Genomic DNA, 461,373 nt, shown 5'->3' on the forward strand with positions numbered 1-461,373 from the left:
ATATGCAAAAAGTAGAAGCTATTTATAATTGCTTAATTCTCCCAACAGTACATCACTTGTGGATAAATTTATCCAATTCTATAAAAAATGGAACTCTAACCTGAGTTCCATTTTTGTCAATTTTTACTTTAAACATCTAACTGTTTAGAGGTTTTCTTAAACAGGGTTAGCGCAATAAAGCCGAAGGCTAAGAAACAAGAGATGATTAGCGCATAGAAACCGCCGTCCCAGCCGAACATATCAACCAGTTTACCCATCACATAACCTGCACTTGCAGAGCCTAAGAGGTAACCGAATAAGCCGGTTAAACCTGTTGCGGTGCCGGTTGCAACGCGTGGCACTAAATCAGCCGCTTGTAAACCGATCATCATCACCGGGCCGTAGATTAAGAAACCAATCGCTACTAAGCAAATGTTGTCGATTAACGGGTTGCCGGCAGGGTTTTTCCAGTAAACCACAATCGCAATTAATACCCCAACAAGGAATAATAACATCGGTGGCGCACGGTGGCCTTTGAACACTTTGTCGCTTAAATAACCGCTTGCAAGCATACCGAAGATACCGGCATATTCATACAAGAAGTACGCCCAGCTCTGTTTATCTACTGAGAAGTGTTTCACTTCTTTGAGGTAAGTCGGCGCCCAGTCGATAATGCCGTAGCGAATAAAGTACACAAACACGTTCGCAATCGCAATCGCCCAGAGGAATTTGTTGTTTAAAATGTATTTATAGAAAATGTCTTTTGAAGAAAGGGTGTGTGCGGATTCCACTTTTTCAACGATTTTCTCCCCTTTCCATTGATCAACCGGTGGTAAACCTTGTGACTCTGGCGTATCACGCATTAAATAGAACATCACAAATGCCAACACAATTGCAATCAGCGCAGGTAGATAGAACAGTGATTGCCACACACCAAAAATCGACAAGCCTAAAATCGCCAACGGCCCGATTAAACCACCGCCCAAGTTGTGCGATACGTTCCACCAGCTCCACCAAACACCACGTTCAGAGGTCGAGAACCAGTTAGTCATTGTTTTCGCACCCGGTGGATAGCCCATACCTTGGAACCAGCCGTTCAAGGCAGAGAGTAAAATCATCAACGGAATGGAGGCAAGTACGCCCGGTACTAAGCCGAAAATCAGGCTGACAATCGCTGAACCAAGTAAGCCGATAGTGATAAAGTATTTCGGGTTAGAACGGTCGGAAACGTTACCCATAATAAATTTACTGAACCCGTAAGCAAGCGATAACGCTACACCAACTGTCCCTAAATCGGCTTTGGTAAAGCCATATTCATCAATCAAATACGGCATTGCCAACGAGAAGTTTTTACGAATTAAATAATATGCCGCATAGCCGATAAACACGCCTGCAAACACTTGCCAACGCAATTTGCGATACTCTGCATCAACTCTGCTTGATTCCACTTTTTGTTCTGCCGGTGGAGAGGCTTTTAGGAAGGAAAACATCTTACTACTCCTTAACAATGAAATCCTATGCTCAATTTAGCACTTCATTTGGAGTATAAAAAGCAGATTTTTTCAAATTTGTGAGCAAGATCAAAATTTTTTTGAGCGAAATCGAAAAGCGGTTGAATTTCTCCCTTCTTTTGCAAAAAATTTGAGAAAACCAACCGCTTGTCAGGTTAAAAAGAGGCTATTTCTGTTTTTTCAAAAACGCTACACCGGTATCAGGGAAATCGGTAAAGACGCCGGTTGCGCCCGCTTTGTTCAGCAACGCATCGTACATTTCATCAACATTCTGGAAAAAGTCCGGCAGTGCATCTTTACGCACAGTGTATGGGTGAAGTTCCATTTTGTACTTCGCCAACTCTTTCACTAACGGTGTGTAAACAATGTTGCCGACTTTGGATTTTTCTTTATCAACCAACATATACCAACCCGGGCCAACACCATCGGCATATTTGGCGACTTCTGCCATCGCACCGTCTTTGAACATCCAGTCGTAGTCGTAATTGACCCAGTTGCCGTTTTTATCTTTCTCTTCGGTTTCGTGCCAATCGGTGTAGGCAACTAACTGCACCAATTTTACGTCCATTCCCAGTTTCGGCAGTAATTCGGTTTTGATCCGTTTCAGCTCGTTGAAATCGAAGGTTTGTAGATAAATCGGTGAGGTTTTACTGTCGTAGCCGTATTTTTTCAACACTTTTAGGGTTTCCAGTGCAATGTCTTTGCCCTCTTTATGGTGTAACCACGGCGCTTTGATTTCAGGGTAGATCCCGACTTTTTTGCCGGTCGATTTTTCCAACCCTTGAATAAATTCCAGCTCCTCTTCCAAAGTGTGAATGGTGAAATGGGACTGCCACATCGGGAAACGGTTCGGGTAAACCTGTGCCTGCTTGCCGTCTTTCACCTCAAAATTCTCGGTCATTTCTAAACTTTTGATCTCATCAAGCGTGAAATCAATCACATAATAGCGACCGTCTGCACGTTTACGATCAGGGAATTTTTTCGCGACATCAGTTAAGCCGTCTAAAAAGTGGTCGTGGATCACAATCAGGCGGTTATCTTTGGTCATTGCAAGATCTTGCTCTAAATAGTCTGCTTGTTGCCCGAATGCTAAGGCTTTGGATTCCAGCGTATGCTCAGGTAAATAACCGCTTGCACCACGGTGGGCAATCACTAATTTATCTGATTGTTGTGCATAAGCACTCAATGTAATAGTTGACAATGTTAATGCAGCAACCAATGTTTTGAATTTAAATTTCATAGAATTACCTCATATAGTGTAAAAAATAAAAGGAAGAACAAAATGTCCTTCCTTTTGATAAGTTACGTATTATTTACCATAGCGATCTTCTAATTTCGCTTTATGTTTGCCTTCTTCAACCATTACGATGAAGGTTAAGAGAATGGCTAATACACCGCCGCCGATCATTACATAGAAACCGCCGTCCCAACCGAAGGTATCGGCTGCCCAGCCAACAACTGCTGAGGCTGCAACTGTACCGCCTAAGTAACCGAATAAACCAGTGAAACCTGCTGCTGTACCTGCTGCTTTTTTCGGTGCAAGTTCAAGAGCGTGTAAGCCGATCAACATTACCGGACCGTAGATTAAGAAACCGATAGTCGTCATCCAGATGAAGTCCATCAATTGATATGGGTTTTCATACCAAGCGTGACCTGCATATTGTGCAATTTCAGATTCCGGTGTGGCTGGGTTGAGCCAGAACGCAACCACTGCTGCGGTGGTGAGAATCATAAAGATGAAACCAGTTAAACCACGTTTGCCTTTAAACACTTTATCAGATACCCAGCCGCAGAGTAATGTACCCGGAATGGCGGCTAATTCGTAAATGGTGTATGCCCACGCTGTGCCTTTGATGTTGAAGTGTTTCACTTCACCTAAGTAAACCGGAGACCATTTCAATACGCCATAGCGGATTAAGTAAACGAATACGTTCGCAATCGCAATGTACCATAACAATTTGTTTTTAAACACATATTTCACAAAAATTTCTTTAGTAGTTAAATCGTGTTCGTAAGTTTTTTCGTTATAGTCGTCTGGGTAGTCGTTACGCCATTTTTCAACCGGCGGTAAACCGCAAGATTGTGGGGTATCTTTCATTACAAGGTAGATTGGAATAGCTGCGATCATCGCTGCAATACCCGGGAAGTAAAGGGCTTGTTGCCAAATATCTTTCGCTTTCGCCTCAACACCAAACTCGCTGAAATAGAGCGCACTCGCTAATAGCACCATTGCACCCGGCACCATACCACCTAAGTTGTGAGCGGTATTCCAGATAGAAACGATTGTGCCACGTTCAGATTTAGACCACCAGTGAACCATTGTCCGTCCGCACGGTGGCCAGCCCATACCTTGGAACCAACCGTTTAAGAAGATCATCACCCACATTACCAGAATGCTAGATGTTGCCCAAGGCATTAAGCCCATTAGAGTCATACATAAACCGGAAAGTAATAAACCAAACGGTAAGAATACTTTCGGGTTAGAGCGGTCAGACATACCTGCCATCACGAATTTTGATAAACCGTAAGCCAGACCGGCAGCCGTACCAATGACACCAAGATCGGTTTTGGTGTACATACCGGCTTCAATCAAACCTTTTTGTGCTAAGTCGAAGTTAGCACGCACGAAATAGTAAGCGGCGTAGCCGAAGAAAATCCCTGCAAACACTTGCCAACGCAAGAATTTATATCTTGCATCAACTTTGTCCGCCGGAAGTTCCGCAATATGCGGAGCGGGTTTAAATGGACCAAACATAGTATTCTCCAATATTACTTAGTAAAACCTCTGAATAATTCCTTTTTAGGAAATTAGGGAAGCAATAATAAATGAAAATAAAAAATGACAAAGTTATTTTTTATAAAAATGTGATTCATTTCACAAAAAATTTACCTTAAGTTATAAAAAAATGATTGAAAAAGAAAATTAAATATCAGCCTCTCTAGCGATAAAATGTTCTTCCTATGTGAAGAGGAATAGCCATAAAAAGCACAATATAGAAATATTTTGTGACATAGATCTAATTTTTAAACAAATGTCTTTGAAGTCATTTTGTTTTCGTTTATGCTAATTAAGTAATGATTAAATGTTCTAATTCGAGCAAAAGGAGCAAAAAAATGCAAAGACATGAACAGCTAGCTCAAGTGCAACAAACGCAAAAATGGGATTTTATTATTATTGGTGGTGGTGCAAGTGGTTTAGGAATTGCGGTAGATACTGCTTCACGTGGTTATAAAACCTTATTATTAGAAAGCCATGACTTTGCGAAAGGTACATCGAGCCGAAGCACAAAATTAGTCCACGGTGGCGTTCGCTATCTTGCAAATGGCGATGTTGCACTCGTGAGAGAAGCATTGCGTGAACGCGGTCGCTTAGCTAAAAATGCCGCTCACTTATTTAAAAACCAAAGCTTTATTATTCCAAACTACAAATTTAAGGACTGTGTAATGTATCGCGTTGGTTTGGGCTTATACGATATGCTTTCAGGCAACCTGAGTTTAGGAAAGACTGAAAACATCAGTAAAACTGAAGCAAAAAGACGTTTACCAACCTTAAATGATACTGGTTTACGTACAGGCACTGTTTATCAAGATGGGCAATTTGATGATTCACGGCTTGCAGTGAATATGGCACAAACGGTAGTAGAACACGGCGGTACAGTACTAAATCATGCCAAAGTGACTTCATTACACAAGACTGCTCAAGGCAAAATTGATGGTGTGACTTTCTACGATGAACTTAATCAACAAGAATACACTATTTTCGGTACAGCAGTTATTAACGCAACCGGCGTATTTATGAATGATATTTTAAGTATGGATCATGGTAGCACGAAAAAATTTGTCGTACCAAGCCAAGGGATTCACTTAGTATTAGATAAATCATTCTTACCAAGCAATGATGCGTTAATGATTCCAAAAACCTCTGACGGACGAGTGTTATTTGCTGTACCTTGGCACGAAGTGTTAGTAGTAGGGACAACAGATACTCTGATTGAAAATCCTTCTTATGAGCCAATTCCATTGGAACAAGAGGTGAACTTTATTTTAGATACAGCCGCACAATATCTGACAAAAAAACCAACTCGTGATGATGTAAAAGCGGTCTTTGCCGGTCAACGCCCACTTGCGGCACCGGAAAAAGAAGGTCAAAGTACTAAAGAAGTCTCGCGCAGCCATAAAGTTCTCACCGATGCAACCAGCGGTTTAATTACGATCACAGGTGGTAAATGGACAACTTATCGTCAAATGGCGGAAGATACCGTAGAAGAGGCGTTAAAAGTCCACTCTGAACTAGGTAAAAAAACTTGTGTAACCGTCAACTTACCGATTCACGGCAATATTCCAGCAGCGCAAGTGAATCTACAAGATCATCTATATGTATATGGCTCAGATATTCCGCAACTACGTGCGTTAATGGCAGACAACCCAGAATATGCACAAAAACTTCACCCAAGACTCGATTATACCGTTGCAGAAGTGATCTGGGCAGTTCGCCACGAAATGGCATTCACCGTGGAAGATGTACTGGCTCGCCGAGTTCGTCTGCTGTTTACCGATGCAAGAGCTGCAATCGATAGCGCAGCGAAAGTGGCTGCCATTATGGCAAAAGAATTAGGTAAAGATGAAGTATGGCAACAACAGCAAGTAACACAATTCCTTGATGTCGCCAGAAACTACTTATTAGTAGATTATCAGCCACAAGCAATCTAAATTGTGCTAACTAACAAGCGGTTAAAATCGATAAAAATATTGCAATTACGTTATTTGCAACTTTTTAAACCATTTTAACCGCTTGTATATTAGCTATCATCTCTTTTATGTTTCTGTTTCTGTTGTAATAAAAAGAATGCTGTTAACCCCAATACAGAAAAGCTAATTCCTTTCATACTCAATAATCTTTTTACCAAAAAATCTAATGCAATGGTTTTAACTGCCGGTGAATTGACCAGTGCAAGCCCTGTTTGTTTCACTTGTTTAAAAGGCTGCATAATCTCGTTTTTGGTTTTATTGGTTTCCGCTTTAAATCGCATTCTAAGTGCATTACCTTTTAGAATTAGAAGTTCCTTTTCGGTTAATTTAAGCTCTTCCATTTTAATGTTCTCCATTCTGTTTCAAAGTTAAAGCACTCTTAAATGCGGCAATATCTAATTTTAGCTCGGTTAATGTACTTTGCATAAAATGGCGTTGTTTTTTCAAGGCAGAAAGTATCATCACTCCGCAAATAATCACAGCAATAAACATAATAATGGCAATAGAAAAGAATACTTTAACTTTCTGTTCGGGTAACAAATAATTATCTAAACCAAATAATAAACTAACAAAAGAAACTAATAAAAATATAAAAGCCAATAAGATAAATATAAGCACTGAAATTAATTGATTTTTTTGCTCATTAATTTCAATTCTTGCCATCTCACCACGCACTTGAGCTATTTCCAATAATGTAATGAGACTATTTCTAAGTCCGGATTTAATATTATCTAACATTATAACCATTCCTTATATTAAATAATAAGCCACACCATATATGGCGTGGCTTAATGACTTAATGACGAATTACAGATAATTATCTTCTAGAAATTAAAACACCTAATAATAACCCGACCACACCGGCAACTGTAATTGCTTTATACGGATTATCTTGAACTAAGGTATCAGTTTGTTTAACTACAGTTCTTGCACTATCAATGGTATCATCTTTTAATGTTGCAAAACGATCTTTTACATCATCAAACTGTTTTGCTAATTTATCTTTTAACTTTTTATATTCTTCCGTAGAAGAATCAGATGTTTCATTAAATAATTCCTCTGCATTTTTCAAAATATCGCGAATCTCGTTTGTTAACTCTTCACGTTTTGCATCTAAGCTTTTAGCCATAACTGCTCTCCTTATTTAATTAAACGTAATCTATAAAAATAAAACATAATTGATTTATGTTTCATAATTAAAATACAGGCCACATTTAATAATGTCAACCTTTAATTTAAAGATTATTTAATTAAATTCATAAATTAAATAAACAAAAATGCAGTAATTTTTGCAAAAAAGTAACCAGATATTACCGCTTGTAAAGGCACAAATTCAGGTTAAATCATTGTATTTAATGCTTCAGTTAATTTTTGGTAACGCTGATATTTTGTCTGATAAGCCGCATAATTTTCCAGATTTGGCTCAAACACCTGCATTTCATTATTTAGGGCTTGAACTTGGCTTATATCCAGTCCAGCTTCTTGAATTGCCATTAATGCTGCTCCTAAGCAGCCGGTTTCTTCCATTTGTGGCACTTCGAGTCGCATTCCGGTTAAATCCGCCAACATTTGCATCCAAACTTTAGATTTCACCGGCCCACCGGTAACTCGCAACACATCAGCCTTTGGAAAGCGGATAAACATACGGTTTAAATGGGTCATCAAGCTAAACAACACGCCTTCGTAAATTGCCTGCAAGAGATGGGCTTGGGTATGGTGGGCTTGCATACCGTAGAAACCGGCTTGCATTCCTAAGCCTGCATTCGAACCATACAAAAACGGCACAAACAGCACCGAACTTGCCGCTGGCGGTAATTGGGCAACTGCTTGGTTGATTTCTGCATAATCGAGTTTCCACTGCTTCATAAACCACTCTAAATTACCGGAAGAAGTCGGGCTTGCCTCGTGGACGATAAATTTCCCTGCCTCTGCATAACGCCCATAAACAAAAGGTAACTCTTGGCTTGCATCAATATTATCGGTAATGCCGCTCACCACCGACCACGTCCCCAGCACAGCATTGAGTTTGGTTTCATCATCTAAATTAGCACAACGTGCGGTAGAAACCACATCGAATAGACCACCGACAACAGGTGTACCCACCGCTAATCCGGTTAATTTAGCGGCATTTTCCGTTACATATCCTGCAATTTTATTTGGCTCAATCACCGGCGGTAATTTCTCCAACACATCTGACATTCCCAATAAATCGGCTAACTGTTGGTCGTATTCGCCTTTTTCCATATTATAGAAATTGCTTTCGGAAATGTTGGTTTCTTCGCAATGCAGCTCACCGGTTAAGCAAAAACGCAGATAGTCGTGCGACATCAACACCGCCCCGATTTGTGCATAACGCTCAGGTTCATTTTTTTGCACCCATTTCAAAATCGACACAGGGTGTCCTGTCCAAAGAGTTTGGCGGGTAATAGGGTAAAGTTTTTGCGGAATGCCTTCAGCCTGCCACTGTTTAACAATCTCAAGCGAGCGTTGGTCGGAAGATAAAATTGCACGCCCCAACGGTCGATTCTGCTTATCCAGTAAAAACGCCCCTTTGCCTTGGGCGGAAATGCCCACACCTTTGATATCAGAAGGGCTAACACCGCTTTTTTCAATCGTTAGTCGCACTACTTCCGCACACACAGCCCACAGCTGCGACATATTACGCTCGGCATAACCAGCATATTCGCTGATTACCGAAACATTTTCACGATGAAGGGCTTGAATATTACCTTGTGTATCAAAAAGAGCGGCTTTGATAAAAGTCCCGCCACAGTCAATACCGAGAGTGTAGTTCATTTTTATTTTCCTTTAGCAGTTTAAAGGTAACAAGCGGTCTGATTTTGCAAAAAAATTGCAATTTCTTACCGCTTGCCAGATTTATTGACAAGCCCCTACACAAGGGGCTTCGATTAACAATAGATTACTGTGCTAACGCATCTACTTTTTTCAATAATTCATCGCCGTGTTTTTCCACGAAGGCTTTACGGACTTCCGCTTCAATCGCTGCTTTGAACGGGGCGTTATCCACTTGTTCGATCACTTCGATGCCTTGTTTGCGTAATTTTTCGATGATCTCTTTTTCGTTTTTCACGTTGAGATCACGTTGGAATTGACCGGCTTCTTTCGCCGCATCTAATAATGCGGTTTGTAACTCAGGGGCTAAGCCGTCAAATTTTGCTTTGTTCATTACTACGATTAACGGGGTGTAGCCGTGGTTGGTTAAACTTAAATGTTTTTGTACTTCAAACAGTTTTGCTGACCAGAAAATGCCGATTGGGTGTTCTTGTGCATCAACGGCACGAGTTTCTAATGCGGTGTAAAGCTCAGAAAGTGGCATTGGCACCGGGTTGCCGCCTAGCAAGGTGAAGGCTTGAATGTACATCGGGTTTTGGTTGGTGCGGACTTTTAAGCCTTTGATGTCTTCCGGCTTAGTCACCGGGTGTTTTGAGTTAGAGAAGGCACGGAAACCCACGTCCCAGAAGGCTAAGCCTTTTAAGCCTTGAGCCTCTAAATCTTTTAATAAGCCTTGACCGACTTCGCCATCTAATACTTTGTAAACGTGTTCACGATCTTTAAAAATAAACGGAATATCAATCACATTTAATTTTGGCTCTAAGCCGGTGAAGTTTGGTGAGCCAGACATTTCAATGTCAATAGTGCCGCCACGCACGCCGCTGATCATCGTTTGAGCATTACCTAAGGTGCTGTCCGGAAACAGTTTTAATTTAATTTCACCTTTGGTTTTTGCTGCCAATAATTCATCGAATTTTTTGGCGGCGATGTGTTGGGTATCGGAACGTGGGGCTTCATAACCGAAACGTAGCGAGGTTTCTGCCATTGCAGAGCCACTCATGACTGCCACGCCTGCCACTAATGCTGCTAAGGTTTTTAAATTAAATAATTTCATAGGGTTCTCCTGTGATTAAAAATTGAGTTGCAAGCGGTCTGTTTTTTCAAAAATTTTGCAAATTTTTGCGTAAATTCGACCGCTTGTTTACATTCAAATAATTACTGCATCCAGCTTAACGGCACTAACACCAGTGACGGGAAGAACACGAACAACAGTAGTAAACAAATCATCATTAAGAGGTAAGGCATTACGCCCTTAGCCGCTTGGTCGAACGGCAATTTTGACACGCCGGTAATCACGTTGAGTACGTTGCCGACCGGTGGTGTAATCAAGCCGATGGAGGTGTTAAGGATAAACAGCACACCGAAGTAAACTGGGTCAATGCCTGCCTCTTCCACCAACGGCATCAGTACCGGAGTTAAAATCAGCACGGTTGGGGTTAAGTCCATCACCATTCCGATAATAAACACCGCTAACATAATCACCAATAATAGCGTTGTCGGGCTTTCAATTAACGGCTCTAAAAGCTCGGTGAGCATCATCGGCAATTCCGCTACAGTAATCAGCCAGCCGGTTACATTTGCCGCTGCGACTAAGAACATCACCACTGCCGTAGTTTTCGCTGCCGCTAACACGACTTTGTATAAATCTTTGAACTTCATTTCACGGTAAACAAACAGTGAAACAATTAAGGCATAGAAGGTTGCGACCGCACCAGCCTCGGTTGGGGTGAACATTCCCGAGCGGAAACCGCCGATAATGATGACAGGCAACAATAACGCCCAAATACTGTTTTTAAATGAAATGCAAAGTTCTTCTTTGGTTGCTTTGGAGAAGGTCATTAAATCCAAACGTTTTGCCTGCCACCACCAAAGGGCTGCCAAGCAGATCCCCATAATAATGCCCGGGAAAATACCGGCTAGGAACAGTTTGGTAATGGACACGCCACTAGCCACACCAAAGACGATAAACGGAATGCTTGGCGGAATGATTGGGGCGATAATCCCTGCCGTACCGATTAAACCGGCAGAGCGGTCAATCGGATAGCCAGTGGTTTTCATCATCGGCAGTAGCATTGCGGCTACCGCTGCGGTATCCGCAACCGCCGAACCGGAAAGGCTTGCCATAATCATCGCCGCTAAAATTGCTACAAAACCTAAACCGCCTCGTTTATGACCGACTAATTTCATCGGTAGGTCGATAATCCGTTTGGAGAGACCGCCCTCGTTCATAATTTCACCGGCAAGAATGAAGAACGGAATTGCCATCAGCGAGAAACTATCTGCACCGCTCACAATTTGTTGTGCCAAAATTTGGGCATCAAACAGGTCTAAATGTAGCATTAACGCCACACCACACACCAATAGGGCGAAGGCGACCGGAATGCCCAATAAAATCGAGCCAAGCAACACGGAAAGAAAAATTACCACAGTCATCTATTTTTCTCCTTTTGCAATCACGCCAACCGTTGCCACAATGCGGGCAATAATTAACAAGCCGATTAATACCCCTGCCACCGTACTGGCAAGGAAAGTGATGCCTTGCGGTAAGCCTGAAATCGGGGCAAAGTTATTCAGGTTGAGGTTAAATTGAATCCAGCTACCGTCCACAATTAAGTAACAGCAGAACAACATCGCTAAATCGGTTACGATGCTGAGTAAATTTCTGGCAATCGGTGAGAGTTTATCGGTTAGCATAGTAACTCGAACGTGTTGATTTTCGCTAAATGCCAACACTGCCCCTAAAAACGCCAACCAAACAAACATATAGCGAGAGACCTCTTCGGTGACGCTAATGCTGCTGTTAAAACCGTAACGCAGTACCACATTGACGAACACCAAAATCGACATTGCAGATAAAATCACCACAACAATCAGTTCTAACAGTTTGCCGACTAATTGAGCTAAGGCTTTCATAGTTGCTCCTCAATTTCGCTCATCGCAATTTTTACCACCACTTTGCGAATGGTTTCTGTACCGTCAAAAATTGCCGTTCTGTGGCAATCTTCGGGGAAAAATACCGCAAAATTGCCTTCAACACAGCGAAATTCATTTTCGTTGGCAGCCGATTGATAATATTGAATATCCCGCTCAGGGTTGTATTCCACCGCAATCGGATTGGTGCCGTTATCCACCGCCGCAGCCATCATTTCTTTGCCACAATGTAAATACTGCACATCAAGATAATTGCGATGCACTTCCGGCTGAAATTCGTGTTTCGGTTTGGTGTTCAAATCCAACACCTGCACATAAATTTGTCTGCCTTTGAGTTCGTAAACCCCTGCCTCCATCGCATCAAAATCGGTATTTTTCAGATAATTTAATGCTAACTGAATGGCAGGCGGATACTGTTTTAAATTGACTTTGGAAATATGCCCGAAAAACATAATGCCTCCGTTTTGTAAAATTCTGCGGAAAAATGACCGCTTGTAGGGTGGGCGTAAGCCCACGTCATCTTATGATTGTGTCTAATGCGTGGGCTTACGCCCACCCTACCGGTCAATTTGCAATTACAACGCCTGCAATTTCGCCCAAACGGTGTCGTCCACCGGAATGCCGTTGGCTTTGTTATCGGCAAGAATTTGGGTGAACTCGTGGCCCGGTAAACGTACTGCGACATCAGGGTCGGCACGTTCTGCGGTTTTCACGTATTCCATAATGCGGTTGAGTTTTTCGTCTTTAGTTTTGCCGTCAATTAAGCGATCTACTTCAATCGCGATATAGACTTGCGACACGCAATATTCATCGTCTTTATCTTCGGTGACTGCCGCCGTGGATTCACCGTTAGAAAGCAAGGTGGCGATCATATCTAACACAATCGACAAGCCCGAACCTTTCCAGAAGCCCATCGGCATTAAACGGCGGTTTTTCTCGACCGTTGCCGGATCACGGGTCGGGTTGCCGTCATCATCAAAACCGGCATCGACAAAGGTTTGACGACCGGCAAGGCGATGAACTTCCAACATTCCGTATGAGTACATTGAGCAAGACATATCCACCATCGTGATTGGGTTAGTCGGCACGGCAATGATTAGCGGGTTCGTCCCGATACGGCACTCTTTCGCCCCCCAAGGTGGCATTACCGCAAGGGCATTCGTCCAGCAGATCCCGATATAGCCTTTCTCCGCTGCCTGCCAGCCGTAAGAACCGCCACGCATCCAGTGGTTTGCATTACGCAACGCTACCACTCCAATGCCGTTTTGTGAGGCAAGTTCCATCGCTCTGTCCATCATTTTTTTTGCGGTTAAGTTACCGATGGCTTGGTGAGCGTCCCACTGCTCAATCGCCCCCAGTGAAAGCACTTTAGTCGGCACCGCTTCCGGCACAATATCGCCATTTTCTAACTGCTGAATAAAGCGTGGAAAACGGTTTACCCCGTGTGAATAAGCACCCGCTTGGGTGGTGTCGGCAAACACGGTGGCACACTCTTCGGCAATCTCTTCACGCACATTGCGAGCCAACAGAACACGTTTAAATTGAGCTTTTAATTCTTCATAGGAAACTCGAATAGTCATCTTGAATACCTCAATATTTCAAATAGTAAAATCACGTTTCATAAGTTACTCTTAAGACAAATTAAAGTCAATTAAAGGAAAAATATAAAAAACATTTTAAATCAATTGGTTACAAAATTTTTTGTAAATTTGAGAGGTAGATCACACTTTAGAAATGGCAACAAGCGGTCATTTTTTTGCAAAATCTGACCGCTTGTATAATGTAGAGAATAGCTTGCAAGAAAATGGTTCGGCAAGAGAATCTCTCGCATATTCCGCTCGCATTGAAATAGGCTTAAAAACATTCTTAGATAATGGTGGATTCAAAGCTTTTACTGATAATTTTCAAAATCTAAATGGAATAAAACAATTGCCGGGCTTGGCTGTTCAACGTTTAATGGAACAAGGCTACGGATTTGGTGGTGAAGGAGATTGGAAGAGCGCGGCTCTTGTGCGTGCAGTGAAAGTGATGGGGTATGGCTTACCAAACGGTTCTTCCTTTATGGAAGACTACACCTATGATTTAGATGAACAAAACCAAGTGGTATTGGGGGCTCATATGCTTGAAGTTTGTCCATCTATTGCCAAAGAAAAATCAACATTAGCCATTCGACCGCTAGGTATTGGAGGCAAAGCAGATCCTGTTCGCTTAATTTTCAGTAGTAAGGCAGGAAAAGCAGTGAATGCAACAGTTGTAGATATGGGAGACCGTTTTAGAATGGTTGTTGCGGATTTAGAAGCTATCGCCCCTCCAAATCCAATGCCAAATTTACCGGTTGGGCACGCTTTTTGGAAGCTTCAACCCAATTTTGATGTCGGCACTCAAGCATGGATTTTAGCTGGCGGTGCTCATCATAGTGCATTTAGTTTAGATATTGATGCCGATATGCTACGAACTTTTGCTGAATATTTTGGTATTGAGTTTATCCATATCAACCAAAATACCGAGCTACCACAACTTAAAAATGAATTACGCTGGAATGATTTGGCATATAAATTTTCAAAATAATTAAAAAGGAATTGAGTAAGCGGTTATCTTTCCTTAAAAAACTTACACTTTTTGAGCAAAATATAACCGCTTTTTATAATAAGCTACGAAAGCATCATTTTTCCGATTGTTGATAGGTTTTCAAGGTTTCCATATTAAAAAAATAAGGTTTTAATATCAGTAGTATATCGAAAAAATGTTTAAGCTTTTCATCTTGTTGAACGCTATTTGATAGACTTTCTAAGGTTATATTTACCTCAAATTGTGCTAGTTTTTTTGCTACATCAATGTAGGTTTGGAGTAGGTTTAATTCTGTTTCATTACAGCGGCGGATAATCGCTAAAATATCTCTCTCCTTCCAGGTGAAAATTCCTTCGCGTGGGTTTAATAATCCCTTTTCTATATATTCATTAAGCATTTGCTCACTTATTTTAAATTCATTGCATAGCTGCGCTGAGTCAAAGGTTTCATTTCTTTCCCCAAGCATTAATGAGAAGGTATGAATTAGACTTTCATAAGGGTTGTTTTTATCAAAATCAGGTTGTAAAAAAAGAGTCTTTATTTGAGAAATGCTTGCATTGCAATTAGTTTGTAAATATTTGATAAATTCGAGGAGTTTTACATTACTTTCATCATAGAGGTGAAAATTAGGTTTATCTTTATAGGGTTCAGGTAAAATTCCCTCCTTGATGTAATATAGAATAGTAGATTTTGGAGTATTACTAAGCTTGACTAAGTCGTTCATTTTTAGCATGAATTACGTCCTTCTTTTCATTCTTTATTTTATACACAAGTGTAAAGTAAAACTTTATAGTTTTGATTATAAATTTAAACTAAATTGTTTGTTTTTTACAATAGTTTCTTTACTTTTTTGTAAAAAGTAGTCACTTTTTTTTAAAAGTGTGAAGAATGCCTCGTTTTCACAAGTTTTGGGGTTGCAACTCTTAATTTGTGACGTATAATTTATGGCTGATTTTCATTGATTTAACAGTGGTTAATTATTAATCTCATTGAGTGGAAGGTTTACTGCAAAATAAGGATGAAAGGTGTCTGCTGTAATCAATAAAGCAAAATCACAGTATAAACAAGCATTAAAGACTGAGTTTTTTATCTTGTGTCTTTTGGTAGTTGGACTGTCTTGTTGGAAAATGAATCTTTATTTTTCCTTTTTAGGCGGTGCTTTAGCAAGTTTTTTACCACATCTTGTGTTTGTATATTGGATTTTTTTCAAAAAATCGGCAAAAAATCAATCAAAAATGGCCGCTTTCTATCGTGGTGAAGGAATGAAATGGTTGGTTACTATTATTTTGGTGATCGGCTGTTTTAAATTAATACCAAATCTAGATTTTGTTTGGTTTTTTGTTGGATATTTTATCGCATTATTTTTAAATAATATGATTCCGTTTGTGTTAAGCAAACATCACCGCTAATTTTAATTAAAAGGATATGTTATGGCTGGAACGACAGCAGAATATATTAGCCACCACTTAAGCTTTTTATCAACAGGTGAAGGCTTTTGGGCTGTGCATTTAGATACGCTATTCTTCTCTTTAGTGGCAGCTGTAATTTTCTTATGGGTTTTCTCGCGTGTAGCAAAAAATGCAACCACAGGAGTTCCTGGAAAATTACAATGTTTTGTAGAGATTGTGGTGGAATGGGTAGATGGCTTGGTGAAAGATAATTTCCACGGTCCACGTAATGTGATAGCGCCATTGGCGTTAACCATTTTCTGTTGGGTGTTTATTATGAACGCGATCGACCTTGTTCCTGTCGATTTCTTACCACAGCTTGCAAATCTGTTTGGGATTCATTATTTACGTGCAGTGCCAACAGCAGATATTAGTGCAACGCTGGGTATGTCTATTTGTGTATTTGCGCTAATTTTGTTTTATACAGTGAAATCGAAAGGTTTTGGTGGTTTAGTAAAAGAATACACTCTACACCCGTTTAATCATTGGGCATTTATTCCAGTAAACTTTATCCTTGAAACGGTAACTCTACTTGCAAAACCGATTTCATTGGCATTCCGTTTATTCGGTAATATGTATGCTGGTGAGTTAATCTTTATCCTTATTGCAGTAATGTATATGGCAGACAACTTCGCTCTACAGGCGTTGGGGATTCCATTACACTTGGTTTGGGCAATTTTCCATATTTTAGTTATTACGCTTCAAGCCTTTATTTTTATGATGCTAACGATTGTTTATTTGAGTATCGCTTATAACAAAGCGGATCATTAAACTACCCTTGCAAGCGGTAGGTTTTTTGCAAATTTTTGCAAAATATTGACCGCTTGAATTTATATTTTTATCAACAACCTAGCCTTCGGGCTAATTCCTCAATCTAATGGAGAACATTATGGAATCAGTAATCACAGCAACAATTATTGGTGCTTCAATTTTATTAGCTTTCGCTGCGCTTGGCACTGCTATCGGCTTTGCTATTTTAGGTGGCAAATTTTTAGAGTCATCAGCTCGTCAGCCTGAATTAGCATCAAGCTTACAAACTAAAATGTTTATCGTTGCTGGTCTTTTAGATGCTATCGCAATGATCGCTGTAGGTATTTCATTACTATTCATCTTCGCAAACCCGTTCATTGATTTATTGAAATAAGTCGGGATTTGATTAACCGTTATTCAGTTGAATAACTTTACCGGCTTTTAGGAGGGCGTTGTGAATTTAAATGCAACACTAATTGGTCAACTGATTGCGTTCGCACTTTTTGTTGCGTTCTGTATGAAGTTTGTATGGCCACCGCTAATTCGAGCGATAGAAGAGCGTCAGGCAAATATTGCTAGCGCATTGGCTTCTGCCGAAAAAGCGAAACAAGAACAAGCTGATTCTAAAGCGGCTGCGGATCAAGAAATCCTTAGAGCGAAAGAAGAAGCACAAAATATCATTGATTTAGCAACAAAACGTCGTAATGAAATTTTAGAATCTGTACAAGCAGAAGCTGAAGTGGAACGTCAACGTATTATTGAACAGGGTTACGCGGAAGTTGAAAGCGAACGTAAACGTGTTCAAGAAGAGCTTCGTCAAAAAGTGGCTGCATTGGCTATTGCTGGTGCAGAAAAAATCGTGGGTCGTTCGGTGGATGCTGCTGCGAACAACGATATTATTGATAAGCTAGTTGCGGAACTATAACTAGGAGGGGCAGATGTCAGAATTAAGCACAGTAGCTCGCCCCTATGCTAAAGCGGCTTTCGATTTTGCTTTAGAACAAGGTCAATTGGAACAATGGCAGCAGATGTTAACTTTTTCTGCCGCCGTCGCTAGCGATGAGCAAGTAGCTAGTTTTCTTAACTCATCACTTGCAAGCGGTCAGATTTCTGAGACGTTTATCAAGATTTGTGGCGAACAATTAGATCAATATGGGCAAAATTTCATTCGCGTAATGGCTGATAACAAGCGTTTAGCAGTATTACCTGCGGTATTGAATGCATTTTTAGAATTAAGAGCAGAACAGGAATCAATTAAAGATGTTGAGGTTGTTTCTGCAGATAAATTAACAGATGCACAAGAAGCAAAAATTGCCAATGCGATGGAAAAGCGACTCGGAACGAAAGTACGTATTACTTCATCAATAGATAGTTCATTAATTGCGGGTGTGATCATTCGTTATGATGATGTAGTGATTGATGGTAGTAGTCGTGGACAGCTAAACCGCTTGAGTCAAGAGTTGAGCTTGTAAGAGGAATAAAAAATGCAACTAAATTCAACTGAAATTAGTGAATTGATTAAAAAACGTATTGCCCAGTTTAATGTGGTGAGTGAAGCTCAAAGCACAGGGACAATCGTTTCGGTAAGTGACGGGGTTATTCGTATCCACGGCTTATCTGATGTAATGCAAGGTGAAATGATTGCATTACCGGGCAATCGTTATGCGATTGCATTAAACTTAGAAAGAGATTCTGTTGGTGCAGTTGTAATGGGACCTTATGCCGATTTAGCAGAAGGTATGCAAGTACAATGTACCGGTCGTATTTTAGAAGTGCCGGTTGGTCGTGGCTTATTAGGTCGTGTTGTAAATACCTTAGGTCAGCCAATCGATGGTAAAGGCGAAATCCAAAATGACGGTTTCTCACCAATCGAAGTGATCGCACCGGGCGTTATCGACCGTCAATCGGTTGATCAGCCGGTTCAAACCGGTTACAAAGCCGTTGACTCAATGGTACCAATCGGTCGTGGTCAGCGTGAATTGATTATCGGTGACCGTCAAACCGGTAAAACCGCATTAGCGATTGATGCGATCATCAACCAACGTGATTCAGGCATTAAATGTATCTACGTTGCAATCGGTCAAAAAGCATCAACTATCGCTAACGTGGTGCGTAAATTAGAAGAGCACGGTGCATTAGCGAACACTATCGTGGTTGTAGCATCTGCATCTGAATCTGCTGCATTACAATACTTAGCACCTTATGCAGGTTGTGCAATGGGTGAATACTTCCGTGACCGTGGTGAAGATGCGCTAATCGTGTACGATGATTTATCTAAACAAGCGGTTGCTTACCGTCAAATTTCATTGTTATTACGCCGTCCACCGGGTCGTGAAGCATTCCCGGGTGATGTGTTCTATCTACACTCTCGCTTATTAGAGCGTGCATCTCGTGTAAATGCAGACTATGTAGAACGTTTCACTAACGGTGCTGTGAAAGGTCAAACCGGTTCTTTAACCGCATTACCGATCATCGAAACCCAAGCAGGTGACGTTTCAGCCTTCGTACCGACTAACGTAATTTCAATTACCGATGGTCAGATTTTCTTAGAATCAGGCTTATTCAATGCTGGTATTCGTCCTGCGGTAAACCCGGGTATCTCGGTTTCTCGTGTAGGTGGTTCTGCACAAACTAAGCTGGTTAAAAAACTTGCTGGTGGTATCCGTACCGCACTTGCTCAATACCGTGAATTAGCTGCATTCGCACAGTTCGCATCAGATCTTGATGAAGCAACACGTAAACAGCTTTCACACGGTCAGAAAGTAACTGAGTTGTTGAAACAGAAACAATTCGAGCCGATGTCTGTTGCACAATTAGGTTTATCATTAGCAGCAGCTGAATACGGTTACTTAGATGATATTCCGGTTGAGCGTGTTGGCTCATTTGAAGCAAACTTATTAGCTTATGCTCAAAGTAACTACGGCGAGTTTATGCAAGAACTGTCAAAATCCGGCAATTTCAATGATGAAATTAAAGATAAATTGAACGAGATTTTATCTGGTTTCAAAAAGAACAGTGCTTGGTAATCTAACTTTTTAGCGGAGAAATAATATGGCAGGTGCTAAAGAGATAAGAACCAAAATTGCAAGTGTTCGTAATACACAAAAAATTACCAAAGCGATGGAAATGGTTGCCGCATCAAAAATGCGTAAAACCCAAGAGCGTATGACGGCTTCTCGCCCTTATGCTGAAAGTATTCGCAAGGTAATTAGCCATATTGCCAAAGGTAACATTGAGTATAAACACCCATTTTTGACCCCACGTCCGGTAAAAAAAGTTGGCTATTTAGTAGTTTCAACCGATCGCGGTTTATGTGGTGGCTTAAATATCAATTTATTTAAAACCGTTTTACATGAATTGAAAGAAAAAGATGACCAAGGTGTTAAGTCTCGACTTGCTGTGGTGGGAAATAAAGGGATCTCCTTTTTTAACCCAATGGGGCTAGAGATTAAAGGTCATATCAATGGATTGGGTGATACACCGGCAATGGAAGATTTAGTCGGTATTGTTAACGGTATGGTAAATGCCTACCGTGAAGGCGAAATTGATGAAGTGTATGTGGTATATAACCGTTTTATAAACACGATGTCACAAAAACCGACAGTACAACAGTTGCTTCCTTTGCCTGCACTGGAAAATGACTCATTAGAGCAAACCGGTTCTTGGGATTATCTCTATGAACCAAATCCACAAGCGTTATTAGACAGCTTACTGGTTCGTTATTTAGAATCTCAAGTTTATCAGGCAGTGGTAGATAATCTTGCGTCTGAACAGGCTGCTCGAATGGTGGCAATGAAAGCAGCAACCGATAACGCAGGTAATCTGATTAATGAGTTACAGTTAGTGTATAACAAAGCTCGTCAAGCAAGTATTACGAATGAATTAAATGAAATTGTCGCGGGTGCCGCAGCAATTTAACAATGAATAGAGGAACGGTAATGGCAACGGGAAAAATTGTACAGATCATCGGTGCGGTAATCGATGTTGAGTTTCCGCAAGATGCAGTACCAAAAGTTTATGATGCATTAAAAGTTGAATCAGGTTTAACCCTTGAAGTTCAACAACAATTAGGTGGCGGTGTGGTGCGTTGTATTGCACTTGGTTCATCTGATGGTTTAAAACGTGGCTTAAAAGTTGAAAATACAAATAAAGCGATCGAAGTACCGGTTGGTACAAAAACACTTGGTCGTATTATGAACGTATTAGGTGAGCCAATTGATGAAGCAGGCCCAATCGGTGAAGAAGAGCGTTGGACAATCCACCGTGCAGCACCAAGCTACGAAGAACAAGCGAACAGCACCGAGCTTTTAGAGACCGGTATCAAAGTTATCGACTTAGTCGCTCCGTTTGCGAAAGGTGGTAAAGTTGGCTTATTCGGTGGTGCGGGTGTAGGTAAAACCGTAAATATGATGGAGTTAATCCGCAACATCGCTATCGAACACAGCGGTTACTCGGTATTCGCCGGTGTAGGTGAGCGTACTCGTGAGGGTAATGACTTCTACCACGAAATGAAAGACTCTAACGTATTAGACAAAGTATCGCTGGTTTACGGTCAAATGAACGAACCACCGGGCAACCGTCTGCGTGTGGCATTAACCGGCTTAACGATGGCAGAAAAATTCCGTGATGAAGGTCGTGACGTATTATTCTTCGTGGATAACATCTACCGTTATACTTTAGCAGGTACCGAAGTATCTGCGTTATTAGGTCGTATGCCGTCTGCGGTAGGTTATCAGCCGACTCTTGCAGAAGAGATGGGCGTATTACAGGAGCGTATTACCTCAACCAAAACCGGCTCTATTACCTCTGTGCAAGCGGTATATGTTCCGGCGGATGACTTAACTGACCCGTCTCCGGCAACTACCTTTGCCCACTTAGACTCAACGGTGGTATTAAGCCGTAATATCGCTTCACTCGGTATTTACCCGGCGGTTGACCCTCTTGACTCAACCTCTCGTCAGTTAGATCCACTCGTGGTTGGTGAGGAACACTATAACGTTGCTCGTGGTGTACAAGGTACATTACAACGTTATAAAGAGTTAAAAGACATCATCGCTATTTTAGGTATGGACGAGTTATCGGAAGACGACAAACGCTTAGTAGCTCGTGCACGTAAAATCGAACGTTTCCTTTCACAACCATTCCACGTTGCGGAAGTGTTCAACGGCGTACCGGGCAAATTCGTACCGTTAAAAGAGACTATCCGTGGCTTTAAAGGCATTTTAGAAGGCGAATACGACCATATTCCGGAACAAGCGTTCTATATGGCGGGTTCAATTGACGAAGTGGTTGAAAGAGCAAAACAGATGTAATTTTGTTCTAAACTAAAGGAGAACAACATGGCATCTCAATTTGAACTCACAGTGGTGAGCGCAGAACGTAAAATCTTTGAAGGCACTGTTACCAGCGTGCGTGTTTCAGGAACAGACGGTGAATTAGGGGTGTATGCAGGGCATGCACCGTTATTAACCGCAATTAAACCGGGAATGGTTAAATTCACTTTAGCTGATGGCAAAGAAGAGTTTATCTACGTTTCAGGCGGTTTCCTTGAAGTACAACCGACAGTAGTAACAGTGTTGGCTGATACCGCAATTCGAGGCGATGAGCTGGACGAACAACGTATTCTTGCCGCAAAACGCAAAGTAGAAGAAACACTTTCAAAAACTAACGATGCGGATATGACCGCGAAGTTAGCGAGAGAAATTGCGAAACTGCGTGTTTACGAACTCACAAAAACCAAATTAGCGAATAATCGTTAATATCGAAAACCCCACGAAAGTGGGGTTTTGTTTTTACAAGCGGTCAAAAACAGTCAATTTTTTGCAAAATCTGACCGCTTGTGAACGTTAAAAGCGAACCCTAAGGTTCGCTTTTTTATGATTAAAGAATATTCTCAAACTGTTCAAACACTTCTTTTGGCCAAACGCTGGATTGCACTTCGCCGATGTGTTTTTTGCGTAGTAAGAACATCACTAAGCGAGACTGACCGATACCGCCGCCGATAGAAAGCGGGAGCTTGCCGGCTAATAAATCTTTGTGCCAATCCATTTCGAGACGGTCTTCGTCGCCGGTTAAATCAACTTGTAAGCGTAAGGCGGTTTCATCTACACGAATACCCATTGAGGAAAGTTCAAAGGCTGTGCCGAGTTCTTCGTTCCAAACTAAAATATCGCCGTTTAAGCCTTTGTAGCCTTGTTCGGACTCGGTTGTCCAGTCATCATAGTCCGGAGCTCGTCCATCGTGAGGTTTACCGTCTGATAATTTGCCGCCGATACCGATTAAGAACACCGCTCCGCACTCTTTACAGATAGCATTTTCACGCTCTTTGCTGGTCATATTCGGATAGCGTTGCACTAAGTCTTCGCTGTGAACGAAAGTAATTTGTTTAGGCAATACAGATGGAATATCGAAACGAGCTTCCACCGCTAATTCGGTTAAACGAATTGCTTTATAGATTTCGTTTACGGTTTCTTTTAAGAAATCGAAGTTGCGGCGACCTTCAGGAATGACTTTTTCCCAGTCCCATTGGTCAACATATACCGAGTGTGTGCGATCTAAAGAATCTTCATCAGGGCGAAGAGCTTTCATATGAACAAATAACCCTTCTCCTTCTTTAAATCCAAAGCGAGCTAAGGTGTGGCGTTTCCATTTTGCAAGAGAATGAACCACTTCATAAGTAGAGCTTGGAATACATTTTACGTTTACTTTTACCGCTTTTTCGATACCGGAAAGGTTGTCTTGCATACCGTTGCCGACTTCGCTCAAAATAGGACCTTGTACTTCGATAATGCCTAATTTATCAATAAGGTATTGCGTAAAGGTGTTTTTAACGAAACTGATTTCTTGTTGCTGTAAAATAAAAGATTTTTTCATTGTTTGCTTTCCTAATTAAAGAATGTTGATTTTTATTTCTCGTGCTTGATTGCATTTAAGAATTGATGAGTGCTAATTTAAAGAAATATCTAAAAAATGCAATATTTATCAAATAAAAAAGCATTTGTGATAAATTTCATTTAAAATATTTGCAATATTTTTAAATGTTATCTAATTAGTTTGATTTTGAGGAGAAAAAATGTACAGTAAAAACACGACTAAATCGGAAATTGATAAGCTGGATCAAAAAATTTTACGTTGGCTAATTAAAGATGCTCGCACGCCTTATGCGGAAATGGCAAAAGTTTTTGGTGTGAGTGCCGCAACTATCCATGTCCGTGTTGAAAAAATGCGCCAAGCCGGCATTATTGAATCTACCAAAATCGTAGTGGACGAGCGTAAGGTTGGGTATGACGTGTGTTGCTTTATTGGCATTATTTTAAAATCAGCCAAAGATTATGATAAAGTAATTGCTAAACTTAGTGAATTTAATGAAGTTGTTGAGGCGTACTATACCACTGGTAATTATTCTATTTTTATTAAAGTAATGACCCATACCATCGAAGAGTTGCATTCGGTATTAGCAGGAAAAATTCAGTCTATTGATGAAATTCAGTCAACAGAAACGCTTATTTCACTTCAAAATCCGATTTCAAGAGATATTCTCCCTTAAAAGAGTTAAGTAAAAGATAAGACCACTTGTATTGGGTTACAAGCGGTCGTTTTGTTTTGGTTTTTTGCAACTATTCTGCCTATTTTTCCAAAATAGTCTTAATTAATAGCATTAATGCGGTGGCATCATCAACCAAACCGAGTGGGCCTAAAATTGCTTCGGGTAGAATATCTACAGGGCTGAACATATAGATTAAGATAATAGCAATTTTAATCCACTTCGCCTTATTTGCACTGATTTTGTTCATTGATACTTAAGTTATAATTGTTCAACAAATGATGGTAACCATTCTTCAGCACTGCCATCGTGGTCGAAATTATTCATTACATCAATTCTCAGTGATTCGCAAACTTGGCTTGCCCCTTTCGCTTTGAGAGCTTCTTCAACAATATTTACTGCATTGCAGAAGGTGTCATAGTCGGAGCTACCTAAACCGATTACACCAAATTTCATACTGCTGAAATCAGCCGAGCTATTTGCTAAATCATCAAATAACGGCTGGATATTTTCGGGTAGCTCGCCGGCTCCGTGGGTAGAGGTAACGACAATCAGATTGGCTTTACCTTCAATATCGGCAAGGGTGGCTTGGTTAAACAGTTCCACTTCAAAACCTTGTTCGCTTAATACCTCATTAATGTGATCGGCAACATATTCTGCACCGCCTAAGGTGCTGCCGGTGATGATACAAATTGATGTCATAATAAATCTCTCGTTTAAAAAACTGCCAATATTCTAGCCAAGAATCATTGGTTTGCAACTGATTATTCTGATTATAAATTATAACCTTTAGTTATTTTGAAAATACCGCAATGCCGAGTAAGTTACCTCTAATATACTTACTTTAAGGAGTTTTTTATGCGTCTTTCTACGTTTGCTTTAACGGTAGCATTTTTCAGTGGTGTCGCTTATGCTGCACCGGCAAATACGCTGATTAATTGCGTGGCAACCCCACCGATGAAACTGAGCCCTGCAATTACCAACGATGCCAATGATTTCAATGCCAGCTCACAACAAATTTATAATCGCTTATTAGCGTTTAAAGCCGGTGAACTAACGGTTGAGCCGAGTTTGGCAGAACATTGGGAAATCAGTGACGATGGCTTAAGTTACACATTCCATTTACGTAAAGATGTGAAATTTCATTCCAATAAACAATTTATGCCAACTCGAACGCTGAATGCGGATGATGTGGTGTTCTCGTTCCAACGCCAGATGGATTCAAACCACCCTTACCATAAGGTCTCTGACGGTACTTATTTCTATTACCATTGGATGAATTTGCCGAAGATTTTAAAAACAGTGGAAAAAGTGGACGATTACACCGTTAAAATCACGTTACAGCAACCTAACGCTCCGTTTCTCACGACTTTAGCGATGGACTTCTTGTCGATTTATTCAAAAGAATATGCGGATAAATTGCTGGCGGAAGGCAAGCCGGAATTGTTGGATCAAGCCCCGATTGGCACCGGGCCTTTTGTGTTCCAAGTTTATCAAACCGACCAAGCAGTGCGTTATGTTGCAAATCCGGAATATTTCCAAGGTAAAGCAAAATTTGAGAAACTGATTTTTAGCATTACCCCTGATGCCGGCACTCGTTATGCCAAATTGAAAGCGGGTGAATGTGATGTGATTGATTTCCCGAATATTTCCGATATTGCCCAAATGAAACAAGATCCGAAGGTGAATTTATTACAGCGAGACGGGCTGAATTTAGCTTATATCGGCTTAAACAGCACCAAACCGGCATTAAATAACGCCAAAGTTCGCCAAGCCTTGCATTATGCAGCCGATAAGAAAGCGATTGTCGAGGCTGTTTATCAAGGCGGTGGCACGGTAGCAAGTAATCCGTTCCCTGATTCGGTGTTGGGCTATAATCCAAATTTACCGCAATATGAATTTAACCTTGAAAAAGCCAAAGCCCTATTAACAGAAGCCGGCTTTGCCGATGGTTTTGAAACAGAAATTTGGGTGCAGCCGGTTGTGCGACCTTCCAATCCGAACCCACGCCGTACCGCAGAAATTATTCAAGCAGATTGGGCGAAAATCGGGGTGAAAGCGAAATTAGTGACCCACGAATGGGCGGATTTCAACAAACGCACCCGTGAAGGCGAGTTCTCTGCCGGCACTTATGGCTGGACAAGCCGTAATGGTGATCCGGATAACTTCCTTTTCCCATTATTGAGCAAAGCCAATATTCCCGGCACTAATTATGGACGTTGGACAGATGAGAAATTTGAGCAGTTATTGGCTCAAGCCGTACAAACCCAAAACCGTGGCGAACGGGCGAAGCTCTATCAACAAGCGGTGGAAATTGCCAACGAGCAAACGCCATTTATTCCGCTGGCTCACGCTATCAACTATGTACCGCTTAGCAAACGGGTGCAAGGTTTTGTGCAAAATCCATTTGGCTACACGCCATTTTATGGGGTGAGTTTATCGGAGTGATATGCCATACAAGCGGTCTATTTTTGCCACTTTTTTGCAAAATGTGGTAGAGAATAGACTGCTTTTCTTTTAGAATGAGTCACCTTTCTATACGGATAAATCTATATGAAAAAGATACTCCTCTTAGTTCTTTTACTTACGCTTGCAACTCAAATAAAAGCAGATGAAGGTAATAACACACAGGTTTGTGCTGAGCAACAACATCAAATTATTGCTCATTACTTTAAGATTTCTCAAGAGAAACTTTCTGCTCGTACTTTAGCTTCTGCCTGTAAAACAGCTCCTAACAATTCAACGGAAACCTTAGTGAGTTATGCGGTAATAGAGCCTAAATACAGCAAAGAAAATTATCAAAACGACGAAAACACACCTAAGTGGACGCTTTTTGTTGCTCGTGTGAATGATAATGCGATATTGCAATCGTGGGAGCAGGATATGGAGATCGATGCCTCTATTGATGTGAATGCAGATAGCCTTAAAATTGATACCTCCCGTTATATTCTAAACGACAAAGTAAGAGCTTTCGGCGTGAGGTTTAATAACGCTGCTCGTGGTCCAAGTGCTCCGGAGTATTCTGCAAATGATCATTTGATGTTATTTGTGCCGGAAAAAGAAAAGTTAAAACTTGTTTTTGATTATCCGATGACTTTTTGGTCTATTTTAGATGATAAAGAAACCAAAACCGAAACAGCAAACTTGGTATTGCAAATGGATAACAAACAGACCAACGGCTTCAATGATATTATTGTAAAAGCGGATATTACCCAAAATATCTGGAGTACTGGGTTTTATGATATAGGTAGAGAGTTGAAATCAGAAAATACTCGCCAAGAAAAAGTGCGATTAAAATATAATGGTGACCGTTACACCGTGGTAGAAAAAGCAGAATGGCTTCATTAATTGCAAGTCGTTGAGAAAAAATCACCGCTTGTTACTCCAAGCGGTGATTTTCGTTTAGCCTTTTGCAACTTAAATTACAAGAATTTAGCTTTTAACTGTTTGGTCACTTCTTTTTGTGCCGGAGTTTGTTCTTTCGTCATCGGCTCACGGCAGTAACCTGCTTGCACACCTTCTAACTCTAACAAGCCTTTGATGGTTTGGTATAAACCGTTGCCTAAAATGCCTTCGATTAAATCGTTGGTTACATTTTGGATTTCAAACGCTTCTTTGATTTTGCCTTGTTGGGCTAATTCAAAGATTTGTCTTGCACGAATACCGTTTACGTTAAAGGTTGAGCCGATTGCACCGTCCACACCTAATACCGTTGCCGGTAGCATCATTTCATCGAAACCTGCGTAGATTAAGTGGTTCGGGAACGCTTTGCGTAAACGCTCTAACAGGTAGAAATCGCCGGCGGTGAATTTCACACCGATGATTTTTTCGTTCTCAAATAATTCAGCGAATTGGCTCACACCGATGTTTACGCCGGTTAAGAACGGAATGGAGTAAACGATCATTTTGTTGCCGGTTTCACGAATAATGGTTTCATAGAAGTTTTTGATTTCCGGGAAGCTGAATTTGTAGTAGAACGGTGTCACCGCTGACAAGCTGTCATAGCCTAATTCGGTCGCATATTTACCCAGTTCTACCGCCTCTTTTAAGTTTACGCTACCCACTTGGGCGATAAGGGCGATTTCATCTTTTGCTTCATCTTTGGCGATACGGAAAATCTCTTTTTTCTCTTCGGTAGAAAGCATAAAGTTTTCACCGGTTGAACCGCCCACATATAAACCGTCCACTTTCATTTTGTCGATGTTGTGGCGGATAATTTGGCGTAAGCCTTTTTCATTGATGGTGCCGTCTTCGTTGAAAGAGACTAATAACGCACTAAAAATACCTTTTAAGTTTTTCATTTGGATCTCCAAAGTTAGAATTTGTTAAAGAGTTACACCTTGTTTCAGTTGGTTTTCCGCCCACCAAGCCGCACCGATTAAGCCGGCATCTTGCCCGGATTGAGCATTTTCCAATACGCAATGATATACACTCGGCATTTCAGCTAAATAGTCGGACACCAGCGGTAAATACCCCTCCGCTAAGCCCACGCTGCCGCCTAACACGACTTTTTGTATATCTAAACTGATTTTTAAATCGGCAATCAAGTTGGCAATCGCTTTTGCAGATTTTTGCACTAATTCGACCGCTTGCGGGTTGCCTTGGCGGAATCGCTCGAACACCTCTTTTGGTGAACAAGGCTTTTCCCATTGGCTGGAAACTGCCTCTATTGCACGCCCTGCTGCGACTGCTTCGACACAGCCGACTCGTCCACAACCACAGAGAGGCCCGTTCGGATCGGCTAGAGTATGCCCGATATGTCCTGCAATGCCGTTACTGCCGATTTGCAGTTCGCCGTTTAAAATAATGCCGCCGCCTACGCCGGTGGAAACGGTAATAAATACAAAATGTTTGACCGCTTGTTGGTCTTCATTTAAATATTCGGCACACACCGCCGCTTGCACGTCATTTAATAATGCAATCGGCTTATCGGTATGCTTTGCAATGCTTTGTTTCAACGGAAATTCTGCCAATCCGCCTAAATTTTTTGGATTTAGTGCAGTAAGCACCCCTTTATTGATAATGCCTGTTGAGGCAACTGCCACAAAATCAAATTGCCCTTGATAATGTTGCATTATCTCACCAATCGCTTGATGCAAACTGCCTGCCTGATCAGCTTGTGGTTTATCAGTCGGGGTCTGAATTTGTTGGCGTTGTGACACTTGATTGTGTTGCACAATTGCCGTGGCAATTTTCGTGCCACCGATGTCTATTGCTAAACAACGCATAAGCAGCTCCTATTTTTGAGCCGATTTTACAGAGTCGGCAAACCAGCTCACAATATGCTCTAAGCGGGTCAATGCCGATCCAACGGTAACGTAATCCGCCCCGATTTCAATCGCCGTTTTTGCTAGTTCAGGCGTGTTGTAGCGACCTTCCGCCATAACATTACAGCCGGCAGCTTTTAAACCTTTCACTAATTGATAGTCCGGCTCATCAGGCACTTCGCCACCGGTGTAGCCAGACATTGTACTACCCACAATATCAAAGCCTAATTGTTGGCAATGTAAACCTTCTTCAAGGGTGGAGCAATCCGCCATTGCCAAGCAACCTTTTTCGTGAATGCGTTTTACCGCCTCTTCAATGCTGACCGGGCGGGTGCGGAATGTGCCGTCCACCGCAATAATATCGGCACCGGCTTCGGCTAAGGCATCAATATCTTCTAAAAATGGCGTAATACGCACAGGGGAATCTGGCAAATCACGTTTTACAATGCCGATAATCGGCACATCAACAACGGCACGAGTTGCTTTTAAATTTTCTACGCCCTCAATGCGAATGCCCTTTGCTCCACCAATAACAGAAGCAGCCGCCATAGCAGCCACAATTTCAGGTTTATCCATGGGGCCGTCATCAACCGGTTGGCAGGAGGCAATCAGCCCGTTTTGAATTTGACTTAAAATAGAATCACGAGATAGTGTTGACATAACAGTTCCTTTTTTATGTTCAAAAGGTAGTCAATGGACTAGATTTTGTTTGTGAAGAAATACTCCAAATAATTATAATTTAATAAATTTTTACTACAAACAGAAAAATAAAAAAATGTGAGCTAAGTCTCATTTTTTATCAAAACGGAAAGAGAGAATGTGGCAGAAATGCAAAAAGCCGTTAAATATTAACGGCTTTTGAAATGTGGCGGAAGTGCATGGGAGTTGAACCCACCCGAGAACGCTGGCGTCCTCAACAGGATTTGAAGTCCTGCCACCTCACCGGAGATGACGCACTTCCGAAAAATTGGCAATATTGTACTTTATTTATTAGAATTGTCCAAAATATTCTCTCAATCATTCACATTATGCAACAACTATTTCGCCAAATTCCCTCGCTCGACCTCTTGTTGAAAAAGCCACAAGCGGTCGAATTATGCCAAAAATTTGCATATTCCAGCGTGGCTGAACAAGCTAGGAGTTTGCTTACTCAAGCACGTCAATTTATTTCCCAACAGCAAGCCTTGCCGGATTTTATTGCTGATGAAAACCTGTTTTTTACAAGTCTGGAGCAAAAATTGCAAGCGTTGAGTGAGGTGAAAATCCGCTCCGTGTTCAACTTAACCGGCACGGTGCTACACACCAACTTAGGGCGTGGGTTGTGGTCGGAAAAGGCGATACAGTCAGCAACCAACGCAATGCGAAATAATGTGGCGTTGGAATTTGATATTGAAGCAGGCAAACGCTCGCACCGAGATAATTACATTTCCGAGTTGTTGCAAATGCTTACCGGAGCGGAGGCAGCTTGCATTGTGAATAATAATGCGGCGGCAGTGTTGTTGATGTTAGCGACATTCGCACAGGGCAAGGAAGTGATCGTTTCCCGTGGTGAGCTGGTGGAAATTGGCGGGGCATTTCGTATTCCGGATATTATGGCTCAAGCCGGTTGCAAATTGGTGGAAGTCGGTACGACTAATCGCACTCATTTAAAGGATTATCGCAACGCGATCACTGAAAATACCGCATTTTTAATGAAAGTTCACACCAGCAACTACCACATTCAAGGTTTTACCAGTTCGGTGTCGGAAGAGGAGTTGGTGGCTCTCGGCAAAGAATTTAATCTGCCGGTGATTACCGACTTAGGTAGCGGTTCGCTGACCGATATGCAAGCCCTTAATTTGCCTACTGAGCCAATGGTTCAGCAAAAAGTAGCGGCTGGGGTAGATTTGGTTTCCTTCTCGGGCGATAAATTATTAGGCGGTCCGCAAGCCGGCATTATTGTCGGTAGCCAAGCGATGATTAGCCAGCTGCAACAACACCCGCTGAAACGGGTGCTACGTTGTGATAAAGTGATTTTATCGGCACTTGAGGCAACGCTACGCCACTACTTATTTCCGGAGCAATTAACCGATAACTTGCCGACTCTTCATTTACTCACTCAACCTCTTGAAACCTTGCAACACAAAGCAGAGCGATTAAAACAGGCACTACACAAGCGGTTAAATTCTGCTTATATTTTGCAAATTGAGCCAAGCTTCGCCCAAATCGGCAGTGGTGCGTTACCCACAGAAACCTTGCCCTCAGTGGCAGTAACGATTTCTGCTGAAAAACAGAGTGATTTAATTGCATTGGAGCAACAATTTAAAACCTACCCAAGCCCAATAATCGGGCGTTTTGCTCAGCAGAAATTTTGGTTGGATTTACGCTCGGTTGCGGAGTTTGAAAAGTTGATTGAGATGTTGGATTAAGTAAAAATATTACATTTAATTATGTTAGAATAAATCAGGTTTAAGCAGTAAGTGCTTGAGCTAGGTGGGTCTGCTAAACAGTCCCACCAGTAGCCGCTAGTGGGGCTGTTATTGCAGATCTTGTGATTCTCATCAACAAGGGAGCGAAAATGAATCGTAAAACATTTTTACGCTTGATTATCGTGATTCTGCTTTGCCTACTACTGAAAAGTAGTACAGCGACTATTGGAATGTAGTAGCAGATTCTAACCGAAACGCTCAAGATTAGCCGTCTTGAGCGTTTTTATTGTATGTGTTTTCGACAAAAATAGCAACTTAGGAGGATTCATTATGGATCTGCACCACATTCGAGAAGATTACACCAAAAAAGTGCTTTCAATCCAAGATTGTCACCCAAACCCAATTACCCAATTTGAACAATGGTTGAGTGAGGCAATCAATGCCAAAGTGAATGAGCCGACTGCAATGAATATTGCTACCGTTGCAGCAAACGGGCGACCAAGTAGCCGAATGGTGCTATTGAAAGAGGTAAGTTCACAAGGCTTTGTGTTCTTTACCAATTATCAAAGTCGTAAAGGGCGGGAAATTGCCGATAATCCGTTTGGTTGTTTAACCTTCTTTTGGGCGGAATTACAACGCCAAGTGCGGATTGAGGGGAAAATAGCAAAAATTCCAGCAGCAGAATCCGATGCCTATTTTGACTCCCGTCCTTATACCAGCCGTTTGGGAGCTTGGGCGAGCGAGCAAAGTCAGCCTATCGAAAACTACAAGGCTTTGTTGCTAAAATCAGCTCAATTTGCATTGAAATATCCACTTTCAGTGCCTCGCCCACCGCATTGGGGTGGCTATATTCTGATTCCCGACAGCATTGAATTCTGGCAAGGCAGAAGCAGCCGATTACACGACCGTATTCATTATTGGTTGGAAAATAATGAGTGGAAAAAAGAGCGGTTATCGCCTTAAATTCTTGCTTGTTATCAATCACAAGAACATTAAATAAGGACTATCAATGATCATCTGCACTGCCGGTCACGTTGACCACGGCAAAACATCGCTTTTACAAGCCTTAACCGGCACTAACACCGCCCATTTGCCCGAAGAACAAAAACGTGGGCTAACCATTGATTTGGGCTATGCCTATTTACCGATTGAGAACGATATTTTAGGGTTTATTGATGTGCCGGGTCATCAGCGTTTTTTATCTAATATGCTGGCAGGGCTTGGCGGCATTCAACACGCCCTGTTGGTGATTTCAGCCGAAGAAGGGATTAAGCCACAAACCGACGAGCATTTGGATATTCTCCGCTTGCTGAATTTTCAGCATATTATGGTTGTGATTACCAAGGCAGATCGAGCGGAAGAGGCTCAAATCAGCCATTTAATTGAGCAGGTGAAAACAAGCTATCCGTTTTTAGCGGAAGCAAAAACCTTTGTTACTTCGGCAAAAACGCAACAAGGGATTGAAGAATTAAAAGCACACTTAATCCAATTAAATCAACAACATACCCAAACCCATAAACCGTTCCGTTATGCGATTGACCGTGTGTTTAATGTGAAAGGAGCAGGGTTGGTCGTTACCGGCACAACGGTGGCGGGCAAAGCGAGCGTTGGCTCTGAGTTATTTTTGTCGAATGGTAAAAAAGTGCGGGTCAAAGCCATTCACGCCCAAAATACGCCTTCGGAAACGGGAGTGGCAGGGCAACGTTTGGCGTTAAATATCGCTAACGTGGAAAAAGAGGAAATCAAGCGAGGCGATTGGATTACCGAGCTTGAGCCGAAATTTGCCACCGATCGCATTACGGTTCAACTAACCGCCAATCAAGCCTTCAAAGAAAACAGCATTGTGCATCTTTACCATTTTGCCTCGCACATTACCGGCAAATTGAATTTGCTTGAGGGGCAACAAGCGGTCAAAAATCAGCAATTTTTTGCAGAAGTGATTTTAGATGAACCACTCCATATTGCCGTTGGTGATAAATTGATCATCCGAAGCGGTGATGACAGCCAAACTTTAGCAGGGGCAGATGTGTTGGAAATTCACTCACCAAAACGGCATAAACGCACGTATGCTCGTTTGGCGTTGGTAAAAAATTTAGCAAAAACCACCGCTTGTAATGACTTTGCAGCACGCCTTGATCTCTATCTGCAAAACAGAGCGATGGATTTATCCTTGCTGTTATGGGCGGAGCAATGTTTTGCGGAGGATATTGCAAAACAGGGGTTTGATGTCTCGTCTAAATGGTTATTTAATTCGGATTTTAAAGCCCAAGCCCAGCAACGGGTGTTGGAAAAAATGGCAGAATACCACCTGCAACATCAAGATCAAATCGGCGTGACCAAAGCCCGTTTATATCGCATAGCGTTATTGGATTTGCCTGAAAACTTGGCAAATCAATTTATTGAGGATTTGGTGGAGCAAAAAGCCTTAATTAATAGCCGTGGTTGGTTGCATCTGCCGGAACATCGAATCGAATTGAACGCCGATGAATTGCAAATTTGGCAACAAATTCGACCGCTGTTTGAGGCGACCAATCAAGCTCTTTGGGTACGAGATATTGCAAGCCAGCTCTCGATTGATGAAACCCAAATGCGGAATTTATTGTATAAAGCCGGGAAATTGGGGTATTTAATCCCAATCGTTAAAGATAGATTTTTATTAAGCGAGCAAATCGGACAATTTGCAATGTTAATTAAAGATTTTATCGCCCAACATGGCAGTATTTCGGTGAATCAGTTGCGAGATGAGTTGCAGTATGGGCGAAAATTGACGGTGCAATTAATTGAATATTTTGATCGTAGCGGTTTTTTAAGACGAAAAGGCGATGTGCATTTGTTAAGAGATAGTGAAACATTTTAGCTTGTGGCATTAGGCATAGATTTTTTTATGCGAAAAAATAAATTTACTAATTATAAAATCTATGCTAAAAACAAGCTCTAAGAGGCAAATGCAACTCAAAGAAGTTTTGTATCTCTTGTAGTGTGAGCGGTGGCTCAAAACGATAAATCTTTGTTTTCTGATCCTTAATTTTAGGAGTTAAAAATGAAAAAATTAGTCAAACTTTCTTTCCTTGCAAGCCTTGTGATGGGAACAGCATCTGTTCAAGCGGCTGAAACATTTGTGACTATCGGAACAGGCGGTCAAACCGGTGTTTATTATGTTGTGGGTCAATCTATTTGCCAATTAGTAAACCGTGATTCAGCAAAAACAGGTTTAAAATGTAACGCTCCTTCAACAGGGGCATCGGTTGCAAACTTAAATGCGATTGCAGCAAAAGAAATGGATATGGGGATTGCACAATCAGACTGGCAATACCACGCCTATAACGGCTCAAGCTCATTTGAAGGTAAGAAAAACGATAAAATTCGCGCCATTTTCTCGCTTCACCCGGAACCGTTTACAGTAATGGCTCGTACCGATTCAGGCATTAAGTCGTTCGATGATTTAAAAGCAAAACGTGTAAACGTGGGCGACCCGGGTTCCGGTACTCGTGCAACAATGAACGTGATTTTAGCGGCAAAAGGCTGGACGGATAAAGATTTCAAAGTGGCTTCTGAATTGAAACCGGCAGAAATGGCATCTGTAATGTGTGATAACAACTTAGATGCGATCACTTATAACGTAGGTCACCCGAATGGTGCGTTAAAAGAAGCAGCCGCTTCTTGCGATGCGAAATTAGTGCCGGTAACCGGCCCTGAAATTGATAAATTAGTGGCAGATCACTCATATTATGCCAAAGCTACGATTCCGGGCGGTTTATATAAAGGTTCAGATGAGCCGACAGAAACTTTCGGTGTATATGCAACGTTAGTAACTTCTGCCGATGTGGATGCAGATAAAGTGTACAATGTAACCAAAGCGGTATTTGATAACTTTGATCGTTTCAAACGTTTACACCCGGCGTTTGAACACTTAAAACAAGAAGAGATGATCAAAAACGCTCTTTCTGCTCCGTTACACGAGGGTGCAATTCGTTACTATAAAGAGAAAGGTTGGATTAAGTAATATTTCCTTTCTGTAATTTGATTCAATCAGCACGTTTTTTAGCGTGCTGGTTTTTTGCTTTTTTGAAACTGTTGATAAGTTATCGATTTTCACCTTTAATTGATAACTTATCAACAGTGTTTTCACGAGCAAGCGGTTGTTTTTTGAGGAAATTTGTAAAATTTAATAAGAAAATGACCGCTTGCGTTTTGAGGAGTCTTTATGTCAGTTGAATCTAAGGTTGATTACGATGACCTACAAGATATGGTTGCTTCCAATGACAGTGGCGGTCGAACCCCGTCCGGTCTTGCGAAGAAAGCCATTGTGTATGTCGCCATTCTTTGGTCTGTGTTCCAAATTTATTATGCTTCTCCATTGCCGTTTGTATTCCAAGAATGGCTTACTCACGCAGGCATTAATTTGAATGTGGTGGTGGACGACACCAAAGCTCGTTCTATCCATTTAGCCTTTGCAATGTTCTTGGCGTTCCTTTCTTATCCGGCATTTGCCAGTTCGCCTAAGCACCATATTCCGAAAATAGATTGGGTGTTTGCCATCGTAGGAGCTGGGTTAGCGTTGTACTATATTTTCTTCTATGAAGGTTTGGTGAAACGTTTTGGAGCGCCAAATACGCAAGATATTATCGCCGGCTGTTTAGGGATTTTATTGGTGCTGGAAGCAACCCGCCGTAGTCTTGGCTTGCCGTTGGTCGTGATTGCGATTGTGTTCCTTATCTATAACTTCTTCGGGCAATATTTCCCTGCCGATTGGATCGTAAGCCACCGCTCAGGTTCGCTTTCTCAAATTATCAACCAACAATGGATTACCACTGAAGGCGTGTTTGGTGTAGCCCTTGGGGTTTCGACCAAATATGTGTTCCTGTTCGTATTATTCGGCGCCTTGCTCGATAAAGCAGGAGCAGGTAACTACTTTATTAAAACTGCCTTTGCCTATTTAGGGCATTTGCGTGGTGGTCCGGCAAAAGCGGCGGTGGTGTCTTCCGCTTTAACCGGTTTGATTTCAGGATCATCGATTGCGAACGTAGTAACGACAGGTACTTTCACCATTCCAATGATGAAACGGGTTGGCTTTACCAAAGAAAAAGCCGGTGCGGTGGAAGTTGCCTCATCAGTAAACGGTCAAATTATGCCACCGGTAATGGGGGCGGCGGCGTTCTTGATGATCGAATATGTGAATATGCCGTATAGCCAGCTGATTACTCACGCTTTCTTACCTGCGTTAATTTCGTATATTGCGTTGGTGTATATCGTGCATTTAGAAGCTTGTAAGATGAATTTACAAGGCTTACCAAGAGCCGAAGAGCCAAGCCCGATTTTAGTCTTCTTGCTAAGAACCGTAGCTTCAATTTTAGTGATCGTAGGATTAGCGATTGGCGTTTACTACGGCTTAGGTTGGATTCGTGATGTGGCAGAAGATTATGCGTTTATGATTGTCTGTGCTTTCTTAGGCTTATGGTATCTACTGGCTATTCGCCGTGTGGCAAGCTACCCTGATTTAGAAGCGGACGATCCAAACTCAGAAATTGTTTCTCTACCAAAAAGAAAACCAACCGTAAATGCAGGTTTACATTACCTTATTCCTGTGGTTGTGCTACTTTGGTGCTTAATGGTGGAAATGCTTTCGCCGGGCTTATCCGCATTCTGGGGAACCATTACCTTAATTTTTATTCAATTAACCCAACGCCCGTTACTCAATTTCTTCCGCAAAGAGAGCGTAACCAAAGAGATTATCAAACAAGGTGTTCGAGATGTGGTAGATAGCCTTGAGGCTGGCGGTCGTAATATGACCGGTATCGCCCTTGCTACCGCAACAGCAGGGATTATTGTCGGCGTTGTGGCACTAACGGGCTTTGGGGTTCAGCTTTCAAGTGTGATTGAACTCCTATCAATGGGTAACATTGTGCTAATGTTGATCTTGGTAGCCGTATTCAGCTTAATTTTGGGAATGGGCTTGCCGACAACTGCAAACTACATTGTGGTGTCATCATTAATGGCAACGGTTATCGTGGAAGTCGGGCGTCAAAACGGGTTAATCGTGCCGTTGATTGCGGTGCATTTATTCGTATTCTATTTCGGGATTATGGCAGATGTGACTCCACCTGTTGGTTTAGCCTCGTTCGCTGCGGCAGCAATTTCAGGCGGTAGCCCGATTAATACCGGTATGGTGGCATTTAAATATAGTTTAAGAACCGTCATTTTACCGTTCTTGTTTATCTTTAATACCGACTTGTTATTAATTGATCTGCGTTATCCGGGGCACGGTTGGGTGGTATTTATTACCGCAACCATTGGGGTGCTCGCCTTTACCTCTGCTACAATGCAATATATTGTGACCAAAAACAAATGGTGGGAAACGGTGTTGCTTGTTGTGGCTGCTTTCGCCTTGTTCCGCCCGGGCTTCTTTATGGACAGAATTTATCCGTCTGAACGTCATATCGAGCCGGTGCAGTTTGAAGAGCAGCTGCTTGAAAGCAAGGTGGGTCAAAACGTTACCTTAAAAGTGGAAGGCTTAAATCCTTACGGTAAAGAAATCGAGTTCTACGCTCAGTTACCTGTGCCTGAAGGTTCAACTGGCGAAGAACGGTTGAAAAATTTAGGCTTAACGCTGATTCAAACCGATGAGAAAATAGAAGTTGATGGCGTAGAAACACCAAAAGTGGTGATCGATATGGTAGAAATTGATTCTCCTGCCGCAAAAGCAGGCTTAAACTGGGATCAAACCATTCACTACATTGCCGTACCGCAAGATGCTCCTTCTAAAGATTGGATCTTCATTCCTGCTTTATTGTTGGTATTTGGCATTGTGGCAAACCAACGCCGTAGAGTGAAAAAACAGTAAGATATTCCTTTAACTCTCTCCCTTTGTGGGAGAGAGATTAAATGGCATTCAGCCATTTTATCAGTGAGGAAAACAATGCAAAATTTTATAAAAAAATGACCGCTTGTCTTTTCAAAAGCGGCAGTAAAAGGAAATAACGATGTATAACAAATTACTTATTGCGATTGATTTAGCCGACCTAAAAAGTGCTAAATATGTGGTAGATACGGCATTACAAATTACGGCAAAAAATCCGAATGCGGTTTATCGGGTTGTGTCTATTATTGAGCCGGTGGATAACAGCTTAATTTCCGCATTCTTGCCGAAAAATTTCGATAAAGAAGTGGTGGCAGAGGCGAACCAAAAATTGCACGAATTTACCAAAAAACATTTTCCTGAAGGTTCAAAAGTGCAGCACATTGTGGCGTATGGTACGATTTATGAAGAAATTTGCCGTATCGCCGATGAAAAGTCGGTGGATTTAATTATGATGCTGGCAAGCAGCAAACCAAATGCGAAGGGCTTAAGCTCTAATACGGTTAAAGTGGCTCGCAACACCACCAAGCCAATTTTAGTTTTAAGATAATCCCGCATTCAGTTACAATAGTGCCATTCTGTCGGAATGGCATTTTTATTTATGAAAAAACAATCGTTCAAAGCACTTTCTTCTAGAGCAATAAGTGCAACCATTATTTTACAGGTGTTAGATCAAGGTAAATCACTTTCCACCTTGATTCCTGACGCTCAAAAACAGCTTGAACCAAAAGATTTACCCTTAGTGCAAGAAATCACCTTCGGAGTGTGCCGTGTGCTGCCTCGCTTGGAATCGATCATCAAATTATTAGTTGAAAAACCGCTGAAAGGCAAAACCCGTTTGGTGCATTGCTTACTGTTAGTGGGTTTATACCAACTGCTTTATATGCGAGTGCCGGCACACGCTGCGGTTGATGAGGTAGTGAATGCAACTAAAACGCTAAAATTGGATAGCTTCCGAGCCTTGACCAACGGTGTGCTACGCCGTTTTCTGCGAGAGCAAGAAGAAATCTTAGCGAAGGTAGATAAACATTGGCAGACGCTTCATCCTGAATGGTTGGTCAATAAACTTAAAAAAGCCTATCCGAACTGGCGAGAAATTGTTGAAGCAAACAACCAACGCCCGCCAATGTGGATTCGAGTCAATCAACAACATATCAAGACCAATGATTATGCGGTGTTGATTAGCAAGCTGGTTGAGCCTGAATTTGCAAAAAATTCAGCAAATCCGACCGCTTGCCTGCCAAACTGTGCCTTATTGCTGGAGAAAGCGGTAAATGTGAATCAACTGCCTCATTTCGAGCAAGGCTGGGCAACAGTGCAAGATGCTCACGCACAATGGTCGGCGGAGTTGCTTGGGGCAGAAAATGGTGAAACTATTTTAGATGCCTGTGCCGCACCGGGTGGCAAAACTACCCATATTTTAGAAAAAGCACCAAAGGCAAGCGTCATTGCATTGGATATTGAAGAGAGCCGTTTAAGCCGAGTGCGTGAAAACTTAGCCCGGCTTGGGCAAACCGCACGGGTGATTTGTGGCGATGCCTCCAAGCCTGAGGAATGGCTTGAAGAGGGCGTAATGTTCGACCGCATTTTACTCGATGCCCCTTGTTCCGCAACCGGCGTTATTCGCCGCCACCCCGATATTAAGTGGCTGCGTAAAGAGAGCGATATTGCAGAATTAGCCGAATTACAGGGCAAGATTCTTAAGGCATTATGGCAAAGGTTAAAGCCAAACGGCATTTTGTTGTATGCCACGTGTTCTGTTTTACCGCAAGAAAACAGCGAGCAAATTCAACGATTTTTGCAGACCACACCAAATGCAAAACAACTTGAAATTGATTTTAACGGCGAAAAAGTGTTAGAAAAACAGTTCTTCCCACAACCAAACGGTGGTGATGGTTTCTTCTACGCAAAACTACAAAAAGTGGCAGAGTAATGAAAGTAATTATTTTAGGGGCAGGACAAGTTGGCTCTACGCTGGCAGAAAATTTGGTGAGCGAAGACAATGATATTGTCTTAGTGGATAATGACCCAACTCGTTTAGACAAGCTCAAAGATAAACACGATTTACAAGTGATTCGGGGCGAATATGCTTCACCCCAAACCTTGCGTGATGCCGGTGCCGGTGATGCTGATCTATTAGTTGCTGTAACTAATAGTGATGAAGTGAATATGATCGCCTGCCAAATTGCTTACACTTTATTTAATGTGCCGACCAAAATTGCCCGTATTCGTAGTGCTGATTATGTGAGAGAACGGGAGCGATTGTTTAATGATGATGTATTGCCTATCGACCATATTATTGCCCCTGAAATTTTAGTCAAAGAAGATATTTTACGCCTTATTCACTATCCGGGGGCGTTGCAAATTACTCATTTTGCTGATGAGTTAGTCAGTATCGTGAATGTAAAAGCCTATTATGGTGGGCCTTTGGTTGGTTACCCGATTTCCGCCCTGCGTGATCATTTGCCGCATATTGATGCTCGGGTTGTCGCAATTTTCCGTCAAGACAAAGCGATTGTGCCACAAGGTTCAACTATTATTGAGGCGGGAGATGAAGTCTTTTTCATCTGTGCAACCCAACATATTCGAGCAGTAATGGGTGAACTACAACGGCTTGACCGCCCACACAAGCGGATTATGATTGTCGGTGGGGGGAGTATTGGTTCTTCGTTAGCTCGGGATTTAGAAGATCAGTATCGGGTAAAAATTATCGAACGCAATCCGGCTCGAGCTGAAAAATTGGCAGAAAAACTCTCTAAAACGATGGTGCTTACCGGTGATGCCTCCGATGAAGAGTTGCTGTTTGAGGAGCATATTGAGAATATTGATTTATTCCTTGCCGTCACCAGTGATGATGAAGCGAATATTATGTCCGCCCTGCTGGCAAAACGGCTTGGGGCGAAAAAAGTGATTATTTTAGTGCAACGCCCTGCCTATTTACACCTGATTCAAGGTGGCACTATTGATATTGCCATTTCCCCACAACAAGCTACTATTTCTGCTCTCGCTAGTTACGTTAGAAAAGGCGATATTTTACAAGTTTCTTCACTCAAACTTGGGGTTGCAGGAGCGGTAGAAATTATCGCTCACGGCGATGAAACCACTTCAAAAGTGGTTGGACGACAAATCCGTGAATTAAAACTACCGCAAGGGGCAATTGTTGGGGCGGTGGTGCGAGGCGAAGAAGTTATTATCGCTCACAAATCCACTATGATTGCAGAAAATGACCGTGTGATTATTTTTGTGAACGATAAGAAACAGATCGATGAAATTGAAAAACTGTTCCAACTTGGTGTGTTTTTCTTATAAAGCCAAGCTACGCATTGCTACACGAAACAATGTGCTTTTTGTTTGGTAAATTTTCACGAAAATTTGGCCGCTTGTAAAATAAGAAAGCCGCAACGTGATTGCGGCTTTTGTATAAATCGAGCTAATTTTAAATTAACGGAACGGTTGATCTAACGGCACTTCGGCATCAGGTTCACCTGTAATACGGTTACGTAAATCGCGACGAATCACCTCAATGGTCCAGAACCAGAAAATATGACCAACTAATTCAGAAATGTGTTCATATAACGGCCATTCAGCAACCGGTGGTGTTAAACCTAATGCCGGGAAGGTGATGTAGTGAACACAAATATTAGCGATGATACCGGCACCAATGCCTTGCCAGAATTTAATTTTTGGGAAGATTTCCGCCACAATGCAGTAACCAATCGCAAAAACTAACGAGAAAATCATATGGGTTACGCCAATCCAGTTGAACGCGTGGTCAGCAAAGGTAAATGCTGCTTCAGTTGGATCGATACCAATATAATCACGTAAGAAAACGTGTGGTGGGTTTAAAAATGCACGTGAACATTCTTGTAATGCGATGGTTTTGGCAGCCACTTGGTCTGCTGCGGCATTCATTGCATCTAACACCGGTTGCGGGCAAGCAGCGGTAAATAGATCAATCGGACTACGAGGTGGGAAAGGATGTTCTGCCCCCCATTTTACGAATGCTGAAATAATACCGGCAATAATCCCGATAAATACAGCTAGCCCATAACGACGGCGGTTTGGATTGGTTTGTTGGAAAATACTCATAATGAAAATCCTAATTTGAGTGATAATTGTGTCGTGTTAATCAAGCCATTTTATGGAATGTGATTTCAAAAAAGGCTAATGTCATTCTGCACCCAATTAATTTAAATTGCAAATTAATCAGCCAAAAAGAGTTAACTATAAATAATTATTAAACATTTACTTAACATTAGAATCTTTTTGTTTGCAATTTTGATACAAGCTTAACCTAAAAGAAAACTCCCGCTTATTTTGATAAGTGGGAGTTTTTAGAAGAATCTATACTTTATCATCAAATTGCAGATAAACCACCTGAGTTTGTAGGTATTCCTCTAAGCCGTGCTTACCGTCAGCACCGCCAATACCCGATTTACGCCAACCGGCGTGGTAGCCTTGCATTGCTTCAAAGTTTTCACGGTTTACATAAGTTTCTCCGAATTTTAAGCGGGAAATTACTTTCATCGCTTTATTGATATTTTGCGTGTAAACCGAAGAGGTTAAGCCATATTCACAATCATTGGCTAAGCGAATCGCTTCATCAATGGTATCAAATGTCGCAACCGGAATGACCGGCCCAAAAATTTCGTGCCGCATAATATCCATAGAGTTATCTACATTGTCGATAATAGTTGGCTCAAAGTAGTAGCCTGTTCCTTCAACCACCTTACCGCCTAATACCAGATTACCTCCTTGATGCAGTGCGTGTGTCACCATTTCCTGCACTTTATGCAAGCCTTTTTCATTCACCATCGGTCCCATATCAATGTCTTGTTGTTCTAATGGATTACCATATTTCACCGCTTGCATTTTCTCTACCAATTTTTGGACAAATTGCTCTTTAATTGAACTCTGTACATAAATGCGTTCTGCACAGTTACAAACCTGCCCTGAATTGATGACTCGAGAATTGACAACGGCGGTTGCGGCAAGCTCAAGATCTGCATCGTCTAATACGATAGCTGGGGCTTTGCCCCCTAATTCTAAATTGACTTTAATGATATTCTTGCTGGCGGCTTCCATCACTTTTTGTCCGGCAAACTGGCTACCGGTAAAGGAAACCATACCGATTTTTTCATTGCCTGAAAGTTCTGGCCCGACTTCATTGCCATAGCCGGTGACGACATTAAATACCCCCTTAGGTAAACCGACTTGATGCACGATTTCTGAAAAGAGAATGGCATTATTAGGGGCATCTTCACTTGGTTTAATCACAATGGTATTACCTGTTACTAATGCCGGAGCTGCTTTACGGGCAATGAGGAAGAACGGGAAGTTCCACGGTAAAATGCCGGTGGTGACACCAATCGCTTTTTTATATAAGAAAATATGTTCATTTGGGCGATCACTTTGAATAATTTCCCCTTCATAACGTCTCGCCCATTCTGCCATATAGTCTAAGTAATCGGCGGTAAAATGTACCTCAACGGTCGCTAATGACAGGGTTTTCCCCATTTCTTCGGAAATGGTGCGAGCAATTTCATCGGCACGCTCACGAATCCCAACGGCGATTTGACGTAAATATTTTCCTCGTTCAATGGCTGGTAAACGTTCCCAAGCTTCTTGGGCGGCTTCAGCAGCATCGATTGCGATTTTGGCGTCATCAGCTCCGCCACGAGGGACTTCGGAGATAGCTTTTTCGGTGGCAGGGTTATAGACTGCTAAAGTGCGGCCATCTAACGCAGGCACAAATTCACCATTAATATACATTTGATATTGTTTCACCATGAGTTGCTCCTTTTTTATCCATAGTGGAAGTTGATGACTATCATTCGGTAACTAAACCGCCTTTGCAAACAAATTGTTTTATTTTTGTTAATTTATAGATATAAATGTGAACAAAATCACATTTCTTTGCGATAAAAAAGCAACAAAAATGCCCGATTTTTCCATAAATATGAAAAATCGGGCATTATGACTATCAGTGTTTTTTAACAGAAATTGCAAATTTTTATAAAAAAATCACCGCTTACCTATATTAATAAGATAGCTCTAGTATGCGATTCGATATACCTCCAACAACTCCTCAGCGGTACAATCTCTTGGGTTGCCACCGGTGCAGACATCATTAAAGGCATCGACCGATAATGCCGGTAAATCGGCTTCTTTGACGCCGATTTGATGTAGTTTTGGCGGAATGCCGACATCTTGTGAAAGCTGTTGTACAGCGGCAATAGCAGCATTGCGGTACTCTTCTTGGCTCATTTCATCTACGCCTTTCACCCCCATTGCTCGGGCGATTTCACGGTATTTTTCGCCGGTGTAATTTTTATTAAATTCCATTACATACGGCAGTAATACCGCATTGGCAATGCCGTGCGGGGTGTCGTAATAGGCGGAAAGCGGATGTGCCATACTGTGTACTACGCCAAGGCCGACGTTGGAGAAACCCATTCCTGCCACATATTGTCCTAATGCCATCGCTTCGACATCTTTCGGGTTTTTCTCCACTGCACCACGCAATGAACGACCGATCAGCTCAATCGCTTTCAGATGTAAGGCATCGGTTAATTCCCACGCAGCTTTGGTAATGTAACCTTCAATGGCATGGGTGAGGGCGTCCATACCGGTTGCGGCAGCCAAGCTTTTTGGCATAGATTCCATCATATCCGGATCGACTAACGCCACTGCTGGTACATCGTGAACGTCCACGCACACAAATTTGCGTTTTTTCTCTTCATCGGTAATCACATAGTTAATAGTGACTTCTGCTGCCGTACCTGCTGTGGTTGGAATGGCGATAATCGGCACACATTTTTGGTGGGTTGGAGCGACTCCTTCTAGTGAAAGGACATCGCTAAATTCAGGATTATTGATGATGATACCAATTGCTTTGGCACTATCAATCGGTGAGCCGCCACCAATCGCAATTAAATAATCGGCACCGGAGGTTTTAAATTTGGCTACCCCAGCCTTGATTACATCGACTGCCGGATTGGCTTTTACCTCATCGAAAATCTCATAAGGCAAGCCTGCGGCATCAAGCAAGGCGGTAACTTTTTGGGCAACGTTAAATTTGATCAGGTCTTTGTCTGTTACCACAAGGGCTTTTTTGAAACTCCGACTAGTCACTTCGTGAACAATGTTTTGGATTGCACCTTTGCCGTGGTAACTGGTTTCATTGAGGATAAGACGATTTGCCATACTATTTTCCTTCTTAAAAGTTAAACAATTCGATTAACTTGCAAGCGGTCAAATTACGTCATTTTTTTGCAAAGTTTGATAAAAATTTCACCGCTTGTTGCGATTCTTTTGTTGTGAGTGTGCTTAGGGCTAAATATTCAAAATACGTTTGATTTCATCACGGTAGGCTTCGGCATCGCTACCAAAAATAGATTGAATCACCGCACCGGAGGTCACAACGCCTAACGCACCGACAGATTTAATTTTATCCCATTCTACAATGTCGGTATTTTTCACCTCCACCCGTAAGCGGGTAATGCAGGCGTAAACATCGACAATATTTTCTCGACCGCCAAGTGCGGCAATCACCACTAAGGCTTTATCGGTAAGGGTATTTGACATATTGGCTTCCTTTCGGCTGAAAGGGTGGGCAACCCCACCCCGTTTAACTTGAATGTTAGTAAAGAACACCTTTCGCTTCTTCGCTATCAATGTTTTCTTTCGTGACATAAACCACCCCGGTATCAATCACTTTTTCGACTTTCTCGCCTTTAATCAGCTTGCCGATGGTGTCCACGCCTTTATAGCCCATTTGGTAGGAAGATTGCACCACGATGCCGTCTAGTGTTCCGTCACGCACGAAGTTTTGTAGGTCGGAGTTTCCATCAAAGCCCACCGCCACAATTTTGCCGGCAAAGCCTTTTTGTTTCACCGCTCGTGCCATTCCTACCGCAGTCGGTTCGTTCGCCCCGAAGATCGCTGTAAGATCAGGGTTAGAACCTAACACGTCTTCGGTTTGGTTTAACGCTTTGGTCATATCCGAATCGGAGTAGTACGGGCCGACCAGTTTGTAATCGGCTTTCGCTTTGATTTCGTCAATAAAACCACCGGTACGCTCAATCGCAGAAGCTGCCCCTTGGGTAAAGCTCATTACCGCCACTTTGCCGCCTTTGACTTTGGCAAGCAGTTTTTCCGCCGCTAATTTACCTGCCGCACGGTTGTCGGTGGCAAGGAAAGATTGGTAGTATTTGCCGTCACTGTTGATGCCGGAATCGATAAGCACCACCGGAATGCCACTCTCGTAAGCTTTTTTCACTGCCGGCACTAATGCTACCGGGTCTGAGGCGGCCAGTACGATGCCTGCCACACCACGGTTTACGGCGTTGTCCACCATATTCACTTGGGCGTCAATCGCTGTTTCGGCTTCCGGCCCTTGGAAGGTGACTTTGTATTGTCCTCCAATATCTTTGCCGGCAGTTTCAGCCCCTTTACGCACGTTTTGCCAGAAGGTAGAGTTGGCAGATTTCACAATCACAGCGATTTCATCAGATTTTGCCATTGCACTGCCTGCAAATAAGGTCGATAAACCAAAGAGGGTCGCAGTAAATAATGCTGATTTTTTCATTTTAATTCTCCTTTAAGAGTGGATTATTTTTTACCGGCTTTTTTGGATTGGCGGAGCTGGTCGAGAGAGACCGCCACGATAATCACAAGTCCGATGACAATCATTTGAACAAATGAAGAAACGCCATTCATATTCAAACCATTACGGAGTACCCCGATAATGAATGACCCGATGAGTGTGCCGGGGATAGTACCCACACCGCCCATAAGCGATGTGCCACCCACCACAGCACTGGCAATCGCATCCAGCTCGTAAGAGACCCCACCGTTTGGCTGGGCGGTGACGAGACGGGAAGCGAGGATAACGCCAGTTAAACCAGAGAGTAAACCGCTGGCAACATAGGCATAAATTTTGACGAGATTGGTTTTAATACCGGATAAGCGAGCGGCTTCTTCGTTCGAACCAATCGCATATAAATAGCGTCCGACTTTCAGTTTGGAGAGAGCGAAAGTGAACAGTATGGTGATGAAGATCATAATGATGACAGGGTATGGAATACCGGCAAACACCACTTTCGGCAAGCCGTTTGCCCCTTCTTCTACAATCTTAAACAACGCACCGTTACCAAGATTAGCGAAGGATTCTGGCATTCCGGAAACCGGTGCGGCATTGGTAACATACAGTGCCAAACCACGGGCAACCATCATCATTCCAAGGGTGGCAATAAACGGAGGCAGCTTCATTCGGGTGACTAAAATGCCGTTGATTAAGCCACAAATACCGCCGACCAAAATCCCCAAAATCATACCGAGCGGCACTGGCACACCAGCATTCACAATCATCGCTGCCGCCACACCGGAGAGTGCCACCACCGAACCGGTACTTAAATCAATCCCGCCGGTTAAGATCACACAGGTTGCCCCGATACCGATTAACGCAATGGTAGAGGTTTGTAGTCCTACCGTCATAATGTTGTTGGAGGTAAAGAAGTATTCATTGGTTACGCTAAAAAAGATGATTAATAATACTAAGCCAGCTAATGCGGCCATTTTGCGTAACATTTCTTTTTGTTTTTCATTCATTTTTCCACCCCATATTCACGAGCAAACATATTTTTAACACCGGTTGCATAATGCATAATTTCTTCTTGATTGGTTTTTTTCGTCTCAAGCATCCCTGTCATTCTGCCTTCACGCATCACAATGATACGGTCGGAAACCCCTAACACTTCAGGTAATTCGGAGGAGATGACGATAACGCCTACACCATTGGCAGCAAGTTCATCGAGCAGTTGGTAGATGGCATATTTTGCCCCCACATCAATCCCTCGAGTCGGCTCATCAAAAATCATCACTTTTGCTTCACGGAATAACCATTTCCCAATCACCACTTTTTGTTGGTTGCCCCCACTTAAATTTTGCACTTTCTGTTCAATGGTCGGGGTTTTGATCTCCATTTTGTCAATGAAGGTTTTTGAGGCTTTTTCTTCTTCCTCATAAGAAATCACGCCCATCGCATTGGCAACTTTATCCATAGAAGCCATCGTAATGTTTTCACGAATCGACATTCTTACCGCAACACCATTGAGCTTGCGGTCTTCCGACAAATAGGCAATGCCGGCTTTAATAGCATCACTTGGATCTTTAATGCTGACTTTGTGGTCGTGGACAAAAATCTCGCCACCGTCAAGCGGGTCTGCTCCAAAGATAGCTCGAGCCAGTTCGGTGCGTTTTGCTCCCACCAAGCCGGTAATGCCGAGAATTTCCCCTTTACGTAAGTCAAAGTTCAATGGCTCAAACACGCCCTTACGTTCGGCATTCATAATGGAGAGAATGATGTCGTTTGTGACTACAGCTGTTTTGGGCGGGAAGTGGTTATCTAATGAACGTCCTACCATTTTGGTAATGATTTCGTCCATTGTGATTTCATTGAATTTATGGTTAGAGACATAAGTGCCGTCACGGAAAATCGTAATATGGTTACAGATGCGTTTTAGCTCTTCCATACGGTGAGAGATATAGACAATGCTCACCCCTTTGGCACGCAATCTATCGACTAACTCAAACAATTTATCAATCTCTTTTTCGGTCAGGGCAGAGGTAGGTTCGTCCATAATCAACACTTCCACATCAAATGAAAGGGCTTTGGCAATTTCTACCATCTGTTGTTTTGCCACCGACAACATTCTCACTTCATCGTTTGGATCAACATCAATCTCAAAGAAATTCAGCAATTTAGCCGATTCTTCCACCATTTTGTCTTTATCCACTAAACCGTGTTTGAGTGGCTCACGGGCGAAGAAAATATTCTCTGCCACCGTTAAATGGGGAATGAGGTTCAGTTCTTGGAAAATCATACTAATGCCCGCTTTTTGTGCCTCTAATACCGACTCAAAGCGAACAGGCTGACCTTTATATATGATTTCACCTTCATCGGCTTGATATACGCCCAGCAAGCATTTCATCAAGGTGGATTTACCTGCACCATTTTCGCCCATTAATGCGTGAACTTCGCCCTTACGCAGCGTAAGCTCAACACCTTTTAACGCATTGACCCCCGCAAAGGATTTACTGATGTTTTTCATCGTGAGTATTACTTCATTTTGCATACTGCACTCCGTTTGTAAAAATTTTAAGAAATATCACCGCTTGTATGTTATTTATGGCAGGCTATTGTTCGCCTTCCACCCAAGAACCGTAGGATTTAAATTTTTCTAATACGATATCCATTTGTGCTTTATCTAAGGTTGGAATTGTTTTTCCGCTTGCCAATAGTTTCAAATACCACTCAGCAATCACTTCCACCTCGTGGGCGATGCCTAGGGCTTTTTCGAGGGTTTTATCTGCGGTGATTAAGCCGTGGTGAGCGAGTAAAATTGCTTTGCTGTGTTTAATGCCTTCACGCACATAGTTAGCTAATTGGTGAGTGCCAAAAGGGGCATAAGGTACACAAGGAATGTGATTAGTGCCGGTGCAGGCGATCATATAGTGAATGGCAGGGATAGGTTCGCCTAAAATAGACACTGCGGCACAGTTTTTTGCGTGGTTGTGAACTACCGCATTGAGTTCCGGGCGAGCTTCATACACTGCTAAATGGAATTGCCATTCGCTTGAAGGCAGTTTGCCCCCTTCGTGTTTGCCGTTGGCATTGACGAAAACAATCGAATCTTCCGTCATTTCTTCATAAGGTGTGCCGGTTGGGGTAATCAGCATACCGTCTTGGTAACGTACACTCACATTCCCTGCCGTGCCTTGGTTTAACCCGAGTCGGGTCATTTCCAAGCAGGTGTCGATAATTTGTCTTGAGAGTTGCTGTCTATTCATATTGGATTCCTTTAATTTGTAAAAAATTTTGCTTTTTTGAGTGCTTGTAAGGGGCGTTAAAGTATCGGCGTGACGCCCTTTTTGATAATAATATTGCCGTATTTGGCAAGTTCGCCTGTAATGACAACGGCATAAGCGGTTTTGGCTCTCTCGTAGAAAGCAAAGCGTTCAACACGTTCTACTTTCGGGGCTGAGCCAATAACGTTTTTAATCGCATTGAGATAACGCTCTTCAACGGTTGGATCGAGCGTATCGCCCGGTACGGCTTGCATCATCGCCAGTGGGGCTTCAACGTATTGGTCAAATTCAAACAGGGCAGAAATGCCTTCTAATAAGGTGGCGACACTTAAACCGTCTGCTCGAATCACCTTTGAATGGAGAGAATGGGCAGGGAAGTGAGCATCAGAAAGTACTAACTCATCGCCGTGTCCCATTTCGGCTAAGATTTTTAATAATTCAGGTGAAATTGCCGGATGAATACCTTTTAACATTTTGAACTCCTTTTTTACCCCTCTCCCTGATTTAAGGTTCTGAACGAATCTCAAATCTGTCCCTCTCCCACAAGGGGTCTTCCTCAGTGGGAGAGAGACCGCTTGTTAAGCATTCAGCGAAACAAGCAGAGAGAGGGGAAACACTATCTATAAAATTGGCTATTTGATGATGGATTGACCCGTTTTACATTGGGCTTCATTGCTTGTTGAGCCGCATTCGGGCTTTCAAAAATGCCGGCTCCGGCAAAGGTGAACATTGCCGCACCTAATACCGTACTTTCCGGGAAATCCACCACATCAATCGGGCGGTTTAGCACATCGGCACGGATTTGGTTCCATAACGCATTTTTAGAGCCTCCACCTACGCAAATCAGGCTTTCTGCATTAAAGTGACCGACTTGTTCCAGCACCTCTAATCCGGCTTTTAATTGATATGCCATATATTCCAAAGCAGCACGGTAAATTTCTGCACGGGAGCTGTGCATTGACAGCCCGATAATCGAGCCGGTTTGACCGGTAGTGCCGTCAAAATTACCGACTAATTTCACGCCGTTCGCCCCTGCCGGCACGGCTTGTGCTTCTTCGATCATTGTGCGGTAATAGTCGGGCGTATTGGCAACGTCAGCAAAGAAGCGTTTGCCAAACCATTCCACTACTCCAGAGGCGACCCATTGCACACCCGGGTTGAAGTAGCCCGATTGGCTGTCAAACTCAATGGTTAAGCCGTGTTGTACAAATTGCCATTCGGGTTTCGCTCGTGGAGTGCGAGCCATTAAAATTTCCCAAGTGCCGGAGCTTAAAACCGGTTGGTTGTAGCCTGCACCGGAGCCGAAAATCGCAAATTGGGTATCGTGTCCGCAAGAAATCACGGGAATTTGACCGCTTACACCGAAGGTTTCGGCAAGTTCCGGCGTTAAGTAACCCACCACTTCACCGGCACTTTTCATCGGTGGGAAATGGCTTTCGTTTAACCCCAGCAGTGCCAGCACCTCGCTATCCCAATGGTCGTTTTCAATATTGGTCATCATTGAGGTGCCTGCCATTGTGCGGTCGGTGCTTTGTACGCCGGTTAAACGGTAGGTCAAGATAGAGGAAATAAACAAGAAACTGGAAGCTTGTTGATAAATTTCCGGTTTGTTTTCTTTCAACCACAATAATTTAAACAGCGTGTTAAAGCTGTAATGCCCGACCCCGTTGCGGCGATAGAGTGCTTCTACATCAAGATAGTTGGAGAGGTTTTCCATCATCGGCAAGGTTCTCGGGCATTTCCACGAAATAATCGGATAGAGTGGTTTGCCGTGTTGATCGAATAAGGTGCCGTCCACCCCAAAGGTAGTAACGGAAATGCCGACAATCTCTTTCCGTTGTTGTGCGGAAAGTTGAGCCAGTGTGTTGGCGGCACAGGTCATTAATTTCGACCAAATTTCCTCAATATCCCAAATATGGAACTCGGGATTTTCCGCATCAGGCTGCGTGTTATTCGGTAAGTGATGTGCCGCCACAATTTCACTCGCTTGATTAATCGCAATCGTACGGAGGTTGGTGGCACCACAGTCGAAAATAAGAGAAATTGGCATTGTTATCTCCTTTACTTATCCTAATATCTCCCTTTTAGAGAGATAGATTAAATTGCGTTTAGCAATTTAATCAGAGAGAGGGATTTGTAAATTTTGAGAGAAAAGCGACCGCTTGTAGCCCTCTCCCTGCCATTCAATTCTGAACGAATTGCTTGGCTGTCCCTCTCCCACAAGGGGTGATTGTGTATTATTTATATAATGGTCCGAAGTTAGCACAAGCACGGTAGTCTTGACCTTCTTTGTCTTGACCGAAACCGTTCCACGCACTTGGGCGGAATACGTCTTTATCTTCCACATTGTGCATACAAACCGGAATGCGGAGCATTGAGGCGAGGGTAATTAAGTCTGCCCCAACGTGTCCGAAGGTTGCCACACAGTGGTTTGCACCCCAGTTCGCCATTACGCTATACACATCGGTAAATGCGCCTTTTTCGGTTAAGCGAGGTACGAACCAAGTGGTCGGCCAGGTTTCATTGGTGCGTTTGTTTAAAATGTCGTGTACATTTTCCGGCAAGTCGATAGACCAACCTTCGGCAATTTGTAATACCGGCCCGATACCTTTGATCAGGTTGATACGGTGCATCGTAAACGGCATTCCACCTTTGGTTAAGAATTGGGAAGATAAGCCACCACCACGGAAATATTCGTGAACCGCCGGACACCAACGGGTGTGTTCTAAACAGCGTTTTCCGTCTTCTTCGGTCACTTCCCAAGCCGGTTTAATAGTTGGTTTGCCTGCTCTATCGGTATGCTGACCTGTGCCGTCTAACGCTGCAGAGCCGGAGTTGATTAAGTGGATAAAACCGCTTTCCGGTCGCCAGCCGGTAACACGTTCCACCGAGTCTTCGCTCCAATAGGTTCGTACATCGGCAAAAATTTGTGCCTGACCGGTTAATAAGTTACCGAACAACATATTCACGCCGTTTAAGCTATCGTTTTCGGTTGCCATAATGTATGGGGCTCGAACGCCGTTCCAGTCATAGGTGGAATTGAGGGTGGCTTCCATAAAATCGCCGTTTGGCAAATGGTCTGTCCATTGGCGTTGCCCTTGGAAACCGGCGGCAATCGCATTATGCCCTAAGGCTTCTTCACCATAGCCTAGCTCTGCTAAGCGTGGATTACCTACCATTAAATCACGGGCAATAATGGTCATTTTCACCACGTCTTCCCAGAGTTTTTCACGCTCTTCCGGGCTGCGTTGATTTTCCGGTGCGTTGACATCAATGCCTTCTTTGCAATAGGTTTTCACCCAGCTCATTGCTAATTTAAATTCTTCGGCATCGTAAATATGGCGATCTAAACGGCGTTTAATTTCGGTCATATCCACATATTCGTTACGCATACCCAAATATTCTTGGAAGAATTGTTGGTTTACGATAGAACCGGCAATACCCATTGAAACAGAGCCGATAGATAAATATGATTTTCCTCGTAAGGTTGCCACTGCTAAGCCGGCACGGGCAAAGCGGAGTAATTTTTCACGCACATCGTTTGGAATCGATTGATCGTCCGCTTCTTGCACTTCCGTCCCGTAAATCGAGAATGCCGGCAAGCCAAGTTGGCTATGACCTGCAAGAGATGCTGCTAAATAGACCGCTCCCGGGCGTTCGGTGCCGTTAAAGCCCCAAATCGCTTTCGGCATATGCGGGTCCATATCAATGGTTTCAGAACCGTAACACCAGCAAGGGGTTACGGTAATCACTGCACCTACATTTTCACGCTTAAATTTTTCTGCACAGGCAGCGGCTTCGGCAACACCGCCGATGGTGGTATCGGCAATCACACACTCCACAAACTCACCGTTTGGATGGCGGATTTCTGATTGCAATAAATTCGCTACGGCTTTCGCCATATTCATTGTTTGTTCTTCAAGGGATTCACGTACCCCTAAACGGCGACCGTCAATCGTTGGGCGGATACCAATTTTTACTGGAGTTGATTTGAGTGTTGTCATAGCAGGTTCTCCTGATTGGTTAAAAAATTTGCTTGCGGAATTTATTATGCATACGCAATAAGCGTTATGAATAAAAATGCGAAATTAGTTTAAAAATTGTGAATATGATCACAAAAATGAGGTGTTTATTCAGAAAACTAATGAAAAAAGAATGCCCGATTTTGTCTTTTTTCTAACAAATCGGGCATATTCACCGGGTAAAATTAAAGAATGAGCTGAATGTGGTTCTCTAAGCAATAGCGTTGGAGTGTATTAGAGGGCATTTGATTAACAAATAGTTTATCAATACAAGACAGTGCTTCCATCTGGATTAAATCTTTACGATCAAACTTGCTATGGTCAACCAATAGAAAGACTTGTTTGCTGTTTGCGATCAGTTTCCGTTTAAATGAGATATTAATTTCATTCGATTCCCAAATCGAATAGTCTGCAATCCCCGTACAAGAAATGATAGCAATATCAATTTTTAAGCGAGACAGAAGTTGTTCTGAAAGTGGGCCATAAAACGCATCATATTTTTCCAAATAAATTCCGCCGGTAGCAATGGTTTTAATATGCGGTTTTTGGGAAAGGCTACGAATAATCCGCATAGAACTACTCACCACCGTACAAGGGATATTGGGAAGCCGTTGAGCAACGTGCCAAGAGGTAGAACTTGCATCAAGTGCAATAACCGCTTCCGGCGGAAGATGTAGCAGAACATTCTCGGCAATATTGCGTTTTGCATCGCTATTGGTGCGTAACCGAGTGCTAAATGAACGCCCAATATCTTTTTTCTTGTGGCTTACCGCTCCACCGTGTGTGCGGTGTAAAAGCCCGTTTTTATCTAACTTGTTTAAATCACGCCGAATGGTTTCAAGTGAAACCGCACAATGTTCTGCCAACTCTTGTACGCCGGCTTCATCAAATTGTTCCAAATAAGCGATGATTTGATTATGTCGTTGCTGCATACACTTTCCTTAGTCAATTTTTGCCTAAATTTAACCGCTTGTAGCGAACCTGTCGAGTAAACAAATTTTGTTTTTAGACTGCGATCACATTTTGTTGTTACAAGCGGTTATTTTTAGGGAACTTTTTGCAAAATTTGTAACTTATTTTGAGAAATTTGATTTCAGACTAATTGACAACCAATTTTAACTCTGTAAAATTCGCCTTGTTTTGATGTTGAGAATTATTTTTAATATCAAAACTGGTAATCCTCTTAAATAATTTACCTCAAGGAATGACAGATGCAAAAATTCAAATTACTTCCTGTTTCTGCTGCAGTGCTTAGCGTACTTGCTGCTAATGCATTCGCTGAAACCGCTTCAACCGATGTGGCTGTATTAGATACAGTGACAGTAACTGATAACCAAGGTTTAAAAGTACAGACCAACGTTGTTACAACTCAGAAAAAAGATGAAAGCACACAAACAGATTTGCGTGGTTTATTAAAAGATGAGCCGGCAATCAGCTTAGGAGGCGGTAACGGGACATCTCAGTTCCTTTATATTCGTGGTATGGGACAAAACTCCATTGATGTGAAAGTAGATAATACCTATTCAGATAGCCAAATTCACTATCACCAAGGTCGCCATATGTTAGATCCTGCACTTGTAGGTACGGTTACAGTACAAAAAGGTGCGGGTAGTGCTTCAGCCGGTATCGGTCAAACCAATGGTGCGATTATTGCGAAAACCGTAGATGCATTAGATTTATTAAAAAATAGCGATAAAAACTTCGGTGCAAAATTAGGCACAGGTATCAGCACTAACCATGCTCACAATTTTAATGCGGCTGTGTATGGTAAAGGTGAAATTTTTGATGTGTTAGTGTCAGGTAGTCTAGTAAGAGACCGTAATTACAAAGGCGGTAAAGATTATGTGAACCACTTTGGTACAAACCGTGTACCATACAGTGCGTTAGATAAAAGTAGCTTCTTAGCGAAATTAGGTGCGACACTTGGCGATCATCGCTTTGTGTTAAGTCATTCTAATGAGCGACACGAAGGTGAGCGTTTAGTGCGTGAAGAGTTTGATGCGGCACCAAATGGCACAGTGACTCCTCCATATAATCGATTAACAGTAGATCGCCAAGCACCTGCAAATCGTAGAATGACAGTGCAAAGAACCAACTTAGAATGGACGGGTAAAAATTTAGGCTTTGCTCAAGAAGCTACGGCTAACGTTTATCAATTAGTTCAAGGCCGTTGGTCTGAAAATGATAAAGGCAATGGTTATGCAGGTGGTATTGATGGGCCAACCAAACTAAAAACGGTAACTCACGGTGCGAATGTTAATTTTGATTCAGCAGTACACGAGAATGTTTTATTGAAATACGGTGTGAACTATCGTCATCAAGAAGTTAAGCCGCATGTAAAACTTAATCCAAATGTTGTTAATCAAGAGAAAACCGATACTGGTCTTTACGTTGAAGCTATTACTGCACCTATGGATAAAGTGACTTTCACGACAGGTGTTCGTTATGACCACTTCAATTTTAAAGCGATGGATGGTAAAAAGCGTAGCGATGGTACCTTTAACCCAAGTGTTGGTATTATTTACGAGCCTATTCAACACTTAAGCTTAAGTGCAAGCCATAACTATGCAACTCGTAGCCCTCGTATGCACGATGCTATTATGTCGCACGGTGCGCGTGGTATGGTAACAATTGGGGATAACACAAAAGCAGAGCGTGCAAGAAATACCGAAATTGGCTTTAACTATAATGATGGCACATTTAGCTTTGATGGTAGCTACTTCTGGCAACATATCAAAGATGCATTAGGAACAACTAATGGTCGTGATAACCACGGTAATGCTGCACAAGCAATCGTAAACGGCGGTAAAATTAAGAACCGTGGTTACGAGTTGAATGCAGGCTACCACAATAACGGCTTTACAGCACGCGTTGGTGTTGCTCACAGCAAACCTCGTTTCTATACGCAAACTGTGATGCAACGTAATCGTCAAGGTCAGTCACAAGAAACTGCATTGTTAAGTAGTAATCCTGAATACGCATCAGCTATCGGTCGTACTTGGACCGCTTCTGTAAGCTACCGTTTCGAGCAACCAAACATTGAGGTTGGAGTACATCACCGCATTGTTGAGAAAGTAAAACCTGAAGATAACTATTTTGTAACAGGTGGTACATTACAAACTAATACAGGCACAGGTAAAAAAGGCTACAATGTAACCGATATTACTCTTAACTGGAAACCGTTTAATGATGATAGTGTGAATGTGAACTTTGCTGTAGATAATGTAGCGAACAAACTGTATAACGCACACGGTCAGCGTGGTAATTTCCCGGCTCGTGGTCGTGAATTTCGTGCAGGTGTGAACTACACATTCTAATCTAATTCCATTTAGTCAAAACGCCCGAATTATCGGGCGTTTTTTTATGGCTTTACAAGTGGTTATATTTCAGTGATTTTTTGCAAAATCTATTCTGCAAACATTTCCTGTAAAATACCTAATAACTTGTGCAGTGTTTCAGTCTCTAATTCTCCAACTTTTTTCACTAAGCGTGCTTTATCTACCACCCTAATTTGCTCAGGTAGAATCAACCCTGACTTGCCTTGAAAATCCACAGGGATACGGAAAGGAGCTGGACGACTACCCGTTGTCATAGGTGCAATCAATGCTGTTCGTAGATAATCGTGTATTTCAGGTGGGGAGATAATCACACAAGGTCTGGTCTTCTGAATTTCACTGCCAATAGTCGGATCAAGATTAACAAGATAAATATCTCCTCTTACCATACCCATTCGTCCTCAATATCAACCGGAAAATCAAGTAACTGATCATCACCGCTTTCAGAAATCTGACGGGCAGCTAACGCCCAACCTTGTCGGGATTTTGGAGGAGCAGAAAGAATGATTTTATTATCTTTTACCTCCATTTCTAACTGATTGCCCAAACCGAGCTGTAATAAAACGGCTTTCGGAATAATGACAGCTTGCGAATTCCCCAGCTTTCGTAATGAAACTTGCATATTCTCTCCTTGGTTGTAATAACAAAGTTATTATATTGAAGTGTAAATACAAACACAAGCGGTGAGATTTCAGTGATTTTTTGCAAAGTGTTCATTAGTATCGAACAAATTTATTCGATACTAATGAATAAATATATCTAGCAGCAAACGGTTGCCAAAATATAGCAATCGTTTGCGTAATAAATTATAATCACTATAGTTTTTCATCTTAAATAGGAAAATTCCACCAATGACTATGCAAACCTTTCGTGGCTCGCCTGCCTTATCTGCTTTTCGCATTCAACAACTTCTGCAAAAATTCCAGCAAAATCAATTACCTGTAAACTCAGTTTATGCGGAGTTTTTGCATTTTATCGCCCTAAATCGACCGCTTGTAGCCGATGAGGCACAGAAATTGGTGGAGTTATTACATTATGGTGAAAGTTTGGAACAGCGTGAGCCGACAGGGTTTTGCCTGATTGTTACCCCTCGTATCGGCACGATTTCCTCGTGGTCGTCTAAGGCAACCGACATCGCCCACAACTGCGGTTTGGCGGCAGTGGAGCGAATTGAGCGTGGCACGGCGTATTATCTGGATTTTTCTGAAACGCCGAGCGAAAGCCAGCTTGCGACTTTGAAAGGCTTGTTGCACGACCGTATGATGGAAACGGTATTAGATAACACCGACCAAGGCGAGCAACTCTTTGCTCAACAAGAACCGAAGCCGTTTACCAGCGTGGATATTTTAGGCGGTGGTCGTCAGGCGTTAGAAGATGCGAACGTGAATTTAGGTTTGGCGTTGGCGGACGATGAAATTGATTATTTGGTGGAAAATTTCACCGCACTTGGGCGTAACCCGAACGATATTGAACTGTATATGTTCGCTCAAGCCAACTCGGAGCATTGCCGTCACAAAATTTTCAACGCCGACTGGACGATTGACGGCGTAAAACAGGAAAAATCCCTGTTTAAGATGATTAAAAACACCTTTGAGAAAACCCCGGACTATGTACTTTCCGCCTACAAAGACAATGCGGCGGTGATGGAAGGCTCAACGGTCGGGCGTTTCTTCCCCGACCAAGACGGGCAATATCGCTATCATCAAGAAGATGCCCATATTTTAATGAAAGTGGAAACCCACAACCACCCGACCGCGATTTCGCCCTTCCCGGGGGCGGCGACAGGTTCGGGCGGTGAAATTCGAGACGAAGGGGCGACAGGGCGTGGGGCGAAACCGAAAGCCGGTTTAACGGGCTTTTCGGTGTCAAATTTAGTGATCCCGAACTTTGAACAGCCGTGGGAGAATCCGCTTTCCAAGCCGAATCGCATTGCCTCGGCGTTAGATATTATGATCGAAGGTCCGCTAGGCGGAGCTGCTTTTAACAATGAATTTGGTCGCCCTGCATTGTTGGGGTATTTCCGTACCTATGAAGAAAAAGTGAACAGTTTTGCTGGTGAGGAAGTGCGAGGCTACCACAAGCCGATTATGCTTGCCGGTGGTATCGGCAACATTCGTGCCGAACACGTTCAGAAAGGCGAAATCCCAGTGGGAGCAAAACTCATCGTGCTTGGCGGCCCGGCAATGAACATTGGCTTAGGGGGTGGGGCAGCATCGTCAATGGCATCAGGGAAATCCAAAGAAGATTTGGATTTTGCTTCCGTTCAGCGTGAAAACCCGGAAATGGAACGCCGTTGCCAAGAGGTTATTGACCGTTGCTGGCAGATGGGCGATGAGAACCCGATTTTATTTATTCACGATGTAGGGGCTGGCGGTTTGTCTAACGCTATGCCTGAATTGGTGCACGATGGCGAGCGGGGCGGTAAGTTTGACCTGCGTAAAATCCTGTGCGATGAAAAGGGAATGTCGCCGCTTGAAATTTGGTGTAACGAATCGCAAGAGCGTTATGTACTGGCAGTCGCCCCTGAAAAGCTCGATATTTTCACCGCACTTTGCGAGCGTGAACGTGCCCCGTTTGCAGTGATTGGAGAGGCAACCGAGGAGAAACATTTAGAGCTTGCCGATCCGCATTTTGGCAATAAACCGATTGATTTGCCGATGAACGTATTGCTCGGCAAAACCCCGAAAATGCAGCGTGATGTTTCGTCAAAAAATGTGAAAAATCCACCGCTTGCAACCGACAATATCGACCTCAAAGAGGCATTCCACCGTGTGCTACGCTTGCCGGTGGTAGCGGAAAAAACCTTCTTAATTACCATTGGCGACCGCTCGGTCACAGGAATGGTGGCACAAGATCAGATGGTCGGCCCGTGGCAAATTCCGGTGGCGGATTGTGCGGTAACCACTGCAAGTCTGGACAGCTATTTTGGAGAAGCAATGGCAATGGGTGAACGTGCTCCAGTGGCATTGCTCGATTTCGCCGCCTCCTCTCGCTTGGCAGTTGCCGAAAGCATTACAAACATTGCAGCGACCAACATTGGCGACATTAAACGCATTAAACTATCCGCCAACTGGATGTCGGCAGCCGGCCACGAGGGAGAAGACGCCGGGCTTTATGAGGCGGTAAAAGCGGTAGGAGAGGAGCTTTGCCCTGAACTTGGTATTACCATTCCGGTGGGTAAAGATTCGATGTCGATGCGTACCACTTGGATCGATGCTGGTGAACAAAAATCGGTAACCGCTCCGCTTTCGCTCGTGATTTCGGCATTTGCCCGTGTAGAAGATGTGCGTAAAACCGCCACCCCACAACTTCGCACCGACAAAGGCGACACTCGCTTGTTACTCATTGACTTGGGCGAAGGCAACAACCGCTTAGGGGCAACGGCGTTGGCTCAGGTATATAAACAACTTGGCGACAAACCTGCCGATGTGGTGAATGTGGCTCGCTTAAAAGGCTTCTTCAACGCAATGCAAACCCTTGTCGCACAAGGAAAATTGCTTGCCTACCACGACCGCTCGGACGGTGGTTTAATCACCACGCTGGCGGAAATGGCGTTTGCAGGGAATTGTGGTGTAAATGTTAATATCTCATCGTTATTTGATAGTGGAAAAGGCTGGGCTATTGAGTTAGGTGCAAGCCTTGAAGAGGAAGAACAATTTAAACGTCAATTTAATGAGTTAGCGATTTTATTTAATGAAGAACTCGGGGCTGTAATACAAGTTCGAGAAGCTGATTTGGAAGGAGTACAAGCGGTCTTGTCTTCTCAAAATCTTGCAGATATTACACATAATATTGGTACGGTAGAAAATAGCGATCATTTTGAAATTTGCTATCTTGGAAAAACGGTCTTCAACCAAAAACGTTCCGAACTGCGTGGCATTTGGGCGGAACTCACCCACCAAATGCAACGTTTGCGAGACAACCCTGAATGTGCCGACCAAGAATTTGCGGCGAAAAAAGACCCGAATAACAAGGGCTTATCTGCATTTTTAACTTACGATGTGAACGAAGACATCGCCGCCCCATACATCAACAAAGGCGTAAAACCGAGTGTAGCGATTTTGCGTGAGCAAGGCGTAAACAGCCACTACGAAATGGCGGCAGCTTTTGACCGTGCCGGTTTCAACGCTATTGACGTGCATATGTCGGATTTAATTGCAGGCAGACGCAACCTTAACGACTTCAACGCAATGGTAGCCTGCGGCGGCTTCTCTTACGGCGATGTATTAGGCGCAGGCGGTGGTTGGGCGAAATCCATTCTGTTCAACCCGATGTTGCGTGACCAATTCAGCCAATTCTTCGCCAATCCGAACACATTAACTCTTGGCGTGTGCAACGGCTGCCAAATGGTTTCGAATTTAGCGGAAATCATTCCGGGTACTGAAAACTGGCCTCGCTTTGTATGGAATAAATCCGAACGCTTTGAGGCTCGTGTGGCGATGGTCAAAATCAACGAAACCAACTCCGTCTGGTTCAATGGAATGGCAGGCAGCCATATGCCGATTGCGGTTTCGCACGGCGAGGGAAGAGTGGAGTTCAAGCGGTCAGATCAGCTTGAAAATTTGCAAAAACAGCATTTGATTGCTGCTCAATATGTAGACTACAATCTGAATCCAACCGAACAATACCCAGCCAACCCGAACGGCTCGGCATTAGGCATTACCGCCTTAACCAACGTTGATGGACGAGTAGCCATTATGATGCCACACCCTGAACGAGTGTTCCGTGCGGTCAGCAACTCTTGGGCTCCGGAAGATTGGACGGAAGATGGGGCTTGGGTGAGGTTGTTTAGGAATGCGAGGGTTGGGTTGGGGTAATTCAAGATTAAAGGTAGCTAAACTAATGAGTATATTAAGTAGCTACCTTTCTTATGAAGAAGAATACATGATAGAAAAATCCCTCTAAATTTTGAATCTAGAGGGATGTAGGGTGGATTGGGTGCTAACACCTGAGATTCACTCATAATGTTAGGCCATATCCTATTATTTATAAGTATCACAATATGTGATAAACTTCTTACATCATACACCTTTCTAAGAAAAATACAACATGAAAATAGACAAATACCATGATTTATCTGAATTTTCTCAATCGGAACGCTTTTTTTTATCTTGCTGGTATAATTTAGTACATGAATCATCGTTAGATTCATATAGAGTTCGAATAATGAACCCACTAAATATTACAGAGGAATTAAAACAAATCTTAACAGTATCTCATTCAAATAATGAGGATATTTTTCTTGTGTATGATGAGTTTATTTCTATAATTGAAAAGGATTTGTTTTTTAAGGAAACAAAAGATTCTAAGTTAATAATAGAGAGCATAAGTAAATCTATCATTAATAAAAGCAAACAGCCAATCGGGAAATCTTTTAAATTTGAAAAGAATAATATTGCCACAATATCATTTATTGATGAATTGATAATTAATATACATGAGAAGTATATAGATTTCTGTATTGAGTGGTTTATAGAGAATCTTAAAAATGGCTTAACAAGAGAAATTAAAAGCAACATAAAGAATCAATTAAATCATTTTATTAGTTTTCTGATTCATAAGGGATATGACATTAAGACGTTAGTCGATTATTATAATAACATACTTACAAGGGATAAGAAAAAGTATTACAAGAAATTTATTGATAGGCTTAGGCTTTTGAAAAGAATAATATCAGGAAAAGATGATCAGAGAGATATTATATTTTGTATCTGCGGAAATAATAAATCTGATATAGATAACTTCCCGATAGAGTTTTTTAATGAAATAACAAATATAAACTTCTTTTGAGAGATTACTGATATTAAGACTTATTTGTCTAGTAAAGAACCTATTAGGGAATTAACAGAAGATAATGTATCTAAAATAGATTCTATATTTAATAGAAGAGATTATCAACATAAAATATATGTCCTGTTATCTATAAATGGTGTTGATGGTAAAGCAGCTGGTTTCAAAGCATACCAACAATTAAATAGTATTCTTGATTTAATTAGGTTTGAGTTTTTCGAAAGGTCATTATATATATCTGATTCTTTTGCTTTCCTACATACAAAGAAAATAATCGAACATAAAATAAATTTCTCCATCCCCAATCCTAAAGATGAATTTAATTTAGATGGTTTAAAATCTTTTTTAGGTAATTTCTTTTTGGCATTATTTAATTCGAATATATCTGAATCAACAAATATGCATATAACATCCGCACTACAATTTTATAGATATGGTAAGGATTCAAATAATCAGTTAAATAAATTAACAAATTGGTGGACGGCTCTAGAACACTTAACATCTCAAAAGAAAATAGGTAGTATAGGTGGTTGTATAATAGAAAATATTCCATTGATTTTATCTAAGTTGTATCTAAGTAAACATTTGTCATATATTAAGAAGGAGTTAGTTAGGTTTAATATAGAATTAAAAAGTGAATCTGGAGAAGATGTTTTATTAAAAGAGAAGAGTAATGCTGATTTTTTTAAGATTTTAAGAGATGATTTTTATAAAAAACAAATTGTAAACCATTTAAATGGTATTGATACTTACATTTCTTTCTGCATAGATTGTTTTATTGAAGATATCTTAGATGATAATAAGGTGTTTTCTATTTTATCTAAGCATAGGGATGTTATAGAAAAACAATTACAACGAATATATAGAACTAGATGTGATATTGTTCACAGTTCAAAGTCAAACATAAATACTGCATTGCTTTGTTCTCATTTAGAGTATTATTTAAAGGTTTTATTTAATCAGATTATATTATATTTCGGTAAAAGATCTTATATCAAAACATTAGATGAGTTTTTTAAACGTGAGTTTGTAGAGTTTGGTGATTTATTTGATGATAATGTTAAAGATAAATCTCTACTCTTAGAGAAATTGCTAACATTATAGCCCCCGATGGCACAAGCGTCTCGCTTGTGTCATCGTTATTCTTGCCTTGCCTATCATTTGTTGTAAATCATTGTTTCCACAAATAACAAGCGGTTAGATTTTTGTGAAAATTTGCAAAGACAGGATTATTTTTGCGATCTCGGTCGAAAAAATTGTATTGTGTGATGGTGATATTATATGTTCTGTTTATTCTTATCCCATTTAATTGGGAGGGGTAATGAGCCGAAAATATGAATTCCACGAAAAGAACAGTGCCTATTATTTAAGTTTTATACAGCATATTGGATCGATATTTTATTCTTCAGGTTTATTTTTAAGTATATTTAAAAACCTTCTCCAATTCTTTCTATAATATTCTTCGATATAAGCTACAAATTCTAAATTACTCGTGTTTTTGGTACAAATAGAACCCTCTGGGATAAAAAGCGCATTATTGGAATTATAATCGGAATCCATATAGCAACTACATATACCGATATGAGGGTTCTTTCTATTATTGAGTAATCTACCTTGTGCTCTTTCTATCAATGAGAGCGGTAATCGATCAATAAAACATTCTCTAAGTGAATGAAAAGTATCATTGTCTCCTACAGTGCCAAGCAGCATTTTTTCCCAAGTATGTGAAGGACTCATATCTGACACAATAAAATGACAAATCGCCACATATGGGAAACCTATATCATATAGTCCTTGGGCTTGAGTAAAACCAAATTTCTTAGGTGATTTTCCTTGCTGTTCATATGATGCTCGTATAACCTTTGCTTCTATAGCAAGGGATTCTGAAAAGATAATATTCTCCTCAGTATAAGGAATGATTAACATATCAACATCTCCCGGCTTATTTAAGTTTTGATGAAGTTCTTTAGAGGGGATAAGAATAGTCGCCAAAACGCCTTTATAGTCAGAGATATTAAAAAATGTAGGATGAGTTTTTCTTAAACACTCACCTAATAATCTCATATTAGCTATCAGTCTTAACAGCATTCCATTTTCATTATGATGGTTCATCCACTCTTTAGGACAAAAAAGAGGAGTATTACTAGTAAGTGGCTTAGTTTTATAGAGTTCCATTTGCTATTTTTAATTAAGCGATATGTATATTCTCCATACCATTAGGTAGAGGATATTTTAAACAGTTTTTAAGGTTTCGAGCAGTTGTGGTTGGAGACGAGCGCCATCTGAGGATAAGAGCGATCTCCAGCATTTTTGAATTTTTTCTGTTACAAGCGGTTTAATTTCCTCAATTTTTTGCAAAATTCTTTCAAAATCTTACCGCTTGCCTGTTTTTCGGCGTAGAATGACCAAACCCATTCAGTGGGAGTTCTTATTAGCCAATCCACGCCGTTCTCGTCAATGTCGGTTTTTCTGCAAAGTTTTTCATATTCTGCTGTTAAGTAGGGTTAGAGCTTTCTTGTATGAAGCAAAACGGAAATTATATGCAAAATCAGGGTGGAAAATTATTTTGTAAGGAGTCGCGATGAAAAAATATCTAGCTGGTTTAATGCTTGTTAGCCTAATTACTTTAATTTCCAAGTGGATTTCTTTAACTACATTTGCACAGCATTTACACCTAAGTGCCTTAGTGCTGGCGATCTTATTGGGTTTTATAGTGGGGAATCTTGGCTATCAGCGAATAGAAAGGCAAGCAGCCGCCGGCGTGAATTTTGCCAAAGGTATGATACTACGTGCCGGTATTATGCTTTATGGATTTAATTTAACCTTGCAAGATATTCAATTGGTTGGACTCAATGCTATTGCAACTGATGCAATAATGCTAGTAAGCACTTTTATTATCACTTGCATTATTGGCATGTATTGGTTGAAGTTAGATAAGCAGCTTGTTTATCTTACTGCTACTGGTTGTAGTATTTGTGGAGCAGCGGCTATTTTAGGTGCGCAATCCGTCGTGAAGGCAGATTCACATAAAGTTTCGGTTGCGATTGCATTAATTGTGATTTTTGGCTCTATTGCGATGTTTTTATATCCTGCATTATATCAATTATCATGTGGCTTAAGCGACAATCAATTCGGGATTTATATTGGCTCGTCTATTCATGAGGTCGCTCAAGTTTATAGTGCAGGCAACATGTTAAGTTCAGGGTTAGCAGATGTAGCAGTAATCAGCAAGATGGTTCGTGTAATTATGCTTGCTCCTTTTCTAATTTTTCTCTCTTTTTATTTGCAGTGCGACCAACAAGCCTCTCGTCCTTTTATGATGCCTTGGTTTGCTATTTTATTTATTGTGATAGCATTGATTAACTCTACCGGTTGGATAGCCCCTGAAATAGTGGTATGGCTTAGCCAGATTTCGGCAATTTTGTTAATGATGGCAATGGCAGCAATGGGGGTAACAACGCAACTTTCAACGCTAAAAAATGCCGGATTAGCACCGTTACTCCTTGGCTTTTTGATCTTTATTTGGTTAGTGATTGGCGGCTTTTTCGTAAATTATGCCATGCAATGGCTGTTTGGCTAGCAAGTTAAATGGTGGGTAGCGAAAGCGCATTTCCAGATAGTATTAGAGTTCCCTAATGGCGCTTATGTTGTGAGTTTTGCAACCGTTTATTGGGTTAATGTATTTGTTAGAGATCGCTATTTCCAGACGATTATTGAAGCCTTGGATTTATTGCCACATTAAACTTCCATTACCAGAAATTGTCTTTATTATGGCTATTTTATTTTTATAAAGGAGACAATATGCGTGTTTTATTACTTAGTTTTTGTTTATTATTAACAGGTTGTATTGTGCCTGTTGGTACTACAGGACAAGTTGGTGTACCTATTCCTGTTTTTGTAGATACTTCAGTGCAGAGCCATGTTGGTTCTGTTTATGTTTGTACCTTAAAACCATTCACCAAAGAATATCGTAGTGAGCATACAAATAGAGGGATAGCGAAACTCAGTGTACAGAAAAAATGCCAAGAAAATCACAATGCAATGTTTTGTGAAGAAAAAGATATTGTTTGCAAAACCTATGATTAGGTATATAAAGCTTTTGATTTAAGGAGTTATTATGCAACCCATCAACATCGCCATCGCCGGTGCCGGCTTTTCCAGCAAAGTTTTCCATATTCCGTTTTTTAAGCAAGATTCACGTTTCAATATTGTAAAGGTGTATGAGCGTACTTCTAACAATGCGGCAGAATGGTTGCCGAATGCGGAAACGGTGCGAGATTTCAAAGCTCTCTTAACATCAGAAATTGATTTAGTAGTGATTACCACCCCGAACCAAACTCATTATCAGATGGTGAAAGAGGCATTATTAGCTGATAAACACGTGCTGGTAGAAAAACCGTTGGTTGCAAGTGTAGTAGAAGCTCAAGAGTTGTCGACTCTTGCCAAGCAGCGAGGTAAGGTACTTTATGTGTACCAAAACCGTCGTTGGGATAGCCATATCGCTACGGCAAAAAGCATTATTGAGCAAGGACTATTAGGCGAGATTGTGGATGCGGAAATCCGCTTTGACCGTTACGCCAAAGCCAAAAACTCGAAAGTTTGGAAGGAAGCCGGCGATAGAGGCACCGGCTTGGTATATGATTTAGGCGTGCATTTAATCGATCAGGCTGTCTATTTATTCGGTAAGCCACAGGCGGTGTATGCGGACGTACGTTACCAGCACGACGGTGCTTTAGTTGATGATAATTTTGATATCCAACTTTATTATGCCAACGGCTTTAAAATAGTCTTAAAAGCAAGTAAGTATGCTCGTGAACCCAGTCCGACTTTTGTGTTGCACGGCAAGCTAGGCTCTTATGTGAAGCAGAATGCCGATAATCAGGAAGAATTACTAAAAAATGGAGTTCAGCCTGTGGGTGAATCGTGGAATGCAGAGCCACAAGAGGCTTGGGGAATTTTACACACCGAAGTGGAAGACAATGTGGTGCGTCAGCCTTACCCTAACAGCGTGGCAAGCTATCAAAATTTGGTTGATGATTTATATCAAGTCATCGCCCACAATGCAGAGCCAATCATCAAATTAGATGAAGTGATTTTTGTGCTAAGCGTGATTGAGAGCGTGTTTGAAAGTGCAAAATCAGGGCGTAAAATTCAACTTTAACCATTGGGAGAGAATATGTCAGTATTGAAGAACGGCGTGTGGGTAGCCGATGATAAATTAGATAACATTGATACCATTCCCACTCAAATCACCCCTGAAAATGGGCGGTATCATCTCTATATTTCCTTAGCTTGCCCCTATGCACACCGTGCCAATTTAGTGGTGAAATATTTAGGATTAACGGGAATCTCGGTGTCTAGTGTGTCGCCCTATAAATTTGACCCTTGGGCGTTTGATGAAAATTTCCCAGACCCGCTGTTTGGAGTGCAAAATCTGTATGACATCTATTTAAAACACCAAGCGGATTTTTCCGGCAGAGCCACTGTGCCGGTGTTATGGGATAAACAAGCTCAGCAAATCGCCAGCAATACTTCCTTTGATTTAGCCTTAGATTTAGCTGAAAATTGGAATGCGTTGGCAACCAATAAGTACGAACTGGTGCCGCTTGACAAAAGGGTGGAGATTATTGAGCTGAATCAATGGATTAGCGATCACATCAACGGCAAAATTTACCGTGTCGGCTATGCAACCGAACAAGCCAACTATGATAAGCTGGTGGCAGAATTGTTCAACGATTTCGCCGAATTAGACAGCCGATTGGCAAACAACCGCTACCTTTTCGGTGAAGAAATCAGATTATCGGATTTCTTCTTGTTCCCAACCTTGATTCGGTTTGAAGCAGTTTATTCCACCTTGTTTAAGTGCAGTGCCAAGCCTCTTTCGGATTTTTCGAATTTATATCGCTACATGTTGGATTTATACCGCATTGAGAGCATTCGAGAAACCGTGGACGTAGCTTACACCCACACTAATTATTTCTACAGTTTTCCACAATTAAACCCTTCAAGAGTCGTGCCAAAACTCGCTAAGCTTGAGTGGCAATAATCGCAAGCGGTCGAATTTGCAAAAAAAGTTGCAAATCTGACCGCTTGTTTTATTTTTTCTCCCCATTGCTTTTGCATTTTTTATTCGTTACTATGCGAGCCTATCCGTAGTTAGAATACTTAATATGTTAAGTTTTAACTGTTTTTTCACTCTAATAAGGATCATTTCAAATGAATAAACTTATTGCCTCCTTGGTAGCTTCAAGCTGTGCCACAGCTTTTGCTGCACCTGTTCAACAAAACAATTTCCATACCACTACCCACACTTACGAATTTACCCAATCCTACGATTTGGTTGTGCCAAAAGGCTCGTCCGGAACCACTAATTTATGGATTCCGTTGCCGTCCGACACTGACTATCAAACCGTTAAATCCGTTGAATTTGAGGGCAGTTATAAAAATGCGTACATTACCGAAAATAATGCCTATGGGGCTAAAACCTTGTTTGCCACTTGGGACGAAGATGCTCCCAAACGGGATATGAAAGTGAAGTTAGTGATTGAAACACGAGACCGTGAGCCGATGGCACAAGGAGCGTTAAACAATTACCAAATGCCGGAGAAAATCACTTATTCTGTTGATGTACAGGAATATTTAAAAGCCACGCCACACATCAAAACAGACGGCATTGTGAAAGAATATGCCGATAAAATCGTGAGCAATGAAACAAATCCACTCAAAAAAGCAGAGCTGATTCACAAATGGATTGTGGACAATATGGAGCGTGATAATTCGGTATTAGGCTGCGGTGATGGCGATGTGGAGAAAATTCTCACCACCAAAGTGCTAAAAGGAAAATGTACCGACATCAACTCGGTGTTTGTGGCACTTGCCAGGGCCTCTGATATTCCCGCTCGTGAAGTATTTGGTATTCGTTTAGGGCAAGCTCACAAAATGGGGCAATATTCCAAAACGGCGTTTGGCAGTTCAAAAGAGGGGATTGCGAATGAGAACACCGGGCAACATTGCCGTGCGGAGTTCTATTTAGCCGGCTTCGGTTGGGTGCCGGTGGATTCTGCCGATGTGGCGAAAATGCGTTTAGCCGAGAAAAAAGACGTGGCTGATGCTGATGTTCAAGCTGTCTCGAAATACTTATTTGGCAACTGGGAAATGAACTGGGTGGGCTTCAATCACGGACGTGATTTCGATTTATATCCACAACCGGAACTTACACCACTGAATAACTTTGGCTACCCTTATGCTGAGGTAGGTGGTGACCCATTAAACTCGTTTGAGGCGAAAGAATTTGGCTATGAATTCATCTCTAAAGAGTTATAACCATAAATTTATCACAATGTGCGTGACCGCCGTAGTGTCGGCGGTGACCTCCACATTCTGTTGTATTGGGCCATTGGTTTATTTAGTGTTTGGCATCTCTTCCCCTTGGTTGATGGAGCTAAACCAACTGGAGTTTCTACAACTGCCGATGTTGCTGATTTCGCTCGCTGCGTTTGGCTATGGCTTCTGGTTGCTGAATTTTTCCAACAAAATCATCTGCACCAAATACTTCTCCCGCAGAACCCTGGTCATTTTGTATTGGTTAGTATTTGTGGTGGTGATGTTCTTTTTAACTTACCCTTATGTGTTGCCTTACATTTTGGAAATGTGGGGCGGAGAATAAAATGAAAAAATATATCGCAACGATGCTGTTGGCTTTTGGTTTGGTTCATTCAAGCTACGCACAAGAAAAAACAGCTCAAATTGAAACGAAACAAGCAGAGAAAACCGTCGTCCTCCATATTCCGGAAATGTACTGCCAGCTCTGTGTTTATTTAGTTAATAAAGAACTGCGAGCAGTAGAAGGTGTGATTTCCACCAAAGCCTCAATGAAAGAGCGAAAAGCGACTGTGGTGGCAAAAGAAAGTGTGGATAACCAAGCCCTGATACAAGCGGTTGGAAACCTCAAATATACTGCAAGAGTCATTGAATAAAACCAAAGCTCAAACATTGTTGTTTGAGCTTTTTTAATTTAGCCTTCCTTTTTTCACCCATCTAATATTCAAACTTCACTTTTGTTTTTGATTTAAAATGAAAAAATAATTTATTTTGAAAGTTATTTATCATTTTGTGATCGCTGTCATAGTTTTTAAAATAAAAATAATTTACTATTTGCACATCTCATAACAGAGATGAAAGAAAAATATTTTATTTTGAAAAACGGAGATCGGTATGATTGAAGCAATTACACACGGAGCAGAATGGTTTATCGGCCTGTTCCAAAAAGGCGGTGAAACCTTAGTCGGTATGATAAACGGTATTTTGCCACTCTTAATTTCATTATTGGTTGTAATGAATGCCCTGATTAAATTTGTAGGGCAAGATCGGATTGAACGACTTGCTCAACGTAGTGCCGGAAACCCTATTTCACGTTATTTGATCTTACCGGTGATTGGCACTTTCGTTTTCTGTAACCCAATGACCTTAAGTTTAGGGCGTTTCTTACCAGAGCGTTACAAACCAAGCTACTACGCCGCAGCCTCTTATAGTTGCCACTCTATGAACGGTTTATTTCCTCACATCAACCCGGGTGAATTATTCGTTTATTTAGGTATTGCCAGCGGTTTAACCACCTTAGGCTTACCACTTGGGCCTTTAGCCATCAGTTATTTATTAGTCGGTATGTTTACCAATTTCTTCCGTGGCTGGATTACAGACTTTACCACCGCATTCTTTGAAAAACGAATGGGGATCACCTTAGATAGAGAAGTACATTTATCCCACTAACCAAGTAACTGAAATACAGAGGAATAGATTATGAGTAACAAAGCGATTTACATTGAAAAAGGCAACGGTGGTTGGGGTGGCCCATTAACATTACCTGTTGTGGAAGGCAAAAAAGTGCTTTATATGACAGGCGGCACTCGCCCTGCGATTGTTAATAAATTGGTGGAATTAACCGGCTGGGAAGCGGTTGATGGTTTTAAAGAAGGCGAACCGCCGGCAGAAGAAATCGGGATTGCGATTATTGACTGTGGTGGGGTATTACGCTGCGGCCTTTATCCAAAACGCCGTATTCCAACCATTAACATTCACGCCACCGGTAAATCTGGCCCTTTAGCGGAATTTATTGTGGAAGATATTTATGTTTCAGCGGTGAAAGAAAACAATATTCGCTTAATTGATGCCGATGGAAGTGTGCCTGTGGCAACAGAGCAAGCAAAACCAACTTCATCAACGACAGCAACGGCAAAAGAGTATGACTCCAGCAAAAAAATCACCGAACAAAGTGATGGTTTATTAGCAAAAATCGGTATGGGAATGGGATCGGTGGCGGCGTTATTTTTCCAAGCCGGACGAGACACTATTGATACGGTGCTTAAAACCATTTTACCGTTTATGGCATTTGTTTCTGCGTTAATCGGGATCATCATTGCGTCAGGTTTAGGTGATGTGATTGCCCACGGCTTGACCCCTCTGGCAAACAGCCCAATCGGTTTAGTTACACTGGCGTTGATTTGTTCCTTCCCTCTCCTTTCCCCATTCTTAGGACCGGGAGCCGTGATTGCACAAGTTATCGGCGTGTTAGTCGGTACGCAAATCGGTTTAGGCAATATTCCGCCACATTTAGCACTGCCGGCACTCTTTGCCATTAATGCTCAAGCCGCTTGTGATTTTATTCCTGTGGGGCTTTCAATGGCGGAAGCAAAACAAGATACCGTACGAGTGGGGGTGCCGTCAGTGTTAGTCAGCCGTTTCTTAACCGGTGCACCAACCGTGCTGATTGCGTGGGCAGTTTCCGCATTCATCTACCAATAATTAACCACGATACAAGCGGTGGAATTTGAAAAATTTTTTGCAAAATGCACCGCTTGTCAAAACGAGAGAACATTTATATGACGATTATTTATCAAACGACCTTTACCAAAATAGGGAATTTCGCTCAGGAATCATTAACAGACGATATGTTAATCACTTTTAAACAAGGCGCACCGGCAGATTTAGAAGATTACTGCTTCATTCATAATCCATCTGAATTAAGTAGCCCTTTACAAGTAGGCGATATCGCTGAATTTGATGGCGTAGCTTATCCGATTACGGCAGTTGGTAGCGTTGCATCTGAAAACTTATCCGCCCTCGGACACATTACCTTCCGTTTTGACGGGGCAAATGATGCGGAGTTTCCGGGAAGTGTACACGTTGTCGGTACACCACCAAAAACATTAACGGAAAACTCTACCTTAATCATTAAACGTGATTAATCATCACTGAAACATTATTTCAAATTGAAAATTAAGAGGAATACATTATGAACAATGAAAAAAAAGTCGCTATCGTTGTTGGCGGCGGTCAAACACTTGGAGCTTTTTTATCTGAAGGCTTGGCAGATGCCGGTTATCGTGTGGTGGTTGCTGACTTAAACGGCGAAAATGCACAAAAAGTGGCAGCCGACATTAATGCCAAACAAGGCGAAGGAAATGCGATTGGAGTGCAAGTCGATGCGGCTGATGAACCAAGCGTTGAAGCACTAGCTAAAGCAACAGATACCGCATTCGGGCGTGCCGATGTATTGGTTTACAGTGCAGGCACAGCGAAAGCATCGCCTATTTGGGATTTCAACTTAAACGATTTTGATTTGTCGGTAAAAGTGAACTTAACCGGTTATTTCTTAACCGCAAAACACTTCTCCCGCTTAATGATTCGTGACGGTATTAAAGGGCGTATCATTCAAATTAATTCTAAATCAGGTAAAGTGGGAAGTAAGTACAATTCCGGTTATAGTGCAGCGAAATTTGGTGGTGTCGGTTTAACACAATCGTTAGCATTAGACTTGGCAGACAAAGGCATTACCGTGCATTCATTAATGTTAGGCAATTTATTGAAATCACCGATGTTCCAATCGTTAATTCCGCAATATGCGGCAAAACTCGGCATTCCGGAAAGCGAAGTTGAGCAAGTTTATATTGATAAAGTGCCTTTAAAACGTGGCTGTGATTATCAAGATGTGTTGAATGTCTTAAAATTCTATGCCAGCGAAGAGGCGGCTTATTGCACCGGGCAGTCCATTAATATTACCGGTGGTCAGGTAATGTTCTAAGCGAACAAGCGGTCAAATTTATCGATTTTTTTACGACGATTTGCAAAAAAATGACTAAAATAAACCGCTTGTTAATTCGCTACACTGATTGATTTGCCACAGGGGAAAGCGTATTGTTTTGAAATCGCAGATACGTTTAGGCTCTGTGGCTTTTTATTAAGGAGCAATGATGGATTCAATTACACTTCTGATTATATTGGCAATGATAATGTGGCTGTTACAAGCCGTTTTGGGTTGGCTTCAAATTAAAGCCTTTAATCAAGCCTTTATGGAAATCAGTAAGAAAGGCAAAGTAACGGTTGGGCGTAATAGTGGTCGTTTTAACCCTAAATCGGTTATTGTATTGGCGTTTGATGATGAGAAAAAAGTGGTAGATAGCCTTTGTATGAAAGGATTTTCCGTCTTTGCCAGACCGCAGAAATTAGCATCCGTAATTGGCTTGTCTCTTGATCAAATTGTGCCGGAAAAAATCTTTCCAACCGATAAACGTTCACAATTTGCCTTAAAAGTGGCGATATCTTCCGGATATAGTTGCTCAGATCAAAAATAATGTAATTTTTTATTTCATTTTGAATATTTTTTTAGTTAAAAATGAGATAATGGAGAATAAATATGCAGATCAATAGTGTCATCTTTGATATGGACGGGGTAATGATTGATTCAGAACCCCAATGGGCAGAGGCTCAAATTGCAGTATTAGCCGAGTTAGGTATTAATATCACCGAGCAAGATTGTGAACAACTCACCAGAGGTAAACGGATTGATGAGTTAAGCGACACTTGGATTAAAAAATTTCAGTTATCTGTTTCCAAGCAAGCATTAAGTGAAGCCATTTTGGCACACGGTTGTGCTGCGATTGAACAACACGGCAAAGCATTAACGGGTTTATATGAATTATTGGATTTCTTAAAATCTAATCAGATCAAGTTAGCCGTTGCAACCTCATCGCCGCCGGTGGTGATTAAAGCGGTGTTTGATCGCTTAAAACTGTGGGATTATTTCCCGATTCAATGCAGTGCAATAGACGAAGAATACGGCAAGCCACACCCGGCAGTCTATTTGAGTGCCGTGAAAAAATTAGGCATTGAAAAACAAGAGTGTATTGTTATTGAGGACAGTGTAACCGGCTTAATTGCCGCCAAAGCCGCTAATTTAACTACATTTTTGGTGAATACCGATTATCAAAATGAAAAATTTTCCATTGCCGATAAAAGAATGGCATCGCTACTAGATGTCATTGAAAAATTAAAACAGCATTAGCACAGATTAGCTCGCTCCAATCTTTGCTAAATTGGAGGAACAATGAAACCTTTTGAAAGAAGACAGCAAATTTTAGCCTATTTAGCTCAGCACGGTAGAACCGAAGTGGATGTGCTGGCAGACTATTTTAAGCTAACCGGTGCAACCATTCGTAAAGATTTAACTTCACTCGAAGAAGATAAGAAAGTCTTGCGTACTTATGGCAGTGTGGTCTTAATTGATGAAGAAATTCTTGAACGGGAAGAAAAAATCAATAAAGAGGACAAAGACGATAAACCGATTGCACAGAAAACTGGTATTAACCTTCAACAAAAGCAAGCTATCGGGCAAAAAGCAGCCGAGCTTATCAGTGAAGGTAATTCGGTGATTTTTGATGCCGGAAGTACCGTGCTACAAATGATCCCTCACCTAAAACCGTTTGATAATCTTTCTTTGATGACAAACAGCCTAACCATCTTTAATGCAATTTTAGCGTTAAATAAATCTTATAATTTATTGATTTCCGGTGGTACTTTCCGCGAAAAATCCGCCTCTTTCCACGGCTATTTTGCAGAGTCTGCTTTTATCGGCTCAACTTTCGATCTACTTTTTATCGGCACGGACGGTTTTGATTTGGAAGTAGGGCTAACTACCTTTAATGAAGTCTATAAAGTCAGCTCACTGATGTGTGGTGCGGCGAAAAAAATCGTGGTGTTGGCTGATTCCAGTAAATTTGGGCGGAAAAGCCCGAATATTGTGTGTGGGTTAGAAAAAATCCATACCATTATTACCGATGAAGGCTTATCATTAGAAATGAGAGAGCAAATTCGAGAAAAAGGTATCGAACTGTTAATCGTATAAGGACTGGAAAATGAACCATTTAGAGAGTGCAAAAGAAACGTTAAACCTCTATGCTCAGCAGATTATCACGCTAAACCATCGACTTTCTGAAGAATTTAATGAGGTGGTAAATATGATACTCGCCTGTCAAGGGCGAGTAGTTGTTGGCGGTATTGGGAAATCCGGTTTAGTCGGTAAAAAAATGGTGGCAACTTTAGCCTCCACCGGTACGCCAAGCTTTTTCTTACACCCGACAGAGGCTTTTCACGGCGATTTGGGAATGTTGAAACCGATTGATATGGTGATTCTGATTTCGAACAGCGGTGAAACCGATGATGTGAATAAACTGATCCCAAGCCTGAAAAATTTCGGCAATAAAATTATTGCAATGACCGGCAACCCCTATTCTACACTCGGGCGAAATGCCGATGTGATTTTAAATATCGGGGTAGAGCGTGAGGCTTGCCTGAATAACCTCGCCCCAACCAGCTCTACTTTGGTCACGATGGCTTTAGGCGATGCCCTAGCCATCGCCTTAATGAAAGCTCGGGATTTCCGACCGGAAGATTTTGCCCGCTTCCACCCCGGTGGCAGTCTTGGTCGTAAATTATTGAACAGAGTACGAGATGTGATGATGCGTAAAGTGCCAACTGCCGGTTTAGACACTAGCTTTACGGAATGTTTATCTGTGATGAACGAAGGGCGTATGGGGGTGGCGGTAATTATGCAAGACGATAAATTGGAAGGCATTATTACCGATGGTGACATTCGCCGCACACTGGCACAATTCGGGGCAGAGAGCCTGAATAAAACTGCTCAAGAAATTATGACCCGTAACCCGAAAACCATTAACGATACCGAATTTTTAGCCAAAGCCGAAGATTTAATGAAAGAGCTAAAAATTCACTCCTTAATTGCGGTGAATGATGAAGGTAAAGTAACAGGATTGATGGAGTTTTCTAGCTAGTTTGTAGATTTAACGATGGCGCAAGCGTTCACGCTTGTGCCGTTCACTGACATATATCAATATCCAATAAAACAGGTAAGTTATTAGCATAATTTCTTGCACTGCTATATTTCCATTCAAATGCCTCACAAACAAAACCGCTTACGATAGGGTTCTTGTGAATATAGTTTAGCTTTTCATCAAAAAATTTCTGAGAATAGATTGCTATCGGTTGGTTATGATGTTGCCAAAGCTGGTATTGCTTGACGCTATTTCGTGTTTTAGCTGCCCGAGTAAACATCCATAGCAACCATTCTTTTCTACTTTCTTGGGGATTTGTTTTAATTTGCTGAATCAACATTTTAGATGTAAATGTTTTAAAATCTCTTATTAAATCTGACGGGTTTTGGTCTTTTGCTTGAAATAATAAATGAATATGGCTTGGCATAATGCAGTAGCCATATAAAATCATCCCTTTTTGTTTTCGACAATAATCCAATGATTGAATAATGGTTTGAAAATAATCTTCTCGAATGAATAGGTCAATCCAATATACTGTTGCAAAACTAACAAAATAGGCTCCGCTCTTCTCATAAAACTTATACTTTCTACTCATGATAAACCTCTAAATTGCAGTTTATGCTGATAGTAATATAGTCGAACAGTTAGGTTTAGCAATTCATTTTATTTTTTCGATTTAGATCGCAAAAATAAAATTATGCTTGGCACAAGCGAGGACGCTTGCGCCATCTTTCTCCCAAAAATGTGAACTAGATCACATTTTCAAATCTACCTCAAAAAATTTAATGTGATCTAGTTCACATTTCTGAGAGAAATATTTTTGTAACTTTTGAAAGTGGTGCTAATTTAAGCACGATTTTTTCAACCCTAATTTTCTCTCCTTTTTTGAGGTTTCTATGTCTAATTTAAAAGTGAAAGTTCAAGGTTTTGGGCGTTTCTTATCGAATATGGTGATGCCGAATATCGGTGCCTTCATTGCGTGGGGCTTTATTACGGCTCTGTTTATTCCAACCGGTTGGTTGCCGAACGAGACTTTTGCCAAGCTGGTCGGCCCGATGATTACTTACTTGCTGCCACTGTTAATCGGTTACAGCGGTGGTAAATTAGTCGGTGGCGAGCGTGGTGCAGTTGTGGGGGCAATTACCACAATGGGTATCATCGTGGGTTCTGAAATCCCGATGTTCTTAGGTGCGATGATTGTCGGTCCGCTTGGTGGCTGGGCGATCAAAACGTTCGATAAAGCGATTGACGGCAAAGTAAAAAGCGGTTTTGAGATGTTGGTAAACAACTTCTCGGTCGGGATCATCGGTATGATTTTGGCAATGCTTTCATTTGCCTTCATCGGCGGTATCGTCACCCAAATTTCTGCGGCATTAGGTGCAGGCGTGGGTGCATTGGTAGAAGCAGGTTTATTACCATTAACTTCAATCATTGTTGAGCCGGCGAAAATCCTGTTCTTAAATAACGCCATCAACCACGGTGTATTCACGCCACTTGGTACAGCACAAGCACAAGAAGTGGGTAAATCTATCCTGTTCTTAATTGAAGCGAACCCGGGCCCGGGCTTTGGTATCTTGCTTGCCTATATGTTCTTTGGTCGTGGCACAGCAAAACAAACCGCTGGTAGTGCGTCAATCATTCACTTCTTAGGTGGTATTCACGAAATTTATTTCCCGTATGTGCTAATGAGCCCACGCTTAATTCTTGCAGTGATTGCAGGAGGTGCAACCGGTGTTTTAACTAACTCATTATTAGGTGGCGGTTTAATCGCACCGGCTTCTCCGGGTTCTATTTTTGCGATTTTAGCAATGACCGCACCGGGTGCTCACTTTGCAGTCGTTGCCTCCGTGATTCTTTCTTGTGCCGTGACTTTTGCGATTGCGTCAATCTTACTCAAAACCCAAAAAGGTGAAGCCTCATTGGAAGATGCGCAAGCACAAACTCAAGCGATGAAAGCAGAAAGCAAAGGTGTAGCAACAACTGCGGTAAATGGTAACATCAACAAAATCTATGTAGCGTGCGATGCCGGTATGGGTTCAAGTGCGATGGGTGCGAGTATGTTACGCAAAAAAGTGCAAGCGGCAGGTTTAAACATTGAAGTACAAAACTTAGCGATCAACGACTTACCGCAAGACGCACAACTGGTGATTACCCACAAAGACTTAACCGCCCGTGCAACACAACGTGTGGCAACGGCTCAACACTTATCGCTCACTAACTTCTTAGACAGTGCGTTCTATGACAGCTTAGTAGCAAAATTAGGCAATAGCCAGCCACAACAAGCGGTGCAAAATACACAAAATTTTGCAAATCCGGTGGAAGAACCTCAAGCCGAAGGGTTAAAATTGCAAGCTGCCCAAGTCTTTTTAGGCTTACAAGCAAACAGTAAAGAAGAAGCGATCCGCTTTGCCGGTGAGCAGTTAGTTAAAGCGGGCTTTGTTCAACCAAGCTATGTGGATGCAATGTTCGCCCGTGAGCAAATGGTTTCAACTTACTTAGGCGAAGGCTTAGCTGTGCCACACGGCACATCTGATGCCAAAGACAGCGTGCTGAAAACCGGTATCGTGGTCTGCCAATACCCGAACGGGGTTCGCTTCACCGATGAAGAAGACGGCGTGGCGAAACTGGTGGTCGGTATTGCAGCAAAAGGCAACGATCATATTCAGATTTTAAGTGCAATTACCAACGCACTGGACGATGAACAGGCAATGAAAACCTTAACACAAACCAACAATGTTGATGAAGTGTTAGCGTTATTGGCGAAGTAATCGCATATTTGATGGCGCAAGCGTCCACGCTTGTGCCTTTTACTTTTTATTTTAAAATCAGAGAAGCACCAGCGTGGACGCTGGCGCTATCTAGTTAGAACTTTTTCGGAGAACAAATTATGAACGCACTCCATTTCGGTGCCGGTAATATCGGGCGTGGCTTTATCGGCAAATTGCTTGCTGATGCCGGTATTTTCGTGACTTTTGCCGATATTAACCAAACCCAAATCGACCAAATCAACCAAAACAAGCAATACGGCGTGAAAATCGTGGGCGATGACAGCCGTGTTGAAATCGTCAAAAATATTGCGGCAATTAACTCAAAAGACGAAAATGCCGTGATTGAGCAAGTGAAAACCACCGATTTAATCACCACCGCAGTCGGCCCGAATGTGCTTGGCTTTATTGCCCCACTGTTCGCCAAAGCGTTAGTGGCTCGTGTGGAAAGTGGCAACACCCAACCGCTGAACATTATCGCTTGTGAAAATATGGTGCGTGGCACGTCATTCTTTAAAGCAAAAATTTTTGAAAATCTGACCGCTTGCGAACAGGAAAAAATCGAGCAAGTGGTGGGTTTTGTGGATTCTGCGGTGGATAGAATTGTGCCACCTGCCGAGCCGAACCCTGCTGATCCGCTGGAAGTCACGGTGGAAGAGTTCAGCGAGTGGATTGTGGATCAAACCCAGTTCAAAGGCGAGATTCCAAACATCAAAGGAATGGAATTAACCGATAACCTAATGGCGTTTGTGGAACGCAAACTATTCACCCTGAACACCGGGCATTTAATCTGTGCTTACTTGGGCAAACAAGCAGGTGTGAAATGGATTAAAGAGGCGATTGCGATGGAGGAAATCAAAGCTCAAGTGAAAGCCACGATGGAAGAGAGCGGTGCGGTGCTGATTAAACGTTACGGCTTCGACCCACAAGCCCATTCGGCGTATATCGAAAAAATCCTCAAACGTTTTGCCAACCCGTACTTAAACGATGACGTAAACCGTGTGGGGCGTGAGCCAATCCGCAAACTCAGCGAAAACGACCGCTTGATCAAACCGTTGCGTGGCACGTTAGAGTATGGCTTGCCGTATCAAAACTTGGTGAAAGGCGTGGTGATGGCGTTGCAATATCGCAATGAGGAAGACCCACAAGCGGTCGAACTTGCCGAATTTATTGCAAATCACGGCGTGGCGGCAGCGGTGGAAAAATACACCGGTTTAACCGACCAAGCAGTCATTGCTCAAGTGGTGGAATTATATCAATAATTCTTGACACTATGATGGATTACATCGACAAACTCAGTGAGGAAACCACCCTGCGTGGTTTCCTTAGCATAGCCAATCAACGCTTTGCCAAAGCGGTTGAACAGTTGATTGAACGAGTGTTTCGCAAAACGGACTTTGCGTTAAAATCAGTGGTGGATTCCTTGTTTGAACATCAAGGGCCGCTGGCTGACATTGAAGTACGCCTAAAAGTCTTGCTTGGGCTGGGGGTGATTTCGCCTAAAGTATTTGAAGACATCTCGCTTTTCCTTGAAGTTAAACAGCATTTGAATGAGGAAGAGGAGGAGTTCGCATTTTCTCACCCGGCGGTGGTGAAATTTGCCAAAGATTTGCACCATATTGATTTTTTACCGATCAATGAATTACTGAATATGAAAGCAAGTGCAGCGAATAAAGATTCGATGCTTTTTCAAATGCAACAAATGCGGTTGGAAAAAATGGTGCGTTCAAGCCTGATTCTAGCCGTAACTGAAATTGACGAGCAACTGAATGTGGAAAGCCCATTGTAAAAATTTCGTCAAAACTAACCGCTTGTACTGAGCATTCACGCCGTACGTGATTGCTTTTCCCTTTCTTTTTGATCTTATCGGCTTTTTTCTTGCTCTAAAGCGGTGTAATCTATCCCTAACTATTTTGGAGGATATGGTTATGCAATCGTTGCTCTCTTTTGTACCGGATTTTCTCAAGCAAGAACTGTTTTGGGTAATGGCGTTACTGGTTTTTGCAATTTGGCAATTTATCCAAAACAAGTTGCGTATGGACGTGGTTGCCCTAATTGTCATGCTGTTTTTTAGCCTGACCGATATTTTATCAGTTAAAGAAGTGTTGGCAGGCTTGAGTGACCCAAACGTGGTGTTGATTGCGTTGCTCTTTATTGTCGGTGAAGGTTTGGTGCGAACTGGCGTGGCGAACCAAGTTAGCGATTGGCTGATGCGGGTTTCAGGGGCAAGCGAAACCAAAGTGCTGGTGCTGTTAATGCTCTGTATTGCCGGGCTTGGATCTTTTATGAGTTCCACTGGCATTGTGGCAATTTTCATTCCGGTGGTGCTTGCCATTTGCTCGGGAATGGGGATTTCACCCCGCCGTTTAATGATGCCGTTAAGCGTTGCCGGACTTATTAGCGGTATGATGACCTTGATTGCCACCCCACCCAACCTCGTGGCTCATTCCGAATTAGTCAAAGCAGGCTTTGCCGGCTTTAGTTTCTTCAGCTTTACCCCGATTGGCTTAATGATTCTCGTGTTGGGAATCGGCTATATGCTGATTGCCCGTCGCTGGTTGGATAACGGCGAGCAAAGCGATACTCACAGTCAGGCTCAAAAATTTTCAATGTCGCAGTTAATTGAAGAGTATCAACTTAAAGAGCGAGCTAAAATGGTGCTGGTGGAAGCGGATTCAGACTGTGTCGGTAAATCTATCGGGCAACTGAACTTGCGGATTGAGCAAGGGCTAAACATCATTGCGATTCAACGCACTAAGCGGTTTAGAAAAATTACCGTCAGTGCTTCGGTAAATGAAATTTTCCAGCCGAAAGATATTTTATTGCTTGATACTGCCCTCGATGATGAAACTTACCAACAACGCTGTGAACAGCTCAAACTCCGCCCGATTGAGCTAAAAGGCGAATACTTTTCCTCGCAGTATCGCTCGGTAGGTATGGCGGAAATTTCGGTTATGCCGGAAGCGGAATCTATTGGCAAAACCATCAGAGAGCTTAAATTCCGCTCAAGATACCATTTAAGCATTGTCGGCTTAAAACGTGGCGATGAAATCATACAAGAAGAACTGCTCGATACACCACTCAAATTCGGCGATATCTTATTAGTGATGGGCGTGTGGCAACAGATTCACCGTATGGATGACGATCATCGAGATTTTTTCTTGCTTAGAGCACCGGCAGAAAGCAAAAACGCCCCACCGGCGTTGAGCCAAGCACCTCATGCACTGTTTTCGGTGCTGACTATGGTCATTCTGATGATTACCGGCATTGTGCCAAATGTGATGGCAGCGTTAATCGCGTGCTTGATGCTAGGTAAATTCCGCTGTGTGGACATTAAAAGTGCTTATGAGTCGATTCATATGCCAAGCATTGTGTTAATTGTGGGAATGATGCCGTTCTCCATTGCTTTACAAAAAACCGGCGGGGTGGATTTAACCGTGCGGTTACTGCTCGATGTAATGCAAGGCTTAGACGTGCATTTTGTGCTAATAGCCCTATTCGTCTTTACCGCAATTATCAGTGCTTTTATTTCCAACACAGCGACTGCAATTTTGGTTATGCCGATAGCCATTGCGATTGCTAACCAACTTGGCTACTCACCGGCACCTTTTGTGATGACGGTCGCTGTTTCAGCCTCCGCCGCTTTTATGACGCCGGTTTCTTCACCGGTAAATACGATGGTATTAGCACCGGCAGGCTATAAATTTATTGATTTCGTTAAAGTTGGTGTGCCGTTTACTGTACTGGTGATGCTGGTGTCGGTGTTTGTGATTCCGATGTTATTTCCGCTCTAAACACTCCTCTAAATTACAAGCGGTCATTTTTTGTAATCTGATGCTGACGGTAAAATTGTTTGAGTATGTCTGGCAACATAGTCCCCATTTTTATTTCCCGTTGGAAGTCGAGGTTGACCGCTTGTTATCCAATTAGGCTTTTTTCTTGCTGATGGTATCTACCCAAACTGCAAGCAGTAGAATTCCACCTTTAACGATATATTGCCAGAAGGTTGGCACATCAAGCATACTCATACCGTTATCCAGCAAAGCAATAATAAATGCTCCAATGACTACCCCATAAATGCTACCGATACCGCCGGCTAAACTGGCTCCACCAATCACGCAGGCAGCAATCGCATCTAATTCGGCATTTTGCCCAGCGGAAGGTGCGCCGGCTCCAAGTCGGGAGCTTAAAATCAAGCCTGCAATGGCAACTAATAATCCGTTTAAGGCGAAAATGGCAAGTTTGACTTTTTCAACTGAAATCCCCGAGAGGCGTGCGGCATCAATATTACCGCCAATGGCATAAATATGACGACCAAAAGCCGTTTTTCTGGCTAAGAATGTGCCGGCAATGGCTAAAATCACCAACACTAATACCGGAAATGGCACACCGCGATAATCATTAAGTAGGTAAATTGCACCTAATACGATAATCGCAACCAGCCCATATTTCAGCGTGTCTTTCGATATAGATGGCACGGCAAGATTGAGTTTTTGTCTGGCTTTGCGTTGATAGCTACCCCAAGCAATAAAGCAAAGTACCCCGATAGTACCTAAAATCATACCTACCATATCAGGTAAATAACCTTGACCAATGGTTGTCATTTCATTGCTAATCGGTGAAACTGTTGTCCCGTTGGTTAAGCCGACCAATACACCACGAAACGCCAGCATACCGGCAAGAGTCACAATAAAAGACGGTACTTTTTGATAAGCAACCCACCAACCGCTCCAAGCTCCCAGCATTACACCTAAAATTAAAGTAACTATAATAGTTAATGAGAGCGGCCAGCCCCACCATACATTACTGATGGCGGCAAATCCGCCGAGTAAGCCCATTAGCGAGCCAACCGATAAATCAATTTCTGCGGAAATAATCACAAATACCATACCGATGGCAAGAATACCGGTAATGGAGGTTTGGCGTAACAGGTTAGAGATATTTCTAGCACTTAAATAAGCACCATCAGTCTCAATAGAGAAAAAACTCATAATCACGACAATTGCAATCAGCATAATATAAACTTGTAAATTAATTGATTTTAACTTATTCATAGGTTACTCCTTGAGTGCCGCTTCCATCACTTTTTCTTGGGTAAGATCTTGGTTAATCAAATCTGCTTTAATTTTGCCTTGGTGCATAACCAATACACGATCACTAATGCCTAAAACTTCAGGTAATTCGGAGGAGATGACGATAATTGCCATACCTTCTTTAGCTAATTGGTTGATGAGCTTATAAATTTCATATTTTGCTCCCACGTCAATGCCACGGGTTGGCTCATCTAAAATTAAGATTTTAGGGCTAAGCAATAGGCATTTTGCCAAAATCGCTTTTTGCTGATTACCGCCACTTAAGCGACCAATTGCTAATTCCGGCGAAGAAGTTTTGACTTTGAGCTTGGCAATCGACTGATTAATAATTGTTTCTTCAAGTGGTTCATTAATTACTTTTTTGCCAAAACAAAATTGCGGCAGTGAAGAGAGGGTTATATTTTTACCCACCCCCATAATGGGAATAATGCCATGTTTTTTGCGATCTTCCGCCACCATTACAATATGATTTTCAATCGCTTGCACACAATTTTTAATTTTAATCGGTTGGTTATGCAGAAAAAGATCACCTTGATATTTTCCTTGGTAAGAACCAAAAATACATTGTGCCATCTCGGTTCGCCCTGAACCGACCAAACCAGCAACCCCTAAAATTTCACCTTGGCGTAGCACAAAATTAGCATTATCAACCCGTTTGATATGTGTATTGGTTGGGTGCCAAGCAGTTAAATTTTCAACTCGAAGGACTTCTTCACCAATATTGTGTGGCTCGTGTGGGTAGAGCGAGGTAATTTCACGCCCAACCATCATCGTAATAATATCGTCTTCACTCATTCCCTCTGCATTGCGAGTACCAATATGTTCGCCGTCTCGAATGACACAGATTTTGTCGGAAATGGCTTTCACTTCATTCAATTTGTGTGAAATATAAACACAAGCAATATTGTGGGCTTGTAAATCTTTAATTAAACTCAGCAGAATCTCGGTCTCTTTTTCAGTTAACGAGGCGGTGGGTTCGTCTAAAATCAACAACCGTACCTGTTTATTCAATGCTTTGGCAATTTCAACTAACTGCTGTTGCCCTAAGCCTAGCTCTCCTACTTTGGTGTTTGGGTCAATATCCAACTGCACTTGTTCAAGTAAGGTTTTACAACGCAGATACATTTCATTGTCATCTGTTATGCCTGAATGGGTAATTTCATTACCTAAAAACATATTCTCCAAAATTGACATATTTTTTACTAAGGTCAATTCTTGGTGAATAATCGAAATACCTTTTTCTTCAGTATCTCTAATATTTTTGGCAATCAGTTTTTCACCGGAAAAATAGATTTCCCCTTCATACTCACCGGCAGGATAAATGCCACATAACACTTTCATTAACGTTGATTTGCCTGAACCATTTTCACCACATAAAGAAAGTATTTCACCGGTTTCAAGGGAAATTGAAATATTATTTAATGCCACAACCTCACCGAATTTTTTGGTGATGTTCTTCATTTCTAATAATTTCGCCATACTTAGCCCCTTATTTTCAAAAATGGCGAGGAAACCTCGCCATTTCGATAAATTAAAGTGATTTATTTATATACTGCATCTTTGGTATGGAAGCCGTCTTTAATCACCGTGTCATCAATATTTTCTTTAGTTACAACAACTGGCTCTAATAAATATGCCGGTACTTCTTTCATACCGTTATTTAATTGAGCATTGCTTTCTACTTTCTCATTTTTACCTAATACAACGGCAATTTCGGCAGCTTTGTCGGCTAAATTGGTAATTGGTTTATACACCGTCATCGTTTGCGTACCGGCAATGATACGTTTAATTGCGGCTAAATCTGCATCTTGTCCAGAAATCGCGACCTTGCCGGATAAGCCTTGAGCACTTAAAGCTTGAATTGCACCGCCTGCGGTTGCATCGTTTGAAGCTACAACTGCATCAATATTATTTTTATTAGCAGTCAGTGCGTTTTCCATAATCTGTAATGCTTTTTCAGCAAGCCAAGAATCTACCCATTGATCGCCCACCACTTTAATTTTTCCACTGTCAATTAACGGTTGTAGCACCTTCATTTGACCTTTACGGAACAGCTTCGCGTTATTATCTACAGGTGAACCACCCATTAGGAAATAATTCCCCTCTGGCTTTTGCTCAACAATACTTTTAGCCTGCAATTCACCTACTTTTTCATTATCAAATGAAACATAAAAATCCACATCAGCATTGTTAATTAAACGGTCGTAAGCAAGTACCTTAACACCTTCTTTTTTCGCCTCAGCAATCACATTGGATAACACTTCTCCGTTAAACGGAATAATCACCAATACGTCAATATCTTTATTCAACATATTCTCAATTTGTGAGATTTGTGCAGTTGCATCACCATTTGCCGATTGAACAAAGACTTTTGCTCCTAAGCTCTCCGCTTTATTCACAAAAATATCTCGGTCTTTTTGCCAACGCTCTAAGCGTAAATCATCAATTGACATACCGATTTTCAAATCTTTAGCAACAGAAGCATTGCTGAGTGCTATTAAAGTCGCCGCAGCAACGGCTAATAATTTAGACTTAAGTTTCATAGTTCACCTCATTGGTTATGAAAATGTGTGAGCATCTTTTTCGCCCGTAAGCAGTCTGGGCTGATTTCAAATGAAGTTCAATTATCATATTTATTAATATCATTATGATTTTTCACTTTTGTGATCTATGCCACATTAACCAATAATCGAAATGAAAAAACGAAATATCGTAATTGAAGCCTTTTGATAATTCTCCGATGATGTTGGCGAAACATTATTTATCCAATTCAGAGGAGCATTGATTATGTCTAACTATTTCGACAAAATCTCAAAAGTACAATATGAAGGGGCAAATTCCACCAACCCGTTTGCATTCAAACATTACAATCCAAATGAAGTGATTTTAGGCAAAACGATGGCAGAGCATCTACGTTTAGCAGTCTGTTACTGGCATACCTTCTGCTGGACTGGGAATGATATGTTCGGTGTCGGTTCTCTTGATAGAAGCTGGCAAAAAAACGGCGATTTACTGCAAGGTGCGAAACAAAAAGCGGAAATCGCCTTTGAATTTTTCCAAAAACTAGGTATTCCTTACTACTGTTTCCACGATGTGGATGTTGCGCCAGAAGGCAACAGTTTCAAAGAATATCAGCACAATTTCAACACTATTGTGGATATTTTAGAGCAAAAACAAGCTGAAACAGGCGTGAAATTATTATGGGGTACGGCGAACTGCTTTACCAACCCTCGCTATATGTCGGGTGCTTCAACCAATCCGAATCCGGAAGTCTTTGCCTGGGCGGCGGCACAAGTCTTTACCGCAATGAACGCAACCAAACGCTTAGGTGGCGAAAATTATGTATTATGGGGCGGACGTGAAGGTTATGAAACCTTACTCAATACCGACTTAAAACGTGAGCGTGAACAAATCGGTCGCTTTATGCAGTTAGTGGTAGAGCATAAACACAAAATCGGTTTTAACGGCACTTTATTAATTGAGCCAAAACCGCAAGAACCGACCAAACATCAATATGACTACGATGTTGCCACCGTTTACGGTTTCTTAAAACAGTTTGGTCTAGAAAAAGAGATCAAAGTAAACATTGAAGCAAACCACGCAACCCTTGCAGGACATACTTTCCAACACGAAATTGCCACTGCAACAGCATTAGATATTTTCGGCTCTATCGATGCGAACCGTGGCGATCCGCAATTAGGCTGGGATACCGACCAATTCCCGAACAGCGTGGAAGAAAACACCCTTGTGATGTATGAAATCTTAAAAGCAGGCGGTTTCACGACAGGTGGTTTCAACTTTGATGCGAAAATCCGCCGCCAGAGTACCGATCCGTATGATCTATTCCACGCACACATCGGGGCGATTGATGTGTTAGCCCTTTCACTCAAACGTGCAGCGAAAATGATTGAAGACCAAGCATTGCAAAAAGTGGTGGATAACCGTTATGCAGGCTGGAACAAAGACTTAGGTCAGCAAATTCTAAACGGTAAAGCAAGTTTAGAAGAGTTAGCGAAAATTGTGGAAACCCAAAGTTTAGATCCGAAACCTGTTTCAGGCCAGCAAGAATACTTAGAAAACTTGGTAAATAGCTATATTTACCGTTAATCTACAAGCGGTTGTTTTTTTATCAATTTTTTGCAAAGTTAAGCTCGATCTGATTCCCCTCTTTGCTAAAGAGGGGTGATAGATCTCCAAAACTTAAAATTGCAAATGTTCCGAATAAAATGACCGCTTGTATTCAATAACAAAGGAATATTTATGTACATTGGAATCGATCTCGGCACATCGGGTGTAAAAGTCGTGTTACTCGATGAAAATCAACACATTATTGCCATCACACAAAAATCACTGCCTATTTCCCGCCCGCAGCCATTATGGTCTGAACAAAATCCGCAAGATTGGTGGAATGCCACCAATGAAGCAATGTTTGAACTAGCCTCTCAACAGGATTTAAGCGGTGTCAAAGCCATCGGTTTAACAGGGCAAATGCACGGAGCAACCTTGTTAGACAGTGCGGACAATGTGCTTTCCCCAGCTATTTTATGGAACGATGGTCGCAGTTTTGCGGAATGTGAAGAGTTAGAACAACTTGTGCCGAATAGCCGTGAAATCACAGGCAACCTGATGATGCCGGGCTTTACCGCTCCGAAGTTGCGTTGGGTTGATAAGCACCTGCCCGATATTGCCGAAAAAGTCAGCAAAGTATTGCTGCCGAAAGATTATCTCCGCTTGTTAATGAGCGGCGAATATGCCTCTGATATGTCCGATGCCTCCGGCACAATGTGGCTTGATGTGGGTAAACGGGATTGGAACAAATCGTTACTAAACGCTTGTGGGTTAGACATTGAAAATATGCCGAAACTGTTTGAAGGCAATCAAATCACAGGTTATTTACGCCCAACCCTTGCCGAGCAATGGAAAATGAAATCCGTGCCGATTGTGGCAGGTGGCGGTGATAATGCTGCCGGTGCAATCGGCATCGGCTTATACCAAACAGGGCAAGCGATGCTCTCGCTCGGTACATCAGGCGTTTATTTTGTGGTGAGCGATAAATTCCACGCTAATCCGCAAAAAGCGGTTCACAGTTTCTGCCACGCCTTACCAGACCGCTGGCATTTGATGTCAGTGATTTTAAGTGCCGCTTCTGCGGTGGATTGGGCGGTAAAATCATTAGGGTTTAAAGATATATCAACCTTATTCCAACAGGTTGAAGCAAGCCAAACGGCATCTGATGCTATTTTTTTACCGTATTTATCGGGTGAGCGTACGCCGCATAACGATCCTTACGCCAAAGGCATATTCTGGGGATTAAGTCATAACGATAACCAAGTTACAATGGCAAAAGCTGTGATTGAAGGGGTAAGTTTCGCTTTAGCTGAAGGGATTGAGGTACTCCACGAAACAGGTGTGGTTGCTGACAATATTGCATTAATTGGCGGTGGAGCAAAAAGTGCTTACTGGCGACAGCTACTTGCCGATATTAGCGGTAAAACCTTTGAATACCGCACCGGTGGCGATGTCGGTCCTGCATTAGGGGCTGCAAAACTCGCTCAAATTGCGTTAAACCCAAATCAGGATATTGCCTCGTTCTGCCAGCCGTTACCATTAGAACAGGTTTACCAACCAACCCCTGCCCGCTATGCAGAATATCAACAAAAACGCCAAAAATTTACTGAGCTTTACCGGCGGTTGAAGGGGTTATAATTCTTGCCAACTATTACAAGCGGTTGATTTTGCAGAGTTTTTGTAAAATCAACCGCTTGTATCACACCTTGGAAAATAAATTAATTACCAATACGCCAGCTAAAATTAAGGCAATACCAATTAAGCCTGCTAGGTCAATTTTCTGTCCGAAGGCAAAATAAGCGACAATGGCGGTAAGTACAATCCCTACGCCGGACCAAATAGCGTACACAATTCCAACCGGCAGGGTACGGAAGATAATCGAGAGAAAGTAAAAGGATAACCCGTACAAGGCGAGTGAGCCAATAGTCGGAACGGCTTTGGTGAAACCGTTGCTTAATTTGAGTAAATTGGTGGCAGCGATTTCGAGGCAGATGGAAATCGCAAGTAAAATCCAAACGTTCATTGATGACCTCTGTTGCGTAAATGCGTGCTATTTTATCCGAGTTGCAAAAAAATTTAAAAAAATCACCGCTTGTTTTTTCCTGATTAAGCTATGGTACAATCTTTTGGAAATCAGGAGGTGTGAAATGGCACAGGTTTATATTGTACACGGTTATACGGCGAATGCTGATAAGCATTGGTTTCCTTGGCTGGAGCAGGAACTTGAAAAATGCGGCGTAAGCTGCGAGCGGCTGAATATGCCGGATTCAGCAAATCCGTCGTTAGATGGTTGGTTAAATCATCTTGCACAAAAGGTGGAGCTGACCGATCAAACGGTTTTTGTCGGGCATAGTTTAGGTTGCATTGCCATTTTGAATTTTTTAGCCAAAAATTACGCCAAGATTAAAGGGGCGGTGTTTGTGTCGGGGTTCTATCAACCGGTAGAAAACTTACCCGAACTGTCTGCCTTTACCAACTATTATGCGATTTTGCCGAGCGTATCGAGCTTTCCAAGCTATGTGGTAAGTGCGTTAGATGATAAGGTCGTGAATCACCAATACAGTGATGCGTTAGCCCAACATTTGCACGCGGATTATATTCGGCTAAATCAAGGCGGGCATTTTTTGGATCGAGAAGGTGTTACCGAATTGCCGGTGGTGTTGGAGTTGGTGAAAAAGTTGCTTGCGTAAAACTGTTTTGGTACAAGCGAGGACGCTTGCACCATCTATAAATTGAATTTAAACAAAAGTTATACATCAGTCTGATAGTGCCAGCGTCCACGCTGGTACTTTTGTATAAACCAACCCTATTTTGCAAAAAAACGGTAAAAATAAACCGCTTGTCTCCCCTATGGGAAAACTTACAGTTTAATAAACCCATCATAAATATGGGTGGCATCGCCGGTCATATACAGCGGGTGCCCTATCCCTTGCCATTCAATGATCAGCGTTCCACCGGGTAAATCCACCTGCACTTTGTTATCTAACAAGCCTTGCATAATGCCGACTGCCACCGTGCCGCACGCACCGCTGCCACAGGCTTGGGTTTCACCTGCTCCTCGTTCATACACCCGTAATTTAACGTGGTTACGATTCACCACTTGCATAAAGCTGATGTTCGCTCGTTCAGGAAAACGCTCGTGGCTTTCCAGCAACGGTCCAAGTTCATTTACCGGGGCGGTTTTCACATCTTCCACTTGCAACACGCAGTGTGGGTTCCCCATTGAAACCACGCCACATAGCACGGTTTGTAGCTCAGTGCGTAAAATATAGTTTTTCTCAAATTTATTTGCGGTAAAAGGCACTTGCGAAGGTTCCCAAATCGGTTCGCCCATATTCACACGCACTTTGCCGTCTTCTTGCAAACTTAGCACCATTTTGCCTTTTGCGGTGCTAACGTGAATGTCTTTTTTGTTGGTTAAGCCTTTGAGCGTAACAAACCGGGCAAAACATCTCGCCCCATTGCCACATTGCGATACCTCACTGCCGTCTGCATTAAAAATACGGTAGTGAAAATCTAATTCAGGGTCGTAAGGCGGTTCAACCAATAAAAGTTGGTCGAAACCGATACCACGATGGCGATCTGAGAGCGTGCGGATCATCTCTTCAGTAAGGTAAACGTTTTGGGTTACGCCATCAACCACCATAAAATCATTGCCTAAGCCGTGCATTTTTGAAAATTGCATATTTTTCCTTAATTAATTAGAAATTTTATTGATTTAGATTATAGAGATTAGTTTTATTTATTGATATAGTACGCGCCGATTAATTTGATGAAAAATGCAGATTTTTTCAAACACAGAGTTTCATTTACTTATTTAGGAGCAAAAAATTATGTCTGCGATGTTTATTATCCAATTTGCCATAGTGTTACTATGCATTTTGGTTGGCGCCCGTGTGGGTGGAATTGGATTAGGGGTGTTTGGTGGCTTGGGCTTAGCCATTCTCTCATTTGGCTTTGGTTTAAAACCTGCTGGCTTACCGATTGATGTAATGTTTATGATTATGGCGGTTGTATCGGCTGCAGCAGCCATGCAAGCAGCCGGTGGTTTGGACTATATGATCAAAATTGCCACTCGCATTTTGCGTAAAAACCCGAAATACATTACCTTTATCGCACCGCTTGTAACTTGGACATTTACCGTGCTTGCCGGTACAGGTCACGTTGCCTATTCAGTATTGCCGGTAATTGCAGAGGTGAGCCGCCACAACGGCATTCGCCCTGAACGCCCACTCTCTATGGCAGTTATCGCCTCACAATTTGCGATTGTAGCCAGCCCGATTGCCGCGGCAGTAGTCGCAGTGGTTGCCTTCCTTGAACCGCAAGGTATTACATTGGGTAACGTATTAAGTGTGACTATTCCTGCGACCTTATTAGGCTTAGGTTTAGCTTGTGTATTTGTGAATAAAATGGGTAAGGAATTAAAAGATGACCCAAATTATCAACGCTTATTACAAGACCCTGAATATGTGAAAGAAAATCACATTACTGCCAATCCAACCGAATTACCGTTAAAACCGACTGCGAAATTATCAGTAGGCTTATTCCTATTCGGTGCATTATTAGTGGTATTAATGGGCGCAATTCCAGCTCTTCGCCCTGTGTTTGATGGTAAGCCGATGGGTATGGCTCACACCATTGAAATCGTGATGTTAAGTATTGGTGCGTTGATTATTCTTACCTGTAAACCGGACGGCAATGAAATCACTAAAGGTTCTGTCTTCCACGCCGGTATGCGTGCGGTAATTGCCATTTTCGGTATTGCTTGGTTAGGTGATACCTTAATGCAAGGCCATATGGATGAAGTGAAATCAATGGTGTCAGGCTTAGTTGAAACCGCACCTTGGGCATTTGCTTTCGCATTATTCGTACTTTCCGTATTGGTAAACAGCCAAGGGGCAACGGTTGCAACCTTATTCCCTGTAGCGATTGCTATCGGCATTCCTGCACCGGTGCTAATCGGGGTATTTGTGGCGGTAAACGGCTACTTCTTCATTCCGAACTACGGCCCGATTATTGCCTCGATTGACTTCGACACCACCGGCACAACCCGTATCGGTAAATATATTTTCAACCATAGCTTTATGTTACCGGGCTTACTTAGTATGATTTTCAGTATCGGATTTGGTTTATTACTTTCCAATATCCTACTTTAATCGCTCGCAAAACCTCCCGCTTGGGAGGTTTTTCATTTGCAAAACCTTCAGCAAAAACGACCGCTTGTAACGGCTCTTGCAAGCATTACACCTATCAAAGTAAGCAAAAGCCCACCGATTAAATGTAAGCTCAGCACTGTCACAAACTGCCCCCATTTTTCTGCTAATAGTTTTTCCGTTAGTTCTAAAGAGAAACTGGAAAAGGTGGTAAAACTGCCTAAAAAACCGATGATGAACAGCAACCGCTGGCTCTCGCCTAAGTTAAACCCCATTGCGATACCAATTAACAAACAACCAAGCCAATTTGCCGCTAAAGTACCAAAGGCGAATTGGCTGAGTATCGGGTTTAGCCAAACGGCTAATTGCCAGCGGCACATAGCTCCAAGTACCGCCCCGATTGAAATCATAAGTATTGAAGACATCATTTTCCTCATCTAACGTTTTCTCACATCATACCTAAAAATGAGTGATTTAGAAAAATAATGTGATGGATTTCACAAATTTGAAACTTCCTATTTGCTTAAAAAATGCCGCTTTGGCAATATCACTCCGAAATATGTTCATATTCAAACATTTTTTCATCACTTTCCAATCATTTTCATCTTAAGGAGAAACTTTATGAGCAAATCCTTACGTAATGCCTGTATTGGCGAATTTATCGGTACAGGTTTTATTCTTTTCTTTGGTGCTGGTTGTGTTGCTGCTGCTCAGGTAGCCGGTGCGAATTTCGGTTTATGGGAAATTTCCATCGTTTGGGGGCTTGGTGTTTCCATGGCAATCTACATTTCTGCCGGTATTTCCGGTGCTCACCTTAACCCTGCGGTCACTATAGCACTTGCCGCATTCTACGGCTTTGAAAAGCATAAAATTTTGCCCTATGTCATCGCCCAAGTTGCCGGAGCGTTTTGCTCTGTCGCACTGATTTATTTTATGTATAGCGATCTCTTTACTGCCGCCGAAGCCGCTCAAGGCATTACTCGGGGCGAGACGGTCGGCTTTGCCGGTGTTTTCTCGACCTATCCAAATCCGAATATTACACTGCTCACTGCTTTCATCGTCGAATTTGCGATTACTGCGGTGTTGATGTCCACCATTTTAGCGATTGGTGATGACAAAAACGGCTTGCCGAATAAAGCCTTAGCCGCATTACTCATCGGTTTATTGATTGCGGTAATTGGTGGAGCAACCGGCCCGTTAACCGGCTTTGCGATGAACCCGGCTCGTGATTTTGGTCCGAAACTCTTTGCTTATCTTGCCGGTTGGGGTGAAATTGCTTTAACAGGCGGAAAAGAAATTCCGTATTTCATCATTCCGATTGTCGCTCCAATCTGTGGTGCATTATTCGGTGCTTGGGGCTATAAAAATCTTATTCACAAAAACCTTCCGGCAAATACTCAGGAGTAATCTATGGAAAAACAATACATCATCGCTCTCGACCAAGGTACAACCAGCTCTCGTGCGGTTTTATTGGATAAAAATGCCAATGTGGTTGAAGTGGCTCAGCGTGAATTTACCCAGATTTATCCGCAAGCAGGCTGGGTGGAACATAACCCGATGGAAATTTGGTCAAGCCAAAGCTCGACCTTAAATGAAGTGGTGGCAAAAGCCGGTATTAAACCGGATAGTATTGCCGCAATCGGGATCACAAACCAACGTGAAACCACGATTGTATGGGAAAAAGAGACCGGCAAACCGGTTTATAATGCGATTGTGTGGCAATGTCGCCGTACATCCGATATCACCGATAAATTAAAAGCAGACGGACACGAAGAATATATTCGTAAAACGACCGGCTTGGTGGTCGATCCGTACTTCTCCGGCACTAAAGTGAAGTGGATTTTAGATAACGTAGAAGGGGCAAGAGAAAAAGCGGAACGTGGCGAATTGCTGTTCGGTACGGTTGATACTTGGTTGGTGTGGAAATTAACCCAAGGGCGGGTACACGTGACCGATTACACCAACGCCTCTCGTACTATGTTGTTTAACATTCACACCAAACAATGGGACGACAAAATGTTGGAATTGCTCAATATTCCACGCTCAATGTTGCCTGAAGTGAAAAATTCATCGGAGGTTTACGGTCAAACCAATATCGGTGGTCAAGGTGGTGTGCGTATTCCGGTATCAGGTATTGCCGGAGACCAACAAGCGGCTCTTTACGGTCACTTATGTGTGAAAGAGGGGCAAGCGAAAAATACCTACGGCACAGGTTGTTTTATGTTGATGCACACCGGTAATACTGCAATTCAATCTGAAAACGGTTTATTAACTACCATTGCCTGTAACGCAAAAGGCGAGCCGGAATATGCGTTGGAAGGCTCAGTATTTATTGCCGGTGCGTCTATTCAATGGCTGCGTGATGAGCTGAAAATTGTTCACGATAGTTTTGACAGCGAATATTTCGCCACTAAAGAAGATGACTCTAACGGCGTTTATGTTGTGCCTGCCTTCACCGGCTTAGGTGCTCCATATTGGGATCCGTATGCACGCGGTTCTATCTTTGGCTTAACACGTGGAGCAAACCGCAACCACATTGTGCGTGCGACCTTAGAGTCCATCGCTTACCAAACCCGCGATGTATTAGAAGCAATGCAATCTGACTCCAAAGCGAAACTGCAAGCACTACGTGTGGACGGTGGAGCAACCGCAAACAATTTCTTAATGCAGTTCCAAGCCGATATTTTAGACACTAAAGTTGAGCGTCCGAAAGTTAAAGAAGTTACCGCATTAGGGGCAGCTTATCTTGCCGGTATTGCTGTCGGCTTCTGGAAAGATTTGGAAGAACTGAAAGACAAAGCGGAAATTGAACGCACTTTCACCCCAGACGGCGACCAAGAAAAACGAGCTAAACGCTATAAAGGCTGGAAAAAAGCTGTTCGCCGCTCATTAGAATGGGCGAAAGAAGACGCAGAAGAGTAAAACTCAACCTGTGCATAAACAGAGGGAGTATAGGTGACTATACTCCCTTTAAGATCTTTTAGTTATATTAAATAGTGATTTTGATTTGTTCTGTCTTAGCCTTTTCTTTATGATCAGCCACATCAATAAACCACCTGATAAGGAACATTTATGTCTAAATTTCAAATTCACACTATTGAATCCGCCCCTGAAGCGGCACAAGAAGCCCTAAAAGCAGTACAACAAGCAAACGGCTTTATCCCAAACCTCATCGGCGTATTAGCCAACGCTCCCACTGCACTAGAAACTTACCGCACCGTGGGGGGTATTAACGGGCGTAACAGCTTAACTGCCGAAGAACGTGAAGTGGTGCAAATCACCGCAGCAGTGGTCAATGGCTGTGGATTCTGTGTGGCAGGTCATACTAAAATTGCCTTAAAAGCATTAAAAATGCCTGAAGAAGTAGTGAACGCATTGCGTGCTACTGCTCGCATTGATGCAGACGACAAACTAGATACTTTAGCTCGCTTTACACTTGCGGTAATTTTACAAAAAGCCAAATTAACCGAAGTCCAATTAAACGAATTTTTCGCTGCCGGTTACAACCAACAAAATGCGATTGATGTGATTTTAGGCGTGAGCTTGGCAACATTATGTAACTACGTTAACAATATTGCCGAAACCCCAATCAACCCTGAATTGCAACCTTTTGCTTAATCTTTCGCTGAATAAAATTAAAAAAGGTAAGGTACAGAATATGCCTTACCTTTTCTTTTTCAAGCGGTCGAATTTCACTAATTTTTTACATTATAGGGCAACAATGTTGCCCCGATATTTTTAACAATTTGCCAATACTAACCGCAGTTGCACTGCACTTGGGGTCACTACCGGTAAGAATGCTGCCTCTTTCCAACGGCGGCTAAAGCCTGAAGTGTCACTTTTTAAATAGCCTTTCCCACCGCTGGCTTGTAATTCAAGCAGAATCGTTTTTGCGACTACATCGACAATCTCGATTCGGACTTTAAACAGCTCTTTAGGGTTGCATACAAAATAGCCATCTTCATTTAAGCCATTGAATAATCGGTTTTTTATATCATTGAGTGCATCAACTTGTTCTTGCCATTCTGCACTTAGCATTGGGCGGAACGAGAGCGATTTTTCAATTTCCGCTAAACTGGTTTCAACCAAGCCAAACGGTAATCCAAACTGTAATCCTAAAAATGCAGGACGGGTTTGGGCTAAAAATTCAGGAGCATTATCGGACAAAATCCACTCTTCTTTTAATTCCACATTATCAAACACTAAAGCGGTGGTGTTTGTGCCTTGTAATGCCATAAATTCCAATTCTTTGGTGCGGGTTAAGCCTTTGGCGGTAGAGGGAATTGCAATCACCAGCGGTTTGCGTTCGTCTTGAAAACCGGCAACAAAGCTGGCAACAAAGCGGTCTGAACGTAAATTTGTCACCCAAGGTAAGCGACCGTTTAAATAACGCTTGCCGTTTTGCTCGGAAATACTCACATTCAGCTCTTCAATGCCTGAAAGAAATTTCATCGCATTGGATAAGCCTGTTCCGGCGGTTAAGTTACCGCTTAATAAATCACTCAAATAGGTTTCACGTGGAATCGGGTTTTGGGAGAGAATGATATGTTCGATAAAGGTACGATGTCCCCAAGAGACAAAAGCCGCCGCAAGCGAATGATTGCCAAGTTCGGTAATGGCTTTAATTGCATCAACCAAATTGCCACCACTACCGCCAAGCGTTTCCGGCACGCCGATTTTATATAGCCCTTGTGCGGCAATTTGAGGAATGAGTAAATCCGCTCGTTCGTTAGATTGATCTAAATTTTCGGCGTTCTCCTGAAGCCACTGAATAAAAGAAGATGAAAGAACCGACATTGTGTTTACCTCATATAATTAGCTAGATTTGTCGCTATCTTAATCCGCTTTTTTATGCCCTAGAAATAAAATAAATTAAGGTAATATGCTTTTTTGGAATAAAACAAGCGGTCGATTTTTTGCAAAAAAATGCAATATTTCGACCGCTTGTGAATTTATCTGCCTCCTTTGGCTAAAGCCAAGCGGATTAAGCTATCCAACGCCCAGCCGATTAAACCGATAATCACAATTACCGCCATCAATTCAGAATAAGCAAGCCTGTCTCGGGTGTCTAAAATAAAATAGCCGAGTCCTTGATTCACGCCTAGCATTTCGCACGGTACCAGCACCACCCACGCAATCCCAACCGCCACACGCAAGCCGGTGAGAACATGTCCGGTAATAGCCGGCACAACAATTTTGCATAGGAGTTCTTTGCGGGTAGCCGACATTACTCTACCGAGTTGCAACCATTGCGGTTCAATGCTTTTCACCCCAGAGGTAGTAGAAATAATCAACGACCAAACGGTGGCAAATGCCAGTAAAAAATAAATCGGCAAATCGCCTACGCCAAGTAACATCACGATAATCGGCATCCACGAAAGGGGCGAAATCATACGCAGTAGTTGGAATGAGGGCGTGCAGAGCATTTCAAGGTGCTTGGAGAAACCGAGCAATAACCCCAGCGGTACGCCAATCACTAACGCTACAAGCAACCCTACTGCGATACGTTGCAAACTCGCCCATAAGTGCGGAAAAATTTCACCGGAAAAAATCAGCCAAGTCAGACTCTCCCACGTTTTTGCCGGAGCTAACATTGACGCCATCGGCAACCGTTGGCTTAACAAGGCTGTGCCAAATTGCCAGCCTAAAAGCAGAAGTAATAAACCGGCTAAACCGTAAAGATATTTTTGTTTCATCGCTAATTCCTATCGTCTATACGCTGATTTGCTCGGTTCTTGTCCAACCGGCTTGTAAATTAAAGGTTTCAATCCAACCGCCTTGCTCTATCGCTTTTCGCACAAAGGTCGGCTCGTTAATTGCTTTGGCTGCCTCTGTTGGGTCAAGCTGTTGCAAAAACGCATTATTGCCGGCGATGTGGGTTTGTTTGAGCATCTTGACCAGCTCTTCCATATAGGAATCGAACGGATACGGCTGAAAGCCGATTCGCTGTTGGTGCCATTGAGGGTTTTGAATCGCCCCTGTTTCGATATATTTATCCCACTGTGCTTGGGTTGGGGTAAGCACCTTTTCCAGCACTTTTTGATCGTGCGGCGTGTAGCCGCTGCCCCGAGCCAATAATTGAGCGGTTTCTGCACGGTTGGCAAGCGTGAACACCTGGGCTTCGGTTAAGGCATTTACCACTTTTTGCACCCATTCCGGGCGGTGTTGAATATCGTATTCGTGCATTAAGGTCAAACAGCAGGCGTGATCTTTCCATACATCACCACTAAAACGCAGCACCTTCCCCACGCCTTTGGCTTCCGCTAACGCATTGAACGGCTCTGCCACAATAAAGCCGGAAATTGCCTCACTTGCCAACGCTGCCACCATATCTGACGGAGCCATTACACTTAATCGCACTTCACCGCTGCTCGGCTCTTTTTCGGTGATTTTCAAGCCATTTTCCCGTAATAATCGTTGCAAAACGATATTATGAATCGAATACCAAAACGGAATTGCTACCGTTTTGCCGGAGAGTTCGGCAATACTGTTGATTTCAGGCCGAACCGTTAAAGCAGAACCGGCTAAATGATTCCACATTACTGCTTTCACCGGAGCATTAGCACCATATTTTGCCCATAAGCTCATTGGCGAGAGCAAGTGAACCACGTTCACATTACCGCTCAAAAAAGCCTCCACCAACTGAGCCCAACTGCGGAACATCACCGGTTTTTCCACCTGCACACCGTGCTTTTCAAATAAGCCTTTGGCGTGAGCAACTAACAGCGGTGTAGCATCAGTAATCGGCAAGTAGCCGATAACAAGCGGTCGATTTTCGGCATTTTTTTGCACCTGCTCACAGGCTTGGATTAACGGCAAACTGCCTGCAAGGGAAAACAGGCTGAGCAGTTTCATAAAATCTCTACGTTGCTGATCCATCACTTTCTCCTTAAATCACAAAATCAACCGTCTGCTCTTGCAGCGTTCGTTGCTGAGCCTGTCTAAGCGTGTGTAAAATCTCGACCCTAATAGGGTTCAAACTCAATAAATCAGTACGAGGGAATGGATCAGATAAATGCCATTTCCCAACAATATGGGCTTTGTCTCCGCCAAGCAATAACACATCATCTGACACCAATAAGGCTTCATCAATATCGTGTGTTACCATTATCGCTGCCACATTATAGTGGCGGACAATGTCGTGTAACAATGCTTGCATTTGGCTACGAATCACTTCATCAAGGGCTGAAAACGGCTCATCTAATAAAATCACTTTCGGCTGACGAGCCAACGCTCGAGCTAGATTCACCCTCTGTGCCATACCACCGGAGAGTTCGTGGGGCATTAAGTCGATTGCCTCACGCAAGCCCACCTCTTCCAACGCCGATTCCACCCGATGCTGAATCTCGGCTTTGCTCAAGGGCGAACGGCATTGAAAATCTAAACCGAATGCCACATTATTTCGCACCGAAAGCCAAGGCAACAAGGTCGCCGATTGAAATACAAAGCCTACATCTGGGTGCGGCTGATGGATTTTCTCCCCGAATAACGCCACCTCTCCTCTTAAGGGTTTATCCAATCCGCTGACCACCCGCAACAGCGAGGACTTCCCCACTCCACTCGGCCCGAGAATCGAGGTTAAAGTGCCGCTTTCTACGTTAAAAGCGACATCATGCAAAATGGTCTTGGTTTGCTGATTTTTGCGGTAGCCAAGAGAAAGATTAGTAATGCTTAGGCTCATAAATCCCCTTTTCTAGTTCAATCTAATGGAATGAAAATAGAGGATTCGTCTTATAAAAGAAAAGAATTAGTAATTTTTAGTTAGAACAATTTGTTATAAAAGTGTAAAAAATTAGGCTTTTTTGACCGCTTGTAGACTAAAAAATAAAGCCATAAAAGCTCAAAATGGCTTTTATGGCTTTGTTTTGGTTCGATTAGCGTTCCCTTAAACTTTCTGTGACAGATTCTTCTAATGGGCTGAGTAAATAACTCATTACACTCCGTTCACCGGTTTTGATTTCAGCAGTTATTGTCATACCTGAACTCAAATCAATGTTTCGTCCATCAGGAGATGTTAGATTCTTCCTATCTATAGCTATAGTTGCATTAAAAACTAAACCTACATTAGGTTGTTCAATCGCATCCGGGCTAATATGTTTGATTCGACCCGTTAGATAACCATAGCGCGTATAAGGGAAAGTTTCCACTTTAATAATCACCTCTTGCCCTGCTGCAACAAAGCCGATATCTTTGTTTTGAACCAGAGCGGTGGCCTCTAACACATCATCTTCCGGCACAATGATCATCAAGGTTTCAGCAGTCGTAACAACACCACCTATAGTGTGAATTTTCAGTTGCTGAACCGTACCGGAAACCGGTGCTCTGATCATCGAGGCCTGTCTGCGTTGATTATTTTTTTCTAACTCGAGCCGAAGTTGACGTTCATTTTCAATATGTTGCTTTAATTTTTCCAACACATCACTTTTAAAGAATTGAGTGATCAGCTCAAGTTCTTCTTTTACATTGAGTAGATCATTTTCTAATTCATTTAATTTTGAACGATAAACTGCCAACTCATTTTGTGCTTCAATCGCCTTATTTTCTTGCGAGAGAAGCTCATGCTTAGATAACGATTTTTGTTGATAAAGTGCTTTGAAATCCTTTAACTTTTCTTGCTCAATACGTGTAGCACCTTCATATTTACGAACGTAGGCAGATGTAGTTTGCTTTTCCGCATCTTTACGTTTATAAGCTAAGGTTTTCTGTGTTTTTTGTTTTTGCCAAGTGGTGTATTGCTCCTCAATTAAGTGTTTAATACGTAGTCGATCTTCTTCCGATGAATCGTTAAATTCCGTTTTAGATAAATCAATCACCGGCAATGACTCGTTTTCAATGGCAGTCAGTAATGTTTGGTAGCGATAGTTTTCCAGCTTTTCTAAAGAGAGTGAAGCAATAGTCTTTTTGATATCCGCCTCAGAACCCAATGCAGTTAAGCTCACTAATAATTGTCCTTTTTCCACAAACTGCCCATCTTTAACAAAAATTTCTTGTACGATGGCGTTTTCAATCGGTTTAATTTCTTTACTTCTGCCACTAAAAGTTAATTTACCGGGTGCAGTCGCCACAATTTCAACTTTGCTTACACTGGCAAGCACAATTGCCACAACTAAAAACAGCATAATTAAATAAGCAATTAAGCGTGGTTTTTTAGACACCGGGGTTTCAATCAATTCTAAATGTGCCGGTAAAAATTCACTTTCATCTTTTTTTCTGTTTGGGTGGTCTAATTCTTTACGAATTTTCCATACTTCTGCCCAAATGTTTTTATAGCGTAGGAAAAATTCATAAATACCACTAAGCCATATTTTCATGGTTTTCCTTCTTAATTAAGTTGTAACTGGTGTAAGTAGGAATAAAGGCCGTTACTGTTTTGCAGTAATTCGTGATGCTTGCCTTGTTCAACGATTTCCCCTTTTTCCATCACAATAATTCGATCCGCATTTTTTACAGTCGATAAACGATGTGCAATCAAAATCACGGTTCTTCCTTGGCATATTTTTTGCATATTTTGCATAATAATATGCTCAGATTCGTAATCGAGGGCACTGGTTGCTTCATCAAAAATTAAGATTTTCGGGTTGTTTACCAAGGCTCGTGCAATCGCAATTCGTTGGCGTTGTCCGCCCGAAAGCCCCGCTCCTTGTTCACCTACAATAGTGTTATAACCTTCACGTAATTCCGAAATGAAATCGTGAGCCCCTGCTAATTTTGCTGCATAAATCACACGTTCCATCGACATTCCTGGTTCTGAAAGTGCAATATTTTCTCGGATACTACGGTTTAACAGGACGTTATCTTGCAAAACGACCCCGATTTGACGGCGTAACCAGTTTGGATCTGCGAGTGCAAGGTCGTGCCCGTCAATAAGCACTTGCCCGTTTTCAGGAATATAAAAACGTTGTAGTAATTTGGTTAGTGTGCTTTTACCAGAACCGGAACGACCGACAATTCCAATCACTTCCCCTTTTTTAATCTCTAAATTCACATTATTTAAAATGGTAGGAGCATCCGGTTTATATCGAAAACGAATATTTTTAAACGCAATATCTCCTTGTATTTCAGGTAGTGATAATTTGCCTTGATATTGTTCGGTTGGCGAGTTTAAAACATCACCTAAGCGAGTGACGGAAATCCCAACTTGTTGGAAATCTTGCCAGAGCTGTGCTAACCGAATCACCGGTGCAATCACTTGCCCTGACAGCATATTAAAGGCAATTAATTGCCCAATACTCAGATCGCCTGAAATAACTAAGTGTGCACCTAACCAAAGGTTAATCACCATAACGGTTTTTTGAATAAGTTGTACACCTTGTTGCCCAATGGTTGCTAATACAGTTACACGGAAACTTGATGAAACATAGCTTGCCAGCTGTTTATCCCATGTATCAGTCATTTGTGGAGCAACCGCCATCGCTTTAATCATATTGATGGCTGTTACCGACTCAACTAAGAATGCTTGGTTATCAGCACTTCGGGCAAATTTCTCATCTAAACGCCGTCTTAAAATCGGACTAATAAAAATTGACCATAAAATATAGCAGGGCAATGAACCAAGAATTACCAAGGTTAATTTTGGGCTGTAATACCACATTACGGCAAAAAAGATAAAAGAGAATAAGAGATCTAAAACCGAGGTTAATGCTTGTCCGGTAAGGAAATTACGAATTTGATCTAATTCTCTGACCCGTGCAACTGTATCGCCAACACGTCTGTTCTCAAAATAAGAAATAGGCAATGATAATAAATGCCTAAATAATTTAGCCCCTAATTCCACGTCAATCCGGCTAGTACTATGCGAAAACACATAGGTTCGTAAACCACTTAGTACAATTTCAAAGATGATCACAATAGCTAAGGCAACCGTAATGATATTCAAGGTTGAAAAACCTCGATGCACCAGTACTTTATCCATAACAACTTGGAAGAATAGCGGTGTAATTAGGGCAAAAATTTGCAAAAAGATCGAAACAATCAAGGTTTCTAGAAAGATTTTTCGGTATTTGATCACCGCCGGAATAAACCAGGTGAAATCGAACTTTGCTAGTTGACCAACTACGGAAGCTCTAGATGTGACCAAAATTAACTGCTCTTGATAGCAGGCTTCAAATTCGTCTTGTGACAGAATTTGTGGGGCATCTTGTTCCAAATTGTAAGTTAAATAGCGGTTATTATCGGTATCCACTTTTACCAATAAAAAATGTTTACCATTATCTTGCCAAACTAATGCAGGTAAATTCACCAAGTGTAAGCGGGAAATCTCTTTTTTAATGTGTTTCGCTTTCAACGCTAACGATTTTGCGGCTAAAAGCCAAGAGGTTAAAGAAAGCCCTTTTCCGTCAAGATCAAATTTATGTTTTATTTCTTCCGGATTAAGCGAAATATTATGGTATTGTGCCAACATAGTGAGGGCAACTAAACCAAGATCATTCCTTTGATGGTTAGCTTCCATATTGTCTCCTTTTATAAAATAAAACGGCAACTCCATAATGTGCGAAACAATATAGAGTTGCCAATCATTAAAAATTAAGCTGCTCTAGCAAATTGAAGAGAAGATAAACTTTGATCCAACATTGAAGTTGGAGCCACTAATACATTTCTCGAATCATTAGACGAGGTAAATGCACTTGCAGATGAGATTAACTTATCTAAGCTGTTTGTCACATTTTTGCTATGTTTGAGCAATTCATAGTTATCAACAACTTTTGATAGCTCATCTTGGGTAATTTTGCCGTTACCTTTTGCGATAAGATCATCAACTTGCTTTGAGGTAATCCGCTCGCCATTTTGACCGATGATTTCTTCGATTTTCTCATCTTTAGTTGCTTTATAATTACGCACTTCTTTAGCAAAATCAGCTTCTCGGAACCAGTCTTGAATGGTCACTTTCTCTTTTTTGCTATTCGTGATGACAAGATTATGTTTAACTTTTTCAAATGTTAAATCTTTTAAGTTTGAATCAGAGAATGATAATTTATCATTGCCATCGGAATCGGTAATAATATCATTACCATCGCCTTGACGGTGAACGAAAATATCATCACCTTTACCGCCGTGTAATAGGTCGTTGCCTTTACCGCCATCGATAAAGTCATCACCATTTCCACCATCGATAATATCATCGCCTTTACCACCAAATAAGCGGTCATTGCCGTCGTTACCGTCAATAGTATCGACACCATCACCACCGTTAAAGGCATCATTGAACTTACTACCTTTAAAGATATCGTTATGTGATGTACCGATAATTTCTTCAACAGCTTTCAAGGTGTCTTTGGTGTAATAACCGGCATGGTGCTGGTTATTGCTATGACGATATTCAATTTTTTCTTCACGGTTGCCCACCAATGCGGTGTGAGTTGAAGTCACTTCGTGTAGTGCTTTACCGGTTTCTACGAAACGATTTACGGTATAACTACCTTGCTCGGTCTCTTTAGTGGCATCAATAGTTAAAGCACCGTAGTTTCCGCGGCTATAGTGAACTCGGTCGTAACCTTCACCGCCATCAATTTCCGTCGTACCAGAACCAACAAATACGTTGTCATCACCTGCACCAAGTTTGGCAACAATTTTTGTTTCTTTGGTTTTAGTTACATTTCCAGCATTGTCTAATTCAATACCAATACGCTGAACAACATTAGTTAAATCAAAGGTAGAACTTGCTGCACCATCTGTGATTTTCCAGCTATCTACACGGTTAATATTGAGCTTGGTAATATATTCATATTTACCTGTTTGTACGCGTTCACGATGCTCTGTTCCCGGCGTCAATAATGGCGTTCTGAATAAGATATGCTGAGTTTTCGCTTTACCCGAATTACTCACATCAATAATACCGTTTGCCGAATCCAACTGTACTAATTTATCGGCTTTAAGATGTTTACCTTCTTCAAATGCATCCACATAAGCTTTACCACTAAGCACTTTTTCACCTAAACGGCTAATACCGGCTAAATCACCAATATTGTTATCCCATTGCTGCTGAGTAATAGCGATGACACGTTCTGCCTGTAACTCTTTGTTTAAGTTCAGTAAGAATTTCATATTATCTTGTAAATTCGCAAGATAACGGGCATCGTAACCATTTTCAAAGTAGTTCTTGCCGTGATTATTTTTTTCCCATTCTACAATTTTGTTATGAATTTTATTCGCAACGTGTTCAAACATTGCTTGTTTAGAGTATTGCAGAATAGTGGAAATTACACCGGTAATCCCAGATACTAATAAGGCAATCGGTGAAGCAATAACCGAGCCGGCTGCCGCAGCAGATACACCACCAGCAATAGCAGCCAATGCGGTATTAATTGCAGTAACCGATGCATCAATAGTTCCTGTTCCACGCTGATATTCCGCTAATAAATTATCACCGTCATAGCCTAATTTTTTAAAGCGTTCGGCATAGCTCTCTAAACTTTTTGCGTGATTAAATTTATCGGCAATACCAGCAAATGCTAATGGGCTAATCGCAAGAGAAACAGTAGAAGCAATTAAAGCAGCCACAGGCCCGGTTGAAGATAAACCTGCTGCAACACGTTGGGCTAAAATGTAAGAAGAAACGGCTTTGGTAATATTACCAACAACTTGGTTTGCCAATTCAAAACCCGCACCTACTTTTCTTGATGTTGAAGCATTTTTATCTGCAAGTACAAGTGCAGCTGTTGCACCCGACAGTAAGCCAGATACGACATCTAAACCAAGGCTGGTTTTATCAAAACCACTCAGACCTTTTAGTTTATCGCCAAGAGAACTTAACCCTTTAACGTTTTGTAGTTTTGAACCAAGTTGATTAATTTGATCACCAAAGGCGTCTAGCGTTTTGACCGAGTTAGCAATATTTTCGATCAATGAGTTGGTTAACTCTAAACCAGCTTTAGCAAGTGTCAGCTCATTACTGTTTTTTTGTAATGCCTCATCTAAATCCATGCCAGCCAATACCGAGCCTAAAATAGATTGAATACCAGATAATACGGTTTTTGCATTACTAAAACCTTTTGTAAGATTTTCTGCAGAACTAATCGCTTGACCTACTTTAGTTTTCTGAAGCAACTTGTCAAGCTGAGGGGCTGACAACACAATACCACGCTCAGTTAAACCCAGCACATTTTGAATTGTGCCCAAACTGGTTTGTGCTTTTGCAATATCGTTTCCTTCCTCTTTTTGCACTTCAATACCAAGCTCTTCAGCTGCCTTAACTAAATCCTGTAAGCCATTGCCTTTCTCGGTATCATATTGATAATCTTTTGGAATGTAGAGGATGATTTTTTTTGCCCCGGTTTTTAAAGATTGCCCTGCTTTAGCTAATGATTGTCCTGTTCTATTTAAACCGGATTTAGCAGTCAACCAGGAACTTTTTAAATTTGTTGAAATATTAGTAAGTTTATTACCCATAAGGGATGTCTCCTTCTATTTTTTAATAAAATTAAATTCATTTTTAAGTGCTGTTGCCAGCTCTTCTTGATATGTATCAAAACGTTTTTTTGCTGTTTTTTTATCTAATTTACCTCCTTTAAAGTAGGCAATTTTGCCTAATTCTTTCTGCTTTGGATAAAAGCGTATAGATCTGACGATCATATCAGGATATTTCTGACACATTTTTTTATAAAGTAATTGAGAATGTCCGAATGGTGCTACCCAATCAATAATCCAGCGTCTGTCACCAGACTGCCATTCTTCTGGTGTTAACGAACTAATATCCTTAATATATTTCACCTCAGTCTCAAGGTTTAAATCTGCCCAACTACAATAAGCGATCGGAATACCGTTATCTATAAGTAGCATATATTGTTCATTTTCAATTGCAGGAATCACATTGCGTGCTAGTAGTTCACAGCTCCATTCTTTGTGGAGGGAGGAGTTCATCCATAGCCAAGTAATGTTTCCTAGTAAGTTAAAATAAGATTGATTCATAATTTGCACTCGATAATTATTCTAAATTAGGTTAAAAATTATAGCATAATATAATCATTACTCGATCTTGTTGTCGTATTTTTTGTTGTTTTTGTAGCTTAAATTGTATTTTTTGTCTTTTATATAATCAGAAGAGAAAAAGGAGTGTTTTAAAGTTATACAAAATGTAGGGAAATTAAACAAAATAATTACATTGTAATATTAATGTAACATATGCTTTTCTTTTTTCTTTTGGGTTGTTTTTTTGAGATAGAGGAATCAAGAGGATTGAGAAACTACATCTCAATTTGATGTGTTTGTATGACATAAAACAAACTTTATGAAAAGAAGACTTTTTTTAAGAAAGTAACTGCGTTAAAGTGGTAATCCTTATAATGAAAACACAGGGACTTTTTATGAAAAAAACACTTTTGACCCTTTTATTCGGGTGTGTGGTTACTGCGCAGGCACAAGATATCAAATTTGTGATGGAGCCAAGCTATCCTCCATTTGAAATGACCGACGAGAAGGGAGAAATTATCGGTTTTGATGTGGATATTGCAAATGCTATCTGTAAAGAGATGAATGCAAATTGTACATTCCATAGCCAACCTTTTGATAGCTTAATCCAAAGCCTAAAGCAAAAACAATTTGATGCTGCAATTTCAGGTATGGGTATTACGGAACCACGTAAGAAACAAGTATTATTTAGCGAGCCTTACTTTCCAAGCTCTGCTGCCTTCATTGCGAAAAAAGATATAGATTTTGCTAAGGTGAAAACGATTGGTGTGCAAAATGGGACTACTTACCAACACTATTTAGCAAAAGAGAAAAAAGAGTACAATGTGAAATCTTATGCCTCTTATCAAAATGCTATTTTAGATGTGCAAAATGGGCGAATTGATGCTATTTTTGGCGATGTGCCGGTATTGGCTGAGATGGCAAGAAAACACGAAGGGCTAGATTTTGTAGGGGAGAAAATCAATAATCCAAACTATTTTGGTGATGGTTTAGGCATTGCAACTCACTTGAAAAACCAAGTATTAGTTGATCAATTCAATACAGCATTAAAAACGATTAAAGAGAATGGCGAATATCAAAAAATCTATGATAAATGGATGAGCGGCAAGTAACTTGTAAGCGGTCATTTTTGCAAAGTTTTGCAGATTTTGACCGCTTGTATTCTTTGATTTACCTATTTAAGCCAGTATAAGTTTTAAGCATAAGCTCCATGGTCTGCTTTAAATTAGCTAGCATTTCATAACGCTTGCGATACATTGAGCGTTTTTTGCTTGGAATTTCATCTATTTTTTTACTTTCCAATTCAAGCGGCAACTGCCAATAATTTCCCGGCTTTCCGCCCGATTCCGCAAAAATAGCATCATAATCCACTACATAGCGCTTACTTTGCACCCAGCGGGATTTATTCTGATATTTCTGTGGAATGCCTAGTAAACTCTGATAACCAAGAACAGCCGTTAAAGCCTTCATCGCTTCAACCATTAAATAGGCCGGGCGTAAGCCATGGCAACTTTTGGTTAATTGTTTCACTCGCTCTTTTGACCCCTCAAAATTCGGGCCTTGAATGACTGCAATCAACAAGGCTTCATCTAACTTACCAAATGTTAATAAATAAACTAGTTGATTAGTCGGTCTGTGGCGAAGTTCTAATGCCCAAAAACCTTCCATCGGCTGATGTTCATTGATGTTAAGCCATAACTCAAAATCTGCAATAATTTCACCAAAATTGACCGCTTGTTCCCATAGAGGTGGTAAATGAGCCAATTTTTGCGGTAAAAACAGCAGGTTATCTGTGATTTTTTGTAAGCGTTGGTTGGCACCAAAACGCTTATCTAAAAAGCGGTGAGCCACGGGGTAGCTGTAATTTGGTCGAGCATTTAAGAGCGGAATCAGTTGTGGATTTTGTGTAACGAACTGCTCAAATTGCTTGATTTTGGAATGATGCAACCAAGAGCGAAGACGGTAACGAAAACGTTTCCCTGCGTAAGACTTCTTTCCCTGATTTGGATAAAGCGATTGTGCAGCAGGCCATTTGTATAGATTTTTCATTTTTACAACTAACAATATGAAAAGCGGCTAATTCGCAAGATTTTTCGCTAAAATAACCGCTTGTATAACTTAAAACTACAAAATAAAGCGACTTAAATCTTCGTTTTCCACCACGTCATTTAACGCTTCGGAAACATAGTTTTCATCAATGATGATTTTTTCACCACGGCGTTCGCTGGCATCGAACGAAATGCCGTCCATCAAACGCTCAAGCACGGTGTGTAAACGTCTTGCCCCGATGTTTTCGGTTTTCTCGTTCACACGGAAGGCACTTTCTGCAATACGGCTGATACCGTCTTTAGTGAACTCAATCTCCACGCCTTCAGTTTTCATCAACTCACGATATTGCAAGGTTAATGAGGCATTCGGTTCGGTTAAAATACGCTCAAAATCTTCTTTGGTAAGCGATTTTAACTCCACACGAATCGGCAAGCGACCCTGTAATTCTGGGAGTAAATCAGACGGGCGAGCCACTTGGAATGCACCCGAGCAGATAAACAGAATATGGTCGGTTTTCACCATACCGTGCTTAGTATTTACGGTTGAGCCTTCAATGATTGGAAGCAAGTCACGCTGAACGCCTTCACGAGAAACATCTCCACCCGAATGTTCGCCTTTTTTACAGATTTTGTCGATCTCATCAATAAAGACAATACCGTGCTGTTCCACCGCTTCAATCGCTTGCTGTTTCAGCTCTTCAGGATTCACCAATTTCGCCGCTTCTTCATCAAGCATCACCTTTAACGCATCTTTGATTTTCATTTTGCGTTTTTTGGTTTTGTTTGGCGACATTCCCTCAAACAGCGATTGTAACTGCGAGGTCATCTCTTCCATTCCCGGCGGGGTCATAATCTCAACGCTCACCTGAGCCGCCACGTCAATTTCAATCTCTTTATCGTCTAATTGCCCTTCACGCAATTTTTTGCGGAAAGTTTGACGGGTGGAATTATTGTCTGATTCCTGCACATTGCCCCACTGATCTTTCGCCGGTGGCAATAATACGTCTAAAATGCGATCTTCCGCCGCATCTTGTGCACGCATTTTATTTTTTTCAACTGCTTGCTGGCGGACTAATTTCATCGACACATCAGCTAAATCACGGATAATCGAATCCACTTCTTTACCCACATAGCCCACTTCAGTGAATTTGGTTGCCTCAACTTTGATGAAAGGGGCATTGGCAAGTTTTGCCAAACGGCGGGCGATTTCGGTTTTACCCACACCGGTCGGGCCGATCATTAAAATATTTTTGGGGGTCACTTCTTGGCGGAGATCTTCCGGCAACTGCATTCTTCTCCAGCGGTTACGCAAAGCAATCGCTACCGCACGTTTTGCATCTTTTTGTCCGATAATGTGTGCGTCTAATTCTGAGACGATTTCACGGGGTGTCATTGACATAATGTTATTCCTTAAATTAATTACCCTCTCCCCTGTGGGAGAGGGAATATTTTTCTTCGTTCAGAAGAAAAATCAGGGAGAGGGTAACAAGCGGTCTTTTTTCTTAAACGTTTTGCATTAACCCCTCTCTCTGAAAAATATTTCTGAACGAAATATTTTTCGGTCTCTCTACAAGGAGAGAGTTAATTAAACTTCTTCAATCACGTGATTGTGGTTACTGTAAATATCAATATCGCCAGCAATTTTTAACGCTTCGGCAACGATCTCTTTTGCAGATAAATTATTTTCGGTGCGTAATAACGCAAGAGCAGCGGCTTTCGCATAGTTACCGCCTGATCCAATCGCCAGCACATCTTGCTCCGGCTCAATCACATCGCCCGAACCTGAAACCAATAAAAATTCGCTGTCATTGGCAACAATCATCATCGCTTCTAAACGGCGTAAAGCACGCTCGGTACGCCACTCTTTTGCCAGTTCCACTGCCGATTTCACTAGATGCCCTTGGTGTAACTCCAATTTTTTCTCGAATAAATCACGCAAAATAAAGGCATCAGCGGTCGAGCCGGCAAAGCCTGTCACTACTTTGTCTTTATACAAACGGCGAACTTTTCGCACTGTGCCTTTCTCGATACAATTTCCAAGCGTTGCCTGGCCATCACCACCGATAGCCACTTTTCCGTCTTTACGCACGCATACAATCGTTGTCATACTAAATCCTTCTTTTTAAAAACTTTGGCTTATATGGGGATATGCTGTGTGTTTTCAAGCTTAAAACTCACATTTCTTTGTTAAGGTTGCCGCAATAGGTTGCCCGTTTTCCAATGAAATTGCCATTTTATAGGCGAGAACTTGCACTTTTTGTGCAATGGCTTGGGCGAATAATTCGGCATATTTGGGGTCAATCTGCTTTGCCACTTCAAACCGTTCAATGCCCGTGTGCAAAATAGCGAAAAAAATGACCGCTTGTAAGCCCTGTTCAGCGATTTTCGTCAGCTCCCGCAAATGTTTTTGCCCACGCTCGGTTTGGGCATCGGGGAACATTCCCACACCGTTTTCGGTTAAAAGGGTGGTGGATTTCACTTCCACAAAACAATCCGGCAGAGGGTCTGATTTAAGCAAAAAATCAATTCGACTATTTTCATTGCCATATTTTTGCTCTGGTAAAATTTTACGGTAGGCTGCAAGCTCATCAATCCATTTATTTGCCAAGGCTTCTTGCACTAACTGGTTCGCCCGCAAGGTATTGACGCAAATAAAATCCCCCGCTTGGGTTTGGGTTAGTTCCCAAGTGTGAGCATATTTACGTTTGGGGTTATGGGAAGTGGAAAACCAAACCGTATCACCGGGGTTGGCACAGCCTGTCATCGCTCCTGTGTTTGGGCAATGAATGATAATTTGTTCGCCATTTGGCAACTGAATATCCGCAAGAAAACGTTTATAACGGCGAAGTAAAATGCCGTGGGAAAGAGGGGGAAACTGCATTGGTAAAAAATCCTCTTAAAATGACCGCTTGTATCTTTTCATCATCGGCAGCAAAACGGAGAGTAAGGCAGTGCAAATCACGATAATAATCCCAACCCAAGTAATGAGGCTCAGTCGCTCTGATAAAAAGACTAGCGCCATTAACAGCCCGAATACAGGTTCAAGGGCGAGTAGAATGCCTGCCAGAATTGGGGAAGATTGGCTGATACCTTTGTTCCATAATAGTATTGCCAAGCTGGTACAAATAATGCCTAAATATGCTACACTCGCCCACGCTGAGAGACTGGTCGGTAGTTGCCAATTTTCCGCAAAAAATAATGTAATCGGTAAAGCAGTAATTGCTCCTTGCACTAGCGTGACCTTGGTTAAATCGATCACTTTTACTGATTGCAGAATCTCTTTGCTGAGGTACATTCCCACAATAAAACTTAAACTGCCTAAGGTAACGAGCAGTAGCCCTAGTACATTGATTGAGCCGTTGTCATCGCTTCCTGATGCCATAATTAAAATACCCACGCAGGCGAATAAACTTAGGATAAAATCAAGCCTTGTTGCCTGTTTTTTGAAACAGAAATAGCCGACTAAGACGGTTAAAAGCGGGTTTAGCCCGAGTAATGCCACGGCACTTGCTGCGGAAGTTAATTTCAAGCCGGAAAATTGTAAGATCACGCACAGCGGAAAAGTCAGAAAACTAATCAACCAAACTTTAATATGCTGATTTTTCTGGATTTTTTTATAGGCAGGCATAAAAAACGGCAGAGCGATAAATGCCGCTAAGGTCAGCCGAATTTGCATAATTTGGACAGGATCAAAAGCCGAAATCGCCACTTTCCCCACAATGAAGGAACTTGCCCAAATCAGGGTTGCAATCAATAAATATAACATTTAGACCTCGTAAAACTCTAACGGTAGATCGTCCGGATCTCGGAAAAAGGTGAAGCGTTTGCCGGTGACCTCATCAATTCGGATTCCTTCGTGCGGTAATTTGTGCTGTTCTAAAAAAGCGATGGCGTGTTCAATATTTTCTACTCGAAATGCCAAATGGCGAAGCCCACAGGTTTCGGGCGAGGTGAAACGAGGCGGCGTTTCAGAAAAACTGAATAATTCAATTTGCGAACCATCTTTAAAGCGTAAATCTAATTTATAGCTGGCACGCTGCTCTCGGTAAGTTTCTGCGATGATCTCCGCCCCTAAAATACGGGTGTAGAAATGTTTGGATTTTTCGTAATTGGAAACAATTAACGCAACGTGGTGAAAACCTAAAATGGGCGATTTCATCTTTTTTCCTTAATATGTAAAATTTTTGGTAAAACTGACCGCTTGCAGTATGATAATTTATTTTTCCGATTTCAAGATTTTTAATGAACAGCAATTCCCTATTTCCTTTAGCGAGAGCAAAAGCTTCCGATCCGTTTGCCAACGCTGTTTTAGCTTGGTTTGAGCAATATGGGCGGAAACATTTACCTTGGCAGCAAAATAAAACCCTGTATCAGGTTTGGTTGTCGGAGGTAATGTTGCAACAAACTCAAGTTGCAACAGTTATTCCTTATTTTGCACGTTTTATGGAACGATTTCCCACCGTGATTGACTTAGCTAATGCCTCGATTGATGAAGTATTGCATTTGTGGACAGGGCTGGGTTATTACGCTCGGGCAAGAAATTTGCATAAAGCTGCAATGCAAATTCGAGATGAGTTTAACGGCGAATTTCCCACTCGATTTGATGATGTGCTGGCATTAACCGGCGTGGGTAGGAGTACCGCAGGGGCGATTTTGTCTTCGGTGCTAGATGCTCCGCACCCGATTTTAGACGGCAATGTCAAACGGGTGTTAAGCCGGTATTTTGCGGTAGAAGGCTGGGCGGGTGAAAAAGCGGTGGAAAATCGCCTTTGGCAATTAAGCGAAAGTGTGACGCCTGATACCCAAGTTGCAGACTTTAATCAAGCGATGATGGATTTGGGAGCGATGATTTGCACTCGCACAAAACCGAAGTGCTTGCTCTGTCCGTTACAAGAAAATTGTAAAACGAATGCAATGCAAGCGTGGGATAACTTCCCTGCCAAGAAACCGAAAAAAACCTTGCCGGAGCGTCAAACCTATTTTTTAGTGCTGAAAAGCGGCTCGAAAGTGCTGTTACAAAAACGGGAAGCAAAAGGTATTTGGGGAGGCTTATTTGCGTTTCCGCAATTCGAGAGTGTGGACGAATTCAAGCGGTCTGATTTTATGCAAAATTTGCAAATTTCACAGCAATTAACCGCATTTAGGCACACATTCAGCCATTTTCATTTGGATATTACCCCGATTTTAGTAGAAGTCGATTTGCAAAAAATAAATGAAAATTCACCGCTTGTTGTCGAAGAAAAAGCAGGAAATTATCTTTCTAAGGTATCTTCAGAAGTGGATTATTGGTATGATTTGCACCAACATAATGAAGTAGGTTTAGCTACGCCGGTCAAACGAATTTTAGATGAGCTGGCATTCAATGTAAAAAATGAGATTAAGGATTAAATTATGGCTCGTACCGTATTTTGCGAATATTTAAAACAAGAGGCAGAAGGTTTAGATTTTCAACTTTATCCGGGGGAGCTGGGTAAGCGTATTTTTGACTCAATCAGCAAGCAGGCGTGGTCTGAGTGGATTAAAAAACAGACGATGATCGTCAATGAGAAAAAACTCAGTATGATGAACCCCGAACACCGTAAACTGCTCGAACAAGAGATGGTCAATTTTTTATTTGAAGGTAAAGAGATCATCATCGAAGGCTATAAGCCGGTCGAATAATAAAGGTTAAATCACAATGAAAAAATATGCTAAATATTTGCCGATGTTGGCAATTATTCCGTTTCTTATTGCGTGTGGGAGCAATAAATCGACTAAGAAGCCAAAATCTACCCGAGTAGATTATTCTAAAGATACCAATGGTTTGGATATTTTGGCAGGGCAGTTTTCTCACAATATTGATGATATTTGGGGAAGTAACGAGCTGTTAGTTGCCAGTAAGAAAGATTATGTGAAATATACGGATAAGTTTTACACCCGTAGCCATATTTCGTTTGAAGAAGGGGTGATTACGATTGAGACTTTAGGGAATCAGAATCATCTACGCAATTCGATTATTCATACCCTCTTAATGGGTAGAGACCCGAAAGGGATTGATTTATTTGCCTCAGGCGATGCTCCGATTAGCTCTAACCCTTTCCTAAACGGACAGGTTGAAGATCAATTCGGGCGAAATATTACCAATGTTGCCATCGCCAATGATTTTGCGACTTATTTGTTGCAAAATAAGGTGCAAACACGCCGTTTGAAAAATGGTCAAACTGTGAGCTTTGTAACGATTAAAATGGTGGCAGGACACATTGAAGTACGTGCAAGACAATATTTACCGCTGGTGCGTAAAATGGCGAAGCAGTATGGTATTGAGCCAAGTTTGATTTTAGGGATTATGGAAGTCGAATCAGCATTCAACCCGTACGCAATCAGCTATGCCAATGCGATTGGCTTAATGCAGGTTGTACCTCGTACCGCAGGGCGTGATATTTTTGCCCGCAAAGGAATGGGAGGGCAGCCAAGCCGTGAATATCTTTATAATCCATCAAATAACATTGATGCAGGTACGCTTTATTTGACTATTTTGCGTGATGAATACTTAGATGGAATTGAAGATCCTGTGGCTAAACGTTATGCGATGATTTCTGCGTATAATAGCGGTGCTGGTGCGGTATTGCGAGTGTTTGATTCCGATAAATACTCTGCGATTGATAGAATTAACGATCTTTCGCCTGATGCGGTTTATCGAATTTTAACTACGGCTCATCCATCTTCTCAAGCTAGAAATTATTTAAGAAAAGTAACCACCGCCAGAGAGAAATATCGCAATATTCGTTAATGCGTGAATTATGCTGTTTTTTAGCCGAAAAGTATAAAAAAAGCACATTCGAGCAACGGTTTTTTCAAATTTGTAAAAAAACGTTTGACGTTGCAAGCTGAAATCAGCATAATGCACCACGCAACGACGTTGCCTCGATAGCTCAGTCGGTAGAGCAGGGGATTGAAAATCCCCGTGTCGGTGGTTCGATTCCGCCTCGAGGCACCATCAATTCCTCCTTAGTTCAGTCGGTAGAACGGTGGACTGTTAATCCATATGTCGCAGGTTCGAGTCCCGCAGGAGGAGCCATATTCCGAAGCCCTGATGAGTAATCATCAGGGTTTTCTTTTTGAGCTTTCCGGCTAACTACTAAGAAATTGCTCAATTTTTAGTATTATGCGTTCAAAAACGTTAAATTTTTGAGAATTGTATTTGACGAAGCCCGAAAAAATCAGCATAATGCACCACGCAACGACGTTGCCTCGATAGCTCAGTCGGTAGAGCAGGGGATTGAAAATCCCCGTGTCGGTGGTTCGATTCCGCCTCGAGGCACCATCAATTCCTCCTTAGTTCAGTCGGTAGAACGGTGGACTGTTAATCCATATGTCGCAGGTTCGAGTCCCGCAGGAGGAGCCATATTCCGAAGCCCTGATGAGTAATCATCAGGGCTTTCTTTTTGCTCTCATTTTTTCAAACAATAATATCCCCTTTAATTTTGTGATTTACCTCTCATTTCTAACATAAATTTGAAAATATCACTTCACTTTTATACGCAATTCGGAGTATTATGATCACACAATATAACTAAATAATGATTCCTCGAATATCGTCAAATTTTACGGCATAGTTTAATCGCTATGCCGTTTTTTTATTTCCCTATAACCGTAACGCTTTTTTTTGTATAATGGCGGCAACTTTCCGCTCACAAGCGGTACTTTTTTCCTAAAATTTTGCAAATTGAGAAAGCTGATATGTTTGAAAACCTCTCTGACAGACTGTCTAAAACGCTGCGTAACATTACGGGCAAAGGTCGCCTAACGGAAGATAATATTAAAGATACCCTGCGTGAAGTGCGTATGGCATTGTTGGAGGCGGATGTTGCCCTCCCTGTTGTGCGTGATTTCATCAACAAGGTTAAAGAGCGTGCGTTAGGGGTTGAGGTAAACAAAAGCCTCACGCCGGGGCAAGAGTTCTTAAAAATCGTACAAAGCGAATTAGAAACGGCAATGGGAGAAGCCAACGAGGAGCTGAATCTTGCGGCCCAACCGCCTGCGGTAATTTTAATGGCAGGTTTGCAAGGTGCGGGTAAAACCACCTCTGTCGGCAAATTGGCAAAATTCCTGAAAGAACGCCACAAGAAAAAGGTGTTGGTGGTTTCTGCCGACGTTTACCGCCCTGCTGCTATCAAACAGCTACAAACCCTTGCTGAAGCGTTAAAAGTGGACTTCTTCCCGACCGAAACCAGCCAAAAACCGGTAGCGATTGCAGAAGCGGCACTGAAGCACGCTAAGCTTAATTTCTTTGATGTATTGATTGTGGATACTGCCGGTCGTTTACACGTTGATGGTGAAATGATGGAAGAGATCCAACAAATCCACGCTGTGCTGAATCCGATTGAAACGCTATTTACGGTTGATGCGATGACCGGTCAAGACGCCGCCAACACCGCAAAAGCCTTTAACGAAGCGTTGCCGCTTACCGGTGTTATTCTTACCAAAGTCGATGGCGATGCCCGGGGCGGTGCGGCACTTTCTATTCGCCAAATCACGGGTAAACCGATTAAATTCTTAGGTGTGGGTGAAAAAACCGATGCCCTTGAGCCGTTCCACCCTGACCGTGTGGCTTCCCGCATTTTAGGTATGGGCGATGTAATGTCTTTAATTGAAGATATTCAACGCTCGGTTGATCAAGAAAAAGCGGAAAAAATTGCCGCCAAATTCAAAAAAGGCGATGAATTTACCTTGGAAGATTTCCGTGAGCAGCTTATCGAAATGAAAAAAATGGGTGGAATGATGTCGATGCTCGATAAACTACCGGGGGCGAAAAACCTGCCTGACCACGTTAAAAGTCAGGTTGATGATAAAATGTTCATTAAAATGGAAGCCATCATCAATTCTATGACCTTAAAAGAGCGGGCAAATCCGGATATTATTAAAGGCTCACGCCGCCGCCGTATCGCACTTGGCTCCGGCACACAGGTGCAAGATGTAAATAAGCTGCTCAAGCAGTTTGATGATATGCAACGTATGATGAAAAAAATGCGTAAAGGTGGAATGGCAAAAATGATGCGTGGTGTTAAAGGTATGATGGGTGGTGGTCTAGGCGGTCTCGGTGGCTTAGGCAGTATGTTTGGTAAACGTTAATATTCCTATTTTATTAGTACCAGCCGAAAATTAGTTAACAATCCGTTGCTAGGATTGTTAACTTTCCCTATTAATATCTTATTTGCAAAAATAATACTTTTTGATTGCTTGTCGTTCTCAGAAAAAATTGGTAAGAAGATTATCCTAAATCTAATTTAATACTTAGCCCTTTCAGTGCGTCTCGTACATTCTCAAATAATCCTTTATCACAAATAATCTGGTCAAATACAGTAAGAGGGCAAACAAAAAAAGTTGCGACTTTTCCATATTTTGAAGAGTCTGTCACTAAAATGTTTTGCTTTGATGCCTCTAAAATTGCTTTTTTAACGGGGATTTTATTTTCGTTCGGCGTTGTTAGACCTTTTAAATTCCAGGATGAAGTAGATATAAATGCCATATCGATTGATAGGTTTTTCAGAAATTCTGCTGCAAGTGAACCAGTTGTCGATAGGTTTTCTTTACAGACACTTCCTCCTATATGAATTAAATCACATTTTCCTGAATTACTAAGATAGTGAGCAATAACAAAATCGTTTGTTACAACTAGTAAGTCATTTCTATCGATTATCCGATGAGCTATTTCTAATGTAGTAGTTCCAGCATCAAGATAAATAGTTGTGTTTGAGGGAATTAGCTGTGATGCTAAAGATCCTATAGCTGATTTCTGCTCTTGGAATAACATTGATTTATCATCGTGTGGTAATTCCATGATTAATCGTTCAAGAGATTGAACTCCACCAGATACTAGGGATACCTTACCTTGCTCTTCCAGCTTTTGAATATCACGGCGAATTGTCATATGTGATACTTTTAGCTGTTCTGCCAGAAAATTAATACTTGCGACACCATTATTATTAATAAGTCGTAGTATTTCTCGTTGTCTCTCTAAGGGGATCATTTTTTAACCTATTTTAATTGTTAAAAGAGATTATATCAGATTTAGCTTCCAAAATTAAAATCACAAAAATTCACATTTATTGTTAATGTTTGTGATCTTCATCACAGATTTTATCTTTTCTATTGGTTAATATACCGCCATCAAGTTCATTAATTTATTTGAGGGAATAAACAATGAGTCAAAAATATAGCGTAGCCGTCATCGGCTTAGGAGCAATGGGTATGGGAGCAGCAAAATCTTGTATCGCTGCCGGATTAGACACATACGGTGTGGATCTTAACCCAAACTATCTGGAAACCTTAAAAGCAGCAGGCGCTAAGGCAGTTGGCACAAGTGCGGTCGATTTTGCCGCTGAATTAGATGCGGTGTTGTTATTGGTGGTTAATGCCAACCAAGTGAATGCGGTGTTATTCGGTGAAAACGGCTTAGCCCAACATTTGAAACAAGGCACGGTGGTGATGGTGTCTTCCACCATTTCTGCACAAGATGCAAAAGATATTTCACAGAAATTAACAGATTTAGGCTTGGTGATGTTAGATGCTCCGGTTTCCGGTGGGGCAGCAAAAGCGGCACAAGGTGAAATGACCGTGATGGCATCAGGTTCAAATGAGGCATTCGAGAAATTAAAACCGGTATTAGATGCAGTAGCAGGCAAAGTGTATAACATTGGCGAAGAAATCGGCTTGGGTGCAACCGTAAAAATTATCCACCAATTACTTGCCGGTGTGCATATCGCCGCAGGTGCAGAAGCGATGGCGTTGGCGGCTCGTGCCGGTATTCCGCTTGATTTAATGTATGACGTCGTAACCAATGCGGCAGGCAACTCTTGGATGTTTGAAAACCGAATGAAACACGTTGTTGAGGGCGATTACACCCCACTCTCTATGGTGGATATTTTTGTGAAAGATTTGGGGTTGGTGAACGACACCGCAAAATCTTTGCGTTTCCCGCTTCACTTAGCCAGCACTGCTTATTCTATGTTTACCGAAGCCAGCAACGCAGGTTACGGCAAGGAAGATGATAGTGCGGTCATTAAAATTTTCAGCGGTATCGAATTACCGAAAAAAGAGGGGAAATAGGATGTTAGGCATTATTGCAGACGATTTCACCGGTGCGAGTGACATTGCCAGTTTCTTAACCGAAAACGGGCTAAAAACGGTGCAAATGAATGGTGTGCCGAAAACTACACTTAACAGTCAAGTTGATGCGATTGTGATCAGCTTAAAATCACGTTCAAACCCGGTTGAAGAAGCCATCGCACAATCACTCTCGGCACTTGATTGGCTGAAACAAAACGGTTGTTCGCAATTCTACTTTAAATATTGTTCCACTTTTGACAGCACGGAGAAAGGCAATATCGGGCCGGTAACCGATGCGTTAATGGCGGCATTAGACACCGATTTTACGGTGGTCACACCGGCTCTGCCTGTTAATGGCAGAACCATTTTCAACGGCTATTTGTTTGTGGGCGATGTACTACTGAATGAATCCGGTATGCGTAACCACCCGATTACCCCGATGAAAGATGCCAATTTGGTGCGTTTAATGGACGCACAATCCCAAGGCAAAACTGGCTTGGTAGCCTATGCTGATGTGATTCAAGGGGCAGAGCGTGTGAAAGCTCGTTTTGCTGAACTGAAACAGCAAGGCTACAAATATGCGGTGGTAGATGCTGCCGATAATTCACAACTTGCCGTGCTTGCCGAAGCGGTGGCCGATTTTAAATTAGTCACAGGCGGTTCAGGCTTAGGGGCTTATATGGCGGCTTACCGTTCAGGCGGTCAAAAAGGCACGAATGCGTTTGTGCCAAGCAAAGGTAAAACCGTTGTGCTTTCAGGTTCTTGCTCGGTAATGACCAATACCCAAGTGGCGGCTTACCAGCAAAAAGCCCCAAGTTATTTCTTAGAAGCGGAAAAAGCCATTCAGGATCCGAACTATGTAGAAACGCTTTATCAATGGGTGATTGCAAACCTAGACGGTGACTTTGCACCAATGGTTTACGCCACCGTTCCTCCTGAAGAATTGAAAGAGATTCAAACCCAATTCGGCGGCGATAAAGCCAGCCATGCCATTGAAAATACCTTTGCCAAATTAGCCGAAAAATTACAAGCCGCAGGCGTGGCCAACTTTATTACCGCAGGTGGTGAAACTTCAAGCATTGTGGTTCAGCAGCTTGGATTCAGCGGTTTCCACATCGGTAAACAAATTGCACCGGGCGTACCCTGGTTACAAGCGGTCGAAAAACCGATTTTTCTTGCATTGAAATCCGGCAACTTCGGTAAAGAAGATTTCTTCAGTTTTGCTCAGGAGATGTTTGTATGACAGAACAAGAACAAAAGATTGAAATGGTCAATCTTGCCCGCTCGCTGTTTGAGCGGGGCTATACCGTAGGTGGCGCAGGTAACCTCTCTGTGCGTTTAGATGAAAATCGCATTTTAGTTACCCCAACCGGCTCATCGCTCGGGCGTTTAGAGGCAGACCGTCTTTCCGTGTTGGATATGCAGGGGAATGTTCTTTCAGGAGATAAGCCTTCAAAAGAATCGGTATTCCATTTGGCGATGTATCAGAAAAATCCGACTTGCCAAGCAATTGTGCATCTACATTCCACTTATTTAACCGCACTTTCTTGCTTGGAAAATTTGGATACCGACAACGCTATGCGTGCTTTCACCCCTTACTACGTGATGCGGGTAGGAAAATTGCCGGTCATTCCTTACTACCGCCCGGGTGACATTAATATTGCCCGAGAATTAGGCGAGCGAGCCTTAGATGGTAAAGCCTTTTTACTGGCAAATCACGGGGTTGTAGTCACAGGTTCAGACTTGCGTGATGCGGTAGATAACACCGAAGAGCTAGAAGAAACCGCCAAACTCCATTTTATTCTACAAGGTCAAAAAGTCCGTTATCTCACCGATGACGAAGTCGATGATCTGAAAAACAGAGGAAAATAAAATGCCTAAATTTGCAGCAAACCTTACGATGATGTTTAACGAAGTGCCGTTTTTAGATCGTTTTGAAGCGGCTGCCAACGCCGGATTTAAATATGTCGAGTATTTATGGCCTTACGATTATCCGGCAGCAGAACTGAAAGCCAAACTTGAGCAATATGGCTTAAAACAGGTGTTATTCAATACCGCAGCCGGCGATGTTGCTCAAGGGGAATGGGGCGTTTCCGCCATTCCGGGGCGTGAAGCCGATAGCCATCGTGATATTGATTTAGCGTTGGAATATGCCCTCGCCTTAGGTTGTGAGAATGTTCACGTTATGGCAGCGGTAGTACCACAAGGTGAAGATCGTGAAGCCTATAAACAAACCTTTATCAAAAACGTGCAATATGCCGCTGATAAATTCAAGCCGCACGGCATTAACGTCTTGCTTGAAGCCCTAAGCCCGGAAGTGAAACCGAATTATTTGCTTAAAAGCCAGTTTGATACGCTGGAAATTGTAGAAGCGGTGAATCGAGACAATGTGTTTGTGCAACTTGATTACTTCCACGCACAGAATGTGGACGGCAACTTATCTCGCCTAACCGACAAACTCAAGGGTAAATTTGCCCACATTCAAATTGCCTCTGTGCCGGATCGCCACGAACCGGACGAAGGGGAAATTAACTACCAATATATCTTCAACAAACTCGATGAAATCGGGTATGAAGGCTATGTAGGTTGTGAATACAAACCGAGAGCGGAAACCACTGCGGGATTGGGTTGGTTTGAGCAGTATAAATAACCACGATGATTAGCGGATAAATACGTGAATACAACATTTAGAAGGAAACTTTATGTCAAATGAAATGTTAATTTTGATTGGATTAGCAAGCGTAGTTGCTCTTCTGGTCATTATGATTAAAGGTAAAGTACACCCATTCTTAGCATTGGGATTAGTAAGTATCGCAGTTGCCTTAACTGCAGGTATTCCAATGAATAAAGTAATCCCAACCTTGATTTCAGGGATGGGGAGTACTCTAGGAAGTGTTGCTCTGATCGTTGGTTTAGGAGCAATGTTAGGGAAAATTATCGAAAAATCTCACGGTGCGGACGTATTAGCAAATTGGTTGTTACAGCGTTTTGGTGAGAAAAATGCTCCCTTTGCATTGGGTATGACTGGCTTTATCTTCGGGATACCGGTTTTCGTTGATGTTGGTTTTATCGTATTGATCCCGATTATTTTTAGTGTGGCGAGACGTTTAGGTGGAAATATTTTGGTTTACTCACTACCTATCGGGCTTTCTATGTTATTGGTTCACGTTTTGCTTCCGCCTCACCCGGGAATTGTGGCGGGTGCACAGAACTTAAACGCTGATATTGGCTTTGTATTGGGAATTGGTTTAGGTGCAGCACTGCCGGCATATTTAATCGGTCAGAAGTTTATTCCATTCTTTACGAAAAATAACTTTGTAAAAGTAGTGACTTCAACCGATCTTTTACAGCACCAAAAAGATTTGATTAAAGAGAAAGGGATTGAATTACCTTCTTTCGGTAAAGTATTGGCAATGATTTCTTTCCCTTTGATCCTGATTATGTTAGGTACGGTAACGGCAACAACTTTGCCGAAAGAACATATCGTGCGTGAAGTGTTCAGTATGGTAGGAAGCTCTCCGTTTGCCTTATTTGTGGCTGTTTGTCTTTCTGCTTATGTACTAGGCTTTAGATACGGTTGGACTAAGCATAAATTAGAAGAAGTGCTGGATTCTGCGTTAGCACCGATTGCCGGGATTATTTTAATCACTGGTGCCGGCGGTATGTTCGGTAAAGTGTTAGATGCCAGTGGCGTAGGTAAAGCATTGGCAGATGTATTAGCCAACACAGGTTTACCATTACTGGTTCTGGCTTTCATTCTGTCTGCTTTACTGCGTGCCGCACAAGGCTCGGCAACAGTTGCAACCATTACTACTACAACGATTTTAGCTCCGGCAGCCGCAGCAGCGGGATACACTGAATTACAGCTTGCATTGCTCACTTGTGCTATCGGAGCTGGTTCAATGACCTTATCCCACGTTAATGATTCACTCTTCTGGGTATGGACTAAATTCTTCAATGTTCCTGTATCGGTAGGCTTAAGAACTTGGACGTTTTTAACTACTATTTTCGGTGTAATCGCCTTTGCCGTTGTTGGCATTATTTGGATGTTATTCGTTTAATATCACTCTGTTACTGCTTAAAATCCGCCTCTTATGAGGTGGATTTTTTTAGGAGAAAACTATGCTGAAAAAACACTTTTATTTACGCTATTACTTTCTCACTCCCTCTATGCAGAGGATATGATTCAGGAAAATAAATCAGTAAATATCACGCTGCTTGCCGAAATCACCGCTCAAGGTCAAAAAATTAACGGCGTGGCATTGGCATATCCTGATAATGTCTTATCGGGCAGCGATCTTCGCCAACTGTATCAGGTCAAAACGGCATTAGATAGTGCGGAGAAAGAAAACCGTTCGGTACTCAAAGCCTATGTCAATAATGAGCCAAAAGTGACCGCACTCCCGCAAGCCGGTAAATTTGTAATTATTGAATTGGATACGGCAGATAAAAATGCGGCAACTTATAGCGTAAAAGATGCCAATAAAGCACCGATGAAGTTTAAATCCAAAGATGAAAACGGCAACATTGTCGAAACCGAGAAAGTACAAGCGGTCAAAATTCCAGAGTTTTTTGCAAATCGCCTAATCTATTCGGTGGAACAAAAAGGCTTGCTTAAATTAACCAGCGGCACAACTCTAGGCAAGGCTGAATGGACACAAACCGCTGAACCCGACAAAATCAAAACCCCTTATCTCGATGATTTTGTCGCAAAACAAGTGAGCTTAGACAAATCTGAAAATAAGCTGAACTACCGCCTCTATTCGCCTTTGCAAAAAAATGGCGAAAAATATCCGCTTGTCATTTTCCTACACGGCTCAGGGCAAGTCGGATCGGATAATTTGGCTCACCTGCTTTCCAGTAAAGGGGCGATTGCTACCCTGCCTTATGCCCCAAGTTTTGTGCTTGCTCCTCAATACGACCAAGTGTTTGACCCATTTGATAATCCTGCCAAGGGGCAAAAAGGCGGTATTCATTGGCAAACGGAAAACCGTATCAATCTCGTGTTAAAAATGATTGATGAAACCCTCAAAGCCAATCCTCAAATTGATACCACACGCATTTATATCAATGGCTTATCTCGAGGTGCAGAAGGGGGCTTAAATCTGTTGTTGGCTCGCCCGAATTTCTTTGCCGGAGCATTATTAATGAGCGGTCGTGAAGCCTATACCAACGAATGGGTGGACGGCAATGCCACCAAAACGAATTTGGCGGCAATTAAACATATACCGATTTGGTTTTTCCACAGTAAAGAGGACAAAGTCTCGCCGGTAAAAGGCTCTCGCATTAACTACCGCATTCTCAAAGATGAGTTAAATGCCCCCAATGTGAAATATACCGAATTCACTTTTGAACAAGCCGGCGACAACGGCATTGTCAATAATAACCCTCATAATACTTGGGACGCTGTGTATAACAGCCCTGAGGTGATTGGGTGGTTACTTCAGCAAAAACGCCACTAAGGAGGCTCACTATGTTTATGTATTTGTCTCACCCGTTAGATCCTAAAGATTTAGCTTGGCCGGGAGAACCTGTTGTTGAGGTGACTCGCTGCACAGACGTAGGTGAAGAAACGCCATTTAGCAGTTTTATTACGAAACTACCGAATCATTGCGGCACACATATGGATGCTCCTCGCCACTTTGTGAAAGACGGTTTAAGTATCAATGAATTGCCGATAGAGTATTTCTGCCATAAAGAGGTCGCTTTAATTGAAATTCCCAAAGGAGAGGCAGAAGGGATCACCAAAGATGATTTATTGCCTTATGCAGATATTCTCTCAAAGGTGTCTTTTGCCTTTTTGCGAACGGGGTTTGAAAAATATAGAACCGAGAACCCTGCTATTTATCAAAATGAATGCCCCTATATTTCAACCAGTGCAGGGCAGTATTTATCTGATACTTTCCCGAATTTGAAAGGAGTAGGCATTGATTTCTTGGCACTAGGATCTCCTTCTTCCCGAGTGCCTGATGCGGAAAACCCTAAAAATTGCCATCGAGCAATTTTAGGCTACTATACCGGCAGGTTTACCACTGTGATTGAAGATATGCACTTAGCGGAACTCCCTAAAAATGCCAACATTAAGCAGTTTTTTAATGCACCGTGGCGAATTAAAGGGTTAGATTCCAGTCAAGTGACTTGTATTGTGGAATTACAGCAATAAACCACAGATATATTCATTTTAGGAGAGGCTATTTACTATAGTAAGCATAACTCAATCATTAATTGAAAATAATTATTATTTGATTTTAATCAAGTCATTCATAACTTAATTTTGTTATAAATATGACCTTGTTTATAGCACTATTTTGTTTCGATAATGATTATAAAAGATACACACTGGACATCTCAACAAGCCTCTCCAAATGCTTTCCCAGAACGACAAGCACTTATGCCTATTTGGGGTGGGAAAAATATTGAACGCAATCAATGGCAATCTTTCTGGCTGGAACAAGCACCAAATGCGTTATTACAGGATGGTTTAGCTTATTTCCATATTCCGTTTTGCGCTAGTCATTGTATTTTTTGTGGTTTTTATCGCAATGCTTGGAAGGAAAATTATAGCCAGATTTATACTGATCGTGTGATTAGTGAACTTCGATATGAATCTTCACTATGGCGAGGACAAGGTAAGATTCATGCCGTTTATTTTGGTGGAGGAACGCCAACAGCGTTACATACAGAAGATTTAGTACGATTGATTCGAGCTTGTTATCGTTATTTGCCACTCGCTGAAGACTGTGAATTTACTATTGAGGGTAGAATTAGCCATTTTGATATAGATAAGGCTAAGGCTTGTATTGAAGCAGGCGTGAACCGTATTTCTATTGGTATTCAGACTTTTAACTCCGAAATTCGCAAACGTTTAGGGCGCAAACATAGTGGCGAAGAGGCTCAAACTTATTTAAAAGCCTTATCGGAATTAAATGCTGTGATTGTTGCTGATTTAATTTTTGGCTTGCCAAACCAAACAGATGATATCTGGCAAAACGATATTGAAATTGCGACTAGTTTACCGATCTCAGGCTTAGATATTTACGCCTTTAATAATTATCCTTTCCTGCCTATTAATCGCTTAATTGAACATGGAAAATTACCTGCGCCCGCAGGGTTTGACACCCAAAGCTTACACTATGCTTATGCAGTAGAGAAGTTAAAAGCACAAGGTTGGCAGCAAGTGAGCAATAACCACTTTGCTTTTCCAAATCGAGGTGAACGCAATCGCTATAATACTTTGGTTAAATCGAATATGCCTTGTTTGGCATTTGGCTCCGGTGCGGGGGGAAATTTTGGTGGGCTGAGTTACCAAGTACAATCTGATTTAAAGACCTACTTAGATGCGCCTCTTGATCAGAAAAGCCTTTCTTTTTTGAGTAAACATGGTGAACATAAAGCACTGCTTGGTGTGATACAACATAGCATGGAATTGGGTTACTTAGATACAACGCCTTTTGAACAAAATGCGAAAGCTGAAAAATTATTGCAACAATGGGAAGCGCTTGATTTACTGAAGCGTGAAAAAAATCAAGTATATCTCAATACCAGTGGTCGTTACTGGTCACCGACATTAATTCGTAAACTAATGTTAACACTTCCTCAATCTAGTAAGGATAACAATATGATAACGCCATTAACTAAAGAATTAGAAAATAAGTTACGGACAAATTTAAAAGAAAACCCAGGGCAAATTTTAGAAATGCTGGCAGGAATGAATCAATGTAGCTTGGAATCGGTAATTAACTGTCTGCCCAAAGAAATGGTAATGCAAACAGGTGGTGAGCGTTTTGTGGAAATTATGCAGGCAATTGCTGGTTGGAATGAAGCTGTGACTTTTATTATTCATACGCCTGATGCGATTGCAGAGGTAACTGCTAAATTGCCACAAGGTAAAATTGGGCGAGGTTTTTATAATTTTGAACATGGTGTAGATGGAGGAATTCACGGCCATTTACGCTATGAGAATTGTGCTGCTATTTACTTACTTGATCGCCCATTTATGGGAAAAAGAACAGTGGCGTTAACTTTTATCAATCAAAGTGGTGAGGCGATGTTTAAGATTTTTGTTGGGCGTGATGAACAAGGTCAATTACGAGAAAATCAGATTCAAGCCATGCGGCAATTAATTGGAGGATGCCAGTCATGATTTTGGTTTGTGGGGCAAATGGGTTGTTGGGACGAGCAATCTGTGACAAATTACCTAGGGAGAAAACGATAGCCGTCTTACGAAAAGATGCTATGGATACGTTTTTCAGCGAACGAAATATAGCAGTAGAAATAGCAGATTTATTAGATTTGGAATCCTGTAACGCCTTGTTACAAAAAACACAACCGGAAATCTTGATTACGGTAGTAGGAGGAAAAAATGAACAAGGTATTCGTAGCGACAAAACAGCAAATATTAATTTGATAAAAGCAGTTGAAAAATATTCACCAACTACGAAAGTAGTTTTAGTTACTAGTGTTGGGTGTGCAGAACAATGGGATTTAATTAGCCCATTAGCACAGCAGGCTTTAGGTGAAGCACTAAAAGCCAAGGCGGAAGCTGAAGCTTATTTACAGCAAACAGCATTAAATTGGCTGATTATTCGACCCAGTGGGTTAAATAATGATGAAGTAAATGATGAGTATCAGATTGTGCGTGATTTACCTAAAGAACGGAAAATGTATGTTAGCCGTAAATCTGTCGCAACAGGCATAGTGCGTTTACTGGATAGCACGGAAAATCATCAAATTTTCTCTATTATTAATAGGGGATAGTATATTTCAACGAAGGCAAGCGGGCATATTTTATGGTTATTTTGCAACTATAAAACAGACCGCTTGTGAGATCGTTTTCTATTTTATTGAGAACTGGATGCCGCATTCATCTGCAAGTAGCGAAGAACCTTTTTCTGGGTAGCTTCGTCCATATCGGTAAAGCCGACCATTCCGTTAAATACTGCAATCCATTCGTTTGCATCGTGCATTTTAGGATCACGTTGTTTATGGCACACGCTGCATTCTGTTTTATAAGTATTTTCGGTGTTCGCCCAAAAGTTAGTGAGATCTTGGGTAAATTCGGCATTTTCCACCCACACGTTCATTTTCACTTTTTGCCATACCAAGCCGGTGTTCGGATCTTCTTTGCTCTCCACAATAGCTAACGGTGGATTATTGCTGATAAAGGATTTCTCAAATACAGCATCGGTAATATTTTTACTGAAAGAATGATACCAAATCCGCCCGAAACCTTTGCTTTTTCGCCATAAATTCAGCTCAATTTCAGCGGCTTTTGCGGTTGTTTGCACCAATTTAATTTCTGCTCCGGCTTCTAGCTGCCCGATTTTCTGTGTCAAATTTTCATCGGCAAATAAAGGGATTGTTTCCGTGGTGTAACTGTTTGAACCGGCAAAACAAAATATTGGCGTGCTGAATGCCAAGAAACAGAAAGCGATTTTTGATAATGATTTCATCATAAACCCCACAAATTAGATGAGAAATTAGGTTATATGTTACACAAATTGATCAAAAAAGCGTTGATTTACATCATAAAACTGATTTTATGTCGATTTCTTAATTTTTTGCAAAAAAATCCCAAAAAATGACCGCTTACAAGCTATAATAACCAGTATTTTTCGACCATTTTTCAAATTCAAGAGAAAATAAAATGAGTACAAAATTCAACGTAAAAACCTTTCAAGGAATGATTTTAGCCCTGCAAGACTACTGGGCAAGCAAAGGCTGTACTGTGGTTCAACCTTTCGATATGGAAGTGGGGGCGGGTACTTCGCACCCGATGACTTGTTTGCGTGCGCTTGGCCCTGAGCCGATGGCATTTGCCTATGTGCAGCCGTCCCGCCGCCCGACAGACGGTCGCTACGGCGAAAATCCGAACCGTTTACAGCACTACTACCAGTTCCAAGTGGTGATTAAACCTTCGCCGGACAACATTCAAGAACTTTACCTCGACAGCCTGAAAATGCTCGGCTTCGACCCAACCCAAAACGACATTCGTTTTGTGGAAGACAACTGGGAAAACCCAACTCTTGGGGCGTGGGGCTTAGGTTGGGAAGTGTGGCTGAACGGAATGGAAGTGACCCAATTTACCTACTTCCAACAAGTCGGCGGCTTGGAATGTAAACCGGTGACAGGCGAAATCACCTACGGCTTAGAGCGTTTGGCAATGTACATTCAAGGCGTGGACTCTGTGTACGACCTCGTGTGGTCTGACGGCGAACTCGGCAAAACTACCTACGGAGATGTATTCCACCAAAATGAAGTGGAGCAATCCACCTACAACTTTGAATACGCCGATGTGGACTTCCTGTTCCAATGCTTCGAGCAGTACGAAAAAGAAGCCCAATACCTGTTAGGCCTAGAAAAACCGTTACCACTGCCGGCTTACGAACGTATTTTAAAAGCGGCACACAGCTTTAACTTATTAGATGCTCGTAAAGCGATCTCGGTAACTGAACGCCAACGCTACATTCTACGCATTCGTGCCTTAACCAAAGGCGTTGCCGAAGCGTACTATGCCAGCCGTGAAGCCTTAGGGTTCCCGGGATGTAAAAAATAAAATTGCCTAATGAAATGTAGGGGCGAAAAATTTTTCGCCCCTACGGATATGGATAATGACAATGAAACCGATTTTATACTTCGCCCACTGGTGTCCGGATACCGCCCCATTTGTGGCAGAACTAGACCGCCTAGGCATTGAATATGAACCGTGCGACATCACAAAGAGCGGTGCAAATTTCAAACCTTTTCTCCGCCTGCGTGACCGCCATTCCGCCTTTAACCACGCCAAAGCCAACGGATATATCGGCATTCCGGCATTGCTGATCGAAGGCGAAAAAGTCGTGCTGGATTTGGCTGAATTAGAGGGCATTTTCGGCTAACAAGCGGTTGAATTTAGCGGAAATTTTGCAAAGGAGCCAATAATGAAGACAGTAATAGCAGAGAATTCGGCTGAATTTGTGAATGAAATTTCACAGCTAATTCAATCGAGTAAGCAACGAATGACCGTTGCGGTCAATGCAGAATTAACCTTGCTTTATTGGCATATCGGCAAACGGATCAATGACTATATTTTGCAGGGTGAGCGTGCGGAATATGGGCAAGAAGTAGTGAAAAATCTTGCTCAAAGTCTGACAGAGCAATTTGGTAAAGGCTGGAGTAAACGCCATTTAAATTATACGATGCAATTTGCTGCAACTTTCCCTAATTTGGAAATTGTGCATACACTGTGTGCACAATTGAGTTGGTCGCATTTTAAACTAATTATTGCGATTGATGAACCAATCAAGCGAGAGTTCTATGCCACAATGGCTGCACAGGAACGTTGGTCTGTACGAACCCTTGATGATCGCATTAGTTCACTGCTGTTTGAACGCACGGCAATTTCCAAAAAGCCCGATGAAACCGTTAGCGCTGAATTGAGTTTGCTACGCGAAAAAGGCGAATATAATCAGTCAATGGTGTTGAAAGATCCGTATATTTTGGATTTTCTCGACCTTAATGACCGTTATATGGAGCGTGATCTCGAAGATGCGATTTTACGAGAGATCGAACAGTTTTTACTGGAACTTGGGGCGGGTTTTACCTTTGTCGCACGCCAAAAACGGATTCAGATTGATAATGATGATTTCTATATCGATCTGCTGTTTTACAATCGTAAACTCAAACGCCTGATTGCGATTGAGCTGAAAACCGAAAGCTTCAAATATTCCCACAAAAGTCAAATGGAACTCTATTTGGCGTGGCTGGCGAAACACGAGCAAGAAGCAGACGAAAATCCACCGCTTGGAATTATTCTCTGCACCGGCAAAAAACAGGAACAAGTGGAACTACTAGATTTGAAAAATTCTGATATTCATATTGCAGAATATATGACCGTGTTGCCGAGTAAAGCTGTATTAGAACAACGGTTGCATTTGGCGGTGGAAAGGGCGAAAGAGCGATTTTTACTAAAATAGCAAGCGGTTAAAATCAGCGGAAATGTTGCAAAATGAAACCTTATGTCAAATCGCTAAAATCGAACTCGCAGAAATTGTGAACGGCACAAACTGAGGCGGAGAGACGGCTTTGGTATCGTATTCGGGGCGATCAACTGGGTGTTCGTTTTTATCGGCAGAAACCGTTGTTAAGCTATATTGTCGATTTCTACTGTCCGAAAGCGAAATTAGTGGTTGAATTAGACGGCGGGCAACATTATGAGCCTGAACATCGGGCAAATGATAAAATCCGAGATGCGGAATTGGCATCACTTAGTTTAACCGTTCTTCGATTTGATAATTACCAAGTGATGACAGAGATTGAAAGTGTGATGGAAACGATTTGGTTGCATATTCAATCTGTGAGGGAATAGGGTATTTTCTCCGTGAATTTAGTCTGCCAAATCTCCCCCTCCCCTCTTTGCTAAAGAGGGGTGATCTATCGAAGTAGATTTATAGTTCATCAGACTATTCTCGCACTTGATGAAGAAAGATTAATTACAAATTTACGGCAATCTAGTTCCCCTCTTTAGCAAAGAGGGGCTAGGGGAGATTTGGCAGAAGTGAAAACGGAGTGAGAGGTTGTAATGCCCTTGATGTATACAATAAGATCTCGAAACATTTACATTTGGCATAAAGGAAATAATTTATGACTGAAATTTTACTTAATAAAGATGCTTTTAATATAGCAGAAGATGACTTATTAGTTAAAGATGTTCCATATGGGTTAGCGGTAGTATCCCATAAAATTTCTGACGAAAAATTACCAATTAGATTTTTATACAGAGAAGAGCCAAGTTCTGATTATCCTGATAGCGGTTGGAGATTATTTTCAGGATATGAAGATGATGAATATACAAATAATCCCGAAAACTTTTCTATTTACAGCCTTACTCGTTTAGCTAATTTCCAACCTGAAATTGATGGAGATATGTTATATAGCCCAATAGGATCTGTATTTGAAAAAACACCCAATAGTGATCAATTTGAATTAGTTTCTGATTGGTCTATTCCTAATGAATAAATTGAAATAAAAGAGAATAAAATGACAACACAAAACTTCCTTGCCGAGATCGGCACAGAAGAGCTGCCACCGAAGGCACTCAAAAAATTAGCGACCGCATTTGCGGAGAATGTAGAAAACGAATTAAACCAAGCGGGTTTGGCGTTTGAGAAAGTCGAATGGTTTGCGGCCCCTCGCCGTTTGGCGGTGAAGGTGTTGAGCCTTGCGGAAAGCCAGCCGAGTAAAGAGGTTGAAAAACGAGGGCCGGCGGTGTCGGCAGCGTTTGATGCCGAAGGCAAGCCGACCAAAGCGGCGGAAGGCTGGGCGAGAGGCTGTGGTATCACGGTGGAGCAAGCCGAGCGCATTGCGACCGACAAAGGCGAATGGTTGGTGCATCGTGCGGTGATTGAAGGTCAGCCGACCAAAAACTTGCTGGTCGATATTATCGCCAAATCGCTGGCGAACTTGCCGATTCCAAAAACAATGCGTTGGGGCGATAAGAGCGAGCAGTTTGTTCGTCCTGTGCATACAGTGACACTTTTATTCGGGGCGGATCTGATCGAAGGTGAGATCTTAGGTGTGAAAAGCGGTCGTACCATTCGTGGTCACCGTTTCTTAGGTGAACGTGAATTTACCATTGAGAACGCCGATCAATATCCACAATTGCTGAAAGATCGTGGTTCTGTGGTGGCGGATTTCAACGAGCGTAAAGCATTGATCCTTGCAAAATCCCAAGAAAAAGCAACCGCTTTGGGCGGTGTGGCGGATATTGAAGAAGATTTACTTGATGAAGTGACTTCACTTGTCGAGTATCCAAACGTACTTACCGCCAAATTTGAAGAGCGTTTCTTAGCCGTGCCTGCGGAAGCCTTGGTTTACACCATGAAAGGCGACCAAAAATACTTCCCGATTTACAACAAAGACGGCAAATTGTTACCGCACTTTATTTTTGTGTCGAACATCAATCCGGAAGATCCGAGCAAAATCATCGAGGGTAACGAAAAAGTGGTTCGCCCTCGTTTGACTGATGCGGAGTTCTTCTTCAAAACCGACTTAAAACAGAAACTGGAAGACCAACTGCCACGCCTTGAAACCGTGTTGTTCCAACAACAGCTTGGCACATTGCGTGACAAAACCGCTCGCATTGAAGCCTTGGCAGGTGAAATTGCGAAACAAATTGGGGCAGATGAAACCAAAGCGAAACGGGCGGGCTTGCTTTCTAAATGTGACCTGATGACCAATATGGTGTTTGAATTTACCGACACCCAAGGCGTGATGGGGATGCACTATGCCCGCCACGATGGGGAAGATGAAGAAGTAGCGGTGGCGTTGAACGAGCAGTATATGCCACGTTTTGCTGGCGATAACTTGCCAAATTCATTGGTGGCTTGCTCAGTGGCGTTGGCGGACAAATTTGACACGCTCACAGGGATTTTCGGTATCGGTCAAGCGCCGAAAGGCAGTGCCGACCCGTTTGCTCTACGCCGTGCGGCACTTGGCTCACTGCGGATTATTGTGGAGAAAAATTTACCGCTTGATCTGGCTGAAATCGTGGCAAAATCGACCGCACTTTTTGGTGACAAACTGACCAACAAAAACGTGGTTGAGGACGTGGTGGACTTTATGCTCGGTCGTTTCCGTGCGTGGTATGAAAGTGAAGGCATTGCGGTGGACGTTATCCAAGCCGTTCTCGCACGCCGTCCGACCAAGCCTGCCGACTTCGATGCCCGTGTGCGTGCCGTGTCGCACTTCCGCACCCTTGATAGCGCCGAAGCCTTAGCCGCAGCGAATAAACGGGTGAGCAACATTCTTGCTAAAGCCGATATTGCAATTGGTGAGATCGATTTAACCGCTTGTGTCGAACCGGCAGAAAAAGCCTTAGCCGAAGCGGTGATTGCCTTGAAAGCGGAAGTGCAACCGCTGATTGCACAGGGCGACTACACCGCCGTGCTGGATAAATTAGCGAACCTCCGCCAACCGGTTGATGCGTTCTTTGACGGAGTAATGGTAAATGCAGAAGACCAAAAACTGCGTCAAAACCGCCTCGCCATTTTAAGCACGCTACAAGGCTTGTTCCTGCAAGTGGCGGATATTTCGCTGTTGCAATAACAATAAGTTTGCAATAATTGCAAAATTTTAATGAAAATAGACCGCTTGCAGTAATTGTGATCTGCAAGCGGTCTTTTTTGCTTGAAATTTTACCAAAGGCGGGATTATTTAAGTTTTGGTTTATTCACCATAATCTCGATGACTTGGCGGTCTGTGTATTGCATACTACGAGAGGCAATGCTGCATAAGTTATTAATTGAACGATCAATATCGTGTTCGACAATTCCTTCGTTGCCTGTTACTTGGCTATTATCCATAGACATCAGAATGGATTTATAGCTTGATGTTACGCTGGTGGAGACTTTCATCGCACAACTGTTTGAAGCACCATCACAGATAATACCGCTAATATCGCCGATCATACTACTAATTGCCATACTGATATTCTCAAATTTCCCTGTGAGCAGCCACGCTATGCCGGCACAGCTTCCCATAGCCGCGGTTGTTACGGCACAGAGTGCAGATAATTTCGGTAACTTGCTGTGAATATAAATTGCCATGAGGTGTGATAAAAAGAGTGCTCTAATGCGTTGCTCATCAGTGACATTTAAATGGCGGGCAACGACAACAACCGGCATAGTTGCTGTAATTCCTTGATTACCCGAACCGGAGTTGCTCATAGCAGGTAAACTTGCACCACCCATTCTAGCATCAGAGGCAGAGGTGGTTTCTATAACAATGCGATTAAGCAAATCATCACTGATTAGACCTAGACCAATCTGTTTTTGCAATGTCCTTCCGATATGTAGCCCATAATCGGCACGTAATCCTTCTTGTGAGAGTGCGGAATTTAATTGTGCTGCTTGCTCAATAAAGCGAATTTTTTCCAATTCGATTTGCATAGAAAAATTAAATATATCTTTTGCCGAAAGTGAAGCAAAGATCTCAGTAGTATTATCGTTATTGACGGCACAAGGTTTGCTTAAAATAGTTTGCCCGTTTTTTTCAATGTAAATGACATTGGTATGGTGTTCAGCAATACGAACACATACTCGATTCGCTTGGTGAAATAATGTTGCTTCAGAATATAGAATATGTTCTGTTTCAAAAATAGAGACAGACACTTTATCGGTATTTAACATCGCTTTAGCCTGTTTAACCTGTTCTGGCGTAATATTTTTTAATACTTCTAATCCACCATCAGGTTCCCCTCCGATTGCCCCAATAGCTGCCGCCATAGGCAATCCGACGGTTGCTGTTCCCGGTACTGTTACTCCCATCCCATTTTTCATCAAGTTAGGGGAAACTTTTGCCTCAATACGTTCTGGTAAATGACCTAAATATTGGCGTGCAATGGCGGATGCAAGGGCGAGAGAAATAGGTTCTGTACAGCCTAATGCAGGGACAACTTCATGGTTGACTGCATGTAAAATGGATTGTACTAATTTTTCGCAGTGAATATTCATAGATAAAACCTTATTACTCTAAAAATGTGAGGAATGGAGAAATACATAATAAAATGCCGGTAATGATAATAATATTGAGTGCTAGCCCTTTATATTTGAATAATGCAGGCACTTTATAGACTAAATAGGCCGGAATCAAGCACCCAACTAAGCCAAAAATAGGACTACAGATTGAGGTAAAGCTTAAAACCGGTGCATTTAATACAATCGCACTCCAAGCCAGCAGAATGGAAAATAACATAATCCCTTTCTGCACATAATTAGGATTGATTTTTTCAGCCGGGAATTTTCTTAATAATAGGTTCATCACAATGCCTTGAGTGGCTTCTCTAAAACCTAAATATACCCCGAAAAAGGCTGTCATAACGGCAAAAATATTTAATGCAACACCTACATAGGTTGCCCAACTACCGGGGAAAAATTGGGCTGCAATTGCTAATGCGGAAACATTTTGCTCGTATGCTTTGAGCGCTTCTTCTCTCCCCATTGCAAGTGTAAAAGAGACAGCATAAAAGAAAACGGTAATAAATAAGATAGCAAATGCAATATTCATCGCTCGTAGGGCTTTATAGCGCGCAACTTCACGAGACTGTTCTTTAGCACGGTAAGAAATTACCATTGGGCTGAGAGTTTGCAAGAAGAGTATAGAGGTTAGGGTGAAAGGAAGGGTAATGATGGCATCTTTTATAAGTTTGCCAAAAGGGGGCATTGCACCGATATTATGGAGCTGCCACATTCCAATCATTGCAAGCCCTAAGGCGGCAACGACAAATAGCTTGGTTAATACCATAAATGTAGATATTTTAAACAGTAGCTTTTCGCCTCGAGAAGATAAGGCAACTAATATACAGATTAGCACTAAGCCATAAAATGGATTATCAGAGAGTAGTGTATCGGTAATGCCGAAAGTAAGGAGATAGGAGGCACTATCGTTTGTAATTGCGGTAGAATAAACAAACATCCAAATCACTAACATAATAAAATAAAGCACCCCTAAAAAGATTCCCCAGTTTTTGCCCAGGTAGCCACTAATAACGGTGGGGTAATCTTTACATTCCGGAGATTCTGCTAAAGTGTTAATAAACAAACGCTGAAAAAGGTACATCGCCGGGTATCCGATAATAGAAGAAAGTAGAAAAACCCACATGCCCATAAGTCCTACTTGTACCGGTAAAAAGACGATGCCTGCCCCGATAGCCATACCAATACTCATAATGATCCAGCCGAAGTCGGTAGAATCAAATTTTGTTGCTTGTTTAAATTCGGCAGGCGAGAGTTTTTGAGTATCCATAGAGTCTCCTTAAATCGTAACAGTATAATTAAGTGTTATTTTTGAATTCTCTTAAATGTTTATAAATTGCGTGGCTGGTTAGGGAGAGTTTTTCTGCCACAATAGGTACTGCCTCTTTTAGCTCAAAGATGCCATTTTCAAACAAATAGAAGATAATGGATTTCTTATAGAGTTTTGAATGTTTGGTAGTGTGTTGCTCAATGTGAGTAACTGCTTTTAGAAAGGTTTCTTCAATAAGTTCTTTTGGGTGAGTAATAAAGTTTTCACTTTTATAATGAGGCGGAATAGGATCGTAATTCATAAAAGAGCTAACGGTTTTATCTAATGGTGTCGATAAATTTAAATTAATACAAAATAATCCGATAGGTTTGCCCTCATGCCCGATAATAATATGCGTGGTAGACTTAACTAAGTTACCGTTATTTAACCGTGAAAAGTAAACCAGCTCAGTATTAGATTGATCTTTTTGGTAACATTTTAGTAACTGTAATCCTTTATCTGTAATAGGCGAACCTATTTTTCGGTTAGTATGATGTCCGTTAATGATTTTAATAACGGATTTTTCATAGGCATTCAATGAATGAATAACCACCTCACAGAATTCTCCTAATAACCCTGCTATTGCTTCACTTAATGAGAAATAAGACAGCATAATTTCTTTGTCTAAATCATGAAGATACTCTAATTTATCTGGCATAACTTTTACTCCAATTTTTGTGAATTATAAGAATGAGTAAATTTTAAAGTCAATTATATTTAACTTTATTGAGGATTAAAAGTCAGTATTTTTTGACTAAGATCATATTTTGAGGGAAAGATATAAGAGGACAAACCAAATAAGATTTGCCTCGATTCTGACCAGGAAAAGTGGCAAATTCAAGCTATCTTGATTAAAATAATGCACATACTTATAGGAAGAAGGAAAACACAATGTCAGTTAAAACCGAAGTTTTATTTAGTAATCATTGGAATGTGCGAGTGAGTGACCCGGGATTTGAGGGGTCACCAAGCCACTATTTTGAGACCGTTTTTTTAACCTTGGAAGCCCAAATTAACGGCAAACAGGTGCGTTATGAGTTCACCCGTAAAGTGGAGCAGGAGGTGAAAATCCACCGTAGTTTTACTGATATGAATGAGTTGTTTGAGTTCTTGGGTGAGTATTTAAGCCCGGTGGCTCTCGGCAATGTTGGCGTGCGTATCGGGCAGTTAGGGTTAGCCTAAGCTCAAGGGGCAAATTGTGTTTTGCCCTTGCAAAATTTTTCTAAAAATTAACCGCTTGTTACTACGTTTATGACCACTTCCAACTCTCTTTTCCAACAAACCCAGCCCTATTGGGATTTCCTGCGAATTGAAAAGCAGGTTAGCCCGCATACCTTGAGCAATTATCAACGCCAATTAGTGGCAGTGAGCGAGCTGTTTTCACAAGCAGGCATTGAACGTTGGGAAGAGGTTGAAAGTAGCTCGGTACGTTGGATGTTAAGCCAAAGCCATAAGCAAGGCTTGAGTGCCAAAAGTATCGGTTTACGCTTGGTGGCATTGCGGCAATGGTTTGTCTATTTGATTAAAATCGGGCGAATGACGGCAAACCCGACTTTAGGGGTGAAATCGCCGAAAGTGGGTAAGCATTTGCCGAAAAATATTGATGCGGAGCAGGTCGGGCAGTTGTTGGCGATTGAGAGTGATGAGCCGAGCGATATTCGGGACATTGCGATGATGGAGCTGATGTATAGCTCGGGCTTGCGGTTGTCAGAATTGCAAGGCTTGGATTTAGGCGATATGGATTTGTCGGCACAAGAAGTTCGGGTGCAAGGTAAGGGTAGCAAAGAGCGAATTGTGCCGATTGGCTCGCAAGCGTTAAAAGCGTTAAATCGCTGGTTAGAAATGCGTTTGCAATTTAAGCCGCAAGATAATGCGGTGTTTCTGAATAAGCGAGGCGGGCGGTTATCGCACCGTTCGATTCAGTTGGTGATGAAAAAATGGGGAGAGCGTCAGGGATTGGAAAGCCATCTGCACCCACATAAATTACGTCACTCTTTTGCCACGCATATGTTAGAGGCAAGCGGTGATTTGCGTGCAGTGCAAGAGTTACTGGGGCATAGTAGCCTGTCCACCACCCAAATTTACACGCATCTGGATTTCCAACACTTAGCTAAAATTTATGATTCTGCCCACCCAAGAGCAAGACGAAAGCAAGAAGATTAGGCAGTTTCCGCTTCAAGGGTTTTGATTTTGCAGAAGAAATACCAATATTGAATTATCACTAACACCACTAAGGCAATTTTCCCACCGATATGGGGCAGGGCAAAGAAAGCAAACAGTGTGAACGGAAACGAAATCGCTAAAATCGTGATTTTTTGTTTCATCGTCATTGCCCGTTTCTCATCATATTCCTGTAGATATTTTTTGTATAATTTGGTTTGAATAAACCACTGGCGGATTCGTTCTGAGCCTTTGGTAAAACAGAACAACGCTAAAAGTAAGAACGGAGTGGTCGGCAAACCGGGCACGACAACGCCGATAATGCCTAAACCGATGCAAATAAAACCACAGATAATATAAAGGTATTTCATAGTAATTAAGTTATTGATAATGAATCGCAATTATCCTAAAGCAACTTTAGGCTGATTTCAACCAGTTTATAGCGATAGATTCAAGCGGTAGTTTTATCTGATTTTTTTGCAAATTAAATAAAAAACCTGTTGATTGCTCAACAGGTTTAAAGACTGGCGGAGGAAGTGAGATTCGAACTCACGGAGGGCGTTAACCCTCGCCGGTTTTCAAGACCGGTGCATTCAACCGCTCTGCCATTCCTCCGGGTTGAATTTGATTTTAGATTATGTGTTCTCTTAAATGAGAAAATCTGCTGATACATATCAGCAGACTTGAATTTGATGGCGGAGGAAGTGAGATTCGAACTCACGGAGGGCGTTAACCCTCGCCGGTTTTCAAGACCGGTGCATTCAACCGCTCTGCCATTCCTCCGTTGAAAACGTTGCAATAATAGAGATTATTGCGAACATCGTCAAGTAATAAATCTTAAAACCTGCTTATTCGTTCTTTTTTTCAGCACAATTTATTTTCTAATTAACCAAACGCCACTTTCAATATGGTGGGTGTAAGGGAATTGGTCAAAAAGAGCGGCTTTTTCAATCCGATGGGTTTGGCTTAATTGTTGTAAATTCTCGGCTAGAGTTTCCGGATTGCAAGAGATATAGAGAATACGCTCATACGCTTGCACCATATCTAATGTAGCTTGATCTAACCCTGCACGAGGCGGATCAACAAAAATGGTATTACATTCGTAAGCCTTTAAATCAATCCCTTTTAAGCGATAAAAGGCACGCACACCGTTCATCGCTTGGGTAAATTCTTCCGCCGACATTCGGATAATTTGCAGGTTCTCAATGCCATTTTTTTCAATATTATATTGAGCCGATTGCACCGATGACTTGGAGATCTCGGTTGCCAGCACTTTGCGAAAGTTTTCCGCCAATGCAATCGAAAAATTGCCGTTGCCGCAGTAAAGCTCAAGCAAATCGCCTTCGCTATTTTTTGTACAATTTCTCGCCCATTCCAGCATTTTAATATTCATTTCCGCATTCGGCTGGGTAAAGCTGTTTTCCACTTGGCGATACACATAGTTTTTGCCGTGTACCGGTAGAATTTCTTCCACATAATCGCAATCCAGTGCGATTTTTTGTTTATTGGCACGCCCGATAATTTGCACTTTGAAACCTTGTTGTGCTAAACGGCTTTTTAAGGCGTTTGCCTGTTCAACCCATTCTTCATTCAGGCTTTTGTGGTAAAGCATTGAGACTGCAATTTCACCGCTTAAGGTGCTTAAATAATCGATCTGGAACAGTTTGCGAGTCAGTAGCTCATTGCCTTTAATTTCCGCCAATAATGTGGTCATCATACGGTTAATCAGCTCACTGGCAATAGGGAAGCTATCCACCCGATAACGAGCTTTAGTTTCAGGGTTGAACATAATGTGGTACAGCTCGCCTTCCTCGTGCCAAACCCGAAATTCCGCCCGCATACGGAAATGGCTTGGCTTGGAGGCAAACACTTCTAACTCAGGAGCATTAAAAGGCTTGAGTAAAGCGGTCAAATTTTCGGTTTTTTTTGCAAGAAGCTCGGAATATTGTTCAATCGGAAGTGTCATTTTTTACCACAAACAGAAAATGAAAAAACAAACCACGAATTGCTTCGTGGTTTTAAATTAGAAATTATTCAGCAGCACTGAAGTCATCGCCGGCATCGCTACCTGCATTGCCTGAAAGGGTGTAGATGCGTTTTGTTTTACTAGTTAATGTGCGGTATTTTAACCACGCTTTTTCAATGTCGGTTTCTGCTACCTCTTCACCTTTCATTACCGCAACGAAACGTTTTTCTTCTTGAGTTGTCGGCTTACGTTCACCACTTTCTAAAGCCAAGCAGGCTTGACCGAATTGCTCTAAAGTTTGTGATTCACGAATGGTGTAATCGCCGTGGCGAGAGAAACCTCGTGGGTAATTTTTATCGTCAAAAAAGCGGCGCGTAACGCTAAAACTGTCTGCCATAATAATGCCTCGTTGTTTGAAATTAGGGAAAAGAAAAATCGGCATACATTAAACAAAAATAGCGAATAAATCAATGATTTCGTGTAAAAAGTGGTAAAATTTCTGATAAAATCAATCGCTTGTAAGGTGTCGTTGTGATTTTCTTTTTATTAACGGGAGGTGAGTGTGTCCAACCAATATATTTTTAGCTCTGATTGGTTTACTCATAATCTTCCTTCTCTAACATCTATTTTTGAATATGTTAAGCCGTTACGTATTTTAGAGATTGGTTCTTTTGAAGGGCGCTCAACAGTCTTTTTTATGGAAGAAGCTCTAAAATATCAGTCTCAGGTAGAGATTCATTGTATAGATAGTTGGGAAGGTGGTGCAGAGCATCAGGGGATTTGGAATATGGGGGAAGTAGAGCAGCGTTTTATGGATAATATTAGCTTAGCTCAACAATCACTCCCAAATGCAGAGCTTTATAAACATCGTGGCTATTCTCATCAGAAAATGATCGAACTACTCGCCAATGGTTATGCAGGCTATTTTGACTATATCTATGTAGACGGATCTCACGAGGCTCCTGATGTGTTATTTGATGCATTACTTGCTCACCGTTTGGTTAGAAAAGGGGGAGTGATTAGCTTTGATGATTATCTCTGGTCGCCGGATGAAGCAGGGCAACAGCGTCATTATATGTTAGTGAAGCCTGCGGTTGATCATTATGTAAATACGTATCAGCAAAAAGTGCAGGTGATACAAAATGTGCTTTCTTATCAGCAGCACATTATTAAATTGGAAGATTAAATGTAAAAGAGGAATAACGTGAATTTATTCCTCTTTTATTTGACTGAATTTAACGCTCAATCTTATCTCGCATTAACTCAATTAACGCTGCGATCTCGGGCGTTGGGGCTGGCACTTGTAACATTACCCAGCGGAAGAGTTCAGGGTCGGTGTAGCCTAGCATTTCAACAAAGGCTTGCTGTTGGGGCTCGTTGAGTTGATCAAAATGCTGTTGGTAAAACGGCATAATCATTTTGTCTAACTCACGCATACCACGCCGGCACGCCCATTCTAATTTAAAGCGGTTGATTTCTGCCATTATTTTACCTCTTTGATGCGTAACTCTTTCGGGACTTCAAACACTACATCTTCTTCGTTACCGACTAAGGTTTCAACTTCGGTTACGCCAAGTGTTTTTAAATGTGAAATCACTGATTGCACTAACACTTCAGGTGCTGACGCACCGGCGGTAATACCGATAGTTTCAACCCCTTCCAGCCAAGCCGGGTCAATATCTTGCGGGCCGTCAATCAGTTTTGACATCACACCCATGCGAGAGGCGAGTTCTGCCAAGCGGTTCGAGTTGGAGGAGTTTTTTGAACCTACCACTAATACTAATTGTGATTGTTCTGCCAGCTCTCTAACTGCGTGTTGGCGGTTGGTGGTGGCATAACAAATATCATTTTTGCGAGGGCCTTGAATTGCCGGATATTTCTCTTTTAACGCCTCAATCACGCCAATGGTATCATCAATGGAGAGCGTGGTTTGCGTCATAAAAGTCAGTTCATCGTTGTTGGAAACCGGTAGGTTAGCAATGTCTTCCACCGATTCCACCAAATAAATGCCACCTTCTTCGTTGTTATATTGCCCCATTGTACCGATGACTTCCGGGTGACCTTCGTGGCCGATTAAAATTGCTTTTGTCCCTTTTTTACTGGCTCTCGCAACCTGCATATGCACTTTAGTAACAAGTGGACAAGTGGCATCAAACACTTTTAAGCCACGATTTTTGGCTTCTTGGCGAACTGCTTGCGACACCCCGTGGGCTGAGAAGATCACGATGGCATCGTCCGGCACTTCGTGTAGCTCCTCAACAAAAATTGCCCCTTTGGCTTTTAAGCCATCTACCACAAATTTGTTATGCACCACTTCGTGACGAACATAGATAGGTGCACCGTGAATTTCTAAGGCTAATTCAACAATCGAAATGGCTCGATCCACGCCGGCACAAAAACCGCGTGGGTTTGCTAGTAAAATTTTCATTTAATCACTCTTATTTTTTCGGTTCTTTTTTGGTGATAAAGGCTTCTAAAATCAGTAAACCTGCACCCACACAAATCGCAATATCGGCAATATTAAACACAGGGTAGTGATAAATATCCCAATAAAAATGAAGGAAATCAACCACATAGCCGTTGTAAGCTCGGTCAATCGCATTGCCAATCGCCCCACCAATAATTAAGGCATACGCAATATTTTCTAATTTTTTGACCGCTTGATTCTTCCAAAGAGCCACCACTAAAGCGGTAGAAATCACCAAAGCCAGTCCTAAGAAGAAATATTTCTGCCAGCCGGAATGCTCGGCTAGAAAACTAAAAGCAGCCCCATAGTTACGCGCATAAGTAAGATTAAAAATAGGTAAAATCCGAATACTTTCGCCAAATTCAAAATGTTGTACCACAATATATTTTGACCAAAGGTCAATAATGATTACGATTAAACTCACCCAAAGAAATTTTAAGCCTGTTTTCATTTAATATCCAAAATTTAATGTAAAAAGAGTAGGTAGAAACGCCCTGCAAGCGGTCGTTTTTGCCAAATTTTTTGCAAAACTAAATCGCTTCTTCGTTTTCTTCACCGGTACGAATGCGGATCACCCGTCCGACATCATACACGAAAATTTTGCCATCGCCGATTTTACCTGTTTGAGCAGTTTCCATAATTGCTTCAATGCACTGTTCTTCCAATTCATCGGGAATTACGATTTCCACTTTCACTTTCGGCAGAAAATCAATTGCATATTCCGCTCCACGATAAAGCTCGGTATGCCCTTTTTGTCTGCCAAAACCTTTGATTTCGGTAATGCTCATTCCGCTGACACCCACATCAGTTAAAGCTTCACGCACATCGTCTAATTTAAAAGGTTTAATAATTGCTTCTATTTTTTTCATTTTTTAGCCTTAGTTTTATCGTCTTGCCGATTTTGGTCTGAAACTTTCGCAAACGGCTGCGTGGGTTTCGACATAAATATCGCTTAAAAGTTGTAGGCAGTAGGGCACAGCACTAAAAATGCCTTTTACTAACACCTTGCCTTGTTCATCTTTCACGCCTTCCAGCGTTTCTTTAATTGCTTTCGGTTGCCCCGGTAGATTTAAAATCAGGCTGTCGTGGCGAATTACTCCCACTTGGCGGGAGAGAATTGCTGTCGGCACGAAGTGGAGGCTCACTTGCCGCATTTGTTCGCCAAAGCCGGGCATTTCTCGGTGGGCGACAGCAAGGGTAGCATCTGGGGTGACATCACGTTTTGCCGGGCCGGTACCACCGGTGGTTAATACTAAATGGCAAGCGTGAGCATCGACTAACTCGATTAAGGTTTGCTCAATAATGGCTTGCTCATCGGGAATTAAGCGGGTTTCCAGCTCAAACGGCTCGGTTAAGGCAGATTCAAGCCACGCCCTTAATTCTGGAATGCCTTGATCTGAATAAATCCCTTGCGAGGCTCGGTCTGAAACCGATACCAAGCCGATTTTTAATTTCTCTTTGCTAAGTGCTTTACAAGCGGTCATTTTTTCTCACCTTTTTGCAATTCTTGTTTTTCCGCCTCACTTAAATTCGATAACGCCATATTAAAACTGCGTTCTACTGTGACTTTGCGAGGGTCTTCATCAGGCAGCAGTTTTAGCATCATTCCCCACGTCATTGCTGCCATTTTGAAATCTTCTTTTTCAAAGGAGTGGAACGCCAATAAACTTAACGCATTAAAGTTCGTGTGATCTTGGCGGATAATCTCTTTTAGTAAGGTCTCGCCCTGTTTTTTGTCTTCCTGAGCTTCGGAAAAGAGCAATAGTTGGGCGTGGCTGAGCTTGTAATCTAAGTTGTCCGGCTTGAGTTGAGCTGCTTTGCTAAAGGCATCGTGTGCAAGCTGACCATCATCTAACGCCATCCCAATTTGACCGAGCATATACCATTTTTTGTCGTCATTCGGGTTGCTTTGTAAATCTACCCGTAACGCCATCGCAAATTGGTTCATTTCCTCTTGCGAGAGTGGGTTAGTCTCTTCGGTTTTTAAACGCTCATAGAAACTGTCTAATTTTTGGTGAGTGGTATCTAACATTGAGTTAGAAAACCAAGAGCCGACATTGCTGTAAATCGCAAAGCTGATACCGCCGACAAATAAAATCAATGCCACAAACCACGACTTGCCGAGCGTTAATTTTTCACTTGTGGCACTTTGTGTGCTGTGTGGAATATCATCAAGCAAGTTTTTTTGTAACTCTAATTTGGTTTGTTCAGGGTCATCAATCACCCCTTCATTTGCCTCGTTTTCCACTTCTTTTAAACGGTCAAAATAGAACGCTTTATTTAAGCTGTCTCGCTTGGTATTATCAATTTGCTTGTTTTTTTTAAGTAGCGGATAAAACGCCACGGCACATACTATCAGTGTGACGAAAATAATGGCCAGCCAGAAATTCATTTTTATTCCTTATTGAGAATTTGGTTAAGACGTTCTTGCTCATCTTGAGCGAGATGGGCGGTCGGTTTTGCAATATTCTGTTCAAAATTGACCGCTTGCGGTTTGTTTTTCTTTCTACGCAATACCACACCCAGCCCTAAAGCAATTAAAATTAACGGCAACAGCCATAACATAATGGTTGCCGGTGTGAGTGGCGGGTCGTAAGTGACGAAATTTCCGTAGCGTTCAATCATATAATCCACCACTTCGTCTTTGCTTTTACCTTGTTTGAGTAATTCTAAGGTTTTTGCCCGCATATCGGTGGCAATAGTCGCATTGGAATCGGCGATATTATTATTTTGACACTGTGGGCAACGCAGTTCTTGAATTAAGGCACGATAGTCCGACTCTTGTTTCGGGCTGTCGAATTGGTGCAGTTCTACCGGAGCAGCATTAACTGTTACACTTAGAAGCATTATTAGGCTGAGAGTTTTTATTTTCATAATTTTGAATATTGTTGATATATTTATTAGGAATTTGATATTTGTTATTTTCAATTTCCAGTACAAAAGTTTCTGTGTTTTCAAATAGCTTTTTTCCACAGATCATATAATAAGTAACCTTATCTCCTTTTTCTAGTGTTATCTTAGTTTTGTCCATGTGGAGTTTATTGTTATTTTTATAGAAAAAATCTTCATGTATCATATAGTTTTTCTGCGTATTTTCTCTTATCCCTAAGATTGTTAATGAGTTTTCACTAAAATTGATATTTAGTAGTGGGTTGAGTGATATTAGAAATAATATGACTATAGATATTATTATATAAAATAAACAATTAGGTTTTTTTGTTTCATTAATTGTTTTTATAAAAATGTAGCTTAATCCTAATCCTGTTAGCATAAAACATAAATACAGAGATATAAATCTTATGTCGGTTATTGTACTAAACCCTCCATTATAGATAATAATAAAGAATGGAACTAATAAGTAAGTTGTGCCAGTAAAAAATAAATAATTAATTATATCTATTTTTATGGATTTTTTTAGTTCATATAGTAGATAAATATATGCACCTACTATAGGTAAATTGATTAAAATTACTTTCAGGTTTGTTTCTTGAAAAAACAGAGAGAGAATAACTAGAGGTATATAGACTATTTCTATAATACCTAATATCATTAACTTGTTGTTTGTATTTGTTTTTTCAAGTGATAAGTAATACTTAATAGGTTGCATATTCATCAGCATTATAGGGAAAAATAAAAATAATGCTATAGGAATAAATATGGTTGAGAAGTTACTGTTTAATGAGTTAATGAATAAATTTCTTGCATCAATGCTAACTAAATAGTTTAGCAATAAAAATGAGGATAAAATAGTTAGAATTATTCCTATAATAGTTGATAAACCAACTATTATAAAAATAAAGTTATATTCTCTTTGATAATTGCTTTTTATAGATTTCTTAATGTCAACAGGAAATACAAACATTTACTTTAATCCATCATAAATCGGTTTAAGCACTTGGTTCCACACTTGGTCGTTTACATCGCCGGCGTGGCGGTATTGAATCACGCCGTTACCGTCAATAATAAAGGTTTCGGGTGCACCATAAACACCTAAATCTAAACCGAGTGAGCCTTTGGGGTCAAAAATAATCGCTTTATAAGGGTTGCCGTAATTGGCTAAGAATTTAATCGCTTTTGGGCGTTCGTCTTTATAGTCAATACCGACAATTTCCACCCCCTGTTTTGCCAAAATGGTTAAGTATTCGTGTTCGGCATAACAAGTCGGACACCAAGTTGCCCACACGTTAAGCAGGCGAGGTTTGCCGGTTTTGACGACATTTTGGTCGATTGTCTGTTTTTCATCTAATACCGATTCTAAATTAAAGCTCGGAACTGTTTTGCCAATTAAGGCTGATTCTAATTTTTTTGGATCATCGCCTTGCGAGTTGCGAGCGAGTTGAACCAAAAATGCCACAGATAACGCTAAAAAGAGAATTAAAGGAAGTAGAAATTTTTTGTTCATTGTATATGCCTAATATCAATCACTCTCAAAGTCGTTAGCTTACCAAAAAATAGTTGAATAAGCATTGATTTAAATAAAAAATCCGTTGAGTGGTATTCAACGGATTTTAAGGTATTACAAGCGGTCGAAAAAGTTAAATTATTTGCGTAATTTTACCGTTTCAATGGCGTGGTCTTGCCCTTTGATTAAAATAAGGTTAGCACGCTCTCTGCTTGGCAGAATATTTTGCCGTAAATTTAAGCCGTTGATCTCTTCCCAAATCGTTGAGGCGGTTTCAATCGCTTCTTGCTCGGACAAACTCGCATAATGGTGGAAATAGGAGTTTGGGTCGGCAAAGGCACTGCGGCGGAATTTCAAGAAACGGCTGATATACCATTTTTTCAGCAAACTTTCTTCGGCGTCCACATAAATAGAAAAATCCACAAAGTCCGATACAAATACATTATGCGGGCTGGAGGGGTAGTTCATTCCACTTTGTAACACGTTTAGCCCTTCTAAAATCACAATATCGGGTTGATCCACTGTATTAAACTGATTTGGGATAATATCGTAGGTCAAGTGGGAATAAATAGGGGCTTTCACGTTGCGTTTGCCGGATTTAATATCAGAAACAAAGCGAATCAGGCTGTGAATATCATAAGATTCCGGAAAGCCTTTCTTCTTGAGTAAGTTCTTTTCGGTTAATGTCGCAAGCGGATATAAAAAACCGTCAGTGGTAATTAAATCTACTTTTCGCTCTTTAGGGTAATGGGAGAGCAGGGCTTGCAAAATACGGGCGGAGGTGCTTTTACCAACCGATACGCTGCCGGCAATACTAATAATGTAAGGGACTTTAGGCGGTTCAATGCCGAGGAAGCGATGTAAGACCGTCTGGCGTTTTAAGTTTTCTTCTATATAGTATTGAATTAAACGGGCAAGCGGTAAATAAATAGTGCGAACCTCTTCTAATGAAAGATCTTCATTAAAGCCTAGCAGTGGTTTTAGGTCTTGCTCGGTCAGCTTCAATGGAACGGATTTGCGTAAATCTGCCCATTGTTGGCGATCAAAAGTGAGAAAAGGAGTAATTTTGCTGGTTTTTTCAAGGCTCATAGCCAAAATCTCAATTTTTTACTGATGAATTAGGGTATGCAAATACCAAATTAAGGGCGTAACTATACAATATATGCACTTATTTTGCCGTAGTTATGCGGAGAAAATCCGTTGTATTTTACAAAAAATAGTCATTTTGTATATTTAAAAATCGAAAGAACGCTTTTTTTAATATTTTTTTAAAAAACACTTGCACGCTGTTAAAATTTCCCTATAATGCACATCACTTGCTTACGACACAGCAACGCCGACTTAGCTCAGTAGGTAGAGCAACTGACTTGTAATCAGTAGGTCACCAGTTCGATTCCGGTAGTCGGCACCATTAACTCAGGCGTAAATAAGTATTCAATTATCGTGGAGGGGTTCCCGAGCGGCCAAAGGGGGCAGACTGTAAATCTGTTGGCTCAGCCTTCGAAGGTTCGAATCCTTCTCCCTCCACCATCTCTGATATTTTGAATCGCGTAGGTCAGACGAATTTAGAACAGCGGGCATCGTATAATGGCTATTACCTTAGCCTTCCAAGCTAATGATGCGGGTTCGATTCCCGCTGCCCGCTCCAAGCGCTGATATAGCTCAGTTGGTAGAGCGCACCCTTGGTAAGGGTGAGGTCGGCGGTTCAAATCCGCCTATCAGCACCACTTCTCTGAATTCTATCTTTCTCACGCAAATTTTTATTAGTATTAATTTCTACATTATGGTTAATGGGTTCTTTTGTTCCATTGTAACCGTTTTTGTTTAAGAGGCTTTTAGAAAATGTCTAAAGAAAAATTTGAACGTACAAAACCGCACGTTAATGTGGGTACAATCGGCCACGTTGACCATGGTAAAACAACTTTAACAGCAGCAATCACTACCGTATTAGCGAAACACTTCGGTGGTGCAGCTCGTGCATTTGACCAAATCGACAATGCACCGGAAGAAAAAGCACGTGGTATCACCATCAATACTTCACACGTTGAGTACGATACAGCAACTCGTCACTACGCACACGTTGACTGCCCGGGACACGCGGACTATGTTAAAAACATGATTACCGGTGCGGCACAAATGGATGGTGCTATCTTAGTAGTAGCAGCAACAGACGGTCCAATGCCACAAACTCGTGAGCACATCTTATTAGGTCGCCAAGTAGGTGTACCATACATCATCGTATTCTTAAACAAATGCGACATGGTAGATGACGAAGAGTTATTAGAATTAGTTGAAATGGAAGTGCGTGAACTTCTTTCACAATACGACTTCCCGGGTGATGACACTCCAATCGTACGTGGTTCAGCGTTACAAGCGTTAAACGGCGTAGCAGAGTGGGAAGAGAAAATCCTTGAATTAGCAAACCACTTAGACACATACATTCCAGAGCCTGAGCGTGCGATTGATAAACCATTCTTATTACCAATCGAAGACGTATTCTCAATTTCAGGTCGTGGTACAGTAGTAACAGGTCGTGTTGAGCGTGGTATCATCCGCACTGGTGATGAAGTTGAAATCGTAGGTATCAAAGATACAGCGAAAACAACCGTAACAGGTGTTGAGATGTTCCGTAAATTATTAGACGAAGGTCGTGCGGGTGAGAACGTAGGTGCATTATTACGTGGTACTAAACGTGAAGAAATCGAACGTGGTCAAGTATTAGCGAAACCGGGTTCAATCACTCCACACACAGACTTCGAATCAGAAGTTTACGTATTATCAAAAGAAGAAGGTGGTCGTCACACTCCATTCTTCAAAGGTTACCGTCCACAGTTCTACTTCCGTACAACGGACGTAACAGGTACAATCGAATTACCGGAAGGTGTAGAGATGGTAATGCCTGGCGACAACATCAAAATGACTGTTAGCCTAATTCACCCAATCGCGATGGACGAAGGTTTACGTTTTGCGATTCGTGAAGGTGGTCGTACAGTAGGTGCGGGCGTTGTAGCTAAAATCATCAAATAATTAAGATTGTTTGATAAAGCGAAAAGCTAAATAAAATGAAAGAGGCATATCGAAAGGTATGCCTCTTTTGCTTTTATGCCGATTAAGCTAGCCATATCATTTCATTTGCAAAAAATCGGCGAGAAAAGACCGCTTGTCATCAAGAGATTTTGCATGCGGCCTATTTTTCTCAAAATTGCTAAATAGTTATAACTACCTTCCTCTTAATTTAGTATAAATTCGTTATAGCTCTTTCTTTAAAAGAAAAACACCTTGTTCGATAAAATGTACATAGGCCTGTTTGATATGAGGATAAAAATTTTCAGGTTTAGTATTGACTAATAAATCTTTCCCTTCCCATTCAGCTATAATTTCCCAATGATTTCCCATATAAACTGCATTTTTAATTTTACAGAGTTGACTTATATTTCCTTGTTCAGCTAAATGAATAGCTTCTGGACGAATGCCAACTAAACATTCCCCATCGGGTAACTCAAATTGTTCAGCATTTGATAACGTAAATTGATATCCATTTATATTAATTTGGTTGCCAGCTATCGTGCCTTCAAAAATGCTACTTTCACCCATAAAATTTGCTAAGAATAAAGAATTAGGGCGAAGGTATAACTCTTTGGCTGAAGCTTTTTGCATAATTCTTCCCTTGTTCATCACAATTACTTCATCTGAAACCGCAAAGGCTTCGGACTGATCGTGAGTCACATAAAGGGAAGTAATGTTTAAACGTTGCTGTAATTCACGGATTTTCTCCCGCATTGAACGGCGTAAGTTAGCGTCAAGGTTACTCAGTGGTTCATCGAACAGTAGCACTTTCGGTTTCAGAATTAAGGCACGGGCGAGGGCGACACGTTGTTGCTGTCCGCCGGAGATTTGATCGACAAAGCGATCTTCAAAACCGCCTAAATCCACCAATTCCAACGCCTCTTTCACTCGTTGCAGCCGTTCTTCTTTCGGTACGCCCTGCATTTTCAAGCCGTAGCCGACATTATCGCCAATCGACATATGTGGAAATAATGCATAAGACTGGAACACAATGCAAATATCACGGTGCTGGATCGAACTTTGGGTCACATCTTCGCCATCAATAAAAATTTGCCCCGAAGTCGGGTTTTCCAGCCCTGCCACTAAACGCAGTACGGTGGTTTTACCGCAGCCGGAAGGCCCGAGTAAAGTCACCATTTTGCCCTGTGGAATGCTGAGGTTGAGGTTATCAATTACCGTCACCTTGCCGAAAGATTTGGTGACATTTTTTAAAACTAAGAAATCGTTGTTCATATATTGTCCTTTTGCCTATAGCTGTTCTGTTGTCATTGATTGTAGGGTGGACGTAAGTCCACGAATAAAATACAGAGAAATCATCAATACGTGGACTTACGTCCACCCTACAAAATTGTTTGCTCAGCCATTAGTACTATGAAAGAGCTAACTTACATCTTTTTCGCCTTAGAGCGGGCGATGCGGGTGTCGCCGACAATCCAGTCAAAAATCAGGATAATCGCCATCATCACCACAATTAAAATTGAGCCGTAGGCAATCGCAATGCCGTATTCACCGTCTTCCACACGGTTGAGAATGTAGGAGGTTGCCACACGGGTGTCGGCAGTGACTAAGAACACAATCGCACTCACGGTGGTCATTGCTCGCACAAAGCTGGTGACGAGGGCGGAGAGCAGAGCCGGTTTGAGCAGCGGTAACACCACAAACAGCATTGTTTTGAACGAACCGGCTTTCAGCGAGAGCGAGGCTTCGTCCAGCGATTTATCTAACTGCCCCAAGCCGGCAATCGCCGCTCGCATACCCACCGGCATATTCCGCATTACCATTGAGAGAATAATGATCATACCGGTGCCGGTTAGGTAAATCGGGGCATCGTTAAAGGCAAGAATGTAAGAGACGCCTGCCACCGTTCCCGGCACGGCAAAGCAGAGCAGGGTTAAAAATTCTAGGGTTTTCTTACCGTTGAAATCACGCCGAACTGTCACATAGGCGATCAGCAAGCCGAATAGCGCAGTAATCGGAGCGGCAGCGGCAGCGAAAATCACGGTTTGAATTAATGATGGGAAACCGCCATCGCTAAACCCTTGCCCGAATAGCTTGATGTAGTTATCAAGCGTTAAAGTATAATCCACGCCCCAGTTCACGGTAAAACTGCCGTAGAAAATACTGCCGTACAGCACTAAGTTGAAAGTTCCCCAGAACAATAAGGTGCAAATAATCAGCCATTTCATACCGCTTGGTAAGTCTTGCACATCGCCTCGATAAGATTTGCCGGACACCGTCACATAAGAGCGATTGCCGATCCAGAGGTATTGGATCACGAAAATGGCTAGGGAGAATACCAACAAAATTGCTCCGAGCGTGCTGGCGGAGGCGTAATCCAGTTGAGAACCAGCAATGTAGAAGTAGATTTGGGTTGCAATCACATCAAAGCTACCGCCCAACACTAACGGCGTACTGAAGTCGGCGAGGGATTGAATTGCCACTACTAAAAAGGAGTTTGCGAGCGCTGGTTTTAACAACGGGAAAATGATGTTAAAAAAGGCTTGATAGCGGTTGGAACGCAAGGTGTAAGCCGCTTCTTCCACCGAAGGGTGAATGGATTTCAACGCCCCTTCCAAAATCATAAACGACATTGGCGTGAGCGCGAGGGTATGGGCGATCACAATACCGGTGAAACCATACAGCCAGTTATTGGCAAAGCCGAAATAATCGACTAGAAATTCTGTCACATAGCCGGAACGCCCAAGCATTAGGGTTACGCCTAAACCGACCACAAACGGCGGCGTGACGATGGGTAAAATCGAGAAAATCCGCCCGATAAACGCGGAGCGTTTGGCAATTCGAGTGGTGTAGAGGGCAAACGCCAAGCCGAATAGGGTGGAGAGAACGCCGACTGTGCCGGCAACGGAGAGCGAGTTGCCTACCACACGAGCCACATAAGGTTGTTGCAAAATTGTCAGCACTTGGCTTGGCACAAATTCCGAGCCGTTGTAGAACATCGACACAAAAATGGCGATGGTCGGATACACAATAAAAAAGAAAATCAGCAGAATAATGCTCAGTAACGAGCCGATAATAAAGCGGTCACCCTGCATTACTTTGAGCGTTGCTAAATTTTGGGTCGCAAGCCCCATAATGGCAATAATCAACGGCAACACCGCATAACCGAGGCTGATTTTCAGCACAATCGCTGACAGGAAAATAAAGGCGAACAGCACGCCCAGCCCAACTAATTCTAGCTTGGCTCTGGTTTTACAAGCGGTCGAATTTGGCAATAAAAATACCAAAAGCGGTAAAAACCACGCCCAAGTAATGTTGATACTCGACCAGCCCATTGCGGCGAGCAGTTCATCAGAGGTTGAGTCAAACAGACCATAATCTAAGGCTTTAGACGGTAACAAGAGAAAACCGAGTAACCCGATAAGCACCCAAACAAGCGGTCGGGAAAAGGAAAAATTCTGCATAACACCTCACAGATTCTTATAATTAGAGAGGGGATAATTGCTTATCCCCTCAGTGGAAAGATTAACACTATTTCGCTAATTTTACTTCATTTACCCACTTATCAATCAAGCGTTTACGCTCTTCACTCGAGCCGTATTTTTCAAAATCATAATTGATTAAGTTTAAGTTTTTCGGATCAAGTGCGTAAGGCGAGGCTTCTGCTGTGGTGTTGGTTAATACTTGGAACGCATTGCCTTTTTGCCAAGAGAGTTCTTGAGCTTCTTTAGAAAGCGACCAATCCACGAACAGTTTTGCATTATCAAGATTTCTTGCACCTTTGAGGATACTCACACCGCCTAATTCGTAGCCTGTGCCGTCTGTTGGTGCGGTCATTTCAATGTTAGCCCCGTTTTTCTTCTCAATCGCATAGTCGTGTAAGAAACCGATACCGATAGCGGTTTCACCACGGGCGGTATTGCGTGCCGGTGTGATGCCGGATTTGGTATATTGTGAAATGTTTTTGTGTAATTTGCGGAAATAGTCGAAGGCTTTCTCTTCGCCCCAAAGTTGTACGAAGGTCGCAATTGCAGTATAAGCCGTGCCGGAGCTTTGTGGGTCGGCAATTTGGATTTCACCGGCTAGGCGAGGGTCGAGCAAGTCTTCCCAAGTGCTAGGCACTTTTTCAATGCCGAGTTTTTTGATTCGGTCTAAATTCACACCATAACCTAAAATCCCCATATACACAGCCGAAGAGTAGTTGCCTTTTAATTTTGCCGGGTCACGGAATTTCTCGATAATTTGTTCGAGGTTCGGCGATTTATATGGCTCGAGTAAACCCATTTCTGCGGCTTGTGAATGTGGATCTAAGGTACCGCCATACCATACATCAGCTTGAGGATTGTTCTTCTCTGCTTCAATTTTCGCCAATGTACTGCCTGAACCGTTACGCACAAATGCCACTTTAACATCATATTTTTTGCCGAATGCTTGCACTTCTTGCTCACAAAGTTCGTTAGTGGCACTACAATAAACGGTTAAACGACCTTCTGCTAAAGCAGAGTTGGCAAAGGCTGAACCGAGTAATAAAGTCGAGAGTGCCAAAGATAATTTTTTTAATTTCATTTTTATTTCCTTAATGAGTTATCGCATAGATTGCTATACAATATAGCAAGAAATACCATAAAATTCTGTGAGCAAGCTCACAGTTCAATCAACAAGCGGCCTAAATTGTGAAAAAATTTGCAATTCATAGGTGGTAGTAGTTGAACCTTTCTAAATAAATTAAATCTTATAGCATAGCCAAGAATATTGGCTTATTTGAAATTGATTAATTATGAGGGATTATTATGAAATCTATTTTGAAAGTTGTTGGTGCAATGGTATTAATGGTTGCTGTGTCTGGCTGTAACAATATGACAAAAACGCAACGTAATACTGCAATCGGTGCGGCAATTGGCGGTGTGGCTGGTCACGCGATTGGTGAATCTACCGGTGCAACTTTAGGTGGTGCCGCACTTGGTGGCGTGATTGGTAGCCAAATCAAATAATTGCAAAAAATTTCAAGAAATCAACCGCTTGTAAATCAATATTACAAGCGGTTTTATTTTGTATAGATTTTGTAAATTTTGCATTTTCTGCTTTTCTTTTCGCGAGCTTTCTTTATAATGCAAAAGTTTTGAAACGAAATTTAAGTGAAGATTATAATGTCAAAACGTAACACGCAACAACGCCGCCATTTAATTGTTCAAATGGTACAAGAGAAAAATGAAGTGAGTGTAGATGAACTCGCTCATTTCTTTGAGACGTCTGAAGTTACGATTAGAAAAGATTTAACCGCTTTGGAAGAAAGTGGTTTTTTATTGCGTAAGTATGGTGGGGCGGTAAAAATCCCATCAGAAATGATGGAAGAAGCGTTTATCGAACAACTTTCGATTCAAAAGAAAATGATTGCTCAAGCCGCCCGTGATTGTATCCGAGATCATAACCGTATCATTATTGACAGTGGTAGCACGACCGGCGCTTTGGTAAAAGCATTGAACCAAACCGGCTTGGTGGTGATGACGAATTCGCTGAATTTAGCGGCGGAATTGACTTCCCTTGAATGCGAACCAACAGTGTTGATGACCGGCGGCACTTGGGATAGCCGTTCTGAATCCTTCCAAGGCAAGGTAGCGGAACAGGTGTTACGTTCATACGATTTCGATCAGCTTTTTATTGGTGCGGACGGTTTAGATTTGGCTCGAGGCACGACTACCTTTAATGAATTAGTCGGCTTAAGTCAGGTAATGGCAGAAGTGAGCCGTGAAGTAATTGTGCTAATTGAATCGCAAAAGATTGGTCGAAAAATGCCGAATATTGAATTGGAATGGCAAAATATTACCAAAATTATTACCGACAGCCAGTTAAGTTTTGAAACGAAAGAACAAATCGAAAAAATGGGTGTCGAAGTGGTTATTGCAAAATAGCAGTAGCTCAAATGAATCTTTAAACTTAAACATAGGAAAGCAAATTTATGTGTGGAATTGTAGGTGCAGTAGCACAACGTGATATCGCAGAAATCTTGGTTGATGGTTTACATCGCTTAGAATACCGTGGATATGACTCAGCTGGTGTAGCAGTATTAAATGCAGATGATAAAACAATGCAAATTGTACGCCGTGTCGGTAAAGTGAAAGCCTTAGATGAAGCGTTAGACACTAAGCCACTATTAGGCGGCACTGGGATCGCACACACTCGCTGGGCAACGCACGGCGAGCCGTCAGAAACTAACGCTCACCCACATCGTAGCGGTAAAATTGCTGTGGTTCACAATGGGATCATCGAAAACTACGAAGAGTTAAAAGTAGTGTTACAAGAGCGTGGTTATGTGTTCCAATCTCAAACCGATACCGAAGTAATTGCTCATTTGGTGGAATGGGAATTGCGTTCTGCCTCTTCATTATTAGAAGCGGTACAAAAAACCGTGGTACAACTGCGCGGTGCTTACGGCACAGTAGTGTTAAATGAAGAAGAGCCGGATCATTTAATTGTGGCTCGTTCAGGCAGCCCGTTAGTGATTGGTTACGGTGTGGGCGAGAACTTCCTCGCTTCAGACCAGCTTGCGTTATTAAGTGTAACTCGCCGTTTTGCTTATTTAGAAGAAGGCGATGTAGCGGAAATTACCCGTCGCACAGTGGATATTTATGACCGTGAAGGCAACAAAGTAGAACGTGAAATTCACGAAGGTAACTTTGAAGCAGATGCGGCAGACAAAGGGCAATATCGTCACTATATGCAAAAAGAAATCTTTGAGCAGCCGGTTGCGATTATGAACACCTTAGATGGTCGTATCAAAGACGGTAAAGTAGATATTTCAGCCATTGCACCGAATGCGGCAGAGATTTTATCGAAAGTAGAACACGTTCAAATTGTGGCTTGTGGTACATCTTACAATGCCGGTATGGTTTCACGTTATTGGTTTGAATCCATTGCAGGCGTGAGTTGTGATGTGGAAATTGCCTCAGAATTCCGTTACCGTAAATTCGTTACTCGCCCGAACAGCTTGTTAATCACCCTTTCACAATCAGGCGAAACCGCGGACACGTTAGCTGCACTTCGTTTAGCGAAAGAGTCAGGTTATATGGCGGCAATGACGGTATGTAATGTGGCAAGTTCTTCATTAGTGCGTGAATCCGATTTTGAGTTCTTAACTAAAGCCGGTGTGGAAATTGGGGTAGCATCAACCAAAGCGTTTACTACCCAATTAACCTGCTTGTTATTGTTAAATGTCGCGATTGGACGCTTACAAGGCAGAATGAGTGAGGAGCAAGAACACCATATCGTGCAATCTTTACAACGCTTACCAGCACAAATTGAAAGTGCGTTAGTGTTCGATAAACAAATCGAAAAATTATCGGAAGATTTTGCGGATAAACACCACACATTGTTCTTAGGTCGTGGAGAATATTACCCGATTGCGATGGAATCTGCATTGAAATTAAAAGAGATTTCATATATTCACGCAGAAGCTTATGCCGCAGGCGAGTTAAAACACGGCCCGTTAGCATTAATTGATAGCGATATGCCGGTAGTGGTGGTAGCACCGGAAAATGACTTGCTTGAGAAAGTGAAATCCAATATTGAAGAAGTGCGTGCAAGAGGCGGTCAGTTATATGTGTTTGCCGATCACGATGCAGGTTTTGAAGAAGCAGAAGGCTTCAAAACGATTGTAATGCCGAAAGTTGATGAAGTAACCGCACCGATTTTCTACACCGTGCCGTTACAACTACTTTCATATCACATTGCCTTAATCAAAGGAACGGACGTTGACCAACCTCGTAACCTTGCAAAAGCGGTGACTGTAGAGTAATGTTAGTTAAACCCCATAGTTAAACCCCAAGATATCTTGGGGTTTTTATATGAGTTATAGGACAGTTTATTGATAGTTGAAACAATTTATAAATAAGCTTACTTAAACTATTAAATTAGCTTAAAAATTCACTTGATTAATGAGTGGTTTTTGTAGTATATTTTGCACCCTGTTTATCTTGTGTAAACAGGTTCGTCCCGAAAGGGTGTTTTTTTATTTTAACGGAGCACTAATATGATCCAAGAACAGACTATGCTGGACGTTGCTGATAACTCAGGGGCTCGTAGCGTAATGTGTATCAAGGTTCTAGGTGGATCGCACCGTCGTTACGCTGCTATTGGCGATATCATTAAAGTTACTGTAAAAGAAGCAATTCCACGCGGTAAAGTTAAAAAAGGTGATGTGTTAAAAGCAGTTGTTGTGCGCACCAAGAAGGGTGTTCGTCGCCCAGATGGCGCAGTTATTCGTTTCGATGGCAATGCTTGTGTAATTTTAAACAATAACACTGAGCAACCAATCGGTACTCGTATTTTTGGACCGGTGACTCGTGAACTTCGTTCTGAGAAGTTTATGAAAATCATCTCTTTAGCTCCAGAAGTACTATAAGGAGAATGTAATGGCTGCAAAAATCCGTCAAAACGATGAAGTAATTGTTCTTACCGGTAAAGATAAGGGCAAACGTGGTAAGGTAACTAAAGTGTTACCAAATGGTAAAGTTTTTGTTGAGGGTATCAACATCATCACTAAACACGAGAAACCAGTTCCTGCATTAGGTAAAGCTGGCGGTTTAGTGAAAAAAGAAGCGGCAATCGATGTTTCAAACGTTGCAATCTTCAACCCTGAAACCAACAAAGCTGACCGTGTAGGATTTAGATTCGAAGATGGCAAAAAAGTGCGTTTCTTCAAATCTAACGAGAAATCAATTTAATTAACTGGAGTAATGTGATGGCGAAACTGCATGATTACTACAGAGATACAGTAGTTAATGAATTAAAAGAGAAATTCAACTACTCATCTGTCATGCAAGTCCCACGAATCGAAAAGATTACCCTGAATATGGGTGTGGGTGAAGCATTGACCGACAAAAAACTGTTAGATAACGCAGTAGCGGATTTAGCAGCAATCAGCGGTCAAAAACCTTTAGTAACCAAAGCTCGCAAATCTGTTGCAGGCTTTAAAATCCGTCAAGGGTATCCAATCGGTTGCAAAGTAACCCTACGTGGTGAACGTATGTGGGAATTCTTTGAAAGATTGATTACTATCGCTGTTCCACGTATCCGTGACTTCCGTGGTTTAAACGCTAAGTCATTCGATGGTCGTGGTAATTACAGTATGGGTGTTCGTGAGCAAATCATTTTCCCTGAAATCGACTACGATAAAGTAGATCGTGTACGTGGTTTAGATATTACTATCACCACTTCAGCGAAAACTGATGAAGAAGGTCAAGCTTTATTAGCTGCTTTCAATTTCCCATTCCGTAAATAAGGTAGGTTATCGTGGCAAAACAATCAATGATCGCACGCGATGTAAAACGTGCTAAATTAGCTGATAAATTCTACGCAAAACGTGAAGAATTAAAGAAAATCATCTCTGATGTAAATGCATCTGATGAAGAGCGTTGGGACGCAGTGTTGAAGTTACAAACACTTCCACGTGACTCTAGCCCAATCCGTCAGCGTAATCGTTGCCGCCAAACTGGTCGCCCACACGGTGTACTTCGTAAGTTTGGTTTAAGCCGTATTAAGGTTCGTGAAGCTGCTATGCGCGGTGAAATTCCGGGTCTTAAGAAAGCAAGCTGGTAATAACCTCTTTTAATTTGGAATCATGGGAGTAAATACATGAGCATGCAAGATCCAATCGCAGATATGCTGACCCGTATTCGTAACGGTCAAGCTGCGAATAAAGTTGCAATCAGTATGCCTTCATCTAAGTTAAAAGTTGCTATTGCAAATGTTTTAGCTGAAGAAGGTTATATCGAAAGCGTTAAAGTTGTTGAAGGTGTTAAACCTGAACTGGAAATTACTTTAAAATATTTCCAAAACAAACCGGTTGTAGAAAGTATTCAACGTGTTAGCCGTCCTGGTTTACGTATTTATAAACGTAAAGATGAGTTACCAAAAGTAATGGGTGGTTTAGGTATCGCAGTTGTTTCTACATCTAAAGGTGTAATGACCGACCGTGCTGCACGTCAAGCAGGCCTCGGCGGTGAAATTATCTGTTACGTAGCATAATAGAGAGGTAGGAAAAATGTCTCGTGTTGCAAAAGCACCTGTTAATATTCCTGCCGGTGTTGAGGTAAAACTTAACGGTCAGCTATTAACAGTTAAAGGTAAAAACGGCGAGTTATCTCGTGAAATTCACAATGCAGTTGAAGTAAAACAAGAAGCTGATGCATTAACTTTCGCTCCACGTGAAGGTATTGCTAATGCAGATGCTCAAGCAGGTACGGCTCGTGCACTAGTAAATAATATGGTGATCGGAGTTACTGAAGGCTTTACTAAGAAATTGCAATTAGTGGGTGTTGGTTATAGAGCACAAATGAAAGGCAATGCTGTTGCTTTAAGTTTAGGTTTCTCTCACCCAGTAGAACACGCGTTGCCAGCAGGTGTAACTGGTGAATGTCCATCACAAACAGAAATTATTCTGAAAAGTGCTGACAAGCAGTTAATTGGCCAAGTGGCAGCAGATATTCGTGCATATCGCAAACCTGAACCTTATAAAGGTAAAGGTGTACGTTACTCTGATGAAGTAGTACGTACTAAAGAAGCGAAGAAAAAGTAAAGTAAGGTAACACTATGGATAAGAAAATAGCTCGTATCCGTCGTGCAAGCCGTGCACGTCATTTAATGAGAGAGCAAGGTGCAACACGTTTAGTTGTGCATCGCACACCTCGCCATATTTATGCGCAGGTAATTGCACCTAATGGCTCAGAAGTACTAGCAGCAGCTTCAACTGTTGAAAAAGTAATTAAAGAGCAAGTTAAATATACCGGTAATAAAGAAGCCGCAGCAGTAGTGGGTAAAATCGTTGCTGAGCGTGCAATTGCCAAAGGTATTCAAGCGGTTGCTTTTGATCGTTCTGGTTTCAAATACCACGGTCGTGTGCAATCATTAGCAGATGCTGCTCGTGAAGCTGGTCTACAGTTCTAATAGAGGAATTTGAGATGTCAAACATCGAAAAACAAGCTGGTGAACTGCAGGAAAAGCTAATCGCGGTTAACCGTGTTTCAAAAACCGTAAAAGGTGGTCGTATTATGAGTTTCACTGCTTTAACAGTAGTGGGCGATGGTAACGGTCGTGTAGGTTTTGGTTACGGTAAAGCACGTGAAGTTCCAGCAGCAATCCAAAAAGCGATGGAAAAAGCTCGTCGCAATATGATCAATGTAGCTTTAAATGAAGGTACATTACAACATCCAGTTAAAGGTTCACATACAGGTTCACGCGTATTTATGCAACCAGCAAGCGAAGGTACAGGTATCATCGCTGGTGGTGCAATGCGTGCAGTATTAGAAGTTGCGGGTGTTCGTAACGTTCTTTCTAAAGCGTATGGTTCAACTAACCCAATTAACGTTGTTCGTGCAACAATCGATGCACTTGAGAACATGAAATCACCTGAAATGGTTGCTGCAAAACGTGGCAAAACAGTTGAAGAAATTTTGGGGTAATTGGATATGGCAAAAATTAAAGTAACTCAAACTCGTAGCTCTATCGCTCGTTTACCGAAACATAAAGCAACGTTAAAAGGCTTAGGTCTTCGTCATATTCGTCATACTGTAGAACTTGAAGATACACCAGCAGTGCGTGGTATGATCAATCAAGTGTCTTATATGGTTAAAGTAGAGGAGTAATAGAATGCGTTTAAATTCTCTTTCTCCAGCTGAAGGTGCTAAGCACAGTGCAAAACGTCTAGGTCGTGGTATTGGTTCCGGTTTAGGTAAAACTGGTGGACGTGGCCATAAAGGTCAAAAATCTCGTACAGGCGGCGGTGTTCGTCGTGGTTTCGAGGGTGGTCAAATGCCTTTATATCGTCGTTTACCAAAATTTGGTTTTACTTCATTAAAATCATTCCATGTGGCTGAAATTCGTTTAAACGACTTAGCTAAAGTAGATGGCAACGAAGTAACTTTAGAGACATTAAAAGCAGCAAACATCATTACTAAAGATATTTTATCTGCTAAAGTAATTTTAGCAGGTAAAATTGAAAAAGCAGTTGTGGTGAAAGGCTTACGTGTAACTAAAGGTGCTAAAGCTGCTATTGAAGCTGCTGGCGGTTCTATCGAGGAATAAAGATGGCAAAGCAACCAGGGTACCAAGGTAGTACACAAAAAGGGACTGGCGAGCTTAAATCAAGACTATTGTTTGTTTTAGGTGCGTTAATCGTTTTCCGTATCGGTTCTTTTATACCTGTTCCTGGCATTGATGCTTCTGTATTATCCGAATTAATTCGACAACAGCAAGGCACCATCATTGATATGTTTAATATGTTCTCTGGTGGTGCTTTAAGCCGTGCATCTATATTTGCACTAGGTATTATGCCTTATATTTCAGCGTCAATTATTATCCAATTATTGACAGCGATTCACCCACCTCTAGCTGAATTAAAGAAAGAAGGTGAAGCAGGTCGTCGGAAAATCAGTAAATATACACGCTATGGCACACTGTTATTAGCATTTATTCAATCTATTGGTATTTCACTAGCCCTACCGAATATGGTACATGGATTAGTTCCTAATCCAAGTATATTATTCTATGTAACTTCTGTAGTAAGCTTAGTGACAGGAACAATGTTCCTAATGTGGCTAGGCGAACAAATCACTGAGCGTGGTATCGGAAACGGTATCTCATTGATTATTTTTGCAGGTATTGTTGCAGATCTTCCAGCAACGATAGGGCAGACAATTGAACAAGCCCGTCAAGGCGAGTTATCATTTATCGTCTTACTACTAGTTGCAATAATTGCATTTGCAGTAACTTATTTTGTTGTTTTTGTTGAACGTGGACAAAGAAGAATAGTTGTAAACTATGCAAGTCGCCAACAAGGTCGAATGATGGCGCCTGCAAGAACTTCTCACTTACCATTAAAAGTGAATATGGCAGGGGTAATACCGGCAATTTTTGCTTCAAGTATTATTTTATTCCCGGCAAGTATTACTCAATGGTTTGGTCAAAGCGAAGGATTTGAGTGGTTATTTAACCTTTCACAACTATTACAGCCAGGTCAACCACTGTATGTTGTATTATTCACAATGGCAGTGATTTTCTTTGCTTTCTTTTATACAGGAATGCAGTATAATCCTCGTGATACAGCGGATAATCTTAAGAAATCAGGTGCGTTTGTACCAGGTTACCGACCAGGCGAACAAACATCTCGTTATATCGATAAAGTAATGACACGTTTAACCTTAATTGGTGCGTTATATATTGCTTTTGTTTGTTTGGTTCCTTACATCATTACGTCGTTATGGAAGGTGCCATTCCAATTAGGTGGTACATCATTATTGATTGTAGTGGTTGTTATTATGGATTTCATCGCACAGGTTCAGAGTCATTTAATGTCTCAACAATATGATTCTGTGTTGAAGAAAGCTAACTTAAAAGGTCTAAATTAATAGGCCGTTAATAAAGGATAAGCAATGAAAGTTCGTGCTTCAGTAAAAAGAATGTGCCGTAATTGTAAAGTAATCAAACGTGAAGGTGTGGTTCGTGTAATTTGTAGCGATCCTAAACACAAACAACGTCAAGGTTAATTTACGCATATTTCTTGCAAAGAACCCGCTGAGCAGTTATACTGCTCAGCTCATTCGTCCTGATATACTGTTTGAGTATCCTGAAACGGGCTTTTCAAGATCAGTATATCAATAAACTTAAATAATAGGAGTGCATAGTGGCCCGTATTGCAGGCATTAACATTCCTGATCAAAAACACACTGTAATCGCATTAACTGCAATTTACGGTATCGGTAAAACTCGTGCAAAAGCCATCTGTGCTGCAACGGGTATTGCCGAAGATGTAAAGATCAGAGAATTGTCTGAAGAGCAGATTGAAAAACTGCGTGAAGAAGTTGGTAAATTTACTGTCGAAGGGGATTTACGTCGTGAAGTAACTTTAAGCATCAAACGTCTTTTAGACTTAGGTTGCTACCGTGGTTTACGTCATCGTCGTAGTTTACCGGTACGTGGTCAACGTACTAAGACTAATGCGCGTACCCGTAAAGGTCCACGCAAACCGATCAAAAAATAGTCGGAGTAGATAAATAATGGCTAAAACACCAGTTCGCGCACGTAAGCGCGTAAAAAAACAGATTGCAGATGGCGTAGCTCATATCCACGCATCTTTCAATAACACAATCGTTACTATTACTGACCGTCAAGGTAATGCTCTAGCTTGGGCAACTGCAGGTGGTTCAGGTTTCCGTGGTTCTCGTAAATCGACTCCATTCGCTGCTCAAGTTGCTGCAGAGCGTTGTGCAGAAATGGTTAAAGAGTTTGGTTTAAAGAATTTGGAAGTTATGGTTAAAGGACCGGGTCCAGGTCGTGAGTCAACAATCCGTGCATTAAATGCAGCAGGTTTCCGTATCACGAATATTACTGATGTGACTCCGATTCCACATAACGGTTGTCGTCCACCGAAAAAACGTCGTGTTTAATTGACGTTAAAAGAATTGGAGAAAGAAAATGGCAAGATATTTGGGTCCTAAGCTCAAGCTAAGCCGTCGTGAAGGTACTGATTTATTCTTAAAATCAGGCGTTCGTGCGATTGAATCAAAATGTAGAAATAGACTTGATGTAGCGCCTGGTCAACATGGTGCTCGCAAGCCACGTTTATCTGACTATGGTAGTCAATTACGTGAAAAACAAAAAGTTCGCCGTATTTATGGTATCTTAGAGCGTCAATTCCGTAATTATTATACAGAAGCGAACCGCTTAAAAGGTAATACCGGTGAAAACTTACTAGTATTATTGGAAGGTCGTTTAGATAACGTAGTTTATCGTATGGGTTTTGCAGCAACACGTGCAGAAGCACGTCAGCTTGTTAGCCATAAATCAATCGTAGTAAACGGTCGTGTAGTAAACATTCCTTCATTCCAAGTTTCTGTTGATGATGTTGTTGCTGTTCGTGAAAAATCGAAAAAACAAGCACGTATTAAAGCATCATTAGAATTAGCAACTCAACGTGAAAAACCAACTTGGTTAGAAGTTGATGCAACTAAAATGGAAGGCGTATTTAAACGTCGTCCAGAGCGTTCTGATCTATCAGCAGATATTAATGAACATCTGATCGTTGAGCTTTACTCTAAATAATAGTTAGCTTAACCGCAAAGAGAGGAAAAAATGCAGGGTTCTGTGACAGAATTTTTAAAGCCGCACTTAGTAAATATTGAACAAGTTAGTTCAACTCATGCTAAAGTGACATTAGAGCCGTTAGAACGTGGTTTTGGCCATACATTAGGTAACGCACTTCGCCGCATTTTACTTTCATCTATGCCGGGTTGTGCAGTTACTGAAGTTGAAATTGATGGTGTACTACATGAGTACAGCAGCAAAGAAGGCGTTCAGGAAGATATTCTTGAGGTATTATTAAACCTTAAAGGTCTAGCGGTAAAAGTGCAAAATAAAGATGATATTATTTTGACACTAAATAAATCTGGAATTGGCCCTGTAACTGCAGCCGACATCACACACGATGGCGATGTAGAAATTGTGAATCCTGATCACGTAATCTGTCATTTAACAGATAAGAATGCGTCAATTAATATGCGCATTCGTGTTCAACGTGGTCGAGGTTATGTTCCTGCATCAGCACGTCTTCATACTCAAAACGATGACCGTCCTATCGGTCGTTTATTAGTAGATGCACGTTTTTCACCTGTAGATCGCATTGCTTACAATGTCGAAGCTGCTCGTGTTGAACAACGTACAGACTTAGATAAACTCGTTATTGAGATGGAAACTAACGGAACGTTAGATCCTGAAGAAGCTATCCGTCGTGCTGCAACGATTTTAGCAGAACAACTTGCTGCATTCGTTGATTTGCGTGATGTTCGTCAACCTGAAGTGAAAGAAGAAAAACCGGAATTTGATCCTATTCTTCTTCGTCCAGTAGATGACCTAGAGCTGACAGTTCGTTCTGCTAACTGTTTGAAAGCAGAGACAATTCACTATATCGGTGATTTAGTACAACGTACAGAAGTTGAACTTCTTAAAACCCCGAACTTGGGTAAAAAATCTCTTACAGAGATTAAGGATGTTCTTGCTTCTCGTGGTTTATCACTCGGTATGCGCCTTGAAAACTGGCCACCTGCAAGTATTGCAGAAGACTAGTTTTTCGGTATAGATTTTCTAAGAAGGAATAGGTTATGCGCCATCGTAAGAGTGGACGTCAATTAAACCGTAACAGCAGCCATCGCCAAGCGATGTTCCGTAATATGGCAAGTGCGCTTGTTGAACACGAAATCATCAAGACAACTTTACCAAAAGCGAAAGAGTTACGCCGTGTAGTTGAGCCGTTAATTACTTTAGCTAAAGCAGACAGCGTTGCAAATCGCCGTTTAGCTTTTGCCCGTACACGCAACGTTGATACAGTTGCTAAATTATTCAATGAATTAGGTCCACGTTTTGCACAACGTGCGGGTGGTTACACTCGCATTTTGAAATGTGGTTTCCGTGCAGGTGATAATGCTCCAATGGCTTACATTGAGTTAGTGGATCGCCCAGAAGTTGCAACTGAAGCAGCTGCGGAATAATCTTAATCAAAATTGAGCTTAAAACCCTGGTAGAAATACCGGGGTTTTATTCTTTTATTCGTTTTGATCAAAAAATAATTTTATTTTATAGTTACTTTTGAAAGTGGGTACTGGAGGAAGTAATGATAGAACAATCTTATAAAATTGCCTTACTTTTTAATGCTAACAAAATTTATGACAGAGGAGTAATGCAGGGCATTGGGCAGTTTATTCAAGCATCACAATGTACTTGGGATATTTTTGTGGAAGATGATTTTGTCTATCATAAAAACAGTATCGAAAGCCTGTCGATTGACGGCATTATTGCCGATTTTGACGATTTGGAAACAGTTGAGCTACTTAAAGATATTGACGTCCCCATTGTAGCAGTAGGCGGTTCTTACCAAAACCCTGACTATTACCCTGACCTTCCTTATGTTGCTACCGACAATTACGCCTTAGTTGAGGCAGCATTTTTACACCTAAAACAAAAAGGAATCAACCAATTTGCGTTTTACGGCTATCCTGCAGAAACGGAAAAACATTGGGCGATAGAGCGAAAAAATGCCTTTATTCAGTTGATGGAAAAATATGAACATCACCCAAATTGTTATATTGGTGATCAATTTCATTCAGATAATTGGGTTGAATTACAAGCCAAATTAGGCGAGTGGTTACAAACCTTACCAGCCCACACGGGCATTATTGCCGTTACTGACGCAAGGGCAAGACACCTGCTTCAAACCTGTGAGCATTTAAAAATCGCTGTACCTGAACAACTTTGCGTGATTGGTATTGATAACGAAGAGTTGATTCAATACCTCTCTCGGGTTTCTCTTTCTTCAGTCACACAAGGAACATCACAAATCGGCTATCACGCTGCGAAGTTATTATATCGAAAATTAAATAATCTACCGGTTTCAACCAAGCCAATTTTAATCCCGCCGGTAAAAGTGGAAGAACGCCGTTCGACCGATTATCGTTCTTTGCAAGACCCAATGGTAATCCAAGCTATGCACTTTATTCGTCACCGAGCTTGCCAAGGCATTAAAGTAGAGCAAGTACTGGATCATCTTAAAATTTCCCGCTCTAACCTTGAACAGCGTTTTAAGCAGGAAATGAATAAGACAATTCACCAGGTGATTCACGAGGAAAAATTAGCAAGAGCAACATATATGCTCAAATTTACCGAGATTTCGACCCAAGAAATTGCCAATGTGTGCGGTTATCCCTCTTTACAATATTTCTATGCCGTGTTTAAAAAAGAGTTTGGTAAAACCCCGAAAGAGTTCAGGCAAGAGTAGTAACAAGCGGTCAATTTCACCGAATATTTTGCAATTATTGCCTTATCTTCAGTTATAATCAGCGAAATTAAATTTTTTCGTTATCTATTCCAATGAGAAAACCGAAACGCCCAACTTTGCAAGACATCGCTACCCATCTCGATATTACCAAAATGACGGTCAGTCGCTTTTTGCGGGATCCAAACACCGTTGCCAAAAAGACCGGCGAGCGGATTGCACAAGCGATAGAGCTGTTTGGCTATATCCCAAACCGTGCACCGGATATTCTCTCGAATGCCAAAAGCCGAGCGATTGGCGTGCTGGTTCCCTCGCTTACCAACCAAGTGTTTGCCGATGTGATTAAAGGCATTGAGCAGATTACCGACCAAGCCGGCTACCAAACTATGCTCGCCCACTATGGTTACAGCGAGCAGAAGGAAGAACAGCGGATTGAGTCGCTGCTTTCGTACAATATTGACGGCATTATTTTATCGGAAAATCACCACTCGCCCCGCACCTTGAAAATGCTGGAGGTGGCGAACATTCCGGTAATAGAGATAATGGAAAGTGGTGAATGTGGGATTCAGCAAGCGGTTGGATTTGACAATATTTCTGCGGCTCAAGCGATGGTAGAAACAATGATTCATCGAGGCTGCCGACAGGTGGTGTATTTTGGGGCGAGAATGGATAAACGCTCTCAGCTGAAAATGCAGGGCTACGAACAGGCAATGCTCAAACACGGCTTAACTCCACACAGTATTACTACCGCAGAGCATTCTTCTTTCACACTTGGAGCAAGCCAGCTAAAACAAGCTTTGGTGCAAATTCCGCAAGTGGACGGCATTTTTTGCACTAATGATGACTTGGCAATCGGGGCATTATTTGAGTGCCAACGGTTAGGCATTAATGTACCGCAGCAGATTAAAATCGCCGGTTTTCACGGCCACGATGTCGGGCAATCCCTCACGCCGCAGCTTGCCAGCGTCATCACACCTCGCCTTGAAATAGGCAGAGTTGCCGCCCAAGAGCTACTCAACCGTATTCACAGTGTACAGCAACAAAGCCCGATTATTAACTTGGGCTATCACATTCATTTGGGGGAAAGTGTGTAGCCTAGACAAGCGGTTGAATTTGCAAAAAAATCCGCAAAATCCACCGCTTGTGATTAAAGCAACGGCTCAACCGCCTTTATGCAATGCTCTACAACCTCGTCAAAATTGCCGTCAATATCAATAAAAATCACATCTGGCTCGTCTGCTTGTGGAATTTCCAGTGTATTGAACTGACTTTGGAGCATTTCCGGTTTCATAAAATGCCCTTTACGTTGTTGCATTCGAGCCAGCACCAGATCAAATGAGCCGTGAAGGAATAGAAATGTCACATCGGCATTGCCTTGTCGGATCTGGTCTCGGTACTTTTTCTTCAATGCTGAGCAGACGATAATCCCTTTTTCGCTTTTTTGTTCAAAACTGAACACTGCATCGTTAATCCGCTCCAACCACGGCGTGCGATCTGCATCATTGAGTGGCGTGCCACTCGCCATTTTCAGAATATTGGCACGAGGGTGTAAGTCGTCCCCATCAATCAATTTCATTCCTAACCGCTGTGCGACCGCCGTTCCCACGCTGGTTTTGCCGGTGCTGGACACCCCCATTAAAATAAATGCTTTGCCGTTTGCCATTGAATTTCCTTGTGTTACTGGTAACGCTCATTTAGCCGTTAATGTAACAGGTTATTCTGAAAAATCATCTGCTATTTCAGGAAAATTTGAAGTAGATCACAATTTTGAAATAAAAGCTCCACAACCGTTTACTCTAAACTGCTTTTTGGTTATGTTACCGATAACAATTTAACCTTAGGAGATCCTATGTTACTGTTCATTATGTTTGCCGCCATCATTTTATTGCTGGTGCTGATTATGAAATTTAAAGTCCACGCTTTTGTGGCATTGATTATCGTGAGCTTGCTCACTGCATTAGCTGCCGGTATTCCGGTGGATAAAATCCTGCCAACATTGTTGAATGGTTTTGGTAGTACGCTGGCATCAGTGGCGTTACTGGTAGGGCTTGGGGCGATGATTGGCCGCTTGCTTGAAATCACCGGCGGGGCGAAAGTGCTTGCCGATACGCTTATCAATAAATTCGGTAAAGAACGTGCGCCTTTTGCGTTGGGCGTTGCCTCGCTGTTATTCGGTTTCCCGATTTTCTTTGATGCCGGCTTGGTGGTGATGTTACCGATTATTTTTAGTGTGGCAAGACAGTTCGGTGGATCGGTATTACGTTATGCGTTTCCGTCTGCCGGTGCGTTTGCGGTAATGCATGCCTTTCTGCCGCCACACCCCGGCCCGGTTGCCTCCGGTGATCTGCTTGGTGTGAATATGGGGCTGCTAGTCTTGGTGGGCTTGGTTTGTGCAATCCCAACGTGGTATATCGGCACTTACCTGTTCAGCCAATTTATCAGCAAACGCATTCACGTTGATTTGCCAAAAGCGTTTTTAAACGGCTTATCAGCAAACGAAATGGCAGTACAAAACCCGCCAAGTTTTGGCAAGGTACTCACGGTGTTGGTGCTGCCGATTATCCTGATTTTGTTTGATACCGGCTTGAATACCCTCTCCGTTGCTAAAGTGATTGATGGCAGTGAAATGTGGGTGCAGGGCCTTCGCTTAATCGGCAAAACCCCTGTTGCTTTACTGATTACCTTAATTGTGGCGATTATGCTGTTGCGGGATAATCGCAGTTTCGACCAAATCGAAAAAATCTGTAACAATGCCCTTGGCCCAATCTGCTCGATTGTCTTAGTGACCGGTGCAGGCGGAATGTTTGGTGGCGTGTTGCGTGCCAGCGGGATTGGCGATGTGTTATCGGAAATGATGAAAGACACCGGAATGCCGATAGTGGTCGCTGCCTTTATTATTGCCACCGTTTTCCGTATTGCACAAGGCTCGGCAACGGTTGCCTTAACCACAACCGCAGCATTAATTGCACCAACTGTCGCAGTAGCCACCGATTTAAGCCAGTTCGACCTCTGCTTTATTGTGATTGCCATTGCCTCCGGCTCTACCGTGCTTTCCCACGTCAATGACTCCGGTTTCTGGCTGATGAGCCGTTTCCTCGAAATGGACGAAAAAACCACCCTCAAAACCTGGACAATGCTTGAAACTTCCATCGGTTTAACCGGTTTTGCCTGTGCATTGATTGGCAGCTGGTTACTCTAATTCCAACCCTGACAAGCGGTCTGTTTTCTTCTAAAATTTGCAAAATTTGGCAGAGAATCGACCGCTTTTTCTTATTATAGAATGTTAGGGTTTATTTAATATATCTTCATTTATAAATTGAATATTTTGTAAATTATCCCAAAACCTTTCTGCTGCATTATTTAGTCTCGTATTCATTCTGTAAATATAACCTTTTATTGGAATAACTAATTCATTTTTGTCTAGTATGATTACTTTTTTATTGTGTAATTCTTCACTAATAGAATATTCAGGAAGCCATGCAATACCTTGATGATTTAGTACCATGTTTTTTAATAACTCAGACATTGATGAAATAAATTTTGTTTTTGTATTTAATTGAATCGTATTAGCTAACTTTCTATTCACTAACCGTCCCATATAGGAATTTGGTGTATAATTTAATAATGGTATGTTTTTATCGTTTAAATTAAATAATGCAGAACCTGTAATATCTATTGGGGAAATAGGGTAAAGCTTAGATTGCATTATTTCTAAAGACATAAATGGGGGTTGCATTAATTTTTCATCATAAAATGAAAAAATAAAATCACTTTTTCCTTCAATTAGAGTATTTACTGTTTGGTCAACATCGATTGCTTCAACGGAATAAATAAAATTTTCATTTGTTTGTGATAATTTCTTAATTAATTTGGGCATAATAGAAAGAGAAAGGGAATGAGCCGCCGCAAATTTAATATTAGGTAAGTTACAATTATGTCCTAATAATTCATCTAGATTATTCTGTAATTGTTGTAATAAGTTTCGCGTTTGTGAATGAAATAGCTTACCTTGTTCTGTGAGTTGTAATGGAATAGAGGTACGATCAAATAACTTCACTCCTACAACCTCTTCTAAAGCTAAAATACGTCTGCTAAATGCAGATTGTGACAAATTTCTTTTTTCTGCTGCCTGAGAAAAATGGCGGCATTCTTCTAGCGTTAAGAAATCTTCTAACCATTTTGTTTCTATGTTTTTCATATCCTAACCAATGCAAATTTCGCATTATGATTTCATTAAATGCATTAAATCTATATTTGATATATTAGTATTTTATTGATTTTAAAGATTTTTTTCTATCTATAAAGAGCTTTGTTGCATTTTTTGCATACTGATTCGATTTATTGCATTTCTTTTTTGCATAACTTGTTTGTATAAGTCATCGCAGTAAATTAAATCTTATAAGGAGAAGTGTATGGCAAGAAATATTATTGGCATTTTAGGTGGAATGGGACCTGCAGCAACAGCAGATATGTTCCAAAAATTTATCCGCTTAACACCTGCTGATTGTGATCAAGCTCATATTCCATTATTGATTTCCTCTATTCCCGACATACCGGATAGAACTCGCTATATTTTAGCAAATGGAGAGAATCCGGCTCCGGTAATGGAAAAATATATTGAAGGGCTTGAGAGTGCAGGGGCAACCTGCATCATTATTGCATGTAATACTGCACATTATTGGTTTGAACACTTGAAGGCCAAAAGTCAGGTAGAGATGCTAAGTATGATTGATTGTGTGGTTGATGAGGTTTTGAAGTGTGGAAAACGGCGGGTTGGATTGTTGGCAACTGATGCAACTTTGGCGGTAGAACTATACAAAAAACAGCTTGAAGCACAAGGACTGACTTTTATTTGCCCGACAGAAAATGGTCAAAAGGCAGTAATGGATAGTATCTATTTATTAAAGTCAGGTGAGTTAGAGAAAGCCACAGAGCTAATGTTACAACAACGTGATGAACTTATTCGTTTAGGTGCAGAAGTAATTATTTTAGGTTGTACAGAAGTACCTATTATCTTAGCTCAAGAAATAGAACGTGAGCCGACACGTTATGTAGATTCAACGTTGGTATTGGTTAAAAAAGCAATTGATTGGTATCAAACTCATTAATTTAAGGAGATGGATATGATTTATGCAGAAATCTTTGTGGTACTTGCTGCAATCTATTTAGGACTGCGTTCTGGGGGCTTAGGAATAGGACTATATGGTGGTTTAGGGCTTGCGATTCTAACTTTAGGTTTTGGTTTACCTATGGGTTCTATTCCAGTTGATGTAATGCTGATTATTATGACTGTTGTAATAGGTGCTGCTGTGTTACAAGCAGTAGGAGGTATGGATTTACTTGTTCGTTATGCGGAAGTATTAATGCGTAAAAATCCTAAATATATCAATTTTATTGCACCGATGATTACTTGGTTAATGACGATTATGGCTGGTACAGGTTTTATCGTATTTTCCACCTTACCTGTGATTGCAGAAGTGGCAAAAGAGAGTGGTATCCGCCCTTCAAGAGCATTAGCCGGCTCGGTTGTGTCTTCTCAATTAGCTATTGCAGGTTCTCCATTGAGTGCTGCAATGGCGGCTATGATAGCAGTAATGGAAAACAACAGTGTTACATTTTTTCAAGTAATAGCAGTATGCTTACCTGTTTCTTTTATTGCCTCTATGGTTGCTGCATTTGTTGCTTCTAAGCAGGGCTGTGAATTGCAAAATGATGTTGTTTATTTAGAACGTTTAAAAGCAGGAATCGTCAGTCCATCTCGTAAGTTAGCGAGTGAATCTACCCATTCAAAAGGAGCAAAACTATCGATTGGCATTTTCTTACTAGCAACTGTATTGATTGTTCTACTTGCAGCTGTTCCAGGGTTAAAGCCGATATATGAAAATGGGAAGTCAATGAGTACCCGAGATATAATTATTGTGATGATGTTAGCCTCTTCGTGCTTAATGATGCTGGCAGGAAAAATTAAACCTGATGCGATTGTGGCTAGTCCAATTTTCCGCTCAGGAATGACCTCTATTGCGGTAATTATCGGGATTGTTACATTAGGTATGACTTTTGTCGATGCACATTTAATAGAAATTAAAGCCTCTATTGGAAATATTTTAACTGAATATCCAATGTTGTTAGCTGTAGTACTCTTTTTTACTTGTGCATTACTTTATTCACAAGGGTCAACTTCTGCTCTTATTATTCCATTAGCAGTAAGCTTGGGGATCCCTAACTGGGCAATTTTGGCTTCTTTCATTGCAATTACAGGCATTTTTATCCTGCCAACCTACCCAACTTCATTAGCAGCGATGGAATTAGATACTACGGGTTCAACTCGTGCCGGCAAATATATTATAGATCATCCGTTTATGCTTCCGGCTTTAGTTGGGGTTGCTGTTGGCCTTGCTTTTGGATTCGTATGGGCTCCGATGATTGTATCTTAATTATTAAATATGTAGAGAATTTAAGTTAATTCTCAATAATAAATGGTTGCACCTTAGAAAAACGCTTGTCTAAGGTGCTTTATTATTGAGTAAAAAGTTATTTTTCAGCTCTTTTCTCTTTACTGAAATTGGATTATAGTCAATATTGTTCTCTTTTTAACCATTCAAGGAGTGATTATGTCAAACCAAAAATTCTCGCTACTCCGTTTCCAAGCCTATATTAACGGTCAATTTGTTTCAAGCCAAAATGGGAAAACCTTTACGGTACATAATCCGACTAATGGCGAGAAAATCGGTGAGGTGGCTGATTTAGGCACGGAAGAAACCGCTCAAGCGATTGAAGCAGCCGCAGTTGCCCAGAAAAAATGGCAGGCATTGTTGCCCAAAGAGCGTTCCGTGATTTTGCGTAAATGGTTTGAGCTGATTATGCAAAACCAAGAAGAACTCGCCCAGATTTTAAGTCTAGAACAGGGTAAACCATTGGCAGAAAGTCGAGGCGAGATTGCCTATGGAGCCAGTTTTATCGAGTGGTTTGCCGAAGAAGGCAAGCGGATTTATGGCGATGTCTTGCCACAAGATAAAGCCGGTCGCCGTCTGTTTGTGACTAAGCAACCCATTGGTGTGGTGGCAGCGATTACGCCGTGGAACTTCCCAAATGCAATGATTACCCGTAAAGCCGCACCGGCGTTGGCCGCAGGTTGTGCGATTGTGATTAAACCGGCGGCAGAAACTCCGCTTTCTGCCTTAGCATTAGCCCAATTAGCGGATCAAGCAGGTATTCCCAAAGGGGTGTTTAACATTATTACCAGTAGCGATGCCGAAGGTGTAGGGCGAGAGTTGAGCACTAATCCGACCGTACGCAAACTCACCTTTACCGGCTCCACCCGTGTCGGCAAAATTTTAATGCAACAATCGGCAGGGACGGTAAAAAAATTGGCATTGGAGCTAGGCGGTAATGCACCAGCGATTGTGTTTGATGATGCGGATCTAGATAAAGCGGTTGAGGGCGTGTTTGCCTCTAAATTCCGTAACGGCGGACAAACCTGCGTCTGTGCTAACCGAATTTATGTGCAAGCGGGCATTTATGAGCAATTTCTTGCAAAATTGAGTGAGAAAGTGGCTAAAATCAAGCTTGGCTCGCCATTTGAGGAAGAGGTCACGATGGGGGCACTAATTAGTGAACGAGCAGTGGAAAAAGTCGAAAGCCACATTAACGATGCCCTTTCACTTGGGGCAGAACTGGTGTTAGGCGGTAAACGCCACGCACTTGGCGGCACTTTCTTCCAGCCAACCATTCTGAAAAATGCCACTCAAGCGATGAAAGTTGCCCGTGAGGAAACCTTTGCTCCCCTTGCCCCGATTTTCAAATTTGAAACCGAAGAAGAGGTTATCCAGTGGGCGAATGATACTGAGTTTGGTTTGGCGGCTTACTTATTCAGCCAAAATATCGGGCGAATTTGGCGAGTATCGGAGCAGTTGGAATATGGCATTGTCGGGATTAATGATGGGATCATCAGTAACGAAATCGCTCCGTTCGGCGGCTGGAAAGAGTCCGGACTTGGGCGGGAAGGTTCGAAATACGGTATTGAAGAGTTTTTAGAAATGAAATATCTTTGTATGAAAGCATAACCGAATGGGACGCCAAAAGCGTCCCATTTTTTAATCCCCTATTTTGCAAAAAATTGGTGGAAAAAGACCGCTTGTATCACTCAAATTTGGCTTTATAGGTTTCACTGTTCACCCAAAGATGATCTTGTTCCCAAGTAAATTTCCACTTGCGTACCGGCCCTGCCATAACATTTAGGTAATAATTATTATATCCGGCAATGGTAGCAACAGGGTGGTAGCCACGAGGCACTTTAACCACATTTTTATCATACACCGCCATACATTCATCAAGTGTGCGATCATCGGTATAAACCCGTTGCATTGCAAAGCCTTGTGGTGGATCGAAGCGGTGGTAGTAGGTCTCTTCCAAATAGGTTTCTTCGGTAGAGTGTTTGTCATCGTGCTTGTGGCTTGGGTAGGAACTGGTATTGCCTTCATCGGTAAAGACTTCGACCACCAGCAAACTGTCGGCAGGTTCGGTTTCCGGCAGAATATTATGCACCAAGCGTTGATTGTTGCCAAAGCCCCGTTTTTCCACACCGATATGGTTCGGGCTAATCAAACGCACCGGATAGTTACCTTGACTTGGTGCTTTGCACACTGCTAATTCTAAATTGAGTTCAGTTTTAATCAACACGCTTTTGTGTGGCGGAATATAGACTGCATAAGGCGGAATTTTTTCAAATGGCGTGGTACGGTTGCCGATATTTTCAAAGGCATAATCATCAACATACACAGAGCCAAAACCGGTCACAAAGACTAAACAAAGTTCATTTTCACCACTTTCCAGCGTAATTTGTTGCTTACTGAGTTGATAAACATCAAATCCAACATATTCCCACTGTGCATTTTCAGGGGTAATGTGCTGAATTAATCCTTCAGGTTGGTTGAAATTGGGTTTAGACAATAATGGACTAGACATAGGAAACCTCGCTTAACGAAATGGAATACACCTTCAAACTATACGAAATTTTGTCTCATTTTAATACAGGCAATCTGTAAACTTGCTACTTAGATCACAAAAATGAAATAAATTTTTCATTTTTTAGTATTGTGTATTGATATTTTCCATTTTTAGCGGTAGTTTATCGGCTGTATTTTATCCGTTTTTCCTCTCAATCAGTTGATAAGGAGCCTCCAATGAGCCAATTTGTCCAAAATTTTATTAACGGTGCAGTCGTTGAAAGCCAAAGCCAGCGTGTTACCTCGGTATTTAATCCCGCAACCGGTGAAGAGACCAAAAAAGTCAAATTAAGCCTGCCAAGCGAAGTCGATGCGGCGATTGCAGCGGCTGATCAGGCTTTCAAAAGCTGGTCGCAACAATCTCCACTACGACGTGCCAGAATTTTGTTTAAATTCAAAGAGTTATTGGAAGCGAACTTTGATGAGTTAGCTCGTTTAATCAGCTCAGAACACGGCAAAATCTATTCCGATGCGATTGGCGAATTAACCCGTGGTTTAGAAGTGGTGGAATTTGCCACCGGTATTCCACACCTACAAAAAGGCGAGTTCTCTGCCAATGCAGGGCGTGGCATTGATATTCACTCAATCCAGCAACCGTTGGGCGTGGTAGCAGGCATTACCCCGTTCAACTTCCCGGCAATGGTACCGATGTGGATGTTCCCGGTGGCACTTGCTTGCGGTAACACTTTCGTTTTAAAACCGTCTGAAAAAGACCCAAGCGTGTCTATTCGATTGGCTGAATTATTAAAAGAAGCCGGCTTGCCAGACGGTGTATTCAATGTAGTGCAAGGCGATAAAGAAGCGGTAGATATTCTTTTAACCGACCCTCGCATTCAAGCAGTAAGTTTTGTCGGCTCAACTGCAATTGCACAATATATTTATGAGAAAGGCTCTGCAAACGGCAAACGGGTTCAAGCTTTGGGTGGAGCGAAAAACCACGCTTTGATTATGCCGGATGCTGATGTACAAGGCACAGTTAATGCCTTACTGGGTGCGGCGTTTGGTGCCGCCGGTGAGCGTTGTATGGCATTATCGGTTGCAGTAGTTGTTGGCGATGAATTAGCCGATAAAATCATTGAAGAGCTAATTCCTAAGGTCAAAGCATTGAAAATCGGTTCAGGCTTACTACCACAAGGTGCGCCTGAAAATGATATGGGGCCGGTGATTTCCAAAGAGCATAAAGCCAAAATTGAGAGCTATATCGATCAAGGTGTAGCACAAGGGGCGAAACTCTGTGTTGATGGTCGTGGCTATAAAGTCGAAGGGTTTGAAAACGGTTACTTTGTTGGAGGTACACTGTTTGATAACGTAACGCCTGAAATGACCATCTGGCAAGATGAAATCTTCGGACCGGTTCTCTCTGTCGTGCGTGTGAAAGATTATGCCGAAGGGATCGCACTCATTAACAGTCACCAATACGGCAATGGTAGTGCAATTTTCACCGCAGATGGCGATTCAGCACGTCAATTCACCCAAGATGTACAAGCCGGTATGGTGGGCGTGAATATTCCAATTCCTGTGCCAATGGCGTTCCACTGCTTTGGTGGTTGGAAAGCCTCTATTTTCGGGCCTCTCAATGTATACGGCACAGACGGTGTGCGTTTCTACACCCGTATGAAAACTATCACAACCCGCTGGCCGGACAGCTCGGTGCGTAGCCAAGCGGCATTTAATTTCCCAACCTTATAATAACGAGTACATTTCCTTTTTGAGTGTTTAGCGGTGAGAAATCACCGCTTTTTTATTGGTTTTCATATCACAAGTGGTCATTTTTATTCAAATTTTTGCAAAAAGCGACCTGTTTTGACCGCTTGTATTTATCTCTTCCTAAAAATGTGATCTACGTAACAAATTTGAAACAAAACATTTGGTTTGGAAAATTTTGAATGATATATTCTAAATTGAAAAATTTATTTCATTAAGGTTTATTATTGAAATAAGACTTAAGTTTCCTTCGCAGTTTGAAGTAACATTGGCAATATTCGCCGTCAATTCCCATCTTAAAAAGAGGATTTTGTAATGAAAAAGCGTATTAAATTTGTATTGAGTGCTTTAACGTTAGGCTTAGCAATGAACAGCTTTGCGAAAGATGAGCTTGTGGTATTTAGCTTACCGAACCTATCCAGCCCGTTTGAAGTTCAACTACAAAAAGTAGCGGTAGAAACCAGTAAAAAGTTGGAGATCAAATTGCAAGTATTAGACGGGCAAAGTTCTTCTACTAAACAGGCTTCTGACTTAGAAAATGCAATTACCCGTGGTGCGAAAGGCATTATCATTTCCCCGAATGATGTGAATGCGATTTCAGGTGCAGTGGAAGAAATTATCAAAGAAAAAATTCCTGCTGCGACACTAGACCGAAAAGTGGAAAGCAGTAAGCCGGTTCCACACTTTGGGGCAAATAACTACACAGGCGGTCAAGAAGTCGCAAAAGCGGTGAAAGCCAAATACCCGAATGGGGCAAAAATTATTCTTTTAACCGGTCAGCCGGGTTCAACTTCTAACATTGAACGTACCAAAGGTATTCGTGATGAATTAGCTGCCGGTGGCGATAAATATAAAATTGTGGTTGATCAAACCGGTAACTGGCTCCGTTCTGAGGGCTTACGCATTATTGAAAGTGTGTTACCAACCTTAAAAGAGAAACCAGAAGTGATTATTTCAGCGAATGACGATATGGCACTCGGTGCGATTGAAGCATTGCGTAGTCAAGGTTTAAAAGCAGGTGATATTTTAGTGACCGGCTTTGACTCAACCCCTGAAGCACTCGCTCGTGTGAAAGATGGCTGGTTGTATCTCACCGCTGACCAACGCCCAAGTTTTGCAGTAAGTACGGCATTAGAGCAAGTGGTAGGCAATATCCGTGAGAGCAAAGAAGTGAGCGGTGCGGACTATCCGCCAAAAATTATCCTGAAAGATAACCTGCAAGAAGCAGAGCGTTTTGCAGAAATCAGCGAATAATTTATCTGCCTTCCGGCTGAGGTCGGAGGGCGTTTTTTTACGGAGGTTGTATGTCTACTCCCTTACTTGAAGTGAAAGAACTGACAAAAAGTTTCTCTGGTGTAATGGCACTCAATGGTGTGAAACTGACCGTGGGAAAAGGCGAAGTTCACGCATTGTTAGGTGAAAACGGTGCAGGAAAATCGACCTTATTAAAGGCACTTTCAGGTGCTCAGCCACAAACGAGTGGTGAAATTATCTTTAACGGTGAAACCTTAAGTTTGAGCGATTCCCCGTTTGATCGCCAACTCAAAGGCATCGTAACGATTTATCAAGAATTTAACTTGCTACCGAATATGACGGTTGCTGAAAACTTCTTTTTGGGCAGAGAGCCGGTGAAAGGCTTATTCGTCAATGAAAAAGCAGTAAATGAGGAAGCACAATTAGTGCTGGATAATCTCGGCTTAAATATCAAACCTGATACCCAAGTATCTCGTTTAAGTGTTGCTCAACAGCAGATGGTCGAAATTGCCCGAGCAATGACCTTAAACGCCAAACTGATCATTATGGACGAACCGTCCGCTGCCTTAAGTGATAAAGAGGTGGAAACACTGCATCAAATCGTGCGTGATTTAAAAAGCCGTGGCATTAGCGTGATTTATGTGACTCACCGCTTAAACGAAGTGTTTGCCCTGTGTGACCGCTTTACCGTTTTCCAAGACGGACGTTACTCCGGTGAAGGTGAAGTCAAAAATGTGAATGTCGATCAAATTATCAAAATGATGGTAGGACGTGAAGTTGCCTTTACCCGTCGTCCACCGGAAGAGACTCACCATACCCACCGTCCAATACGTTTGGCAGTGAAAAATCTGCATCGGGAAAAACCGGCACTCGACCCGCACGGTATTGCTTTGCATGGTGTCTCTTTTAATATTCACGAGGGTGAAGTGTTAGGAATTGCCGGCTTAGTTGGTGCTGGTCGGACTGAAATCGCCCGTTGTCTGTTTGGAGTGGAAAATTACACAGCAGATGAAATCAGCCTAGACGGTAAACCTTATGCCGCTACCTCGCCGTTAGATGCTTTGGAAAAAGGGGTTGCCCTTGTGCCGGAAGATCGCAAAAAAGAGGGCTTAGTTCTCGGTTTACCGATTAAAACCAATATGACCCTACCGATTTTAAGCAAATTATTGAAGGGTAACTTGTTTGTCGATAATCAAAAAGAAGATGATTTAATCGAAACCTATCGCCAAGCATTACGCATCAAAATGGCAAGTAGCGAACTTGAAGCCCGCAAATTATCGGGTGGTAATCAGCAAAAAGTGATTTTAGCCCGTTGTATGGCACTCAACCCGAAAGTACTAATTGTTGATGAGCCGACACGAGGTATTGATGTGGGGGCAAAATCTGAGGTTCACCAAGTGCTGTTTGATATGGCAAAACAAGGCGTTGCGGTATTGGTGATTTCCTCCGATTTACCGGAAATTATGGCGATTTCCGACCGCATTATCACTCTTTCCGAAGGTCGGGTAACCGGCGAAATTCACGGCGATGATGCCACCGAAGAAAAATTAATGTCAATGATGGCTGTTGGCGTTCAGCGTAAAGCGGCAGCATAAGAGAGGTTTGTATGACAACGCAATTTCTAAAAAATATGGGTATGGTCGATGACAAAGGAAAAATCGATTTTATCGCCTTCTTTGAACGTTTCGGCGTACTGATTTTCTTGATTTTACTGATTATTTTCTTCACTTCACAAAACGGGGCATTTCTATCGCAACGCAATATCTATAACGTTTTAACCGAAGTATCGATTTTCGGCATTATGGCGGTAGGAATGACCTTTGTTATCTTAACCGCAGGGATCGATCTCTCTGTCGGCTCAATCCTTGCTGTTACCGCAATGTTCGCTGCCTATATTATCAAAGGCGATAATACGGTAACGGTAGAAGCCGGTGCTTGGGGCGGAATGAGTTGGCTGATAGGCTTAGGTATCTGTTTAGGTTTAGGCACTTTCATTGGTTGGTTACACGGCTTGGGCGTGACTAAACTCAAACTGCCACCGTTTATTATCACTCTTGGCGGTATGACAATTTGGCGTGGTTTAACACTTGTGTTAAATAACGGCTCGCCAATTGCAGGATTTGATGAAGGCTACCGCTGGTGGGGACGTGGCGATATTTTAGGTGTACCGGTGCCGGTAGTGATTTTTGCCGTAGTCGCCATTATCGGTTACTTCGCATTGCATAAAACCCGCTGGGGACGCTATGTGTACTCGGTAGGTGGTAACCCGGAAGCAGCCCGTTTAGCCGGTGTGAATATCAACCGCACCTTAGTCAGTGTTTATGTGGTGATCGGAGCATTGGCAGGACTTGCCGGTTTCATTCTCTCCGCCCGTTTAGGCAGTGCCGAATCCGTTGCCGGTGTTTCTTTTGAGCTACGTGTAATTGCCTCAGTGGTTATCGGTGGAACTTCCCTAATGGGTGGTTACGGACGAGTTACAGGCACCATCATCGGCTCAATTATTATGGGCGTATTGATAAACGGTTTAGTGCTGATGGACGTTTCCGCTTACTACCAACAAATCATTATGGGCTTGATCATCATCCTTGCCGTTGCCTTCGATACCTATGCGAAGAGCAGACGAGGAGCGTTATAGATAGCTAACACAAGCGGTCTGATTTTGTAAAAATTTTGCAAAACCAGACCGCTTTTTTATAGGGTGTGTTTGCCAACGCACTGAAAATTCTAATGGTGCGTTAGCAAACGCACCCTACTGAGATAGTATTATGAAAACCATCAAAATCGGCTTAGTTGGCACCGGCTATATTGGTCGCTGCCACGCCATTGCCTACGCTCAAGCCCCTACCCAGTTTCCACTTAAAGGCAAAATCCAACTGGAATACCTTGCTGAAATCAACCAAGCATTAGCCGATCAAAAAGCCCGAGAATTTGGCTTTCAGCGTGCTACTGACGATTGGCGAAAATTGGTTGCTGATCCGAATGTCGATGTGGTGGACATTTGCACACCAAATTTTCTGCACAAAGAAATTGCCTTAGAAGCGATTAAACACGGCAAACACGTCTATTCAGAAAAACCGCTTGCACTTACCGCCCAAGATGCCAAAGAAATGGTGATTGCCGCTCAACAAGCGGGAGTTAAAACCTTGGTCGGTTTCAACTATATCAAAAATCCAACCACCCAGCTGGCTCGCCAAATTATTCAAAATGGCGAAATCGGCGAGGTGGTGCATTTTTATGGCACACATAACGAAGATTATCTCGCTAACCCTAATACCCCGATTGATTGGCACTGCTATAAAGCCAAAGCCGGACTTGGCACGTTGGGGGATTTAGCCGCACATATTGTCAGTATCGCACACTATTTGGTCGGTTCAGACATTGAGCGTGTTATCGGCGATATGCAAACGGTGATTGAAGAACGCCCTAGTCCGCACAATCCGGCAGAAAAAATCAGAGTAGAGAACGAAGATCAGGCAAGTAGTCTTGTGCGATTTGCTAATGGGGTAATGGGCACGCTCGAAAGCTCACGCATTGCTTGTGGGCGTAAAATGGGGCTGACCTATGTCGTAACCGGCACCAAAGGCACGCTCAGCTACACCCAAGAACGAATGGCAGAACTCAAACTCTACCTGCACGATGATGACAAATCCCGCCAAGGATTCAAAACCATTTTAGTCGGCCCGGAACATCCCGACTACGCTGCTTTTTGCGTGAGTGCCGGCCACGGCATCGGTTTTAACGACCAAAAAGCAGTGGAAATCCGTGATCTCATCAACGGCATCGCTGCCGATGACCCAATGTACCCCGATTTTGAAGAGGGCTATAAAATCTCCCGTTTATTGGAAGCGATAGCAAAATCGGCGGAGGAGAAAAGGTGGGTGGATGTGAGTGAGATTTAATAATTACATTAAAATCGAAACGTATCTCAAATTGATTGAGATACGTTTTTTACATTTAAGGAAAAATTATGAGTTCAATTAAAGAAATTTTTAGCACAAAAAACAGCCCTATCAATGTTCTTATGCAAACAGAATGGTTTTTAGGCTTCATATTGATGGTTGTTTATCTGGATGCTTACTTCCAACTTGTTCATCAAGTGCCTATCTATATTGCAATACAGCAAAGGGAAATATATCTCACAAATGCCATTGATTATATTGCAGCAATTTCTTTCTTCTCAATCACATTTACGGTGTTGTTTACACTAATGCGTTTCTTGCATATTTTTTTACTTTCAAATTTATTGGATAAAATAGGCTGCAAAACCCATGAATTACCTAAATCGGAGGAAGCTAAAGATTTTAAGAGAATCTCAGACTTAAAAATACAAGCTGCTATAGAGAATAATAAAGAACTCAGATACTATTGTGAAAAAGCAGAAGAAAAAATTAGAATGAGAACATCAATATCTCGCCGTTTTTTAGGTATTATTTTTTTCACAATTATTCATATATACTTTGCAAAAGAGTGGGAAAATTATCCTCTTATGTTCAGATTTATTTTTGGATATCTAGAAACTCAACCAGAGGATTTTAGATCTTTTGTTCATTTTGTATTAATTCTTTTAATGATTCCTGTTTTTTATTTGCTTGAACAATCAATCAAAATTGAAAACGATTATATTTATTTCTCAAGTGATAATAAATAAAAAATCAAGCGGTCAGTTTTGCAATATTTTATACAAAACCTACCGCTTGTATTTATGATCAATTACGCCACTTCGCTCAACTTAACCGGTCTGTTTTCTTCCAGTGATTTTTTCGCAGCTAAGGCGATAAGTACCGGTTGTAAGCCGTCATTGCCGTTTACTAGGGTTGGTTTGTCGTTTACCACAGAATCCACGAAGCAACTGATTTCATCGGAGAAAGATTGCATATAACGTTCTAAGAAGAAGTATTTTGGTTTTTCCGCCACTACGCCGTTTTCACCTGAGAATACGGCAGTTGAGCCAGTATCATTGGTGATATGGATTGCCCCTTTCGAGCCGAACACTTCCGCACGTTGGTCGTAGCCGTAGGCAGCTTTGCGACTGTTGTCGATCACGCCGATTGCTCCGTTTTTCAGTTTCAATGTGATCACGGCAGTATCAATATCGCCCGCTTTGCCGATTTCAGGGTTTACTAACACGGTGCCAACTGCAAACACTTCTTCCACTTCGCTGCCGGATAAATAACGAATCATATCGAAGTCGTGAATGGTCATATCAAAGAACATTCCGCCGGAGACTTTCACATATTCGATTGGTGGGGCTTCCGGATCACGAGAGGTTACTCGGATAACGTGCGGTTCGCCGATGTCGCCAGCACTCACACGGTCTTTAATCGCTTTAAAGTTATGGTCGAAGCGGCGGTTAAAGCCCACTTGGAATTTTACACCGGCTCTTTCGACTGCACTCAATACTTCACGGATTTTAGCTGGGTCTGCATCTACCGGTTTTTCACAGAAAACGTGTTTGCCAGCCTGTGCTGCCTCAATCGAAATCGGGGCGTGAGTATTGGTGGAAGAGCAAACCAATACCGCATCAATTTCCGGATCTTGCAGGATTTTTTTATAGTCATCATAGACTTCCGGAATACCCATCGATTTTGCCCAAGCGGTCAATTCTTCGGTAATTTTTACATCAGAGATTGCTTTGATTTCAGCACCTTTAACATATTTGCTAATACTTTCAGAATGCACACGTCCAATACGGCCTGCACCAATAATACCTACTTTTAACATATTAAACTCCTGCGGTTTCACGGATATATTCTCTGCCTTTGAGGGCGTATTCAAACGGGTTGGCAAGTGCCGGATCTTGTTCGGCTTCTACCACCATCCAGCCTTTGTAGTCGTGTTTTTCTAAAATATCGAAAATTGGACGGAAATCAATTACGCCATCGCCCGGTACGGTAAAGGTGCCTTTTTTCACGCCTTCTAAGAAGCTTAAATCTTTTGCTTTTACTTCCGCCACGACTTCATCACGCACATCTTTTAAGTGAACGTGGATAATACGGTCGATATATTTTTCCAGCACGCCGAGCATCGCTTTTTGACAGCCTTCGGAATAGTACAAATGCCCTGAATCAAACAACAGATAGACATCATCATTCACTTCAGCCATATAGCGATCGACCTCTTCGGGTGTTTGAATGCCGGTTCCCATATGGTGATGCAGGCAGACTTTCATTCCTTTTTCGGCGGCAAGTTTCGCTAATTCGTTATAGCCTTCCGCCATACGTTTCCAATCTTCATCGTTGAAAATCGGTTTTTCTTTGAACACGGATTTGGTTGTGCCTTGAATACTGCGGCTCTGTTCGGAACAGCCGATTACTTTTGCGCCCATTGCGTGCAGGAAATCACGGTGTTTGATGAACTCGGCAATGGTCTCTTCCCGTTTACCGTCCACAAAGAAGGTGCTGAACCACGCATTGCAGATTTGAATGCCACGCACGTCCAGTTTGTGTTTTAACACGGCAACATCACGCGGATATTTATTACCCACTTCGCAGCCCGTGTAGCCAGCAAGCGCCATTTCGCTCACACACTGCTCGAAAGTGTTTTCTGCACCAAGTTCTGGTAGGTCATCGTTCGTCCAACCAATTGGGGCAATGCCTAATTGAATGTTTTCTGCTTTCATAGAGAAACCTCGTTTGATTTGTAGAGATAAATTTGGATACAAGCGGTTATTTTTATCAAAAATTTTGCAAATTTGACCGCTTATGGATGTTTTATTTTCGGGCTGGTTAAAACCAGCCCCTACGCTGCTGTTATTTCAGAAACAAATTAGTACTTTCTCGCTTTTGCTAACTGCTCTTGCGATCTCGCTCTGGCTTGTTGAATACGCTCGCTCTCTGACACTTCCGCGACACCAACATGCCACCAGCAGCCATAGCCGTGAGCCATTGTTTTCGGCAGCACTTTAATATCGATTAAGGTAGAAACAGTCTGTTTTTTCGCATCATCAAGGGCGGCACGCAATTCGGCTTCGTTAGTTACCCGATAGGTTTTGCAGCCGTACGCTTCGGCGTTTTTGGCAAAATCAATCGGTACTAAACCTCCGTTGAGTTGGTTAGTTTCACCATTGCGGAAACGGAATTCGGTACCGAAACTGTCCATACCGTTGCCGATTTGCAGGTTGTTAATACAGCCGTTTGCCATATTGTCGAACAGCACCACATTGATTTTTTTACCCTCTTGAATTGAGGTAACTAACTCGGTATGTGCCATTAAGTAAGAGCCGTCACCCAGTAGGGCATAAACCTCTTGTTCAGGGCGGGCAATTTTCACGCCGACCGCCGCACTCACTTCATAGCCCATACAGGAGTAACCATATTCAAGGTGGTAAGTCTCTTCACCTTTACTTAACCAAGTGCGTTGTAAATCACCCGGCAAACTTCCGGCGGCGGCAACAATAATCGCATTGTTATCAATGGTTTCATTCACAATACCCAGCACTTGGGTTTGGGTGAGCTGGGAACCAGTGAGCTGAATAAATTCATTGTGAACCGCTTTATGATCAAGATTATCGTTAATTTCAGGGGTGAAATCAGGGTGATATTGCACCGCGCGCAGACGTTGAATTTCATCAGCAAAATCCGCTTTCGCCTGTGAAATTTCATTCCCCCATTGGGCTTGATAATCAGCAGGAATGGCTTGGCTTAACGCCTCTAATGCGGTTTTTGCATCGGCAACCAGTTGCACGCCGTCTAATTTGTACGCATCAAAACGTGCAACATTAATGTTCAAAAACTGCACGTTCGGGTTTTGGAAAATCCATTTGGAAGAAGTTGTGAAGTCGGTGTAGCGTGTACCGATGCCGATCACTAAATCCGCTTCTTTTGCCAGACGGTTTGCCGCTAAACAACCGGTTTCTCCCACACCGCCTACATTCAATTCGTGATCGGACACCACCGCACTTTTACCCGCTTGGGTTTCAGCAAACGGAATGCCGAACTGTTTAGCAAATTTTTGCAGAATTTGACCCGCTTGCGAGTAGCGAGCACCTCCGCCGCAGACAATCAACGGTTTTTTCTTGGTTTGAATTAATTTTACCGCTTGCTCAATCATCGCATTTGTTGGTGGTGTACGCTCCAAGCGATGCACTCGTTTTTGCAGGAAGCTGTTCGGGAAATCAAAACTCTCCGCTTGTACATCTTGTGGCAGAGCAATAGTGACCGCACCGGTTTCGGCAGGGTCAGTCAGCACACGAAACGCATTGATACAGGCACTCATTAACTGCTCAGGGCGTTGCACTCTATCCCAATATTTACTGACAGCACGGAATGCATCGTTAGTGCTGATGCTTAAATCGTAAGGTTGTTCGATTTGTTGCAGTACCGGATCCGGCTGGCGAGTCGCAAACACATCGCCTGGTAATAAAAGAAGAGGAATACGGTTAGCTGTTGCTGTTGCCGCAGCCGTAACCATATTTGCCGCCCCCGGCCCGACCGAGGAAGTACAAGCAATAATTTTTTGACGTAGATTTTGCTTAGCAAAGCCCATTGCTAAATGCGCCATACCTTGCTCATTTCTACCTTGGTAGAGCGTTAAACCACCAGCATTTTGGGCAAGTGCCTGACCGATCCCCAGCACATTGCCGTGCCCGAAAATAGCAGCAACACCGTGAACGAATTTAATCTCTTTGCCGTCCACTTCTAAATATTGATTGTCCAAAAATTGCACTAATGCCTGTGCAACCGTTAAACGAGTAGTCTGCATAAAGCCTCCTCTGGCTTACATCGCTTTTACAAGCGGTCGGTTTTCTACTGATTTTTACAAATGAAAAATTTATTTCATTCATAATAGCAAGGAAATCGAAAAAAAGATGTGATCCAGTTCTCATTTCTGTGAAGTTATCACCTTGTTTTTCAAAGTGAGAGCTAGATCACAGAAATGATAATTTAAATAGAATAAATTTGAAATAAAAATTTCATTTTTGTATGATGTATAGTGTGTATTCAAATTTACTTGTTGAAAGGAGCGGTTATGGCAACAGTTAATCATCAAGATCGTCCATTGGATCTTATCTGTTTAGGGCGTGTGGCGGTGGATTTGTACGGGCAACAAATCGGTTCCCGTTTGGAAGAGATGACCACATTTTCAAAATACCTCGGCGGCTCGTCAGGCAATGTGGCTTACGGTACAGCAGTGCAAGGTTTACGTTCCTCAATGCTGGCAAGAGTTGGTGACGAACATATGGGGCGTTTTCTGCGTGAAGAGCTACAAAGCGTGGGCGTGGACACCAGTCATTTAATTACCGATAAAGAACGCTTAACCGCACTGGTTATTCTCGGCATTAAAGATAAAGAGACTTTTCCGCTGATTTTCTATCGTGATAACTGTGCGGATATGGCAATCACCAAAGACGATTTTAGCGAAGCCTATATTGCTTCCAGCCGTTGCTTGGCAATTACCGGCACTCACCTATCAAACCCAAAAACCCGTGAAGCGGTGCTGACTGCACTCGAATATGCGGGTAGAAATGAGGTAAAACGAGCGTTAGATATTGATTATCGCCCTGTGTTATGGGGATTAACCTCACTCGGTGATGGCGAAACCCGTTATATTGATAGTGCCGAAGTCACCAAATCGCTACAAGAAGTATTGCACCATTTCGATCTGATTGTCGGTACAGAGGAAGAATTTCATATCGCAGGCGGTTCGACCGATACACTCACGGCACTCAAAAATGTGCGTAAAGTCTCCAATGCCGTATTGGTGTGTAAACGTGGTGCATTAGGTTGTTCAGTATTTGAAGGCGAGCTGCCGAATGATTTAGACGGTGGCTTGAATGTGTACGGCGTACGTGTAGAAGTGCTGAACGTGCTGGGTGCAGGCGATGCCTTTATGTCGGGCTTACTGCGTGGCTACTTAAATAACGAAGGTTGGGAACAAGCATGCCGCTATGCCAATGCGTGCGGAGCGTTAGTGGTATCTCGTCACGGCTGTTCACCGGCAATGCCGACTAAACGTGAACTTGACGATTATCTAACCCGTGCAGAGAGTGTACCACGTCCAGATTTAGATGAGCGTTTAAACCACTTACACCGTGTCACCACCCGCAAAAAACAGTGGGAAAATCTCTGCATTTTTGCTTTCGATCACCGCAAACAGTTGGTGGATATGGCAAATAAAGTTGGGGCAGATCTTGCTCGCATACCGAAACTGAAACAGCTGCTATTAAAAGCGATGGAACAAACCGCAACTCAATCCGGCTTACCACAAAATCAAGCAGGGATCCTAGCCGATACCACTTTCGGGCAAGATGCACTTAATGAGATTACCGGCAAAGATTACTGGATTGCCCGCCCGATTGAAGAGCCATCTTCCCGTCCGCTGGAATTAGAGTATGGCGATTTAGGTTCTCAACTGGCATCATTCCCACGCGATCACGTCATCAAATGCTTGGCATTTTACCACCCTAATGATGAAAGCGGTTTAAAAGCCCGCCAAGATCGCAAACTAAAAGAGGTATATCAAGCCTGTTGCCGTACCGGTCACGAGCTATTGTTGGAAATTATTCTGCCTGCTGATATGCCACAGAGTGAGGCTTTCTATAACCAAGCGATAGCACATTTCTATCAGCTTGGCATTAAGCCGGAATGGTGGAAATTGCCGGGTGTTTCTCACGCACAATGGCAAGCGATTTCCGTTACCATTGAGGCAAATGATCCGGACTGTCGTGGTATTTTAATTTTAGGTTTAGATGCCCCGTTAGAGGTGTTTAAAGACACCTTTGAACAGGCAAAAGGCTGTGAGAAAGTGAAAGGCTTTGCAGTCGGCCGCACCATTTTCGGTGAACCGTCCGAAAAATGGCTTGCCGGTGAATTGGACGACAACGCCTTAATTTCAGCGGTGTCGGAAAAATATCGCACGTTAATCGATCTCTGGCAGCAACGTTAATCATATTGCTTTAAGTGAAAACCCCTTAGCTTATAGTATTGAGCAAGGGGTTTTGTTTTGCAAAAAATCCGGCTAAACAGACCGCTTGCCAGTCGTAAAAATGCCCGAATTTTCCTAAAAAAGCGAATATCGGGCATTTCTCGACCGGTTTATCGCAGAATAAGTGTGATGAAGTTCACATTTCATACATAAACCCCGCCCTTTTTACTGAAACAAATTGTTTTGTTTTTCTTAAAATGGAAAATATATTTCAGTTTATTTCCATTTAGATTCAATAGGAGTCTGTGTATGAGTTGCAAAACTTCACCAAAACGTTTCCACGCCAGTTGGGAATCGATTAAACAACACCAAGTGCCGGAATGGTACGAAGATGCCAAATTCGGGATTTTTATTCACTGGGGAATTTACTCCGTCCCCGCCTTTGCACCACCGACTTGTCAATTAGGTGAAATTGATATTGATGAACAATGGTTCTGCAATAACCCTTATGCGGAATGGTATTTTAATTCCATCAATGTCAAAAAAGGCCCGACCTATGAACATCATATCAAAACTTATGGCGAATCCTTTGCCTATAACGACTTCCTGCCACTATGGAAAGCGGAAAAATGGCAACCAGCAGAATGGGCGAAACTGTTTGCCAAAGCCGGCGCAAAATATGTGGTATTAACCACAAAACATCACGATGGTTTCTGTCTCTATCCAAGTAAATATACCGATTTCAACTGCACACAAGCCGGACCGAAGCGAGATTTAATGGGCGAGCTGACAGAAAATGTGCGTGAGCAAGGCTTAAAAATGGGAGCCTACTACTCGGGCATTATTGACTGGACATATTCCTCCGCCCCGATTTTCACCGAAAGTCAAAACTTCTCAAACGCTTGCCCGACTTACGAATATGCTGACTACGCCTATAAACAAGTGGTAGAGCTGATCGACCGCTATAAACCTGATGTGCTTTGGAATGACATCGGCTGGCCAAAAGTCGGCGAGCATATGTTACCACACCTATTTGCTCACTATTACAACAGCGTTCAAGAGGGGGTGGTGGACGACCGCTGGAACAAACTCTGGTGTGATTTCACCTCCAAAGAATACAAGCACGGCGTGGCTTCTCGTGATAAAAAATGGGAAATGTGCCGTGGTATGGGCTTATCGTTCGGTTATAACCAAGTGGAAGACGAAAGCCATTTGATTTCGGTGAAAGACTTAATTTCCCTATTGGTAGAAACCGTCGCTGACAACGGCAATTTATTGCTGAATATCGGCCCGAAAGCAGACGGCACTATTCCGCAAGAGCAGGTTGAACGCTTATTAGCACTGGGTAACTGGCTGGAAATAAATGGAGAGGGAATCTATAAATCCCGTTGTAGCCGACACCAAACCGAGCAAATCGGTGATGTGACCTATCGTTATACCAAAGTTGGGGCGGATCTCTATCTCTACATTGATGGCCTAACCGAAGCCCAAACCAGCTTGCCACTGTCGGTTTATGGTGAGCTACAAGCACTCAATACCGACCTGAAATTTACCATTGAAAACACTGCACAAGGCAGAGTGTTACATATTCAAAACTACCAACCGGATTGGTATGTATTAGGCTTTAAAATTGCAGATGGGGAGAAATAGGTATGTCTGTTTCACAACGCTTTATTAACTTTATGAATACCCACGTTGCCCCAGTGGCACGCCGAATGGAAAATCAACCGCATATTTCCGCTATTCGAGACGGTTTTATTGTAGTGTTACCATTCTTAATTGTCGGCAGCTTTATTATGATTTTGCTAATTCCACCATTTGATGAAAATACCCAAAATGCTTTCGGGCAAGCTTGGTGGCGTTTTGCTAACTGGGCAAGTCCCTACGGTTGGAATTTCTTCCAAATGTCATTTAATGCGATTTCATTATTTACCTCTGCCAGTATCGCCTACAACCTTGCCAAAGCTTATAAAAGAGAGCCTTTACCAGCGGCATTTCTCTCGGTAATGGCATTTTTGTTGGTGGCTGCACCGGTCAAAGACGGAATGATGGATATTAAATTCTTCGGCGGTATTGGGCTATTCTCTGCGATTTTTATTGCCATTTATTCGGTAGAAATGACCCGCTTGTTGGAGTTCTTAAAAATTAAAATCCGCTTACCGAAAGAAGTGCCGCACGCAGTGGCAGAGTCTTTGAATATCGTGATTCCAATTTTAGCGATTTTACTGACTCTCTATCCGTTTTCCATTTGGGTGGAAAGTGCCACAGGTCGTAATATTCCACAACTGATTATGGACTTTATGGCGCCATTGATTGCTGTGAGTGACTCACTAGGGGCAATTTGCTTGTTCGTTATTGCTACCCATTTGCTCTGGTTCTTAGGCATTAACGGCTCATTGGTACTAATGCAACTTTGGACACCATTCCTACTGCAAAATATGGCGGCAAATTTAGCAGCATTCCAGGCCGGTGAACCGCTCCCCTTTATCATCACTAACTCCTTCTGGGATTTCTACATCGTACACGGGGCAAGTGGTGGTGTAATAGCCTTGGCATTCCTGCTGGTACGCAGTAAATCGGCACACTTACGCTCTATCGGTAAAATTGGCTTGGTTCCGTCCTTCTTCTCTATCGGTGAACCAATCGTGTATGGTGTGCCAATGGTCGTCAATCCACTTTTCTTTATTCCTCTGATTTTCGCACCACTAGCGAATGCGGTTATTGCCTACCTGATTTTAGATTTTAACCTTATTCACCGTGTTTACTTGATGGCACCGTGGACAACACCTGCACCGATTGGGGCATATCTGGTTTCTGCCGGTGATATTTGGGCACCAATTTTAAGTATTGCACTGATTATTTTGGATATTGTGATCTACTATCCATTCTTCAAAATGTATGAAAAAGTCTGCGTCGAGAAAGAAAAAGCACAAAATCTAGATGAAAAAGCACAACAGGAGTTGCTAGAAAAAGCACGAATGGCAGCACAATAACACTTATTTCTAGCGTAATTGAGAGGGGCTAATCGAAAGATTAGCCCCTATTTTTGCAAAAAATTGGCAAAATTTATCCGCTTGTAAACAAGAAAAGCGTATAATGAAATAAAAAATTCAAGCAGAGATAATTTGAAATGAATGGACCTACTCAATTAGCACATTTTCAAGAACAAATCCGAAAAGAGTATGACGGACTAAGTAAACGTTTAAAACAAGTGGCACAGTATGTGCTGGATAATGGCAACAGCGTGGTGTTTGATACGGTTTCTACCATTGCCGAACGTGCAGGTGTTCCGCCTTCCACCTTAATCCGTTTTGCCAATGCGTTTGGATTTAGTGGTTTTAATGAAATTAAACAGCTTTATCGCCAAGATATGATGGAAGGCACATCACGTTACACCGAACGTGTGCAACTTTTTCGTCAAATTGAACCGCTTGATGAGCAAAACAGTGAGCTCAATCATATTTTAGATGTGTTCGTACAGGGTAATACGCAGGCACTGCAACAGTTATCGACACAAATCAGCGAAGAGCAGTTAGCACAAACGGTGGATATTTTACACAATGCTAAACGCATTTTTATTGTGGGTTTAAAACGCTCATTCAGCATTGCAAACTACCTAAATTATGCTTTGCACCATTTGGATTATGATGTTTTTATGATTGATGGTTCCGGCGGTATGTTTGACGAGCAATTAAGCCGAATCCGTGAAGGTGATGCGGTGGTTGCGGTGAGCTTTTCCCCGTATGCAAATGAAACGCTTAATGTAGTGACTGCAACTGCCAGACCGGGCGTAAAACACATTGCAATCACTGATAGCCAACTTAGCCCGCTCCTTTCATTTAGCGATGTGTCGTTTATTATTAAGGAAGCACAGGTGAGCGGTTTTCGCTCTCAGTGTGCCACAATGACGCTGGCACAAACAATCGCTGTTTCACTAGCGTTGAAAAAAGCTTAGAGTCAGAAAGGAAAGACCTGCGTAAATGCAGGTCTTTCCTTATTAGCCGATTAAAGCGTTAATTTCATCACGATACTGACCGGCTTTTGCACCAAAAATAATTTGTTGCGTATCACCGACTTTAATGACATCAACAGCACCGAGTTTTTTCAATGCCGACTTCTTCAATAAACTGTTATTGTGTAACACCACGCGTAAACGAGTTAAACAAGCTTCAACTTGCTTGATATTCTCTTTGTTTCCTAAAGCATTAATAATTTCTAGAATGACCGATTTCTCAGACATATTTCCTCCATACCTATTTATATTTAAAACTCTTATTATGATATTTTAAACATTTTCTGATGGTTAGAACAATTTTTATTAGTAATTTGTATAAAAAAACGCTAAATGTATCTTTCTTTAAAAGAGTCACATCAATGAATCTCCCTTGTCTTTTCGCAAAAAATCTGTATAATTTGACCGCTTGTTTTCTCTTTTGAAACAAGTTCGTTACCCTCACCTCGAACGAGGGTTTATTTTTTACTATCAACATTTAGAGGAAAGGTTATGGTAACCATTCGTTTAACTCGTGGCGGAGCTAAAAAACGCCCATTTTACCAAATCGTGGTAGCGGACAGCCGTTCACCTCGTGATGGTCGCTTTATCGAGCGTATCGGTTTCTTCAATCCATTAGCAGCAGGTCAAGCTGAGCGTTTACGCTTAGATGTGGCTAAAGTAGATGCTTGGGTTGCTAAAGGTGCTGATTTATCAGACCGTGTTGCTTCTTTAGTAAAAGAAGCTCGCAAAGCAGCTTAATTTTTAAGCCAAAATTAAATAAGTAGGTGAGTATGAGCGAACAAAAAATCGAAGTTGTCGGAAAATTAGGTTCAACCTATGGTATCCGTGGTTGGTTACGTCTCTATTCATCGACAGAACAAACTGAGAGCATTTTCGACTATCAGCCGTGGTTTTTAAAAATTAAAGGTCAGTGGCAGCCGGTCGAATTAGAAAGTTGGCGTTATCACAGCAATGATTTGATTGTGAAATTAAAAGGCACGGAAGACCGTGAAGCTGCACAGTTATTAACCAATGCTGAAATCGGCGTGGATTTAGCTGTGTTTCCTGAATTGGAAGAGGGAGATTACTATTGGCACGATTTAATCGGTTGTTCGGTAGTAAACTTAGAGGGCTACACAATGGGAACAGTTGCCGAAATGATGGAAACAGGTTCAAATGATGTGCTAGTGGTGCGTAATAACGGCAAAGATGCTTTCGGTAAACAAGAACGATTAATTCCGTTTTTGTATGAACAAGTAGTTAAAAGAGTAGATCTCGCCACCAAAACCATTACGGTGGAGTGGGACGCTGGTTTCTAACCTCAGGTATGCGGTGAGCTTTGGAAAACATTTAAGGCGTTAAAATGTGGATTGGTATTATTTCACTGTTCCCTGAAATGTTTAAAGCAATTACCGATTTCGGGGTGACAGGACGTGCAGTTAAACAAAATCTGCTGCAAGTTGAATGTTGGAATCCTCGTGATTTCACATTCGATAAACATAAAACCGTAGATGATCGCCCTTATGGCGGTGGTCCGGGAATGTTGATGATGGTGCAACCTTTGCGTGATGCGATTCACGCAGCGAAAAAGGCGGCATTAGCAGTAGAAGGCGGTGAAGCTAAAGTGATTTATCTTTCGCCGCAAGGACGTAAACTCGATCAAAACGGTGTGCAAACACTGGCTTCAAATCAGAAACTGATTTTAATCTGTGGACGATATGAAGGGGTTGATGAAAGATTGATTCAAACAGAAGTTGATGAAGAATGGTCAATCGGTGATTACGTTCTCACAGGGGGAGAATTACCTGCAATGACATTAATTGATGCGGTTGCAAGGTTTGTTCCCGGCGTATTAGGCAAACAGGCTTCAGCGTTGGAGGATTCTTTCGCAGAGGGTTTATTAGATTGCCCACATTATACCCGCCCTGAAGTATTAGACGGTATGCCTGTTCCGGAAGTGCTGATGTCTGGACACCACGAACAAATTCGTAAATGGCGATTGGAACAATCGCTGGAACGAACGTGGTTAAGACGCCCTGAGCTATTGGATAGCCTAGCTCTGACTGACGAACAGCGTGTGTTGTTAGCTAAAATTAAAAAACGGCACAAAATCAGTTAATTCTAGGATTATAGAAGGTTTTCAAAATGAGTAACATCATCAAACAACTTGAACAAGAACAGTTAAAACAAGACTTACCTAGCTTCCGTCCGGGTGACACATTAGAAGTTAAGGTATGGGTAGTAGAAGGTAGTAAAAAACGTTTGCAAGCGTTCGAAGGCGTGGTTATTGCAATTCGTAACCGTGGCTTGCACTCTGCATTCACTCTACGTAAAGTTTCAAACGGCGTAGGCGTTGAGCGTGTATTCCAAACTCACTCACCTGTAATTGACAGCATTTCTGTTAAACGTAAAGGTGCGGTACGTAAAGCTAAACTTTACTACTTACGTGAGCGTTCTGGTAAATCTGCACGTATCAAAGAGCGTCTTGGCGACTAATTGTTACAAAGCAGTGAAATGCACAAAAGCCTTGAGGAAACTCAAGGCTTTTGCTTTTTGTACTTGCAAGCGGTTATTTTTCTATATTTTTTGCAAATAACGTTTCTCAAATTTGGCTTGATGGCGTTCAAGTACTTCTGTCATCGAAATGTCGTATTTATCGGCCAGCACAAAGATATTATCCATCACATCGCCTAACTCTTCAATTAAGTTGTCTCGCTTTTGCTGTTGTGAGGCTTCGGTTTCGTCCGGTCGTTCACGCCCGATTTCAATCGCTCTTACCGCACAAGCCACTTCGCCGATTTCTTCTGTCAGATAAGTCACCCGCATAAAAGGGCTTCGCTCATACCAGCCTTGTTGTTGGTAAAACTGGCGAACCCATTGTTGATATTGTTCAATTTGCATTTTTAGCCTTTTTATTTGAATGAACAAGCGGTTAAATTTACAAATTTTTTTGCAAATTTGACCGCTTGTAAGATTTTAACGGTTATTCGGCTTCCGATAAAATAATCCAACCGCTATCTAACCAGTCGCAAATAGTGTCTAGCATTAGCTCCAGCTCCGCTTGATCTTGAACTTTGGAAGCAAGTTTGTTCCACGAAATCGAATCTCCATTGGCGATACGAATCAGTAATGCCATTTCGGCTTCGTTTAACTCATCAATCCACTCGCCATTCACATAAACCCGTTGAGGGTTCTCGGTGTAGAGGATTTTTACATTCGCATCTTGCTGTAACCAACCGCCAGCCTCGAGAATTTCTTGCACTTCGTCCGGATAATATTCATTATCGGTTTGCAGTAATTCATAACGGCGGGAGCTTGCCGCAGTTGCAACACTGTGAGTGAGTAACTCATCGAATTGCTCGGAGTTTTGGAGCAAGTCGATTAAATGATGTTTAAACATTTTTACCATTTTCGGATCAAGCAAGGCATTCGGCTGTTCATTCGGCGTTAAGCGAAACGGAAGGTGGAATTCTGATGAATTAATGTTATCGGCTTGTTGTTCGATAGTTTTACATAGATTCTCAAGTAAATCGGTCGCATTTGGGTAACGCAAACCAAAGGAGAAAGTTAAACCTTGCTCGCTTTCGGAAACACCATAGTGAGCCATTCGAGACGGCACATAAAGTACATCGCCCGGATTCATCACTTCGTCCATAACCAGTTCGCCCATATCATCAAAAATGCGGATCGGTTGGTTTGGCTTAAATTCAGTGCTTGGATCACACCATTTACCTAATTGCCAACGGCGTTGCCCGTAGCCTTGCACCAAGAACACATCGTACTCATCATAATGTTTGCCGACTGTGCCGTTGAGCGGTGAACAGGAAACCATAATGTCATCACGTTGCCATTGTGGGATAAAACCAAAAGCCTGCCAAAGCTCGCCTAGCTCGGGTGACCATTGCTCGAGGTTTTGCACCATCACAGACCATTGTGCCGGTAGATCTTCCAAATCTTCCTCAACAAGGGGGCTGGATTTAACAGACCATTTTTCGTCTTTGCATTGAATAAGACGTGCAGTGACTTCTTCCTCTAATGCCAGTTCTAAAATATCTTCCGGCTCAAATAATCCGACAATTTGAGGTAAGCCGTTACGGATTAATAGCGGTCGTTTTTGCCAATATTCTCGCAAAAAGGTTTCAGGGCTGATATTTTCAGGTAAGCAGAATGGAATGTTCATAATGGCTCCTTGCTACGTGCTTCTTTGAGATCACTGATATTCTACCCGAGAAATCAGGAAAAACGGGAAATTTTTTATGATTTAGCGACATCATTCACATTTTGAAAGGGAAATAATGAAAAAGGCGAACATTGTCCGCCTTTGAAATTTATTTTAAGCCGAGTTTTTTCTCGAGGTAGTGGATATTTGTGCCACCTTTGCGGAATTCTTTATCCGCAAGAATTTGAGTATGTAAAGGAATATTGGTTTTAATACCTTCTACAATGGTTTCGGAAAGAGCATTTTCCATCCGGCGAATCGCAATATCACGATCTTCTGCAAAGGTAATCAATTTACCAATCATCGAATCGTAATGTGGGGGCACGCTATAGCCTGAGTAAATATGTGAATCCCAACGCACACCTAAACCACCCGGAACGTGTAAACGGGTAATTTTACCCGGCGATGGCAAGAAGGTGTTTGGATCTTCTGCGTTGATACGGCACTCAATGGCGTGACCTTTCACTTTAATATCATCTTGTGTGATCGAAAGTGGTAAGCCAGCTGCCACACGCAGTTGCTCTTTTACCAAGTCCACACCGGTAATCATTTCGGTTACAGGGTGTTCTACCTGTAAGCGGGTGTTCATTTCAATGAAGTAGAACTCGCCGTTTTCATATAAGAACTCAAAAGTACCTGCACCACGGTAGCCAATTTCACGGCAGGCATTGGCACAACGTTCACCGATAAATTGACGCAATTCAGGCGTAATGCCCGGAGCAGGGGCTTCTTCCACCACTTTTTGGTGGCGGCGTTGCATTGAGCAATCACGCTCTGCTAAATAAACCGCATTGCCGTGAGTATCGGCAAGCACTTGGATTTCAATATGGCGTGGATTTTCTAAATATTTCTCCATATACACCATATCGTTATTAAATGCCGCTTTCGCTTCGGCTTTCGTCATTGCGATAGATTCTTCCAAATCTTTCTCGTGGTGAACCACACGCATACCACGACCGCCACCGCCACCTGATGCTTTGATGATCACCGGGTAGCCGATACGTTTAGCGATTTCTTTATTTTTCTTCGGATCGTTACCGACCGGACCGTCAGAACCCGGTACGCAAGGCACTCCGGCTTTTTTCATTGCATTGATAGCAGAGACTTTATCGCCCATTAAGCGAATCACATCAGCCGTTGGACCAATAAAGATAAAGCCTGATTTCTCAACTTGTTCGGCAAAGTTTGCGTTTTCAGATAAGAAACCGTAGCCCGGATGAATAGCATCGGCATTCGTTACTTCGGCAGCGGCAATAATCATCGGGATATTTAAATAGCTTTTTACCGATGGAGCAGGACCGATACAAATGGTTTCATCGGCTAATTTAACGTGTTTTAATTCACGGTCGGCAGTTGAATGCACTGCAACCGTTTTAATGCCCAATTCTTTACAAGCACGCAAAATACGCAGTGCAATTTCACCACGGTTTGCGATAACAACTTTTTCTAACATAGGGAAATTCCTTGTGTTCTAGAAAATGTAGGGCGTGTTGCACACGCCCGTTTGATAATTTAGGGAAGAGATTATTCAATGATGAATAATTTTTGGTCGAATTCTACCGGTTCGCCATCATTTACTAAAATTTCTTTTACCACACCGGCTTTGTCTGACTCGATACGGTTCATCATTTTCATTGCTTCTACAATACATAACGCATCACCGATTTTCACGGTTTGACCCACTTCAACGAACGGTTTTGCATCTGGGCTTGGGCTACGGTAGAAAGTCCCCACCATTGGTGAAAGCACTGCGTGGCCACTCGTTTCTGCGGCTTTTGGTGCTTCAGCCGGAGCTGCAACAGGTGCTGTCGAAGCTACTTGAGGTGCCGCTGGTGCAACAACAGGAGCTGCTGCATATTGAACTGCAGCTGGTGCAACAGCTGGAGCAGCACGGCTAATACGCACCGTACCTTCTTCTTCAGACACTTCTAACTCGGTAATGCCAGATTCTTCAACTAATTCAATAAGTTTTTTGATTTTGCGAATATCCATAATAAGATTCCGTATGTGATTAAATAAAATAAAAAAGAGAACTCCACATTTGGGGTATAAATTCAAATGTAGAGTTAAAAAATGCTGGGCGTAGAATACCTGAATTTCGCTAATTTTGCGAATAAAATCTGATAATTTTGGCGAAAATGGACGATTTTAGCATTCATCGTACCAGTTAGGATTTTTGGAAAATGGTGACTCACAAGCGATTGAAAATTGCCAATTTTTTGTAAAAAACAACCGCTTGTCAGATTATTTCAATAAATCTTCATTTTTCTTGTAATTCCACTTGCTACCGGGCTTGTCGATATACTGAAAATATTCGTTGGTAAAAGTACCTTGAGCACAAGTTACTTTGTCTCGGCGGAAATTCACCTCTTTATCGCCAATGGCGTTATTCAAGGTATCAGGCCCGGTCATAACAAACACCCCACCTTCAATTCGGCGGTTCTCAATATTGCTGATAATCAGCTCAAGGGTGTCTTTTAAAATCCAGTTACCTTTTTCAGAAGCTAAGAAAAAGTTGGTGTATTTATCACGACGTTTAATTAAAACTTCACTATCATTCTCGCCAATAATTTGAGAGAGCGGGTAAACCAAATGTCCGTCAATATCAATATAAATGCCACCTTCGCGGAGCAAAGTAAAAATTCGCCAAAAATCCGCTTGTGCCGCACCATCGGTTAATTTACTGTAGGCACTAAAAGTGCGTTCATCGGCATTGGCTTTGATGTATGCCTCACGCTCTTCAGTGCTAACGTAGCGATAATCGTAGCTCAATGACATCAAGCGATTGAACAGATAATTCGCATACATTGGCAAAGTAACTTTATTGGAGTAATTCGTTTGCCAAATAGTTTTGGTAATTTTGCTCGGGGTATTTGATTTGATTTTTGCCGGGCTATATTCGGGAATAGTGAAACGTTTTTTCGGAAACAGGGCGTGAAACGGATAACTCAATATTTTGACGATATTACCCAATAAACGGAAAACTCCGTTACAGATCACAATAAATTGTTCATTTTTAACAGCCATTTTATTGCCTTATGCTTTTAAGTGTGAAATTGCAAAATCCAACGCATATTCATAGCCTTTTGCCCCTAAACCGCAAATAACGCCTTTTGCAATATCACTTAGATAGGAGTGATGGCGAAAAGGTTCACGGCTATGAACGTTAGACAAATGCACCTCAACAAACGGAATCGACACACTCAATAACGCATCACGAATTGCCACGCTGGTGTGAGTAAATGCCCCGGGGTTAATAATAATAAAATCGGTATGCTGAAAGGCTTGGTGAATGCGGTTGATAATCGGCTCTTCACCGTTGGCTTGAAAGCTCTCCAGCTCAACATCTTGAGCCGCAGCCAATTTTTTTAAGTGGTTTTCAATATCCGCTAAAGTTTGCGAACCGTAAATTTGCGGCTCACGTTTGCCCAACATATTTAAATTCGGGCCGTTAAGGAGAAGGATTTTTTTCATATTTACTTATTCAACTTGTAATTCATAATTAAGCCATTCACGGTTTTCTTTCGCCCCTAAGCGTTGATAAAAACGAATACCGCCGTCATTCCAAGGAGCAACCGTCCATTTTATCGTTTTGCAATGATGTGCCCTCGCCTCATTTTTCAAGGCTTGAATTAACGCCTCTCCTACTTTCTGGTTCCGAGCAGTTTCATCAACATAAAGCTCTTTCATATAAATAGCAGGGCGGTTTTGGGCAGTGTAAGGAAGAAAATAATAAACCAAAATGCCGATAATGTTATACGCATTTTCAGCCACTAAACAGTAAAAATCGGGTGGGTTTTTGCGGAAGCCTGATTCTATTACAACTTCAGGAGTGATCGCAAAAGAATCGATATAGTGCTCAAACACAGCCAGTTTTTGCATCAGTGGGAACACTTGGTGGGTATCTTGTTCGACCATTTTGCGGATTGTAAATGCCATAAAATTCCTTACAAGCGGTAAAAAAATCCCTCACTTTTGCAAAGCGAGGGAGGTTTTAATTATTCGTCAATAGAACGTAATAAGTCGTTTAAGCCCACTTTGCTTAAGGTTTTCTCATCCACTTTTTTCACAATCACCGCACAGTAGAGGTTGTGTGAACCATCTTTTGATGGAAGCGAGCCTGAAACCACAACAGAGCCTGCCGGCACACGGCCGTAATGTACTTCGCCGGTTTCACGGTCGTAAATTTTGGTAGATTGACCGATAAACACGCCCATTGAGATCACGCAGTTATCTTCGACAATCACGCCTTCTACGATTTCAGAACGTGCGCCGATAAAACAGTTATCACCGATAATGGTCGGGTTCGCTTGTAATGGCTCTAACACACCACCGATGCCCACGCCACCAGAAAGGTGTACATTTTTACCGATTTGTGCACAAGAACCAACCGTTACCCAAGTGTCCACCATTGTGCCTTCACCAACGTATGCACCGATGTTCACGAAAGATGGCATTAACACCACGTTTTTCTCGATGTGTGAACCTTTACGCACCACCGCACCCGGCACAGCACGGATGCCGTCTGCTTTGAATTGCTCTTCGGTGTAGTTGCCGTATTTGGTTGGCACTTTGTCGTAGAATTTGGTTTCTGCACCGTCAATGATTTCATTGTCGGCAATACGGAATGAGAGTAATACCGCTTTTTTCACCCATTGGTTTACTACCCACTCGCCCTCTTTTTTCTCTGCAACACGCAGTGAACCGTTGTCTAATCCTGCGATCACTTCTTCAACTGCCGCTTTGGTTTCGGCATCAACGGTTTTCGGAGTAATTTCCGCACGGCGTTCAAATGCCGCTTCAATAATAGCTTGTAAAGACATTGTTGTGTTCCTTCAATATATAAATTAAAACAGAAAATTCGGCTCACTTTTTAACATAGAAAGGCGTATATTTCCATAGAAAAAGATGAAATTATGGATAAAAAGGCAAATTTTAAAATGTGAACAAGATCACAAATTCAAACATTCCCCTTTGCAAGCGGTTATTTTTTCCGATAAATTTACAAACGTTAAAACACTTAGGGTGTTACGTTAATTCGGCAAGCCTAAGCAAGATAAAGTATTGATTCATCAGTATTTTATTTTGCTTAGGCTTTTTTGTTGTCTTATTTCAAGGGGGCCACATTATGGCTAAAGATTTTAGTAAACTTGCGCAAGACATTCTCCGCTTGGTTGGGGGAGAGCAAAATATCCATTCATTGGTACACTGTGCAACCCGTTTACGTTTTGTATTAAAAGATCGGGAAAAAGCGGATAAAGCTCACTTAGAGCAAACCGCCGGTGTGATTAGCTTGGTCGAAAGCGGTGGACAATTTCAAATCGTGATTGGCAATAATGTGCCGAAAGTCTATGCAGAAATAATGAATATCGCCAATATTCAAGCTAGCGACACCGATGAGTTGCCTAAGCCCTCACTCCTTAATCGGGGCATTGATTTTCTTGCGGGTTCCTTTACCCCACTTATCGGTGTAATGGCAGGCGCCGGTATCTTAAAAGGCTTAATTGCGATTTTACAAGTTTCAGGATTATTAGATCCAACATCAGGTACATTTACCGTGCTTGATGCCGCTGCCAGTTCAACCTTCTACTTCTTACCTATTTTACTCGCTATTACTTGTGCGGCTAAGGTAAAAGCCAGCCCTTATATTGCAGTTGCCGTTGCAACAGCGTTAGTTTACCCAAGTATTGTTGAAGTCAGCTCAAGCGGCAAACCACTGGACTTTTTAGGCTTTGAATTAGCAACAATGACGTACACTTATAGCGTCATTCCTATTTTGATTGCGGTGTGGGCTCAGTCTTATATTCAACGTTTTTTTGAAAATCTCTGGCACGAGGCAGTCCGCAATTTCTTTGCACCTGCTTGCACCCTCCTCGTTGTTGTGCCATTAACCTTAGCTGTGATCGGCCCTATCGGTGGCGCTATCGGACACAGCATTGCTACGGTATTAGCTTGGCTATATGAAGCCAGCCCGATTGCAACAGGGCTTGTAGTCGGAGCATTATGGCAAGTGTTGGTCATCTTCGGTATCCATTGGAGTATCGTCCCGATTATGATTAACAATATGGCTGTTGTCGGTTTTGATTTAATCGGCCCACTCACCGCAGCCGCAGTATTGGGGCAAGCCGGTGCAACGTTCGCCGTATTCCTCAAATCACGCAATAAAGACATTAAATCCCTTGCCGGTTCAACCACATTTAGCGGTGTGTTAGGCATTACCGAGCCGTTGATTTATGGCATTACCTTACGCTTTAAAAAACCGTTTGTATGTGGTGTGCTAGGTGGTGCTATTGGCGGTGCTGTGATTGGCTGGGGAGGCACAAAAATGTTTGCTTTCGGCTTCTCAGGCTTACTGCTCTATCCGGTAATTATCGGTGAGGGATCAAACATTGTAATGTACACGGTAGGAATGGTGGTCGCCTTTATTACCGCAGGTATCTTGACCTATTTCTTCGGTTATAGTGATGCAATGTTGCCGCAAACAGCGGATACCGCCAAAGCAGAAAAACCACAAAACGCTCAGGTTTCGACTATTCCACTAGAAAAATTTAATGTGATTAGCCCACTAGAAGGCAAACTGCATAAATTAACTAGCATTGCCGATCCGATGTTTGCCTCCGAAGCATTAGGCAAGGGCGTTGCCATTGAACCAACTAAAGGTGAACTGCTATCCCCTGTAAACGGCACTATCAGCTCAGTGTTTCCGACCAAGCACGCTTACAACATTGTATCCGATGACGGCTTAGAGATTTTAATCCATATCGGAATGGATACCGTTCAACTCAATGGCAAACATTTTGAGTCTTTCGTCAAAGACGGGGAACGCATTCAAGCCGGACAACGTCTAGGTACATTTGATCTTGATGCCATTAAAGCTGCCGGTTACAGCACCATTACCCCGGTGATTATCGCAAATACAGACGATTATTTAGATGTGATTGCCTCTCAAGAAGCACACATTTATCAACGTGAACCGTTGCTTAAAGTATTACTAAACAAATCATAAGCCTGTAAGCGGTCGAATTTTGCAAAAAATCGGCAAAATTTGACCGCTTGAAAAGACACTTTCGATTTAAACACCCGACAAGCGGTGAAAAATTCATAACATTTTACAAACAGGAGCAAATTATGCGTCATTTAACACCATTTCCAACAGATTTCTTATGGGGCGGGGCAACCGCTGCGAACCAAATTGAGGGTGGGTTCGACCAAGGAGGCAAAGGGCTATCTTCTGCCGATATGGTTGCTTATGTACCGAAAGCGGAACGAGGAGCCCACAGCGCCTCAATTGAAGTCTCTTCTCAACGCATTGAAGATATTCTTTCTGGCAAATTCCAAGCTCGTTTCCCAAAACGAGACGGCATTGATTTCTACCATACTTACAAAGAAGATATTGCACTGCTTGCAGAAATGGGCTTCAAAATGTTCCGTATTTCCTTGCATTGGGCAAGAATTTTCCCGAATGGTTATGATGAACAACCTAATGAAGAAGGATTAGCCTTTTATGATCGTGTTTTTGATGAACTGCTCAAACACGGCATTCAACCGATGGTGACACTCTGCCATTATGAAATTCCGTTGGGCTTAGTTCAAAAATATAACGGTTTCTTGGCTCGTGAAACTGTCGATCATTTTGTACGTTATGCCGAAACGGTGTTTACACGCTACAAAGATAAAGTGAAGTATTGGCTTACTTTCAATGAAATCAATATGGTGACGATGCACAGCCCGTACACCGGTGCTGGCGTCGTGTTAGATCGTCTCCCTGAAAGCGAACACGAAAATGCCAAATACCAAGCATTACATCATCAATTTGTCGCCAGCAGTTTAGCGACCAAAGCCCTGCACGATATCATTCCTGACGGCAAAATGGGCTGTATGTTGGCTCGAATGCTACATTATGCGCTGACTGCCGATCCTATCGATCAGCGTAAAGCACAATGGGGAAACCAACAAAATCTCTTCTATACCGATGTACACGCACGTGGCGAATACCCGAAATATATGTTACGCCACTGGGCGGAAAATAATGTGCATATTAAAAAAGAAGCGGGCGATGATGCGATTTTGAAGCAGTATCCGGTCGATTTCATCTCATTTAGTTACTATATGTCGGTATGTGTGACTCAGCACAATGATAAAGCCGAAAAAGTGGGCGGTAATTTAATTGAAGGCGTCAAAAATCCATATCTGCAAGCCTCAGACTGGGGCTGGCAAATTGACCCTGTCGGTTTGCGCATTGCCCTCAACGAAATGTACGACCGCTATCAAAAACCACTCTTTATTGTGGAAAACGGACTGGGTGCTTACGATAAAGTGGAAGATGGAAAAGTTCACGATAGCTACCGTATTGACTACCTCCGAGCGCATATTGAACAAATGCAAGAAGCGATCAGCGATGGTGTCGATTTACTCGGGTATTTGGAATGGGGGCCGATTGACCTAGTCAGTATGTCAACCTCTGAAATGTCAAAACGCTATGGCTTTATTTTTGTGGACATTGACGATGATGGCAATGGCTCTCGCCAACGTCTGCGTAAAGATTCCTTCTTCTGGTATAAAAAAGTCATTGCCTCAAATGGTGCCGATCTCGCTTAATTGCGATTGATACAAGCGGTTGTTTTTCGTAAAATTTTTGCGAATTTCGACCGCTTGGATAGGGAATGCTATGCTAAAAATTACCAAAATCTTCAACAACAATGCCATTCAAGCTGAAAATGAATTTCAGGCGGAACTTGTCGTACTTGGCAAAGGCATTGCGTTTGGGAAGAAAGTGGGGGATTTAGCCGATGAAAACACGGTTGAGAAAACATTTAGCCTAAATAAAAGCCTGTTTGCCACACGTTTAACTGAAATTTTAAGTGAAATTCCGCAAGAATATTTTCAGTTAGTGAATCGAGTGGTGAATTTTGCCAATCAACAATTAGGCACAACCTTATCTAATAGTATTTTTGTCAGCCTGCCTGATCATCTTTTCCACGCCGTTGAACGAGCAAAACAACAACAATCGCTTTCTAACGGATTGCTGTTTGAGATCCAACGGCTATATAAGCAGGAATTCGCCATTGGGTTATATACATTGGAACTCATTGAAAAAATGTTTGGGGTAAAAATGGCAGAAGATGAAGCCGGTTTTATCGCACTGCACATTTTTAATGCCCGCACCGATGGCTCAACGATGAATGATACTTACCGAGCCACGCAAATAATTAAAGATATTTTAAATATGGTGGGGTATCATTTTAATTTGAAATTAGATGAGCAAAGCTACGATTACGCTCGCTTTTTAACTCATCTACAACATTTTGCCCAACGCTTTTTTGTGAATACCGCTTCTGCATTAGGCGATGATTTTCTCTATCAACAAACCAAAATCGCTTATCCAAAGGCCTATCAGTGTGTGGCAAAAATCAATAAATATCTCACCTCAGCTTATCAAAAATCATTGAATGAAGATGAACAGCTCTATTTAATGATTCATATTCAACGTGTTGTTTCTCATCAATAGTCTGCGAATTTGGCAAATTTCATTTATAATCTGCTTTATTTTTTGATACAAGCGGTGATTTTTGTGGAAAATTTTGCAAATCTGCTTACCGGCAAAACGCGTGAGCATTTAGTGCCGTTGCCAAACGCTCTTTCGGATAAACATTACCTTCAGCCGCAAGTGGTTGAGGCATTTTTGGCGTTGCAGCAGGCAGCAAAACAAGCCGGCTTTAATTTACAGCCTGCCAGTACTTTTCGTGATTTTGAACGCCAAAAAGGGATTTGGAATGCGAAGTTTAGGGGGGAACGTAAGGTTCACGATGATAACGGGGTTGCGATTGATATGGCGGCATTATCGGATCTTGAAAAGTGCAAAGCAATGTTGAGATGGTCTGCAGTGCCGGGCGCAAGTCGGCATCATTGGGGAACGGAAATTGATATTTTTGACCCTGATTTATTGCCGGAAAATACGCCTTTGTTGCTTGAGCCGTGGGAATATTTAGAGGGTGGTTGTTTTGCCGACTTAACCAAGTGGTTACACGCTAATGCGGAAAGATTTGGCTTTTATTTCCCGTTTGACGGCAAACATTCTCGAGTGGGCTTTGAGCCGTGGCACATTAGCTATCGCCCGATTTCAAGTGAATATGAGCAATGCTTTAACGATGAAATCTTAAAAGCTGCGTGGCAAGATGAAGAAGTGGCGGGTAAGGAATGCTTACTTGAACATTTTGAAGAATTACTAAAATGATCCAATTAATTAACGAAACCCAACAACACGACAAATTCCGCCAAATTTGTGACAAATGGCAGCTGGTTGAAGACAAATCCAGCCCGTTAGCCTTAGTATTAACGGAGGAAAGGCTGGAGTTACGCAAATTAGACGAACCTAAGCTCGGGGCGATTGCGGTGAATTTTGTGGACGGCACGATGGCTCATCGGCGTAAATTTGGCGGTGGACGAGGTGAAGCGGTTGCGAAAGCGGTCGGCATTAAAGGGGATTATTTGCCAACTGTGATTGATGCGACTGCCGGTTTAGGGCGAGATGCTTTTGTGTTGGCGGCGGTTGGCTGTAAAGTGCTGTTAGTGGAACGCAATCCTATTGTTGCTGCCTTGTTGGAAGATGGTTTAAATAGAGCTTATCAAGATCCGGAAATCGGCAGTTTTATGCAAGAACGAATGATCTTAGCCGATGTTCGAGACATTTCTCAGCTAGATCCACAAGCCCAAATGGCAGAGGTGGTGTATTTAGATCCGATGTATCCGCACAAACAAAAAAGTGCGTTGGTGAAAAAAGAAATGCGAGTGTTTCAACATTTAGTTGGGGCAGATTTAGATTCGGACAGCTTTTTCTTACCGGCAAAAGGATTGGCAAAAAAACGAGTAGTGGTAAAGCGTCCGGACTATGCCCCGTTTTTAGCGGAGCAAAAGCCTGATTTTTCACATACCACCAAAAATCATCGTTTTGATGTTTATCTTTCTCACCTGAAAAACGGTTAAAGGTGGATCAGGATCGGTTTTTACAAAACTTTAACTTGAAAAGTGATCGTATCTGATAGGCAAGCGGTTATTTTTACAGTAGAATTTGCTTTTCGCTTGTTCTTTTGGAAATGCAAGTATAGCTAAGCACCCAATGCAAGCGTTGGTACAAATTATTTATAGCTAATTTAAAGAGGCGGTTATCGTGCCACAACGTGATTATGTTGCTCGTTCAAACGAGAAAAAAAGCAAAAAAAATCAAAAAGAGAGTAATGTCAAAAAGATTTTAATGCTGATTATTGGTTTAATTTTATTATGCGGTATTGGTTTATGGTTTTTAAAATCAAGTGCTCCTACGCCAATAGTGCCGACTACAACACAGCCAAGTAATCCGCAAGCAAAAAGCGAATTACCAAGTCGACCGGAAGAGACTTGGAGTTATATTCGTGATTTAGAAACCCGTACAGTGATTACCGATAATAGCCAAACTTCACAGGAACGTTTGGCACAATTAACGGCGGAACAAAAGCAGCAAATTGAAGAAAGACGCAAACAAGAAGAAGCACGCTTAGTCGCTGAGCAAGCCCAACAAGATGTATCTGCTACAGAATCGGCTCCAAAAACAGTGGAAGTCACGCCATTAACAGATGAAGAATTGGCTGCGAAAAAAGCACAAGAGCAAGCTTTAGCGCAAAAGCAAGCGGAAGAGAAACGTAGACAAGCGGAGCTTAAAAAACAGCAGGAAGCGAAAAAAGCTGAGCAAGCTAAGTTAGCGGAAGAAAAAGCGAAAAAAGAGCAGCCGGCTAAAATTGTAGCAAGTGCTGCAACACCGGCAGATAAAGCTGCAAATCAGGCGGGTAAATTTGGGTTACAGTGCGGTGCATTTAAAAATAAAGCCCAAGCCGAAAATATGCAAGCAAGATTGGCAATGGCAGGTTTTAACGCCCGTATCGCAAGCAGTGCCGATTGGAACCGTGTTTTTGTCGGCCCAATTGGCGATAGAGCAGCAACGTCAAGAGCGCAATCGAATGCCCGTAGTGTAGCGGAATGCGTGATTGTAGCGATGTAAAGTTAATTAACATAAAAAAGAGAGCCTGAGAAGGCTCTCTTTTTTATATCCCAATCGCATATTTCAAAGCTTGCTTTTTGATTGGTGACACTTTATCTGCCAAAACTAAACCGATATTGCGGGCTATTTTGAGCGGTAATAAATCAGTCTTAAACGCTTTATAAAAAACGTCCATTCCTGTTTGCATCAGTAAATTATCCGGTTTGCGTTTTTGCTCATAACGCTTAAGCATCTGCTCACTTGCAAAATTTTCGCCTTTTTTGACCGCTTGTTCAAACACTTCCAGCAAGGTTTTTACATCTTTAAAGCCTAAATTTACACCTTGTCCGGCAAGCGGATTAATGGTGTGAGCCGCATCGCCGACTAATACCACCCCGTTTTGCACATAGTGCTGAGCGTGCTGGCGGGTTAGCGGGAAAGCCCCTGAAGCCTGCACCTGAATGTTGCCTAATTCTGCGTTGAGCCGGCTTGGGAAATGTTGTTCAATCGCAACACTCAGTTTTTCTGTTGAAAGCGTTTTTAGCTCGGCAATTTTTTGGGGCGAATCGTACCAAACAACGCAGCCGTGATTTCCGGAAAGCGGTAAAAAGGCTCGAGGGCCGGTTGGATAGAATTGTTGCCAAGTGCCGCTTGGAGCAGGTTTTTCGGTGGTAACGGTGGCGAGTAAACAGTGTTGGCGATATTGCCAAGCAGTTAAACCAATGCCAGCCCATTGGCGAACCTGCGAATTTGCACCGTCTGCGGCAATCAGCAGTGGGGCAGCAAAGGTGTTGCCATCAACCGTCACTTCCCAATGTTCGCCGGCTTTACTTGCAAAAATTTGCTCAAATCCGACCGCTTGTAGGCAGTTTGGATATTGCTTTAATTGCTCCCATAACGCAATTTGAAGGACGTTGTTTTCGACCATATCGCCGAGCTTTTCCAAACCCAAATCATCCGCCGAAAAAAGAGTGTTGAAGCCATCAATTTCCCAGGTTTCGAGCTGGGTATAAGGGGTGCTTCGCATTGCAACAATTTGCTCCCACACGCCCAATTTTTCTAACAGTTGAATCGAGCCCATACTAATGGCGGAAATTCGCAAATCGTAGTCTGAATCAGGATTAAAGGTCGGTAGCGGGTTTTTCTCCAACAAGGCTAAACGCAGTCCTTGTTTTGCTAAGCCTAGAGCTGTTGCTGCCCCGATCATACCGCCACCGATGACAATCATATCTAATTCAGTTTTCATTTTTTCTTCCTTTTCTGTTAGGCAAAATACCGCTGAAACGCCTTGAATTGTAGTGCATTTCAGATTAGGATAAAACCGATTTATTCGTTTCGTTAAGGAGCATTTTATGTCTTGCAAAACTCACGCAAACCACGATCATCAGCACGGCGAAGGCTGTGGTCATACCGCGATTAAACATAACAACCACATCGACTATTTACACGATGGGCATTTACACCACAAACACGGCGATCACTATGACGAACACGTTTTAGAAGTAAATGAAACCAACCCGGCAGAATGTAATGTCGCTCATTGCTGCGGCGACCACGTTCATGGTGAGGGTTGCGGACACGAAGCTGTGCCGCACGGCGATCATATCGACTACATCGTGAATGGGCGTTTGCACCACCAACACGGCGACCACTGCGATGACCACGGGCCAGTTGAAATTGTGAAATAAGATTTTTGATGGGAGGTTTTAGCCTCCCATTATTATTTTTGCGATCTCGCTCGAAAAATTGAACATTCCTGCTACCCCTCTTCCGATTTTCCTTTTATGCTCTCGGCATTGATTTCTAACACCGAAATGTAATGACTTTAGCGATTGTTTACAGCCGAGCCTCCATTGGCGTTGAAGCCCCGTTGGTGACAATTGAAGTGCATATTAGCAACGGACAACCAAAATTAACCATTGTCGGCTTGCCCGAAGCTACCGTAAAAGAAGCGGGTGATCGTGTGCGGAGTGCGTTGCTGAACGCCAATTTTATCTATCCGCCACAGCGGATCACGATTAACCTTGCCCCCGCAGATTTACCCAAAGAGGGTGGACGTTTTGATTTGCCGATTGCGATAGGCATTCTGGCAGCCTCAGGGCAAATTGATTCTGATTTATTAACGCAGTTTGAGTTTTTGGGCGAGCTGGCACTGACAGGGCATTTGCGAGGGGTGCACGGCACGATTCCGGCGGTAATTTCTGCCGATAAAGCAAAACGGCAGATGATCTTAGCCAAGCAAAATGCGAATGAGGCATCGCTGGTTTCCAATGCAACCACCTACTTTGCTGGCTCGTTGTTGGACGTTGTAAATATGCTCAACAAACGGGATAAGCTGCCGATTTGTCAGCACATTTCGCAAAATTCTGCTGAAATTCGACCGCTTGTCAGCCGAGATCTTACTGATATTATCGGGCAACAACACGCCAAGCGAGCTTTGATGATTGCCGCTGCCGGGCAGCATAATTTGCTATTTCTCGGTCCACCGGGAACCGGTAAAACGATGTTGGCAAGCCGACTGGCGGATTTGCTACCGGAAATGACCGATGAAGAGGCGATTGAAACCGCCTCGGTGACCAGCCTTGTGCAAAATGAATTGAATTTTCAGAACTGGAAACAACGCCCGTTTCGTTCACCTCATCACAGTGCGTCAATGGTGGCATTGGTGGGAGGAGGTTCGATCCCCAAACCGGGGGAAATTTCGCTTGCCCATAACGGTGTGCTGTTCTTAGATGAATTACCCGAATTTGAACGTAAAGTGCTTGACGCGTTACGCCAGCCATTGGAGGCAGGCGAAATTGTAATTTCCCGAGCCAATGCTAAAGTGCAATTTCCGGCACGCTTTCAATTAATTGCTGCAATGAACCCAAGCCCGACAGGGCATTATCAAGGCACGCATAACCGCACTTCGCCCCAACAGGTAATGCGGTATTTAAACCGCCTTTCCGGGCCTTTCTTAGACCGTTTCGATCTCTCTATCGAAGTGCCGCTTTTGCCACAAGGGGCATTACAAAGTGGGACAGAAAATCGAGGAGAGACCACCGAGCAGGTTCGCAAGCGGGTGTTTTTAGCCAGAAAAATGCAATTTGAGCGAGCAGGTAAAATCAATTCGCAACTCACCACCCGAGAAATTGATCGAGATTGCCAGTTATCAACACAAGATTCCCTGTTCTTAGAAACTGCATTGACAAAGCTGGGTTTATCAGTACGAGCCTACCACCGTATTTTGAAAGTTTCTCGCACCATTGCCGATTTAGCCGGTGAGGCGAACATTCAACAACTGCATTTAGCGGAGGCGCTTGGTTATCGGGCGATGGATCGCTTGTTGCAACGGTTGCAGGGGGAGGGGTAGTTTTGAGAAACGTTAAACATATTATTCTTGCTTTTTTAAACAAACTTACTAGAATCCTTTCTGCTTATCTATTTTTTAGACAAAGAGGCTAAAATGAAACTTACCAAACAACAAGAGCAGTTTTTATTAGCTGAATTTGAAAATGGAATAAAAGAAGAACAATTTGTTGAGCTGACGATTGAACAAGTTCAACAATTGAGAATTGAAAAAAGAGCCGAGTTTATAAAAAACAAGAAAATTATAGATGAGGTTTTTTATGATGAAATGGCTTACTCGTAAAGACTCAAAATTAGCAGATTTTATGGCTTTATTATCTGATGAGGCTTTATTTTTCTTTGAAAAGTCATTGGATAAATTCCAAATTGTCACTTCACCCTTTTCTATTCAAATTAATAGTTACGTCTCAATTCAATGTATAGTGGCAAATAATGCTGCCTATATTTTATCCTTTAATTATGGGCAGTATTCAAATATCAATACAGGAAGAACAACAAAAGAAATTGATTTTATTAGAATGCTAGAAAATAAATATTTGGATTCTAATACTTTGATTCAGCTTTCTCCTAAAAATAAGATTAAGCTACTTAGTCTCAAATATTAAATACATACAATCTCAATTTCTCCACAAAATCTTTAGCATTAGCCCGATGAGCGTTATGCCCTGCATTAGCAATCAGCTCTGTTGGTAGTTGGTAGCTTGCTGCCATTTGTCGAAATTTCTGATCCTTTTCACCGATAAAAAAGACAATATTTTTATCTGTCAGTTTGAGTTTTTCAGCGTAGTTAGGCTGTTTGGCAAGGCTGGTGGCTTCTAACATTGCGGCGATCTGCTCGACTTGGTTATGCCTGCGGCTTGCGATGTAATGTTGTCGCTCTGTGGAAGTTAAATCTGCAAAAACAGGCTGTTTGTACCAATCTTTAAGTACTTGTTCGATAGGTTCTTGACGGAAACGGTTTGCCCAAAGGCGGTCATTTTGCCAGCGAATCTGTCGGTCGTTTTCTGAGCTTAAGCCGATATTTGCTCCTTCTAACACCACACCTTGCAGATTTGGATTATCCATATTTAGCACATAATCCAATGCCGCTCGTCCACCGAGTGAGTAGCCGACTAAATAGAAAGGCTGTGAGCCGATTAAGCTTTCAAAGGTGGAGTGTAGTTGTTGTCGCAGGTCGGTAAAATCGGCACAGGTGATGTTTTTACTATTTCCGTGAAAAGGAAGGTCGATGGTAAGCGGTCGAATTTGCGGAAAATTTTGCAAATGTTGGAGAACAGCTTGCCAGTCTTGTTGTGAGCCGAGTAGCCCGTGTAAGAAAACAACAGGTGTGCCTTGTTGAGTGTGCCATTGATAGGAAAGCATAGTCGATACATTTTACCCCTCGCAGGGTTGGCGAGGGGCTGTTGTGATTAGGCAATTTCCGCCTGTGAAATTTGTTTTAGCAATGATTTATACATATTGCTGCCATCGTGCTCGTTCACTTTGATTTCCACAATGGTTACGCCTTTGCGTGCGTAGGCGTGTTTGAGTTTGGTTTTTAAATCAGCCCAAGTAAACGGACGGATATATTCCAGCCCAAACATTGTCGCCACTTGTGCAAATTCAAAGTTATGTGCCAAGCGGTAATATTGGTCTTTCGCTTTGCTTTCAACCGGTAACATATCAAAAATTGCCCCACCGCTGTTATTCACCACAAATAAAATGGTCGGCTGGTTAATTTTGGTGAGCAATGCAATCGAGTTGAGATCGTGTAAGGCGGAAATATCGCCCACTACACCGACAGTTGGGCGGTCGCTACCTTTGGCAATCCCTGCCATTGTGGCGATTAAGCCATCAATGCCACTTGCACCACGGTTGGTATAAACAGGGTAGCCTTCCGGCAGTTTGCACAGAGCATCAACCAAACGAACAAATAAGCTATTGCCGATAAATAAGTTACCATTAATCGCTAAAACATCTTGAATGTTGTGTGCAAGTGAGGCTTCACTTAAGCTGCCACCCACTTGTTGCTCTATGAAAGTGGAGCAGAATTGCGATAATGCCAATGGCTCAAGCAACCACGGTTTTTGGCGAAGTGGTGGGTGTACCCGCAAAAAGTGATGTGCTTTGGCAATAAAACGGGTTTGATGATAAGCGTTTGGATTATGGTAATCGTGCGATTGTTCCACCACCCAATATTCCCCTTGGAATGCTTTTAAAAATTCATTCACCCGTTTGCTAACAATTTGCGTGCCGAATTGAATCACGATATCCGCTTGCAATAAACGCTGTTTGACAGTCTCGTTGGAGAGCCAAATATCGGCATACGGCAAGCTGGCTTCAATGCAAGATTGCACATCACTTAGCAAGCACCAACCCATGGTTTCCGCCCAAGTTTTTAAGCCAGTGCCTTGTTCCGGTGGCAGTTTGCCGACCACAATCACCCCACGCTTGGTTCGCCAGTAATCCCAATTTTCGTGCATTGAGACTTCGCTTTGAATCGCTTGTTGGTCTATCCATTTGGTTTGAGCGTTATTCAACCAGCCTTGGATTGGGCGTAACCAAGATGTATTCAGAATTTCATTGATGTCTGCTTCATAAAGCGGCTCTTCAAAAGGCACGTTGATATGCAATACACCGCCTTGTTGGGCTTGGGTGGTGCAGGCTTGTTCAATGGTTGAAACCAGCCAGCTTGCGTGATAAGCCTCGTTTGCCTTCGGTAAATTCACGTTGGCAACCGGATAATTGGCAAAAATGCCTTGCTGATGAATGGCTTGGTTTACCCCGCAACCGATTAATTCGGTTGGGCGGTCGGCAGAAAGAATAATCAGTTTTTGGTGGCTAAGGCTTGCTTCGATCACCGCAGGATAAAGGTTCGCTACTGCTGTGCCGGAAGTGACAATAATAGCAACCGGGCTGTCGGTTGCTTTAGCAATCCCTAATGCATAAAAACCTAAACCACGCTCATCAAAATGAGTGTGGCACTCCGCATATTGCGTTTGTTGAAGTTGCACTGCCTCTAATGTGAGCGGTGTTGAGCGAGAACCCGGAGCAATACAAAAATGTTTTACGCCATAACGCATTAATGCACTTAAAATCACTTTTGCCCAAGTGCGATTAAAAGAACTGGTATTCATATTCTTCTCTACTGATTGATAAATTCGATAAATGGTTAGGATTGTAGCAAAAAGTGAAATTATTGTGGGAAGTTTTAGCGCAAAATTAACGATTTTTGCAAATTATTAGGCAAAAATGACCGCTTGTAAATGAAAAAGCAGCTTGAATGAGATCAAACTGCTTGGGATAGATTAAACGTTTAAATTAATTAGAAACGTGTTCCTAATTGAAAAATAACCACTTCTGCTTGGCAGCTAAATTTGAAGTGAGCAACCAGTTCAAAACCGCTTTCAATCGGGGTGATTTCACTGCTGATTTCACAGGGTTCAGATTCGACATCACGGGCTTTTTGAATCAATTTTTCAAGTGCTGATTTAGCTTCATTTTCGCTTTCATAAGTGCGTTGAATAGTGGCGACTGTTTCGCTGTTATCTAAAATAGACCCTACATCAAATGTGTTACAGCCCTCGCATTCAATCGGTTTATCGTTTTTCATTGGCTAATCCTTCTAAATTGATGAATAATGTGGGTACTTTAAAACTAAATTGCGTAACCTGCAATCATCAGTGAACGATTATTTGATTTAGTTGGTATTTTGCAAAGTTTGGAGGAAAAATGACCGCTTGGGAGCGTGTGTTTCATGCGCTGTTATTTGAATGTTTCGCTATTATTTTTACAGTTATCTTAACTTCTTGGCTGACTTCTCATCGTATGCTTGATTTAACTGCCTTGATTGTAATGATTTCAATCATTGCAATGGTGTGGAATGTCATTTTTAACTGGGGTTTTGATAAGGTGTTTACCGGTGAGCGAGTGCAACGTGGTTTAGGCATTCGCATTTTGCATTCATTACTTTTTGAGGGCGGTTTGCTGGTTTTTACTATCCCGCTGGTGATGTATATGCTCGATATTGGCTGGTGGCAGGCATTTGTGATGGATATTGGAATGACTTTATTTGTGTTGGTTTATTCGGTGATTTTTAATTGGGTGTACGATCATTTACGCCTGAGATGGGTTAAATCTGGCTAAATTGTGAACTAGATCACGGTTTCCTCACACAAAATTCGCTATGCTTTAACTGGTTCATATTTGACATAGTAAGAGGGAAATTCTATGAAACGTACAATCTTGAGTGCTTTTGCACTTTCTGTTATTTGCGGTGCGAATCTAAGTTATGCACAATCTGAAAGCAGAGTGGGAGTAACGATTTACAAATATGATGACCATTTTATGACCCAAATGCGTAAGGATATGCAAAACGAGGCGAAAGGCTTCGCTGGGTTGAAGTGGTTTATGAATGATGCACAAAATTCCCAAGTGAAACAATTAGCGCAAATTGAAACCTTACTTCAGCATAAAATGCGTGTGTTGGCGGTGAATATTGTGAATGCAAATGAGTCGAAAACTATTGTGGAAAAAGCGAAGGCTTATAATGTGCCGATTGTCTTTTTTAACCGCACACCGAGTAAACAAGCGTTAGAAAGTTACGAAAAGGCGTACTTTGTGAGCGCTGATCCTAAAGAGGCCGGTAGAATCCAAGGAGAATTAATTGCGAAAGCGTGGAAATCAAACCCAGATTTCGATCTAAATAAAGACGGGAAATTGCAATTTGTATTGCTTAAGGGCGAGCCGAGTGATGTGAGCGCTGAGCGTTCTCAAGCTGTGGTTGAATCGCTTAATCAACAAGGTGTTCAGGCAGAAGAAATTTACAGTGACACGGCGAGATGGCGTAGAACATTGGCTCGCAATAAAATGAATGAGTGGCTGGTGGCAAACCGTGCAGCTGAGATTGAAGTTGTGATTTCAAACAATGATGAAATGGCTATTGGTGCTTTAGATGCGTTAAATGCACACGAGAAAAGATTGCCGATCTTTGGTATTGATGCCTTACCTGAGACGTTAGCATTAATGAAAAAAGGGGAAATAGCCGGCACGGTATTAAATGATAGCTCGGCACAAGCGAAAGCGGTGGTGAAGTTGGTGTCTAATTTGGCACAAGGTAAGCCAGCACTGAAAGATACGCAGTGGGAAAATCATTCCTCTAAAACGATTTATCTTCCACATATTGGTATCGATAAAGAAAATTTAGGGCAATTTTTACCCTGATTTTCTCTTAAATGGAGGAGTGGGGCGTGGCAAATACGCCCCTTATTGATGATAGCAAGCGGTTATTTTTAGGTAAAATTTTGCAAATCCTTTCTCTTTTCTTCCAACAGATTTGAATAGAGCGAATATTCAAATTTTATACTTCAAATTAAAAATTTCTCCACTTTGTCTTAATTCTGTGAGAATGATCACGGATTGTTTTTTCAAAATTAGTTATGCTGTGCACCAAGTTGCTTATGGTAAGCAATTCATTTCCCGATAAACACATAAAAGAGGTGATCTCCTATGAAGAAAGCAGTATTAAGTGCAGTGGCAATGGCAGTCGCATTAGGTGCAACGATCAGTACAGCTCAAGCTGAAAACCGTATTGGTGTAACAATTTATAAATATGACGATAACTTTATGGCATTAATGCGTAAAGAAATCGAAAAAGAGGGTAAAACACAAAAAGTCGAGTTATTAATGAATGACTCGCAAAATACGCAATCCATTCAAAACGACCAAGTTGATGTATTACTTTCTAAAGGGGTTAAAGCATTAGCAATTAACTTGGTGGACCCATCAGCTTATAAAACAATTATTCAAAAAGCGAAAAGTGAAGATGTGCCTGTGGTGTTCTTCAATAAAGACCCGGGTGCAGCTGCGATTGATAGCTATCCGAAAGCTTATTATGTAGGTACTGAGCCGAAAGAGTCAGGCATTATTCAAGGTGAGTTAATTGCAAAACAGTGGAAAGCCCACCCTGAATTAGACTTGAATAAAGACGGTAAAATCCAATTTGCCTTATTAAAAGGTGAGCCGGGTCACCCTGATGCGGAAGCACGTACTAAATATGTGGTAGAAAGCTTAAAAGCACAAGGTATCGACAGTGAGCAAATCTTTATGGACGCAGCATTATGGGATGCCGCTCAAGCGAAAGATAAAGTGGATGCTTGGTTATCAAGTGGTAAAGCGAAAGACATCGAAGTAATTATTTCTAACAATGACGGTATGGCGTTAGGCGCATTAGAAGCAACCAAAGCTCACGGTAGAAAATTACCAATCTTCGGTGTAGATGCATTGCCAGAAGCACTTCAATTAATCAAAAAAGGTGAATTAGCCGGTACGGTATTAAATGATGGTGTAAACCAAGGTAAAGCGGTTGTTCAGCTTTCTGCTAACTTAGCAGACGGTAAAGATGCAGTTGCTGGTACACAATGGAAATTGGAAAACCGTGTGGTGCGTATTCCTTACGTTGGTGTCGATAAAGACAACTTATCTGAATTTTTAAAATAATTCATGCTTTTAGCACGGGTGATGGATACCCGTGCTTTTTTTCGATTTTTCGATGTAATCAGGGGTGAGATATGACAGGTGAAGTTTTACTCACAATGACAAATGTTAGCAAGTCATTTCCCGGGGTAAAAGCCTTAGATAATGCTAACTTAACGGTGAAATCCCATAGTGTTCACGCCTTAATGGGAGAGAATGGAGCAGGTAAATCAACGTTACTGAAATGCTTATTTGGGATTTATGCTAAAGATGAGGGAGATATTCTCTTTCTTGGCAAGCCGGTGAATTTTAAGACCTCAAAAGAGGCGTTAGAAAATGGGATCTCAATGGTTCACCAAGAGTTGAACCTAGTAAAACAAGTGACGGTAATGGATAACTTATGGTTAGGTCGTTACCCACTAAAAGGGCCTTTTGTAGATCACGATAAAATGTATCGTGATACTAAGGCGATTTTTGATGAATTAGATATTGATGTTGATCCTCGGGATAAAGTAGCCAAATTATCGGTTTCACAAATGCAGATGATCGAGATTGCAAAAGCTTTCTCTTACAATGCTAAAATTGTGATTATGGACGAACCAACTTCGTCACTTTCAGAAAAAGAAGTCGAGCATTTATTTAAAATTATCCAAAAACTGAAAGACAGAGGCTGTGGCATTATCTATATTTCACACAAAATGGACGAAATTTTTAAAATTTGTGATGAAATTACCATTTTGCGTGACGGTAAATGGGTAAACACCGTTGCGATTAAAGATACCTCAATGGATCAAGTGGTTTCAATGATGGTTGGGCGTGAATTAACCCAACGTTTCCCAGAGAAAACCAATACGCCAAAAGAAACTGTACTTGAAGTTGAACATTTAACTGCGAAAAATCAGCCTTCTATTCAAGATGTTAGTTTTAGTTTGCGTAAAGGTGAAATCTTGGGGATTGCTGGCTTGGTCGGGGCGAAACGAACAGATATTGTAGAAACGATTTTCGGTGTACGTGATAAAGCTAGTGGCTCTATTAAATTGCATGGTAAAGAGGTTAATAACCGCAATGCGTTTGATGCCATTAATAATGGCTTTGCGTTAGTGACGGAAGAGCGCCGTTCAACGGGTATTTATGCAAACTTGAGTATTGAGTTTAACTCACTGATTTCAAATATGAAGTCTTACCTAGGGAAATTTGGTTTGCTAAGCAATAAAAAAATGAAAAGTGATACCCAATGGGTGATTGATGCGATGAATGTAAAAACGCCATCGCACCAAACCCATATCGGCTCACTCTCCGGCGGTAACCAACAAAAAGTGATTATCGGACGTTGGCTTTTAACTCAGCCTGAAATCTTGATGCTTGATGAGCCGACCCGCGGTATTGATATTGGGGCAAAATTTGAAATTTATCAGCTGATTTTAGAGTTAGCGAATAAAGACAAAGGAATCATTATGATTTCATCGGAAATGCCTGAATTACTTGGGGTAACAGACCGAATTTTGGTAATGAGCAACGGAAGAGTCGCAGGTATTGTCGAAACCGCTCACACCTCGCAAGAAGAAATCTTGCAACTCGCAGCAAAATACTTATAACAAGGAGTGAATTATGTCTGCCTTACAACAAAATAAAACGCTCGATTTTTTTAAACAAAATGCGATTTACTTTGTACTTTTGATTTTATTAATTGTGATTATTGTGCAAGACCCGAGTTTCTTGAGCTTGCGTAACTTCAGTAATATTTTATCGCAATCTTCAGTTCGCCTTATTATTGCACTCGGCGTAGCGGGGTTAATCGTTACACAGGGAACTGACTTATCTGCCGGTCGTCAGGTAGGTCTTGCGGCGGTCATTTCGGCAACCTTGTTGCAATCAATGGAAAATATGAACAAGGTGTTCCCGAACCTCTCGGAAATTCCGATTCCGGTAGTGGTACTTACTGTCTGTGTAATTGGCGGATTAATCGGCTTATTTAACGGTATTGTAGTTGCTTATCTTAACGTAACACCTTTTATTGCCACAATGGGGACGATGATCATTGTTTATGGTATCAACTCACTTTACTATGATGCGGTGGGTTCATCGCCAATTGCCGGTTTTAGTGATGATTTCTCAACCTTTGCACAAGGTTTTTTCCGATTTGGAGAATTTAAATTATCCTATATTACGATTTATGCGGTAGTTGCGACCATTATTATGTGGACACTGTGGAACAAAACTCGTTTTGGTAAAAATGTGTTTGCTATTGGTGGAAACCCGGAAGCAGCACGTGTTTCAGGGGTGAATGTGCCACTTAACTTAATGTTCATCTATATGCTTTCAGGTATCTTCTATGCTTTTGGCGGTATGTTAGAGGCAGGACGTATCGGAAGTGCGACTAACAACTTGGGCTTTATGTATGAAATGGACGCAATCGCTGCTTGTGTGGTAGGTGGGGTATCCTTTGCCGGTGGTGTGGGTACTATCATCGGTGTAGTAACAGGGGTGTTAATCTTCACCGTTATCAACTACGGCTTAACCTATATTGGCGTAAACCCTTACTGGCAATATATTATTAAAGGTGGAATCATCATCTTAGCGGTAGCGATTGACTCCCTTAAATATGCGAAGAAAAAATAGCCTATTGCTTGGAAACCTAGGAGCAAATCGCCATTTGCTCCTAGGTACGATACAAGCGGTTAAAAATGTTGAATTTTTTACAAAATTTTAAAGAAAACGTTTGCAATTGATTTTTAAAAAGCGTAAATTCCTAAACATTCAATTTTGGAGAATATTATGAGCTATTGCGTTAAACATCATCACTACCATTTGACCGATTAATCTTTCGGGCATTTGGCGTGTTCGGAAGATATCTTCCGAAAACCTGAAATGGCAAACGCAATCCAAAATCGCAAACCCAATTCTAACCCTTTCGGAAGGCAACTTTTGAAAGGGTTTTTTATTGCTTAACATTTAAGGATATGACAATGAACAAGCTGACACAACTTGCACTTATTTCTTTAGCATTTACAGGTTCTGCTTTCGCAGCACCTAAATCTTTTACTTACTGTTTGGAATCATCTCCGGCAGCATTGAATCCTCAGATTGCAACAGATGGAGCTACTCTTGATGTCGGGCAAGCAATCTATAATCGCCTGATTGATTTTGAAAAAGGTACAACTAACCTCACTCCTTCTCTGGCAGAGCGATGGGAAATCAGTGAAGACGGAAAAATTTATACTTTTTTCTTGCGTCAGAATGTGCAGTTCCACAGTAATAAAAGTTTTACCCCTAGTCGTTATTTTAATGCCGATGATGTTATTTTTTCGATTAACCGTCAGTTTGATAAGACGAATCCATATCACAAATTGTCCGGTGGTAACTATGAGTTTTTCTACGGAATGAATATGCAAAACATCATCAAAAATGTAACAAAAGTAGATGATTACACGGTAAAAATCGAATTATCTGAACCGAATGCCCCCTTTCTTGCTAATTTAGCTATGGATTTTATGGCGATCTTTTCTGCGGAATATGCAAATAAAATGCAAATAGCGGGTACGCCGGAAAAATTAGATTTAGAACCTATAGGCACAGGTGCATTCCAGTTCTATGGTTACCAAAAGGACGCTGCGGTAAGATTTACAGCATTTGAACACTATTGGGAAGGAAAAGCGAAGATAGATCGCCTTGTATTTAGTATTACGCCCGATGCCTCAGTACGTTTAGCTAAATTGGAGAAGAACGAATGCCAAGCGATGCCTTATCCGAACCCGTCAGATTTGCCTGCTTTAAAAGCGAATAAAGATATTCAATTATTTGAAAAGTCAGGCCTAAATATCGGTTATATTACTTTTAATACTCGTAAGCCCCCTTTTGATAACCCTAAAGTTCGCCAAGCATTGAATTATGCGGTGAATAAAACTGAAATTTTAACTTCCGTTTACCAAGGCTATGCAACGCCAGCTAAAAACCCAATGCCTTCTACGATCTGGGGATATAACAACGAAGTAGCCGGTTATGAATTTAATCCGGAAAAGGCGAAGAGCTTGCTTAAAGAGGCCGGATTAGAAAATGGTTTTGAAACAGAAATTTGGGCAATGCCTGTTTCTCGCCCTTACAATCCAAATGCCCGTAGAATGGCTGAAATGATCCAAGAGGATTGGAAAGCAATAGGGGTAGAGGCAAAGATAGTGAGCTATGAATGGGGAGAATATCTTAAACGAATGGGAAACGGCGAGCACGCTACCGGAATGATTGGTTGGACAGGAGATAACGGCGATCCGGATAATTTCCTCAATGCCCTGCTCAGTTGTAATGCGGTGGAACAAGGCTCAAACTATGCAGGGTTTTGTAATCCAGAGTTTGACCGTTTAATTAATGAGGCTGCGACTATCAGTGATCAAAACAAGCGGTCAGATTTATATAAAAAAGCGCAATTCATCTTCAATGAGCAAGTACCTTGGTTACCGATTGCACATTCAACGGTGTATTTTCCGGTAAGGAAAGAAGTAAAAGGCTATGTTGTCAGCCCGTTTATTGCTCATAATTTTTATGGTGTTGAGCTGGAATAACCTAAGGTATAATGAATTGAACTCATTTTGTGCCTCATAAATTTAGGAGCAATAAATATATGTTAGCGAAACTTAAGTGGAATCAATTAGCTTGTGTAACATTGGCATTTTGTTCAGCCTCAGTATTTTCAGCCCATCACGAAATCAAAATGTTAGATAACAATGCGGAAGGATCAATGGTATTTGAGCCAGGTTATGTAAAAGCAGAGGTGGGCGATACGGTAACTTTTATTCCATCTCATAAAGGGCATTGGGTTGAAAGCCGCTCGATTCCGGAAGGGGCGGAGAAGTTCTTATCTAAAGAAGATGAGGAATTTACTATTACCCTTACTCACGAAGGTGTTTATGTTTACTACTGCCCTCCACACCGAACAATGAATATGGCTGGCATTATTCAGGTAGGAAAAGCACTCAATCTTGAGGTTGCACAAAAAGAAGTGGAAGAAATTGAAAAACGCACGAAAGAAAATAAAGGACGTTTATTTGAATATTTAGAGCAAGTTAAGTAGAAGTGATTTAATTTTGCGATCTGCATCGAAAAATCAATATTTGATGGTTTACAAATGATGCTTAAATTTTAAGATACCCTCTATCAATGAGGGTATTTTTATGTATAAAGCCATCACATTAATTGAAATATTAACCACCATCACGATTATGGTGATTGTAATGCATTTCGTCTCGCCGGTTATTTTTACACTGCAAGATAGAATTGCACTCAATAGTGAAATTGAAAATATTCAATCTTTTATTCATCAAATCCAAACCAAAGCACGTTATACCAAGCGTAATTATACGTTAACCCTTTCTCAGCAGAATAATCAATGGTGTATGATTGCGATAATTAAGCCAATCAATACCACTAAGCAGGTTATTTGTGATTGTTTAAATAAACATTTCTGTGATTTAGGAAAAGAATATCATCTTTATACACCGACTCATCAACAGATTGTATTAAAAAATAAAAGTTTATATCCGAAATCCTTTATTAATATTGATGGAGTAAGTGGTCAATTAGAGTCTAAATGTATTAATCTCAGTTTAAATAAAGAAAATGAAATTTTGCAATTTGAGCAATTAGGACGTGTTTATGTGGCAGCAAAAAATAAACGCAGTACCTGCAAAGATTAGTTTATCTGCTTTTAGCCTAATTGAAGTATTAATGGCTAGTGCATTAGGGGCGTTCTTATTATTGCTTGTTGCCTCAAGTTATGCTGATTTTTATTACACCCAAACCAAACAAAAAGAACAGCTCTACTTGCAAGCAGAAGCTCACCAGTTACTGAATTACTTTCAACAGCATTTTCAACATATTGGCTATCAAGGCTCTCACAGAACAGACAGTAATTTTGATTTATTTCAGCACGCAGGGAAAAGCCTGAATATTTTGCATAAAAACTGCATTATTGGATTTTACGATCTAAACCAAGACGGTTGTTTGGGAAAACGTAGGACAAAAACGACCGCTTGTAAGTTAGGAACAGTGAATAATACTAGAGAGGTGTTAAAAGAAATTGTAGGCTTTAAACTAGAAAATAATGAAATCTATACTTTTTCATCACAATTAGATAATTGTGTGAAAGAACAATGTCAAACATTATTGGAAAATTGCGATGGGAATTGGAGTAAATTTACCGAAGTAAATAATTTTAAAACCAAAAAACTGGATTTTAGCTGGAAGCAGGAAGATAACTTATTAAAAATTGAGTTAGAAATAGAATCAGCTAAACAAAAAGGATTGATTTATACGGCAGTACGTTATGTTTTTATCTTAAATAATGCGAGGTAAAAGTGAATAAATATAAAAATGCCAGTGCATTATTGGTTTCATTACTACTGATTTCTACAATTTTATCGGTTTTATTTTTAAGTAAAGAAAAATGGCTTGAACAACAAAATATTACCCATTTTTATAGTGAGAAATATCTTGCGGATCAATATGCTTTTTTAACGTTATATCCACAAGATAAAACTAAAATATGCCAAAAATTTCAAAAAGAGCAGATCAGCCAAGCGGATTTATCCGATAAGCAATTTAAGTTTTTACAGTATCAATTTGCCTGCCAATTCCATAGTTTATTTAAAGATAAAAAACCGACTAAGGAGAAATATATTCACTTTACCCGTTTGGCGGATTATTTGGATTTATCAAATGTGCCAAACCAAGAGATTTATACGATTCATTCTTTGGCTGAATTGCCGAGTAGCAGTGAACGTGAGCCTAAAATTGTGCTTGCTAAAAACGCAATTAATGAAAACTTACCGCAAGATTTTTACGGCATCGTGATAACTGACTATCTGTTTGATATTACAGGCAAAAAAATGTACGGCACGCTTTATTCCTCTTATGATAATGCCCGAGAGGAGCGAAATTTAACCTTTAAAAAAGAGGTACTGGCAGAGCTTGAGGCGAGGTATTCCACTTGGCGATATTTGCCGCATTCCGAACATCTGATGGGGGCAGTTGATGATTAAATATAAAGCAGAAACGACTTTATCGCTTTTGGTTGGCATCACGCTATTTGCGATTGTGATATTGAGTTTCAGCTATTGGCAATCGGCACAAAACCGAAGGTTAAACCAGCATTTCCAACAGCAACAAGCAGTCATTATTTTAGAAAATCAGCTTGCCCTAAAATTAGCCGGGTTAGATTGTGAGCCAAGCATTACCCAGAATCAGATTCGGTATCAGATTCAATGCACTGGCAATCGCTTAAGCATTCGTTTCCCGTTAGGCAAAATTGAGCTGAATAATGATTGAATCGTCCCTCGCTTTGGAGGACAATAATTCGATTAGCGAGGCGTTATTATGTTTACACTTTACCAATCCAACCAAATTTCATCACTGGCGGAGATGCTGGTGAAAATCCAGCAGGTAAATCCACTTGAAGATCCGTTTGAGCCGGAAACCATTTTGATTCAAAGTCAGGGGATGGCACAGTGGCTACAAATGCAGATTGCTGAATTAAACGGTGTGATGGGGAATTGTGATTTTCTCTACCCCACTACCTTTTTATGGCAGCAGTATCGGCTGTTGTTCCCGGAGCTGCCGAAAGAGAATATTTTTGAGCGTAGTTCGTTGGTTTGGCGGATTATGCGGTTATTGCCGAGTTGCTTGACACTATCGGAGTTTGCTCCGTTAAAGCGTTATTTAGGTGAGCAACCTAATAAAGAGCAGTATCAGCTTAAGCTCTATCAACTTTCTGCCAAAATTGCCGAATTGTTCGACCAATATTTGGTGTATCGCCCGCATTGGCTGGTGAGCTGGGAAGAGGACGACTTACAAGCGGTCGAAAATGAGATAAAAATTGCAACTGCCGCCAAGCCAATTGATTTTGATTTAATTCGAGCCGATATGAAATGGCAAAGCCATTTATGGCAGCAGATTGTATCTGATCTGCAATCGGAATCTGATGAGCAGGTTTTTACTACCTCCCACCGTGCTTATTTGCAACAAAATTACTTTGCCAAGTTAGATTCACTGACCGATGTAGAAAAAGCCAAATTGCCAAAACGCATTTTCATTTTTGGCATTTCGTCCTTCTCGCCATTACAGTTAGCGGTGTTTAAGAAACTCAGCGAGCATTGCGATATCCACCTGTTCTTTTTCAACCCAAGCGAAAAATATTGGGGCGACAGTGTGGAAGAAAAAGTGTGGCAAAAATTGGCATTAAGCCACAAGATTTCGCAAGATGATCTGGATAACTTATTGGCAGAGCAAAGCAATAAACTGCTGAATCTTTGGGGCAAACAAGGGCGAGATTTCTTAGCTCAATTAATCGAATTTGAGCCGAATACCATTGATGTCTTTGTCGAACTTGAGGAAAACAGCAACCTTAATAAACTCAAAAAACAGATTTTCAGCTTAGAAAATTACGCCACTATTACCGATTTAACCGCCGATAATTCGCTCCAAATTCATTCGTGCCACAGCCCGATGCGAGAAGTGGAAGTGTTGCATAACCAGCTACTGAACTTGTTTGAGCGAGATAGCACCTTGCTGCCGAAAGATATTATCGTGATGTCGCCGGATATTAATAGATACGCACCTTATATTGATGCGGTGTTCTCTCGCTACTATACCGGTAATCAGACGGGCAATCGGGATCCACGCTATATTCCTTTTTCATTATCCGATCAGGCATTCACGCAGGTTGATCCGATTATCTACAGTTTCCTACAACTACTGGTAATGAAAGAAAGCCCGTTTAATGCCGAAGATCTGTTTGATTTACTGGAAGTCAATGCGATTCAAACCCGTTTTGGCTTTAGTCAAGAAGATATTCATACCCTGCGGGTTTGGGCGAGAAGTGCCGGGGTACGTTCCGGTGTGGAAATTGAGCAACCTCACTGGCAAAACTACAATTCGTGGGAAAACGGACTAAACCGTTTATTGCTTGGCTCCAGTCTGAAAGAAGAGCAGGGAATTTGGGAAAACACCCTTGCCTTTGGGGATAGCTATGGCTTAAATGCCGAATTGGTAGGGCGACTTGCCTCTTTCATTGAAGCTTTATTAACGTGGGTGAAGTTTATCCAAATGCCACAGCCCTTAGCAAATTGGTATCAGGCAATAAAAAATTTGATTGCAGATCTGTACCAAGAAAATGCTGAAAATGCCGCATCAATTTTATTGTTGAATAATGTGAATGATCAGATTATCGAGCAAATTTCTGCCACCCATTTTTCAGACGATCTGCAAATTGAGATTTTAGCCTTATTGTTTGAGCAACAACTCAGCCAACATTCGCAACAACTTAATTTCTTAGTCGGGCGGGTGAATTTTGCCACCCTTCTGCCAATGCGAGCGATTCCATTCAAGGTAGTCTGCTTACTAGGTATGAATGAGGCAGATTTCCCTCGCCAACAACAAATCAATAGCTTTGATTTAATGCAGTACGCCCCGCAAAAGGGCGACCGTGCCAAACGTGATGATGATCGCTATTTGTTCTTAGAGGCTCTACTTTCTGCTCAGCAAGTGTTTTACATCAGCTATGTTGGGCAGTCACAAAAAGACGGCAAAGAGATGCTACCGTCGATTTTGGTTTCTCAACTGCTAGATACAATGAATGAAGCTTTAACGCCTGAATTGAAGCAACAATTAGGCGGTGAAGTGGAGAAAGCTTTGGTCAGAAAGCAACCGCTGACCGTGTTTAGCAAAAAGAATTTTACTCACCCACGAGATCACGCTTACAACGCAGAGTGGATTATCAAGCCAACCTCTGTGGTACAAGATTTTCTCAGCGAGCCTTTAATCAATGAAGGTGTGGCTTCGCTAGAACTCGATGAGTTAATTTCCTTTGTGCAGAATCCGATTAGGTTTTTCTTTGTGAAGGTGTTGGGGATTTCGTTTAACACTTATGACGATACCATTGATGAAAGCGAAATTTTTGAAATGTCGGGGCTGGATAATTACCGGATCTTAAATGAATTATTAACGGTAAATGCAGAACAACAGCAACGCTTTTTTGCCGAAGAGCAACTCAAAGGCAATTTACCTGCCTCCCATTTTGCTCAAATCGCCACACAAGATTTGATCGGCAAAATTACCGAAATGCAAACGGCGTTAAGCCACTATTTAGCAAGCGAAAGCCGTATTTTGAGTGTTAATCAGGGGCTTGAGTTGGAACGCCAAACCCTCACCCTAAACGGCAATATTGCCAACCTATATCAGAATGAAGTGGTGCTATGGCGAGTAGGGCATTTACGAGATAAAGACAAGATTCAGACTTGGATCTACCATTTATTATTGTGTGCCTATTTCCCTGACAAAACGGTGAAATTCTATTACCGAGAGGGTGAAAAAGTTGGCGTGTTGAGCTTTGAAGCGGTTTCGCAGGCGGAAGCATTATCGCAATTAAGCATTTATTTGAATGCTTATGTGGACGGATTATCGCAAGCCCAGCTGGTAGTGTATAACCAAATTGAGGAGTATCTTAAGGGAGATGGTTCAAACAGCGAGCAATTTCTCTCAAGCATTGCGGAGAAAGATGAGCGAGACGGCAGTTACCTCAATCGGATTCTTGCTCAAACTAAAGAGCTGGATTCTCAAGCCATTTACCAACGTACTCAAAGCTGGTTTAGCTTAATGAATCAGAAAATAGCGAAAAACGATTAACTGCAAGCGGTCGTTTTTGGCTAAAAATTTACAAAATGATGAAAGGCGAATAATGATTCGCCTTACCTATAAAAATAGAATTTTCCCCGTATTTTACTGTCAATTTATTACTACAATGTTAATTTCAAAAGGAGATGTATGAAATTATCTTTTCTTACCCAATTCGTTGCGGCGGCTTTTGCTATTAATGTGATGACCTACCCTGCATTGGCAGAAGTTGCAAGAAACGCAGAAAAAACGACCGCTAGTCAACCTCAATCCCAACTCGGTTTTGAGCTGATTAAACAGAGCATCAACAAAAGCCCGAATGATAAAGCGATTTATCAAGGCATCAAACTGGATAACGGAATGGAAGTGCTACTGATTTCTGACAGCCAAGCGAATAAATCGCTGATGTCTGCCATTATCCCGATTGGCTCAATGGACGACCCGATTTCTCAGCAAGGGTTGGCTCACTACCTTGAACATATGATTTTAATGGGGTCGAAAAACTATCCGGAAACTAACAGTTTAGATGGTTTTTTAACCAAAAATGGCGGTATGAATAATGCCTCAACCGCTTCTCACCGCACTGCTTATTATCTGCAAGTTAATAATGAAGCCTTTAGCGAAGCGGTCACACGGCTAGCAGATACGCTAGCATTCCCGTTATTGTTGGAAACCAACGCCAAGAAAGAGGTAAATGCGGTCAATGCGGAGATGGTACGAGCTAAATCGCACGATGGGCATTTATTGCACAGCGTGAATTTAGCCACCGCAAATCCGGCTCATCCCGCTACCAAATTTGCGGTAGGCAATAAAGAGACGTTATCTGACAAGCCGGATAGCAAATTACAAACCGAGTTAGAGCAATTTTATAAACAGCATTATTCTGCGAATCTGTTTAAGGTGGTGCTTTATTCCAATCAGTCGATTGAGCAGATGGCAAAATTGGCAGCCAGCACTTTAGGCAAAATGGAAAATAAACATTTCAGCATACCGCAAACCGCTGAGCCACGTTATCGTGATGAAGATAAATCGGTATTTATTCAATATAAACCGGTGAAATCGACCAAAATGTTAGTGATTGGCTTTGATTTTCCGAATGACGAAATGCAGTTCAAGCACAAAACCGGCGAATATATTGCTTATATGCTGAACAATAACACCGATGGTACATTGTCGGATTACTTAATTAAGCAGGGGTTATCTGACGGTGGTATTGAGGCAGTGAGCAGTGCCAATATCGGGCGTGAGCGTGGCTCGTTTGATATTTACATTGAGCTAACCGATAAAGGCTTGAGTGAGCAAGATAAAATTATTTCACTGGTTTTCCAGCAAATTGAGAAGATCAAACAAGAAGGTATTGCAGAGAGCTATTTTAGTGAAGTTAAAGAGAGCCTGAAGCAAGACTTCCAACATCTGCAAGTAGAAAAAAATATGGATTTTGTGGAATTTATTGCCGACCAGATGCTCTATTTTCCACTAGAACACGTTATCGATCAGCCTTATTTGACCGAAGCGATGGATAATGAAGCCATTAAAGCAAAATTGGCGGCGATGAATATTGATAATGCCCGTATTATGCTGGTGAGTGATACTGCCAAAACCGACAAGAAAACCCCTTATTTTGAAGCAGGCTATTCGGTGGCAAAAATCACCGCAGAGCAAAAACAAAAATGGTTGGATTTCAGTCAAAATCCACAGCTCAACTTGCCTGAATTAAACCCATATTTCACCACCGATTTTACGCTAAACAAGGTCGAGACCGGCTTAACTAAACCGAAATTGATTAACGACCAAGCGGGCAATTTAATTTATGCCATGCCGAGTGTGCATTTTGCGAATGAACCGAAGGCTAAAATTAGCGTTGGTTTTAATATTCGCCCGAGAAAAGATGACTTAAAGAGCCTGACCGCAGCGTCTATTTTGGGTTATATGAACAATTTGGCTCAAACCAAGCTGGATTTTCAGTCTTCGGTGGCGGGTATGAATTTAAGTTTAGCCCCGGCGGCAAACGGTTTAGCCTTAAGTGCAGAGGGGTACACCCAACATCTGGCGAAATTAATGCTAGACAGCGTGAAACAGTTCAGCCGCTTTGAGCTTAACGAGAACGTATTGGCACAGGCGAAACAGCGTTTGCACCAAGAGCTGGATCGCAATGAAAAAGAAAACAGCCTTAATCAGGCTAATGCTGTATTAAGCCGTTTTGCTTCTTACCCTTATTTTGATGTGCCGAAACAGCGGGCGATGATTGATAGCATTACCCTTGCGGATATCGATCAGCTACGCCAGCGAATTTTACAAGAGAGCAGCAGCTTTAAGCTGTTATCGGTGGGGAATTTGTCGGCAGAGCAGGTTTCTGCTCTGGCGGAGGATTTACAAGCGGTCATAAAAAACCAAAAATCTGCAAATGCTACCGGACAGTATGTAGATGTGAGCACCAGTAAGCGTAAGATTAATGTGGTTAAAAACGTGCCGAATGAAGATAATGCGTTGCTAATGGCATTTATGCCGAACGGTTATAGTGAGTTGGAAAGTTTTACTCGTGCCAAGTTGCTCAGAAGTATTATTTCTCGCTGGTATTTTGATGATTTACGCACTGATAAACAACTAGGCTATGTGGTTTATGCTACCGACAATGTCATCGGCAAAACTGCCGGCATTCAGTTTATGGTGCAAAGCCCGAACACAACACCGGCAGGCATTTTAGAGCATAACGAACGTTTCTTTAAACAAGCCTTAGCACGTTTACAAAACTTATCAGAAGAGGAGTTTGCAAAATACCGTGATAGCTTGGTGGAAAAACTACAATATAAACCGGAGTCTTTGGCTGAAGAGTTTTCCGAGTTCGGTTCAGACTTTAGCAGAAATAACCCGAAATTTGACCGCTTGCAACAGGTGATTGAATTAACCAAAGGGCTCACCAAAGCAGATATTGTGGCATTTTACCAAAAAGCCGTGATCGAAAAGCAAGGCTTTGTGTTTGTCAGCCAAGCTATCGGCACCAAAACCAAAGCGGAAGAGGTAGCGAAATTCGATGGTTTTGAGCAGATCGAAAGCATTGAAAATCTACAACGAGAGTTTGAGATTAAGGATTATTAGAGATGTGCAGGGGCGAAAAATTTTCGCCCCTGATTTTTAATTTACAATGATTTTTTAATCTACAATTTTCACCGGATATAAGTAAGTATATCCAAACGGGCTTTGTTTATAACCTTGCACTCGTTTGCTGGTTGGCGCAAAGTTTACCGAGTGAGCCACGTTAATCCACGGTGCTTGGTCTCTTAAGATAACCTGTGCTTGCTCGTATAACTTGGTACGCTCTGCTTTATCTGATGAAGATAATGCTTTTTCTAATAAGGCATCTAACTCAGGGTTAGTAAAGCGCGCGTAGTTACTGTTACCGATATTATCAGAACCAAATAATGGTGATAAGAAGTTGTCCGGGTCGCCGTTATCTCCAGACCAACCGTAAGTTCCGGCAGTTAATTCACCTGCTTTGGTGCGTTTAATGTAATCGCCCCATTCATAAGTGACTAAATTGGCTTTTACCCCGATTTTTGCCCAATCCGCTTGAATAATTTCAGACATACGGCGTGGGTTCGGGTTAGAAGCACGAACCACCGGCTGTACCCATAAGTCAGTTTCAAAACCGTTCGGGTAACCTGCCTCAGCTAATAGCTGTTTCGCTTTCTCAATGTTATGCTCAGAGTCCGGCAAGCTGTTGTTGTATCCCCAAATCGTTGGTGGAAGTGGGTTTTTCGCTGCAAAACCATTACCTTGATATACCACATCAATAATCACCTTTTTATCTACCGCTAAGTTTAGTGCTTGACGCACTTTTGGATTATCAAAAGGTGCTTTTTCCGTATTAAATGCCACATACGCAATGTTTAAGCCCGGTTGCGAAAGTAAATTGATCTTCGGATCATTTTTCATTTTCTCGATGTCGGTCGCATTCGGGAAGTCCATTAAATCACATTGACCGGATTGTAATTTAGCATAGCGGGTCGTTGCATCTGGCACGATCTCGAAAATTAAGCGGTCGATGTCCGGCTTGCCTTTCCAATACTCTTTGTTTGCTACATAACGGCTGGCTTGATCCAACACATAACCGCTAAATACAAACGGGCCTGTGCCGATTGGCGTGGTATCTACCGCTTCAGGTGTACCGGCTTTCATCATTTTATCTGCATATTCAGCCGAATAAATTGAAGTAAAATCCATACCAAGGCTAGATAAGAATGAGGCATCACGTTTGGTTAGAGTAATACGAACGGTATTGTCGTCCACTTTTTCCACTGATTTCAATAAAGTCGGGAATTTCATCGCATTAAAATACGGGTAGCTCCCTTTTGAAACAGTGTGGTAAGGGTGGTTTTTGTCTAACTGACGATTAAATGAAAACACGACATCGTCTGCATTAAATTCACGGCTTGGGGTGAAATCTTTGTTTGAATGGAATTTCACGCCTTTGCGTAATTTGAAGGTGTAAGTTAAGCCATCTTCGCTGATTTCCCAGCTTTCTGCCAATGCCGGTTCAATGTCGGTTGTTCCCGGTGCAAATTCCACCAAGCGGTTATAAATTTGTTGCGAACTAGCGTTATAAGATAATCCGTCCATCATTAAAATCGGGCTAAAGCCGGTTGGTGAACGGCTAACGCAGTTTACAAAGGTTTTCTCGGCTTGCGGTTTTGCCGCTGTTGTAGCTTTATTTTCATTGCTTTTATCATCACAAGCCGCTAAAGCTAATACCGCTAACACGCTTGCACTGATTTTAGTTAAAGTTGGAAATTTCATATTATTCTCCGCTTAATCTTAGGATTAACTTACGAAGATTACCTTTTCCACAATGAGGAGTAAAGAACAAAAAGCATTTTGTTATAACGAAATGATATAAAAAGAGAGATGACAAGCGGTTATTTTTGGCAAGTAATTTGCAAAAAAACAATAAAATCCGACCGCTTGTAGAGGGCTAATCCGCCCTTAGTGAAATTTCACCGATGCCGAAATAGCGGAGGTCATCGCCCTGTTTTAGAATAAGTTCGCCCTTCTCGTTAATGCCTTGCGAAATGCCGTGGATTTCTTCGGCTTCGGTAATGAGCTTAACCGCTTTGTGGCGGAAAAGATCGAAACTTTGCCAGCGTTCGGCATAATGAGCGAAGCCGACAAGCGGGTAAATTTTGAGATTTTTTTGCAATTCATAGGCTAAACGGCAAACCAATTCATTGCGGTCGAAATTATATTGCGATAAATCTGCCCACGCTTGCGTCACAATATTTTCATCCACTTTTGCCATTCCTAAGTTTAGCCCAATGCCGATAACTACATCTAAACCATTGCGATTGGCTTGGGTTTCCAATAAAATGCCCCCCATTTTTTTGCCTTGGTAATAAATGTCATTCGGCCATTTAATTTGAATATCTTTCACCTTTTGAGCGGTAAGGCTTTCGGCAATAATGAGTGCAACCACTAAACTTAGGGGCGGTAGATCTGCCGCCTGCTCCATGGGGTAATGCCATAAAATCGAGAAATAGAGATTTTCACTCTCGGGCGAATACCAAGTTCGACCGCGTCTGCCACGCCCAGCGGTTTGTTTTTCGGCGAGGCAAACCGTGCCGTTTTCCAAACTGTGGTGATGCGTGAGCAAATATTCATTGGTTGAATCAATTTCATCGAACACAACGGCTTGCCCGCAAATTAACGCATTTTGGATTTGAGCTTGGTTAAGTTTCATTATTTCCCCACTTAGCGAGTGATTTTTTCGCTATCGACCTCGCCGTTCTTGCCGATAAAACGCACTTCAGGCTGAATTTCTACCCCAAATTTTTCTCTCACTCTCTGGCGAACGGTTTTGGCTAATGCCAAAACATCTTGCCCTGTTGCATTTTCTTTGTTAATCAGCACTAAGGCTTGCTGGGTGTGTACCGCCGCTCCGCCAATTTGTAAGCCTTTCAGCCCGGTTTGGTCAATCAACCAACCTGCGGCTAATTTTACCGAGCCATCAGCTTGAGGGTAGTGCGGAATGGTTGGGAATTTGGCTTGTATTGGTGCAAATTGTTCGTTTGAAATCACCGGATTTTTAAAAAAGCTGCCGGCATTGCCAAATTCATCAGGGTTAGGCAATTTTGAGGAGCGAACCGCACAGACTTCATCAAAAATCTGTTGTGCGGTAACCGTTGCCGGATTGAGTTGGGCTAATGAGCCGTAACTTAGCACCGGTTTCCACGCTTTAGCTAATTTTAAGCCTACCGAGATAATCGCAAATTTATCACGGTATTGGTGTTTAAACACGCTTTCACGGTAGCCAAATTCGCAGTCGGATTTGGATAGCTTAAAGCGTTCGCCGGAACGTAAATTTAACACTTCCACGAAATCACACAGCTGTTCAAATTCAACCCCGTAAGCCCCGATATTTTGAATTGGAGCAGAGCCGGCGACACCCGGAATTAATGCCAAATTTTCAATGCCGGCGATATTGTGTGCCAACGTCCATTTAACCAATTCGTGCCAGTTTTCCCCGCCTTGAACGTGCAAATAGTGGAAGTGTTCGTCTTCGTGATGTGCAATCCCTTTGAGTTTATTCACTAACACCACGCCGTCAAAATCCTCTAAAAACAAAACGTTAGAGCCTTGCCCGAGAATTAAAATCGGCAGTTGAGCGTGAAAGGCTTTTTGCCATTCACTCAATAGCTGTTCGGCTGTGGTAAATTCAATAATTTGGGTTGCTTTTGCAGGCAAATGGAAAGTGTGAAAAGGGGTTAAACTGTGTATCATCATCAAATTAGTTAGTTAAGAAGTGGAAATAACAAGCGGTGATATTTTTACAAAATTTTGCAATTAAGATTTTGGGCAAGCACAGGACCTGCCCTACATTCAGAATTACCTTGCCCCATATACCACAATGGTCTTGCCGTGAGCAGAAATCAAGCCTTCGTCTTCCAACATTTTCATAATGCGTCCCACGGTTTCACGAGAGCAACCGACCATTTGTCCGATTTCTTGGCGAGTAATTTTGATCTGCATACCTTCTGGGTGAGTCATTGCATCTGGCATTTTAGCCAAGTTGAGTAAGGTTTGAGCAATGCGACCGGCAACGTCTAAAAAGGCAAGATTACCGACTTGGCGTGAAGTTTGACGTAAACGGCGAGCCATTTGTGCCGATAAATACATTAAAATATCGGGGTTTAAATGGACTAGCTGTTTGAATTTTTTATAGGAAATTTCCGCAATTTCACACGGGCCTTTAGTGCGGACGTAAGCGGTACGTTGTTGGGCTTTTTCTTCAAATAAACTTAATTCGCCCACAAACTCGCCTGTGCCTAAGTTAGTTAAGAGCATCTCTTTGGTTTCATCATCTTTGATGTAAACCGACACAGAGCCATTTACGATGTAGAAAAGTGATTCTGCATCTTCACCAGCGTGAATTAGTGTATATTTCGCCGGATAACGATGGATATGACAATGGGTTAAAAACCACTCCACCGCAGGGTCGTGAATAGAGGGCGGAGGAGTTACATTTTCCAGAGGAGCTGTTGAAAGTGTCATATCTTGCATAGTATTTCCTATAACTCTTATACTAGGTTAAATTTTTAGAATTTTAACACGAAATTAAAGGTTAGCCTAAAAAAGATTTTTTGTCTTTAATATCAAGGCTTTCGTGTAACTCCGACCAAACAATCACCACTTTATCTGCCTTAAGTTGTGTGAGTAATCGTTCTCTTTTTTCCGCCAGAGAAAGTTCCCTTTCCCCGTAGTCTGTGCCTTCTCGTAAAATGAAGGAATCCAAAATATTATGTAAAGTTGATTCTTCGAGTTCTTGCCAAGGTATAATCATAATTAATCAAATAAAGGCTTAATAAATGCCCACTGTTTTTCAAAATGTTGGTGTTGGTTATAGCTGAAATTAGAACGAACCAAGCGTAAAAATTGTCCTTCGCAGAAATTCACTAAATAACCGGCTAATGCTCTCTCATCTTCAAAGCTCTTGCGTTCACGCAGTTTGCTAAGTTGCAAAATATTGGCAAATTGTAACTCCAAGTTATCAAAGAATTTTGCCACTCGAGCTTTGAGCAGCTCCTCTTCAAACATCAAGGCATGTCCAGTCAGAATGCGGGTAACACCCGGATTTTTGCGAGCAAATTCTAAAATCACATAAAGAATGGCTCGCACCGAATTGGCACTGCTGTCTTGGCGTTTATTAGCGTGAATATAGCTGGTGAGGGTTTGCTCGATTTTCTCGATTAACGCTTCAAACATCTTGGTTTTACTTGGGAAATAGCGATACAACGCCCCCTCCGACACCCCCACTGCAGCGGCTAAACGCTCGGTAGTGACTCGCTGCATACCTTCTTCCGAATTTAACAAGCTGATTAACACTTCCAGCACTTGTTGGCGACGTTCGACCACTGATTTTTTCGGCATTTTAATTTTAGGTTCTGTCATTGCCAATCCTATTATTGCTTACCTGAATGCCCAAAACCGCCTTCGCCACGGTTGGTCTGCTCAAATTCTTGCACAATGTTAAAACTTGCCTGCACCACCGGCACAAAGACCAACTGAGCAATACGGTCGCCCACGTTCACGGTAAAATCAGCTTGGCTACGATTCCAAAGTGACACTTTCAGCTCGCCTTGGTAATCGCTATCGATCAACCCAACCAAGTTGCCTAGCACGATCCCGTTTTTATGCCCTAAACCGGATCTTGGCAAGATCACTGCCGCCAAATTCGGATCGGCGATATAAATTGAAATCCCCGTTGGGATCAATACCGTTTCACCGGCTTTTACCGTCAGTGGCTCGTTGAGCATCGCCCGTAAATCCAACCCTGCTGAGCCTTCTGTCGCATACGCCGGTAATGGAAAGTCGGTACCAATACGGCTGTCTAAAATTTTTAAATCAATTTGTTTCATTGTTTGTCCTTTTTGTAAATTTTTAAAACTATATTATTCAGTTATAAAAGGTTTTAATTGTATCGTTCCAATTGGAAGTTCAGTCAATATTTCCCAGCTTGTGTTGTGGTAAAATCGAAATAAACTTGCAACGTTTTCAACGTAACTTGAATTAAATTTACCTTCTAATGGCTTTATTCCTCCAGTAAAATGAATTATATGTGGAATATAATTTGGCGAAATTTTTTGCTGGGCAATATCATCTAATAAATGTTCTGTTTGATAATTATATTTTCGATCTAACTCAATCCAATTATATTGAAAGCAGTAATTAAGAATATCTTGATCCCCAAATGGTAAATTTTCTTTAAATCTCTCAGTAAGCTTTATAAATGGTTGCTTACTAAAATGCTTTGCATTTAGATAAAATACACCAGCATTGAAATAGTTTTTGTAAATATAGGGATGATTTTTTAGTTTGTTTACATAAGGATCAGCAATTGCAGCAATATTTCCAAAAGAAAAATCTAGGTTTGTAAATGGATCCGTAATATTTCCATTAACTACAAGATCGCAATCTAAATAAATCCAATATGGGCTATCGCTGTGTTCAAATAGTTCTTCAATATAATATCGTAGATAAGTTGAAGTGGTAATATAGCCGTTTGAGTTAAAATTTGCTAAATTATTTGAATCTAAATAGCCAAGTCTTAATGTTGAATATCTATTTTCTAAATAGGGGCGTAATGTTTCTATCCAGTGGTGAGAAATATCGCCAGTACTCAATATAAAAATAGATAAATGACTATGATGAGCTAATAGTGATTTTAAGGCAATCTCTAAATATGGCAGGTAGTTTTTATCTGCTGCAAATACAATATTATACTTTTTCATTTTGATCTTTGACCATATTTTTCTCTTCTTGCACAATTCGTTCGCCAATTTTCCAATAGGCTTCGACCATTGCCGAATTCACGGCTTGATACGCCTTTTGGCGAGCAGATAAAAGAATATGTTTAATGTCGTTGATATACTGATTTGACGTAAGTTGCATAATTTTCATCCTATTACCCTTAAGATTTCACAAGGTAGCCAGCCAATTTCGTTTTCTCTTTTGACAATTGCCCATTGGTAATGTAGTTCAAGGAGTTCTACTCTCTCGCCTTGTGCTGCAACAAGTTCCGTTGGGTTATAATCGCATATCAATTTACCTTCGCTAATAAAATGGCTTGGCACAAAGGTTTTCCAACCGTCAATTTCACAGGCAAACCAGTTTGGGTAGTTTACACATTCACTCCCTAATCGAACGGCAGTACCAGCTGAGAATGTAGGAAATTTCCCTTCGCCTTGATGAAAATGGCTAACCAGTAATTTCATTATTTTTCTCGATAATGTTTTACAATTTCCTGTACCAAACTTTCTGCCAATTTGCTTTTATCCGCCAGAGGAAGCGTTTTTTCACCATTTTTCCAGAACAAATGCAACGCATTTTGATCCTGCCCGAACACTTGTCCGCCTGACACATCGTTGGCACAAATCATATCTAGATTTTTGCGTTCTAGTTTCGATTTAGCGTACTCCGCCATATTTTGTGTTTCTGCGGCAAAACCAACCACAAAGGGGCGATTTTCGGTAAGATGGGCAACATTCGCAATAATATCGGGGTTTTTCACCAATTTTAGCGTGAGTTCATCATTTTCATCGGTTTTCTTGATTTTTTGGTTGGAAATTTCCGCCATTCGGTAATCAGCAACCGCTGCACAGCCGATAAAAATTGCAGATTTTTGGGCAAATTTAACCGCTTGTTGCTCCATCTCTACCGCAGATTCCACATTAATTCGTTCCACATTTTTCGGCGTTGGTAAATTCACCGGACCGCTAATCAACGTAACCTTTGCTCCACGTTCGGCAAAGGCATTGGCAATCGCGTAGCCCATTTTGCCGGAGCTGTGGTTGCTGATATAACGTACAGGGTCAATCGCCTCACGAGTCGGTCCGGCGGTAATCGTTACATTTAAGCCCTGTAAATCTTGATTGATGGAGAAGTGAGCCAACACCGCTTGGTAAATTTCTTCAGGCTCAGACATTCTGCCAGCCCCCACATCACCACAGGCTTGGAAGCCACTATTCGGGCCGATGAGCTGAACGCCACGATTGACTAAAACAGACAGATTTTCTTGCACCGCAATTTGCTTGTACATTTGTTGATTCATTGCCGGAGCAAGCAGAATCGGACTTGCGGTTGCAAGGCAGAGAGTGGAAAGTAAATCGTTGCCCATTCCCATACGCAGGCGAGCAATAAAATCGGCACTTGCCGGGGCGATAACGATTAAATCCGCCCATTTTGCCAGCTCAATATGCCCCATCGTCAGTTCGGCTTGTGGGTCGAGTAGTGAAGTGGAAACCGCATTGCCGGAAATCGCTTGTAAGGTCAAAGGCGTTACAAAGGCTTCTGCTGCTGGGGTTAGCACTACACGCACTTCCGCATTTGCCTTTTTTAAGTGGCGGATAAATTCAATGGTTTTATAGGCTGCAATCCCACCGGTAATGCCGACTAAAATTTTTTTGTTTTGTAACATCTTTACTATCCTTAAAGCGTGGATTCATTTTGCATATTTTAGCGGAATAAGGAGTTGCTCACAACTTCACTATTTTTGCGATCTTGCTCGAAAAATTGAATAAATCCCTTTGTCTGTAAAGGTTGGCTCTTTTATGCTTAACTAAATTGATGGAGGAAAAAATGAACGATTTTTTTGATGAAGATTCTCAAGAGCCAACAATGATGCCGCGAGAGAAATTATTAACACAGGGGGCAGCTTCATTAACTGATGCCGAATTATTAGCAATTTTTTTACGGACGGGCACGAAAGCTGTGCCTGTGTTGGCATTGGCAGAGAGTGTATTGATGGCATTTGGCTCGTTACGCCAATTACTGAATGCAAATATTGATGATTTTTGCAAAATTTACGGTTTAGGCAAAACCAAATACATTCAGTTACAAGCCTCTAAAGAGATGACTAAACGCTATTTGGCTCAGCAAATGGAATTTAGCGAGATGATTCAAGCCCCTTATATGGCGATTATGTATTTCCAAACCGAATTGGAAGAGGAAGATCGGGAAGTCTTTATGGTGTTGTTTTTGGATAACCAAAACCGGTTGATTTATAAAGAAAAAATGTTCTTTGGTACGATTAACCAAACCGCCGTTCACCCTCGGGAGATTATTAAAAGAGCGTTAAGATATAATGCTGCGGCAATTATTGTGGCACATAATCACCCTTCAGGTTCTTGTCTGCCGAGTGAGTCGGACAGAAGCCTGACTAAAAAGATCGAAATGGCGTGCGAGCTGGTCGATATTCGTTTTGTGGATCATATTATTGTCGGCAAAGGGGACTATTTTTCCTTTGAGGAAGAGAAATTAGAGATGCAAGAGCATTCATTTTTGCAAATTTCTGATAGAAAATGACCGCTTGTTCTATTTAAGCTTGAACATTTCTCCTGAAATAGTAAAAAGATACGCATATAAATTCTACTTGAATATAACAAATGAAATCGGTATAATCCGCAGTCTTTATTACATAGACTGTGGTCGGGTTAATGCCTGACGAGGCAATCAAAATCGGAGGAGTTGGTTGAGCAACGCCTTTTGTGAGATCGCCCGAACCATTTTTAAGCTTAAAATTATTGGAGAAATTCAAATGTCAAGAGTTTGCCAAGTAACCGGCAAGCGTCCAGCAGTTGGTAACAACCGCTCACACGCAATGAATGCGACTAAACGTCGTTTCTTACCAAACCTTCACACTCACCGTTTCTGGGTTGAGAGCGAAAACCGTTTCGTAACTTTACGCTTAACAGCGAAAGGTATGCGTATTATTGATAAAAAAGGCATTGATGCAGTATTAGCTGAAATCCGTGCTCGTGGCGAAAAAATCTAAGGAGCTAAAAAATGGCAGCTAAAGGCGCTCGTGAGAAAATCCGTTTAGTTTCTACAGCAGAAACTGGTCACTTCTACACAACAGATAAAAACAAACGTAATATGCCTGAAAAAATGGAAATCAAAAAATTTGATCCAGTTGTGCGTAAACACGTTATCTACAAAGAAGCAAAAATTAAATAATTTTGTTTTAAATTTCAGAACCCGACTTATGTCGGGTTTTTTTATAATTGCTTCTGTTTTGAAAATACTGATTTCAGCGATTTATTAGGCAAAAAAACTTTATTTTTTAATAAAAAAAGGTATCATACGCTCTCTTAAACGTAACCCTACATTTAAGTCTGTTTCCAACCTATCCCAATTTCTTTATTCCTTAGGGGCATATAGGGTAAAAACAAAAAAGCTGAAACGCTTTTTTTAATAAGTAGCGAGTCAAATGCCCCATGGCATCTATTCTTTTAGGAATAGAAAGCTTAGGCTTTCCGCAAGGCACCCGACTTATTTTTTTCACCTCTTGTAGAAGGTTTATTTTCAATGACAATTAAAACTCCTATTCAAGCCGTTCTTGCTTCAAACCAATATTTTTTAGATCGCCAAGATGCAATGGAATCAAACGTGCGTAGCTACCCACGTAAATTACCTTTTGCTTACCAAAAAGCACAAGGCGTTTGGGTAACTGATGTTGAAGGCAACGAATACCTCGATTTCCTAGCAGGTGCAGGAACGCTTGCATTAGGTCATAACCACCCTAAATTAATCCAAGCAGTTAAAGATGTATTAGACAGTGGTTTACCTTTACACTCGTTAGATATTACGACTCCGTTAAAAGATGCTTTTACGGAAGAATTACTCTCTTTCTTTCCAAAAGATAAATATATCCTCCAATTTACTGGCCCGTCTGGTGCAGATGCTAACGAAGCGGCAATTAAATTAGCCAAAACCTACACTGGTCGTGGAAACGTAATTGCTTTCTCCGGTGGTTTCCACGGAATGACCCATGGTGCGTTATCGCTCACCGGTAATTTAAGTGCGAAAAATGCAGTACAAGGCTTAATGCCGGGCGTACAGTTTATGCCTTATCCGCACGAATACCGCTGTCCGTTTGGCATTGGTGGCGAAGCCGGTGCAAAAGCAGTTGAACATTATTTTGAGAACTTTATTGAAGATGTTGAAAGCGGCGTGGTAAAACCGGCAGCGGTGATCCTTGAAGCCATTCAAGGTGAAGGCGGTGTAGTGCCGGCTCCAATCAGCTTCTTACAAAAAGTGCGTGAAGTTACTCAAAAACACGGCATCTTAATGATTGTGGACGAAGTTCAAGCCGGTTTCTGCCGTTCAGGGAAAATGTTTGCCTTTGAACACGCAGGCATTGAGCCGGATATCGTAGTAATGTCAAAAGCGATTGGTGGTAGCTTACCGCTTGCGGTATTAGCGATCAAAAAAGAGTTTGACGCTTGGCAACCGGCAGGTCATACCGGTACATTCCGTGGTAACCAATTAGCAATGGCAACCGGCTATGTATCGCTTAAAATTATGCGTGAAGAGAATTTAGCGAAAAACGCACAAGAGCGTGGCGAATACTTAACTAACGCATTACGTGAATTAAGCAAAGAATTACCTTGTATCGGCAATGTGCGTGGTAAAGGCTTAATGATGGGAATTGATATTGTTGATGAACGTCAGCCAAAAGATGCAACAGGTGCATACCCGCGTGATTGCGATTTAGCCGTTGCAATTCAAAAATACTGCTTTAAAAACAAATTGTTATTAGAGCGTGGCGGACGTGGCGGTAATGTGGTGCGTGTTCTTTGTGCCGTGAATATTACCCAAGCAGAATGTGGAGAGTTTATTAAACGCTTCAAGCAATCTGTTACCGAAGCAGTGAAAGCGGTGCGTGGTTAATAGTTAGAATGGTAGGGGCGAAACATTTTTCGCCCTAATGTAAAAAGGGGCGAATATTTATTCGCCCCTACACCAATAGGATAGAAATAATGTCAAACCTAGAAAAACACAGACAATCCCTGTTCTGTAGCGATCCAAAATCGATTGCTGATTATGAATCGGCGATGAACAATGCGGTAAAAGCGGTTTCAGATTGGCTGAAAGAAGAAAAAATGTACACCGGTGGCTCAATTAAAGAGTTGCGTGCAAAAATCAACGGCTTTAACCCAACCCAAGCCGGTGTGGGCGTGCAAAAATCACTGGAACATTTGGTGGAAATTTTCTTAAAGCCAAGCCTCAAAGTTCACCACCCTCATTCTTTGGCCCACTTACATTGCCCGACAATGGTAACCAGCCAAATTGCAGAAGTGTTAATTAATGCCACCAACCAATCAATGGACTCTTGGGATCAAAGCCCGGCAGGTTCGATTATGGAAGAGCATTTAATTGACTGGCTACGTCAAAAAGTCGGCTATGGCAAAGGAACTTCAGGAGTCTTTACCTCAGGTGGTACGCAATCAAACCTGATGGGCGTATTATTGGCTCGTGACTGGGCGATAGCGAACCATTGGAAAAAGGCAGACGGTTCAGAGTGGTCGGTGCAAGCCGACGGTATTCCTGCCGATGCAATGCAAAAAGTGAAAGTGGTTTGTTCGGAAAATGCTCACTTCTCTGTGCAAAAAAATATGGCAATGATGGGAATGGGTTTCCAATCGGTAGTGACTGTGCCGTCAAATGCCAATGCACAAATGGACGTTGAAGCCCTTGCGAAAACCTTAGCGGATTTAAAAGCCGAAGGCAAAATTGTGGCTTGTATCGTCGCAACCGCAGGCACGACCGATGCCGGTGCGATTGATGATTTAAAAGCGATCCGCAAATTAGCCGATGAACATCAGGCTTGGGTTCACGTTGATGCTGCTTGGGGCGGAGCATTATTGCTGTCGAAAGATTTCCGCCATTTCTTAGATGGCATTGAATTGAGCGATTCGATTACCCTTGATTTCCACAAACATTTCTTCCAATCGATTTCATGTGGGGCGTTCTTATTAAAAGATGAAGCGAATTACCGCTTTATTGATTACAAGGCAGACTACCTGAACTCGGAATATGACGAAGAACACGGCGTACCGAATTTGGTGTCAAAATCATTACAAACTACCCGCCGTTTTGATGCGTTAAAATTATGGTTTACCGTTGAAGCCTTGGGCGAAAATCTATACGCTTCGATGATCGACCACGGGGTTTATCTTTCTAAAGAAGTGGAAGCCTACATTAATGCTACCGATGGCTTGGAAATGTTAGTGCCGGCACAATTTGCCTCAGTCTTATTCCGTGTTGTGCCACAAGGCTATCCGGCAGAGTTTGTGGATACCTTAAACCAAAATGTGGCAGATGAATTATTTGCTCGTGGCGAAGCGAATATCGGTGTGACCAAAGTCGGTGAGCATCAATCACTGAAAATGACTACCTTAAGTCCGATTGCAACACTTGAAAACGTAAAAGCATTATTAGCTCAGGTGTTGGCAGAAGCAGCTCGGATTAAAGATTCAATTGTGAATGGGACTTATGTACCACCGATTGACTAAGTTATCCTAATGGTACAAGCGGTTAAATTTACGTTATTGCAAAAAAACAGTAAAATTTAACCGCTTGCTTATTTTAAGATTTCTCTACAAGATATTGAAACTTGTTGCAAAATGGTTGCATAATCGGTTTCTTTTAGTCCAATATTACCGAAATAGTGCATTTTTACATCACGAATCCCACAGAACTCAAACAGCCCTTTTCCCAGCGTATGTTCAAATGCTGCTAAAAAGCCTTTTCGTTCATATTTTTCATTGGAATTACCGAGCGTTACAAATTGTTGCATTTTTTTGCCGGTAAGCAAGCCGATACTTTCAATTTCCCCGTTACGATAGGCAAAATCATAACTTAACACCCTGTCTAAATAGCCTTTTAAAATTGCCGGAAAGCCCATCCACCAAAGCGGATAAATTAACGTAATCACATCAGCTTCAAGCCAATATTGATGCTCAATTGCCACATCTGCTTCATAGTGTTGACTGAGTGTGCCTTGAAATTCCGCCCAGTCTAATATCGGCTTGAAGTTGAGTTGGTAGAGATCTCGCACAACCACCTTATTTGGAAAGGAAGCTGCTATCGTTTTTTCCAAAATCGCATGGTTAAAGCTGGTGGGATTCGGGTGTGCGTAAATAATCAGGTGATTCATAGCATTTTCCTTTACTGTGTCGAGGTAGCTATTAGAAGATTTTAGCGAAACTTTCTTTGATGAAAATCAATGTTTTGGCGAATATACCGGCAAATACCCCGTTTGAGGAATGAACGGTTTTAAGTGAACATTAGATAATTTAGCCTATTATAGTGATGAGTAAAAAGGTGTTTTCTTGACTGATTATCCTAATCAATCACTTCCTCGCCGTAGCTTTTTGCGAGGGCAATTTTTAGACTCGTTAAAAAGCCAAAAAGTCAGTCAGCAAGGGTATGAGCCGATTCGTCCGCCTTGGGCTAATTTAGCAAATTTTTTAGAAAAATGCACCGCTTGCGGTAACTGCATTCAGGCTTGCGAAACCCAGATTATTGTAAAAGGTGCTGCGGGCTACCCTGAAATTGATTTTAGCCGTGGTGAATGTACCTTTTGTGAAAAATGTGTGCATTCTTGCGAGGCGGATGTATTTCGAGAAGTGTCGGAAGAGCCTTGGAGCCATAAAATTGAGATTCAAGCCGGCTGTTTATTAAAGTTGGGAACGGAGTGCCGAAGCTGTGGCGATAGCTGCGAGATGAGAGTGATTCGTTTCCGCCCGAGTTTGGGTGGCATTGCCGAAATGGTATTAAATTTAGAAAGCTGTAATGGCTGTGGGGCTTGTTTAAGCGTTTGCCCGACAAGTGCGATAAAAATTCAGCCATTACAAATACAGGCAAACAGAGATGAGTGAAAAATTATCCGAACAGGAAAACTGGTATGTATGCAGCCTCGTGGTGCAAGCAAAACCGGAAAAATTGGAAGAAGTAAAAGCCGAGATTCTGAAGATTCCTCATACCGAAATTCACGGTGAGAAAACAGATGAAGGCAAATTGGTCGTGACGATCGAAAGCAATGTGCATTTAGCCCTTTCCGATCGAATCGATCAAGTAAGAGATATTAAAGGCGTGATTGTGGTGTCTTTAATTTCTAATTACATCGATGAACAGTGATTAATGATTATTTTTGAAGCCAAACGTGGGACATAGTTATGGAACTCAATCGTAGAGATTTTATGAAAGCGAACGCCGCTGTGGCAGCTGCTGCAGCCGCAGGAATTATGATTCCTGTGAAAAACGTTCAGGCAGATGATACCGGTATCCGTTGGGATAAAGCCCCTTGTCGTTACTGTGGTACAGGTTGTAGCGTGCTGGTTGGTACCAAAGACGGTAAAGTAGTGGCAACCCAAGGTGACCCGGATGCAGAAGTAAACCGTGGTTTAAACTGTATTAAAGGTTATTTCTTATCCAAAATGATGTACGGTGCAGACCGTATGCAAGAGCCAATGTTGCGTATGAAAGACGGCAAATTCGACAAGAACGGCGATTTCACGCCGGTTTCTTGGGATCAAGCCTTTAGCATTATGGCGGAGAAGATCAAAACCATTATTAAAAATGACGGCCCGAATGCAGTAGGTATGTTCTCATCAGGCCAAACAACCATTTTTGAAGGTTATGCGAAAGTAAAACTTTGGAAAGGTGGTTTCCGTTCAAATACGATTGACCCAAATGCCCGCCACTGTATGGCGTCCGCTGCGGTTGCCTTTATGCGTACCTTTGGTATGGACGAGCCGATGGGCTGCTATAACGACATCGAAAAAACCGATGCGTTTGTGCTTTGGGGCTCAAATATGGCAGAAATGCACCCGATTTTATGGTCTCGTATTTCTGATCGCCGTTTATCAGACAACAAAGTGAAAGTGGTGGTAATGTCTACTTACGAACACCGTTCGTTTGAATTAGCCGATACACCGATTATCTTCAAACCACACTCAGATTTAGCAATCTTAAACTACATTGCTAACTACATTATCCAAAACGATAAAGTAAACTGGGATTTCGTGAACAAACACACCAAATTTAAACGGGGTGAAACCAATATCGGTTACGGTTTACGCCCTGAACACAAATTACAACAAAATACCAATGCGAAAACCGCCGGTAAAATGTATGACAGCGATTTTGAAGAGTTTAAGAAAATCGTTGCCCCTTATACATTAGAAGAAGCACACCGTATTTCCGGTGTGCCGAAAGATCAGCTTGAAACATTAGCAAAATTATATGCAGATCCTAACCAAAAATTAGTGTCGTTCTGGACGATGGGCTTTAACCAACATACCCGTGGTGTGTGGGTAAACCATATGATGTACAACGTCCATTTATTAACCGGTAAGATTGCGTTAGAAGGTTGCGGACCATTCTCACTCACCGGCCAGCCGTCAGCTTGTGGTACTGCCCGTGAAGTGGGTACATTTATTCACCGCTTACCGGCAGATATGGTGGTCACGAATCCGAAACACCGTGAGATTGTCGAGAAATCGTGGAAATTACCGGCTGGGGCAATTCCTGATGTACCGGGCTTCCACGCTACAGCACAAAGCCGTGCGTTAAAAGATGGAAAAATGAAATTCTTATGGCAGATGTGTACTAACAATATGCAGGGTGGCCCGAATATTAATGAAGAGATCTTCCCGGGTTGGCGTAATCCTGAAACCTTTATTGTGGTTTCAGATCCGTACCCATCTGTTTCAGCGGTGGCTGCCGACTTAATTCTTCCAACCTGTATGTGGGTGGAAAAAGAAGGGGCTTACGGTAACGCAGAACGCCGTACCCAATTCTGGCGTCAGCAAGTGAAAGGACCGGCAAATGCCCGCTCGGATACTTGGCAGTTAGTGGAGTTCTCTAAATACTTTAAAGTAGAAGAAGTATGGCCGGAAGAGTTATTAGCCAAAGCACCTGAATTGCGTGGTAAAACACTATATGAAATCCTTTATCGCAACGGCAAAGTAGATAGCTACCAAGTGCCAACCAACATTCCGGGCTATATGAATGATGAAGCCGAACACTTCGGTTACTACATTCAAAAAGGCTTATTTGAAGAGTATGCGGAATTTGGACGTGGTCACGGTCACGATTTAGCCGACTTTGACACCTACCACAAAGTACGTGGTTTACGTTGGCCGGTGGTAAAAGACGAGAAAACCGGCGAATACAAAGAAACTTTATGGCGTTACCGCGAAGGCTATGACCCATACGTTAAAGCCGGTGAAGAAGTGGCATTCTATGGCAATGCGGACAAAAAAGCAGTGATTTTAGGTGTGCCATACGAACCACCTGCGGAAGCACCGGACGAAGAATACGACTTATGGTTCTGTACTGGTCGTGTGTTAGAACATTGGCACACCGGTACGATGACCCGCCGTGTGCCGGAGTTACACAAAGCATTCCCAACCAACTTGGTTTGGATGCACCCAAATGATGCGAAAAAACGTGGCTTACGTCACGGTGATAAAGTGAAAGTGATTTCACGCCGTGGTGAATATGTATCGAACTTAGATACCCGTGGACGTAATAAATGTCCGGAAGGTTTGATTTACTCGACTTTCTTCGATGCCGGTCAGTTAATCAACAAAGTGACACTTGATGCGACAGATCCAATTTCATTTGAAACCGACTTCAAAAAATGTGCGGTTAAAGTGGTGAAAGCTTAATTGTAGGGGCAAATTATTTGCCCCAGACAAGCGGTCAAATTTGCAAATTTTTTTACAAAAACGACCGCTTACCTAAGAGGAACCCACAATGAAAATGGATCCAAATCGTCGCCAGTTTTTAAAAAATGTAACCCGTACCGCAGCCGGTGTTTGCGGTGTGGGAATCATTTTAGGACTGCAGCAACAACAAAGTTTTGCCCGTCAAGGGGTAGCACTACGCCCACCGGGTGCACTGCCGGAGCAAGATTTCCTGAGTGCTTGCACCCGTTGCGGACAATGTGTGCAGGCTTGTCCTTACGATATGTTGCATTTGGCATCGCTTATTTCGCCAGTGGAAGCCGGCACACCATACTTTATCGCACGGGATAAGCCTTGCGAAATGTGCGTGGATATTCCCTGTATGAATGCTTGCCCAACCGGGGCATTAAGCGAAGAGCTAAAAGACATTGACGATGCACGAATGGGGCTTGCGGCGTTGCTCGACCACGAAACTTGTCTTAACTGGCAAGGTTTGCGTTGTGATGTGTGTTACCGTGTTTGTCCGTTAATCGACAAAGCGATTACTCTTGAGAAAGTGCATAACGACCGTACCTCGATTCACGCCAAACTGATTCCGACCGTGCATTCTGATGCTTGCACCGGTTGCGGTAAATGTGAACAGGCTTGCGTATTGGAAGAGGCAGCGATCAAAGTGTTACCGATGGATTTAGCCAAAGGCTTGCTCGGTCGTCACTATCGTTTAGGCTGGCAAGAGAAACAAAATGCCGGTAAATCGCTGATTGAAGATGTTCACCCAGAGGGTTTACGCCCAGCTTATGATGCTCGAATGCCGGAAGGCTTACACGAGCCGGTGTATCAGCATATGGAAGTAAAACCTGATGTGAAAGTGGCGACGCCAAGTCGAGCGACACAAAACTATGTGCCGAACTCTACGACGGTGGAAGCTCCGGAGCATTTCCCTGATTTAGACTTGAATCTCAAGGGGGTGAAATAATGGCAGCCAATTCTCCAAAAAATGCGGGCTTAGAGGCTCGTCAGAAACTAGGTTGGTGGCACGCTTACCGCTTTTTGATTTTAAGACGTTTAAGCCAATTCAGCATTATCTTGATGTTTTTAAGTGGCCCACTTTGGAATGTTTGGATTCTAAAAGGCAATTATAGCGGTAGCTTATTGTTAGATACCGTGCCGATGACAGATCCATTAATGGCTGCTGAAGTATTAGCAACCGGCTATCGTCCTGAATGGACGGTGTTAATTGGGGCGTTAATTATGGTGGCGTTTTACGGCATTGTCGGCAGCAAGCTGTTTTGTAGTTGGGTTTGCCCGATGAATATGGTAACAGATACCGCTGCTTGGTTAAGACGCAAACTTGGTATTCGCCAAAATACTAAAATTCCACGCAATTTACGCTATGTGATTTTGGTGGTGATTTTAGTCGGTAGTGCAATTTCCGGAACACTATTGTGGGAGTGGATCAACCCGGTTGCGGCTCTCGGTCGGGTGTTTGTATTCGGTTTAGGAGCAACGCTTTGGCTGGTTTTAGTGGTGTTCTTGTTTGACTTATTGGTGGCAGAACACGGCTGGTGCGGTCACCTTTGCCCGATTGGTGCAACTTATGCCTTAATTGGGGCGAAAAGCCTGATTAAAGTCAAAGTAGTAGATCGTAACCGTTGCGATAATTGTATGGATTGTTACAACGTTTGTCCGGAACCTCAAGTGTTGCGTGTGCCGCTACACGGTAAACCGGAGGAAAGCACGGTTATCTTATCTAAAGATTGCATTACCTGCGGACGTTGTATTGATGTTTGTGCCGAAAATGTGTTTGCCTTCGGAAGTCGTTTTCAAGGCAGTATTGATGTGAAAAATATTTAATTTTTATCTTTTTGAAAACAAGAATTTTAATGGAGTGAACCTCAAATGAGAAAATATCTCGCCTTAATTTTAGCCGTGATGTCCGGCTTTGCCATGGCGGAAGCCCCTAAGTTATCCGGCTCAATTGATGAGACAACCGAAAGTGTTGCACCGGGATTTCATAACCCACAAAAAGATGTGGGCACGATTCCAACCACTTTCCCTTTCCAACCACCACTTGTTCCACATAGTATTCGTGGCTTACAAGTGAGCAAAAACGTAAACCATTGTTTAGGTTGCCACGCTATTGAACCATCTAAAACCACAGGTGCGACCCGTTTACCGCCAAGCCATTTTACCGACCGTGATGGCAAGGTGTACGAAAACGAATCTCCTCGTCGTTATTTCTGTTTGCAATGCCACGTGCAACAAACTGATGTAAACCCGATTATTCAAAATAAATTTGAATCTGTACGTGAATCTCAAGCTAAATAAGGAGTAAGTAATGTTGAGAAGATTTTGTAACTGGTTACGTAGCCCAAGCAAAATGGCAATTGGTGCTGTAATCCTTATTTCTGCATTAGGTGGTATTTTCGCTTGGAGTGGTTTTAATGCAGGGTTAGCAATGACAAATACTGAAGAGTTTTGTTCAGATTGCCATATGAACGATGTTGTGCCTGAATACCGTGCCTCTGCTCACTATTCAAACCGCAGCGGTGTGAAAGCGATTTGTTCAGATTGCCACGTACCGCACGAATTCTTTCCAAAATGGCAACGTAAAATCATAGCCGCAAAAGAAGTTTATGCACACTTTACCGGTAAAGTAGATACCAAAGAGAAATTTGAAGCTCATCGTGGCGAAATGGCAGAACGTGAATGGGCACGTATGAAAGCGAATGGCTCGCAAGAGTGCCGTAACTGTCATAATTTTGATGATATGGACTTCACTCAACAAAAAAACATTGCGCAGCAAATGCACGCATTGGCACAAGAGCAAGGTAAAACCTGTATTGACTGCCACAAAGGGATTGCACACAATCTCCCACATATGGAAGCGATTCAGAAAAACTTTATTCCTGATGATTTGCTGAAAAAAGCAGAAGAGAAGAAATAACTTAACGTGTTTCAATAGAAAACCCTCAATTTCCATTGAGGGTTTCTTTTTAGTAGCCAAGTTAGTAACCAATGGCATTGACATTTGGTAAAAAATCGTTGGAATTTAACCGCTTGACGACCGTTTCTATCGTGCCGTTTTCGTGCAATTCAATTTCACGCCAGCCTTGTGGTTGTAAGTCTAAGGTAAACTGGTCGCAATTCGGCTTAAATTGAATGCAAGTAGATGGGGTGGCATAAATCGGAATACCATGCCAAATATCATCAACCTGCTGATGAATATGACCATGCACAATCGCTTTTACATTCTTAAATTTTGCGAAAATCTCGGCTAATTCATTGCTGTTTTTTAAGCTATGCTGATCCAGCCACGCTGAGTTTGTCGGCAAAATATTGTGGTGCAGAGCAACCAAGGTAAACCGTTGCGGATATTGTGCCAATTTTTCTTCTAACCATTTAAGCTGTGAGTAAGAGAGTTCGCCATAAGGCATACCTACCACCTGGGTATTTAGCATCAGAAGCTGCCATTGCTCACCGAGTAAAATCTGTTTATGGGGAAGGATATGTTTATATTGCGCCAAAATTTCCGACATACTCGGCTGAACATCGTGATTCCCCTCTAGCCACACTATCGGCGAGTTTAGCGAATTAGTTATTTGTGCAAAATAGTGATAACCAGCAATATTGTGATCTTGAATCAAATCACCTGTAGCAAGAACTAGATCAAAATATTGCTTCGCTTGTTTGTTTATTTGCTCAATAACTGCCGAAAAACTTTTTACTGTTTTGACATTAAGTAGAGTTTCCTCCGGATTGGAGAAAAGGTGAGGGTCAGTTATTTGTAATAACTTAATTACCCCTGTTACGGGTAACTTAATATATTCGTGCATTCGTTTTGCATCCATTCAAATTCTAGTAATTTTTAACTGGTGAGATTCTATCAGTAAGCTAAAAGTAAAAATGTGGACTATGCCGCATTTTTGAAAAAAAGTGAGATTAATCAAAAAAATTTATTATTTTCGATAGCTAAGACAATGGTAAGTTTGATTAATACTTTCATATTGTAATAGATGACTTTTATACTGTTTGGCTGTTTCTAGAACAACTTCTTTATATTTTTGATTGATATCAAGGCAAATTGTTTCTGAAGATAAAATAATTAACACTTATTAGTTAATAAAAAAGGAGTTGAAATGCGTTCAGAACTATTAAAAACGCTTTTGCTATCAGGGCTGGTTTTACCGCTATTGATGGCGTTTGCCGTAGGAGCTTACGGCTTTATTGTGTGGATGTTACAACTGTTTGTTATTGGTTTACCGGGAGCGTAGAAAATGTTAGGTTCAATCAAAGCATTATTTACTAAGCCGGCGACCAAAATCGGGCTGGGTGTGTTAGTCGGTATCGGCTTTATTGCAGGGGCAATTAGCTGGCATCAATTTAATAAAGTAATGGATCAGACCAGCACCGAAGAATTTTGCGTGAGTTGCCACTCAATGCAGCAGCCGTTAGAGGAGCTTAAACAAACCGCTCACTGGTCGAATAAAAGCGGGGTAACGGCAACCTGTTCAAGCTGCCACTTACCGCACGATTACACCGAAAAATATGCCCGCAAAGTGCAGGCAAGCCGTGAGGTGTGGGCAGAATTATCCGGCAAATATAAAGAAGAAGGCTCATTTGAAAAACACCGCCTAGAAATGGCAGAACGTGAATGGGCAAGATTTGCCGCCAATGGCTCTAAAGAGTGTAAGGCTTGCCATAGCTATGAGCGAATGAATTTTGATAAGATGTCGGAAGCCGCCCGTAAGGCAATGAAGCCGGCAGCGGAGAAAGATCAAAGTTGTATGGATTGCCACAAAGGCATCGCTCACCACTTACCGAAAGCCGATGAAAATGCACTGAAATCGAAGTTTGATCAGTTTGTGAATAAATCCCCAAGCCAAGGCAAATCTTACTACACCAAAGGAAATGCGGAATTATTCCTAGACGAAGGTTTAAGCCAAACTATCGGGCAATTAGAAACCGCCGTGCCGGTGGCATTTGTGCAAGCGGGCAAAAATGCAGATTTGGTTGAGCTGACAATGTGGCGTAAAGAGAAAGGTTTTGGTCGCATTTGGTATCACGATTTCGGGAAAAACATTACCGATGCGGTACTCACCAAAGAGTTTATGGCAAATCAGCCGAAATTTGAGGTGTTGGAAACCAAAGAAGACCCGATTACAGGATTAAATTGGCAAAAAGTGAAACTGCAAGCGTGGATTGGTAAAGCCCAATTATTAGACGATGTTACCCCAATCTGGGCGAATGCGGAAAACCAATACAAAACCCAATGTAGTATTTGCCACAGACAGCCTGATGTCGCCCACTTCGATTCCAACAGCTGGATCGGCTTATTCAACGGAATGGTCGGCTTTACCAATATGGATAAACAGACCGGCAAAGAGGTGCTACGTTATTTACAAATGCACGCCTCCGACAGCGAAGGGGCGAAGCATTAATCCATATAGATGGCGCAAGCGTCCTCGCTTGTGCCAATAATTAAATAGATGTGTAGCACCAGCGTGGACGCTGGCGCTATCAATCAAACAAGCGGTCAAATTTCCGCAAAATTTTACAAATTAAAAAGGACAAGATATGCAACAATCTCGCCGTCAATTTTTAAAAAATATGTCTGTGATGGCTGCCGCTGTCACAATGCCGAATTTCCTCGTGCCTCGCAATGTGTTTGCGAGCGAAGACCTCAGCCAATGGAAGGTTTCCGGCTCTCACTGGGGGGCAATGCGTGCCAAAATTGAGAACGGACGAGTGGCAGAAATCAAACCGTTCGAGTTTGATAAACACCCGACCGAAATGCTCAACGGCATTAAAGGCTTAATTTACAGCGATTCCCGTATCCGCTACCCGATGGTGCGTTTAGATTGGCTCAAAAACCGCCATAACAGCAACACTGCACAGCGTGGCGATAACCGCTTTGTGCGGGTAACGTGGGACGAAGCCCTTGACCTGTTCTACCAAGAGTTAGAACGGGTGCAAAAAGAGTACGGCCCGTGGGCGTTACACACCGCTAACGTGGGCTGGCGTTCAACCGGTCAATTCCACAGTTGCGGTAACCATATGATCCGAGCGATTGCGATGCACGGTAACAGTGTCGGCACGGCAGGCGACTATTCTACCGGTGCAGGCCAGACCATTCTGCCGTATGTGCTGGGTTCAACCGAAGTCTATTCACAAGGTACGTCTTGGGAAATCATCTTAAAAGAGAGCGAAAACATCATTTTCTGGGCGAGCGATCCGGTGAAAAACCTGCAAGTCGGCTGGAACTGCGAAACCCACGAAGCCTATGCCTACTTGGAAAAACTGAAAGAGAAAGTGGCGGCAAAAGGTGTGAATGTGATCTGTGTTGATCCGGTGAAAAGCAAAACCCAGAATTTCTTGGGTTGCGAACAGCAGTACATCAATCCGCAAACCGATGTGCCGTTTATGTTGGCACTTGCCCACACGCTCTACACCGAGAACCTTTACGACAAAAAATTCTTGGATATGTACACGGTCGGCTTTGAAAAATTCCTGCCGTATCTGTTAGGCGAAACCGAAGACAAAGTGGCGAAAACCCCAGAATGGGCAGCTGAAATTTGTGGCATTTCTGCCGACAAAATCCGTGAATTTGCACGAATGCTTGCCGGCAAACGCACCCAGTTTATTTTCGGCTGGGCAATCCAACGCCAACAACACGGCGAACAGCCGTATTGGATGGGAGCGGTGTTAGCCTCAATGTTAGGGCAAATCGGCTTGGCGGGCGGTGGCATTAGCTACGCACACCATTACAGCTCTATCGGTATTCCGGAATCCGGTGCGGCAATGCCGGGGGCATTCCCGCTCAACATTGATGAAGGGCAAACCCCGAAATACGACAACAAAGATTACAAAGGTTATAGCGACACCATTCCGGTGGCTCGTATGACCGACAGCTTGCTCCACGCCGGCGAAACCATCGATTACAACGGCAAAAAAGTGACTTACGCCCCGTTCAAAATGGCAATTTTCACCGGTTGTAACCAATGGCACCGCCATTCCGAACGCAACAAAATGAAGCAGGCGTTCCAAAAATTGGAAACCATTGTCTCAATCAACTACAGTTGGACGGCAACCTGTCGTTTCTCCGACATCGTATTGCCAGCCTGTACTCCGTTTGAACGCAACGATATTGACGCTTACGGCTCATACAGCAATCGAGGCGTGATTGCGATGCACAAGCTGATTGACCCGCTCTACGACTCCCGCTCTGACTTTGAGATTTTCCGTGATCTCTGCCGCCGTTTCGGTAAAGAGAAAGAGTACAGTCGTGGAATGGACGAAATGCAATGGGTGGAAAAACTCTACAAAGATTGCCGCCGTGAAAACAAAGGCAAATTTGAAATGCCGGAATTTGCCGAATTTTGGCAAAAAGGCTATGTGTTGTTCCCAGAGGGCAAACCTTGGGTTCGCCACGCTGATTTCCGTGAAGATCCGGAATTGCACGCACTTGGCACACCGTCCGGCTTTATTGAAATTTACAGCAACAAAATCGCCTCTTTCGGCTATGACGATTGTAAAGGTCACCCAATGTGGTTTGAGAAAGCCGAACGTTCACACGGCGGTAAAAATTCCGATAAGTTCCCATACTGGTTGCAATCGGTTCACCCGGACAAACGCTTACACTCCCAACTTTGTGAATCGAAAGAACTGCGTGAAACTTACAGCGTGCAAGGGCGTGAACCGCTTTACATTAACCCGCAAGATGCCGCCAAACACGGCATTCAAGACGGAGATTTAGTGCGAGTGTTTAACGACCGTGGGCAAGCGATTGTAGGTGCGGTGCTTTCCGATAACTTCCCAACTGGCGTGGTGCGTTTGCAAGAAGGGGCGTGGTATTCACCGCTTGACGAAAGTGTTGGGGCGATTGACACCTATGGCGACCCGAACACAATGACCCTCGACATCGGCTCGTCCAAGTTGGCACAAGCAGTTTGCGCCAACACCTGTTTGGTGAACATCGAGAAATTTGTAGGCCAAGCCCCAGCGCCAAACGGCTTTAACGGTGCGATTGAGGTAACCGCTTAATGGCATTGCTGAAATTAGATATCAGCCGTGAAGAACGGCAATTTATCTACGCTTGGTTTAACGCAATGCTCGCCCGAGAACTCTCGGACGAGCAGTTAAACGCCCTACAAGCGGGCGAATTTAACGATTTTTTTGCATACCTCAGCGAATTAGGTTTTGCCGAGCAGGTTGCAAAATTTCAAGCAGAATTGACCGCTTGCAACCGGCTCGAATTTCCCCGCCTTGAACTAGCAGCCGACTTTGCCCAACTGTTTTTATTGGAAGGCAATCTCAGTGCAATTCCTTATGCCTCCGCCTATTTAAACGGTGAGGCATTAGAGAAAAACTTAGCGGAAATGGACAGACTACTGAGCGAATTTGGGCTACAAGTCAATCGGGAAAGCAAAGAGCCGAGCGATCATCTTTGCGTTTATCTCACTCTTTTCGACCGCTTGCTTGCCGAAAAACCGTTGGAAGAGCAACAGCAATTTCTGCAAAACCAACTGATGAGCTGGCTCCCTGCGTGGTTCGCCAAAGCCAAAAAGGTAAAAACCAACACTGGTGTTTATCCGGCGTTGTTGGAATTGTTTGAAGAGGTATTGCTAGCAGAGCAACAATAACCTCTTTATTTGAGAATGATTTGCATTGAGTGAATTTAAAAAGGAAGTTAAAATTTCAACTTCCTTTTTTATTGTCTGGATTTATCCACATAATTACAAGCGGTTATTTTTATAAAAAAATTTACAAAGGAGACATTAATGCAAAATAATAAAACTACTTACCTAACTTGGTACGATTTATGCGTACTCATCCTGATCTTTTTTGGCGAGGCAATTTACACTTCAACGCTGCAATATTTCATCACCGCTGAAACGCAAGGCAATTTTGAAGAAAATTTAACCTTTTCAAATGAACAAAACTATTGGGCATTACTGACTCAACTTGCATTGTTGCTGATTGCAATGGGCTATCTAAAATGGCGGAATTTTGATTTCAGCCGTTGGGTGATTCGTCCCTCTTGGCTGGCTTTTGTAAGCGGTATAGGGTTGTTTATTTTGCTCTCGTTAGCGATGGATCTCTATTTTGAAACGTTATATGGCATTTACAACCTAGTGTATCCGGAGCCATTTTTGGCAGTATTGAGAGAAGTGAATATTTCTACCGTGCTGTATGCGATTTTAAACGGCTTTTATGAAGAAATCTTTTTTCTTGGTATTTGCTTGGCGGTTAAACCCGAATATCTAAAATGGGCGGTAATTTATTCACTGATTATTCGGGTGAGTTTTCATACTTATCAAGGAATGGAAAGTGCATTAGGGCTGGGAATTTGGCTCGGTTTAATTATTTATTTGCTCTACTCACGCTCAAAACAGAAAAACCTATTTCCATTTTGGGTGGCACATAGTATTGCCGATATTTTTGGCTTGAGTTTGTTGGCTTATTTTTAATCAAACTCATCCTACCAGTAGGTTAAAAAACATCATTTTTTATATGGAAATGTATTTTTAATCTATAATATAACTTTGGGTTATTTTATATAACCAAAAGTTATATTTTTGTTGTGTGTTTGTTAAAAGGAAACCAAAATTATGAGTATTAAAAAATTAACCCTAGCCACCTTAATTTTAGTTGGTTTAACTGCTTGTGGCAGCAGTGGTTCAGGTAGCAATTCTAATAATGGTAAATCGGATAAATCTAACATTGTTATACCAAAAGATCTAAAAGACAAAGCTGATCAAGCAAAAGATAAAGCAAAAAAGGAAGCCGAACGTTTAGCTAAAGAAGCGGAAAAAGCAAAATCAGAAGCGGAGCGTTTAGCAAAAGAAGCGGAAAAAGCGAAAGCAGAAGCGGAGCGTTTAGCAAAAGAAAAGGCTGAAAAAGCAAAAACGGAAGCCGAACGTTTAGCAAAAGATGCAGAGAAAGCAAAAGCGGAAGCAGAACGTTTAGCAAAAGAGGCTGAAAAAGCAAAAGGAGAAGCACAAGGTTTAGCGAAAGAAAAAGCCGAGAAAGCCAAAGCGGAAGCAGAGCGTGTAGCTAAAGAAGCTGAGAAAGCAAAAGCGGAAGCAGAGCGTTTAGCGAAAGAGAAAGCTGAAAAAGCCAAAGCGGAAGCAGAGCGTTTAGCGAAAGAAAAGGCTGACAAAGCCAAAGCGGAGGCAGATCGCTTAGCTAAAGAAGCCGAGAAAGCGAAAGCAGAAGCTGAACGTTTAGCCGCAGAGGAAGCCAAAAAAGCCGAAGAAGCTAAAAAAGCTGAAGAAGCCAAAAAAGCTGAAGAAGCCAAAAAAGCTGAAGAAGCCAAAAAAGCTGAAGAAGCTAAAAAAGCCGAAGAAGCTAAAAAGGCTGAGGCAGAAGCAACAGAAAAAGCGAAAGCTGAGGCTATTAAGCTTAAGGAAACTGATGATAAAGAGTATTCAGTTATTAAGGAAATGCCATCATCAGATAATACGCGAAAAGGTCATATCTATAACCAGCCTTACTCCATCGTGGCTGCTAGCTCATCAACAGTAATAGGTGGAGATAAGCCAGGTGATAATGATAAACTCGTTGAAGTTAAAGGACTGAAAACGGCTGCATTACCACAAGAGGGTAAGGCAACATATAGTGGTAAACTATTTGATTTTGTTAATATAGATTCAAGTGATTTAACCTATAATGTTGATTTCAGTAAGCGTACAGGTTCAGGGGTATCAAAAGGCTCTAATAATAATTCTATTGAGTTGAAAGAAGGAAGCATACAATCTGGAATGATTTCTTCTACTGCAACTTATTCGGGAGGAGCACTAAATGGTAAAGAAGGAAACTACAGAGTAGAATTCTTTGGTCCGAAAGCAGAAGAAATTGCTGGTGAAGTTGAAATTAAAAATATTGATTCGACAGGTCTTTCTATAAAATACGGATTAGCCGGTTCTCGTGGTGAAATCACTAAATAAATTCTTATAATATTCAATGCCGTTTAATCTCTTAAACGGCATTCTTTTTTACTATGTACAAAAAACACGTTCTATTTTTACTTGTTTCGCCTTTGGTCATGGCGGAAACGGTTGAGTTTCAGCAAGATCCTAAAGAGTTTGATAATCGGCGACAAGCGGTCAAATTTGAGCAAGAAATTGCAAAAAAAGATTTAAAATCAACCGCTTACTTGGAGGAAGATAATTCTCTTAAAGGTATTGAACAGCACATTAACCAAGCGATTCTTAGACAAGATTGGGCGAAGCTGGAAAGGCTGCTTGGCGATTATGCAAAGCAAGAGCAATTTGATCCGCTACTTTTAGACTATGCTTTGGCGGCATTGGCTTATGCTAAAAAAGATTATCACTCTGCGGCGTTTTATTATCAGCAGTTGCTGAAAAAACAGCCTGATTTAACCTACCCTCGTTTTGATTTGGCTCTGATTTTAAAAGAGGATTATCGCTACAGGGAAGCAGAGCAAGAATTTAAGCAACTCAAAACCGATGATTTACGCAATGCGGTGAACAGTGCGTTGGCTCAAATAGAGGAAGAAGAGAGCTGGAAGCCGGATTTTTACTTGCAATATACCCAAACCAACAATGTGAATAATGCTTCTTCGTCGCCAACGGTAAATGTAAACGGGCGGATTTTTATTAAAGAGTCAGACAGCTTGCCGCAGTCGGCGAAAGGCGTAAGATATGGCGTTGGCTTGAGTAAAATGCGAAACATCGGCGGAAATCATTTTGTGGGAGTCGATCTTGGCTATAACGGCGTTTATTACTGGAATAACCACGATTACAGTGAGCAATCGGTCTCGTTAACGCCAAAATATAGCTATAGAACGGCAACTTATCGTATAGGGGTTTCGCCCTTTATTGAGCAGAATTGGCTAGGTAGCTCACGGTATAACTATCAATTTGGTAGCAGTATCAACGCAGTTAAACTTTTTGAACGTGGGATTATTTCAGGCTCATTCAGCCACCTGCAAAAACGCTATCTTGAAAAGCATACTGCCGACCGTTACAACGGCTATCGCAACCAACTCACGCTAGGCACGCAATGGCAAGCGGTCAAAAATGGGCGATCTTTTGCAAATCTTACCGGCAGCCGTGAAATTGCTCAAGAAAAAGCCCAATCTTCCAATAAGTGGCTGGCAACCTTTGGCGTAATTTACCAAACACCAAGTTGGGCAAGTTCGGTAAGTGTCGGATATGGCAAGCGTTATTTTGCTGATAAACATTATCTGTTTGGCTATAAACGCCAAGATAAGGAATATCAAGCGAATGTGGCGGTGTGGAATCGAAGTTGGCACTGGCATGGGATTGTGCCGAAATTAAATTTCCGCTATCAAAAAATTGACAGCAATATTGCCGATTTCTACTCGCGTAGCAATAAAGAACTCTTTATGACGTTAGAGAAAATGTTTTAAGGCTTTGTATGAATATCGGGGCGAAAATTTTCGCCCCCATCAATATTAACTTAATTGAAGTTTTGGTAATTTAACTGCAACCATTGTAGCCCAATTACCGCAATTACATTATCAATCGTGCCGTCTTCCACCCATTGATATGCCTGTTCGCGGCTAACCACGTGAACCAAAATGTCTTCGTTTTCTTCTTCCAGTAAACCGTGTACCTCGCCGGATTTTACTTTGCTGCTGTCAATTAAGCCGAGAAACAGGTGCAAGCGTTCCAGTTGTCCGCCGGGGCTGTCCCATACGCTTAGGGCGTGTTGCACTTGTGTTACTTCCAAGCCGGCTTCTTCTTTGGCTTCACGTATTGCCACTTCTGCCGGCTCTTCGTTGCCTTTATCTACCATACCGGCAACCAATTCCAGCAACCAAGGGGATTTTTTATGCCCTGAATCATAGGCACCGATACGCACTTGCTCAATCAGCACCACGTTGTCTAAGGTAGGATCGTAAGCAATTAAAGCTGCCGCTTCACCTTTAATTAAGAGTTCACGCACCACTTCACCGCTCATTTCACCGGAAAACAGTTTGTGGCGGAAAGTGATCTTTTGTAGCTCAAAATGTCCTTTATACACGGTTTCTCGATTCAGAATTTGCAGATCATCGTGCTGATATTGGGTTGGTTTCATATTCTCTCCTTAACTTTTATGTAAACGGTCGGTATGTACAATATACAATGCAATAATCATCACTAAAATAGAGAGGGCAAAAAGTAGCGTATGCATTGCATTAGAGTGATCAACAATAATCAACCGAACCATCGCAGTAATGCCGATATACAAAAAGTAGCGTAGCGGAAAATGGTAGTTCGATTTGAAATATTTCACAATCAACGCAAGAAACTCAAAATAGAGGAAGAAAATCACAATTTTTTCCACAATTTGGAATTTTTCACTGTCGCTAAAAGAGAGTTCGTAGAGTGAATAGGCTTCGGCAAATAGTGAATAAGAGAGCAACGCCCCTGCTGCAAGCAAGGCTATATTCATAATCCATTGAAACGTTTCGGAAGCGATTTTGCCAAAACTGGAATGGTGTTCTTCTAAAGATTTTTTAGGCATTCGTTATCCTTAATTAACATCGTAAATAAGCGATTGGCACTTCATAGGCTGAAACTGCCCCTGTTGCCAACAGTATAATAAGGGTTCAGATAATAGCATATTTTGCGGTTGCTGATAGAAGTAGCTCAAATAGAACGGCAGTTCGCTCACAAAATGCAGTTTTCCGCTCGGACAATGGGCGGAAAAGATCTGTTTTTCTAACGGTAAATGTTTTACTTCGGACAGTTTCACAATCCCTACTCCTTGCGATTTTAAAACGGCTTCTCGCAAGCACCAGCTCAAATAAAAGCGTTCGGCGAGGTTGCTTAGAATGGGGGAGGGGTGGGCTAATAAAACATTTTGTTCTTCAGTGTTTCCGTAATGGCAGATTAAATCGTGGTAACGTCTGATTTTTTGTGGGTGTTCAATATCAATGCCGACCGCTAATTTTGCAAAAGAATGCGAAAAAATGACCGCTATCCATTCCCCGGAATGGCTGATGTTGAAGTCAATTTGCTCGGAATTGACAAAAGGGCGACCGCTTGGGAAACGTTGCATATCAGCTAATAAACCTAAATCCAGCCGGTGTTTTTTAAACAATTCTGTCAGCAGAAACAAGGCGGCTCGGCGGCTTTGCCATTTTTGCACCTGCTTTGTGGTTAAACCGCTCGGCATTTCAGGATAGGCGAAATCATTCGGCAATACTTCTTGCCTATGAATAAACGCAATTTCAATATTTGCAAAATTTTGCATAAAAATCACCGCTTGAAGGCAAGTAACAGTACACCACCGGCAACTAAGCCAATACCGAGCCAATCTTGCCCGCTTGGTCGTTCGCCTAAGAACACTACGGCAAAAATAGTGACTAATACCAGGCTTAATTTATCAATCGGAGCAACTTGGGAGGCATTGCCCATTTGCAATGCTTTGAAGTACGCCAACCAAGACAAACCTGTTGCCAAGCCGGATAAGATTAAAAACAGCCAGTTTTTGCTGCTCAAACTGTTTAACGGCTGCCATTTTCCGCTGTAAGTGAGAAAGGCAATAAGCGCAATAATAATAACTACCGTGCGAATAAAAGTGGCAAAATCAGAATCTACGCCTTGTAAGCCAACTTTGGCAAAAATGGCGGTTAATGCTGCAAAAAGTGCAGAGGCTAATGCCCAATAGAGCCAATCGTGTGTCATAACAAAATTTTAATATTTTAGGTTAATTTCTAATCAGATGGAGCAATAAAATGCGAGTTAGTTCTAGTTTATCAAATTTTCTATTTGATCTTCGCAAAATCTTTGGTAAAAGATGGAATGTATAGAAATGAAAATACAATAAACAAATATTAATAGGAGAAAGTTAAGTGGAAAAATTAAAAGAATTTTTAAAATCTGAAGCCTCAGGAGGCGTACTGCTTCTGGTTTTTGCTTTTGCAGCAATTGTGTGTGCCAACACATCCTTAAGTGATTTCTATTTTGAGTTTTTACAAACGATTGTTAGTGTACAGTTTGGTGAATTTGCCTTGAATAAACCGCTATTACTCTGGGTTAATGATGGCTTAATGGCAGTGTTTTTTACGTTGGTGGGGCTAGAAGTAAAAAAAGAGTTGTTTGAAGGTTCGCTTTCAAGTTATAAGAAAGCCATTTTCCCGGCGATAGCAGCAGTAGGTGGTATGATTGTTCCAGCGATTATTTATTGGGCAATTAATCAAAACCACCCTGAATATCATAATGGTTGGGCAATTCCAATGGCAACTGATATTGCCTTTGCGGTGGGCATTGTGGCGTTATTAGGCACTCGTGTGCCATTGGCTTTAAAGGCATTTTTGTTGGCATTAGCGATTATTGATGATCTAGGAGCGATTGTGGTAATCGCCATTTTCTACTCGCAAGAAATCAGTGTGCAAGCCTTAACTATTGCCGCGATTGCGATTATCGGCTTAGTGCTACTTAACCGCTTTAAAGTGACCTCACTCTGTGCTTATTTGGTAGTAGGCTTAGTGCTATGGACTTCCGTTTTAAAATCAGGGGTTCACGCTACCCTTGCCGGCGTGATCATCGGCTTCTGCGTACCGCTGAAAGGTAAACATGGGGAACGACCGGCAGAGGAGCTAGAACATATTCTTGCCCCTTGGTGTGCTTATATGATTTTACCGATCTTCGCCTTCGCTAATGCCGGCGTTTACTTATTAGAAATGGGAATGGAGCAACTCTCATCACCATTGCCGTTAGGTATTGCGCTCGGTTTAATTATCGGCAAAACCTTAGGTGTATTCGGTTTTAGTTATTTAGCAGTATTATTCCGCCTTGCCAGTCTGCCGCAAGGGGTTAATTTCAAACAAATTTTTGCCATTGCGGTGCTATGTGGTATCGGTTTTACCATGTCGATGTTCTTGGCAAGCCTTGCCTTTGATGTAAGTGAGGCTGGGGAAAGTATTACCGCTCTAGCTCGATTAGGTATTTTACTCGGTTCTGCGGTTTCAGCGATTTTAGGTTATACGTTACTTAGAATGGCGACTAAGCAGAATAATCCAGAAAATAATGCCACTTATTAACCACAAGCGGTTGAATTGAGCGGAAATTTTGCAAAATAGGCATAGTGGATTTCCATACCACTATGCCTATTTTATTTTACACCTTAGGAGCAAATCGGTTGCCGATTATAAAAGCAATCAAACCAATTAGCAGTGAAGGCACAATGGCGTGGAAGCTGAAAATAGCAAGCTTAAAGGTGGTCATCAGCACATAACAGCTTAAGCCTGCCAGCATTGAGCAAATAGCACCGGTGGCATTCGCTTTTTTCCAATATAAACCCAGCACAATTACCCAAAGGAAAGTTGCTTCCAAACCACCTAAAGAGAGTAGGTTTAGCCAAATTAACATCTCAGGTGGGGTTAGGGCGGCAAACACCAGTAATACAGTGAAAGTAAGAGTAGTAATAGTGGAGAACAATTTGATTTTTTTCTCGTTATTAATGGCATTCGGCTTAATTGCCAGATAGAGATCTTTAATTAAGGTTGAAGACGACTGAATCAACATTGAGTCAATCGAAGACATAATCGCTGCCATTGGGGCTGCGAGGAAAATACCGGCAACCACCGGTGGTAGCACTTGTACCATTAGTGTTGGAATGACTTGATCCGGCACTTTGAGATCAGGCACAACCGCTCTGCCTAATACGCCTGAAAGGTGCATTCCAAACATTAGAATTGCAATGACTACCGTGCCGATAATCATTGCTCGGTGCAAGGCTTGGCTGTTTTTGTATGCCATACTTCTGACCGCAATATGCGGTAAGCCGATTAAACCAAAGCAAACCAATACCCAAAATGAAGTCATAAAGGTGAAATCAAGCGGGCGTTCGTCAATGCCGTAAGGGGTGGTAAGTTGTGGGTTAATGGCTTCAAGGGTGTTCATTGCATTTTCCACTCCGCCTGCGGCATAAATTACGCCTACTAGCAAAATAGCTGTACCGACCATCATAACCAAGCCTTGAATGGTATCGGTTAGCACTACCGCCCTAAAGCCACCAATGAAGGTATAAAACCCGACAGTCACAGCAAAAATCATTACCGCTGTTTGGTAAGGGATTCCGAGTGTGGTTTCAAGTAAGCGACCGGCACCGATAAATTGCACCGTCATCATCGCAAAAAACGAAAGTAATAAGGCTAGTCCTGCAATCCAAACCACAAATTTGTTTTGGTAACGGGCTAACAGCATATCGTTAATGGTGACACTATTGTGCTTGCGGGCAAGTAAGGCAAATTTTTTGCCTAATGCACCGAGTGAGAGCAATACGGCAGGGACTTGAATCATTGCCAGTAACACCCAGCCTAAACCGTATTTATAGGCAGCACCCGGTCCGCCGATAAAGGAACTTGCCCCCACATAAGTGGCGGCGGTTGTCATTGCTAACACAAAGCCCGACATTGAACGCCCACCGATGTAGTATTCCGAAATAAAGCTCCCGCCTTGGCGTTTACGGTAAGCATAAAACGCCACGCCAAACACAAAAATTAAATATGCAATCAGCGGTAAAATCATTTCACTATTCATTATTCACCTCAAGATCGATATTTTTATATACTTTTTTCACTACAATAGTGGCAATTATGCTAAATAGCACAGGTAAGAAAATGCAAGAAAGTTCAAACCAAATCGGAAAGCCGAAAATGCCTCTGCCTTGCGGTGAAAAGTAAGCAAAACCTACCCAGCCGAGCAGATAAATCAGCGTAAGCAACACAGCCCAACGTGCTTCTGTTGTTAATTGTTGATACATAAAGTCTCCTTAAAACATAAAAAGAACCTCGCAGTTGCGAGGTGTGTCTAATATTGCCATTCGTCCGGATCTATTCCCAGCTCACGCATTTTTTGTTTTGCCGCTTCAGGGATTTCATCTGCCCTGTCTTTCATCAAGTCTTCATCATTCGGCAAAGGCTGACCGGTAAAGGCGTGCAAAAAAGCCTCGCACAATAATTCGCTGTTGGTTGCGTGACGAAGATTTTTGATTTGGCGACGGGTTCGCTCATTAGTTAAAATTTCCAATACTTTAATTGGAATGGATACCGTCACTTTTTTGACTTGTTCACTTTTTTTGCCGTGTTCGGCATAAGGGCTAATATATTCGCCGTTCCAGTCTGCCATTTGTTTGCTCCTTAAATGTTGCCTGTATTGTAATCAAAAGCGAACTATATCTCAATCTAGACGTCTAGATTTCTAGATGCAAAACGGCTTTTTGTTTTGTATTTTTTATCAACTTCGCTACAATGGGCGAAATTTCTCTGCAAAAGGTTCAATTTATGAAACTCAAACCGATGTTTATGCTACTCAGTGTGGCATTTTTAACCGCTTGTTCATCAAGCATTAACCCAGAAACCGGCGTGCGAGACGACCCACTTGAGGGGTTTAACCGTGCAATGTGGAAAGTCAATTACGAATATTTAGACCCTTACGTGCTAAAACCGGCAGCTAAAGGTTGGAAAGAGTATGTGCCAAGCCCGGTGAAAACAGGCTTAATTAATGTTGCCAATAACCTTGATGAGCCGGTGAGCTTTGTAAACCGCTTAATTGAAGGAGAAGGTAAAAAAGCGATGGTTCACTTCAACCGCTTCTGGATCAACACTGTGTTTGGTTTAGGTGGGTTAATTGACTGGGCAAGCTTAGACGATGGCTTACGTTTAAATAACGGACAACGTGGTTTAGGCGAGAGTTTAGGAACTCACGGCGTGCCTTCCGGCTCTTATATTATGATGCCGGCTTATGGAGCAACCACACCTCGTCAAGGTATTGGTAGTGCGGTGGAAACCGGTTATTCGGTGCTGACTTATGTTGGGTCACCTTGGTCTATCGCTAAATTTGTGGTGCAAGGGGTAGATACCCGTTCTAAATTATTAGAACAAGATGCGTTGTTAGAGCAAGCTCAAGACCCTTATGTTACCTTCCGTGAAGCTTATTTCCAAAACCTTGAATTTAAAGTGAAAGATGGCAATGTTGAGCAAAGCCAGCAAGAACAGCTTTCGGAAGAAGAGTTGAAGAATATTGATTAATTGATGTGAACGAGGGATGGTACGCCTCATCTAAAGCGTACTCTCTCCCACAAGGGGAGAGGGGATGATTCTAACATTTTAAATATAAAAAGATGAAAAAACATATCCATATTTTAGGCATTTGCGGCACCTTTATGGGTGGTGTGGCAATGATCGCCCGTGAGCTTGGCTATAAAGTGACCGGCTCAGACACTAATGTTTACCCACCGATGAGTACCTTTTTAGCCTCTCACGGTATTGAAATTATCCCGAACTACGATGTCGCTCAACTGCAACCGGCTCCTGATTTAGTGGTGATTGGTAATGCGATGAGCCGTGGTAATCCGTGCGTGGAATATGTGTTGGACAACCAACTCAATTACACCTCCGGCCCGCAATGGTTGCACGATCATTTGCTTAAAGACAAATGGGTGCTAGCGGTTTCCGGTACGCACGGCAAAACCACTACAACAGGAATGTTAGCGTGGATTTTAGACCAAAATGGGATTGATACCGGCTTTTTAATTGGCGGTGTTGCCGGTAATTTCGGCATTTCGGCTCGTGCCGGTAACAGTCCATTCTTTGTGATTGAGGCGGACGAGTACGATTCAGCGTTCTTTGATAAGCGTTCTAAATTTGTGCATTACACTCCGAAAACGCTGATTATCAATAATATGGAATTTGACCACGCCGATATTTTTGATGATTTAAAAGCGATTCAACGCCAATTCCACCATCTTGTTCGCACGATGCCACAAAGTGGTTGTATTTTGTCGGCAATCGCTGATCAAAACGTGCAAGATACGCTAAAAATGGGCAGTTACAGCCAGCTTCAATTTATTGGCGAACAAAATGAATGGTTTGCCAAGCCATTAAATGCCGATTGCTCACAGTTTGAGGTGTTTCACTTAGGCGTTAAACAAGGCGAGGTGCATTGGTCGATTATCGGCAAGCACAATATGCATAATGCTCTGATGGCGATTGCCGCCGCTCATCACGCAGGGGTTGAAGTGCAAGGGGCTTGCGAGGCATTAGGCAAGTTTGTGAATGCCAACCGCCGTTTGGAGGTGAAAGGTGAGGTAAACGGCATTACTGTTTATGATGATTTCGCCCACCACCCAACGGCGATAGAAGCGACCATTGATGCTTTGCGAGGCAAAGTCGGGAAAAACCAACGCATTTTGGCAGTGTTAGAGCCTCGTTCAAATACAATGAAAATGGGTGTGCATAAAGATGAAATAGCCCCAAGCCTACACGATGCCGAAGCAGTGTTTGTTTACCAGCCTGATATTATTGCGTGGAGTGTGAGCGAGATTACCAATGTGTTATCGCAACCGGCGTATTGGTCGGCAAATATTGATGATTTAGTCGATCTAATTGTCAAAGAAGCCAAACCCACCGATCACATCTTAGTGATGAGCAACGGAGCCTTTGGCGGTATTCATCAAAAACTACTTGCCAAATTAGCTGATAAGTAACCTTTACAAGCGGTAAATTTTTTACAAAATTTTACCGCTTGTTTGTATATCTCTCTATTTTTGTGATCTGCATCGAAAAATTCAAAATCATTTCTGGATATTTATACATGTTTTATTGAAAATAGCGACTAATATCTCTACCAATAAACAGAATAAAATATGAACGATTTAATTATTTATAATACGGAAGACGGCAAAAGCAATGTAGCCTTGTTAGTGGTTGAAAATGAAGCTTGGCTGACACAAAATCAACTTGCAGAACTTTTTGACACCTCTGTTCCAAATATAACCACACATATCAAAAATATCTTACAAGACAAAGAGTTAGACGAAAATTCAGTTATTAAGGATTATTTAATAACTGCCCAAGATGGCAAGAATTATCAAGTAAAGCATTATTCACTTGAAATGATTCTGGCGATAGGGTTTCGAGTTCGTAGCCCAAGAGCAGTACAGTTTAGAAAATGGGCAAACAGCACATTACGCACTTATCTCGAAAAAGGTTTTTTAATTGATAGCGAGCGTTTGAAAAATCCGCAGGGTCGTTTAGATTATTTCGATGAATTACTTGAACAGATTCGTGAGATTCGGGCAAGTGAATTGCGTTTCTATCAAAAAGTACGAGAGCTTTTCAAACTCTCTAGCGATTACGACAAAACAGATAAAAATACGCAAATGTTTTTTGCAGAAACGCAAAATAAGCTCATTTATGCAATAACCAAACACACTGCCGCTGAGTTGATTTGTCAACGTGCTGATGCGACTAAGATGAATATGGGATTAACTAGCTGGAAAGGAAAAGTCGTGCGTAAAGGCGATATTGTGATTGCGAAAAACTATTTAGATAATAATGAGCTGGATTCTTTAAATCGCTTGGTAATGATCTTTCTTGAAAGTGCCGAATTACGTGTGAAGAACAACCAAGATCTTACGTTAGGTTTCTGGCGAAGAAATGTAGATATGTTGATTGAGTTTAACGGCTTTCCTGTATTAGGAAATGGTGGAACAATCACGCATAAACAAATGGAAAGCTTTGTCAGAGAGCAATACGAAAAATTTGATATTCAGCGTAAATGTTTAAAACAGAAAGAGGCAGATTGGGAAGATTTGCAGGCATTGGAAAAGTTAGAAAGTGAGCTAACACGGTAGTTAAACGCAAGCGGTAAAATTTCCCCAAAATTTTACCGCTTGTCACCTTATTTTCTATACCGCTCATCTGTCAAGGTTTTTAAAAATGCTTCGAGGGCATCAATTTCTTCATCGCTTAAGGGTTTGGCTTTGAGTTTTTGGTGGGCGATAGTGGGTTCAAATTCTGCTTGTTGCCACGCCGTGCCGGTTTCAGGGTTGATTTTTCGCTCCGGGTTATTGTAGCTGTCTAAAAACAGCAAAACAGTCTTTAATTCTTTAAACACACCGTTGTGCATATAAGGTGCAGTCACGGCAACATTTCGTAACGTTGGGGTTTTGAATTTGCCTTTTTGTGTTTCATCACCTTTAACATTTGGGTTTTCAAATAAGCCTAAATCGACAAAGTCTGGTGCGAAGCCGTTAACCGCTATCAAGTCTGGGTTGCCGGGTACGCCTACATTGTAATAGTGATAGTTGCTAAAGGTTTCTTCTTGGTGGTTTGCAGCACTCTGTAATTGGTGGCAACTACTACAATTAGTTTGAGCTTTATTGAAAAATAAAGCTCTGCCTTTTTCTTCCAATGCAGTTAATTGTTCCTCGCCTTTTAAAAATAGATCATATTTTGAATCAAATGGAGCGAGAAGTTTGTTTTCTTGCTGGAATGTCGCAATCGCATCTTCCATTGCTGCATAAACGCTTTCATAACTTTCCCATACCTTTTCACCGTAAAATTGCCCTAAAAATCGCTGATACATCGGCACATTATATAATCTTTTGGCTACTTCTAATTTGTTAGGCATTCCCATTTCATTTGGGTCGATAGGCGGCATACCGGCTTGCTCGGCGAGATTTTTGGCTCGCCCGTCCCAGAACTGCCCGCCGATATATTCTTGACTTTGCTCATCAAAGTGGAACTCAGGAGAGTATTTCGCATAAAGCATGGTCGGGGAGTTGCGTTTGCCGAATTTGGTCGGATCATCTCCTTGTGAAACCACGCCTTTTGCCGGAGTAGTGCGGTTATCAATAAAGGCATAATCCGGATTATGGCAGCTGGAGCAGTTTTGTGAACCGTTGTGTGACAGCATATTGTCAAAGAATAGAATTTGTCCAAGTAGGGGCTTATTTATTCCTTCTGCCGGTATAGTTCGAGGTGCTTTTTCTAGTGCCAAAGTTACGCCGGAAAATAGAGTTAAGCTAAAGATTAGAGGGAAGAATTGGTTCATAAAAGCATACCTTTTTAACGATAACTACAGTGATAATTCAATAGTGTTGAACGATTATCCGTAAACCTTAGCTTATTTTAAAATTTCACTGCGTATAAATCTCCCCTCAAAATGAGGTAGTGGCTTGATTCAAATCAAGGTGTTTTGCATTATAACAAGCGGTCAGATTCCTCATATTATTTACAATAAATTTACACTCCAGAAGATGAATTATATTACAAATAGCGTAAAATACGCGCACTTAAATTTATGAGTCTAACTTTTTGTGGTCAGATCAAAATAGGTGGCGGTTTTTTATATTGGTTAAGATTATGTTGAACATAGGTTCTACGTAATCTTTTTTATTTTTATATAGGGTCGATTATGAATCAAATTTTTAAAGTTATTTGGAATCAGGCAACACAAAGTTGGGTTGCAGTATCTGAATTACAACGAGCGAAAGGTAAAACGAAGTCTGTTAGTTCTGCAAGTAAGGCAACATTGGCTTTATTGGCTGGAGCTAGTGCTGTATTGGGAGCTACTAATGCTGTGGCTGTTGTATCTATAGGTTCAACAACAAGTAATTATATTTCAACGCAAGCAACGGCATCATCGGAAAACGCAATTGCTATTGGTGCGGATTCAATCTCAACAGGAAGATCTACTATTGCAATTGGTACAAATGCGAATGCAACACATAGAACAAATTTAGTGGATCCAGAAGATACTTCTTACATTACTAGTAATACTGGTGTAGAGAGTCTCAATAATACTGGTCAGAATTGGGCATTAGTGCCTTCAATTGCTATAGGTATGGGAAGTTCTGCTACTTCTGCAAATGCGATAGCATTAGGAACAGATACTCATGCAACAGGTAACCGCGCAACAGCTTTTGGTGCAGGAGCTCTAGCTACTGGTAACCGTTCAACAGTAATGGGATGGAGATCTGCCGCCAGTGGCACTCGCTCATTTGCAATGGGTTCAGGTGCAACCGCAAATGCTGATTTTTCAGGTGCAATGGGGGATAAGTCTGTTGCAAATGCTACTTATTCTTTAGCTTTAGGTTCAAGTGCTAATGCAACTTCTACTGCAACTAGAGGTACAGCGATTGGTTATAATGCGACAGTTTCAGGTGTTAATGCGACAGCTTTAGGGGTAAGTGCAGTATCTTCCAGCCAGTCTACGGTTGCAATTGGTGATAGTGCGAAAGCAAGCGCCAGTTTTGCTATTGCCTTAGGCTCAGGTGCTAATGCAACGCTAAATAATTCTGTTGCTTTAGGGAGCAATTCAACAGTTTCTAATGCTGTGCCAGTTCCTTCTGCGACGGTAAATGGTATTACTTATTCGGGCTTTGCGGCTAATACTACGGCAGCAGGGAATGTTGTTTCTGTTGGCTCAAACACGATCAAACGCCAAATCCAAAATGTGGCAGCGGGTCAGATTTCTGCTACATCAACCGATGCAATTAATGGTTCACAGCTTTATATGGCAATGAACGCAACAGGTAACCTTGCTAATTCAACTAAAAATATTTTAGGTGGTAATGCTACAGTAAATCCTGATGGTTCTATTACTTATACTAATATTGGTGGAACAAATAAAAATACCATTGAAGAAGCACTAAAAGCGGTAAAAACAGAAGTTGTTGCAGGTAGCAATGTTAATATTACAAATGCAACCGGTGCGAATGGACAAACTATTTATACAGTAAATGCGTATAACACCACGGCAAATTCTTCTAGCCCTGATTACATTACTGTAACAGGTAAAGCTGCAACTGCTGCGAATACAACTAACTATGAAATTGGTTTAACTAAGAAAGCCATTGATGACTTTACGAAAGATACCCAAGCTACTGTTGTTTCAAACGATGGTACAGTAACTGTAAAAAGTACAGAGAGAAATGCAAATGGCACGGTTATTTATGATCTTTCTGTCAATATTCCTGCGCAAGCAAGCCAAATTCAATATTTCTCTGTAAATTCAACCGTACCTGAGAATCAAGCTAATGATGGCGCGAAGAGCAGAAACTCAATTGCGATCGGCCCGAATGCAACGGCAACAGGTGGAGAGCAAGCGGCAGTAGCATTAGGTACAAACTCAAATGCAAATGGTAACGGAGCGTTATCTTTAGGTGTGGCTACGGTTTCAAAAGGTATTCAAGCTACGGCAGTTGGTCATTCAGCAAATGCAACGGCTAATGGTACAACCGCACTTGGTCGCCAAACAAACGCGACAGCAGGTGATGCTACAGCGGTAGGTTCTAATGCTAATGCAACGGCTGAAAAAGCCTCTGCCTTTGGTGTTGCAGCAAATGCGAGTGCAAATGCCTCTTTGGCCGTAGGTGCAAATTCAATTGCCTCAGCACAATCAGCAGTGGCTGTTGGTACACGTGCTAATGCAACAGCTCAATTTGCTACAGCATTAGGTATGGGGGCTCAAGCTACTCTGAATAGTTCTGTTGCTTTGGGTAGCGAATCAGTCGTAAGAGCAGCAACACCAACTGAAAATGCAACGGTAGGGGGTATTACTTATAATGGCTTTGCCGGGGTAAATAAAGATACTAACTATGTTGTTTCTGTAGGCTCTGCAGATAAAGAGCGTCAAATCCAAAATGTGGCAGCGGGTCAGATTTCTGCTACATCAACCGATGCGATTAATGGTTCACAACTTTATATGGCAATGAATGCAACCAGTAACCTTGCAAATTCAACTGCAAATAATTTTGGTGGCGGTTCTGTTGTGAATCCGGATGGCTCTGTGACTCAGCCTAAATATAATGTAACGAATGCAGCTGGAACTCAGTATGGTAATACTGCAACAAATGTTGGCGATGCAATTACGAACTTAAATAACTATGTAAACCAAGGTTTCAATATTAAAGATAATGCGGGTACAACCAAAGGTACTGTGACCCCAAATGAATCTGTACAATTTGTAAACGGTAAAGGTACAGTTTCAAATGTTACACAAGAAGCTGATGGCGTAACTAAAGTAACCTTTGATGTGGATACCGGTTCTATCACGGTTGATAACACAACAGGTGCAGTCACTACCCCTACAGATGAAAATAAAGTTGCAACAACTAAAACAGTTGCTGATGCAATTAAAAATTCAGGCTTTACGGCAACATCTAGCCAAAGCGCAGGTGAAGTATCAGGTACTTCAGCTGAGTTGGTTAACCCTGGCGATACAGTAACTTTTGATGCAGGTAAAAATATCAAGATTACTCAAGCTGGTAGTAACTTTACTTTCGCAACTAAAGATACGGTTGAATTTGATAAAGTAACAACCAAAACGTTAGAGATCCCAACGGACACAGCAAATAAACCAATTACCATCACTAAAGATGGCATTAACACAGCCGGTAAGCAAATCAAAGATGTAGCGGACGGCGTAGATGGTAAAGATGCGGTAAATGTTGATCAGTTAAAAGCGGCAAAATGGACACTTCAAACGTCACAAGATAATGCGGCTACGGATAAAGTAGGCGATATCAATGCAGATGATAAAGTGACCATTGATGGTAAAGGTGTAATTAAAGTCACTAATACCAAAGAAGCGAATAATGAAAGCAAAGTTCATATCGCACTAGAAACTCAAGCGATTAAAGTAGAAAACGGGCAGGCAACGACTGATGGCAACTCAAAAACGGGTGATACAGTAAATACAGCACCAAATACCAATGCTATTGCAACGGTGGGTGATGTAATTAATGCTGTGAATAATGTGAGTTGGTCTATCTATCAAGGTGCCGATAAAGTTAATGATGTGAAAGCGGGTAACGAAGTTCACTTTGTTGATAGTGACCAATTCACTGCATCGGCTACAAAAGATGGTGATACTAAAACCAATGTGACATTTACTGCGAAAACTGTTTCATTAACTGATGCGGATAATAACGGTAAGGTTGATGCTCCACAAACTGATGCGGATAAGAAGAAATTAGTTAATGCAGGAGATATTGCTAATGCAATTAACAATTCAGGCTTTAAAGCAAAAGCGAATGGTGATGATGGGGAATTAATCAACCCAGGTGATGAAGTTAACTTTAAAGATGGTGAAAACATTAAAGTTACTCGTGATGGTAGCAACTTTACGATTGCAACGGCTAAAGATGTGACTTTCAATAATGTAACATCTAATAATATTAGTGTACCAACCGGCACAACAGCTAATGATAAGCCAATTACCATTACTAAAGATGGCATTGATGTTGCAGGTAAACCAATTACTAATGTGGCAAGCAACCTGCCGGCGACTAACAGCACTGGTGATGCTAATAATACCGTTTCACAAGCGAAACCGGAAAATGTGGATAACATCAAAAACAATGCAGCAACAGTTGATGATGTGTTGAATGCAGGCTGGAATTTACAAGAAAATGGCGGAGCGAAAGACTTTGTTAAAGCTTATGACACAGTAAATTTTGTTGACGGTAAAGGTACGAAAGCAAATGTAACAATGAACGCCGATAACAGCGTAGCGAATGTGACATTTAATATCGATGCCGGCACTATCACTGTAGATGACAAAGGTGCAGTAACTACACCTGCAGAAGAAGATAAAGTTGCAACTACAAAAACAGTTGCTGAAGCAATTCAGAAAGCAGGTTGGAATGCAAAATCTGGTGGCAACAAAGCTGATGGTGATCAAGAAGCAGCAGAGTTGATTAATCCGGGTGAAGAAGTGATTTTTGCAGCAGGCGATAACTTAACCGTTAAGCGTGTAGGCAATCAGTTTACTTTTGCAACGGCTAAAGACGTTAAATTTGATAGCGTAGCATTTGGTGATAATGGCCCGAAAATCACGAATAAAGATGGTAATGTTAATATTGCAGGTAATGATGGTAATCCAACCAAAATTACAGGCGTGAAAGCAGGTGAAGCTGATACTGATGCGGTGAATGTAAGTCAGTTAAAACAAGCAGCAGCAGCGTCCAAAACCGAAGTGAAAGGTTCAGGTTTAGCAACTGTTGGTGCACCTGAAACAGGTGATAATGGTCAAACAATCTATACGGTAGATGTAGCGAAAGCAGGTGCTCCTACAGTAACTCGTGGTAATGTGGCTGTTAAAGAAGGCGATGAAAACAAAGTTATGACCGCAGGTGATGTGGCTGATGCAATTAATAATTCAGAGAAAACCTCATCTGTAGTAGCTGGTTCTAAAGCCGTAACTGTTAAAGCCGGAAAGGAAGATGATAAAGGCAATACTGAATATACGGTAGATGTTGCAACGGATAAATCTATCGGTCGTGATAATGACGGTAATATGACAGTGAATACTGACAACGTTACTATCGTGAAAGATCCGACAACAGGCGAAGTTAAAGCGAATACCACAACATTAAATAATTCTCCTGAAGGTAAAGTTACTGAGCCTACAGGTGACGATGCTAAGAAATTAGTGACGGCAGGTGATATTGCTAATGCAATCAATAATTCAGGCTTTAATGTAACAGCAGGTGATGGTATTGATGGTGGTGAAACCAAAGGTAAGAAAACACAGCTAATCAAGCCAAGTGAAACAGTTACCTTTGATGCGGGTAAAAATATGACACTTACCCAAGCTGACGGTAAATTCACTTACACAACGAAAGATAATGTTGCATTCAACAGCATTGATATGAGCAATGGTAAACCAGATACAACAGGCTCAATCACTAATCTGAAGAGCGGCGTGGGTGGTACATTTGCAGATAAAGCAGCACCAACAGATGCAGAGCGTAAAGCGATTGCGGATAATATTAACAACGCAACAGGTGATACGTTGAATAATGCTGTGAATGTGGGTGATGTACAAGCAGCAATGAAAGCAGCAACCACCAAAGTGGAAGGTAATAAAGGTGTTACTGTAACATCTAAAACTAACGATGACGGCTCAACCACTTATACCGTTGCAGCAAAAACGGATGGTACAACCATTAAGGTAAACGATAAGGGCGAAATCACGGCAAACACCAGCGAGTTAACAAATAACCCTGATGGTAAAGTGGAAGAGCCTACAGAACCAAATGCATTAGTAACAGCTAAAACCGTTGCAGATGCAATTAACAATGCAGGTTTTAACATTCAAGCAAACGGTGACGAGAAGAGCCTGGTGAAAACAGGTGATACGGTTCAGTTCTTAAATGGTAAAAACATTGAGATTACCCGTGATGGGAATAACATTACTGTTTCAACTGCAAAAAATGTGAACTTTGATAGTGTACAGTTCGGAAATGAAGGTCCTAAGATTACTAACAATGGTGGTAATATCAATGTTGGTGACAAAGACGGTAATGCAGTCAAAGTAACTAATGTAGCTGCCGGTGATGTAAATGCAGATAGTAAAGATGCAGTAAATGGTAGTCAGCTTTATACTTTCGCTATGGCATCTCGTGAAGAAGTGAAGTCGACTGATAAATCAGTTACGGTTAACACGACAAAAAATGCTGATGGCGCGAATGTGTTCGATCTTTCTGTGAATACGGACGATGTAACGATTGTAAAAGATCCTACAACCGGTGCGATCAAGGCTAACACTACGGCATTAAATGATGCAAATAATGACGGTAGAATTGATGAACCAACAGCTGATGATGCTAAGAAATTAGTGACAGCAGGTGATATTACCAACGCCATCAATAACTCAGGCTTTACGTTGAAAACTTCTGCTGTAGAAGGTGGAGAAAAGCTATCAGGTGATAATGAACTAATTAACCCTGGTAAAGTAGTTGAAATGGTTGCAGGTAAAAACTTGACCGTGAAGCAAGAAGCAGATGGTAAAGTAACTTATGCGACTAAAGATGATGTTAAGTTTGACAGTGTGACTTCTAACAGTGTAACTGTACCAACAGATGAGGCAAACCCTGCAAATAACCCGATTACTATCAATAAAGACGGTATTAATGCAGGTAATAAAGCGATTAGCAATGTAGCGTCTAACCTGGCACCGGTTACACCGATGAATGAAAAACAACCATCAGATAACAGTCCGGAAAACTTAGCTAACAAGCTAAATAATGCGGCAACAGTCGCAGATGTGCTGAATGCTGGTTGGAATTTACAAAATAACGACACGGCAGTTGATACAGTGACACACAATGACACTGTTAATTTTGTAAACGGTAAAGGTACAACGGTATCCGTAACGCCAAATGCAGACGGTACTGTGAATAATATTCAGGTGGACAGCCCGATTGAGTTTGTTAACCAAGATCCTGCTGATAGCTCAACCCCAAGCAATACAGCTAAATTTACCGGTGAAGCACCAGTACAATTAGGCAATGTGGCAAGTGGTGTTCGTAAGCCTGATGGCACAACACCAGAAGGCAAAGAGCGTGCAGAAGCTCTTAACAATGCATCTGGTGATACCGTAAACAATGCGGTAAACGTAGGTGACTTACAAGCAGCGACAAAAGCAGCGACCACCAAAGTGGACGGTAATCAAGGTGTTGTTATTACACCTACCACCAATGGTGATGGTTCAACGACGTATACAGTAGCAGCGAAGACTGACGATACTACTATTAAAGTAGATAGTGAAGGTAACATCACTGCAAACACCAGCGAGTTAGGTAACAACGCAGACGGTACGGTGAAAGCACCAACTCAACCAAATGCGTTAGTGACTGCTCAAACTGTTGCAGATGCAGTGAATAATGCAGGCTTTAATATTAAATCTGCAGGTAATAAGGCTGCCGGTGACCAAGCTGCGACTAAGCTAGTGAAAACGGGCGAAGAAGTTGTGTTTGAAGCAGGTGATAACTTAACTGTTAAACGTGATGGTAATCAATTTACTTTTGCGACAGCAAAAGATGTGAGCTTCAACAGCGTACAGTTCAGCGAGAATGGTCCGAAAATCACTAATGATGGTGATAACATCAAAGTCGGTGATAAAGACGGTAAACCAACTAAGATCACTAATGTAGCAGATGGCGATATTAGCCCAGTAAGCACAGATGTTATCAACGGTAAACAGCTGAACAACTATGCGAAAGTGAATGGTAATAACATTGGTACTGATGAAGATGGTTCTATCAATATCGTAAATGGTAATGGTACAACTATTACCAGTGATAAGGCTGGTGAGGTGAAAGTGAACGTAAACAGCACAGATTTAACCGTTGCTGATAACGGCAAAATCAATGTTCAAGATCCTAACGGTACCGGTTCACACTTTGTGAATGCAACAACAGTAGCAAATGCCGTAAACAACGTAAGCTGGAACGTAGATTCTAAAGCAGTTGGTACAGGTGTGGTTGAAGGGGATAAAGCCCCTGCGAAAGTAAAAGCAGGTAGTACAGTGAGCGTGAATGCAGGTAATAACATCAAAGTGACACGTAAAGGTTCTGATGTAACTGTAGCCGTTTCAGATACCCCTGAATTTACTAGCGTTAAGACTGGTGATACATTGGTGAACAATAATGGCGTAACCATTAATAATGGCTCTGCAGGAAAAGCGGTAAGCTTAACCAAAAACGGCTTAGATAATGGTGGTAACCGTATTACTAATGTTAAAGCAGGTGAGGCAGATACCGATGCGGTTAATGTTGGTCAGTTAAAAGGTGCTGTTAATCACTTAAATAACAAGATCCATCGTAATAACCGTGAAGCCCGTGCAGGTATTGCCGGTTCAAATGCAGCAGCAGCGTTACCGCAGGTTTACATTCCAGGTAAATCTATGGTGGCTGCAGCAGGTGGTACATTTAAAGGTGAAAACGCGCTTGCAGTAGGTTATTCACGTTCAAGTGATAACGGTAAGCTTATCTTGAAATTACAAGGTAATGCGAATAGCCGAGGCGACTTTGGTGGCGGTGTAGGCGTTGGATACCAGTGGTAATTTAGCCTAATTGAGTTGAAATCCCCTTCTTCGGAAGGGGATTTTTATGTTATATTGAGGCTAAAATTTATGGTGTAAGCGGTAAGATTTGTAAAAAAATTTGCAAATCTTACCGCTTGTAATTAAGAGGTAAAGAATGAAAAAAGCAGATATTCAGAAAATGCAGGATTGTTATAACCAATGGGTAGCACTATTACCAGAATTGGAAAAAGGGATAGAGCAATGGAAACAAGCTACTGCACTTTTGGAGCCATTAAGTCAGTTTTATGCTAGCCCGGAATGGCGTGAATTACATGATAGTTTTGATGAACAGTTAGATACTAAAGGCAATTATAGTATCTTGTCAGAAGATGCGTTATGGAATGCGTTATCTGAACATCATCAATTAGCACTAGAATGGTTAAAGCTATCGACTGCATATATTACGAAAGAATAAAAACAGACGCTTAGGCGTCTGTTTTTTTATGTTGATGAAGCTTGTTTATTGGCATAATAGGTGGAGCCACGAATCAGCATTCTTAGCTGCATAATGACACGTTGCTTTAGTTTTTCCCGTTCTTGATTGTTCATATCCAAAGCATGAGAACCGGCAGTAAATACTAGCGTGACTAAACCTTCCGATTGAATATAAGCAAGTTCTCGGTTACTGTGATTATCTTTGCTCATAATATAGTCCGCCAATTCAGCTACAAAATGTTGAATTTCGCGTGATGCTGCGGTTCTAAACGCTTGCGATGTACCGGAACTTTCGCGTAATAATAGCTGGAAAACATTGGGACGGTCGGCAATCAGTTCGAAGAATGTTTCTACTGAAACCACAACAACACTTCCGCCATTTGCAATTCGCTTTCGTGCTTGCCTCATTAATTGGCGTAATAGTAGCCCGGATTCGTCCACCATTGCTAAGCCTAGCTCGTCCATATCTTTAAAGTGGCGGTAAAACGAAGTCGGTGCGACTCCAGCTTCACGCGCAACTTCACGCAAACTGAGATTAGAGAAATTTTTTTCTGAGCTTAATTGATTAAAGGCGGCTTCTACTAATGCTCTGCGTGTTTTTTCTTTCTGAATTGCACGCACACTCATACCGTTTGCCATTTTACGCCTCGGATTGCATAATTTTAGTAATGGCTTGAGCTAAACGCTCATAGCGGGCGCGTAATGGTGAACCTGGTCGATACACCATTCCCACAGCTCGAAACGGTTTCGGGTTTTCAAGTGGAATATAATGTACTCCTTTAATCGGTTTAGCGGCTAATTTAGGAATTAATGCTAGGCCAACATTTGCTGCTACCATATTGCGTAAGGTTTCAAGGTTGGTAGCTTTAAAGTGTGGATTTTCTTTTGCTCCAATGGATAGACAATAGTCTAGCGTATTAGTGCGTAAACAATGGCCACTGTCTAAAAAGAGCAACTCACGGTTTTTTAATAAATTCATATCGAATTTTTTAAGCGCTGCCCATTCGTGTTGTTCTGGAACTACCAAGTACATTTCTTCATTAAAGATAGGCACTTCAATAAAAGATTCACTCTCTTTTACAAATGAGATAATGCCACAATCAAGCTGGCCGGATTCAAGTTGATCTAATAATTGGTTGGTTTGTAATTCGTAAATATACAGCTCTAAATCTGCAAATTCTGCTTTTAATGCAGGCACAATAATTGGCGAAATGTAAGGCCCCAAGGTTGGGATTACACCAACATGAAGCGGGCCAGACATCTCTTTACCTTGGTTGCTTGCCATTTCTTTTAGAATTTTTACTTCACGTAAAACTACCTTGGCTTGTTCAACTAATGTTAAGCCTGCTTGCGTAAAGAGGACTTTGCGACTGGTTCTTTCAAGCAGAATAGTGCCTAGTTCGTCTTCTAATTTGCGAATTTGCCCGCTTAAAGTAGGTTGGCTAACATTACAAGATTCTGCTGCACGACGGAAATGCTTATGTTCTGCAAGTGCAATAAGGTATTCTAAATCTCGAATATTCACTTGATTCCTCCAATTTAAATTTTTCCTATTGTTCCGATAGGCTGAATTATGCCATATTTGTGAGTACAATGCCTAAGATTTTTATAATATATAATTCTATAGGAGAACATTAATATGTCTTTTAAAGATATGACGGGTCAGAAAGTGCCCAGTGTAACATTTCGTACACGTCAAAACGATGCTTGGGTTGATGTCACAACCGATGAGTTATTTAATAACAAAACGGTAGTTGTGTTTTCATTACCCGGAGCATTTACACCGACTTGTTCATCAACACATTTGCCTCGCTATAATGAATTAGCTTGTGAATTTAAGGCATTAGGGGTAGATGATATCATCTGTATGTCAGTTAATGATACCTTTGTAATGAACGCTTGGAAAGCAGATCAAGAATCTGAAAATATTACTGTTATTCCTGATGGTAATGGTGAGTTCACAGAAGGTATGGGGCTATTAGTTGATAAAAATGACCTTGGGTTTGGCAAACGTTCTTGGCGTTATTCTATGCTGGTGAAAAACGGTATTGTGGAAAAAATGTTTATTGAGCCACAAGAACCGGGCGATCCGTTTAAAGTATCAGATGCTGATACAATGATTAAATATTTAAGTCCGAATTGGACAGCGAAAGAGTCTGTTTCGATTATCACTAAACCGGGCTGCCCGTTCTGTGCAAAAGCAAAAGCATTATTAAAAGAGCAAGGCTATACTTTTGAGGAGATTGTGTTAGGTCGTGATGCAAGCACGATTTCTGTACGAGCAATTACAGGTAAAACCTCTGTTCCACAAGTATTTATCGGCGGTAAACATATTGGTGGTAGTGATGAGTTAGCTGCTTATTTTGCAAAATAATAGGCAAATATAACCGCTTGTAATGCATAAAAAGAGGGATTAAGTTTAATACTTAATCCCTTTTCTATTATTGAATATTTATTTCAACAAATAGGCACGCAGTGTTGCAAAATCCGCTGCCATTTCATCGGATAACAGTGGCAGTTTGTTGTGCTTATCTAATGCTTCCGGTAACGGCAATTCAATCGCTAAAATGCGTTCCACCGACTCTTTGAATTTTGCCGGGTGAGCGGTGCATAAGAAAATACCGGTTTCGCCTTGTTGTAGCTGATCTTTTAAGCTTTGATAAGCAATAGCACCGTGTGGCTCACACAGATAACCTTCCGCATATTGGGCTTTCAAAGCAGCTTCGGTTTCGGCATCGTTTAATGCGGCAGAACCCAATTCAGACAAATTCCAACCATTGCGTTTAAATAATTCTTCAACTCGTGGCCAGTTGTTCGGACGGCTGACGTCCATTGCATTAGAAAGGGTTGCAACGGTCGCGTTTGGTTCCCATTTGCCTGATTGTAAATAGCGTGGCACGGTGTCATTGGCATTGGTTGAGGCAATAAAACGTTTAATCGGTAAACCTAATGTTTTGGCAATTAAGCCAGCGGTTAAGTTACCGAAGTTACCGCTTGGCACTGAAACCACCACGTTATCTCGTTTTTCTTTTGGTAACTGAGCAACTGCTTCAAAGTAGTAACAAATTTGAGCCAATAAACGACTAATGTTGATGGAATTTGCTGAGTTTAAACCAATCGCTTGGCGTAGCTCGGCATCATCAAAGGCTTGTTTTACTAAGGCTTGGCAAGCATCAAAGTCGGATTCAATCGCAACAGTGCGAATATTACCGCCTAAGGTACAGAATAATTTTTCTTGCAATGGGCTGATTTTGCCTTTCGGGTAAAGAATGACCACGTTGATGTTTTCCAAACCATAGAAAGCGTGAGCCACTGCCGCACCGGTGTCGCCTGAGGTAGCGGTTAAAATAGTAATTTTGCCGTCTCCTCGCACGTTGGCTAAGGCTTGAGCCATAAAACGACCACCAAAATCTTTGAAAGCTAAAGTCGGGCCGTGAAATAGTTCTAACGCATAAATATCATCATTGACTTTGGCAAGTGGTGCAGGGAAGGTAAAGGCGTTTTTCACCATTGTGTTAAGTGTTTCTGCCGGTAGTTCTTCACCGATTAAGGCTGAAAGAATTTTTTGGCTGCGTTCAACCAAAGGTAAATCTAATAATTCATCAATGTTATCTAATTTGGGTAAAACTTCAGGGAAAAATAGCCCCTGATTTTTGCCTAAACCTTGGCGTACCGCTTGGGCGAAATTGACTTGTTCTTCAGGGTGTTTGATGTTGTATAAGTTCATTGCGGTTAATCCTTTGTTTTAAAATGTGAATTTTTACCTGATTTTAGCCATAAGCCGTGATTAGTCAATGCAAAAGCGAAAAATAAGCGGTATGATTTGTGAAAAATTTTGCAAAGGAGATAAAAATGAAAACCACTGTTAGAACTATCGCAAAACAAAAACAGATTGCCTTAGTGGCTCACGATAGCTGTAAACAAGATTTAATTCGTTGGACACAAACTCATCAAGCCCAACTTGCCTCGCATAAGCTTTACGCCACCGGCACTACCGGCCATTTGCTTGCCAGAGAAACGGGGCTTGAAATCACTTCGCTGTTAAGTGGCCCGATGGGGGGAGATCAGCAATTAGGCGGGCTGATCGCAGAAAAGAAAATTGATCTACTGGTGTTCTTTTGGGATCCGATGAATGCCGCTCCGCACGATCCTGATGTGAAAGCCCTGATGAGGATTGCAACCGTTTGGAATATTCCGGTGGCGATTAACGAAACCACTGCTAATTTTCTGTTAAATGCGGATTTGTTCAATCAAGCAATCAGCGTGAATGTGCCAGATTATGATGGCTATTTGGCAGAACGTTTGGGGTAGTGTAGGTAGGGGCAGGTTCTGTGCCTACCCGAAATGAGCAAATATGAATAAATTTTTAAGATATCTACAACAGAGCTGGCTTTCGGAAAATGTAATTAAAACGCTGCCGATGTTTATTTCGCTAAACATTGCCGCGGTTAGTATTTGGCAACTCGGTATTTCTGATTTTGCGATGCCGTTGATGTTGGGCATTATCGCCGGCGGTTTGGTGGATTTAGACAACAGCCTAATCGGACGAGCGAAAAATCTGATTATCAGCCTAGTGGCATTCTCGTTTTCCTCGATTGGAGCGAGTGTGTCGCTCTATTTGGGTTGGCTGTTTGTGCCGGTGGCGGTGGTTTGCACCTTTTTGCTGGTAATGTTAGGGGCAATCGGGCAACGCTATAGCACCATTGCGTTTGGCACGCTGATTGTGGCGGTTTATAACAGCCTGACTTATACGCCTGAAGTGTTGTGGTATCACAATGTGCTGATGATCTTACTTGGCACTTTACTCTATGGCTTGGTCGGGATTTTGGTTTACCTGATTTTCCCGAATCGAACTGTACAGGAGAATTTAGCGTCCGCCTACCTTGCATTGAGCCACTATTTACTGGCGAAATCTGCTTACTTTGACCCCGATGATGACGATTTAGCTGCGAAACAGTTAGCTTTGGCGAAAGCCAACAGCGAGGTGATGGCTGCTTTTGATAAAACCAGAGTCGCTCTATTCTACCGCCTAAGACGCCAGCACAAGCAACAACGGACACAGAGAATGTTGCGTTACTATTTCAGCGCTCAAGATATTTTAGAGCGGGCAAGCTCCAGCCATTATCAATATCACGAGCTGTTTCAACAATTAAGTAACAGCGATTTAATGTTCCGATTTCAACGGGTGCTGGAATTACAGGCTGCGGCGTGCCAAAAAATTGCAATGTCGTTACGTCATAGGGAAGTCTATGAACACGGCTTTCGTGGCGAAAAAGCCTTGCAGGGGTTACTTAACTCCTTGAATTATCACCAAGAACGGGGCTTGAAAAGTGCCTATCGTTGGCGTGCTATTGCAGAAAATTTAGGCAATATTGAACGGCAATTAGCTCAGATTGAACAAGGCTCAAGCAGTGGTGAGCATATTGAGCCATTAAGCAAAAATTTCACTAAATCTCACCGCTTGATCGCCGAAAATATTACCGGCTTAAGCAATATCAGCCAAGCGATTAAAGCCCATTTAACCTTTGAATCCCAACTGTTTCGACACGCCGTTAGGCTGTCGATAGTGGTGCTGTTGTGCAGTGCGATTGTGCCGATTTTAGGCTTTGACAGCAAAGGCTACTGGATTTTACTCACTGCCATTTTTGTCTGCCAACCGAATTACACTGCTACCAAGACCCGACTGATTCAGCGTGTGATCGGCACAATTTTCGGTGTGCTGGTTGGTGGTTCTTTTGAACTGTTTAACGTAACGCTCAGTCTGGAAGCCCAGCTTGGGCTAATTGTACTGACCGGCTCGCTTTATACCTTTTTCCGCTTGGTACACTATGGCTTTTCAACCTTTTATATTACTGTGTTAGTGATGATAAGCCTTGATATTGCAGGCGTGAGCCTTGAAAGCGGTATCTTAATGCGAATGCTTGATACCTTACTAGGTACAGCGATTGCGTGGCTGGCGGTAGCATTCTTGTGGCCGGATTGGAAATATTTAAATTTACAACGCAACTTACATAACGGTTTGAAAGCCAGTGGGCAATATTTACGCCATATTATCGCCCAGTTGCAGTTTGGTTATAACGAGCAACTGCCTTACCGCATTGCTCGCCGTGATGTGCATAACCATTTATCGGCACTGAGTAATGCGATTACCAATATGTACAGCGAACCACAAAAATATGCGAACGATTTAACCTTCGCCCCAAAATTGTTAGGTATTGCTTACACCTTACTGGGCTATATTTCCACTTTAGGGGCTTACCGTATTGCCAGCCGAGAGATTAATCAGCAAGTGGATTTTTCCGCAATGTTCTTCTCTCACGCCAGAGAGGTAGCAAACATTATTGAGCAAATCGCCTCCGAGAGCCGTTCATTTGCAAAATTATCGGAAAAATTGACCGCTATCGACCAAGATCTCGCCCAGTTTGAGCAGGAAAATCAGCAAAAACAAAATGACCTTGCCTTAGTGTTGATACAACAACTGAGACTAATCGTACAGTTGTTACCACAGATGCAGAGCTTGCTGAAATCTACCTCCGGCAATAGATGAAATAAGGACGGGTATAAACCCGTCCTACCATTTATTAATTAGTGAGTCTATTTGCGTTTATGATCGTAATGAATCTTCCATAACATTCTGGCATCTAAATTTGCAGAGGCAAACATCGTTAAGAAAACCGCTGCACCAAAATAGAAAGCGGCTTCCCCTACCGAGAAACTCAGAATTTGCCCACGTTCTAATAATGACATCATCAGCGATAACACGAATAAATCCAGCATTGACCAGCGTCCGACAAAATGGACGTAGTGCAGTAGTTTCATTTGCCAATGAATTGAGTGTTTCCATTTGTAATGAATCGCCAGCAAGAGATAAAAAATAATCGTAATTTTGCTCACCGGCACCGCAATACTAGCGATAAACACAATCGCTGCCACGGTATAGCTTCCCATTTCCATAAATAGAATGACCCCCGACATTAATGAATCTGCCGAAACCTGCCCTGCCAATTCAGTGGTCGAAATCGGGAAAATATTTGCCGGAATCATCATAATCGTTCCTGCAATTAAGCAAGCCCAAACCCGTTGTATTTTAACGTTATCGGAAATTGATAAATTGCTTTCACAACGAGGGCAGCGTTGTTGTCCTTTTAAATCCAAGATGGTTTCATCAAAGCAATATTCACAGGTCGGGCAAAGGGTCGGGTTGCTTGGGTGGTCAAAGGGTAATGCGTGATATTCAGGGTAAAAGCGTTCCCACGCTTGTTTGGGATCGGTTTTAATAAAAAGTAGGGTGTTTAAGATCGTTACTAACACAAAGGCGATTAGATTTACATCGAAATGTAAGTCGGCATAGTCTCGAATTTTAAAAGCAGCTACTGCCAGGGCAACTAAATAGACATCAAGCATTACCCATTCTTTTATTTTAGTTAAGAAAATTAGAGTGTAACGGGGGCGTTGGCGAATAATACGTTGTAGCTGAATGGTTAAAATTAGCAATACAAATGCAATCGGCATTATTACCGCGCAGACTAGCACCATAAAAGCGGTGTAAGGGTAGCCCTCCGTTGCCATCTTCCAAATACCGTCCCATACGGTAGCATTAATTTTGATGCCGAGTAAGTCAATGCTCATCAAGGGAAAAGTAAGTGCGAAGGGAAGCAAAATTAAGATGGCTAATGCCAGAAAAGCACTGCGGTGCAAGCTCCATGTATTGCTTTTGCGTAATATATTATGGCAGACCGGGCAAACGGCATTGCCATTTGACGTGAGCGGGACTCGCACTTGTTGCCCACATTCGCTACAGCTTTGTAAAATGATTCTGTTTATTTTCATTTTTTGATCTTCTATTAAATTAGGTGGTTATTTTCTACTTTATCGTAGAGATTGCAAGCGGTTAAATTTGGCAAACTTTTTTCAAATTGCATTTTATGCAATATAAGATATTAATATTTTCAATTTACGCAATGTTAGGTTAAGGTATAATCAAATCAAACTATAACAATGTGCAAACAAAACATCATATCAATTTCATTAATTCAAATAAGGATTAAAAATGGCTAACTATTTCAACACATTAAATTTACGTCAAAAATTAGACCAATTAGGTCGTTGTCGCTTTATGGATCGTAACGAGTTTGCAGACGGTTGCAATTTCTTAAAAGGCAAAAAAATTGTGATTGTCGGCTGTGGCGCACAAGGTTTAAACCAAGGTTTAAATATGCGTGATTCAGGCTTAGATATTGCTTACGCTTTGCGTGCCGAAGCAATTGCTGAAAAACGTGCTTCATTTAAACGTGCTTCTGAAAACGGCTTTGTAGTGGGTACTTATGAGCAATTAATCCCAACAGCAGATTTAGTGATTAACTTAACGCCGGACAAACAACACTCAAAAGTGGTTGCCGATGTAATGCCGTTAATGAAACAAGGTGCAGCATTCGGTTATTCACATGGTTTCAACATTGTTGAAGAAGGTGAGCAAATTCGTCCGGATTTAACGGTTGTGATGACTGCTCCGAAATGCCCGGGCACGGAAGTGCGTGAAGAGTACAAACGTGGCTTCGGTGTGCCAACCTTAATTGCAGTTCACCCGGAAAATGACCCGAAAGGCGAAGGTTTAGCCATTGCGAAAGCGTGGGCGAGTGCTACCGGTGGTGATCGTGCCGGCGTATTAGAATCTTCATTCGTGGCAGAAGTGAAATCTGACTTAATGGGTGAACAAACCATTCTTTGCGGTATGTTACAAGCCGGTTCAATCGTATGCTACGACAAATTAGTGGCGGAAGGTAAAGATCCGGCTTACGCAGGTAAATTGATCCAATACGGTTGGGAAACGATTACCGAAGCGTTAAAACAAGGCGGTATCACCTTAATGATGGATCGTTTATCGAACAGTGCAAAATTGCGTGCGTTCGAGCTTTCTGAGCAAATCAAAGAAGAATTAGCGTTCTTATTTGAAAAACATATGGACGACATCATCAGCGGTGAGTTCTCATCAACTATGATGGCAGACTGGGCAAACGGCGATGTAAACTTATTAAAATGGCGTGAAGAAACTGGTAAAACTGCCTTTGAAAACGCACCACAAGCAGACGGTATTAAAATTTCTGAGCAAGAATACTTTGATAACGGTGTGTTAATGGTTGCAATGGTGAAAGCAGGGGTTGAATTAGCGTTCGATACAATGGTTTCAGCAGGTATTTATGAAGAATCGGCTTACTACGAGTCTCTACACGAGTTACCGTTAATCGCAAACACCATCGCTCGTAAACGTTTATACGAAATGAACGTGGTAATTTCAGACACCGCAGAATACGGTAACTACTTATTCTCTCACGTTGCAACGCCGATTTTAGCGGAGAAAATTATCCCAACGTTAGAGAAAGGTGATTTAGGCGAGCCAACTCCGGCAGTGGAAATCGACAACGTTACCTTACGTGATGTGAATGATGCAATCCGTAACCACCCAATCGAGTTAATCGGTCAAGAATTACGTGGTTATATGACAGATATGAAACGTATCTCTTCACAAGGCTAACAAGCGGTTAGATTTACACAAAATTTTGCAAAAGTGCGGTAAAATAACCGCACTTTTTACCACTAACTAAAAAACCTGTAAGTGTTGGCTTACAGGTTTTTGTTTTGCAAAAAATAGTGTAAATTAAACCGCTTGTTGCCTTATTTAGTTAATAAATCTAATGCTTCTTGATATTTGGCTACGGTTTTTTCAATTATCTCTGCCGGCACTTTCGGGGCTGGGGCTTGTTTATTCCAACCGCTGTTTTCCAGCCAGTCACGCACGAATTGTTTGTCAAATGAAGGGGGATTTGTCCCTTCTTGGTAGGTTTCAACCGACCAAAAACGGCTGGAATCCGGGGTGAGGACTTCGTCCATTAGCGTTAGTTCGCCGTTTTCATCTAAGCCGAATTCAAATTTGGTGTCACAAATAATAATGCCTTTGGTCAGGGCGTAGTTTGCCGCTTCAGTGTAGAGTTTTAGAGCGGCATCACGCACTTTGGCGGCAAGTTCTTGACCGATCTGGCGTTCGCACTCTTCGTAGCTGATATTAATATCGTGATCACCCACCTCGGCTTTGCTGGACGGTGTGAAGATCGGGTGTGGTAATTTACTTGCCTCAACTAAGCCTTCCGGTAATTTTAAGCCGCAGATCGTGCCGGTTTGTTGGTAATCTTTCAGCCCCGATCCGGTCAAATAACCCCGCACGATAGATTCAATTTTCACCGGCGTTAAACGTTTGCAAACAACTGCACGATGTTGAATAGCCTCTGCCTCTTCTTTCGGTAGCACGTCAAACACAGTGTCGCCGGTGAAGTGGTTTGGCATAATATGAGCTAATTTGTTGAACCAGAAGTTGGAGATCTGGGTAAGGATTTCGCCTTTACGGGGAATAGGATCGTCTAAAATAACATCAAAGGCAGATAATCGGTCTGTGGCAACCATTAGCATACGTTTTTCGTCGATTTCGTAGAGATCACGGACTTTGCCGGAGTAGATCTTTTTGAGGCTGATTTGCATAGTGTTATTCCTACTTTGTTGAATTTGCAAAAAATCAGGCAAATTATACCGCTTTACGCAAACGTTTGCGATAATTGTTTTAGGGAGATGAAAAATAGCAATTTTTAATAAAAAACACTTGTCATTGCCAAAATTTAGGCGTATCTTTTGAAACAATTTAGTTTGGAGAACAGCAAAATGGCATTTATTCGTACTCATCACCACCATCATTTACCTGAATAATCTTTCGGGCATTTGGTATGTGCGGAAGATAAGACTTCCGAGTACGCCTAAACGCAGCACAAATTTAACCCTCTCGGAAGTGATTTCGAGAGGGTTTTTTATATTTACAATTTAAAACATAAGAAGGAAACAACAATGACAACACAAGATCGATTAAGAATTGCGATGCAGAAAAAAGGTCGCCTAAGTCAAGAGTGTAGTGAGTTACTGAAACAATGTGGCGTGAAAATCATTTGGAACGATCAACGCCTGATTGCCTATTCAGAAAATATGCCGATTGAAATTTTGCGGGTGCGTGATGATGACATTCCGGGCTTAGTTTTTGATGGCGTGGTCGATCTCGGCATTATTGGCGAAAATGTGCTAGAGGAAGTTGAATTAGGGCGATTAAGTGCAGGTGAGAACGTTGCCTATAAAAAACTCCTCCAGCTCGATTTTGGCGGTTGCCGTTTATCGTTAGCGATTGATCGTGATAAAAAATATCACAATATCAAGGAATTAGAAGATGCTGTGATTGCGACATCGTACCCAAATCTATTAAAACGGTATATGAAAGAGCAAAATGTGCCGTTTAAAAGTATTTTACTCACCGGTTCGGTTGAAGTTGCCCCAAGTGCAGGCATTGCCAATGCAATTTGCGATTTAGTCTCCTCAGGGGCAACATTAGAGGCGAACGGGTTAAAAGAAGTTGAAGTCATTTACCGCTCAACTGCTTGTTTAATCCAACGCCAAGAGCCACTTTCAGCAGAAAAACAAGCGTTAGTCGATAAGCTATTAACCCGTATTCAAGGGGTACAACAAGCAAGCGAATCAAAATATATTATGCTCCACGCACCTAAAGACAAACTGGCGGAAATTACCGCTTTATTACCCGGTGTGGAAAACCCGACTATTTTACCCTTAGCTAACGACCAAACCCGTGTGGCAATGCACGTTGTCAGCCAAGAAAACCTGTTCTGGGAAACGATGGAGCAGCTAAAAGAAATGGGAGCAAGTTCCGTATTAGTCTTACCGATTGAGAAAATGTTGGCGTAAAAGGAATCAAATATGCAAACCCTAATTTGGAACAATTTAACAGAAAATGAGCAGCAGCAATATCTTGCCCGTCCGGCACAGGTGGTTGGCGAGAGTATTAAAGCGGCGGTCGATGAAATTAAAGCCAATGTACTCGCTAACGGCGATAAGGCATTATTTGAGCTGGCTGAAAAGTTTGATAAAGTGAAATTGGAGAGCTTAGTGGTATCAGAACAGCAGATTCAGCAAGCACAGAGCCGTATTTCACCAGAGCTTAAGCAAGCGATTCAAAATGCGAAAGCGAATATTGAGGCTTTCCATCAGGCACAGCAAAATCAAGAGGTGGATATTGAAACTCAACCCGGGGTGCGTTGCCAAGTCATCACTCGCCCGATTAATGCTGTAGGGCTGTATATTCCGGGCGGTTCAGCTCCACTTTTCTCTACTGTGTTAATGCTTGCAGTGCCGGCAAAAATTGCCGGTTGTAAGAAGATTGTGCTTTGCTCGCCACCGCCGATTGCTGATGAAATTCTCTACACCGCCCATTTGTGTGAGGTAGAAACAATTTATGCGGTGGGCGGGGCTCAAGCAATTATTGCGATGGCAAATGGCACACAAACGGTAGCGAAAGTAGATAAAATTTTCGGCCCGGGCAATGCGTTTGTGACGGAGGCAAAACGCCAAGTTGTGCAAGAAGGCACGGCGATTGATATGCCGGCAGGCCCGTCTGAAGTGCTGGTGATTGCCGATGAGTTTGCCGATCCTGCATTTGTGGCGAGCGACTTGCTCTCTCAAGCGGAACACGGAGCTGATTCCCAAGTGATTTTAGTCACGCCAAGTGAGAGCTTGGCACAAGCGGTCGATGAAGAATTAGAAAAGCAGGTGGCAGTTCTGCCTCGTGCTGAAACTGCCTGTAAAGCATTGGCTCACAGTCGAACTTTTATTGCTGAAAACGTGCAACAAGCTGTCGAAATTAGTAATAAATATGCGCCCGAACATTTAATTGTGCAAACTGAAAATGCCCGCTCACTGTTAGCGGATTTAGATAATGCCGGCTCGATTTTCTTAGGGGCGTATTCGCCGGAAAGTATGGGGGATTATGCCAGCGGCACCAACCACGTTTTACCGACTTATGGTTATACTAAAACCTATTCGAGCTTAGGCTTGGCTGATTTTAGCAAGCGAATGACGGTGCAGGAGCTGACACCACAAGGCTTTCTAGCCTTAGCTGAAACGGTTGAGCGAATGGCAAGTGCAGAATTGTTAGATGCACACCGTAATGCGGTTAGTTTACGAGTGGCAAAATTAAAAGCCTAAATACAAGCGGTTGAATGGGTAAATTTTTTTGCAAATTTGACCGCTTGTGTCTTTAAGAAACAAGAAATGAAAATAAGCGAACAGTTGAGTTCGCTTATTTTTGGTTTAACCCCTGTAGGATTTTATTTGGAATGTCGCCTTGAATTTGTTGCACCGCATAATCAATGGCGTAATAAAAGGCATTGGTGTTTGCTCCGCCGTGGCTTTTCACGACCACTTTGGATAAGCCGAGCAAGGTCGCACCGTTATGGCGGTCTGGGTTAATTTGTTGCAATTTGCGGTAGTAACGGTAGAACATCACTTTCAGTAAATACCGTTTGGTGTTACGGCAGATATTAGAATCTGCTTTTTCTTTTTTAAACAGAGAAATAATGTTTTTAGCTGCCCCTTCCAACGCTTTTAACGCGATATTACCGGTGTAGCCATCGCAAATAATCACATCGGTGAGATAGTTTGTTAATTTATCGCTTTCAATAAAGCCGGTGTAATTTAAGTCTTGTCTGTTTTTCAGCAGTTGATGCACCGCCTGAAGTTGTGCCGTACCTTTATTTTCTTCTGTACCAATATTCAATAAAGACAGGCGAGGGTAAACCAAATCAAGCATTACTTGGGCAAACAGATTTCCCATTTCGGCAAATTGTTGTAGCTGGTGATTGCTTACTTCAATATTTGCCCCTAAATCTAACATTACGCTCGATTTTCCGTTGAGGGTAGGAATTAGCGAGGTGAGCGCAGGGCGTTCAATATTCGGTAAAGGTTCAATCAATAATTTTGCCAGCCCCATTAACGCACCGGTGTTACCGCCACTGACACAACCTTGTGCCTTGCCCTCTTTTACTGCCTCAATCGCTAACCGCATAGAACTATTTTTGCTTTGGCGGATGGCAGTAGTAAACGGAACATCGGCTTCGATCACTTGTTCGGTATGATGAAGTTGGATTTTAGGGTGATTAAGTAGAGCGTGTTTTTGTAATAAAGGGGTTATTTGGTGTTCATCGCCAAATAATAAAAAAGAGAGGCTTGGATTTTGTTTTAAGGCTTTTTCCAGTGCAGGAATAGTAACACGGGGACCAAAGTCCCCGCCCATCACATCTACTGCAAGAGTGATATCAACCAAGATAAACCTCGAAAGGAATTATTTGTTGATTACTTTACGACCACGGTAGTAACCGTCTGCAGTTACATGGTGGCGAAAGTGAGTTTCACCACTGGTTTTATCTACTGAAACTGCTGCAGTTGTTAATGCATCGTGTGAACGACGCATATCACGACGTGAACGAGATTTCTTATTTTGTTGAACAGCCACGGGCTTTCTCCTAGATCTAGTTTTTCTTTAAATTAGCTAATACTGCGAACGGGTTTGGTTTTTGTGCCAGTTCTTCCGGCAATTCGCCAAATACCTGTTCACTCACGGACACTTCACAGTGTTCTTCACTATGCATCGGGACTAGAGGTAATTCAAGAATAAATTCATCTTCAATCATATCTAGTAAATTTACTTCACCGAACTCGTTTACTTCGATAGGTTCATAAATTTCGGGCAAGATGTCCGCCTGATCCATGTTAGACACCGGACTGAAAACAAATGAACAGTCGAGCGTTTGTGTAAACGGGTCACCACATCGTTGGCAATCAAGTTCCACATCCACTTTGGTCGTGCCTTTAATCACAGTCAAGCGTTGCGGATCGACATATAACGAGAGAGTAACTTGTGCATCATGCACATTACATACTAATTCACCCAAGCGTGTTAGAAGATTACCTGAAATGTAGCCTTCATAATCTACGCGACGCTGAGCGTCTTTGTACGGGTCAATTGTAAGGGGTAGTTTTACCTTTTGCATAGGGTGTGCATATTACAGATAGAAAGCAAATTAGTCAAAGGAAAATTATTGTTTTCAGCGAGATAATCCTGTCGCTAAAATCCGAATTTCAATTTAAGGTAAAATGCACATTTTTTTAGGATAATTTTTGATCTAGCCATAGCAAAAACTAGCTAAAACTGTTACTTTTGATTAAAATTCTGATAGTTATTCTTATTTGACGAGATTCGAGACAATATGTTACTTCCTCTTCTATCCATTGTTGCTTACGCTTTAACGCTGCTTTGGGTTGCCCCTACTTTGGTGAATTTAGAAAGTGCCACAACCGCTAATAAAAAACCCAATATTACATTAGTATTTGCATTAGGGTTAATGGCAATCATTCTTCATTTCTCTGTGTTATATGATGAATTATTTTTAATTGAAGGGCAGAATTTTACGTTAACCAATGTGGTCTCATTAATGAGCTTTATTATGGCAGCTTGCGTAACTTTTGCTTTGCTGAAATGGAAAACAGCTTGGTTTCCTTTAATTATTGTGTATTCGTTCGCCATTTGTAGCGTGGCGGTTGCAAGTTTTGTGCAAGGGAATTTTATTCGGCATTTAGAGCAAAATGCAGGTTTGTTGTTCCATTTAGGAATCGCTTTATTCTCTTATGCTTTATTTTTCTTAGCCTTAATTTACGCGTTTCAATTAAAGTGGTTGGATCGCAAACTAAAAAGCAAAAAAATGGTCTTTTGTTCGATTTTGCCACCGTTAATGTCGGTTGAACGCCATTTCTTTACGTTAACCTTAGCTGCCCAAGCAATGTTGACGCTAACGTTGTTTTCCGGTGTGGTTTATTTGCATAACTTTTTTGAGCCTGAACATATTCACAAAGCGATTTTCTCGTTTTTAGCTTGGATTGTTTACAATATTCAACTACTTGGTCAATGGAAATTGCGTTGGCGTGGGAAACGGGTGCTTATTTATTCAATTTCGGGTATGATACTGCTCACCATTGGCTATTTTGGTAGTCGTTTGATCGTCAATTAATGTCTTACAAGCGGTCAAAAAAGCAAAATTTTTTGCAAGGCATCAGTTGGTTGCCTACAACGTGAGGTAGTGACAACGCTTTTAGTGTTACTACCTTTTATGATTAATTCACATAGGAATTTTATTTTGGACAGTATTCCCCTGAGTAGTTTATTTATTACCTTAGCTATTCTTTTAGTACTCTCTGCATTTTTTTCAGGCTCGGAAACCGGCTTGATGTCTTTAAACCGCTACAAAATGCGTCACCTTGCCGAGCAAGGGCATAAAGGAGCAAAACTGGCGGAAAAACTCTTGGCACGCACCGATGTGCTGCTTAGCCTTATCTTAATTTGTAATAACTTAGTCAACATTGCCGCCTCAGCGATTGCAACGATGATTGGTATGCAGTTATCCGGTGAAGCCGGTGTGGCGATTGCAACGGGTTTGTTAACCTTTGTGATGCTGGTTTTCTCAGAAATCTTGCCTAAAACCGTGGCGGCAATTTACCCTGAAAAAGTGGGATTCTTCGCCAGTTTTATTTTAACCCCACTTAAAAAATTACTTAGCCCGATTGTATTTTTAATGAATCTGATTATTGCCGGGCTGATGAAATTATTACGGATTCAACAAAAAGATAAACAAGGATTAAGCTCCGAAGAGCTGCGTAGTGTAGTGCTTGATGCCGGTAAATTTATTCCTGCCGAACACCGTGAAATGTTGGTGTCTATTTTAGATATGGAAAAAGTGACGGTTGATGACATTATGGTACCACGTAATGACATCAGCGGCATTGATATTGATGATGACTGGAAAGCGATTATGCGTCAGCTTAATCACGCCCCTCACGCTCGGGTGATTATCTACAAAGGAGATATGGACAACAATATTGTCGGTATTTTGCGGGTGCGTGAAGCTTTCCGTTTAATGTTGGAGAAAAACGAATTTACCAAAGAAATGCTACTGCGTGCAACAGATGAAGTCTATTTTATTCCTGAAGGCACACCACTCACTACACAATTAATGAACTTTAAAGCGAATAAAGAGCGTATTGGTTTAGTGGTTGATGAGTATGGTGATATTAAAGGGCTAGTCACTCTTGAAGATATTTTAGAAGAAATTGTGGGTGAATTTACGACTTCATCAGCACCGACCCTTGAGCAAGAAGTTCAGCAACAATCAGATGGTACGGTGATTATTGAAGGCTCAGCCAACCTGCGTGATCTGAACAAACTATTTGATTGGGATTTACCGCTTGAGGAAGCTAGAACCTTTAACGGTTTGATTTTAGAGCATTTAGAAAAAATTCCTGATGAAGGAATGGAATTTGAACTCTACAACTTGAAAGTGATGATTCTTGAAGTGAGTGAAAATATGGTTAAACAAGCGAAAGTTGAACATCTTTCACCGAAAATCGAAAAAGAGCAAGATTCAGCCTAATTTTAAGAAAAAAGAAAGTAGATAACACATTATTTGTACAAATAATGTGTTATTTTTTTGTTAATTTTAATATAAATAATTATGCTGGTAGCTTTTAGGTTTTTATTTATATTTATCTGAAGATGTCTTTTTTTTAGTTTTTTTGTTTGATTTTTTGTTTTTCTTTGGATTTTTATATTGAAAATTGAGCGTTTTTTATCTGTTTTTCTATATTTTTCTACTTTACATTCAACCTGAATTTGGGCATATTCCGCACTTAAAGTGTGATTAATTTACATTTAACTCAATTCTTTTTTTATATAAAACTTTATCAGTTTGAGGTATTTACCGTGTCTAATCAATCATCAAACGCACCGCAAAGAGAAACGTTCGCCGGACGTGGTGCATTTATTATGGCGGCTATTGGTTCCGCTGTCGGCTTAGGGAACATCTGGCGTTTCCCTTATACCACTTATGAAAACGGTGGTGGCGCTTTTATTCTGCCGTACATCATCGCCCTTTTAACCGCAGGTTTACCGCTGTTGTTCTTAGATTATGCCATCGGGCATAAATATCGTGGTGGCGCACCGCTCTCTTTCCGCCGTTTCAGCTCGAAATTTGAAACCTTCGGTTGGTGGCAAGTGCTGATCAACGTGATCATCGGGATTTATTATGCGGTGGTACTCGGCTGGGCAGCAAGTTACACCTACTTCTCATTCAGCGGAGCGTGGGGCGATAAACCGGTGGATTTCTTTATCGGTGAGTTCTTAAAAATGGGCGACATCGCTAACGGCGTGAGCTTTGAATTTGTCGGTATGGTTACAGGGCCGTTAATTGCGGTATGGCTGATTGCTATCGCTGTGTTGGCAATGGGGATCAAAAAAGGGATTTCTGCCGCTTCAAACCTGCTAATGCCGCTGTTGATCGTGATGTTCTTAGTGTTGGTCGGCTATTCATTAACCCTACCGGGTGCGGCGAAAGGCTTAGATGCGTTATTTACCCCAAACTGGGAAAAATTGGCTGATCCAAGTGTGTGGATTGCCGCTTACGGTCAAATCTTCTTCTCACTCTCTATCTGCTTCGGGATTATGATTACCTACGCCTCATACCTGAAAAAAGAGACCGATTTAACCGGCTCAGGCTTAGTGGTAGGCTTTGCTAACAGTGGTTTTGAATTATTAGCGGGTATCGGCGTATTTGCGGCACTCGGCTTTATGGCAACGGCTGCGGGGCAAGAAGTGAACGAGGTAGCAAAAGGCGGTATCGGCTTGGCATTCTTCGCTTTCCCAACCATTATTAACCAAGCACCAATGGGGGCATTAGTTGGCGTGCTGTTCTTTGGTTCACTCACCTTTGCGGCATTAACCTCATTTATCTCGGTAATTGAAGTGATTATTTCAGCGGTGCAAGACAAACTCAATTCAAGCCGTGTTAAAGCAACTTTATTAGTCGGCATTCCGATGATGGTGGTATCTGTCTTGCTATTCGGTACAACCACCGGTTTACCAATGCTTGATGTGATGGATAAATTCGTAAACCAATTCGGTATTGTTGCGGTGGCGTTTGTTTCCTTGATTGCGATTGTCACCAGCGAGAAATTAAGCACCCTTGAAAAACACCTGAACGAAGTTTCTTCATTCAAAATCGGCTTTATCTGGCGTTTATGTATCGTTATTACCTCCGGCGTACTGGCATTTATGTTATTCAGCGAAATCGCCAAAGTGTATCGTGAAGGTTATGAAGGCTACCCAAGCTGGTTTGTAAACACCTTCGGCTGGGGAATGGCAATCGGTTTAGTGGTGGTGGCTTACTTGCTATCAAAAATGGCGTGGAAAAATGAACCAAAAGGAGATGAGTAATGAGTTCAGCAGCAATTATTACAATGGTGGTGGCAATGACGATCATCTGGGGCGGTTTACTTTTTGCGATTAAACGTCTGCCGAAAGAAGAGCAATAATTTGCAGATTTTTGTATAAAAAAGCCCGCTTGTTAGCGGGCTTTTGGCTATACGGTAATCCCAAATTTCTCTTCCACAAAGGCTTGGAAATCGGTGCAACCGCCAACGTGGTTATTATCCACAAAAATTTGTGGCACAGTTGCAACCGGCTTGCCTACACGAGGCTCTAGGTCTTGTTTTGAAATATTTTCAGCGATCATATCAATAAATTTAAAATCAAAATCGCTTAATTCTTGTTTCATTTTCTCGGCTAATGTTTTTGCACGCACGCAGTATGGGCAAGATAAACGTCCATAAATTTCAACAAACATATAATGTTCCTTCTATAAAGTAAAAGTGAGCGAATTGTCCGTTAAACGGCTCTGTGTAAGTGTAACAATTTTTTCAGCCTTTTAGGATAAATTTCTTCACCATCACGGCAAGCAGTTAATGTGATATACTGGGGCAAATTTACAAGTAGAGAAACAGAGATGACCCAATTAATGACGTTTGAGGAGCTTGATTTAAGCCCTCAATTACTTAAAGCCTTAGCACACAAAGGCTATAACCGCCCAACCGCTATTCAACAAGCCACGATTCCGGCTGCGTTAGAAGGACGTGATCTGCTCGGTTCAGCCCCTACCGGTACCGGCAAAACTGCCGCTTTTTTACTGCCGGCAATTCAGCATTTATTAGATTATCCTCGCCGCAAACCGGGGGCTCCTCGCATTTTAATTCTTACCCCAACCCGAGAGCTGGCAATGCAGGTGGCGGAGCAAGCCCAAGCACTGGCTAAATTTACCCAGTTAAGCATTGCGACTATTACCGGTGGGGTGGCATATCAAAATCACGGTGAAGTCTTTAATAAAAATCAAGATATTGTGGTTGCTACCCCAGGTCGTTTAATGCAATACATTAAAGAGGAAAATTTTGACTGCCGAGCGGTGGAAGTGCTGATTTTTGATGAAGCAGATAGAATGTTGCAAATGGGCTTCGGGCAAGATGCGGAAAAAATTGCGGCAGAAACCCGTTGGCGTAAGCATACTTGGCTGTTTTCAGCCACCCTTGAGGGCGAATTGCTAGAGGATTTTGCCGAGCGATTATTAAATGACCCAATCAAGGTTGATGCCGAACCGAGTCGCCGTGAGCGTAAAAAAATTCAGCAATGGTATTATCACGCTGATAATGTAGAACATAAAACCAAATTATTGGCTCGTATTATCAGCGAGTTTTCGGTGGAAAGAGCGATTGTGTTTGTTCGCCGCCGAGAAGATGTGCGAGAACTCAGCGAAACCTTGCGTAAACGGGGAATTCGTTCTACTTATCTCGAAGGTGAAATGGCTCAAACCCAACGTAACCAAGCCATTAGCCGTTTAAAAGAAGGCGTGGTGAATGTGTTGGTGGCAACCGATGTGGCGGCTCGAGGCATTGATATAGACGATATTGATTTCGTATTGAACTACGATTTGCCTTATAGTGCGGATACTTACTTGCACCGTATTGGGCGTACCGCTCGTGCTGGCAAAAAAGGTTCGGCAATTTCATTGGTGGAAGCTCACGATTATAAATTACTCGGCAAAATTAAACGTTACACCGAAGAAGTACTAAAACCTCGCATTATCGAGGGCTTAGAGCCTCGCACCAAAGCCCCGAAAGATGGCGAGCTAAATGTGACCAGCAAGAAAGAAAAAGCACGCATTAAGAAGAAAAAAGAGGCGAAAAAAGAAGCGGCAAAACAAAAAGTAAAAGTCCGCCATAAAGATACTAAAAATATCGGCAAACGGCGTAAACCAAGTAGTGAATTAGCTGCGGTTAAACAAGCGTAATGATACAAGCGGTTATTTTCTGAATTTTTTTGCAAAAAATTCATCAAAAATAACCGCTTGTTTTATATCTACCTTACTGCCATTTGAAATAAAATTACTTCCGCTTGGCAGCTGAAGGTGATCCACATTTTCATCAGAAACCCTTCTGCAATTTGTGTAATTTCGCTTTGAATTTCACAAGGTTCGGTTTCGACCGATTTTGCTTTTTGTGCGAAAAATTCGACCGCTTGTTGAGCCAGTTCTTCGCTCTCATACACCGCTTCAAAGGCAATTTGGCGGTCTGCATTATCCAACATAGAATCGCCTTTTAGCCGGCACATATTATGTGCCTCTGCCGCTTTTTGTTGCATCGTTTTGCTCATATTACACCTTATCCGTAATTTGTTTTAACCAAGTGTAGGATTGATGCTGTTTTTGCTCATCGAAAATGTAGCTTACCGCCATAATTTCATCAATTTCCACTCGTGCTTTTAGGGCTTTAAGTTGTTGTTCAACGCTTTGCGGGCTACCAATTAAGGAGCATTCGGTCATTTGACGAACAACGGTTTTCTCTTGGCGGTATAGGGCATTTTGCTCAAAGGCAACCGGACCGAAATGCGGCACGATTTCTGCTTTCACAAAATTTTCCCACACTTTGTCGTCAGACTCGAGCGGTGGTTGCAGATTTTGTTGGGCATTGGTCACTACATTTAAGAAAAACTGGGTTTGGGTGGTCGCCAGTTGTGCCGCTTCTTCATCGGTTTCTGCCACAATCGCATTCACACCTAAAATCACATAAGGTTTATCCAGCACTTCAGATGGCTTAAAGTGTGAGCGGTAAATGCGGATTGCATCGTCCATAAAGCGAGGGGCAAAGTGTGAAGCGAAGGCATAAGGCAAGCCTCGTTCAGCCGCTAAATAGGCACTTTCAGGGCTTGAGCCTAGAATATAAAACGGCACATTTAGCCCTTGTGCCGGATAGGCGGAAACAAGGTTTGTACCGTCAAAGTAGCCTTTTAACTCGCTGATTTCATCGGGGAAAGGCAAACTCTGGGCGTTGCGGCGTAGGGCAGTTGCGGTTCGCATATCGGTGCCGGGCGCTCGTCCAAGCCCCAGCTCTACACGGTTCGGGTAGAGTGTTTCCAGTGTGCCGTATTGTTCTGCCACAATATAAGGGCTGTGGTTGGGTAACATCACGCCACCGGAGCCGACTCTTAATTTTTCGGTGTGGGAGAGGGCGTGTTGAATCAATAATTGCGTGGCGGAACTGGCAAGATTTTTCATATTATGGTGTTCGGCAATCCAATAGCGTTCAATGCCGATATTTTCTGCGTGTTTTGCTAATTTCACCATAGAATCGACCGCTTGTTTGGCAGTTTGCCCATCACGAATCGGTACAAGGTTGAGAATGGATAAGTTTGTCATTTTGTTCTCCGAGTTTGCATATAAAAAAGGCTGAATAGCTTTACTATTCAGCACTTGTAAAACCACCACGCTATATGGGGACGATTATTTCTTACTCAAGAAGACCACAGCGTCAATATAGCGTTGGATAAAATCATTGGTCGAGCTTGAATCGGAAAATCCTTCTAAATTAAGTTGGTATTGACCATTCACGAAAAACGCCGGTACACCACGAATTTGGAACTCTTCGGCTAATTGAACTTGTTTATTCACTAAGCCGTTTACCGCAAAGCTGTTGATACCGCTGTCAAACTGTTCTGCACTAATGCCGTTAGCAATAAAGAGCGCACGAATATCGTCCATTGATTTAAACGCATCTTTTTGTGCAGCTTCAAACAAGGCGGTTTTCACTTTATCTTCCGCACCCAATGCCATTGCTAATGCCCATGCACGGGTTAAGTCTTCTGATTGGCGACCTAAGAAATTAACGTGATATTGCACTAATTTGCTGTCTGTAGGCAATTTCGCTTTGATTTTGCTTGGAATTTTGTAATTTAACTCAAAATCATAACAGTGCGGGCAGTAGAATGAGAAAAATTCTACCACTTCTTTTTGAGCTGATGGAGCTTTACGCACTTCAATATATTCTTTACCCGCAGTTGGATCAGCTGCAACAGCGGTTGAGTTAAATGCAAAAAGAGCAGAAAGTGCAACAAGTGCGGTTTTTAATGCGAATTTCTTCATAATGATTCCTTCAAAAATGTGATAAGTGAGAAATAAGACAAACTTAATCGTTTAAAATTCCACGAGCGCGGAGCAATGCGGTTTTAAAATCATCTTCATAATCTTTTTTAATGCCTGGAATCGGCTCAAATTTATCGGCATTTCGCATTTTGAGCTGATAAATCAAAACCTCGTCACGCAGGGCGTGAAAATTATCCGGCTCGCCCACTTCCACCGAAAGCTGTTGCAAAATATCGATTAAATGAAGATCGGGATTTTTCCGCCAATGTTCGCCAAGCAGTTCCAATAGCTCTTCTAAACGTTTGCATTTCATAGTATGCCTCTTAAAAAACTTGTTGAATAGTAAGCGGGATAATATACTTTTACCCTTCATTTGGCAAAAAAATTCAGGTTTGGAGAGGGAAATGGAAGAGAAAATTTCAGCGGTAATTTTAGCTGGCGGTTTGGCTCGGCGAATGAACGGGGTAGAAAAAGGATTGCAACTGTTAAATCAAAAACCGTTGATTTCGCACCTGTTAGCCCGACTTTCGCCACAAATCGAGGATATTTGGCTCAATATCAATCGTTCAGTGGAGCAATATCAACAACTTTACCCTGAATTACCTTACTACCAAGACAGTTTGCCCGATTTTCAAGGTCCGTTAAGCGGAATGCTTGCTGGGTTCGAGCGGATTGAAAGTGACTATTTACTGTTCGTGCCTTGTGACACGCCGTTTATTCCAACCCAACTATTGCACAAGTTACACACGGCATTACGCATTAATCAGGCTCAAATTGCCTATGCTCACGATGGCGACCGCCCACACCCAACGGTTGCCTTGGTGCATCGCTCGGTGGCGGAAAAATTGAGAGCGTATTTAGCCTCCGGAGAACGCCGATTGTTGTGGTTTTTTCAAACCCAAAAAAGTGTGGCGGTGGATTTCTCGGCATATAAAGCCGCATTTCGCAATTTTAATTGTTTGGAAGATTTAACGACTTTCAATCCATATCCCATCAAAACCCTGGCGATGACAGGCTATAGCGGTACAGGCAAAACCACCTTATTGGAAAAATTGATCCCAAAATTGACTGCTTGCGGTATTCGGGTTGGCTTGATTAAGCATTCCCACCACAATGTTGATATTGATAAAAAAGGCAAAGACAGCTATCGCTTGCGAGAGGCAGGAGCGAACCCGACTATGGTCGTGTGCGATGAGCGTTGGGCGCTAATGACAGAAACCAAACAAGAAACGGAAACTCAACAAGCGGTCGAATTTTCACAATTAATTGCAAAATTTGATCCGGAGACGGTAGATTTAGTTTTGGTAGAAGGCTTTAAGCACGAAACAATGCCGAAAATTCAATTACACCGTAAAGAGATTGAAAAACCGTTGCCGGATTTAGATGAATGGACAATCGCGACTGCCACCGATTACCCGCTTGAGCGGGAAAATAGGTTGGATATTAATGATATTGAACAGCTCGCTGATTTTATTCGGCATTGGCTGGAGGCAAGCAAAGAGCCGGCTAATTAATTGACTAAAAAGCCCCTAAAATAAGCGATTGCTTATTTTAGGGGCTAATAGCAATTACCAGCTATATCCCAGTTTGAAGCCGGCAAAATGTTGTTTGCCGATTTCGTTACCTTTCAATAGACCAAGGTGAGAGCTTAATTGCCATTGACCTTTTGTAACACTCACGCCCACTTCAGTTTTCAGATAACGTCCGAAACGTTGGCTAAAGGTATTGTCATTGACTGCCACACTCAAGCGTTTGCTGCTGGCATCGACATAATGTGCGGCAAGGCTAGGCTCAACTTTCCAGCCGGAGAGGTCAAAGGCCTTGCTGACTTTCACACCTGCTTGGTAGGCCATAAAGTGTGCTTTCGGGCTGCGGACTTCTACTTCACCCAGTTTGTAATCTTGTGCGCTGAAGCGATAGTAACGTGCGCCAATAGCAGGCTGAACTTGTACGCCGGCTAAGTCGAAGTTATGTCCAAGATTTGCCCCAATCGCCATAATATGACGGTTAAAGCGGTTTTCCCCGAATAGATTGATACGGTTTTTCGCTTTACCGTAGCTACCGTCTAGGCTGACGAAAGTCCCGTTTTCCGAATGCCATTTACCATATAGGCTTGCCATCAGTAAGTTGGACTTGCCGTTCACTCCCTCATCAAATTCCGCATTAGCGTGGTTGCGGGATAGCACCACACCGGCATTGATACCGTTTGCAAGCGGTAATTCTACGCCTAACTGAGTGAGGTTGGTTTGTTGCTCATACGGGCGATATAAATCCGATTTGTGTTCGGTTTTTTGATGTTCGATACTGCTCCAAACGTGGAATTTATCGTGTTTTGCGAACAGTTGGCGATCTAAGCCTTGCCCGATTTGCAACGCAGAATTTGCCTGTGCCGATAGCTCGGAAAGAGCGGTATTGGCATATTGGCTTACCCAGTCGCTTTGTTGAATATTACTACTGTCAGTGTCTGCGTGTGCTTGTAGATGCTCACAATTTGCACCATTCTCTTGGCAAAGTTTTAGTGCCTCAGCGTTTAAAATTGCTTCACTATTTCCAGCAGTTATACGTAAGGTCGCTAATTTTGCTTCTACTTGTTTTGCAATATTTTGTGCAGTTTCAACCGCTTGTTCTACGTTAGCAATTTGCGCAGCGGCTGCTTTAGCATTGTTTTCTGCTGTAGTGAGTGCAGCACTCGCTTGTGTGACTTTCTGCTTTGCTGTCGTAATTTGCCCTTGGATTTGGCGGTAATACGTTGGATAGTAACGGCGGTAGTAATCAGCATATTGTTGCAAACGGGTTAATTCGCTATTTGCTTGGCTAAGCTGAGATTGTGCGTTTGCAGCGGCTTGTTTAGCATTTTTCTCTGCTTGGCGCTCTTTCTCGGCTTCTGCGTTCAAACGGCTGATTTCCTGTTTTTGTTTATCCGCTTCTGCAATAGCATGGTCTAATTCCGCTTTCGCCGTTGCAATCGACTGATTCCGATCTTTAGCATCTTTTAACGGATTGTATAAGCGATAGTCGTTGCTTCGATTTGCCAGCACATAACGATATGCACCTAAATCAACATAACCATTTTCCAGTGAGACTTTAGCTTTATCGGCTTGCTCGTGGTGCGTTAAAGTTAATAAACTTAACGGGCTAATAACTTCAGCTTCTTTGCCACTGTTGCGCAATGCAAGAGTGAAAGTTCCCTCGGCGAGACCATTTACCTGTAGGTGATCGCCTTTGCCAGCAGCAATATCGGTTAAGTAGTTGATTTTGGCATTACCTTGGAAATTACCGTCAATAATCAACTTATTAAAACGAGTCGGTATCTCGCCTGTTACAAATTTTTCATTCAGGTTGATGGTTGAACCGTTTTCTGCCACTAAATTGCCAGTACGGCTATCCCCAGTATTTGTCCAGCTTGCTTGGTTAGCTAAACGAATGCTCGTTGTTGCTGCTGCTTGAATGGTGCCAATCAGGTTCGCTTTGCCGATGTGTAATTGGCTCTGTGCTGCCAAGCTGACATCACCATTAATTTGTGTTGTGGGCAGTGTTGCAAAAATTTCATCAGAAACGACCGCTTGTGTATCGCAGCTTGTTTTACCGGTGTACTCAGAATAGTAGCAACTTGGAGTTTGCCCGTTGATAAAGCCTAAATGTAGCTGTGCATGGTCATTCGCTGCCAAGTTTGCTTGCAGGTTTGAGACATTACGACCAACATAAAGTTGAGCGTATTGGTTTAGCTGAATATTATCCGCCTTAAATTGACGATTTTGCCAATCATCGGCATAAACGACATCTTGCTTATTGATCACATCATAAGCGTGAGGAGTCGGTCTGCCGGAAAGTAGCACTTTACCGCCTTTCACAGTCAGATCGCCGTTTAAGTTCAAACCACCAGAGAAGGTATAAATACTATTGAGCTTTTCTTGCTCTATTGGTGCGTTTTTACGGGCTAATACTTTGTTGATCGCTTGATTGCGATCTGCAGCTAAAAATTCCCAATGCTCGCTGCTTAAGCCACCGCGAGGAACAGGTTGTTTTGGATCACCTTTTAATGCAAAGTATTCCCGAATTTTAGTTTTCGGATTGGTGAACTGATAAATATCTGCACCAGCTACTAGCCCCTTACCCCAAGTTACTTCAGAGGCAGTTGCCAGCGGTGTAGAGGCTTTTGGATTATATACCACATTCAAACGACCGTTATGTTGGACGTTATCTGTTTCGCCAATAAAACCGTTAAAGCTATTATAGCGATGCTCTAGACCTTTTTGCGCGAGTACTTGTTTTACTGCTGTATCCTTGTCAGAAGAGAGGAAGGTCCAGTGGGCATTACTTGCGCCATTCGTTGGCATATATTGGTTTGGATTGCCTTTAAGTGTAAAGTAATCGGTACGGTTATTAGCTCGTGGATTAATGTATTCATAAATATCAGCACCGTTTTCTTTCCACGTTCCCCATTTTAAGTCTGTTGCTTCAGGAGCTTTCGGACCATTAATGGTGAGTGTTGCAGCTTTTTGTAGATGATTATTAACAATACGCGCACCATCATCACTGTTTTGAATACGATTAAACGCAATGTCGTTGCCGTTGAGATCTAAACGACCACCACGGAAGCCAAAGTAAATCTTATTTGGATCGACTTGATCAGCACTGTTTAATACAACGGTTGAACGGCCGCTCACAATACCAACTTGGTTAAATGCAGATTTTTTGCCATTTTCACCCGCTTGTTGGTTCAAAATGACAGTGCCTTGTCCAACACTAATGTCACCAAGATTTTCGCCTTTACCGTTAATATGTAGCGTACCTTCGCCCAATTTAGATAAACGGTCGCCTTGTGGGTTTTTGACTTGCCAGTTGACTTGCTTATCTTTAGCAACAACTATCCCGGCACCAAGCCAAGTTTGGTCGTTTTCAGGTCGAACAGTAGTATTAGCATTGAAATATAATGCACCAGCACCTTGGTCAATATCGGTTTTCAATACGATAGTGCTATCTTGTCCTTCAATGTTTAGGGTTTTTCCTGTGTTGTCTTGCGGAAGTTGTAGCTGAGGTGTACCACCATAGCCTAATGGAGAAGCGCTATTGTCTTTAATTGAACGATCGGCAAGCGAAACCGTTAAGTTTTGTCCTTTATTACCAATGCTACTCTCTTTACCCTGTGCAGACCATTCAAAGACGGCATTTTGTTGTGCATTGGTTAATGTGCCGGCAATATCTTCAGCAAACTGTTTATCGTGATAATCCTGACGGATAATACCAGCACGGTTATAGTAGTTGTTTGCAGGCGTACCAAAGGTGTAAGTAGCCAGTAGTAACCAACGTTTCGTTTTCTGATCGTAACCATACACACCTGAACCACTATCACCACGAGTACCAAATGCAGTTAATGCTCCATATGGGCTATTGTTTAATGCATCTCCTCTAAAATCTAGCCAGTAATCGGAATTATGTACCGCGATTGGTAAATGAACTCCCCCGGTTAAATATTGGTAAGATGTTGAAATTTGGTTGTCTTTATGCTCGGTATTTTTGACTATTTGACGACCAGAGCCTAAACGAGCGAAATGGCTAAAACGGCTGCTGTCTTGATAGATAGCTGCATTGTTCCCTAAATCAGTGACCGTTGTTGGCACAACTTCGGTCACTAACTTATTTAAACGAGGCACTTGGTAGTCGTGATGGCGATCCCCATCAACTTTTTCATAGTCGTTACGATCAACGACTTTGTAAGTGTAGTGGTGTGCATCAGCATTTACTCCAGGTGCACCAAATTCTACCGTATTGTAATGGGTATTATGAGCTACGCTGACTAAATATTGTGGGGCAACCAAAGTCGCAATCCCCAAGTTACGGTTTGCAGCACTAAAATCTGGCATCGGTACATTTGGGAACAGCGTGCCTAGTGAATTACCATTTGTATCTTTAATTTCAATATTACTTGCACCGACAGTAAATTTGCCTTTATTTTCAGCAAAATCACGGTAGTACTGAATATTGATATCATCACGAAATACAGAGGCTGTCGATGGTAAACTAACAGCAAATGCCACAAAGCTGGCAAGGTAAGAAAGTGGAAAGTTTTTATTTATCATAAAATGTTAATAAATTGCTAATATTAATGGAGTAAAAAGGTGGGGTATTCTATAGATAATTATGTATTTGGCAAGAGGTCTTACCTGTTTTTTATACAAATTTACAATCTTAAGATAGGCAAAAGCAGCTACGGTATACGCAGCTGCTTTGTTGAAAGTCTTATTGAGTGATAAACAGGAGCATTATTTTGCAAATTCTTGCATAAATTCGCCCGCTTGTTTGACCATTGAGGTTGAACCGACAAAGAACGGTACACGCTGGTGTAGCTCTGTTGGCTTAATATCTAAAATCGGATTAATACCATCTGTCGCCATTCCTCCGGCTTGTTCGGCAAGAAACGCAATCGGGTTGCATTCATAGAGTAAACGCAATTTCCCTTTTGGATATACGGTGGAGGTTGGGTAAATATAAATACCGCCTTTTAATAAATTGCGGTGAAAATCGGACACCAGCGAGCCGATATAGCGTGAAGAATACGGACGTTTGCTAGCTTCATCGGTTTCTTGGCAATACTTAATAAAGCGTTTCACCCCTTGTGGGAAAGTAACATACTGCCCTTCATTGATGGAGTAATATTTTCCTTCGGTAGGGGTTTTTAGATCAGGGTGTGAAAGAATAAATAAGCCTAATGACGGATCATAGGTAAAACCGTTCACGCCATTGCCTGTGGTGTAAACCAGCATTGTTGAAGAACCATAAGTAACGTAGCCAGCAGCGACTTGTTTACGTCCCTCCTGCAAGAAATCTTCTTGTGTTACCGGTGTGCCGATAGGGGAAACACGGCGGTAAATAGAGAAGATTGTTCCCACAGAAACATTCACTTCAATATTGGAGGAACCATCAAGCGGATCGGTCATTAAAATATATTTTGCATTTCTCCCACGCTCATTATCAAAGGCAACAAAATTATCATCTTCTTCCGATGCAAAGCCAGCAACATCTTCACGCGCAAGTAACGCTTTTTTCATCGTTTCGTTGGCGAATACATCGAGCTTCATTTGGGCTTCGCCCTGTACATTTTCAGAGCCTGCCGTACCTAAAATATCTTGACTTAAACCGGCACGATTGATTTCACGATGAATAATTTTAGCTGCTAAACGAATAGAAGATAAAATCCCACTTAATTCCCCTTTTGCCCCTGGGTATTCTGCTTGTTTTTCAATAATAAATTCGCCGAGTGTTTTCATTTTTTTCTCCTTCGCTATGTTAGAATGCCCTTATTATAACGATTACCTTTAAAGAGGTAGCGGTTTAAGCTTTAATTCTGTGATCCACTTCACATTTTATCTTTCAAGATGAGGAGCAATACGATGAATAATCTACGAATCAAAATGATCAGCCCTGAAATAGCATTAGCAAAATATAATGAATTGGATGTTTTAGAGATTAATCACTCCAAAGTGAAGGCTAAAATTGCATTGCAAGGTGCGCAGTTACTGAGTTGGCAACCTAAAAATACTCAGCAAGATGCATTATGGTTAAGTGAAATTGAACCTTTCCAAACAGGTGTGGCGATTCGTGGCGGCATACCGATTTGCCACCCTTGGTTTGGCACAGACAAAAAGCCTGCTCACGGCACAGCCCGTATTCAAGCGTGGAATTTGCTGGAACATACTTCATCAGCAGATGGGATTCGTGTTGTTTTGGGGTTAGAAAATCAGGCAAAACTCGAGATGATACTAGGCGAAGTCTGCGAGTTGTATTTTACTCACTTAGCTCTGGAACCGGCACAGGCTGCATTGCATACTTATTTTCAGGTCGGTGATATTACGAAAATGGAAGTACAAGGCTTGGCAACACAATGTTTTGATAAATTGACGAATCAAGAAGTTGAAGTGCCATCGCCTCGCAAGATAAGTGAAAATGTGGATTGTATTTATCCGGCACAAGCGGTGAATTTTATTCAAGATTTTGCAAATCAGCGCACCATTAAAGTGGAGCATATTAATGCGACCGAAACCGTACTTTGGAATCCTTGGCATAATACTATTAGTGCGATGACAGAAACGGCGTATCAAAATATGGTATGTGTGGAAACAGCACGGATAAATACCTTACTTCAACAAAATGAAACGCTAGGAGTGAGAATTTTGGTGCGATAATGTTTAATGAGAGCAAGCAGCTGAATTAGTAATATTGTTTACAAATTTAACTGCTTGTTTTTTTGTATTTACACTAGATCAAACAGTAAAAATTCCACGTTATCTTGAACGTTGATTTCAAGCAGCGCTTCTTGGCGAATGCCTAAAGCATCGCTGGTAGAAAGCTCAACGCCGTTCACGCTTAAATTTCCTTTCACTACTTGTAACCAATAATTGCGGTTCGAGTTTAAGGCAATGCTATCCGATTTTGCACTCGGGTATTGATAACGCCACAGCTTCATATCTTGGTAAATTTTAAATGAACCTTCTTCTGCGTTTGGCGAAAGAATCAAGGAGGCTCCCTCTTTCGGGGTAAATTTGTCTTGGCTGTAGCGTGGGGTCACATCTTTTTGGTTTGGGATAATCCAAATCTGGTAAAGGTGTAAGCTTTCATTCGGATCTGGATTAATTTCTGAATGGAAAACCCCGGTTCCGGCAGACATAATTTGAAATTCGCCAGCTTTTACTTCGGTTTTATTACCCATACTGTCTTCGTGAGCCACACGTCCTTTTAACACATAAGTTAAAATTTCCATATTATCGTGCGGGTGCTTGCCAAAACCGTGATTAGGTGCAATGAAATCTTCGTTAATTACCCGTAAATGTGAAAAATGGATATGTTTTGGGTCGTAATAATTGGCAAAGGAAAAAGTGTGGTAGCTTTTAAGCCAGCTAAAAGAACCATCGCCTCGTTCATTGGCTTTTCTCAGTTGTAACATTATTTATTCCTTATGTAAGTGTTAAGTTGTGCCATTTTACTTTATGTCAAAAATAGATAAACCCTAATTTAATAGATTAATTGTTTCATTTTTTGAAATAATATGAGCTTGATTTTTATGGGAAAGTGTATAGAATAATGCCCCCTTGAGTTCCCTTACCTCAAGTTTTCATTTAACGAAAAAGGATACAATATGAACTTTACTACTTATTTTTCGGATGAGAACAAACGTCGTTCTCTAATTTTACTTTCACTTTTCCATATTTTTATCATCGCAATTAGCAACTATTTAGTGCAAATTAGCTTTGAAGTTCAAGTACCACTAACAGAATTTAGCTTTCCGACAACTTGGGGAACGTTAACATTCCCATTTATTTTCTTAGCGACCGATTTAACCGTGCGTGTATTTGGTGCAGATCTTGCTAGAAAAATTATTTTTGTTGTGATGTTTCCGGCACTTGTCATAAGCTATGTGATTTCCGTTTTATTCTTTGAAACCCAATTTCAAGGCTTTAGTGCATTAACTGAGTTCAATTTTTTTGTTTTCCGTATTGCACTGGCTAGCTTTGCAGCTTATTTAGTTGGGCAATTATTAGACGTTCTAGTATTTAATAGTTTAAGACAAGGTAAGCGTTGGTGGCTTGCTCCAACCTGTTCAACCATTTTTGGTACTTTAATTGATACTTTTGTGTTCTTTGCGGTTGCCTTTTATAAAAGTAGCGATGAATATATGGCAGAGCATTGGTTTACTATTGGTTCGGTCGATTATGCGTTTAAACTCTTTGTGAGCCTACTGCTATTTCTACCGCTTTATGGTGTGATATTAAATTTCATTATGAAGAAACTTGATTTAAAGTAGAAATCTAAACTGAGGTTTGGGGATTGTGCTGAAAAAAGGTATAATCCCCTTACTTTTTATGGCAGATATAGCAGAGAGCAATGTAATGAATAATATTCCATTAAGAAACGAAGAAGAAATTCAAAAACTACGAGTAGCCTGTAAACTGGCTTCAGATGTTTTAGTAATGATCGCCCCTTATGTGAAAGAGGGCGTAACAACTGGTGAATTAGATAAAATTTGTCACGAATACATTTTGGCAAATGGCGCAACTTCAGCCAGTTTGGGCTATCACGGCTTCCCAAAATCGGTGTGCATTTCGTTAAATGAGGTCGTTTGTCACGGTATTCCAAGTGATGACAAGAAGCTGAAAAAAGGCGATATTTTAAACATTGATGTAACTGTCATCAAAGACGGCTACTATGGCGATAACTCGATGATGTATGTGGTTGGTGAGCCAAGTGTGCGTGATAAACGCTTAATGGCGGTTACGCTAGAGTCCCTTTATGTCGGGATTCGCACCGTGAAAGCGGGTGTGCGTTTAAAAGAAATTGGTACAGCGATTCAAAAATATGTGGAAAAAGAAGGCTTTTCGGTGGTGCGTGAATATTGTGGACACGGCATTGGTACCGAATTCCATTGCGATCCGCAAGTGGTGCATTATGCTACCGATGATGGTGGTGTAGTGTTAAAAGAAGGTATGGTGTTTACGATTGAGCCAATGGTGAATGCCGGCAAAAAAGAAGTCCGCTTGATGGGTGACGGTTGGACGGTGAAAACCAAAGACCGTAGCCACTCCGCACAATATGAGCATCAAATTGTAGTGACTAAAGACGGTTGTGAAGTGCTAACAATTCGGGATGAAGAGATTGCCGAAGGGCGTATTTCTCGAATTATGCACAACAGCTAATTTGCAAATTTTTAGCGAACAATGACCGCTTGCGAAACTCATTGTTAAGCTAAGGCGTTTAAAAACAAAAGGGATTAAGCTAATACTTAATCCCTTTTTTTGTGATCTATTTTTGATTATTTCGCTTGTGCTTTTTTCACCCAAATGGCTGAAATGGTAAAGGCAACTACGAATGAAATCACCATACCGACAGAATACATTGCAAGGCTGTCAGGTTTAATTGACGGAATACCTAAGAAACCGGCAGCACCTAAAGCGATTGCCTTTACATTAAAGAAAGCAATAAATGCACTGGATAAACCTGAGCCGATCATCGCCGCAATAAAGGCTTGGCGGTAGCGTAAGTTTACCCCGAACATTGCCGGTTCTGTAATACCTAACAGGGCTGAAATACCTGACGGCACGGCTAAACCACGTACTTTGGCATCTTTCATTGCAAACGCTACACCTAAACAAGCCGCACCTTGTGCAATGTTAGACATTGCAGCGATTGGGAAGATAAACGTACCGCCAGTTTGTGCTACTTCAGCCAATAATTGGGTTTCAACCGCAATAAAGGTTTGGTGCATACCGGTAATCACGATTGGAGCGTAGAATGTACCGAAAATTGCTCCACCGATAAAGCCTAAGCTGTCATATAACCAAGTTAAGCCTGCTGAAATCGCTGAACCTGCCTCACGACCTAATGGCCCGATTACGGTGAAAGCTAAGATACCGGCGATAAATAATGACATCATTGGGGTCACTAAGTTATCTAAGTAGCTCGGTACAAATTTACGGAACGTTTTTTCCAGAGTTGCTAATACCCAAGCAGAAACGATCGTTGGAATAACCGTACCTTGGTAGCCGACTTTTTCAATTTCTAAGCCGAAAACATTCCAATATTTGATGTTACCTTCCATTAAGGTTTTGGCATAGTTCCAGCCGTCTGCAAGTGCCGGGTGAACTAACAACATACCTAATGCTGCCCCTAGGAATGGGTTACCGCCAAATTTGCGGGTGGCAGAGAAACCAAGTAATACCGGTAAGAATACAAATGGTGCGTTGGCAATAGTATTGATGAAATCAACTAAATCTGAAATATTCGGGTAACGGCTAACAACTGATTCGCCTTCCCAGAAGAAACCGACTGCTGTCAGCATTGAGTGAATACCCATTAGCAAACCGCCTGCTACGATAGCCGGAATGATCGGCACGAAAATATCGGCTAAGCCTTTTACCAAACGTTGTAGTAATGGCTGATTTGCTGCACCTGCTGCGGCTACTTCAGAGGTGGACATATCTGCCATACCCATTTGTTTTTGCATTTGGGCATACACTTCATTTACTGTGCCTGAACCAAAAATAATTTGGTACTGACCGGAAGTAGAGAATTGACCTTTCACGCCTTCAATATTTTCAATTGCCTCTTTATCAATTTTAGATTCATCAGCAATAGTTAAACGTAAACGGGTAGCGCAGTGAGCAAGAGTGGTAATGTTTTCTTTACCACCTAATTTCGCAATCGTTTGTTCTGCAATTTTTGGATAGTTCATTTGAATTTACCTTTCATAGAAAATAATGGCTTGCATTTTAACTAAAACGGTTTAGCTAAAAAAGAGAAGATTTAAAATATTTCCAAATTTGTGAGGTAGATCACATTTTGAGATTTTCTAGATTTTTTGATCGGAAATAATGTTGCCATTGGAAACAGTAAGCACCCGGTTAAACAAAAATAGGCTCTCTTCAAGTTGGTGAGTGACCATTAACAGAGTTAAATTTCGGCTTTGGCAAATTTCAAACACGATTTGCTGTAATTCGGCTCGGCGTTGCGGGTCGAGGGCGGAGAAGGGTTCGTCCAATAATAAAATCGGCTTATCCCGCAACAAAGTACGAGCTAATGCCACTCGCTGTTTTTGTCCGCCCGATAGCTGATCGGCTTGACGCTGAAGGAAGGTTTCTAGCCCCATTTGCGCAGCAATTTGTTTAACCTGTGCTTTTTGTTTCGGATTGAGCGACAAACTCGGTACTAGAGCTAAGCCGATGTTTTGTTCTACCGTTAAGTGCGGGAAAATATTGTTATCTTGGAATAGCATTGAAACAGGGCGTTGTGCAACTTCGGTATCAAGATGATTTTCCTGATTTAACCACAGCAGGCTTTGCTGACTTTCGGGCTTTTCAAAACCGGCAATTAGATTAAGCAATGTGCTTTTGCCTGCTCCGCTTTCACCAATCACCGCAATGCGTTCTCCCGATTTAACAGAAAGCTGAAAGTGCATATTCATTTGCTCGTAAGTGAAGTGGAGATCCAGTTCGATCATAGTTTATCCTTAGTGAATAAGAATGGTAGTAACGCAAATAACATCAGAATCAGTGCGGTAACGGCAGCATCTTCGGTTCTATAGCTACCAAGCTGTTGGTAGAGTAAATAAGGGAGTGAGCTGAAATCTGCACTGCCGAAAAATGCAATGACGGTGAAACTCCCTAAACTTGATGACATTGCTAATGCAAAGGTGGTGACAAGCGGTCGAATTAGCTGATTTTTTTCCACAATCCACCAACGCCTCATTCCCCTCAGCCCAAGTTCTTGGGCTAGTTTATCGTGTGAGGTCAGGCTATTCCACATGGCAGAAAAAAGCATCGGGTAAATAAAAGGCAGTAATGTTAAGCCGTTGCATAAGCCGACCAGTAACAGTAACACCTCAGTTGAGAGTTCGCTATTCATTAATAAAATAAACAAACCAACCGATAGTAGAAAGATTGGTAGAAGTAACGGAAAGAGGGTAATTGCGGTGAGGACGCTGTATCCGAGTTTGGCTTTTTTATAGAGTAATTGGCGTGCCTCAAGTGCAATCAAATAGCTGATTGCAATTACAAATAGGGTAGCTATGAGGCTTAAGTATAAAGAAAATTGCGCGGCTTGCCATAAAGCAGGGTTAAGCAAACGCTCACTAAGTTTTGACACGCTCACTCCTGCCCAAATGACGCTGACAAGCGGTAGGATTATTGCAAAACTTTGCAAAAATATAACCGCTTGTAACCCGAGTTTAGCCAAACCGCTTGGCTTGGGTTTCCAAATTTCAACACGGTTGGGTTGCTGTTTTAGCTGTTTGAGGGCGGAGGTTGAGATGCGGTTCATCACAAATTGTAAGCCAATACCCACCACAAATTGCACCGCAATCAAGATAACCGCTTTTGCAAAATCAAATTCAAAAGTGACCGCTTGATAAATCGCTACTTCGAGAGTGCTGTATTTTGGGCTACCACCTAACATTAATACGATAGGAAAGCTGGTAAAGCAGACCAGAAAAACGGTCATAAAAATATAAGGCAGCAAAGTTTTGATAACCGGCAGTTCTACAATTTGGAGATAGTTCCAACCTTTTAGGTTTAATTGAGCCGCAAGCTGAAAGCGGCTACTTGGAATTAAGTTTAGTCCGCTTATGTAATATTTCATTACAAAAGGAATGTTAAACAGACAGTGAGCCAAAATGATGCCGTGCAAGCCGTATAAATTGAATTGCCAATTAAAACCGAGTTGTTGGAAAAGTTTGGCCAGCCAGCCTGAGTTACCAAATACGCCAATTACCGCAAAAATAATTACCAGTGAGGGCAATGCCCAGATAAACGAAATGGTTTTGTAGAGTAAATTTTTTCCTTTAAAGTCCAAATAAAAGAAAGATCTTGCCAGTAGGCTGCCTAAAAAGAGTGAAATTACCGCAGAGAGGCTGGCTTGAAGTAGGCTATAAGCGACCGTGGACGTTATATCGGAAAAAACAAATAAGGTGTCATTTTGGTGATAGCCCATTAACGCCCATAGACTAAAAGCATAGAGGGCAATAATACTAAAGTAGATAAACCATGCGGTTGTTTTGGTTAATGTGCTAAGCATATTGCTCCAAATTTAGAATATAAGTGAAAGAAGTGGTAGCGAAATTATTGTAACATTTCCGCTTAAGTGTGTGCTAGAATCTTGATATTCGACAAATGATTTTTAAGTTAGATTAAAAAACACCCTATTTAGCAGGGTGATACGACGAGTTTTTGCGCTTTTTAGCGTGTTTTTAATTTGAATTTGTAGTAAAGTTGCGTGCGCAAAATAAATGGATTAAAACAAATTTTTTTAACTTTCAAATTTAAGAGGAAGATTTTATGTACTCAAAAGATGTTGTTATTACTGCTCCAAATGGTTTACACACTCGCCCAGCGGCTGAGTTTGTAAAAGCAGCTAAAGGTTTTGCTTCTGATATCACTGTGACTTCAGGTGGTAAAAGTGCAAGTGCAAAAAGCTTATTCAAATTACAAACATTAGGTTTGACTCAAGGCACAACAATTACAATTTCTGCGGAAGGCGAAGATGAGCAAAAAGCAGTTGATTTCTTAGTTGATTTGATTCCTACTTTAGAATAATTTTTCTATTCTCGGATTTAAGATTTATGTCACTTTATTGTAGCTTAATAAGCTACAATAAAGTGTTTTGCTATGTAACATCCAGATGATTTTTACATCATCTTAAATTAAGGACACAATTATGATTACAGGTATCGCAGCTTCCCCTGGTGCAGTATTTGGAAAAGCATTGGTTTTAAAAGAAGAGCCGATTGTACTAAATACTCGCAAAATTACTGAAAGCGAAGTTGAGGCTGAAAAAGCAAAATTCTTTACAGGCCGCGAAAAAGCAGCTGCTCAATTAACCGCGATTAAAGAAAAAGCTCGCCGTACATTAGGTGAGGAAAAAGAGGCGATTTTCGAAGGCCACTTGATGATCTTAGAAGATGAAGAGCTTGAAGAAGAAATTTTGAGTTACCTTACTGATAATCTTGTGACTGCGGATGTTGCAGCAAGTAAAGTGATTGAGATGCAGGCTTCAATGCTTGCGGAAATTGACGATGAATATTTAAAAGAACGTGCAGGTGATATTCGTGATATTGGTAATCGCTTGGTACGCAATATTTTAAATATGAATATCGTAGATCTTGGTGATATTCAAGATGAAGTTATTCTAGTCGCTTATGACTTAACCCCTTCCGAAACAGCTCAATTAAATTTAGATAAAGTATTAGGCTTTATCACCGATATCGGTGGTCGTACTTCTCACACTTCTATTATGGCTCGTTCCCTAGAGCTTCCTGCCATTGTTGGTACTAACAATGTTACTTCCCTAGTTAAAACTGGTGATTTTCTGATTTTAGATGCAGTGAACAATGAAGTACATTTAAATCCATCGGAAGAAAAAATCGCTAATTTCAAAGCATTACAAGAGAAATTAAATGCGGAAAAAGAAGAATTAGCCAAATTAAAAGAGCTGCCTGCTCAAACATTAGATGGCCATAAAGTCGATGTGGCAGGGAATATCGGTACTATCCGTGATGTGGAAGGTGTATTACGCAACGGTGGTGAAGCGGTTGGTTTATACCGTACTGAGTTTTTGTTTATGGATCGTACTCAATTACCGGGAGAAGAAGAGCAATTCCAAGCCTACAAAGAGATTGTTGAAGCAATGAATGGTCAAATGGTCATTCTGCGTACGATGGATATCGGAGGTGATAAAGAGTTACCATACCTTGATTTACCGAAAGAAATGAACCCATTCTTAGGTTGGCGCGCGGTGCGTATCGGTTTTACTCGCCGTGAAATTTTAGATACTCAATTACGTGCGGTATTACGTGCTTCTGCGTTCGGTAATTTAGCGGTAATGTTCCCGATGATTATTTCGGTGGAAGAAATCCGTTTATTAAAATCCATCGTTGCGGAATTGAAAGATCAATTACGTGCAGAAGGTCACGCTTTTGATGAGAACTTAAAACTAGGTATTATGGTGGAAACCCCATCAGCAGCGGTAAATGCACGTCATCTTGCAAAAGAAGCCGACTTCTTTAGTATTGGTACTAATGACTTAACCCAATATACACTTGCGGTAGATCGTGGTAATGAAATTATTGCTCATTTATATAACCCATTAAGCCCATCAGTCTTAAACTTAATTAAGCAAGTTATTGATGCTTCACACGCTGAAGGCAAATGGACAGGTATGTGTGGTGAATTAGCCGGTGACGTGCGTGCAACTGCGTTGTTGCTCGGTATGGGATTAGATGAATTTAGTATGAGTGGTATCTCTGTGCCACACGTTAAAAAACTCATTCGCTCAATTAATTTTGCCGATGCCAAAGCATTAGCTGATGAGGCACTTGCTCAACCAACTGCTGCAGATATTGAACGCTTAGTGGATGAGTTTTATCAGAAATTAAACTAATTTTAATTATTTAGCATACAAATACAAAATTCTCGTATAAAATGTACGAGAATTTTGTATCTAATATCTAAGGGAGATTTTAAGATGGGTTTATTTGATAAATTATTCGGCTCAAAACAAAAAGAGAGTCAAGAAATCAAAATCTATGCGCCATTAACAGGTGAAATCGTAAATATTGAAGATGTGCCTGATGTTGTTTTCTCTGAAAAAATTGTAGGTGACGGTGTGGCAATTCGCCCGAGTGGAGACACTATCGTTGCTCCAGTAAATGGGACTATCGGCAAAATTTTTGAAACCAACCACGCTTTTTCGATTGAATCTGAAGAAGGCGTGGAATTATTTGTTCACTTCGGTATTGATACTGTTGAATTAAAAGGCGAAGGCTTTACTCGCCTTGCACAGGAAGGTCAAACCGTAAAAGTGGGCGAGCCGATCATTAAATTTGATTTAGCTCTACTTGAAGGCAAAGCCAAATCAGTATTAACACCAATCGTGATTTCAAATATGGATGAAATCAGCAACTTATCTAAATTAAATGGCCAAGTTGTTGCCGGTGAAAGCGTGGTTTTAACCTTAACCAAATAATACCTCCTACTTAGCTGGAAGCCACGATGGAAGATCGTGGCTTTTTTGTTTTAGGTAAAATCGGATAAATGGCGATTATTTATAGATAAAAAATAGGCAACAAGGTAAAATAACGCCACAAATTTTGCGTAAAGGGTTTATTTTAAGTCAAAAATAATAAATTGCTTTACGCTTTTCTTTTCTAAGTTATTGAATTATTTATTAATTTTAAACGTTATGGCTAAATTACATATTACCACTTGGGGCTGCCAAATGAATGAGTACGACTCATCAAAAATGGCGGATCTCCTAAACTCTACTCACGGTTTTGAACTGACTGAAAACCCTGAAGATGCAGACGTGTTGCTGCTAAACACTTGTTCTATCCGTGAAAAAGCACAAGAAAAAGTATTCTCGCAACTCGGGCGTTGGAAAAACTGGAAAAAAGATAAACCGAACCTGATTATCGGTGTTGGCGGTTGTGTGGCTTCACAAGAAGGGGAGCATATCCGTGATCGTGCCCCTTATGTAGATATTGTTTTCGGGCCGCAAACTTTGCACCGTTTGCCTGAAATGATCAACCAAATCCGTGGCGGTAAAAGCTCGATTGTCGATATTTCTTTCCCGGAAATTGAAAAATTTGACCGCTTGCCGGAGCCAAAAGCCGAAGGCCCGACGGCATTCGTTTCGATTATGGAAGGCTGTAACAAATATTGCTCGTTCTGCGTTGTGCCTTACACCCGTGGTGAGGAGGTTTCCCGCCCGGTTGATGACGTATTATTTGAAATTGCCCAACTTGCGGCACAAGGCGTGCGTGAAGTGAATTTACTCGGTCAAAACGTAAACGCTTACCGTGGTGAAACTTTTGACGGTGGTATTTGTACTTTTGCTGAATTGTTACGTTTAGTGGCAGCGATTGACGGCATTGACCGCCTACGTTATACCACTAGCCACCCGATTGAATTTACCGATGATATTATCGAAGTTTATCGTGATACGCCGGAATTAGTGAGTTTCTTACATTTACCGATTCAAAGTGGCTCAGATCGTGTATTAACAATGATGAAGCGTAACCACACGGCATTGGAATACAAAGCGATTATCCGTAAATTGCGTGAAGTTCGTCCTGAGATTCAAATTAGTTCGGACTTTATTGTAGGCTTCCCGGGCGAAACCGCAGAGGATTTCGAGCAAACAATGAAAGTGATTGAGCAAGTGAACTTTGATATGAGCTTTAGCTTTATCTACTCGGCTCGACCGGGTACACCAGCGGCAGATCTGCCTGATAATGTCTCCGATGATGAGAAAAAAGAGCGATTATCCCGTTTACAACAACGCATCAACCACCAAGCAATGCAATTTAGCCGTGCAATGCTCGGTACAGAACAACGCATTTTGGTTGAAGGCCCGTCTAAGAAAGACTTGATGGAATTAACCGGCAGAACCGAAACTAACCGTGTAGTAAACTTTGTTGGCACACCGGATATGATTGGCAAATTTGTCGATGTGAAAATCACCGATGTTTATACCAACTCACTCCGTGGCGAAGTGATTCGTACCGAAGACCAAATGGGATTACGTGTGGTGGAATCGGCAGAAAGCGTAATTGCCCGTACCCGAAAAGAAGATGATTTAGGCGTAGGCAAATACGTGGTTAATCTGTAAAAATTAAAGAAAAAATGACCGCTTGTAGGTATGTACAAGCGGTCTTTTAGTATATAATCGAATAAATGCTAAATCGTTTTAGCTTGGTGTTTTGTGACTAATTAAAGGTGTATGAGATGAGTAAGATTTGGGTAACAGGCGATGCGGTGGTGGATTTAATTCCCGACGGCGAACATCACTATTTAAAATGTGCCGGTGGTGCTCCGGCGAATGTCGCAGTAGGCGTTTCTCGTTTAGGGGTTGAGGCAGGATTTATCGGGCGTGTGGGTAACGACCCTCTGGGTAAATTTATGCGAGAAGTGTTACAGGCAGAAAATGTTTGCACCAAACAGATGATTTTAGATGATCAGCACCGTACTTCTACCGTGATTGTTGGCTTAGATAACGGTGAACGTAGCTTTACTTTTATGGTAAATCCAAGTGCCGACCAATTTTTAGAAATCGGTGACTTACCTGAATTTAACCAAGGTGATTTCTTACACTGCTGTTCTATTGCCTTGATTAACAACCCGTCACGTTCTACTACTATTGAAGCGATTCAGCGAGTGAAAAAGGCGGGTGGCTATGTTTCGTTCGATCCAAACCTGCGAGAATCGCTCTGGAGTAGCCTTGATGAAATGAAAACAGTGGTAAATTCCGTGGTGGCGATGGTGGATATTCTCAAATTCTCAGAAGAAGAGCTTATCTTATTAACTGAAACAGAAAGTCTTGAGCAAGCCACAAAAGCCATTACTGCTCAGTATCCGGAGAAATTGATTATTATCACCCTTGGAAAAGATGGTGCAATCTACCATTTCAACGGAAAAAGCCAAATCGTTGCCGGCAAAGTCTTGAAACCAGTGGATACCACCGGTGCCGGTGATGCTTTTGTCAGCGGATTATTAGCCGGTCTTGCCCAAACGCCGAATTGGCACGATGAAGCCGCTTTAGTGGAAGTTATCCGCAAAGCGAATGCCTCTGGTGCTTTAGCCACTACTGCAAAAGGGGCGATGTCTGCACTGCCGAATAAAGCGGAGTTGGACGCATTTTTAGCGGAATAATGTAATGATGGCGCAAGCGTCCACGCTTGTGCCTCATTTTTTACAAAAGGGTACAAGCGTGGACGCTTGCACCATCGTAATTTCTGAAATGACAGGAACACCCTATGCACATTTTCAATAACGGCAAATATAAAAGCCTGCACGCACAAAGCGAGGGCGAATTAAATGCACTTTGCCAAACCGTTTTATCTGATCCCGATTTTTACCCAACTTACCATCTTGCTCCCGAAACAGGCTTATTTAATGACCCAAACGGCTTGATTTTTGATGGAGAGAAATACCACATTTTTGCTCAATGGTTCCCTTATGGGGCATTGCACGGAATGAAGCATTGGCAGCATTTCATCACTACCGATTTTCAAACATTCAGCAAAGGAGATTTACTGATTCCCGATGAGCTGTTTGAATCCCACGGCTGTTATTCAGGCGGGGCGATTTTGTGGCAAGATAAGATTGTGGCGTTTTACACCGGCAATACACGTCGCCCGTCAGATAACGCCCGGATTCCTCATCAAAATATCGCAATTTTTGATAAATCGGGTAAGTTATTGGAAAAGCGTTGCATTATCGACCAAGCACCGGCAGGCTACACCGAACACGTGCGTGATCCGAAACCTTATCTTACCGCAGAGGGCAAAATTCGTTTTGTATTGGGGGCTCAACGTGAAAACCTGACCGGCACGGCGGTAATTTATGAAATGGACGATTTAAATGCCACGCCCCGTTTAATCGCAGAACTGGACGTTCACGATTTTGATAATAGCAATGTGTTTATGTGGGAGTGTCCGGATCTGTTCTCGCTTGGCGGTAAATATCTGTTTGTGTGGTCGCCACAAGGCAAACTGCGTGAAAGTTACCAATTCCAAAATAACTACCATGCCACTTACGCACTTGGCGAGCTAAACGGCAACAGATTACGGGCAGAGCATATTGAAGAGCTGGACTACGGCTTTGACTTTTACGCACCGCAAACGGTGGAAAATTCCGATCGCATTTTGTTTGGCTGGGTCGGCTTGCCTGATCTCACTTACCCAACTGATAAGTATCAGTGGCATTCAATGCTGACATTGCCTCGTAAACTTTCCCTGCAAAACGGCAAAGTGGTACAAAACCCAATCGTGAATGTAGGCGAATTACAAGCGGTCGAAATGTCAGAAAATTTTGCAATCGAGAATTTAGATACAACGTATTTACAAATTTCTGTGGAAAAGCAACCGCTTGTGTTGGATTTTTTCAGCAATGAACAGGGGCAAAAGCTCAGCTTACGTTTTGAAAATGGGGTGTTGAGCTTAGATCGTAGCCAAACCGAACAAACAGAATTGATGGAAAAATTTGGCTCGGTTCGTCATTGCAAAATTGAACAATTAGAGACAATCGAGATTTTCTTTGACCGCTCGGTGGTGGAAATTTTCGTAAACGGCGGGGAAAAAGTGCTGACTTCACGCTTTTTTATCACCAAGCGTGAAAATGTCGTAAAAAGCTCTCGCCTGCTTCAAGCGAAAGTAGCAAAAGTGTTACCAATTAGCGTAAAATAAAACACAAATGGGCTGGAAATGCCTATTAAATGATAAAAAGGAGATAAGTGTGACTAAAAAACGCTTAACGCTAAGTGACATTGCTGAGCTAAGCGGAGTCTCGAAAACGACCGCCAGTATGATTTTAAACGGGCGAGGCAACGATTTCAGAATTAAGACCGAAACCTGCGAAAAAGTCAAAGCGATTGCAAAAAAATATGGTTACCGAGCCAATGTGTATGCCAAATCTTTACAAGCACAGCGTACCAATGTGATTGGCTTGGTGATTCCCGATTTAACCAACTACGGTTTTGCTTTGACTTCCAAAACGCTAGAAAAACTGTGTCGTGAAAACGGCTTGCAGCTGGTTATCGCCTGTTCTGATGATACCGCAGAGGGCGAAAAAAAGGCGATAGAACGGTTATTAGACAGGCAAGTCGATCTGCTGATTACTGCCCCAACCCAGCACGAATCCGGCTACTACCGCAACGTGGCACAATATACGCCAATGCTACAATTAGACCGCTACATTTCGGGGCTGGATATTCCCTCTATTACCAGCAACGACACCCAAAGCATTAGTGTATTGGTGGAAAATATCGTCAGAGCATATCGGCTCAACGAGTTTTTTTATTTGGGCGGACAGCTGTCGCTTTCTCCAAGCCAAAACCGCTTAAAAGGCTTTCGTGAAGGTTTGGAGCAGTCACATTTAGCACTTGATGAAAGTTGGGTGTTACATCAAGATTATCAGCCGGAGTCGGGCTATCAGATGTTCTCTGAAATCGTGGAACGATTAGGGCGTTTGCCACAAGCGGTTTTTACTGCTTCATTTACGCTACTAGAAGGGGTGATGCGGTATTTAACAGAACATCAACAAATGGATAAATTAATGAATCAAGAACTGCATTTAGCCACCTTTGACGATCATCATTTACTGAATGCGTTACCTTTTCATATCCATTCCATTAAGCAAGACCACCAACAGATTGCCGAGCAAACTTTTGCATTGATTCAGCAACGTTTGGCACAACAAAAGGTGGAAAATGTGAAAGTGGATTGCGAAATTTTATGGCGAAAATCAAATTAAAGAAGAGATGTTATGGCACATTTTTACGAATATTTAGAATTTAACAGCGATGAAGATCGTGAAAATCAATTAGAAGTGTATGTGGACGTCAAACTCGCCACAGAGACGGAAGAAAAACTGAAAGCCATTGGCGTGCAAGGGGACTGGCTGGTAATGGCAGAGCCATATTGCCCCGATTGTGTGGAAATTGTGGCTTATTTCCAGCGAATGGCGAAGCTCAATCCTAACATCAAGGTCAAATATGTAGCTCGCAAAGATAATCAGGAACGCAAACATTTTGACAGCGATGAACAGCAACAAGCGGTCATTTCTGCCCAAAAAATTCCAACTATTTTTGATATTGGTAACGGCAAAACAGAATTGGTTTTATCTGAATTTCCGCAATTTTTAAAAGATAAAATGGCAGCGAACCCCGAGCAATTCGATCAATTAAAAGCCGATTTTAGAATGGGAAAATTCGGCAAAGAGGTTGAAGCTGAATTATTGGCGATTTTACTGAATACCAAATAAATTTTGTGAATTTAACCGGCGTTCATTGCGGAATTAGCGGAATTTCTGTATAATTCGCAATCTTTTTATGAATAAAACCGAATATATCTTTGGAGTAAATTTATGGCTCGTGTAACCGTACAAGAAGCAGCGGAGAAAATTGGCAACCGTTTTGATTTAATCTTAATTGCTGCACGTCGTGCAAGACAATTACAACTTCACACCCGTGAGCCACTTGTGCCTGAAGAAAACGATAAGCCGACCGTGATTGCATTGCGTGAAATTGAAGAAGGTTTAATTACAACCGACATTATGGATCAGCTGGAAAATCACGACTCTATTAAGCAAGAAGCGGCGGAGCAGGAAGCGATTTCATTTTTAACTGAAATGAGCAACGAAGCGTAATTTTATTTTTCGTAAATAGAGAATGGACAATTGAGTCTGCAAGCGGTAGGATTTTCCTCAAAATTTGCAAATTCGTTGTCCATTTTTATTTCTGTTGTTATTTCTGTAGTTGAGGTATAACGTGTATCTTTTTGAACCTTTAGATCGAATTATTCAAGGCTATTTGCCCCCCGAGCAGATTGAGCGTGTAAAACGTGCCTATGTGATCGCCCGTGATGCCCACGAGGGGCAAACACGCTCCAGCGGTGAGCCTTATATTACTCACCCAGTGGCAGTGGCGTCGATTATTGCGGAAATGAAGCTCGATCACGAAGCGGTGATTGCGGCTTTGTTGCACGATGTGATTGAAGATACACCTTATACCGAAGAAGAACTGGCGGCGGAATTCGGGCAGAGCGTGGCGGATATTGTGCAAGGCGTTTCTAAGCTGGACAAATTAAAATTCCGCACCCGCCAAGAAGCAGAGGTTGCAAACTTCCGTAAAATGATTTTGGCAATGACCAAAGACATTCGGGTTGTGTTGATTAAACTTGCCGACCGAACCCATAATATGCGAACGCTTGGAGCGCTTCGTCCGGATAAACGTCGCCGTATAGCCAAAGAAACCTTAGAGATTTATAGCCCGTTGGCACATCGTTTGGGTATTGAGCATATTAAAAACGAGTTGGAAGATTTAGGCTTTGAGGCAATGCACCCACAGCGTTATCGGGTGCTGAAAATGGCGATTGCCAGTGCCAGAGGGCATCGTAAAGAGCTGATTCAACGCATTGCCGACGATATTCGTGGGCGGTTAGAAGAGGTAAAAATTGAAGCTCGAGTGTATGGGCGAGAGAAACATCTCTATTCTATTTATCAAAAAATGCGGCAAAAAGATCAGCATTTTCACTCGATTTTAGATATTTATGCGTTCCGTGTGGTGGTGGCGAATGTGGATAATTGCTACCGCGTATTAGGGCAAATGCACGCCTTGTATAAGCCTCGCCCGAAACGGGTGAAAGATTATATTGCCGTACCGAAACCGAACGGCTATCAATCTTTGCACACTTCGATGATTGGCCCGCACGGTGTACCGGTGGAGGTACAGATTCGCACCGAAGATATGGATAAAATGGCGGATATGGGAGTAACGGCTCACTGGCGTTACAAAGAGGGCGAGTCGAACCATAACACCACGGTTCAACTCAAGGCCCAGCAATGGCTGCAAAGCATTGTTGAATTGCAAAACAGTGCCGGTAACACGGCAGAATTTATTGACAGCGTTAAATCGGATCTGTTCTCTGACGATATTTTCGTCTTTACCCCGAAAGGGCGTATTGTTGAATTGCCGGCGAATGCAACCGCCATTGACTTTGCCTATGCGGTGCATTCAGGCATTGGTGATCGTTGTGTAGGTGCGATGGTTGATCGCAATCCGTATCCACTTTCAGAACCGCTACGAACAGGACAGACGGTGGAAATTATTACCGAGCAAGGTAAACGTCCGAAAGCCTCTTGGCTGAATTTTGTCGTCACAGGAAAAGCCCGTGCCAAAATTCGCCAATTCCTTAAAAATCAAGAACACGATGAAGCCATTGAATTAGGTAAACGCCAATTAATTCGTGTGATGAATTTGAATTCTATTGATGAACTCAAACCGGACGTGATTCAACCTGTATTAGACGAGCTACATTTAGCTACCTTTGAGGATTTACTTTCGGAAATCGGGCTTGGTAATCAGATGAGTAGTGTGGTTGCTCAACGCTTATCGGGCGAGACACTACAAATTGATACTGACGGCAACCCGGAAAATAACCAACCAATCAAAATCGAAGGGGTGGAAAATCATCTGATTAGTTTTGCGAAGTGCTGTTTACCGATACCGGGCGATGACATTGTTGCTTATGTCAGCTCGGGTAAAGGCTTGGTGATTCACAATACTTGTTGTGCAAATGTGAAAGATTACGCTATCGACCAAAGCCATTATCTGCCGGTAATGTGGGAAGTGGCGAAAGAAAAAGCTATTAAGTTTGACACGGAAATCGTGCTGGATATTATGAATGAACCGGGCGTGCTTGCTGCCATAACTTCAACCTTTGCGAAAATGGACAGCAACATCGGCAGCATTCATAGTGAGGCGAGAGAGGGGAATGTTTACCAAGTCATCTTCCAAATTTCGGTTATCGATAAAGCTCACTTCGAGGCAATCTTACGCAAGTTATCCGGCATTAATGGAGTGGTAAAAGTCGCTCGTAAATAGGTAACAAGCTAAGCAACAAGCGGTTGGATTTTGTAAAAAATTTACCAATTTCAACCGCTTGTGTTTAACTTACATTTTCGCTTCCAGCAATTTGACTAACGCTTTGATATGATCGCCACTCGCATTCAACGCTGGAATGTAGCGATAAGATTCTCCGCCGGCGTGTTCAAAGTTTTCACGGTTTTCTTCCGCAATTTCTTCTAAGGTTTCCAAACAATCGGCAGAGAAGCCCGGGCAAACAACAGCTACTTTTTTCACCCCACGTTTTGGAAAACTTTCCAATGTTTCATCGGTATAAGGCTGTAGCCACTCTTCATTGCCAAAACGTGATTGGAAAGATAAATACCATTTTTCTCTTGGCAGACCTAGCTTTTCAGCCACTAATTCTGCCGTTTCTTGGCAATGCTTGGCGTAAAAATCACCTTCCGTTTCATAACGTTTAGGAATACCGTGAAAGGAAAACAGTAATAACTCGTCAGGTTTAACATCAATAGAGTTCGCTAATGCCTGAATATAAAGCGGATCGTTGTGATAACTGTGAATAAAATCAAACGGCACAATTTTACGTTGTGCTTTTAAGCCGTTGGCGAACGCGTCAAACACCGAAGCGGTGGTCGTGCTGCTGTATTGCGGATAAAGCGGTAGCACAATAATCCGCTCAACCCCCTGCTTGATGAGGCTATCGGTCGCACTTTCAATACTTGGGTTGCCGTAAGACATTCCCAATTCCACCACTACATTTGGGCCTTTTACATCGAAATAACGCTGTACCGCGCGCTGCTGCTGGCGAGAAATTGCTAATAACGGTGAGCCTTCTTCTGTCCAGACTGATTGGTATAATTTAGCTACTTTCGGCGAGCGTCTTGGTAGCACGATAAAGTTGAGGATTGTCTGCCATTTTACTTTGGGTAAATCGATAACACGGGGATCGCTTAAAAATTGCTTTAAATAACGCTTTACCGCACTTGAGGTAGGTTCATCTGGCGTACCTAAATTAGCCAGCAAAATACCTATTTTTTGAGGTTGATTCATTGCTCTATTTCTCATCAAAATTTAATTATTTTTTCGATTATGCCACAAACCAATATAAATTTCTGCGATTATTACAAGCGGTCGTATTTTTCAAAAATTTTACAAACAACCCGAGTTGTGTTTGGATTGTTTCTTGCTTTTTATTTTAATTGCCTGTAGAATTGCAACTCTTTTTTATGGTCCTTGTTTGGCAGAAATATTGAGTATGCCAACTTTTTAAATTTTTAGGTAGATAAGCAATGAAACGTACATTTCAACCATCAGTATTAAAACGTGCTCGTACACACGGTTTCCGTGCTCGTATGGCTACTAAAAACGGTCGTCAAGTATTAGCACGTCGTCGTGCTAAAGGTCGTAAATCTTTATCTGCATAATTGCAGAACTCAGCCAAAACACCTTTCTAATTAAGTTAAGTGTGAAGAAGCTAAATTTTTCTCGGGAGCTGCGTTTGTTAGCTCCCGTTCAATTTAAAGCGGTATTTGAAGAACCACTTCGAGCTAGCACCCCTCAAATGACCCTTCTTGCGAGAGAGAATACAGTAGATAATCCTCGTCTCGGTTTAACCGTTGCTAAAAAACATCTCAAACGAGCTCACGATCGCAATCGCATTAAACGCATTGTGAGAGAAAGTTTTCGCCTTAAGCAACATGAATTGCCGAATTTTGATTTTGTGTTTGTAGCAAAAGGCGGCATTGGCAAATTAGGCAATGCAACGCTGTTTGAAACATTGGAAAAACTATGGGCAAGACACATTCGCCTGAGCAAAAAGCCGGTAGAGCAGAATCCGTAACTCAGCCGGATAAAATCAGCATATTAGCCCGACTGCTTTTACTACCGATTTATTTCTATCGCTATGCCATCAGCCCATTGATTGGACCTCGTTGCCGATTCTACCCAACCTGCTCAACTTATGCTGTTGAAGCAATTAAAATTCACGGAGCAATCAAAGGTGGATATTTAGCTTTTAAACGGATTCTACGTTGCAACCCTTTGAGTGAGGGAGGCGAAGATCCTGTCCCACCTTGTTGTAAAGGCAACTGCAAACATAATGATAAAAAATAGCCTAAACTCAATAAGTTAGGCTATTTTGTTTGATACAAGCGGTCATTTTTAGCAAAAAATTTACTTGTGAGACTGATATTGTTGAATAAGGCAATAATTCGAGTGAATTAAATGCTAAAGGAAGAACCACACCCACAGGTTGAGCTTGCGTTTGGATTGTTCACTACAAAACGTGAACCATCTAAGCCTTCGGTATAATCTACCGTACCTCCGATTAAATATTGCAGACTCATAGGATCAACCACCAAGCCTACATTTTGGTTCTCAATGGTAAGGTCTCCCTCATTGACTTGATCATCAAAGGTAAACCCATACTGGAACCCACTACAGCCCCCACCCGTAATATACACACGCAAGCGAAGATTCGGGTTCTCTTCGCCCTCAATTAAGCTTTTTACTTTACGTGCCGCCGCATCAGTAAAGATTAAAGGAATTTGAATATCGCTCATTTTGTTTTAGATCAAAATTTTACTGTGATTGGATATTATCTAATAATTACATAGGAAGTGCAATCTTAAAAAAGAGTAAATGAATGCAGTGGAAATAAGAAAATGATGTATAATGCTGTACAGAAACATGCAAATTTTAGAGGAAACTATGGCAGATTCAGTAAAAAGTCATGAGCAAAGCTCGGATGAGATTGATTTAATTGAGATTTTTCGTGCTCTATGGGATAAAAAATGGTGGATTGTTATAACAACATTCGTTACTACATTACTTGCCGGTATTTATGCATTTACTGCAAAAGAGCAATGGACGTCTAAGGCAACAGTTATTGCCCCTAAATTAACAGAGTTAGGCGAGTACTTAAATGTTCGCCGAGAGTATAATCGTATTTTGCGTGTAGAGCCTATTGACCCAAATGCATTATCTGTAAGACTATTCAACAATTTTAACCGATTAGCACAATCTCAAGATACTAAAAATGAATTTTTTATCACTTCCAATGTGTATAAGACTTTAGCTGAAGGAAAAGATGAGCAGGGGCAACGCACAGTTTTATCCAATTTGAGTAATGAAAATACCAGCTTTATTATTCCTGATCCTAAGAAAGAGCCTAATGCGATAGGTCGTACACTATCTTTTTCTGCAGAAACACCGGTAGAGGCACAAGATACTCTTGGTGAGTTAATTCAATTCATCAATAACAAAGCATTTACTGTTGAATTAGAAGATTTTTTAGTTGATTTCCAAAATGTGCTTACTGCATTACAATATGAAAAATCATTAATTCAGGAAGATTTATCTGTGAATAAGTCGGTTCAGTTGGAAAACTTAAATAAAGCCTATGAAACTGCACAAAAAGCAGGTATTAAAGAATATTCAAAAGCATTTAATCAATCAGATGCATCAAATATTGCAGCAGCTTTAAGTGATACTAAAATCTCCCTTTCTGATTCAAAATTAGCAGATAGTTCATATTTATTTATGTTAGGGGAAAAATACCTAAAGGCTCAAATTGATGTGGCTAATGAGAAAGGTGTTGTTTATCCACCACGTTATTATCAAATTGATTACCAACTTAAGCAACTAGAGCCGTTATTTGAAAAAACAAAGACAGTTAAAACACAAACTTTTAGTTACCAAGCTTCGCCGGATTATCCTGTAATAAAAGATAAACCTAAAAAGGTAATTATTTTATTAATAGGTGCAATATTAGGTGGTGTAGTATCAAGTCTTATTATCTTAGTTTCTCGCTTATTAAATCGTGGAAAAAGCTAAATGTTGCGTAATTTTATTCTTTCTATTTTCTTTAAAAGCTTTAATGAAAAGTTACTGATTGATATCCGTAAAATGCATAAGTTTTTTAAACGTAAAGAAAGTAGTAATAAATATATAAAGCCTTTTTATATACTATTAGTCAATCATTATCATAAAAAAATTTATTATAAATATGCATGCGATATTACACCTAGTTGTCAATTAGGAAATATTGAATTTCGCCATCCTTTGGGTATTGTTATTGGTGGCAGTGCAGTTTTAAATGATGGTGTTATTATCCACCAAAATGTTACTTTCGGTGCTTTAAGGTTTAATCAAGAAAGGCGAGGTATAGATTGTAAACAAATAGTAGGTAAAAATACAATTATTTGTACAGGAGCAAAGGTCCTTGGTGATATCACTATCGGTGAAAATTGTATTATTGGAGCCAATGCAGTTGTAACTAAAAATGTGCCAGACAATTCTATTGTTGTTGGGTTTAATAAGATTCTTGAAAATAAGAGCTAAAAACGCACCAAATATATGAATTTAATTATCTGTTTAACACCTTTGCAAATGTTGATTGCTGAAACAATTATTAAGAAAAAACAACTTAAAAATAATATATTAGTTGTTATTGCTTATAATGATAATGATAAATTTCGTTACTATTATAATCGGTTAAGTTCGTTGTGTAATGCGTCTTACTTTTTCTTGATTGATAATTCTAGTCTATTTAATAGAATTAAAGCAATGGCAAGACTAAAATTATTTGTTTCATTGTTGAGTAAATATGATTTTTCCTCGTGCTATCTTGCAAGTATTGACTGTTCATATATTCAACTTATTACAAGCAGTATAGAATATCAGGAACTTTACACATTTGATGATGGAACAATTAATTTACTAGCAGATAGTTCTTATTACAGAGATAAATCTTATTCATTATTTGAGAAAGTTTTTAGGAGGATATTCGGAATAAAAGATACCGTATCGTTATATCGTAAAAATAGTATATTCCACTATACTATTTTTAAAAATAATAGCAATATAATAGAGAATACGGAATTTATTCCATTTATTCAGCCTAATGTTATTCAATCATATAATGTAGATAAAGTAGTTAAGATATTTGTTGGTCAACCATTATCTGAAATAAAAGTGGATAAGAATACAGTTATCTCTTTCTTAAAAGATGAGAAAATAGATTATTACTATCCACATCCTCGAGAGAAGGATTTTTTTGATAATGTTGAATATATCTACAGTAATAGAATTTTTGAAGACTATTTGGTTGAATATCTTGAATGTAATGTTAGTGCAGATATAAATGTTTATACTTTCTTTAGTACGGTCGTTATGAATATAAAGGATCTAAATAGAGTTAATGTAATTTCATTGTTTTCTAGTCAAGTACCTGATAGTTTTATTGGTGTTTATAGGCTGTTTAGGGAAAATAATATTGAAATAAGGACGATAGATGAATAATATAAAGAGTTACTTTATTTCATATTTGCTTTTTTTTCAGTTTGTTTCATATTTTCTGTATTTGAAGTTCGAAAATTATATATTTTTACTTTGCTATTTCTTTATAGGTTTCGCTAGTTTCTTTACTATAAGGAAAGTAAATAAGACTATATTTCTGATGTCTATTTTTGTTGTTTCTATATTCTTGATTTTTTCTATGTCCTCAAGGGAGAATAGCTTCATTCTAAATGCTTATAATGTGCTATTAGGTGTTTTTGCATTTCTTTCCGCCTATGTTTTATATCTTTCTGATAGATTTTACAATTATATAAAAGTAATGTTTTGGGCTTATAGTCTAATGATTTTATATTATTTTTACATGTTTGGTTTATCTGATCCTGATCTTTACAACAATATCTTTGTAAAAGGTAGTAGAAATTATGTTAGTGCAATATATATATTTCTTTTCTGCCTTCTGATATTGTCTTACGATAAGGATAATATTAAAGTACCTATTGTATATCCTATGGTGACTTTTTTAGGATGTATCATCTTGTATGGGCGAAGTGGGATTATAATCTCTTTTGTTATTATGATGTATTTATACTTTTTTAATAAGAGATATTTATTATTTAAGCTGGCTCTTATTATAGCAGTGATATTCATAGTTGTTTTTAATCTAGAGCAAATAATGTCATTTTTTATTGAAAAAACAAGTTTCTCTTATGGGGTTGAGTCAGAAAGAACAGTTATGATCCAAGAGTATAAGAATGGTATCTTATATAGTTTGGATAATTTTATATTAGGATTTAAATTAGATGGATGCTGTGCTACTATTAAGCTTTTCGATAGTAATCCACACAACTCATTTATTGCTGGACACATTAGATATGGGATTTTTCACCTGATTTTTATTTTAAGTGTCTTAACCTATATTTTGCTTTCAGGAAAATCATTGTATATTTTTATATCTTTGGTTTATTTTTTTAGGCTATTCTTAGATCAGCTAGGATTGTTTTCTCCCCTAGATGTTATTTTATTTTATATTATTTTTTTAATTAATGGTAATAAACGTGATAAAAGAATCGCATAGTGAAAAGTCTGCTATTTTAGTTGTTTGTCATAAGCCAATACCGTATGTTGCAAAATTAGCAAATAGTGAGATTAATTCTAATTTTTATATCCATGTAGATAGAAAGGCAGATATTGATATAATTAAAAAAGATTTTGCACCTAACTTAGAAAATGTATTTTGGTTGGAAAAACGCGTTGATGTGAATTGGGGTGGTTTTAGTATAGTTCAATCAATACTATCTCTGATGAGGGTTGCTTTAGAGAATAAGGAGAACTTACACTTCCATCTTATTTCTGGCAATTGTATTTTTCTTGATGATATTACTTTAATTGAAAAAAGGATGAAGAGTTATCCCGAAAGTAGCATTTTTTTAGAATTGAGTTCCTCATTAAGACGTAGGTATAGGCTTCGATTTAATGCACCACATGCTGATACTAAATATCAGCGGAGTATTATTGGACGATTATTAACGAAGTGTTTCCAGCTCATAGATAAGTTAGTTTACCCAAGAAATGAACTTATTAAATTAGCTCCTTTTGGAAATATGTGGTTTTCTGCAAATATAGAAGGAATGAAACAATTATTATCTATAGTAACAGAAGATGAAGAAACCTATTTTAGTCATAAGTTAGTCCCTGATGAGCATTTTTTCCAATATCTAATATTAAAAAATGGTTTGCAGGATACTGTTTATGATAATAAGCGTTATATTAAATTTATTGGGAGTGCGAACCACCCAGAAAATCTGAATTATGGAGAGTTAGTCAGTTTAGAACGTTCTAAATATTGGATTGCTCGTAAGGTTTCCTCTGGTATTGCATTAAATTATTTAGAAAATATTAAAAAAGATTGCGGTAGTGAGTATTAAATTCTCAGTGTTAATGTCCTTATATTTTAAGGAAAAAGAAGATTATTTATTATCTTGTTTGGAAAGTCTCAAACAACAAACTTGTCAGGCAAATGAAATTGTTCTAGTTTTTGATGGCGAGGTATCAGAAACTCTAGAAAGTATAGTGCAAAATTTTGCAGAGAAACTACCGCTTGTTATCGTACGCCTACCTCAAAATGTAGGGTTAGGAAGAGCATTAAATGAAGGGCTGAAGCATTGCGCTAATGAGTGGGTATTTAGAATGGATACTGATGATATTTGTTTACCTACTAGATTTGAAAAGCAAATTAATTTTATTTATCAAAACCCAAATGTGGTTTTACTAAGTAGTCAAGTAGAAGAGTTTGATGAAACTATGATGGAGTCTATTGGCATAAAACAAGTGCCGATTAATGATAATGAAATTCGTGTTTCAGCATTACTTAGAAATCCTTTTAATCATATGGCAGTAGCCTATAAAAAATCTGTGATTGAGCAGGTTGGAGGTTATCAGCACCATCTTTATATGGAAGATTACAACTTATGGTTACGAGTTATTGCACAGGAATATGAGGTATATAATTTACCAGATGTGCTTGTTAATGTGCGCTCAGGTTCTGCAATGTACGCTCGGCGTAAAGGGTGGGAATATATTAAGAGTGAGTATCAATTAGCAAAATTGAAAAAAGAGTTGGGATTACAATCACTGATCTCATCAAGTATGTTTTTTATACTTAGAGCCTTGCCTCGGTTACTGCCTACATCTCTTTTAGGTAGACTTTATAAGAAATTAAGAAAAGGATAAATTATGAGTATTCAGCAAAAGAAAAGACACTCTCGTTGGTATGAACGTATCTTTTTTAGTACAACTGTTCAAAGCATTTTGGGCGTTATGTTCTCAAGTGTCTTACCCGCTATCTATTTTTGGGGAGAGAAATTTAATTCTATTGAAACTCGTTCTAATACGATTATAGCGACTTCTCTTGCCTTTGTAATGATAGCTATCAGCTTAAGAGTGTTAATGAAATATCCAGGTAATAAGTCAGCAAGTTTTGTCTTCTCAACAGTTATTTCTTGGTATGCGGTTTTATTAATCGTGTTAACGATATTTAGATTGGATTATTCTAATACATTGCTAGGTACGAGCTTTATACTCACAATTCTATTTTGTTTTATTGGTTATTTTCTTTCGAGAAGTTGGATTATTCCTAAAATCGCTTTGGTTCCATTTGGAAGAGCTATCAATTTGAACCGAATTCAGAATGTAGAGTGGATTGAATTAAGTGAACCAATATTGGGGGAAAAGAGAATTAACTCTATTGCGGTAGATTTACACTATCCTGATTTGCCCGCAGAATGGCATAAATTTTTAGCGAAATGTACATTGAATGGTATTCCTGTATATAACGTTCGCCAGCTTGAGGAGTCTTTAACCGGACGTGTAAAAATTCGCCATATGTATGAAAATGACTTAGGTTCATTACTTCCTTCTCCAATTTACTCATTAGTGAAGCGTATCATTGATATTACATTGATTGTTGCTACGTTTCCCATTACTTTACCTATTATGGCAATCACTGCTATTGCTATTCGCTTAGAAAGTGAAGGTGGAGCAATGTTTATTCAAAAGCGCGTTGGGCAAGGTGGAAAGGAGTTTAATATTTATAAATTTCGTAGTATGTGTAAAGACTCCGAAAAAGATGGTGCTAAATTTGCACAAAGTGGCGATATGCGTGTAACTCGTATTGGTAAATTTATTCGCAAAACCCGTATTGATGAGCTGCCTCAATTTTTCAATGTACTAAAAGGCGATATGAGTTTAATAGGCCCTCGTCCAGAACAGAAAGCCTTTGTAGATAAATTTGAAGAGGAAATTCCATTCTATAATTATCGTCATATCGTTAAACCAGGTATTTCCGGTTGGGCTCAGGTCGTCCATGGTTATGCAGCAGATGTTGATGATACAAAAGTAAAAGTAGAACATGACTTCTACTATATTAAGCATTTTTCTTTATGGCTTGATATTTTAATTATTTTTAAAACATTGAAAACAATGCTGACTGGATTTGGGGCAAGATAATAAATTAGAGAGTGAATAGCATGCTTGAGAAAATAGAAAAACTTATTGATGAAATCAACAAGTTGCACTTAGCTTTTTCGAAAGACTACTTTGAAACAGGTAAGATTGAAAAAGTGAATCTTAAGCATACTTTTGCCAAAGTGCCTACGCCACATATTTTAGCTTATCGTCTTAATTTACATGAATCTATTAATGATTATTTATATCGTGCAGATTTAGAGGGAATTTCTTATTTTTACCGAGTAAAAACCTCAGAATCGATTTTAGATAAAATCGAGCGTTTTAAACAGCGTAGTGAAGGTTATCCAGTAAATAGCATTCTCAACGATATTTTTGGGGCTCGTATTATTGTTTCTAGTGAAGTGATTCAGCAAGTAATGGAGTCATTAGATTATTGGCAAGAAAAATATGGACTAAAAAATTGGTATTTGAGAGATAAAGATGAATATGTGGGTATTCATATTTATTTTAAGAATTCAAGTAACTTTTATTATCCTTGGGAATTGCAAATTTGGGATAAAAAAGATGCTGAAAAGAATATTCAAAGCCATATTAAATACAAACGAAATTTCGTGAATCAAATTTCATATTCACCTTTATGATCATCCTCATCACTGGCGGAGCCGGTTTTATCGGATCTGCATTAGTTCGCTATCTGATTGAACATACTCCACACACAGTTATCAATGTGGATAAGCTCACCTATGCGGGAAATTTAGCCTCATTGGAGAGTGTCGCACGTCACGAACGCTACCATTTTGAAAAAGCAGATATTTGTGGAAGCGGTCAAATTTCTGAGATTTTTGGCAAATATCAGCCTGATGCGGTGATGCATTTAGCCGCGGAAAGCCATGTAGATCGATCTATTTCTGGGGCAGCAGATTTTATTCAAACCAATATTGTCGGCACTTATACTTTATTAGAAGCAGCGAGAGCTTATTGGGATACACTGCCTGAACCCCAAAAATCGGCGTTTCGCTTTCTGCATATCTCGACAGACGAGGTCTATGGTGATTTAGCCGAAAGCGAGGGATTATTTACCGAGAAAGCTCCTTATAATCCAAGTAGTCCCTATTCGGCCTCTAAAGCTGCCAGTGATCATCTGGCTCGGGCTTGGCATCGCACCTACGGTTTACCGACTATTATCACCAACTGTTCCAATAATTATGGGGCATATCAATACCCCGAAAAACTGATTCCGTTAATGATTTTAAATGCCTTAGAAGGTAAAGCCCTACCTGTTTACGGTAACGGCTTGCAGGTCAGAGATTGGTTGTTTGTGGAAGATCATATTCACGCCCTCTATTTGGTGTTGCAAAAAGGGAAAATCGGCGAAACCTACAATATTGGCGGGCATAATGAAAAGACCAATATCGAAGTGGTTCGTTCTATCTGTTCTATTTTGCAAGAAATGGTGCCAAATAACCCGCTTGTTGTAGGGCAATATGCTGATTTAATTACTTATGTGCAAGATCGCCCTGGCCACGATTTCCGCTATGCAATTGATACTTCAAAAATCGAAAAGGAACTCGGCTGGAAACCGAAAGAAACTTTTGAAAGTGGCCTGCGTAAAACAGTGGAATGGTATTTGGCTAATCGGAATTAGTAGTAAGAAGCAGAAAAAGAGGACATATTCCGGCATTTATCCTGTGGTGGAAGATGAAGTTGCCACCTCGGTTATATTCCCAACTCTCAGTTTCTCAACGGAAAATTTATATGATTTATATAGTATTCAGAATAAAAAGGCAGAAATAAATATTTCCGCCTTTCTTCTATTGTTTTATCATATTCTCTCTTCGTTCTGCTTGACTAAATGGTAGAGTAAAATTAACACAAAGAAATAGAATAATGAGCCTGAATTATGGGCTAAAAATGATTGGCTTAGGAAAAAGAATGAATGCGAAATAATATGTACAACGCCTAATATCGCCATACATTTTACCTCTCTATTTTCTGCCTTTAATCGTCTGGCAAAAATAAAAAATGGAATAATTAAAATAGCCATTAGTGCCATGAAACCAACTACACCTCTTTTCACAAAGGCTTCTAGATATTGGTTGTGTAAGCTATTAAATCTAAGCGTTGTTTTTGCCATTTGTTTTGTTTCAATCTGTTTCTTTTTGAATGTTTCATAGCCTGTGCTACCGTGTCCTAATAGCGGTTTTTCACGGATTCCGATAAGCGCATTTTCCCACATATCAAAACGAGCTCCCAGAGATGAATGTCTATTTCCTTTTTCTAAAAATACGATAATATCATTCTTAGCTGCATTATATCGTTTTTGTATGCCAAATTCTGGTTTGGAGATAAAAAATGAGAGTGAAGATATAAGTGCTAATAGAATCAGGAAAATAGCTTTCTTATTTAGCTGTCTTAAATTTAAAAATAGGATAAATAAGAAAGCAAATGGGAATGCAAGCCAGCCGCCTCTTGCTCCTGTTAGAATACTGGCAAATAACCCAAACATGGCAAAAACCAGGTAGGCAATGCCAGTTTTAATTCTTTTTTTTGAAAGCCAATAAAAGGCAATTGCTATACTAAATAGTGATAATAATATTGCTATGTTCCCCGATTGAATACGCATTATTTCAGGGAAAGGAAATTTAAGATTTAATATAAACCTCTGATATATTGCTATACAACCAGCTACCAACGCTCCAATCGGTATAAAGTGCAATACAGTTTCTTTTTTAATCGGATAAAGTTTAAAGAAAAAAATCAGAGGGATAAGCAGTAAGATTCTGCTAGGGTTATCAATTTCACGAATGCTATCGCCATTAAAAATAGCAGACATTGCAAACGTTAGAAAATAGCCAATAAGCGAGAAAATAAAAAATTTATCCTCTTTATCAAGTAACCACTTTTGTTTTAATTTGAAACGATAAAATAAGAAACTAAGTGTAGCGATAATACCTAACGCCATTGGCACATAACTATAACCTTTCTTAAAGGTTAAAACAGTGATAAAAAATGTGGCGACTAGTATATTACAGAAAAGAGCAATATGTGAGTTGTCTATTTTTTTGAAGTTAAGGTGCATCGACATATCCTAAAACAATGAAAATTGCTGTCATTTTATACTAAGGGTATAAAGGTTATCTATCTCTTTTTAGCAAAGTTTTGTTGAATTTGAGGGATTATTCGGCATAATATCTTTATATGTTTGATAAAGGAGGAGATATGAGCTTATTACCTATGAATGAAGTTACCAGTTTAAGCCAATTAGATCCAAACGGAAGTTATACTTACGCGGATTATTTGCTATGGAAATTTAAAGAACGGGTGGAGATTATCAAAGGGAAGATTGTGGCAATGTCTCCGGCACCAACTCGTTTTCATCAGCGAATTTCTATGAAGATGACTGCAAAATTTTTAGAGGTATTTGACAATCATCAATGTCAGATTTATTCCGCTCCCTTTGATGTTCGTTTTCCCGATCAAAACGGAAAAGTCAAAACCGTAGTGCAACCGGATCTTTGCGTAATTTGCGATATTAGCAAATTAGACGAAAGAGGTTGTGTAGGTGCACCGGATTTAGTGGTGGAAATCCTTTCTCCGGGTAATACTAAACGGGAGATGAAAGACAAATACGAACTTTACCAGGAACAAGGGGTGAAAGAGTATTGGATTGTTTCTCCTGAAACCCGCACCATTCAGATTTTTGTGTTGGAAAACGGTAAATATATCGGCATTCAGCCGGTGGCAGAAGATGAGAAGGCAACTTCTGTGGTCTTTCCGGCATTAAGTTTTTCGACCGAGAAATTATTCGAACTGTAGAAAGATGCAACATAATGCGGCGGTTTTATGCCACAATACTACTTTACTTATGTAAGTGCTTAAGGTAGAATGCACTACCTTTTTTGTTCTATGCCGCCAATATTGTGTGCGGTTTAATTTAATCATATTTTTCTGAGGTGATGGCATATGCCAGTAATTAAAGTTCGTGAAAATGAATCATTTGACGTAGCATTACGTCGTTTCAAACGCTCTTGCGAAAAAGCGGGTATCTTAGCTGAAGTTCGTGCTCGTGAATTCTACGAAAAACCGACAACAATTCGTAAACGTGAAAAAGCATCACTTGCTAAACGTCACGCTAAACGTAATTTCCGTGAGAACGCACGTAACACACGTTTATACTAATTAGTTAGGCTGGTTAGCAAACTATATCGAAACCGTGATTCCGTTAGGCTCACGGTTTTGGTGTTTTTAACGTTTCTATTTCAAGCGGTTGTTTTTTGCAAAAAATTTGCAAAATTGCTCCGCTTGTATCATTCAAAGAGCAGGAGGAAATCAATGAAAGGCACAATCCCACGTTCGTTTATTGATGATCTTATCGCTCGTACCGATATTGTTGAGGTCATCAACAGTCGGGTTAAGCTCAAAAAAGCAGGACGTGATTATCAAGCCTGCTGCCCTTTTCATCACGAAAAAACACCTTCTTTCTCTGTGAGCCAATCCAAGCAGTTTTACCACTGTTTCGGCTGTGGCGTACACGGGAATGTCATCACCTTTTTGATGGATTATGACAAACTCGAATTTCCGGAAGCGATTGAAGAGCTGGCGGCAATGCACGGGCTGGAAGTGCCGAGAGAGAATGTGATTGAGCGTGACGGCAAGCCTCAAGCTAATTTTAAAACTAAGCGTAATCTTTATGAATTGATGGAAGCGGTGGCGAAGTTCTACCAGCAGAATTTATCGCACCAGATTGAGCCACAAAGCTATTTACAGCAACGAGGTTTGTCTGAAGAGATTATCGAACGCTTTGAAATTGGTTTTGCTCCAAATGCTTTTGATGCCGCCCTACGCACTTTTGGGCAATCACAAGAAGATATTCAGAAATTGCTCGATACGGGCGTTTTAACCAAAAATGATAGCGGTCGAATTTACGATAAATTTCGCAATCGGGTAATGTTCCCGATTCGAGATAAGCGTGGACGGGTAATTGCCTTTGGTGGGCGGGTGTTGCCGAATGATGAGCAAGGGGCGAAATATATGAACTCGCCCGAAACAGTGATCTATCACAAAGGCAGTGAGTTATATGGCTTGTATCAAGCACTGAAAGTCAATGAAACGCCGGATTATCTGTTCGTGGTGGAAGGCTATATGGACGTGGTCGCCCTTGCCCAATTCGGCGTGGATAACGCAGTCGCCTCTTTAGGCACGGCAACTACCGGTGAACAAATTCAGCAAATGTTTCGTTGCACCGAGCAAATTGTCTGTTGTTATGATGGCGATAGAGCCGGTCGAGATGCAGCTTGGCGGGCGTTAGAAAATGCGTTGCCTTATTTGCAAGACGGTCGCCAACTGAAATTTATTTTCTTGCCCGATGGCGAAGATCCGGACACTTTTGTTCGTTCTCAAGGTAAGGTTGGATTTGAGCAATATGTGGCACAGAATGCCAAGCCATTAAGCGATTTCTTATTTGACAGTTTGTTGGCGGATGTGGATCTTTCCTCCAAAGAAGGGAAATCAAAACTCGCCGCTTTAGCTGTTCCCTTAATCAATCGCATTCCAGGCGAGATGTTACGGGTGTATTTACGCAATATTTTGGGGCAGAAATTAGGCATTTTAGACCCAACGCAGATAGAAGCTCTGTTACCGACGAAAAAAGCGGCAGAGAAGCCTTTACATCAAGCGGTCAAAATGAAACGTACGCCAATGCGGCTGTTGATTGCGTTATTGATTCAAAATCCGTATTTGGTGAAATTCGTACCCGATGTAAGTGCTTTAGCCTCCTTAAAAGATCCGGGCTTTGCATTACTAACCGATATTGTCGCAACTTGTCAGCAAAATGCAGGTATCAGTATGGGTGGGCTACTTGAACATTATCGGGAAGATCCCCAATATAAGATTGTTGAAGCCCTCGCAAATTGGGATCATTTAGAATTACCCGAAAATATCGAACGAACATTTATTGACACCCTCGATTTTCTCTACGCTAAATTAGTGGAATTACGCAAAGAAGAGCTAATTGCCAAAGACCGAACGGTGGGCTTAACCGATGATGAGAAAAAAGAGTATGCTCTTTTGATGTTTCAGTAGAATTTTAAGCTCGAATAATTCCCCTCTTTAGCAAAGAGGGGGGGAGATTTGGCAGGAATAATGAACGAAGAAAATAATTAATTCTATCTAAGAATAAAAAGAAAGTTATCTCTCTTACTGCGCCTCTTTTTATTGCCAAACCTCTCTGTTCTCATAAGCATCAAAGCGATGCGTAAATTAGAAAAATAGAATTTTTTTGTGAATTTATGAAGTCGAACCAAATTTAGTGGTATAATCCACTACTATTTTTGCTCGCATAATAAACGGATAGACTATGGAAAACCAAGCAGATCAACAATTAGAACAGCAATCTCAATTAGAACTTCTGATCAGTCAAGGGCGTGAACAGGGATATTTAACGCTTTCTGAAGTGCACGACCACTTACCGGAAGAGTTGGTGGATGCGGAGCAGATCGAAGATATTATTCAGATGATCAACGATATGGGTATCCAAGTTTTAGAGGCTGCCCCTGATGCGGATGATTTACTACTCGCTGAAAATATCGCCGATGAAGATGTGGTAGAAGAAGCCACCAAAGTGCTTTCAACTGTAGAATCAGAGTTAGGTAGAACTACTGACCCTGTGCGTATGTATATGCGTGAGATGGGGACAGTTGAGCTTTTAACCCGTGAAGGTGAGATTGATATCGCTAAACGCATTGAAGAAGGGATTAACGAAGTTCAATGTGCGATTGCGGAATATCCGGAAGCCTTAAGTGGCCTGTTAGCCTGCTATGCTCAAGTCGAAACCGGTGAAATGCGCCTTTCTGATTTAGTGACAGCATTTGTCGATCCTAATATTTTAGAAGAAGCACCGTTAGAGGATATTGAGGCTGCTTTAGGTGAAGATGAAGAATCTTCTGATGTGCCTGATGTAGATGATGAAAACGAAGATGAAGACGGTGATAGCAGCTCAGACAGCAGTGATGACAGCTCGATTGACCCGGAACTTGCCCGCGAAAAATTTGAAGCCCTACGCAGCCAACACGAAAAAGTGTTATTGGTCATTCAAAAACACGGGCGAACCAGTAAAAAATCGAAAGAGCAAATTGAAATTTTATCTCATATTTTCCGTGAATTCCGTTTGGTGCCGAAGCAATTTGACTTATTGGTTGCTTCTATGCAAAAACTGATGAAACAGGTTCGCACTGAAGAACGTCAAATTCAACGCTATGCAGTGGAATATGCCGGCATGAAAAAAGCGGACTTCTTAAAAGCATTCCAAGGGCACGAATTAAGCGAAGCATGGATCGAAAAAGCGATTAATGCAAAGAAAAATGCAGCACCAAAACTTGCCAATTATGTCGATAATATTCGAGTGAATATTGCTAACTTACAGAATTTGGAGCAAACCTCAGGCTTAACTATCGCCCAAATCCGTGAAATTGGTGGGCGTATTTCCAATGGTGAATTAAAAGCTCGCCGTGCGAAAAAAGAGATGGTGGAAGCAAACTTGCGTTTGGTGATTTCGATTGCGAAAAAATACACTAACCGTGGCTTGCAGTTCTTGGATTTAATCCAAGAAGGAAACATCGGCTTAATGAAAGCGGTGGATAAATTTGAATACCGTCGTGGCTATAAATTTTCAACCTATGCAACTTGGTGGATTCGTCAGGCGATTACCCGTTCGATTGCCGACCAAGCCCGTACAATTCGTATTCCGGTGCATATGATTGAAACTATCAACAAACTCAACCGTATTTCACGCCAATGTTTACAAGAAATGGGGCGTGAGGCAACGCCGGAAGAACTGGCAGAACGTATGGGAATGCCGGAAGATAAAATCCGCAAAGTGTTGAAGATTGCCAAAGAGCCGATTTCAATGGAAACGCCAATCGGTGACGATGACGATTCACACTTAGGTGATTTTATTCAAGACGAAAGCCTTGAATTACCATTGGATTCCGCCACTGCGGAGAGCCTGCGTATGGCAACGAACGAAGTGTTAGAGGGCTTAACCCCGCGTGAAGCGAAAGTGTTGCGTATGCGTTTTGGTATTGATATGAACACAGACCACACACTCGAAGAAGTTGGTAAACAATTTGACGTAACTCGTGAACGTATCCGCCAAATTGAGGCGAAAGCACTGCGCAAACTTCGCCACCCGAGCCGTTCGGAAACCTTACGTAGTTTCTTAGACGACTAATCATTTCCCCTATGCCTGATGGTATAGGGGATTTTGTTTTAATCTGTATAACAAGCGGTGATATTTACCGTATTTTTTACAAAAGAGGGAGAGATGAAAAAATCACTATTAGCACTTTTAATTGGCTCAGTATTTCTGATTTCAGCTTGTGAAGACGGCAAAATGACCCAAACGGTATTAGAAGCCGAAAAACAAATTGTTCAGTTGGGTAATGAGTTAAAAAGCACAAAAGATACATTAGAGAAGAAAGATATTGAGCTTACTGAGCTTTCTAACGTTAAAGCTGAGAACGAAAAACTAAAAGCAGAACTTGAAAAAGCCCAAAAAAATGTGGCATTGCAAGTTGAGATTGTAAAAATCTTCGATAAGAAAGAAGTAATTAAATATAACAATGAGAAAAAAGAAGAGTATATGCCTGAAGAAAGCCGCATTGAATCTTTCGTAAGCATTCCAAAAACCAACGTGGAGTGGCTCAATCAGCTTTTGCTTAAAACTATTTACGATCCTAATGAAGAGGCTGGGCGAAAATTGCAAAACCCAACGGAAGATGATTTGAAAAAATATCGTGAAGAAGTTTATCAATCGTTGGTTGTTAGTGCGAAAGAAGAGCCTGTTATCGGTTATGAAGAAAGTATTCATAGCGATTTTATCGGACAACGCAACAACATTGTAACCTTTAGCGTGCAGCCTTATAGCTATAGTGGTGGTGCTCACGGCTTGCACTATACTCAGTACATTAATGTAGATTTAAATAAGAAATCTGTTATTCGATTAGATGATTTAGTGAGTAAGCAAAATCAAGCTAAGCTAAAAGATGCTCTTTGGGAAAGTTATGCAATGTTCCGTGTAGATGAAAATGGCAAATATAACGGATTTGCGGATAAAAAAGAGTTCCGTATTTCGCCAGAGTTCTATTTCGGAGCATATGGCGTTGTGTTTGTTTATCCGCCTTATGAGTTAGGCCCTTATGCCGAAGGTGATGTAGAGGTGAATTTGCCTTGGTATTTAGTAAATGAGCTATTTAACAAAGATTACCAACGTGGCGAGAAAGATGGTTTCTTTAAACGGGAAGAGTAGTAGCAAACCGCTTGTTGATACAAGCGGTTATTTTTTTCCTAAATTTTGCAATTAACCCAACACAATCCCTAAACTAAACAATAAGTTAGTGATTAATGCCAACCCTGCCATTTGCCCTAAAATCGGGTAAAGTTCTTTTGGATCTCGGTGCTGATAAACAAAACGAGCGTGTTTTGCGAGTAATGGCACAGCAAGTAAAAAGATGAAACTATACCAATGCTCAAATTCCGAAATGGCAAAAATCAGATAAGAAATGACCGCTAGTACCAATAAGAAAACGTGGTATTTCCGCCCATTTTGGCTGCCAATTCGCACAATAAGGGTATTTTTGCCGGCTTGTCTGTCTTGGTTAATATCACGCAAGTTATTGATATTTAACACTGCCACAGACAGCAATCCGCAACCGAAAGCAGGGAGCAGAATTATTGGCGGAAAGCTATGAGCCTGTAGATAGAACACGCCGATTACCGCCACAAAGCCAAAGAAAATCAGCACAAACAGATCGCCCAGCCCCAAATAGCCGTAGGCTTTTTTGCCGACAGTGTAAGTAATAGCGGCAATAATTGAGACGATGCCAAGCCCGATAAAGAAAAACAGATCTTGCACTGTTTCATAAGCATAGGCACTTAATGCAACACCGGAAACAAACGAGAGCAGGCTTAAGATAATCACGGCTTTCTTAAGTTGTTCACCGCTAATAACGCCGTGCTGAATCGCCCGTAGCGGTCCGATTCGTTCTTTGGTGTCAGAGCCTTTGACGTGGTCGCCGTAATCATTGGCGAAGTTAGACAGGATTTGCAATAAAATGGTGGTGATAAATGCGAGTAAGGTGGTAACAACATCAAATTTCCCTGCCCAATGAGCAAGTGCTGAACCCACAATAATTGAAGCTAACGCCAGCGGTAAAGTTTTCGGGCGGGCGGTGGTAAACCAAATCGAAAAAAGAGAATTTTTGTTCATAGAGAATAATCTTAGCGTAATTTCATTTACAATGATGTTAAGGATTTAAGCCATAGCACAAGCATCCACGCTTGTGTTAAATGGTAAAACGAATTGGTACAAGCGTAGACGCTTGCACCATCCTCAATTTCATATCATTATGTCCAATATTTTAGATTATTTTAACAGAAAAAAGCGTAATGAACTCTACCTCAAATCAACTAACCCCTATTCAATTAAACCCTATCGGTTTTGTGGAAAGCCCCTATGATGAAAAATTTTCCGTGCCTCGCCAGCCGAATTTGGTAGCGGAGGGGAAAGGCATTCTACGTTTAATTCCGCCTTATAATACCCCCGATGCAGTCAGAGGCTTGGAGCAATTTAGCCATATTTGGTTGATTTTCCAATTCCATCACATTCCCGAAAGAGAGTGGCACGCCACCGTCAGACCGCCTCGCTTGGGCGGGAACGAGCGGGTTGGGGTCTTTGCCAGCCGTGCCACCCATCGCCCAAATCCGCTTGGTTTATCGAAAGTGAAGTTAGAAGCGGTGGTGGCGGAGGGGAGTGAAGTTTATTTGAAATTAGGCAGCGTGGATTTAGTTAACGGCACGCCGATTTTTGACATCAAGCCTTACATTGCATTTGCAGATAGTGAGCCACAAGCGGTTTCCGGCTTCGCCCAGCAAAAACCACAGGCAAGATTAGCGGTGCGTTTTAGCGAGGAGGCAAAACAAGCGGTCAAATTTTGCCGACATTTTGCAAAATTTGGCATCGAGCAGCCACTTAGTTTTATTGCCGATGTCATCGCTCAAGATCCTCGCCCAGCGTATCAACAAGGGAAACCTAGTGAGCGAGTTTATGGTATGAACCTTGCCGGCTACAATATTCGTTGGCAAATTGAAAATGATGAGCAGGCGATTGTGCTTTCGATTGAATGAACTTTCCCAATTAAGTGGGATCTAAGAAGTGATTTTTAACCCCTTTAAGGACTGATTATGAAATTGAAAAATTTTCTTACCATTCTACCGCTTGCAGTCGCAACAGCGGTAACTTCAGCGGAAACTCATACCGTGGAACATAAAGATAAACCGGCTTCTTTTAATTTCTCAACCGAAGTCTCTCGCACGGTGGAAAAGGACGTGATGCAGGCAAGTGTGTATAGCCAAAAATCAGGTAAATCCTTGCCGGAGCTGAAAAAATTTGTATCTGAAAACCTGAATCGTGTATTGGCTGAGGCAAAAAAACATCCATCGATTGAAGTACAAGCTGAAGGTGTGACTAATCACGTTAATTATAATAACAAAGGGAATATTGATGGTTGGGATACCTCTGGTAGCATTCAGTTGAAAAGCAAAGATTTTGATGCAATGGCGGCGGTGTTGGAAAATTTAGGTAAAGATGTGGCGATTCGTTACATTGATTTTAGTGTATCGCCAGAGAAAATGGCGTCCCTTGAAGATGAAATGACGCTGGAAATTATCAGTAAATTTCAACATAAAGCTGATGTGATTCAAAAAGCCTTAGGGGCGAAAACATATAAGCTAGTTAATATCAATATTCAAACTCCAAATGATGGTGGTAGACCATATTATGAAAACAGAGCAATGTATGCAGTTTCATCAATGGCACAAAGCAAATCTATGGATGAAATCCCGTTAGAAGCAGGTAAAACCACAATTTCAGCTACCGCTTCAGGAAGTGTGGAATTTGAATAGAAATGTATAGATTTGTATAGAGTTGTATTTTTACTTTAATTGGAGGAAAAAATCGGTCTATACTATCAATTAAGAAATATGCGTCTTTACTTTTTTAGTATACTCATATTTTATTGGCTATGTTTTATAGCATTCGGAAAGTTAATACACTTATGTGTGATTCACCCTTTAGGGTAAGGATAAAAAATGAAAAAATATTTTGCTGAGTTTTTCGGTACATTTTGGTTAGTGTTTGGTGGTTGCGGCAGTGCAGTTTTAGCGGCAGGCATTCCCGAATTAGGCATTGGTTATGCAGGCGTTTCATTAGCGTTCGGTTTAACCGTATTAACAATGGCGTATGCAGTCGGTCATATTTCAGGTGGTCACTTCAACCCTGCTGTTTCAATCGGTTTATTAGTTGGCGGTCGTTTTAACGCTAAAGATTTAGTGCCTTATATCATTGCCCAAGTAATAGGTGCGATTGCTGCCGGTGCAGTGTTATACACCATTGCTTCAGGTATTCCGACTTTTGATGCCACAGCAGGCTTTGCTAGCAATGGTTATGGTGAGCATTCGCCACACGGCTATAGCTTAACAGCAGCATTATTAATTGAAGTGGTATTAACGGCATTCTTCTTAATCATCATTATGGGTGCAACCGATAAACGTGCTCCGGCAGGTTTCGCTCCGATTGCTATCGGTTTAGGATTAACCTTAATCCACTTAATCAGCATTCCGGTAACCAATACCTCAGTAAACCCGGCACGTTCAACCGGTGTAGCGTTATTCCAAGGCAGCTGGGCGATTGAGCAATTATGGTTGTTCTGGGTTGCTCCGATTGTCGGTGCAATTATCGGTGCGGTAGTTTATCGCTTTATCGCTGAAGAAAAATAATTTAAGCGAATAAATATGATGCAGCTCTAGTCTTGATTAGGGCTGCTTTTTGTTTTTGAAAGGATTTTAAAATGAAAAAATTAATCAAAGTATGTGGGCTGATTTCGGCGACTGTTTTTCTAAGCGGCTGCTTGGTAACTTCGGTGGTTGGTGGAGTGGTGGGAACCGCAGTTGATGTGGTAGACACCGTAACCCCTGATATTATCGACTAATCTACTTACAAGCGGTTAAAATTTCCAGATAGATTGCAAATATAAAATAAAGCGTTACAATGGCTTGCTATTTTATAAAACCGATGAATTAAAGGATTCAATATGAACATTACAAAAGATTTAGTGCCAAGCATCGCGTATCAAGTGCGTACTCAAGAGGGTGTATTAGTAGATGAAGCACCGGTAAACCAACCGTTAGAATATTTACACGGTCACAATAACTTAGTAGAAGGCTTAGAAAAAGCTCTTGAAGGTAAATCTGTAGGTGATGTGTTTGAAGTGCGTGTGAAACCGGAAGAAGGTTACGGCGAGTACAACGATAATATGGTTCAACGTGTACCGAAAGATGTATTTATGGGTGTCGATGAATTAGAAGTGGGTATGCGTTTTATTGCGGACACGGATTTAGGCCCGTTACCGGTGGTAATTACCGAAGTCGATGGCGATGAAGTTGTGGTGGACGGTAACCATATGTTAGCCGGTCAGGAATTACTTTTCTCTGTGGAAGTGGTTGGCATTCGTGAAGCGACAGCGGAAGAAATCGCACACGGACACGTTCACGGTGGACATGAACACGGTTGCGGTTGTGGTGGGCATGATCATCATCACGATCACGATGGTTGCTGCGGCGGTCATGACCACGATCATCACCATCATCACGGTCACGGCGGCTGTGGTTGCGGTGGTCATCACTAATTTTGTGATTTCCCTTCTCCCCGCTTGCGGGAGAGGGTGGAGCAAATCGAAGATTTGCGGAGGGAGAGGGGGATATCAAAGGTTTCCCCTCTCTCTGCTTAAAATTTCTGAACGAAATTTTAAGCTGTCTCTCTCCCGCAAACGGGCGAGAGGAAATGTTCCCTGTTAAAGCCATTGCTAAATAGCCAAACAAGCGGTCAATTTTCCTTGGAAATTTACCAATGTCTTTATCTCAATCTAACAATAAATAACCTTTCAAGATGATGAACGAAACACAACATTCCCAATCTGCTATCGACTATTTACGCTCGATTTTAAGCTCAAATATTTATGACTTAGCGCAAGTGACCCCCTTACAGAAAATGGAAAAACTGTCTGAGCGGTTAGGCAACTCTATTTTTATCAAACGTGAAGACCGACAGCCGGTTCACAGCTTTAAATTGCGAGGTGCTTTTGCGATGATCTCAAATTTATCCAAAGCACAAAAAGAGGCTGGAGTCATTGCGGCTTCAGCAGGCAACCACGCACAAGGGGTGGCACTTTCTGCCAAACATTTAGGTTTAAGAGCCTTGATTGTAATGCCGCAAAACACACCGGCAATTAAGGTTGATGCGGTGCGTGCTTATGGTGGTGAAGTGTTGCTTTATGGGGCGAATTTTGATGAAGCGAAGGCGAAAGCGATTGAGCTTTCCACCGAATTGGGTATGACCTTCATTCACCCGTTTGACAGCCCGGCAGTGATTGCAGGGCAAGGCACAATCGGTTTAGAGCTGGTACAACAAAAGCCGGATTTAGATTATGTGTTTATTCCAGTAGGCGGTGGCGGCTTAATTGCCGGCATTGCGGTTTTAATTAAGCAGGTGATGCCGAATATTAAAGTAATTGGGGTAGAATCTAAAGATTCTGCGTGCTTATACCACGCCTTAAAGCAAGGGCAACCGACCGATTTAGAGCGGGTTGGGCTTTTTGCTGACGGTATTGCGGTAAAACGCATTGGCGATGAAACTTTCCGCCTGTGTCAGCAATATGTTGATGATGTGGTGTTGGTGGATAATGATGAAATCTGTGCCTCAATGAAGTTGATTTTTGAAAATGTGCGTGCGATTTCCGAGCCGTCAGGGGCAACCTCTCTTGCTGGCTTGAAAAAATATGTGAAAGAGCATCAATTACAAGATAAAAACTTAGCTTGCATTCTTTCCGGGGCAAATGTGAATTTCCACACTTTACGTTTTGTATCAGAGCGTTGTGAAATCGGGGAGAAACGTGAAGCTTTATTGGCAGTCACCATTGCTGAACAGAAAGGTAGTTTCTTAAAATTCTGCGAGATTTTAGGCAACCGTGCGGTAACGGAATTTAACTATCGCCATTCCGATGATAAACAAGCCTGTATTTTTGTGGGGGTGCGAATTTCAGGCTCGGCAGAAAAAGTAGAGATTATTAAAGATCTGCAACAAAACGGCTATGATGTGGCAGATTTATCCGACGATGATATTGCCAAAACCCATATTCGTTATATGGTAGGCGGTAGAGCAAGCTCCATTCAATATGAGCAACTCTATAGCTTTGAATTTCCGGAGCAGAAAGGGGCATTGCTAAAATTCTTACAAATGCTGACTAACTGGGATATCTCGTTATTCCATTACCGAGCTCACGGAGCCGATTATGGCGATATTCTTGCCGCATTTGCATTAAACAGAGGCGATGAAGTAGAATTAAACCGACATTTAGAACAGCTAGGTTACCGCTTCCAAAATGTGAGCGAAAGTCCGGCATATCAATATTTTTTAAAGTAAATTTTTATTCATATTAGGAATTAGAATGGCTCGTAAATATTTCGGCACAGATGGTGTGCGTGGTGAAGTAGGTAAATTTCCAATTACCCCTGAATTTGCCTTAAAGCTCGGTTGGGCGGCAGGTAAAGTGTTGGCAACCCAAGGCACAAAAAAGGTGTTAATCGGTAAAGATACCCGTATTTCTGGCTATATGTTGGAATCGGCACTGGAAGCAGGTTTAACCGCAGCAGGTTTATCCGCTGTATTCGTAGGCCCAATGCCAACCCCTGCGATTGCTTATTTAACCCGTACTTTCCGTGCGGAAGCCGGCATTGTGATTTCTGCCTCTCACAATCCTTATTACGATAACGGCATTAAATTCTTCTCCTCAGTAGGCGAAAAACTACCTGATGAAATTGAAGAAGCAATTGAAGCAATGCTCGATCAGCCAATGGATTGCGTAGATTCAGCAAATTTAGGTCGTGCCAGCCGTATTAATGATGCCGCAGGACGTTATATCGAGTTTTGTAAAGGCACTTTCCCGTCTGAATTAAGCCTCGAGGGGTATAAAATTGTAGTAGATTGTGCCAACGGTGCAACCTACCATATCGCGCCGAATGTAATGCGTGAGCTAGGGGCAGAAGTGCTTGAAATCGGCACTAAGCCGGATGGTTTAAACATCAACGAAAAATGCGGTGCAACCGACATTAAAGCGTTACAAAAAGTAGTTGTAGAAGCAGGAGCAGATGTTGGCTTAGCCTATGATGGCGATGGCGACCGCTTAATTATGGTTGATCACTTAGGCAATAAAGTTGATGGCGACCAAATCCTGTTTATTTTAGCCCGTGAAGCTTTACGTTCAGGCAAATTACAAGGCGGTGTAGTCGGTACATTAATGAGTAATATGAGCTTGGAATTAGCGTTAAAAGAGTTAGCCATTCCGTTCTCCCGTGCCAATGTGGGCGACCGCTATGTGTTAGAACAGCTTAAAGAAAAAGGCTGGAAACTGGGGGGCGAAAACTCCGGGCATATTATCGTGTTAGATAAAAACACCACCGGCGATGGTGTTATTGCTTCTCTGCAAGTATTAGCAGCAATGGTAAGCCACAAATTGAGCTTGAATGATTTGGCAAAAGCCGTGCCACTATTCCCACAAGTTCTGCTAAATGTTCGCTTTGAGAAAGGGGCGGCAAATCCGCTTGAAAGTAACGAAGTGAAAGCGGTAGCGGCAGATGTGGAAAAACGCTTGGCAGGCAAAGGGCGTATTTTATTGCGTAAATCAGGCACTGAGCCATTAATTCGAGTGATGGTGGAGTGCGAAGATGCTGTACTTGCTCAAAGCTGTGCGGAAGAGATTGTTGAAGCAGTAAAACGTAACTAATGACAAGCGGTCGTTTTTGGTAAAAAATTTGCCAAATATGACCGCTTGTTACATATATGTGTAGACTAGATGTAGTAGGGCGAAAATTTTTTTCGCCTTGCCGAAGTGGGCAAATGATGATTTGTCCCTACAAGTGGAGGTAAAAATGGATCAACAAGAAATGAAAAAAATTGCGGCACAAGCTGCATTAAAATTTGTAAAACCGGACACTATTGTTGGGGTGGGAAGTGGTTCAACCGTAAACTGTTTTATTGATGCCCTTGCTTCAATGAATGATGAGATTAAAGGAGCGGTTGCTGCCTCTAAAGCCTCGGAACAGCGTTTGCGTGATATCGGCATTGAAGTATTCAGTGCCAATGAAGTGACGGAATTAGATGTGTATATTGACGGAGCTGATGAAATCACGCCACAAGGGGCGATGATTAAAGGTGGTGGGGCAGCACTTACCCGTGAGAAAATCGTGAGTTCATTAGCGAAAAAATTTATCTGCATTGTGGATAAATCCAAACAAGTTGATGTGCTGGGTTCGACTTTTCCACTACCTGTAGAAGTGATCCCAATGGCTCGTTCTTATGTTGCTCGTCAGCTTGTGTCATTAGGCGGTTCGCCGGAATACCGTGAGGGCGTGGTAACCGATAACGGCAATGTGATTTTAGATGTACATAACTTTAAAATTATGGAGCCGTTGAAAATGGAGCATACCATTAATAATATTGCAGGGGTGGTGACTAACGGTATTTTTGCACAACGTTTTGCCAATGTGACTATTGTTGGAACACCTGAAGGCGCAGTTATTTTAGAATAATTTATTATCGCAAACACATAATGATTAGGAGCAAAAAATGGCTAAAATTTCTTTGGACAAATCTAAGATTAAATTCCTGTTGCTAGAGGGCGTGCATCAAAATGCGATTGATGTATTACAGGCAGCAGGTTATACCAATATTGAAGTACACAAGAAAGCGTTAGACGGTCAAGAATTGATTGAGGCGATTAAAGATGCTCACTTTATCGGTATTCGCTCGCGTACTTTTTTAACCGAAGAGGTGCTGGCTCAAGCTCCAAAATTAATTGCGATAGGCTGTTTCTGCATCGGCACTAACCAAGTGGATTTGGACGCTGCGAAAAAACGTGGGATCCCAGTTTTTAATGCACCATTTTCAAATACCCGCTCGGTGGCGGAATTAGTGCTGGCGGAGATGATTTTATTAATGCGTCAAGTGCCGACTGCAAATGCGGAAGTACATCGTGGCATTTGGAATAAATCGGCGGCAGGCTCTAACGAAGTGCGTGGCAAAAAATTAGGGATTGTCGGATACGGCCATATCGGCTCGCAATTAAGCGTGCTTGCTGAAGCCATCGGTATGCAGGTTTATTTCTATGATGTAGAAAATAAATTGCCATTAGGCAATGCTCAACAAGTGCCAACGTTGGAACACTTGCTTTCAACCTGCGATATGGTTTCGCTCCACGTGCCTGAAATGGATTCCACCAAAAATTTAATGAGTGCCGAGCGTATTGCACAGTTGAAAACAGGATCAGTGCTAATTAATGCGGCTCGTGGTACGGTAGTCGATTTAGACGCATTAGCTGCTCGGCTTGAAGACGGTTCATTGCGAGGTGCGGCGATTGACGTATTTCCGGAAGAACCGGCATCAATTAATGACCCATTTGTGTCGCCATTATGTAAATTCGATAACGTGATTTTAACGCCACATATCGGTGGCTCCACTTCTGAGGCGCAAGCGAATATCGGCACCGAAGTCGCGAATAAATTTGTAAAATATTCAGATAACGGTTCAACCGTGACGGCAGTGAATTTCCCTGAAGTATCCTTACCGCTTCATACTAATACCAAACGTTTATTACATATTCACGAGAATCGCCCAGGTATGTTAAATCAAATTAACCAGATTTTTGTGGAATCAAATGTGAATATTGCCGCTCAATATTTACAAACCGATGCAGCTATCGGTTATGTTGTAATTGATGTAGAGAGCGACAATGTTGATGAAGCATTACAACGTTTAAAAGCGATCGAAGGCACGATTCGAGCCCGAGTGTTATATTAAAAGGCAAAGAGCCTGAATCACTTCAGGCTCTTTTGTGTTACAAGCGGTTATTTTTTCAGAAAAATTTACCGCTAAGATTAGAAACGATAAGTTGCATTCGCGGTGAAAGCGTTACCTTTTAATTTTGTGCCGCTACGTTTTAAATTATCGCGAGTGTATTCTGCACCTAATTCAACATCGCTTGAAACTGCATATTTTGCACCAGCACCGAAACCAAAGCCACGATAGGTTTCATTACCGATTTTGCTTGAGCTAGCATCTACTTTTACATAAGGTAATAAATCGGATCCAACACGATAACCTTGGTGATAAGCTATAGTATATTTATTTTTTTGTTTTACATCGCTAAATACTTTTGTACTACCTACTTTTGCTTTTCCTTGTACAACGCCTACAAAGTTATTGCCTTGCTCAATACCATAATCGACCACTAATGCCGGACCTGTGGAATCTTTGCCTTTTACTCCTTCAACTTTATATTTTGTTGTAGTCACATCTACACCGACGCCGATGCCAGTAAATGTATTTCCGACAGGAGCGGCTAATAGATGAGTAGAAAATAAACAAGTTAATGCGACAATAGTTAATTTTTTCATAAAATTACTCCTATCTTGATTAAGATTCGATGTTACCACAGAAACGGTAACCTTCACCGTGAATGGTGACAATAATTTCTGGGGTATTGGGGTGGTCTTCAAAATGTTTACGAATACGGCGAATAGTAACATCAACGGTTCTATCATGAGGTTTTAGTTCCCGCCCGGTCATTTTTTTCAATAAATCTTCACGTGTTTGAATTTTTCCAGGATGTTGGCAAAAATGTAATAAAGCCCTAAATTCACTACGTGGTAATTTATTTACCTCACCTTCTGGTGAGATTAAACTATGACTGTTAATGTCTAAGATCCAACCGTTAAAGCGATAGCTTTCAATTTCAGATTGCTCTTTTACAACGCCGTTTTCTTTATCTATCATGGTTCGTTGCAATAAATTTCTCGCTCGGATAGTCAATTCTCGAGGATTAAATGGTTTAGTGATATAGTCATCTGCACCTATTTCTAAACCGAGGATCTTATCAATTTCATTGTCGCGGCCGGTTAAAAACATTAATGGTAGCTTCATATTCTCTCGAATTTCTCGGGCGAGAATTAATCCATTTTTTCCCGGTAAGTTAATGTCCATTAGCACAAGATTGATTTCATTTGTACTCAGAACAGAGTGCATTTCCTCGCCGTTAGATGCTTGAAATACCTGATATCCTTCTCCTTCAAAAATGCTTTTCAGCATATTCCTTGTTACTAACTCATCCTCAACAATTAAGATTTGTGGGATCTTCATCTTTTAAACCTCTGATTTAATTTATAAATTCTGTTTAATAACGTTTATGTTACAAATTTCTCGCATTTTACTTATAAATTTATGAATGGGAAGGGTAAAATGACAATTTGTTTAATTCAATCAAATTTTTGGCTATTTCTCTCGATCATCAACACCTAAAATTAGATAATTTCCATTAATATCCGCTAGGCTACGAAAGCCGATATTATAAATAGCACATTCTCTGCTGGCATTTAGATTGCCATAATTAAAATTATCATGGTGGTGACCATGGAAAATTTTGCTCGCTCCTAATTTTCTTGCTAGCTGGTTAATTACAGAGAAGCCTTGAGGGTGTGGCTTTGGTGCTTCGTGCGTAATTAAAATATCGGCTTTTTCATTTTCCAACGCCTCAAAATCAGAAGGGAAGATCGAAGAGCGGTGCCTTAATGGAATACCTCCACGCCAAATTTTTTCCGGAGCAGAGTATTGGCAAAAATGGATGGGATCAAAAAACATTGGACGATTGGGCGGCATCCAAATATGACCTCGGAAGACCCCTCCAATACCTGCAATTTTTATTCCTTGAATGTCAACTACTTTACCGTGAATATTGCGCTCTTTCCAGCTACTATTCCAAATAGCATCAAAGGCAGCAACGGTTTTACTGTCATGGTTACCATGAATAAACCAAATATCACAATACTGCGAAAGCCGATCTAATTCATCAGGAGTAGTCAATTGAAGATCGCCTAGAATAACTAAAGCTACCTCCTCCGTCTGCTGTTGTAGAATCGGATAAAGATGCTCGTAGCTACCGTGTGGATCGCCTGCAAAAAGTATCATGTTATTTCCTGTGGCAGTTATTCAAATTCGTGAATATTATATTGCTTAAACTGTAATGGGATTGGTTCTTCATTTAAAATAGCTTCTACCACCTCTTTGGCTTGATTGTAGCGATCCAAATAACTTGGCGATTCAATTTCAATATAAGGAATATGGTGTTTTTCCAGTAGTTTTTTCAGTAGGTGTTGAAACTGTTGACGCTGTTTTTTCGATCCTAAACTGCGTAAACCATCGGCTACCCATTTCGTATTGTTAGAAAGTAAAATCGTGACATCAAAAGGATATTCGCGGATCATTGAATCCAGAAACGGGTGAGCCTTCCCTTCATACTGAATACAGAACGCTTGAGTTGTGATGTAATCGGTATCAATAATAGCCACTTTATGAGCATGTTTCATGGCATAATCAACGTAGCGTTGATGTCCAAGCACCATTTGCGGATAGTCGGAATATTGCATTGCTTGTTCATTGCCGCCAAGTTGCTCAAACACAAACTCGCGCCCATATTCCCAAGCAGAGGTAGTGTTAAATACATTTGCTAATTTACTCACCAACACTGATTTACCACTGCTTTCACCACCTAAAATCGCAATAGTTTTAACAAAGAAAGGACGAACTTCTTTCGGAATAAAGCGCCAGTATTGAAAAGGATTATTACGAATTTGTGTTGCTGAAATATTAAAGGATTCACGAGTAGGATCGACAAGTTGAACTTCTAGATGCAAATATTTTTCATAAGGTTCTTTATCTTGAATTTCACTACTAAAAACAATAGTAGGATTAATGCTTTTTTCTTCAAATAGCGCTTTAACACGACCAGACCAATCTTCCCAGCCATTTGGATAGCTCGGAATACCGTCTTCAACTAAATGGTGAATAAAGATCTGTTTTTGTTGGTATTTAAAAATTTGCTGTACCCAGCGTAGCCGATCTTCATTTGTCGGCATTCGTTTCATTTTACTTTCCTGGAAAAGACGTAAATCCCGTTCAGAATCGGTACAAACAATAACATGTAAAACATCTACTTTACTAAATGCTTCATAGATCATATTAATATGACCTGTGTGAATAGGATAGAATTTGCCAAAAATAACCCCGGAACGCTGGTTGCTATCTTCTACGATATCTAAAACGGAATGCAAGGCTTTAAGCTTATTGGCACTTGGATTTTTGATTTTTCCGCTTACTAACTGATTAAAATAAGCTCGGGTTACCCCAGCTTGTTCACAAATATCATTCACTTTGAGTTTAAGCTGTTTGCGCTTTTGTTGAAGATAAGCAAAATCTGTCATAATGATTCCCTCGATTTTTTGATGATTATCATATAGTAAAATGTAGCATTTGAATATATTTTTATTGTATAAATAGCAGTTCTATAGCATATCTTTGCTTTAATAATTAGCTACACGACCACTTTCAGCACTAAAAAAATATAACAGATTGAATTTTTTTCCTTTTTTGTAGATTTCTCGTTATAATCACAGCAATTTTCACTTATAAAATGGTTTATCTTTTATGCAACTTATTCGAGGTTTCCACAATTTAGACAAACACATCGCTTTAAATCAAGGCTGTGTTCTCTCTATCGGGAATTTCGATGGTGTGCATCTTGGGCATCAAAATATTTTGGCTCGTCTTTGTGATAGAGCTTTAGATTTAGGATTGCCCTCAGTTGTGATGTTATTTGAGCCACAACCTCGAGAGTTTTTTGCAAAAAAAAGTGGAAATTCAACCGCTTGTAACCCGCCCGCCCGCTTAATGCGCCTGCGAGATAAGCTAAAATATTTGGAAGAAGCCGGTGTGGATTTTGTGCTATGCGTGCGTTTTAGTGAAAAATTTGCTCAAATTTCGGCAGACGATTTCATCAGCGATTTGCTCGCTAAAAGACTGAAAGTACGCTATTTAAGTGTAGGCGATGATTTTCGCTTCGGGGCAAAACGGTCGGGCGATTTTGAAACTTTACGCAATGCAGGCTTAAAATATCGCTTTGCGGTGGAAGAAAGCCATACGCATAGTTTAAATGAAGCACGCATTAGCAGCTCGCTGGTACGAGAAGCCTTACAAAACAATGAGTTAGAGTTAGCTGAAAAATTACTTGGTAAGCCGTATTCAATTCTCGGTCGAGTTGCACACGGTAATAAACTCGGCAGAACCATTGGTTTTCCTACCGCAAATATTATGCTCAATCGTTTGGTTACGCCGATTCAAGGGGTATTTGCGGTAAAAGTGAAGACCAAGCAGGGCAGTTTTAACGGAATCGCCAATGTCGGTAACCGCCCGACCATTAACGGTACTAAGCCGTTATTAGAAGTGCATATTTTTGATTTCAATGCCTCTATTTACGGTGAGGCGATTGAAGTGATCTTTTTAAAAAAATTACGCAATGAAATAAAATTTCCCGACTTTGAAGCACTAAAAGCCCAGATTGAGAAAGATCGCTTACAAGCGGTGGAATTTTTTAAGGAATTTGTAAAATAAGAAGAGAATGAGAATGGAAATTTTCGTTAAGAAAATCAGCAAATTAACACTACTCAAAATTTATTTTATCGGGTTATTTATTCCCCTGTTTTTATTTGGATTAATTTGTGGCATTTTATCTTTTTTCGGATATACCACAGTGACGATAGATGGAAATATTGTAACTGGCTTCGAAGGACTATGTTACGGTATTTTATTAGGTGTAGGCGTTAGCCTAAACTTTACTTTATTGGTGTGGCTATTAAGTTTATTTGGCTTATGGATTTATTCGCTGATGTCTCCGCTTAAGATAAAACTTGTCGAATATAAAGAGTAGTAATAGGCAATAAATATGTCGTAGGGCGAATTGCTATTCCTCCCTACAATAATTTTGTAATATTAAAATATGTTGGAATAAAAAATGACAGTGGACTACAAAAACACCCTAAACTTGCCTGAAACAGGCTTTCCTATGCGTGGTGATCTCGCGAAACGTGAACCTGATATGTTAAAAAATTGGTATGACAAAAATTTATACCAAAAAATTCGTACTGCCTCGAAAGGCAAGAAAACCTTTATTTTGCATGATGGTCCTCCGTATGCTAACGGTAATATTCACTTAGGTCACGCAGTGAATAAAATTTTAAAAGATATGATTTTGAAATCGAAAACCGCATTAGGTTTCGATACCCCTTATGTGCCGGGCTGGGACTGTCACGGTTTGCCGATTGAGCTGAAAGTAGAAGGGATTGTTGGTAAACCAAATGAGAAAATTTCGGCTGCCGAGTTTCGCCAAGCGTGCCGTGACTATGCGAAAGAACAAGTAGAAGGTCAGAAAGCCGATTTTATCCGTATGGGTATTTTAGGTGATTGGGATAACCCATACCTAACAATGAATTTTAACACTGAGGCGAATATTATTCGCACGCTCGGCAAAGTGATTGCGAACGGGCATTTATACAAAGGTTCAAAACCGGTACATTGGTGCTTAGATTGTGGATCTTCGTTAGCGGAAGCTGAAGTGGAATATGAAGATAAAGTTTCTCCCTCTATTTATGTGCGTTTTAATGCTGTGGACGTAAATGCGGTAGAAGAAAAATTCAACGCACAGGGTAAAGGTAACGGGGCATTATCTGCGGTAATTTGGACAACCACACCTTGGACTATTCCGTCTAACCGTGCGATTGCAATTAACCCTGAATTAGACTATGCCTTGGTCCAATTAGGTGATGAGCGTGTGTTACTAGCGGTCGATTTAGTGGAAGATGTTGCAAAAGCAGCAGGCGTTGAATCTGCAGAAGTTTTAGCAACCACCAAAGGCGAAAACCTAGAGTTGTTACGTTTTAATCACCCATTCTATGATTATAGCGTGCCATTTATTTTTGGCGATCACGTTACCACCGATGGCGGTACGGGCTTAGTACACACAGCACCTGATCACGGTGCGGACGACTTCGTGGTCGCTCGCAAATATAACATTGAAATGGCAGGGCTAATTTCCAATGACGGTAAATTCAAAGCAGACACCCCGTTCTTTGCCGGCTTAGGCGTGTTTGAATCCAACGATAAAGTAGTCGAAAAATTACAAGAAGTGGGAGCATTATTAAAATTATCCCGCATCAAGCATAGCTATCCGCACTGTTGGCGACACAAAACCCCGATTATCTTCCGTGCTACCCCACAATGGTTTATCGGAATGGAAACCCAAGGCTTACGCCAGCAAGCGTTAGGGGAAATCAAATCAGTACGTTGGATCCCAAGCTGGGGTGAAGCTCGTATTGATACGATGGTGGCAAACCGCCCAGACTGGTGTATTTCACGCCAACGTACTTGGGGCGTGCCAATGGCAATGTTCGTACATAATGAAACCGAAGAATTACACCCTCGCACTTTAGAATTAATTGAAGAAGTGGCGAAACGTGTGGAAGAAAAAGGCATTCAAGCGTGGTGGGATTTAGAGCCTGCAGAATTGCTTGGCGAAGAAGCCAAAGATTACCGTAAAGTGCCGGATACCTTAGATGTGTGGTTTGATTCAGGATCAACCTATGCTTCTGTTGTAGAACAACGCCCTGAATTTAACGGCAATTCAGCGGATATGTATTTAGAAGGCTCAGACCAACATCGTGGTTGGTTTATGTCATCTTTAATGCTTTCCACTGCTACTAACGGCAAAGCACCATACAAACAAGTGCTAACTCACGGTTTTACCGTAGATGAGAAAGGCAGAAAAATGTCCAAATCGCTTGGCAACGTAATTGTGCCAAGTGAAGTGTGGAACAAAAACGGTGCAGATATTTTACGCTTATGGGTTGCCTCCACCGACTATACCGGTGAGATTACCGTTTCGCACAATATTTTAAACAGTGCCGGGGAATCATACCGCCGTATTCGTAACACTGCCCGTTTCTTATTGGCGAACTTGAACGGTTTTGATCCAAAACGTGATTTAGTTCAACCGCAAGAGATGATCGCTTTAGACCGCTGGGCGGTGGCTTGTGCCTTAGAGGCTCAAAACGACATCAAAGAAGCCTACGACAACTACCAATTCCACACGGTAGTACAACGTTTAATGCGTTTCTGTTCGATTGAAATGGGGTCTTTCTACTTAGATATTATCAAAGACCGCCAATACACCACCAAAGCTGACAGTCTTGCCCGCCGTAGCTGCCAAACAGCGTTATGGCATATTGCAGAAGCGTTAGTTCGCTGGATTGCACCGATTTTATCCTTCACAGCCGATGAAATTTGGGGCTACTTACCGCAGGTGGAAGGCAGAAGTGAATTTGTCTTTACCGAAGAATTCTACACCGGATTATTTGGCTTAACCGAGCAAGACAAATTAGATGATGCCTACTGGCAACAAATCTTAAAAGTGCGTGCGGAAGTCAACCGTGTGCTGGAACAAGCCCGTAAAGACAAAGTAATTGGTGCTGGCTTAGAAGCCAAGGTGACAGTATTCGCCAATGATGAAATTCGCCCGTTATTAGAACAACTTGGCAATGAATTACGCTTTGTGCTGATTACCTCACAAGCGATTGTCAAACCACTGGCGGAAGCAGATATTGCGGAAGGCGAATTAGCCGGACTCGCAGTAAAAGTGGAAAATGCAGATGGTGAGAAATGCCCTCGTTGCTGGCATTATGCTACCGACATCGGCTCGCACTCTGGCCACGAAGAAGTTTGCGGACGTTGTGTGGAAAACGTAGCCGGCGAAGGCGAAAAACGCTTGTTTGCTTAAAATATAATTCAATTCATCTTTCCAATTTATCTTTATAAGGCAGAGGAAACTCTGCCTTAGTTTTTTCAGCGATAGATAGACACTCAGCTTAAAATTTGCAAAAATTTTCGGAAAAATAACCGCTTGTATTGATGTAAATGATGAAAATAATCGCTTTTCTTTTTATTTTTCTCTCCGTTTTTTCTCACACTGCTTTGGCTAATTCTATGGCTGAGCAATGTGCAGTGTTAAAATCCACCTCGTTGGGAAAAACCGCTATTTATAAAGCCGAATGGGTGGAAAAATCTGCTGAATTGCCAGCTTACTGCTTAGTACAAGGTGAAATTGAAAAACGGGTGGGGGTAGATAATGTCCCTTATGGTATTCAATTTGAGCTACGTTTGCCTGAACAATGGAATGAAAAATTCTTATTTCAGGGGGCGGGCGGTGTAGGTGGGGTGATTTTCCCTGCCATTGGTAAGCTCTATCCGCACGGGGCGAGTGGTGCAAATGGCTTAAACAGAGGCTATGCAGTAGTGAGTAACGACAGTGGTCACGCCACTCGAGATTTAGTGTTTACCGCAGATCCCGAAGCTCGCTCAAATTATGCCTATGCCTCTATCGGCAAAGTGACCACGGTTGCCAAGCAATTGATTGCCGAATTTTACCGAAAACCGAGCAAGCACAATTACATTATGGGCTGCTCGAATGGTGGTCGGGAAGCAATGATGGCAGCAATGCGTTATCCGCAGGAATTTGACGGTGTGATTGCAGGCAGCCCCGGCTTTCGGGTTTCCCGTTCAGTCTTGGCGGAAGTATGGGATAATCGAGCTTTGTTGGCAGTTGCTCCGAAGAATGGTGAAGGCGACAAAATTTTATCCCAAGCCCTCACTCAACAAGATTTAGATGTGATTACCAATGGCGTATTAACACGTTGCGATAAGTTAGACGGCTTAGCAGACGGTTTAATTAATGCGTGGGAACAGTGTGATTTCCAGCCGGAAATGGTGGCAAAGCAACTGGGGCAGAAAAAAGTCGCTTTAATCAAAACGATTTTCGAGGGGGCGAAAAACAGTCGAGGCGAGCTGATTTATAGCCCTTGGGCGTATGATTCCGGCATTAACGCTAAAGGCTGGCGGGATTGGAAATTAGGTGATAGCCAAACCGCTCAGCCCAACAGCATTAGCTTTAAAATGGGATTGAAAAGTTTGACCCATTACTATTTAGCCCCCAGAGTGCCGAGCCTTGATCCACTCAGTGTAGATTTGGATCAAGCTAGCGAACAAGTGAAAGCGGTAGGGAGCATTCACGATGCAGATCAAGTTGATTTATCCGCTTTTAAGCAGAACGGTGGCAAAATGCTGATTTATCAAGGCGTTTCAGACCCGATTTTTTCGGCAGTTGATCTCAAAAATTGGTATCAAAGCCTACAACAAGCGGTCGAAAATCCGCAACATTTTGCAAAATTGTTTTTCGTGCCGGCAATGAACCACTGTGGGCGAGGGGCAACGGTGAATGATTTTGATATGCTTACCGCCCTTGAAAACTGGGTTGAAAAAGGGGTAGAACCGGACAGTGTTCCCGCCAAAGCCGGAGAGCTTTACCCAAATAAAGCCAAGCAGATCCCCCTTTGTGCTTATCCGAAAGTGGCGATTTATCAAACCGGAGAAGATCCTAATCGTTTGACCAGCTATCAATGCCGTTAAGCTAAAATCGCTTTATTGGCGATTTCAGTGTAAAATAGTGGGCAACGATTGAAAATTTTGGAATCAATGATGTTAATTTTGAACAAACAACGTAAAGCTGAATACCTATTGAAAAGCCTGCCATACTTACCACAAGTGGCAGAGCAGGTTCAGTTTCTCGCCTCGAGCAAAGCGTTTAAACAACAAATTTTACAGCTGATTCAAACGGCAAAAAAGCGTATTTATATAACCGCTCTTTACTTTGAAAAAGATGAAGCCGGGCAGGAAGTATTAGCTGCTTTATATCAAGCGAAGCGAAATAATCCTGAACTGGAAATTAACATTTTGGTTGATTGGCACCGAGCCCAACGTGGGCGTATTGGTGAGGCAGAGAATTTATCTAACGCCGACTGGTATGCAAAAGTTAAACACGAACAAGGTTTACCGGCAGGGCAAGAGATTGCCTTTTATGGTGTGCCGATTAACGGACGAGAAGTGTTTGGTGTGTTGCATTTGAAAGGCTTCGTATTTGACGATACGATTCTGTATAGCGGAGCAAGCATTAATAATGTGTATTTGCATCAATTTGAACGCTACCGTTATGACCGTTACCACGTCATTGAAAATAAAGCTCTTGCCGATAGCTGGGTGACATTTATTCAACAGCATATTTTAACCAATGAAGCGGTAAAACGTTTAGATACGGTAAATCGCCCGAAAACGGCTGAAATTCGTGCGAAAATTAAGCATTTCCGCAAACAATTAAGTCGGGAAACGTATTCATTTAACGGTGTTGCTGAAAATGGTCGCTTAGCGGTTTCTCCTTTAGTAGGCTTAGGGCGACGTAAGAATCAGTTAAATAAAGTGATTGAAGCGTTGTTTTATCAAACTGAGCAGAAATTAACGATTTGCACTCCGTATTTTAATTTTCCGCATTCTCTGAGAACCCGTATTGAATGGCTATTGGCAAACGGTAAATCGGTTGAAATTATTGTGGGGGATAAAACCGCTAACGATTTCTACACCAAGCCGGACGAAAAATTCACGATGGCATCGGCTCTGCCTTATTTGTATGAAAAGAACTTACGAGCCTTTGCAAAACGGTTGGACGGCTATGTGCAAAATAAACAGTTAACCATTCGCTTATGGAAAGATGGCGAAAACAGCTACCACTTAAAAGGAGTTTGGGTGGATAATCGTTATATTTTGCTGACCGGTAATAACCTTAACCCAAGAGCGTGGCGGTTAGATGCCGAAAATGCAATTTTAATTTCCGATCCTCAACATCAATTAAGTGAAAAAGCAGAAACGGAGCTAAGCCAAATTCGCCAACATACGAAGATTTTAACTCACTACAGTGATTTGGAAGTTTTAACCGATTATCCTGAAAATGTGCGTAAATTGCTGAAAAAATTCGGCAGGGTTAAGTTGGATAAAATTGTGAAGATGTTGCTTTAGTTAGGTATTTATATGGGCGAGCTGATGGGTTCGCCCAATTATTAAGGATAAAATATGAGCGAACAAATTTATGGCATTCACGCAGTGAAAGCCTTTTTGGATAATGCACCTGAGCGTTTAATTGAAGTGCTGGTGCTAAAAGGGCGTGAAGATAAACGCTTAATGCCACTATTAAATGAATTACAACGTTTAGGGGTGGCAATTCAACAAGTGAACCGCCAAACCTTAGATAACAAATCGCAAGGTGAAGTGCATCAAGGGATTATTGCCAGAGTCGTGCCACAAAAAGAGCTGAATGAACACGATTTAGAGGCGATCTTAAGCCAAAAGAAAAATCCACTCTTGTTGATTTTAGATGGCGTGACCGACCCTCACAACCTAGGGGCTTGTTTGCGTACCGCTGATGCGGCAGGGGTTGATGCGGTTATTGTGCCGAAAGATAAATCTGCTCAGCTTACACCAACCGCTCGCAAAGTCGCCTGTGGGGCAGCGGAAGTGATGCCACTGATTCGAGTCACCAATTTGGCTCGCACAATGCGAGATTTACAAGAACGGCATAATGTTTGGATTGTCGGCACGGCAGGTGAGGCGGAATCGGGCATTTATGAAGCAAAATTAACCGGCTCGATTGCGTTAGTTATGGGAGCAGAAGGTGACGGAATGCGTCGCCTTACCCGTGAGCATTGCGACCAGCTTATCAGCATTCCAATGGCAGGCTCGGTTTCTTCTTTGAATGTCTCGGTTGCAACCGGAGTTTGTTTATTTGAAATTGTGCGGCAGAAACTGGCTCTATAATAAAGAATAAGTAAGGAAAAATGCGAAGAACTAATGTAACAAAATAGTGTCTTCGCATTTTTGTTTGTAGAGATGCAAAAAATCTCAGAAATTGAACCGCTTGTTACCCTACATACTCTTCCAAATTAATCACCTTATCGCACGATTTTTCAATTAGATAAGGATCGTGGCTGACCAAAATCAGGCTGCAATTTCTCGCTCGGCATTGGTTGATCAGCAATTCAATCGTTTCTTGCTGTGTGATTGGATCAAGTCGAGAAGTTACTTCATCGGCAAAGAGTAGCACAGGATCGAGCAATAAGGCTCGCAAAATTGCTACTCGTTGTAGCTCGCCGCCGGAGACATTTTCCGCATTGCGTTGCAAAATTTCCGGGTTGAGCGAAAGTTGTTGCAGTAAACTTGGAATCGGTAGCCGATCTAAACGGTGCTTGTCAATCACATCATCAAGCAAGGTGTTTAGGCTAACATTCGGGGCAAAGGCCTCCGGTGGATCTTGGTAAAGTTTCAGCACTTGGTGTTTTTTATGGCTGTGGCTATGCCACACAACCTCGCCCGATTTCGGCTTAAGCAAACCACAAAGTACATCGGCAAGCGAGCTTTTGCCAATGCCACTATGCCCGACAATCCCAAGCACTTCGCCTTTGTATAAGTCAAAGGAAAGGTTGCTAAACAGCGTTTTCTTACCACGAGCGATACTCAAATTTTTGACCGACACAAGCGGTTTTTTTCGGCTTAAATTTTGCAAATCTTGCAAGGGTTGCCAATGTTTTGGATCAGCTGCAATTAAGGCTTTGGTATAAGCGTGTTGTGGATTGCTTAATAGTGCTTCCGCCTCGCCTTGTTCCAACAATTCGCCTTTTTTCATTACCAAAATGTAGCCACCAAGCTGTTCGGCAACTTCAATATCGTGGGTAATGGTGAGCAAGCCACCGCCATTTTGGTAAGCGGATTTTAATAATTCGATTACTTTACCTTTGCTGGTAGGATCGAGCCCTTTGGTCGGCTCATCGGCAAGTAAAATTTGCCCACCGGCAGCGGTTGCAATCGCAAAAGAGGCACGTTGTGCCATTCCGCCGGAAAGCTGGTGCGGATAGCTTTCGACAGAATGCCCTAAACCAAGTTTGCTGAGATACGACTGGCTCTCTGCTGTGGCTTTTGGAGTATTGAGACCTGCTACATAGCGGAAACTTTCCCACAACTGTTTACCAATAGTCATAATCGGATCGAGTGAGCGGCGAGGTTCTTGCGGTAGCATTACCAATGTTTTACCCCACAATGTTTGCAAGCGGTCGGATTCGGTGGAAAGTTTGCCATTTTTCACCGAAATTTCACCGCTTGCGATTAGGCCTTGGGGTAACGCCCCCATAATCGCTTGAATCAGCAGGCTTTTGCCTGAGCCGGTTTCGCCTAAGATAGTAATATTTTTTCCTACCTCTAATTGTAGGCTAATCGGTTCGACCAGCTGTAATCCGTTTTCAGTTTCAACAGATAGGTTTTGGATATCGAGTAATTTCATCTTCATTTTATTACTGTAGGGGCGGGTCCTGTGCCCGCCCATAAATATAATAGGAATTTTGGGCAGGCACAGGACCTGCCCCTACGCATTATTTAATTTTTCCAGACAATAATTGTAAGCTGAGTACCATTAAGAAAACGGCAACCACTGGTTGTAAAAATATCAGCGGTGCTTCGTAGTAGTAAGGGAATAGTTCAGTCATCATTAAGCCTAATTCTGCTGTAGGCGGACGAAGCCCAACGCTGACAAAGCCGAGTGTGGCGAGTGCTAAAATCGCATTGCCGAGTGAGAATGCCGATAAGGTGGCGATCATCGGTAATAAGCGGGGCAATAAGTGGCGTTTGAAGCTATAAAACCAACCCATTCCCATTAAGCGTGAGGCTTGAATTTCCGAGCTGTTTGCCATTGTTGAGCTGATTGAGCGGATCACACGGAAAAATTCCACCCACATTACCAAGGAAATCCCTAAATAGAGCGTCCAAAATGAGCCGGGAGAAAGGGCGGCAAAGAGTAACACTAACAGTAAGCCGGGGAGTGCCATCACTAGATCACAAATAAAACTGAAAATACGGTCAATCCAGCCGCCGAAAAAGCCCGCCATAATGCCGGTAATTAAGCCAGCAATTAACGCACAAATCACGCTAAAGAGTGATAAACCAAAGGAAAGGCGAATGGCGGAGGCAAGGCGGGCAAGCATATCCCGCCCAAGATGATCGGTGCCGAACCAAGCGATTTCATTTGGATTGGAAAGGATATTAGTTAAATCTTGAAAGCCAATATCCATCGGGTAAAAATAAGGTTGTAAAAAGGCAAATCCCAACATTGCGAGGAGAATAGTGCCGCCTAAATATTGTGAAATTGAAATTTTCATCTTGATGTCCTATCGCTTAATTCGTGGGTCAATCCAAGCACTTAATAGATCGGCAATGGTGTTTAATACAACGAACAATCCGCCCATCACGAGCGTTGTGCCTTGAATCATCGGTACATCACGGGCAATGATGGCGTGAACCAGTGCGTGTCCGCTGCCGGGCCAAGCAAATAGGCTTTCGACCACCACAACGCCTTCAATTAAATAAACTAATTGCACGGCGTGGTAGGCAATGACCGGCACGGCAATATTCGGCAAACCGTGACGTAAAAAGGTATGCCAACGGCTTAAGCCTTTTAATTGTGAAAATTGGTAAAATTCTGAGCCTTTTACCTGAACCATTGCAGAACGGGTGACTCGTACCGAAACCGCACTCAAGCCAATCGCAAGCGTTAAGGCAGGCAAGATAAAATGTTGCCAACTGCCGTATCCGCCGGCAGGTAGCCATTTTAGTTGAGCGGAAAACAGCGTAATCAAGCCAATCGCAATAATAAATGCCGGCACGGAACGAAACAGGGTACTAAATACCAGTGTCAAGCGGTCAAAAAAGCCGTTTGGTTTACGAGCAGCTAACAAACCAAGCGGAGGTCCGATCAAAATTGCTAAAATAAGGGCGACAATCGCAAGACTTAAGGTATGCCCGAATTGGTGCTGAATTTCAGCCCAGACCTGATCGCCTGTTACCAACGATTTACCTAAATTAAACTGTAGTAAATCGCCTAGCCAGCTGAAATAGCTTTGCCACCAAGGCTGATCTAAGGCAAGCTCGGCACGCACGGCTTCGGCTGCCATACTATCGGTTTGGTCGTAACCATAACGGCTGGCGGCAATCCGATATGCCATATCACCTGAAAGTTGGCGGGTTAGAATAAATGTGAGTGTGCCAACCGACCAAATCACCAGCAGAATTTGGATAAGACGGCGGAAGAGAATTTTGTGCATGTGTTATTTCATTTATTAAAAAGATGATTTTATACGTTCTGATCTCCCTCTTTAGCAAAGAGGGGAAGGGGAGATTTGGCAGAAGAACTAAGCGGAGAAAATAGGTGGAAAATGAGAAACAACGATAATTCTGTCACTATTTATTCACCTAAGATCGCAAATTACTACTGAAAATCTTACCCTCCCTTTTCTAAAGCGAGGAGATAGAGCAGCATATATTTTGAATTAAACTACTTACTTAATAACTCCAAAAAGAAGCGTCTTTCAAATGGATCTAGCGTCACATTTTTCACTTCTTTATGTGCCACCACATTTTGTTGGTAATAAACCACCGGAATGATTGGCAACTCATTGTAAATAATTTTGCTAACAGTTTGCTTTAATGCTTTCGCTTTTTGCGGGGCACGCTCGGTTTCGAGTGATTTGACGGCATTATCCACCTCAGTATTTTGCCAATTCATTACCCCCCAATCACTGCCACCATTGGCGAAGTCGGAGGCAATTACGCCATATGGATCTAAGGTTTTGCCATAATTTAATGCATAAAGAGCCATTTCTAAGCTGCCATCTTGATGCCCAGCCGGAATTTCGCTGAAATTCCCTACCGAAACATTCACTTCTACGCCAATTTGTTTCCATTGAGCTTGTAAGATAGTGGCGATCACCGGTAATTCAGGACGATCTGAGAAGGTTCGCATCGTAAAGCTAAATGGCTTGCCGTCTTTGGTTAAGCGGCCTTGTTCATCAAAGGTATAGCCGGAAGCGGTCAGATTTTGTTTAATTTTTGCAATATCGACCGCTTGTTCTACGGTATCAACACGCCAGTCGGCAAAGGCTTTCGGTAAAATTTGATCGGCAGCGCCGTTCTCAATTTTTAAGACCTGCTCAGCAATCGCCTTGCGATTAATCGCTTGCGATAAGGCTTGACGAATCGCTAAGTCGTTAAAAAACGGCTTTGCCACGTCCATTTTTAATTGAATAGTGCGGGCAATCGATCCGCTGGTTAATTGCAGGTTAGGATCGGCTTTCAGTCTTGCCACGCTGGCGGTATCTAAATTAAATACCAGTGATGACGGCTCGCTTTGTGCCATTAACATGCGGGTTTCACTGCGGCTGCTGGCTAAATAATTGGCTTGCTGAACTTGCGGTTTTTTGCCCCAATAGCCCTCAAACTGTGCAGCTTCCAATTTCTGCGGAGCTTCAATTTTTGTGGGTTTAAACGCACCTGTACCGATGATTTGGGTCACTTCGCCTTTTTCATTATAGCTTTCCGGTGCCAAAATTAAGGCGGTGTAGTGGGTTAAAAAGGAAGGAAACGGCACGAAAGCTTTAGTTAGCTCAATTTCTACTTTGTTATCTACCGCTCGAATTTCCTTGATAAAGGCTTTTGCTAACACACCCGGTTTGCTTTTTGCGATATTCAAACTATTTACCACCGCTTGTGCAGTAAGTGGTTGATTGTTATGGAATTTCACCCCATCACGCAAGGTAAAACGCCAGATTGTTCCCTCTTCGTTACTGCTCCAGTCAGTGGCTAATGCCGGAATTAAATTCCCGTTAAGATCGGCTTCGACCAAGGTTTCTGCTAAGTTCATACGCTGGAAAATCACGCCTGATTGGTTCGGGTCAAGGCTATTGATTTCCCACGGAGCAACCACGGTTGCAAGCGGTAATATTTCCGCATTTTTTTGCGATTGAGTATTCTCTACTTGCGGTTTTTCTGCGGTTGCTTGAGTGCTGTTTTTATCATCGCAAGCAGAAACACAGAACGCTGCGACAGTTAATGGAATCAACCATTTTTTCATTTTATTTTCTCCATAAAAAAATCAGGGCTATGAATATTGGCGAACTTTAGCATATTTCCATAAAAAAAGTAGAGTTTTTTAGTGAAGTATTTTTAAATGGTGGTTTAATCGGCAAATAGTGAGATAAATTACATTCGTTACAGATTGTTTTTGGGTTGTTTTCTCTATGGGTAAGGCGTAAACTGTAAACAGTTTTACTTAAATTATTATTATCAATGAGGTCTTCTATGAAAAAAATTATCACATTGTGTATTTGTATCGCTGGTTTAGCTGGCTGTGCTTCTGAAAATTCTCGTGTTATTGCTCCTACTGAGACAAATGCAGCTCAAACTGCATCTTCTTATCAAGGCATTAAATCACCGATATCTGTAGGTAAATTTGATAATACATCAAGTTTCCAAAATGGAATTTTCTCTGATGGGGAAGATCAACTAGCAAGCCAATCGAAAACAATTTTAGTCTCTCATTTGCAACAAACGGGGCGTTTTTCGGTATTAGATCGTACTAATATGAGTGAGATCGCTACTGAGTCAAAAATTAAAGGGAAAAAACAGAATTTAAAAGGAGCTACTTATGTGATTACCGGTAATATAACAGAATTCGGACGTAAAACTGTCGGTGATCATCAATTATTCGGTATTTTAGGAAGAGGAAAAGAACAAGTTGCTTATGCGAAAGTGATGCTAAATGTAGTTAATGTAAGTACTTCAGAAGTTGTTTTTTCTGCTCAAGGTGCTGGAGAATACAATTTATCTAATAGAGAAGTATTAGGATTTGGCGGTACTGCAGGCTATGATTCAACATTAAATGGCAAAGTGTTAGATTTAGCTATTCGTGAAGCAGTTAATAATTTAGTTAATGGAATTGAGTCAGGTCGCTGGACACCTTCAAAATAGAGAGGTTCTATGAAAATCATTAAATTAATTGGTATCGCTACAGGCGTTTTATTACTTGCAGCCTGTGCAGGTCAACAAAAGAATACGGATTTATACCATTGGGGCAATTATTCTGATGTGGTATATAGCCACTATAATGAACCGGGTGATTTTGCTAAACAGGAGCAATCTTTAAATCAAATTATTTCACAAGCAAAAGAGCTAAATAAGCCAGTGGCTCCAGGAGTATACGGGCATTTAGGTTTGGCCTTATTAAAGCAAGGTAAATCTGGCGAGGCAAAAGCTGCATTTCAGCAGGAGCAATCGCTTTATCCTGAAAGTACTCAATTTATCCAATTTTTACAGCGTAAAAAATAAGGGAAAGAATGATGAAAAAATTATTAGTTGCTCTAACCGGTATGATTTTACTTGCTGGTTGTGCGGGCAAAAAAGTACCAGAGTATGATTATACAGCGTTGAAAGAGAGTAAACCTAAATCTATTTTAGTGGTTATGCCTGTGAATAATTCTGTTGATGCAAAAGCAGATACTAGTGTGCTTGCTCGAGCTTCTTATCAATTAGCAGAAAAAGGGTATTATGTTTATCCTGTTGCTTTAGTTGATGAAACTTTTAAACAGAATGGTTTAATAGATGGTGCGGCTATCCGCAGTGCAAGTACTAAAAAGATTTACGATATTTTTGGAGCTGATAGTATCCTTTACTTGAATGTGAATGAATATGGCACAAGCTATCAGGTCTTCGATAGTGTCACGAAAGTTTCTCTTGAAGGAAAATTAGTCGATTTGAAAACAGGGAAAACCTTATGGGAAGGGACCGGGTCACATAGCAAAGGTTCAACTAACAGTAATGATGGTGCTTTAGTTGCTTTAGTTAAAGCAGTTGTAAACCAAGTGATTGATACTTCGAAAGATAAAGGTTATGAAGTGTCTGCATTCGCAATGAGTAACTTAGTCCATTTAGGTAAAAATGGTGGGTTATTGGTTGGTCCACGTCATCCAAGTTATAATCTAAGTGATAAGAAGTAAGATAAATTTTATACTTCTTATTTGAAAAGATAATGGTCAATTTTCTGCAAAATTTTACAGAAAATTGACCGCTTGTGCTTTATTTGTAGGGGCGAAAGATTTTTTGCCCCTACTGGTTTTTAGTGCTCTCTCGTTTTAAAGAACTGTACGTCAGGGTAACGCTCTTGAGCGAGGTTTAAGTTCACCATTGTTGGGGCGATGTAGGTAAGATTATCACCGCCATCTAGGGCAAGGTTTGCTTCGTTTTTGCGTTTGAACTCTTCAAATTTTTTGGCATCTTTGCCTTCGACCCAGCGGGCTGTGGCAACGTTTACGGTTTCATAAATTGCCTCTACACCGTATTCGGTTTTCAGCCGTGAAACCACCACGTCAAACTGTAATACCCCAACTGCACCTACGATTAAATCGTTATTGATTAACGGGCGGAACACTTGCACTGCCCCTTCTTCGGAAAGCTGTACCAAGCCTTTGAGTAGCTGTTTCTGTTTGAGCGGATCACGCAGGCGGATTCGGCGGAACAGCTCAGGGGCGAAGTTCGGAATACCGGTGAATTTGAAATTCTCGCCTTGGGTGAAGGTATCGCCAATTTGGATCGTGCCGTGATTGTGCAAGCCGATAATATCGCCGGCGTAGGCTTCTTCGGCGTGTGAACGGTCGCCTGCCATAAAGGTTAAGGCATCAGAAATCACTACATCTTTGCCGATCCGGACGTGTTTAAGCTTCATTCCTTTCTCATATTTACCTGAAACGACACGCATAAAAGCAACCCGATCTCGGTGTTTCGGATCCATATTCGCTTGAATTTTAAATACGAAACCGCTGAATTTTTCCTCGTTTGGTGAGACTTCACGTTCGTCCGATTGGCGGGCTTGTGGTGCCGGCGCCCATTCGGTTAAACCATCAAGGAAATGATTAACCCCGAAGTTACCCAGTGCAGTACCAAAGAAAACCGGTGTTAGTTCGCCTTTGATAAATTCGGCATGATCGAACTCGTGCGAAGCACCTTGCACTAATTCCAATTCATCACGCAACTGCTGGGCTAAATCATCGCCAACGGCTTGATCCAGTTCCGGATTATTTAAGCCTTTAACCACTCGTACTTCTTGAATGGTATGACCTTGTCCGGTTTGGTATAAGTAGGTTTCGTCCTTGTAAAGGTGATATACCCCTTTAAACAATTTTCCGCAACCAATCGGCCAAGTGATCGGCGCACATTTGATTTTCAGCACGCTTTCCACTTCATCTAACAGCTCCATCGGGTCACGAATATCACGGTCGAGCTTGTTCATAAAGGTCAGGATTGGCGTATCACGCAAGCGGGTCACTTCCATTAATTTAATGGTGCGTTCCTCAACCCCTTTTGCCGAGTCGATAACCATTAAGCAGCTATCTACTGCGGTTAAAGTACGATAAGTATCTTCCGAGAAGTCTTCGTGCCCCGGTGTGTCGAGCAGGTTTACTAAGCAATCATTGTACGGGAACTGCATCACGGAGGTGGTAATCGAAATTCCACGTTGTTTTTCCATCTCCATCCAGTCGGATTTAGCGTGTTGTGCCGAGCCTTTGCCTTTTACCGAGCCGGCAGTTTGGATTGCATTTCCGTAGAGCAATACTTTTTCGGTAATGGTGGTTTTACCCGCATCGGGGTGGGAAATAATCGCAAAGGTGCGACGTTTATTGACTTCTTGTGGATATGACATTTTCTCAACCAATTAAAATAAAAAGGGCGGAAAGTCCGCCAAAAAATTTAGCGTTATTTTCGCTGATTTGAGGCGAGAGGGCAAGCGGTTAAATTTGGCGGAAATTTTGCAAAATCGGCTAGATTTGCAAAAATTTTGTAAAAATCGACCGCTTGCTTTGGCACAATCTTGGAAACAGGGTAGAATAACCAACTTTGACTTTATTATCGATGAATCTATTATGATGAAAAAATTTATTCCTGTTATGATTGCGGCTCTGGTGTTAAGCGCCTGTTCCTCCCAGCCGGCAAAAAGGAAAAGCACACCACGGATTAAAGCAACTGCTGCTTATATTCCAACCGAAAATTCCGCTTATGTGGTGTTTGACTTAAACCAAAAGAAATTTTTGGAAGGTAAGAATTTCAATTTAGTTCGCCCGATTGCTTCGGTCACAAAATTAATGACAGCAGTCGTTTTCTTAGAAGAAAACCGCTATGGGGCGAGTTGCCAAACCCAAATTTTGCCGTCAGATGCTGATTTCTTAAAAGGCACGACCAGCCCATTGCCGAAAAATCTTAACATTGCCTGTAGTGAATTGTTAAAAGCGATGTTAGTACGTTCCGATAACTATGCTGCACACGCTCTGGCACACGCAACGCATTTAAACAAAGCCCAGTTTTTGGCTCGAATGAATAGCAAAGCCCGTGAAATAGGTATGACTCAAACCTACTTTGGCGATAGTTCAGGCTTATCTTCAGACAATGTTTCAACCGTAGTGGATTTGGCTAAACTGGCAGGTTATGCGGCAAGCAAGCCGGAAATTCAACAATTATCTAATTCCCCAATGGTGAGCGTGTATGCCGGTGGTCAATATTTTTCGATGAAGAACACCAACAAAATGGTGAGAGAGCAGAGTTATCCTGCAATGGTGAGCAAAACCGGCTACACTCGTGAGGCAGGTTATAATTTAGCCTTTATTACCCAACAAAACTGCAACGGAAAACGCATAGGGGTGGTGAGCTTAAATAACAGCAGTTCGGCAGACCGTGTTGATTTTACCGAGACGATGTTGGCGAAATATCAGTGTAAAGCCAATCCGTTTAGATATGATGGCTAGTGGCGATTAACCTTGAGAAGATCAAGGTTTTTCTCTAAAATATTGCGATTTATTCAACATTGATTATTTAACATTGATAGGCATCTTGTGTCAGAAATTAAATTAATTGTCGGGCTTGCAAACCCCGGGGCGAAATATGAAGAAACCCGCCATAATGCCGGCGAGTGGCTGGTGAATGAACTTGCCAGAATCTATAACGTCAGTCTAAAAGAAGAACCGAAATATTTTGGCAAAGTGGCAAAAATTAATACGGCTCAAGGCGAAGTTCGTTTATTAGTGCCAACCACTTTTATGAATTTAAGTGGTAAAGCGGTGGGCGCGTTAGCCAATTTTTATCGAATTAAGCCGGAAGAAATTTTGGTCGCTCACGATGAATTAGATTTACCGCCCGGTTCGGTGAAATTAAAAAAAGGCGGCGGACATGGTGGGCATAACGGTTTGAAAGATATTATTGCCGCCCTTGGCAATAATAAAGAGTTTTACCGTGTTAGAATCGGCATCGGACACCCGGGGCATAAAGATATGGTAGCAGGCTATGTGTTAGGTAAGCCTGCTCCGCAAGAAAAAGAGCTAATCAATGCAACCGTTGATGAAGCCGCACGTTGCGTAGAAGTTTTATTTAAAGACGGAATGGTTAAGGCAACTAACCGTTTAAATAGTTTTAAAGCAAATTAAAACTCTCTCCCCTTGCGGGAGAGAGACCGAAAAATACTTCGAGAAGTATTTTTCAGAGATAGGGAAGCGGTCATATTTGAGGAAATTATTGCAATTTCGCCCTCTCCCTCATTTTCGCTTCTGAACGAAGCTCAAATTTGTCCCTCTCCCACAAGGGGAGAGGGGATATTCTAAGGAACAAAAAATGGGATTTAAATGTGGTATCGTGGGTTTACCAAACGTTGGTAAATCGACTCTTTTCAATGCGTTAACCAAAGCAGGTATTGAGGCGGCAAACTATCCGTTCTGTACGATTGAACCAAACACCGGTGTGGTGCCAATGCCCGACCCTCGCTTAGATGCGTTGGCGGAAATTGTGAAACCTGAGCGTGTGCTTCCAACGACAATGGAATTTGTGGATATTGCCGGCTTAGTGGCAGGTGCGAGCAAAGGTGAGGGGTTGGGTAATAAATTCTTAGCCAATATTCGTGAAACCGATGCGATTGGTCACGTTGTACGTTGTTTTGAAAATGATGACATTGTTCACGTTGCAGGGAAAATTGACCCAGCCGATGATATTGAAATCATCAACACCGAATTGGCTCTTGCCGATTTAGACAGTTGCGAACGTGCTATTCAGCGTTTACAAAAACGTGCTAAAGGTGGCGATAAAGACGCAAAATTTGAATTATCGATTATGGAAAAAATCCTACCTGTGCTTGAAAATGCCGGTATGATTCGTTCGGTAGATTTAGATAAGGATGAACTGCACGCTATTAAGGGCTACAACTTCTTAACTTTAAAACCGACAATGTATATTGCCAACGTGAACGAAGACGGTTTTGAAAATAACCCTTATCTTGACCGTGTGCGTGAAATTGCCGAAAAAGAAGGGGCGGTGGTTGTACCGGTGTGTGCAGCGATTGAATCGGAAATTGCCGAGCTTGATGACGAAGAAAAAGTGGAATTTCTACAAGATTTAGGCATTGAAGAGCCGGGCTTAAACCGTGTTATTCGTGCAGGCTACCGTTTACTTAACTTACAAACCTACTTTACCGCAGGGGTAAAAGAAGTGCGTGCGTGGACGGTTTCGGTAGGTGCAACCGCTCCAAAAGCAGCAGCCGTGATTCACACTGACTTTGAGAAAGGCTTTATTCGTGCGGAAGTAATTGCTTACCAAGACTTCATCGACAATAAAGGTGAAGCCGGTGCAAAAGAAGCGGGTAAATGGCGTTTGGAAGGTAAAGATTATATTGTTCAAGACGGCGATGTAATGCACTTCCGTTTCAATGTTTAATTTGCAAATTTTTGCCTAAAAAAGACCGCTTGTTGATCTGCAAGCGGTCTTTTTTGTTAATTAATTGCATATTGCTCGATTCGGTAAGAATGTCTTAAATAGGGCTAACTATTAAGTATTAAATGAAAATAAATATGTCTCTTTTTTAACCATACAATCATTAAAAATGCGAGTTAGATCACAAAATTGTAACAACCTAGTTACATTAGTTTTTTTTAAGAGTACAATTCGCACCTATCCGACCAGTTAGGTCATTTTATAATCATATAAAGAGGTGCAGTATGGCTCTATTCCTGAGCGTATTTCCAATTGTTTTGCTCATTTATTTAATGGTAAAACGTAACGCGTTACCGTCTTATGTGGCTTTACCACTTACGGCGCTATTAATTTTTGTGCTTCAGCTTACCTATTTTGGTAATGATACCACGTTAATCTTTGCCAATATTATTGCCGGTTTAGGTGATGTATTAACCCCAATTACCGTTATTTTCGGGGCGATTTTATTTAACCGTTTCTCTGAAGTTTCAGGTGCAACCAACACTATGCGTAAATGGTTAGGGACAATTAACCCGAATCCGGTGGCACAGTTGATGATTATCGGTTGGGCATTTGCATTTATGATTGAAGGCGCATCAGGTTTCGGTACGCCGGCGGCAATTGCAGCTCCAATTCTGGTTGGTTTAGGCTTTAAACCGTTACAAGTGGCAATGTTAGCCTTAGTAATGAACTCTGTGCCGGTGTCATTTGGTGCGGTTGGCACACCAACTTGGTTTGGTATGGGACCATTATTAAAAGATGGTTTACTAACCGATGCACAAGTGCTTGAAATTGGTTCTATTACTGCACTGATCCACTCTATTGCTGCGTTTATTATTCCAGTTATGGCATTGCGTTTAATTGTGAGCTGGAAAGAAATTCGTCAAAATATTGTGTTTATCTACATCAGCATTTTTGCCTGTGTTATTCCTTACTTCATTATTGCTCAATTTAACTACGAATTCCCATCATTAGTTGCTGGAGCGATTGGTTTATTGGTGTCGGTATTTGTGGCAAATATGGGTATTGGTTTAGCAAAAAGCGAGAACAATCTGGGTGGCGAGAAAGCCACTTTGGGTGAGGTAGCAAAAGCATTATTACCAACCGGTTTATTAATCTTCATTTTGGTAATCACCCGTATTCAACAGCTTCCGTTAAAAGCGATGCTTAATGATGCAACCGCTTGGATTGTCAGCTCGCTTGGTTTTGCCAACTTTGAAATCAGCCAAGGCTTAATTTTCGCCTTGAAAAACATTTTAGGTACAAATGTAGCAACCAGCTATAAATTATTATATGTGCCGGCGTTGATTCCGTTTGTCGTTACTGTGCTTATCTGTTTACCGATTTTTGCAGTGTCTGGCAGAAATACCAAAGAGATTTTCGGTACATCATTTAGCCAAGTGAAAAAACCATTCTTAGCACTTTTAGGTGCGATTATTATGGTAAAATTGATGTTAATTGGTGGCTCGGAGTCAATGGTGCAAACTATCGGTAGAAGTTTTGCTGAATTTACCGGTCAATCTTGGACATTATTTGCATCATTCTTAGGGGCAATCGGTGCGTTCTTCTCCGGCTCAAATACGGTATCTAACTTAACCTTCGGTACGGTACAATATGCAACTGCACAACAAGTTGGTTTATCTGTTACCTTAATTCTTGCCTTACAATCTGTTGGTGGTGCAATGGGGAATATGGTGTGTATTAACAACATCGTGGCTGTGTGTTCTGTTACCGGCATTGAGAAACAAGAAGGCAATATTATTAAGAAAACAGCCGTGCCAATGTTCGTGTATGGCGTGATTGCTGCGATTTCGGCATTGTTTATAGTACCTATGTTCTATAACCTATAATGAGTTAATAATCAGCCTACTTGATTTAGAAAGGAAGCGGTGAGATTTAGCAAATTTTTTGTAAATCCGCCTCTTCCTTTCGCCGTCTTAGAACGGCATTTTTTTGAGTTTAATTCTTATTTATATTTACTGTGGGGGTTCTTTATGAACGTTAATTTTTACGTTACCTGCATTGCAGATGTGATGAAAGCCGGGGTAGCAAAAAATACCGTGCTTTTATTGGAAAAATTAGGTTGTAAAATCACTTTCTTAGAAAAACAAGGTTGCTGTGGACAACCTGCGATAAACAGTGGTTATACCAAGCAAGCTTTAGCAGGTATGAAAAACTTGGTTGAAACCTTTGAAGCTAATGATTACCCGATTGTCGCCCCGGCAGGTTCTTGTGTATATGCGATCAAAACCTATCCGGATCATTTTGAACGCTTTGGCGAAAAAGAGTGGGCAGAACGAGCGAAGAAAGTGGCTGATCGTTTCTATGATTTAACCGATTTTATTGTGAACAAACTGGGCGTGAAAGATGTCGGGGCTTATTTACCGGGCAAAGCAGTTTATCACCCGTCTTGCAGCTTATTCCGTAAGCTGGGGATTAAAGATGAGCCTATTGCTTTATTACAGCACGTTAAAGGGTTAGAGTTATTACCAATCAAAAACCAAGAAACTTGCTGTGGTTTTGGTGGCACATTCTCGGTCAAAATGGCAGAAATTTCCGGCGAGATGGTAAAAGAGAAAGTCGCAAATGTAGATATCGATGAGCCGGATTATTTAATCGGGGCAGATGTAAGCTGCTTAATGAACATTGGCGGTCGTTTAAGCCGTGAAGGTAAGCCAATCAAAGTGATGCACATTGCCGAAGTGTTAATGCAGGGAGGAAAATAAGATGTCTTATTTACAAACCAACACCCTGCCATTTAAACAACGTGTTGAGCAGCAAGTTAACAACGAGATTGTGCGTAAAGCCTTAGTTAAGGCTCAAGAAACCATTGGGGCAAACCGTCAGCGTATGGTGGATGAGCTGGGCAACTGGGAAGAGTGGCGTGATGATGCGAAAGCCATTCGTAACCACGTTTTAGCTAATTTAGATGCTTATCTCTACCAATTAAGCGAAAAAGTGACACAAAACGGTGGACACGTTTTCTTTGCCGAAACCGCCGAAGAAGCCACTGATTACATCAAAAACGTGGCGAAAGCTAAAAATGCGAAGAAAATCGTAAAATCGAAGTCGATGGTAACCGAAGAGATTGGGATGAACCACGTTTTAGAAGCGGAAGGCATTAAAGTGGTTGAAACCGATTTGGGCGAATATTTATTGCAAATTGTGGGCGATAAGCCATCGCACATCGTTGTGCCTGCGATCCACAAAGACCGCCACAGAATCCGCCAAGAAATGCACGATGTGCTAGGTTATCAAGGTTCGGAAACACCGGAAGAAATGACGGCATTCGTCCGCCAAAAAATCCGTGAAGATTTCTTAGAGGCAGACATCGGTATTTCAGGCTGTAACTTTGCGGTGCCGGAAACCGGTTCGGTTTGTTTGGTTACCAACGAAGGTAATCTGCGTATGGCAACAACCGTGCCGAAAACGCATATTGCGGTAATGGGTATGGAACGTATCGCCCCAACCTTTAAAGAGGTTGATGTCTTGATCACAATGTTGGCTCGCAGTGCAGTAGGGGCAAAACTTACTGCTTACAACACTTGGCTGACAGGCCCTCGTCTTGAAGGCGAAACCGATGGACCGGAAGAGTTCCACTTGGTCATTGTCGATAACGGCCGCTCTAAAATCTTAGAAAGCGAATTCCAAGAAGTGTTGCGTTGTATTCGTTGTGGTGCTTGCTTGAACACTTGCCCGGCGTATCGCCAAATTGGTGGTCACGGCTACGGTTCAATTTATCCGGGCCCGATTGGTTCGGTGATTTCGCCATTACTCGGTGGCTATGAAGAGTTTAAAGAACTGCCATATGCTTGTTCACTTTGTACAGCTTGTAACAGCGTTTGTCCGGTGAAAATTCCATTGGCACAGCTTATCTTAAAACACCGTGAGAAAATTGCCGATGCAGGCTTAACGCCAATGGCAGAACGCCTTTCTATTTTCGGCTTTAACTTTGCAAACTCACACCCAACCCTTTGGAAAGTCGGTGTGAAAGTGGGGGCGAAAGTGGCAAGCAAATTGATTAAAAACGGCAAAGCACCGGTGAATTTTGGGGCGTTAGGCGAGTGGACGAAAGCCCGTGATTTACCGACTGCCGAAGGCGAAAGTTTCCGTGAATGGTTTAATAACAGAGGATAAGAAAATGGATTTACAAAATCGTGAAAATTTCTTAAATAAATTGGCACAGCGTATGGGCAGACCACGCCAAAATGTGCCTGAGCCAATGCCTGTGTTGGAAAACAACCACGCGATTACCCGTTTAACCGATCGCTCTCAACCACAACTTTGCCAAGAGTTTATTGACTTTGCCCGTGTGATGATGGCAGATGTAGTAGAGGCAAAAGAGGCGGATTTACCACAAGCCATTATTGATATTTGTGAAAAATATGGCGGGGCGAGTGTGATCGTGAATAACGATCAACGCCTAAAAGATCTTGGGATTACCGCAGCTATTCAAGCAAAATACCAAGACAGCTATGTGTGGGATTTCAACCAAGCTGAAACTAACTTTGAAAAAGCTAGAAATGCTAACATCGGTGTGGTTTACGGCGAATATGGCTTGGCAGAGTCTGGTGGTATTGTGCTGTTTTCCGATAAAGAATTTGGGCGTTCAGTGAGCTTACTGCCTGAAAAATCGGTGGTGGTGTTACGCAAGAGTACAGTGTTACCTCGTGTGGCACAGCTTGCACAAATTCTGCACGAAAAAGCCCAACAAGGTGAAAGAATGCCATCTTGTGTGAATATCATCTCAGGTCCATCGGCGACTGCAGATATTGAGTTGATCAAAGTAGTTGGCGTTCACGGACCGGTAAATAAAATTTACTTGGTAATTGACGATCTCTAATTGCAAAAAATCCACTGAAAGTAACCGCTTGTAGATAGAAATTTACAAGCGGTTATATTTTTGTAGAGATTTACAAATTAAAAACTGATATTCATTCCAAGCATTGCATTTCTACCCATTTGTGGAATATGTGGTAGATATGAGGCATGTTGGTACATTTTCTGATTAAGCAAGTTATCCACTTTAAGGAATACTTGGTATTCTGTTTGATTAAAATGATTACTATAGGTTACGCCAAGGTTTACTTGATGATGGCCAGGGGTAACTTGTTCGTATTTCGAGACTTTTTTCTGAGCAAAGACTCGGTAATATTCTAACATTCCAGACCAGTTTAGGTTGAAGTCAGCATTAAATCTTGCTCCTAAACGTAGTGGTGGTATACGAGGTGCAGAAATGTCTGGCTGAGAAGCCCATTTGTCAACTTCACCTGTCCAAATGTTGTAACTCATTGCAATATTAGGTAAGTTGACTAACTTTCCACGGACATAGTCTCCGAATACGGCTAAGCGATAATTTGGTGTAAATAGATAACCAATTTCGCCTTCTGCCCCACTAAAGCGAGCTTCGCCTTGATAATATCTATTCACTTTCAGGTTATATTCATCGGTAAAAGATTTAGGTCCACGATTATCATTAAGGGTTAATGGGTAAATATAGTTGCCATAACGGGTATGGTAGAGATTTAATTTATAATCCCATTTGTCGCCAACATAAGCTAACGCTAGCTCTATTTGGTTAGAACGCTCTTTTTTTAGATTTTTATTGCCAGCCTCAAATGCATTTAAAGCAATGTGTTTACCATGAGCATAGAGTTCCTGAGCATTAGGTAAACGTTCTTGATGTGCAGCATTTAATGTTAACTTATGGTTTGGTGCGAAATACCAATGGGTTGCAAAGCTATAAGAATAGCCTTTGTCTTTATGTGGGTCCAAGTTTGGCATAGGTGTATTAAAGCCTAGCCAGCGATCAATTAATTTCACATCATAATCCATTGCTATTTTTTGACGTTCTGCCCGCCCACTTAACTCAAAGGTAAAGTCACCTAAATTAAGGCGTTCAATCGCAAAGAGACTCCATAATTTTGTTTTTGGATTATTGAGTAAAGGCTGTTTATTAAATACTTTTGCAGCTCGTGAAGCTTCAAGTGCAAGTGCTGAGGTAGATTGGTTGGTGTATTGCAGACCAATAGCTCCTTTTAGCCCTTTCCACTCTTTGTGAACCAATTCGAAACGTAGATTTTTTCCTTTGTTCTTGAAGTAATTTTCAACTCTTTTTCCATCTTTTTCATCATGATAGTAATCTACATAGTTAGCTGATATTTTGGCTTCTTCAAAACCAGGAAGTGGATTTTGCAAACTTCCATCAATATCATACCGCTTGGAGTGCATATCAATCCAAGGTTTGCCGTGCTCGTGAGTATCTTGTCCATAATGTGAGCCACCCGGAATATGAGTATGCAGTAAACGGATACCAGGGTTGTTATAGTCAATATCTCCTTCTTCTGCAAGGTGTGGGTAAAAACGTAAATAACCTTTTGCAAACATAACGGCTTGGCGAATAATACTAATAGTATAGTGATCGTATTTGTGTGTGTGACCAATTAATCCGTATTTATCACGGCGATCAGTGTAAGCAATACCAAGATGTCCTCGCTCTCCAATCCAAGAAAGACCTACTGTGCCGGTTTGTGATTGTACATCGCTATCTGGTACGCGGTGGTGAGGTTTGCCTTCAATCGTAAAGTGTGGAGCATAGTATTCGGAAGCTTTGTTATACATTCCCTGTACTCGCAAGGCTAAATGATTTCCAAGGGCAAAGGTTGAGCCTGCATAGGTTAAACGCTCTTTACTGGCTGAGCCAAAACGCACACCAAATTGCCCCTCATAGCCTTTTTCGGGAATAGCGGTTGGAATTTTATTGTCTACTACATTAATTACACCTGCCGTATTACCTGCACTATAAAGTAAAGTGGTTGGACCACGTAAAATTTCAATACGTTTAGCAAGTAGCGCATCTACGGTCACAGCATGATCAGGAGACATTCCCGACATATCTAAGTTTTCGCCATTATTTTGTAAGATTTTTGCACGCTTACTCTCTTGCCCACGAATAATTGGCGTACTTGCACCGCCACCGAACTGGCTTGAATGAATGCCTAATTCACCGGATAAAGCGTTACCTAATGTAATACTACCTTGTTTTAATTTTTTTTCATCAACAACAGATTCATTGCTATTTAGTTCACCACCTAGTAATTTCCCTTTGGTTGAAGGCGTATTTCCATCAACAGTAATAGTCTCTAAAGAGATTTCATTAGCGTAGCCTACTCCACTAATGGCAAGGAGAATTGATACAGTGAGATAATTTTTCTTTAACACGTTTAGAGTCCTTCTAGAATAAATAGCCATAAAAAAATAATGGCAATGAAATTTACAGATATTTTGTAAGAAGTGCAATATTTCCATAAAAAAATAATTGTTATTTTATGATTGAGTGTATTTTGAAAAGGGAAATAAAAAATCTACATCTGAATCAGAACGGTTATTCTGTTTTGTCAGATGTAGATTTTATTTAAAAAGAAAATCAAAAAGAGAAGTGAATTATTTAGCTAACGCTTTACGTTGAGCTTCAACTAGCTGGCTAATGCCTTGCTTCGCTAAATCTAGCAATGTCAGTAATTCTTCGTGCGAGAACGGTTCGCCTTCTGCCGTGCCTTGTACTTCCACTAAACGACCATCTTCGACCATCACCACGTTCATATCAGTTTCAGCGTTGGAATCTTCCACATATTCTAAGTCACACACGGCTTCGCCTGCTACAATGCCGACAGAAATTGCCGCTACCAAGCCTTTCATTGGGTTAGTTTTTAGTACGCCATCAGCCACTAATTTATTCATTGCATCGTACAACGCTACGCACGCACCGGTAATTGAGGCGGTACGAGTGCCGCCATCGGCTTGAATAACATCACAATCTACGGTAACAGTACGCTCGCCTAAGGCTTTTAAATCCACCACTGCACGCAGAGAACGGGCAATCAAGCGTTGGATTTCCATTGTGCGTCCGCCTTGTTTACCTTTTGCCGCTTCACGCTGAGTGCGAGAGTGAGTGGCTCGTGGCAGCATACCATATTCCGCTGTGACCCAACCTTGCTGCTGACCTTTTAAAAAGCGTGGCACACTTTCTTCCACCGTTGCGTTACATAACACTTTGGTTTCGCCAAACTCAATTAATACCGAGCCTTCGGCATAGCGAGTGTAATTACGGGTAATTTTAATTTCTCTAACTTGGTTGTTTGCTCGATTATTTGGACGCATTTTCTTTTCCCTTTACTAAAATTTTTACCATTTTAGCAAAGAACACAGTAAAATGTGATTTTTCTTTTATTCAGTGTTTACTCTCTCCCCTTGTGGGAGAGAGACCGCTTGTTGAAGCATTTAGCGAAACAAGCAGAGAGAGGGAAACAAGCGGCTGGTTTTATGGAAGTTTTTGCAAATTCCCCCTCTCCCTGATTTTTCTTCTGAACGAAGAAAAATCCGTCCCTCTCCCACAAAGGGGAGAGGGTGTAACAATATGAGGAATACCAATGATTTATAGTATGACAGCATTTGCCCATTTAGAAATGAAAAAAGAGTGGGGCAATGCAGTGTGGGAAATTCGCTCGGTAAATCAACGCTTTTTAGAAACATATTTTCGTTTGCCGGAGCAGTTTCGCAATCTTGAAATGAGCTTGCGTGAGCGTTTACGTTCTGCACTAACACGAGGCAAGGTAGAGTGTAGCTTACGCATTGATTTAAGCAAAACCCAAAACAGTGAAATTGCATTAAACAAGGAATATGCCACGCAGGTAGTGCAATCACTAAAATGGTTAAAAGAAACCGCAAATGAAGGCGAGATCAACCTTGTTGATGTGCTACGTTTCCCGGGCGTGGTGGATAATGAAAGCCAAGATTTAGACCAAATTGCTCAAGATTTATTAGCCGGCTTTGAACAAATTCTGGCAGATTTTATCGCAATGCGAGCCAGAGAGGGCGAGAACGTGCAAGCCCTGATCTTACAACGTTTAGAAGCAATTTCAGTTGAGGCTGCAAAGGTACAAGCCCAAATGCCGGAAATTCTGCAATGGCAGAAAGATCGTTTACAACAACGGTTCGATGAACTGAATTTACAGCTTGAACCACAACGCTTAGAACAAGAAATGGTGTTACTTGCCCAACGTGTTGATGTGGCGGAGGAATTAGACCGCTTGCAATTACACGTTAAAGAAACCACTAATATCCTGAAAAAAGGCGGTGCGGTTGGGCGTAAACTGGATTTTATGATGCAAGAACTAAACCGTGAATCCAACACACTCGCCTCAAAATCGATTAATGCGGATGTGACTAATTCGGCGGTAGAGCTGAAAGTGTTGATCGAACAGATGCGTGAACAAATTCAGAATTTAGAATAGGACAGATTATGGCAATGAATTTCAAGCAAGTGAGCCAGAGCTACCCAAATCTCTGCGTGCCGCTTTCTCAGTATCGTTTAATTGAAATCGCAGGGGTAGATGCTGAGAAATATCTTCAAGGGCAATTAACCTGCGACGTGGTAAAAATTGCGGTGGGCGAACATACGCTAACCAGTCATTGTGATCCGAAAGGCAAAATGAGTGCGTTATTCCGCTTGTATCGTGCAGAAAATGAGAAATTTATCGCGGTAATTCACCGCAGTTTATTGCCGGAAGCCCTAACGCAACTCAAAAAATATGCGGTGTTTTCAAAAGTGATCTTTACGGAGTTAGACACCCCAATTTATGGAGTGGCAGGCGAACAGGAATTTGCAAAATTGAGCGAAAATACCACCGCTTTACGTTTAACCACAGGACAGCCTCGAGCCATTGTTTGGGGAGAAGTGCTTGAAACGACTGCCGATGAACAGCTCTGGACATTAATGGACATTCAAGGCGGGATTCCTGTTCTCTTGCAACAAAACCAGTTTGAGCTGATTCCACAGGCAACTAATTTACAGGCACTTGAATCTGCGATTTCATTCACCAAAGGTTGCTACATTGGGCAAGAAACGGTGGCGAGAGCGAAATATCGTGGAGCGAATAAACGTGCTTTATTTACCCTTGCCGGTAATTTTGACGGTGAAGTTAGCTTACCGGAAGTTACTTCTGCAATTGAAATGCAACTGGGCGAAAATTGGCGGGCAACCGGCACTGTGCTGGCGAGTGCCACTGACGAAAACACCCTGTGGGTGCAAGTAGTGTTGAATAAAGATATCGAACCTGAAACGAAGTTCAGAGCCAATGGCGTAGCGTTGGAAATGGTCGAGTTGCCTTATAGTTTGGCAGAAAATGAGTAAAAAGAACGGTCATCAGAGTATGACCGTTTTTTATATCTGATCAGGGTGATGAATCATTACAAAACGTTCCCACAACTGCTCTTCGGTTTCGATATTATCAGGATCTTTGATAATGCAGTTGGTAATCGGGCAAACTTTCTGGCAAGTCGGCTTTTCATAATGCCCGACACATTCGGTACATAACACCGGATCGATGATATAAATATCATCGCCCACCGAAATCGCCTCGTTCGGGCATTCCGGCAAGCACATATCACAGTTGGTACATTTGTGGGTAATTAATAAAGCCATAGTTTGTATTGAGAAAATAAAAATTAAACAAGCGGTCGATTTTGCAAAAAATTTGCAAATCTTACCGCTTGTCACTAAATGTTGCCTATTATAAAGCAAAATAATTTGAACTACTTCACATTTTTGCAATTTGCTTGTTTATCCGGTTAAGAAAATTTTTTATGATTTCATCGAAACGTTTCGATGGAGTATTTTCCAGCGTGATGGAGCGAAAATAAAGGAGTTAGTATGAAAAAAACGCTAAATCTGAATGCACAACTTTCACACAGCATTGCGACACTCGGGCATACCGATAGTTTGACCGTTTGCGATGCCGGTTTGCCGATTCCAAATGCAATAGAGCGTATCGACTTGGCTTTAACCGCCGGTGTGCCGAGCTTTTTGCAAACATTTGATGTGGTCGTCAGTGAGCTGTTTGTTGAACGAGTGCTACTTGCTGAAGAAATTAAACAGAAAAATCCGCAAGTGCTAGCGGCTCTTTTGGAGCGTTTAACCCAATTAGAACAAACCCAACAAAATAAAATTCAAATTGATTATGTGAACCACGAAATCTTTAAAGAGCAGACACATTACAGTAAAGCAGTTGTGCGTTCGGGCGAATGTTCGCCGTATGCCAATATTATTTTATATTCGGGTGTACCGTTTTAAGGTGGAATGATGGAAACCTTATTAAAAATGAGCGGGATAGATAAAGCCTTTCCCGGTGTGAAAGCCTTGAGCAATGCGTGCTTGTCTGTTTATGGTGGGCGAGTAATGGCATTAATGGGCGAAAATGGGGCAGGTAAATCCACCTTGATGAAAGTATTGACGGGGATTTATAGCAAAGATGCCGGCTCTATTACTTATTTAAGCAAAGAAGTGACTTTTAAAGGCCCGAAAGATTCACAAGAAGCCGGTATTAGCATTATTCACCAAGAGCTGAATTTAGTCGGTAATTTAACCATTGCTGAAAATATTTTTTTGGGCCGTGAGTTCAAAACCGCTTGGGGGGCTATTGATTGGAAAAAAATGTACGCTGAGGCAGATAAACTGCTTGCCCGACTTGGGGTAAAACACAGTAGCCATCAGCTTTGTGCGGAGTTATCCATTGGCGAGCAGCAAATGGTGGAAATTGCGAAAGCTCTAAGTTTTGAGTCTAAAGTCATTATTATGGACGAACCGACCGATGCTTTAACCGATACAGAAACAGCATCGTTGTTTAAAGTTATTCGAGAGTTAAAAGCGGAAAATCGAGGCATTGTTTATATTTCCCATCGTTTAAAAGAGATTTTTGAAATTTGTGATGATGTGACGGTGCTAAGAGACGGGCAATTTATCGGGGAGCGAGTGATTGCCGATATTGATGAAGATCAGTTAATTGAAATGATGGTTGGTCGCCGTTTGGAAGAACAATATCCGCATTTACACCAAGAGCGTGGCGAGTTATTACTTGAAGTGAAGAATTTAAGTGGAAGTGGGGTGAATAATGTGTCATTCCAATTACACAAAGGTGAAATCGTGGGTATTTCCGGCTTAATGGGGGCAGGGCGTACTGAATTAATGAAGGTGCTTTATGGTGCATTGCCAAAAACAGCCGGCTCGATTGAACTAAATGGAAAAGCGATTTCCAACCATTGTCCGCAAGATGGGTTGAATAACGGCATTGTGTATATTTCAGAAGATCGTAAAGGCGATGGTCTGATTTTGGGAATGTCGGTAAAAGAAAATATGTCTTTGACCTCTCTCGATCATTTCTCCAAAGCCGGCAGTATTCGCCACGATGCAGAAAAATTGGCGGTCGATGATTTTATTGAGATGTTTAACATCAAGACCCCAAGTCGGGAGCAACAAATTGGGCTGCTTTCCGGTGGTAATCAGCAAAAAGTGGCGATTGCCAAAGGTTTGATGACCCGCCCGAATGTGCTGATTTTAGACGAGCCGACACGGGGTGTGGATGTAGGGGCGAAAAAAGAGATCTATCAATTAATTAATGAATTTAAAAAAGATGGGCTGAGTATTTTGATGGTTTCGTCCGATATGCCGGAAGTGTTGGGAATGAGCGACCGCATTTTAGTGATGCACGAAGGGCAAATCAGTGCTGAATTTTCACGAACAGAGGCGACACAAGAAAAGCTACTGGCAGCAGCTATCGGCAAAAGTACAGGATTAAATTAAGGTGTGTTTATGACGACTCAAACAAAGCAGCTTCAACTTGGCAGATTTTTAATCGATCAACGTTCTTTTGTAGCGTTATTTATTTTAATTGTCATTGTTTCAATGATTAACCCTGATTTTTTCAGCGTGGATAATATTTTAAATATTCTACGCCAAACCTCGGTGAATGCGATTATTGCGGTCGGAATGACCTTTGTGATTTTAATTGCAGGCATTGATTTATCGGTCGGTTCGGTTTTAGCGTTAACCGGTGCGGTTGCGGCTACGTTAGTCGGCTCTGAATTGCCTATTTTCTTGGTGATTCCGCTGGTTTTATTATTAGGGACGGCATTTGGTGGCATTAGTGGAGCAATTGTTGCCAAAGGTAAAGTGCAGGCATTTATTGCGACTTTGGTCACAATGACCTTATTGCGTGGGATTACGATGGTTTATACCGATGGCAGACCGATTAGCACCGGCTTTTCTGATCAAGCAGATGCCTTTGCATTTATTGGTACAGGCTATTTGTTTGGTATTCCTGTGCCGATTTGGATTATGGCGGTAGTGTTTGCTGTGGCTTGGTATATTTTAAAACACACCCCGATTGGGCGTTACATTTACGCTTTAGGTGGCAACGAATCGGCAACCCAGCTTTCAGGCATCAATGTGAATAAAATTAAGATCTTCGTATTTGCCGTGAGTGGTTTTTTATCTGCTCTTGCCGGTTTAATTGTGACTTCACGTCTCTCTTCTGCTCAGCCAACGGCAGGTGTGTCCTATGAGTTAGATGCGATTGCAGCGGTAGTTGTTGGCGGAACCAGCCTAATGGGCGGTAAAGGGCGTGTAATGGGAACGCTTGTCGGGGCATTAATTATCGGTTTCTTAAACAATGCCCTTAATTTATTGGATATTTCTTCATATTATCAGATGATTGCTAAAGCGTTGGTTATTTTAGCAGCGGTATTAGCTGATAATTATCTAGGCACTAAAAAAGTTTAATCTATCTTCAAAGGAGATTTCTATGAAAAAATTAACCACTATTGCATCAGCGGTTATGTTAAGTTTATCGGTTGCGGCCACTGCTTCGGCAAAAGAGACTATCGCTCTTGCAGTATCGACTTTAGATAACCCATTCTTTGTGAGCCTTAAAGACGGTGCACAGAAAAAAGCAGATGAATTAGGCTACAAATTAGTGGTGCTTGATTCCCAAAATGACCCGGCTAAAGAGCTTTCCAATGTGGAAGACTTAACCGTACGTGGGGCAAAAGTGTTATTGATTAACCCAACCGATTCGGAAGCGGTCGGAAATGCGGTGGCTATTGCAAATCGCAACAAAATTCCGGTTATTACCCTTGACCGTGGTGCAGCAAAAGGCGAGGTGGTTAGCCATATCGCTTCTGATAACGTTGCCGGCGGTAAAATGGCGGGAGATTTCATTGCTCAGAAATTAGGTACAGGGGCGAAAGTGATTCAATTAGAAGGCATTGCCGGCACTTCCGCTGCGCGTGAGCGTGGTGAAGGTTTCAAACAAGCGATTGAAGCACACAAATTCAATGTATTAGCCAGCCAACCTGCTGATTTTGACCGTACTAAAGGCTTAAATGTGACCGAAAACTTACTCTCAAGCAAAGGAGATGTACAAGCGATTTTCGCACAAAATGATGAAATGGCATTAGGAGCTTTGCGTGCAGTGAGTTCAGCGAAGAAAGAGGTTGTAATTGTGGGCTTTGATGGCACAGATGATGGCGTAAAAGCCGTTGAAAGTGGTAAACTTGCCGCAACGATTGCTCAACAACCTGAACTAATCGGCTCATTAGGTGTGGAAACCGCCGATAAGGTGCTAAAAGGCGAAAAAGTGGAAGCAAAAATTCCGGTTGATTTAAAAGTCATTTCAAAATAATTTTTTGTAGCCCTAAGGGGCTGAATTATATAACCCGGTGTGGCTTTGCCGTGCCGGGGTTATGAGGAGTGAATATGAAAAAACTCACCGTTCTTGGCAGTATTAACGCTGATCATGTGATTTCTGTTCCCTATTTTGCCAAACCGGGTGAAACGCTTACCGGGCATAGCTACCACATTGCCTATGGTGGCAAAGGGGCAAATCAGGCGGTGGCTGCGGCACGTTTGGGGGCAAAGGTTTCTTTCATCGGTTGTATTGGCAGCGATGACATCGGCAAAGCAATGAAATCAGCCTTTGAGCAAGATGGCATTGATACTCGCTCGATTAAAAAGATTCCGAATGAAATGACCGGTATTGCAATGATTCAAGTGGCGGAATCGGGCGAGAATAGCATTGTGATTTCAGCCGGAGCGAACGGGCATTTAGATGAAACGGTTGTGGCAGAGTGTGAAGCCGAAATCACACAGGCAGATTATTTGCTAATGCAGTTAGAAACACCGTTGCCGGCAATTGTGCAAGCAGCGAAATTGGCTAAGCAAAACGGCACGAAAGTGATATTAAACCCGGCACCCGCCCAAGCATTACCCGATGAACTGTTAAATTTGCTTGATATGATTACCCCAAATGAAACGGAAGCGGAAATATTAACCGGCGTGAAAGTTGTTGATGAAGCCAGTGCGATTCAAGCGGCACAAGTATTTCACCAAAAGGGCATCGAAAAAGTGTTGATTACACTTGGCTCAAAAGGGGTATTTGTGAGTGAAAACGGTGTAGGCAAAATCGTTGCCGGCTTCCGTGTTCAAGCAGTAGATACCACTGCCGCAGGTGATACTTTTAACGGGGTGTTAGTGACTGCAATGTTAGAAGATAAACCGCTGGATCAAGCCATTCGTTTTGCTCACGCAGCGGCGGCGATTAGTGTGACTCGCAAAGGGGCTCAACCTTCTATTCCAACCCGTCAAGAAACATTGGATTTTTTAAGCCAGCAAGCGGTGAGTTTTTAGGAAAATTTTGCAAATGGCAACAATGAAGGATATTGCACGGCTTGCACAGGTTTCTACCTCGACCGTGTCTCACGTTATCAACAATAGCCGATTTGTCAGTGAGGAAATTCGGGAAAAAGTGCAGAGGGTGGTGAAAGAACTGAATTACACGCCTTCTGCATTGGCTCGTAGCCTCAAAGTGAATGAAACCAAAACCATCGGAATGCTGGTAACGGCAACCGGCAACCCGTTTTTTGCAGAAGTAATGGCAGGGGTGGAACAATATTGCCAACAACACCAATATAATCTGATTATTGCCACCACCAATGGTGACACCGAACGTTTGCAACACCATTTGCAAATGTTGATGCAACGAAAAGTAGATGGCTTGTTATTGATGTGTGGAGATACCACATTGAACGCCGATGAGAGTTTGAATATCCCTCTGCCGTTGGTGGTATTAGACTGGTGGTTTACCGAACTTAACGCAGATAAAATCTTTGAAAATTCCGTATCCGGTGGCTATCTTGCCACAAAAACCTTAATTGAAGCAGGGCATTCTAAGATTGCGATTATTACTGGAAACCTAAAAAAATCATTGGCAAAAAATCGTTTAGAAGGCTACAAAAAAGCACTTGCCGAGGCGAATATTCCACTCAATCCAAACTGGGTGATCGAAAGCCATTTTGATTTTGCCGGCGGGGTTAATGGAATGAATGCTTTGCTTGCCCAAAGCGAAAAGCCGACAGCGGTATTTGCCTGTAGCGACACCATTGCTCTAGGGGCTTACCAAGCAATCTGGCAACAAGGTTTACGAATACCGCAAGATATTTCGATTATCGGCTATGACGATATTGAACTGGCAAAATACCTTTCCCCACCGCTGAGTACCATTAGCCAGCCCAAAGCGGAACTCGGGCGGCTTGCGGTGGAAACTTTGCTAAAACGAATTCGTTTTAAATCCACTGATTTTCAAACCATAATGCTTGAACCTGAATTAGTTTTAAGGCATTCAATCCAAACAATAAACAAAAACGCTGAATAATGTGAAGTTATTCAGCGTTTTTTATCCGATTTCAATTAGCCTTTTTGCTGTTCCAAATAAAGCACGGTGGCGGCAACTCGGGAATGTACGTTTAATTTCCGTAGTAAATTGCGGATATGTACTTTTACAGTTTCTTCGGAAATAAAGAGCTGGGCTGCAATTTGTTTGTTTGACATACCGGTTGCGATCCATTGTAAAACATCGAGTTCACGATCGGTTAAGCAACTTAAAGGATCATTTTCCGGTTGGCGGTTGAGTAAATGTTGGCGAACGGTTTCGCTTAGCACCACTTCACCAGCGGCAGCTCTTCGGATATTATCCAGCAGTTCCGGGGTGTCGGTGTCTTTTAATAAGTAGCCGTCCACACCGGCATCCATTAATGCAAACACATCGGATTGTTCATCTGAAACTGTCAAGACAATGATTCTGGCATCTATACCTTGGGCACGCAATGAGCGTAAAGTATCTAGCCCTGAAAGCCCTTTCATATTTAAATCCAGAATAATCACATCCGGCTCAAGCCGTAATGCAAGTTTGATACCGTCGGTGCCGTTGCTTGCTTCACCCACTACACTAAATTGGTGATCTAATTCCAATAATTGGCGCATTCCCTGACGCATTAATGGGTGGTCGTCAATGAGTAAAATTTGAGTTGGAGCTGTCATTTATTTCTCCTTTCCTTTCTCTTAATCGGTTAATTTTGCAATTATTAATTCAAAATAGCAAGTTTAGGGATTTACTAAATGCCGCTTTTTTGATCTTAGCTAATTTTTAACTAAAAAAGAAATTGCAAAACTTTGCAAGAAAAAGACCGCTTGTTCGGCTATAATTACAGACAATTTTTATTTCAAGTGTGAAAAGAATGACAAATCAAACAACCTATTTTGCCACGGCAGCCCGTGGTTTTGAGGAAATGCTAAAAACCGAACTGGAGCAGATTTGTGCGGCAGAATGTAAAGTTGCTCAAGGCGGTGTGCATTTTACCACCACCCAAAAAGGAGCTTATCAGGCATTATTACACAGCCGTTTAGCCTCTCGGATCTTACTGCCGCTCATCAGCACCAAAATTTTTAGTGATAGCGATTTATATGCTTCCATCGTGTCATTTAACTGGGCGGATTTATTCGATCCCCGTGATACCTTTTACATTGATTTCAGCGGCACTAACCGAGAAATCCGCAACACCCAATTTGGGGCAATGCGAGTGAAAGACGGCATTGTGGATTACTTTGAACGCAAAGGTTTTGCCCGCCCAACAGTAGATAAAGATAATCCGGATGTTCGTATTCATGTTTATTTGGATCGTGAAAATGTTGTGGTTTCGCTTGATTTAAGTGGAGATGCCTTACATATTCGGGGCTATCGGGAAGAAACCGGTAAAGCTCCGTTGCGTGAAACATTGGCGGCAGCCATTATTTTGCGTTCCGGCTGGAAAGTCGGCACGCCATTGGTTGATCCGATGTGTGGTTCAGGCACGTTACTGATTGAAGCAGCACAAATGGCAGCGAATATTGCCCCTCAACTTCACCGTAAACATTGGGGCTTTAATGCGTGGAAAGGGCATCAACAAGCGATGTGGAAAGCCGTGTTAGATGAGGCATTCCGAAATGTTGAATTGGGTGCGGTAGGGGAGAATTGCAATTCGTCCCTACAAAAAATGTTCTTCGGTTTTGATCTCGATCATCGTGTGCTGACTAAAGCAAAGCAAAATGCGAAAAATGCAGGGGTAGATCATCTCATTCAATGGCAACAAGGTGATGTGGCTGCGTTAAAAAATCCGATTCCGGAAAAAATCGGCACGGTGGTGTGTAACCCCCCTTATGGTGAACGTTTAGGCACAACGCCGGCGTTAATTGCTCTTTATTCGGTGTTCGGGCAACGCCTAAAACAGCAATTTGCCGGTTGGAATGCCTCAATTTTTAGCGGCGAGCCTGAATTGTTAAATTGCCTGCGTTTACGTTCAGCCCGTCAATTCAAAGCGAAAAACGGTCCGTTGGATTGTGTGCAGAAAAATTACTCCATCAGCGAGCATAACAAGCGGTCAGATTTAGATGAAAATTTACAATTTGAACAGAATGCTCAAGTCGCTCCGGATTTTGCAAATCGCTTAACCAAAAATATCAAAAAGATCGAAAAATGGGCGAAACAACAAGGCATTGATGCCTACCGTTTATACGATGCCGATCTGCCTGAATATAATTTAGCGGTGGACAGATATGGCGACCACATTGTTGTGCAGGAATACCAAGCCCCGAAAAATATTGATGAGCAAAAAGCCCGCCAACGCTTGTTAGATGCAGTCTCTGCTACGCTTTATGTGACAGGTGTTGAAACTAATAAATTAGTGTTGAAAGTTCGCCAAAAACAAAAAGGCACGAATCAGTACGAAAAACTTGCCAATAAAGGCGAGTATTTCTATGTGAACGAGTATGGGGCGAAACTGTGGGTGAATTTAACCGATTACTTGGATACGGGTTTGTTCCTAGACCATCGCTTAACCCGTAAAATGGTGGGCGAAATGGCAAAAGGCAAAACATTCCTGAATCTGTTTGCCTACACGGGTTCAGCTACGGTTCACGCTGCTCTTAATGGGGCAAAATCGACCACTACAGTGGATATGTCGAACACCTATTTGAACTGGGCGGAGCAAAATTTAGAGCTGAATAATTTATCACTTCGCCATCATCGTTTGTTCCAAGCCGATTGCTTGCAATGGCTGGCAGAATGCCGTGAGCGATTTGAGCTGATTTTTGTCGATCCGCCGACTTTCTCCAACTCAAAACGAATGGAAAACAGTTGGGACGTGCAACGAGACCATATTGAGTTAATGAAACAGCTTAAACGTATTTTAACTGCTGATGGCACTATTGTGTTCTCGAACAATAAGCGTGGCTTTAAAATGGACTTTGACGGCTTAGCAGCATTAGGTTTAACGGCGGAAAATATTTCGCATAAAACCTTACCGCTGGATTTTGAACGCAATCCGCAAATCCATAATTGTTGGATTGTGAAGAATTTATAAGGCTCAAACTATGTTAGATATTGTTTTATACGAACCTGAAATTCCGCAAAACAGCGGAAATATTATCCGCCTTTGTGCCAACTGTGGCTTTCGTTTGCATATGATTGAACCGTTTGGCTTTGGTTGGGACGATAAAAAGCTCCGCCGTTCGGGGCTGGATTATCACGAATTTGTGGATATTCAAAAATATAAAAATTTTGAAGATTTCCTTGAGCGTGCTAAGCCTAAACGCTTGTTCGCCTTAACCACCAGAGGGGAGCAGAACCACAGTGATGTGAAATATGAACTTGGCGATTTTTTAATGTTCGGGCCGGAAAGCAGAGGCATTCCAAAGCCATTATTAGCGGAAATGCCGATGTCGCAAAAAATCCGCATTCCGATGTGCAAAGACAGCCGTAGTATGAATTTATCCAACTCAGTGGCGGTAGTGGTGTATGAAGCGTGGCGACAATTCGGCTACCAAAATTCGGTGGCGGCTCAGTCGATTTAAGATACAAGCGGTGTGATTTTGGTTATTTTTTGTAAAAATGGCATAGTATAGATCAAACGCATTTTTCCGTCAGTAGAAGGAATTTTCAACCTGTGACAATTTGTCACGGGTTTATTTATTTCGACCTTAGCTGTTATTTCTGATGCCCAAAACTCATTTTTAGGAATTGACTTTTTAATCTATAAATTTTCTGTGATCAGGATCACAAAAACGGCAGAAAAAATAGAAATTGAAGTTGTATTTCATTAAAATAATAAAAAATGAAGTGATTTATTCAGAATTTATGTTTAAGGAGATACTATGCGTTTAATTCCGTTAGAAACTGATCACGATGTAAGCGTTTGGGCAGCTCGTTATATTGTTGATCGTATCAATGCATTCCAACCAACCAAAGAAAAACCTTTCGTGCTTGGTTTACCAACCGGCGGTACACCTGAAAAAACGTATAAAGAATTAATTAAATTATACCAAGCCGGTGAAGTGAGCTTTAAAAATGTGGTCACTTTCAATATGGACGAATACGTCGGCTTACCTAAGGAACACCCTGAAAGCTACCACAGTTTTATGTTCAAGCACTTTTTTGATCACGTTGATATTCCGATCGAGAATATCAATATTCTCAACGGTATGGCGGAAGATGTGAATGCCGAATGCGAACGTTATGAAGAAAAAATCCGTTCTTATGGCAAAATCCACCTGTTTATGGGCGGTGTGGGCGTGGACGGGCATATTGCGTTTAATGAACCGGCTTCTTCGCTTTCTTCTCGCACCCGAATTAAAACGCTTACTGAAGATACTCGCATTGCAAACTCACGTTTCTTTGACAATGACGTAAGCCAAGTGCCGAAATTTGCTTTAACCGTTGGGGTTGGTACATTGCTTGATGCCGAAGAAGTGATGATCTTAGTCACCGGCCATAACAAAGCACTAGCGTTACAAGCGTGTGTGGAAGGTTCGGTAAATCATCTGTGGACAATCAGTTGCTTGCAATTACACCGCCGTGGCATTGTGGTGTGCGATGAACCGGCAACCCAAGAGCTGAAAGTTAAAACAGTTAAGTATTTCAAAGAGTTAGAGAAAAACGTTGCTCGCTAATTCTGATTTTACAAGCGGTTAATTTTGTAATATTTTTTACAAAAACGACCGCTTGTTAGCATTTAAAGGAAGAGAAAATGAACCATTATGCCTTAACAAACTGTGTGATTTACACCGGTGAACAAGTGCTTTACCAACACGCATTAGTGGTGAAAGAAGATAAAATCGACTCCATTCTTTTGGAAGAAAATTTACCGCCAGATCTGCAAAAAATTGACCTAAAAGGGGCTAATCTTTCAGCCGGTTTTATTGATTTGCAACTAAACGGTTGTGGTGGTGTGATGTTTAATGAAGAAATCACCACTCGTACCTTGGAAATTATGCAGGAAACCAATCTGCGTTCAGGCACAACTAGCTATTTGCCGACCTTTATTACCTCGCCTGATGAGGGTATGAAACAAGCAGTGGCGGTAATGCGTGAATATTTGTCGAAACACAAAAACCAAGCCTTGGGCTTGCATTTGGAAGGTCCTTATTTAAGCGTGGCGAAGAAAGGGGTACACCGCCCGGAGTTTATCCGTGAAATCAGCCCTGAAATGTTAGATTTCTTATGCGATAACGGCGATGTGATCACAAAAATCACAATTGCGGCTGAAAACCCGACCGCAGATCACATCAAACGCTTTAATGATGCAGGCATTATTGTGTCTATCGGACATTCCAACGCGACTTTTGCCCAAACCAAACAGCGAATTGCTGAAGGGGCAGCGTTTGCCACGCATTTACACAATGCGATGTCACCGGTCAGCAACGGGCGTGAAGGCGGTGTAGTGGGAGCTGTGTTGGATAGCGATATTTACACCGGCATTATTTGCGATGGCTTGCACGTAGAATGGGGCAACATTCGCATTGCCAAAAAAGCGAAAGGCGATAAATTAGTGATTGTCAGCGATGCCGTTGCTGCCGCAGGAAGTGATATTGAGTCGTTTATTTTTGTCGGTAAAAAAGTCACGGTGAAAGATGGCAAATGCTACGATGAGTTCGGAGCATTGGGCGGTGCGGCAATCACGATGATCGAATCCATTCGTAACGTAGTGCAACATTGCGATATTAGCCTGAATGAAGCAATCCGAATGAGTACCCTTTATCCGGCAAAAGCGATTGGGGTAGAGGAAACACTCGGCTCACTTGAAGCCGGCAAAATTGCCAACCTTGCGATTTTCGATAATCAATTTGAAGTAAAAGCGACTGCTGCAAACGGGCAATTACAGTGGCATTAATTTTGCTACAAATTCTAAGCATAACAGCATATAATCCAAAGGCAGGCATTGTGTCTGCCTTTTATTTATAGGGAGAATAACATGCAATTTAAAGATTACCTAGCGACGTTTCCGGCTATCGAGCATCTTGCTGGTTTAAATGTAGTGAATAGCGGTGAAGTGATTCAACATATTCCGGCGATTGAAGGTAAATTAGGTTCACTAAAACTTTACAATGCACTATTTTCGAAATTTGATGGGAAATTAACCGCTAGTGCAGCAAAACAAGGGTTGGAATGGTTTGCTGAACACGTTGAAGATGCGAAAAATAATGTGGGTAAGCACCCGAATATTGATCTATTATTTAGAGTAATTGAGCAAGATTTATCTTTAAGTTTAGAGCCGATTGTTAAATAAGATTGCACTAGTGAAAAATAACAAGCGGTCATTATCTGCAAAATTTTTGCAAATAATGACCGCTGGTGTTTAAGAAGCTTATTTCACGGTAATTCGTGCAAATTTACGTTTACCTACTTGGTAAACAAAAGTGCCTTTTTGTGCGGCTTGTTTCACATCTTCCACTTTTTCACCATCAATTTTAACCCCGCCTTGTTGGGCTGAGCGAATTGCCTCTGAAGTGGACGGTACTAAGCCGGCTTCTTTCAGTAGAGCCGCTAGGCCGATTTCACCCTCAAAGGTAAATTCCGGCATTTCATCGGGGATTGCCCCTTTTTGGAAGCGGTTGATAAATTCTTGTTCTGCCGCATCTGCTGCCGCTTCATCGTGGAAACGGGCAATAATTTCTTTGGCAAGCAGAATTTTGACATCACGCGGGTTTTTGCCATTTTCAACATCCGCTTTTAATTGTGCAATTTCGTCTAATGGACGGAATGAAAGCAGGTTGTACCAATCCCACATTAAATCGTCTGAAATCGACATAATTTTACCGAACATTTCGCTTGGTGCTTCGGTTACGCCAATGTAGTTGCCGAGCGATTTCGACATTTTTTTCTCGCCGTCTAAGCCGACAAGTAGCGGGAGTGTCATTGCCACTTGTGGTTTCTGACCGGCTGATTTTTGTAACTCACGTCCAACTAACAAGTTAAAGGTTTGGTCTGTACCACCTAATTCCACGTCAGCTTTCAATTCTACCGAGTCGTGGCCTTGTAGTAGCGGATAAATAAATTCGTGGATTGCGATCGGTTGTTGGTTCGTGAAACGGTTTTTGAAATCTTCACGTTCTAACATTCGAGCAACGGTGTAGTTGGAGGCTAAGCGGATCATACCTTCCGTGCCTAATTTGCCTAACCATTCAGAGTTGAATACGATCTTGGTTTTTTGTGGATCTAAAATTTTAAAGATCTGTTCTTTGTAGGTTTCGGCATTGCGTAACACATCTTCACGGCTAAGTGGCGGACGGGTAGAGTTTTTTCCTGATGGATCGCCCACCATACCGGTGAAATCGCCGATTAAGAAATAGACTTCGTGCCCGAATTGTTGGAATTGACGAAGTTTGTTCAGTACAACAGTATGGCCTAAGTGAATATCCGGTGCAGTTGGGTCTGCCCCTAATTTAATACGCAATGGACGGTTTTCTTTTAATTTGGTAATTAAATCTTCTTCTGAATAAATATTTTCCACGCCGCGTTTAAGTTCGGCAAGAACTGAGTCGATAGCTTGAGTCATTTATCTTCCTTTTAGTCTTGAATATAAAAAATGGATCTATTATAGCGGTATGAATTGAAATTGATAGGCTATAGGCGAAAAAAAACGCCGTATTTTGTGGGGGAATACGGCGTAAAGAGTTGGAGTGATTACCTATTATTTTTGAAGTGATTTAATGATAATGATTATCATCTATTAAGTCAATACTTTTTTTGAAAATTTTCAATAAGAATTATTCTCATCAATTAAGTAAGATGGATACTACGGCAATTAGTGAAGAATGTACAGCGGAATTTTCGTATTGTAAGAGTGTTGGTAAGCGGTATTTTTAGAAAAAACCTCCGAGAGCGGTTATTTTTCGGAGGTTTTTTACAAATGAGGATTTACATCGTTGAAATGTATTTCAACATCACCCCCGCTGCAATCGCAGAGCCAATCACGCCGGCAACGTTTGGGCCCATTGCGTGCATTAACAAGAAGTTTTGTTTATCGTACTCTTGTCCGACTTTGTTTGATACCCGTGCAGCCATCGGCACGGCAGAAACACCCGCTGAGCCGATAAGTGGGTTGATTTTGTGCTGACTAAAGCGGTTCATTATTTTCGCCATAATCACACCGCTTGCAGTGCCGATCCCAAAGGCAATCACGCCCAATACTAAAATGCCTAGTGTTTGCGGTTGTAAGAATTTGTCTGCGACCAATTTTGCCCCCACCGATAACCCTAAGAAAATCGTCACGATATTGATTAACGCATTTTGGGCGGTGTCGTTTAAGCGTTCTACTACGCCACTGGTTCGCAGTAAGTTGCCAAAGCAGAACATTCCCAATAACGGTGCAGCATCCGGCAGTAAGAGTGCCACTAATAATAGCAACACGATAGGGAAAATAATTTTCTCACGGTTGCTTACATTACGGAGCTGAACCATTCGGATTTTACGTTCTTGCTCGGTGGTTAAGGCTTTCATAATCGGCGGCTGAATCAGTGGCACTAACGCCATATAAGAATAAGCCGCTACCGCAATTGCACCTAATAATTCAGGGGCAAGTTTGCTGGCAAGATAAATTGCGGTCGGACCGTCTGCCCCGCCGATAATCCCAATCGCAGCGGCTTGTGGCAATGTGAAGTCGATAATGCCTAACCAGTTTAGCCCTAATGCCCCTAGTACGGTAGCAAAAATTCCAAACTGAGCTGCCGCCCCAAGCATTAACATTCGAGGGTTGGCAAGTAAAGGTCCGAAATCGGTCATTGCCCCGACCCCCATAAAGATAATAAGCGGAGCAACGCCGTAGCCGATAGCGACTTTATAGAATAATGCCAACACACCGGCGGTATAGCCCATATCGCCAGCCATCACTTCAAGCTCATTTTGAACAGAGGGAGAAGTCAGTGCGATAGCATCTTTAATCGAATGCAGATCAAGGCTTGTACTGTTTACCTTAGCAGCAATAATTGCCAGTTGCTCGGCAGAACCGCTGTGGAGTAAATTGTCTAATGCCGTCATTGCCATACCGGCTTCCGGAATGTTTGACATCAAACCACCAAAGCCAATAGGCAGTAGTAAAAGCGGTTCGAATTTTCGGGCGATGGCAAGCCAAAGCAACACTAAACTGATGACAATCATAATCGCTTGCCCCAGTTCTAAATGCATTAGCCCCATACCTTCAAAAAGTGCAATAATACTTTCCATACCCGACTCCTAGGCAATACTCATTAAAGTATCATTTACCGCCACAACATCGCCTTGTTTGACATTAATGCCTTGAATCGTGCCGGATTTTGCCGCACAAATTTGGGTTTCCATTTTCATTGCTTCAAGAATCAGTAGCACATCACCTTCCGCAACTTGTTGCCCCTCTTTCACTTCCACTTTCAAAATATTCCCTGCCATTGGAGCATTCACCGGTTCGGCATTGGCTGGCGGTGTATTTGCAGATTTTGGTGCAGAATCGACCGCTTGTGGAACAGGAGTGGCTGGCGTTGGGGCGATATTGGTAATATCGCCCCCTTCACTGACTTTCACCACAAAGGCTTTGCCTTCAAGCTCAACAGTATAAACGGCTGAACCGGATTGTGCTTGAGCTTTTGGTGAGGAAGCAGCGGAGGCTTGTGCCGGTTTTACGTCATCAGAACTTGGCACAGGCTCAAAGGCAGACGGATTATTGCGGTTTTCCAAATATTTCCAGCCCACTTGTTGGAAGAGTGCCACAATCAACACATCATCAATGGTATTTTCAGAAAGTGTAATGCCTTTTTCTTTTGCAGTTGCAGTCACTTCTGCCACTAATTTTTCCAGTTCCGGTGGAAGATGATCGGCTGGGCGGTCGGTAATCGGCTCTGCACCCTCAAGTACTCTATCTTGTAATGCTTTATTCACGGGAGCAGGTGTTTTACCATATTCGCCCTTTAAAATCCCTGCGGTTTCTTTGGCGATAGTTTTATAACGTTCGCCCATTAACACATTCATTACCGATTGCGTGCCGACAATTTGTGATGTTGGCGTAACTAATGGGATATAGCCCAAATCTTCACGCACACGAGGGATTTCTTGTAATACCAAGTCTAATTTATCTGACGCATTTTGTTGCTTGAGTTGGCTTTCGAGGTTGGTTAGCATACCGCCCGGCACTTGGGCAACCAAAATACGGCTATCCACACCACGGAGCTGTCCTTCAAATTTTGCGTATTTTTTACGCACATTACGGAAGTAGGCAGAGATTTTCTCCAGAGCTGGAATGTTCAAGCCGGTTTCATACGGCGTGCCTTGAAGTGTGGCAACAATAGACTCGGTTGCCGGGTGACCATAAGTTCCGGACATCGATGAAATGGAGGTATCAACACCATCGACACCGGCTTCAATCGCTTTGAGCAACGCCATTTCAGCCATACCGGTGGTTGAATGGCAATGCAGATGTAGCTCAATATCGTAGCGTTTTTTAATTTCGCTCACTAATTCATAGGCTGCCATCGGCGTTAAAATGCCCGACATATCTTTGATCACCAACGAATCCACGCCAATTTCCAATAATTGCTCGGTTACATCCAACCACGTTTGCAGGGTATGAACCGGGCTTGTGGTGTAACTCAACGTGCCTTGTGCGTGTCCGCCGTGTTTTTTGACCGCTTGTAATGCCGCTTGCATATTGCGAGGGTCGTTTAGGGCATCAAACACACGGAACACACTCATCCCGTTTGCAACCGAACGCTCGACAAATTTATCTACCACATCATCGGCATAATGGCGATAACCCAATAAGTTTTGCCCACGCAGCAGCATTTGCATTGGGGTTTTCGGCATTGCTTTTTTCAGCTCACGCAAACGCACCCACGGATCTTCGCCTAAAAAACGAATACAACTGTCAAAAGTTGCTCCGCCCCAAGTTTCTAACGACCAATAGCCGATATTATCCAGCTCGGCAGCAATCGGTAACATATCGTCTAAGCGTAAACGAGTCGCAAAAAGGGATTGGTGTGCATCACGCAAAACCACATCGGTAATCGCAATTTTTTTCGGTTGAGTTGTCATAATCAAATTCCTTCTAATTATTTTATTTTTGAAATCTTGTTAATGTTGCCCGTTAATTCGACGATGATGAGCAATCGCAGCGGCAATCACAGGGCGTAAACGCTCTAAATCATCTGGGGGAGATTGAGGCACAGTTTTAGAGGCTGGAATAGAAACAGGTTCGGGGAAATATTGATTGATAATCTTGGAAATAAAGCTGATGGCATAAATTAAAACCAGCAGGAACAGCATAACAAATCCCATTCCGGCTACCATTAAATTTATACCTTCCGCAAAGAGTTCTGCAGGTGCCATAATTTATCCTTAAAATGTAGAAATGATGAAGAAAATGTAGAAAAAATTCAGATTTATTTCAAATTATTTAGCCTCAAAATGAGTGGTAGATCACAAACTTTAAACGCAAGCGGTCAGATTTTACAAATTTTTTACAAGAGTAGTTAAAATTTGCAAAACCTGACCTTAGGTTAGCTTGAAGCTAAGTCGTTATGCCATTAGCCCCGAAATATATTTTGAAAGGGTCATTGCACTTAGCACCGCCATTAGAATCACCACAATCGCCCCTGAAACGGTCATCCACACAGGGTGTTTGTAGTCGCCCACAATCTTGGTTTTGTGAGCTGCCAGCAGAATTAACCCGAGGGAAATCGGTAGAATTAAGCCGTTAAGCGTCCCTACAAACACCAAGACTTGTGCCGGTCTGCCGATGGTTGCCAGCACGGCGGTTGAAACCACAATAAAGGCGACAATGAAACAGTTTTTGTGTTTTTCGATAAATGGCGAGAATGAAGTAATGAAGGAAACCGAGGTATAAGCCGCCCCAATCACAGAGGTAATGGAGGCTGCCCAAATCACCACGCCGAAGATCATCAAACCGACATCGCCGGCAACGTGGGCAAATGGGGTAGCCGCAGGGTTTTTCGGATCAAGTTGCACGCCCATTGACACCACGCCCAGCACCGCTAAAAACAGTACCACACGCATAATTGAGGCGATTAAAATGGCTGACACCGAGCTTTTGCTCACCTCTTTTAAGTTCTCTTTGCCTTTAATGCCGGCATCAAGCAAGCGGTGCGCACCGGCGAATGTGATGTAACCGCCAACGGTTCCGCCGACCAGCGTAACAATCGCAATTACGTCTAATTTTTCCGGCACAAAGGTATGTACCACCGCATCGCCCAGTGGCGGATTGGCTTTTACGGCAACGAAGATGGTCAATGCAATCATCACAAAGCCCATTACTTGCGCAAATCTGTCCATCACTTTGCCCGCTTCACGGAACAGGAATACGCCCACGGCAATCGCACCGCTGACAATTGCCCCCATTTCCGGCGACATTCCCGTCAAAATATTCAGACCTAAACCTGCCCCGCCCACGTTACCGATGTTAAAGGCTAAACCGCCCATCACGATAAGCAGAGCTAAGAAATAGCCCGCCCCCGGCAACACGGCATTAGCAATGTCCTGCGCCCGTTTTTCTGACACGGCAACAATGCGCCAGATGTTTAGCTGTGCGCCGATATCGAGCAGAATGGAGAGCAAGATCACGAAACCGAAGCTGGCGAGTAGGGTTTGGGTGAAGGTGGCGGTTTGGGTTAAGAACCCCGGCCCGATGGCGGAGGTCGCCATTAAAAATGCTGCGCCGAGTAGGGCGCTACGGTTGTTGTTTGACATTGTGTTTTTCCTTTTTTTGTTGTGAATTAGTCATTATTCGTAGATTTATCACGATAATATTCCCCTCTTTAGCAAAGAGGGGTTAGGGGAGATTTGGCAGTAGAACTAATCAAAGTGAGAGAGTTAATAATGCTCAATTTAACCTCTGAAATGACCTTATTTTCTCCGTAAATCACTTCTGTCAAATCTCCCCCTGCCCCTCTTTTCTAAAGAGGGGAGCTTGATCTTTACCCAATCAAGTTCTGTATTGGTTTCACTTTTGCAAATTCTTAGCTAAATATAACCGCTTGATGTTGTTAGGCATTAGTGACCAAAATCCCCTTCGCTTCCAATTCCTCCCGAATCCGTTTCGCAAACACCACTGCGTGTTCGCCGTCACCGTGTAAACAAATACTGTCGGCTTTAATTGCCACATTACCGCCCTCAACGGTCGGCACTGTGCCGTCTAGCACCATTTGTAGCACCTGATTGATCGCCTCTTCATCGCTTTCGACCATTGCATCAGCTCGGGTACGGGGAACGAGCGAGCCATCGGCTAAATAGTGGCGGTCGGCAAAGACTTCGGAAATGGTTTCCAAACCGTGCTGTTCGGCAACACTTAGCATTAGGCTACCGGATAAGCCCATCAGTTTGAGCTTAGGGTCGAACTGTTTGATGGTGTCGGCGATAAGGGTGGCAAGGTGAGGGTCTTTGGCGGCCATATTGTATAAAGCCCCGTGCGGTTTAACGTAGCTCATCGGCACGTTTTCCGCATCGCATAAGGCTTTGGCGGCTCCCAGTTGGTAGAGTAGGCAGGCTTTGAGTTCATCATCGGGCAGTTGCATATTGGTTCGACCAAAGTTTTCTCTGTCCGGAAAACTTGGGTGAGCGCCAACCCTTACGCCGTTTTCCTTTGCCCAGCGAATTGCTTTACGCATTTCATTGTAATCACCGGCGTGCAAGCCGCAGCAGACGTTTGCTGAGGTGACGAGTTGTAATAATGAATGATCGTTGCCACAACCTTCGGCAAGATCGACATTTAAATCAACGTGCTTCATTGGCTTTTCTCCGAATAGTGTCTAAATAATTTTGATCTTTTTGATAAATTTCGACCGCTTGTTCACGGCTCACCTGTTCAAATTGCACCGTTGAGCCGAACGGATTTTGTGCCAGTCGTCCGAGATCGGCTTGAATAATGCAGGCAATTTTCGGATAGCCGCCGGTGGTTTGGGCATCTGCCATCAGCACAATCGGCTGACCGTCCGGTGGGACTTGCACCGTGCCACTCGGGGCGGCGTAGGAGAGCATTTCAAGGGAAGCGGTCAATTCCAACGCTTTTTCTGCAAAACGGTAACCCATACGGTTACTGTTGTTTTGTAATTGCCACGCTTGTTGCCAAAAGCGTTCTTGGCTATCTGCGGTAAAGGCTTCATATTCGCTCGAAGCGGTTGCCCGAATGCGTGAGGTGAAATCAATCGGCGCAATTGAAAGCAAGGAAAGTCGGCTGTCTCTGCGCCCTGTGGCAATGCTGTCGCCCGCTTTTAACATTCTGCCTTGAAAACCGCCAAATTGGGCTTTGAGATCGGTACTTGCCGAACCTAACACCTGCGGTACCAGAAAACCGCCTGCCACGCATAAATAGGCATAATTGCCGAGAACAATCCGTTTGATCGTCAGCGTTTGACGGGCGTTGGCGGTATAGCGGTAATAGGAAAATACCGGCGTGCCGTCCAGCTCCGCCTCTACCAATGCACCGGTGAGGCAAAACGGCGTGTCGCAATCAAAGGTAATCCGCATTCCGCCAAGCGTAAGTTCAATCGCAGGCGCATTATTGGCATTTTTTAACAATAAATTGCCCGCTTGTAGGGCAAGGCTGTCCATTGCGCCACCGTGACTCACCCCTAAATGGCGATAACCATAACGCCCTAAATCTTGAATGTGGGCAAAACCCTGTATTTTTTCGATATAAATCATAGCGTTATACTCTCTGCCACAAATCTAACATTATCGCCGGCTGTAAGTAGCGTTGGCGGATTGTGTTGAATATCAAACAACGGCAATTCGGTTCGTCCTAACAGTTGCCAGCCACCCGGTGAGGTAAAGGGATAAATGCCTGTTTGACTGCCACCGATGCCGACCGAACCGGCAGGGACTTTGGTGCGAGGCACGTTTCGGCGTGGGGTGTGTAAATTTTGCGGTAAGCCGTTGAGGTAAGGAAAGCCGGGTTGAAAGCCGATCATAAACACGGTGTAAGTCGGTTCGGTATGACGGCGGATAATCTCTTCGGGAGTGGTATTGTGGAATTGGGCGACTTCAAACAGATCTTCGCCAAATTCACCGCCGTAATGGACAGGGATTTCAATCAGACGTGGGGATTGTGTGGCTTGGGCTTGGTCGTTTTCCCAGAGTTGTTGAACTGCTTGGATAAGGCGTGCGCTATCGGTGCCGATGGCGTGAAACAGGGTAAAATTGTTCATTCCTACCACCACTTCTAACACGCCGTCTAAGGCTCTTGCCTGTTCTGCAATGCGCCAAATCTGTTGCTGTTTGGCAAGCTCGGCAGGCGGTTTGACTAAGCAGAGCAGGGAATGTTCGCTGGTATGATAAATCGTCAGCATAATTGCCCTCAAATTGTTACAAAAAGGTAACAACTTTTTACGCTGATATATCCAGACTGTCAATTTTATTTTGTTGAAAATGTGAAATAGCTCTTATTTTTCAGAAATCTGATCATTTCTTATTCGCCAAAACGTTGCAAATCTGGGCTTACCTGATTCTGTTATCCCTCGATATTTATAGGTAATGATTGAGCCTATTGGTGGTGGATTTTCTCGATCTTTATCCTTAAACCCCGAGCCGATGCGAAACCGCCCTCGTTGATTTTCGCAAGTTATTGCCCCCATTTTGTCGGCATATTTCCCCTTGCCTTTATGATGAGCAACGACAGTGCATTCTTCATCTAAAACCGGTTTGATTTTCAAAATTTGGGCAGAACGACCTTGAATATAGCCTGCATTCGGGTTGCGAACGATAACCCCTTCGCCACCTTGTTCCAGCACAGATTGGTAAAATTGTTGAAGGTGGGCTTTATCTTTAATCGGAATTTGCTCAATAATAGCGATATGGGGCGTTGGATGTTGCTTCAGATAATTTTCTAAAGTTGCCAACCGTTCAATTAAATTCCCTTGTGCGTTTGGTACATCGAACACCTGTAATTTCAGCTTGTGCCAACCTTTGGGCTGAACGGAACGCACAATGCTTGAAATTTCCTCGAACTTTCCCCGTTCGCTAAACAGTTCGCCATCAATCGCAAAGGGCGGAAAATCTTTGATAAAATAGTCGGGCGGATTGAGCGGATAACCTTGGCGGCTGATAAGTTGTTTGCCGTCCCAAAAGCCTCGCACGCCATCAAGTTTTTCTGACATTACCCAACCGTTGAGCTCTTGATCTTGATATTGCCCAACCAGCATTAACTCGGGCGATTTGGCAAAAATAGGGTTACAAGTGAAGAGTAGGAATAAGAGCAGTTTTTTCATAGAGTCTCCGAAATAGTGCCTACGAATATGCAAGGCACTATAACGGAAAGTGTGCAAGCGGTCAGAAATGAATCGTAATTTTTCGACGCAGATCGCAAAATTTTCCGAAAAACTTATTCACAATCCTTGTCAGGATTGTTCACAGCTTCGCTGCCGTTGGCAAAGCCAACGTTCAAAAAGCGATGCTTTTTGTGACCTTTTGTGTGAGAAATTTAACGCACTGTTTGAATTAAAGCAGAAATATCTTCGCTAAAGGTTTCCAACTTCGCCATTTCCTTAATTTGGTTATGTGAATATTTCTTCGCATTGTACACAACTACCATACTCACATCGCCCACTTGCAAGAAATTACTTTCGCCAAAAGGCGTGTAGCGTGTTGCCCCAATACTGATAATCGCTTTAGTTGGGTAGTTCGCCTGTTTTAGCATTTCGGCAATGTTATTCATTGGGCCTTCATCAGGCTGATTGTTCATTCTCTCTACAATCCAATCGAGCAATTTTTGATGGAAATAGCTGTACTCCACCGCAGGGCTGTCAATGCCGTAGGCATTCAGTTCACCGTTTCGTTTATGGAAACAGGCAATATTGTAATTATCTAGTGTACTGCCTTTGTTGAAATTATCTAACGGAAGGTGAGTCGCAGAAAGCCCTTTAGAAGAACCGCCCCAGTTTTTCTTTTCGCAGATTTTATTCGCATTCGGACGGCGGATAGAGCAATCATTGTAAGCCGCAAAATGGGTTGGAGTGAGTGAAACCACCTGCTGATCTTGGTAGCTAATTTCACAAATTAACGCCACTTCCGGCTCAATTTGCAGATTATCAGCATCACGCGGGAAATTAATCGCCTCGCTTGAAAGTGGGTAGGTGGATAAAAACTGGTAGTTCCCCAAATTATCCGCCGGCACATAAAACGGGAAAATCGCCTTTGGCTGTACCGTTTCCGCTGTTTTCACTTTCGCAAAATCCGCTGCCTCGCCCGCTTGTTCCAAATGCCCGGCAAAATTGCCAGCGACGCCTAAACCGATAAAGTGTTCCATAATCTACTCCTTAATTGGTAAAAGTTGGATAAAATTTTACCGCTTGTAACAAAAAATTGCGAATGTTTATTTTGAACTGATTTATTGAATTGAGATTAAATTTAGCCATATTTTGAACATAAAATTAGCGCTTTGTTATAAAAATAGGCAAGCGGTCATTTTTTTCAAATTTTTTACAAAAACCACTTGCGTTGTTTTTGTTTTTCCCTATAATACGCAGCACACAACGACGCACTGTTGTGAACGATTTAAAATTGATTTCCAGTGCGTCGTTTCTTTTTGTTCTTTAACAATTTATCAGACAATCTGTGTGGGCACTTGTTGATTGACTTGATTGAAAATATTTTTTTAATTTTGAAGTCTTAATAGGTGCTAACTAGAAATTCATTACTTTCGTTTAACCTGATTTTAATTAGGTTTAAATTTGAAAGTGCGATTTTATGTCAGCAGTATTGAGCGATTAAACTTTTTGAATTGAAGAGTTTGATCATGGCTCAGATTGAACGCTGGCGGCAGGCTTAACACATGCAAGTCGAACGGTAGCAGGAAGAAGCTTGCTTCTTTGCTGACGAGTGGCGGACGGGTGAGTAATGCTTGGGAATCTGGCTTATGGAGGGGGATAACTACTGGAAACGGTAGCTAATACCGCGTAATGTCTTAGGACTAAAGGGTGGGACCATTTGGCCACCTGCCATAAGATGAGCCCAAGTGGGATTAGGTAGTTGGTGAGGTAAAGGCTCACCAAGCCCGCGATCTCTAGCTGGTCTGAGAGGATGACCAGCCACACTGGAACTGAGACACGGTCCAGACTCCTACGGGAGGCAGCAGTGGGGAATATTGCACAATGGGGGGAACCCTGATGCAGCCATGCCGCGTGAATGAAGAAGGCCTTCGGGTTGTAAAGTTCTTTCGGTGACGAGGAAGGCGACTGTTTTAATAGAACAGTCGATTGACGTTAATCACAGAAGAAGCACCGGCTAACTCCGTGCCAGCAGCCGCGGTAATACGGGGGGTGCGAGCGTTAATCGGAATAACTGGGCGTAAAGGGCACGCAGGCGGTTGTTTAAGTGAGGTGTGAAAGCCCCGGGCTTAACCTGGGAATTGCATTTCAGACTGGACAACTAGAGTACTTTAGGGAGGGGTAGAATTCCACGTGTAGCGGTGAAATGCGTAGAGATGTGGAGGAATACCGAAGGCGAAGGCAGCCCCTTGGGAATGTACTGACGCTCATGTGCGAAAGCGTGGGGAGCAAACAGGATTAGATACCCTGGTAGTCCACGCCGTAAACGCTGTCGATTTGGGGATTGGGCTTTAAGCTTGGTGCCCGTAGCTAACGTGATAAATCGACCGCCTGGGGAGTACGGCCGCAAGGTTAAAACTCAAATGAATTGACGGGGGCCCGCACAAGCGGTGGAGCATGTGGTTTAATTCGATGCAACGCGAAGAACCTTACCTACTCTTGACATCCAGAGAACCTTGTAGAGATACGAGGGTGCCTTCGGGAGCTCTGAGACAGGTGCTGCATGGCTGTCGTCAGCTCGTGTTGTGAAATGTTGGGTTAAGTCCCGCAACGAGCGCAACCCTTATCCTTTGTTGCCAGCGATTCGGTCGGGAACTCAAAGGAGACTGCCGGTGATAAACCGGAGGAAGGTGGGGATGACGTCAAGTCATCATGGCCCTTACGAGTAGGGCTACACACGTGCTACAATGGCGTATACAGAGGGCGGCGAGCCAGCGATGGGGAGCGAATCTCAGAAAGTACGTCTAAGTCCGGATTGGAGTCTGCAACTCGACTCCATGAAGTCGGAATCGCTAGTAATCGCAAATCAGAATGTTGCGGTGAATACGTTCCCGGGCCTTGTACACACCGCCCGTCACACCATGGGAGTGGGTTGTACCAGAAGTAGATAGCTTAACCGAAAGGGGGGCGTTTACCACGGTATGATTCATGACTGGGGTGAAGTCGTAACAAGGTAACCGTAGGGGAACCTGCGGTTGGATCACCTCCTTACCAAAATCGAGAACGACAGCAAGTGTTCACACAGATTGTTTGATAGATGAATGAGAGAAGATGAGTGAAAGATAGCCATTCAAGCGGTGAAAATCTTGAAGATTTTTACAAAATTGGCTAGAATATTTTACTCTCAAATGGCAAAGTGGAAAGCATCTTTAAATGTTGTCCCCATCGTCTAGAGGCCTAGGACATCGCCCTTTCACGGCGGTAACCGGGGTTCGAATCCCCGTGGGGACGCCATTTAAAGATGATTTTTATTGTCTTCTGTTCTTTAACAATATAGAAACAAGCTGAAAAACTGAGAGATATTTCAAGTTCGTTACGCATAAGTAATTATACATAAGTGATAACGAATAAATTGAAAGTCTGAGTAGTAAAAAAATCTTGACTGAACAAAAGCAGTCAAGTGTTTAGTTGTAAAACTGACTTCATTGTTTTTTACTTTTTATTTCTAAGAAGTTTTAGAAAACATTTGAGGTTGTATAGTTAAGTGACTAAGCGCACAAGGTGGATGCCTTGGCAATCAGAGGCGATGAAGGACGTGCTAATCTGCGAAAAGCTTGGATGAGTCGATAAGAGGCGTTTAATCCAAGATGTCCGAATGGGGAAACCCAGTAGGTGAAGAACCTACTATCACCCAGTGAATACATAGCTGTGTGAGGCAAACCGGGAGAACTGAAACATCTAAGTACCCCGAGGAAAAGAAATCAACCGAGATTTCGTTAGTAGCGGCGAGCGAACGCGAAAGAGCCAGTTAGTGATAGCAGTGAAGTTAGGGGAATGTTCTGGGAAGGACAATCGTAGAGGGTGATAATCCCGTACCTTAAAACTCCATTGTGGTACTAGGCTAACAACAAGTAGGGCGGGACACGTGATATCCTGTTTGAAGATGGGGGGACCATCCTCCAAGGCTAAATACTCCTGATTGACCGATAGTGAACCAGTACTGTGAAGGAAAGGCGAAAAGAACCCCGGCGAGGGGAGTGAAATAGAACCTGAAACCTTGTGCGTACAAGCAGTGGGAGCAGATTTATTCTGTGACTGCGTACCTTTTGTATAATGGGTCAGCGACTTATATTTTGTAGCAAGGTTAACTGAATAAGGGAGCCGAAGGGAAACCGAGTCTTAACTGGGCGTCTAGTTGCAAGGTATAGACCCGAAACCCGGTGATCTAGCCATGGGCAGGTTGAAGGTTGGGTAACACTAACTGGAGGACCGAACCGACTAATGTTGAAAAATTAGCGGATGACTTGTGGCTGGGGGTGAAAGGCCAATCAAACCGGGAGATAGCTGGTTCTCCCCGAAATCTATTTAGGTAGAGCCTTGAGCGGACACCTTCGGGGGTAGAGCACTGTTTCGGCTAGGGGTCCATCCCGGATTACCAACCCGATGCAAACTGCGAATACCGAAGAGTGATACTCAGGAGACACACGGTGGGTGCTAACGTCCATCGTGGAGAGGGAAACAACCCAGACCGCCAGCTAAGGTCCCAAAGTCTATATTAAGTGGGAAACGAAGTGGGAAGGCTTAGACAGCTAGGATGTTGGCTTAGAAGCAGCCATCATTTAAAGAAAGCGTAATAGCTCACTAGTCGAGTCGGCCTGCGCGGAAGATGTAACGGGGCTCAAATATAGCACCGAAGCTGCGGCATCAGATGAAAGTCTGTTGGGTAGGGGAGCGTTGTGTAAGTCGATGAAGGTGGATTGAGAAGTCTGCTGGAGATATCACAAGTGCGAATGCTGACATAAGTAACGATAAAACGAGTGAAAAACTCGTTCGCCGGAAGACCAAGGGTTCCTGTCCAACGTTAATCGGGGCAGGGTGAGTCGGCCCCTAAGGCGAGGCTGAAAAGCGTAGTCGATGGGAAACGGGTTAATATTCCCGTACTTGTAATAACTGCGATGTGGGGACGGAGAAGGTTAGGTTAGCAGACTGTTGGATGTCTGTTTAAGCCGGTAGGTGGAGCGTTTAGGCAAATCCGGACGCTTATTAACACCGAGAAGTGATGACGAGTCTCTACGGAGATGAAGTAACTGATACCACGCTTCCAGGAAAAGCCACTAAGCTTCAGGTTATTATAAACCGTACTATAAACCGACACAGGTGGTCAGGTAGAGAATACTCAGGCGCTTGAGAGAACTCGGGTGAAGGAACTAGGCAAAATAGCACCGTAACTTCGGGAGAAGGTGCGCCGGCGTAGATTGTAGTGTCTTGCACACGAAGGTTGAACCGGTCGAAGATACCAGCTGGCTGCAACTGTTTATTAAAAACACAGCACTCTGCAAACACGAAAGTGGACGTATAGGGTGTGATGCCTGCCCGGTGCTGGAAGGTTAATTGATGGTGTTATCGAAAGAGAAGCTCCTGATCGAAGCCCCAGTAAACGGCGGCCGTAACTATAACGGTCCTAAGGTAGCGAAATTCCTTGTCGGGTAAGTTCCGACCTGCACGAATGGCATAATGATGGCCAGGCTGTCTCCACCCGAGACTCAGTGAAATTGAAATCGCCGTGAAGATGCGGTGTACCCGCGGCTAGACGGAAAGACCCCGTGAACCTTTACTATAGCTTGACACTGAACATTGAATTTTGATGTGTAGGATAGGTGGGAGCCTTAGAAGCAGTCACGCCAGTGATTGTGGAGGCGTCCTTGAAATACCACCCTTTAACGTTTGATGTTCTAACGAAGATTGCGGAACGCGGTCTCGGACAGTGTCTGGTGGGTAGTTTGACTGGGGCGGTCTCCTCCCAAAGAGTAACGGAGGAGCACGAAGGTTTGCTAATCACGGTCGGACATCGTGAGGTTAGTGCAATGGTATAAGCAAGCTTAACTGCGAGACAGACAAGTCGAGCAGGTGCGAAAGCAGGTCATAGTGATCCGGTGGTTCTGAATGGAAGGGCCATCGCTCAACGGATAAAAGGTACTCCGGGGATAACAGGCTGATACCGCCCAAGAGTTCATATCGACGGCGGTGTTTGGCACCTCGATGTCGGCTCATCACATCCTGGGGCTGAAGTAGGTCCCAAGGGTATGGCTGTTCGCCATTTAAAGTGGTACGCGAGCTGGGTTTAGAACGTCGTGAGACAGTTCGGTCCCTATCTGCCGTGGGCGTTGGAGAATTGGTTGGGGCTGCTCCTAGTACGAGAGGACCGGAGTGGACGCACCACTGGTGTTCCGGTTGTGTCGCCAGACGCATTGCCGGGTAGCTAAGTGCGGAAGAGATAAGTGCTGAAAGCATCTAAGCACGAAACTTGCCAAGAGATGAGTTCTCCCACACTATAAGTGTGTAAGGGTTGTTGGAGACTACGACGTAGATAGGCTGGGTGTGTAAGTGTTGTGAGACATTGAGCTAACCAGTACTAATTGCCCGAGAGGCTTAACTATACAACGCTCAAATGTTTTTAGGCTTGTTTTTGTATTGAGAAGAACGAATAAAGAAAAGATAAAGAAATCATAAGATAGAAAGGAATTTTCCCGACGACAAGAGTGCTGTGGTCCTACCTGACCCCATACCGAACTCAGAAGTAAAACGCAGTGACGTCGATGGTAGTGTGGTGATTCGCCATGTGAGAGTAGAGCATCGTCGGGGTTTTAATTTTAAGCGGGATTAAGTGAAAGCGAAAAGTGACAAAAGCGGAAACTTAATCAAAAGCGAAGCGCAAAGCAAAAACGAATAAAAAGTAAAAAGCTAAGAACAAGTAAATAAAAAGAAGAGCCGCCTGTAGAGATACAGGCGGTTTTTTGTTGTGGTGGTAAAGGTAAAAAACTCACGGAAAATGACCGCTTGTTAGGATTTTCATTGTATTTATGAAAGGGAAATGCAAGCGGTCGTTTTTTTATGAAATTTTACAATTAAATATTATAAATAGAATCTACAGAAAGCTTATGTTCAGACTATAATAACCCCTCATCACTTTTTGCAGTTTAACCTCTTTTGCAACAGATAATTTAAATTTAGGCGTTTTGGCTGCTCAGTTATTGCCATTATGATTATATTAGTTCACACTAAAATTTTAGTGTTGTTTCTTAAAGCTGAAGATGCTAATAGGTGAGTAAGCGGTTTTTACCACTTTGAAGATAAATGCAATAGCTTCTTGTTTGAAGGATTAGTTGTATTTAACCATAAAAAATCTGCACCTTAATCAGTTGGTTAGCCCAACTTTTAGGTGCAGATCATTCTAGTACGCTTTTCCGTTTTATTACCAATATGCTCGTAAGCCTACAACAGTCGTATAATTGCGAGATTTTGCGGTTTTTACATCATTAGTATAGTGTTTAGCACGAGTTGCTTGCCATTCAACAAAACCTTTTAGGTGTTTTGGAACAATGTAATATTCCGTTCCCAACATAAATTGGTTTCTTTTAACTTTGCTATCATTTGCCAAGCCTACAGCATTAAGTTTGTTTTCTTTATAAGCATACATTGTGTAAGCATTCCATTGATCGGTTAAACGATGGAGTAACACAGTACGAACTTCTTTTTCGATACGTTTGTTACCGATAGCATTTTGATCTTCCGTTTCACGGCGTTCTAAATCTAAGCCAAGGGTAGTTTTTCCGTAGGTATAAGCTGTACCGAAGGCAAGAGCAGTGCGTTCATAATTGCCGATAGATTGCTCAAAACGCTCACGGGTTGCACCTGTTGCTAATTTTAAGCTTTGGTTATCATCGATTTTATAGTTATAAATCGCTGCAGCACCCCAAATATCTTTACGTTTATTAGCTAAATCTAAGGCATTGTTTCCACGTTGGCTATTCCCACCATAGAATGCGCCAAGTTTTACTCCTTCAATGCCTTTGTAAACATATTGAACTGTACGGCGTGATGAACCTGTCAGTAAGCCATCGCTTAAGCTAAGAGTGTTTGGCAAGTCGGTTTGTTTCACTTCATCGGCAATATTGGTCATATTTCCGTATGTTAATTCACCGTATTGTTTATGTCCGATACCTGCGTAGAGTTGATGATCATAAATATGATCGAAGTTATGTTGTGAGCTTGAATCGCCACGCATACGCCATTCCACACGACCTAAAGCATAGAATCCGTGACCCACTTGCTGGGTTAAACGGAAACCAAAACGAGAGCCGTTGTTATCCACTGCGTGATTAACGTGGTTGCGGGTAGCTTTACCATTTACCGGTGAGGTTTTATCTGAGGTGCTTTCCCACTTAATACGAGCAGAACCAATAAATTCAATTTGTGTACCGGTTTCTTTATGATCGTAAATCGTAATAGCTAGAGCTGAGTTTGCGATTAAGGCTGATGCTAAAATCGCTAATGTTGTTTTTTTCATAAAAATCACTCCATATGAATAGATAAAGGGAGGTAGTGTATGTGAATATTCATTGCTAGACAATAATGTTTTGTTAGTTTATATGATGATTGGTTATAATAGAGTCACTTACAGATCTTCGATAATATTTAATATGAAACAACAATTCCCCGTTATTGGCTTAGTTGCCGGTGAGGTCTCTGGCGATATTCTTGGTGCCGGGTTAATTAAGGCGTTAAAAGTACATTACCCGGATGCTCGATTTATCGGTGTTGCAGGCTCTCGAATGATTGAGGCTGGCTGCCAGTCTTTGTTTGATATGGAAGAGCTTTCTGTAATGGGGCTAGCAGAGGTGGTTAAACATTTACCTCGTTTACTTAAGCGTCGTAAACAGGTTATTGATGGGATGCTTAAATTGAAACCAGATGTATTTATCGGTATTGATGCACCGGATTTTAATTTAACCGTTGAAGAAAAACTCAAAGCGAGTGGGATTAAAACAATCCATTATGTTAGCCCTTCGGTGTGGGCTTGGCGTCAAAAGCGGGTATTTAAAATTGCCAGAGCAGCTAATTTAGTGTTGGCATTTCTGCCATTTGAGAAAGCGTTCTATGATAAATTCAATGTGCCTTGTCGTTTTATCGGGCATACGATGGCAGATGCAATCCCACTCGAGCCGAATCGTGCAGAGGCGTGTTTAGCGTTAAATATTGATGAATCTAAGCGGTATATGGCAATTTTGGTGGGAAGCCGTGGTAGCGAAATTCAGTTTTTGGCTGAGCCTTTTTTGAAAGCCGCTCAGTTACTCAAGGCTCGTTTTCCAGATTTACAATTTTTAGTGCCAATGGTGAGCCAAAAACGAATCGAGCAATTTAATGCGATTAAGCAACAAGTTGCTCCCGAGCTGGAACTTAACATTATTCAAGGTAAGGCTCGACAAGCAATGATTGCTGCAGAATGTACGCTGTTAGCCTCAGGAACGGCAGCATTAGAGGCAATGTTGTGCAAGTCACCGATGGTAGTCGGCTACCGAATGAAACCGCTGACGTATTGGCTGGCGAAAAAATTGGTTAAAACCGATTATATCTCCCTGCCGAATTTATTGGCTCAAGCCCCATTAGTGCCAGAATTGATCCAAGAAGAGTGTAACCCGGAAAATTTAGCTCAAGAGTTAGCTCTATTTTTAGCTGATGATGAGAAAACCCAGCAACATAAAACATTGCTAAAACAGCAGTTTATGCAGCTACATCAATCAATTCAGTGTAATGCCGATGAGCAAGCTGCCCAAGCAGTTATTGATCTCTTAAACGGCTCGACAAGCGGTCAAATTTAGTTAGTTTTTTGCAAAAAGGAAAATTTATGTGGAAAGAAGTATTACTTAATTATGGTATTTTTTTATTAGAGTTATTAACTGTGTTTGGCATTATTGCGGTGGTGGTAATGCTGATTTTGGAATCGAAAAAGCAGAATGAAAACGGCTCAATTTCAATTACCAATTTATCTGAGAAATATAAAGAGCAGCAAAAATCCCTTTCCGGCTTTTTTCTAAGTGAAGAAGAATTAAAACATCAGGAAAAGCAGGAGAAAAAAGCAGCAAAAGAGAAAGCCAAAGCAGAGAAAAAACGCTTAAAAGCAGGCGAAGAAAGTGTAGAAAGCCCTTCCCGTTTATTTGTGTTGAATTTTAATGGCGATATGATGGCTCACGAAGTAAATTCCCTACGCCGTGAAATTGATGCGGTAATTAGCCTCGCGAATCCGGAAAAAGATGAAGTTTTACTTAAACTTGAAAGTCCGGGCGGTGTGGTTCACGGTTATGGGTTAGCGGCTTCGCAGTTGCAACGTCTCCGTGATCGCAATATTTATTTAACCGCAGCGGTAGATAAAGTAGCTGCCAGCGGTGGCTATATGATGGCGTGTGTGGCGAATAAAATTGTGTCTGCTCCGTTTGCGGTAATTGGCTCGGTAGGGGTGGTGGCTCAAGTGCCGAATATCCACCGCTTACTGAAAAAACACGATATTGATGTGGACGTGATGACTGCCGGCGAATATAAACGCACGGTTACTCTGGTGGGTGAAAATACCGAGAAAGGGAAACAGAAATTCCAGCAAGAATTGGAAGAAACGCATTCTCTGTTTAAGCAATTTGTGGCTCAACATCGTCCACAGCTGGATATTGAGCAGGTTGCAACAGGTGAGCATTGGTTTGGTCAGCAAGCGATTGAGCTAAATTTGGTTGATGAGATTGCAACCAGTGATGATCTGCTCCTCAATGCTATGAAAGAAAAAGAAGTGATTGAGCTAAAATATAAAGAGAAGAAAAAACTTGCTCAGAAATTGGGTTCTCAATTCGAGCAATCAGCAGAGAACCTGCTCACTAAGATTTTACATAAAAGTCGTTCAACGCTGATGTAGCGTATATATTATTAAAGGGCTATCGTTTATATAGCCCCTTATTTTATCAGTTAGTAATAGAATGAAGTATTTGTTCACTATTTAAATGACCTGGAATACTTTTCTTTAAATTGAGTGAAGAATCTAACAATAAATTATGTGGATATCCTCTTATTTCGGTTTGTTTAATAAAGTCTCCTTGTTCATCCAATAAAACAGTAATATTAGGATAATCAGATTCTATCCCTTTATACCATTCAATAAATTGATTGGTTGTTTTCTCGCCTTTATGCCCTGGTGAAACAATAGTAATAATTTCAATATCGTTATTTGCTTTTTGGCTTATTTCCTCAATTTCCGCCAATCCGGCTAGACAAATAGAACACCAAGATGCCCATGCTTTTATATAGATTTTTTTACCTTGATATTTATCAAGAGTAATTTGATTTTGATTGAGATCTTTAAGAGGAATATGCCCAAGATGAGAGTTTTCTTGTGCATAGCTGTTAAGACTCAACATCATTATGAGTAAACTAATTATTTTCTTCATCATTATTTATTTCCTTTAATCATATTTATTAAATAGCCGTAACCTTCTTTTTCCATTTGCTCTAATGGAATAAATTTGATTGAGGCACTGTTGATACAATAACGTAATCCGCCTTTATCTTTCGGACCATCGGTGAAAACGTGCCCTAAATGAGCGTTACCACTTCGACTTAGTACTTCCGTTCTTGTCATATTAAAACTATTATCTTCGGTATAGTTAACAACCTCATTGATAATTGGTTTGGTAAAACTTGGCCAGCCGCAACCTGAATCATATTTATCTCGAGATGAAAAAAGTGGCTCTCCGGTAGTAATATCAACATAAATACCCAGTGCGGTATTATCCCAATATTCGTTACTGAATGAACGCTCTGTATTTTTTCGTTGGGTAACGCTATATTGCAAAGGCGTTAATTTCATTTTTAATGTAGCATCGCTAGGTTTAGGGTAATCTTTTGGATCGATAATAATGCTATTTGCTTGGTTTAAATCAATGTGGCAATAACCATTTGGGTTTTTCTTTAAGTAATCCTGATGATACTCTTCTGCTAAAATATAATGTTTCAATGGCTCTACTTGCACTTGTATTTTCTGTTTATATTTTGCTTGTTGGGCTTGAATCTCTTTTAAAATGATTTGCTTATCTTGCTCATTTTGATAATAAATACCGGTGCGATATTGTCGACCAATATCATTACCTTGTTTATTTTTACTGGTTGGATCAATTACTTTAAAGTAATATTGCAACAGCTTTTCTAAAGAAATTTTATTAGCATCATAGGTCACGTGAACTGTTTCTGCATGATCGGTTTGCCCGATAATTCGGTAAGCAGTTTGCTCAGTTTTGCCATTGGCATAGCCCGATGTAGCCTCTTTTACGCCATATATTTTTTCCATATAGGCTTCAATGCCCCAGAAACATCCTCCTGCCAAGTAAATATCCTGTAAGTTTTCAGATCGCATCTCGTTAGGGTTTGTGATGTTTGCTATTGAGGAGGTGGTAAAGATAGCAGACACCAAACATAGTAACAGTTGATTGTATTTCATTCAGTTCTCCTTTATAACTTATGTAATTTTATTTTTTAAGGATGAGGGTTTAACCTTAAACATTCATAATTTCTTACTTTTTTGCTAAGATCAAAATTGGTTTTACTCTCTATAGGATTAGTCGAATATTGTTTAATATTCTCACAAAAAATTTTCTCAATATAACACTATGATTCATAACAAGATTTCTTTAGATATTTCATCGGAACAGCTTGCCGATATTCGTCAGCAAATGTTGAAATTTGCTCAGTTACAATTACAAGATATTGCTCTTGCTGAAGATATGGTTCAAGAAGCATTCGTTAATGCAATAAAAAATATTGATAATTTCCAGCGTAAAGCAGCATTGAAAACCTGGATATTTGCTATTCTAAAAAATAAAATTATTGATTATTTACGTAAAAAAGATCGTATAGTACTAGAAAGTGATCTGGCTGATGATGACGAAGAGAATCACTTTTTTGATAATTATGGGCATTGGAAAGAAGAATATTATCCTTCTAGCTGGCAGGAAGAGGCTGTTTATTCCAAAGAATTTTGGATATTATTTGAAGTTTGCTTAAGCAATTTACCTGCAAAACAAGCTAGGGTATTTATGATGAGGGAATATTTAGAGGCAACCTCAGATGAAATTTGTCGAGTAGTAAATATTACATCAGATAATTTATATACATTAATCTATCGAGCAAGGCTGCAGTTACAACAATGTCTTTCAAGGAAATTAACGGAGAGAAATAGATGAATTGCCGACAAGTAACAAGGTTAATTTCTGACTCAAAGGAACGAAAACTCACTTTAAAAGAGAAGATTGGCGTTAAAACACATTTGATTATTTGCCCGTATTGTCGTCAATTTAAACACCATTGTGAGCATATCAGCAAATTAATGAAAGATTTTGCTACAAAAGATGGGGAGTATTAAGTATGAAATTAAAGGTTAAAGTTGAAAACTTTAACCTTTAATTTCTCCTTAAATAGTGAGTTAAGCCTGATTATTTTCTTCTACCACAAAACAAGCAATCCGAGTACCGTCTTGATAGGTTTTTAGCTCTGGTCTTTCCACATAGCAACGATCGGTTGCAAATCGGCAACGTGCGTTAAAGGCACAGCCTTTTGGTGGATTAAGCGGGCTTGGTAGTTCTCCAGTGAGTTTAATCCGCTCACGGCGTTGCTCCGGATTCAAACGAGGGGTTGCGGAGAGTAACGCTTGTGTATAAGGGTGACGTGGATTGCTGAAGATAGTTTTAGTACCCCCTTGTTCCACGCAACGCCCTAAATACATTACCATCACTTCATCGGCAATATGTTCCACTACCGATAAATCGTGCGAAATGAAGACGTAAGACAAGCCCATATCTTCTTGTAAATCCATCATTAGGTTCAGCACTTGAGCCCTAACCGAAACGTCTAATGCAGAAACCGGTTCATCAGCAACCACAATGTCCGGCTGTAACATTAAACCGCGTGCAATCGCAATTCGCTGGCGTTGTCCGCCCGAGAACATATGCGGATAGCGGTCGTAAAATTCCGGTTTTAAGCCGACTTTCGCCATCATTTCCAGCACTTTTTCTTTGCGTTCTTTTGCGGATAAGTTAGTGTTGATCAGCAACGGCTCTTCTAAAATAGTACCTACTTTTTTCCGAGGATTGAGCGAGCTATATGGGTTTTGAAACACAATTTGGATTTTTTTACGGCGTAGTTGAGCCGTTTCTTTGTCATTGACTAAGAAATTCTGCCCATTGTAGAACAATTCGCCTTCTGTCGGGCTTTCAATCATGGTGAGCATTCGCCCCAATGTTGATTTCCCACAACCGGATTCGCCAACAATCGCTAACGTTTTACCACGTTCAAGGGTAAAGGAGACGCCATCTACCGCTTTTACCGTTTTCGGTTTAGCGAACATTCCCTTTTTAACCGGATAGTATTTTTTTAAATTAATCGCATCGAGAAGCGGTGCGTTTTTATCATTTTTTTGCAAATCGCTCATTTTAACCTCTCAGATGTTGTTCAAGTGCAAGTGGTGTTCCTGCGAGTGTTAAAGGAGTATGACATTTCACTTGGCGACCATTTAGTGTATGTAACTCCGGTTCAATTTCACGGCATTTGTCTGTAGCATAAGGACAGCGTGGGTTGAGCAAGCAACCTTGTGGGCGGTCATATTTACCCGGCACCACACCCGGTAGCGATTGTAAGCGAGATTTCCCTTCGGCAAATTCCGGTAATGCTTTGAGCAACGCTTGAGTGTAAGGGTGAAGTGGTGAGCTAAAAATTTCTGCTGCTTTACCCTCTTCTACAACCTGTCCTGCATACATCACAAGAATGCGGTGTGCCGATTCAGCCACTAATGCTAAGTCGTGAGTAATCAAAATCAACGCCATATTTTCTTTGCGTTGCAATTCAAGCAATAAATCAATAATTTGAGCTTGAATCGTTACATCTAATGCAGTAGTCGGCTCATCGGCAATCAACAATTTTGGACGACAAGCAATCGCCATTGCAATCATCACCCTCTGGCTCATACCACCTGAAAGCTGGTGTGGGTAAACCTCTAAACGGGATTCAGGATCGGGAATGCCGACCATCGTCAGCAACTCAATCGCACGCTCACGGCGGCTGGCTTTTGAGCCACCTTGATGCACTTTCAATGCTTCCATAATCTGATAGCCCACCGTATAGCTCGGATTTAAGCTGGTCATTGCATCTTGGAAGATCATCGAAACATCAGCCCCTACGATCTGTTGCTTTTCTTTTGGCTTTAATGCCAATAAATCATTACTGTTAAAATGTAATTTTTCAGCCATCACTCTGCCGGGGAAATCAATCAAGCCCATAATGGCGAGAGAGCTGACCGATTTACCTGAGCCTGACTCGCCTACAATGCCTAGCACTTCACCTTCATTGACTTGGTAACTTATACGATCCACCGCTTTAAATGGCGTTTTTTTATCGCCAAAATGCACGGAAAGTTGATCAACAGTTAATAATGCCATTTCGACTCTCCTATTGTTTGAGTTTTGGATCGAGGGCGTCACGCAAGCCGTCACCCATCAAGTTGAATGCTAAAACCAGCGATAAAATTGCCAGTCCCGGAATAGTCACCAGCCAGTTTGCTGACTGCATAAAGCCACGTGATTCGGCAAGCATTGTGCCAAGCTCCGGTGTTGGCGGTTGTGCACCAATACCTAAGAAGCCGAGAGCGGCAAGCTCTAAAATCGCATTTGAGATCCCCATCGTCATTTGCACGATAAGTGGAGCTAAACAGTTAGGTAAAATAACGACAAACATTAAGCGAAGCACGCTCGCACCGGCAACACGGGAAGCAGTCACATAATCACGGTTTTTCTCGCTTAGCACTTGGGCTCGGGTTAAACGCACATAGCTTGGAATGGAGACGATCGCAATTGCAATTGCTGCATTAATCAGAGAAGGCCCGAGAATCGTTACCACACCAATGGTTAAAAGCAGGCTTGGGATTGCCAACATAATATCGACTAATCGCATAATGATAATATCAAGCATACCACCGTAATAACCTGCAATTAAGCCTAAAATCACGCCAAAAACACAGGAAAGTAGCACGATTACTAAGCCGATAAAGACCGATAATCTGGCACCATAAATAATGCGAGACAGAATATCTCGCCCAATATCATCTGTTCCTAATAGATGAGCGGAACTGCCACCTTCTGCCCACACCGGTGGAAGTAGTAAAGCACTACGGTTTTGCTCGATTGGGTCGAATGGAGCAACCCATTGAGCGAATATACAGGCAAAAAAGACAATGGCAATGAATATAAGCCCGATTAATGCACCTCTGTTTTGACAGAAGTAATACCAAAATTCTTGTAATGGTGTTTTGGGTGCGGGTGGATTTACCGCCGTTGTTCCTGACATCATTAACTCCAACTAAAAAATATTTTTGTAAAAAACGGCGGAAATTAAACCGCTTGTATAACGCCCATCTTTACTAGAAAGGGGCTTCAAATTAAAGGAAATGCTAACTATGTCTAATTCGTGGATTGACAATCCCATATAGCAAATCTACCGCTAAATTCACTAGGATAATAATAGTCGCAATAATCAGCACTGAGCCTTGTAGTACAGGGTAGTCACGGCTGTTGATCGCATCAATAATCCATTTGCCGATACCCGGCCACGAGAAGATGTTTTCGGTTAAAACCGCACCGGAAAGCAGTTGCCCGACAATTAAGCCAACGACCGTTACCACCGGAATTAACGCATTTCTTAACGCGTGGATAATCACAATACGGGTGGTATTTAAGCCTTTGGCTTTGGCGGTGCGGATATAGTCCTCACCCAACACTTCCAGCATTGACGAGCGGGTCATACGGGTAATTACCGCAAGCGGGATTGTCCCTAGTACGATAGACGGTAAAATCAGCGATTTAATTGCCGCTAAAAATGCACCCGGTTCGTCTGAATTCCAAGTATCAATCAGCATAAAGCCGGTATTGGCTTCAATCCAATATTCAGACGGTAAACGCCCAGAAGCCGGTAAGCCGAGTGGGGTGGAGAAGTAGAGAATTAAAATTAACCCCCACCAGAAAATCGGCATTGAGTAGCCGGTCAGTGAAAGTGTGGTTACAGTGTGTGAAATCCAACTCTCTTTTTTCACCGCCGCAATCACACCGAGTGCAATCCCGAATACCAGCGACCAGAGTAGTGCAAAAAACGCCAGCTCAACGGTTGCCGGGAATAGGGTAAAAAATTCTTTCAACACAGGTTCGTTGTTACGAAATGAGTTACCGAGATCGCCGTGCAGCACACCTTTGATGTAGCTGATGTATTGTTCAAACAACGGTCGGTTAAGCCCAAGTTGTTCCATCATCTGTTGATGAACCTCAGGCGACAATCCACGTTCTCCCATTCGGATCTCAATCGGATCACCGGGGATAAAATGCACAAGGGCAAAAGTAATTAACGTAATGGCAATAAAGGTGGGTATCACCATTAGCACACGTTTTAAAATAAATGAAAACATTTAAAATCTCTTTTTTTGGAGTTTTATGTTTGAAGATAAATGTAAGGGCGAATGTAATTCGCCCCTACATTCATTCAGGACAAGCGGTCATATTTGCCAATTTTTTTACAAATCCGACCGCTTGTCGGCGGATTATTTGCCCGCTAAATCTACTTTGTAGAAGTTATGTAAGCTGAACGGACTCATCACATAACCTTTTACTTCTTTACGCACCGGGAAGTAAACGGTGGAGTGAGCAATCGTAATCCAAGGAGCTTGCTCTTTGAAGATCACTTGAGCTTGTTTATAAAGCTCGGTACGTTTTGCTTTGTCGCTTTCTTGAGCAGCCGCAAGCACTACTTCTTCAAACGGTTTGTGGCAGAATTTCGCATAGTTTGAACCCGCATCTACTGAAGAGCAGCTTAATAGTGTGTTCAAGAAGTTGTCCGGGTCGCCGTTATCGCCAGTCCAGCCGATCATTGAAGTGGCTGCTTCGCCTTGACGTAAACGTTTGAGGTATTCACCCCACTCGTAGCTGACGATTTTCGCATTCACGCCGACTTTCTTCCAGTCTTCTTGAATTAACTCCGCCATACGACGAGCATTCGGGTTATACGGACGAGAAACCGGCATTGCCCATAATTCGGTGTCGAACCCTTTCTCAAAACCGGCTTCTTTTAATAGCTCTTTAGCTTTTTCAGGGTTGTAGTCGTAATCTTTAATCTCGTCATTGTAGCTCCACATTGTTGGTGGAATCGGGTTTTTCGCTACCTGACCGGCACCTTGATACACCGCATCGACAATTGCTTGTTTGTTCACCGCAAAGTTCAACGCTTGGCGGACTTTTTGGTTGTCTAACGGTTTAATATCTTTATTCAGTGCTAAATAACCGATATTCATACCCGATTGGCTCATTACCTCGATGTTCGGATCTTTTTTCAGATTTTCAATATCCGCTGGGTTCGGGTAAGGCATTGCGTGGCATTCACCTTTTTGTAATTTTGCCAAACGCACGGAAGCATCTGGGGTAATGGAAAATACTAAGCGATCAAGTTTCGCTTTGCCTTGCCAGTATTGTTCAAAGGCTTTGTAGCGAACGCTAGAGTCTTTTTGATAGTCCACTAATTGGAATGGGCCACTACCGATAGGGTTGGTGTCGATTTTTTCCGGCGTGCCGGCTTTTAACATTTTATCGGCATATTCCGCAGAGAAAATGCTGGCAAATTCCATCGCTAAGTTCGCCAAAAATGGAGCATTTGGCACTTTTAAGGTGAATTTCACCGTGTAATCGTCCACTTTTTCCACTTTATCGATAATATTTTGCATATCCATACCGATAAAGTATTCGTAGTTACCGCCGGAAACTTTGTGGAATGGATGGTTTGGATCAAACTGACGGTTAATGGAGAACACAACATCGTCTGCATTTAACTCACGGCTTGGTTTAAATTCTTTATTTTCGTGGAATTTCACGCCTTTACGCAGGTGGAAGGTGTAAGTTTTACCGTCTTCCGAAATGTCCCATTTTTCGGCAAGAGAGGGAATAACATTAGTTGTACCGTCTTCAAAGTCGGTTAATTTGTTATAAATCGGGCGGGCGTTCACATCAAAGCTTGCACCGTCTGTTGATAGCACTGGGCTTAATGCTGAAGGCGAAGCCTCTAAGCAGTAAACAAAGGTTTTCGGTGCAGCAAAGACGCTACTTGAAGCGGCTAGCGCTAATGTTATTAGCGATAATTTAGTCATGTTTTTCATATTCACTCCGTTGTGTTTGTAATAGTTGTCTTACTCTACTTTTTAAGTAGAAGGCTTTGAATATACAATTTTTTGAGTTAACTGCAATCTTTTTTTAATACAAAACGGTGAGTTTTCAGTCAGATTTACAAAATTATGTGGAAATTCAACCGCTTGTCATCTCTTCATTAAAAAATGAGTGGATATTTTCTCACTATTTTTACTTCTCAAACCCTTGCTTTTCCGCTATTCTTAAAAAAATATCAAACTTAGAGATTTAAGGAAAGCCTTGCAGTTACCTCTACCTATTCATCAAATTGATGAAGACACTTTCGAGAATTTTTATAGTCAAAATAGTGAAGTGTTGCTTGAATCCCTCAAACGGAATTTTACGGATGTCCAACAGCCGTTTTTCTACATTTGGGGCGGAAAAAGCTGCGGTAAAAGCCATCTGTTAAAAGCGGTGAGTAATCACTTTCTGTTAAATCACCAAACCTCCAGCTATATTCCGCTTACGAAAGCTAACTATTTCTCACCATTGGTGTTGGATAATGCCGAATTACTGAATGTGATTTGCCTAGACGATATTCAGGCGATTGCAGGCGATGCTGAGTGGGAACTTGCCATTTTTAACCTGTTTAACCAGATTCGAGAGCAGCAAGGCTTGTTTAATGAAGGGCAAAAAACCTTACTGTTAATCAGTGCCGATTGCCCGCCTCATCAGCTTAATATCCAGTTGCCGGATTTACGTTCTCGTTTAACTTGGGGCGAAGTGTACCAGCTAAACGATTTAACCGATGAACAAAAATGCCAAATTTTACAGTTAAATGCGCACCAAAAAGGGGTGGAATTGTCCGATGAGGTCGCTCATTTTCTGTTAAAAAAAGCGGGAACGGATTTAGAGCAACTCTCTAAAATATTGGATAAGTTGGATAAAGCGTCTCTCCAAGCCCAGCGTAAATTAACCATTCCTTTCGTGAAGGAAATCCTCTCTCTGTAACAAGCGGTTTGATTCTTATCAAAATTTGCAAAACTTTTTGAAAATTTGACCGCCTGCTACCTCTAAAGAAGTAATTTATTTGCTACGTTAAATCAAAGGCTTATGATACACTTCGGCTAAAATGTTCAACCAGATGAAAAATAATGAACCAAACTGCCCAATATCAGCTTAAACTTAATCAGATTGCCTGCGAGCGGGGCGAGACCCGTTTGTTTGAAGGGTGCAGTTTTACAGTGCAAAGTGGTGAATGGGTGCAGATTGAAGGGCATAACGGCATTGGAAAAACCAGCCTGTTACGTATTTTAGCCGGGCTTTCTTTACCTGCGGAAGGTGAGGTGCTGTGGAACGATATTGCAATTCAAAAACAGCGTGACCATTATTATGCTGAGTTGTTTTATTTAGGGCATTATTCGGGGGTAAAACCGGAATTAACACCGTGGGAAAATTTGCGTTTCTACCAGAAAATCCAACAGTTGCCGCAAGATGATGATGCCCTTTGGCAAGCGTTGGCGAAAGTGTCGCTTATTGGGCGTGAAGATTTACCTTGTTCGCATTTGTCAGCCGGTCAGCAACGCCGTGTGGCGTTGGCGAAATTATGGCTTACCAATGCCAAACTTTGGATATTAGACGAACCCTTTACCGCTATTGATAAAAAAGGCGTAGCGGATCTGATTGCTCATATTGAACAGCATTGCGAGAAAGGTGGATTAGTGATTTTTACCAGCCACCAAGCTGCTGAGAGCGACAAAGTGCGTATTATTTCGTTAGATCAATTTAAAGTATGATTTTATTGACTATTATTCAGCGGGAACTCACCATAGCCTTTCGTAAACCCTCGGAGATTTTAAATCCGTTGTGGTTTTTTTTAATGGTGATTACCGTATTCCCGATTTTAATGGGGCCTAACCCCGAATTATTAGGCAAAATTGCCGGCGGCATTGCGTGGGTAGCTGCTTTGCTTTCTGCATTGCTTTCCTTTGAGCGGTTATTCCGTGATGATTATTTAGACGGCTCGCTTGAGCAATTAATGTTACTGCCGCTTGCCTTGCCGCAGGTTGCATTGGCGAAAGTGATTGCTCATTGGTTACTTACCGGCTTACCACTGATTTTGCTTTCACCGATTGCTGCCATTTTGCTTTCACTCGAAACTCACGTTTGGTGGGCGTTAGTGCTGACATTGTTACTTGGCACGCCGATTTTAAGTTGCTTAGGGGCGATTGGCGTGGCACTCACAGTCGGCTTACGAAAGGGCGGCACATTACTCAGTTTATTGATTCTCCCCCTATTCTTGCCGGTGCTGATTTTTGCCGCTGCGGTATTAGAAGCAGCTACCTTGAATATGGGCTATAGTGGACAACTGGCAATTATCGGGGCAATTTTAGCGGTTACTTTAACTTTTTCGCCGTTTGCGATTGCCGGTGCATTAAGAATTAGTTTGAACTAAGTTTTACAAATCTCCCCCTAACCCCCTCTTTGACTAAAGAGGGGGAATGTATCGAAGAAAGATGAATGTTTGGTATGCTAGATTGAGTTTCCCTCTTTAGAAAAGAGGGGCTAGGGGAGATTTGAAAGAGGTAGTTTTACAAAAATAAGTAAATAAACATTTCATTTATTACGGAGTTTTCTATGTGGAAATGGCTACACCCTTATGCAAAATCGGAAACGCAGTACCATTTGCTAGGGAAAATTCAACCGTTTTTAGGTTGGCTGAGTTTGATTATGTTAGCGGCTGCTTTTGTTTGGGGATTAGCTTTTGCCCCGAAAGATTACCAACAGGGCGATAGCTATCGCATTATCTTTATTCACGTGCCGGCAGCAATTTGGTCGATGGGCGTATATGGCTCAATGGCGGTTGCAGGCTTGGTGGCATTGGTTTGGCAAATTCGCCAAGCTAACTTGGCGATGATTTCAATGGCACCTATCGGCTTAGTATTCGCTTTTATTTCACTTGCAACCGGTGCAATTTGGGGCAAACCAATGTGGGGGACTTGGTGGGTGTGGGACGCTCGCTTAACTTCGGCTTTAGTGTTATTTTTCCTTTATATCGGCGTGATGGCTCTTTATTCGGCATTCCAAGACAGACAAACCGGAGCCAAAGCGGCGGCTGTGCTGTCAGTTGTTGGCGTGATTAACTTGCCGATTATTCACTTTTCGGTGGAATGGTGGAACACCTTGCATCAAGGGGCGACCATCACTAAATTCGATAAACCGTCTATGGCGGTGGAAATGTTAATTCCGTTGCTGTTAGCGATTTTCGGTAGCTTAATTTTTACCGCTTGGTTTAGCATTTGGCGTTATCGCATTGCCTTATTAAAAGATGAACGCAGCCGTCCTTGGGTCAAACAACTGGCAAAATCAGTTTAGAGTAGGAGAGAACAATGACATTTCAATTTGAATCAATCAGCGATTTTTTTGCAATGGGTGGCTACGGTTTTTATGTATGGCTCTCTTATGGTGTCAGTTTCATTGCAATGATTGGGCTGATTTGGCTTAGTCGCCGTGAACAGAAAGCGATTTTGGCTCAAGCAAAAAAAGAGATTGTGCGTGAAGAAAAATTAAAGCAAACATCACAATAAACAAGCGGTCGAAATAACTTTATTTTTGCAACGATAGCCTCATACTTCTTTATAGGTATTTGATTTGAGAAATCGCAAAACTTCCTTGAAATATCGGGAATGTTTTGCGGTTTTTTGCTATTCTTACACTAATTTATTTTTGAGTTTTTATGTAATTTTGCATTTATTTTGAAGGGTGATTACGATGAATCCAAGACGCAAATCAAGATTAAAAGTGGTGGTTTCGATATTACTTGGGCTTTCTGTCGCAGCAGGCTTGACTCTTTATGCGTTAAGCCAAAATATCGATCTGTTTTACACACCGTCTGAAATTGTGAACGGTAAAAATGATGATCCGAAACAAAAGCCAGAAGTCGGGCAGCGTATCCGTGTGGGCGGAATGGTGGTGGAAGACACAGTGAAACGTGATGATAAAACCTTGAAAGTCGTATTTGATCTCAATGATATTGGACCTTCAATTACAGTAGAATACGAAGGAATTTTGCCGGATTTATTCCGTGAAGGGCAAGGCATTGTGGCACAAGGCGTGTTGATTGAACCAACCCGTTTAAAAGCCACTGAAGTGTTGGCAAAACACGATGAAAACTATATGCCACCGGAATTGGGCGATAAATTAAAAGATCAACATAAAAAATCAGGTGTGTCTGAACAAGATTTAAAAGGTGAATCGGAAACCGATCGCAAAATGAAAGCGGAGGTGGAAGCTCAAAAAGCCAATAAACAAGGGGAAAGCAAATGATTGCAGAATTAGGCAATTATGCGTTGGCACTAGCCTTGGCGATTTCTATCTTGTTGGCAGTTTTACCGCTTTGGGGAGCAGAAAAGCAAAATAGTACCTTAATTGCTCTTGCCCGCCCGATGACTTGGGCAATGTTTTTGGCATTGACAATCTCTTTTGGTTCGCTGTTTTATCTGTTTGCGGTGAATGATTTTACCGTGCAATATGTGGTGAACAACTCCAATAGCCGTTTACCGTTGCAATATCGTTTATCTGCGGTGTGGGGCGCTCACGAAGGCTCATTATTGCTTTGGGTTTGGTTGTTGTCGCTTTGGTCTGTCGGGGTAGCAACCTTTACCCGTAAAATGCCGGAAGATGCCGTTGCTCGAGTGTTAGGATTAATGGGGGTCATTGGCATCGGCTTTTTGGTGTTTGTGATTTTTACCTCCAACCCGTTTGATAGAACTTTCCCGAATTTTCCGGTTGATGGCAAAGAATTAAACCCAATGTTGCAAGATATGGGTTTGATCTTCCACCCGCCATTGCTTTATATGGGCTATGTGGGTTTCTCTGTTGCTTTTGCTTTTGCGATTGCCTCATTAATGACCGGTCGTTTAGACACTGCGTGGGCAAGATGGTCTCGCCCGTGGACGATGGCAGCGTGGGTGTTTTTAACACTCGGTATCGTACTTGGTTCTTGGTGGGCATACTACGAACTTGGTTGGGGCGGCTGGTGGTTCTGGGATCCGGTCGAAAACGCCTCATTAATGCCTTGGCTTGCCGGCACTGCACTGATTCATTCATTAGCAGTGACCGAAAAACGAGGCACATTTAAAGCGTGGACAGTGTTATTAGCGATTCTTGCTTTCTCGCTCTGCTTAGTGGGTACTTTCTTGGTGCGTTCAGGCATTTTGGTTTCGGTGCACGCCTTTGCTTCAGATCCAACTCGTGGTTTATATATCTTAGCTTACTTGGTGTTAGTAGTAGGTGGTTCTTTACTGCTGTATGCATTCAAAGGCTCGGAAATTAAAAGCTTAGATAACTATGAACGCTATTCAAGAGAAACGATGTTACTCATTAATAATATTTTATTGATGGCGTTTCTATCGGTGGTGTTTTTAGGGACGTTACTACCATTAATTCATAAACAAATCGGCTTAGGGACAATTTCAATCGGGGCTCCGTTTTTTGACCAAATGTTCTTAATTTTAATGGTTCCTTTCTCATTCGTATTAGGGATTGGACCGTTAGTTAAATGGCGTAGAGACCAAGTTTCTGCTATTCGTAAACCTGTGATTATTGCAGCCATTTTAATGGCATTGCTTGGATTCGGGTTGCCGTACTTATTTCGTAATACCATTACCGTGAGTGTGGTGTTAGGCACGATGATGTCTGTCTTTATTGTGTTACTTAGCCTGTATGAGCTACACCAACGTGCAACCCATCGCCACTCGTTCTTAAGCGGCATTTTCAAACTGTCTCGTTCACATTGGGGAATGGTGCTGGCTCACTTAGGGGTAGCGATGACGGTGTTTGGCATTGCGTTTAGCCAAAATTTCAGCATTGAACGAGATGTCAGAATGAATGTGGGCGATAAAGCCGAGATTTTAGATTACCAATTTGAATTTAAAGGCATCAAAATCACCGATGGGGCGAACTATCAAGGCGGCACTGCCGAGCTTGAAATTACTCGAAACGGCAAATATGAAGCCACACTCAACGCTGAAAAACGTTTCTATACAGTGAGCCGAATGGGAATGACCGAAGCGGCGATTGATTGGGGCTTTAGCCGAGATTTATATGCCGCACTTGGCGAAAAGCTGGAAGATAACTCTTGGGCAGTTCGTTTGTATTACAAACCGTTCATTCGCTGGATCTGGATTGGCGGGCTGTTTATGGCTCTCGGTGGTTTACTCTGTATGTTGGATAAACGCTACCGTTTACGCATTGAAAATAAAAAAGAGGCGATAGCTTAAATGGTGAAAAGGCGAACCAATGATGTTCGCCTTTTTGGTGTTTATTGATGGCATTTCTCATAAAGTGGCAATAATGCCCGAATGGTTTGGTAGATAAATTCCACTATATCAATGTTATCCAACTCGTCCTTTTCCACATTTTTACCGATGCACCAAAAATCTTCCTCGTTGGTTAGCGTGAATGCTTGCTCTGACATCTGGCTGACGGTGCTAAAATCATCATATTCACTCTCACTTCCGTGCCAAATCTCAAAATCAGCAAACTTTTCCCGATCTAAATTTCCCCACCATTGATTGTATTGATGCACGTTAATTTGCGAGCGGTCGGCACGATAACAATGCCAATCAAGGCTCACTTGCAAACGGCGGCGATTTAAAATCACGGAAAGAATAGCGGCAGAATTTTGATTAAATTCATACTTATAATAAGCAAAAAAATGGGCTCGAACTTGCCAACCATTGCACCACTTCTCAATATGTGGTGGAGCAAACGGCTGCCCAAGCTGACGAGAAACTTCCTGATGTAGCTTTTTCCAAATTTCCCATTGAGCTTTATATTCCGCCTTAATTCGAGGGATCTCCTCAGGGCAATATTTATTCATTTGAGCAAATTGGAAGAACGGAATATTGAATAAATCGCACGAGGTTGAGCTAAGCATAAAATCTCCTTAAACCAACAAGCGGTTGCTTTTAGCTGGAAAGTTGCAAATTTCCGTGTAAAAACAACCGCTTGTATTATTGGATTAACGGCGTTCGTAAATAAACTCTACGCCTTCGTCATCTTCTTCGCTCCAATCGTCGTCCCAGTCATCATCCCAATCTTCTTCTACCGCATTTTGCATTGCTTCGTTGTGGTAGTCTTCCCATTTGAATTTGACTTCTTCAGGTGCTTTATTTTCTTCCTCCACTTCGCGTGGGTTGGCTTCAATAAAGTCCATAATATCACGAGTGAGAGCTTGCACGTTTTGACCGGTAGCGGCAGAAATTAAGTAGTAATCGCCCTCCCAACCAATTTGTTCGGCGATTTCTTTTGCTCGTTCCGCGGCTTCTTCTTCGCCGATGGTGTCAATTTTATTGAATACCAACCAGATCGGTTTTTCGGCGAGTTTTTCGCTGTATTGGTAAAGCTCGGATTCAATCACCGAAATATTATGAGCCGGATCGCTTTCATCAATCGGCATAATATCGACTAAGTGAATCAAAATACGGCAACGTTCCAAGTGTTTGAGGAAACGGATCCCAAGCCCTGCACCATCTGCAGCACCTTCAATTAACCCAGGAATATCGGCAACCACAAAACTGCGATCGGTACCCACACGGGCGACGCCTAAACTCGGCACCAGCGTTGTGAACGGGTAATCCGCCACTTTTGGTTTAGCGGCAGAGACACTGCGGATAAAGGTGGATTTACCGGCGTTTGGTAAGCCAAGCATTCCTACATCGGCAAGCAGTAACAGTTCTAATTTTAAATCACGTTTTTCACCCGGTGTGCCGTTGGTTTTTTGGCGTGGTGCTCGGTTTACCGATGATTTAAAGCGAGTGTTTCCTAAGCCGTGATAGCCACCTTTTGCGACCAGCATTTTCATTCCGTGGCGGGTTAAATCGCCAATAATTTCTTGGGTGTCGTTATCAATCGCACGAGTTCCGACCGGTACACGTAGGGTAATATCTTGCCCACGATGTCCGGTACAGCCTGCACTGCGACCATTCTCGCCACGCCCGGCGGCGTAACGTTTTTCAAAACGGTAGTCGATAAGGGTGTTCAGGTTTTCATCGGCAATTAAATAAACATCACCACCATCACCACCATCACCACCATCAGGCCCGCCTTTCGGGATAAATTTTTCACGGCGGAAGCTCACACAGCCATTACCGCCATCGCCTGCTTCTACACGAATCAGGGCTTCGTCAATAAATTTCATTTTGTTGTCCTTTAATTTTAGGGCAAATAGTGATTTGCCCCTACAGATGCAAAATTTTTCTAAAATATTACCGCTTGTAGGGGCGAAATATTTTTCGCCCTGCGTAAATTACATCTTCTCTACGGTTTTAATGCCTAATAGATCCAATCCTTGTTTTAAGGTTTTCGCCGTTAAGGCAGCGAGTTTCAAACGGCTGTTTTTGGTTGTTTCTTCGGCATTGAGAATCGGGCAAGCCTCGTAGAAACTGGAGAAGCTACCTGCCAGCTCGTATAAATATTGGCATAAAATATGTGGCATACCTTCTTTTGCCACGCCGTTTAATACCTCTTCAAATTGCAATAGTTTCACCGCTAATGCACGCTCTTTTGGCTCATTGAGTTGGATTGAACCGCTTAATGCGTTTTCATCAATATTGGCACGGGCAAAGATGGAGCGAATGCGGGTGTAGGCATACTGCATATATGGGGCAGTGTTGCCTTCAAAGGTCAGCATATTGTCCCAATCGAATACATAGTCGGTGGTGCGGTTTTTCGATAAGTCAGAATATTTCACCGAACCAATCGCAACCGCTTCAACCACAGCGGCTTTTTCTTCCGCAGTTAGCTCGGTGGAACGTTCGGAAATCAGTTTATCGGCACGTTCTACCGCTTCATCTAATAAATCTTTGAGTTTGACTGTGCCGCCGCTACGAGTTTTGAACGGTTTGCCGTCTTTGCCTAGCATCATTCCGAAGAACGGGTGTTCAAGGCTGAAACTGTCCGGCACATAGCCCGCTTTGCGGGTAATGAGCCATGCCTGTTGCATATGTTGAGCTTGGCGGCTGTCAGAAAAGACTAAGGTTCGGTCAGCTTTTAAGGTCTCGTAGCGATATTTTGCTGCCGCAATATCGGTAGTGGTGTACAAGAAACCGCCATCTTTTTTCTGCACGATTACGCCCATCGGGTCACCATCTTTATTTTTAAATTCCTCGAGGAAAACCACTAATGCACCATCATCTTCCACTGCTAAGCCTTTGGCTTTTAAATCCGCCACAATTTCAGGCAACATTGGGTTGTAGAGGCTTTCGCCCATCACATCTTTTTCGGTGAGCGTAACATTTAAGCGATTGTAGTTCTCTTGATTGTGGTGCATCGTAATATCGACTAATTTTTTCCACATCGTTAAGCAATACTCATCGCCGCTTTGCAATTTCACCACATAATTACGGGCTTTTTCAGCGAATTCTTCGTCTGAATCGTAATGCTCTTTTGCCGCACGGTAGAAGGCTTCTAAATCGCTTAGCTCCATTTCACTGGCGTGTTCGTTTTCCATTTTTTCAAGGTAAGCGATTAGCATACCGAATTGAGTACCCCAGTCGCCAACGTGGTTGGCACGAATTACATTATTGCCTAAAAACGCAAGGGTGCGAACTACCGCATCGCCAATAATGGTAGAACGCAAATGCCCGACGTGCATTTCTTTCGCCACGTTCGGCGAGGAGTAGTCGATTACGATCGTCTGCGGATTTGCAGTTTTTATGCCAAAATTGACCGCTTGCAAGGCACTGTTAGTGTTTTCCGCCAGCCATTCCGGGTTTAAGAAAATGTTGATAAAGCCCGGACCGGCAATTTCTAATTTATCGGCAATGCCGTTTAAATCTGCGTTATCTAAAATTTTCTGAGCAAATTCACGCGGATTCATTCCCAATTTCTTTGCTGCACCCATCGCCCCATTCGCTTGGTAATCGCCAAATTCCGGCTTACCCGATTGGCGGACTAAAGGCTCGACATTGCTGTCTGCACCGCTTGCTACCATTGCCTGTTTAATTTTATCTGATAAAATTTGTTGAATATTCACTGTTTAACCTATTTAAATTTTATTTACAAAAAAATGGACAAGATTATAGCAGAAAATGCAAAATTTTTCGAGAAAATGACCGCTTGTTTTGGTGATTTATCGCAATTTGAACAGAAAATCCGACAAATTGCTGAAGTTGCGGGGATTGATTTGAGCATTTATCAAATTGATCATCTAGCAGTGAGAATGAACCAAACCGAAACCGCGGAGCAATGGAAAGCTGTTTTGCTCGAGGGGGCAACCTTACTTAAAGAGAGTGAGGTAAACGGCAGACCGATAGGGTTGTTTACCTTAACACAAGCGGTCGAATTTTGCGGACAATTTGTAAAAATTGTCGAGTTGCCTTTTCCGAAAAATAAGGTGTATTCACAAGAAGGCTGGGAACATATTGAGCTGGTTTTTCCGATGTTAGACAACGAAAGTTCGGAACAATGGGTGTCAAGGGCATTGTCGCACTTTAGACTTACTGATAATTCTGAGATTAAATTAAAAATCAGCCAACCTCAGGTAGAAGGGGAGAGATTGCCAAATCCAAGCATTGCGATCAGCTTGAGAAATGTAACTTTTTGTAATCCTTATTGTCTAAAGCTCCACCCTTATGATATAAAAAGTGTAATTATGTCAGAAAATTAACGTTTCGGAGAACAAACAAAATGAAAAAATTAGGTTTAACTGTTGCATTAATGTCAAGTTTTGCTTTAGTTGGCTGTGCAAATACAGACATTTATAGCGGTAGTGTTTATTCGGGATCGCAAGCAAAAGAAGCCCGTTCTATTGCTTATGGCACAATTTTATCTGTGCGTGATGTTAAAATTCAAGCAGATAGCCAAGGCGTAATTGGTACTGTTGGCGGTGGCGTATTAGGTGGTGTGGCTGGTAATGCGATTGGTGGTGGTACTGGGCAAGCTATTGCAACTGCAGTAGGAGCAGTTGCCGGTGCGGTAATTGGTAATCAAGTAGAACAAAAAGCGAGTCAAGTTTCTTCTTTAGAAATGGTGATTCGTAAAGATGATGGTAAAGAAATCGTGGTCGTTCAAAAGAAAGAAGACGGTTTTGTGCCTGGCAAACGCGTGAGAATCGTAGGGTCTAATTCAGACCTGAATGTTTCTCTGCTTTAATTTTAGTTTTCCTGAGGGACTTTTATAATGAAAAAATTTTCTTTAGCTGTACTAGCTTCATTAACTTTAGCAGCATGTACTGCAGATGTTTATTCTGATAAAGGTAATGCAACCGTGTTATCAAGCAAAGCAGTTTCAAATGATGTTGTTGAGTTAGTAGTTCAACGTGATAACGGTGAAACCGTGACTCTAACTCGTGAGTATGACGCTCATGCAGCGGTTGGTGCTCGCGTTCATCTTGCCGATGAAATCAAAAATGAAGATGGCGATTTAAAAACGATTAGACGTTATGAGTTTAAATAATCTCTTATAGATTATCGATAAATGTAAAACCGGTATTAATTTATGATTAATACCGGTTTTTTATGCGTTGTTTATTGAAGTTTTTCAGCAAGCATTGCTTCTAATTTTTCTTGGTCGATGGCAAATTTGCGAATACCTTCCGCTAATTTTTCGACCGCCATTGGGTCTTGATTATGTTCCCAATAGAATTCTGCTTCTGTCATTGGTTGTGGGCGAGCTTTCACCTCACCTTTGTATTCTAGCTTGCGTACTAAGGTTTCATTACTTTCTTGTAATGCTTTTAATAGCGGAGGTGCGATAGTCAAACGATCACAGCCGGCTAATTCGATAATTTCGCCTACATTGCGGAAACTCGCTCCCATTACCACCGTATTATAACCATATTGTTTATAGTAGTTATAAATGTTAGTTACGGAAATTACACCTGGATCTTCCGCAGGAGCGTATTCTTTACCTTCATTTGCTTTATACCAGTCTAAAATACGACCAACGAATGGTGAGATCAAATAAACACCTGCCTCAGCACAAGCACGAGCCTGAGCTTGAGAGAATAATAAGGTTAAATTACAGTTAATACCTTCTTTCTCTAAAACCTCAGCAGCACGAATTCCCTGCCACGTTGAAGCAATTTTAATTAAAATGCGATCATTACTCACACCAGCTGCATTATAGAGCGCAATGAGTTTGCGTGCTTTTGCGATGGTTTTTTCTGTGTCGTAGGAAAAACGGGCATCAACTTCAGTAGAAATACGTCCCGGAACCAGTTTTAAGATTTCTAAGCCAATATTGACGGCTAATTTGTCTTCCGCATCGACTAATTGTTGTGCTTTATCGCTGCTTTGTGATTTAGCATAAGTTACAGCATCTTCAATTAATGGAGCATATTGTGGTAGTGCTGAGGCACTTAAAATTAAAGATGGGTTAGTTGTTGCATCTTCTGGTTTATAAAGTTTCATAGCTTCAATATCACCAGTATCGGCAACAACAACAGTTACTTTACGTAATTCATCTAATTGGCTCATATTTATTCCTTATATATGAAGTTAATATTATTTGGAGAATATGACGAATAATAACAGTAACTCCTCCAAAAGAGTAAATAATTTTGTGAGATAGATCACATTTTTATAAATTTGCTGTATTAAACTGGTTTTAATCGGTTTAAGTTAGTGAATAAATGTACAAAGCGCCGTAAAAATACGCAAGCGGTGATTTTTTTCAAATTTTTTACAAAAACCGCTTGCGTTGTTTTTGTTTTTCCCTATAATACGCAGCACACAACGACGCACTGTTGTGAACGATTTAAAATTGATTTCCAGTGCGTCGTTTCTTTTTGTTCTTTAACAATTTATCAGACAATCTGTGTGGGCACTTGTTGATTGACTTGATTGAAAATATTTTTTTAATTTTGAAGTCTTAATAGGTGCTAACTAGAAATTCATTACTTTCGTTTAACCTGATTTTAATTAGGTTTAAATTTGAAAGTGCGATTTTATGTCAGCAGTATTGAGCGATTAAACTTTTTGAATTGAAGAGTTTGATCATGGCTCAGATTGAACGCTGGCGGCAGGCTTAACACATGCAAGTCGAACGGTAGCAGGAAGAAGCTTGCTTCTTTGCTGACGAGTGGCGGACGGGTGAGTAATGCTTGGGAATCTGGCTTATGGAGGGGGATAACTACTGGAAACGGTAGCTAATACCGCGTAATGTCTTAGGACTAAAGGGTGGGACCATTTGGCCACCTGCCATAAGATGAGCCCAAGTGGGATTAGGTAGTTGGTGAGGTAAAGGCTCACCAAGCCCGCGATCTCTAGCTGGTCTGAGAGGATGACCAGCCACACTGGAACTGAGACACGGTCCAGACTCCTACGGGAGGCAGCAGTGGGGAATATTGCACAATGGGGGGAACCCTGATGCAGCCATGCCGCGTGAATGAAGAAGGCCTTCGGGTTGTAAAGTTCTTTCGGTGACGAGGAAGGCGACTGTTTTAATAGAACAGTCGATTGACGTTAATCACAGAAGAAGCACCGGCTAACTCCGTGCCAGCAGCCGCGGTAATACGGGGGGTGCGAGCGTTAATCGGAATAACTGGGCGTAAAGGGCACGCAGGCGGTTGTTTAAGTGAGGTGTGAAAGCCCCGGGCTTAACCTGGGAATTGCATTTCAGACTGGACAACTAGAGTACTTTAGGGAGGGGTAGAATTCCACGTGTAGCGGTGAAATGCGTAGAGATGTGGAGGAATACCGAAGGCGAAGGCAGCCCCTTGGGAATGTACTGACGCTCATGTGCGAAAGCGTGGGGAGCAAACAGGATTAGATACCCTGGTAGTCCACGCCGTAAACGCTGTCGATTTGGGGATTGGGCTTTAAGCTTGGTGCCCGTAGCTAACGTGATAAATCGACCGCCTGGGGAGTACGGCCGCAAGGTTAAAACTCAAATGAATTGACGGGGGCCCGCACAAGCGGTGGAGCATGTGGTTTAATTCGATGCAACGCGAAGAACCTTACCTACTCTTGACATCCAGAGAACCTTGTAGAGATACGAGGGTGCCTTCGGGAGCTCTGAGACAGGTGCTGCATGGCTGTCGTCAGCTCGTGTTGTGAAATGTTGGGTTAAGTCCCGCAACGAGCGCAACCCTTATCCTTTGTTGCCAGCGATTCGGTCGGGAACTCAAAGGAGACTGCCGGTGATAAACCGGAGGAAGGTGGGGATGACGTCAAGTCATCATGGCCCTTACGAGTAGGGCTACACACGTGCTACAATGGCGTATACAGAGGGCGGCGAGCCAGCGATGGGGAGCGAATCTCAGAAAGTACGTCTAAGTCCGGATTGGAGTCTGCAACTCGACTCCATGAAGTCGGAATCGCTAGTAATCGCAAATCAGAATGTTGCGGTGAATACGTTCCCGGGCCTTGTACACACCGCCCGTCACACCATGGGAGTGGGTTGTACCAGAAGTAGATAGCTTAACCGAAAGGGGGGCGTTTACCACGGTATGATTCATGACTGGGGTGAAGTCGTAACAAGGTAACCGTAGGGGAACCTGCGGTTGGATCACCTCCTTACCAAAATCGAGAACGACAGCAAGTGTTCACACAGATTGTTTGATAAAAGAAGACAAAAACCGAAGGTCATCCGTTGGGTCTGTAGCTCAGGTGGTTAGAGCGCACCCCTGATAAGGGTGAGGTCGGTGGTTCAAGTCCACTCAGACCCACCACTCAGAAGGCAAGCGAAAGCGAAGCGACTATGAGTGAAGAAAACGGAAGATGAAATGGGGATATAGCTCAGCTGGGAGAGCGCCTGCCTTGCACGCAGGAGGTCAGCGGTTCGATCCCGCTTATCTCCACCAATCATCGTGACTTTATCATCATACCTAAGATTACAAGCGGTTAAAAATACCGGATTATTTGCAATTTTAGGTATGATGATAGGCGAAAGCCATTATCTTTGTTCTTTAACAATATAGAAACAAGCTGAAAAACTGAGAGATATTTCAAGTTCGTTACGCATAAGTAATTATACATAAGTGATAACGAATAAATTGAAAGTCTGAGTAGTAAAAAAATCTTGACTGAACAAAAGCAGTCAAGTGTTTAGTTGTAAAACTGACTTCATTGTTTTTTACTTTTTATTTCTAAGAAGTTTTAGAAAACATTTGAGGTTGTATAGTTAAGTGACTAAGCGCACAAGGTGGATGCCTTGGCAATCAGAGGCGATGAAGGACGTGCTAATCTGCGAAAAGCTTGGATGAGTCGATAAGAGGCGTTTAATCCAAGATGTCCGAATGGGGAAACCCAGTAGGTGAAGAACCTACTATCACCCAGTGAATACATAGCTGTGTGAGGCAAACCGGGAGAACTGAAACATCTAAGTACCCCGAGGAAAAGAAATCAACCGAGATTTCGTTAGTAGCGGCGAGCGAACGCGAAAGAGCCAGTTAGTGATAGCAGTGAAGTTAGGGGAATGTTCTGGGAAGGACAATCGTAGAGGGTGATAATCCCGTACCTTAAAACTCCATTGTGGTACTAGGCTAACAACAAGTAGGGCGGGACACGTGATATCCTGTTTGAAGATGGGGGGACCATCCTCCAAGGCTAAATACTCCTGATTGACCGATAGTGAACCAGTACTGTGAAGGAAAGGCGAAAAGAACCCCGGCGAGGGGAGTGAAATAGAACCTGAAACCTTGTGCGTACAAGCAGTGGGAGCAGATTTATTCTGTGACTGCGTACCTTTTGTATAATGGGTCAGCGACTTATATTTTGTAGCAAGGTTAACTGAATAAGGGAGCCGAAGGGAAACCGAGTCTTAACTGGGCGTCTAGTTGCAAGGTATAGACCCGAAACCCGGTGATCTAGCCATGGGCAGGTTGAAGGTTGGGTAACACTAACTGGAGGACCGAACCGACTAATGTTGAAAAATTAGCGGATGACTTGTGGCTGGGGGTGAAAGGCCAATCAAACCGGGAGATAGCTGGTTCTCCCCGAAATCTATTTAGGTAGAGCCTTGAGCGGACACCTTCGGGGGTAGAGCACTGTTTCGGCTAGGGGTCCATCCCGGATTACCAACCCGATGCAAACTGCGAATACCGAAGAGTGATACTCAGGAGACACACGGTGGGTGCTAACGTCCATCGTGGAGAGGGAAACAACCCAGACCGCCAGCTAAGGTCCCAAAGTCTATATTAAGTGGGAAACGAAGTGGGAAGGCTTAGACAGCTAGGATGTTGGCTTAGAAGCAGCCATCATTTAAAGAAAGCGTAATAGCTCACTAGTCGAGTCGGCCTGCGCGGAAGATGTAACGGGGCTCAAATATAGCACCGAAGCTGCGGCATCAGATGAAAGTCTGTTGGGTAGGGGAGCGTTGTGTAAGTCGATGAAGGTGGATTGAGAAGTCTGCTGGAGATATCACAAGTGCGAATGCTGACATAAGTAACGATAAAACGAGTGAAAAACTCGTTCGCCGGAAGACCAAGGGTTCCTGTCCAACGTTAATCGGGGCAGGGTGAGTCGGCCCCTAAGGCGAGGCTGAAAAGCGTAGTCGATGGGAAACGGGTTAATATTCCCGTACTTGTAATAACTGCGATGTGGGGACGGAGAAGGTTAGGTTAGCAGACTGTTGGATGTCTGTTTAAGCCGGTAGGTGGAGCGTTTAGGCAAATCCGGACGCTTATTAACACCGAGAAGTGATGACGAGTCTCTACGGAGATGAAGTAACTGATACCACGCTTCCAGGAAAAGCCACTAAGCTTCAGGTTATTATAAACCGTACTATAAACCGACACAGGTGGTCAGGTAGAGAATACTCAGGCGCTTGAGAGAACTCGGGTGAAGGAACTAGGCAAAATAGCACCGTAACTTCGGGAGAAGGTGCGCCGGCGTAGATTGTAGTGTCTTGCACACGAAGGTTGAACCGGTCGAAGATACCAGCTGGCTGCAACTGTTTATTAAAAACACAGCACTCTGCAAACACGAAAGTGGACGTATAGGGTGTGATGCCTGCCCGGTGCTGGAAGGTTAATTGATGGTGTTATCGAAAGAGAAGCTCCTGATCGAAGCCCCAGTAAACGGCGGCCGTAACTATAACGGTCCTAAGGTAGCGAAATTCCTTGTCGGGTAAGTTCCGACCTGCACGAATGGCATAATGATGGCCAGGCTGTCTCCACCCGAGACTCAGTGAAATTGAAATCGCCGTGAAGATGCGGTGTACCCGCGGCTAGACGGAAAGACCCCGTGAACCTTTACTATAGCTTGACACTGAACATTGAATTTTGATGTGTAGGATAGGTGGGAGCCTTAGAAGCAGTCACGCCAGTGATTGTGGAGGCGTCCTTGAAATACCACCCTTTAACGTTTGATGTTCTAACGAAGATTGCGGAACGCGGTCTCGGACAGTGTCTGGTGGGTAGTTTGACTGGGGCGGTCTCCTCCCAAAGAGTAACGGAGGAGCACGAAGGTTTGCTAATCACGGTCGGACATCGTGAGGTTAGTGCAATGGTATAAGCAAGCTTAACTGCGAGACAGACAAGTCGAGCAGGTGCGAAAGCAGGTCATAGTGATCCGGTGGTTCTGAATGGAAGGGCCATCGCTCAACGGATAAAAGGTACTCCGGGGATAACAGGCTGATACCGCCCAAGAGTTCATATCGACGGCGGTGTTTGGCACCTCGATGTCGGCTCATCACATCCTGGGGCTGAAGTAGGTCCCAAGGGTATGGCTGTTCGCCATTTAAAGTGGTACGCGAGCTGGGTTTAGAACGTCGTGAGACAGTTCGGTCCCTATCTGCCGTGGGCGTTGGAGAATTGGTTGGGGCTGCTCCTAGTACGAGAGGACCGGAGTGGACGCACCACTGGTGTTCCGGTTGTGTCGCCAGACGCATTGCCGGGTAGCTAAGTGCGGAAGAGATAAGTGCTGAAAGCATCTAAGCACGAAACTTGCCAAGAGATGAGTTCTCCCACACTATAAGTGTGTAAGGGTTGTTGGAGACTACGACGTAGATAGGCTGGGTGTGTAAGTGTTGTGAGACATTGAGCTAACCAGTACTAATTGCCCGAGAGGCTTAACTATACAACGCTCAAATGTTTTTAGGCTTGTTTTTGTATTGAGAAGAACGAATAAAGAAAAGATAAAGAAATCATAAGATAGAAAGGAATTTTCCCGACGACAAGAGTGCTGTGGTCCTACCTGACCCCATACCGAACTCAGAAGTAAAACGCAGTGACGTCGATGGTAGTGTGGTGATTCGCCATGTGAGAGTAGAGCATCGTCGGGGTTTTAATTTTAAGCGGGATTAAGTGAAAGCGAAAAGTGACAAAAGCGGAAACTTAATCAAAAGCGAAGCGCAAAGCAAAAACGAATAAAAAGTAAAAAGCTAAGAACAAGTAAATAAAAAGAAGAGCCGCCTGTAGAGATACAGGCGGTTTTTTGTTGTGGTGGTAAAGGTAAAAAACTCACGGAAAATGACCGCTTGTTAGGATTTTGTGAGTGAAGAGTAGAGGTAAAATAGTAAGCCTTTTTAACCAGTTTATTTATTGTACCTATTTTAGAAAAAAGTAGAAAAGAGATATTAGGTAAACTCATAGTGCAAAAGAATATAGAAAAAACTGCTTGTGTAGAAATGGTGCTTAGTTCAGTCCTCAGCTAAAATTTTAGAAAAAAAGCATAGAGATTTTTTACCTCTATGCTTTTTATTGTATTGACTATAATTTAACGCCAAGCCTTGAATTGGTTAATTAAACCATTTGTGGAGCTGTCGTGGCTGTTGATTTTTTCATCGGTTTCGAGTTCGGGTAAAATGCGGTTTGCAAGCTGTTTGCCTAACTCCACGCCCCATTGGTCGAAACTGTAAATGTTGAACAGCACGCCTTGCACGAAGATTTTGTGTTCATACATTGCAATTAATGCCCCTAAGCTGTACGGGGTGATTTTTTGCACCAAGATAGAGTTGGTCGGTTTGTTTCCGCTGAACACTTTAAACGGCACGATTTCAGCTACTTCTTCCAACGTTTTACCTGCATCTAAAAACTCTTTTTCAACTGTTTCTTTTGATTTACCGAAAGCTAGTGCTTCAGTTTGAGCAAAGAAGTTAGAAAGCAGTTTGTTGTGATGATCGCTTAACGGATTGTGAGTTTGTGCCGGTGCGATAAAATCACAAGGAATTAATTTTGTGCCTTGATGAATGAGTTGATAGAATGCGTGCTGACCGTTAGTTCCCGGTTCGCCCCAAATAATCGGACCTGTTTGGTGAGTAACCGGTTTGCCGTCACGCCCCACAAATTTACCGTTTGATTCCATATTGCCTTGTTGGAAATAAGCCGCAAAGCGGTGCATATATTGGTCGTAAGGTAAAATCGCTTCTGATTCAGCACCTAAGAAATTATTATTCCAAATGCCAACTAAAGCTAACGTAGTTGGAATGTTTTTCTCAATCGGCGTGATTAAGAAATGTTTATCCATTGCGTGAGCACCGGCAAGTAGTTGCTCGAAGTTCTCAAAACCTAATGAAAGGGCAATCGAAAGCCCGATAGCAGACCATAATGAGTAGCGACCGCCAACCCAATCCCAAAATTCAAACATATTTGCAGTATCAATACCGAATTTTTCCACTTCTTTGGCATTGGTTGAAAGTGCCACGAAATGTTTTGCTACCACAGATTCATCTTTGGCTGAATCAAGTAGCCATTTGCGAGCCGACAGGGCATTGGTCATCGTTTCTTGAGTGGTAAAGGTTTTTGAAGCCACTAACACTAACGTGGTTTCAGGATTAACTTTACGCAACACTTCAGCAATATGCGTGCCGTCCACGTTAGACACAAAGTG

432 protein-coding genes, 14 tRNA genes, 6 rRNA genes, 1 pseudogene and 2 other annotated features (1 of these 455 only partly in view) are annotated in these 461,373 nt (G+C 41.9%); of the genes and pseudogenes, 275 read left to right on the forward strand and 178 right to left on the reverse strand.

The annotated features are described in order from the left end of the window. Positions 1–128 precede the first annotated feature (128 nt). The 3 genes from pgtP to glpT all read right to left on the reverse strand — a co-directional run bounded on the left by pgtP (position 129) and on the right by glpT (position 4,245). Complete coding sequence (gene pgtP / locus EL242_RS02745; RefSeq protein ID WP_126301400.1) at positions 129–1,469, reverse strand: phosphoglycerate transporter protein PgtP; 1,341 nt, start codon at positions 1,467–1,469, stop codon at positions 129–131. Between the two features lie 187 nt (positions 1,470–1,656). After that, a complete protein-coding gene (gene glpQ / locus EL242_RS02750; protein WP_126301401.1) occupies positions 1,657–2,730 on the reverse strand; it encodes a glycerophosphodiester phosphodiesterase in 1,074 nt (357 codons plus the stop codon). Between the two features lie 69 nt (positions 2,731–2,799). Then, positions 2,800–4,245: a glycerol-3-phosphate transporter gene (gene glpT, locus EL242_RS02755; RefSeq protein ID WP_126301402.1), complete on the reverse strand. Its 1,446-nt coding sequence runs from the start codon at positions 4,243–4,245 to the stop codon at positions 2,800–2,802. A 359-nt stretch (positions 4,246–4,604) separates the two neighbouring features. Here glpT and EL242_RS02760 point away from each other — a divergent pair, with 359 nt between their 5' ends. Next, the gene (locus EL242_RS02760; protein WP_126301403.1) at positions 4,605–6,200 is read left to right on the forward strand and encodes a glycerol-3-phosphate dehydrogenase/oxidase; all 1,596 of its coding nucleotides are present in this window, start codon (positions 4,605–4,607) and stop codon (positions 6,198–6,200) included. 89 nt (positions 6,201–6,289) lie between these two features. Here EL242_RS02760 and EL242_RS02765 read toward each other — a convergent pair whose 3' ends face one another. The 9 genes from EL242_RS02765 to yiaK all read right to left on the reverse strand — a co-directional run bounded on the left by EL242_RS02765 (position 6,290) and on the right by yiaK (position 13,597). Then, positions 6,290–6,580, reverse strand: coding sequence for a hypothetical protein (locus tag EL242_RS02765; RefSeq protein ID WP_232019683.1), 291 nt, complete (start codon positions 6,578–6,580; stop codon positions 6,290–6,292). Position 6,581: 1 nt separating this feature from the next. Then, on the reverse strand, positions 6,582–6,977 hold the full coding sequence (locus EL242_RS02770) for a phage holin family protein (RefSeq protein WP_126301405.1): 396 nt from the start codon (positions 6,975–6,977) through the stop codon (positions 6,582–6,584). Between the two features lie 79 nt (positions 6,978–7,056). Continuing rightward, positions 7,057–7,368, reverse strand: coding sequence for a DUF883 family protein (locus tag EL242_RS02775; RefSeq protein WP_126301406.1), 312 nt, complete (start codon positions 7,366–7,368; stop codon positions 7,057–7,059). Positions 7,369–7,577: 209 nt separating this feature from the next. Beyond that, on the reverse strand, positions 7,578–9,035 hold the full coding sequence (locus EL242_RS02780) for an FGGY-family carbohydrate kinase (protein WP_126301407.1): 1,458 nt from the start codon (positions 9,033–9,035) through the stop codon (positions 7,578–7,580). 124 nt (positions 9,036–9,159) lie between these two features. Further along, positions 9,160–10,146 carry a TRAP transporter substrate-binding protein gene (locus tag EL242_RS02785; RefSeq protein WP_126301408.1) on the reverse strand — a complete coding sequence of 329 codons (987 nt, stop codon included), beginning with the start codon at positions 10,144–10,146 and terminating at the stop codon, positions 9,160–9,162. Between the two features lie 101 nt (positions 10,147–10,247). After that, complete coding sequence (locus EL242_RS02790; RefSeq protein ID WP_126301409.1) at positions 10,248–11,525, reverse strand: TRAP transporter large permease subunit; 1,278 nt, start codon at positions 11,523–11,525, stop codon at positions 10,248–10,250. Then, a complete protein-coding gene (locus EL242_RS02795; protein WP_126301410.1) occupies positions 11,526–12,005 on the reverse strand; it encodes a TRAP transporter small permease in 480 nt (159 codons plus the stop codon). It abuts the gene before it with no gap. Next, positions 12,002–12,475, reverse strand: a complete 474-nt coding sequence (locus tag EL242_RS02800) for a YhcH/YjgK/YiaL family protein (protein WP_126301411.1) — start codon at positions 12,473–12,475, stop codon at positions 12,002–12,004. The genes EL242_RS02795 and EL242_RS02800 overlap by 4 nt, the downstream gene beginning before the upstream one ends. Before the next feature lie 123 nt (positions 12,476–12,598). Continuing rightward, complete coding sequence (yiaK, locus tag EL242_RS02805; RefSeq protein WP_126302701.1) at positions 12,599–13,597, reverse strand: 3-dehydro-L-gulonate 2-dehydrogenase; 999 nt, start codon at positions 13,595–13,597, stop codon at positions 12,599–12,601. Positions 13,598–13,757: 160 nt separating this feature from the next. On the opposite strand from yiaK, the gene EL242_RS02810 reads away from it, so the two are divergent. Beyond that, the gene (locus EL242_RS02810; protein ID WP_232019684.1) at positions 13,758–14,591 is read left to right on the forward strand and encodes a hypothetical protein; all 834 of its coding nucleotides are present in this window, start codon (positions 13,758–13,760) and stop codon (positions 14,589–14,591) included. 94 nt (positions 14,592–14,685) lie between these two features. On the opposite strand, the gene EL242_RS02815 is transcribed toward EL242_RS02810, so the two are convergent. After that, a complete protein-coding gene (locus EL242_RS02815; RefSeq protein ID WP_126301412.1) occupies positions 14,686–15,324 on the reverse strand; it encodes a MerR family transcriptional regulator in 639 nt (212 codons plus the stop codon). Between the two features lie 292 nt (positions 15,325–15,616). Between EL242_RS02815 and EL242_RS02820 the strand changes: the two genes are divergently transcribed. The 9 genes from EL242_RS02820 to EL242_RS02860 all read left to right on the forward strand — a co-directional run bounded on the left by EL242_RS02820 (position 15,617) and on the right by EL242_RS02860 (position 22,548). Then, positions 15,617–16,000 (forward strand): ATP synthase subunit I, encoded by a 384-nt coding sequence (locus EL242_RS02820; protein WP_126301413.1) that lies wholly within the window; start codon positions 15,617–15,619, stop codon positions 15,998–16,000. 21 nt (positions 16,001–16,021) lie between these two features. After that, the gene (gene atpB / locus EL242_RS02825; protein WP_126301414.1) at positions 16,022–16,810 is read left to right on the forward strand and encodes a F0F1 ATP synthase subunit A; all 789 of its coding nucleotides are present in this window, start codon (positions 16,022–16,024) and stop codon (positions 16,808–16,810) included. Positions 16,811–16,928: 118 nt separating this feature from the next. Continuing rightward, the gene (gene atpE / locus EL242_RS02830) at positions 16,929–17,183 is read left to right on the forward strand and encodes a F0F1 ATP synthase subunit C (RefSeq protein WP_005599073.1); all 255 of its coding nucleotides are present in this window, start codon (positions 16,929–16,931) and stop codon (positions 17,181–17,183) included. A 60-nt stretch (positions 17,184–17,243) separates the two neighbouring features. Then, positions 17,244–17,714 carry a F0F1 ATP synthase subunit B gene (gene atpF, locus EL242_RS02835; protein WP_021279958.1) on the forward strand — a complete coding sequence of 157 codons (471 nt, stop codon included), beginning with the start codon at positions 17,244–17,246 and terminating at the stop codon, positions 17,712–17,714. A gap of 13 nt (positions 17,715–17,727) precedes the next feature. Next, positions 17,728–18,261, forward strand: coding sequence for a F0F1 ATP synthase subunit delta (atpH, locus tag EL242_RS02840; RefSeq protein WP_126301415.1), 534 nt, complete (start codon positions 17,728–17,730; stop codon positions 18,259–18,261). 12 nt (positions 18,262–18,273) lie between these two features. Then, on the forward strand, positions 18,274–19,815 hold the full coding sequence (atpA, locus tag EL242_RS02845) for a F0F1 ATP synthase subunit alpha (protein WP_006248986.1): 1,542 nt from the start codon (positions 18,274–18,276) through the stop codon (positions 19,813–19,815). 25 nt (positions 19,816–19,840) lie between these two features. Next, positions 19,841–20,707 carry a F0F1 ATP synthase subunit gamma gene (gene atpG, locus EL242_RS02850; protein ID WP_126301416.1) on the forward strand — a complete coding sequence of 289 codons (867 nt, stop codon included), beginning with the start codon at positions 19,841–19,843 and terminating at the stop codon, positions 20,705–20,707. 20 nt (positions 20,708–20,727) lie between these two features. Further along, the gene (atpD, locus tag EL242_RS02855; RefSeq protein ID WP_006248984.1) at positions 20,728–22,101 is read left to right on the forward strand and encodes a F0F1 ATP synthase subunit beta; all 1,374 of its coding nucleotides are present in this window, start codon (positions 20,728–20,730) and stop codon (positions 22,099–22,101) included. Between the two features lie 27 nt (positions 22,102–22,128). Further along, the gene (locus tag EL242_RS02860) at positions 22,129–22,548 is read left to right on the forward strand and encodes a F0F1 ATP synthase subunit epsilon (protein WP_126301417.1); all 420 of its coding nucleotides are present in this window, start codon (positions 22,129–22,131) and stop codon (positions 22,546–22,548) included. A gap of 121 nt (positions 22,549–22,669) precedes the next feature. Here EL242_RS02860 and asnA read toward each other — a convergent pair whose 3' ends face one another. Then, positions 22,670–23,662, reverse strand: a complete 993-nt coding sequence (gene asnA, locus EL242_RS02865; RefSeq protein ID WP_126301418.1) for an aspartate--ammonia ligase — start codon at positions 23,660–23,662, stop codon at positions 22,670–22,672. Between the two features lie 199 nt (positions 23,663–23,861). On the opposite strand from asnA, the gene asnC reads away from it, so the two are divergent. Continuing rightward, a complete protein-coding gene (gene asnC, locus EL242_RS02870) occupies positions 23,862–24,335 on the forward strand; it encodes a transcriptional regulator AsnC (RefSeq protein ID WP_006248981.1) in 474 nt (157 codons plus the stop codon). 79 nt (positions 24,336–24,414) lie between these two features. On the opposite strand, the gene EL242_RS02875 is transcribed toward asnC, so the two are convergent. Further along, entirely contained in the window at positions 24,415–24,582 is a 168-nt protein-coding gene (locus EL242_RS02875; protein WP_126301419.1) for a DUF1232 domain-containing protein, read from the reverse strand. Between the two features lie 11 nt (positions 24,583–24,593). Further along, the gene (gene mioC, locus EL242_RS02880) at positions 24,594–25,037 is read right to left on the reverse strand and encodes an FMN-binding protein MioC (protein WP_172595367.1); all 444 of its coding nucleotides are present in this window, start codon (positions 25,035–25,037) and stop codon (positions 24,594–24,596) included. A 153-nt stretch (positions 25,038–25,190) separates the two neighbouring features. On the opposite strand from mioC, the gene EL242_RS02885 reads away from it, so the two are divergent. Both EL242_RS02885 and EL242_RS02890 read left to right on the forward strand, forming a co-directional pair. Further along, complete coding sequence (locus EL242_RS02885) at positions 25,191–26,780, forward strand: ABC transporter substrate-binding protein (protein WP_126301421.1); 1,590 nt, start codon at positions 25,191–25,193, stop codon at positions 26,778–26,780. A gap of 105 nt (positions 26,781–26,885) precedes the next feature. Continuing rightward, positions 26,886–27,680: a hypothetical protein gene (locus EL242_RS02890; RefSeq protein ID WP_232019685.1), complete on the forward strand. Its 795-nt coding sequence runs from the start codon at positions 26,886–26,888 to the stop codon at positions 27,678–27,680. A gap of 74 nt (positions 27,681–27,754) precedes the next feature. Here EL242_RS02890 and nanA read toward each other — a convergent pair whose 3' ends face one another. The 4 genes from nanA to EL242_RS02915 all read right to left on the reverse strand — a co-directional run bounded on the left by nanA (position 27,755) and on the right by EL242_RS02915 (position 30,560). Then, positions 27,755–28,633, reverse strand: a complete 879-nt coding sequence (nanA, locus tag EL242_RS02900) for an N-acetylneuraminate lyase (RefSeq protein ID WP_006248966.1) — start codon at positions 28,631–28,633, stop codon at positions 27,755–27,757. Positions 28,634–28,657: 24 nt separating this feature from the next. Continuing rightward, positions 28,658–29,560, reverse strand: coding sequence for an N-acetylmannosamine kinase (locus EL242_RS02905; protein WP_126301422.1), 903 nt, complete (start codon positions 29,558–29,560; stop codon positions 28,658–28,660). A 9-nt stretch (positions 29,561–29,569) separates the two neighbouring features. Continuing rightward, the gene (locus EL242_RS02910) at positions 29,570–30,259 is read right to left on the reverse strand and encodes an N-acetylmannosamine-6-phosphate 2-epimerase (protein WP_126301423.1); all 690 of its coding nucleotides are present in this window, start codon (positions 30,257–30,259) and stop codon (positions 29,570–29,572) included. A 206-nt stretch (positions 30,260–30,465) separates the two neighbouring features. Beyond that, a tRNA-Sec gene (locus EL242_RS02915) sits at positions 30,466–30,560 on the reverse strand. 67 nt (positions 30,561–30,627) lie between these two features. On the opposite strand from EL242_RS02915, the gene selA reads away from it, so the two are divergent. The 8 genes from selA (at position 30,628) to trkA (ending at position 42,172) form a co-directional block, all read left to right on the forward strand. Beyond that, positions 30,628–32,007 carry an L-seryl-tRNA(Sec) selenium transferase gene (selA, locus tag EL242_RS02920; RefSeq protein WP_126301424.1) on the forward strand — a complete coding sequence of 460 codons (1,380 nt, stop codon included), beginning with the start codon at positions 30,628–30,630 and terminating at the stop codon, positions 32,005–32,007. A 330-nt stretch (positions 32,008–32,337) separates the two neighbouring features. Beyond that, on the forward strand, positions 32,338–32,970 hold the full coding sequence (pdxH, locus tag EL242_RS02925; RefSeq protein ID WP_126301425.1) for a pyridoxamine 5'-phosphate oxidase: 633 nt from the start codon (positions 32,338–32,340) through the stop codon (positions 32,968–32,970). A gap of 46 nt (positions 32,971–33,016) precedes the next feature. After that, positions 33,017–34,864 carry a selenocysteine-specific translation elongation factor gene (gene selB, locus EL242_RS02930; RefSeq protein ID WP_126301426.1) on the forward strand — a complete coding sequence of 616 codons (1,848 nt, stop codon included), beginning with the start codon at positions 33,017–33,019 and terminating at the stop codon, positions 34,862–34,864. A gap of 183 nt (positions 34,865–35,047) precedes the next feature. After that, a complete protein-coding gene (locus EL242_RS02935; RefSeq protein WP_006249392.1) occupies positions 35,048–36,010 on the forward strand; it encodes a TAXI family TRAP transporter solute-binding subunit in 963 nt (320 codons plus the stop codon). Positions 36,011–36,211: 201 nt separating this feature from the next. Continuing rightward, positions 36,212–38,848: a TRAP transporter permease gene (locus EL242_RS02940; protein WP_126301427.1), complete on the forward strand. Its 2,637-nt coding sequence runs from the start codon at positions 36,212–36,214 to the stop codon at positions 38,846–38,848. A 139-nt stretch (positions 38,849–38,987) separates the two neighbouring features. Next, positions 38,988–39,413 (forward strand): universal stress protein, encoded by a 426-nt coding sequence (locus EL242_RS02945; protein ID WP_126301428.1) that lies wholly within the window; start codon positions 38,988–38,990, stop codon positions 39,411–39,413. Positions 39,414–39,449: 36 nt separating this feature from the next. After that, on the forward strand, positions 39,450–40,796 hold the full coding sequence (rsmB, locus tag EL242_RS02950) for a 16S rRNA (cytosine(967)-C(5))-methyltransferase RsmB (RefSeq protein WP_126301429.1): 1,347 nt from the start codon (positions 39,450–39,452) through the stop codon (positions 40,794–40,796). Then, entirely contained in the window at positions 40,796–42,172 is a 1,377-nt protein-coding gene (gene trkA, locus EL242_RS02955) for a Trk system potassium transporter TrkA (protein ID WP_126301430.1), read from the forward strand. The genes rsmB and trkA overlap by 1 nt, the downstream gene beginning before the upstream one ends. 132 nt (positions 42,173–42,304) lie before the next feature. On the opposite strand, the gene EL242_RS02960 is transcribed toward trkA, so the two are convergent. The 12 genes from EL242_RS02960 to EL242_RS03015 form a co-directional block, all read right to left on the reverse strand. Continuing rightward, positions 42,305–42,952, reverse strand: a complete 648-nt coding sequence (locus EL242_RS02960; RefSeq protein ID WP_126301431.1) for a YagU family protein — start codon at positions 42,950–42,952, stop codon at positions 42,305–42,307. A 255-nt stretch (positions 42,953–43,207) separates the two neighbouring features. Further along, a complete protein-coding gene (gene aldA / locus EL242_RS02965; protein ID WP_126301432.1) occupies positions 43,208–44,653 on the reverse strand; it encodes an aldehyde dehydrogenase in 1,446 nt (481 codons plus the stop codon). 264 nt (positions 44,654–44,917) lie between these two features. Beyond that, complete coding sequence (fucO, locus tag EL242_RS02970; protein WP_126301433.1) at positions 44,918–46,069, reverse strand: lactaldehyde reductase; 1,152 nt, start codon at positions 46,067–46,069, stop codon at positions 44,918–44,920. Positions 46,070–46,198: 129 nt separating this feature from the next. Beyond that, complete coding sequence (locus EL242_RS02975; RefSeq protein ID WP_021279689.1) at positions 46,199–46,450, reverse strand: PTS transporter subunit EIIB; 252 nt, start codon at positions 46,448–46,450, stop codon at positions 46,199–46,201. Between the two features lie 55 nt (positions 46,451–46,505). After that, complete coding sequence (locus EL242_RS02980; protein ID WP_126301434.1) at positions 46,506–47,453, reverse strand: ABC transporter substrate-binding protein; 948 nt, start codon at positions 47,451–47,453, stop codon at positions 46,506–46,508. A gap of 23 nt (positions 47,454–47,476) precedes the next feature. Next, positions 47,477–48,475: an ABC transporter permease gene (locus EL242_RS02985; protein WP_126301435.1), complete on the reverse strand. Its 999-nt coding sequence runs from the start codon at positions 48,473–48,475 to the stop codon at positions 47,477–47,479. Next, complete coding sequence (locus EL242_RS02990) at positions 48,472–50,001, reverse strand: sugar ABC transporter ATP-binding protein (protein ID WP_126301436.1); 1,530 nt, start codon at positions 49,999–50,001, stop codon at positions 48,472–48,474. The genes EL242_RS02985 and EL242_RS02990 overlap by 4 nt, the downstream gene beginning before the upstream one ends. A gap of 61 nt (positions 50,002–50,062) precedes the next feature. Then, positions 50,063–50,716 carry an L-fuculose-phosphate aldolase gene (locus EL242_RS02995; RefSeq protein ID WP_126301437.1) on the reverse strand — a complete coding sequence of 218 codons (654 nt, stop codon included), beginning with the start codon at positions 50,714–50,716 and terminating at the stop codon, positions 50,063–50,065. Positions 50,717–50,772: 56 nt separating this feature from the next. Further along, on the reverse strand, positions 50,773–51,207 hold the full coding sequence (fucU, locus tag EL242_RS03000; RefSeq protein ID WP_126301438.1) for an L-fucose mutarotase: 435 nt from the start codon (positions 51,205–51,207) through the stop codon (positions 50,773–50,775). 143 nt (positions 51,208–51,350) lie between these two features. Further along, complete coding sequence (gene fucK, locus EL242_RS03005) at positions 51,351–52,784, reverse strand: L-fuculokinase (RefSeq protein WP_126301439.1); 1,434 nt, start codon at positions 52,782–52,784, stop codon at positions 51,351–51,353. 187 nt (positions 52,785–52,971) lie between these two features. After that, positions 52,972–54,738 carry an L-fucose isomerase gene (fucI, locus tag EL242_RS03010; protein ID WP_126301440.1) on the reverse strand — a complete coding sequence of 589 codons (1,767 nt, stop codon included), beginning with the start codon at positions 54,736–54,738 and terminating at the stop codon, positions 52,972–52,974. A gap of 203 nt (positions 54,739–54,941) precedes the next feature. Next, positions 54,942–55,688: a DeoR/GlpR family DNA-binding transcription regulator gene (locus EL242_RS03015; protein WP_126301441.1), complete on the reverse strand. Its 747-nt coding sequence runs from the start codon at positions 55,686–55,688 to the stop codon at positions 54,942–54,944. A gap of 279 nt (positions 55,689–55,967) precedes the next feature. Between EL242_RS03015 and EL242_RS03020 the strand changes: the two genes are divergently transcribed. Continuing rightward, positions 55,968–58,073, forward strand: a complete 2,106-nt coding sequence (locus EL242_RS03020; RefSeq protein ID WP_126301442.1) for a TonB-dependent receptor domain-containing protein — start codon at positions 55,968–55,970, stop codon at positions 58,071–58,073. Positions 58,074–58,162: 89 nt separating this feature from the next. Here EL242_RS03020 and EL242_RS03025 read toward each other — a convergent pair whose 3' ends face one another. Both EL242_RS03025 and EL242_RS03030 read right to left on the reverse strand, forming a co-directional pair. Beyond that, positions 58,163–58,480, reverse strand: a complete 318-nt coding sequence (locus tag EL242_RS03025) for a type II toxin-antitoxin system PemK/MazF family toxin (protein ID WP_197720731.1) — start codon at positions 58,478–58,480, stop codon at positions 58,163–58,165. After that, positions 58,474–58,713, reverse strand: a complete 240-nt coding sequence (locus EL242_RS03030) for an AbrB/MazE/SpoVT family DNA-binding domain-containing protein (RefSeq protein ID WP_126301444.1) — start codon at positions 58,711–58,713, stop codon at positions 58,474–58,476. The genes EL242_RS03025 and EL242_RS03030 overlap by 7 nt, the downstream gene beginning before the upstream one ends. Before the next feature lie 229 nt (positions 58,714–58,942). Between EL242_RS03030 and purL the strand changes: the two genes are divergently transcribed. From purL to EL242_RS03045, 3 genes are all read left to right on the forward strand, one after another. Beyond that, positions 58,943–62,908 carry a phosphoribosylformylglycinamidine synthase gene (purL, locus tag EL242_RS03035; protein WP_126301445.1) on the forward strand — a complete coding sequence of 1,322 codons (3,966 nt, stop codon included), beginning with the start codon at positions 58,943–58,945 and terminating at the stop codon, positions 62,906–62,908. Between the two features lie 349 nt (positions 62,909–63,257). Continuing rightward, the gene (locus EL242_RS03040; protein WP_126301446.1) at positions 63,258–63,881 is read left to right on the forward strand and encodes a hypothetical protein; all 624 of its coding nucleotides are present in this window, start codon (positions 63,258–63,260) and stop codon (positions 63,879–63,881) included. 24 nt (positions 63,882–63,905) lie between these two features. Continuing rightward, positions 63,906–64,985, forward strand: coding sequence for a hypothetical protein (locus tag EL242_RS03045; RefSeq protein WP_126301447.1), 1,080 nt, complete (start codon positions 63,906–63,908; stop codon positions 64,983–64,985). Between the two features lie 294 nt (positions 64,986–65,279). Here EL242_RS03045 and EL242_RS03050 read toward each other — a convergent pair whose 3' ends face one another. Further along, complete coding sequence (locus tag EL242_RS03050; RefSeq protein ID WP_126301448.1) at positions 65,280–66,056, reverse strand: hypothetical protein; 777 nt, start codon at positions 66,054–66,056, stop codon at positions 65,280–65,282. Between the two features lie 406 nt (positions 66,057–66,462). Between EL242_RS03050 and EL242_RS03055 the strand changes: the two genes are divergently transcribed. The 15 genes from EL242_RS03055 (at position 66,463) to EL242_RS03125 (ending at position 78,007) form a co-directional block, all read left to right on the forward strand. After that, complete coding sequence (locus tag EL242_RS03055; protein WP_126301449.1) at positions 66,463–67,461, forward strand: YeiH family protein; 999 nt, start codon at positions 66,463–66,465, stop codon at positions 67,459–67,461. Between the two features lie 221 nt (positions 67,462–67,682). Next, positions 67,683–67,967 carry a hypothetical protein gene (locus EL242_RS03060; protein ID WP_126301450.1) on the forward strand — a complete coding sequence of 95 codons (285 nt, stop codon included), beginning with the start codon at positions 67,683–67,685 and terminating at the stop codon, positions 67,965–67,967. Positions 67,968–67,998: 31 nt separating this feature from the next. Continuing rightward, entirely contained in the window at positions 67,999–69,042 is a 1,044-nt protein-coding gene (locus tag EL242_RS03065) for a Gfo/Idh/MocA family oxidoreductase (RefSeq protein WP_126301451.1), read from the forward strand. 15 nt (positions 69,043–69,057) lie between these two features. Next, on the forward strand, positions 69,058–69,927 hold the full coding sequence (locus EL242_RS03070; RefSeq protein ID WP_126301452.1) for a glutathione S-transferase C-terminal domain-containing protein: 870 nt from the start codon (positions 69,058–69,060) through the stop codon (positions 69,925–69,927). Positions 69,928–70,097: 170 nt separating this feature from the next. Continuing rightward, positions 70,098–71,204, forward strand: coding sequence for a transglutaminase-like domain-containing protein (locus EL242_RS03075; protein ID WP_126301453.1), 1,107 nt, complete (start codon positions 70,098–70,100; stop codon positions 71,202–71,204). After that, a complete protein-coding gene (locus tag EL242_RS03080; protein ID WP_126301454.1) occupies positions 71,179–71,547 on the forward strand; it encodes a mercuric transporter MerT family protein in 369 nt (122 codons plus the stop codon). The genes EL242_RS03075 and EL242_RS03080 overlap by 26 nt, the downstream gene beginning before the upstream one ends. A 1-nt stretch (position 71,548) precedes the next feature. After that, positions 71,549–71,857, forward strand: a complete 309-nt coding sequence (locus tag EL242_RS03085) for a heavy-metal-associated domain-containing protein (RefSeq protein ID WP_126301455.1) — start codon at positions 71,549–71,551, stop codon at positions 71,855–71,857. A 238-nt stretch (positions 71,858–72,095) separates the two neighbouring features. Next, positions 72,096–72,650 carry a PTS glucitol/sorbitol transporter subunit IIC gene (locus EL242_RS03090; RefSeq protein ID WP_006250840.1) on the forward strand — a complete coding sequence of 185 codons (555 nt, stop codon included), beginning with the start codon at positions 72,096–72,098 and terminating at the stop codon, positions 72,648–72,650. Between the two features lie 30 nt (positions 72,651–72,680). Next, positions 72,681–73,682, forward strand: a complete 1,002-nt coding sequence (locus EL242_RS03095; RefSeq protein WP_126301456.1) for a PTS glucitol/sorbitol transporter subunit IIB — start codon at positions 72,681–72,683, stop codon at positions 73,680–73,682. Between the two features lie 77 nt (positions 73,683–73,759). Further along, entirely contained in the window at positions 73,760–74,125 is a 366-nt protein-coding gene (srlB, locus tag EL242_RS03100) for a PTS glucitol/sorbitol transporter subunit IIA (RefSeq protein WP_126301457.1), read from the forward strand. A 47-nt stretch (positions 74,126–74,172) separates the two neighbouring features. Further along, positions 74,173–74,961 (forward strand): sorbitol-6-phosphate dehydrogenase, encoded by a 789-nt coding sequence (gene srlD, locus EL242_RS03105; protein ID WP_126301458.1) that lies wholly within the window; start codon positions 74,173–74,175, stop codon positions 74,959–74,961. Between the two features lie 169 nt (positions 74,962–75,130). Then, positions 75,131–75,511: a transcriptional regulator GutM gene (gene gutM / locus EL242_RS03110; RefSeq protein WP_126302702.1), complete on the forward strand. Its 381-nt coding sequence runs from the start codon at positions 75,131–75,133 to the stop codon at positions 75,509–75,511. A 62-nt stretch (positions 75,512–75,573) separates the two neighbouring features. Further along, the gene (hxpB, locus tag EL242_RS03115) at positions 75,574–76,221 is read left to right on the forward strand and encodes a hexitol phosphatase HxpB (protein WP_126301459.1); all 648 of its coding nucleotides are present in this window, start codon (positions 75,574–75,576) and stop codon (positions 76,219–76,221) included. A 42-nt stretch (positions 76,222–76,263) separates the two neighbouring features. Next, the gene (gene srlR, locus EL242_RS03120; protein ID WP_126301460.1) at positions 76,264–77,061 is read left to right on the forward strand and encodes a glucitol operon DNA-binding transcriptional repressor SrlR; all 798 of its coding nucleotides are present in this window, start codon (positions 76,264–76,266) and stop codon (positions 77,059–77,061) included. 10 nt (positions 77,062–77,071) lie between these two features. Continuing rightward, positions 77,072–78,007 carry a KpsF/GutQ family sugar-phosphate isomerase gene (locus EL242_RS03125; protein ID WP_126301461.1) on the forward strand — a complete coding sequence of 312 codons (936 nt, stop codon included), beginning with the start codon at positions 77,072–77,074 and terminating at the stop codon, positions 78,005–78,007. Between the two features lie 43 nt (positions 78,008–78,050). On the opposite strand, the gene EL242_RS03130 is transcribed toward EL242_RS03125, so the two are convergent. Further along, positions 78,051–78,602, reverse strand: coding sequence for an REP-associated tyrosine transposase (locus tag EL242_RS03130; protein WP_126301462.1), 552 nt, complete (start codon positions 78,600–78,602; stop codon positions 78,051–78,053). Between the two features lie 301 nt (positions 78,603–78,903). Between EL242_RS03130 and EL242_RS03135 the strand changes: the two genes are divergently transcribed. The 4 genes from EL242_RS03135 to EL242_RS03150 all read left to right on the forward strand — a co-directional run bounded on the left by EL242_RS03135 (position 78,904) and on the right by EL242_RS03150 (position 84,566). Then, the gene (locus EL242_RS03135; protein WP_126301463.1) at positions 78,904–80,775 is read left to right on the forward strand and encodes a PTS mannitol transporter subunit IICBA; all 1,872 of its coding nucleotides are present in this window, start codon (positions 78,904–78,906) and stop codon (positions 80,773–80,775) included. Positions 80,776–80,894: 119 nt separating this feature from the next. After that, a complete protein-coding gene (locus EL242_RS03140) occupies positions 80,895–82,034 on the forward strand; it encodes a mannitol-1-phosphate 5-dehydrogenase (protein ID WP_126301464.1) in 1,140 nt (379 codons plus the stop codon). Between the two features lie 11 nt (positions 82,035–82,045). Beyond that, entirely contained in the window at positions 82,046–82,561 is a 516-nt protein-coding gene (locus EL242_RS03145) for an MltR family transcriptional regulator (protein WP_126301465.1), read from the forward strand. A gap of 139 nt (positions 82,562–82,700) precedes the next feature. After that, positions 82,701–84,566, forward strand: coding sequence for an SLC13 family permease (locus EL242_RS03150; protein WP_126301466.1), 1,866 nt, complete (start codon positions 82,701–82,703; stop codon positions 84,564–84,566). Positions 84,567–84,698: 132 nt separating this feature from the next. On the opposite strand, the gene EL242_RS03155 is transcribed toward EL242_RS03150, so the two are convergent. From EL242_RS03155 to xylF, 3 genes are all read right to left on the reverse strand, one after another. After that, a complete protein-coding gene (locus EL242_RS03155; protein ID WP_126301467.1) occupies positions 84,699–85,826 on the reverse strand; it encodes a sugar ABC transporter permease in 1,128 nt (375 codons plus the stop codon). A 3-nt stretch (positions 85,827–85,829) separates the two neighbouring features. Then, positions 85,830–87,344: a D-xylose ABC transporter ATP-binding protein gene (gene xylG / locus EL242_RS03160; protein ID WP_126301468.1), complete on the reverse strand. Its 1,515-nt coding sequence runs from the start codon at positions 87,342–87,344 to the stop codon at positions 85,830–85,832. Positions 87,345–87,406: 62 nt separating this feature from the next. After that, positions 87,407–88,408, reverse strand: a complete 1,002-nt coding sequence (gene xylF / locus EL242_RS03165) for a D-xylose ABC transporter substrate-binding protein (RefSeq protein WP_126301469.1) — start codon at positions 88,406–88,408, stop codon at positions 87,407–87,409. A gap of 244 nt (positions 88,409–88,652) precedes the next feature. Here xylF and xylA point away from each other — a divergent pair, with 244 nt between their 5' ends. Next, the gene (gene xylA / locus EL242_RS03170) at positions 88,653–89,972 is read left to right on the forward strand and encodes a xylose isomerase (RefSeq protein WP_126301470.1); all 1,320 of its coding nucleotides are present in this window, start codon (positions 88,653–88,655) and stop codon (positions 89,970–89,972) included. A 153-nt stretch (positions 89,973–90,125) separates the two neighbouring features. Beyond that, positions 90,126–91,571 carry a xylulokinase gene (gene xylB, locus EL242_RS03175; protein ID WP_126301471.1) on the forward strand — a complete coding sequence of 482 codons (1,446 nt, stop codon included), beginning with the start codon at positions 90,126–90,128 and terminating at the stop codon, positions 91,569–91,571. 61 nt (positions 91,572–91,632) lie between these two features. Here the strand turns inward: xylB and EL242_RS03180 are convergent, their stop codons facing one another. Beyond that, positions 91,633–91,956, reverse strand: coding sequence for a DMT family transporter (locus EL242_RS03180; RefSeq protein WP_126301472.1), 324 nt, complete (start codon positions 91,954–91,956; stop codon positions 91,633–91,635). A 124-nt stretch (positions 91,957–92,080) separates the two neighbouring features. Here EL242_RS03180 and EL242_RS03185 point away from each other — a divergent pair, with 124 nt between their 5' ends. Then, the gene (locus EL242_RS03185; protein WP_126301473.1) at positions 92,081–92,623 is read left to right on the forward strand and encodes an RBBP9/YdeN family alpha/beta hydrolase; all 543 of its coding nucleotides are present in this window, start codon (positions 92,081–92,083) and stop codon (positions 92,621–92,623) included. A 170-nt stretch (positions 92,624–92,793) separates the two neighbouring features. On the opposite strand, the gene dapF is transcribed toward EL242_RS03185, so the two are convergent. Continuing rightward, entirely contained in the window at positions 92,794–93,618 is an 825-nt protein-coding gene (gene dapF, locus EL242_RS03190; protein ID WP_126301474.1) for a diaminopimelate epimerase, read from the reverse strand. A 148-nt stretch (positions 93,619–93,766) separates the two neighbouring features. Between dapF and EL242_RS03195 the strand changes: the two genes are divergently transcribed. Next, positions 93,767–95,089, forward strand: coding sequence for an anaerobic C4-dicarboxylate transporter (locus tag EL242_RS03195; protein ID WP_126301475.1), 1,323 nt, complete (start codon positions 93,767–93,769; stop codon positions 95,087–95,089). A gap of 47 nt (positions 95,090–95,136) precedes the next feature. Here EL242_RS03195 and EL242_RS03200 read toward each other — a convergent pair whose 3' ends face one another. Continuing rightward, positions 95,137–95,511: a fluoride efflux transporter FluC gene (locus EL242_RS03200; protein WP_232019686.1), complete on the reverse strand. Its 375-nt coding sequence runs from the start codon at positions 95,509–95,511 to the stop codon at positions 95,137–95,139. A 196-nt stretch (positions 95,512–95,707) separates the two neighbouring features. On the opposite strand from EL242_RS03200, the gene EL242_RS03205 reads away from it, so the two are divergent. From EL242_RS03205 to EL242_RS03215, 3 genes are all read left to right on the forward strand, one after another. Beyond that, positions 95,708–96,493 carry an MIP/aquaporin family protein gene (locus tag EL242_RS03205; RefSeq protein WP_126301476.1) on the forward strand — a complete coding sequence of 262 codons (786 nt, stop codon included), beginning with the start codon at positions 95,708–95,710 and terminating at the stop codon, positions 96,491–96,493. A gap of 3 nt (positions 96,494–96,496) precedes the next feature. Then, positions 96,497–98,008 carry a glycerol kinase GlpK gene (gene glpK, locus EL242_RS03210; protein ID WP_126301477.1) on the forward strand — a complete coding sequence of 504 codons (1,512 nt, stop codon included), beginning with the start codon at positions 96,497–96,499 and terminating at the stop codon, positions 98,006–98,008. Between the two features lie 150 nt (positions 98,009–98,158). Continuing rightward, positions 98,159–98,704 carry a carboxymuconolactone decarboxylase family protein gene (locus EL242_RS03215; protein ID WP_126301478.1) on the forward strand — a complete coding sequence of 182 codons (546 nt, stop codon included), beginning with the start codon at positions 98,159–98,161 and terminating at the stop codon, positions 98,702–98,704. A 120-nt stretch (positions 98,705–98,824) separates the two neighbouring features. On the opposite strand, the gene EL242_RS03220 is transcribed toward EL242_RS03215, so the two are convergent. From EL242_RS03220 to EL242_RS03255, 8 genes are all read right to left on the reverse strand, one after another. Beyond that, complete coding sequence (locus tag EL242_RS03220; protein ID WP_126301479.1) at positions 98,825–99,883, reverse strand: acyl-CoA dehydrogenase family protein; 1,059 nt, start codon at positions 99,881–99,883, stop codon at positions 98,825–98,827. Between the two features lie 155 nt (positions 99,884–100,038). Continuing rightward, positions 100,039–100,782, reverse strand: coding sequence for an ABC transporter permease (locus tag EL242_RS03225; RefSeq protein WP_126301480.1), 744 nt, complete (start codon positions 100,780–100,782; stop codon positions 100,039–100,041). A 16-nt stretch (positions 100,783–100,798) separates the two neighbouring features. Continuing rightward, positions 100,799–101,965 (reverse strand): ABC transporter substrate-binding protein, encoded by a 1,167-nt coding sequence (locus EL242_RS03230; RefSeq protein WP_126301481.1) that lies wholly within the window; start codon positions 101,963–101,965, stop codon positions 100,799–100,801. Positions 101,966–101,975: 10 nt separating this feature from the next. Then, entirely contained in the window at positions 101,976–102,767 is a 792-nt protein-coding gene (locus tag EL242_RS03235; RefSeq protein ID WP_126301482.1) for an ABC transporter ATP-binding protein, read from the reverse strand. 193 nt (positions 102,768–102,960) lie between these two features. After that, complete coding sequence (locus tag EL242_RS03240; protein ID WP_126301483.1) at positions 102,961–104,397, reverse strand: HlyD family type I secretion periplasmic adaptor subunit; 1,437 nt, start codon at positions 104,395–104,397, stop codon at positions 102,961–102,963. 11 nt (positions 104,398–104,408) lie between these two features. Beyond that, complete coding sequence (locus EL242_RS03245; RefSeq protein ID WP_145962131.1) at positions 104,409–106,535, reverse strand: type I secretion system permease/ATPase; 2,127 nt, start codon at positions 106,533–106,535, stop codon at positions 104,409–104,411. 74 nt (positions 106,536–106,609) lie between these two features. After that, positions 106,610–109,471, reverse strand: coding sequence for an RTX family hemolysin (locus EL242_RS03250; RefSeq protein WP_126301485.1), 2,862 nt, complete (start codon positions 109,469–109,471; stop codon positions 106,610–106,612). Between the two features lie 15 nt (positions 109,472–109,486). Further along, positions 109,487–109,990 (reverse strand): toxin-activating lysine-acyltransferase, encoded by a 504-nt coding sequence (locus tag EL242_RS03255; RefSeq protein WP_126301486.1) that lies wholly within the window; start codon positions 109,988–109,990, stop codon positions 109,487–109,489. Positions 109,991–110,385: 395 nt separating this feature from the next. On the opposite strand from EL242_RS03255, the gene EL242_RS03260 reads away from it, so the two are divergent. After that, the gene (locus EL242_RS03260; RefSeq protein ID WP_126301487.1) at positions 110,386–111,102 is read left to right on the forward strand and encodes an arginine ABC transporter substrate-binding protein; all 717 of its coding nucleotides are present in this window, start codon (positions 110,386–110,388) and stop codon (positions 111,100–111,102) included. 58 nt (positions 111,103–111,160) lie between these two features. Here the strand turns inward: EL242_RS03260 and EL242_RS03265 are convergent, their stop codons facing one another. From EL242_RS03265 to EL242_RS03290, 6 genes are all read right to left on the reverse strand, one after another. After that, on the reverse strand, positions 111,161–112,039 hold the full coding sequence (locus EL242_RS03265) for a VirK/YbjX family protein (protein WP_126301488.1): 879 nt from the start codon (positions 112,037–112,039) through the stop codon (positions 111,161–111,163). A gap of 75 nt (positions 112,040–112,114) precedes the next feature. Then, positions 112,115–113,440, reverse strand: coding sequence for an HslU--HslV peptidase ATPase subunit (hslU, locus tag EL242_RS03270; protein ID WP_172595368.1), 1,326 nt, complete (start codon positions 113,438–113,440; stop codon positions 112,115–112,117). Between the two features lie 183 nt (positions 113,441–113,623). Beyond that, positions 113,624–114,145 carry an ATP-dependent protease subunit HslV gene (gene hslV / locus EL242_RS03275; protein WP_021279477.1) on the reverse strand — a complete coding sequence of 174 codons (522 nt, stop codon included), beginning with the start codon at positions 114,143–114,145 and terminating at the stop codon, positions 113,624–113,626. A 60-nt stretch (positions 114,146–114,205) separates the two neighbouring features. Next, the gene (gene sfsA / locus EL242_RS03280; protein ID WP_126301490.1) at positions 114,206–114,919 is read right to left on the reverse strand and encodes a DNA/RNA nuclease SfsA; all 714 of its coding nucleotides are present in this window, start codon (positions 114,917–114,919) and stop codon (positions 114,206–114,208) included. Positions 114,920–114,934: 15 nt separating this feature from the next. Beyond that, on the reverse strand, positions 114,935–115,804 hold the full coding sequence (locus EL242_RS03285; RefSeq protein ID WP_126301491.1) for a DMT family transporter: 870 nt from the start codon (positions 115,802–115,804) through the stop codon (positions 114,935–114,937). Further along, positions 115,805–116,197 carry a VOC family protein gene (locus EL242_RS03290; protein WP_126301492.1) on the reverse strand — a complete coding sequence of 131 codons (393 nt, stop codon included), beginning with the start codon at positions 116,195–116,197 and terminating at the stop codon, positions 115,805–115,807. Between the two features lie 83 nt (positions 116,198–116,280). Between EL242_RS03290 and mutY the strand changes: the two genes are divergently transcribed. The 8 genes from mutY to ffh all read left to right on the forward strand — a co-directional run bounded on the left by mutY (position 116,281) and on the right by ffh (position 121,149). Continuing rightward, positions 116,281–117,426 (forward strand): A/G-specific adenine glycosylase, encoded by a 1,146-nt coding sequence (mutY, locus tag EL242_RS03295; RefSeq protein WP_126301493.1) that lies wholly within the window; start codon positions 116,281–116,283, stop codon positions 117,424–117,426. A gap of 3 nt (positions 117,427–117,429) precedes the next feature. Further along, the gene (locus tag EL242_RS03300) at positions 117,430–117,699 is read left to right on the forward strand and encodes an oxidative damage protection protein (protein WP_006248012.1); all 270 of its coding nucleotides are present in this window, start codon (positions 117,430–117,432) and stop codon (positions 117,697–117,699) included. A gap of 16 nt (positions 117,700–117,715) precedes the next feature. Further along, the gene (mltC, locus tag EL242_RS03305) at positions 117,716–118,807 is read left to right on the forward strand and encodes a membrane-bound lytic murein transglycosylase MltC (protein ID WP_126301494.1); all 1,092 of its coding nucleotides are present in this window, start codon (positions 117,716–117,718) and stop codon (positions 118,805–118,807) included. Between the two features lie 131 nt (positions 118,808–118,938). Further along, positions 118,939–119,014, forward strand: a tRNA-Phe gene (locus EL242_RS03310). A 5-nt stretch (positions 119,015–119,019) separates the two neighbouring features. Further along, a tRNA-Asn gene (locus tag EL242_RS03315) sits at positions 119,020–119,095 on the forward strand. Positions 119,096–119,265: 170 nt separating this feature from the next. Next, positions 119,266–119,341: transfer RNA gene (locus tag EL242_RS03320), tRNA-Phe, on the forward strand. Positions 119,342–119,346: 5 nt separating this feature from the next. Continuing rightward, positions 119,347–119,422: transfer RNA gene (locus EL242_RS03325), tRNA-Asn, on the forward strand. 335 nt (positions 119,423–119,757) lie between these two features. Beyond that, a complete protein-coding gene (gene ffh / locus EL242_RS03330; protein WP_126301495.1) occupies positions 119,758–121,149 on the forward strand; it encodes a signal recognition particle protein in 1,392 nt (463 codons plus the stop codon). Between the two features lie 139 nt (positions 121,150–121,288). Here ffh and EL242_RS03335 read toward each other — a convergent pair whose 3' ends face one another. After that, on the reverse strand, positions 121,289–122,047 hold the full coding sequence (locus tag EL242_RS03335; RefSeq protein WP_006249959.1) for a DeoR/GlpR family DNA-binding transcription regulator: 759 nt from the start codon (positions 122,045–122,047) through the stop codon (positions 121,289–121,291). A 173-nt stretch (positions 122,048–122,220) separates the two neighbouring features. On the opposite strand from EL242_RS03335, the gene ltnD reads away from it, so the two are divergent. The 9 genes from ltnD (at position 122,221) to EL242_RS03380 (ending at position 131,883) form a co-directional block, all read left to right on the forward strand. Beyond that, complete coding sequence (gene ltnD / locus EL242_RS03340) at positions 122,221–123,126, forward strand: L-threonate dehydrogenase (protein WP_126301496.1); 906 nt, start codon at positions 122,221–122,223, stop codon at positions 123,124–123,126. A 1-nt stretch (position 123,127) separates the two neighbouring features. Beyond that, positions 123,128–124,369: a 3-oxo-tetronate kinase gene (gene otnK, locus EL242_RS03345; protein WP_126301497.1), complete on the forward strand. Its 1,242-nt coding sequence runs from the start codon at positions 123,128–123,130 to the stop codon at positions 124,367–124,369. Then, complete coding sequence (locus EL242_RS03350; protein ID WP_126301498.1) at positions 124,366–124,998, forward strand: aldolase; 633 nt, start codon at positions 124,366–124,368, stop codon at positions 124,996–124,998. The genes otnK and EL242_RS03350 overlap by 4 nt, the downstream gene beginning before the upstream one ends. A 1-nt stretch (position 124,999) precedes the next feature. Further along, on the forward strand, positions 125,000–125,776 hold the full coding sequence (gene otnI, locus EL242_RS03355; protein WP_126301499.1) for a 2-oxo-tetronate isomerase: 777 nt from the start codon (positions 125,000–125,002) through the stop codon (positions 125,774–125,776). A gap of 52 nt (positions 125,777–125,828) precedes the next feature. Beyond that, entirely contained in the window at positions 125,829–127,187 is a 1,359-nt protein-coding gene (locus EL242_RS03360; protein WP_126301500.1) for a gluconate:H+ symporter, read from the forward strand. 120 nt (positions 127,188–127,307) lie between these two features. After that, complete coding sequence (locus EL242_RS03365) at positions 127,308–128,588, forward strand: alpha/beta hydrolase-fold protein (RefSeq protein ID WP_232019687.1); 1,281 nt, start codon at positions 127,308–127,310, stop codon at positions 128,586–128,588. 11 nt (positions 128,589–128,599) lie between these two features. Then, positions 128,600–129,289 carry a cyclase family protein gene (locus EL242_RS03370; protein WP_126301502.1) on the forward strand — a complete coding sequence of 230 codons (690 nt, stop codon included), beginning with the start codon at positions 128,600–128,602 and terminating at the stop codon, positions 129,287–129,289. 156 nt (positions 129,290–129,445) lie between these two features. Then, positions 129,446–131,269: a heme anaerobic degradation radical SAM methyltransferase ChuW/HutW gene (gene hutW / locus EL242_RS03375; protein WP_126301503.1), complete on the forward strand. Its 1,824-nt coding sequence runs from the start codon at positions 129,446–129,448 to the stop codon at positions 131,267–131,269. Next, positions 131,266–131,883 carry an NAD(P)H-binding protein gene (locus tag EL242_RS03380; protein ID WP_126301504.1) on the forward strand — a complete coding sequence of 206 codons (618 nt, stop codon included), beginning with the start codon at positions 131,266–131,268 and terminating at the stop codon, positions 131,881–131,883. The genes hutW and EL242_RS03380 overlap by 4 nt, the downstream gene beginning before the upstream one ends. Positions 131,884–131,966: 83 nt before the next feature. Here EL242_RS03380 and EL242_RS03385 read toward each other — a convergent pair whose 3' ends face one another. Beyond that, positions 131,967–132,578: a pentahemic C cytochrome gene (locus EL242_RS03385; RefSeq protein ID WP_126302704.1), complete on the reverse strand. Its 612-nt coding sequence runs from the start codon at positions 132,576–132,578 to the stop codon at positions 131,967–131,969. Positions 132,579–132,772: 194 nt separating this feature from the next. Here EL242_RS03385 and glyQ point away from each other — a divergent pair, with 194 nt between their 5' ends. The 6 genes and pseudogenes from glyQ (at position 132,773) to glyS (ending at position 138,210) form a co-directional block, all read left to right on the forward strand. Further along, the gene (gene glyQ, locus EL242_RS03390; protein ID WP_126301505.1) at positions 132,773–133,681 is read left to right on the forward strand and encodes a glycine--tRNA ligase subunit alpha; all 909 of its coding nucleotides are present in this window, start codon (positions 132,773–132,775) and stop codon (positions 133,679–133,681) included. A 61-nt stretch (positions 133,682–133,742) separates the two neighbouring features. Next, a complete protein-coding gene (locus EL242_RS03395) occupies positions 133,743–134,003 on the forward strand; it encodes a hypothetical protein (RefSeq protein ID WP_172595342.1) in 261 nt (86 codons plus the stop codon). Between the two features lie 42 nt (positions 134,004–134,045). Next, positions 134,046–135,080 (forward strand): PDDEXK nuclease domain-containing protein, encoded by a 1,035-nt coding sequence (locus tag EL242_RS03400; RefSeq protein WP_126301507.1) that lies wholly within the window; start codon positions 134,046–134,048, stop codon positions 135,078–135,080. Positions 135,081–135,112: 32 nt separating this feature from the next. Continuing rightward, positions 135,113–135,472, forward strand: a pseudogene (locus tag EL242_RS03405) (endonuclease domain-containing protein). Between the two features lie 275 nt (positions 135,473–135,747). Beyond that, positions 135,748–136,122: a DUF2185 domain-containing protein gene (locus EL242_RS03410; RefSeq protein WP_126301508.1), complete on the forward strand. Its 375-nt coding sequence runs from the start codon at positions 135,748–135,750 to the stop codon at positions 136,120–136,122. A gap of 21 nt (positions 136,123–136,143) precedes the next feature. Next, positions 136,144–138,210: a glycine--tRNA ligase subunit beta gene (gene glyS / locus EL242_RS03415; protein WP_126301509.1), complete on the forward strand. Its 2,067-nt coding sequence runs from the start codon at positions 136,144–136,146 to the stop codon at positions 138,208–138,210. Positions 138,211–138,314: 104 nt separating this feature from the next. On the opposite strand, the gene EL242_RS03420 is transcribed toward glyS, so the two are convergent. From EL242_RS03420 to EL242_RS03430, 3 genes are read right to left on the reverse strand one after another with little or no spacing between them, the layout of a single operon-like run. Then, positions 138,315–139,616 (reverse strand): serine dehydratase subunit alpha family protein, encoded by a 1,302-nt coding sequence (locus EL242_RS03420; RefSeq protein WP_126301510.1) that lies wholly within the window; start codon positions 139,614–139,616, stop codon positions 138,315–138,317. A gap of 13 nt (positions 139,617–139,629) precedes the next feature. Then, positions 139,630–140,907: an amino acid permease gene (locus tag EL242_RS03425; protein WP_126301511.1), complete on the reverse strand. Its 1,278-nt coding sequence runs from the start codon at positions 140,905–140,907 to the stop codon at positions 139,630–139,632. A 28-nt stretch (positions 140,908–140,935) separates the two neighbouring features. After that, positions 140,936–141,604 carry a transcriptional regulator gene (locus EL242_RS03430; RefSeq protein WP_006249978.1) on the reverse strand — a complete coding sequence of 223 codons (669 nt, stop codon included), beginning with the start codon at positions 141,602–141,604 and terminating at the stop codon, positions 140,936–140,938. A 233-nt stretch (positions 141,605–141,837) separates the two neighbouring features. Here EL242_RS03430 and EL242_RS03435 point away from each other — a divergent pair, with 233 nt between their 5' ends. Together EL242_RS03435 and xerC are read left to right on the forward strand one after the other, a co-directional pair. Continuing rightward, positions 141,838–142,128: a DUF5377 family protein gene (locus EL242_RS03435; protein ID WP_126301512.1), complete on the forward strand. Its 291-nt coding sequence runs from the start codon at positions 141,838–141,840 to the stop codon at positions 142,126–142,128. 69 nt (positions 142,129–142,197) lie between these two features. Further along, positions 142,198–143,109, forward strand: coding sequence for a tyrosine recombinase XerC (gene xerC / locus EL242_RS03440; protein WP_126301513.1), 912 nt, complete (start codon positions 142,198–142,200; stop codon positions 143,107–143,109). Here xerC and EL242_RS03445 read toward each other — a convergent pair. From EL242_RS03445 to EL242_RS03465, 5 genes are all read right to left on the reverse strand, one after another. Continuing rightward, positions 143,106–143,477 carry a YbaN family protein gene (locus EL242_RS03445; RefSeq protein WP_126301514.1) on the reverse strand — a complete coding sequence of 124 codons (372 nt, stop codon included), beginning with the start codon at positions 143,475–143,477 and terminating at the stop codon, positions 143,106–143,108. The two genes, xerC and EL242_RS03445, sit on opposite strands and share 4 nt — an antisense overlap. 154 nt (positions 143,478–143,631) lie before the next feature. Then, a tRNA-Ser gene (locus tag EL242_RS03450) sits at positions 143,632–143,721 on the reverse strand. 78 nt (positions 143,722–143,799) lie between these two features. Next, positions 143,800–143,889, reverse strand: a tRNA-Ser gene (locus EL242_RS03455). A 91-nt stretch (positions 143,890–143,980) separates the two neighbouring features. Beyond that, the gene (trmA, locus tag EL242_RS03460; RefSeq protein ID WP_126301515.1) at positions 143,981–145,072 is read right to left on the reverse strand and encodes a tRNA (uridine(54)-C5)-methyltransferase TrmA; all 1,092 of its coding nucleotides are present in this window, start codon (positions 145,070–145,072) and stop codon (positions 143,981–143,983) included. 64 nt (positions 145,073–145,136) lie between these two features. Further along, the gene (locus EL242_RS03465) at positions 145,137–145,469 is read right to left on the reverse strand and encodes a DUF413 domain-containing protein (RefSeq protein ID WP_126301516.1); all 333 of its coding nucleotides are present in this window, start codon (positions 145,467–145,469) and stop codon (positions 145,137–145,139) included. Between the two features lie 165 nt (positions 145,470–145,634). On the opposite strand from EL242_RS03465, the gene EL242_RS03470 reads away from it, so the two are divergent. Further along, positions 145,635–146,258 (forward strand): class I SAM-dependent methyltransferase, encoded by a 624-nt coding sequence (locus EL242_RS03470; protein ID WP_232019688.1) that lies wholly within the window; start codon positions 145,635–145,637, stop codon positions 146,256–146,258. Between the two features lie 49 nt (positions 146,259–146,307). On the opposite strand, the gene EL242_RS03475 is transcribed toward EL242_RS03470, so the two are convergent. From EL242_RS03475 to coaA, 10 genes are all read right to left on the reverse strand, one after another. Beyond that, positions 146,308–146,556: a succinate dehydrogenase assembly factor 2 gene (locus tag EL242_RS03475; RefSeq protein ID WP_126301518.1), complete on the reverse strand. Its 249-nt coding sequence runs from the start codon at positions 146,554–146,556 to the stop codon at positions 146,308–146,310. Continuing rightward, a complete protein-coding gene (gene ispH / locus EL242_RS03480) occupies positions 146,556–147,500 on the reverse strand; it encodes a 4-hydroxy-3-methylbut-2-enyl diphosphate reductase (RefSeq protein WP_126301519.1) in 945 nt (314 codons plus the stop codon). Before ispH ends, EL242_RS03475 begins: the two co-directional genes overlap by 1 nt. Positions 147,501–147,510: 10 nt before the next feature. Continuing rightward, positions 147,511–147,990: a signal peptidase II gene (lspA, locus tag EL242_RS03485; protein ID WP_126301520.1), complete on the reverse strand. Its 480-nt coding sequence runs from the start codon at positions 147,988–147,990 to the stop codon at positions 147,511–147,513. Between the two features lie 79 nt (positions 147,991–148,069). Further along, complete coding sequence (gene glnB / locus EL242_RS03490; RefSeq protein ID WP_006249991.1) at positions 148,070–148,408, reverse strand: nitrogen regulatory protein P-II; 339 nt, start codon at positions 148,406–148,408, stop codon at positions 148,070–148,072. 15 nt (positions 148,409–148,423) lie between these two features. Further along, entirely contained in the window at positions 148,424–149,023 is a 600-nt protein-coding gene (gene mog / locus EL242_RS03495; RefSeq protein ID WP_126301521.1) for a molybdopterin adenylyltransferase, read from the reverse strand. Further along, positions 149,020–149,931: a c-type cytochrome biogenesis protein CcmI gene (gene ccmI, locus EL242_RS03500; protein ID WP_126301522.1), complete on the reverse strand. Its 912-nt coding sequence runs from the start codon at positions 149,929–149,931 to the stop codon at positions 149,020–149,022. The genes mog and ccmI overlap by 4 nt, the downstream gene beginning before the upstream one ends. Before the next feature lie 2 nt (positions 149,932–149,933). Next, positions 149,934–150,413, reverse strand: coding sequence for a cytochrome c-type biogenesis protein (locus tag EL242_RS03505; RefSeq protein WP_126301523.1), 480 nt, complete (start codon positions 150,411–150,413; stop codon positions 149,934–149,936). Next, positions 150,364–151,401: a hypothetical protein gene (locus tag EL242_RS03510; protein ID WP_126301524.1), complete on the reverse strand. Its 1,038-nt coding sequence runs from the start codon at positions 151,399–151,401 to the stop codon at positions 150,364–150,366. The genes EL242_RS03505 and EL242_RS03510 overlap by 50 nt, the downstream gene beginning before the upstream one ends. Then, entirely contained in the window at positions 151,402–151,941 is a 540-nt protein-coding gene (locus tag EL242_RS03515; RefSeq protein WP_126301525.1) for a DsbE family thiol:disulfide interchange protein, read from the reverse strand. It abuts the gene before it with no gap. 138 nt (positions 151,942–152,079) lie between these two features. Continuing rightward, entirely contained in the window at positions 152,080–153,030 is a 951-nt protein-coding gene (gene coaA, locus EL242_RS03520; RefSeq protein WP_126301526.1) for a type I pantothenate kinase, read from the reverse strand. A 246-nt stretch (positions 153,031–153,276) separates the two neighbouring features. Here coaA and EL242_RS03525 point away from each other — a divergent pair. The 5 genes from EL242_RS03525 (at position 153,277) to tuf (ending at position 154,968) form a co-directional block, all read left to right on the forward strand. After that, a tRNA-Thr gene (locus EL242_RS03525) sits at positions 153,277–153,352 on the forward strand. Between the two features lie 34 nt (positions 153,353–153,386). Then, positions 153,387–153,471: transfer RNA gene (locus EL242_RS03530), tRNA-Tyr, on the forward strand. Positions 153,472–153,514: 43 nt separating this feature from the next. Further along, positions 153,515–153,589: transfer RNA gene (locus EL242_RS03535), tRNA-Gly, on the forward strand. A gap of 3 nt (positions 153,590–153,592) precedes the next feature. Next, positions 153,593–153,668: transfer RNA gene (locus EL242_RS03540), tRNA-Thr, on the forward strand. Positions 153,669–153,783: 115 nt separating this feature from the next. After that, entirely contained in the window at positions 153,784–154,968 is a 1,185-nt protein-coding gene (gene tuf / locus EL242_RS03545; protein WP_006249832.1) for an elongation factor Tu, read from the forward strand. Between the two features lie 222 nt (positions 154,969–155,190). Here tuf and fbpC read toward each other — a convergent pair whose 3' ends face one another. From fbpC to EL242_RS03560, 3 genes are all read right to left on the reverse strand, one after another. Next, positions 155,191–156,240 carry a ferric ABC transporter ATP-binding protein gene (fbpC, locus tag EL242_RS03550; RefSeq protein WP_126301527.1) on the reverse strand — a complete coding sequence of 350 codons (1,050 nt, stop codon included), beginning with the start codon at positions 156,238–156,240 and terminating at the stop codon, positions 155,191–155,193. Between the two features lie 152 nt (positions 156,241–156,392). Further along, a complete protein-coding gene (locus EL242_RS03555) occupies positions 156,393–158,429 on the reverse strand; it encodes an ABC transporter permease (RefSeq protein ID WP_126301528.1) in 2,037 nt (678 codons plus the stop codon). A gap of 67 nt (positions 158,430–158,496) precedes the next feature. Further along, positions 158,497–159,531 (reverse strand): ABC transporter substrate-binding protein, encoded by a 1,035-nt coding sequence (locus EL242_RS03560; RefSeq protein ID WP_126301529.1) that lies wholly within the window; start codon positions 159,529–159,531, stop codon positions 158,497–158,499. 254 nt (positions 159,532–159,785) lie between these two features. Here EL242_RS03560 and EL242_RS03565 point away from each other — a divergent pair, with 254 nt between their 5' ends. The 22 genes from EL242_RS03565 to gntR all read left to right on the forward strand — a co-directional run bounded on the left by EL242_RS03565 (position 159,786) and on the right by gntR (position 173,874). After that, on the forward strand, positions 159,786–159,956 hold the full coding sequence (locus EL242_RS03565) for a glycine zipper 2TM domain-containing protein (protein ID WP_370501622.1): 171 nt from the start codon (positions 159,786–159,788) through the stop codon (positions 159,954–159,956). A gap of 156 nt (positions 159,957–160,112) precedes the next feature. Further along, positions 160,113–160,874: a DeoR/GlpR family DNA-binding transcription regulator gene (locus EL242_RS03570; protein WP_006251516.1), complete on the forward strand. Its 762-nt coding sequence runs from the start codon at positions 160,113–160,115 to the stop codon at positions 160,872–160,874. A 47-nt stretch (positions 160,875–160,921) separates the two neighbouring features. Then, positions 160,922–162,757 (forward strand): glutamine--fructose-6-phosphate transaminase (isomerizing), encoded by a 1,836-nt coding sequence (gene glmS, locus EL242_RS03575; protein ID WP_126301530.1) that lies wholly within the window; start codon positions 160,922–160,924, stop codon positions 162,755–162,757. Between the two features lie 234 nt (positions 162,758–162,991). Next, on the forward strand, positions 162,992–163,363 hold the full coding sequence (rplN, locus tag EL242_RS03580) for a 50S ribosomal protein L14 (RefSeq protein ID WP_005711998.1): 372 nt from the start codon (positions 162,992–162,994) through the stop codon (positions 163,361–163,363). Positions 163,364–163,373: 10 nt separating this feature from the next. After that, a complete protein-coding gene (gene rplX / locus EL242_RS03585) occupies positions 163,374–163,685 on the forward strand; it encodes a 50S ribosomal protein L24 (protein ID WP_126301531.1) in 312 nt (103 codons plus the stop codon). A gap of 17 nt (positions 163,686–163,702) precedes the next feature. Then, on the forward strand, positions 163,703–164,242 hold the full coding sequence (gene rplE, locus EL242_RS03590) for a 50S ribosomal protein L5 (protein ID WP_126301532.1): 540 nt from the start codon (positions 163,703–163,705) through the stop codon (positions 164,240–164,242). A gap of 11 nt (positions 164,243–164,253) precedes the next feature. Beyond that, complete coding sequence (gene rpsN / locus EL242_RS03595; protein ID WP_126301533.1) at positions 164,254–164,559, forward strand: 30S ribosomal protein S14; 306 nt, start codon at positions 164,254–164,256, stop codon at positions 164,557–164,559. A 36-nt stretch (positions 164,560–164,595) separates the two neighbouring features. Then, entirely contained in the window at positions 164,596–164,988 is a 393-nt protein-coding gene (gene rpsH, locus EL242_RS03600; RefSeq protein ID WP_006250025.1) for a 30S ribosomal protein S8, read from the forward strand. Between the two features lie 16 nt (positions 164,989–165,004). Further along, a complete protein-coding gene (gene rplF, locus EL242_RS03605) occupies positions 165,005–165,538 on the forward strand; it encodes a 50S ribosomal protein L6 (RefSeq protein WP_126301534.1) in 534 nt (177 codons plus the stop codon). Positions 165,539–165,552: 14 nt separating this feature from the next. After that, positions 165,553–165,906: a 50S ribosomal protein L18 gene (rplR, locus tag EL242_RS03610; protein ID WP_126301535.1), complete on the forward strand. Its 354-nt coding sequence runs from the start codon at positions 165,553–165,555 to the stop codon at positions 165,904–165,906. A gap of 14 nt (positions 165,907–165,920) precedes the next feature. After that, a complete protein-coding gene (rpsE, locus tag EL242_RS03615) occupies positions 165,921–166,421 on the forward strand; it encodes a 30S ribosomal protein S5 (RefSeq protein ID WP_005705945.1) in 501 nt (166 codons plus the stop codon). 6 nt (positions 166,422–166,427) lie between these two features. Beyond that, entirely contained in the window at positions 166,428–166,604 is a 177-nt protein-coding gene (rpmD, locus tag EL242_RS03620; protein ID WP_006250021.1) for a 50S ribosomal protein L30, read from the forward strand. 4 nt (positions 166,605–166,608) lie between these two features. Next, positions 166,609–167,043, forward strand: a complete 435-nt coding sequence (gene rplO / locus EL242_RS03625) for a 50S ribosomal protein L15 (protein WP_126301536.1) — start codon at positions 166,609–166,611, stop codon at positions 167,041–167,043. A gap of 2 nt (positions 167,044–167,045) precedes the next feature. Beyond that, positions 167,046–168,365 (forward strand): preprotein translocase subunit SecY, encoded by a 1,320-nt coding sequence (gene secY / locus EL242_RS03630; protein WP_006251510.1) that lies wholly within the window; start codon positions 167,046–167,048, stop codon positions 168,363–168,365. 24 nt (positions 168,366–168,389) lie between these two features. After that, on the forward strand, positions 168,390–168,503 hold the full coding sequence (gene rpmJ, locus EL242_RS03635) for a 50S ribosomal protein L36 (RefSeq protein WP_006250018.1): 114 nt from the start codon (positions 168,390–168,392) through the stop codon (positions 168,501–168,503). 137 nt (positions 168,504–168,640) lie between these two features. Beyond that, positions 168,641–168,997: a 30S ribosomal protein S13 gene (gene rpsM / locus EL242_RS03640; RefSeq protein WP_005599322.1), complete on the forward strand. Its 357-nt coding sequence runs from the start codon at positions 168,641–168,643 to the stop codon at positions 168,995–168,997. Between the two features lie 16 nt (positions 168,998–169,013). Beyond that, positions 169,014–169,403, forward strand: a complete 390-nt coding sequence (gene rpsK / locus EL242_RS03645; RefSeq protein WP_005705959.1) for a 30S ribosomal protein S11 — start codon at positions 169,014–169,016, stop codon at positions 169,401–169,403. A gap of 28 nt (positions 169,404–169,431) precedes the next feature. Beyond that, positions 169,432–170,058: a 30S ribosomal protein S4 gene (gene rpsD, locus EL242_RS03650; RefSeq protein ID WP_006250017.1), complete on the forward strand. Its 627-nt coding sequence runs from the start codon at positions 169,432–169,434 to the stop codon at positions 170,056–170,058. 30 nt (positions 170,059–170,088) lie between these two features. After that, on the forward strand, positions 170,089–171,078 hold the full coding sequence (locus tag EL242_RS03655; protein ID WP_006250016.1) for a DNA-directed RNA polymerase subunit alpha: 990 nt from the start codon (positions 170,089–170,091) through the stop codon (positions 171,076–171,078). Between the two features lie 35 nt (positions 171,079–171,113). After that, positions 171,114–171,500 carry a 50S ribosomal protein L17 gene (gene rplQ / locus EL242_RS03660; RefSeq protein WP_006250015.1) on the forward strand — a complete coding sequence of 129 codons (387 nt, stop codon included), beginning with the start codon at positions 171,114–171,116 and terminating at the stop codon, positions 171,498–171,500. A gap of 122 nt (positions 171,501–171,622) precedes the next feature. After that, positions 171,623–172,783 carry a XylR family transcriptional regulator gene (locus tag EL242_RS03665; RefSeq protein ID WP_006250014.1) on the forward strand — a complete coding sequence of 387 codons (1,161 nt, stop codon included), beginning with the start codon at positions 171,623–171,625 and terminating at the stop codon, positions 172,781–172,783. Positions 172,784–172,875: 92 nt separating this feature from the next. Further along, complete coding sequence (gene gntR, locus EL242_RS03670; protein ID WP_126301537.1) at positions 172,876–173,874, forward strand: gluconate operon transcriptional repressor GntR; 999 nt, start codon at positions 172,876–172,878, stop codon at positions 173,872–173,874. Between the two features lie 53 nt (positions 173,875–173,927). Here the strand turns inward: gntR and EL242_RS03675 are convergent, their stop codons facing one another. Further along, complete coding sequence (locus EL242_RS03675) at positions 173,928–174,443, reverse strand: gluconokinase (protein WP_126301538.1); 516 nt, start codon at positions 174,441–174,443, stop codon at positions 173,928–173,930. A gap of 186 nt (positions 174,444–174,629) precedes the next feature. On the opposite strand from EL242_RS03675, the gene EL242_RS03680 reads away from it, so the two are divergent. Continuing rightward, entirely contained in the window at positions 174,630–175,979 is a 1,350-nt protein-coding gene (locus EL242_RS03680; RefSeq protein ID WP_126301539.1) for a GntP family permease, read from the forward strand. Between the two features lie 84 nt (positions 175,980–176,063). On the opposite strand, the gene hypT is transcribed toward EL242_RS03680, so the two are convergent. Then, a complete protein-coding gene (hypT, locus tag EL242_RS03685) occupies positions 176,064–176,978 on the reverse strand; it encodes a hypochlorite stress DNA-binding transcriptional regulator HypT (protein ID WP_126301540.1) in 915 nt (304 codons plus the stop codon). Between the two features lie 214 nt (positions 176,979–177,192). Here hypT and EL242_RS03690 point away from each other — a divergent pair, with 214 nt between their 5' ends. The 3 genes from EL242_RS03690 (at position 177,193) to EL242_RS03700 (ending at position 180,843) form a co-directional block, all read left to right on the forward strand. Continuing rightward, positions 177,193–177,888, forward strand: coding sequence for an aspartate/glutamate racemase family protein (locus tag EL242_RS03690; protein WP_126301541.1), 696 nt, complete (start codon positions 177,193–177,195; stop codon positions 177,886–177,888). A gap of 15 nt (positions 177,889–177,903) precedes the next feature. Beyond that, positions 177,904–179,214, forward strand: a complete 1,311-nt coding sequence (locus EL242_RS03695) for an anaerobic C4-dicarboxylate transporter (protein ID WP_126301542.1) — start codon at positions 177,904–177,906, stop codon at positions 179,212–179,214. Between the two features lie 177 nt (positions 179,215–179,391). Next, positions 179,392–180,843, forward strand: coding sequence for an NAD-dependent succinate-semialdehyde dehydrogenase (locus EL242_RS03700; protein ID WP_126301543.1), 1,452 nt, complete (start codon positions 179,392–179,394; stop codon positions 180,841–180,843). 76 nt (positions 180,844–180,919) lie between these two features. Here EL242_RS03700 and iolB read toward each other — a convergent pair whose 3' ends face one another. Next, a complete protein-coding gene (gene iolB, locus EL242_RS03705) occupies positions 180,920–181,744 on the reverse strand; it encodes a 5-deoxy-glucuronate isomerase (protein WP_126301544.1) in 825 nt (274 codons plus the stop codon). 218 nt (positions 181,745–181,962) lie between these two features. On the opposite strand from iolB, the gene EL242_RS03710 reads away from it, so the two are divergent. From EL242_RS03710 to EL242_RS11550, 6 genes are all read left to right on the forward strand, one after another. Continuing rightward, complete coding sequence (locus tag EL242_RS03710) at positions 181,963–183,474, forward strand: CoA-acylating methylmalonate-semialdehyde dehydrogenase (protein WP_126301545.1); 1,512 nt, start codon at positions 181,963–181,965, stop codon at positions 183,472–183,474. 330 nt (positions 183,475–183,804) lie between these two features. After that, positions 183,805–184,743 carry a sugar ABC transporter substrate-binding protein gene (locus EL242_RS03715; protein ID WP_006250061.1) on the forward strand — a complete coding sequence of 313 codons (939 nt, stop codon included), beginning with the start codon at positions 183,805–183,807 and terminating at the stop codon, positions 184,741–184,743. 50 nt (positions 184,744–184,793) lie between these two features. Further along, positions 184,794–186,338, forward strand: coding sequence for a sugar ABC transporter ATP-binding protein (locus EL242_RS03720; protein WP_126301546.1), 1,545 nt, complete (start codon positions 184,794–184,796; stop codon positions 186,336–186,338). 11 nt (positions 186,339–186,349) lie between these two features. Beyond that, positions 186,350–187,378 carry an ABC transporter permease gene (locus EL242_RS03725; RefSeq protein ID WP_126301547.1) on the forward strand — a complete coding sequence of 343 codons (1,029 nt, stop codon included), beginning with the start codon at positions 186,350–186,352 and terminating at the stop codon, positions 187,376–187,378. A 130-nt stretch (positions 187,379–187,508) separates the two neighbouring features. Further along, the gene (locus tag EL242_RS03730; RefSeq protein ID WP_126301548.1) at positions 187,509–188,642 is read left to right on the forward strand and encodes a Gfo/Idh/MocA family protein; all 1,134 of its coding nucleotides are present in this window, start codon (positions 187,509–187,511) and stop codon (positions 188,640–188,642) included. A 68-nt stretch (positions 188,643–188,710) separates the two neighbouring features. Beyond that, positions 188,711–189,391, forward strand: coding sequence for a hypothetical protein (locus EL242_RS11550; RefSeq protein WP_232019689.1), 681 nt, complete (start codon positions 188,711–188,713; stop codon positions 189,389–189,391). 62 nt (positions 189,392–189,453) lie between these two features. Here the strand turns inward: EL242_RS11550 and iolG are convergent, their stop codons facing one another. From iolG to iolD, 3 genes are all read right to left on the reverse strand, one after another. Further along, positions 189,454–190,464, reverse strand: coding sequence for an inositol 2-dehydrogenase (iolG, locus tag EL242_RS03740; protein ID WP_126301549.1), 1,011 nt, complete (start codon positions 190,462–190,464; stop codon positions 189,454–189,456). A gap of 1 nt (position 190,465) precedes the next feature. Further along, positions 190,466–191,362 (reverse strand): myo-inosose-2 dehydratase, encoded by an 897-nt coding sequence (iolE, locus tag EL242_RS03745; RefSeq protein WP_126301550.1) that lies wholly within the window; start codon positions 191,360–191,362, stop codon positions 190,466–190,468. Between the two features lie 146 nt (positions 191,363–191,508). Then, on the reverse strand, positions 191,509–193,443 hold the full coding sequence (iolD, locus tag EL242_RS03750; protein WP_126301551.1) for a 3D-(3,5/4)-trihydroxycyclohexane-1,2-dione acylhydrolase (decyclizing): 1,935 nt from the start codon (positions 193,441–193,443) through the stop codon (positions 191,509–191,511). A 267-nt stretch (positions 193,444–193,710) separates the two neighbouring features. On the opposite strand from iolD, the gene EL242_RS03755 reads away from it, so the two are divergent. From EL242_RS03755 to EL242_RS03770, 4 genes are all read left to right on the forward strand, one after another. After that, a complete protein-coding gene (locus tag EL242_RS03755; protein WP_126301552.1) occupies positions 193,711–195,627 on the forward strand; it encodes a bifunctional 5-dehydro-2-deoxygluconokinase/5-dehydro-2-deoxyphosphogluconate aldolase in 1,917 nt (638 codons plus the stop codon). A 288-nt stretch (positions 195,628–195,915) separates the two neighbouring features. Further along, the gene (locus EL242_RS03760) at positions 195,916–197,256 is read left to right on the forward strand and encodes an alpha-L-fucosidase (protein ID WP_126301553.1); all 1,341 of its coding nucleotides are present in this window, start codon (positions 195,916–195,918) and stop codon (positions 197,254–197,256) included. A gap of 2 nt (positions 197,257–197,258) precedes the next feature. Then, on the forward strand, positions 197,259–198,599 hold the full coding sequence (locus tag EL242_RS03765; RefSeq protein ID WP_126301554.1) for a PTS sugar transporter subunit IIC: 1,341 nt from the start codon (positions 197,259–197,261) through the stop codon (positions 198,597–198,599). A gap of 137 nt (positions 198,600–198,736) precedes the next feature. Beyond that, positions 198,737–199,561, forward strand: a complete 825-nt coding sequence (locus tag EL242_RS03770; RefSeq protein WP_126301555.1) for a MurR/RpiR family transcriptional regulator — start codon at positions 198,737–198,739, stop codon at positions 199,559–199,561. Between the two features lie 42 nt (positions 199,562–199,603). On the opposite strand, the gene EL242_RS03775 is transcribed toward EL242_RS03770, so the two are convergent. After that, positions 199,604–199,846 (reverse strand): PTS transporter subunit EIIB, encoded by a 243-nt coding sequence (locus EL242_RS03775; protein ID WP_126301556.1) that lies wholly within the window; start codon positions 199,844–199,846, stop codon positions 199,604–199,606. A 264-nt stretch (positions 199,847–200,110) separates the two neighbouring features. Between EL242_RS03775 and rpsP the strand changes: the two genes are divergently transcribed. The 4 genes from rpsP to rplS are packed head-to-tail and all read left to right on the forward strand — an operon-like array spanning position 200,111 to position 202,096. Continuing rightward, positions 200,111–200,359: a 30S ribosomal protein S16 gene (gene rpsP, locus EL242_RS03780; protein WP_005599334.1), complete on the forward strand. Its 249-nt coding sequence runs from the start codon at positions 200,111–200,113 to the stop codon at positions 200,357–200,359. 32 nt (positions 200,360–200,391) lie between these two features. Continuing rightward, the gene (rimM, locus tag EL242_RS03785) at positions 200,392–200,919 is read left to right on the forward strand and encodes a ribosome maturation factor RimM (RefSeq protein ID WP_126301557.1); all 528 of its coding nucleotides are present in this window, start codon (positions 200,392–200,394) and stop codon (positions 200,917–200,919) included. A 44-nt stretch (positions 200,920–200,963) separates the two neighbouring features. Further along, positions 200,964–201,719 carry a tRNA (guanosine(37)-N1)-methyltransferase TrmD gene (gene trmD / locus EL242_RS03790; RefSeq protein WP_126301558.1) on the forward strand — a complete coding sequence of 252 codons (756 nt, stop codon included), beginning with the start codon at positions 200,964–200,966 and terminating at the stop codon, positions 201,717–201,719. 26 nt (positions 201,720–201,745) lie between these two features. Then, positions 201,746–202,096, forward strand: coding sequence for a 50S ribosomal protein L19 (gene rplS, locus EL242_RS03795; RefSeq protein ID WP_006250172.1), 351 nt, complete (start codon positions 201,746–201,748; stop codon positions 202,094–202,096). 81 nt (positions 202,097–202,177) lie between these two features. Here the strand turns inward: rplS and EL242_RS03800 are convergent, their stop codons facing one another. The 8 genes from EL242_RS03800 to dapD all read right to left on the reverse strand — a co-directional run bounded on the left by EL242_RS03800 (position 202,178) and on the right by dapD (position 208,642). Then, the gene (locus tag EL242_RS03800; RefSeq protein ID WP_126301559.1) at positions 202,178–202,501 is read right to left on the reverse strand and encodes a MazG nucleotide pyrophosphohydrolase domain-containing protein; all 324 of its coding nucleotides are present in this window, start codon (positions 202,499–202,501) and stop codon (positions 202,178–202,180) included. An 82-nt stretch (positions 202,502–202,583) separates the two neighbouring features. After that, complete coding sequence (locus tag EL242_RS03805; protein ID WP_126301560.1) at positions 202,584–203,780, reverse strand: cupin domain-containing protein; 1,197 nt, start codon at positions 203,778–203,780, stop codon at positions 202,584–202,586. Positions 203,781–203,928: 148 nt separating this feature from the next. Then, on the reverse strand, positions 203,929–205,272 hold the full coding sequence (gene accC, locus EL242_RS03810; protein WP_126301561.1) for an acetyl-CoA carboxylase biotin carboxylase subunit: 1,344 nt from the start codon (positions 205,270–205,272) through the stop codon (positions 203,929–203,931). Between the two features lie 71 nt (positions 205,273–205,343). Further along, positions 205,344–205,811, reverse strand: coding sequence for an acetyl-CoA carboxylase biotin carboxyl carrier protein (gene accB / locus EL242_RS03815; protein ID WP_006251482.1), 468 nt, complete (start codon positions 205,809–205,811; stop codon positions 205,344–205,346). 252 nt (positions 205,812–206,063) lie between these two features. After that, complete coding sequence (locus EL242_RS03820; protein ID WP_126301562.1) at positions 206,064–206,846, reverse strand: glycosyltransferase family 32 protein; 783 nt, start codon at positions 206,844–206,846, stop codon at positions 206,064–206,066. A gap of 9 nt (positions 206,847–206,855) precedes the next feature. Beyond that, a complete protein-coding gene (gene aroQ, locus EL242_RS03825) occupies positions 206,856–207,293 on the reverse strand; it encodes a type II 3-dehydroquinate dehydratase (RefSeq protein WP_006250163.1) in 438 nt (145 codons plus the stop codon). Between the two features lie 6 nt (positions 207,294–207,299). Continuing rightward, entirely contained in the window at positions 207,300–207,758 is a 459-nt protein-coding gene (locus tag EL242_RS03830) for a GNAT family N-acetyltransferase (RefSeq protein WP_126301563.1), read from the reverse strand. 59 nt (positions 207,759–207,817) lie between these two features. Beyond that, positions 207,818–208,642, reverse strand: coding sequence for a 2,3,4,5-tetrahydropyridine-2,6-dicarboxylate N-succinyltransferase (gene dapD, locus EL242_RS03835; protein ID WP_126301564.1), 825 nt, complete (start codon positions 208,640–208,642; stop codon positions 207,818–207,820). Positions 208,643–208,947: 305 nt separating this feature from the next. Between dapD and EL242_RS03840 the strand changes: the two genes are divergently transcribed. The 6 genes from EL242_RS03840 to ftsN all read left to right on the forward strand — a co-directional run bounded on the left by EL242_RS03840 (position 208,948) and on the right by ftsN (position 215,850). Continuing rightward, on the forward strand, positions 208,948–210,825 hold the full coding sequence (locus EL242_RS03840) for a beta-glucoside-specific PTS transporter subunit IIABC (RefSeq protein ID WP_126301565.1): 1,878 nt from the start codon (positions 208,948–208,950) through the stop codon (positions 210,823–210,825). Between the two features lie 122 nt (positions 210,826–210,947). Then, a complete protein-coding gene (locus EL242_RS03845; protein WP_126301566.1) occupies positions 210,948–212,417 on the forward strand; it encodes a glycoside hydrolase family 1 protein in 1,470 nt (489 codons plus the stop codon). A gap of 70 nt (positions 212,418–212,487) precedes the next feature. Further along, a complete protein-coding gene (licT, locus tag EL242_RS03850; protein ID WP_126301567.1) occupies positions 212,488–213,327 on the forward strand; it encodes a BglG family transcription antiterminator LicT in 840 nt (279 codons plus the stop codon). Between the two features lie 42 nt (positions 213,328–213,369). Continuing rightward, positions 213,370–214,053: a M15 family metallopeptidase gene (locus tag EL242_RS03855; RefSeq protein WP_126302705.1), complete on the forward strand. Its 684-nt coding sequence runs from the start codon at positions 213,370–213,372 to the stop codon at positions 214,051–214,053. After that, complete coding sequence (locus tag EL242_RS03860) at positions 214,050–214,802, forward strand: class I SAM-dependent methyltransferase (RefSeq protein ID WP_126301568.1); 753 nt, start codon at positions 214,050–214,052, stop codon at positions 214,800–214,802. Before EL242_RS03855 ends, EL242_RS03860 begins: the two co-directional genes overlap by 4 nt. A 184-nt stretch (positions 214,803–214,986) precedes the next feature. Continuing rightward, a complete protein-coding gene (gene ftsN / locus EL242_RS03865; protein WP_126301569.1) occupies positions 214,987–215,850 on the forward strand; it encodes a cell division protein FtsN in 864 nt (287 codons plus the stop codon). 43 nt (positions 215,851–215,893) lie between these two features. Here ftsN and EL242_RS03870 read toward each other — a convergent pair whose 3' ends face one another. Next, entirely contained in the window at positions 215,894–217,075 is a 1,182-nt protein-coding gene (locus EL242_RS03870; protein ID WP_126301570.1) for an FAD-dependent oxidoreductase, read from the reverse strand. 106 nt (positions 217,076–217,181) lie between these two features. On the opposite strand from EL242_RS03870, the gene EL242_RS03875 reads away from it, so the two are divergent. The 4 genes from EL242_RS03875 (at position 217,182) to EL242_RS03890 (ending at position 219,782) form a co-directional block, all read left to right on the forward strand. Continuing rightward, positions 217,182–217,517, forward strand: a complete 336-nt coding sequence (locus EL242_RS03875) for a hypothetical protein (protein ID WP_126301571.1) — start codon at positions 217,182–217,184, stop codon at positions 217,515–217,517. Positions 217,518–217,648: 131 nt separating this feature from the next. Next, positions 217,649–219,181 (forward strand): YifB family Mg chelatase-like AAA ATPase, encoded by a 1,533-nt coding sequence (locus tag EL242_RS03880; RefSeq protein WP_126301572.1) that lies wholly within the window; start codon positions 217,649–217,651, stop codon positions 219,179–219,181. A 93-nt stretch (positions 219,182–219,274) separates the two neighbouring features. After that, positions 219,275–219,460, forward strand: a complete 186-nt coding sequence (locus tag EL242_RS03885; protein ID WP_126301573.1) for a hypothetical protein — start codon at positions 219,275–219,277, stop codon at positions 219,458–219,460. Then, positions 219,438–219,782 (forward strand): hypothetical protein, encoded by a 345-nt coding sequence (locus EL242_RS03890; RefSeq protein ID WP_232019690.1) that lies wholly within the window; start codon positions 219,438–219,440, stop codon positions 219,780–219,782. The genes EL242_RS03885 and EL242_RS03890 overlap by 23 nt, the downstream gene beginning before the upstream one ends. On the opposite strand, the gene menH is transcribed toward EL242_RS03890, so the two are convergent. The 3 genes from menH to EL242_RS03905 form a co-directional block, all read right to left on the reverse strand. Continuing rightward, complete coding sequence (gene menH / locus EL242_RS03895) at positions 219,772–220,539, reverse strand: 2-succinyl-6-hydroxy-2,4-cyclohexadiene-1-carboxylate synthase (protein WP_126301574.1); 768 nt, start codon at positions 220,537–220,539, stop codon at positions 219,772–219,774. The two genes, EL242_RS03890 and menH, sit on opposite strands and share 11 nt — an antisense overlap. A 47-nt stretch (positions 220,540–220,586) precedes the next feature. Then, positions 220,587–222,293, reverse strand: a complete 1,707-nt coding sequence (gene menD, locus EL242_RS03900) for a 2-succinyl-5-enolpyruvyl-6-hydroxy-3-cyclohexene-1-carboxylic-acid synthase (RefSeq protein WP_126301575.1) — start codon at positions 222,291–222,293, stop codon at positions 220,587–220,589. A 188-nt stretch (positions 222,294–222,481) separates the two neighbouring features. Next, positions 222,482–222,769 (reverse strand): YfcZ/YiiS family protein, encoded by a 288-nt coding sequence (locus EL242_RS03905; protein WP_126301576.1) that lies wholly within the window; start codon positions 222,767–222,769, stop codon positions 222,482–222,484. A 119-nt stretch (positions 222,770–222,888) separates the two neighbouring features. On the opposite strand from EL242_RS03905, the gene EL242_RS03910 reads away from it, so the two are divergent. From EL242_RS03910 to ptrA, 13 genes are all read left to right on the forward strand, one after another. Further along, the gene (locus EL242_RS03910) at positions 222,889–223,302 is read left to right on the forward strand and encodes a PACE efflux transporter (RefSeq protein ID WP_126301577.1); all 414 of its coding nucleotides are present in this window, start codon (positions 222,889–222,891) and stop codon (positions 223,300–223,302) included. Positions 223,303–223,386: 84 nt separating this feature from the next. After that, entirely contained in the window at positions 223,387–224,379 is a 993-nt protein-coding gene (locus EL242_RS03915) for a substrate-binding domain-containing protein (protein ID WP_126301578.1), read from the forward strand. A 285-nt stretch (positions 224,380–224,664) separates the two neighbouring features. Next, a complete protein-coding gene (gene mglB, locus EL242_RS03920; protein WP_006253404.1) occupies positions 224,665–225,654 on the forward strand; it encodes a galactose/glucose ABC transporter substrate-binding protein MglB in 990 nt (329 codons plus the stop codon). 71 nt (positions 225,655–225,725) lie between these two features. Continuing rightward, positions 225,726–227,225, forward strand: a complete 1,500-nt coding sequence (gene mglA, locus EL242_RS03925) for a galactose/methyl galactoside ABC transporter ATP-binding protein MglA (protein ID WP_126301579.1) — start codon at positions 225,726–225,728, stop codon at positions 227,223–227,225. A gap of 13 nt (positions 227,226–227,238) precedes the next feature. Continuing rightward, complete coding sequence (gene mglC / locus EL242_RS03930) at positions 227,239–228,249, forward strand: galactose/methyl galactoside ABC transporter permease MglC (RefSeq protein ID WP_126301580.1); 1,011 nt, start codon at positions 227,239–227,241, stop codon at positions 228,247–228,249. Between the two features lie 176 nt (positions 228,250–228,425). After that, positions 228,426–228,571: a sequence feature (His leader region), on the forward strand. Positions 228,572–228,596: 25 nt separating this feature from the next. Continuing rightward, a complete protein-coding gene (locus EL242_RS03935) occupies positions 228,597–230,183 on the forward strand; it encodes an ABC transporter substrate-binding protein (RefSeq protein WP_126301581.1) in 1,587 nt (528 codons plus the stop codon). Positions 230,184–230,242: 59 nt separating this feature from the next. After that, positions 230,243–230,692, forward strand: a complete 450-nt coding sequence (locus tag EL242_RS03940; RefSeq protein ID WP_126301582.1) for a pseudoazurin — start codon at positions 230,243–230,245, stop codon at positions 230,690–230,692. Between the two features lie 100 nt (positions 230,693–230,792). Then, entirely contained in the window at positions 230,793–231,314 is a 522-nt protein-coding gene (locus EL242_RS03945) for a Tfp pilus assembly protein FimT/FimU (RefSeq protein ID WP_126301583.1), read from the forward strand. Beyond that, the gene (locus EL242_RS03950; RefSeq protein WP_232019691.1) at positions 231,274–231,972 is read left to right on the forward strand and encodes a type II secretion system protein J; all 699 of its coding nucleotides are present in this window, start codon (positions 231,274–231,276) and stop codon (positions 231,970–231,972) included. The genes EL242_RS03945 and EL242_RS03950 overlap by 41 nt, the downstream gene beginning before the upstream one ends. Positions 231,973–231,974: 2 nt before the next feature. After that, positions 231,975–232,658, forward strand: coding sequence for a DUF2572 family protein (locus EL242_RS03955; RefSeq protein ID WP_126301584.1), 684 nt, complete (start codon positions 231,975–231,977; stop codon positions 232,656–232,658). Further along, positions 232,651–232,944 carry a DUF5374 domain-containing protein gene (locus EL242_RS03960; protein ID WP_126301585.1) on the forward strand — a complete coding sequence of 98 codons (294 nt, stop codon included), beginning with the start codon at positions 232,651–232,653 and terminating at the stop codon, positions 232,942–232,944. The genes EL242_RS03955 and EL242_RS03960 overlap by 8 nt, the downstream gene beginning before the upstream one ends. Positions 232,945–232,992: 48 nt before the next feature. Further along, a complete protein-coding gene (gene recC, locus EL242_RS03965; RefSeq protein ID WP_126301586.1) occupies positions 232,993–236,298 on the forward strand; it encodes an exodeoxyribonuclease V subunit gamma in 3,306 nt (1,101 codons plus the stop codon). A 138-nt stretch (positions 236,299–236,436) separates the two neighbouring features. Then, a complete protein-coding gene (ptrA, locus tag EL242_RS03970) occupies positions 236,437–239,382 on the forward strand; it encodes a pitrilysin (RefSeq protein ID WP_126301587.1) in 2,946 nt (981 codons plus the stop codon). Positions 239,383–239,436: 54 nt separating this feature from the next. Here the strand turns inward: ptrA and EL242_RS03975 are convergent, their stop codons facing one another. The 11 genes from EL242_RS03975 to coaBC form a co-directional block, all read right to left on the reverse strand. Beyond that, on the reverse strand, positions 239,437–241,080 hold the full coding sequence (locus EL242_RS03975; RefSeq protein WP_126301588.1) for an ABC transporter substrate-binding protein: 1,644 nt from the start codon (positions 241,078–241,080) through the stop codon (positions 239,437–239,439). Between the two features lie 175 nt (positions 241,081–241,255). After that, positions 241,256–242,017: a biotin--[acetyl-CoA-carboxylase] ligase gene (locus EL242_RS03980; protein WP_126301589.1), complete on the reverse strand. Its 762-nt coding sequence runs from the start codon at positions 242,015–242,017 to the stop codon at positions 241,256–241,258. 11 nt (positions 242,018–242,028) lie between these two features. After that, positions 242,029–243,060, reverse strand: coding sequence for a UDP-N-acetylmuramate dehydrogenase (gene murB / locus EL242_RS03985; protein ID WP_172595344.1), 1,032 nt, complete (start codon positions 243,058–243,060; stop codon positions 242,029–242,031). Positions 243,061–243,162: 102 nt separating this feature from the next. After that, entirely contained in the window at positions 243,163–243,837 is a 675-nt protein-coding gene (crp, locus tag EL242_RS03990; protein WP_126301590.1) for a cAMP-activated global transcriptional regulator CRP, read from the reverse strand. Between the two features lie 61 nt (positions 243,838–243,898). Then, the gene (locus EL242_RS03995; protein ID WP_006248722.1) at positions 243,899–244,117 is read right to left on the reverse strand and encodes a YheU family protein; all 219 of its coding nucleotides are present in this window, start codon (positions 244,115–244,117) and stop codon (positions 243,899–243,901) included. A 2-nt stretch (positions 244,118–244,119) separates the two neighbouring features. Beyond that, positions 244,120–244,725, reverse strand: a complete 606-nt coding sequence (gene slmA, locus EL242_RS04000; protein WP_126301591.1) for a nucleoid occlusion factor SlmA — start codon at positions 244,723–244,725, stop codon at positions 244,120–244,122. 11 nt (positions 244,726–244,736) lie between these two features. Continuing rightward, complete coding sequence (gene dut, locus EL242_RS04005; protein WP_126301592.1) at positions 244,737–245,192, reverse strand: dUTP diphosphatase; 456 nt, start codon at positions 245,190–245,192, stop codon at positions 244,737–244,739. A gap of 33 nt (positions 245,193–245,225) precedes the next feature. Next, positions 245,226–246,065, reverse strand: a complete 840-nt coding sequence (locus tag EL242_RS04010; RefSeq protein WP_126301593.1) for a glycosyltransferase family 8 protein — start codon at positions 246,063–246,065, stop codon at positions 245,226–245,228. After that, positions 246,052–246,225 carry a DUF1016 N-terminal domain-containing protein gene (locus EL242_RS04015; protein ID WP_226318173.1) on the reverse strand — a complete coding sequence of 58 codons (174 nt, stop codon included), beginning with the start codon at positions 246,223–246,225 and terminating at the stop codon, positions 246,052–246,054. The genes EL242_RS04010 and EL242_RS04015 overlap by 14 nt, the downstream gene beginning before the upstream one ends. A gap of 5 nt (positions 246,226–246,230) precedes the next feature. Beyond that, complete coding sequence (locus EL242_RS04020; RefSeq protein WP_126301594.1) at positions 246,231–246,548, reverse strand: hypothetical protein; 318 nt, start codon at positions 246,546–246,548, stop codon at positions 246,231–246,233. After that, on the reverse strand, positions 246,548–247,750 hold the full coding sequence (gene coaBC, locus EL242_RS04025) for a bifunctional phosphopantothenoylcysteine decarboxylase/phosphopantothenate--cysteine ligase CoaBC (RefSeq protein ID WP_126301595.1): 1,203 nt from the start codon (positions 247,748–247,750) through the stop codon (positions 246,548–246,550). Before coaBC ends, EL242_RS04020 begins: the two co-directional genes overlap by 1 nt. A 161-nt stretch (positions 247,751–247,911) precedes the next feature. Between coaBC and radC the strand changes: the two genes are divergently transcribed. From radC to ddc, 5 genes are all read left to right on the forward strand, one after another. Then, positions 247,912–248,637: a RadC family protein gene (gene radC, locus EL242_RS04030; protein WP_232019692.1), complete on the forward strand. Its 726-nt coding sequence runs from the start codon at positions 247,912–247,914 to the stop codon at positions 248,635–248,637. 232 nt (positions 248,638–248,869) lie between these two features. Further along, the gene (rpmB, locus tag EL242_RS04035) at positions 248,870–249,106 is read left to right on the forward strand and encodes a 50S ribosomal protein L28 (RefSeq protein ID WP_006251446.1); all 237 of its coding nucleotides are present in this window, start codon (positions 248,870–248,872) and stop codon (positions 249,104–249,106) included. 11 nt (positions 249,107–249,117) lie between these two features. Beyond that, positions 249,118–249,288, forward strand: a complete 171-nt coding sequence (gene rpmG / locus EL242_RS04040; protein ID WP_005613503.1) for a 50S ribosomal protein L33 — start codon at positions 249,118–249,120, stop codon at positions 249,286–249,288. 351 nt (positions 249,289–249,639) lie between these two features. Next, a complete protein-coding gene (locus tag EL242_RS04045; protein ID WP_126301596.1) occupies positions 249,640–251,004 on the forward strand; it encodes a diaminobutyrate--2-oxoglutarate transaminase in 1,365 nt (454 codons plus the stop codon). A gap of 89 nt (positions 251,005–251,093) precedes the next feature. Further along, positions 251,094–252,629, forward strand: coding sequence for an L-2,4-diaminobutyrate decarboxylase (gene ddc, locus EL242_RS04050; RefSeq protein WP_126301597.1), 1,536 nt, complete (start codon positions 251,094–251,096; stop codon positions 252,627–252,629). A 68-nt stretch (positions 252,630–252,697) separates the two neighbouring features. Here ddc and EL242_RS04055 read toward each other — a convergent pair whose 3' ends face one another. Next, positions 252,698–253,273 carry an NAD(P)H-dependent oxidoreductase gene (locus EL242_RS04055; RefSeq protein ID WP_126301598.1) on the reverse strand — a complete coding sequence of 192 codons (576 nt, stop codon included), beginning with the start codon at positions 253,271–253,273 and terminating at the stop codon, positions 252,698–252,700. Between the two features lie 175 nt (positions 253,274–253,448). On the opposite strand from EL242_RS04055, the gene napF reads away from it, so the two are divergent. The 7 genes from napF (at position 253,449) to EL242_RS04090 (ending at position 259,758) form a co-directional block, all read left to right on the forward strand. Beyond that, positions 253,449–253,997: a ferredoxin-type protein NapF gene (gene napF / locus EL242_RS04060; RefSeq protein WP_126301599.1), complete on the forward strand. Its 549-nt coding sequence runs from the start codon at positions 253,449–253,451 to the stop codon at positions 253,995–253,997. Beyond that, positions 253,990–254,256 (forward strand): chaperone NapD, encoded by a 267-nt coding sequence (locus EL242_RS04065; RefSeq protein WP_006248701.1) that lies wholly within the window; start codon positions 253,990–253,992, stop codon positions 254,254–254,256. The genes napF and EL242_RS04065 overlap by 8 nt, the downstream gene beginning before the upstream one ends. Before the next feature lie 38 nt (positions 254,257–254,294). Then, on the forward strand, positions 254,295–256,793 hold the full coding sequence (gene napA, locus EL242_RS04070) for a nitrate reductase catalytic subunit NapA (protein ID WP_126301600.1): 2,499 nt from the start codon (positions 254,295–254,297) through the stop codon (positions 256,791–256,793). Between the two features lie 88 nt (positions 256,794–256,881). Then, complete coding sequence (gene napG, locus EL242_RS04075) at positions 256,882–257,787, forward strand: ferredoxin-type protein NapG (protein WP_126301601.1); 906 nt, start codon at positions 256,882–256,884, stop codon at positions 257,785–257,787. Continuing rightward, complete coding sequence (gene napH / locus EL242_RS04080) at positions 257,787–258,665, forward strand: quinol dehydrogenase ferredoxin subunit NapH (protein WP_126301602.1); 879 nt, start codon at positions 257,787–257,789, stop codon at positions 258,663–258,665. The genes napG and napH overlap by 1 nt, the downstream gene beginning before the upstream one ends. Before the next feature lie 45 nt (positions 258,666–258,710). Continuing rightward, positions 258,711–259,139, forward strand: coding sequence for a nitrate reductase cytochrome c-type subunit (locus EL242_RS04085; protein ID WP_021280193.1), 429 nt, complete (start codon positions 258,711–258,713; stop codon positions 259,137–259,139). A 10-nt stretch (positions 259,140–259,149) separates the two neighbouring features. Further along, positions 259,150–259,758, forward strand: coding sequence for a NapC/NirT family cytochrome c (locus EL242_RS04090; RefSeq protein WP_032844977.1), 609 nt, complete (start codon positions 259,150–259,152; stop codon positions 259,756–259,758). A 61-nt stretch (positions 259,759–259,819) separates the two neighbouring features. Here EL242_RS04090 and cpdA read toward each other — a convergent pair whose 3' ends face one another. Then, on the reverse strand, positions 259,820–260,662 hold the full coding sequence (gene cpdA / locus EL242_RS04095; protein ID WP_126301603.1) for a 3',5'-cyclic-AMP phosphodiesterase: 843 nt from the start codon (positions 260,660–260,662) through the stop codon (positions 259,820–259,822). A 288-nt stretch (positions 260,663–260,950) separates the two neighbouring features. On the opposite strand from cpdA, the gene EL242_RS04100 reads away from it, so the two are divergent. From EL242_RS04100 to EL242_RS04130, 7 genes are all read left to right on the forward strand, one after another. Continuing rightward, the gene (locus EL242_RS04100; protein ID WP_126301604.1) at positions 260,951–261,085 is read left to right on the forward strand and encodes a nitrate/trimethylamine N-oxide reductase NapE/TorE; all 135 of its coding nucleotides are present in this window, start codon (positions 260,951–260,953) and stop codon (positions 261,083–261,085) included. Positions 261,086–261,088: 3 nt separating this feature from the next. Continuing rightward, positions 261,089–262,252, forward strand: coding sequence for a pentaheme c-type cytochrome TorC (gene torC / locus EL242_RS04105; RefSeq protein WP_126301605.1), 1,164 nt, complete (start codon positions 261,089–261,091; stop codon positions 262,250–262,252). A gap of 136 nt (positions 262,253–262,388) precedes the next feature. After that, a complete protein-coding gene (gene torA / locus EL242_RS04110; RefSeq protein WP_126301606.1) occupies positions 262,389–264,854 on the forward strand; it encodes a trimethylamine-N-oxide reductase TorA in 2,466 nt (821 codons plus the stop codon). An 8-nt stretch (positions 264,855–264,862) separates the two neighbouring features. Next, positions 264,863–265,453 carry a molecular chaperone TorD gene (gene torD, locus EL242_RS04115; protein ID WP_126302710.1) on the forward strand — a complete coding sequence of 197 codons (591 nt, stop codon included), beginning with the start codon at positions 264,863–264,865 and terminating at the stop codon, positions 265,451–265,453. 138 nt (positions 265,454–265,591) lie between these two features. Further along, entirely contained in the window at positions 265,592–266,281 is a 690-nt protein-coding gene (locus tag EL242_RS04120; RefSeq protein ID WP_126301607.1) for a CPBP family intramembrane glutamic endopeptidase, read from the forward strand. A 141-nt stretch (positions 266,282–266,422) separates the two neighbouring features. Next, on the forward strand, positions 266,423–267,760 hold the full coding sequence (locus EL242_RS04125) for a factor H binding protein domain-containing protein (RefSeq protein ID WP_126301608.1): 1,338 nt from the start codon (positions 266,423–266,425) through the stop codon (positions 267,758–267,760). A gap of 53 nt (positions 267,761–267,813) precedes the next feature. After that, positions 267,814–269,208, forward strand: a complete 1,395-nt coding sequence (locus EL242_RS04130; RefSeq protein WP_126301609.1) for a surface lipoprotein assembly modifier — start codon at positions 267,814–267,816, stop codon at positions 269,206–269,208. 50 nt (positions 269,209–269,258) lie between these two features. On the opposite strand, the gene nudF is transcribed toward EL242_RS04130, so the two are convergent. The 4 genes from nudF to EL242_RS04150 are packed head-to-tail and all read right to left on the reverse strand — an operon-like array spanning position 269,259 to position 271,474. Further along, positions 269,259–269,879 (reverse strand): ADP-ribose diphosphatase, encoded by a 621-nt coding sequence (nudF, locus tag EL242_RS04135; RefSeq protein ID WP_126301610.1) that lies wholly within the window; start codon positions 269,877–269,879, stop codon positions 269,259–269,261. A 9-nt stretch (positions 269,880–269,888) separates the two neighbouring features. Further along, positions 269,889–270,308 carry a phosphate-starvation-inducible protein PsiE gene (psiE, locus tag EL242_RS04140; RefSeq protein WP_126301611.1) on the reverse strand — a complete coding sequence of 140 codons (420 nt, stop codon included), beginning with the start codon at positions 270,306–270,308 and terminating at the stop codon, positions 269,889–269,891. A 9-nt stretch (positions 270,309–270,317) separates the two neighbouring features. Then, positions 270,318–271,040: a 4'-phosphopantetheinyl transferase family protein gene (locus EL242_RS04145; protein ID WP_126301612.1), complete on the reverse strand. Its 723-nt coding sequence runs from the start codon at positions 271,038–271,040 to the stop codon at positions 270,318–270,320. Positions 271,041–271,045: 5 nt separating this feature from the next. Further along, on the reverse strand, positions 271,046–271,474 hold the full coding sequence (locus EL242_RS04150) for an EamA family transporter (protein ID WP_126301613.1): 429 nt from the start codon (positions 271,472–271,474) through the stop codon (positions 271,046–271,048). Between the two features lie 167 nt (positions 271,475–271,641). On the opposite strand from EL242_RS04150, the gene nhaA reads away from it, so the two are divergent. Beyond that, complete coding sequence (nhaA, locus tag EL242_RS04155; protein WP_006250335.1) at positions 271,642–272,832, forward strand: Na+/H+ antiporter NhaA; 1,191 nt, start codon at positions 271,642–271,644, stop codon at positions 272,830–272,832. A 76-nt stretch (positions 272,833–272,908) separates the two neighbouring features. Here the strand turns inward: nhaA and panF are convergent, their stop codons facing one another. The 3 genes from panF to metJ are packed head-to-tail and all read right to left on the reverse strand — an operon-like array spanning position 272,909 to position 274,921. Next, entirely contained in the window at positions 272,909–274,333 is a 1,425-nt protein-coding gene (gene panF / locus EL242_RS04160; protein WP_126301614.1) for a sodium/pantothenate symporter, read from the reverse strand. Next, positions 274,326–274,556 carry a YhdT family protein gene (locus tag EL242_RS04165; RefSeq protein WP_126301615.1) on the reverse strand — a complete coding sequence of 77 codons (231 nt, stop codon included), beginning with the start codon at positions 274,554–274,556 and terminating at the stop codon, positions 274,326–274,328. Before EL242_RS04165 ends, panF begins: the two co-directional genes overlap by 8 nt. Positions 274,557–274,603: 47 nt before the next feature. Beyond that, positions 274,604–274,921 carry a met regulon transcriptional regulator MetJ gene (gene metJ / locus EL242_RS04170; RefSeq protein WP_126301616.1) on the reverse strand — a complete coding sequence of 106 codons (318 nt, stop codon included), beginning with the start codon at positions 274,919–274,921 and terminating at the stop codon, positions 274,604–274,606. A 155-nt stretch (positions 274,922–275,076) separates the two neighbouring features. On the opposite strand from metJ, the gene EL242_RS04175 reads away from it, so the two are divergent. From EL242_RS04175 to EL242_RS04185, 3 genes are all read left to right on the forward strand, one after another. Beyond that, positions 275,077–275,823, forward strand: a complete 747-nt coding sequence (locus EL242_RS04175; protein ID WP_126301617.1) for a VacJ family lipoprotein — start codon at positions 275,077–275,079, stop codon at positions 275,821–275,823. Between the two features lie 92 nt (positions 275,824–275,915). Then, positions 275,916–277,280: a UDP-N-acetylmuramate:L-alanyl-gamma-D-glutamyl-meso-diaminopimelate ligase gene (mpl, locus tag EL242_RS04180; protein ID WP_126301618.1), complete on the forward strand. Its 1,365-nt coding sequence runs from the start codon at positions 275,916–275,918 to the stop codon at positions 277,278–277,280. A gap of 159 nt (positions 277,281–277,439) precedes the next feature. Further along, positions 277,440–278,429: a virulence RhuM family protein gene (locus EL242_RS04185; RefSeq protein WP_126301619.1), complete on the forward strand. Its 990-nt coding sequence runs from the start codon at positions 277,440–277,442 to the stop codon at positions 278,427–278,429. A 47-nt stretch (positions 278,430–278,476) separates the two neighbouring features. On the opposite strand, the gene EL242_RS04190 is transcribed toward EL242_RS04185, so the two are convergent. After that, a complete protein-coding gene (locus EL242_RS04190) occupies positions 278,477–279,631 on the reverse strand; it encodes a cytochrome-c peroxidase (RefSeq protein ID WP_126301620.1) in 1,155 nt (384 codons plus the stop codon). A 363-nt stretch (positions 279,632–279,994) separates the two neighbouring features. Between EL242_RS04190 and EL242_RS11555 the strand changes: the two genes are divergently transcribed. Both EL242_RS11555 and EL242_RS04215 read left to right on the forward strand, forming a co-directional pair. Beyond that, the gene (locus EL242_RS11555; protein WP_232019693.1) at positions 279,995–288,433 is read left to right on the forward strand and encodes a YadA-like family protein; all 8,439 of its coding nucleotides are present in this window, start codon (positions 279,995–279,997) and stop codon (positions 288,431–288,433) included. Positions 288,434–288,569: 136 nt separating this feature from the next. Further along, a complete protein-coding gene (locus EL242_RS04215) occupies positions 288,570–288,869 on the forward strand; it encodes a DUF4298 domain-containing protein (RefSeq protein ID WP_126301622.1) in 300 nt (99 codons plus the stop codon). Positions 288,870–288,895: 26 nt separating this feature from the next. Here the strand turns inward: EL242_RS04215 and fabR are convergent, their stop codons facing one another. Together fabR and oxyR are read right to left on the reverse strand one after the other, a co-directional pair. Continuing rightward, positions 288,896–289,528, reverse strand: a complete 633-nt coding sequence (gene fabR / locus EL242_RS04220; RefSeq protein WP_006250448.1) for an HTH-type transcriptional repressor FabR — start codon at positions 289,526–289,528, stop codon at positions 288,896–288,898. A gap of 1 nt (position 289,529) precedes the next feature. Beyond that, on the reverse strand, positions 289,530–290,414 hold the full coding sequence (gene oxyR / locus EL242_RS04225) for a DNA-binding transcriptional regulator OxyR (protein ID WP_006251712.1): 885 nt from the start codon (positions 290,412–290,414) through the stop codon (positions 289,530–289,532). 114 nt (positions 290,415–290,528) lie between these two features. Here oxyR and EL242_RS04230 point away from each other — a divergent pair, with 114 nt between their 5' ends. Then, complete coding sequence (locus EL242_RS04230; RefSeq protein WP_006251713.1) at positions 290,529–291,263, forward strand: glutathione peroxidase; 735 nt, start codon at positions 290,529–290,531, stop codon at positions 291,261–291,263. Positions 291,264–291,341: 78 nt separating this feature from the next. Here the strand turns inward: EL242_RS04230 and thrC are convergent, their stop codons facing one another. Continuing rightward, positions 291,342–292,616, reverse strand: a complete 1,275-nt coding sequence (gene thrC, locus EL242_RS04235) for a threonine synthase (protein WP_126301623.1) — start codon at positions 292,614–292,616, stop codon at positions 291,342–291,344. Positions 292,617–292,741: 125 nt separating this feature from the next. On the opposite strand from thrC, the gene EL242_RS04240 reads away from it, so the two are divergent. Further along, entirely contained in the window at positions 292,742–293,200 is a 459-nt protein-coding gene (locus EL242_RS04240) for a methylglyoxal synthase (protein ID WP_006250444.1), read from the forward strand. Positions 293,201–293,243: 43 nt separating this feature from the next. Continuing rightward, positions 293,244–295,436, forward strand: a complete 2,193-nt coding sequence (gene yccS / locus EL242_RS04245) for a YccS family putative transporter (RefSeq protein WP_126301624.1) — start codon at positions 293,244–293,246, stop codon at positions 295,434–295,436. A 47-nt stretch (positions 295,437–295,483) separates the two neighbouring features. On the opposite strand, the gene EL242_RS04250 is transcribed toward yccS, so the two are convergent. Beyond that, positions 295,484–296,719 carry a paraquat-inducible protein A gene (locus EL242_RS04250; RefSeq protein ID WP_126301625.1) on the reverse strand — a complete coding sequence of 412 codons (1,236 nt, stop codon included), beginning with the start codon at positions 296,717–296,719 and terminating at the stop codon, positions 295,484–295,486. A 220-nt stretch (positions 296,720–296,939) separates the two neighbouring features. Between EL242_RS04250 and ilvC the strand changes: the two genes are divergently transcribed. Next, positions 296,940–298,421: a ketol-acid reductoisomerase gene (gene ilvC, locus EL242_RS04255; RefSeq protein ID WP_126301626.1), complete on the forward strand. Its 1,482-nt coding sequence runs from the start codon at positions 296,940–296,942 to the stop codon at positions 298,419–298,421. Between the two features lie 140 nt (positions 298,422–298,561). On the opposite strand, the gene EL242_RS04260 is transcribed toward ilvC, so the two are convergent. Next, the gene (locus EL242_RS04260) at positions 298,562–299,419 is read right to left on the reverse strand and encodes a phosphoribosylaminoimidazolesuccinocarboxamide synthase (RefSeq protein WP_126301627.1); all 858 of its coding nucleotides are present in this window, start codon (positions 299,417–299,419) and stop codon (positions 298,562–298,564) included. Between the two features lie 197 nt (positions 299,420–299,616). After that, positions 299,617–299,744 (forward strand) — a sequence feature (His leader region). A gap of 32 nt (positions 299,745–299,776) precedes the next feature. Between EL242_RS04260 and hisG the strand changes: the two genes are divergently transcribed. Together hisG and hisD are read left to right on the forward strand one after the other, a co-directional pair. Then, the gene (gene hisG / locus EL242_RS04265) at positions 299,777–300,676 is read left to right on the forward strand and encodes an ATP phosphoribosyltransferase (protein WP_126301628.1); all 900 of its coding nucleotides are present in this window, start codon (positions 299,777–299,779) and stop codon (positions 300,674–300,676) included. A 12-nt stretch (positions 300,677–300,688) separates the two neighbouring features. Continuing rightward, entirely contained in the window at positions 300,689–301,972 is a 1,284-nt protein-coding gene (gene hisD / locus EL242_RS04270) for a histidinol dehydrogenase (RefSeq protein WP_126301629.1), read from the forward strand. 94 nt (positions 301,973–302,066) lie between these two features. Here the strand turns inward: hisD and plsX are convergent, their stop codons facing one another. From plsX to yceD, 3 genes are read right to left on the reverse strand one after another with little or no spacing between them, the layout of a single operon-like run. Then, the gene (gene plsX, locus EL242_RS04275) at positions 302,067–303,089 is read right to left on the reverse strand and encodes a phosphate acyltransferase PlsX (RefSeq protein ID WP_126301630.1); all 1,023 of its coding nucleotides are present in this window, start codon (positions 303,087–303,089) and stop codon (positions 302,067–302,069) included. A gap of 18 nt (positions 303,090–303,107) precedes the next feature. Further along, positions 303,108–303,278, reverse strand: a complete 171-nt coding sequence (rpmF, locus tag EL242_RS04280) for a 50S ribosomal protein L32 (RefSeq protein ID WP_006251723.1) — start codon at positions 303,276–303,278, stop codon at positions 303,108–303,110. 16 nt (positions 303,279–303,294) lie between these two features. Then, on the reverse strand, positions 303,295–303,816 hold the full coding sequence (yceD, locus tag EL242_RS04285; RefSeq protein ID WP_126301631.1) for a 23S rRNA accumulation protein YceD: 522 nt from the start codon (positions 303,814–303,816) through the stop codon (positions 303,295–303,297). Positions 303,817–304,032: 216 nt separating this feature from the next. Here yceD and EL242_RS04290 point away from each other — a divergent pair, with 216 nt between their 5' ends. From EL242_RS04290 to EL242_RS04305, 4 genes are all read left to right on the forward strand, one after another. Continuing rightward, positions 304,033–304,830 carry an inner membrane protein YpjD gene (locus EL242_RS04290; protein ID WP_126301632.1) on the forward strand — a complete coding sequence of 266 codons (798 nt, stop codon included), beginning with the start codon at positions 304,033–304,035 and terminating at the stop codon, positions 304,828–304,830. Positions 304,831–304,956: 126 nt separating this feature from the next. Continuing rightward, positions 304,957–306,246, forward strand: a complete 1,290-nt coding sequence (locus tag EL242_RS04295; RefSeq protein ID WP_126301633.1) for an HlyC/CorC family transporter — start codon at positions 304,957–304,959, stop codon at positions 306,244–306,246. Between the two features lie 329 nt (positions 306,247–306,575). Next, a complete protein-coding gene (locus EL242_RS04300) occupies positions 306,576–308,084 on the forward strand; it encodes a sodium-dependent transporter (RefSeq protein WP_126301634.1) in 1,509 nt (502 codons plus the stop codon). Beyond that, positions 308,084–308,182, forward strand: coding sequence for a methionine/alanine import family NSS transporter small subunit (locus EL242_RS04305; RefSeq protein WP_006250429.1), 99 nt, complete (start codon positions 308,084–308,086; stop codon positions 308,180–308,182). Before EL242_RS04300 ends, EL242_RS04305 begins: the two co-directional genes overlap by 1 nt. A gap of 47 nt (positions 308,183–308,229) precedes the next feature. Here the strand turns inward: EL242_RS04305 and EL242_RS04310 are convergent, their stop codons facing one another. Further along, positions 308,230–308,493 carry a GrxA family glutaredoxin gene (locus EL242_RS04310; RefSeq protein ID WP_006250428.1) on the reverse strand — a complete coding sequence of 88 codons (264 nt, stop codon included), beginning with the start codon at positions 308,491–308,493 and terminating at the stop codon, positions 308,230–308,232. Positions 308,494–308,652: 159 nt separating this feature from the next. Between EL242_RS04310 and srmB the strand changes: the two genes are divergently transcribed. Then, positions 308,653–309,987 (forward strand): ATP-dependent RNA helicase SrmB, encoded by a 1,335-nt coding sequence (srmB, locus tag EL242_RS04315; protein ID WP_126301635.1) that lies wholly within the window; start codon positions 308,653–308,655, stop codon positions 309,985–309,987. A gap of 68 nt (positions 309,988–310,055) precedes the next feature. Here srmB and EL242_RS04320 read toward each other — a convergent pair whose 3' ends face one another. From EL242_RS04320 to EL242_RS04335, 4 genes are all read right to left on the reverse strand, one after another. Further along, entirely contained in the window at positions 310,056–310,349 is a 294-nt protein-coding gene (locus EL242_RS04320) for a YfcZ/YiiS family protein (protein WP_006250426.1), read from the reverse strand. A 1-nt stretch (position 310,350) separates the two neighbouring features. Beyond that, on the reverse strand, positions 310,351–311,391 hold the full coding sequence (locus EL242_RS04325; protein WP_126301636.1) for an LLM class flavin-dependent oxidoreductase: 1,041 nt from the start codon (positions 311,389–311,391) through the stop codon (positions 310,351–310,353). Positions 311,392–311,475: 84 nt separating this feature from the next. Then, complete coding sequence (gene dsbA, locus EL242_RS04330) at positions 311,476–312,114, reverse strand: thiol:disulfide interchange protein DsbA (RefSeq protein WP_126301637.1); 639 nt, start codon at positions 312,112–312,114, stop codon at positions 311,476–311,478. Between the two features lie 43 nt (positions 312,115–312,157). Beyond that, positions 312,158–312,427, reverse strand: coding sequence for a YihD family protein (locus tag EL242_RS04335; RefSeq protein ID WP_040081194.1), 270 nt, complete (start codon positions 312,425–312,427; stop codon positions 312,158–312,160). 91 nt (positions 312,428–312,518) lie between these two features. On the opposite strand from EL242_RS04335, the gene mobA reads away from it, so the two are divergent. Continuing rightward, positions 312,519–313,628 carry a molybdenum cofactor guanylyltransferase MobA gene (mobA, locus tag EL242_RS04340; RefSeq protein WP_126301638.1) on the forward strand — a complete coding sequence of 370 codons (1,110 nt, stop codon included), beginning with the start codon at positions 312,519–312,521 and terminating at the stop codon, positions 313,626–313,628. 54 nt (positions 313,629–313,682) lie between these two features. Here the strand turns inward: mobA and EL242_RS04345 are convergent, their stop codons facing one another. Next, positions 313,683–318,194 (reverse strand): S6 family peptidase, encoded by a 4,512-nt coding sequence (locus tag EL242_RS04345; RefSeq protein ID WP_126301639.1) that lies wholly within the window; start codon positions 318,192–318,194, stop codon positions 313,683–313,685. 183 nt (positions 318,195–318,377) lie between these two features. Next, entirely contained in the window at positions 318,378–319,382 is a 1,005-nt protein-coding gene (gene fbp / locus EL242_RS04350; RefSeq protein ID WP_126301640.1) for a class 1 fructose-bisphosphatase, read from the reverse strand. Positions 319,383–319,505: 123 nt separating this feature from the next. On the opposite strand from fbp, the gene EL242_RS04355 reads away from it, so the two are divergent. Continuing rightward, positions 319,506–320,297, forward strand: a complete 792-nt coding sequence (locus tag EL242_RS04355) for a D-hexose-6-phosphate mutarotase (RefSeq protein WP_126301641.1) — start codon at positions 319,506–319,508, stop codon at positions 320,295–320,297. Between the two features lie 68 nt (positions 320,298–320,365). Here EL242_RS04355 and EL242_RS04360 read toward each other — a convergent pair whose 3' ends face one another. Continuing rightward, positions 320,366–321,055 carry a pirin family protein gene (locus EL242_RS04360; RefSeq protein WP_126301642.1) on the reverse strand — a complete coding sequence of 230 codons (690 nt, stop codon included), beginning with the start codon at positions 321,053–321,055 and terminating at the stop codon, positions 320,366–320,368. A 192-nt stretch (positions 321,056–321,247) separates the two neighbouring features. On the opposite strand from EL242_RS04360, the gene EL242_RS04365 reads away from it, so the two are divergent. Then, positions 321,248–321,913 (forward strand): 7-cyano-7-deazaguanine/7-aminomethyl-7-deazaguanine transporter, encoded by a 666-nt coding sequence (locus EL242_RS04365; protein WP_006252265.1) that lies wholly within the window; start codon positions 321,248–321,250, stop codon positions 321,911–321,913. A gap of 85 nt (positions 321,914–321,998) precedes the next feature. Then, positions 321,999–322,802, forward strand: a complete 804-nt coding sequence (gene map, locus EL242_RS04370) for a type I methionyl aminopeptidase (RefSeq protein WP_006250417.1) — start codon at positions 321,999–322,001, stop codon at positions 322,800–322,802. Positions 322,803–322,918: 116 nt separating this feature from the next. Here map and EL242_RS04375 read toward each other — a convergent pair whose 3' ends face one another. From EL242_RS04375 to thiP, 3 genes are all read right to left on the reverse strand, one after another. Continuing rightward, positions 322,919–324,337: a sucrose-specific PTS transporter subunit IIBC gene (locus EL242_RS04375; RefSeq protein ID WP_126301643.1), complete on the reverse strand. Its 1,419-nt coding sequence runs from the start codon at positions 324,335–324,337 to the stop codon at positions 322,919–322,921. A gap of 117 nt (positions 324,338–324,454) precedes the next feature. After that, positions 324,455–325,102: a thiamine ABC transporter ATP-binding protein gene (thiQ, locus tag EL242_RS04380; RefSeq protein ID WP_126301644.1), complete on the reverse strand. Its 648-nt coding sequence runs from the start codon at positions 325,100–325,102 to the stop codon at positions 324,455–324,457. Next, a complete protein-coding gene (thiP, locus tag EL242_RS04385; protein ID WP_126301645.1) occupies positions 325,099–326,673 on the reverse strand; it encodes a thiamine/thiamine pyrophosphate ABC transporter permease ThiP in 1,575 nt (524 codons plus the stop codon). The genes thiQ and thiP overlap by 4 nt, the downstream gene beginning before the upstream one ends. 260 nt (positions 326,674–326,933) lie before the next feature. Here thiP and ptsH point away from each other — a divergent pair, with 260 nt between their 5' ends. From ptsH to spoT, 10 genes are all read left to right on the forward strand, one after another. Then, positions 326,934–327,191 carry a phosphocarrier protein Hpr gene (ptsH, locus tag EL242_RS04390; protein WP_126301646.1) on the forward strand — a complete coding sequence of 86 codons (258 nt, stop codon included), beginning with the start codon at positions 326,934–326,936 and terminating at the stop codon, positions 327,189–327,191. A gap of 121 nt (positions 327,192–327,312) precedes the next feature. After that, the gene (ptsI, locus tag EL242_RS04395) at positions 327,313–329,034 is read left to right on the forward strand and encodes a phosphoenolpyruvate-protein phosphotransferase PtsI (protein ID WP_006252269.1); all 1,722 of its coding nucleotides are present in this window, start codon (positions 327,313–327,315) and stop codon (positions 329,032–329,034) included. Between the two features lie 84 nt (positions 329,035–329,118). Next, complete coding sequence (crr, locus tag EL242_RS04400; protein ID WP_006249537.1) at positions 329,119–329,619, forward strand: PTS glucose transporter subunit IIA; 501 nt, start codon at positions 329,119–329,121, stop codon at positions 329,617–329,619. Positions 329,620–329,835: 216 nt separating this feature from the next. Next, complete coding sequence (gene miaB / locus EL242_RS04405) at positions 329,836–331,263, forward strand: tRNA (N6-isopentenyl adenosine(37)-C2)-methylthiotransferase MiaB (RefSeq protein WP_126301647.1); 1,428 nt, start codon at positions 329,836–329,838, stop codon at positions 331,261–331,263. Positions 331,264–331,379: 116 nt separating this feature from the next. Then, the gene (locus tag EL242_RS04410) at positions 331,380–332,303 is read left to right on the forward strand and encodes an aminoimidazole riboside kinase (RefSeq protein ID WP_126301648.1); all 924 of its coding nucleotides are present in this window, start codon (positions 331,380–331,382) and stop codon (positions 332,301–332,303) included. Positions 332,304–332,407: 104 nt separating this feature from the next. After that, complete coding sequence (locus tag EL242_RS04415; protein WP_126301649.1) at positions 332,408–333,838, forward strand: glycoside hydrolase family 32 protein; 1,431 nt, start codon at positions 332,408–332,410, stop codon at positions 333,836–333,838. 7 nt (positions 333,839–333,845) lie between these two features. Then, positions 333,846–334,904 carry a LacI family DNA-binding transcriptional regulator gene (locus EL242_RS04420; protein WP_126301650.1) on the forward strand — a complete coding sequence of 353 codons (1,059 nt, stop codon included), beginning with the start codon at positions 333,846–333,848 and terminating at the stop codon, positions 334,902–334,904. A 12-nt stretch (positions 334,905–334,916) separates the two neighbouring features. Beyond that, positions 334,917–335,414, forward strand: a complete 498-nt coding sequence (locus tag EL242_RS04425) for a thioredoxin family protein (protein WP_126301651.1) — start codon at positions 334,917–334,919, stop codon at positions 335,412–335,414. A 102-nt stretch (positions 335,415–335,516) separates the two neighbouring features. After that, positions 335,517–335,798: a DNA-directed RNA polymerase subunit omega gene (rpoZ, locus tag EL242_RS04430; RefSeq protein ID WP_006249531.1), complete on the forward strand. Its 282-nt coding sequence runs from the start codon at positions 335,517–335,519 to the stop codon at positions 335,796–335,798. A gap of 121 nt (positions 335,799–335,919) precedes the next feature. Continuing rightward, entirely contained in the window at positions 335,920–338,034 is a 2,115-nt protein-coding gene (gene spoT / locus EL242_RS04435; RefSeq protein ID WP_126301652.1) for a bifunctional GTP diphosphokinase/guanosine-3',5'-bis pyrophosphate 3'-pyrophosphohydrolase, read from the forward strand. Between the two features lie 69 nt (positions 338,035–338,103). On the opposite strand, the gene hemH is transcribed toward spoT, so the two are convergent. Continuing rightward, entirely contained in the window at positions 338,104–339,066 is a 963-nt protein-coding gene (gene hemH, locus EL242_RS04440; RefSeq protein WP_126301653.1) for a ferrochelatase, read from the reverse strand. A gap of 239 nt (positions 339,067–339,305) precedes the next feature. On the opposite strand from hemH, the gene rpmH reads away from it, so the two are divergent. The 3 genes from rpmH to yidD all read left to right on the forward strand — a co-directional run bounded on the left by rpmH (position 339,306) and on the right by yidD (position 340,128). Beyond that, positions 339,306–339,440 (forward strand): 50S ribosomal protein L34, encoded by a 135-nt coding sequence (gene rpmH, locus EL242_RS04445; RefSeq protein WP_005599701.1) that lies wholly within the window; start codon positions 339,306–339,308, stop codon positions 339,438–339,440. A 74-nt stretch (positions 339,441–339,514) separates the two neighbouring features. Continuing rightward, positions 339,515–339,856: a ribonuclease P protein component gene (rnpA, locus tag EL242_RS04450; RefSeq protein WP_232019694.1), complete on the forward strand. Its 342-nt coding sequence runs from the start codon at positions 339,515–339,517 to the stop codon at positions 339,854–339,856. After that, a complete protein-coding gene (gene yidD / locus EL242_RS04455) occupies positions 339,805–340,128 on the forward strand; it encodes a membrane protein insertion efficiency factor YidD (protein WP_126301655.1) in 324 nt (107 codons plus the stop codon). The genes rnpA and yidD overlap by 52 nt, the downstream gene beginning before the upstream one ends. Positions 340,129–340,235: 107 nt before the next feature. Here yidD and erpA read toward each other — a convergent pair whose 3' ends face one another. Next, entirely contained in the window at positions 340,236–340,577 is a 342-nt protein-coding gene (erpA, locus tag EL242_RS04460; protein ID WP_126301656.1) for an iron-sulfur cluster insertion protein ErpA, read from the reverse strand. A gap of 148 nt (positions 340,578–340,725) precedes the next feature. Between erpA and EL242_RS04465 the strand changes: the two genes are divergently transcribed. From EL242_RS04465 to rfbB, 9 genes are all read left to right on the forward strand, one after another. Next, positions 340,726–341,850 carry an LPS O-antigen chain length determinant protein WzzB gene (locus EL242_RS04465; protein WP_126301657.1) on the forward strand — a complete coding sequence of 375 codons (1,125 nt, stop codon included), beginning with the start codon at positions 340,726–340,728 and terminating at the stop codon, positions 341,848–341,850. Further along, on the forward strand, positions 341,851–342,357 hold the full coding sequence (locus EL242_RS04470) for a serine acetyltransferase (RefSeq protein ID WP_172595345.1): 507 nt from the start codon (positions 341,851–341,853) through the stop codon (positions 342,355–342,357). A 15-nt stretch (positions 342,358–342,372) separates the two neighbouring features. After that, on the forward strand, positions 342,373–343,317 hold the full coding sequence (locus tag EL242_RS04475; protein ID WP_126301658.1) for a glycosyltransferase family 52: 945 nt from the start codon (positions 342,373–342,375) through the stop codon (positions 343,315–343,317). A gap of 157 nt (positions 343,318–343,474) precedes the next feature. Continuing rightward, positions 343,475–344,389 (forward strand): hypothetical protein, encoded by a 915-nt coding sequence (locus EL242_RS04480; protein WP_126301659.1) that lies wholly within the window; start codon positions 343,475–343,477, stop codon positions 344,387–344,389. Next, positions 344,370–345,239, forward strand: a complete 870-nt coding sequence (locus tag EL242_RS04485; RefSeq protein ID WP_172595346.1) for a beta-1,6-N-acetylglucosaminyltransferase — start codon at positions 344,370–344,372, stop codon at positions 345,237–345,239. The genes EL242_RS04480 and EL242_RS04485 overlap by 20 nt, the downstream gene beginning before the upstream one ends. Continuing rightward, positions 345,235–346,044: a glycosyltransferase gene (locus tag EL242_RS04490; RefSeq protein WP_126302712.1), complete on the forward strand. Its 810-nt coding sequence runs from the start codon at positions 345,235–345,237 to the stop codon at positions 346,042–346,044. The genes EL242_RS04485 and EL242_RS04490 overlap by 5 nt, the downstream gene beginning before the upstream one ends. A 3-nt stretch (positions 346,045–346,047) precedes the next feature. Continuing rightward, a complete protein-coding gene (locus EL242_RS04495; protein ID WP_126301661.1) occupies positions 346,048–347,319 on the forward strand; it encodes a sugar transferase in 1,272 nt (423 codons plus the stop codon). Positions 347,320–347,339: 20 nt separating this feature from the next. Next, positions 347,340–347,921, forward strand: coding sequence for a GTP pyrophosphokinase (locus EL242_RS04500; protein WP_006249516.1), 582 nt, complete (start codon positions 347,340–347,342; stop codon positions 347,919–347,921). Beyond that, a complete protein-coding gene (rfbB, locus tag EL242_RS04505; RefSeq protein WP_126301662.1) occupies positions 347,918–348,925 on the forward strand; it encodes a dTDP-glucose 4,6-dehydratase in 1,008 nt (335 codons plus the stop codon). Before EL242_RS04500 ends, rfbB begins: the two co-directional genes overlap by 4 nt. Before the next feature lie 177 nt (positions 348,926–349,102). Here rfbB and EL242_RS04515 read toward each other — a convergent pair whose 3' ends face one another. Continuing rightward, complete coding sequence (locus tag EL242_RS04515) at positions 349,103–350,359, reverse strand: O-antigen ligase family protein (RefSeq protein WP_126301663.1); 1,257 nt, start codon at positions 350,357–350,359, stop codon at positions 349,103–349,105. A 140-nt stretch (positions 350,360–350,499) separates the two neighbouring features. Here EL242_RS04515 and EL242_RS04520 point away from each other — a divergent pair, with 140 nt between their 5' ends. The 5 genes from EL242_RS04520 to EL242_RS04540 all read left to right on the forward strand — a co-directional run bounded on the left by EL242_RS04520 (position 350,500) and on the right by EL242_RS04540 (position 356,584). After that, positions 350,500–351,096, forward strand: a complete 597-nt coding sequence (locus EL242_RS04520; RefSeq protein WP_126301664.1) for a Uma2 family endonuclease — start codon at positions 350,500–350,502, stop codon at positions 351,094–351,096. Between the two features lie 147 nt (positions 351,097–351,243). Next, positions 351,244–351,459, forward strand: coding sequence for a 30S ribosomal protein S21 (rpsU, locus tag EL242_RS04525; protein ID WP_006252283.1), 216 nt, complete (start codon positions 351,244–351,246; stop codon positions 351,457–351,459). 153 nt (positions 351,460–351,612) lie between these two features. Continuing rightward, positions 351,613–353,361, forward strand: coding sequence for a DNA primase (dnaG, locus tag EL242_RS04530; protein WP_126301665.1), 1,749 nt, complete (start codon positions 351,613–351,615; stop codon positions 353,359–353,361). Positions 353,362–353,635: 274 nt separating this feature from the next. Further along, on the forward strand, positions 353,636–355,507 hold the full coding sequence (rpoD, locus tag EL242_RS04535) for an RNA polymerase sigma factor RpoD (protein WP_126301666.1): 1,872 nt from the start codon (positions 353,636–353,638) through the stop codon (positions 355,505–355,507). Positions 355,508–355,600: 93 nt separating this feature from the next. After that, positions 355,601–356,584 carry a DUF3298 domain-containing protein gene (locus EL242_RS04540; RefSeq protein WP_126301667.1) on the forward strand — a complete coding sequence of 328 codons (984 nt, stop codon included), beginning with the start codon at positions 355,601–355,603 and terminating at the stop codon, positions 356,582–356,584. 51 nt (positions 356,585–356,635) lie between these two features. On the opposite strand, the gene EL242_RS04545 is transcribed toward EL242_RS04540, so the two are convergent. Further along, entirely contained in the window at positions 356,636–357,544 is a 909-nt protein-coding gene (locus EL242_RS04545; RefSeq protein WP_126301668.1) for a 1,4-dihydroxy-2-naphthoate polyprenyltransferase, read from the reverse strand. A 179-nt stretch (positions 357,545–357,723) separates the two neighbouring features. Here EL242_RS04545 and tsaA point away from each other — a divergent pair, with 179 nt between their 5' ends. The 9 genes from tsaA (at position 357,724) to serA (ending at position 366,244) form a co-directional block, all read left to right on the forward strand. Beyond that, positions 357,724–358,461, forward strand: coding sequence for a tRNA (N6-threonylcarbamoyladenosine(37)-N6)-methyltransferase TrmO (tsaA, locus tag EL242_RS04550; protein ID WP_126301669.1), 738 nt, complete (start codon positions 357,724–357,726; stop codon positions 358,459–358,461). Positions 358,462–358,518: 57 nt separating this feature from the next. Then, complete coding sequence (locus EL242_RS04555; protein WP_126301670.1) at positions 358,519–359,238, forward strand: SIMPL domain-containing protein; 720 nt, start codon at positions 358,519–358,521, stop codon at positions 359,236–359,238. A 186-nt stretch (positions 359,239–359,424) separates the two neighbouring features. Beyond that, on the forward strand, positions 359,425–360,111 hold the full coding sequence (gene aqpZ, locus EL242_RS04560) for an aquaporin Z (RefSeq protein WP_126301671.1): 687 nt from the start codon (positions 359,425–359,427) through the stop codon (positions 360,109–360,111). Positions 360,112–360,182: 71 nt separating this feature from the next. Beyond that, a complete protein-coding gene (locus EL242_RS11435; protein ID WP_172595347.1) occupies positions 360,183–360,323 on the forward strand; it encodes a hypothetical protein in 141 nt (46 codons plus the stop codon). Positions 360,324–360,425: 102 nt separating this feature from the next. Then, positions 360,426–361,019 (forward strand): peptidylprolyl isomerase, encoded by a 594-nt coding sequence (gene slyD / locus EL242_RS04565; RefSeq protein ID WP_126301672.1) that lies wholly within the window; start codon positions 360,426–360,428, stop codon positions 361,017–361,019. 260 nt (positions 361,020–361,279) lie between these two features. Further along, a complete protein-coding gene (ilvA, locus tag EL242_RS04570) occupies positions 361,280–362,812 on the forward strand; it encodes a threonine ammonia-lyase, biosynthetic (protein ID WP_126301673.1) in 1,533 nt (510 codons plus the stop codon). 25 nt (positions 362,813–362,837) lie between these two features. Beyond that, entirely contained in the window at positions 362,838–364,172 is a 1,335-nt protein-coding gene (gene glmM / locus EL242_RS04575; protein ID WP_126301674.1) for a phosphoglucosamine mutase, read from the forward strand. A gap of 145 nt (positions 364,173–364,317) precedes the next feature. Next, positions 364,318–364,977 (forward strand): ribose-5-phosphate isomerase RpiA, encoded by a 660-nt coding sequence (gene rpiA, locus EL242_RS04580; RefSeq protein ID WP_126301675.1) that lies wholly within the window; start codon positions 364,318–364,320, stop codon positions 364,975–364,977. 37 nt (positions 364,978–365,014) lie between these two features. Beyond that, positions 365,015–366,244 (forward strand): phosphoglycerate dehydrogenase, encoded by a 1,230-nt coding sequence (gene serA / locus EL242_RS04585; RefSeq protein WP_126301676.1) that lies wholly within the window; start codon positions 365,015–365,017, stop codon positions 366,242–366,244. 77 nt (positions 366,245–366,321) lie between these two features. Here the strand turns inward: serA and EL242_RS04590 are convergent, their stop codons facing one another. The 4 genes from EL242_RS04590 to nadR all read right to left on the reverse strand — a co-directional run bounded on the left by EL242_RS04590 (position 366,322) and on the right by nadR (position 369,699). Beyond that, the gene (locus EL242_RS04590; RefSeq protein WP_413463075.1) at positions 366,322–366,879 is read right to left on the reverse strand and encodes a porin family protein; all 558 of its coding nucleotides are present in this window, start codon (positions 366,877–366,879) and stop codon (positions 366,322–366,324) included. After that, positions 366,860–367,582, reverse strand: coding sequence for a two-component system response regulator ArcA (gene arcA / locus EL242_RS04595; protein ID WP_126301678.1), 723 nt, complete (start codon positions 367,580–367,582; stop codon positions 366,860–366,862). The genes EL242_RS04590 and arcA overlap by 20 nt, the downstream gene beginning before the upstream one ends. Positions 367,583–367,714: 132 nt before the next feature. Continuing rightward, positions 367,715–368,407 (reverse strand): metallophosphoesterase family protein, encoded by a 693-nt coding sequence (locus EL242_RS04600; RefSeq protein ID WP_126301679.1) that lies wholly within the window; start codon positions 368,405–368,407, stop codon positions 367,715–367,717. Between the two features lie 17 nt (positions 368,408–368,424). Beyond that, positions 368,425–369,699 carry a multifunctional transcriptional regulator/nicotinamide-nucleotide adenylyltransferase/ribosylnicotinamide kinase NadR gene (gene nadR / locus EL242_RS04605; RefSeq protein ID WP_126301680.1) on the reverse strand — a complete coding sequence of 425 codons (1,275 nt, stop codon included), beginning with the start codon at positions 369,697–369,699 and terminating at the stop codon, positions 368,425–368,427. Positions 369,700–369,922: 223 nt separating this feature from the next. On the opposite strand from nadR, the gene ribF reads away from it, so the two are divergent. From ribF to rlmB, 6 genes are all read left to right on the forward strand, one after another. After that, complete coding sequence (ribF, locus tag EL242_RS04610; protein WP_126301681.1) at positions 369,923–370,885, forward strand: bifunctional riboflavin kinase/FAD synthetase; 963 nt, start codon at positions 369,923–369,925, stop codon at positions 370,883–370,885. Positions 370,886–370,898: 13 nt separating this feature from the next. Further along, positions 370,899–371,201, forward strand: coding sequence for a hypothetical protein (locus EL242_RS04615; protein ID WP_126301682.1), 303 nt, complete (start codon positions 370,899–370,901; stop codon positions 371,199–371,201). An 84-nt stretch (positions 371,202–371,285) separates the two neighbouring features. Continuing rightward, on the forward strand, positions 371,286–374,102 hold the full coding sequence (ileS, locus tag EL242_RS04620; protein ID WP_126301683.1) for an isoleucine--tRNA ligase: 2,817 nt from the start codon (positions 371,286–371,288) through the stop codon (positions 374,100–374,102). A gap of 206 nt (positions 374,103–374,308) precedes the next feature. Beyond that, complete coding sequence (locus EL242_RS04630) at positions 374,309–375,787, forward strand: tannase/feruloyl esterase family alpha/beta hydrolase (RefSeq protein WP_126301685.1); 1,479 nt, start codon at positions 374,309–374,311, stop codon at positions 375,785–375,787. Positions 375,788–375,856: 69 nt separating this feature from the next. After that, entirely contained in the window at positions 375,857–377,224 is a 1,368-nt protein-coding gene (gene pssA, locus EL242_RS04635) for a CDP-diacylglycerol--serine O-phosphatidyltransferase (RefSeq protein ID WP_126302713.1), read from the forward strand. Between the two features lie 54 nt (positions 377,225–377,278). Then, a complete protein-coding gene (rlmB, locus tag EL242_RS04640) occupies positions 377,279–378,019 on the forward strand; it encodes a 23S rRNA (guanosine(2251)-2'-O)-methyltransferase RlmB (protein ID WP_126301686.1) in 741 nt (246 codons plus the stop codon). Between the two features lie 103 nt (positions 378,020–378,122). Here rlmB and EL242_RS04645 read toward each other — a convergent pair whose 3' ends face one another. The 4 genes from EL242_RS04645 to EL242_RS04660 form a co-directional block, all read right to left on the reverse strand. Continuing rightward, positions 378,123–379,535: an ABC transporter ATP-binding protein gene (locus tag EL242_RS04645; RefSeq protein WP_126301687.1), complete on the reverse strand. Its 1,413-nt coding sequence runs from the start codon at positions 379,533–379,535 to the stop codon at positions 378,123–378,125. A gap of 88 nt (positions 379,536–379,623) precedes the next feature. Further along, a complete protein-coding gene (locus tag EL242_RS04650) occupies positions 379,624–380,406 on the reverse strand; it encodes an ABC transporter permease (protein WP_126301688.1) in 783 nt (260 codons plus the stop codon). 9 nt (positions 380,407–380,415) lie between these two features. Then, on the reverse strand, positions 380,416–381,348 hold the full coding sequence (locus EL242_RS04655; protein ID WP_126301689.1) for an ABC transporter permease: 933 nt from the start codon (positions 381,346–381,348) through the stop codon (positions 380,416–380,418). Between the two features lie 230 nt (positions 381,349–381,578). After that, on the reverse strand, positions 381,579–383,153 hold the full coding sequence (locus tag EL242_RS04660) for an ABC transporter substrate-binding protein (RefSeq protein ID WP_126301690.1): 1,575 nt from the start codon (positions 383,151–383,153) through the stop codon (positions 381,579–381,581). A gap of 227 nt (positions 383,154–383,380) precedes the next feature. Here EL242_RS04660 and EL242_RS04665 point away from each other — a divergent pair, with 227 nt between their 5' ends. From EL242_RS04665 to EL242_RS04675, 3 genes are read left to right on the forward strand one after another with little or no spacing between them, the layout of a single operon-like run. Continuing rightward, positions 383,381–384,049, forward strand: a complete 669-nt coding sequence (locus tag EL242_RS04665) for a CsgG/HfaB family protein (protein ID WP_126301691.1) — start codon at positions 383,381–383,383, stop codon at positions 384,047–384,049. 9 nt (positions 384,050–384,058) lie between these two features. Next, positions 384,059–384,406 carry a DUF4810 domain-containing protein gene (locus tag EL242_RS04670; RefSeq protein ID WP_126301692.1) on the forward strand — a complete coding sequence of 116 codons (348 nt, stop codon included), beginning with the start codon at positions 384,059–384,061 and terminating at the stop codon, positions 384,404–384,406. A gap of 11 nt (positions 384,407–384,417) precedes the next feature. After that, entirely contained in the window at positions 384,418–385,074 is a 657-nt protein-coding gene (locus EL242_RS04675; RefSeq protein WP_126302714.1) for a DUF799 domain-containing protein, read from the forward strand. A gap of 119 nt (positions 385,075–385,193) precedes the next feature. Here EL242_RS04675 and prfC read toward each other — a convergent pair whose 3' ends face one another. After that, positions 385,194–386,774 carry a peptide chain release factor 3 gene (gene prfC / locus EL242_RS04680; protein WP_126301693.1) on the reverse strand — a complete coding sequence of 527 codons (1,581 nt, stop codon included), beginning with the start codon at positions 386,772–386,774 and terminating at the stop codon, positions 385,194–385,196. 106 nt (positions 386,775–386,880) lie between these two features. Between prfC and EL242_RS04685 the strand changes: the two genes are divergently transcribed. From EL242_RS04685 to EL242_RS04715, 7 genes are all read left to right on the forward strand, one after another. Further along, complete coding sequence (locus tag EL242_RS04685; RefSeq protein WP_232019695.1) at positions 386,881–387,870, forward strand: serine hydrolase; 990 nt, start codon at positions 386,881–386,883, stop codon at positions 387,868–387,870. Between the two features lie 87 nt (positions 387,871–387,957). Further along, entirely contained in the window at positions 387,958–388,545 is a 588-nt protein-coding gene (gene pth, locus EL242_RS04690) for an aminoacyl-tRNA hydrolase (RefSeq protein ID WP_126301694.1), read from the forward strand. 184 nt (positions 388,546–388,729) lie between these two features. Next, positions 388,730–389,821, forward strand: a complete 1,092-nt coding sequence (ychF, locus tag EL242_RS04695; RefSeq protein ID WP_006249875.1) for a redox-regulated ATPase YchF — start codon at positions 388,730–388,732, stop codon at positions 389,819–389,821. A gap of 281 nt (positions 389,822–390,102) precedes the next feature. After that, the gene (locus EL242_RS04700; RefSeq protein WP_126301695.1) at positions 390,103–391,707 is read left to right on the forward strand and encodes an L-lactate permease; all 1,605 of its coding nucleotides are present in this window, start codon (positions 390,103–390,105) and stop codon (positions 391,705–391,707) included. 144 nt (positions 391,708–391,851) lie between these two features. Continuing rightward, positions 391,852–392,583 carry a (Fe-S)-binding protein gene (locus EL242_RS04705; RefSeq protein WP_126301696.1) on the forward strand — a complete coding sequence of 244 codons (732 nt, stop codon included), beginning with the start codon at positions 391,852–391,854 and terminating at the stop codon, positions 392,581–392,583. 1 nt (position 392,584) lies between these two features. Then, on the forward strand, positions 392,585–393,994 hold the full coding sequence (locus EL242_RS04710) for a LutB/LldF family L-lactate oxidation iron-sulfur protein (RefSeq protein ID WP_006249313.1): 1,410 nt from the start codon (positions 392,585–392,587) through the stop codon (positions 393,992–393,994). Between the two features lie 4 nt (positions 393,995–393,998). Further along, a complete protein-coding gene (locus EL242_RS04715; RefSeq protein ID WP_126301697.1) occupies positions 393,999–394,700 on the forward strand; it encodes a LutC/YkgG family protein in 702 nt (233 codons plus the stop codon). 77 nt (positions 394,701–394,777) lie between these two features. On the opposite strand, the gene EL242_RS04720 is transcribed toward EL242_RS04715, so the two are convergent. Together EL242_RS04720 and rph are read right to left on the reverse strand one after the other, a co-directional pair. Further along, positions 394,778–397,078, reverse strand: coding sequence for a TonB-dependent receptor (locus EL242_RS04720; protein WP_197720733.1), 2,301 nt, complete (start codon positions 397,076–397,078; stop codon positions 394,778–394,780). Positions 397,079–397,300: 222 nt separating this feature from the next. Then, the gene (gene rph / locus EL242_RS04725) at positions 397,301–398,017 is read right to left on the reverse strand and encodes a ribonuclease PH (RefSeq protein ID WP_126301699.1); all 717 of its coding nucleotides are present in this window, start codon (positions 398,015–398,017) and stop codon (positions 397,301–397,303) included. Between the two features lie 269 nt (positions 398,018–398,286). Between rph and EL242_RS04730 the strand changes: the two genes are divergently transcribed. Together EL242_RS04730 and EL242_RS04735 are read left to right on the forward strand one after the other, a co-directional pair. Beyond that, positions 398,287–399,150 carry a YicC/YloC family endoribonuclease gene (locus EL242_RS04730; protein ID WP_126301700.1) on the forward strand — a complete coding sequence of 288 codons (864 nt, stop codon included), beginning with the start codon at positions 398,287–398,289 and terminating at the stop codon, positions 399,148–399,150. Positions 399,151–399,158: 8 nt separating this feature from the next. Next, a complete protein-coding gene (locus EL242_RS04735; RefSeq protein WP_126301701.1) occupies positions 399,159–400,049 on the forward strand; it encodes a folate-binding protein in 891 nt (296 codons plus the stop codon). A 30-nt stretch (positions 400,050–400,079) separates the two neighbouring features. Here the strand turns inward: EL242_RS04735 and EL242_RS04740 are convergent, their stop codons facing one another. After that, positions 400,080–400,340, reverse strand: a complete 261-nt coding sequence (locus tag EL242_RS04740; protein WP_006249318.1) for a YfhL family 4Fe-4S dicluster ferredoxin — start codon at positions 400,338–400,340, stop codon at positions 400,080–400,082. Positions 400,341–400,568: 228 nt separating this feature from the next. Here EL242_RS04740 and rbsD point away from each other — a divergent pair, with 228 nt between their 5' ends. The 6 genes from rbsD (at position 400,569) to EL242_RS04770 (ending at position 406,401) form a co-directional block, all read left to right on the forward strand. Continuing rightward, positions 400,569–400,988: a D-ribose pyranase gene (gene rbsD / locus EL242_RS04745; RefSeq protein WP_126301702.1), complete on the forward strand. Its 420-nt coding sequence runs from the start codon at positions 400,569–400,571 to the stop codon at positions 400,986–400,988. 9 nt (positions 400,989–400,997) lie between these two features. Next, positions 400,998–402,494 (forward strand): ribose ABC transporter ATP-binding protein RbsA, encoded by a 1,497-nt coding sequence (rbsA, locus tag EL242_RS04750; protein ID WP_126301703.1) that lies wholly within the window; start codon positions 400,998–401,000, stop codon positions 402,492–402,494. A gap of 9 nt (positions 402,495–402,503) precedes the next feature. Beyond that, the gene (rbsC, locus tag EL242_RS04755; RefSeq protein WP_126301704.1) at positions 402,504–403,472 is read left to right on the forward strand and encodes a ribose ABC transporter permease; all 969 of its coding nucleotides are present in this window, start codon (positions 402,504–402,506) and stop codon (positions 403,470–403,472) included. Between the two features lie 22 nt (positions 403,473–403,494). Further along, a complete protein-coding gene (gene rbsB, locus EL242_RS04760; RefSeq protein WP_126301705.1) occupies positions 403,495–404,373 on the forward strand; it encodes a ribose ABC transporter substrate-binding protein RbsB in 879 nt (292 codons plus the stop codon). A 74-nt stretch (positions 404,374–404,447) separates the two neighbouring features. Then, positions 404,448–405,377, forward strand: coding sequence for a ribokinase (rbsK, locus tag EL242_RS04765; protein ID WP_126301706.1), 930 nt, complete (start codon positions 404,448–404,450; stop codon positions 405,375–405,377). A 13-nt stretch (positions 405,378–405,390) separates the two neighbouring features. Further along, a complete protein-coding gene (locus EL242_RS04770; protein WP_126301707.1) occupies positions 405,391–406,401 on the forward strand; it encodes a substrate-binding domain-containing protein in 1,011 nt (336 codons plus the stop codon). Between the two features lie 35 nt (positions 406,402–406,436). On the opposite strand, the gene EL242_RS04775 is transcribed toward EL242_RS04770, so the two are convergent. Next, positions 406,437–407,066 carry a response regulator gene (locus EL242_RS04775; RefSeq protein WP_126301708.1) on the reverse strand — a complete coding sequence of 210 codons (630 nt, stop codon included), beginning with the start codon at positions 407,064–407,066 and terminating at the stop codon, positions 406,437–406,439. Between the two features lie 197 nt (positions 407,067–407,263). On the opposite strand from EL242_RS04775, the gene rlmKL reads away from it, so the two are divergent. The 5 genes from rlmKL to EL242_RS04800 all read left to right on the forward strand — a co-directional run bounded on the left by rlmKL (position 407,264) and on the right by EL242_RS04800 (position 412,624). Beyond that, positions 407,264–409,423 (forward strand): bifunctional 23S rRNA (guanine(2069)-N(7))-methyltransferase RlmK/23S rRNA (guanine(2445)-N(2))-methyltransferase RlmL, encoded by a 2,160-nt coding sequence (gene rlmKL, locus EL242_RS04780; RefSeq protein WP_126301709.1) that lies wholly within the window; start codon positions 407,264–407,266, stop codon positions 409,421–409,423. Between the two features lie 10 nt (positions 409,424–409,433). Continuing rightward, a complete protein-coding gene (gene trmL / locus EL242_RS04785; protein WP_126301710.1) occupies positions 409,434–409,913 on the forward strand; it encodes a tRNA (uridine(34)/cytosine(34)/5-carboxymethylaminomethyluridine(34)-2'-O)-methyltransferase TrmL in 480 nt (159 codons plus the stop codon). A 300-nt stretch (positions 409,914–410,213) separates the two neighbouring features. Then, on the forward strand, positions 410,214–411,008 hold the full coding sequence (gene nagB / locus EL242_RS04790) for a glucosamine-6-phosphate deaminase (RefSeq protein ID WP_126301711.1): 795 nt from the start codon (positions 410,214–410,216) through the stop codon (positions 411,006–411,008). Positions 411,009–411,085: 77 nt separating this feature from the next. After that, positions 411,086–412,228, forward strand: coding sequence for an N-acetylglucosamine-6-phosphate deacetylase (gene nagA / locus EL242_RS04795; protein ID WP_126301712.1), 1,143 nt, complete (start codon positions 411,086–411,088; stop codon positions 412,226–412,228). Positions 412,229–412,309: 81 nt separating this feature from the next. Next, entirely contained in the window at positions 412,310–412,624 is a 315-nt protein-coding gene (locus tag EL242_RS04800) for a DUF2322 family protein (RefSeq protein ID WP_126301713.1), read from the forward strand. A 78-nt stretch (positions 412,625–412,702) separates the two neighbouring features. Here EL242_RS04800 and tyrS read toward each other — a convergent pair whose 3' ends face one another. The 10 genes from tyrS to EL242_RS04850 all read right to left on the reverse strand — a co-directional run bounded on the left by tyrS (position 412,703) and on the right by EL242_RS04850 (position 423,619). Further along, positions 412,703–413,893 carry a tyrosine--tRNA ligase gene (tyrS, locus tag EL242_RS04805; RefSeq protein WP_126301714.1) on the reverse strand — a complete coding sequence of 397 codons (1,191 nt, stop codon included), beginning with the start codon at positions 413,891–413,893 and terminating at the stop codon, positions 412,703–412,705. A 362-nt stretch (positions 413,894–414,255) separates the two neighbouring features. Next, positions 414,256–415,560, reverse strand: a complete 1,305-nt coding sequence (locus EL242_RS04810; protein WP_126301715.1) for a sodium ion-translocating decarboxylase subunit beta — start codon at positions 415,558–415,560, stop codon at positions 414,256–414,258. A 9-nt stretch (positions 415,561–415,569) separates the two neighbouring features. Beyond that, complete coding sequence (oadA, locus tag EL242_RS04815) at positions 415,570–417,396, reverse strand: sodium-extruding oxaloacetate decarboxylase subunit alpha (RefSeq protein WP_126301716.1); 1,827 nt, start codon at positions 417,394–417,396, stop codon at positions 415,570–415,572. A gap of 39 nt (positions 417,397–417,435) precedes the next feature. Continuing rightward, entirely contained in the window at positions 417,436–417,690 is a 255-nt protein-coding gene (locus EL242_RS04820; RefSeq protein WP_006250475.1) for an oxaloacetate decarboxylase subunit gamma, read from the reverse strand. Between the two features lie 189 nt (positions 417,691–417,879). After that, the gene (locus EL242_RS04825) at positions 417,880–419,067 is read right to left on the reverse strand and encodes an NRAMP family divalent metal transporter (RefSeq protein ID WP_126301717.1); all 1,188 of its coding nucleotides are present in this window, start codon (positions 419,065–419,067) and stop codon (positions 417,880–417,882) included. Positions 419,068–419,363: 296 nt separating this feature from the next. After that, the gene (gene pxpA, locus EL242_RS04830; RefSeq protein WP_126301718.1) at positions 419,364–420,104 is read right to left on the reverse strand and encodes a 5-oxoprolinase subunit PxpA; all 741 of its coding nucleotides are present in this window, start codon (positions 420,102–420,104) and stop codon (positions 419,364–419,366) included. Then, complete coding sequence (locus EL242_RS04835; RefSeq protein WP_126301719.1) at positions 420,091–421,020, reverse strand: biotin-dependent carboxyltransferase family protein; 930 nt, start codon at positions 421,018–421,020, stop codon at positions 420,091–420,093. The genes pxpA and EL242_RS04835 overlap by 14 nt, the downstream gene beginning before the upstream one ends. Then, complete coding sequence (gene pxpB / locus EL242_RS04840) at positions 421,017–421,664, reverse strand: 5-oxoprolinase subunit PxpB (protein WP_126301720.1); 648 nt, start codon at positions 421,662–421,664, stop codon at positions 421,017–421,019. The genes EL242_RS04835 and pxpB overlap by 4 nt, the downstream gene beginning before the upstream one ends. Before the next feature lie 93 nt (positions 421,665–421,757). After that, a complete protein-coding gene (locus tag EL242_RS04845) occupies positions 421,758–422,582 on the reverse strand; it encodes a DNA ligase (protein ID WP_126301721.1) in 825 nt (274 codons plus the stop codon). Between the two features lie 212 nt (positions 422,583–422,794). Further along, a complete protein-coding gene (locus EL242_RS04850) occupies positions 422,795–423,619 on the reverse strand; it encodes a DUF5718 family protein (protein WP_126301722.1) in 825 nt (274 codons plus the stop codon). A 471-nt stretch (positions 423,620–424,090) separates the two neighbouring features. On the opposite strand from EL242_RS04850, the gene EL242_RS04855 reads away from it, so the two are divergent. The 4 genes from EL242_RS04855 to rrf (EL242_RS04870) all read left to right on the forward strand — a co-directional run bounded on the left by EL242_RS04855 (position 424,091) and on the right by rrf (EL242_RS04870) (position 429,221). Beyond that, positions 424,091–425,630, forward strand: a 16S ribosomal RNA gene (locus EL242_RS04855). 167 nt (positions 425,631–425,797) lie between these two features. After that, positions 425,798–425,873, forward strand: a tRNA-Glu gene (locus tag EL242_RS04860). Between the two features lie 244 nt (positions 425,874–426,117). Next, positions 426,118–429,016, forward strand: a 23S ribosomal RNA gene (locus EL242_RS04865). Between the two features lie 89 nt (positions 429,017–429,105). Next, positions 429,106–429,221, forward strand: a 5S ribosomal RNA gene (gene rrf / locus EL242_RS04870). Together the 16S, 23S and 5S rRNA genes with 1 tRNA gene alongside form the textbook arrangement of a ribosomal RNA operon. Before the next feature lie 610 nt (positions 429,222–429,831). Here the strand turns inward: rrf (EL242_RS04870) and EL242_RS04875 are convergent. After that, positions 429,832–430,926: a porin gene (locus EL242_RS04875; RefSeq protein WP_126301723.1), complete on the reverse strand. Its 1,095-nt coding sequence runs from the start codon at positions 430,924–430,926 to the stop codon at positions 429,832–429,834. A gap of 133 nt (positions 430,927–431,059) precedes the next feature. On the opposite strand from EL242_RS04875, the gene lpxB reads away from it, so the two are divergent. Further along, entirely contained in the window at positions 431,060–432,238 is a 1,179-nt protein-coding gene (lpxB, locus tag EL242_RS04880) for a lipid-A-disaccharide synthase (RefSeq protein WP_126301724.1), read from the forward strand. A gap of 26 nt (positions 432,239–432,264) precedes the next feature. Further along, positions 432,265–433,317 (forward strand): protease SohB, encoded by a 1,053-nt coding sequence (gene sohB, locus EL242_RS04885; RefSeq protein ID WP_126301725.1) that lies wholly within the window; start codon positions 432,265–432,267, stop codon positions 433,315–433,317. 46 nt (positions 433,318–433,363) lie between these two features. Here sohB and EL242_RS04890 read toward each other — a convergent pair whose 3' ends face one another. After that, complete coding sequence (locus EL242_RS04890) at positions 433,364–433,846, reverse strand: redoxin family protein (RefSeq protein WP_031200889.1); 483 nt, start codon at positions 433,844–433,846, stop codon at positions 433,364–433,366. Positions 433,847–433,848: 2 nt separating this feature from the next. Next, a complete protein-coding gene (gene msrB, locus EL242_RS04895) occupies positions 433,849–434,892 on the reverse strand; it encodes a peptide-methionine (R)-S-oxide reductase MsrB (protein ID WP_126301726.1) in 1,044 nt (347 codons plus the stop codon). Between the two features lie 169 nt (positions 434,893–435,061). Here msrB and EL242_RS04900 point away from each other — a divergent pair, with 169 nt between their 5' ends. Next, positions 435,062–435,634, forward strand: a complete 573-nt coding sequence (locus tag EL242_RS04900; RefSeq protein WP_006248476.1) for a sigma-70 family RNA polymerase sigma factor — start codon at positions 435,062–435,064, stop codon at positions 435,632–435,634. After that, a complete protein-coding gene (locus EL242_RS04905) occupies positions 435,631–435,813 on the forward strand; it encodes a zf-HC2 domain-containing protein (protein ID WP_126301727.1) in 183 nt (60 codons plus the stop codon). Before EL242_RS04900 ends, EL242_RS04905 begins: the two co-directional genes overlap by 4 nt. Positions 435,814–435,873: 60 nt before the next feature. On the opposite strand, the gene EL242_RS04910 is transcribed toward EL242_RS04905, so the two are convergent. From EL242_RS04910 to EL242_RS04930, 5 genes are all read right to left on the reverse strand, one after another. Further along, positions 435,874–436,878 (reverse strand): peptide ABC transporter ATP-binding protein, encoded by a 1,005-nt coding sequence (locus tag EL242_RS04910; protein ID WP_126301728.1) that lies wholly within the window; start codon positions 436,876–436,878, stop codon positions 435,874–435,876. A 1-nt stretch (position 436,879) separates the two neighbouring features. Further along, positions 436,880–437,881: a dipeptide ABC transporter ATP-binding protein gene (gene dppD, locus EL242_RS04915; protein WP_126301729.1), complete on the reverse strand. Its 1,002-nt coding sequence runs from the start codon at positions 437,879–437,881 to the stop codon at positions 436,880–436,882. Between the two features lie 10 nt (positions 437,882–437,891). Next, on the reverse strand, positions 437,892–438,785 hold the full coding sequence (locus EL242_RS04920) for an ABC transporter permease subunit (protein ID WP_126302716.1): 894 nt from the start codon (positions 438,783–438,785) through the stop codon (positions 437,892–437,894). Positions 438,786–438,888: 103 nt separating this feature from the next. Beyond that, positions 438,889–439,893 carry an ABC transporter permease subunit gene (locus EL242_RS04925; RefSeq protein WP_126301730.1) on the reverse strand — a complete coding sequence of 335 codons (1,005 nt, stop codon included), beginning with the start codon at positions 439,891–439,893 and terminating at the stop codon, positions 438,889–438,891. Positions 439,894–440,025: 132 nt separating this feature from the next. Next, on the reverse strand, positions 440,026–441,627 hold the full coding sequence (locus tag EL242_RS04930; protein ID WP_126301731.1) for an ABC transporter substrate-binding protein: 1,602 nt from the start codon (positions 441,625–441,627) through the stop codon (positions 440,026–440,028). A 268-nt stretch (positions 441,628–441,895) separates the two neighbouring features. On the opposite strand from EL242_RS04930, the gene hda reads away from it, so the two are divergent. From hda to EL242_RS04965, 7 genes are all read left to right on the forward strand, one after another. After that, positions 441,896–442,606, forward strand: coding sequence for a DnaA regulatory inactivator Hda (hda, locus tag EL242_RS04935; protein WP_126301732.1), 711 nt, complete (start codon positions 441,896–441,898; stop codon positions 442,604–442,606). 143 nt (positions 442,607–442,749) lie between these two features. Further along, the gene (gene ccmA, locus EL242_RS04940; RefSeq protein ID WP_126301733.1) at positions 442,750–443,391 is read left to right on the forward strand and encodes a cytochrome c biogenesis heme-transporting ATPase CcmA; all 642 of its coding nucleotides are present in this window, start codon (positions 442,750–442,752) and stop codon (positions 443,389–443,391) included. Beyond that, complete coding sequence (gene ccmB, locus EL242_RS04945; protein WP_006248486.1) at positions 443,388–444,050, forward strand: heme exporter protein CcmB; 663 nt, start codon at positions 443,388–443,390, stop codon at positions 444,048–444,050. The genes ccmA and ccmB overlap by 4 nt, the downstream gene beginning before the upstream one ends. Positions 444,051–444,232: 182 nt before the next feature. Continuing rightward, complete coding sequence (locus tag EL242_RS04950; RefSeq protein WP_126301734.1) at positions 444,233–444,970, forward strand: heme ABC transporter permease; 738 nt, start codon at positions 444,233–444,235, stop codon at positions 444,968–444,970. A gap of 14 nt (positions 444,971–444,984) precedes the next feature. Beyond that, positions 444,985–445,182: a heme exporter protein CcmD gene (ccmD, locus tag EL242_RS04955; protein ID WP_006248488.1), complete on the forward strand. Its 198-nt coding sequence runs from the start codon at positions 444,985–444,987 to the stop codon at positions 445,180–445,182. 184 nt (positions 445,183–445,366) lie between these two features. Beyond that, positions 445,367–445,921: a cytochrome c maturation protein CcmE gene (gene ccmE / locus EL242_RS04960; RefSeq protein WP_126301735.1), complete on the forward strand. Its 555-nt coding sequence runs from the start codon at positions 445,367–445,369 to the stop codon at positions 445,919–445,921. Continuing rightward, positions 445,918–447,876, forward strand: a complete 1,959-nt coding sequence (locus EL242_RS04965) for a heme lyase CcmF/NrfE family subunit (RefSeq protein ID WP_126301736.1) — start codon at positions 445,918–445,920, stop codon at positions 447,874–447,876. Before ccmE ends, EL242_RS04965 begins: the two co-directional genes overlap by 4 nt. Before the next feature lie 41 nt (positions 447,877–447,917). Here the strand turns inward: EL242_RS04965 and EL242_RS04970 are convergent, their stop codons facing one another. The 3 genes from EL242_RS04970 to argS form a co-directional block, all read right to left on the reverse strand. Further along, complete coding sequence (locus EL242_RS04970; RefSeq protein ID WP_126301737.1) at positions 447,918–448,535, reverse strand: HI_0552 family protein; 618 nt, start codon at positions 448,533–448,535, stop codon at positions 447,918–447,920. An 84-nt stretch (positions 448,536–448,619) separates the two neighbouring features. Continuing rightward, complete coding sequence (cgtA, locus tag EL242_RS04975; protein WP_126301738.1) at positions 448,620–449,798, reverse strand: Obg family GTPase CgtA; 1,179 nt, start codon at positions 449,796–449,798, stop codon at positions 448,620–448,622. A 108-nt stretch (positions 449,799–449,906) separates the two neighbouring features. Beyond that, positions 449,907–451,634 (reverse strand): arginine--tRNA ligase, encoded by a 1,728-nt coding sequence (argS, locus tag EL242_RS04980; RefSeq protein WP_126301739.1) that lies wholly within the window; start codon positions 451,632–451,634, stop codon positions 449,907–449,909. Between the two features lie 33 nt (positions 451,635–451,667). Between argS and EL242_RS04985 the strand changes: the two genes are divergently transcribed. The 3 genes from EL242_RS04985 to EL242_RS04995 are packed head-to-tail and all read left to right on the forward strand — an operon-like array spanning position 451,668 to position 453,055. Then, entirely contained in the window at positions 451,668–452,267 is a 600-nt protein-coding gene (locus EL242_RS04985) for a VOC family protein (protein ID WP_126301740.1), read from the forward strand. A 20-nt stretch (positions 452,268–452,287) separates the two neighbouring features. Continuing rightward, positions 452,288–452,752, forward strand: coding sequence for a glycine zipper 2TM domain-containing protein (locus EL242_RS04990; RefSeq protein WP_126301741.1), 465 nt, complete (start codon positions 452,288–452,290; stop codon positions 452,750–452,752). A gap of 27 nt (positions 452,753–452,779) precedes the next feature. Beyond that, entirely contained in the window at positions 452,780–453,055 is a 276-nt protein-coding gene (locus EL242_RS04995) for a deoxyribose-phosphate aldolase (protein WP_126301742.1), read from the forward strand. A gap of 71 nt (positions 453,056–453,126) precedes the next feature. On the opposite strand, the gene tal is transcribed toward EL242_RS04995, so the two are convergent. Beyond that, on the reverse strand, positions 453,127–454,077 hold the full coding sequence (gene tal / locus EL242_RS05000) for a transaldolase (RefSeq protein WP_126301743.1): 951 nt from the start codon (positions 454,075–454,077) through the stop codon (positions 453,127–453,129). 503 nt (positions 454,078–454,580) lie between these two features. Here tal and EL242_RS05005 point away from each other — a divergent pair. From EL242_RS05005 to rrf (EL242_RS05025), 5 genes are all read left to right on the forward strand, one after another. Then, positions 454,581–456,120, forward strand: a 16S ribosomal RNA gene (locus EL242_RS05005). A gap of 75 nt (positions 456,121–456,195) precedes the next feature. Next, positions 456,196–456,272: transfer RNA gene (locus tag EL242_RS05010), tRNA-Ile, on the forward strand. 56 nt (positions 456,273–456,328) lie between these two features. Continuing rightward, positions 456,329–456,404, forward strand: a tRNA-Ala gene (locus EL242_RS05015). 318 nt (positions 456,405–456,722) lie between these two features. Then, positions 456,723–459,621 (forward strand): 23S ribosomal RNA (locus tag EL242_RS05020). Positions 459,622–459,710: 89 nt separating this feature from the next. Then, a 5S ribosomal RNA gene (gene rrf / locus EL242_RS05025) occupies positions 459,711–459,826 on the forward strand. A gap of 434 nt (positions 459,827–460,260) precedes the next feature. On the opposite strand, the gene pgi is transcribed toward rrf (EL242_RS05025), so the two are convergent. Beyond that, positions 460,261–461,373, reverse strand: the 3' portion of a protein-coding gene (gene pgi, locus EL242_RS05030) for a glucose-6-phosphate isomerase (RefSeq protein WP_126301744.1). It continues 528 nt past the right edge of the window; only the last 1,113 of its 1,641 coding nucleotides appear in the window; its start codon lies beyond the right edge, outside the window; it ends in the stop codon at positions 460,261–460,263.

Origin of the sequence: Mannheimia haemolytica, from assembly GCA_900638155.1 — a bacterium.
In the GTDB taxonomy this organism is placed as follows: Bacteria; Pseudomonadota; Gammaproteobacteria; order Enterobacterales; family Pasteurellaceae; genus Mannheimia; species Mannheimia glucosida.

Coding starts and splice junctions, on each gene's coding strand:
- pgtP (WP_126301400.1), bottom strand. CDS start 1,469: ATGTTTTCCTTCCTAAAAGCCTCTCCACCGGCAGAACAAAAAGTGGAA.
- glpQ (WP_126301401.1), bottom strand. CDS start 2,730: ATGAAATTTAAATTCAAAACATTGGTTGCTGCATTAACATTGTCAACT.
- glpT (WP_126301402.1), bottom strand. CDS start 4,245: ATGTTTGGTCCATTTAAACCCGCTCCGCATATTGCGGAACTTCCGGCG.
- EL242_RS02760 (WP_126301403.1), top strand. CDS start 4,605: ATGCAAAGACATGAACAGCTAGCTCAAGTGCAACAAACGCAAAAATGG.
- EL242_RS02765 (WP_232019683.1), bottom strand. CDS start 6,580: ATGGAAGAGCTTAAATTAACCGAAAAGGAACTTCTAATTCTAAAAGGT.
- EL242_RS02770 (WP_126301405.1), bottom strand. CDS start 6,977: ATGTTAGATAATATTAAATCCGGACTTAGAAATAGTCTCATTACATTA.
- EL242_RS02775 (WP_126301406.1), bottom strand. CDS start 7,368: ATGGCTAAAAGCTTAGATGCAAAACGTGAAGAGTTAACAAACGAGATT.
- EL242_RS02780 (WP_126301407.1), bottom strand. CDS start 9,035: ATGAACTACACTCTCGGTATTGACTGTGGCGGGACTTTTATCAAAGCC.
- EL242_RS02785 (WP_126301408.1), bottom strand. CDS start 10,146: ATGAAATTATTTAATTTAAAAACCTTAGCAGCATTAGTGGCAGGCGTG.
- EL242_RS02790 (WP_126301409.1), bottom strand. CDS start 11,525: ATGACTGTGGTAATTTTTCTTTCCGTGTTGCTTGGCTCGATTTTATTG.
- EL242_RS02795 (WP_126301410.1), bottom strand. CDS start 12,005: ATGAAAGCCTTAGCTCAATTAGTCGGCAAACTGTTAGAACTGATTGTT.
- EL242_RS02800 (WP_126301411.1), bottom strand. CDS start 12,475: ATGTTTTTCGGGCATATTTCCAAAGTCAATTTAAAACAGTATCCGCCT.
- EL242_RS02810 (WP_232019684.1), top strand. CDS start 13,758: ATGGCAACAAGCGGTCATTTTTTTGCAAAATCTGACCGCTTGTATAAT.
- EL242_RS02815 (WP_126301412.1), bottom strand. CDS start 15,324: ATGCTAAAAATGAACGACTTAGTCAAGCTTAGTAATACTCCAAAATCT.
- atpB (WP_126301414.1), top strand. CDS start 16,022: ATGGCTGGAACGACAGCAGAATATATTAGCCACCACTTAAGCTTTTTA.
- atpE (WP_005599073.1), top strand. CDS start 16,929: ATGGAATCAGTAATCACAGCAACAATTATTGGTGCTTCAATTTTATTA.
- atpH (WP_126301415.1), top strand. CDS start 17,728: ATGTCAGAATTAAGCACAGTAGCTCGCCCCTATGCTAAAGCGGCTTTC.
- atpA (WP_006248986.1), top strand. CDS start 18,274: ATGCAACTAAATTCAACTGAAATTAGTGAATTGATTAAAAAACGTATT.
- atpG (WP_126301416.1), top strand. CDS start 19,841: ATGGCAGGTGCTAAAGAGATAAGAACCAAAATTGCAAGTGTTCGTAAT.
- atpD (WP_006248984.1), top strand. CDS start 20,728: ATGGCAACGGGAAAAATTGTACAGATCATCGGTGCGGTAATCGATGTT.
- EL242_RS02860 (WP_126301417.1), top strand. CDS start 22,129: ATGGCATCTCAATTTGAACTCACAGTGGTGAGCGCAGAACGTAAAATC.
- asnA (WP_126301418.1), bottom strand. CDS start 23,662: ATGAAAAAATCTTTTATTTTACAGCAACAAGAAATCAGTTTCGTTAAA.
- asnC (WP_006248981.1), top strand. CDS start 23,862: ATGTACAGTAAAAACACGACTAAATCGGAAATTGATAAGCTGGATCAA.
- EL242_RS02875 (WP_126301419.1), bottom strand. CDS start 24,582: ATGAACAAAATCAGTGCAAATAAGGCGAAGTGGATTAAAATTGCTATT.
- EL242_RS02885 (WP_126301421.1), top strand. CDS start 25,191: ATGCGTCTTTCTACGTTTGCTTTAACGGTAGCATTTTTCAGTGGTGTC.
- EL242_RS02890 (WP_232019685.1), top strand. CDS start 26,886: ATGAAAAAGATACTCCTCTTAGTTCTTTTACTTACGCTTGCAACTCAA.
- nanA (WP_006248966.1), bottom strand. CDS start 28,633: ATGAAAAACTTAAAAGGTATTTTTAGTGCGTTATTAGTCTCTTTCAAC.
- EL242_RS02905 (WP_126301422.1), bottom strand. CDS start 29,560: ATGCGTTGTTTAGCAATAGACATCGGTGGCACGAAAATTGCCACGGCA.
- EL242_RS02910 (WP_126301423.1), bottom strand. CDS start 30,259: ATGTCAACACTATCTCGTGATTCTATTTTAAGTCAAATTCAAAACGGG.
- selA (WP_126301424.1), top strand. CDS start 30,628: ATGCAACAACTATTTCGCCAAATTCCCTCGCTCGACCTCTTGTTGAAA.
- pdxH (WP_126301425.1), top strand. CDS start 32,338: ATGGATCTGCACCACATTCGAGAAGATTACACCAAAAAAGTGCTTTCA.
- selB (WP_126301426.1), top strand. CDS start 33,017: ATGATCATCTGCACTGCCGGTCACGTTGACCACGGCAAAACATCGCTT.
- EL242_RS02935 (WP_006249392.1), top strand. CDS start 35,048: ATGAAAAAATTAGTCAAACTTTCTTTCCTTGCAAGCCTTGTGATGGGA.
- EL242_RS02940 (WP_126301427.1), top strand. CDS start 36,212: ATGTCAGTTGAATCTAAGGTTGATTACGATGACCTACAAGATATGGTT.
- EL242_RS02945 (WP_126301428.1), top strand. CDS start 38,988: ATGTATAACAAATTACTTATTGCGATTGATTTAGCCGACCTAAAAAGT.
- rsmB (WP_126301429.1), top strand. CDS start 39,450: ATGGCATTTTTATTTATGAAAAAACAATCGTTCAAAGCACTTTCTTCT.
- trkA (WP_126301430.1), top strand. CDS start 40,796: ATGAAAGTAATTATTTTAGGGGCAGGACAAGTTGGCTCTACGCTGGCA.
- EL242_RS02960 (WP_126301431.1), bottom strand. CDS start 42,952: ATGAGTATTTTCCAACAAACCAATCCAAACCGCCGTCGTTATGGGCTA.
- aldA (WP_126301432.1), bottom strand. CDS start 44,653: ATGGTGAAACAATATCAAATGTATATTAATGGTGAATTTGTGCCTGCG.
- fucO (WP_126301433.1), bottom strand. CDS start 46,069: ATGGCAAATCGTCTTATCCTCAATGAAACCAGTTACCACGGCAAAGGT.
- EL242_RS02975 (WP_021279689.1), bottom strand. CDS start 46,450: ATGTCAAATACCCTTACCGATAAAGCCTTAGTGGTGATTGCCGCACTT.
- EL242_RS02980 (WP_126301434.1), bottom strand. CDS start 47,453: ATGAAAAAATCAGCATTATTTACTGCGACCCTCTTTGGTTTATCGACC.
- EL242_RS02985 (WP_126301435.1), bottom strand. CDS start 48,475: ATGAATGAAAAACAAAAAGAAATGTTACGCAAAATGGCCGCATTAGCT.
- EL242_RS02990 (WP_126301436.1), bottom strand. CDS start 50,001: ATGCAAAATGAAGTAATACTCACGATGAAAAACATCAGTAAATCCTTT.
- EL242_RS02995 (WP_126301437.1), bottom strand. CDS start 50,716: ATGAATAGACAGCAACTCTCAAGACAAATTATCGACACCTGCTTGGAA.
- fucU (WP_126301438.1), bottom strand. CDS start 51,207: ATGTTAAAAGGTATTCATCCGGCAATTTCACCTGAATTATTAAAAATC.
- fucK (WP_126301439.1), bottom strand. CDS start 52,784: ATGCCAATTTCTCTTATTTTCGACTGTGGTGCCACCAACCTCCGTACG.
- fucI (WP_126301440.1), bottom strand. CDS start 54,738: ATGACAACACTCAAATCAACTCCAGTAAAAATTGGTATCCGCCCAACG.
- EL242_RS03015 (WP_126301441.1), bottom strand. CDS start 55,688: ATGCAGCAACGACATAATCAAATCATCGCTTATTTGGAACAATTTGAT.
- EL242_RS03020 (WP_126301442.1), top strand. CDS start 55,968: ATGCAAAAATTCAAATTACTTCCTGTTTCTGCTGCAGTGCTTAGCGTA.
- EL242_RS03025 (WP_197720731.1), bottom strand. CDS start 58,480: ATGGTAAGAGGAGATATTTATCTTGTTAATCTTGATCCGACTATTGGC.
- EL242_RS03030 (WP_126301444.1), bottom strand. CDS start 58,713: ATGCAAGTTTCATTACGAAAGCTGGGGAATTCGCAAGCTGTCATTATT.
- purL (WP_126301445.1), top strand. CDS start 58,943: ATGACTATGCAAACCTTTCGTGGCTCGCCTGCCTTATCTGCTTTTCGC.
- EL242_RS03040 (WP_126301446.1), top strand. CDS start 63,258: ATGAACCCACTAAATATTACAGAGGAATTAAAACAAATCTTAACAGTA.
- EL242_RS03050 (WP_126301448.1), bottom strand. CDS start 66,056: ATGGAACTCTATAAAACTAAGCCACTTACTAGTAATACTCCTCTTTTT.
- EL242_RS03055 (WP_126301449.1), top strand. CDS start 66,463: ATGAAAAAATATCTAGCTGGTTTAATGCTTGTTAGCCTAATTACTTTA.
- EL242_RS03060 (WP_126301450.1), top strand. CDS start 67,683: ATGCGTGTTTTATTACTTAGTTTTTGTTTATTATTAACAGGTTGTATT.
- EL242_RS03065 (WP_126301451.1), top strand. CDS start 67,999: ATGCAACCCATCAACATCGCCATCGCCGGTGCCGGCTTTTCCAGCAAA.
- EL242_RS03070 (WP_126301452.1), top strand. CDS start 69,058: ATGTCAGTATTGAAGAACGGCGTGTGGGTAGCCGATGATAAATTAGAT.
- EL242_RS03075 (WP_126301453.1), top strand. CDS start 70,098: ATGAATAAACTTATTGCCTCCTTGGTAGCTTCAAGCTGTGCCACAGCT.
- EL242_RS03080 (WP_126301454.1), top strand. CDS start 71,179: ATGAATTCATCTCTAAAGAGTTATAACCATAAATTTATCACAATGTGC.
- EL242_RS03085 (WP_126301455.1), top strand. CDS start 71,549: ATGAAAAAATATATCGCAACGATGCTGTTGGCTTTTGGTTTGGTTCAT.
- EL242_RS03090 (WP_006250840.1), top strand. CDS start 72,096: ATGATTGAAGCAATTACACACGGAGCAGAATGGTTTATCGGCCTGTTC.
- EL242_RS03095 (WP_126301456.1), top strand. CDS start 72,681: ATGAGTAACAAAGCGATTTACATTGAAAAAGGCAACGGTGGTTGGGGT.
- srlB (WP_126301457.1), top strand. CDS start 73,760: ATGACGATTATTTATCAAACGACCTTTACCAAAATAGGGAATTTCGCT.
- srlD (WP_126301458.1), top strand. CDS start 74,173: ATGAACAATGAAAAAAAAGTCGCTATCGTTGTTGGCGGCGGTCAAACA.
- gutM (WP_126302702.1), top strand. CDS start 75,131: ATGGATTCAATTACACTTCTGATTATATTGGCAATGATAATGTGGCTG.
- hxpB (WP_126301459.1), top strand. CDS start 75,574: ATGCAGATCAATAGTGTCATCTTTGATATGGACGGGGTAATGATTGAT.
- srlR (WP_126301460.1), top strand. CDS start 76,264: ATGAAACCTTTTGAAAGAAGACAGCAAATTTTAGCCTATTTAGCTCAG.
- EL242_RS03125 (WP_126301461.1), top strand. CDS start 77,072: ATGAACCATTTAGAGAGTGCAAAAGAAACGTTAAACCTCTATGCTCAG.
- EL242_RS03130 (WP_126301462.1), bottom strand. CDS start 78,602: ATGAGTAGAAAGTATAAGTTTTATGAGAAGAGCGGAGCCTATTTTGTT.
- EL242_RS03135 (WP_126301463.1), top strand. CDS start 78,904: ATGTCTAATTTAAAAGTGAAAGTTCAAGGTTTTGGGCGTTTCTTATCG.
- EL242_RS03140 (WP_126301464.1), top strand. CDS start 80,895: ATGAACGCACTCCATTTCGGTGCCGGTAATATCGGGCGTGGCTTTATC.
- EL242_RS03145 (WP_126301465.1), top strand. CDS start 82,046: ATGATGGATTACATCGACAAACTCAGTGAGGAAACCACCCTGCGTGGT.
- EL242_RS03150 (WP_126301466.1), top strand. CDS start 82,701: ATGCAATCGTTGCTCTCTTTTGTACCGGATTTTCTCAAGCAAGAACTG.
- EL242_RS03155 (WP_126301467.1), bottom strand. CDS start 85,826: ATGAATAAGTTAAAATCAATTAATTTACAAGTTTATATTATGCTGATT.
- xylG (WP_126301468.1), bottom strand. CDS start 87,344: ATGGCGAAATTATTAGAAATGAAGAACATCACCAAAAAATTCGGTGAG.
- xylF (WP_126301469.1), bottom strand. CDS start 88,408: ATGAAACTTAAGTCTAAATTATTAGCCGTTGCTGCGGCGACTTTAATA.
- xylA (WP_126301470.1), top strand. CDS start 88,653: ATGTCTAACTATTTCGACAAAATCTCAAAAGTACAATATGAAGGGGCA.
- xylB (WP_126301471.1), top strand. CDS start 90,126: ATGTACATTGGAATCGATCTCGGCACATCGGGTGTAAAAGTCGTGTTA.
- EL242_RS03180 (WP_126301472.1), bottom strand. CDS start 91,956: ATGAACGTTTGGATTTTACTTGCGATTTCCATCTGCCTCGAAATCGCT.
- EL242_RS03185 (WP_126301473.1), top strand. CDS start 92,081: ATGGCACAGGTTTATATTGTACACGGTTATACGGCGAATGCTGATAAG.
- dapF (WP_126301474.1), bottom strand. CDS start 93,618: ATGCAATTTTCAAAAATGCACGGCTTAGGCAATGATTTTATGGTGGTT.
- EL242_RS03195 (WP_126301475.1), top strand. CDS start 93,767: ATGTCTGCGATGTTTATTATCCAATTTGCCATAGTGTTACTATGCATT.
- EL242_RS03200 (WP_232019686.1), bottom strand. CDS start 95,511: ATGTCTTCAATACTTATGATTTCAATCGGGGCGGTACTTGGAGCTATG.
- EL242_RS03205 (WP_126301476.1), top strand. CDS start 95,708: ATGAGCAAATCCTTACGTAATGCCTGTATTGGCGAATTTATCGGTACA.
- glpK (WP_126301477.1), top strand. CDS start 96,497: ATGGAAAAACAATACATCATCGCTCTCGACCAAGGTACAACCAGCTCT.
- EL242_RS03215 (WP_126301478.1), top strand. CDS start 98,159: ATGTCTAAATTTCAAATTCACACTATTGAATCCGCCCCTGAAGCGGCA.
- EL242_RS03220 (WP_126301479.1), bottom strand. CDS start 99,883: ATGTCGGTTCTTTCATCTTCTTTTATTCAGTGGCTTCAGGAGAACGCC.
- EL242_RS03225 (WP_126301480.1), bottom strand. CDS start 100,782: ATGAAACAAAAATATCTTTACGGTTTAGCCGGTTTATTACTTCTGCTT.
- EL242_RS03230 (WP_126301481.1), bottom strand. CDS start 101,965: ATGGATCAGCAACGTAGAGATTTTATGAAACTGCTCAGCCTGTTTTCC.
- EL242_RS03235 (WP_126301482.1), bottom strand. CDS start 102,767: ATGAGCCTAAGCATTACTAATCTTTCTCTTGGCTACCGCAAAAATCAG.
- EL242_RS03240 (WP_126301483.1), bottom strand. CDS start 104,397: ATGAAAATATGGCTTAGTGGTATTTATGAATTTTTCCTACGCTATAAA.
- EL242_RS03245 (WP_145962131.1), bottom strand. CDS start 106,535: ATGGAAGCTAACCATCAAAGGAATGATCTTGGTTTAGTTGCCCTCACT.
- EL242_RS03250 (WP_126301485.1), bottom strand. CDS start 109,471: ATGGGTAATAAACTTACTAATATTTCAACAAATTTAAAAAGTTCCTGG.
- EL242_RS03255 (WP_126301486.1), bottom strand. CDS start 109,990: ATGAATCAATCTTATTTTAACTTACTAGGAAACATTACTTGGCTATGG.
- EL242_RS03260 (WP_126301487.1), top strand. CDS start 110,386: ATGAAAAAAACACTTTTGACCCTTTTATTCGGGTGTGTGGTTACTGCG.
- EL242_RS03265 (WP_126301488.1), bottom strand. CDS start 112,039: ATGAAAAATCTATACAAATGGCCTGCTGCACAATCGCTTTATCCAAAT.
- hslV (WP_021279477.1), bottom strand. CDS start 114,145: ATGACAACGATTGTATGCGTGCGTAAAGACGGAAAAGTGGCTATCGGT.
- sfsA (WP_126301490.1), bottom strand. CDS start 114,919: ATGCAGTTTCCCCCTCTTTCCCACGGCATTTTACTTCGCCGTTATAAA.
- EL242_RS03285 (WP_126301491.1), bottom strand. CDS start 115,804: ATGTTATATTTATTGATTGCAACCCTGATTTGGGCAAGTTCCTTCATT.
- EL242_RS03290 (WP_126301492.1), bottom strand. CDS start 116,197: ATGAAATCGCCCATTTTAGGTTTTCACCACGTTGCGTTAATTGTTTCC.
- mutY (WP_126301493.1), top strand. CDS start 116,281: ATGAACAGCAATTCCCTATTTCCTTTAGCGAGAGCAAAAGCTTCCGAT.
- EL242_RS03300 (WP_006248012.1), top strand. CDS start 117,430: ATGGCTCGTACCGTATTTTGCGAATATTTAAAACAAGAGGCAGAAGGT.
- mltC (WP_126301494.1), top strand. CDS start 117,716: ATGAAAAAATATGCTAAATATTTGCCGATGTTGGCAATTATTCCGTTT.
- ffh (WP_126301495.1), top strand. CDS start 119,758: ATGTTTGAAAACCTCTCTGACAGACTGTCTAAAACGCTGCGTAACATT.
- EL242_RS03335 (WP_006249959.1), bottom strand. CDS start 122,047: ATGATCCCCTTAGAGAGACAACGAGAAATACTACGACTTATTAATAAT.
- ltnD (WP_126301496.1), top strand. CDS start 122,221: ATGAGTCAAAAATATAGCGTAGCCGTCATCGGCTTAGGAGCAATGGGT.
- otnK (WP_126301497.1), top strand. CDS start 123,128: ATGTTAGGCATTATTGCAGACGATTTCACCGGTGCGAGTGACATTGCC.
- EL242_RS03350 (WP_126301498.1), top strand. CDS start 124,366: ATGACAGAACAAGAACAAAAGATTGAAATGGTCAATCTTGCCCGCTCG.
- otnI (WP_126301499.1), top strand. CDS start 125,000: ATGCCTAAATTTGCAGCAAACCTTACGATGATGTTTAACGAAGTGCCG.
- EL242_RS03360 (WP_126301500.1), top strand. CDS start 125,829: ATGTCAAATGAAATGTTAATTTTGATTGGATTAGCAAGCGTAGTTGCT.
- EL242_RS03365 (WP_232019687.1), top strand. CDS start 127,308: ATGATTCAGGAAAATAAATCAGTAAATATCACGCTGCTTGCCGAAATC.
- EL242_RS03370 (WP_126301502.1), top strand. CDS start 128,600: ATGTTTATGTATTTGTCTCACCCGTTAGATCCTAAAGATTTAGCTTGG.
- hutW (WP_126301503.1), top strand. CDS start 129,446: ATGATTATAAAAGATACACACTGGACATCTCAACAAGCCTCTCCAAAT.
- EL242_RS03380 (WP_126301504.1), top strand. CDS start 131,266: ATGATTTTGGTTTGTGGGGCAAATGGGTTGTTGGGACGAGCAATCTGT.
- EL242_RS03385 (WP_126302704.1), bottom strand. CDS start 132,578: ATGAAATCATTATCAAAAATCGCTTTCTGTTTCTTGGCATTCAGCACG.
- glyQ (WP_126301505.1), top strand. CDS start 132,773: ATGAGTACAAAATTCAACGTAAAAACCTTTCAAGGAATGATTTTAGCC.
- EL242_RS03395 (WP_172595342.1), top strand. CDS start 133,743: ATGAAACCGATTTTATACTTCGCCCACTGGTGTCCGGATACCGCCCCA.
- EL242_RS03400 (WP_126301507.1), top strand. CDS start 134,046: ATGAAGACAGTAATAGCAGAGAATTCGGCTGAATTTGTGAATGAAATT.
- EL242_RS03410 (WP_126301508.1), top strand. CDS start 135,748: ATGACTGAAATTTTACTTAATAAAGATGCTTTTAATATAGCAGAAGAT.
- glyS (WP_126301509.1), top strand. CDS start 136,144: ATGACAACACAAAACTTCCTTGCCGAGATCGGCACAGAAGAGCTGCCA.
- EL242_RS03420 (WP_126301510.1), bottom strand. CDS start 139,616: ATGAATATTCACTGCGAAAAATTAGTACAATCCATTTTACATGCAGTC.
- EL242_RS03425 (WP_126301511.1), bottom strand. CDS start 140,907: ATGGATACTCAAAAACTCTCGCCTGCCGAATTTAAACAAGCAACAAAA.
- EL242_RS03430 (WP_006249978.1), bottom strand. CDS start 141,604: ATGCCAGATAAATTAGAGTATCTTCATGATTTAGACAAAGAAATTATG.
- EL242_RS03435 (WP_126301512.1), top strand. CDS start 141,838: ATGTCAGTTAAAACCGAAGTTTTATTTAGTAATCATTGGAATGTGCGA.
- xerC (WP_126301513.1), top strand. CDS start 142,198: ATGACCACTTCCAACTCTCTTTTCCAACAAACCCAGCCCTATTGGGAT.
- EL242_RS03445 (WP_126301514.1), bottom strand. CDS start 143,477: ATGAAATACCTTTATATTATCTGTGGTTTTATTTGCATCGGTTTAGGC.
- trmA (WP_126301515.1), bottom strand. CDS start 145,072: ATGACACTTCCGATTGAACAATATTCCGAGCTTCTTGCAAAAAAAACC.
- EL242_RS03465 (WP_126301516.1), bottom strand. CDS start 145,469: ATGGCAGACAGTTTTAGCGTTACGCGCCGCTTTTTTGACGATAAAAAT.
- EL242_RS03475 (WP_126301518.1), bottom strand. CDS start 146,556: ATGGCAGAAATCAACCGCTTTAAATTAGAATGGGCGTGCCGGCGTGGT.
- ispH (WP_126301519.1), bottom strand. CDS start 147,500: ATGAAAATTTTACTAGCAAACCCACGCGGTTTTTGTGCCGGCGTGGAT.
- lspA (WP_126301520.1), bottom strand. CDS start 147,990: ATGAAAACAGGCTTAAAATTTCTTTGGGTGAGTTTAATCGTAATCATT.
- glnB (WP_006249991.1), bottom strand. CDS start 148,408: ATGAAAAAAATAGAAGCAATTATTAAACCTTTTAAATTAGACGATGTG.
- mog (WP_126301521.1), bottom strand. CDS start 149,023: ATGACCGCTTGTAAAGCACTTAGCAAAGAGAAATTAAAAATCGGCTTG.
- ccmI (WP_126301522.1), bottom strand. CDS start 149,931: ATGAATTTCTGGCTGGCCATTATTTTCGTCACACTGATAGTATGTGCC.
- EL242_RS03505 (WP_126301523.1), bottom strand. CDS start 150,413: ATGAAAATAAAAACTCTCAGCCTAATAATGCTTCTAAGTGTAACAGTT.
- EL242_RS03510 (WP_126301524.1), bottom strand. CDS start 151,401: ATGTTTGTATTTCCTGTTGACATTAAGAAATCTATAAAAAGCAATTAT.
- EL242_RS03515 (WP_126301525.1), bottom strand. CDS start 151,941: ATGAACAAAAAATTTCTACTTCCTTTAATTCTCTTTTTAGCGTTATCT.
- coaA (WP_126301526.1), bottom strand. CDS start 153,030: ATGAGCCTTGAAAAAACCAGCAAAATTACTCCTTTTCTCACTTTTGAT.
- tuf (WP_006249832.1), top strand. CDS start 153,784: ATGTCTAAAGAAAAATTTGAACGTACAAAACCGCACGTTAATGTGGGT.
- fbpC (WP_126301527.1), bottom strand. CDS start 156,240: ATGAACAACGATTTCTTAGTTTTAAAAAATGTCACCAAATCTTTCGGC.
- EL242_RS03555 (WP_126301528.1), bottom strand. CDS start 158,429: ATGCAGAATTTTTCCTTTTCCCGACCGCTTGTTTGGGTGCTTATCGGG.
- EL242_RS03560 (WP_126301529.1), bottom strand. CDS start 159,531: ATGAAATTAAAAAAATTATCTTTGGCACTCTCGACTTTATTACTCGGT.
- EL242_RS03565 (WP_370501622.1), top strand. CDS start 159,786: ATGGTATTAATGGTTGCTGTGTCTGGCTGTAACAATATGACAAAAACG.
- EL242_RS03570 (WP_006251516.1), top strand. CDS start 160,113: ATGTCAAAACGTAACACGCAACAACGCCGCCATTTAATTGTTCAAATG.
- glmS (WP_126301530.1), top strand. CDS start 160,922: ATGTGTGGAATTGTAGGTGCAGTAGCACAACGTGATATCGCAGAAATC.
- rplN (WP_005711998.1), top strand. CDS start 162,992: ATGATCCAAGAACAGACTATGCTGGACGTTGCTGATAACTCAGGGGCT.
- rplX (WP_126301531.1), top strand. CDS start 163,374: ATGGCTGCAAAAATCCGTCAAAACGATGAAGTAATTGTTCTTACCGGT.
- rplE (WP_126301532.1), top strand. CDS start 163,703: ATGGCGAAACTGCATGATTACTACAGAGATACAGTAGTTAATGAATTA.
- rpsH (WP_006250025.1), top strand. CDS start 164,596: ATGAGCATGCAAGATCCAATCGCAGATATGCTGACCCGTATTCGTAAC.
- rplF (WP_126301534.1), top strand. CDS start 165,005: ATGTCTCGTGTTGCAAAAGCACCTGTTAATATTCCTGCCGGTGTTGAG.
- rplR (WP_126301535.1), top strand. CDS start 165,553: ATGGATAAGAAAATAGCTCGTATCCGTCGTGCAAGCCGTGCACGTCAT.
- rpsE (WP_005705945.1), top strand. CDS start 165,921: ATGTCAAACATCGAAAAACAAGCTGGTGAACTGCAGGAAAAGCTAATC.
- rpmD (WP_006250021.1), top strand. CDS start 166,428: ATGGCAAAAATTAAAGTAACTCAAACTCGTAGCTCTATCGCTCGTTTA.
- rplO (WP_126301536.1), top strand. CDS start 166,609: ATGCGTTTAAATTCTCTTTCTCCAGCTGAAGGTGCTAAGCACAGTGCA.
- secY (WP_006251510.1), top strand. CDS start 167,046: ATGGCAAAGCAACCAGGGTACCAAGGTAGTACACAAAAAGGGACTGGC.
- rpmJ (WP_006250018.1), top strand. CDS start 168,390: ATGAAAGTTCGTGCTTCAGTAAAAAGAATGTGCCGTAATTGTAAAGTA.
- rpsK (WP_005705959.1), top strand. CDS start 169,014: ATGGCTAAAACACCAGTTCGCGCACGTAAGCGCGTAAAAAAACAGATT.
- rpsD (WP_006250017.1), top strand. CDS start 169,432: ATGGCAAGATATTTGGGTCCTAAGCTCAAGCTAAGCCGTCGTGAAGGT.
- EL242_RS03655 (WP_006250016.1), top strand. CDS start 170,089: ATGCAGGGTTCTGTGACAGAATTTTTAAAGCCGCACTTAGTAAATATT.
- rplQ (WP_006250015.1), top strand. CDS start 171,114: ATGCGCCATCGTAAGAGTGGACGTCAATTAAACCGTAACAGCAGCCAT.
- EL242_RS03665 (WP_006250014.1), top strand. CDS start 171,623: ATGATAGAACAATCTTATAAAATTGCCTTACTTTTTAATGCTAACAAA.
- gntR (WP_126301537.1), top strand. CDS start 172,876: ATGAGAAAACCGAAACGCCCAACTTTGCAAGACATCGCTACCCATCTC.
- EL242_RS03675 (WP_126301538.1), bottom strand. CDS start 174,443: ATGGCAAACGGCAAAGCATTTATTTTAATGGGGGTGTCCAGCACCGGC.
- EL242_RS03680 (WP_126301539.1), top strand. CDS start 174,630: ATGTTACTGTTCATTATGTTTGCCGCCATCATTTTATTGCTGGTGCTG.
- hypT (WP_126301540.1), bottom strand. CDS start 176,978: ATGAAAAACATAGAAACAAAATGGTTAGAAGATTTCTTAACGCTAGAA.
- EL242_RS03690 (WP_126301541.1), top strand. CDS start 177,193: ATGGCAAGAAATATTATTGGCATTTTAGGTGGAATGGGACCTGCAGCA.
- EL242_RS03695 (WP_126301542.1), top strand. CDS start 177,904: ATGATTTATGCAGAAATCTTTGTGGTACTTGCTGCAATCTATTTAGGA.
- EL242_RS03700 (WP_126301543.1), top strand. CDS start 179,392: ATGTCAAACCAAAAATTCTCGCTACTCCGTTTCCAAGCCTATATTAAC.
- iolB (WP_126301544.1), bottom strand. CDS start 181,744: ATGTCTAGTCCATTATTGTCTAAACCCAATTTCAACCAACCTGAAGGA.
- EL242_RS03710 (WP_126301545.1), top strand. CDS start 181,963: ATGAGCCAATTTGTCCAAAATTTTATTAACGGTGCAGTCGTTGAAAGC.
- EL242_RS03715 (WP_006250061.1), top strand. CDS start 183,805: ATGAAAAAGCGTATTAAATTTGTATTGAGTGCTTTAACGTTAGGCTTA.
- EL242_RS03720 (WP_126301546.1), top strand. CDS start 184,794: ATGTCTACTCCCTTACTTGAAGTGAAAGAACTGACAAAAAGTTTCTCT.
- EL242_RS03725 (WP_126301547.1), top strand. CDS start 186,350: ATGACAACGCAATTTCTAAAAAATATGGGTATGGTCGATGACAAAGGA.
- EL242_RS03730 (WP_126301548.1), top strand. CDS start 187,509: ATGAAAACCATCAAAATCGGCTTAGTTGGCACCGGCTATATTGGTCGC.
- EL242_RS11550 (WP_232019689.1), top strand. CDS start 188,711: ATGAGTTCAATTAAAGAAATTTTTAGCACAAAAAACAGCCCTATCAAT.
- iolG (WP_126301549.1), bottom strand. CDS start 190,464: ATGTTAAAAGTAGGTATTATTGGTGCAGGCCGTATTGGACGTGTGCAT.
- iolE (WP_126301550.1), bottom strand. CDS start 191,362: ATGAAAGCAGAAAACATTCAATTAGGCATTGCCCCAATTGGTTGGACG.
- iolD (WP_126301551.1), bottom strand. CDS start 193,443: ATGCAGACTACTCGTTTAACGGTTGCACAGGCATTAGTGCAATTTTTG.
- EL242_RS03755 (WP_126301552.1), top strand. CDS start 193,711: ATGGCAACAGTTAATCATCAAGATCGTCCATTGGATCTTATCTGTTTA.
- EL242_RS03760 (WP_126301553.1), top strand. CDS start 195,916: ATGAGTTGCAAAACTTCACCAAAACGTTTCCACGCCAGTTGGGAATCG.
- EL242_RS03765 (WP_126301554.1), top strand. CDS start 197,259: ATGTCTGTTTCACAACGCTTTATTAACTTTATGAATACCCACGTTGCC.
- EL242_RS03770 (WP_126301555.1), top strand. CDS start 198,737: ATGAATGGACCTACTCAATTAGCACATTTTCAAGAACAAATCCGAAAA.
- EL242_RS03775 (WP_126301556.1), bottom strand. CDS start 199,846: ATGTCTGAGAAATCGGTCATTCTAGAAATTATTAATGCTTTAGGAAAC.
- rpsP (WP_005599334.1), top strand. CDS start 200,111: ATGGTAACCATTCGTTTAACTCGTGGCGGAGCTAAAAAACGCCCATTT.
- rimM (WP_126301557.1), top strand. CDS start 200,392: ATGAGCGAACAAAAAATCGAAGTTGTCGGAAAATTAGGTTCAACCTAT.
- trmD (WP_126301558.1), top strand. CDS start 200,964: ATGTGGATTGGTATTATTTCACTGTTCCCTGAAATGTTTAAAGCAATT.
- rplS (WP_006250172.1), top strand. CDS start 201,746: ATGAGTAACATCATCAAACAACTTGAACAAGAACAGTTAAAACAAGAC.
- EL242_RS03800 (WP_126301559.1), bottom strand. CDS start 202,501: ATGCAAATTGAACAATATCAACAATGGGTTCGCCAGTTTTACCAACAA.
- EL242_RS03805 (WP_126301560.1), bottom strand. CDS start 203,780: ATGAACATTCCATTCTGCTTACCTGAAAATATCAGCCCTGAAACCTTT.
- accC (WP_126301561.1), bottom strand. CDS start 205,272: ATGTTAGAAAAAGTTGTTATCGCAAACCGTGGTGAAATTGCACTGCGT.
- accB (WP_006251482.1), bottom strand. CDS start 205,811: ATGGATATTCGCAAAATCAAAAAACTTATTGAATTAGTTGAAGAATCT.
- EL242_RS03820 (WP_126301562.1), bottom strand. CDS start 206,846: ATGGCTGTTAAAAATGAACAATTTATTGTGATCTGTAACGGAGTTTTC.
- aroQ (WP_006250163.1), bottom strand. CDS start 207,293: ATGAAAAAAATCCTTCTCCTTAACGGCCCGAATTTAAATATGTTGGGC.
- EL242_RS03830 (WP_126301563.1), bottom strand. CDS start 207,758: ATGGCATTTACAATCCGCAAAATGGTCGAACAAGATACCCACCAAGTG.
- dapD (WP_126301564.1), bottom strand. CDS start 208,642: ATGTCTTTACAAGCTATTATTGAAGCGGCATTTGAACGCCGTGCGGAA.
- EL242_RS03840 (WP_126301565.1), top strand. CDS start 208,948: ATGGCTAAAGATTTTAGTAAACTTGCGCAAGACATTCTCCGCTTGGTT.
- EL242_RS03845 (WP_126301566.1), top strand. CDS start 210,948: ATGCGTCATTTAACACCATTTCCAACAGATTTCTTATGGGGCGGGGCA.
- licT (WP_126301567.1), top strand. CDS start 212,488: ATGCTAAAAATTACCAAAATCTTCAACAACAATGCCATTCAAGCTGAA.
- EL242_RS03860 (WP_126301568.1), top strand. CDS start 214,050: ATGATCCAATTAATTAACGAAACCCAACAACACGACAAATTCCGCCAA.
- EL242_RS03870 (WP_126301570.1), bottom strand. CDS start 217,075: ATGAAAACTGAATTAGATATGATTGTCATCGGTGGCGGTATGATCGGG.
- EL242_RS03875 (WP_126301571.1), top strand. CDS start 217,182: ATGTCTTGCAAAACTCACGCAAACCACGATCATCAGCACGGCGAAGGC.
- EL242_RS03880 (WP_126301572.1), top strand. CDS start 217,649: ATGACTTTAGCGATTGTTTACAGCCGAGCCTCCATTGGCGTTGAAGCC.
- EL242_RS03885 (WP_126301573.1), top strand. CDS start 219,275: ATGAAACTTACCAAACAACAAGAGCAGTTTTTATTAGCTGAATTTGAA.
- EL242_RS03890 (WP_232019690.1), top strand. CDS start 219,438: ATGATGAAATGGCTTACTCGTAAAGACTCAAAATTAGCAGATTTTATG.
- menH (WP_126301574.1), bottom strand. CDS start 220,539: ATGCTTTCCTATCAATGGCACACTCAACAAGGCACACCTGTTGTTTTC.
- menD (WP_126301575.1), bottom strand. CDS start 222,293: ATGAATACCAGTTCTTTTAATCGCACTTGGGCAAAAGTGATTTTAAGT.
- EL242_RS03905 (WP_126301576.1), bottom strand. CDS start 222,769: ATGAAAAACGATAAACCGATTGAATGCGAGGGCTGTAACACATTTGAT.
- EL242_RS03910 (WP_126301577.1), top strand. CDS start 222,889: ATGACCGCTTGGGAGCGTGTGTTTCATGCGCTGTTATTTGAATGTTTC.
- EL242_RS03915 (WP_126301578.1), top strand. CDS start 223,387: ATGAAACGTACAATCTTGAGTGCTTTTGCACTTTCTGTTATTTGCGGT.
- mglB (WP_006253404.1), top strand. CDS start 224,665: ATGAAGAAAGCAGTATTAAGTGCAGTGGCAATGGCAGTCGCATTAGGT.
- mglA (WP_126301579.1), top strand. CDS start 225,726: ATGACAGGTGAAGTTTTACTCACAATGACAAATGTTAGCAAGTCATTT.
- mglC (WP_126301580.1), top strand. CDS start 227,239: ATGTCTGCCTTACAACAAAATAAAACGCTCGATTTTTTTAAACAAAAT.
- EL242_RS03935 (WP_126301581.1), top strand. CDS start 228,597: ATGAACAAGCTGACACAACTTGCACTTATTTCTTTAGCATTTACAGGT.
- EL242_RS03940 (WP_126301582.1), top strand. CDS start 230,243: ATGTTAGCGAAACTTAAGTGGAATCAATTAGCTTGTGTAACATTGGCA.
- EL242_RS03945 (WP_126301583.1), top strand. CDS start 230,793: ATGTATAAAGCCATCACATTAATTGAAATATTAACCACCATCACGATT.
- EL242_RS03950 (WP_232019691.1), top strand. CDS start 231,274: ATGTGGCAGCAAAAAATAAACGCAGTACCTGCAAAGATTAGTTTATCT.
- EL242_RS03960 (WP_126301585.1), top strand. CDS start 232,651: ATGATTAAATATAAAGCAGAAACGACTTTATCGCTTTTGGTTGGCATC.
- recC (WP_126301586.1), top strand. CDS start 232,993: ATGTTTACACTTTACCAATCCAACCAAATTTCATCACTGGCGGAGATG.
- ptrA (WP_126301587.1), top strand. CDS start 236,437: ATGAAATTATCTTTTCTTACCCAATTCGTTGCGGCGGCTTTTGCTATT.
- EL242_RS03975 (WP_126301588.1), bottom strand. CDS start 241,080: ATGAAATTTCCAACTTTAACTAAAATCAGTGCAAGCGTGTTAGCGGTA.
- EL242_RS03980 (WP_126301589.1), bottom strand. CDS start 242,017: ATGAAACTTAACCAAGCTCAAATCCAAAATGCGTTAATTTGCGGGCAA.
- murB (WP_172595344.1), bottom strand. CDS start 243,060: ATGATGATACACAGTTTAACCCCTTTTCACACTTTCCATTTGCCTGCA.
- crp (WP_126301590.1), bottom strand. CDS start 243,837: ATGCAAGATATGACACTTTCAACAGCTCCTCTGGAAAATGTAACTCCT.
- EL242_RS03995 (WP_006248722.1), bottom strand. CDS start 244,117: ATGATTATACCTTGGCAAGAACTCGAAGAATCAACTTTACATAATATT.
- slmA (WP_126301591.1), bottom strand. CDS start 244,725: ATGACAGAACCTAAAATTAAAATGCCGAAAAAATCAGTGGTCGAACGT.
- dut (WP_126301592.1), bottom strand. CDS start 245,192: ATGAAACAAATTGATTTAAAAATTTTAGACAGCCGTATTGGTACCGAC.
- EL242_RS04010 (WP_126301593.1), bottom strand. CDS start 246,065: ATGAAAAAGTATAATATTGTATTTGCAGCAGATAAAAACTACCTGCCA.
- EL242_RS04015 (WP_226318173.1), bottom strand. CDS start 246,225: ATGCAACTTACGTCAAATCAGTATATCAACGACATTAAACATATTCTT.
- EL242_RS04020 (WP_126301594.1), bottom strand. CDS start 246,548: ATGAAATTACTGGTTAGCCATTTTCATCAAGGCGAAGGGAAATTTCCT.
- coaBC (WP_126301595.1), bottom strand. CDS start 247,750: ATGTTACAAAACAAAAAAATTTTAGTCGGCATTACCGGTGGGATTGCA.
- radC (WP_232019692.1), top strand. CDS start 247,912: ATGAACGATTTTTTTGATGAAGATTCTCAAGAGCCAACAATGATGCCG.
- rpmB (WP_006251446.1), top strand. CDS start 248,870: ATGTCAAGAGTTTGCCAAGTAACCGGCAAGCGTCCAGCAGTTGGTAAC.
- rpmG (WP_005613503.1), top strand. CDS start 249,118: ATGGCAGCTAAAGGCGCTCGTGAGAAAATCCGTTTAGTTTCTACAGCA.
- EL242_RS04045 (WP_126301596.1), top strand. CDS start 249,640: ATGACAATTAAAACTCCTATTCAAGCCGTTCTTGCTTCAAACCAATAT.
- ddc (WP_126301597.1), top strand. CDS start 251,094: ATGTCAAACCTAGAAAAACACAGACAATCCCTGTTCTGTAGCGATCCA.
- EL242_RS04055 (WP_126301598.1), bottom strand. CDS start 253,273: ATGAATCACCTGATTATTTACGCACACCCGAATCCCACCAGCTTTAAC.
- EL242_RS04065 (WP_006248701.1), top strand. CDS start 253,990: ATGAGTGAAAAATTATCCGAACAGGAAAACTGGTATGTATGCAGCCTC.
- napA (WP_126301600.1), top strand. CDS start 254,295: ATGGAACTCAATCGTAGAGATTTTATGAAAGCGAACGCCGCTGTGGCA.
- napG (WP_126301601.1), top strand. CDS start 256,882: ATGAAAATGGATCCAAATCGTCGCCAGTTTTTAAAAAATGTAACCCGT.
- napH (WP_126301602.1), top strand. CDS start 257,787: ATGGCAGCCAATTCTCCAAAAAATGCGGGCTTAGAGGCTCGTCAGAAA.
- EL242_RS04085 (WP_021280193.1), top strand. CDS start 258,711: ATGAGAAAATATCTCGCCTTAATTTTAGCCGTGATGTCCGGCTTTGCC.
- EL242_RS04090 (WP_032844977.1), top strand. CDS start 259,150: ATGTTGAGAAGATTTTGTAACTGGTTACGTAGCCCAAGCAAAATGGCA.
- cpdA (WP_126301603.1), bottom strand. CDS start 260,662: ATGGATGCAAAACGAATGCACGAATATATTAAGTTACCCGTAACAGGG.
- EL242_RS04100 (WP_126301604.1), top strand. CDS start 260,951: ATGCGTTCAGAACTATTAAAAACGCTTTTGCTATCAGGGCTGGTTTTA.
- torC (WP_126301605.1), top strand. CDS start 261,089: ATGTTAGGTTCAATCAAAGCATTATTTACTAAGCCGGCGACCAAAATC.
- torA (WP_126301606.1), top strand. CDS start 262,389: ATGCAACAATCTCGCCGTCAATTTTTAAAAAATATGTCTGTGATGGCT.
- EL242_RS04120 (WP_126301607.1), top strand. CDS start 265,592: ATGCAAAATAATAAAACTACTTACCTAACTTGGTACGATTTATGCGTA.
- EL242_RS04125 (WP_126301608.1), top strand. CDS start 266,423: ATGAGTATTAAAAAATTAACCCTAGCCACCTTAATTTTAGTTGGTTTA.
- EL242_RS04130 (WP_126301609.1), top strand. CDS start 267,814: ATGTACAAAAAACACGTTCTATTTTTACTTGTTTCGCCTTTGGTCATG.
- nudF (WP_126301610.1), bottom strand. CDS start 269,879: ATGAAACCAACCCAATATCAGCACGATGATCTGCAAATTCTGAATCGA.
- psiE (WP_126301611.1), bottom strand. CDS start 270,308: ATGCCTAAAAAATCTTTAGAAGAACACCATTCCAGTTTTGGCAAAATC.
- EL242_RS04145 (WP_126301612.1), bottom strand. CDS start 271,040: ATGCAAAATTTTGCAAATATTGAAATTGCGTTTATTCATAGGCAAGAA.
- EL242_RS04150 (WP_126301613.1), bottom strand. CDS start 271,474: ATGACACACGATTGGCTCTATTGGGCATTAGCCTCTGCACTTTTTGCA.
- panF (WP_126301614.1), bottom strand. CDS start 274,333: ATGAATAGTGAAATGATTTTACCGCTGATTGCATATTTAATTTTTGTG.
- EL242_RS04165 (WP_126301615.1), bottom strand. CDS start 274,556: ATGTATCAACAATTAACAACAGAAGCACGTTGGGCTGTGTTGCTTACG.
- metJ (WP_126301616.1), bottom strand. CDS start 274,921: ATGGCAGACTGGAACGGCGAATATATTAGCCCTTATGCCGAACACGGC.
- EL242_RS04175 (WP_126301617.1), top strand. CDS start 275,077: ATGAAACTCAAACCGATGTTTATGCTACTCAGTGTGGCATTTTTAACC.
- mpl (WP_126301618.1), top strand. CDS start 275,916: ATGAAAAAACATATCCATATTTTAGGCATTTGCGGCACCTTTATGGGT.
- EL242_RS04185 (WP_126301619.1), top strand. CDS start 277,440: ATGAACGATTTAATTATTTATAATACGGAAGACGGCAAAAGCAATGTA.
- EL242_RS04190 (WP_126301620.1), bottom strand. CDS start 279,631: ATGAACCAATTCTTCCCTCTAATCTTTAGCTTAACTCTATTTTCCGGC.
- EL242_RS11555 (WP_232019693.1), top strand. CDS start 279,995: ATGAATCAAATTTTTAAAGTTATTTGGAATCAGGCAACACAAAGTTGG.
- EL242_RS04215 (WP_126301622.1), top strand. CDS start 288,570: ATGAAAAAAGCAGATATTCAGAAAATGCAGGATTGTTATAACCAATGG.
- fabR (WP_006250448.1), bottom strand. CDS start 289,528: ATGGCAAACGGTATGAGTGTGCGTGCAATTCAGAAAGAAAAAACACGC.
- EL242_RS04230 (WP_006251713.1), top strand. CDS start 290,529: ATGTCTTTTAAAGATATGACGGGTCAGAAAGTGCCCAGTGTAACATTT.
- thrC (WP_126301623.1), bottom strand. CDS start 292,616: ATGAACTTATACAACATCAAACACCCTGAAGAACAAGTCAATTTCGCC.
- EL242_RS04240 (WP_006250444.1), top strand. CDS start 292,742: ATGAAAACCACTGTTAGAACTATCGCAAAACAAAAACAGATTGCCTTA.
- yccS (WP_126301624.1), top strand. CDS start 293,244: ATGAATAAATTTTTAAGATATCTACAACAGAGCTGGCTTTCGGAAAAT.
- EL242_RS04250 (WP_126301625.1), bottom strand. CDS start 296,719: ATGAAAATAAACAGAATCATTTTACAAAGCTGTAGCGAATGTGGGCAA.
- ilvC (WP_126301626.1), top strand. CDS start 296,940: ATGGCTAACTATTTCAACACATTAAATTTACGTCAAAAATTAGACCAA.
- EL242_RS04260 (WP_126301627.1), bottom strand. CDS start 299,419: ATGCAAATCAGCCTCAAAAAGATCTACTCCGGCAAAGTCCGTGATCTC.
- hisG (WP_126301628.1), top strand. CDS start 299,777: ATGACAACACAAGATCGATTAAGAATTGCGATGCAGAAAAAAGGTCGC.
- hisD (WP_126301629.1), top strand. CDS start 300,689: ATGCAAACCCTAATTTGGAACAATTTAACAGAAAATGAGCAGCAGCAA.
- yceD (WP_126301631.1), bottom strand. CDS start 303,816: ATGCAAAAGGTAAAACTACCCCTTACAATTGACCCGTACAAAGACGCT.
- EL242_RS04290 (WP_126301632.1), top strand. CDS start 304,033: ATGTTACTTCCTCTTCTATCCATTGTTGCTTACGCTTTAACGCTGCTT.
- EL242_RS04305 (WP_006250429.1), top strand. CDS start 308,084: ATGAGTTCAGCAGCAATTATTACAATGGTGGTGGCAATGACGATCATC.
- EL242_RS04310 (WP_006250428.1), bottom strand. CDS start 308,493: ATGTTTGTTGAAATTTATGGACGTTTATCTTGCCCATACTGCGTGCGT.
- srmB (WP_126301635.1), top strand. CDS start 308,653: ATGACCCAATTAATGACGTTTGAGGAGCTTGATTTAAGCCCTCAATTA.
- EL242_RS04320 (WP_006250426.1), bottom strand. CDS start 310,349: ATGAGCAAAACGATGCAACAAAAAGCGGCAGAGGCACATAATATGTGC.
- EL242_RS04325 (WP_126301636.1), bottom strand. CDS start 311,391: ATGACAAACTTATCCATTCTCAACCTTGTACCGATTCGTGATGGGCAA.
- dsbA (WP_126301637.1), bottom strand. CDS start 312,114: ATGAAGAAATTCGCATTAAAAACCGCACTTGTTGCACTTTCTGCTCTT.
- EL242_RS04335 (WP_040081194.1), bottom strand. CDS start 312,427: ATGAAATGCAAACGTTTAGAAGAGCTATTGGAACTGCTTGGCGAACAT.
- mobA (WP_126301638.1), top strand. CDS start 312,519: ATGGAAGAGAAAATTTCAGCGGTAATTTTAGCTGGCGGTTTGGCTCGG.
- EL242_RS04345 (WP_126301639.1), bottom strand. CDS start 318,194: ATGATAAATAAAAACTTTCCACTTTCTTACCTTGCCAGCTTTGTGGCA.
- fbp (WP_126301640.1), bottom strand. CDS start 319,382: ATGAAAACACTCGGCGAATTTATTATTGAAAAACAAGCAGAATACCCA.
- EL242_RS04355 (WP_126301641.1), top strand. CDS start 319,506: ATGAATAATCTACGAATCAAAATGATCAGCCCTGAAATAGCATTAGCA.
- EL242_RS04360 (WP_126301642.1), bottom strand. CDS start 321,055: ATGTTACAACTGAGAAAAGCCAATGAACGAGGCGATGGTTCTTTTAGC.
- EL242_RS04365 (WP_006252265.1), top strand. CDS start 321,248: ATGAACTTTACTACTTATTTTTCGGATGAGAACAAACGTCGTTCTCTA.
- map (WP_006250417.1), top strand. CDS start 321,999: ATGAATAATATTCCATTAAGAAACGAAGAAGAAATTCAAAAACTACGA.
- EL242_RS04375 (WP_126301643.1), bottom strand. CDS start 324,337: ATGAACTATCCAAAAATTGCAGAACAAACGATTGCGAAATTAGGTGGT.
- thiQ (WP_126301644.1), bottom strand. CDS start 325,102: ATGATCGAACTGGATCTCCACTTCACTTACGAGCAAATGAATATGCAC.
- thiP (WP_126301645.1), bottom strand. CDS start 326,673: ATGCTTAGCACATTAACCAAAACAACCGCATGGTTTATCTACTTTAGT.
- ptsH (WP_126301646.1), top strand. CDS start 326,934: ATGTACTCAAAAGATGTTGTTATTACTGCTCCAAATGGTTTACACACT.
- ptsI (WP_006252269.1), top strand. CDS start 327,313: ATGATTACAGGTATCGCAGCTTCCCCTGGTGCAGTATTTGGAAAAGCA.
- crr (WP_006249537.1), top strand. CDS start 329,119: ATGGGTTTATTTGATAAATTATTCGGCTCAAAACAAAAAGAGAGTCAA.
- miaB (WP_126301647.1), top strand. CDS start 329,836: ATGGCTAAATTACATATTACCACTTGGGGCTGCCAAATGAATGAGTAC.
- EL242_RS04410 (WP_126301648.1), top strand. CDS start 331,380: ATGAGTAAGATTTGGGTAACAGGCGATGCGGTGGTGGATTTAATTCCC.
- EL242_RS04415 (WP_126301649.1), top strand. CDS start 332,408: ATGCACATTTTCAATAACGGCAAATATAAAAGCCTGCACGCACAAAGC.
- EL242_RS04420 (WP_126301650.1), top strand. CDS start 333,846: ATGGGCTGGAAATGCCTATTAAATGATAAAAAGGAGATAAGTGTGACT.
- EL242_RS04425 (WP_126301651.1), top strand. CDS start 334,917: ATGGCACATTTTTACGAATATTTAGAATTTAACAGCGATGAAGATCGT.
- rpoZ (WP_006249531.1), top strand. CDS start 335,517: ATGGCTCGTGTAACCGTACAAGAAGCAGCGGAGAAAATTGGCAACCGT.
- hemH (WP_126301653.1), bottom strand. CDS start 339,066: ATGAATCAACCTCAAAAAATAGGTATTTTGCTGGCTAATTTAGGTACG.
- rpmH (WP_005599701.1), top strand. CDS start 339,306: ATGAAACGTACATTTCAACCATCAGTATTAAAACGTGCTCGTACACAC.
- yidD (WP_126301655.1), top strand. CDS start 339,805: ATGGGCAAGACACATTCGCCTGAGCAAAAAGCCGGTAGAGCAGAATCC.
- erpA (WP_126301656.1), bottom strand. CDS start 340,577: ATGAGCGATATTCAAATTCCTTTAATCTTTACTGATGCGGCGGCACGT.
- EL242_RS04465 (WP_126301657.1), top strand. CDS start 340,726: ATGGCAGATTCAGTAAAAAGTCATGAGCAAAGCTCGGATGAGATTGAT.
- EL242_RS04470 (WP_172595345.1), top strand. CDS start 341,851: ATGTTGCGTAATTTTATTCTTTCTATTTTCTTTAAAAGCTTTAATGAA.
- EL242_RS04475 (WP_126301658.1), top strand. CDS start 342,373: ATGAATTTAATTATCTGTTTAACACCTTTGCAAATGTTGATTGCTGAA.
- EL242_RS04480 (WP_126301659.1), top strand. CDS start 343,475: ATGTCTATTTTTGTTGTTTCTATATTCTTGATTTTTTCTATGTCCTCA.
- EL242_RS04495 (WP_126301661.1), top strand. CDS start 346,048: ATGAGTATTCAGCAAAAGAAAAGACACTCTCGTTGGTATGAACGTATC.
- EL242_RS04500 (WP_006249516.1), top strand. CDS start 347,340: ATGCTTGAGAAAATAGAAAAACTTATTGATGAAATCAACAAGTTGCAC.
- rfbB (WP_126301662.1), top strand. CDS start 347,918: ATGATCATCCTCATCACTGGCGGAGCCGGTTTTATCGGATCTGCATTA.
- EL242_RS04515 (WP_126301663.1), bottom strand. CDS start 350,359: ATGCACCTTAACTTCAAAAAAATAGACAACTCACATATTGCTCTTTTC.
- EL242_RS04520 (WP_126301664.1), top strand. CDS start 350,500: ATGAGCTTATTACCTATGAATGAAGTTACCAGTTTAAGCCAATTAGAT.
- rpsU (WP_006252283.1), top strand. CDS start 351,244: ATGCCAGTAATTAAAGTTCGTGAAAATGAATCATTTGACGTAGCATTA.
- dnaG (WP_126301665.1), top strand. CDS start 351,613: ATGAAAGGCACAATCCCACGTTCGTTTATTGATGATCTTATCGCTCGT.
- rpoD (WP_126301666.1), top strand. CDS start 353,636: ATGGAAAACCAAGCAGATCAACAATTAGAACAGCAATCTCAATTAGAA.
- EL242_RS04540 (WP_126301667.1), top strand. CDS start 355,601: ATGAAAAAATCACTATTAGCACTTTTAATTGGCTCAGTATTTCTGATT.
- EL242_RS04545 (WP_126301668.1), bottom strand. CDS start 357,544: ATGAACAAAAATTCTCTTTTTTCGATTTGGTTTACCACCGCCCGCCCG.
- tsaA (WP_126301669.1), top strand. CDS start 357,724: ATGAACTCTACCTCAAATCAACTAACCCCTATTCAATTAAACCCTATC.
- EL242_RS04555 (WP_126301670.1), top strand. CDS start 358,519: ATGAAATTGAAAAATTTTCTTACCATTCTACCGCTTGCAGTCGCAACA.
- aqpZ (WP_126301671.1), top strand. CDS start 359,425: ATGAAAAAATATTTTGCTGAGTTTTTCGGTACATTTTGGTTAGTGTTT.
- EL242_RS11435 (WP_172595347.1), top strand. CDS start 360,183: ATGAAAAAATTAATCAAAGTATGTGGGCTGATTTCGGCGACTGTTTTT.
- slyD (WP_126301672.1), top strand. CDS start 360,426: ATGAACATTACAAAAGATTTAGTGCCAAGCATCGCGTATCAAGTGCGT.
- ilvA (WP_126301673.1), top strand. CDS start 361,280: ATGATGAACGAAACACAACATTCCCAATCTGCTATCGACTATTTACGC.
- glmM (WP_126301674.1), top strand. CDS start 362,838: ATGGCTCGTAAATATTTCGGCACAGATGGTGTGCGTGGTGAAGTAGGT.
- rpiA (WP_126301675.1), top strand. CDS start 364,318: ATGGATCAACAAGAAATGAAAAAAATTGCGGCACAAGCTGCATTAAAA.
- serA (WP_126301676.1), top strand. CDS start 365,015: ATGGCTAAAATTTCTTTGGACAAATCTAAGATTAAATTCCTGTTGCTA.
- arcA (WP_126301678.1), bottom strand. CDS start 367,582: ATGAAGATCCCACAAATCTTAATTGTTGAGGATGAGTTAGTAACAAGG.
- EL242_RS04600 (WP_126301679.1), bottom strand. CDS start 368,407: ATGATACTTTTTGCAGGCGATCCACACGGTAGCTACGAGCATCTTTAT.
- nadR (WP_126301680.1), bottom strand. CDS start 369,699: ATGACAGATTTTGCTTATCTTCAACAAAAGCGCAAACAGCTTAAACTC.
- ribF (WP_126301681.1), top strand. CDS start 369,923: ATGCAACTTATTCGAGGTTTCCACAATTTAGACAAACACATCGCTTTA.
- EL242_RS04615 (WP_126301682.1), top strand. CDS start 370,899: ATGGAAATTTTCGTTAAGAAAATCAGCAAATTAACACTACTCAAAATT.
- ileS (WP_126301683.1), top strand. CDS start 371,286: ATGACAGTGGACTACAAAAACACCCTAAACTTGCCTGAAACAGGCTTT.
- EL242_RS04630 (WP_126301685.1), top strand. CDS start 374,309: ATGGCTGAGCAATGTGCAGTGTTAAAATCCACCTCGTTGGGAAAAACC.
- pssA (WP_126302713.1), top strand. CDS start 375,857: ATGTTAATTTTGAACAAACAACGTAAAGCTGAATACCTATTGAAAAGC.
- rlmB (WP_126301686.1), top strand. CDS start 377,279: ATGAGCGAACAAATTTATGGCATTCACGCAGTGAAAGCCTTTTTGGAT.
- EL242_RS04645 (WP_126301687.1), bottom strand. CDS start 379,535: ATGAAATTACTCGATATCCAAAACCTATCTGTTGAAACTGAAAACGGA.
- EL242_RS04650 (WP_126301688.1), bottom strand. CDS start 380,406: ATGAAAATTTCAATTTCACAATATTTAGGCGGCACTATTCTCCTCGCA.
- EL242_RS04655 (WP_126301689.1), bottom strand. CDS start 381,348: ATGCACAAAATTCTCTTCCGCCGTCTTATCCAAATTCTGCTGGTGATT.
- EL242_RS04660 (WP_126301690.1), bottom strand. CDS start 383,153: ATGAAAAAATGGTTGATTCCATTAACTGTCGCAGCGTTCTGTGTTTCT.
- EL242_RS04665 (WP_126301691.1), top strand. CDS start 383,381: ATGAAAAAAATTATCACATTGTGTATTTGTATCGCTGGTTTAGCTGGC.
- EL242_RS04670 (WP_126301692.1), top strand. CDS start 384,059: ATGAAAATCATTAAATTAATTGGTATCGCTACAGGCGTTTTATTACTT.
- EL242_RS04675 (WP_126302714.1), top strand. CDS start 384,418: ATGAAAAAATTATTAGTTGCTCTAACCGGTATGATTTTACTTGCTGGT.
- prfC (WP_126301693.1), bottom strand. CDS start 386,774: ATGTCATATCCACAAGAAGTCAATAAACGTCGCACCTTTGCGATTATT.
- ychF (WP_006249875.1), top strand. CDS start 388,730: ATGGGATTTAAATGTGGTATCGTGGGTTTACCAAACGTTGGTAAATCG.
- EL242_RS04700 (WP_126301695.1), top strand. CDS start 390,103: ATGGCTCTATTCCTGAGCGTATTTCCAATTGTTTTGCTCATTTATTTA.
- EL242_RS04705 (WP_126301696.1), top strand. CDS start 391,852: ATGAACGTTAATTTTTACGTTACCTGCATTGCAGATGTGATGAAAGCC.
- EL242_RS04710 (WP_006249313.1), top strand. CDS start 392,585: ATGTCTTATTTACAAACCAACACCCTGCCATTTAAACAACGTGTTGAG.
- EL242_RS04715 (WP_126301697.1), top strand. CDS start 393,999: ATGGATTTACAAAATCGTGAAAATTTCTTAAATAAATTGGCACAGCGT.
- rph (WP_126301699.1), bottom strand. CDS start 398,017: ATGCGTCCAAATAATCGAGCAAACAACCAAGTTAGAGAAATTAAAATT.
- EL242_RS04730 (WP_126301700.1), top strand. CDS start 398,287: ATGATTTATAGTATGACAGCATTTGCCCATTTAGAAATGAAAAAAGAG.
- EL242_RS04735 (WP_126301701.1), top strand. CDS start 399,159: ATGGCAATGAATTTCAAGCAAGTGAGCCAGAGCTACCCAAATCTCTGC.
- EL242_RS04740 (WP_006249318.1), bottom strand. CDS start 400,340: ATGGCTTTATTAATTACCCACAAATGTACCAACTGTGATATGTGCTTG.
- rbsD (WP_126301702.1), top strand. CDS start 400,569: ATGAAAAAAACGCTAAATCTGAATGCACAACTTTCACACAGCATTGCG.
- rbsA (WP_126301703.1), top strand. CDS start 400,998: ATGGAAACCTTATTAAAAATGAGCGGGATAGATAAAGCCTTTCCCGGT.
- rbsC (WP_126301704.1), top strand. CDS start 402,504: ATGACGACTCAAACAAAGCAGCTTCAACTTGGCAGATTTTTAATCGAT.
- rbsB (WP_126301705.1), top strand. CDS start 403,495: ATGAAAAAATTAACCACTATTGCATCAGCGGTTATGTTAAGTTTATCG.
- rbsK (WP_126301706.1), top strand. CDS start 404,448: ATGAAAAAACTCACCGTTCTTGGCAGTATTAACGCTGATCATGTGATT.
- EL242_RS04770 (WP_126301707.1), top strand. CDS start 405,391: ATGGCAACAATGAAGGATATTGCACGGCTTGCACAGGTTTCTACCTCG.
- EL242_RS04775 (WP_126301708.1), bottom strand. CDS start 407,066: ATGACAGCTCCAACTCAAATTTTACTCATTGACGACCACCCATTAATG.
- rlmKL (WP_126301709.1), top strand. CDS start 407,264: ATGACAAATCAAACAACCTATTTTGCCACGGCAGCCCGTGGTTTTGAG.
- trmL (WP_126301710.1), top strand. CDS start 409,434: ATGTTAGATATTGTTTTATACGAACCTGAAATTCCGCAAAACAGCGGA.
- nagB (WP_126301711.1), top strand. CDS start 410,214: ATGCGTTTAATTCCGTTAGAAACTGATCACGATGTAAGCGTTTGGGCA.
- nagA (WP_126301712.1), top strand. CDS start 411,086: ATGAACCATTATGCCTTAACAAACTGTGTGATTTACACCGGTGAACAA.
- EL242_RS04800 (WP_126301713.1), top strand. CDS start 412,310: ATGCAATTTAAAGATTACCTAGCGACGTTTCCGGCTATCGAGCATCTT.
- tyrS (WP_126301714.1), bottom strand. CDS start 413,893: ATGACTCAAGCTATCGACTCAGTTCTTGCCGAACTTAAACGCGGCGTG.
- EL242_RS04810 (WP_126301715.1), bottom strand. CDS start 415,560: ATGGAAAGTATTATTGCACTTTTTGAAGGTATGGGGCTAATGCATTTA.
- oadA (WP_126301716.1), bottom strand. CDS start 417,396: ATGACAACTCAACCGAAAAAAATTGCGATTACCGATGTGGTTTTGCGT.
- EL242_RS04820 (WP_006250475.1), bottom strand. CDS start 417,690: ATGGCACCTGCAGAACTCTTTGCGGAAGGTATAAATTTAATGGTAGCC.
- EL242_RS04825 (WP_126301717.1), bottom strand. CDS start 419,067: ATGTCAAACAACAACCGTAGCGCCCTACTCGGCGCAGCATTTTTAATG.
- pxpA (WP_126301718.1), bottom strand. CDS start 420,104: ATGAAGCACGTTGATTTAAATGTCGATCTTGCCGAAGGTTGTGGCAAC.
- EL242_RS04835 (WP_126301719.1), bottom strand. CDS start 421,020: ATGATTTATATCGAAAAAATACAGGGTTTTGCCCACATTCAAGATTTA.
- pxpB (WP_126301720.1), bottom strand. CDS start 421,664: ATGCTGACGATTTATCATACCAGCGAACATTCCCTGCTCTGCTTAGTC.
- EL242_RS04845 (WP_126301721.1), bottom strand. CDS start 422,582: ATGAAAAAACTGCTCTTATTCCTACTCTTCACTTGTAACCCTATTTTT.
- EL242_RS04850 (WP_126301722.1), bottom strand. CDS start 423,619: ATGGAACACTTTATCGGTTTAGGCGTCGCTGGCAATTTTGCCGGGCAT.
- EL242_RS04875 (WP_126301723.1), bottom strand. CDS start 430,926: ATGAAAAAAACAACATTAGCGATTTTAGCATCAGCCTTAATCGCAAAC.
- lpxB (WP_126301724.1), top strand. CDS start 431,060: ATGAAACAACAATTCCCCGTTATTGGCTTAGTTGCCGGTGAGGTCTCT.
- sohB (WP_126301725.1), top strand. CDS start 432,265: ATGTGGAAAGAAGTATTACTTAATTATGGTATTTTTTTATTAGAGTTA.
- EL242_RS04890 (WP_031200889.1), bottom strand. CDS start 433,846: ATGAAGAAAATAATTAGTTTACTCATAATGATGTTGAGTCTTAACAGC.
- msrB (WP_126301726.1), bottom strand. CDS start 434,892: ATGAAATACAATCAACTGTTACTATGTTTGGTGTCTGCTATCTTTACC.
- EL242_RS04900 (WP_006248476.1), top strand. CDS start 435,062: ATGATTCATAACAAGATTTCTTTAGATATTTCATCGGAACAGCTTGCC.
- EL242_RS04905 (WP_126301727.1), top strand. CDS start 435,631: ATGAATTGCCGACAAGTAACAAGGTTAATTTCTGACTCAAAGGAACGA.
- EL242_RS04910 (WP_126301728.1), bottom strand. CDS start 436,878: ATGAGCGATTTGCAAAAAAATGATAAAAACGCACCGCTTCTCGATGCG.
- dppD (WP_126301729.1), bottom strand. CDS start 437,881: ATGGCATTATTAACTGTTGATCAACTTTCCGTGCATTTTGGCGATAAA.
- EL242_RS04920 (WP_126302716.1), bottom strand. CDS start 438,785: ATGTCAGGAACAACGGCGGTAAATCCACCCGCACCCAAAACACCATTA.
- EL242_RS04925 (WP_126301730.1), bottom strand. CDS start 439,893: ATGTTTTCATTTATTTTAAAACGTGTGCTAATGGTGATACCCACCTTT.
- EL242_RS04930 (WP_126301731.1), bottom strand. CDS start 441,627: ATGAAAAACATGACTAAATTATCGCTAATAACATTAGCGCTAGCCGCT.
- ccmA (WP_126301733.1), top strand. CDS start 442,750: ATGAACCAAACTGCCCAATATCAGCTTAAACTTAATCAGATTGCCTGC.
- ccmB (WP_006248486.1), top strand. CDS start 443,388: ATGATTTTATTGACTATTATTCAGCGGGAACTCACCATAGCCTTTCGT.
- EL242_RS04950 (WP_126301734.1), top strand. CDS start 444,233: ATGTGGAAATGGCTACACCCTTATGCAAAATCGGAAACGCAGTACCAT.
- ccmD (WP_006248488.1), top strand. CDS start 444,985: ATGACATTTCAATTTGAATCAATCAGCGATTTTTTTGCAATGGGTGGC.
- ccmE (WP_126301735.1), top strand. CDS start 445,367: ATGAATCCAAGACGCAAATCAAGATTAAAAGTGGTGGTTTCGATATTA.
- EL242_RS04965 (WP_126301736.1), top strand. CDS start 445,918: ATGATTGCAGAATTAGGCAATTATGCGTTGGCACTAGCCTTGGCGATT.
- EL242_RS04970 (WP_126301737.1), bottom strand. CDS start 448,535: ATGCTTAGCTCAACCTCGTGCGATTTATTCAATATTCCGTTCTTCCAA.
- cgtA (WP_126301738.1), bottom strand. CDS start 449,798: ATGAAATTTATTGACGAAGCCCTGATTCGTGTAGAAGCAGGCGATGGC.
- EL242_RS04985 (WP_126301740.1), top strand. CDS start 451,668: ATGGACAAGATTATAGCAGAAAATGCAAAATTTTTCGAGAAAATGACC.
- EL242_RS04990 (WP_126301741.1), top strand. CDS start 452,288: ATGAAAAAATTAGGTTTAACTGTTGCATTAATGTCAAGTTTTGCTTTA.
- EL242_RS04995 (WP_126301742.1), top strand. CDS start 452,780: ATGAAAAAATTTTCTTTAGCTGTACTAGCTTCATTAACTTTAGCAGCA.
- tal (WP_126301743.1), bottom strand. CDS start 454,077: ATGAGCCAATTAGATGAATTACGTAAAGTAACTGTTGTTGTTGCCGAT.